We start from the raw sequence: 461373 nt of genomic DNA on the forward strand, positions 1-461373 counted from the left end.
GCTCGTCAGCGAACTCGTCACCAACGCCCTCGTGCACGGCGCCGGATCCGTGGGCCTCCGCCTGATCAGGGGACGCACGCTGCTCTGCGAGGTGCACGACGACGGCGCAGACATGCCCCACCTGCGGCACACCGAGGCGACCGACGAGTCGGGCCGCGGCCTCCATCTCGTCGGCCACCTAGCCGCCCGCTGGGGCACCCACCGCACCGAGGGAGGCAAGGTCGTGTGGTTCGAACAGCGGATCCCGGGCCCTCCCACGGGCCGAGGCCGAGATCACGGGAATCGAACTGACGGCGTGGTCGGCTGACGGCGTGGTCGTGGGTGCGGCTCGCGGCTGTGTGAGGTAACTGTCCCGTTCGCGCCAGATACTTTCCAACGCCCGCTTCGTTCTGATCGAAGTGTCGCCGTTCGCCGAGGCCGCCGGGAGATGAGTTGGGTGGAAAGCTGACACTGCCGGTCCCCGAGACGCTCTACGGCACCTACGCCGTGGCGCTCGCCGAGCCGATCCGCGACCCGGCGGCCCTCGCCCGCGAGGAGCTGCTGCGGCGCATCTCGCCACCGCTCCGCGACCTCGTCCTCGGGATGCTCGGCAGCCCCATGCTCACCCTCGACCAGCGCCCGGCGGAGGGCTTCCCGCCGCTGCCCGCCGACCTGCTCGCCGTGTACGGCGGCTCCCCGTCCGACGTGGACGCGGTCGCCGCCGCGGCGCACGTCCTGGCCGTCCGCGCCGCGTACCGGCCGGGACGGCCGCCCGCCCACGAGTGGGCGGCACGCGCCGTCGCGGGCGCCGTCGGAGCGGCCGCGTCCGCCCCGGTGATCGACGTCTTCACCCCGCAGATCCTCACGCACGACCGGCTCTTCCGCTCCCTGCCGGGCCCGGGCGGCGCCGTCCGGCTCACGGACTGGATGCTCCTGCCGCACACCACCGGCAGGGACGGCTCCTACATCACCACCAGGGGACTCGCCAGGTTCGGACTCCCCGAACTTCAGACCGAGCACGTCCCGCCGGGCCTTGTCGAGCCCTGGGGACGCCTGCTGAACGGTCTCGCCCACCACGTCCTGGACCTCTGGCAGGACGAGCTGCCCGCCGGCGAGCAGCCTCTCTTCGTCGAGATCCCCGACGTGGTCTCCGTCGGCCTCCAGGACATCGCCGCCGCTCAGGGCGCCGACGAGCCGATGCGGCGCGAGGTGCCCGTGCGGCTGCGCCACGACCCGGCCCCGGACCCGGTGCTCACCGTGCTGCCCGCCGAGGACGGCCCGGACCGCCTCCGCTCCCTGTGCACCGCGCTCTTCGGGTCCCGATGAGCTTGCCTATGACCTCGATCTCAGCGCAGGATCGACATCGTGAGATTCGGCCCGCGCGACCGTCGCACCCCGCAGCCCGAAGACCCCGGACCCGAGGAGGCCGGACCCGAGACCACCCCCCGCCCAGGCCCCTACCCCGAAGACGTCCACGTGGCGGGCAAGGGCACCGCCCCGGAACCGGCGTCGGAACCGGCCTCGGCGTCGGAGGAGCCGCCGTCCGACTGGGTCCCCGTCCAGCCCCCTCCGGTGCCCGGGAACGAGCCCTGGACCCCCCACGCACCGGTACCGCCCCCGGCCCCGCCCGTCGAGACACCGGCGTCCGAGGAGGAGCCGCTGTGGGCACCGCGCGAGACGCCTTCCGGGTTCGGCGCGGGCGAAGCGTCGCCGGGCGAGTCCTGGACGCCCATGGAGGCCGGCCCCGCACCCACGGGGCGGCACGCGCGAAGTGACGACGAGCCGTTCCTGCCGGGGAAGGGGCTGGCCGCCGAGCCGCCTTCGGTGACCGCGCCGGACATCCCCGTGCAGCAGTGGGCGCCCCCGCCGCGGCCCGGCCCCATGGCCGACCCCGAGCGGCGCAGGGCGATGGCGGACGCGTTCGTGGCGGAGTTCGTGGGCAGCACCACGTGGCGGGCGACGCTGGCCGTGCTGGAGAGCGCCTTCCCCGGCCTCGGCATGGCCTCGACGCTGTCCCGCCGGACCGACGAGCTGTGGCAGACCATGGACGCCCTGGACCGGACGTCCGCGGCCAAGCTCGGAGTGCCGGCGTGGCTGGACGACGCGGGAATCGTGCTCGACCTCAGCGCCCGCCTCGGCGTGCGCCCGGTGCGGGCGCCGGGGCACGGGCTGTCGCGCCCGCCCCGCGCGTCCCGGCCGTACGCGGGGGCGTTCGTCATCGACACGCTCGACCCGCTGCGCTACCACCGTGCCGTCGGCGGGCCGCGGGCGCCGCGCGACCTGCCGGGGGAGGGGACGCTGCAGGCCCCGTCCGCGTCCGAGGACGACGACAGCGGCGTCGTGATCGTCGCGAACCTGACGTCGGCGGGCGTGCGCGTGCTGGACTCGGTGGCGCTCTGGCGCTACGCGGGCCGGGTGGTCACCGGCACGGTGCGCGAGGCGGGCCGTCCGGAGACGCGCGTCCGGGCTCGGCGTGCGCTGCGGGCCCTGCGGCGCGTGGTGGTCGTCGACCCGGACCTCGGGCTCGGCCTGTGCCTCCAGATCGACGCGGCGCGGGTGCCCCGGTGCCTGCTGGCGTTCAGGGTCGACCGGACCGACGGAGCGCCCCGGTTCGTCCGCCCCTGATCAATCCTCGGAACGCAGCCAGGTGAGGTCGCGTTGCCGGTCGGCGGGCAGCTCGCGGATGTGCTCGACGAGCCGCCACGGCTCGGTCGGCGGCGCGCTCTCGTCCGGCAGCACGCCGCACAGCACCGCGCTCTGCGTGCTGACCGCGACGAACGGCCCGAACCGCGCGACGCCGCCGCCCCGCAGCGACGCCAGCTCGGTGAGCAGCACGGTCACCGCGGCCGCGTCCTTCGGGTCGTAGAGGCCGCGCACGTAGGAGAACAGGTCTTCGGCGAGGACGTCGGGGCGCCGCCCGGACATCTGGTAGACGGTTCCCCGGTAGGTGCCGGTGGCCTGCTCCGACCGCTGGTCGCGCAGGCGGACGCGCAGCCCGCACTCGGCGGCGCACTGCTCGTAGGCCTCCGCGAGCAGCGCCTCGCTCTCCCCCTCCTCGCTCAGCAGCGCCCCGGTGACCACGCCCTCCTCCCGTTCGAGCCGGTCGAGCATCTCGCGGTGCAGCTCCTGGACGTCCTGCTCCACCGCGTCGAGCGTCCGCGCCAGCGCGTGCTGGGAGTCGCGGTCGAGGTCGATGCCCGCCAGCTCGTCCGACAGGTCGCCGAACTGCTTCTCCAGCCGCTCCACCCGCCCGGTGACGGACTCCAGCCTCTCCGTGACGTCGGACGGCGGCCCCTCGGGCTGCGGCGGCGGGATGGGGATGCCGACAGGCTCGGTCGCCTCGTCCACCACCCGCTTGAGTGCGTCGTGGTCGCGCGCGAGCTCGTTCATCTGCTTCCGCAGATTGCGCAGCTCCGCCTGGGCTTGCGGTAGCCGCTTGTCGGACGCCAGGTAGAGCTCGCGTCCGGCGATCGCGAGGCAGAGCAGAACCAGGATCACGGTGGTCATGTGACTCCTCGGGAAGCAGGCTGCGCTCACGACGATAACCACCCCCGGCCGGGTTGGCCGAGTGCGCAGCGGATCCCGTCCGAAACGCCCTTTTTTCCTTTACCCACCGTCCCTCCGGCTACCCCCGGGATCAGCCGAAGAGGCCGCCCAGGAGGCCGCCGAGGATCTCGGCGGCGCCGCCCGCGATCTCGCCGGCCACGTCGCCCGCGATGTCTCCGGCGATGCCGCCGGCCGCGTCCGCGATGACGTGGCCCGCGACGTTGCCCGCGTACCCGGCGAGAGCGTTGCCGAAGGCGTCCACGGGGACGCCGGCGACGTAGCCCGCGACGTTCTGCGCGTATCCGGCCGCGTCCAGGGCGCCCATGGCCATGCCGCCCGCGACCCCCGCCGCCGCGACCCCGCCGACCAGACCGGCCGCGGCGGCGCCGTGTCCGAGGTGGCCGTGTCCGAGGTGGCCGTGTCCGAGGTGGCGGTGCCCGTGGTGGCCGGGCGGACCGTGATGGACGGGCGCCGGCGGCGCGTGCCCGTGAGGCGGGTACGGCGCGGGCCCCGGCGGCGCGGGCGGGGGTGGCCCGCCATGGGCGGCGGGCGCATACGGCATCGGCCCGGGCGGGGCCGGAGGCGGCGCTCCGTGCGACGGCATCCCGTGCGGCGGCGCGGGAGGCGGCGGCGCTCCATGCGGGGCCGGAGGCGGTGCCCCATGAGGCGGTGCCCCGTGTGACGGCATCCCGTGACCGGGCATCGGCGAATGCGCGGGCGGCGGGAAGCCGTGCACGGGCGCCGGGGGCATGCCGGACGGGCCCGGCGCGTAACCCGGACTGGCCATCGGCGCGGGCTGCTGCTGCCCGGGAGCCGGCGCGGGAGGCGGGAAATGGGCGTTGCCGTGCGACCCGTACTCAGCCGGCCCGCCATAGGCGGCCGCGGGCGGCGGCGGTGGGAACGCCGAATGGCCACCGGGCGGCGGCAGCGGCGCCTGCCCGGGAGGCGGCGGGGGAGCGCCGTGGGACGCCGGACCGGGCCGGGACGACCGGGGCAGCGCCACCGCGGCCTCCAGCCACTGGCTGATCTTGGCGTTCCAGTCGGTCTCCGCGGCCTCGGCGTGCGGCACCTTGAAGACGCCGAACGACTCGTCCTGCGGGGTGTCGCGGTCCTCGGCGCGCAGGACGAAGGCCATGGCGCGCGGGCTGGCGACGAAGCTCAGCCCGACCTTCTCGATGCGCCCCTGGTGCGACGACGGCGGGTTGAGGTGGATCTCCTGGTGGAACGGCAGCTGCTGGGACACGCCCCGCAGCTGGGACGACTCGAACGTCACGTTCGTGATCTGGAAGCCGAGCCGGGCGATCGAGGCGAGGACCCACTGCTGGGACTCCAGCGGCTCCACCGAGATCGGGTCGATGTCGCCCGGGTCGGGCTGCCCCGCGACGTCGATCTCGGTGCACATCCCGATGGTGAAGCCGGGAAGCTCGTGGCCGAGGACGGTCGTGAACGGCAGCTCGTACGGCAGCGGGATGGAGAACGCCAGGTCGCGCTGCCCCCCGGTGTCCAACCGGAACCCGCGGGTCAGTGCGCCCCGGTACACCTCGGGTCCCGCCGTCTCGCCGCCGTGGTGCTGCATGCGCGGCATCAGCGCCAGCGTCACCTGCCGGATCTCCGCGGGCCCGGCGCCGCCGCGCAGGTGCACCTTGCCCGCCACGACCCCGCCGGGTTTGCAGTTCGGCTCCGCAAGGATCGTGTCGACGGACGGTCCACCGCCCGCCATCTGCCCGTAGGACACCGGCCGTTCCCCTCTCCCACCGCGAGGCGACACGCCCCGCGCCCACCCGCGCGACCCGGACGGTGCGCACCAGAAACTTAGACTCCCTCCACCATGCCACCGGTTCACCCCGCCCGGCCCAATCCCCCCGATATCCGACGGGTGCGTCTGCCGACTGCTCGTCCCGCGCGCGGCGTGCACCCGTCGTCCGCCGACGTGCGCCATCACCCCGACGAGATGCGCCGGACGGCTCGTTGGGCTGCCCTGAACCCCGGCCGGGCGTCTCGACGCAGAGGACGGCGCGGGACGGTGGAGAGTCGCTGCGCCGCCGCCCTGTCGCGCATGGCGCGGTACGGGGCGCTCAGGGCGTAGGACGGCCTCGCGCGCGGGCCCTGCCTCGGACTCGCGGATACGCCTCCATGCCCCTCACGGCCACGCGATCGCCGTTCCACGTCTGTCACAGCCCACGCGATCGCCGTTCCACGTCTGGTGCGGCCTCGCGCGGTGGCCGTTCCAGATCTGTCGCGGCCTCGCGCGGTGGCCTTTCCACGCCGTCACAGCCCCGCGCGGTGGCCGTTCCACGTCTGTCGCGGCCCCGCGCGGTCGGCCAGGGGGCGGGGTCAGTTCTCCTTTGTGGTGACGGTTACGGGGGCGTAGCCGAGCTTTTCGAGGGGCTCGCGGATCTGGGCGGCGTCGCCCACGGCGATGACGGTGAGGGCTTCGGGGTCGATGTGCTTGCGGTAGGCGCGGGCCACGCCGTCGGGGGTGGAGGCGCGGACCGCGGCCAGGTAGGCGCTCGGGTAGTCGGCGCCCAGGCCGTTGGCGGACACGTCGGCCAGCTCGGCGGCCACGGCGCGGGCGGTCTCGTACTCGGCCGGGGCGCGGTCGGCCAGGGCGCGGACGGACGAGCCGTGCTCCTCGGCGTCGATGCCGCGGGACACGATGCCGCGCAGTTCGGTGAGGGCGTCGGCGACCGCGTCGGCGGTGACCTCGGTGTGGACGGCGCCCTGGGCGATGAACAGGCCGCAGTGCCGCATGCGGAGCAGCCCGGCGCGCATGCCGTAGGTGTAGCCCTTCTCCTCGCGCAGGACGGCGTTGAGACGGGACGTGAGGCCGCCGCCCAGGACGTGCGACGCGACCATCAGGGACGGCCAGTCGTGGTGGGAGCGGTCGGGCACGCCGTGGCCGAAGCTGAGGTAGGTCTGCACGGAGCCGGGGCGGTCGACCACGACGATGCGGGCGGCGGACTCGGGCATGATCCGGTCGGCGGTCGGAAGCGGGGCGGCCGAGCCCGCCCAGCCTTCCAGGGCGGCGCTGAGAGCGCCCTCGGCGTCGGTACCGGCCAGGTCGCCCGCGACGACCGCGGTCGCCTCGGCGGGGACCACGGAACCGTAGAAGTCGCGGACGTGCGAGCCCTGCAGCGCGCCGACCGAACCGGGGGAGCCGCCCGTCGGACGGGAGGCACGGGCCTGCTCCGGGAAGAGGACGGCGCGCAGCTCGCGCATGGCGCGCGTGCCGGGGTCGGCGTCCTCCTGGGCGATCTCCTCCAGGCGCTCGCGGACGAGGCGCCGCACGTCGGCGTCGTCGAGGGCCGGGCGGCGCACCACCGAGGAGAACAGGTCCAGGGCGGCGCCGAGCCGCGTGGTCGGGACGTCCAGCGCGATGCGCAGGGCGGTCAGGTCGGCGTGCGCGTAGAGGCTGGCGCCGAGCCGCTCGAACGCGGCGGTCAGCGCGGTGCCGCCGCCGGGCTCGGTGCCCTCCAGCAGGGCGCGGGAGACCAGCGTCGCGACGCCGTCGAGGCCGGACGGCTCGCGGCCCGCTCCCGCGTGCAGCACGAGGCGGACGGCGGCGAGCCGGCGGCCGGGCAGGTCGCAGCGCAGCGTCGCGGGGCCGGCCGGGACGCGGCCCGCGGTGCCGGCCGGGAACGCCCAGGCCGGGACGGGCCCGGGGACGGGACGGGGCTGCAGTGCAAGGCCGCTGCTCACGAGGTGCCTCCGTAGGTCAGGGCGGTGCGGGCGCCCGGGGCCAGCCAGCGGCCCGCCATCTCCTTGATCGCGTCACCGGTGACCGCGGCGGCGCGGCCGGGGGCGGTGAAGACCCGGGCGGGGTCGCCGAACTGCGTCGCGTTCTGCGACAGCGCGTTGGCGAGCCCCGTCACCGTCTCGGTCTGCTCCAGGAAGCCGCGCTCGGCCTGGGCGGTGGCGCGGGCGGTCTCGTCGGCGTCCGGGCCGTGCGCGGCGAACCGCCCGAGCTCCTCGTCCAGCACGGCCGCGATCTTCTCGGGCTCCGGGCCGACGGCGTCCACGATCGCCAGGGAAGGCCCGGACGCGAGCCGCGTGACCCCGGCCCACACCTCCGTGGCGATCTGGTCGCGCCGCACCATCCGGTCGTAGAGGCGGGAGCCGGAGCCGCCGCCGAGGATCTCGACCGCGAGTTCGGCGGCCTCGATGTCGTCGCCGCCGTCGGTGGGGAGCGGGAACATCGCGAAGTAGGCGGGGGAGGGGACCTCCTCGTCGAGCGTCTCGCCGCGGACGCCGGTCAGCGGCCCGAGCCCGCCGGGACGCGCGCCGGGCTGGTCCGGGCCGGGCGGCAGGCCGCCGAAGTAGCGCTCGACCGCCTCCAGGGTCTTCTCCGGGTCGACGTCGCCCACGACGGACAGCACGGCGTTGCCCGGCGCGTACCAGGTGCCGAAGAAGTCGGTGCAGTCGTCGAGGGTGGTGGCGTCCAGGTCTTCCATGGAGCCGATCGGGGTGTGCGCGTAGGGGTGGCCCTCCGGGAACATCAGCGCGCACAGGCGCTCGAAGGCCGTCCCGTAGGGCTGGTTGTCGTAGCGCTGGCGCCGCTCGTTCTTCACCACGTCGCGCTGGTTGTCGAGGTTGGCCTGGGTCAGCGCGGCGGGGAGCGTGCCCATCCGGTCGGCCTCCAGCCAGAGCGCGAGCTCCAGGTGGCTGACCGGCACCGTCTCGTAGTAGTTCGTGCGCTCGAACGACGTGCTGGCGTTGAACGCGGCGCCGGCGCTCTCCAGCAGTGCGGCGTGCTCGCCCTCGGCGACGTTCTTCGAGCCCTGGAACATCAGGTGCTCGAAGAGGTGTGCGAGGCCGGTGCGGCCGGCCCGCTCGTGCCGCGAACCCACCCCGTACCAGATGTTCACGGCGGCCAGTGGTACGACGTGGTCTTCGCAGACCACCACGCGCAGGCCATTGCCGAGCGTGTGCTCATGCAGCGGCTGTTCTGCCACGGAGCGCTCCCGTCCGTTCGATGGGCCGGACAGCACCGCGCGCGTCGGGAGGCGTCCCAGGCGGCGGGCTTGATCTCGGTCTCACCGTACCGGGTGCGCCCGGCGGGGGGAGCGCCGACGGAAACTGTGGATAACTCGCACCGAGAAAAAGGTGCGAGGGCGGGCGAGGGGGGGAGGCGGGGGCGGATCCGGGAGCGCGGGCGTCAGGACGCCGCGGACTCGTGCGCCGCGATCGCGTCCTCCAGCGACCGGTGCAGGACGAAGATCTTGGTGAGCTGGGTGACGTGGAAGACGCGCCGCACCCGGTCGTTGACGCCCATGAACGACATCGACCCGTCCCGCGCCCGCAGCCGGTGGTAGATCCCGACGAGCACGCCGAGGCCCGTGGAGTCCAAGAACGTCACCTCGCCGAGGTCGATGACCAGGTGCGCGCCGCCGTTGTCGATGATCTCGAGCAGGGCCTCGCGCAGGCGGGGGCTGGTGAAGACGTCGATCTCACCGCTGATCTTGACGACCGTGAGGCCCTTCTCAACGCGATGCTCGACGGCGAAGTCCACCGGTGCTCCTCTCCACCCCTCGACTCGTCCAACCCTGGAGGAGTTCTAGGGCCTCGTCGGGGGAACTCAATTGTTACCCCGGTCGCGCGCTGTTACGCCCGTGGATCCGGTCGCGTCCGTCAGGGGGTCCGGAAGAGGGCCCAGACGACCTTCCCGTGCGCGAGGGCGCGCCATCCCCACCGGACGCTGAACGACTCGACGAGATGCAGGCCGCGCCCGGTCTCGGCGATGTAGTCGGGTTCCTTCCGGCGGGGCGCCGTCCGGCTCGCGTCCATGATCCCGCAGAGCAGCCACGGTCCCTCGTGCCCGAGGCGCAGCCGGATGGCCGACGGCGCGGAGCCGAGCGGGTCGGCCGGGTCGCCGTACACGCCCTCGCGGTGCACGTCGTGACCCGGCCGCCCGCCGGCCGTCTTCCCGCTGTGTCGCAGCGCGTTCGTGACGAGTTCGGAGACGACGAGCCCGACGTCGTCGGCGAGCTCGGCCAGGCTCCACTCGATCAGCCGGGAGATCGCGAAGTGCCGGGCCTCGGTGACCGATTCCGGATCGGGCTCGACGGTGAACGAGACCGCGGATCCCCGTAGTTCCGTCAGCGCCGTGACGGCCTTGTCCAGGCGCGGAGGCAGGTCGAACGCCTCCGGGACGGGCGTCGAGCGCCCAGCCTGGGCCCGTGGGTCGACCGGCCCCGCGAGAGGGCCGAGCTCCCAACGCGTGTCGTCGTGCGCGTGGCGTGACGTCATTCCACCGGACCCCGCAGAGTGATCTCGTTGTGCAGCCGTGGCTCGGAAGTCTCGTGCGTTATCCTGCGCATCGTAGCGTGCGAATGCAAGGCCCAATGCACGTGCATCCGCGTCGCGAGGGTGTGGGGCGACGCGGATCGCACGCGGGAGATCGGAGGTAACCGCAGGACGCTGAGGCCAGTGGCACACTAGGTTCGCTGTCCGCCGAATAGCCGGGAGGTTGGGCGTGACTCCAGAGACGCCGGGAAGCGGGTCGACGGTCCGTCGGATCCTGCTCGGGTCGCAGCTTCGCCGTCTGCGTGAGCAGAAGGGCGTGACCCGTCAGGACGCCGGCTACGTCATCCGCGCGTCGGAGTCGAAGATCAGCCGTCTTGAGCTCGGCAGGGTCAGCTTCAAAGAACGAGACGTGGACGACCTGCTCACGTTGTACGGCGTCGGCGACAAGACGGAACGCGAGGCGCTGCTACAGCTTGCGCGGGAGGCCAACACCCCCGGTTGGTGGCACCGGTACAACGACGTGTTGCCCGGCTGGTTCCAGACCTATGTGGGTCTGGAGGAGTCGGCGGCGTTGATCCGCACGTATGAACTGCAGTTCGTCCCGGGACTGCTGCAGTCGGAGGGGTACGCGCGCGCGGTGATTCGCCTGGGCAACGCCGGGGCCGCCGAACACGAGATCGACCAGCGCGTGGAGCTGCGCATGCAGCGTCAGGAACGCCTCACGGGCCCGGAAGCCCCGCGCCTGTGGGCCGTGGTGGACGAGGGGGCGCTGCGGCGCCCCATCGGCGGACCGGAGGTGATGCGGGGCCAGTTCGAGCACCTCATCGAGATGTCGAAGCTGCCCAACGTCACCATCCAGATCATGCCGTTCAGGTTCGGAGGCCACGCGGCCGAGGGGGGAGCCTTCACGATCCTGCGCTTTCCCGAGCAGGATCTGCCGGACGTGGTTTACGTCGAGAACCTCACCGGCGCGATGTACCTGGACAAGCGCGACGACGTCGACACCTACCTCCAGGCGATGGAACGCCTGTGTGTCGACAGTGCGACCCCGGAGCGCACCGTCGAGCTTCTCGGTGATCTTCTCAGAGAGACATGATGCTCCAGACCGATTACGACAACGGGATGCCGGCCGCCGAGCTCCTCGGAGCACGATGGCTGAAGTCCCGGCGAAGCAACTCCCAGGGGAACTGTGTGGAAATCGCCGAACTGCCCGGTGGGCAGGTGGCGATGCGCAACTCCCGCCATCCCGAGGGCCCGGCCCTCATCTACACCCGCCCCGAGATAGAAGCGCTCATCCTTGGAGCCAAGGACGGCGACTTCGACCATCTCATCGCCTCCCGTAACTGATCCAGCAGCGGCCGGGTCGGCACCGGTGCACCGAACGTCGACCCGACCGTCCGCACGAGAAACAGGCCACCCCAGGCGCGAGGGTGGCCTTGTTCTGTGCGTCAGCCGCAGTTGCCGTAGGGGGCGGTACCGCCGTTTCCGCCGAAGCGGACGCACGCGCCAGGCGCGTTAACGTACACCGGCCCCGCGTACCAGGCGAACGAGCCGCCGTCGCTGATGGCGCCTCCGCCCTTCTTCTGGATCCAGGCGGAGACCGGCGACTTCGTGCCGACGTGCTTCGACTTGATGGTGACGGCGCAGTTGTACTTGGTCGAGTTGCTGTAGAGCAGGTAGGCGACGCCGCCGGACACGCCCATGGAGCGCAGCACGTAGTACCCGCTTCCCTTGCCGCCGCTGTTGCACGCGGACTGCGGCGTGTACTTGTTGGGCGGTTCCTTCGGCGGCGTCGAACTGCCCCCGCCCCCGCCTGTGCCCCGCGTAGGGGTCGATCCGCCGGGCTGCTGCGGTGAACCCGGTTTCGGGGACGCACCGGGGTTCGCGGGGCTCCCGCTCTTTCCAGGCTTCGGCTGCCCCGGTTTGGTCTTCGTCGGGCTCTGGGTGCCGCCGGCCGCGCCGTTCGCGGAGCCGGAGCCGCCGCCCGCGCCCTGGTTCTCGTCGGACGCCGAGACGGACTTGCCCTTGTCGCCGCTCGGCCTTGTCGCGGCCCACGCGGCGCCGCCCGCGATGACCAGCGCCACCGCCAGGGCCGCCGCCACCGGTATGGCGAGGCGTCCGCGCCCCCTGCCGTCCGACCCGTGGTCGCTGGACGGCCCCGGAGGGGGCGGTGGCGGCATTCCGGGCGCGCCGTGGCCGTGGCCGTCCGGAGGCGGCGCGCCCTCGGCGAACGGACGCGGCTGCGGAGCCGTCCCCTGCCGGACGCCGGAGGGGTCCGTGGCGTGTTCGGGAGGCGGCACCGGGCCGGGCATGGCGGGCGGTGCGGCGTACGGGTCCGTCGAACCGGGCGGCGCGGACGCCTGCGAGGGAGCGGGGATCTCGGCGGGAAGCCCCGGGAGGGCCGGCAGGGCCGGCAGGGCCGGAACGGAGGAGACGGCCGAGGACGCGCCGCTGGCAGCGCCGACCAGCCGTTCCTGGGCCTCGCGGGCGGTCGGGCGCTGCGCGGACTCCTTGGCCAGGCACGCGAGGACGAGTTCGCGCATCGGACTCGGCAGGTCGCCCAGCTCGGGCTCGCCCGTCAGGATCCGCTGCATGACCGTGGCCATCTCGTCGTTGCCGAACGCGGGACGTCCCGTGGCGGCGAACGTCATGGTGGTGCCCCAGGCGAACATGTCGGCGGCCGGACCGACCCGGTCGCCGGTGAAGTGCTCCGGAGCCATGTAGGCGGGGGTGCCGACGTTCTGCGTCTCACCGGCGGCGCCCAGCGCGCGCGCCACGCCGAAGTCGATGACGCGCGGGCCGTCCGGTCCCATCATGACGTTGCGCGGTTTGAAGTCGCGGTGCACGATCCCGGCCTGGTGGATGGCCGTGAGCGCGGTGAGGGTGCCCACCGCGAGCCGCTCCAGGGCGCCGCCCCTCCGCGGGCCTTCCGTCCGCACGACGTGGAACAGCGACAGGCCGGGCACGTACTCGCTGACGATGTAGGGCTGGTCGCCCGCCACGTCGGCGTCCAGGACCTGCGCGGTGCAGAAGCGCGCGACGCGCTTGGCGACCTCCAGCTCGCGGACGAACCGGGCGCGGGCGGACGCGTCCCCCGCGAGCCTGCCGTGCAGCAGCTTGATCGCGACGTGCTCGTCGGCGCGGACGGCTCCGGGCCCGCCCCGCGGACGTCCCAGGAAGACCGCACCCTGCCCGCCCTCGCCGAGGCGGCCCAGGATCTCGTATCCGCCGAGCTCATCCGGGTCCCCCGACTTCAGCGGATGGGCATCCGGCATCGTCCTGTCCGTCACACCACTCGCTCCCCGTCGTTCCGCCTCGTCACTGGACCGCTCCGCAAGACTATGGCCAACGATGTTATGCGCTCGGCAAAGCGGGTGATCAGGTGGTGGTGGCCGCGGTCATCTAATAGGACTATAGTCCGTTTGTATCCCAGGGGAGGAGACGATCATGGACCGTCGCCCGGCCGGTACGAGGCGCGTCGATCTGGAGTTGATGCGGACCCCGCCGCCCAAGGAGCGCGCCGACGCCGCCCGCAACCGCGCGAAGGTGCTGGACGCCGCCGCCGCGCTCTTCGCCCGGCACGGAGTGGAGGCGGTCTCCATGGACGCCGTCGCCGCCGAGGCGGGCGTCGGCAAGGGCACGCTCTTCCGCCGGTTCGGCGACAAGGCGGGCCTCGCCGTGGCGCTCCTGAACGAACGCGAACGCGAACTCCAGGATGCGATCCTGTCCGGCCGGCCTCCTCTGGGCCCGGGGGAGGCCGGCGCTGTCGTGCCGCCGTCGGAGCGGCTGCACGCCTTCGCCGACGCCTATCTGAACTACGCGCTCGACCATCTGTCGCTGGTGCGCATGTCCGAGACCGCTTCGCCGGGGGCGCGGTACCGGATCGGCGCCTACGGCTTCTGGCACCGCCACCTGACGATCCTGCTCGACCAGCGCGGTGACGCCGTCCCGGACGGCGAGGCCGCCGCGCACGCGCTCCTGGCCGTCCTCGGCGCGGAGCACCTCACCGCGATGGTGGAGAGCGTGGGCAGGGAACGCACCCGCGCCACCGTCCACAAGTTCTTCGACCTGGCCCGCGCCTAGTCCGGCACGGCACGCGCCCCGCCGGACGTGGCGGGGGCCCGGGAAGGCGCGGTAAGCACGAAAGCCCCCGCGAGGCGGGGGCTTCCTCATGCCTGACCGGAGGTGCGGCCGGGCGGGGAGTGTCAGGCCGGGTCGGGTGTCCGCCGTCGGCGGCGGGTTTCCGCCCGGCCCTCCGCGTTGCCCGGTGGACCCTCCGGGGCATGGTTGCGTTCCAACCGCGCGGCGACCGCGAGGGCGCGGAGCGACGTGGTCCTGACGTGTCTGCGCTCACCGGTGGAACGGGTGCGGGGGATGCTGCTCGGCACGGTTCACCTCCATAGGTCACTGACATGGGTGCTACCCGGCTGGCGGGATCTCGCACGGTGGTTGCAACCGCAAGATCCTTCCGGCTATTCCGAGTGATCGTTCCGTTTGGCGACGACCAGACCCGGCCCGGCGCGCTGGACTCGTGTCGGCTATATAGACCGCATTCCTGACTAGGTTGCCGTACGGTTCAGCTCGCCGGACCGACCAGCCAGAGGTGACCGACCGTGATGATCACACCTGCCGCCGCGACCCGCCCCGGCCGCCCGCCGGCGCGCCGCGGGGAATGACCGCCGTGCCCGCCGACCGCCGCGCCAGCTGGCTCAAGGGCGTCCTCGACCTGCTGGTCCTCGCCGGCCTGACCGGGGGCGAGAGCTACGGCTACGAGATCGCCAAGACGCTCGCCGACGCGGGCCTAGGACAGATCAAGGGCGGGACCCTGTATCCCGTCCTCAACCGCCTGGAAGAGGCGGGGCTGGTCTCCGCTGAGTTCCGCGCCGCCGACCGCGGCCCCGGCCGCCGCTACTACCACCTCACCGACGTGGGTCGCGTGACGCTCGCCGAGCAGAGCGGCCTGTGGCTCGACTTCGACGAGTCCGTGCGCACCATGCTCACCGATGGAGCAGGACGAGGACGGACCCCCGCTTGATCGTCTTGGGCCTGGTCGCGGCACGCGTCTGGCCCGACCGCCGCCGCCGCGCGCTCCTGACCAGCCCTTGCCGGGGCGCACGCTCCACTTTTGGGCGAAACTTTCCTCCCTTTTCACGTCTCGCATCATCTGTCCCTTTGTTCTGGGCCGCGGGCGGGGCCGTCCGAGCCGCTCAGCTGGGTAGGTATCCCAGGATCCGGTTCGCCCGCGGGTTCGTCCCGCCATGAGCGGCTCAGCGTGGAGCCCAGGAGGCCGTCGGGCGCGGCCGGACGCGCCCCGAACCTCTCCTGGGAGACACACGTGATCAGTAAGCTGCTCGTCGCCAACCGTGGCGAGATCGCCGTGCGCGCCTTCCGCGCGGCGTACGAACTCGGCATCGCCAGCGTCGCCGTGTACGCGCACGAGGACCGCCTGTCCCTGCACCGGCAGAAGGCGGACGAGGCGTACGAGATCGGGGAGCACGGCCATCCGGTCCGCGCCTACCTGGACGTGGACGGGATCGTGGAGACGGCGCTGCGGGTCGGCGCCGACGCCGTCTACCCGGGCTACGGGTTCCTGTCGGAGAGTCCCGAGCTGGCGGCGGCGTGCGAGCGCAACGGGATCAGGTTCGTCGGCCCGCCGTCGCGGGTGCTGAGCCTGGCGGGCAACAAGATCGAGGCGGTCGCGGCGGCGCGGCGCGCGGGCCTGCCGGTGCTGCGCTCGACGACGCCCGAGCCGGGACGGGAGCTGGAGGCGGCCGACGAGGTCGGCTTCCCGCTGTTCGTGAAGGCCGCGGCGGGCGGCGGCGGGCGCGGGCTGCGCCGCGTCGACCACCGCGAGGAGCTGGAGGCCGCCGTGGACACGGCGCGCCGCGAGGCCGAGAGCGCGTTCGGCGACCCCACGGTGTTCCTGGAGCAGGCGGTGGACCGTCCCCGCCACATCGAGGTGCAGGTCCTCGCCGACGGCGCCGGGCACATCGTCCACCTGCGCGAGCGCGACTGCTCGGTGCAGCGCCGCCACCAGAAGGTCGTCGAGATCGCGCCCGCGCCCGGGCTGGACCCGGAGACGACCCGGCGGCTCTGCGAGGACGCGGTCCGGTTCGCCCAGGAGATCGGTTACGAGAACGCGGGGACGGTCGAGTTCCTCGTGGACGACCGCGGCGAGCACGTCTTCATCGAGATGAACCCCCGCATCCAGGTCGAGCACACCGTGACCGAGGAGGTCACGGGCGTCGACCTGGTGCAGAGCCAGCTGCGCATCGCGGGCGGCGAGACGCTCGCCGAGCTCGGCATCGCGCAGGACGAGGTCAGCGTGAGCGGGTTCGCCGTGCAGTGCCGCATCACCACCGAGGACCCGGCGAACGGCTTCCGGCCCGACACCGGGAAGATCTCGGCGTACCGGTCCCCGGGCGGCGCCGGGGTGCGGCTCGACACGGGCACGGCCTACGGCGGCGCGATCGTGTCGCCGCACTTCGACTCGCTGCTGGTGAAGCTGACGTGCCGCGGCCGGACGTTCGAGGACGCGGTGCGGCGGGCGCGCCGGGCCGTCGCCGAGTTCCGCATCAGGGGCGTCGCGTCCAACATCCCGTTCCTGCAGGCGCTGCTGGACGAGCCCGACTTCCGCGCGGGCGGCGTCACCACCTCCTACATCGCGGACCATCCCGACCTGCTCACGGCCCGTTCCAGCGGCGACCGCGCGACGCGGCTCGTCCGGTATCTGGCGGACGTCACGGTCAACAAGCCGCACGGCGAGGCGCCCACCGACCTGGACCCGGCGACGAAGCTGCCGCCGCTCGACCTCGACAGGCCGTTCCCCGAGGGGTCGCGCGACCGGCTCCTGGCGCTCGGCGCGCGCGCGTTCGCCGAGCAACTCCGGAACCAGGACGCCCTGGCCGTGACTGACACGACGTTCCGCGACGCGCATCAGTCGCTCCTCGCTACGCGAGTACGTACCTATGACCTGCTGTCAGCCGCGCCCTACCTCGCCCGGATGACACCGCAGCTTCTCTCCGTCGAGGCGTGGGGCGGGGCAACGTACGACGTCGCGCTCCGGTTCCTGGGCGAGTCGCCCTGGGACAGGCTGGCCGCGATCCGCGAGGCGGCGCCCAACATGTGCATCCAGATGCTTCTGCGTGGCCGCAACACCGTGGGCTACACGCCGTACCCCGACTCGGTGGCTCGGGCGTTCGTCAAGGAGGCGGCCAGTACGGGAGTCGACATCTTCCGTGTGTTCGACGCCCTGAACGACGTGGACCGCATGCGTCCGGCCATCGACGCGGCCCTCCAGACCCACGCGCTGGTGGAGGGCACGCTCTGCTACACCGGCGACCTGTCCTCCCCGGGCGAGACGCTCTACACGCTCGACTACTACCTGCGGCTGGCGGAGGACCTCGTCACCGCGGGAGTCCACATCCTCTGCGTCAAGGACATGGCCGGTCTGCTCCGGGCGCCCGCCGCGCGCACCCTCGTCAAGGCGCTCCGTGAGCGGTTCGACCTGCCCGTCCACCTGCACACCCACGACACGGCCGGCGGGCAGATCGGCACCTACATCGCCGCCATCGAAGCGGGTGTCGACGCCGTCGACGGCGCTGCCGCGCCGCTCTCGGGCACCACGAGCCAGCCGCCGCTCCAGGCGATCGTGGCCGCGACCGACTTCACCGAGCACGCCACCGGGATCGACCTGGACGCGCTCACCGTGATGGAGCCGTACTGGGAGGCCGTCCGGAAGCTCTACGCGCCGTTCGAGATGGGGCTCCCGTCGCCGACCGGACGCGTCTACCGGCACGAGATCCCCGGGGGGCAGCTGTCCAACCTGCGGCAGCAGGCCGTCGCCCTCGGCCTCGGCGACCGCTTCGAGGAGATCGAGCGCCTCTACGCCGCCGCGGACGCCATCCTCGGGCGGCTCGTGAAGGTCACCCCGTCCAGCAAGGTCGTGGGGGACCTGGCCCTGCACCTCGTCGCGGCGGGCGCCGACCCGGACGACTTCGCCGAGAACCCGGACCGCTACGACATCCCCGACAGCGTCATCGGGTTCCTGAACGGCGAACTCGGCGACCCGCCCGGCGGCTGGCCCGAGCCGTTCCGCACCAAGGCCCTGGCAGGACGCCAGTACACGCCCGCCCGGGCCGAACTGGACGGCGCCGAAGAGAAGGCGCTGGCCGGTCCAGAGGTCCGCGACACGCTCGACCGCCTGCTCTTTCCGGGCCCGGCGAAGGACTACCGCGAGACCCGTGCCGCCTACGGCGACATCTCCGTCCTGCCGACCGGCCCGTTCCTGTACGGGCTGCGCGCCGGGCACGAGGTGGCGTTCGACCTCGAACCCGGCGTCCGCGTCCTGGCCGGGCTGGAGGCCGTCGGCGACGTCGACGAGGCGGGCGTCCGGCAGGTCATCTGCTCGGTGAACGGCCAGCTCCGCACGCTCTCCGTCCGCGACAAGTCCGTCAAGTCGGACGCGCCGCCGGTCGAGCGCGCCGATCCCGCCGAGCCCGGCCACGTCGCCGCCCCGTTCGACGGCTCGGTGACGCTGCGGGCGGCCAAGGGCGACGAGGTCGCCGCGGGGGACGTGGTCGCCACCATCGAGGCCATGAAGATGGAGGCCGCGATCACGGCCCCGGTCGCGGGCACCGTCGCCCGGCTGGCCGTCCCGGAGGCGACGCCCGTCCAGGCCGGCGACCTCCTCCTGGTCATCCAGGACGGCGCCTAGAACACCTTCTGACCCCGGGGCGCCGGACGCGTCGCGTAGGAGCCCAGGGACGGTTCGAGCAGGTCGAAGGCGGTCTTCGCGGACTCCGCGAGGGCCGCCTCGATCTCTTCGTGGGTCTCGCCCCGCACGGTGCGCCGCAGGGTCTCCCGGAACAGGACGCGGTGGACGCCGCCGAGCTGCGCGGCGACGAGGCGGGGCAGGACGTCGTCCGGGCCCGCGCCGGCCTCCTCGGCGAGGACGGCGGCGAGGGCGTCCTCCCGCTCCTCGTGGAACTCGCGGAGCCGCGCCACCAGCGCGGGGCTCTCGGTGATCATTCGGGCGAAGTCGGGGCCGGAGAAGCCGATCACGGCGTCATGCCGCCGGACGGCCTCCAGGAAGCCCCGCCGCAGCGCGGCCAGCGCGGACTCGCCCGGCGCCCGCTCGGCGACCGTGCGCGCCAGGAGGGCCACGAACACCTCGTGCAGGTCGAGCGCCAGGTCCTCCTTCCTGGGGAAGTAGTTGGTGACCGTCATCTTCGCCACCTGTGCCGCCGCGGCGACGTCGGCGATCGTCACCCGGTCGAAGCCGTGCCGCAGGAACAGGCGGGTCGCCTGGTGCGAGATGCTCTGCCGCGTCTGCTGCTTCTTCATCTCCCGCAGTCCCATGCCGCCATCCTCTCACGGGCCGACCTAAGCTCGTACTTGATACATAATTAGGTCCGGTCTAAGTTTGGTTCGCGAGTCTGACGGGTACCGAGATCGGGTGACCGTTCCCTCCCGGCCGCCGGACGAGCAAAGGACACAGCCCTGAACGCCAGCCACGCGCCGAGCGCAACCCCCCGCTCCACCGTGAACCTCGTCGACCCGATGAAGGACTACCTGTCCCGCATCGGGCGCACCGCGCTGCTCACCGCCGAGCAGGAGGTCGACCTGGCCAAGCGCATCGAGGCCGGCCTGTTCGCCCGAGAGCGCCTCAGGACCCTGGGCGACGAACTGAGCCTCCAGGACAAGCAGGACCTGGAGTGGATCGCCGCCGACGGTGCCCGCGCCAAAGAGCACATGGTCGAGGCGAACCTGCGCCTCGTCGTGTCGCTCGCCAAGCGCTACATGGGCCACGGCCTCCAGCTCAACGACCTCGTGCAGGAGGGCAATCTCGGCCTGATCCGCGCCGTGGAGAAGTTCGAGTACCGCCGCGGCCTGAAGTTCTCCACCTACGCCGTCTGGTGGATCAAACAGGCGATCAGCCGCGCGCTGGCCGACCAGAGCCGCACCATCCGCATCCCCGTGCACGTCGTCGAGGTGCTCAACCGGATGACGCGTGTCCGGCGGCGGATGATGCAGGACCTCGGCCGCGAGCCGAACTCGCGGGAGCTGGCCGTCGAGCTCGACGTCACGCCCGAGAAGGTCGAGTGGCTGCGGCGGCAGGCCCGCGAGCCGCTGTCCCTGCACACCCCGCTCGGCGAGGACGGCGACGGCGAGCTCGGCGACGTCATCCAGGACCCCGACGGCGGCGACCCCGCCGACGTCGTGGCGACCTCGATGCTGCGCGGGCGGCTCGACGCCGTCCTGGAGACGCTCACCGAGCGCGAGGCGGGCGTCATCTCGCTGCGGTTCGGGCTGTCGGGCGGCGAGCCCAAGACCCTGGAGGAGGTCGGCAAGGTCTACGGGGTGACGCGCGAGCGCATCCGGCAGATCGAGTCCAAGGGCATGCACAAGCTGCGCCACCCGTCCCGCCGCGAGACCCTCGCGGACCTGCTCGGCTGACCCGCCGGCCGAGCGGCGCCCGGGGCGGCCGGCGGCCCGCGGCGCCTGCCGAGCGCCCCCGGTGTCCTGATCCGGGGACGTCAGGTCGCGGCGCCGGGGCCTCCGGCCAGCCGCCGGGCGAGTTCGTCGCGCTCCCGGGTGAGCTCGGCCACCTCGTGCTGGAGCTCGAAGATGCGCTTGATCGCGGGCAGTGTCATGCCCTCGTCCATCATCGAGACGACCTCCTGGACGCGGCCGATCTCGTGGCGGCTGTAGCGGCGCTGTCCGCCGGTCGAGCGCTGGGGGGAGACGACCCGGTGGTCGTCGATGCGGCGCAGGAACGCCTGCTGGACGTCCAGCATCTGCGCCACCTGCCCCACCGTGAACAGCGCGGCGTGCTCGTCGTCGAACGGCAGGTTCATGGGGGCCTCCTTGACGCCGGTGCGGGCCCGGCGAACCGCCGGACGGATGTGGGCGGCCCCGGCCCGCGCGGCTCGTCGAAGGCCGCGCCGGCCGGGGCCGCCCGGACGCCGCGCGTCAGTTCCTGATCGCCTTCTGGCCGCCGCCGGACTGCTGGACGGCCACCTTCCGCGGACGCGCCCGCTCCAGCACGGGGATGCGGACGGCGAGGACGCCGTTCTCGTAGGCGGCCTCGACCGCCTCGGCGTCCAGGTGCTCCGACAGGTAGACCCGGCGGGTGAAGGAGCCCATCGTGCGCTCCCGGACGAAGGCGCGCTCGTCCTCGCCGAACTCCTCCTCGCGCCGCGCGGTCACCGAGAGCACGCCCCGGTCGACGGTGACCTCGATGGAGCCGGGGTCGGCCCCCGGCAGGTCGAACCGCAGGACGACGTCGTCGGCGCGGCGGATGCCGTCCATCGGCATGCCGGCGCCGCCGCCCTGGCCGGCGGCCTGGCGGACCGCCCGGTCGAACTGACGCTCGAACTCCTGCACGAACGGGTCGATCGACGTCAGCAACATGGACCATCACCTCCGAAGACCTCGGCGCCTGGCTGCGCGCCGATTACCTATTCCTCGTACAAGAGGAAACCTGTAACTCCAGTTATAGGAAACTGGGAAGCCGGTGTCAAGCCCCGGTCGCCGTGACCGCCCACCCGCACGTGTCGCCGTCGCCCCGTTCTGGTGGCTCCGGGGCCGCTTCCGCCGCCGGGATGAGAGAGTGGATGATCTAGAAGAGGCTCCTTCGGGAGCGCGGTCGGCACGGAGAGACGGGGACGATGGCCAGAGGGCTGGGACGGCTGACGGGACGCGGCGTGGTCAGGGGCGCGGCCGCGGGTGCGGCGCTCGTCCTGACGTTGGCGACGGCCCAGGCCGCGGCGACGGCGGCCGGGCCGGACGCGGGCCCGTCCGCGATCGCCACGGCGCTGCCGCCCACCGCCCCGTTCGACCCCGCCAAGCTCCGGGCCACCCTTGACGCCACGCACGACGCCGGCATGTACGGGCTGTTCTCCGAGGTCCGGGACGGCAGCACGGAGTGGGACGGCGCGGCCGGTGCCGCGGACGTGCGCACGGAGCGCCCGGTCACCCCGGGCATGCGCCAGCGGGTCGGCAGCATCACCAAGTCGTTCGTCGCCACCGCGATCCTCCAGCAGGTCGAGCGGGGCCGCGTCGAGCTCGACGCCCCGGTCGCCCGCTACCTGCCCGGCCTCATTCCGGGACGCTACGGCGAGCAGACGACCGTGCGGATGGTGCTCGGCCACACCAGCGGCATCGGCGACTACGTCGCTTCGGCGTTCCCCTCGCTGCGGGAGCTGTCGGCCGACAGTCTGGACGAGCACCGGTTCCGCGCCGTCCGGCCCGCGCAGCTCATCGCGTGGGGGCTGGGGGCGCCGCGCACGGGGGAGCCGGGCGAGCGCTGGTCGTACTCCAACACCAACTACGTCATCGCCGGAGAACTCCTGGAGAAGGTGACCGGGACCGAAGCGGAGAAGTACATCACCCGGAACGTCATCCGGAAGGCCGGCCTGAAGCACACCTACTTCCCGTCCTCGCCCTGGATAGCGGGACCGCACCCGCGGATGTACGAGTCGCTGTACCAGCATGTGACGCCGCCCCGCGACTACAGCGCCTTCGACATGAGCTGGGCCTGGACGGCGGGCGCCCTGGTCTCCACCATGGACGACCTCAACCGCTTCTACCGCAGGCTCCTCACCGGCGACCTCATCGGCACGGACGCCCTGGCGCAGATGCAGCGGACCGTCCCGGTGAAGGACGCGGACGGCAACGTCCTCATGAACTACGGCCTCGGGCTCTACTCCCTCGACCTCCCGTGCGGGACGTTCTGGGGCCACGACGGCGCGGTCTTCGGCGCCGGGACCCAGTCCCTGTCGTCGGCCGGGGGCGAGCGGCAGATCTCGCTGGCCTTCAACCTGATGAAGTACCAGCAGCTCAGCGCCAGCGGCGCGCCCGTCCCGCACCCGATCGACAACGCGCTGGGCGCGCACGTGGTGGAGGCCCTGTGCGGCAGCCGGCCCGCGACCGGCGCGACCCGTCCCGCGGCGCAGGTGCGGTTGCTGCCGCTCCAGGCACTCCGCGCCGCCGGATGAGACGCGGCTGACCGCGGGCGGGCGTCAGGCCAGGTCGGACGGGTCGGTGTTGGCGCCGCACAGGACGACCACGACGCGTTCACCGGGGGACGGACGGTAGGCGCCGTCGCGGAGCGCGGCCACGGCGGCGGCGGTGCCGTGCTCGACGACCAGGCGGTACTCCTCCCACACGAACCGGCGGGCCTCGATGATGGCCTCGTCGGTGACCAGGACGGGACGCACTCCGGTGCGGGAGGCGACCGCGAACGCGATGCCGCCGGCCCGGGTGGCGCCGAGGGAGTCGGCGGCGATCCCCGACACCTCCACGTCCACCGGACGTCCGGCGTGCAGGGCGCGTTCGAGGGTCGGGATCGTCACGGGCTCGACGCCGACGACGCGCGCCCGCCCTTCGAGTGCGGCGGCGACGCCCGCCATCAGCCCTCCGCCGCCGACCGCCAGCAGGACGGTGTCGGCCTCGCCGCCGGTCTGCTCCAGCACCTCCAGACCCAGCGTGCCCTGGCCCGCGCACACCTCCGGCAGGTCGTAGGCGTGGCAGTACAGCGCGCCGGTGTCGGCGGCTCGCTTGGTCGCGGCGTCCTGCGCCTCGGCGTACCGGGTGCCGACCTGCACGACCGCGGCGCCGAGGGCCCGCAACCGCGCGACCTTCACCGCGGGCGCCGTCTCCGGCACGTACACCTCGGCCGGGACGCCCGACCGCGCCGCCGCGTACGCGAAGGCCAGCCCCGCGTTCCCGCCGGACGCCGCGACGACTCCCGCCTCCGGAAGCCGTCCCTCGTCCCGCGCGGCCAGGATGTGGTTGAACGCACCGCGCGCCTTGAACGACCCCGTGTGCTGCGTCAGTTCGAGTTTCAGCCACATCCGCCCGGCGGGCGCGAGCGGCCCCGGCTCGACCTCGATCATCGGCGTGCGGCGGACATGCCCCGCCACACGCCCCGCCGCGGCCTGGACGTCCGAAAGATCGATCACCGGTTTCCCCTCCGAAGCCATCAGCACCCAACGCCAGTTTGGGACATGACACCCGATCCCGCCACCACCACGTCGGGAGGGGGCGACCAACCCACCCCGGCAGGGGCCGCCGACCGGCGTCCTCCGCTCCGCTCCGGACGCCGGTCGGTGTCACGTTGGGGGGGCGACCCCCCAAGCCCCCCGGTAAGGGCCGCTGACCGGCGTCCTCCGCTCCGCTCCGGACGCCGGTCAGCGACTGGTGCGGGGTTGGTCAGCGCGGCCGGCGAGTCTCTTCATCGGCGCGGGAGACACGTCCCGCCGGACTAGGGAGGTCCCCATGAAGAACGTCCTCATCTCGGGTGCGAGCATCGGCGGTCCCGCGCTGGCGTACTGGCTTCGGCGGTACGGGTTCGGCGTGACGGTCGTGGAGGTGGCGCCCGGGCCGCGGGCCGGCGGGCAGGCGATCGACGTGCGCGGGCCGGCGCTGGAGGTCGCCGAGCGGATGGGCGTCCTCGACCTGATCCGCGAGCAGCGCGTCGAGATGCGCGGCATGTCCATGGTGGACGGGGACGGCAACGAGCTGTACCGCAGCGAGGAGTACACGATCAGCGGCGGCGACCTGAGCAGCCCCGACGTGGAGATCCTGCGCGACGACCTGTCCCGGATCCTGGCGGACGCGGCCGGCGACGGCGTCGAGTACCTGTACGGCGACTCGATCGCCGGGCTGGAGCAGGGCGACGACGGCGTCCGGGTGATCTTCCAAAGCGGGCTCATCCGCACGTTCGACCTGGTCGTCGGCGCGGACGGCGCGCACTCCACTACCCGCCGGCTGGTGTTCGGGCCGGAGAGCGACTACCTGACCCACCTCGGCACCTACCTGTCGGTGTGGACGGCGCCGAACTTCCTCGGCCTGGACCGCTGGCAGGTGTTCCACCAGATGCCGGGCAGCAGCTGGGGCGGCGGCGTGATGAGCGTCCGCGGCAACGAGGAGGTCCGCGTCTACATGGGGTTCGAGTCCGAGCGGCCGATCGCGTACGACCACCGCGACATCGCCGCGCAGAAGCAGATCATGGCGGACGCGCTGGCCGGCGGCGGCTGGATCATGCCCGAGCTGGTGGAGACGATGTGGGACGCGCCCGACTTCCACTTCGACTCGATGGCGCAGATCCACATGGACTCCTGGTCGAAGGGGCGGGTCGTCCTGCTGGGGGACGCGGGCTACTGCGGGTCGCCGCTGTCCGGGCAGGGCACGAGCATGGCCATCGTCGGCGCGTACGTGCTGGCCGGGGAGCTGAAGGCGGCGGGCGGCGACCACCGCGACGCGTTCGCGAACTACGAGAGGGAGCTGCGCGGGTACGTCGCCGCCAACCAGGAGCTGGCGCTGACCAACAAGGCGCGGGTGGACGCGCAGCGCAACGCCGAGACGGGCGCCGAGACCGAGGCCATCGACTTCCAGGACTTCGGCGAGATCGTCGGCTCGTTCACGGTGCGGGACTACTGAGCGAGGCGGCGCGGTCCAGCAGGACCCTGCGTTCGGGCGCGTTGCGGGTGAGCTCCGCGGCGCGCTCGAACTGCGCCCGGGCCTCCTCCGCGCGGCCGAGGCGGGCGAGCAGGTCGCCGCGGACGCTCGGCAGAAGGTGGTAGCCGTGCAGAGCGGGCTCGTCCACCAGCGCGTCGGCGAGCTCCAGACCCTTCTCGGGGCCGTCCGCCATGCCGACCGCCACGGCCCGGTTCAGCTCCACGACGGGGGACGGCGCGACGCGGGCGAGGATCTCGTAGAGCGAGGCGATCCGCGCCCAGTCGGTGTCCTCGGCGGCGGGCGCCTGCGCGTGGCAGGCGGCGATCGCGGCCTGCAGGACGTAGGGGCCGGGCGGCTCGCCGATCTTCTTCGCGCGCAGCAGCGCCTCGAACCCGCGGTGGATGAGGAGCCGGTCCCACCGGCCGCGGTCCTGCTCCAGAAGCGGGACGGGCTCGCCGGACGGCCCGGTGCGCGCCCGGGTGCGGGACGCCTGGATCTCCATCAGCGCGGCGAGCCCGTGCACCTCGGGCTCGCCGGGGGCCAGCTCCGCGAGGACGCGGCCGAGGCGCAGCGCCTCGCGGCACAGGTCCGTCCGCACCCAGGCGTCGCCCGCGCTGGCGGCGTACCCCTCGTTGAAGATGAGGTAGACGACCTCCAGCACGGACGCCAGCCGGGCCGCGCGGTCGGGTCCCTCCGGCACCTCGAACGGGACGTTCGCGTCCGACAGCGTCCGTTTCGCCCGGACGATCCGCTGCGCCACGGTCGCCTCGGGGACGAGGAAGGCGTGTGCGATCTCCTCGGTGGTGAGGCCGCCGAGCATGCGCAGCGTCAGCGCGACCCGCGCCTGCGCGGACAGCACGGGGTGGCAGGCGGTGAAGACGAGCCGGAGGACGTCGTCCTCGATGCGGTCGTCGTCCGGAACGTCGAACTCCTCGGGCGGCGCCTGGGGCTCCAGGCCGCGGCCCATCTCCTCGATCTTGTCGTCGAGCCGCCGCAGCCGCCGGATCCGGTCGACGGCGCGGCGCTTGCCGACGGCCATGAGCCAGGCGCCCGGGTTGTCCGGGACGCCTGACTCCGGCCACTGTTCGAGCGCGGCGACCAGTGCGTCCTGCGCGAGTTCCTCGGCGAGCCCGATGTCGTGCACCATGCGGGCGAGGCCGGCGATGATGCGCGCCGCCTCCAGCCGCCACACCGCGTCGATGCTCGCGTGCACGCCCGTGCCGCGCGCGGGCGCCTCACCCGCCCCGGGCTCGTCCGATGCCGTCACGCTGCCGATGAGAGCACCCGCACCGGCCGCCGCGCAAGCTCAGCGGACGCTCACCGGCCTGACCGGACCCCCACCGGCTGCGACGGGGTCACTGGCCGGGGATGTCGTCCGGCCCGAACACCTGCTGGATGACGCCCTGGCCGTCACCGGCGATCGCCCAGAACCGCTTGGACAGCTCGATCGCCTCCTCGCGGGAGCCCACCTCGATCAGCGCGAACCCGACGACCGCCTCCTTCGCCTCGGCGAACGGGCCGTCGAGGACGGTGACCTTGCCGCCGGACGACTTGATCCGGGTGCCGCCGGGCTCCAGCCCGCCCGTGGCGAGCAGCGCCCCGCTCTTGGACATCTCCTCGATGAACGCCCCCATCTCCCTCTGCAGGTTCTCGCTCGGCGGCCCGGCGGGCGCGGCACCGTCGTCCGTCGTCATCATCATGAATCGCATGTCGTCTCCTCTGTTCACCGGCCCGGTCCTTCCCGGCCTGTCACGAACGCGTCGAAGAAGGGGTGACCGGATCGACATCCCGGGCCGAAATCTTCTGGAATTTTTTTCTGCCCCGTATCGTGCCAGGTCATGGCGGTATCGGGCTGGATGCTCCGTATATCCACCGAGATGTCCATCGAAGAGGACATTCCGGACTAGTGGGCAAGTCAGTCTCCAACGAGTAACTTCATCCGGTGGAAAGTTTTTCGCTTCGAGGAGGGCGTCCCATGGGAGTTCCGGCACCGGTGACCGGTGGGCCGTCCACGCCGCGGGACGGAGGCACGGCGACGCGCGAGCGGTGTCGCGGCGCTGGGCGCGGGGCCTCATGAGCACCGCCGAGCCGGCGGGCGACCGCGCCCCCGTCGCCCAGGACCACCGGACGGCGGGCCCGACGGTGCTGCGGATGCTGGTCGGCGCGCAGTTGCGCCGCTACCGGGAGGCCGCCGGCATCTCCACCGAGGCCGCCGGGTACGAGATCCGCGGCTCGCACTCCAAGATCAGCCGGATGGAGCTCGGCCGGGTCGGCTACAAGGAGCGCGACGTCGCCGACCTGCTGACCCTCTACGGCGTGACCGACCCGTCCCTGCGCGAGCCGCTGCTGGAGCTGGCCGAGCACGCCAGCGCGCCGGGCTGGTGGCAGCCGTTCGGCGACGTGGTCCCTTCCTGGTTCGAGCCCTACCTGGGGCTGGAGCAGGGCGCGGTGCTCGTCCGCGTGTACGAGGTCCAGGACATCCCGGAGCTGTTGCAGACCAGGGACTACGCCCGCGCCCTGATCGCGGCCCGCCACCCGGAGGCGGGCCCCGAGGAGATCGAGCGGCGGGTGGAGCTGCGGTCGCGGCGCCGCCGCGTGTTCGAGCGCCCCGATCCGCTGCGGCTGTGGGCGGTGCTGGACGAGGCGACGCTGTGCCGGTCGGTCGGCGGCCGCGCCACGATGCGCGCCCAGATCGAGCACCTGATCGAGATGGCGGAGCTGCCGAACGTCACCGTGCAGATCGTGCCCTTCGCCTCGGGCGGGCACGTGGCGGAGGGCGGCCCGATGACGCTGCTGCGGTTCGCCGAGCCCGAGCTGCCCGACGTGGTCTACCTGGAGCACCTCACCTGCGCGGTCTACCCGGACCGGGCGTCCGACATCGCCCGCTACCGCGACGCCCTGAACCGCGTCGGCGTCCTGGCCGAGCCCCCGGACCGCACCCGCGGGCTCCTTCGGGCCGCCCTGGCCCGGCTCGGCGGGCCGCCTCGCCGGGCCGTCGGGTGACCGCCCCCTAGCGTGCGGTGGGGACGTAGGTGGCGATGATGACGCCGGTCTTGAAGACCTTGGTGCCCGCCAGCTCGAACGTGGCCGAGAACTCGTCGGCGTTGAGCAGCTCGCCGGTCTCACGGGGGCCGACGAGCACCGGGTGGATCCACAGGCGCAGCTCGTCCAGCAGGCCGTGCTCGACGAGCGTCCGGGACACCGGGCCGAAGCCGTACTGCAGGATGTCCTGGCCGTCCTGCTCCTTCAGCCGGGTGATCTCGGCGACGGCCTCCGCCCGCGGGATCGCCGTCGTGTCGCCCCAGCCGGGTTTGCGCAGGGAGTCGGACACGACGTGGTGGGGCAGGGTGTTCATCCGGACGCCGAAGTCGCCGGTGGCCTCCTCCATGGCCGGCCACGCCTGGGAGAAGCCGTCGAACGTCCTGCGTCCCATCAGCAGGGCGCCGCAGGAGAACAGCAGCTCCCGCGCGTAGGCGGCGGCCTCGTCCTGGAAGTAGGCCGAGGTCCAGTTCTGCGGGTTCTCGATGACGCCGTCGAGCGACACGTACGTCGAGTTGATGATCTTGCGCATGGTCTCCTCCGTCAGGGTGATCGTTCGCCTTCCGGCGCGGTGGGACCACTCTGCGCGAGAGCCTTTACCGCATCCTTACGCTTCCTTTCCGGTGGCCGCCCCGACGCGCCGGAGCACGAATTCACATTAGGGTCGAAAGATGCGTTTCGGGCTGCTCGGACCGCTCGCGGTCTGGACCGACGACGGCGGGCTCGTCCCCGTGCCGGGGCTGAAGGTGCGGGCGCTGCTGGCGGACCTGCTCGTGCACGAGGGCCGTCCGGTGCCCGCCGACCGGCTGATCGACGACCTGTGGGGCGACGCGCCGCCCGGGAACCCGATGGGCGCGCTGTCGGCGAAGGTGTCGCAGCTGCGCCGCGTCCTGGAGGACGCCGAGCCGGGCGCGCGGGCGCTGGTGGAGTCGCGCCCCGCCGGATACCTGCTGGCCGCCGCCGCCGAACGGGTGGACGCCCGCTGCTTCCCGGCGCTGGTCGAACGGGCGCGCGGGGCGGCGGAGCCGAAGGAGAAGGCGGCGCTGCTGGCGGAGGCGCTCGGGCGGTGGCGCGGCCCCGCGCTCGCCGACTTCCGGGACGAGGAGTTCACCCGGGCGGCGGTGGCGAAGCTGGAGGAACTGCGGCTGACCGCGCTGGAGGAGCACGCCGAGGTGCGGCTGGCGCTCGGCGAGCACGGCGCCCTGGCGGGCGAACTCGGCGCCGCCGTCGAGGAGCACCCGCTGCGCGAGCGGCTGAGGGCCGCGCACATGCGGGCCCTCTACCGGGCCGGGCGGCAGAACGAGGCGCTGGAGGGCTACGAGAGGTACCGGGTGCTGCTCGCCGACGAGCTGGGCCTGGACCCGGGCGCCGAGCTGGCCGCGCTCCAGCGGGCCGTCCTGCGGCAGGACCCCGGCCTCGGCGGACCCGCGGCCCCGCCGCCGCGCCCGCGGTCGAACCTGCCCGTCCCGCCGACCGGGCTGATCGGGCGGGACGGCGTCGTCCGGGAGATCCGGGCGCGGATCGGCACCGACCGGCTGGTCACGCTGACCGGTCCGGGCGGGGTGGGCAAGACGCGCCTGGCGATCGAGACGGCGGCCGGGCTCGCGGACGCGTTCGGCGACGGCGTGTGGATGGCGGAGCTGGCGGGGCTGGAGCGCTCGACCGTGCCCGACCTCGCGGAGGTCGTGACGGCGATCCTCGACATACGGGACGCGCCGGGCGCGCCCGCCGCGGCGCTCGACCGGCTGGCGGCGGCGCTCGGCGCCCGCCGGCTGCTGCTCGTCCTGGACAACTGCGAGCACGTCGTCGAGCAGGCCGCCGAGCTGGCGGACCGGCTGCTGCGCGGCGTGCCCGGGGTGCGCGTGCTGGCGACGAGCCGGGAGCCGCTCGGCCTGCCGGGCGAGGTCGTGTGGGCCGTCCCGCCGCTGGACGTGCCGGGCCGCGGCGACGACCCGGCCGAGTCGAGCGCGGTCCGGCTGTTCGCGGAGCGGGCGCGGGCGGCGTCGCGGGGCTTCCGGCTGGACGGGGACACGGCCGGGCCGGTAGGAGAGCTGTGCCGCCGGCTGGACGGCATCCCGCTCGCCCTGGAACTGGCCGCGACCAGGGTGCGGACGCTCGGGGTCGAGGGCCTCGTCGAACGGATCGACGACCGGTTCCGGCTGCTGTCGTCCGGGCACCGCGGCGCCCCGGCCCGGCAGCGCACGCTCACCGCGGTGATCGACTGGAGCTGGGACCTGCTGACGGGGCCGGAGCGCGCGGTGCTGCGCCGGCTGTCGGTGCACGCCGACGGCTGCACGGCCGACTCGGCCGAGGCGGTGTGCGCGGGCGGGGACGTCCCGGGCGCGGAGGTCCTCGACGTCCTGATCCGGCTGGTCGACCGCTCGCTGGTCGTGATGACGGAGCGTCCCGGCGAGGGCCCCCGGTACCGGCTGCTGGAGTCCGTCGCCGCCTACGCGGCCGAGCGGCTCGCGGAGGCGGGGGAGGCGCGGCGCGCCGAGGCCGCGCACAGCGGCCACTACCTGGCCCTGGCCGAGCGTGCGGCGGGCCGCCTCACCGGGCCCGAGCAGGCGCGCTGGTTGGCGATGCTGGACGTCGAGTCGGCGAACCTGCGGGCCGCGCTCGACGCGGCAGGGTCGGCGGACGCGGCGTTGCGGCTGGTCAACGCGCTCGCCTGGTACTGGTTCCTGCGCGGGCGGCTGACCGAGGCGCTGCGGTCGCTGGAGGCGGCCCTCGCGCGGGGCGGCTCGCCGGACGTCCGGGCCCGCGCGCTGGCGTGGCGGGCGGGGCTGGCCGTGCTCAAGGGCGCCCCCGGCGACTGGAAGGCCCGCCGCGACGAGGCACTCACGCTCGTGGACGCCACCGGCGACGACCGCCTGAAGGCGTGGGCGCGCTGGTTCCTGACGTTCGCCCGGGCGGAACTGGACGACACCGGCGAGGGCGCCGCCATCCTGGAGGAGGCGCTCGCGGGGTTCCGCGCGTCCGGCGACCGGTGGGGCGAGGCGGCGGCGCTCGTCCAGCGCGCCATGCACGCCCACGCGCGCGGCGAGCCCGCCGCGCTGGAGCGCGACGCCGAGCGGGCCGCCGTGCTGTTCGGCGAGGTCGGCGACCGCTGGGGACGGCTCCAGGCGGTGGAGTGGCTCGGCGGCCTGGCGGAGCTGACCGGTGACTACGACCGGGCCGAGCGGCTCCACCACGACGCGCAGCGGATGGCCGAGGAGCTGCGGATGTGGCCGGACGCCGCCATGCGGATGGCGTGGCGCGGCTGGATCGCCTACCTGCGCCGCGACCACGCGTCCGCGCGGCGGCTGTTCGGGCGGGCGCGCCGGGTCGCCGTGGAGCAGGGGTTCGCGCCCGCGGTCATGTTCGCCGACATCGGCCTCGGGCTGGCGGCGGAGCGCGAGGGGCGGCTGGAGGACGCCGAGGACCGGATGCGGCCCCTGCTGGCGGCGGCCTCGCCCGAGGAGTTCCCGCCCCTGTACCTGCCGATGGTCCAGACGGGGCTGGGGCGCGTGGCGGAGGCGCGGGGCGACGCGGCGTCCGCCGTGCGGTACCAGCGGGACGCGCTGGCCGTCGCGATCAGGCTGGCGGCGCCGCGCGACCTGGCGGGCGCCCTGGAGTGCCTGGCCTGCGCGCTGGCCCTCACCGGACGGCACCGGGACGCGGCGGAGGCCCTCGGGAAGGCGGCGGCGGTCCGGGCGGCCGCCGGCGTGCCGCCCGGCCCCGTCGAACAGGACGACATCGACCGGGCCGCCGCGCGGATCGGGGACGCGGCCGGGCCCGACGCGTTCGCCGCCGGTGCGGGCCTCGATCCGGTGGAGATCATGCGCCGTGCGGAAGGCGTCCCTCCGGAGGGCGCATCCGTATGGGCTGACCGGTAGAGCATGGGCTGACCGGTAGAGCATGGGCTGACCGGTAGGGCATGGGCTGACCGGTAGGGCATGGGCTGACCGGTAGGGCATGGGCTGACCGGTAGAGGATGGGCGATTCGTCCTTGTTGCAAGTAGGTTGCGAATGGTCCCGGAACCGTCACGACCCCTTGTGGCCCCCCTTCGCAGGCAATGATCATGACCCTCCGTGGGACGACGGGGGTTGGTGCTCAGCCGGATCATCGGCGACCGGACGCTGGTGCTGGCCGCCTGCGCGACCGCGCTGTTCGCCACGACCGTCCTCGCGGCCCTGGTCGGCTACACCGGATCGGTGACGCGCGAGGGCCTGCGCAGCACCCTGGCGGACGCGACGTTCGAGTCCGTCGGGACGGCGCTCGGCACACAGGTCCCGGCGAACGGCCTCCCCAGGGTCCAGGGCCAGGTCGACCGGGCGCTCAAGCAGATCTACCGGGACGTCCCGCTGTCGGTCTCGATGAGCGTCCGCAGCGACTCCTACACGATCCCGGGCCAGGAGAAGAGCGACCACCCGGACCTGACGGCGTTCGAGACCTACACGGGGATCGAGAGGCACGCGCGGCTCACCATGGGACGCTGGCCCGGCGCGGGCGCGGGCTCCGGCGAGGTCGAGGCGGCCCTGCCCGGCGCCGCCGCCCGCGCGATGCACGCCGGCGTCGACGACGTCCTCACGCTGCACGGGCGCGTCGACAAGGAGTCGGTCGTGAAAGTGCGCGTCGTCGGGCTGTTCGAGGTCCCCGACCCGCAGGACTACTTCTGGCAGGGCGACAAGCTCGTCACGACCGGCGTCGAGCGGCTCGACTACACGAGCTACGGGCCGTTCATCGTGCCGCCGCAGGTGTTCGCCGCCCGCTTCACCGGCACCGGCTCCGAGGCCCGCTTCACCGTCATGCCGGACCTGCGCGGCGTCGAGCCCGGCGAGCTCGGCCCCCTCGGCGACCGGGTGGCCGCCGGGGGCGACACCTTCGAGAAGGCCGGCGACGGGGCGCAGTTCAGCGTCGCGACGGACCTGCCCGATCTGACCGCGCAGCTGCGCACCGCGCTCCAGGTGGCGCGCTCCACGATGCTCATCCCGGTGGTCCAGCTCGTCCTGCTGGCGGGCTGCGCGTGGCTGCTGGTCGCGCGGCTGCTCGCCGACCACCGGCGCGGCGAGGTCGCGCTGCTGCGCACCCGCGGCCTCGGCATGCGCCAGCTCGCCCGGCTCGGCCTCGTCGAGGGACTGCTGATCGTGCTGCCCGCCGCGCTGTTCGGCCCGCTGCTGGCCGGGCCCCTGCTGCGCCTCGCCGGGCGCGCGCCCGCGGTGCGGGACTCGGGGCTGCGGCTGGACGCCGGGCCGCTCCTGCCGCTGTGGACCGTCTCGGTGCTGACGGCGCTGGCCTGCGCCGTCGTCCTGACGGTCCCGACGCTGCGGGGCGCGAACCGGACGTTCGTGGAGGCCCAGGCGGGCATCGGGCGGCAGGGCCGCGGCGGCCTGCGCGGCTCGGGCACCGACCTCGCCCTGCTGCTCGTCGCCGGGCTCGCGATCTGGCAGCTCACCCGGTACGGGGCGGACGGCGCGGGCGGCGACGGCGCCCCCGGCCGCGGCACGGGCGGCGTCGACCCGTTCATCGTGTCCGGCCCGGCTCTGGCCCTGCTCGCCGGCGGGGTGCTGCTGCTGCGCCTCGTGCCCGCGGTCTCCCGGGTGGCCGAGCGGGCCGCGACCCGCAGCCGCGGGCTCGTGGCCGTCCTCGGCACCCGGCAGGTCGGGCGGCGCCAGCTGCGGTACACCGGCCCGGTCCTGCTGCTGGTGATGGCGATGGCCGTCGGGGTGCTGTCGGTCACGACGATGGCGACCTGGCGGCGCTCCCAGACCGATCAGGCGGACTTCCAGAGCGGCGCCGACCTGCGGCTGTCCGCCTCGTCCCGGGCGGGCGGCCCGGAACCGCTCGGGCAGGCCGGACGGTTCGCGGCGCTGCCGGGCGTCTCGGCCGTGACCGGGGTGCTGCGCATGGACGCCGACCTCGGCACCGAGCCCGCGACGCTGCTCGGCGTCGACGCGAGGACGCTCGGCCCGCTCCTGCGCGTCGGCCCCGGCCTCCGGCGCGACCTGCGGCTGGACGAGCTGGCGAGGGCGCGTCCGCCCGCCCCGGCGCTGACCGTCCCCGGCAGGCCGAAGCGGCTGCTGTTCGACCTGCGGCTCACCCGTTCCGGCCCGGGTTCCGAGGTTCCCGCGGACCAGGTGCCGGAGTCCGGTGGGGGCTACAGATTCATGGTGACGGTCGTGGACGCGCAGGGACTGTCCCGGCAGGTGGCCCTGCCGGGTCTCGAGGCGGACGGCGACGAGCACACCCTCGCCCTGGACACCGCCCGGCTCGCCGGACCGGACGGCGTGCCGTCCTACCCGCTGTCCGTCCGCGGCGTCCACTTCGGCGACGACGGCGGCGGACTCTCCGGGAAGCTCGAACTGGAACTGCGCGGTATCACGGGCGAGGGCACCGGCCGGGCCGTGCGCCCCGCCGGATCCCGGTGGGACGCGTTCGCCGGACCGCAGGACCTGGAGCGCCCGATCGGCGCGAGCGCCGCGGACGGCCACGACGCGCTGGTGACTCTCAAGATCTCCTCGCCGCCGCCCCCCGTCGACATCCCGGGCTACGACCGCTTCGCGGCCGGCAGGGCCGTCCACGCGATGCTCGGCACGCCCAGACCGCCTTCGCACGACGCCAGGAACGCCGACCTGCTGCCGGCCGTGCCGGGCGTGATCACCGAGGAGATGGCGAGCCGCGCCAAGGTCGGCGTCGGCGGCACCGTCACCGTGAACACCATCGACGGCGACCAGCCCGTCAAGGTCGCGGGCGTCGCGCCCGCGCTGCCGAGCGTGCCGCCCGGCATGCCCGGCGTCCTGGTCGACCTGCCCACCCTCACCCAGTCGCGGCTCGCCGTGGAGGGCTCGGCGGGCGACCCCGTCACGCCCCGGGAGTGGTGGGCGGCGGCGCGCGGCGGCCGCACCGGCCCGGCCGTCCGGGACCTGGTCCGGCATCCCGCCTGGGGCGAGGTCGCGGCCGACCGCGTCGAGACGCGCGCCCGGCTCCGCGACGCCCCGCTGGGCGCGGCGCTCCAGGGCGCCCTGGTGCTCGGCTTCGCCGCGGCGCTGGCGTTCGCCGTCATCGCGTTCGTGGTGAACGCGGCGGTGACCGCGGGCGAGCGGTACCGGGAGTTCGCGGTGCTGCGGGCGCTCGGAGTGCCGCCCCGCCAGGTCGCCGGGATGCTCGCGATCGAGCAGGCCTACCTGGTCGGGCTCGGCCTGCTCGGCGGGACGGTCCTCGGCCTGGTCGTGGCGCGGCTCGTCGTCCCGCACATCGTCCTGAGCGTGCAGGCCGCCGAGCCGTACCCGCCCGCCGGGCTGGTCGTCCAGTGGCCCGTCGTGCTGGCCGTGCTCGGCGGGGTGGCGGTGGTGCTCGTGCTCGTGATCGCGCCGGTCGTCCGGGCGCTGCGGCGCCGCGACCTCGGCGGCGGGCTGCGCGTGGGGGAGGACCGATGAGCGGTGCCGGGATGCGGCTCGCCCGCGCGCAGTGGGCGCCGCTCGCCGCGCTGGCCGTGCTGATGCTGGTGTCGGCGCTGCTCGCCGTCGCCGTCCCGTCCCGGACCACCGCCGGATACGACCGCGCCGCGATCGCGGCCGTCGGGCCCGGGGCCTCCGTCCGCGTGGAGGGCAAAGCGGGCGGCCCCACCGCCTTCGCCGCCGTCCCGGGCGAGGCGGCCCTGAACGGCAGCGCCCTCACCTGGCGGGAGCTGATGCCCCGTTCCCTGAGCGGGATCACCGGCGAGCCCGAGGCGTCGGTCACCTCGCCCGCCGACGCCGTCGAGGGGGACTTCCACCGTCCGAGGTTCCTGTACCTGGGCTGGGAACCGGGTGCGTGGCGGCGGATCCGGTTCGTCTCCGGCGGCTTCCCCGACAACAAGCCGGGCCAGACGAGCGGCGACATGAACGTGGTGGTGGCCAAGGCGTACGCCGACCAGCTCGGCTACAAGGTCGGCGACCGGATCGAGCTCAGCGGCAGGACCGTCCGCGTCAGCGGCCTCTACCAGCCGGTGAACGCCGCCGACCCGTTCTGGGGACCGCGCGCCCGGATCCTGCACCCGAGGATCGAGTTGCTCACCTTCCCCCCGAAGACGACCCTTGAGGTCGACGCGGGCACGGCGCTGATCGACCCCGCCGGGTACGCGCGCCTCACGCGCGACCCGCGCCTGAAGCTGACCTACGACTGGCGGTTCCCCGTGCGCGACGGCGCGGTCGGCGCCGACCAGGCCCGCGCGATGGCCGGCGACCTCGACGCCTTCCGCTCCGCCGTCGAGGGGCGCGCCGACCTCTTCCCCTGCGAGGTCTCCACCCCCCTCGACGTCCAGCTGAAGGAGTTCGGCGGACAGCTCCACACCGCCCGGTCCGTCGTCGGCCTGGCCTTCGGCGGCCTCGTCGCCGTGGCCGCCGGGCTGCTGCTGCTCGCCGCCGGCCTGCTCGGCGAGCGGCTCCGGCCGGTCCTCGGCGTGATGCGTGCGCGCGGTGCGTCGCTGCGCCAGCTCGCCGTGCCCGCCTGCGGGCTGACCGCGCTCGCCGCCGTCCCGTCCGCCCTGCTCGGGTACGCGGCGGGACGGCTCCTGGACGCCGGTCCGCCGCAGACCGCCTCGCTGTACGCGATCGGGCTGCTCGTGGCGGCGGTGCTGGGCGTCTCGGCGGCCATGGTCCTGCGGGAGCGCGGCGGCGGACTCGGCTCGGTCGCCGACCGGCGCGACGACCTCGTCGCGGCGCGCCCCTCCCGGCGGCGGCTCGTCCTGGACGGCCTGCTGGTGGTGCTCGCCGTGATCGGCGTCGTGCTGCTGCGCGAGCGCGGCACCTCCGCCGGGACCGATCCGCTGGTCGCCGCCGTCCCCGCCCTGCTCGGCGCGGCGCTCGGCGTGCTCGTCCTGCGCGCCTACCCGTACCTGCTGCGGGCCGCCGGGCCGCTGCTGCGGCGGCGGAGCGGGGCCGTCGCGTTCATCGGCCTCGCCCGCGCGTCCCGGCAGAACCTCGTCGGGGCGCTGCCGCTGGCCGTCCTGCTGCTGGCCGCGACCATCGCCGGCTTCACCTCCACCGTCGACACCGCTCTGCGGGCAGGGCAGGAGCGCGCCTCCTGGGCCGAGACCGGCGCCGACGCGCGCGTCGAGGCCAGATCGCTGGACGAGGCGGGGCTCCGCCGCATCCGCGCGGTGCGCGGCGTCACCGGCGCCGTCCGGGTCCGGGTCATCCCGCAGGCCTCGTCCGCCACCGACCAGGCGCCCATGACCGTGGTCGGCGTGGACCTCGACGCCTACCGGAGACTCGCGCCCGAGGTGCCCGGCATCCCCGACACCGACACGGGCGTGCTGGTGTCGCCCCTCGCCGCCCGCACCCTCGGCTCGGGCACCGTGACGCTCGGCCGCGCGGGCATGGACCCGGTGACCGTCAGGCCGTCCACCCAGATCGTGCGCTTCCCCGGGCAGGAGAAGAACAGCGCGTTCGTGATCGTCCCCTACCGGATGGTCGCCGGCGCGACGGGCTTCACGTCCCACGTCTTCGTCACCGGGGACGACATCGACGCCAAGGCGCTGCGCGCCGCGGCCCCGGGGGGCGGGCTCGTGCTGCGTCGGCAGGTACTGCACGACATGACGGAACTGCCCCTGGTGCCGGTCGTTCACGACACCTTCCGGAACGGCGCCCTCGCCGCCGGGGTGTTCGGGCTGCTCGCCGTCCTGCTCATGCTCGTCGTGGGCGCCCGCGCCCGCGGCCGGACGATCGCCCACCTGCGCGCCCTCGGGCTGAGCCGCCGGCAGAGCCGGGGCCTCGCCCTCGTCGAGCTCGCGCCCGTCCTGCTGTGCGCGGTCGGCGCCGGCTGGGTGCTCGGCCTCCTGCTCCCGGAGATCACCGGGCCGGTCGTGGACCTGCGCCCCTACACCGGCGGCTTCGCCGTCACCGCGCACGTCCCCGGGCCCGCCGCGCTGCTCGGCCTGCTCGCCGCGCTCCTGCTGGCCGCGGCCGCCGCCGTCGCGGTCGACCGCGCCTTCGACACCGACCCCGGCAACGCCCTTCGAACGGGGGACTGAATGACCGACACGACCGACCTCGCCGAGCTGGAGCGCCGCGCCGCCGAACGCGGCCCCGTCTACGGCGAGGGCGCCCACATCGTCTGCGACAACCTGGTGCGCATCTATAAGACCGACGGAGTCGAGGTCGTCGCCCTCCAGGGTCTCGACCTGCTCGTCGACCCCGGCGAGCTCGTCGCCATCGTGGGCGCGTCCGGGTCGGGGAAGTCGACGCTGCTGAACATCCTGTCCGGCCTGGACGTGCCGACCGCCGGCGTCGCCCGCGTCGCCGGCTCGGACCTGCTCACCATGGCGTCCAGGGAACGGCTGGAGTTCCGGCGCGAGAAGGTCGGGTTCATCTGGCAGCAGACGTCCCGCAACCTCCTGCCCTACCTGACCGCCGCGCAGAACGTCGAGCTGCCCATGAGGTTCGCCGGACGGTCGCGCCGCGAGCGCGCCACCCGCGCCGCCGAGCTGCTCGGCATGCTGGACGTCGGCGACTGCGCGGACCGCCGCCCGGCGGAGCTGTCCGGCGGCCAGCAGCAGCGCATCGCGATCGCCGTGGCCGTCGCCAACGAGCCCCAGGTCGTGCTGGCCGACGAGCCGACCGGCGAGCTCGACACCATCACCGCCGCCCTGGTGTTCGCCTCGCTCCGCCGCGTCAACGAGGAGCTCGGCACCACCACCGTGGTCGTCACCCACGACGCGCAGGTGTCCGAGCGCGTCGACCGGACCGTCGGCATCCGCGACGGCCGCACCAGCGTCGAGGTCCGCCGCCGCTCCGAGGACGACGGGACCCGCGTCGTCGAGGAGCACGCCCTCCTCGACCGCGCCGGCCGCGTCCAGCTTCCCCAGGGCTTCACCCGGGCCCTGGACATGCGCGACCGCGTTCGCCTTGCCCTGGAAAGCGACCACGTCGGCGTCTGGCCCGACCGGGAGGAGACCGAATGACCACGCCGATGGTGGCCGTGGAGGGGCTGGTCCGGACCTACCGGACGGGGCGGATCGAGGTCCCGGCCCTGCGCGGGGCGTCCTTCACCGTCGCGCCCGGCGAGCTCGTCGCCGTCCAGGGCCGCTCGGGGTCCGGCAAGACGACCCTCCTCAACCTGATCGGCGGCCTGGACAGCCCGGACGCCGGCACCGTCCGCGTCGACGGCCGCGACGTCGGAGCCCTCTCCGAGGACGACCTCCTCGCCCTGCGCCGCGACGACATCGGCTACGTGTTCCAGTCGCACGGCCTCATCCCCGTCCTGTCGGCCGCCGAGAACGTCGAGGTCCCGCTGCGCCTCGTCCGCACGCCCCCCGCCGAACGGGACGAGCGGGTCCGCGTCCTGCTGGGCCTCGTCGGCCTGGCCGACCACGCGCTGCAGCGCCCCAACGAGCTCTCCGGCGGCCAGCGCCAGCGCGTGGCCATCGCCCGCGCCCTCGCCAACCGCCCCCGTCTCCTCCTGGCCGACGAGCCCACGGGCCAGCTCGACTCCGAGACGGCCGCGGCCATCATGCCGCTGCTCCGCGCGGTCGTCTCCAGCGAAGGGGTCACCGTCCTGGTGGCGACCCACGACAAGCCGCTCCTCTCGGAGGCCGACCGCGTCCTGACCCTGGAGGACGGCGCCGTCACCGAGGCGCCCGTCCCCGCCTGACCGTCACCCGCCGAGGTCGCCTCCCCGCGGACGCGGGCCGGCGAGAGTCGGGCCACATCCCGTTCCCATGCTCGCGGCGGTAACCGGGGGGACAGGCTTGCGAGGTGATCGGCGGGGGAATCGGTATCGGGGGATGGGAGGGCTCGATGGCGACCGTCGTGCTGGTGGGGACGCTCGACACCAAGGGCGCGGAGTACGCGTGGCTCCGCGAGCGGGTGCGTGAACTGGGCTGCGACACCGTCCTCGTGGACGTGGGGGTCGGGCCGTCCGACGTGGAGGCCGACGTTCCCGCCGAGGAGGTCGCGCAGGCCGGGGGCGCCTCGCTCCAGGCCCTGCGGGACGCGGGCGACCGGGGCGCGGCCGTCACGGCGATGGGGGAGGGCGCGGCGATCGTCCTCGCCGCGCTGGACCGGGTGGACGCCGTGCTCGCGGTCGGCGGGAGCGGCGGATCGTCGATCGCGGCGCGGGCCGTCCGGGACCTGCCCATCGGGCTGCCCAAGCTGATCGTGTCGACGATGGCGTCGGGGGACGTCTCGCCCTACGTGGGCGCCAAGGACGTCACGCTCACCTACAGCGTCGTCGACATCGCGGGCGTGAACCGGCTGTCGCGCCTGATCCTCGGGAACGCCGCCGCGGCGGCGGCGGGAATGGCGAAGGCGCACGCGGTCCCGGAACCGGCCCCGGACGAGCGGCCCCTCATCGGGGCGTCCATGTTCGGGGTCACGACCCCCGCGGTCGACGCCGCCCGGGAGCGGCTCGGCGAACTGGGCTACGAGGTGCTCGTCTTCCACGCGACGGGCGCCGGCGGCCGGGCGCTCGAGGGGCTCGTGGAGAGCGGCATGCTGGCCGGGGTGCTCGACCTGACCACCACCGAACTGGCGGACGACCTCGTGGGCGGCGTCCTGTCGGCGGGGCCCGGCCGGCTCACGGCGGCCGGACGGCACGGCGTCCCGCAGGTCGTGGCGCCCGGCGCCCTCGACATGGTCAACTTCGGGCCGCGCGGCACCGTCCCCGAGCGGTTCGCCCGGCGCCGGCTTCACGTCCACAACCCGACCGTGACGCTCATGCGGACGACACCGGAGGAGATGGGCGAACTGGGCCGCGAGATGGCGTCCAAGCTGGCCGCCGCGACCGGGCCGACCGCGCTGTTCGTCCCGCTCAAAGGCGTGTCGGCGCTGGACGCCCCCGGCATGCCGTTCCACGATCCGGTGGCGGACGTGGCGTGCTTCATGGCGCTGGAGGAGGTCGCGGAGGCGGAGATGCTCGACATGCACATCAACGACCCGGAGTTCGGCCGGGCGATGGCCGACCGGCTGCACCGGCTGATCTCGGAGGGCGCGCAGTGAACCGCGAGACCGTCCTGTTCCGGCTGCGGAACGCCGTCGAGGAGGGCAGGCCCGTCATCGGCGCGGGCGCCGGCACCGGGCTGTCGGCCAAGTGCGCCGAGGCGGGCGGCGCCGACCTGATCATCATCTACAACTCGGGCCGCTACCGGATGGCCGGACGCGGGTCGCTGGCCGGCCTGCTGCCGTACGGGGACGCCAACCAGATCGTGGTGGAGATGGCGTCGGAGGTGCTGCCCGTCGTCCGGGACACCCCCGTCCTGGCCGGGGTGTGCGGCACCGACCCGTTCCGGGTGATGCCGGTCTTCCTCGACCGGCTCAAGGCCATGGGCTTCGCGGGCGTGCAGAACTTCCCCACCGTCGGGCTCTACGACGGCGTCTTCCGGCAGAACCTGGAAGAGACCGGGATGGGGTACGACCTGGAGATCGAGATGGTCCGGCTCGCCCACGAGCGCGGACTGGTCACCGCCCCCTACGTCTTCGACGAGGACCAGGCGCGGGCGATGGCCGAGGCCGGCGCCGACGTCCTCGTCCCGCACGTCGGCCTCACCACCAAGGGCAGCATCGGCGCCGGGACGGCCCTGACGCTGGACGAGGCGGTCGCGCGGGTCCAGGCCATGCGGGACGCCGCGGCGGCCGCCCGTCCCGACGTCCTCGTGCTGTGCCACGGCGGCCCCATCGCCGAACCGGACGACGCCGCCTACGTCCTGTCCCGGACGGAGGGCGTCGCCGGCTTCTTCGGCGCCTCCTCCGTCGAGCGGCTCCCGACCGAGAAGGCCATAACCGCGCAGGTCGCGGCGTTCAAGAACCTGGAGGTCTGATGTTGAGGAACCCCGGTGACGTGGCGACCGCGACCTTCGGCTGGGGGTCGATCAAATGGTTCGTCACCCCGTCCGCGGTGCCCGGTGCGGGCAGCACCCTGGGGGAGGTGATCGTCAACCCCGGCGAGGGCCACGCCCGCCACCACCACCCGGACGCCGAGGAGGTCATCTACGTGATCTCCGGCGAGGCCGCGCAGATGGTCGACGACGGCGAGCCCTTCCTGATCCGCGAGGGCGACGCCGTCCACATCCCCAAGGGCGTCTGGCACTCCACCTACAACATGACCTGGCGCCCCCTGCGCCTGATCGTCACCTACACCCCCGGCGGCGAGGAGAGGGCGTTGGAAGCGGCCCCCGACTACTGCCTGCACGAACCAGGCGCCATCCCGGAATGGCGCCCCGCCTGACCCGGGCCCCCGAGCCGGGGCGCCCGATTCCTCCTCAGGTGCGGGCCCAGGCTTCCAGGCCCTCCTCGGTCAGGAGGGTGTCGAAGGCGGCGTCCGCGGCTCCGGTGAGGGGGCCCTGCCGGCCGAGCGTCGAGGGCAGGATGGGCGGCGGCGCCGCACGGCGGTAGCGCATCAGGGCTGCGGTGTAGCCGTTCTCAAGGGCGGTGGGCGCCGTCGCGGCCAGGTCGGTGGCCAGGCCGGAGAGCGTGACGACGCCGGGGTCGAGGGCGTTGGCGAGGGCGCCGATGCCCCGTCCCAGCGCGTGTGCGGCGGCCCCGGCGGCCGAGCGGGCCGCCGGGTCGGACGCCGCGGCGGTGATCACCTGCTCGGCCGCCGTGCGCGGGTCGCGGGGTGCGGGACGGCCGAGCGCGCGGGCCATGGCACGGCCGTCGACCTCCAGGTCCCAGCAGCCGCGGGCGCCGCAGGGGCAGTGGAGCGAGGGGTCGCCGAACGGCATGTGGCCGAACTCGCCGCCCGCGCCCGTGGCGCCGTCCACCGGCCGCCCGTCCACGACGAGGATGCCGCCGACCCCCACCTCGACCGTGAGGTGCAGGACGACCCGCGCCCCCGCACCCGCCCCGCGTCTCGCCTCCGCCAGCCCGGCGAGCGAGGCGTCGTTGCCGACGAGCAGGGGGAGCCCGGGCGGCCGGAGCGGGCCGAGGTCCACGTCGCGCCAGCCCATGCCCGCCGCCTGGACGACCGTGGTCGCACTGACCGTGCCCGCGACGCAGGCGGACACCGCGCGGAGCCGGTGCCCGTAGCGGGCGTGCAGCGCCGACACCTGGTGGGCGAGCGTCCCGAGGACGTCCGGGGTGCCGGAGTGGCCGCCGGCCTCCTGCGTGACGACGCGGCCGCCCAGTTCGACGCAGGCCACCCGCCACCGCTCGTGGCTGATGTCCACGACGCACACCAGCGGGCCGTCCCGGTGGGGCACGAGCGCCGGGGAGGGGCGGCCGCGCCCGCCGGTCAGGGCGGAGGCCTCCTCGTCGACCAGCCGGGACGCCTTCAACCGGCTCGCGATCTCCGCCGCGGACCCGCTGCTCAGCCCCAGCGTCCGCGCCGCGTCCGCGCGCTTCGCGGACGGGTGCGCGTGGACGTGGCGGAGCACGGCGAGCGCCCCCTGGCTGCGCAGGGCGCGCGCGGAGTGCGCGGTCATCGGCTCCATGGGTGACATCCTGGCGTGCCCGACTTATCCTCGCCCTACGAGTTTAACGGGGAGGCGCGATGAAGCCCGCCGGCACGGTCCCGGCCCGGACACGGGAGACGCTCGGGCTGTACGCCGCCTTCGGATGCCTCGGCTACCTGCTCACCGCGCTCGGCGCGATCCTGCCCGAGTTGCGGGAGGAGCGCGGTCTGCCCCGCGCCGAGGCCGCCCTCTACCCGTCCGCCTTCGCTCTCGGGCTGGTGATCGTCGGTCTGACCGGGCACCGGCCGGCGGCCCGGCTCGGGCGTTGCGCGATCCCGGCGGCGCTGACCGCCCTCGTCGGCGGCGCCGCGCTCCTGGCCGCCTCCGGCGGACGCCTCGGGACGGCCGCCGGCGCCCTGGTCCTCGGCCTCGGCGGAGCGGGCCTCGTGCAACTCGTCCCGGCCGCCCTGGGCGCCGCGCAGCACGGTGATGGAACGATCCAAATCGGCGAGGCCAACGCGGTCTCCAGCGCCGCGTCCGTCCTCTCCCCGATCCTCATCGGCGCCGCCCTGGCCCACGGCCTCGGCTGGCGCCCCGCCTTCGCCGCCCCACCCCTGCTGGCGGCCGCCGCCCTCCTCCTCCTCCTCACCCGCCCACCCCGTCCCGTCCCCAGCCTTCCGCCCACACCTGCCCCCGCCATCCCTGCCCCCGCCACCCCTGCCCCCGCCACTCCGGCTGACGCCGTTCCCGTCGACGCCGTTCCTGCCGACGCCTCCCGTGCCGATGCCGGTCCGGCCGGCGCCGAGGCTGCCGAGAACTGGAGCGAGGGGGAGGAGCGTCGGGGGCAGGGTGGTCCCGGTTCGCCCGCCGGTGCCGTCGGAGTGGGGTTCCGGGGGCGGTGGGTCGATCTTGTATTGGCCGTCGGGGTGGAGTTCTGCATGGTCTTCTGGGCGGCGGACTTCCTCGGGAGCGTCAAGGGGCTCGGGTCGGGGGGCGCGGCCACCTTGTCGGCGGGGTTCGTCCTCGGGATGGCCGTCGGGCGGTCGGTCGCCGGGCCGGTCGTGCGGCGCGGGGGACGGCCCGACCGGCTGCTCGCCCTCGCGGCGGCAGTCGGAATCGGCGGGTTCGTGGTGCTGTGGGCGTCGCCCGCGCCGGTCGCGGTCGCCGGGCTCGTGGTGACCGGGCTCGGGGTGGCGCTGCTGTATCCGGTGATCCTGGGGCAGGCGCTCGCCGCGCGGCCGTCCGAGCCGGTGCGGGCCGCGGCGCGGTGCGCGCTCGCGTCCGGGGTGGCGATCGGCGTCGCCCCGCTCGCGCTCGGGACGCTCGCCGACCTCACCACCCTGCGCGCCGCCGTGCTCGTCGCGCCCGTCCTGCTGCTGGTGCTGCTGGCCCGCTGCGGGCGGCGGCTCAGAACGGGATCGGCGTCGTGACCATGCCCGCGTGGGCGAGAATCGTCGCGGCGTCGTCCACAGGCGGGTGGATCTTGTCCATGAGCCAGCGCTTGACCCACTTGCCCTCCGCGCCGTGCAGCGCGACGAGACGGTCCCAGCCGCGCGTGTAGACGGCGCCGGCCGCGCCGAGGTCGAGGTCGGTGACGTAGGGGGCCGGGGCGAAGGCGATCGGCGGGACGCCGAGGAGGTCGGCCGCGGCGTTGTGGCCGGCCGTCTTGCCCATCGGGATCGCGTGCTGGCAGCTCTGCATCGTCAGGTGCCCCTCGTCGGCGCGGGCGGCGGCGACGTCCCCGGCCGCGAAGACGGCGTCGTGGGCGCGCAGGTGCGCGTCGACCTCCAGGCGGCCCAGCCGGTCGCGCGCCCCGGGGATCTGGGACGTGAGCGGGCTCGCCTCCAGACCCGCCGTCCACACCACGGCGTCGGCCGGGATCGCGGAGCCGTCGGCCAGCATCGCGCTGCCCGGCGTGACCTCCGCGACCGTCGTGCCGAGGCGGCACTCGACGCCCAGCCCCTCCAGCGCCACCTCGATCACCGGCAACGGTCCGGGACCGAGGTCGGGGGCGAGCCCCTCGGCCTTCTCCACCAGCACGACCCGCCCGCGCCCGGCCAGCTCGGCGGCGACCTCCAGACCGGCGAAGCCCGCGCCGACCACGACGGCCGTGCCGCCGTCGCGGCCGCGCAGGTGGCCGCGCAGCCGCCGGGCGCCCGCGAGGGTGTCCACGTCGAACATCCGCTCGGCGCCCGGGATCTCCGGCCGGACGAGACGGCTCCCCGCGGCAAGGACGAGCCGGTCGTACCCGACCTTCCGCCCGTCCGCGGTCACGGTCCGCTCGTCCACGTCGATGTCCTGGACGGCCGCGCGCATGTGCTCGACGCCGACCGGCCCGAGGATCCGCTTCAGCGCGACCGTCGCCCGCTCGGGCTCCGGTTCGTACAACCGGGGCCGCAGGACGAGATCATCCCCGGGCGCGATCAGCGTGATCCGCAGGTCCCGCGTTCCGCGGACCCGTGCGGCCGCCGCCGCGCTCCACACCCCGGCGAAACCCCCGCCGACGATCACCACGTGCGCCATGTCCGTCTCCTCGTCTCGATAGGCGCCAGGGAGACAAGGCAGCGCCCGGACATGTGACCGGCGGGCTAGAGGTGGCCGAGCTTGTCCGGGTTCGCGACCCGGTGGAGGGCCGTCACGCGGCCGTCGGCGATCTCCAGCGTGTCGACCCACATGAGGCGGCCGTCGCGGTGGGTCGCCAGGGCGAGTTCGCCGCCCACCTCGACGAGGCCGATGCGGTCCGTCCGGGACTGGGCGGCGACGCCTGCCAGGAGGCGGGCGATCCGGTCCGCGCCGGTGATCGGGCGGCGGGACGCGACGGCCTTGCCGCCTCCGTCCGCGACGTAGACGGCGCCGGGGTGCAGGAGGCGGACGAGGCGGTCGATGTCGCCGCCCTCGGCGGCCGCGCGGAACGCGGTGAGGACCCGTTCCCGTTCCGCGCGGCTCACCTTCGGCCTTGCCTCGCGCGCGTCCGCCACCCGCCCCCGGGCCCGGGACGCCAGCTTGCGCGCCGCCGCCGCCGAGTTCCCGAGTACCCCCGCGACCTGGGCGAACGGGACGTCGAACACGTCGTGCAGGACGAACGCCACCCGCTCGGGCGGCGACAGCTCCTCCATCACGAGCAGCATCGCGGTGCTGACCGAGTCGTCCACGATCACCCGGTCCGCGACGTCCGGGCCGGTCGGGAGGGGTTCGGGCAGCCACGGCCCGGTGTACGCCTCGCGGCGCACCCGCGCCGACTTCAGCACGTTGTAGGCGAGCCGGGCCGCGATCGTCACGAGCCACGCGCGCGGGTCGTGGACGCCCGACCGGTCGGCCTTCGAGGCGCGGAGCCAGACGTCCTGGACGACGTCCTCCGCCTCGGCCACACTGCCGAGCAGCCGGTACGCGGCGCCGAACACCGCCGGGCGGTGGGTCTCCCAGTCCAGGTCGTCCACGGCGGGGAGCCTACCCGTCGGCGAACGAGCAGTCGGCGGGGTTGTCCGGCGGCTGGAAGTCACCGGTCGGGACGTCCAGCGGCGCGTCCTTCACCGTGTAGCCCTCCAGCCATTTCCCGAAAGGACCGGAACTGTTGGCACTGAAGGGCGCCGGCCCTTCACCCATCTGGTGGCACTGCGGGAAGACGACGCCCCAGGAGAAGCCCATCCGGTCGAACTTGTGGCCGCGCGGCGACTGGTAGAACGTCAGGTTCGCGCGCTTCTGGTTCGGCGGAATGCCGTGCTCGTCGTCCTGCCGGATTCCCGACACGACCGCGACCGGCCCGGACGCCATCACGTAGTCGACCTTGATCCAGCCCCAGTGGTGCTTCGAGGGCCCGCCGGGCTCGTCCGGCGAGTAATGGTCGAACTTCACCGTCCCGCGCGCCGCGCCCATGACCATCTTGCCGTCGACGAACTTCCACGGCCCGCCGTGCGCGTCCACGACGAACCGCCGGTACGGGTACTCGGAGTCGCCCGGGAACTTCACCCACGCATCCCCGGTCACGTGGGACTCCTTCGGGAGCGGCCCCTGGTCCTGCGCCATCGCGCTGCCGGTGCCGACCGCCCCGGCCGCGCAGAGCACGGCCATTCCGGCGACCACGGCACGCCTTTTCCGCGACATGTGGATTCCCCTTTTCCGTGGGCGTCCCTCGCCCGCCTCCACACGTTCTCAGCGCCGCAGGGGCCGTCCCTCCCCCGCACGGGCGATGCCGATCGCCCGTGCGGCGGAGAATCAACTCACTCTGCCGCGGACATAGACCCACACACCGTCCTGCCGCACGAACCGGCTGACCTCGTGCATTTCCCCGGGCACGGTTCCCGTCAGGTGATGGGCGCGGAACTCCACGAGGCCCCTGTCGTCGTCCGGCCCGCCGCCCTCGGTGCGGACGATCTCCAGCCGCGTCCAGCGCGTCCCGTCCTCGAACCCGATCCGCTCCGGCCGGGTCGCCGGATGCCAGGTCGCGAGCAGGTACGCCTCGTCCTCCATCGCGAACGCGCTGAACCGCGACCGCATCAGCCTGACGGCCGTCTCGGCCGCTTCCTCACCCCGGTGCAACGGCCCGCAGCACTCCCGGTAACGGGAGCCGACCCCGCACGGACATCTTTTCGCCACCCTCCGATTCTGCCTTGCGGGGCGGTACCCGTGCGGAGACGATGAGCGCCATGTCCGCACAGCAACCGCCCGAGATCGACGCCTCCCGCCCGCATCCGGCCCGCATGTGGAACTACTGGATCGGCGGCAAGGACTACTACGAGATCGACCGGCAGGTCGGCGAGCAGGTCGCCGCGGCGTTCCCGAGCGTCGGCGACGTCGCCCGCCACTCCCGCGCGACGCTGGGCCGCATGGTCCGCCACCTCGCCGGGCAGGAGGGCGTCCGGCAGTTCCTCGACATCGGGACGGGCCTTCCCACGCACGACAACACCCACGAGGTCGCCCAGCGCGTCGCGCCCGAGTCGCGCGTCGTGTACGTGGACAACGACCCGCTTGTCCTCGTCCACGCGCGGGCGCTGCTGACCGGACGCGCCGAAGGCAGGACGGACTACGTCGAGTGCGACGTCCGCGACCCCGGCCGGATCCTGGCCGAGGCCGCCCGCACCCTCGACCTCGACCGGCCGGTCGGCCTCATCATGTTCGGGATCATGGGCAACGTCGTCGACGACGGCGAGGCGTACGCCATCGTCCGGCGGCTGCTGGACGCGCTCGCCCCGGGGAGCTTCATGGCGTTCAACGACGGCACCGGCGTCGTCGACCAGAAGGGTCGCGAGGAGGCCATCCGGATCGCCGTCGAGCAGGGCTCGACGCCCTATGTCGTCCGCGCGCCCGAGCAGATCGCCGACTTCTTCGCCGGCCTCGAACTGCTGGAGCCGGGCGTCGTCTCCACGTCCCACTGGCGCCCCGAGGCCACGCCGTTCGGCATGCCGGAGACCGTGGACGCCGCCTGCGGCCTGGCCCGCAAGCCCTGACCCGGCAGTCGTCGCGGACGTGTCGCAGGACGGGCCGGATCGGCTGATCCCACCCCGTTCGCCATCCGCTCCGTCCCGGGTCCGCCCAACAAGATCGTTTTGTCGGGCTCGATCGACTTCTCCGGCGGGCACGTTATCGATCATGTCTCGGTCGCCGCCGAGGCGGGTCATGGGCGAGCCCAACGGCGCGTCCACCTGGTTCCCGGCCAACGACCACCCGCGCGACAAGGCGCTGGTCACACTGGAGACGACCGTTCCCCACGGCCTCAAGGCGATCGGCAACGGACGCCTCGTCCGGCAGTGGAGCGCCCACGGCAAGGACACCTTCCTGTGGCGGGAGGACCGGCCGATGGCGACGTACCTGGTGACCAAATCGATCGGACGGTTCAGCGTCTCCGCGACGACCACCCCCAAGGGCGTCCCGCAGCTCGACGCGGTCGACCCGGACGTCTACTTCCGCGGCGCGATGACCCTGCAGGCCCTCCGCCACAAGATCGGTGACGGGCCGTTCCTGCGCCTCGTCCGCACCTGGGTTTCGGACAAGCGGTACGCCAACGGCAGTACCGGGGAGTTCGAGGCCCTGGCGGAAAGGATTCACGGCCAGAACCTGGACGCCTTCTTCACGGCATGGCTCCACAGCCCCAGCAAGCCCACCACCTGGTGACCCCGGCCCGGGCCGGCCGACCCGCCTGCCGGCCCCGGGCCTCGAACGGCGCCGAAGCGTGACCGCCGATAGTCAGAGCCCGGCCATGCAGGCGACGATTTCGTTTCAGTCCAGCAGCAGCCCCATGTAGTACTGGTCGATCCGATGCCCCTGGACCTCCAGGGCGGCCCGCCGGAGCCCCTCCACCTGGAAACCGCATTTCAGGTAAAGCGCCAAAGCGCGGCGATTGTGCTCCATAACGGTAAGTTCCAGGCGCCGCATCCCGCGCGCCCGTGCCTCCCGCACCCCCGCCCGCATCAGCGCCTCGCCCAGCCCCCGCCCCCCGTACCCGGCGCGCACACCGGCCACCACATGGCCGGTGCGACGGGCGCGGGCATAGGGAAGCACCGACACCTCGACGTAGCCGACCGCCGCGGGTCCGTCCAGCGCCACGACCAGGTAGGACAGATCACGCCCCTCGGCGCAGGCGGCTAGGCGCACTTTCAACGGCTCAAGGTCCGACTCCCGCTCCCCGGGTTCCAGAAGCATGAACTCCGTCTCGCCGTCCAGAACGTACTGCAATTCCACCAGAGCAGACGCGTCACCCGGACGTGCCAGCCTTATCAGCGGTTCAGTAGCCGTCACACCCCCAGTGTGCCAGATGCAAATAGTCGCCATTTCAAACTAAACACCACGACCACTCCCCAAACCCGCAAGAAACGAACCCTGGACCGGTAATGACATCACCCCCGGCGGCCGTCGCCGCACCGGAGACCGTGAGCGAGCGGCGCCGGCCGGGTGGTGGTCCGCTGCTGTTCCGAGAGGGGATCCGCGAGGCCGGCGAAATGGAGCCGACCACGGACGCGTCCGCCGAACCGGACGGCGCTCGCCGTCCCGGAACATCTCCGGGCCTATCCTGGCGGGGCCGGGGGACGGGGAACGGGGGACCGGATGATCCGGGTGCTGTTGGCGGAGGACATGCGCATCCTGCGGGAGGCGCTCGCCGGGCTGCTGGCGCTGGAGGACGACATCGAGGTCGTCGCCGCGCTGGCCGGCGGGGCGGAGATCGTGCCGACGGCGCTGCGCGTCCGGCCGGACGTGGCAGTGATCGACATCGAGCTGCCGGGACTGGACGGGCTCAGCGCGGCGGCGGAGCTGCACGAGCGGATGCCCGGGTGCCGCACGCTGATCCTGACCGGCGTCGGGCGTCCGGGGAACCTGCGGCGGGCGCGCGACGCGCACGTCTCCGGTTTCATGGTCAAGGACTCTCCGGCCGCCGATCTGGCCGGGGCGATCCGCACGGTCGCCGCGGGCGGGCTCGTGGTCGATCCCCAGCTGGCCTTCGCGGCGCTGGAGGCGTCCGGCAGTCCGCTGACCGACCGGGAGACCGAGGTGCTGCGGCTCACCGCCGCCGGAGGCGAGCCACCGGAGATCGCGGCGCAGATCGGCCTGTCCTACGGGACGGTGCGCAACTACCTGGCGTCGGCCGTCGCCAAGCTGAGCGCGCGCAACCGGGTGGACGCCATCCGGATCGCCACCGAGGCCGGCTGGATCTGAACCGTCAGGACGCCAGGGCCAGGGCGGCGGGGAGCTCGGAGATCAGGGTGAAGCTGTCGTCCTCGCGCCGGACGGTCAGGCGGCCGCCGGCCTCGGCGGTCCGGGCCTCCAGGTTGGCCAGGCCGGTGCCGCGCCGGCCGGAGGAGCCGGGGAGCACGCCGTCGTTGGTCACCCGTAGCCGGACGGTGGCGGCGGTGACGCACACCTCGATCTCGCAGGTGGACGCCCGGGAGTGGCGGACGACGTTGGTGACCGCCTCGCGCAGCAGGATCGCCAGGAGCGGCCCCGGCGCGGTGGCCGGCATGTCGTCGAGGGACAGCCGGGTCTCGGCCCCCGCGGCGGCCAGCATCGAGCGCGCCGCCTCCACCTCGTCGCGAAGGGACAGCCCCGTGGCGTCCCGCGTGATCGAACGGACGGTGGACAGGGCCCGCTCCGCCTCCTCCGCCAGCTCGGCGAGTTGGCGGAGGGCCGCTCGCGGGTCGGCGGCGGCCAGCCGGCCGGCGAGCTCGCCCTTGAGGGCGATCGCCGACAGCTGGAAGCCGAGCAGGTCGTGCACGTCGCGGGCGATCCGCAGGCGTTCCCGGACCACCGCCGTCCGGGCGAGCTCGCGGCGGGCGTCGTCGAGCCGCCGGGCGACGAGCGGGAGGCGGCACAGGGCGTGGACGGCCACCATGCAGAACGCGCTGGAGGCGAGGGCGAAGTACAGCGAGGGCGGGTGGCCGATCCCGTACAGCAGGGGCAGGGGCGCGCAGACCAGCGGCGCGGCGATCGCCCACGACAGGGGCGGCCGCAGATGGAACAGGACCACCCCGGCGATCATGCCCGTGTACTGGGGCGGGAACGACTCGCCGAGGACCGCCAGCGCCGCGCCGACGAGGAGGACCTGAAGGAGCAGCGTCCATCGCCAGGCGCCGGGCTGGGCGCCTCCGGGGCGCGGGACGACATGGTGGAGTTGCAGGAGGGCCACCGACGGCAGCAGCACGGCGGCCGCCGCGAACTGGGCCGGGGTCGCCCGAGCGATGTTCCCGAGCATGTTGAGCAGCGTCGTCGCGATGAAGTCGATCTCGTACGCCAGCAGGACGCCCCAGGCCAGCCAGGGCGCGGCGGCGACGGGCCCCACGGGCAGCCGCGGCGGCGTGCGGTGCCGGTCGTCCGGAAGCCGCACCTCCGCGTACACCTCGTCCCCGGACGTACCGGTCTCCAGCTTCCCGCCGAGCTCGGCGACCGCGTCCGCCAGGCCGCCGAACGCCGTCTGGGGGAGGCCCGCGAAGGCCACCCGCAACCGGCCCGGATCGCCCAGCCCGATCCGGCAGCTCCGGGGCGTGCCCTCCCGGAGTGCGGTGATCACCGTGCGGCGCAGGATCGCGGCCAGGGCGGCGTCCCCCCGCCGGGCCGGGTCACCGTGCGGCCCGGCCGGCGGGGCGTCGGCGGTGACCGGGACGCCGGCGGCCGCCAGGACCGACCGCGCGCCGGCGACCTCGGCCGCCAGCGACCGGTCCGCGTGGTCGTCGGCGACCGACCGGACCCCGGTCAGGGCCCGGCGGGCGAGCCGCGCGATCCGTTCGGCCGCCGCTGCCGCGTCGGGTTCGGCGGCCCGGCGGGCCGTGCGGAGGACGACGGTGAGCCGCTCGCCGAGCGCGGTGCGCAGGCCGCGCGCGATCCTGAGCCGTTCCCTGGCCGATTCCAGCGACGCGAGCTGCGAGCGGGTGTCGTGCAGTTCCCCGACCAGGTACGCCAGCCTGCCCACCGCGAACAGGAGCACGCCGGTCACGGCGGTCGCCACTGTGGCCCAGAGGGCGAAGTAGAGGGGGTGGGGGACGCCGGGCGACGGCAGCCACACCGTCCTGACGAGGAACTCCGCCGCCGGTACGAGCGCCGCCGCCGCCCAGCGCGCCCGGCCGGTGAAGACGAGCATCAGCGTGGCCATCAGGAGCGCCGAAACCGCGGGAAAGGCCCCACCGACGACCGCGTAGGGCCCGTAGGCGAGGACCGCCTGGCCCCCGACGAGCGGAACCGCCCAGGGTCGCGGCGGACGGCGGAGCACGGCCGCGATCGTCGACGGGTACAGCACGACGATGGCGCAGACGCCCAGCGCGACCGCCGCGGCGCCGGGACGGGGATAGCCGCCCTGCCCTCCGGACAGCAATGCGGCGATCTTGTAGGGGGCGATCAGCCCCACGCACAGCGCGAACTGCGCCCTGGCCAGCCGCGGCGCACGATCGCCGTTCGGGGTCGCTGCCATACCCCCCGCCAACCGTCCAAATCGTCCCAAATATACAGATCCGGCGACGGCGGTATGCAGACTGCACGCCCCGGTCGAGCGGACGGCACGGAGCGCACCTGCGGACCGCGCCCGAACCGGTGCGCGGGACACTACCGCGCAGGTCGCCCGGTTGCGAGACTCAGCAGGTCAGCAGATCTTCGCAAGGGAGACCCATGAGCACCGTCGAACCGTTCCGCCTCGCCGTTCCGCAGGCCGACCTGGACGACCTGCAGGACCGGCTCGCCCGCACCCGGTGGGCCGACGAGCTGCCGGAGACGGAGGTGACCGACGGTGTCCGGCGGGGCCCGATCGCGCCCGGATGGGAGTACGGCGTCCCGTCGGCGTACGTGCGGCCGCTGGCCGAATACTGGCGCACCGGCTTCGACTGGCGCGCCCAGGAGGCCCGGATCAACGGGTACCCGCAGTTCACGACGGAGATCGACGGGCAGAACGTGCACTTCTTCCACGTGCGCTCGCCCGAGCCCGGCGCCGTCCCGCTGCTGCTCACCCACGGGTGGCCGAACACCTCCTTCGAGTACCTGGGCCTCATCGACCGGCTCAGCGACCCCCGCGCGCACGGCGGTGACGCCGCCGACGCGTTCCACCTGGTGATCCCGACGATCCCGGGCTTCGGGCTCTCCGGGCCGACCACCCGCAAGGGCTGGAACGAGTACCGCGTGGCGCGGGCGTGGGCCGAGCTAATGAGGCGCCTGGACTACGACCGGTACGCCGTGCACGGCAACGACGGCGGCGCGATCGTCTCGCCGGTCCTCGGGCGGCTGGACCCCGACCGCGTGATCGGCGTGCACGTGAACCAGATCTTCTCCTTCCCGTCGGGCGACCCGGCCGAGTTCGCGGACCTGGCCCCCGCCGAGCTGGAGTACCTGGAGTTCCTGCAGGCGTTCGTCGGACACTCGGTGCACGACAAGGTCCAGCGGGCCCAGCCGCAGACGATCGCGCACGCCCTGGCCGACTCGCCGGTCGGGCAGCTCGCCTGGAGCGGCCAGCTCTTCGGGGACGCGCTCACCCCCGACGAGGTGCTGACCAACGTCTCGCTCTACTGGTTCACCAACACCGCCGCGTCGGCGGCCCGCTTCTACTACGAGTGCGCCCTCACCGAGCCGGAGGCCGAGCCGACCACGGTCCCGATCGGCCTGGCGTCCTTCGTCAACGACTTCCGCCCCATCCGCAGGCTCGCCGAGCGCGACCACTCCAACATCGTGCACTGGAACGAGTTCGACCGGGGCGGCCACTGGGCCGCCCACGATGCTCCCGACCTGCTCATCGAGGACATCCGCGAGTTCTTCCACAAGCTCCGTTGACGGGGGCGCCCCGAGAGGACGCGCAGGCGTCGGGGTTCCCGGCGGCGGGCCGCGCGGCCCGCCGAAGGGGGCGTCCGCGCCCAGTCGGTCAGCCCCGCCGTGTTCGAGCGGGAGCCGGGTGGCGACGCAGCCGTGGGGCACGGGTTGTGCAGGGCGGTGGTCCTCACCGCGGCGAACGCGGTCCTCGATACGGTGCCCGCCCCGTCCGGAGCGACGCTCTCGGCCGATCGTCGTTCGCCCGATGACACCGACGGGCGGGCCCGCCTTCGGCGGACCTGCCCGTCGGTGGTCTGTCGTCGAACCGCATGGGGTCCGTGGGGCGGGACCGGTGTGATCAGGTGTTCGGGTTGTTGCCGGTGGGGATCTGGATGCTGATCGGGAGGTTGCCCCCGGACAGGAAGAGCAGCGTCCCCAGGCGGATGATCTCGTCGAAGGCCCAGTAGATCTGGAGCAGGCCGGGGGGAGCGTCCGTGATCTTGAGCAGGCCCTCCTTGATGGCGACGAAGGTCGGCCAGAAGGCCTGGAAGGCCGGGTCCCACACCGGTTCGCGCGGGATCCGCAGCCAGCCGCAGATCTGGTCGCCGAGCATGTAGCGGGTGAGCGCGCCGAGGATGTGCGTGGTGAGGATGCCGCCGTCGATCGTGACGCCGAGGTGGAGCAGGATGTCGGCCAGCTTGACGCCCTCGGGCGTGGAGGCGAGGACCGGGTCGAGGACCTGCGCGGCCTGGGCGTTCGCCTCGTCCCACGAGTTGGGGATGTACTCGTCCAGGATGCCCAGCATGTGCGCGGTCAGCTGCCAGGAGTGCAGGAACGCCGTGGACTCGTCGGCGGGGATCGGCACCTTCCACCTGGTGAGCTGCTTCATGACCGTGGTGGGCAGGCTGTGCCAGGTGACCATCATGTCCGCCTGGCTGATCGGGATCTGCTCGTCGGCCACCTGGTCCCAGTTCGGGGACTGGGGCAGCAGGTGGCGCACGCCGGCATGGGCCAGCCGCGTCTTGACGCAGGTGACGATCATCTCGCCGTCGGGCTGGAACGCGTTCCTGGTGCCGATGTCGTAGCCGAGCTTGGCGGTCTTGGTGATGCGGTCCCTCATGTCCGCACCGCCCTTGGAGTAGTAGACCGCGCGCGCCTCGTGGGGGATGACCGTGCTCATCATCCCGCTGGCGAAGCCGTAGCTGACGCCGAGGTAGGTGCCCCGCTTCTGGTTGAACTTGTACGCCGTGGCGAGTTTCGCCTGGTCGGCCCATGAGGGCAGTTGGCGGGCCTTCTCGATGAACTGCTTCAGGTCCGCAGGGAGCCCGGCCGGCAGCGCCTGGCCGTTCTTGGTCCAGCTCTTGAGCAGCCTGTTGACCTTGGGGACGTCGCCCCGGTCGATCAGCGAGGCGACCAGCGGATCGGCCTCCTCGTCCCAGACCCACCGCGGGTCGACGCCCTTCCCGGCGCCCACGACCGATCCCTTGGGCGACCACGTCCACAGCGGCCTGGCCTGCGCGGGCGTCGCGACGCTCAGTGCACCGAGCGCCCCGAGCACCCCGCCCGTCATCAGCACGTTGCGCCTGCTGGGCTGTTCCATGCCTTTCCCTCCTCGGGCCGACAGCGACTCCTGGTACGATGAAACACGTCGTGCTTCCGTGTATCAGGGTCTGGCATCATGAGAGCACACTGTGGCGTCGGTCACAAGGCCCTTCGTGACGTACATGGACGATTCGGGCAGAATCGGTGTCTCGGGAGGGGATCGTGGAACCTGTGCTGTCGTTCCTCATGACGTCGTCGGACTCGGGGTCGCTGCTGGACAGCGTGTACGTCGAGGCCGTCGAACAGGTCGACGACGTGGACGAGGCCCGTTCGCGCATCCTCGACGCTGCCTACGCGCAGTTCTGCCGGATGGGCATCCAGCGCTCCACGATGGACGACGTGGCCCGCCGGGCCGGCGTCTCGCGGATCACCGTCTACCGGCGGTTCGCCACGAAGGACGTCCTGGTGGAGCAGGTGGTGCGGCGGGAGTTCCGCCGCTACTTCGACCGGTTCCTCATCGACGTCCAGCAGGCCGAGACGGCCGCCGACCGGGTCGTCCACGGTTTCGTGAGCTCGCTGCGCGCCATCCGCCGCAACCCCCTGATCGGCGGCCTGATCGCCACGGAACCGGACCTGCTCCTGCCCTCCCTGACGGGCGACGGGGGCCGGACCCTGGCCACCGTGCGGCGCTTCGTCGCCGACCAGCTCCGCCGCGAGCAGCGCGCGGGCAACGTGTCGAGCGACCTGGACACCGACTTCGTGGCCGAGATGATGGTCCGCATCTCGGGCTCGCTCCTGGCGGTCCCCAGCCACATCATCGACGTGGACGACGACACCCAACTGGCCGCCCTGGCCCACCGCTTCCTGGTCCCCATGCTGGAACCCCGAACCCCCCGCCTGGACCACCCCTGACCCGCTCCCTGGGCGGAAGAGGCAACCGCACTAGGGCATGGGGCGAACCGAGTCGCCTCCAATAGCGGAGCACACCTTGCCCCCGCAGCCTTTTCGGGTCTAGACGCCGAGGCTCCCGCATTGAGCGGGCCGCCTGCGCAACGGCCCTTCGATGGCGCCGGGCAGGGCATTGACGACCTTTAGGTCGCCGCTCGAGTACAGCGCCCCGCTGTCACTCATCGAGGTCGACTTCACCGTGGTGGAGTCGATCGTGGTGGAGTTCACCGTGGTGCGGATCCCCATGCTGGACCTCTTCACGATGCGCGTCATCGTGGAGGAGTTCATCGTGGTGCGCGTCACCGTGGTGAGGTACGTCGTGGTGCTCGTCACCGTGGTGCGGGTCACCGTGCTGCGGATCACCGTCGTGGAGTACACGCTGGTGGGCTGCATCGTCGTGAAGTCCACGCTGGTGGGCTACATCGTGCTGGACTACATCCCGATGGAGTACATCGTGCTGGTCTCCGCGAGGGAGTGGTGGGTGTGACGACCGCGCCTTAGGCCCCGGCCTGCGCGGCTCCACCTGAGGGATGCTCGAGAAGAAGGCGCCGCCATGGCGCCGGCTTCTTCGGCCCCGGTGTGAAACCGGAGGTCGACCGCGACAAATCATCGGCTCGGCCATGCGCCTTGCAGGCTAAGTCGATTTCCACTTGGAGCGCGCCGTCCTGCATTGGTGCGCTTTCACAAGGCGGCCCTTCTCCTTCTGGAGGAGGGCCGCTTTCGTCGGGAGGTGACCGTGCGACATCGGATCGCTGACACACCGGTGGACGATTGAGCGGCACCCTGGGGACGCCTCGGGCGCGGCGCACCGCGCCGAGCCGCGTCCCTCCCCGTACCCGCAGGGACCACAAAGGCCCCTGACCGGCGCTTCACGCTGGTCAAAGGCCTTTGGGCAGGGCTGGAGGGCGCCTCCGGCAGGATTCGAACCTGCGGCACCCGCTTTAGGAGAGCGGTGCTCTATCCCCTGAGCTACGGAGGCATGTCGTCGCTCGCGGTAGAGCGTAGCGGACGGCACCTACAGGGTAGGGGAAGGGAAGCGGTGGGCGCTCCCTGTTATGCGCGCCGGGCTCTAGGCCGAGCGGGCGCGGTGTGGGTACGCTTCCGTCCCGTGACGGGACGGCATCGTGGGCAGCCGAAGGACCGGGACGCCGAGGACGCGGTGGGCGAGGACTCGCCGCGCGGCAGGCGGATCATGGTCGTCGCCGCGGCGTTCGCGGTGCCCGTGCTGGTGGCGTCGGTGATCGCGTTCGGGCTGCGGGACGAGCCCGTGCGGGAGAGGCCGGAGTCGGCGGGCGGGTCCGCGCGGAGCGTGGCGCCGGCGGCGCCGGAGGGCGAGCCGACGTTCGGGACGTACGTGCCGCCGGAGGCGGAGCCGCAAGTGGCGACCAAGCCGCCGAAGCGGGCGCCGAGACCGGTGGTGACGCCGCGGAAGAGGACGCCCACGCCGGCGCCTTCGCCGTCCGTGCGGGAGCGGCGACCATGCCCCGCGGGCTGGGAGGACGTCTGGTGGATGCGCCGGTGGTGCGAACATCACCGAAGTCGCTGAACCGGTTACGGACAGGTCGTCGTAGAACCTGTAGTAGCGTCTTGGCGCTGTTCCGCTTTTGGGCATCAGGAGGAAAACCACCGTGCCGAACCCCCGGTCGGCGGCGCTGACCGCGGTCTTCCTGGTGATGACGACGCTCTCACCGCACGGCGCCGCGAACGCGGCCGCGGGGGCCGACTCTCTCGAGTCGCTGCGCCGCGAGGCATCGAAGGCGCGCACCGAGTTGGAGAAGGCCACGAGAAAGATGGAGACCCGGAAGAAGGACCTGGCCGGGTCGCAGGTGAAGCTGCGCGCCACGCTGAAGGACCTCGCCGGGGCCGAGGCGGAGCTGAACCGGATACGCGAGCCGCTGGCCAGGCTCGCGAACACCTCCTACCAGCAGAGCGGCGCGACCGGCTCCATGGCGATCTTCGGCGGCGGCGACCCGAGCACGGCGCTGCGGTCGACGGCGGACGTGACGCTCATGGCGACGTCGCAGCAGGCGCTGGTGGACCGTGCCGACGAGTTGCAGGACCGGCGGCAGCGGCTCGCCTCCACGGCCCAGGAGCTGCAGTCGCGCAACGCGGTCGAGCAGACCCGCCTCCAGCAGGAGGTGGACGGGTTGAAGAACCGGTCGGCGCAGCTGACCAAGCAGCTCAACGCGATGCTCGACAAGCTGGCGGTGACGCGGCAGAAGCGGCTCGAACTCGGGTGCGACAGGTCTCTGGCGAAGGATGCGAAGAAGTTCCCCAACGGGCTCATCCCGTCGAAGTACCTGTGCCCTCTGCCGCAGAAGAACGGGCACATGCTGCGGGCGGACGCGGCGCTCGCCTTCTACAAGCTGAACGAGGCGTACAAGCGCGGTTTCGGCCGCGACATGTGCGTGACGGACGCCTATCGGAGCCTGTCCGAGCAGCATCGTGTCTACGCGCAGCGGCCCGGCTTCGCGGCCGTCCCCGGGACGAGCAACCACGGCAAGGGGCAGGCACTCGACCTGTGCGGCGGTGTGCAGAGCTCGGGTTCCGTCCAGTTCAACTGGATGGAGGCCCACGCCGGGAAGTACGGATGGATCCACCCGGCCTGGGCCTACAGCAACCCGTTCGAGCCCTGGCACTGGGAGTTCGGGACGGAGAACGGGTGAGCCGGGCCTCCCGGCGTCAGCGGGAGTACGGCACCTCGTCGGCGGGGACGACCTCCGCGGTGCAGTAGCGGCAGCGGCGGGCCTTCACCGGGATGTCGCTGAGGCACTGCGGGCACTCGCGCTCGGCGGCCTCCTTGCCGCGGTCCATCCGCTCGATCAGCTTGGTCGTCGGGAGCACGACCAGGAAGTAGACGATCACGGCCGTGACGCAGAACGCGATCGCCGAGGTCACGAAGATCCCGTACGGGAACGTGGTGCCGTCGATGGTGACGGCCAGGCGCGTGTAGTCGGGCTTGCCGCCGATGAGCGCGATCAACGGGGTGATGAAGGAGCTCGCGAAGTCCTTCACGAGCCCGGCGAACGCCGCTCCGACGACGAACGCCACCGCGAGTTCGACCAGGTTCCCGCGGAAGAGGAACTTCTTGAATCCGCTCATGCCGGCTCCAGGGCTGTCGGGGGTCGCGCCCCTGGCTGTCGGGGCGCCTGAAACGGCTACGGATCGTAATGAAGTCATCCATGATTCGCCAAGTCGCCCACCTCACACCGCCCCGGTCAGGGTGCGGTGATCGTCAGCGCCAGGGGGGTGCCGGCGCCGGCCAGGGCCACGGCCTGGGGGCGGTCGGTCGCGAGGACGACCAGGGCGCCGCCTTGGCCGGCGTTCTCGTCCGGAGGCGGGATCGCTATGACCGGTATTTCGGAAACCACCACGCGGGCGGCGTTCCAGCGGGGGCGCGGGCCGTTCGCGGGGGCGGCCTCGGACGGGACGGTCAGGACGTCCACGCGGTCGCCGGGGTGGACGAGGCGGGCGGTGCCCGCGTCGGCCAGGCGGACCGGCGTGGCGACCGTGCCGGGGCCGTAGCCGCGCAGGAGCCCGGCGCCGACGACGCGGGCGTCGGTGAGGGGTTCGCCGCGGCGCATGGGGCCGGCGAGCACGCGGCCGGCGCCGCCCGTGCGGAGCGCGCCCGCCGGGACGGCGGCCGGCGGCAGGTCGAGGCGGCGCAGGTCGGACGGGCCGAGGGGCGTTCCCGCGGGGAGATCGCGGGCGGCGGCGAGGACGCGGACGGACGGCGGCGGGCCGGGACGCAGTGCGAGGAGCGCCAGGCCCGCGGCGGCCGCGGCGAACAGCGCCGCCAGCGGCCGCCGCAGGCGGGATAAGCGGGCGCTCACGGCAGTTCCAGGGGGAGCTTGATGCCGTCCAGGACGGTGGCGCAGGCGCAGGTGCGCTCGGCGGGCAGCGCCTTGACGGCCTCGGCGACGACGCCGCGGAGCCGGTCGATGTTCTCGCCGAACACGCGCAGGACCTCCTCCATCGTGACGCCCTCGCCCTCCTCGATGCCCGCGTCGAGGTCGGTGACCAGGCAGAGCGAGGTGTAGCAGAGCGCCAGCTCGCGGGCGAGGACGGCCTCCGGGTGGCCGGTCATCCCGATCAGCGTCCACCCCTGCGAGGCGAACCATCGGGACTCGGCCCGGGTCGAGAAGCGGGGGCCCTCGATGACGACGAGCGTGCCGCGGTCGACCGGTTCCCACCCGGAGGTCCGCGCGGACTCGACGGCGGCGCGGCGGCCCGTCGGGCAGTACGGGTCGGAGAAGGAGACGTGGACGGCGGCGCCCTGGTCGTAGAAGGTCTGGTCGCGCCCCGACGTCCGGTCGGCGAGCTGGTCGGGGACGGCCAGCGTGCCGGGCCCCAGGTCGGGGGTGAGGGAGCCGACCGCGCACGGCGCCAGCACCTGGCGGACGCCGAGGGACCGCAGCGCCCACAGGTTGGCCCGGTAGGGGATCTTGTGCGGGGGGAACCGGTGGTCGCGGCCGTGCCGGGGGACGAAGGCGACGCGGCGGCCCGCCAGCTCGCCGATCGCGATGGGGTCGCTGGGCGGGCCGAAGGGGGTGTCGACCCGCACCTCCTCGACGTCGTCGAGGAACGAGTAGAAACCGGAGCCGCCGATGACCCCGATCTCGGCGACGGGCTGGGACGCGGAAGCCTGAGTGGACATGCCGCCGACCCTAGCCACCCGGGCGCCGTGCCCGGCAGGCCGTCCGCCGATTGTGGATAACTCCGCCGCCGCACGAGAAGGGCCCGGCCGGAGCCGGGCCCTTCCCCGCGTTCCCGGACGTCAGCCGACCGGGTCCAGGACCTTGGGCGGCGGGGCGGGCGCCTCCTTGGCGAGCCGTCCCGGCGTCCAGATCCGCCGTCCGATGTCGTAGGACAGGGCGGGCAGCAGCAGCGACCGGACGATGAGGGTGTCGAGCAGGACGCCGAACGCGACCGCGAAGCCCATCTCGACCATGAACACCAGCGGCAGGGTGACCATGGACGCGAACGTGGCCGCGAGCACGAGCCCGGCCGAGGTGATCACACCGCCGGTGACGGTGAGGCCCCGCTGGATGCCGCGCCGCGTGCCGAGGGCCTGCGACTCCTCCCGGACGCGGTGCATCAGGAAGATGTTGTAGTCGACCCCCAGCGCGACCAGGAAGATGAACGCGAGCAACGGGAAGCCGGAGTCGGTGCCCTCGAACCCGAAGACGTGCTCGAAGATGAGCGCGCAGGCGCCGAGCGAGGCGAGGAACGACAGCACCACGGTGCCCATCATCAGCAGCGGCGCGACGACGGCGCGCAGCAGCGCGATGAGGATGAGGAGCACCACGGCCAGCACGATCGGGATGATGACCTTGTTGTCGCGGGTGGAGGCGCGCTTGATGTCCAGGTACGTCGCGGTCGTGCCGCCGACCTTGGCGTCCGCCGCCGGGACGGCGTGCACCGCGGTCCGCAGCCGGTCGATGGTCGCGCGCGCGGCGGGGCTGTCGGCGGCGTCCTTCAGCGTCGCCTCGTACTTGACCAGGCCGCCCGCCGCGACGGGGGCGCTGACTTCGGCGACGCCGTGCGTCCCGCGCACGGCCTGGGCGATCTGGCCGGACGCCGTGGCCTTGCCGATGACGAGGGCCGGGGAGCCCGAGCCCGCGGCGTAGTGCCGTGCGATGATCTCCGAGCCCTGCACCGAGTCGGGCTTGCCGGTGAACTGGCCGGCGTCCGACAGGCCGTCCGCCTTGAGCGAGCCCAGCCCGAGCGTGAGGACGATGAGGCCGAGCATGGTCACGGCCCAGAGCGCGCGCGGGCGCTTGCCGACCATCCCTGCGACGCGGCTCCAGACACCGTGCTCGGCCTCGTACGCCTCGGGCTTGAGGTACTTGGCGTCGTAGCGGGGGATCAGCGGCCAGAACAGCCAGCGGCCGCAGATGACCAGGAGGGCGGGCAGCAGGGTCGTCATGGCGGCGAGCGCGGTGAGGACGCCCGCGGCGGCCACGGGGCCCATGCCGGCGGTGGAGTTCATGTCGGCGAGCAGCAGGCACAGCAGCCCGACGGCCACGGTGGCGGCGGAGGCGATGACGGCGGGCGCGGCGCGGTGCAGCGCGTAGGCCATGGCCTCGTGCCGGTCCTCGTGCCGGTGCAGTTCTTCCCTATAGCGGGCGACGAGCAGCAAGGCGTAGTCGGTGGCGACACCGAAGACGAGCACGGTCAGGATGCCGGCGCTCTGGCCGTTGACGGTGAGGTCCGCGTACTTGGCGAGGAGATACACGGTCGACTGGGCGAGCCCCAGGGCGAAGACGGCGCTCAGCACGGGGACGAACCACAGGACCGGGCTGCGGTAGATGAACAGCAGCAGGACGATGACGACGAGACCGGCGGCCATGAGCAGGAAGCCGTCCAGGCTCTGGAAGACCTCGAACTGGTCGGCGCCCCCGCCGGCGGGGCCGGTGACGTGGGAGGCGAGTCCGGGGGGTCCGCGCTCGGCGAGGTCGCGCGCCTGGTCGACGGCGGCGGTGAGGTCCTCGTCCGTCAGGGGCACGAGGGTCTGCAGGGCCTTGCCGTCCTTGGACGCGAACGGCCCCTGCGCCTTCTGCGCGCCGGGCAGCTTCTGGAACGCGGCCACGTCGGACTCGGCCTTGGCCTTGTCCGCCGCGGTGATCCCGCCGGACCGCTCGTAGACGACGACGGCGAGCATCGTCTCGTCCTTGCGGAACCGCTCCTCCAACTCCACGACCCGGGTGGACTCGGCCCCGGAGGGCAGCCAGGCCGCCGCGTCGTTCTTCTCGACGTCGCCGAGCTTGCCGGCGAGGGGGCCGAGAGCCGCCAGGAGGACGACCCACAGGGCCAGGACGGCCCATTTGGTGCGCCGTCCGGCGATCAGTCCGGCCAGGCGATGTGTCCGTGGCCTCGGGGGAGCCGGGCTAGGTGCGGTCATGGTTCCTCTCCTGGGTACACCGGGCGATATCGAGATATGTCGCGTTCGTGCTAAGAGTCTCTCGTTAGGCGAGAAGTGTCAAGTAATATCGCGAATCCGGAAAGCATGGCCCTATGGCGAGCTTCTCGATATAAGAGTCTCTCTAAAATAGAGCTAAGTCAAGCCGTGCGACGGGAGGGGCCCTGCCGGGCCGGGGGTTGCTCCCTGTCTCCTCTATCGTCGCGGGACGTCTGCGGCTGCGCCTCCGGCGTTAGGACGGACCTGCGCTACGTCTGCCGAGGCAAACGGAAGCCGCCGCCTACCCCTGGAGATGTAGGCGACGGCTTCCGGATACGGCGAAAGCCGGGGGATCCGGCCGGATCCCCCGGTGCGAGCGGAGATGCCTAGAAGGTCAGGCGACCTTCTCGGACGACGACGACTTGCCGGTCGACGAGGACGACGACGAGTCGGAGGACGAGGATGACGAGTCCGACTTGGCGGAGTCGCCCGAAGAACCGCCTGAATCGCCGGAGGAGCCGTTGGACGACCCGTTGGACGAGCCGTTCGACGAGGCCCCCGCGGTGGCGGGCGACTTGCCGGAGCCGCGGCTGTCGGTGCGGTAGAAGCCCGAGCCCTTGAAGATGATCCCCGCCGCGGAGAAGACCTTGCGGAGCCTGCCGGTGCACGCCGGGCACTCGGTCAGCGCGTCGTCGCTGAACTTCTGCACGACCTCTAGAGGCTCGCCGCAGTCGGTGCAAACGTACTGATACGTCGGCACGGTTCCTCCTCGCTGACTCAGCCCGGCACGGAGCCGGACTGGCACTCACTCTAGACGACTGCTAATGGTACCCATTCGTCGAACAGGATTCGCCCCCGGGATGTTCCCAGGCGGCGCGCCGCGGGACCACGGCACCGCCGGACCCCGGCGCCGCGGGGCTCCGGGTCACTGTCCCTTCTCGCCGAACCATCCCGCCAGCCTGCCCTTGCGGCTGACCGCGCGCAGCCTGCGCTCGGTGGCCTCGCGCACCTCGGCGGTGGTCACGACCAGCAGGGTGTCGCCCGCCTGCAGGGGTGTGGTGGGCTCGGGCACGAAGCTGGCCCCGTCCCGCACGACGAGGGTGATGGACGCGCCCGGCGGCAGCCGCAGCTCGAAGATCTCCACGCCGCTGATCAGCGAGTCGGCGGGGACCCGCACCTCCAGCAGGTCGGCGTGCAGCTCCTCCAGCGGTGCCGCCTCGACGTCCAGCTCGCGGGTCTGCTCGTCGCTGGTCAGCCCGCACAGCCGCGAGGCCAGCGGCAGCGTCGGCCCCTGGAGCAGGGTGAACATGACGACGATGTTGAAGACGATCGCGAAGAGCCGGTCGGCGTGCTCCACCTCCGCGACCATCGGGATGGTGGCCAGGACGATCGGGACGGCGCCCCGCAGCCCCGCCCAGGACGCGAACACCTTCTCGCCCCACGACAGCCGGAATCCGATCGTGGACAGCACCACCGACAGGGGGCGGGCCACCAGCAGCAGGACGAAGCCGACGATGAGCGCGGGCAGGATCTGGCCGGGGAGGTCTCCGGGGTCGGCCAGCAGGCCCAGCATCACGAACAGCCCGATCTGCGCGAGCCATCCGACGCCCTCGGCGAAGCCCCGGGTGGCGGGACGGTGCGGCAGCCGCGCGTTCCCGAGGACGAGGGCGCTGACGTAGACGGCGAGGAACCCGCTGGCGTGCATCAGGGAGGCGGCCCCGTAGGAGCCGATGGACAGCGACAGGACGGCGATGGGGTAGAGGCCGGAGGCGGGGAGCGCGACGCGGCGCAGCGCCTGCGCGCCCAGCCAGCCGATGGCGACGCCGACGATGCCGCCCGCGACCAGCTCGTAGACCATGACGCCGAGCAGTTCCGCCATGTTGGGGACGGCGGTGTGGGCGCTGAGCGTGATCACGATGATCACGACGGGGGCGTCGTTGAAGCCGGACTCGGCCTCCAGCAGGCCGGTCAGCCGGGAGGGCAGGGGCAGCCGCCGCAGCACCGAGAACACCGCGGCCGCGTCGGTGGGGGCGAGCACGGCGGCGAGCAGGAACGCGGGACGCCACTCCAGGCCGACGAACCACATGGCCGACAGCGCGACGACGACGATGCTGATCAGGGTGCCGAGGGTGGAGACGCTGAGCGCGGCCGGCACCGAGGGCCGCACGCGCCGCCAGCTGGTGGTGATGCCGCCCTCGGCGAGGATGAGCACGAGGGCCGCGAGGCCGAGCGTCTCGGCCAGTTCCGCGTTGTCGAACCGGATGTGGAGGGGGCCGGACTCGCCGATGAGAAGGCCGAGGCCCATGTACGCCAGCAGCGTGGGGAGGCCCGCCTGGTGCGACAGCCTGACCGCGATGATGGCGCTGAGTACGAGCGTGGCCCCGAGGAGTAGCCAGATGTCGAGGTGCACATCCCACCCTTCGGGGTCGTCAAAGTTGATCGTTTAGGAATCCTACAGATTCACGGGCAAATCGCATATTTACGATTGAGGGACGGCGTGTCCGGGATGGCCGCTATCGCCGTGTGACCCGTGGGTTGAGCCCGTTCACTACGTTCTGCACGTCCCGTCCCCGAACGGCCGCGGTGACGTTGTCGCGCACCATCCCGAGCAGGTTCAGCTGCGACTGGACGGACGCCCCCGCCGCGTGCGGCGACAGCAGGACGTCCTCGCGGGAACGCAGCGGATGCCCCTCCGGAAGCGGCTCCTGCTCGAACACGTCCAGGGCCGCCCCTGCCAGACGTCCCGAGCCCAGTGCGGCGAGGACGGCGTCGTCAGGCGCGATGCCCCCGCGCGCCACGTTCACCAGCAGCGCCTTGTCCGGCAGCAGGGCGAGCCGCTCCGGACCTATCAACCCCCTTGTCTCCTCCGTCAGCGGCAAGGCGAGGACGAGGATGTCGGACGTCGCCACGAGGTCGTCCAGCTCCCGGTACGTCGCCGCCGCCTCGGGACGCCTCCGCCTCGTCCAGTACGAGACCGTGCAGCCCAGGGCCGCGAAGAGCCGCGCGGCCTCGGCGCCGATCGCGCCGAACCCGACGATGCCGACCCGCTGCGTGTGGATCTCGCGCGGGCCGAGCGCCGCCATCTCCATCTGCGGCCATGCGCCCGCGCGGACGGCACGGTCGCCCCGCGCGAGGTTGCGGCACAGCGCGAACGCCGCGCCGACCGCCCATTCGGCGACCCCACGCGCGTTGAAACCCGCCGCGTTCGCCACCGGCACGCCCGCGGCCGCCCACGCGCCGACGTCGATGCTGTCGGTCCCGACCGCGGGCATCTGGACGAACGACACCCGCGGCGCCGCCGCCACGGCCTCGGCGTCCAGCGCCAGCCGGCCGGTGAAGTCGCCGATCACCAGGTCGGCGCCGGCGAGCGCGGCGAGCAGGCCCGCCCGGTCCCTGGCCGGCGGGAACGCCACCTCGGCGGCGTCCGCCAGCGGCGCGAACAACCCCTGGACGATCTCGTCCGCGATCGGGGGCAGGGAAAGGATCCGCCACGGCGCCGTCATCTCGTACCTCCCGTCAGGCCGAACTCGACCGCGTCCCCCATCCACGATCTTGGCCCTCTCACTCTACGAGCAGACCGGCGTCCACGAGCAGGTCAGCCCAGCCGGACCAGCCCCTGCGACGGCGTCACCACCGCCCGGACGCGCTGGTCGTGCGGCTCGGCGGGCACGCTTTCCACCAGCTCCCCGTCGTACAGCAGCGCCACGGTCAGGATCGCCGGGCCCACGCGCGCGAGCGCCCGGTCGTAGGAGCCGCCGCCGCGGCCGAGGCGCACGCCGGTCCCGTCGACCGCGACCGCGGGCACCAGCACGACGTCCGCGCTGGCCACGGCGCCGGGGCCGCGCGGAGGCTCGGACGACTCCAGGCACCCGCGGGCCCCGGGGACGAGCGAGTCGGGCCCCTCGTAGGACGCCCAGTCGAGGTCGCCGTCCGGGAGCAGGCGGGGGACCAGCACGTACGTCCCGCGCTTCCACAGCGCGAACAGCAGGCTCCGCGTGTCCGGCTCGTCGCCTATGGAGACGTACGCCGCGATGGTCCCGGCCATCTCCACCTCCGGGACCGGCAGCAGCGCGTCCCGGATCGGGCGCGCCGCGCCGGAGCGCGACTCGGGCGGCATAGCCGCACGTCGTGCGAGCAGTTCGGCCCGGAGGCCGGTCTTCGTGGCGATGGGGTGCACGCTGTGGTCCTCGTGGATGGCTAGGGTCGTGTATATGGCCGACATTGCACCAGTGCTCAAAGCGGTCGTCCCGGCGGCCGGCCTCGGTACCCGATTCTTGCCCGCGACCAAGGCGACTCCCAAGGAAATGCTGCCCATCGTCGACAAACCGGCGATCCAGTACGTCGTCGAGGAGGCGGTCGACGCGGGGCTGTCCGACGTCCTGATGGTCACCGGACGCAGCAAGCGGTCCATCGAGGACCACTTCGACCGAGCGTACGAGCTGGAGGAGGCGCTGCGCGCCAAGGGCGACGACGAGCGCCTGGAGGCCGTGCACGAGTCCAGCGATCTGGCGATCATGCACTACGTCCGGCAGGGCGAGCCGCGCGGCCTCGGGCACGCGGTGCACTGCGCCCGCCAGCACGTCGGCCGCGAGCCGTTCGCGGTGCTGCTCGGCGACGACATGATCGACGCCCGCGACAAGCTGCTGCAGCGCATGATCGAGGTGCGCGGCCAGTACGGCGGCAGCGTCATCGCGCTGATGGAGGTCGAGCCCGACCAGGTGTCGGCGTACGGGTGCGCGGCCATCGAGGCGACCGACGAGGAGGACGTCGTCCGCATCTCCGACCTCGTGGAGAAGCCCGCCGCCGAGGAGGCCCCGAGCAACTGGATCATCATCGGCCGCTACGTCTGCGACCCCGCGGTGTTCGACGTCCTGGAGAAGACCCCGCCCGGCCGCGGTGGCGAGATCCAGCTGACCGACGCGCTGCGCGCCCTCGCCGACATGCCCGCCGACCAGGGCGGCGGCGTCTACGGGGTCAAGTTCCGGGGCCGCCGCTACGACACCGGCAACAAGCTGGAGTACCTGCGGACGGTCGTCCAGTTCGCGGCGGAACGGCCCGACCTGGCGCCGGAGTTCCTGCCGTGGCTGCGGGAATTCGTCCGAACGCAGGACGGCGTGGGCGACACAACGGATTCGTGACGACGCGTCAGACTGGGGCCGTGGCTATGAGAACGGTCGACGAGCATCTGACGGAGATCCTCGGCAGCGTGGCACCGCTGCCGCCGCTCGACCTGGCGCTGCTGGAGGCGCAGGGCACGGTGCTCGCCGAGTCCGTGTCCGCGCCGGTGCCGCTGCCGCCGTTCGACAACTCCGCGATGGACGGCTACGCCGTCGTCGCGGCCGACATCGCGGCGGCCACCGAGGCCGGACCCGTCGCGCTGCCCGTCGTCGGCGACATCGTCGCGGGCGACTCCGGCGTGTCGGCGATCCGGCCGGGCCTGACCGCCCGGATCATGACGGGCGCGCCGCTGCCGGCCGGCGCCGACGCCGTGATCCCCGTCGAGTGGACCGACGGCGGCAACGCCACCGTCCGGATCTCGCGCGCCGCCCCGCCGGGCAACTACATCCGGCGGGCGGGGGAGGACGTCCTCGCCGGGCAGGTCGTCGCCGAGGCCGGCACCCGCATCACCGCCGCGCGGATCGGCATGCTCGCGGCGGTCGGACGGTCCCGGGTGACCGTCCGGCCGAAACCGCGCATCGTGGTCGTCTCCACGGGCGACGAACTGCGCGAGCCGGGCACCTCCCTGGCGCCCGGCCAGATCTGGGAGTCCAACAGCTTCATGCTCACCGCCGCCGTGGCCGAGGCGGGGGGAACGGGCTTCCGGCAGGCCACGGTGCAGGACGAACCCGCCAAGGTCCTGGAAATGCTCCACGACCAGCTCGTCCGGGCCGACGCCATCGTCACGACCGGGGGCGTCTCCATGGGCACCAGGGACGTCGTCAAGGAAGTGCTCAGCGGTACCGGGACCGTGAGTTTCCACAAGGTGCGAATGCGTCCTGGCAAGCCGCAGGGGTTCGGCCTCCTGGAAGGCATCCCCGTCTTCACGCTTCCAGGCAATCCCGTCAGCGCGTACGTGTCGTTCCAGGTGTTCGTCCGTCCCGCCCTACGCGTCATGCAGGGGCTGCCGCCCGAACCGCTTCCCACCGTGAGCGCCGTTGTCGCCGAGGACGTCAAGTCGCCCGCGGGGCTCCGTCACTTCCTGCGGGGGCGACTCTCGTTCACCCGCGGTTTCTACACCGTCACGGCGGCCGGCGTGCAGGGCTCGCACCAGCTCGGGTCCCTGTCGTCCGCGAACGCGCTCATCGAGATTCCGGAGGACGTCGAAGCCATGCCGGCCGGGTCGCACGTCGAGGTCATGAGGTTGCCGTCATGAGTGCCATGGGGTCCGAGTTCACCCATCTGGACGACAAGGGGTCGGCCCGCATGGTCGACGTGTCGTCGAAGGACGTCTCGTCCCGGACGGCGACGGCGACGGGGTTCGTCCGCCTGTCGCCCGAATGCGTCGCCCTGCTGCGCGCCGGCGACATCCCCAAGGGCGACGCCCTGTCCGTCGCCCGCATCGCCGGGATCATGGGGGCCAAGCGCGTGCCCGACCTCGTCCCGCTGTGCCACCCGATCGCGCTGCACGGCGTCACCGTCGACCTCGCCATCGACGACGCCGGCGTCGCGATCACGGCCGTCACCCGCACCGCCGACCGCACCGGCGTGGAGATGGAGGCGCTCACCTCGGTCACCGTCGCCGCCCTCGCGCTGGTCGACATGGTGAAGGCCGTCGACCCCGCCGCCGTGATCACCGACGTCCGGGTCGAGGAGAAGACCGGCGGCAGGAGCGGGGTGTGGCGCCGGTGATCAGGGCGATGGCGGTCACCGTCTCCAACCGCGCCGCGGCGGGCCTCTACGAGGACAGGTCCGGCCCCGTGATGGTCGAGATGCTGGAGGACATCGGCTGCCAGGTGGACGGCCCCGTCGTCGTCCCGGACGGCGAACCGGTCACCGGGGTCCTGCGCGACGCGGTCGCCGCCGGCTACGACGTCGTCGTCACGTCCGGCGGGACCGGCCTCACCCCCACCGACCAGACCCCCGAGATGACCCGGCCGGTCATCGAACGGGAGGTTCCGGGCATCGCCGAGGCCATCCGGCTGGAGGGCCGCGGGAAGGTCCCCGCCGCGATCCTGTCGCGCGGCCTCGCCGGCATCGCGGGCCGCACCCTCATCGTCAACCTGCCCGGCTCGACCGGCGGCGTCCGCGACGGCATGACCGTCCTCGCCCGCGTCCTGCCCCACGCGGTCGACCAGATCAACGGGGGCGACCACCCCCGCCCGCAGGGCTAGAACCGCCCCCGCCGCGCGACCGCCCTGCCGCGGGGGGACCGGAAGGGACCACCCCGCGATCATCGAGCCCGGCTACGCCCGGATGACGTGGACGCCGGCCTCGGTGAAGGCGGCGAGTTCGGACTCGGGCGCCGTCGCATCCGTCACCAGGACGTCGATCTCGTCGGTGCCGCAGATGCGGGCGAACGCGCGGTGGCCGACCTTGGAGCCGTCCGCCACCACGACCACCCGGTCGGCGCGCTCGGCCATCAGCCGGTTCACGACCGCCTCGCCCTCGTTGTGGCAGGTCGCGCCGTGCCGCGCGGTCACCCCGTTCACCCCGATGACCGTTACGTCCAGCGTCACGTGGTCGAAGATGCCGGTGGCGAGCGGCCCGGTCAGCTCGTAGGACTGCGGCCGCGGCACCCCGCCCGTCAGGACGATCTTCACGTGCGGCCGGACGGCCAGCTCGTTGCCGATGTTCAGCGCGTTCGTCACGATCGTGATCGCCGGGGTCGGCCCCTCGGCGTGCAGGTCGGCGCGCGTGGCGAGGACCCGGGCGACCTCCGAGGTCGTCGTCCCGCCGTTCAGCCCGATGATCGACCCCGGTTCGGCCAGCTCCGCGGCCGCCGCCGCGATCCGCTGTTTCTCCGACGCGTGCCGCGCCGCCTTGTACCGCAGCGGCAGGTCGTAGCTGACGCTCTGCGCGACGGCGCCGCCGCGGGTGCGGGTCAGCATCTGCTGCTGCGCCAGCTGGTCGAAGTCGCGGCGGATCGTCGCGGCCGACACCCCCATGCGCAGGGACGCCTCCTCGACGGTCAGCCGCCCGGCGCCCGCGAGCAGTTCGAGCAGCCCGTTCCAGCGCTCGTGCCGGGTCACACCGGCCCCCTTTCCTGCGGGTGGACGGGAGTCCGGGGAGGTGGTCATCCGCGGAGTCTAGCCGTGCGCGCCCCTGGCCCTACCTGAGCGTTGCGGCCATGGAACAATCAGGATCGATCATATGCGTGCACAGAGAGGATTCCATGGCGAAGCCGGCCGGCGACGGCGCCGTTTCCCTGGCCAACGCGCGGATCGTCCTCCCGGACGGCGTCCGCGACGGTGCCCTCCACATCGCCGGCGGCACGATCGCGGCCGGCCCCGCGCCCGGCTCCGGCGAAGTGATCGACCTCGCCGGACGGCACGTCGTGCCCGGCTTCGTGGACATGCACGTCCACGGCGGCGCGGGCGCCTCCTACCAGCTCGGACGCGCGGACGAGGCCCGCCGGGCCGCCTCCTTCCACCTCGCGCACGGCACCACCACCACGATGGCGAGCCTCGTCACCGGCGACCCGGAGGAACTGGCCGGCGCCGTCGAGGGCCTGGCCGACCTCGCCGCCGACGGCGTGATCGCGGGCGTCCACCTGGAGGGCCCCTACCTGGCCCGCGCGCGCTGCGGCGCGCACGACCCCGCGCTGCTGCGCGACCCGGACCCCGCCGAGTTCCGCCGCCTCGTCCGCCTCGGCCGCGGGCACGTCCGCATGATCACTCTCGCGCCCGAGCTGCCGGGCGCCCTCGACCTCGTCCGGGAGGCGGTGGACGCGGGCGTGATCGCGGCCGTCGGCCACACCGACGGCTCAGGCCGGGCGGCCCGGGCGGCGTTCGACGCGGGCGCGCGCGTGGCGACGCACCTGTTCAACGCGATGCGACCGCTGCACCACCGCGAGGGCGGGCCGGTCGCCGCCGCCCTGAACGACCCCCGGGTCACCGTGGAGCTGATCAACGACGGCGTCCACGTGGAGCCCGCCGTGGCCCGCCTGGTGTTCGCCGCCACGCCCCGCGCCGCGCTCATCACCGACGCGATGGCCGCCGCCGGGATGGGCGACGGCGACTACCGCCTCGGCGTGATGGACGTCGAGGTCCGCGACGGCCGCGCCGTCCTCGCGGGCGGGACGTCCATCGCGGGCAGCACGATCACCATGGCGGACGCCTTCCGCCGCGCCGTCGCCGACGTCGGCCTGCCGATCGAGCGCGCCGCCGAGGCCGCGTCCCTCACCCCGGCGCGCGCTCTCGGCATCGACGCGCGTGTCGGGTCACTGGAGCCCGGCAAGGACGCCGACCTGGTCGTCCTGGACGATGACCTGCGCGTCGACTGGGTGATGAGACGGGGCCGGCGCCTGTGACGGCGGTGGCCGAACGTCCCGCGTGCCCGATTTCTCGGGGACGATATGGCGTTCGGACATCCGACCAGGGAATCATGGAACCGTGGAACGTTTGCGGGGATGGCCGGTCACCCTGACCGAGGGCCCTGTTGGGCTGCGCCCGCTGCGGCACCGCGACGCCGCCGTCTGGCGCGAGCTGCGGGTCCGCAACGCCGACTGGCTCCGCCCCTGGGAGCCCACCAACCCCGAGACGCCGCTGTTCCGCAGCGGCCTCGGGCCGTACGTCAGCATGGTCCACACCATGCGCCGCGAGGCCCGCCACGGCCTCGCCCTCCCGTGGGTGGTCACCCACGAGGACGATTTCGCCGGGCAGCTCACCATCGGCGCGGTCGTCTGGGGTTCGGCGCGGTCCGCGCAGATCGGCTACTGGGTCGACAGGCGCGTCGCCGGCCGCGGCGTCATTCCCACCGCCGTCGCCCTCGCCGTCGACCACTGTTTCTTCACCGTCGGCCTGCACCGCCTCGAAGCCAATATCCGTCCGGAGAACACCGCGAGCCGCCGCGTCGTCGAAAAACTCGGATTCCGCGAAGAGGGAATTCGGCGCCGCCATCTGCACATCGACGGCGCCTGGCGCGACCACATCTGCTATGCCCTCACCGTCGAGGACGTCCCCGGTGGCCTGCGCGCCCGCTGGCTGGCAGACCGGAAACAGGCATTTCCCCGGCGCACCTGAGCGGCCCATGACTTTCCCACCGTAAGAATCCTGCGATCGAGAAGTCCCGGCAAACGGAGAGTAACGGCGAGATCGATCTCGCGACACACCGTCCCTTATGCTCGTCAACCTCTGACAGCCCCTCGTACCGTGCGGGGCGTGACCCTGCTCCCATTGCACGTTCGCGCGCCGAAAGTCGGCCCGCCCGGCGAGCGTGCCCTGGAACGGTGGGGCCGATGAGCAGCGCCGTCCTTTACCTTGCGATCGTCGCCGTCTGGGCCGTCGTCCTGGTACCCATGTGGCTGCGCCGCGACACCGAGACCACGGGGATCTCCCGCCTCCTCCACAAGCGTCCCGACGAGCCCGTCGCCGAAGACGAGGCCGGTGAGGAGGAGACGCTCCGCGAGGAGGAGGTCCCCCCGCCGCGCCGCCCGGCGAGCCGCGCCACCGTCATCGCCCGGCGCCGCCGCCGCACCACCGGCCTCGCGGCGCTGCTCCTCACCTCCGCGGCGGTCGCCGCCTCCGGCCTCGCGCCCTGGTGGATCACCGCGCCCCCGGTCCTGCTCCTGTCCGGGCACCTGGCGCTCCTGCGCGTCGCCGTGGGCATGGACACCGCCCGCCGCCGCGCCACCGCCCAGGCCCGCGCCGCGGCCCGCGCCCGCGCCCTGGAGGCCCGCCGTGCCGCCGAGACCGCCGAGCCCGCCGAGGTCATCGAGCTCGTCACCCCCGACGAGGTCTTCGACCAGTACGCCGACGACCGCCGAGCCGTCGGCGAATAACCGGTGCGCGAGCACTCCCCGATGTTTGCTAACCTTACGGAGTCCTCGGGGCTGTGGCGCAGTCCGGTAGCGCACCTCGTTCGCATCGAGGGGGTCAGGGGTTCAAATCCCCTCAGCTCCACGAGTCGGGCCACCCTGGTCGACGCTTTGCGTCTTCCCTGGTGGCCCGCTGTGTTTTCCGGGGGACGCCCCGGATTCCGATAGGTCAAAGGCCGGTCCAACAAATGGGAACCGGCCTTTTCGATGCTCGTACAGCAGCAGAGTACGGGCCGGCCGGCTCAGGGAAGGCTGCGGTCAGCGGCAGGAGTGAGCAGGTTGCCGGCGCGGACGGCGTTCAGGCGCTGCCGGATGAAGCGGTCCTGGTGCCGGCCCCATGTGTCGATTTTTGTGGGGTGGGTGCTCTGGTCCGGGTGCTTGCGGTAGAGCCAGGTCACGGAGGGTTCCTGGTAGCCGTCGAAGACTTCGCTGAGTGCGATGAAGAGGGCTACGTCCTGCGCGCGGGGAAGGGCGCCCCAGCCGCCGAAGGCGCGAATCAGGTTCGTGGGGGCGACAAGGCCGGCGCAGGCCGCCTGGCATAGTCCCGTCTCTTCGTAGAGACGGCCGATCGTGCCCGCGGGCACTCTGCCGCAGGGGTAGGCCAGGGGGTAGCGGACGCGGCGTCCGTCGATCAGGTCGTCCGCCTGACCGATCGTCCAGCCGATGCCGGGTTGTTGGTCGAAGGCGGGGATGAGCGTTGCGAGGCCGTCGGGAAGAAGGACGTCGTCATAGTCGAGCACCGCGACCAGCTCGCCGCGTGCCCGGCTCAGTGCGAAGTTCCTGGTTGTTCCGGTGCCGAGCTGGGCGCCGTTCGCCTCATAGAGCGCACCCGGACACAGGTCGCGGGCCGCCGGCGTGTCCCCGTCCTCTTGGACGAGCCATTCGAGGTCCCAGCCGGGCGGGAGGCGTTGAGCGGCGACGCCGGCAGCGGCCTGCCGCAGGTAGTCGGGTACCGGCTCCCGTACGGCGGTGATGATCGAGATGAGCGGCATGGCACTCCTCCTCGTGGGCGGCGGCGGAACACGGCCTTGATCATCACATGGCCCGAGGCGGAGGCGGGGAGACGGCAGCCCCTACAGTGCTGAGATGGACGTGAGCGCGATGCTGGAGCGGTACGCCTATCCGGAGACGACACCGTGGCTGCGGGCGAACATGATCGCGTCGCTCGACGGGGGGATCCAGTACGAGGGGAGCACCAGCGCACTCGGGTACGCGGGGGACTGGGCTCTCATGCAGCGGCTCAGGACGTTGGCCGACGTTGTGATCATGGGGGCCACGACCGTCCGGGAGTACGGGACGTATCCGGCGGAGGCGTCGAAGCTGGCGATCGTGTCGCGGAGTCTGCGGCTCGACTTCGACGGGCCGCTGTTCGCCGAGGCGCCCACGCCGCCGGTCGTCATCACCTGCGGCGCGGCACCGGCCGAGCGGCTCCGCGAGGCGGAGGAGCACGCCGAGGTCATCGTGTGCGGTACTGACTCCACGGACATGGGCATGGCGTTGCAGCAGCTGGCCGACAAGGGTTACCGGCGCCAGCTCTGCGAGGGCGGCCCGGTCGTCCTCGCCGAGATCGCCGCCGCGGGGTGGTTGCACGAGCTGTGCCTGACGTTGAGTCCGGTCATCACTGCCGGCGGCGCCGCCCGCGTTCTCAACGGTCCGGCCATCGACATGCAGCGCATGGAGCTGTGCCACGCGATCCAGGACGAGAACTATCTCTACTTGCGGTACCGCATGGCCCAGACCTAGACGAGGTTGTGACGGACGTAGGCGGGGGGACGCCACCCGAGAATGCTCTCGACCATGTTCACCGCTTGCCTTGCCTCTGCCACGTCGTGGACCCGCACGATGCGTGCGCCGCTCAGGATGGAGACGGCGAGGGTGGCGATGGTGCCCTCGATGCGGTCTTGCTGGTCTCGCCGCAGGGTCTCGCCGATGAAGTCCTTGTTCGAGATCGCGACGAGCAGCGGGTGGCCGAGCTGCGCGATCTCCGGGAGGCGGCGGGTCAGTTCGAGTGAGTGATAGGTGTTCTTGTTCAGGTCGTGGCCGGGGTCGATGACGATCCGGTCCGCCGGCACGCCGTGCTTCTCGGCCAGGGCGACCCGCTGACGCAGGAACTCGGCGACCTCGGTGACCACGTCGTCATACTGCGGACGGGGGTAGGGGGTCCGGGGGTCGGCGAGGCTGTGCGTGATGATGAGGGTCGCGCCGGCCTCGGCGACCACATCGGCGAGGGCGGGGTCGTGCAGGCCGCTCGTGTTGTTCAGGACGTCGGCACCGGCGGCGAAGGCGGCGCGGGCGACCTCTGGCCGGTACGTCTCGACGGAGATCACCGCATCCGTGCGGGAGCGAGCACCCTCGACGACGGGCACCACGCGGTCGATCTCTTCCTCGACGCTCACCGGAGGCCCCGGAGCGAAGGGGACGCCGCCGATGTCCAGCCAATCGGCTCCGTGGACGAGCGCGTTCTCCGCCGCGATCAGAGCTTTGTCCAAGGCGAATGTGCGGCCTTGGTCGTGAAATGAATCGGGAGTGCGATTGATTATCGCCATCACGGCGACCTGCCGGGAGAAATCAAACGTTCGTTGCCCGATCGTCCGCTCAGGGCAAATAATCTCAGGATAGTAGACCGCGTTCTTTTCGCTCACATCAGCCGCCTAAGTTGAACTCGGCGCCAGCATAGCAAGGTGGGGGACGGCTACCTCTCTGGTCGCACCCGTCGCAGCCCCACGGTGGTGACGAGCCGCAGGAGGGCGAAGAAGACCAAAGCCCCGCCGACTACCAGAAGCATGGAGAGCGCCCGTTCCTGGAAGCCGTGCGACTTGATCACTACGGCTCCGGATCCGGCGATGAAGCCGACGAGAGCGACGAAGAGCCCGAGTATCTCCACCATCTTGAGCAGGCCGGACGAGACCATCTCCTGCGCCACGTCGACACGTTGGGCCAGCCTCAGCGAAGCCTCGTTGAGCCGTTGTTCAAGCTCGGTCGAGGCCGCCGCGATTCTTTCGTCCACCTGCTCGGCGATGGAGGCCGCGACGGCCTGGGTGTTGCGTTCGATCTGCTTTTGCAGATCCTGGGCAAGGATGATCGATCGCCGCTCTTGCGTGAACTGTTCGTGTACCAGAGCGTCGCCAGGGCCGAGAGCGTCTATCGCCCGGTCGATCTCGTAGAGCCCGTCCTCGAACCGGCCTAGTTTCCGATACGCCGTCGCGCGCCGGTAATAGACGATCTCGTTCTCCTGGCCGCGCGCCATCATCTCATCGGAGAGGCCGAGCATCAGCTGTGGCTGTTCCGGCAAGTGATCGGCGAAATTGATGCCCGTCAGGAGCACCTGGTTGCTCTTGTCGTCGGCGTCGGGAGCGTCGACTGCCCGCCGGAACATGCTGAGCCCGTTCGACGTACGAGCGCCGAGTGCGGCGAAGGCCGCGAAGCTCAGGACGAGGGCGTCGTCCTCGAATTCGGTCAACCAGTCGACGCACTGCCGGTGGAGCTGCCGCCCCCATGCGCTCCGCGAGCTGGTCGCTCTCCGGGCTCCGCCGTTGCGGCGGGACGCCGTCGTCCATGAGACCCCTTGCCGTCTGAAGCGACTGAACCAGCCCAGCAGTCTAGGCCGCCGCCGCATGCGGACGGCCGCCAGGAAGACGGGCTTTCGGTGGCGGGCCCTCCGCGTGGTGCGGGCCCGGCCGGCGCCCCGGGTACAGCCGTCGATCGGGAGGAGGAGCGCATCATCGGAGGTCAGAGGGGAAGGTACGCCCGCATGATCGCTGCCGGCAGTCCCGAGCCCGACGAGGCGACCGTGAGAGCCGTGGGCAAGCTGAGCGAGGCCCTGGAGAGCATCGAGCGCGCCCGAGGCCATCTCTACTCATGGCACCAACTCACCGGCAAGGCGGACTTCGAGTTGGGCGATGCGGCCGCGCTACTAGCCAAGGCCGGGCACCAGGGCCTTGCCGATGAACTGTCGCGCGAACTCGTAGGCCGCAATGTCCTCCCGGACCGTTGGAGCTTCCAGGCGATCGAGGAGTACGAAGACACCTACTACGAGCCGCTCCGACGTTATGAGGCGCGGGTTCGAGAGGCGTTGACCGCTGGTAGACGGCACCTCTACGAGGCTCAGTTGAAGGAGGAGCGGCGTACCCACGGACACCCGCACCATACGGCCGCGCCAGGTAACGCGTAGCAGTCGCCTGGAGAAGGCGGAGGGTGGGAGTCCCCAGGGCACCGACGCGCCCCGGGAACTCCCGGTCGTTCAGTTACCGCCTCCCCTTGCAGTCGGGAAAGGCGCTGCCGGCGCCGCAGTTGCGGCCCTCGTTCGCGGACACATCGACCGTGGTGCCGTCCTGGAGGAAGATCTTCCAGTGATCGGTCTGCCAGAGGCGGGAGGTCACCTGCCCCGTCCCCTCGCCGGGAGGGGCCGAAGCGGCGGGACGGTCCGAGCCGCCCGGGGTGGAGCCGGACTCAGGAAGTCCGGTCTTCCCCGTGCCGCCGATCAAAAGAAGGAGGACCGCTCCCGCGACCCACCCTGTTGTCTTGTTCTGCATTGTCCTGACTGGCAGCCTGCCCCACCCCCGCGGGGCTCATTAGGCACCAGCCCTCCTTTCGAAGGCGACCGTCCTCTGAGAACCGGGACCGGCAAGTGGCCGCATCCCCTCGTATCAGCGAGAGTTGCCAGCTCAGAACCTTGATCGGGGCGTATTTCGAGGAAGTCCCAGATCGGTCGTCAGGACGGGGGCGGCGTTGAGCGGGCGGCGAGGGGTCGTGCGCAGTGCCGGGCAGACGAAACGGTGGGGAGGCATTGCCTCCCCACCGCGGTTGCCGGGCCGGTCGAGCCCAGCGGTTCTACCGGGCGGCGCGGTTCACGCGCCGCCCGGCGGATTGGCCGCCGGGACCCTGAGCGGGGCCCGGCGGCCATCTGTCGGCAGTGGCCTCCGGCAACCGGCTGCCGGCCGTACCGCTACTCCAGACGGCCCAGATACCGGAGCAGCGGCCTGTCCAGTTCGGCGGTGTTCGCCACGATGGCCACCACGATGATCAGCACGCCGGCGGCCACGAACCAGCCGGGGACCTCCCCGAGCAGCAGCAGTCCGACCGGCAGGCTCATGATCGGCTCACCGCTGGACAGCACACCGAACTTCTCCTTGCCCAGGTGGCCGATGGCCCGCGCCTCCAGCACCGGGGCCACGCACGCCGTGAACAGACCGGTCAGCATGGCCAGCAGGAGGGTCCGGGGCTGGAACCAGTCCAGACCCCCCCGCGAGCAGCCAGCAGGCCGCGCCCGGGATGGTGAGCAGGCCGGCCAGGGCCAGCCCGATCGTCTCGGCTCCCCGCTGCTCCAGCTTCTCGACCGCACTGACGTTCACGGCGAAGCAGACCGCGGCCACGGCGGCGAAGGCGTAGCCGAGCCAGTCGGCGTGGGCCTCCTCCTGCAGCGACATGATCCACAGACCCGTGCCGGCCAGGACGGGCCAGGCCACCGCGAGGTAGCGGGCCTCGCGGAGCGTGCCCCAGACCGTGCAGACCGTGTCCGAGCGGGTGAAAATGACAACTGTTGTCGTCATCACAACGGCCGGTCAGTTCCGGGGTGAGGGCTGCGAGGCTCGCCGCGTGCCGGGCGGCGGTGGAACTTCCTCGGGAGTCGCCCGGGTGCGGCGCCTCGCCGATGTCGACGGGAGGGAGCGCATGCCGTTGCCGCGGCCGGGCTCACCGCTTCGAGCGAGCCGGTACGGCACGTCCGCGAGGGCGACGGCAAGACGTTCGTCTCGCATCGTGGGACGGCGGCGGGGCCTTGCTGAAAAGGGGCGGCGGGGCTGGCTAATCTATCGACTTGGTAGGATTTTCACTCCTGTGCCACGCATCCCTTCCGTTTCATGAGGTCACCCATGCCGCAAAGTCGTCCGTTCGTCAGCCTGGCGACCGACTTCGGTGCGGCGTACACGGCGATCTGCGCGGGAGTGGTGTACGGGATCGCTCCGGACGCGAACGTGCTGGTGCTCAGCGATGAGATCACCCCGTTCGACGTGCGGGAAGGGGCGATGCTGCTGCGGCAGGCGTTGCCGTACCTGCCGGTGGGCGTGCACGTCGGGATCGTGGATCCGGGGGTGGGCACGTCGCGCCGGCCCGTGGCGATCGTGACGGGGCGCGGCGATGTGCTGGTCGGGCCCGACAACGGGCTGCTCGTTCCGGCGGCGGGGGCGCTGGGCGGGATCTCCGGGGCGTACGCCCTGGAGAACCCGGCCTACCGGCTGCCGCAGGTCTCGACCTCGTTCCACGGGCGTGACGTCTTCGCTCCCGCGGCCGCGCATGTCGCCGCGGGTGTGGACGCGGCGGATCTCGGTGCGTCCGTCGAGCCGCTGCCGCTGGACGTACCGCCCCCGGTCGTCCGCCCCGGCGAGCTGACCGTTCCCGTGCTGTACACCGACCGGTTCGGCAGCCAGGTGCTGGGCGCGGAGCGCGGCGACCTGGCGGCGGCGTTCGGCACGCTGGAGCCGGGCACCCCTCTCGACGTGGAGTGGAACGTTGCAGACGCACCGTCCCGGACGGTCCGCGTCCCGTTCCAGCTCACCTTCGGCAGCGTCGCGGTCGGGGAGCCGCTGCTGTGGACCGACTCGTCCGGATGGCTCGCCCTGGGCGTCAACCAGGGACGCGCCGTCGAAGTCCTCGGCCTGGCCGGCGCGCAAACCCTCACTCTGCGCGCGGTGCCGCATCCATGATCCGTCAACCCTCACCGCCGGAGGCATCTCCTGTGATCCGCCGTCCCCTCGTGGCAACGCTCGCCGGCGCCGCCGCGCTCGCCCTCGCCGTCAGCGCCTGCGCTCCGCAGGATGAGGACTCGAACGCCTCGGCGAGCAAGAGCCCCGCCTCCTGCGCCAAGGACAAACTGCCGCTGAAGTCCGCCGGCAAGCTCACCGTCGCGACCGACAAGCCGGCGTTCGAACCGTGGTTCAAGGACGACGACCCGTCCAGCGGGCAGGGCTTCGAGAGCGCCGTCGCCTACGCGGTCGCCGGCCGGCTCGGCTTCAGCAAGGACCAGGTGGTGTGGAAGACCCAGTCGTTCGAGTCGTCGTACGCGCCGGGGCCCAAGACCTTCGACTTCGACATCAACCAGATCTCGGTCACCCCCGCGCGCGAGAAGGCGGTGGCGTTCAGCGACGGCTACTACGACGTGCAGCAGGGCGTCGTGACGCTCAAGGGCGGCAAGTTCGAGAAGGCGACGACCGTCGCGGAGCTGAGCAAGGCGCGCATCGCGGTACAGGTCGGAACGACGTCGCTGCAGGCGGTGAAGAACCAGATCAAGCCCGGGGACGAGCCGAAGATCTTCAACACGCAGATCGACGCGGTGAACGCGCTGAAGAACAAGCAGGTGGACGTGCTGGTGGTGGACCTGCCGACCGCCTTCTACGTCACCGCCGCGCAGATCGACGACTCCAAGATCGTCGGCCAGCTGCCGCAGTCGCAGGGCGGCTCCGCCGAGCACTTCGGGCTGCTCATGGAGCGGGGCAGCGGCCTCGCCGGCTGCCTCGACCAGGCGATCGGGCAGCTGAAGTCGTCCGGTGAGCTGGCGAAGATCGAGCAGCAATGGCTGACGGCGTCGGCCGGCGCGCCCGTCCTGAAGTGACCGCGCAGACGGGCGAGAAGGCCGCCTGGGTCAAGAGCGAGCGGCAGCGCGAACGGGAGCGCCGGCGCCGCCGGGCCGACGTCCGGTCCGGGTCGGTGGCCGCCGCCTCGACGGTGCTGTGCGCCGTGCTCGTGGTGCTCGTGGTGGTGGGGTCGCCGGGCTGGCCGCGCGTGCACGAGACGTTCTTCAACTGGGGCGAGCTCACCGGCGCGTTCCCCGACGTGCTGCGCGGCTTCTGGTTGAACGTGCGGATCTTCCTGATCGCCGAAGTGGTGATCCTGGTGCTGGGGCTGCTGGTCGCGCTCGCACGGGGGCTGCGGACCCCGCTGCTGTTCCCTCTGCGGGCGCTGGCCGTCGCCTACACCGACGTGTTCCGCGGCATCCCGACGATCCTGCTGGTGTACCTGGTCGGGTTCGGGCTACCGGCGCTGCGGTTGCAGGGCCTCCCCGAGAGCCCGGCCGTGCTGGGCGGGTTCGCGCTCGTCCTCTCCTACGGGGCGTACGTCGCGGAGGTGTTCCGGGCAGGCATCGACTCCATCCACCCGAGCCAGCGCGCCGCGGCCCGGTCTCTGGGCCTCAGCAAGGCTCAGAGCCTGCGGTACGTGGTTCTTCCGCAGGCGGTGCGCCGGGTCGTCCCGCCGCTGCTCAACGACTTCGCCTCGCTGCAGAAGGACACCGCGCTCGTCGCGGTGCTCGGTCCGCTGGAGGCGCTGCGGCAGGCGCAGATCCACTCGGCCGAGACTTTCAACTACACCCCCTACCTGGCCACGGCGGTGCTGTTCATCGCGCTGACGGTGCCGATGGCCCGGTTCACCGACCATCTCGCGGCGCGCGCCGAACGCCGCCGCGCCCCCGGAGGCGGCCGATGAGCACCCCGCTGCTGCGCATCGAGGGCGTCTGGAAGACCTACCACGCCCATCCGGTACTGCGCGGCGTCGACCTGGACGTCGCGCCGCACGAGGTGGTCTGCCTCATCGGCGCCTCCGGATCGGGCAAGTCGACGCTGCTGCGCTGCGTCAACGTCCTGGAGACCGTCGACGACGGCGCGATCTTCCTGGAGGACGACGACATCACCGACCCCGGCGCGGACCCCGACGAGGTCCGCAAACGGATCGGGATGGTGTTCCAGTCCTACAACCTGTTCCCGCACATGTCGGTGCTGGACAACATCACCCTCGCGCCGCTCCGCGTCCACAGGCGACCGAAGGCGGAGGCCAACGAGCAGGCGCACGATCTGCTCAAGCGGTTCGGCCTGGCCGACAAGGCCGACGAGTACCCCGACCGGCTGTCGGGCGGCCAGCAGCAGCGTGTCGCGATCATCCGGGCCATGGCCACCCGTCCGAGCCTGCTCCTGCTGGACGAGGTGACCTCCGCGCTCGACCCCGAACTCGTCACCGAGGTCATGGGCATCATCCGGGAGCTCAAGGACTCCGGCATGACGATGATCCTGGCCACGCACGAGATGGGATTCGCCCGCGACATCGCCGACACCGTCTGCTTCCTCCATGACGGAGTCCTCCTGGAACGCGGCCCGGCCGAGCAGATCTTCGAAGAGCCCACCGAGCCGCGCACCCGCGAGTTCCTGAGCCGCGTCCTGGAGTCCCGCCGCCTCTGAAGGAGCGGCGCCCTGGACGGGCGCGGCGGATCCGGGCGACCGGCCGCCTCCCACGGCAGGCGGCATCCTCGTGTGAACGAGGGTGCCGCCTTTTCTCGTCCATGACCTCGGTCGGCCCTGTTCCGGCCGTGTGATCTGCGTCTTTTCTTCACCGGCCGCGGTGCGCCCGCGGCTCTTCTCCACACGGTCCTCACTGTTCCGGCCGTGCGCCGGGACATGTCCGGGTTCTGTGGAACCCCGGCGTGTCCTGGCGCGGTCTGCCAGAGCACGCCGTGGTTTCCGAACCACAGCCACCTCCGTCCTCAGGGCGGAGTCGTCACAAAGGAAAAACTGTGTACGGCATTGTCGTATTCGGCGAACTGTTGATTCAACAGATCGGCTGGGCTTTTAACACCCTGGCCGACCCACTGGCGAGCGGGCTGGTCACGGGCGTGGTCGGTGGCCTCGTGATCTGGGGCTGGACGGTCTGGAGGACCCGAAGGGCCCTTCCGTTCCGGTCGCTCACGCCCTACGACCGCGTGATCGTCGGTCGCCTCGCGGTCGGCCTCGTAGTGATCAACGTGCTCTACCCCTACGGCTCCCAGTTGGTGGGCATGGGGGCGATCATCACGATGTCCGCCCTCGGGCCGCTCTGCTCCAACGGCGGAGTACTGTGGACGATCTTCCGGCATCCCAAGGAGGCGCCGGACGGCGTCCTTCGTGACGCCGTCCTGAGCGTCGCGTTCCGCGTGGCCGCGTTCGCGGGGGTCGTGGTCGTCAACAACCCCGGGGACGGGTTCGAGCACTCTCTCTGGGAGACGGTGATCGGGATCGGCTGCGGCCTTCTCGGCGCCTGGAGCTTCTGGAACTACCTCCACTGCCTGTACGACGAGGAGCACTATCCGAAGGCCGAAGACCGGCTGAGGATTCTGGCGGTGGCGGATCTCGTCGCGATTCCCCTCACCGCCCTCGCGGTGTGGGGGGCGAGCCCCCTCCTCGGCGGAGGGTACTCGGAGTTGTCGGGGAAGGTGGTCCTGCTGGGCTCCTGCGCAGGCATCCTGTCCTTCGCGGTGCCGACGATCATCGGTGCCTGGGTGAGCGGCAAGGTCTCGCTGAACGTGTCGAGCCTGCTCTACCTGCTCGACAGTCCGATGGGGTGCTTGATCGGCTTCCTCGGCGCCGTCTGGGGGGTGCTGCCTGCGGTACAGGCCCCCGGCTCCCTGGTCTGGATCGGGATGGGCATCGTCTTCCTCGCGGCGCTCGCCGCCGTGAGGTGCCCGATCCCGAAGGTGAAGTGGTCGAAGAAGGAGAACCGCTTCATCCTGCCGATGGGCGATCCCGCCTGACGGTCACACCGGCCGGGCGGGGGGCGGCGTACGCGCCGCGGCCCGCCCGGAACAACACCACCAGTGGGGAGGGGCCGCCGCCCCTCCCCACACTTCGTCCCCCCAGCTCTCGCCGCCCGAGCACCTGCACGACGCCGCCGCCGAATATTTCAGGCCACTGGTCGGGCGGAATGGTCAGCTGGGTCTGCTTCGGGTGGGGGACGTAGTCGGCGCATTTCGAGGGCCAGGAAGGCGGTGAGTGCGACGACGGCGGCGGACTCCAGAGCGAGTGCGAGTTCGACGGTGGTTCGGTAGCCGTATTCGTGGAAGCCGAACAGTGCGGCCTTTTCGCTGATCAGGAGGCCGATGAGGGTTCCCAGCAGGAAAACGATCGCTCCGAGCGCCACGAGTGCGTGGGGTGCGCGACCGGCGATCGGCACGGAGCCAAGGCCGGGCAGGGACCTCAGCGGGCCGGCCAGCACCAGCCCCAGCACCACCGCCCCGGCGAAGTTGAGCAGGAACAGCACGCCGATGACCGGGATGACGCGGTAGTAGTCCGCGAAGTACTCGTAGAGATGGACCGCGCCGATGCCGAACAGCAGCAGCACGCCCAGATAGCGCAGCAGATGACTCATGGCGATCCTGTGCTCGTTCCGCTCTGGATCTGCTGGCCCTGCGGGGAGACGGCGTACCATTCGGCGCCGAACTGGGTGAGGGCCTGGCCGTGGATGTCGCCGCGTCCGGTGTCGGCTTGGTAGTAGTACAACGGGTGGCCCGCGTAGACGATCTGCGGGGGGCCGTCAGAGCGAGTGATCGAGGTGATCTCGGACTGCCGGGCGGCTCCGGCCGTGCTCGGAGAGCCCCGGGTGGTCGCCGGTGGCCAGATGCTCGCGCACGCCCCTGAACAGGTCGACTGGTTCGGTGGGTCGGCGACGAACAGGTAAAGCGTTCGTCCCGTCCTGTCCACCAGGATCTGCCCGAGGTGCGGCGCCTGGTCCGAACCGATCTGCATCCGGCCGGGATTCTGCGAGTTGGTCGCGGTCGCGCAGCCGGCGAGCGCCAACGCCGCCAGCGCCGCGATCGGGGCGGCGAGAAGCCTCCCGCGGGACCGGGCCGTCCGGCGGCGCATCTCAGTAGCCGCCACCGCCGCCCGACTGCTGTTTCGTCACTGGAGCACCGGAGGGGGACAGCACGTACCACTTGGCGCCGAACTGGTTGAGACCTTGCCCATTGGCGCTGCCGCCCGTGGTGCCGTCAGGCGCGTAATAGTAGAGAGGATGCCCGCTGTAGGTGACCTCGGTCGTGCCGTCGCTTCGCTTGGTGGTGCCCAGCTTCGACGCGTCGACCCCCGAACCGGCCTGGGGCTTTCCGCCGGCGGTGACCGGCGGCCACACCGCCGCGCACGATCCGGAGCAGGCCGAGGTGGTCCCCGTGTCCTTCTGGAACAGGTACACGGTCCGGGCCTGGCCGCCGACCAGAATCTGCCCCAGTTGCCCGACGTTCGCGGTCTGTATCATCGCAGCGGCCGCGCCGCCGCCGCTGCTGCTGGTGGTGGCGGCCGAGGGCGCGGGTGACGTCTTCTCGCCGGACGAGTTGTTCGACCCGCCGCACCCGGCGACCGCTACCACGGCGGCCGCGGAGACCACCAGCGGCCCCGCGATGGCCGGGATCCGCGACCGGCGGCGCCGCAGGACGGCGGCCGGATCGGACGAACGGACCGTGGCGGCCGGATGTTCCTGAACCATGCGTGCCCCCTCCCGGAGCGCGGTACCGGAAGGCCGGTACCTCCTTCGGCGTCGCATACCCGCGCGGCCGGGGAGCGAACTGCCCCTTCCCAGCCATGAACTGGTCTTTCCACTACCGCTTGACCGTTGACGCGTCCATTGCGGTGCGGTCTTCACAATGCGGAGGAGGATCTCGCCCGCGCGGCGGGCTCAGGTCGGTTCGGGGGCGTCGCGTCTGGGCGGGAGGGCCAGGGAGGCGGCGGCCATGGCGAGGAACATGAGCGCCATGAGCTGGAAGGCGTCGCCGTAGGCGTTCGCCGAGGACGGCGGGGTGGCCGCGCGGCCGGTCTTCACCACGCCGGAGACGGCGCGCGACCGCGTCGTCTCCGCGATCGCCGCCCTCTGCGGAGACGGGTAGCCCGTGCCGTTCGCGGCGCGAGCAGGCGCGTCGTCACGGGTCAGTCCGGGACGCCCGCGGCGAGCATGGGGGTGAGGGTGAGGTCGGGGTGTTCGCGTTCGATCGCGCGTACTCGCCACTTGTCGATGAAGACCGCGATGTGGGAGCCGTCGAGGGTGCGGGTGAGCACCTCGATGCCGCGGCGCCCGTTGAGCGTCTCGGCGGACTCCTTGTCGGTGATGCGGGCGGTCGTGTAGTCGAGGCGGGACAGCTCGGTCGGCGCGCCGAACTCGTCGGCCATCCGCGCGGTGAACACGTCGAACTGGAGCGGGCCGACCGCGGCCAGGACGGGGGCCTGGTCGCCGCGCAGGTCGCTGCGCAGCACCTGCACGACGCCCTCGCTGTCGAGCTGGTCGATGCCGCGGCGGAACTGCTTGGCCCGGCTGTTGTCCTTGACGCGCGCCACCATGAAGTGCTCGGGGGCGAACGCCGGGATCGGCGGGAACGTCACGGGGGTCTTGGTGTACAGGGTGTCGCCGACGGTCAGGCCGGAGGCGTTGGGCAGCCCGATCACGTCCCCGGGGTAGGCGGCGTCCAGGGTGGAGCGGTCGCGGCCGAAGACCGTCTGGGCGTACTTGGTCGCCAGCGGGCGCCCGGTCGGGGCGTGGGTGAGGGTCGCGCCGCGCTCGAACCGGCCCGAGCAGACCCGGATGAAGGCCAGCCGGTCGCGGTGCGCCCGGTCCATGCCCGCCTGCACCTTGAACACCTGCCCGGAGAACGGCGCCGTCACCGGGCGCTCGCGGCCTTCGGCGTCGGGGCGCGCGGACGGCGCGGGCGCCAGGCGGCGCACGGTGTCCAGCAGCGCGCTCACGCCGAAGTTGGGCAGCGCGGCGCCGAACAGGACGGGGGTGCAGGCGCCGGCGGCGAAGGCCTCCATGTCCAGGACGGCGCCGATCTCCTCCAGCAGCGCCAGCTCCTCGTTCGCGGTCACCCACGCCGGGCCCTCCTCGGCGGCGGCACGGTCGGCCGGGACGCGTTCGGCGGCCGCCCGGGTGGCGCCGCCGGGGGTGCGGCGGAACCGGGTGTAGGAGCCGTCGGCGCGGTCGATCAGGCCGCGGAAGTCCCCGGCGATCCCGACCGGCCAGTTCAGCGGCGCCGGGTGCAGGCCGATGCGCTGCTCGACCTCGTCCAGCAGTTCCAGCGGTTCGCGGCCCGGCCGGTCCCACTTGTTGACGAACGTGATGACGGGGATGCCGCGGTGGCGGCACACGTCGAACAGCTTGAGCGTCTGCGCCTCCAGGCCCTTGGCCGAGTCGAGCAGCATGATCGCCCCGTCGACGGCGGCCAGCACCCGGTAGGTGTCCTCGGAGAAGTCCGCGTGGCCCGGGGTGTCGAGCAGGTTCAGAAGGGCGTCGCCGAACTCGAACCGCAGCACCGAGGAGGTGATGGAGATGCCGCGCGAGCGCTCCATGTCCATCCAGTCCGAGCGCACGCCCCGCCGCCCGGCCTTGCCGTGCACCGCGCCGGCCTGCTCGATCGCCTGCGCGTGCAGGGCCAGGGCCTCGGTCAGCGTGGACTTGCCCGCGTCCGGGTGACTGATCACCGCGAACGTCCGGCGCCGCGCCGCCTCCGCCGCAACGTCCTCCGCCGTGCCGATTCCGGCGCTCACCGCGCTCCCCTCTCCGACGACCGTCCCCCCATACTCTAACCTCACGTTAGAGTAAGTTCGGCCGGTGGCGTGGGGAGAGGAACCCGATGGACGGCAGGCACATGCAGATCGGCGAGGTCGCGGACCGGACCGGCCTGAGCCTGCGCACCATCCGCCACTACGAGGAGGTCGGCCTCGCCCTCCCCACGGCGCGATCGCAGGGCGGGTTCCGCCTCTACACCGACGGCGACGTCGCGCGCCTGCTGGTCATCAAGCGGATGAAGCCGCTCGACTTCAGCCTCGACGAGATGCGCGACCTGCTGACCGTCCTGGACCGGCTCCGTTCCGACGCCGGCGGCGGCGCGGCGCGCGACGAGCTCACCGAGCGCCTCGCCCTCTACCGCTCCCTGGTCGAGGAGCGCTGCGACAAGATCCGCACCCGGCTGTCGGACGCCGAGCAGTTCTCCACCGAGCTCTCGGCGGAACTGGGCAGGCACCGCCGCTGACGGGGCCGCGCCGCTATCCGCGGGGGAGGCGGGGGGCGGTCGTGGCGTGGAGGGCGAGGGAGAGTTCGACGGCGCTGTCGACGACGGCGTCGAGGTCGCCGCCCAGCCGGCCGTCGGCCCACTGCTGGGCCAGCTCGGTCATCGCGCCGGTGAACATCGTCGCGGCGACGACGACGGGGAGCGGCGGGCTCTCGGCGCGGCTCATCGCGAGGACGCCCTCCAGCAGGGCGGTCTGCGCGGCGCGGCGGCGCTCGGCCAGCACCTCGTTGCCGCGCGCCTCGGCGAACAGGACGCGGCCCCGGCGGGGGTCGGCGCTGATGAAGCTCAGCACGCCGCGGATGCCGGCGCGGGTGCGGACGTCGGGGTGGGGGCCCGCGGCGTCCAGGGCGCCGGCCAGGACCTCGCCGAGGGCGGCGGCCTCCCGGTCGTAGACGGCGGCGAGCAGGGCGCCGGTGTCGGCGAAGTTCTCGTAGAAGTAGCGCGTGTGCAGCTCTGCCTCGCGGCAGACGGCACGGACGGTGAGGGCGGCCTCGCCCTCCTCGCCGAACAGCCGGAACGCGGCCCGGACGAGCATGGCGCGCCGCTCGTCGCGGCGCCGGCTCGCGGGGACGCCGGCCCACCGCGTGGACGCGGCCGTGCGCGTGCTCGCCATGCCGGTCACCCTACCCCGCCGGGCCGCGGGGCCCCGAAGTCTGGACACGGATGTACCCAGACACTTACTCTGGATACACCTGTCACCAGAATGGGCCGGGAGTGCGGCATGCCATCGAGGACCAACATCATCGCGGCGCGGTTCGAGCGGGCCTTCGACGCCGAGATCCGCTCCCGGTTCTTCCGCGGGCTGGAGTTCGCCGGCCCGGAGGGAGACCCCGGCTGGTTCGGGCCCGGCAGCGCGGTCTGGTACGTCCACTCGCACCTGCCGACCCTGCTGCTCGGGCTGGTCGGGGCCGCCTACATCGAGGGACTGGACCCGAGCATCAGCTGGATGGCCTACGACCACTCCCGCATCCCCGAGCGCGCCGACGGCGTCCCGACCGGCGGCATCGACCCCGAGGGCGCGGCCGTGCGGCTCGGGCACTCCCTCTCGTTCTTCATCGGGACGGCCTACGGCTCCACCGCGACCGCCGAGCGGCTCGCCCGGACCGTCCGCGCCATGCACCACACGGTGAAGGGCACCCGTCCGGACGGCCTGGCCTACGACGCCGACGACCCCGACTGGCTGCGCTGGAACTACGCGACGGTGGTGTGGGGGCTGGCGACGGCGCACGAGCGCTACCACCGCCGCCCGCTCAAGGGCGACGACCTGGAGCGCTACTACCGCGAGTTCGTCCGCGTCGGCGAGGCCCTCGGCGGAACGGACCTGCCCGCCACCAAGGCTGACGTCGCCGAGTGCCTGGAGTCCTACCTGCCGCGTCTCGCGATCACCCCCATCAAGGCGTTCGGGACCGGACCCAACCTGCGCGACAGCAAGACCAGGCCGTGGGAGCCCGGCAGCCCGTTCATGGACTGGGCGGCCCGCGACATGCTGCCGGAGTGGGCGCGCAAGCTCGCCCTCTACCAGCCGCCCAACCCGGTGACGCTGCGGCTGCGCCGGACGACGCTGTGGGCCGTCCTCAACGCCCTGCACGACGCCACCGGCCCGCTGCCGGAGTTCCGCCAGGCGCGGGCCCGGGTCGCGGCGGGGGTGTCGGCGCCGGTCGCCTCCACCGCGCCGGTCGAGCCCGACCCGGTGCTGTCGCGCGCGGAGGTGGAGGCCACCGCCTGACCCGCCGAACGGCGTTCGGGTGCGGCTGCGGCACCCGGTCGGCGGGCGGGCGACGCTGTTCTGATCGGGCCTCCCCCTCGCCTTGGACGGTAACCGAATGCCATTCTGGTGTTCTGGCCGGGACGGAAGCTTGGAGGGGCCATGGCGATCGCCATCAGCGACGAACACCGCGAACTGGCACGGACGGCGCGCTCGTTCCTGCGCGACCGGGAGGCGCGGGCGGCGAACCGCGCGCTGCTGGACGCCGAGAAGGAGACCCTGCCCGCCTTCTGGGCGGAGTTCGCCGCGCTGGGACTGCTCGGCCTGCACCTGCCCGAGGAGCACGGCGGCGGGGGCGCGGGCCTGCCGGAGCTGGTCGTGGTCGCCGAGGAGCTCGGCCGCGCCGCCGCGCCCGGCCCGATGCTGCCGACGATGATCGCGTCCGCGGTGCTCGCCGCGTCGGGGGACCGGGAGCGGCGGGCCCGGCTCCTGCCCGGCCTCGCGTCGGGCGAGGTCCCCGCGGCCCTCGGGCTGGACGGCGCGCTCACCGTGACCGGCGGCGCCGCCACCGGCGACGCGGGCGTCGTGCTGGGCGGCGGCCTCGCGGAACTGCTCGTCCTGCCCGCGGGCGACGACATGGTCGTCGTGCGGGCCGGCGGCCCGGGCGTCGCGGTCGAGGTGCCCGGCAACCTGGACCCGTCCCGCCGCTCCGCGCGCGTGCGGCTGGACGGCGCCGCCGTGGAGGTCCTCGCCGGGGCCCGCGCGCACGCGACCGCCGTCGCCCGGACGCTGATGTCCGCCGAGGCGGTCGGCGGCGCGCTGGAGTGCGTCGAGACCGCCACCGCGTATGCCAAGGTGCGGCAGCAGTTCGGGCGGCCGATCGCGACGTTCCAGGCCGTCAAGCACCACTGCGCGAACATGCTCGTCGCCGCTGAGCTGGCCACGGCCGCGGTGTGGGACGCGGCGCGGGCCGCGTCCGGACCGTCCGACCAGTTCGAACTTGCCGCGGCCGTGGCGGCGGCGCTCGCCCTGCCCGCCTTCACCTCCGACGCGGGCCTGAACATCCAGGTGCACGGCGGCATCGGCTTCACCTGGGAGCACGACGCGCACCTGCTGCTGCGCCGGGCCGCGGCGCTGGAGGCCGTCGCCGGCCCGCGCGGCGCGGAGCGGGACGTGACCCGGCTGCGGGCGGCCGGGGTCGTCCGGGAGGCGAGCCTGGACCTGCCGCCCGAGGCCGAGGCGCGGCGCGCGGAGATCCGCGAGCTGGCCCGGGAGATCGCCGCGCTGCCCGAGGACGAGCAGCGCGAGAGGCTCATCGAGACCGGCTACGTCCAGCCGCACTGGCCGCGCCCCTGGGGCGTGGCGGCGAGCGCCGGGCTGCAACTGGTCATCGAGGACGAGTTCCGCGCCGCGGGCGTGAAGCGCCCCCAGCTCGGCATCACCGGCTGGGTGATCCTCACGCTCGTCCAGCACGGCACCCGGGACCAGGTCGACCGGTGGGTGCGCCCGGCGCTCACCGGCGAGGAGGTCTGGTGCCAGCTGTTCAGCGAGCCCGACGCCGGGTCGGACGCGGCGGCCGTCAAGACCCGCGCCGTCAAGGTGGACGGCGGCTGGGTCGTCAACGGCCAGAAAGTGTGGACGAGCGGCGCCCAGTACTGCCGCTGGGGCTTCGCCACCGTCCGCACCGACCCCGACGCGCCGAAGCACTCCGGCGTCACGATGGTCGTCGTCGACATGCACCACCCCGGTGTGGAGGTCCGGCCGCTGCGCCAGACGACCGGCACCTCCGACTTCAACGAGGTGTTCTTCTCCGACGTCTTCGTCCCCGACGCCGACGTCGTCGGCGCACCCAACCAGGGGTGGACGGTCGCCCGCGCCACCCTCGGCAACGAGCGGGTCAGCATCGGCGGCGGCGTCGGCGGCCCGCCGGGGCCCGACGTGTTCCGGCTCTACGCCGAGCGCGGCGACCGCGTCCCGGCGGCGGCCGAGCGCGTCGGCGCCTACGCCGCCGAGGAGCAGGCCCTGCGGCTGCTCAACCTGCGGTCCGCCGAGCGCGCGGTCGCGGGCGGCGAGCCGGGCCCCGAGGGCAACATCACCAAGCTCGTCCTCGCCGAGCACGGCCACGCCACCGCCGCCCTCCTCGCCGAGTTCGCCGGGCCCGAGGCCGCGTTCACCGAGGGCCTCGGCCAGTTCGCGGGCCTGATGCGCCTCGGGTCCCGCGGCATGTCGATCGCGGGCGGCACCTCCGAGATCACCCGCAACCAGATCGCCGAGCGCATCCTCGGCCTGCCCCGCGACCCGCTGATCCGGTAGGGACGGTCCGGCCCCGGCGCGGCCGCGCCGGGGCCGGGGCCTTGTCAGGACCAGCGGCGGTTTCCCGCGTCCAGGGACGGGTTGCCGGTCATGTGCCTGATGCCGGCCATGTCGGTACCGGGCGGGACGACCTCGTCGATGGCGTCCAGGACGGCGGCGTCGAGCCGGACGTCGGCGGCGCCGAGCAGGTCCTCCAGCTGCGCCATCGTCTTCGGTCCGATGATCGTCGAGGTGATGGCCGGGTGCTCGGCGACGAACCCGAGGGCCAGGTGGGTCAGCGAGAGTCCCGCTTCTTCGGCGATCTTGGTGAGGCGCTCCACGGCGTCGTAGCGGGCCGGCACGCTGGGGTCGGTGTCGACGGTGCGGCCCCGCCACGCCGAGTTGTCCGAGGGCGCGAAGCGGGCGCCCTCGGGGGCCTGCTCGCCGCGCCGGTACTTGCCGGTGAGCCAGCCGCCGGCGAGCGGGCTCCACGGGATGACGCCCATGCCGTGCCGCCGCGCCGCGGGCAGCACCGACTCCTCGATCGACCGCGCGAAGATCGAGTACTGCGGCTGCTCGCAGACGAACCGGACGCCGCCCCGGCGCTCGGCGGCCCACTGCGCCTCGACGATCCAGTCGGCGGGGTAGGACGACGACCCGACGTAGAGCACCTTGCCCTGGCGGACGAGGTCGGTCAGCGCGTCGAGGGTCTCCTCGAGGTCGGTCTCCCAGTCGCGGCGGTGCATCTGGTACAGGTCGATGCGGTCGGTGCCGAGGCGGCGCAGGCTGTCCTCCACGGCGCGGACGATGTGGCGCCGCGAGCCGCCCCGCGCGTTGCGCTCCTCGCCGAGCGGGAAGAAGAACTTGGACGCGAGGACGACGTCGTCCCGGCGGCCCTTGAGGGCCTTCCCGAGGATCTCCTCGCTCTCCCCGGCCGAGTACATGTCGGCGGTGTCGATAAAATTGATCCCGGCGTCCAGCGCCCGGTGGACGATGCGCTCGGACTCGCCGTGGTCGGGGTTGCCGACGGCGCCGAACATCATCGCGCCGAGGGTCTGGGTGCTGACCTCGACGCCGGTACGGCCGAGCTTGCGGTACTGCATGCGTGCTCCTCGTCAGTCGCTCGCGCAGAACGCTAGGTGCTGGAGCGCACTCCAGGTCAAGGCCCGGCCGTCGCCTCGTCGAGCCAGTCGTACCAGGCGTCCAGGCCGTCGCCGCGGGTCGCCGAGACGGGCAGGACGCGCAGCCCGGGGCACAGCCGGCGGGCCGCGTCCCGGCAGGCGTCCACGTCGAAGTCGACGTACGGCAGCAGGTCGGTCTTGTTCAGCAGCAGGACGTCCGCGCCGCGGAACATGTGCGGGTACTTCAGCGGTTTGTCGTCGCCCTCGGTGACGGACATGAGCACGACGCGGGCCCGCTCGCCGAGGTCGAACAGCGCCGGGCAGACGAGGTTGCCGACGTTCTCCACGAACACCGTGGAGCCGTCCGGCGGCGCCAGCGCGGCCAGTGCGCCCGCCACCATCGCGGCGTCGAGGTGGCAGCCGGCGCCGGTGTTGACCTGGACGGTCCGGGCCCCGGCGGCGGCGAGGCGCCGCGCGTCCAGCAGCGTCTCCTGGTCGCCCTCGATCACCGAGATCGGGCGGTCCGGGCTCAGGTCGGCGACGGTGCGCGCCAGCAGCGTCGTCTTCCCCGAACCCGGGGAGCTCATCACGTTGAGCGCGGCGATGCCGCGTTCGGCCAGCCACACCCGGTTCCGCCCGGCCAGGTCGTCGTTGCGGGCCAGGACCTTCTGGCCCAGCGTCACGACGTGCCCGTCCCCGTCCCCGTGTCCGTCCCCGTGTCCGTGGACGGGTTCGTGGACGTGGCCGGGGGCGTCCCCCGGGGCCGCCAGGGTCGTCAGGCGCGCGGCGTCCCCGCCGTCGCAGCCGCAGGTCTCACACATCGTCGGCGACCTCCACCGCAGTGATCGTCAGGTCGGCGCCGCCGCTGATCGTCACGTCGGCGCTGCCGCACGGGCACAGCGCGAGCGGATCGCGCGCGGGGAACGAGGCCCCGCAGCCGGCGCAGTCGCCCACGCCCTCCGGCTCGGTGATGTCGAGCCGCGCGCCCTCGACGCACGTCCCCTCGCCGGCCAGTTCGAAGCAGAAACGCACCGCGTCCGGCATGACTCCGGAAAGTCTCCCTATTTCGAGGTGCACCACCACCACCCGTGAATCGGGCAATTGGGTAGAAATTGCCGCGATAACGCTCTCCGTCACGACCAGTTCGTGCACGCGCCCCCCCGGCCCGCTTCCATTGTCCCAGCGCCGTTCTGCTGCCCCGATCTTCCCAGCTCAAACGGTGTGTTTACCGAATCGGGGAAACGGCTTGGGGGGCTTTTCGGTCGGTGTTTCGCGCCGTTCCCGCAGGGCAACCGCATGGGTGATGACCGCAGCCGGTCGAGGGGGGGAAGCGATGACGAGCGTCGCTCCGGCGCAACCGCTGACGGACGAGATCCACATTCTGTGGACGTCCGAGGGAATGAGCTGCGACGGGGACACGATCTCGGTGACCGCGGCCTCGCTGCCGAGCATCGAGGACGTCGTCCTCGGCGCGATACCGGGCCTGCCGAAGGTTCACCTTCACAACAAGGTGCTCGCCTACGAGAACGGCGACGAGTTCATGGAGGCGTTCCGGCAGGCCGCGCGCGGCGAGCTGGCGCCCTTCATCCTCGTCGTCGAGGGTTCGATCCCCAACGAGAACATCAGCGGGGACGGCTACTGGACGTCGATGGGAAACGATCCCGAGACCGGCGAGCCGATCACGCTGAACACGTGGATCGACCGGCTCGCGCCGAAGGCGTGGGCGGTCGTGGCGATCGGCACGTGCGCGACCTACGGCGGCATCCACGCCATGGCGGGCAACCCGACGGGCTGCATGGGCCTCGCCGACTACCTCGGCTGGGACTTCCGCTCCGCGGGCGGGCTGCCGATCGTTAACGTGCCGGGCTGCCCCGTGCAGCCGGACAACTTCATGGAGACGCTGCTCTGGGTGCTGCACCAGGCGGTCGGGCAGGCGCCGGTCATCCCGCTGGACGACAAGCTGCGCCCGACGTGGCTGTTCGGCAAGACCGTCCACGAGGGCTGCGACCGCGCCGCCTACTACGAGCAGGCCGACTTCGCGCGCGACTACAACTCGCCGAAGTGCCAGGTGAAGATCGGATGCTGGGGCCCGGTCGTGAACTGCAACGTCACCAAGCGCGGCTGGATGGACGGCGTCGGCGGCTGCCCCAACGTGGGCGGCATCTGCATCGGCTGCACCATGCCCGGCTTCCCGGACAAGTTCATGCCGTTCATGGACGAGCCGCCGGGGGCGAGCCTGTCCTCGACGCTGCTGCGGTCCTACGGGCCGTTCATCCGGAAGATGCGGTCGATCACCAACAAGGGCGCGAACCGGGAGCCGAAGTGGCGCCACAACCGGGAGAGGCTGACCAGCGGCTACCAGCCCCGCTGGCCGCACCAGTGAGCGGCGGCCGCGCCGGCGGGCGACCCCGCCGGCGCGGTCCGGCCTGACCAGGAAAGACACGGACGCAGGACGGCCGCGCCGACCGACGGTGGCCGGGCGATGGAACAGGGGCGAGTCATGAAGCGGGGCGAGTCATGAAGCAGGGGACGCAGGCGCGAGGCGAACGGGCCGCCACGCAGGCGGGGCTCGTCGAGGTGGCGTTCGACCCGATCACCCGGATCGTCGGCAACCTCGGCATCTACACCAAGATCGACTTCGCGAACGGGCAGGTGGCCGAGTGCCGGAGCACCTCGTCCATCTTCCGCGGCTACAGCGTTTTCATGAAGGGCAAGGACCCGCGCGACGCGCACTTCATCACCAGCCGGATCTGCGGCATCTGCGGCGACAACCACGCGACCTGCTCGGTCTACGCCCAGAACATGGCCTACGGGATCAAGCCGCCGCCGCTCGCCGACTGGATCATCAACCTCGGCGAGGCCGCCGAGTACATGTTCGACCACACGCTGTTCCAGGACAACCTGGTCTTCGTCGACTTCTGCGAGCGGATGGTCGCCGAGACGAACCCGGGCCTGCTGGCGACGGCCAAGAACACCGACGCGCCGCGCGGCTCCGTCCACGGGTTCCGCACTATCGCCGACATCATGACGGCGTTCAACCCCTTCGAGGGCTCGGTCTACAAGGAGGCCCTCCAGCTCAGCCGCATCACCCGCGAGATGATCTGCCTGATGGAGGGGCGCCACGTCCACCCGTCGACGCTGTACCCGGGCGGTGTGGGGACGGTCGCGACGCCGCAGGTCTTCACCGACTACCTCGTCCGGCTGACCCGCTGCCTCGACTTCGTCAAGCGTGCCGTCGCGATGAACGACGACATCTTCGACTTCTTCCTGGAGGCGCTGCCCGGCTACGACCAGGTGGGCCGGCGGCGGACGCTGCTCGGCTGCTGGGGCGCCTTCCAGAACCCGGACGTCGTCGACTACGACTACCGGCACATGTCCGAGTGGGGGCGGGCCGCCTACGTCACCCCCGGCATCGTCGTGGACGGGCAGCTCGTCACGACGGACCTGGTCGAGATCAACCTCGGCATGCGGATCCTGCTCGGCAGCTCCTACTACGACGACTGGGTGAACGAGGAGACCTTCGTCAAGGAGGACCCGCTCGGCAACCCGATCGACCAGCGGCACCCGTGGAACCAGACGACGCTGCCGAACCCGCAGAAGCGCGACCTCGACGGCGGCAAGTACAGCTGGGTGATGAGCCCCCGCTGGCGCCACCCCGGGACCGGCGACCACCTCGCGCTCGACACCGGCGGCGGGCCGCTCGCCCGGCTGTGGGCGACCGCGCTGGCCGGCGAGGTGGACACGCCGTACGTCCGCTCCACCGGGCACAGCGTCCAGATCGACCTGCCGAAGACCCCCGGCATGCCGGAGGTCAACCTGGAGTGGAGACCGCCGCAGTACGCCAACACGATCGAGCGCGACCGGGCCCGCGCGTACTTCATCGCCTACGCGGCGGGGATGGCGCTGCACTTCGCCGAGAAGGCCCTCGACGAGGTCCGCTCCGGACGGACGAAGGTGTTCACCGACTTCGACGTGCCGGACGAGGCGATCGGCTGCGGGTTCCACGAGGCGGTCCGCGGCGTGCTGTCGCACCACCTCGTCATCCGCGACGGCAAGATCGCCAACTACCACCCGTACCCGCCGACGCCGTGGAACGCCAGCCCGCGCGACTCCTACGGCACGCCGGGCCCCTACGAGGACGCCGTCCAGGGGCAGCCGATCTTCGAGGAGAACGGCCCGGACGACTTCAAGGGCATCGACATCATGCGGACCGTCCGCAGCTTCGACCCGTGCCTGCCGTGCGGCGTGCACATGTACGTCGGCAACGGCCGGACGATCGAGAAGCGGCACTCCCCGATGTTCGGCGCCCAGGAAGGCCACTGATGGGCTGGGACGACGAGCGCGTCCGCGAGCACGTCCAGCGACTCGAAGGGCTGCTCGACGGGCTCGACCCCGGGGCGCACCAGGCCGTCCAGGCGCTGGTGGAGCTGTACGGGGAGGCGCTCGACCGGATCGTGCGGCTCTGCGCGGACGCCTCGGCGCTGGCCGGCGACGAGCTGGTCTGCCACCTGCTGGCCATGCACGGCCTGCACCCCGAGTCGCCGGAGGCGCGGGTCCGGCGGGCCCTCGCCGCGCTGGAGGGGTTCCTGGGCAAGCACCGCACGTCCGTTGAGCTGACCGGGGTCGACGGGGAGGCGGTGCGGCTGAAGGTCGCGACCGAGGGGCGCGCCGCCGCGCCCCGCCCGGTGCTGGACGCCGTGGAGCGGGCGGCCCTCGCCGCGGCGCCGGAACTGGAGCGGGTCGAGATCGAGGCGCCCGCGCCGGAGAAGGTGCTGATCACCCTGGACCAGGTGCGGAGCCGCGTATGACGCCGGGGCTCCGCACGCCGAGGCTGGCCGCGCTGGCCTCGGCTCCGCCGTGCCCGGCGCCGCCGCCGGGCGGGGCCGCCGAGCGGTGCGAGCTGTGCGCCGAGCCCGTGCACGACGCGCACCGGCACCTGCTCGACCTGGAGGAGGGCGAGCTGCTGTGCGCGTGCGGGGCGTGCGCCGTGCTGTTCGACGGCCAGGCGGCGGGCGGGCGGCACTACCGGCTCGTCCCGGACCGGCGGCGCGAGCTGACCGGCTTCCGCCTGGACGGCCCGCTGTGGGCGGGCCTGGAAATCCCGGTCGACCTGGCCTTCTTCTCCGTCTCCGGGACGGGCGAGGTCACCGCCCGCTATCCGAGCCCGGCGGGGGCGCTGCACGCGGCCGTCCACGCCGGGAGCTGGCGGCGCCTGGCCGAGGCCAACCCCGTCCTGGCGGAGCTGCGCCCGGACGTGGAGGCGCTCGTCGTGCACCGGGCGCGGGACGCGGCCGAGCACTGGATGCTCCCGGTCGACGACTGCTACCGCCTCACCGCCCTGCTGCGCGAGCACTGGACGGGCTTCACCGGCGGCGACGCGGTCTGGCATCACATCGGCGCGTTCTTCACCGAGTTGAAGGCGGCCCGGGCGGCCGCCGGGGAGAAGAGGGGAACACGATGATCAGAGTGGGGAAGCCCGACGTCACTCCCGACAAGCCCGCGCACACGAAGGGCGTCCACGAGGGCAACCAGACGGGCAACTACGACAAGCAGGTCGGGCACCTGCCCGACGGCACGTCCACCGCGGCCCGCTCGACGGGGATCAACCCGGAGACCCACGGCCCGATCCTCGACTCGATGCCGAATCTGTCACCAGCATGAGCGCAGCGAACCGGGGGGTGTGGGGGGTCGTCCCCCCACAAAAACAGGGCATGAGCGCAGCGAACCGGGGGGCGTGGCGGGTCGTCCCCCCACAGGGGCAGGGCATGAGCGCAGCGGTCCGGGGGGCGTGGCGGGTCTTTCCCGCGCGGGGAGACGGAGCATGATGAACGGGACACCGGAGCTCGGGCTCGACCTGCTCGGCATCGAGCCGGAGAGGTTCGCGGCGACGCCGACGCTGAGCCTGCGGATCGGGTTGCGGCGGCTGGACGGCGGGCCCGTCCAGTGCGTCCTGCTCACCACGACGGTGACGATCGCGGCGGCGCGCCGCGGCTACGACGACGCCGAGCGCGACCGGCTCGCCGGGGTGTTCGGCCCGCCGGAGATGTGGGACCGGTCGCTGCGCGGCCTGACCTGGGCGCGCGTCGGCGCCACCGTGCCGACGTTCCAGGGCGGGACGGAGGCGGCGCTGTCCCTGCCGTGCGGGCACGACATGCAGGTCGCGGCCGACCGGTACCTGCACGCGCTCGGCGGCGGCGACGTCCCGCTCGACCTGGCCTTCAACGGCACGGTCTTCTACCCCGGCGAGGACGGCGCGCTGCGCACCGGGCAGATCCCGTGGCATCACGAGGCCACCGGCGACCTGCCGCTCCAGGTGTGGCGTGACCTGATGGGCCGCTACTACGGCACGGCCCGCTGGCTGCGGCTGGACGACGACTGCTTCGGCCGCCTGTCGGCCTACCGGGCCCGCCGCGCGCACTCCTCGTTCGACGACACGGTCGACGAACTGCTGCGCCACGCCGAGAAGCGGCGGGAGGAGGAAGAGTGGACCGCTTGAGGGCGATCGCGGACACCGTCCTCTACGAGGGGTACCTCCTCTGGCCGTACCGCCGGTCCGCCCTGAAGAACCGGCGGCGCTGGACGATCGGGGGCGTCTATCCGCGCGGCTACGCCGAACGGAACGGCGACCGCTGGACGGTCCACGCCGAGTTCCTCCTTGAGGCCGGCCCCGGCGCCGGCGTCGAGGTCACGCTGCGGTTCCTGCACGCGGTGCACCGCCAGGTGATGCACGGCGACGTTCCCGTGGACGAGATCCGCGTCGGGGACGAGACCTGCACCAGCTGGCAGGAGGCCCGCGAACGCGAGCTCACCAGCGGCCCGATCGCGGTCGCTCGCCTCGTGCGCGCTCCCGTCCGCGTCCCCGTCGAGGTGGTCGCGGGCACCGAAGAGGAGCCCGTGGACGGCAAGGCGTCGTGCAGCGGCGGCGGCGTGCGGTTCGTCCGGTCGTGGGAGCACGTGGCAGGGCGGGTCGAGGTCTCGGCCGTGCCCGCCGGGGACGGCGTGGTGCGGCTGCGCGTCGAGGTCGTCAACACCGGCACCGCCGAGGAGCGCGAGGACGCCGTCCGCGCCGGGATGCTGTGCGCGCATGTCGTGGCGCACACGGGCGGCGGCGCGTTCGTCTCGCTCACGGATCCGCCGGAGCGGCTCGCCGAGGCGGCGGCCGAGTGCGGCAAGGAGGGGCTCTGGCCGGTCCTGGCGGGGGAGCCGGGCAGCCGCGACACCGTCCTCGCGGCGCCGATCGTCCTCTACGACTGGCCGCAGGTGGCGCCGGAGAGTCCGGGCGACCTGTTCGACGGGACGGAGATCGACCAGCTGCTGATCCTCAGCGTGCTCAGCCTCACCGAGGACGAGCGGCGGGAGATGGCGGCGACCGACCCGAAGGCGCGGCAGATCCTGGAGCGGTGCGGCGCCCTGTCGTCCGGTGAGCTCCTCGCGCTGCACGGCACGCTGCGGGATCCGCGGAGGGACGTCTGGTGAGCGGGGACGATGTGAGCGGGGACGATGTGAGCGGGGACGACGTGAGCGCGGGCGGGCGGGAGCCGGGTCCGGGGAGCCGGGTCCGGCTGCGCCCCCGCGGGGGAGCGGACATCTTCGACCTGGCGCTCGTCGGGCGCACCGCCGTCGTCGAGCGCGTCGAGGAGGACATGGAGGGCGGGGTGCACCTGGTCGTCGCGCTGGACGACGACCCGGGCCGCGACCTCGGCCCCTACAACCAGCTCGGGCACCGCTTCTTCGTCCGGCCGGACGAGGTCGAGCCGCTGCCCGGGGCGGCGCCGTCCCGCAAGGTGCTCGTCGCGGGGATCGGGAACGTCTTCCACGGCGACGACGGGTTCGGGGTGGAGGTCGTCCGGCGGCTGGCGACCCGGGCTCGGCCGCCCGGCGTGGACGTGGTCGACTTCGGCATCCGCGGCATCGACCTCATGTACGCGCTCGGCGACGGCTACGAGGCCGCGGTCCTGGTCGACGCGGCCGAGCGCGGCCACGCGCCCGGCACCGTGTCGCTGGTCGAGCCCGGCCCGGACGACTTCGGCGGCGTCGCCGTCGATGCGCACGGCCTGGACCCGGCGCAGGTGCTGCGGCTGGCCCGGGACAACGGCCCGGTCCCGGCGCGCATCCTGCTCGTCGCGTGCGAGCCGTCGGCGCGGACCACGGACGCCACCTGGGAGATGAGGCTCAGCGCGCCGGTCGGCGCGGCGGTCGAGGAGGCCGCCGGGATGGTCGAGCGGCTGCTGGCGGAGGAATTCACGCAGGAACTCGCGCAGGAGGGAGCGGGGGGATGAGGAAAGGGATCTGCATCGGCTCGGGCGTCGTCCGGCTGATGCTCGGACTGGTCGCGGTCGCCGCGATCGTGGTGCTCGTCAAGGAGGTGCCGGCGCTGCGCCGGTACGTCAAAGCCGAGTCGATGTGATCGGGGACGCGGAGCGGACGCTCATGACGACGATCGAGCGGCGGCTCGTCGGCCACCTGAGGGACGCGCACGCGCTCCAGGAGCACGCCGAGGCCGCGCTGAGCGAGATGCTGGCCGCGGCGGCCGACGAGCCGGAGCTGCGCCGGCCGTTCGGCCACTACGCCGAGCGGTCGCGGGCGTACACGAGGGCGATCGAGGCGCGGCTGCACGCGCGCGGATCGTCCCCGGGCATCGCGCGCGACGCCGGGACGCTGCTCGCGCCCGTGCTGGAGGGCGGTATCGGCGACGGCCACCGCGACCCCGTCAGGCACATGCGGGACGCCTACGTCGCCGTCCACCTGCAGATCGCGGCGGGCGAGACGCTGCGGCGGGTCGCCGACCGCGCCGGGGACGGTGAGACGGCGGCGGTCGCGGCGGCGATGTGCGAGGACGCGCACGCGATGTCGCACGAGCTGTCGGACCGCTGGGACCTCGCCGTGGACATGTCGCTGGGCGCCCGGCACGCCCCGCCCGCGGGGGACGGCCGGTGACCGCCGCCGTGGCGGAGGTGTTCCGCCGCCGCGCGGAGCCGGGCGCCGCGCTCGCCGAGGAGGCCGGCGCCATCGCCGCGGCCTGCCACGCGATGGCGGTCCGGTTCCACCGCGGGGGGCGCCTGCTCACCTTCGGGACCGGCGCCGCCGCGACCGACGCGCAGCACGTCGCGGTCGAGTTCGTGCACCCGGTGATCGTCGGCAAGCGGGCGCTGCCCGCGCTGTCGCTCACCGGCGACGTCGCGACGCTCACCGGCGTCGGCGCCGGCGCGGGGTTCGACGACGTGTTCGCCCACCAGGTCCGCTGCTTCGGCGGCCCGGACGACATCGCGTTCGGGGTCTCGCCGGACGGCCGCTGCAACAGCGTCCTGCGCGCCATGGAGTGCGCCCGGGACCGCGGCATGCTGACGGTCGCGCTGGCGGGCGGGGACGGGGGAGCGCTCCCCGGGGCGGTCGACCACCTGGTCACCGTGCCGTCCGGCGACCCGCGCGTCGTGAAGGAGGTGCACGTCACCGCCTACCACGTGCTGTGGGAGCTGGTGCACGTGTTCCTGGAGCAGCCGGGCGTGCTCGGCCAGGAGGTGACCGCGTGACCGGGTGCACGGGCGACCACTGCGTGACCTGCGCGGACGAGGCCGTCCCGGTCGTCGTCGCGCGGCTCCTCGGCGACGGCCTCGCGGTCGTCGACGTCGGCGGCGGGCGGCTCGAACGGGTCAGCGTGGCGCTGGTGGACGCCGACGTCGGCGACACCGTGCTCGTCCACGCCAAGGAGGCGATCGGGGTCGTGACGACGTGACCGACATGCTCTATCCCTTCCTGTACGCGGGCGGCTCGGGGCTGGACACCCTGCTGGAGGACGTGCGCCGCTCGACGCGCGAGAAGGCCGAGGAGATCGTCCGGCTGCGCGAGGCCGTCCTGGAGCTGTACGGCGCGGACCTGGCGGCCTGCGCCGCGCGGATGGCGGGCGCGTTCCGCTCCGGCGGCCGGCTCTTCACGTTCGGCAACGGCGGCAGCTCGACGGACGCGCAGGACGTCGCGGCGCTGTTCCTCAACCCGGGCGGGTCCGCGCGGCCGCTGCCGGCGCTGGCGCTCACGACCGACGTCGCCGTGGTCACCGCGCTGTCCAACGACGTCGGGTTCGAGGTGGTGTTCGCCCGGCAGCTCGCCGCGTTCGGGCGTCCGGGCGACATCGCGCTGGCGCTGTCCACCAGCGGGAACTCCGACAACCTGATCGCCGCGCTGCGGGAGGCGGTGCGGCGCGCGATGACGGTGGTCGGGCTCGCCGGGTACACCGGCGGGCAGATGGCGGAGACGCCCGGCCTGCACCACCTGTTCACCGTCCCGTCGTCGTCGGTGCACCGCGTCCAGGAGGCGCAGACGACGATCTACCACGCGCTCTGGGAACTGACGCAGCTCGAACTGGCGGGGGAGGCCCTCTGATGTGCCTGGCGATTCCGGGCGAGATCGTGGAGATCATGCCGGACGGCCCGGTGGCGAAGGTGGACGTGACCGGCGTCCGCCGGGCGGTGAACATCGCGCTGCTCGACGGGGAGCGGCTCGCCGCCGGCGACTGGGTCCTCATCCACGTCGGGTTCGCCATGTCCAAGATCGACGAGGCCGAGGCGAGGGCGACGCTGGCCCTGCTGGAGGGCCTCGGCGAAGCCTATGACGACGAGATCGACGCGCTGCGGGAATCGGGGATCGACTGATGCGCTTCGTCGACGAGTACCGGGACGCGGAGCGGGCGAGGGCGCTCGCGGCCTCGATCGCCGCGCTGTGCGAGCCCGGGCGGCACTACAAGTTCATGGAGGTGTGCGGCGGCCACACGCACACCATCTACAAGCACGGGCTGGAGGACTACCTGCCGGAGAGCATCTCGCTGGTGCACGGGCCGGGCTGTCCGGTGTGCGTGATCCCGATGGGGCGGGTGGACGACGCGATCCACATCGCGTCGCAGCCCGGCGTCATCATGGCCTCGTTCGGGGACATGATGCGGGTACCGGGCGGCAGGGGGTCGTTCCTGGACGCCAAGGCCGCGGGCGCGGACATCCGGATGGTGTACTCGCCGCTGGACGCTCTGAAGATCGCCGAGCGGAACCCGTCGCGGCGCGTGGTGTTCATGGGGATCGGGTTCGAGACGACCGCCCCGTCCACCGCCATGACGGTGCTGCGCGCGGCCGCGGCCGGGATCGAGAACTTCTCGGTGTTCTGCAACCACGTGACGATCCTTCCGGCGATCAAGGCGATCCTCGACTCGCCGGACCTGCGCCTGGACGGCTTCCTCGGCCCGGGCCACGTGTCGACCGTGATCGGCTGCGGGCCCTACTCGTTCATCACCGAGGACTACCGGAAACCGCTGGTCGTCGCCGGGTTCGAGCCGCTGGACATCCTGCAGTCGGTGCACATGCTGCTGGCCCAGCTCGCCGCGGGCCGCTCGGAGGTGGAGAACCAGTACGGCCGGGTCGTCACGTGGGACGGCAACCCCCGGGCGCTGGAGGCGATCTCCGGGGTCATGGAGCCGCGGCCGTACTTCGAGTGGCGCGGCCTCGGCTTCATCTCCCACTCCGCGCTCCGGATGAGGGAGGAGTTCGCCGCCTTCGACGCCGAGCGCATCTTCGACATCCCGGGCGGACGGGTCGCCGATCCGAAGGCGTGCCAGTGCGGCGAGGTGCTCAAGGGCGTCCTGAAACCGTGGGAGTGCAAGGTCTTCGGGACGGCCTGCACCCCGGAGACGCCGATCGGGACGTGCATGGTCTCGTCGGAGGGCGCGTGCGCCGCGTACTACAACTTCGGCCGCTTCACCCGCGAGCGGATCAGCGGGGTCGGCCGGAACGGCGGGACGGGCCGGGCGGAGGACACCGGACAGGTGAGGGAGACGGCGCGATGACCGTTCGCGAGGAGCAGGTCCTGGAACGCATCGAGCGCGCGCGGAGCCGCAAGGCCCGGCTCCGCGAGGACACGATCACGCTCGCGCACGGCTCCGGCGGCAAGGCCACCCGCACGCTGGTCGAGGCGGTGTTCCGGGAGGCGTTCAGCAATCCGCTCCTGGACCGGATGGACGACTCGGCGCGCTTCCGGGTGAACGGCGCCGACCTCGCCTTCACCACCGACTGCCATGTCGTGTCGCCGCTGTTCTTCCCCGGCGGCGACATCGGCGACCTGGCCGTCAACGGGACCGTCAACGACCTCGCCGTCTGCGGCGCGAGGCCGCTGCACCTGTCGGCGGGGTTCATCCTCGAAGAGGGGTTCCCCGTCGCCGACCTGCGGCGCATCACCGAGTCGATGCGGCGCGCGGCGGACGCGGCGGGCGTCGACATCGTCACCGGCGACACCAAGGTCGTCGAGCGCGGGAAGGCCGACGGCTGCTTCGTCACCACGGCCGGCGTCGGGGTCGTGCGGTCCCGGCCGGCGGGGGAGATCCGTCCCGGCGACGCCGTGCTGGTCACGGGGCCGATCGGCGAGCACGGCGTCACGATCATGCTGGCGCGCGGCGAGCTCGACCTGGAGGCCGACGTCGTCTCCGACACCGCGCCGCTGACCTGCCTGCTCGCCGACCTGGCCGACGCGTGCCCGGGCGGCCTGCGCCGGATGCGGGACGCGACCAGGGGAGGCGTGGCGACCGTCCTCAACGAGATGGCGTCGGACGCCGGGGCGGCCGTGGTGGTGGAGGAGGACGCGATCCCGGTGCGTCCCGCCGTCCGGGGCGCCTGCGAGCTGCTCGGGATCGACCCGATGTACGTCGCGTGCGAGGGCCGCGCCGTGGTGGTGGTCGCCCCCGAGTGCGCGCCGGCCGCGCTGGCGGCGCTGCGGGCCCACCCGCTGGGCGAGGAGGCCGCCGCCATCGGCCGCGTGACGGACGACCCGTCCGGCCTCGTCCTGCTGAAGACGGCCTTCGGCGGCACCCGCATCGTCGACCTGCTGGTCGGCGACCCGCTACCGCGCATCTGCTGACGCCGGGCGGCCCCGCCGGACGCCGGCGAGCGTGACGAGCAGCGACGCCGCCGTCAGCGCCGCGCCGAACCACAGGACGCTCCTGACGCCCAGGTGGTCGGCGAACAGCCCGCCGAACAGCGCGCCGACCGCGATGGAGGTGTTGTAGGCCAGGGTGTTGAGCGACATCGCGGCCTCGAACGTGTCGGGCGCGGCGGCGAGCGTCATGGTGATCTGGCACAGCTGCCAGGCGCCGAAGGACACGCCCCACACGACGAGCAGGACGACCGGCGCGGCCGGGCGGCCGAGCGCTGCCGGAAACGTCGACGGGGGAAAAGGGGGCAGCGCAGGCGGGCGCGGGGGCGTGAGCCCACTCCGGAAGCGCCCTCCCCGGCCGGCAGCGCATATCTCGGCGCACTTTGGGCGGACGGGAATCCGCACACCGGGCATTACTCGGGAAGGGCGGCGTCAACCGGCGACGGCGGCGCGTACGCCATCTACCGGACGACGCGATACGACCCTTCGGGCCATTGAAGGCTTTCGAACGTTCAACCACTTCGGGCGAGTCCGGCGCGCGGGTAAACGAGCAGGGCAGGGTCGCCGCCCAAGGGCGACACGCCTTCGGCGCCGGGGCCGAAGCGGGCGGTCCGGATCGGCGGGTGGGGCCCGTGCGAACCATGAGACTGATGTGACCTGCGCTCTTCAGGTTCTGTTGAGGTTCGTTTGAGCTTGGTCCGAGGGGGCGCGGGTACGTTCGCGGGCCATGACAGGGGAGTCATGCCGGCCCATCTTCGTGCTCGGGTGCCCGCGCTCGGGGACGACGCTGCTCCAGCAGATGCTGCACTCGCACCGGCACATCGCGTTCCCCTCCGAGACGCGGTTTGTGCACATTTCTTACGACATGCGGCACCGGTTCGGGGACCTGGAGCGGCCGGAGAACCGGCTCGCGCTGGCCGAATGGATCGTCAGCGGCGAGGGCACCAAGTTCGGGGTGCTGCGGCTGGACGCCGCAGCCGTGGTCGAGGAGATCGTGCGGGGGCCGCCGACGCTGGGGTCGGCGATCGCGGCGGTGTTCCGCGCCTACGCGCGCCGGCACGGGAAGCCGCGCTGGGGGGACAAGCGGCCGAGCTACTTCCGCCGGGTGCCGATGCTCCGGCGGATGTTCCCCGACGCCCAGTTCGTCCACCTCGTCAGGGACGGCCGGGACGCGGTGAGCTCCCTCATGCGGATGCCGTGGTTCGACGGCGACATCCACGCCGCCGCCCTGACGTGGCGGGAGGCGGTCGACATGGGCGCGCGCCTGCGGACCCGCCTCGGCCCGGACACGTTCTACGAGTTCCGCTACGAGGACCTGGTCGCCGAGCCCGAGGACGCCCTGACGAGGCTGTGCGCGTTCCTCGGCGAGGAGTACGACCCCGGCATGACGGCGGCGTACCGGCACGCGCGGCGGACGGTGCCGTCCACGCGGAAGTGGCACCTCGGCACGCACGAGGCCGTCAACGGCCGCCATGTCGGCGCCTGGCGCGACCGCCTGGAGGGCTGGGAGGCGGACCTCGTCCAGCATGTGCTCGCGTCCCGGCTGCGGCACCACGGTTACGCGATCACGGAGGGGGCGCGTCCCGCGGCCGCGCCGCTCGCCACATTCCACCGCCTCGCGGCGCACCGCTGGCGGGCGCGGCACGCGCGGGCCGTCCGCGAGCGGCTCGCGGAGGGGCGCGAGTTCAACCCCGTCGTCTCGTGGCTGAACGGTCCGGTAAGCGTGTCCTGACAGACTGAGGGCGGGGACTGAGGGGACAGGTGATCCTTTCCTTCAGGTAAGGCCGCCTCGGCCGGGCAGCACGGGTCCCGGCCGAAGGGTTGTCCGAAACTCTCCTGGAACGTGCCCGGTTCCCGGCCGGCGCCGGGGGGCGCCCGGACCGGCCTGATTGGGGAACGGCGCAGGTAGCGTGCCGCCGGGAGTCCCGCGGGGGAGGACGTATCGGTGGGGCGCGCGGGGACGGCGTGCCCGCGCCCGCGTGCGTTGGGCCCTTATCGGAAGTGGTTACCGGCAAGTAACTTATCGCCGTTTTTACCGTACCACTGACTGGGTTTACAGGACGGAGACACCTCCGTGTCCGATCGTTCACATCCGGATCGAGACATGCCAACCATTTGGCTGTATCTTGCGTGTTGCTCGTCTTCCGTTACCAATCGCGATTGTTTTGATGATCCTCTGACATAAGGAGGAGTGGCGGTGGCCCGATCGGAAATAATTTCCCACGACGAGCTGCAATCGTGGCTTCTTGACAAGATCGCCTTCTACCTCGACAGGCCTGTGGAAAACATCGATCCCGGGGTCGAACTCGCCCGTTACGGGGTCGACTCGGTGTACGCGATCAGCATCATCAGCGACATCGAGGACCACCTGCAGGTCGAGGTCGACGTGGCCGAGGCGCGGCGCCGGGAGACGGTGGCCGACCTCACCGACTACCTGCTCGACCTCGTCGCGTGATGGCCGGCCGGCCCCCCGAGGTCGGCGGCGCCGGCGTCGCCGGGCCCGCCATGGTGGTGCTCGGCGACAGCGTGGCCGAGGGCCAGGACGATCCGGACCCGGCCGGCGGATGGCTCGGCTGGGCCGGACGGCTGGCCCGCCACCTGGGGATTCCCCGCGAGGAGATGCTCAACGCCTCCGATCCGGGCGCGACGGTCGAGGACGTGGTCCGCGACCAGCTGCCCGCCGTGCGCGAGATGGCGCCGCGGCTGGTCGTGCTCGGCTGCGGCATGAACGACGCGCTGCGCGGCTTCGAGCGGGAGGCCGCGGGGCGCCGGCTGGCGGAGCTGTTCGGCTGGGCCCGCGGGCGCGGCGCGGTCGTCCTCGCCATCCCGGTGCCCCGGCCGCCGCTGCTGGACATCACGCCGATCTCGCAGTTCCGCAAGAAACGCACCGTGCAGCGCATTCACGACTTCAATGCTGAACTCGACCGGGTCTCGCGCAAGTTCGGAATGGCGTTCCCCGAGCGGGAGACAGTGGCGAGAGTCGCCGATCCCGCGATGTGGAGCGCCGACGGGATCCATCTGAACCCGGATGGGCACGCATATGTCGCAGAGGTGATGGCGCGGATTGCGGCGAACCTGCTCGGCGAGCGAGTGAAATGATTTCCGGGGGCCGATCCAGCAGTCTGGGAGACTGATGAAGAGAGCATGTTCCGTCGCCCGCGCATTCCGTGCGCCGATGCTGCTGTTCCTCGCTCCCGTACTGGTCGTGCAGGCATGGCGGACGGTGCGGCGGACACCGCGGCTGGACCCGGCGACCGGGGACGAGCAGGGCTTCGTCGCCGGCGCCGACCCCGGGCGGGGCCCGGCCTTCCGGGTCGTGGTGATCGGCGAGTCCACCGCCGTGGGCGTCGGCGCGTCCCGGCACGCCGACGCGCTGCCCGGCTTCCTGGCGGAGGAGCTGGGCGAGCGGCTGCGGCGCAGCGTGGCCTGGTCGGTCTCCGGCCGGGGCGGCGCGACGGCGCGCCGCATCATCGGCGAGCTCGTCCCGCCCGCGAACGGCTCCGCGCCGAACTTGGTGGTCGTCACCGCGGGCATCAACGACCTGCTCAGGCGGCGTCCCCTGCGCCGGTGGGCGGCGGACGTGACCGAGCTCGTCGCCCTCCTGCGCGGCCGGTTCCCGGAGGCGACGGTGCTCGTCGCCGGGATGCCGCCGGTGCACCGGTTCCCCGCCCTGCCGCGGCCGCTGCGCTCGGTCCTCGGCGCGCGGGCGCGCGCCATGGACCGGATCACGCGGGACGCGGCCGCGGCGGGCGGCGCCGTCCACGCTCCCATGGACGAGGCGATGGCCCGCGACCCCCGGCTCTTCGCGTCCGACGGCTTCCACCCGTCGGCCGCGGGGTACCGGGTCTGGGCGCGCGACCTCGCCCGCGCCGCCGTCCCCACCACCGCTCCCGCGACCGGACCCGGCGGCGCCGCCGTCGCCGGACCCGGTGACCCGCCACAGGACACGCCCCCCGCCGGCGCCGTCCCGCCGAGGACGGCCGACTGACCAAACGGCAAGCGAAGGGAGCAGCTCGGATGACGGTTCCCGGAACGTTCCGATCGGCGGTGGAGGCCAAGGACCTCGCCGCCATCACCGGTGCGCTGGACCCCGGCATCGAGTTCCGCAGCCCGGTGATGGTGAAGCCCTACCTGGGGCGCGACGCCGTCGCGGCCCTGCTCGGCGTCCTGCTGGAGGTCTTCGAGGACTTCCACTACACCGACGAGCTGGTGGGCGTCCCCCCGGGCGGGACGAACGGCGCAGGACCGCCGGCGCAGGCGCTGATCTTCAGCGCCCGGGTGCTGGGCAAGGACGTCCAGGGGCTGGACCTGCTCAGGTTCGGCGAGACCGGGCTCGTCACAGGCCTGACCGTCATGGTCCGCCCGCTGCCCGCGGCGATGACGCTCGCCCGGGTGGTCGGCAGGCGCATGGAGGATCCGACGAACGCCGACGACGCGGGGGGCCCGTCCGGCGACACCGCGCAGCCATAGGGAGCCGACCCGCACAGGAGTCGCGGCCCGCGAACCGGAAGGCGCGACCCACACAAGGGAGTCGAAGGAAAAATGGATAGCAAGGTCCCCGCACACCCCGTGCATCCCGCCCGCCCCGCTCACTCCGCCCCCGGGGCCCACGCTGAGAGTCCCGTCCATCCCGCGCATTCCGCTCACCCGGGCCATTCCGAGAACCCCGCGGCCGAGAACCCGGGATCCAAGACCTCCGCATCCGAGAACCTCGTGCCGGAGCAGTCCGCCCCCGCGGGTCCCGCGTCCGGACGGCACCCGCGCGAGCGGCTGGCCCCGGCGCACCGGATCGCCGCCGACCTGGACGGCTACCTCGGCGACCCGATGGACGACGAGGCCGGGCCCTTCTCCTACAAGGCCATCGTGGAGGCCGAGGAGCGCGACGAGATCCCGCCGGGCGCGGTGGACGCCGTCCGGGCGTGGGGTTTCCCGAAGTACCTGGTGCCGAGCGGGCTGGGCGGGCGCCTGACGACGCTCGAGGAGCTGTTCTTCGTCACCCGCGGCATCTCGCGCCGCAGCGTCACCGTCGCGGTCATGTACGGGTCCGGGTTGCTGGCGGTCAACCCGGTGTGGCTGTGGGGCGACGCGTGGCAGCGCAGGACCGTGGCGGACGGTGTGCTGCGCGGCGACCTGGCCTGCTTCGGCGTCTCGGAGGCCGACCACGGAAGCGACGTGATGGCCTCGGAGTCGGAGGCCGACATCCAGGGGGACGAGCTGGTCCTGACCGGGGTGAAGTGGCCGGTCGGCAACGCCACCCGCGGACGGTTCGTCACCACCTATGCCAAGACCGGCCCGCGCGACTTCTCCCTCATCCTGGTCGACAAGCGGGAACTGGACCCGGCGGCCTGGTCGACGCTGCCGCCCGTCCGGACGGTCGGGCTGCGCGGCCACGACCTGTCCGGCGTCGCGTTCTCCGGAGCGCGGCTGCCCGCCGAGCGGGTGATCGGGCGGCGCGGCTCCGGGCTCGTCCAGACGCTGAAGACCCTGCAGATCACCCGGACCGCGATCGCGGCGCTGTCGGTCGGGACGATGGACGCGGTGGTGCGCATCGGGATGGAGTACGCGCGCCAGCGCACCCTGTACGGCTCGGACATCTACCGGATCCCGGTGATCCGCGACCATCTGGTCAAGGCGCATCTGGACCTGCTGATCGCCGAGTGCGTGGCGATCCCGGTGGCGCGCTGCCTGACGGTCGCGCCCGGACGGCTCAGCCTGTGGTCCTCGATCGTGAAGTACTTCGTGCCCGTCCTCGGCGAGGAGGTCGTGGCCAGCATCGGGACCGTGCTCGCCGCGCGCGGCTACCTGCGCGAGGGCGTGGCGCACGGGGTGTTCCAGAAGCTGCAGCGCGACCACGCGATCGCGAGCATCTTCGAGGGCACCACGCACGTGAACCTCGCCAACGTCGCGGGCCAGCTGCCCTTCCTGATCGACCCGCAGGCGGAGACGGGCCGCGAGGACGAGCTGCTCGCCGACCTGTTCTGCTGGACGCGGACGCCGCCCGCCTGGGACCCCGACGGCCGCCTGCTCCAGCTCACCAACGAGGGGCGCGACGAGATCGGCCAGCGGTTCGAGGAGATCTCCGAGGAGGTGCTGGCGGCGGCGAACGCGCACGCCGCGCCCGGCGTCGCGGCCGAGCTGAAGGACCTGCTGTCCGCCATCGGCACCCTGCGCGCCAGGATCGAGGCGGGCATCCGCGCGAACGAGGGCGACACCTCCTCCGTGGCGGCGCTGACGCGGGCCAGACGGTACTGCGAGCTGCACGCGATGGCGTCGTGCATGCTCACCTGGCTGCACAACCGGGAGGTGTTCGGCGGGGCCTTCGAAGAGGGCCAGTGGCTCGTCCTGTGCCTGCAGCGGCTGCTCCAGCGGGCGCAGCCCGACACCGTCCTGTCCGAGGACTTCCTCCCGCCGCTGGAGGACGCGATGTTCCGCGGCACGGGCGAGCGGCGCTGGTTCTCCCTGCTCTCCCTGTCCCCGCTCCCTCCCTCCCTGCTCATCCCCGCCGAGGACGAGTGACACCCATGACCGGGCCACCGGAGACGACGAGAGATTTCGTGTCGCTCGTCCGGAAGAACATCCGGACGCACGGCGACACCCGCTCCTTCACCTTCATCAGTGAGGAACCGGGACGCAAGTACAAGGAGAACGTGCTCGGCTTCGCCGACCTGGACCGCAGGGCCCGCGCGCTCGGCTGCCGCCTGGAGGCGCGCGGCCTGCGGGACCGGGCCGTCCTGCTGCTCTATCCGGAGGGGCTGGAGTTCCTGGCGGCGTTCCTCGGCTGCCTGTACGCGCGCGTCATCGCCGTCCCGGCCCCGCTCCCGGACCTGGACGCGGGCCGCTTCGGCCGCACCCGCCGGATCATCGAGGACGCCGACATCGCGCTGGTCCTCACCGACACCGCCCACCGCGACACCCTCGACGCGTGGCTGTCGGCCGCCGGGCTGAAGGGGCGCGTGCACTGCCTGGACACCCAGGCGGGCAAGGACACCGACGCCGGCGACTGGTCCCCGCCGCGGTCCGGCCCGGACACCGTCGCCTTCCTCCAGTACACCTCCGGGTCGACCAGCGAGCCGAAGGGCGTCATGGTCACCCACGGCAACCTGCTGGCCAACGGCGAGGAGATCAGGCGCCGCATCGAGGGGTCGCACGCCACGGTCGGCGTCGGCTGGGTGCCGCACTACCACGACATGGGCCTGGTGGGGCAGTTCCTCCAGCCGCTCTACCTCGGCTGCCGGTACGTGTTCACCTCGCCGATCACGTTCATCAAGCGCCCCGTGCTGTGGCTGGAGCTGATCACCCGCTACCGGGGGACGATCACCGTGGCGCCCAACTTCGGGTACGAGCTGGTGCTGCGCCGCGTCACCGACCGGCAGCTGGAGGGCCTGGACCTGTCGTCGCTGACGGTCGTGAAGAACGGCGCCGAGCCCGTCCGGGCCGCGACGCTGGAGGCGATGGCCGAGCGGTTCGCCCCGGTCGGGTTCCGTCCCTCGATGTGGATGCCGTGCTACGGGATGGCCGAGACGACCCTGCTGATCACCGGGGCGCCCCTCGGCGGCGGCCCCGTCGTCCGCGACTTCGACGCCGGGGCCCTCGCGCGGAACGAGGCCGTCCCCGCGGACGAGGCCGCCCCGCCGGGCGCGGCCCCCGCCCGCGGCGGCGTCAGGCGGCTCGTCAGCAGCGGCCGTCCGGTCACCCTGGACGTCCGCGTCGTCGACTCCGAGACCCGCGCCGAGCGGCCGGAGCGGCGCGTGGGGGAGCTCTGGGTGCGCGGCGGCAGCGTCGCCCGCGGCTACTGGGAGAGCCCCGAGCAGACCGAGGCGACGTTCCGCGCCCGCACGTCCACCGGCGAGGGTCCGTTCCTGCGGACGGGCGATCTCGGCTTCGTCGCCGACGGCGAGCTCTACGTCACCGGGCGGATCAAGGACCTGATCATCGTCAACGGCCGCAACATCCACGCGCACGACATCGAGGAGGTGGCGCGGGCGGCCCATCCGGCCGCCCTCCTCGGCGCCGCCTTCGCGATCGACGCCGCCATCGATCCCGACCTCGGCCCCGGGCCGCCCGCCGGCGGGGACGCCGTCGACGCGAGCCGGGAGCAGGTCGTCATCGTCCAGGAGGTGAGCACCCGCGCCGCCGCCGGGACGCCGCTGGAGGAGGTGGCCTCCGCCGTCAAGACCCGGGTCGCCCGCACCTTCGAGCTGCCCGCCGTCAGCGTCGTGCTGGCCGCGCGGGGCTCGGTCAGGCGGACGACCAGCGGGAAGATGCAGCGCCGGCTCACCCGCGAGGCGTTCCTGACCGGGAAGATCACCGAACTGGCGGCCGATCTCGAACCGGGCGTCGCCGCCCTCCGGGACGCGCGCGCACAAGTCGACGCTGACCAATACTAGTCAACATGATGACTAATCATGTCGTTGTCTGCTAACGTCGGGCATCACCCTGAGTCAAGGCGGGGAGAGAAGGCCGATGGCGCTACGTCACGCGGTGCTTGCGGCGCTGCTCGACGGCGAGTACAGCGGCTACCAGCTGGCAAAGATCTTCGATTTGTCGGTCTCCAACTTCTGGCACGCCGTACCGCAGCAGCTCTACTCGGAGCTGTCGAGGTTGGAGACGGAAGGTCTGATCAGCGGGCGGCAGATCATCCAGCACGACCGTCCCAACAAGCGCGTGTACACGGTCACCCAGGCCGGCGTCGACGAACTCGAACGGTTCGCCGTGACCCCCGCCAAGCCCGGGATCATTCGCGAGAACCTGCTCGTCATGGTCCAGGCCGTGGACCACATCTGCGCCGACTCCGTCATCGCGCAACTGGAAGACCGGGCGGTGGCCTCGGCGGCCAAGGTCGAGGTCTTCGAACGCACCCTCAAGCACCTGCGCGGCGACCTGGACGAGGATTCCTTCCTGCGCACCGGGTCCCCTCTCGGGCCCTACCTCACGTGCCTGCGCGGACGCCGCTTCGAGCAGGAGAACTACGCGTGGTTCACCAGCACCGCCCGGCTGCTGCGCGCCCGGGCGGGCACCCAGTCCGAGGGGAGCGGCCCGCCATGAGGCGGCCCAGTCCCTCGCACGCCGTGCCGCCGTCTGCCCGGACAGCGGCGGCACCGGCACCAACCCCCCACGCCCACCTCAGCCTCGCGCCTCGGCCGGGCTGGGATCGGGCGGCACGCCTTAGTCAAGGAGGCGTTCATCATGTCAGGCGACCACCACACCATCGAACTGCCCAGCACACCACTCCCGAGCCACCTGACCGCCAGCGCGACACCGGTCGCGCCACCGAACGGCACCGCGCCTAACGGCACGGCGCCGAACGGGCCGCGGGGCCTGGACGAGCCCCCGGCGGTCCTGCTGGGCGAGCTGACGCTGCCCGCCGAGCGGGAGTCCGTGCCGGCGGCGCGGCGCTTCAGCAGGTCCGTCAGCACCGCGTCCGGCATCGGGCACATCGCCGACGACACCGAGGTCCTGGTGTCCGAACTGGTCACCAACGCCGTCCGGCACGCACCGGTCCCCGGCGCCGCGCTGTGCCTGCGGCTGCTGCGCGCGGGCACCCGGCTCCGCATCGAGGTGCACGACCAGAGCGCCGCCGTCCCGACGGCGCGGCCGGTCGACCTCATGGAGGAGACGGGGCGCGGCTGGTTCCTCGTCGCGGTCATGACCGACGGGCACGGCACCGACCACACCGCCTCCGGCAAGGCGGTCTGGTGCGAGGTGCGCGCCTGGCCGCGGGACGAGCACCCCGGCCACTGAGCAGTTCCCGCGCACCCCCGGTACGGCGATGGGAAATGCCATGCCTGCTAACGCCATGCCCGCAGACAAGCGGCCCGCCGGCCGGCGGCCCCCCGACCAGGGGCCCGCCGACCAGCGGCCTCCCGACCAGCGGCCCGCCGACCAGCGGTCCGCCGACCGGGGGCCGGTCGACCGAAGGCCCGCCGACCCGGAGCCCGGTGACCACCGGCCTCCGGGGGAGCCCGCCGGCCGGCGGCCCGCCGATCCTCGCCGTCCCCCCGACTACTACCGGGAGGACGGGCGGCGCGCCACGGCCGAGGAGGCCCAGCGGCTGCTGCTCGACGTGCGGGGACGCCTGCTCGCGCAGGACGTCATCCGCGTCGGCGCCGTCGTCGTGGTCGTCTCGACCTGGTTCACCGTGATCGACCTCGGCATCGCGGCGAACGGAAGGCCGCTGCTGTGGCAGACGATCGTGTCCGACCACGCGATGCACGCCGACATCGGGCAGTACACCGCGCGGGACAAGGCCCTGCGCGGGCACGCCCAGGCCGTCGCCATGATCACCGGTCGGCTGCGCGGGCTGGTCGCCCGCGCGGCCCTGGACGAGGCCCACCCCTGACCCCGCACCCCCGAAGCACGGGCCGCCCCCGGCACACCGACCGGCAGGCGCGGCCCGCCCCCGGCTAGAGGTAGTGATCTCGATGTCCCGCACGACACCCCGCGACGACGCGTCCGGGCGAAGGCCCCGGCGCAGGCGTCCCATCCGGCTGCGGATCACGGCGCTGCTGCTGGTCCCGCTGGTGTCCCTCATCACCCTGTGGGCGTTCGCCGCGAACATCACGCTCGGCGACGCGTTCGACAAGTACGACTTCTCCACGACGTACGAGAAGGTGGGCCTTCCCGGCATCTATCTGGTGAACCAGCTCCAGGCGGAGCGTTCGCTCAGCGTCGTCGCGCTCAGCACGCGCGACCCCGCGAACCGGCAGAAGCTGGGCGGGCAGCGCGCCCGGGTGAGCGCCGTGGACAAGGCGTTCCGCTCGACCGCGCTGTCGCCCGAGGCGAGGGACGCGGCCCGGCCGGAGACCAAGCGGCGGCTCGCCGAGGCGGTCAGAGCGCTGGACCGGCTGCCGCAGCTGCGCGCCAGGGTCGACTCGGGCCGGGTGCAGCCGCTGGAGGTCATCAACTCCTACAGCGTCCTGCTCGACCAGGTCATCAAGGTCTTCGACGGCCTGGTGACCGTCAACGACGTCGCCATCTTCACCCAGGGCCGGGCGCTGATCGGAATCGGCAACGCCCGCGCCTACATGCTGCGGGAGGACTCGCTCGTCACCGCGGCGATGGCGCGCAACGGGAGGCTCACCGCCGCCGAGCACACCGCGTTCGTCCAGTGGGCCGCGGAGGGGCGGCGCGAGTTCGAGGCCGGGCTCGCCGACCTCAACGAGCAGATCCGCGGGCCGCTCGGCAAGCTCGCCGCGTCCGAGGAGTTCCGGCGGTACCGGGCGGCCGAGGACGCGATCGTCAACGCGCGCGGCGACCGGCTGCCGGCCGAGGCCGCGGACTGGCAGGCCACGACGCAGCTGCTGTCGCAGGCGTGGGCGCAGAAGGTCACCGAGGCGAGCCTCGCGCTCAACGAGATGGCCAAGCCGATCGGTGAGCGGATCATCATGCGGCTCGTGCTGGCGGGCGGGTTCGGGCTGCTCGCGGTGATCGCCTCGATCGTGCTGTCGCTGCTGGCCGCGCGCAGCCTGTCGCGGGAGCTGCGGGGGCTGCAGCACGCCGCGCTGAAGCTCGCCGAGGACCGGCTGCCCGGCGTCGTCGCCCGGCTGCGGCGCGGCGAGGAGGTGGACGTGGACGCCGAGGCCCCGCCGCTCGTCATCGGCAGGTCCCGGGAGGTCGCGCGCGTCGGCGACGCCTTCACCAAGGTGCAGCACACCGCGATCGAGACCGCCGTCCGGGAGTCCTACCTGCGGCAGGGCATCAGCCGCGTGTTCCTCAACGTCGCCTGGCGCAGCCAGTCGCTGCTGCACCGCCAGCTGCGGATGCTGGACGAGATGGAGCGCGACGCCTCCGACCCCAAGGTGCTGGAGGACCTGTTCCGCCTCGACCACCTCACCACCCGCATGCGCCGCCACGCCGAGGGCCTGGTCATCCTGTCCGGGACGTCCCCGGGGCGGGGCTGGAGCCGGCCGGTGCACGTCGAGGACGTGCTGCGCGCGGCGGTCGCCGAGGTCGAGGACTACACGCGGGTCGAGATCGTCGTGGTGTCCGGGCAGGCCGCGGTGATCGGCGGGGCCGTCGCCGACATCATCCACCTGCTCGCCGAGCTGATCGAGAACGCCACGGTGTTCTCGCCCGCGCCCACCGAGGTGCTCGTCCGCGGCGAGATGGGCGCCAACGGGTTCGCCGTCGACATCATCGACCGCGGCATCGGGCTCGACCAGTCCGAGCTGGACGCGCTGAACCTGCGGCTGTCGCAGCCGCCCGAGTTCGACCTGGCCGTCACCGACCGGCTCGGGCTGTTCGTCGTCGGCCGGCTCGCCGGACGGCACGGCATCAAGGTCGCGCTGCAGCCGTCCCTGTACGGGGGCGTCAGCGCCGTCGTGCTGATCCCGCGCCAGCTGATCGTGGACGTCGACCAGCCCGAGGACGAGGACGGCGCCGTCCAGGCGGGTCCCGCCCAGCAGCGGGGCGCGGCGGCGGTGAACGGGTCGGCGCGCGCATGGCCGACGCCTCCGACGCCGTCCTCCACCGCGACGCTCAACGCGCCGGTGTACGACATCGCCCCTGTTCGGGACGTGGCGTCCTCCGATACGGCGCCCAACAGGGCGGTGCCCGATGCTTCGGTGCCCGGCGGTCCCGTGCCGATCGGCGAAGCGGCGCCGCCAGAGACGCCGGTGTCCCTCCCCGAGTGGACGAGCGAGGAGAGGCCGGACCAGAACGCGGCGGTGGGGTTCGACGACGGTGACCAGACCCCGACGTCGTTCGGGACCCCACCGCCGCACGGTCCACCGCCGTCGCGGGGGACGCCGCCGCCGACCGACGCCGCGCGTCCGTTCCAGGCCGCGGACCCCCGCGCACCCGCCTACGGCGGCGGGTCCTACGGCGGCGGGTCCTACGGCGGAGCGACCGGTCAGTACGGCGGAGCGACCGGCCAGTACGAGGCGCCCGCCTCGTTCGGTGAACCGGCGTTCGGCGGGACGCGGTTCGGGGATCCGCAGACGACCGGGGGCGGGCGGGTTCCGCTGCCGCGCCGGGTGCGCGGCGGGAGCCTCGCGCCCCAGTTGCAGGACGCCGGCGTCCACGAAGACACCGGTCCCCACGAGGAGGCCGGCCCGTACGGAGAGGAATCCGCCGCCACCGGCGACGCCGTCGCCGCCTGGGAGGAACGGTCGGCGGAGGCGTCCCGGGACCTGTTCGCGTCGCTGCAGGCGGGCTGGCTGCGCGGCCGGGACGAGGACGAGGCGCCCGAAGGACCCGCGGACGGCATGGAGGGAAGATCATGACCTATCAGGGAGTGGCCGCGGAGCTGAACTTCCTCCTCGACGACCTGGTCGACCGGGTCCCGCAGATCCGGAAGGTGGTCGTGCTGTCCCGGGACGGGCTCGTCATGGGCATGTCGCGGGGCGTCGGGCGCGAGGACTCCGAGTACCTCGCGGCCCTCGCCGCCGGGTTCCACAGCCTCGCCGTCGGGGCGCGGCCGCAACTGGACTCCGGCGAGATCCGGCAGACGCTCGTCGAGATGGACAAGGGGCTGTTCTTCGTCGTCCCGGCCGGGGCCAACAGCTGCCTCGCGCTGCTCAGCGAGGTCGGCGCCAACGCGGGCCTCGTCGCCTACGAGATGACGATGCTGGTCAAGCGGGTCGGCAGGCAGCTGTCCACCGGACTCAGGCAGGGTGCGCCCGGGCCCGGACACCGGTGACCCGCCATGGACCCCAGTGACGGGCCCGGTGCTCCCCGGGGTCCCGGCAGGGAACGGTGGCTCGACGCCGCCGCCGGACCGATCGTCCGTCCCTATGCGGTGACGCGCGGCCGCACCCGGCCGAGCGGCGAGCCGCTCGACATCGTGGCGATCCTCGTCGCGACCGGGCGGCCGCCGCCCGAGCCCGCCCGGCTCTCGCGCCAGCAGCGCCGGCTGCTGGCGCTGTGCCGGCGCCCGCACGCCCTCGCCGACCTCGCCTCGGATCTGAGCCTTCCCTTCGGGGTGATCCGGGTGCTGGCCGGCGACCTGCTCGACTCCGGCCTCCTGGAAGTCCAGCGATGGTCCCCGGCGCCGTCGCCGTCCGGGCCGTTCGGCCCGGCGACCGCGCTCCAGCCGCACAACGACCCGAACCTGCTCAGGAGGGTGCTCGATGAACTCCGCGCGCTCTGACGCCCCGCCCCCCGCCACCGCGGAACCGGACGAGCCCGACGACCGGGCGAACGGTCCGCGCGTCGCGCTGAAGATCCTCGTCGCCGGAGGGTTCGGCGTCGGGAAGACGACGCTGGTCGGCGCGGTCAGCGAGATCCGCCCGCTGCGCACCGAGGAGGCGCTGACCGACGTGAGCGTCGGCGTCGACGACCTCGACGGCGTGGCCGCCAAGACCACCACGACCGTGGCGATGGACTTCGGGCGCATCACGCTGCGCGACGGCGTCGCCATCTACCTGTTCGGGACGCCCGGCCAGGAGCGGTTCTGGTTCATGTGGAACGAGCTGTCGCGCGGCGCGCTCGGCGCGGTCGTCCTCGCCGACACGCGGCGGCTGATGGCGAGCTTCGCCTCGATCGACTACTTCGAGCGCAAGGGCACGCCGTTCGTCGTCGCCGTCAACTGCTTCGACGACGCCGACCGCTACGATGCGCCCGAGATCCGGACGGCCCTGGACATCGATCCCCACGTCCCCGTCCTGCTGTGCGACGCCCGCCGGACGGTGTCGGCGAAGCAGGTGCTCGTCTCGCTGGTCGAGCACGCGCTGCGGCTCGCGGGCGGCACCCGGCACGCGTAGCCGCCCGTCAGCCCCCGGATCCGCCGCGCTGGCCCTCCGCGGACCCCCCGTCGCCCTCCTCGCCGTCCTGCATGCCCGGCGGGCCCATGACGATCTCGTCCACCGCGACGTCGTGACCGTCCGCGCATCTGACCTGCGCCGTCACGCGCTCGCCGCAGCGGGCGTGCGTCAGCATGACCTGGCGCCCCTCCTCGTGGGGGAGGTAGGTCTCGCCGAACTCCATGAGGCTGACGAGGGTGGGCGCGAGATCCAGGCCCATCTTGGTCAGGTGGTACTCGTACCGCGTGCGCTGCCCCGGCTCCTGGTAGGGCTCCCTGGTGAGCAGGCCGGCGTCGACGAGATGGCGCAGCCGGGCGGTGACGGCCGACTCGGTCATGCCGAGGTTGCGCACGAAGTCGCCGAAACGGTTCGTCCCGAAGAAGGCCTCGCTGAGCACCAGCACCGCCGACGGCGGGCCGAGCGCGGCGAGCGTCCTCGCGACCGGGCAGTTCTGCATCGACCAGGCGTCACGGTCGGCGAAGTGCCCTTCAAGTGAGATTGTCACCCTTCCACTATAAACCTGCTGACTTTGCTTGACCAAAGTCAGGGCGCTCGCTAGCCTCCCTGACTATGGTGGAACAAAGTCAGGTGCGCGGCACGGGCCGGGTCCGCAGGGGTCCGGTGCTCGCGGTGCTCTCCGTCGCCTCCTTCATGGCGGGCCTCGACCTGTTCATCGTCAACGTGGCGTTCACCGACATCGGCCGCGACTTCGCCGGGGAGTCGATGGCCGACCTGACGTGGGTGCTCAACGGATACGCGATCGTGTTCGCCGCCCTGCTGGTGCCGCTCGGCCGGCTCGCCGACCGCTACGGCCGCAAGGCCGGCCTCCTCCTCGGCCTGACCGTCTTCACCCTCGCCTCCCAGGCGTGCGCCGCCGCCCCGTCGCTGTGGTGGCTCGTCGCCTTCCGCGTCGTGCAGGCCGCGGGCGCCGCGGCGCTCATCCCCACCAGCCTCGGGCTGCTGCTGTCGGCGTTCCCGGCGGAGCGGCGCGGCGGGGCGGTGCGGGTCTGGTCGGCGGCCTCGGCGATCGCCGCCGCGGCCGGGCCGGCGGTCGGCGGCGTCCTGGTGGACGTCTCCTGGCGCTGGGTGTTCGAGGTCAACGTCCCCATCGGGATCGCGGCGGTGCTGCTCGCGGCCCGCCTGGTGCCCGACTCGCGCGAGGGCGTGACGGCCCGCGTCCCCGACCTGCCCGGGACCGCCGTGGCGACCGCGGCGATCGCGCTGCTGGCGCTCGGCGTGGTGAAGGTCAACGACTGGCCGGGCGAGCGGACGATCCTCGTGGCCGCCGCCGCGCTGCTCGGCCTCGCCTGGTTCTGGCTGCGCTCCCTGCGCCACCCCGCGCCGGTGATCGAGCCCGCGCTGCTGGCCGTCCGCACCTTCTTCTGGTCCAACGCCGCGGTCCTGCTGTTCACCGTCGCGTTCGCCGCCAACCTGCTGCTCGGCGTGCTGTGGATGCAGCAGGTCTGGCACTACTCGCCGATCCGCACCGGGCTCGCCGTCGCGCCCGGCCCCCTGATGGTCCCCGTGATGGCGCTCATCGCCGGACGCCTCGCCGCGCGCGTCCCGGTCGGGCTGATCACCGCCGTCGGGTGCATGCTGTGCGCGTTCGGCGTCGTCCTGATCGCGATGAGCCTGGGCCCGGCGCCGGCCTACGCCGCCGAGATGCTGCCGGGCTGGCTCGTCGGCGGGACGGGCGTCGGGCTCGCCCTGCCCACCATCCTGTCCGCCGCCGCGGTCGAGCTGCCGCCCCACCGCTACGCGACGGGCAGCGCCGTGGTGAACATGAGCCGGCAGATCGGCGCGGTGCTCGGCGTCAGCCTCGCCGTCGCGGTCCTCGGCACCCCGCGCGGCTACCCGGGCGCCCACACCGCCTACGTCCACGCCTGGCTGATGGTCGGCGCGTTCATGGTGATCGCAGCGATCGCCGCCCTTGGCATGACCCCGCGCCGGCTCCGGCCGTCCCGTCCCGTCCCCGAGCCAGAAACGGAAGTGATCGCCCGCGCCTGACACCCCTCCTTGACACGGGAAACGGGCGAAGCCTTGACCCGGACCGCGAGGCCCGGTTCGTCCGTACCCCGCACAGCAGGCACCTCATCCGGAGAGGTGCCTGCTGTATTTATTGTGCTTTCTGGGGCGGTCGGCGCCTGGGGGCGCCGACCGCCCCAGAAAGCACGTGCGATCGCTGCATCGCCTCGGTTCGCCTGGCGGCTCACTCGGCGATCAGGTTCTCGCAGGCTCGAACCTGGCTTCGCTCGCGATCGCGACGGTTCGGCTTGTTGGTGGTTGCTGTGGTGGCTGAGGTCGTCGCGTCCGACGGTTGCGGTTTGCGCGGTTGCGAGGTGTCGCTGTCTCGGGCTCTCAGTCCTCGGTGTAGGCGAGGAGGTCGCCGGGCTGGCAGCCTAGTTCGCGGCAGAGGGCGCTGAGGGTGGTGAACCGGATCGCCTTCGCGCGGCCGTTCTTCAGGATGGAGAGGTTCACGGGGGTCACGCCCACGCGTTCGGCCAGTTCGACCAGGGTGATGCCGCGGTCGGCGAGGATCGCGTCCAGGTGGACGGTGATCTGGTGGGGATCCTCGGGCGGCATCAGACCAGGCCCTCGGTGTCGGCGCGCAGGCGGGCGCCGTGCCCGAACGCCCCGGCCAGCGCCGCGATGAGGACGGCCAGCAGGACGTCCGAGGCCCGCATCATGAAGCCGACCTCGACCGCCGGCGCGAGCGGAGTGCCGCTGACCAGCGCGTTCGTCGTGACCATGTCGAGTGCGGGGGCGGCGGTGCCGAGCAGCAGGACGGCGGTGGAGATCGCGAAGAGCCGCCGGACGTTCGCCGGGACGAAGACGTCGCCGGTGCGGAGGGTCGCGGCCATCCGCATCAGGATCGACAGGATCACGATGACCAGCACGGCCCGGGCGACCTCGGGGGCGGCGAGCAGCACGCGGTCCCCCAGACCGGGGTCGCCGACCGCCAGTTCGGCGTGGTGGGTGCCGCGCAGGGTCGTCCCGCCGGAGGCGAGGTGCGGCACCTGCGCGGTGGAGCGGAGGCTGACGTCGCGGGTGTCGACCGGCGGGAAGGGGCCGGTCACACCGAGGATCGGGAAGAGGGCCTGGAAGAGCCCGACCAGCAGCAGGCCGAGCCCGATGAGCAGCTCCAGGACATGGCTGTCGAACCGGGACCAGAGCGTCGCCGGGGTCATGGGTCGTCTCCTCGGGGGGGCGTATCGTTTATCGATAATAACGATAAACGATATGGTGCCGTCAAGCCCCCGGTCGTCCCGTGGACGGCCGGGCGGCGGTCAGGGGACCGCGCCGTCGAGGATCACGCGGAGCTGCTCGGCGCGGCCGCCGGTGATGGCGCCCTCCCGGGCGCGGGTGGCGATCTTGTGTCGCAGGGAGGCGACGTCCGCGCGGCTCCGCTCCCCGTGGTCGAGCATCCGCTCGATCACGTTGCCGAGGTCGAGCCCGACGTCGTCGCGGACGTCCCCGGCGGCCACGCCCTGGTCCACGGCATGCCGCAGCCTCACCAGGACCTCGTCGATGCCCGGTTCCGCGGGCGGCGGCTCCTGGGGGGGCGGCCCGGAGGCGGTCGATCCGGGCGGCGGCCAGGGTGTGCGCGGACTGGACGTCTCGGGCGGGAACGGTTCGGAGGGGGACGTCGCGGGCGGGGACGCCGCCTGGAGCGGGAGCAGTCGCCCGGCGGAGCCGTCGCGGCTGGAGAGGGTGTCGCCCATCCCGAGGACGAGGACCGTCGCCGCCACGATCGTGGCGACGGCCCCGGCCAGCGCGAGCCAGGGGAAGCGGGCGGCGGGCGACCTGCGGGGGAGGACCTCGCGCCGCCACGCCGCGGTGTCCCGTTCGCCCGTCATGCCTGGGCGGTCGCGAGGACGCGGTTCAGTTCGGCGGCGAGCCCGGGGGACAGGCCGCGCTCCCTCCGCCGCGTGATGATCTTGTCCCGCAGTTCGGCGATCCGGCCGCCGACGTCGACGCCGCGGTCGGCGGTGAGGTCGTTCTCCAGGTTCGTGATGACGTTGTCGAGGTCGATCGCGACGTCGGAGCGGATCTCGCCCGCGGCGTAGCCGCGGCTGACGATGGGGCGCAGCCGCCCCAGCGCGTCGGTGACGCGGGGAGCGCCCGCCGGCGGGCGCGTCCGGAGCGTCGGCACGGGAGCCGGCGGGGCGGCGCCGGTCCGCGCCGGGGCCGGGAGGGCCACCGGGGAGCGCGGCGCCGACAGCAGGACCGCCGCGGCGGCCGTGACCGGGATCGCCACGACCAGGGCCAGCGCGGCGAGGCGGGCGCTCCCGCGGCGGGCGGGCCCGGGCGGCGGGGGAGGCGGGGGCGGGGCACTCGTCCGACGGTCGTCGGGACGGGCCCTGCCCGAGGTGATGAACAGGGCGCTCGGCGGCCCCTCGTCGCGGACGAGCGCAGCGGCGACCTCGGCGGCGGACGGGGCGTCCGGGCCCAGGCAGCGGACGGCGAGCGCGGACGGTTCTCCGGCCGCCCCCGGGCCGAGGCAGGCGGCGATGACGGCGCCCAGCGCGCGCACGTCGCCGGCCTCGGTGGCGGCGCCTCCTGTGCCGCCGCCCGCCGCCGCGCGGACGACGCCGCCGATGCCGGTGTCGGCGACCTTCACATCGACGCCGGCGCCGGCGCCGGCGTCGCCGTCGACCAGCACGACCTTGTCCGGCGTGAGATCGCCGTGCGTCACGCCCGCGCTGTGCGCGGCCTCCAGCGCGCCCGCGATCTGGGCGCAGACGGCGGCCGCCTCGGGCGCGGCGAGCGGTCCGCGCCGCAGCCGGTCGGTGAGGGTCTCGCCGACCAGGAACTCGGTCACGACGAAGGACGCGAGCCGCCCGGACGCGTCGCGGGTCTGGTCGCTGTCGAAGACGGTCTCCAGCGCGGCGTGGGAAAGCGCGGCGGCGCGGTTCACGCCCCTCCGGAACTCCCGCTGCGAACCGGTGGACGCGGGCGTCAGGACCTTCACCGCGACGGGACGGCCCAGCAACTCGTCCCAGGCGCGCCAGACCTCCATCGTCCGGCCGCCGTCGAGGCGTTCCACGAGGCGGTAGCGCTCCGTCAGCCGCAGTCCCGTTTCCACTGGACGTCACCCTCGTCGCACTCCGGTGCCGGGCGCGGTCCCCGGCTCGCCAGGAGGTACGCGCCGCCGGCCCCGGCGGGTTCGACCCGCCCGCCCGCGACGGCGGAGCCGGTACGCGGTGATCGCGCCGGCCGGGGCGGCGGCCGGCGCGATCACCTGAGCGTCACACCCGGCTCGGCGACCGCTCGGCGCGCCACGCGGCGAGCTGCTCGCGCAGGCTCTCCTCGTACCGGGCCACGTTCGCGGTCTTGACGTCCTCGTAACCGCGGATCATGTCCGGCAGCTCGGCGATCCGCACGGCGGCGTCGTGCCGGCCGTCCCCGGCGGCGGCCGCGTCCAGGCCCGCCACCAGCTCGTTCACCACCGCGACGTAGCCGGTGACGAGGCGCCGCTCGGCGCGCCGCTGCGCGGTGGCGCCGAACGGGTCGAACGGGGTGCCGCGCAGCCGCCGCATCGCGCGCAGCGCGCGGAACGCCGGGCGGGCCGTCCGGCCGAGGGCGATCTTCCGGTCCACCCCGACCGCCCGCAGCAGCGGCGGGTGCAGCAGGTACGCGACCGTGGAGCCGGGCCCGAACCGCTCCTCGACGCGCCGGGCGAGCTCCGGGTCGAGGTGCAGGCGGGCCACCTCGTACTCGTCCTTGTAGGCCATCAGCTTGTACAGGTTGCGCGCCACGGCGACCGCGAGGCGCCGCCCGCCGGCCCCCGCCGCGTCCTCGGCGCCGGCGACGCGCAGGACCGCGTCCAGGTACCGTTCGGCGAGCGCCAGGTTCTGGTACGCGGCGAGGTCGGGCACGCGGATCCGCAGGACGCGGGCCAGCTCGCCGTCCACGCCGGACGCGTCGACGAGGTCCATCGCGGCCGATGCCGTGGAGTCCAGCGGGCGCGGCGCGACCTGCGCGGCCGGCGCCGCGGCGGCCGCGTTGCTTCCGGGTTCGAGCACGAGGCGGCGCCCGGCGCGGAACGCCTGGATGTTCGCCTCCACCTGCACGCCGTTCAGCGTGAGGGCCTCCTCGATCGCCTTCGCCGACGGCGGCAGCAGCCCCGCCTGGTAGGCGGCGCCGACCACCACGAAGTTGGCCGTGGTCGTGGCGCCGAACCAGCGCTCGGCGAGCGCGAGGGCGTCGAGCGCGACCAGCCGGTCCGCCCGGGTGCGCTCGGCGATCCGCCTGACCAGGGACGCGCTCGGCGGCAGCGACGCCGAGGTGTCCACGATCATCTGCCCCGTCGGCACCTCGCTGGTCGACACGACCGCGGCGGTCCGGTCCGGCGCGCAGCGGCGCAGGCTGGCCTCCGTCGTCCCGGCCAGGGAGTCGAACACGAGGTAGGCGTCGGCGCCGCCCGCGCCGACCATGCCCGGCCGGTCCCGGTCGGCGGTTCCGATGCGCAGGTGCGACACGACCGCGCCGGCCTTCTGGCTCAGCCCGGTCTGGTCGAGCGCGCGGGCGTGGCGGCCGTCGATGAGGGCCGCCGTGGTCAGGACCTGGTTGACCGTGACGACACCGGTGCCGCCGATGCCGACGAGCAGCACGTCCGCCGACTCCGGGCGCGCCCCGGGCTCCTCCAGTTCGCCGATCGGCGGCAGGGTCCGCGCCGCCCTGGGCTTCCCGCCGGGCAGGACGGTGACGAACGAGGGGCAGTCGCCGTCCACGCACGAGTAGTCCTTGTTGCAGGACGTCTGGTTGATCTGCGTCTTGCGGCCGAACTCGGTCTCGACCGGCTCCACGCTGAGGCAGTTCGACTTGGTGCCGCAGTCGCCGCACCCCTCGCAGACGGCCTCGTTGATCAGGACGCGGGTCTGCGGGTCGGGGACGAGGCCGCGCTTGCGCTTGCGCCGCGTCTCGGCCGCGCACGCCTGGTCGTACAGCAGCACGGTCACGCCCGGGATCTCCCGCAGTTCCCGCTGGACGGCGTCGAGGTCGTCGCGGTGCCGGACCCGGACGCCGGGCGCCCAGTCCGTCCCGCGCGGGTAGCGGGACGGGTCGTCCGCCACCACCACGATCTTCGTGATGCCCTCGGCGTGCAGCATCCGGGTGATCGCCGCCGGGTCGGAGCCGCCGTCGGCGTCCTGCCCGCCGGTCATCGCCACGGCCGCGTTGTAAAGGATCTTGAAGGTGATGCTGGTGCCGGCGGCGACGGCCTGCCGGACCGCGAGGCTGCCGGAGTGGAAGAACGTGCCGTCGCCGAGGTTCTGGAACATGTGCCCGGTGTCCGAGAACGGCTCCGCGCCCACCCACATCGCGCCCTCGCCGCCCATCTGCGTGGTGCCGATGCCGCGGTCGGTGAACACGGTCATCACGTGGCAGCCGATGCCGCTCGCCGCGACCGACCCGTCCGGGACGACCGTCGACCGGTTGTGGGGGCAGCCCGAGCAGAAGTACGGGGTGCGCGCCGGAGCGAGCAGGTTGATCTGCGGCGTGCGGGGCTTCAGCACCGCGTCGCGCAGGTCCACGTGCTCCTCGCCGACGCGCTCGGCGAGGAGCCGGGCGAGGGCCTTCACGAGCCGGTCGGCGTCCAGGCCCCCGTCCACCGGGACCAGGCCGGCGCCGTCCGGGCCGTTCTTGCCGTACACGGCGGGACGCTCCGCCAGGTCGTACAGGACGTCGCGGATCTGCGTCTCGACGAACGCCCGCTTCTCCTCCACCACGACGATCTCGCGCAGTCCCCGGGCGAACTCCCGGATCCGGTCGGCGTCCAGCGGGTAGATCATGGCGAGGCGCAGCAGCCGGACGCCCCGGCGGGCCAGGGCCTCCTCGTCCAGTCCCAGGCGGTCGAGGGCCTCGCGCAGCTCCACGTAGGTGCGGCCCGCGGCGGCCAGCCCGACGACCGCGTCGCCGGCGGCGCCCTCGATCCGGTCGAGGCCGTTGGCGGCGGCGTAGGCCGTCGCGGCCCGGAGGCGGCCCTGGAGGACCTCGGTCTCCAGGGCCGTCGTGCCCTTGAGGTCGACGCCCGGCCTGCGCGTCGGCCTCCACGGCCGTCCGCGCCACGCGAACTCCGGGTGCACCGGGTCGGGCACCGGCTCGACGTCCACGATCTCGTGGGAGTCGGCGACGTCCGTCACGACCTTGAAACCGGTCCAGGCCCCGCTGAACCGGGACATCTCGAAGCCGTGCCGCCCGAGGCGCAGCAGGTCCCCCACCGACGCGGGGACCAGTACCGGCATGAACGCCTCCGCGAGCGCGCCCTCCGTCGCCGACGGCAGCGTGGACGACTTCGCGGCCGGGTCGTCGCCCACCACGGCGAGCACCCCGCCGCGCTCCGACGTGCCGAGCCAGTTCGCGTGCTTGAACGCGTCCAGCGACCGGTCCACCCCGGGCGCCTTGCCGTACCAGAGCCCGAACACGCCCTCGAAGCGGGGACCCGGCAGGTGCTCCACGAGCTGCGATCCGTAGACGGCCGTCGCCGCCAGCTCCTCGTTCACGCCGGGCACGAACCGGATGTCGTGGCCCTCCAGCAGCTTCGCGTCCCGCACCAGCTGCTGGTCGAGCCCGCCGAGCGGGGACCCGCGGTACCCGGACACGAACCCGGCGGTCCGCCATCCCCGCCGGGCGTCCGCGCGCCGCTGCTCCAGCAGCAGCCGGACGAGGGCGTGCACCCCGCCGATCGCGATCCGGCCGCGCTCCAGTTCGAGCCGGTCGCGAAGGGGTGAGGAAGAAACGGTGGTGCTCATGCTTGCATTGAGCCGCCTACGCTGAGCGGAGTGCAAGATGGCTGGACGATAATTGAGCGGATTGCTCAAGTCAGAACCGAGTTACCCGCCGGAGCTGAGCGTTGTGACCCGTACCACTCTCCTCGATCTGCAGATCCTGCGGCGCCTCGTCGAGCAGCCCCGCATCGGCGTCACGGAACTGGCCGCCAAGCTCGGCATCGCCCGCAACACCGCGCACGCCCGGGTGGAGCGCCTCGAACGCGAGGGCGTCATCGGCCACCGCGGCCGCGAGGTCGACCTCGGCGCCATCGGCTTCGAGCTGACGGCCTTCGTCACCCTGGAGGTCGCCCAGGGCCGGCTGCGCGAGGCCGCCGTCGCGCTCTCCGCGATCCCGCGCGTCCTGGAGGTCCTCGGGATCACCGGTCAGGGCGACCTCCTCGTCCGCGCCGTCGCCCCCAACGGCAAGCAGCTCCACGAGGTCATCGACTCGATCCTGGCCTGCCCCGGCGTCCGCCGCAGCACCACCTCGATCGTCCTGACTCACCAGGTCCCGTTCCGCGTCGGCCCCCTTCTGGAGGACGAGGAGAAGCGCGCCCGCGCCACGTCCCGCAAACCGGCCGACTGACGCCCGCCGGGTCAGGCGCCCCGGCGCTCCAGAGGGATGCGGCGGGCGACCAGGAGCGCGACGTCGTCGGGGGCCGCCTCGCGGCCGATCAGCGCCGACATCACCGCCGCGCCGACCGCCTCGGGAGGCCCGGCGTAGGCCGCCTCGCACAGCCGGGTGACGCCGGCCAGGATCGAGTCGTCCCGCCGCTCGACCAGCCCGTCGGTGTAGAAGCAGAGCAGGGCGCCGGGCGGGAGGTCGAGGATGAGGGTCCGGCGGGGGACCTCCTCGCCCAGGCCGATCAGGACGTCGAACTTCATGTCCACGGACTCGGCCGGGCCGTCCGGCGGCGCGAGGACCGGGGGAGGGTGCCCGGCCGACGACAGCCGGACCCGGCCCGTGGCGGTGTCGGCGACCGCGTACAGGACGGTCGCCGTCGCCTCGGGTTCGAAGTGCAGCATCTTCCGGTTGAGCTTGCGGAGCACCTCGGCCGGGTCGTCGTTGTCCAGCGCGTAGGCGCGCAGCGCGCTGCGCATCCGGCCCATGACGACGGCCGCCGCCAGCCCGCTGCCCGCCACGTCGCCGATGACGATGCCGACCTCGCCCGAGGGGAGCGAGAACACGTCGTACCAGTCCCCGCCGACGATCGCCTTGCCGGGACGGTAGCGGGCGGCCAGTTCGAGCCCGGGGACCTCCGGGGGGGCGGCCGGGATGAGGCTGCGCTGCAGTTCCAGCGCGCCGGCCCGTTCGGAGCGGCTGAGCAGGGACTGCACCGCCAGCGCGGCGCGGGAGGCCGCGAGCTGGAGGAACTCGGTCTCCTCGGCGGTGAACCGGCGGGGGGCGACCGTCCCGACGTGCATGACGCCGACCAGCGCCCCGCCGCCGACGAGCGGAACGCCGAGCAGCGAGTGCAGGCCCCGCTCGACGAGCAGCGGGTTGAACACGCCGGCGCTGGGCACGTCCGGCACGTAGATCGGCCGCCGCTCGGCGGCGACGCGCCCGGCGAATCCCTCGCCCATGGGGACGTGGGCGGCCTGGGCGACCTCTTCCTCGATGCCCTTGGCCGCCGTCGCGACGAGGAACCGCTCCTCCCGGTCCAGCAGCAGGACCACGGCGGTGTCGACCTCCAGGACGTCGCGGACGCGGTCGACGAGGGTGTCGAGCAACTCGTCCGCGTCCATATGGGCGAACGCCTCGTCGGTGATCGCCTGGATGTTCGCCAGCCTGCGGATCGCGCCCTCCGAAGCGCCCTCCGAAGCGCCCGCCGTCTTCTCCACCTTCACACCTTATGCACTACCCCGCCGGGCCGCGCGGTCCGTCTCGCCGCAGGCACTTCCGGACGCCGCCGGCGATCTCCAGATCCTCGCGGGCCGCCACCACGAGCGTCCGGACGGCGGCGCCGGCCGCGGTGACGTCGGCGTCGCCGTCCGCGGCGGCGTTGCGGCCGGCGTCGACGGAGGTCCCGAGGTAGGCGAGGTCCTCGGCCAGCCGCAGGCGGACCGCCGGATCGTGCTCGCCGATCCCGCCGGTGAAGACGAGGACGTCGAGCCCGCCGAGCGAGGCGGTCATCGCGGCGGCGCAGGCGCGGAGGCGGTGGTGGTAGACGTCCAGGGCGGCGAGGGCGGCCCGGTCGCCCTCGGCGGCCCGCTCGCGGACCCGGCGCATGTCGCCGGTGCCGGTCAGGCCGCGCAGCCCGGATTCGCGTTCCAGCGCGTCGTTCACCTCCGCGGGCGCGATGCCGTGCTTGATCAGCCAGAGCGGGATGCCGGGGTCGATGCTGCCCGCCCGCGACGCCATGACCAGCCCCTCGAGGGGCGTGAACCCCATGGTGGTGTCGACCGACCGGCCCCCGGCCACGGCGCACAGGGACGCGCCCGCGCCGAGGTGGCACACCACCATCCGCGGCGCGGCCGGGTCGGCGCCGATCATCTCGGCGGCGCGCCGCACGGCGTAGGAGAACGACAGGCCGTGGAAGCCGTAGCGGCGCAGGCCGAACCGCTCGCACCACTCCCGGGGCAGCGCGTAGGCCGCGGCGGCGTCCGGCAGGGCGGCGTGGAAGGCGGTGTCGAAGCACGCCACCGCCGGGACGTCCGGCAGGGCGCCGGTGATCTCGGCCAGGGCGCGCAGGGAGGCGGGCTGGTGCAGCGGCGCGAGGTCGGTGAGCTCGCGGAGCCGCGCGGTGACCCTCCCGTCGACGCGCACCGGGGCGGTGAAGTCGGTGCCGCCGTGGACGAACCGGACGCCGACGGCGTCCGGCCGGGGCAGGTCCGCGACCAGCCCGGCCATCTCGTGGCCGCCGCCGGAGTCCTCGGCGAGGACCGTGTCGTCGGTGTCGAGCAGGCTCACCTTCAGGCTGCTCGACCCGGGGTTGACCGTCAGGACCCGCATCAGTAGGGCCACGTCCAGTCGCGGACCTCGGGGGCGTCCTCGCCGTGCTCGCGCGTGTAGGAGCGCAGGAAGAGGCGCTGGTCGGCCATCCGCTGCCGGAGGTGGGCGACGCGGGCGCCGAGGGAGGGGACGCGGTCGATGACGTCCATGACGAGGTGGAACCGGTCGAGGTCGTTCAGCATGACCATGTCGAACGGCGTGGTCGTCGTCCCCTCCTCCTTGTAGCCGCGGACGTGCAGGTTGCCGTGCCCCGTGCGCCGGTAGGTGAGGCGGTGGATGAGGTACGGGTAGCCGTGGAAGGCGAAGATGACGGGCTTGTCGGTGGTGAACAGGGTGTCGTACTCGCGGTCCGACATGCCGTGGGGGTGCTCGCTGGACGGCTGGAGCCGCATCAGGTCGACGACGTTGACGACGCGGACGCGCAGTTCGGGGAACAGCTGCCGGAGCAGGTCGACGGCCGCGAGCGTCTCCAGCGTCGGGATGTCGCCCGCGCAGGCGAGCACCACGTCGGGGTCGGCGCCGCCGTCGGTGGAGGCCCACTCCCAGATGCCGATGCCGCGGGTGCAGTGCGCGATCGCGGCGTCCATCGGCAGCCAGTTCAGCGCGGGCTGCTTCCCGGCCACGATCACGTTGACGTAGTCGCGGGAGCGCAGGCAGTGGTCGCCGACCGACAGCAGCGTGTTCGCGTCCGGCGGCAGGTACACGCGGACGATCTCCGGCTTCTTGTTCAGCACGACGTCGAGGAAGCCGGGGTCCTGGTGGGTGAAGCCGTTGTGGTCCTGCCGCCACACGTGCGACGACAGCAGGTAGTTCAGCGACGCGACCGGCCGCCGCCACGGCAGGCCGCGGGTGACCTTCAGCCACTTCGCGTGCTGGTTGAACATGGCGTCGACGATGTGCACGAACGCCTCGTAGCTGTCGAACAGCCCGTGCCGCCCGGTGAGCAGGTAGCCCTCCAGCCAGCCCTGGCACAGGTGCTCGCTGAGCACCTCCATCACCTGGCCGGACCGGGCCTGGTGCTCGTCGGTCGGCAGCAGCTCGCCCTCGAAGACGCGGTCGGTGGCCTGGAAGACGTCCCCGAGCCGGTTGGACGCCGTCTCGTCCGCGCCCATGATCCGGAAGTTGGACGGGTTGGCGCGCACGACGTCGCGCAGGAACGTCCCGAGCCTGCGGGTGGGCTCGGTCGTGGTGGTGCCGGGCTTGCCGACGTCCACGGCGTAGTCGCGGAAGTCGGGCAGCGCCAGCGGCTTCAGCAGCAGCCCGCCGTTGGCGTGCGGGTTCGCGCTCATCCGCCGGTCGCCCGCGGGCGCGAGCGCCCGGAGCCCGGCGACCGGGCGGCCCGCCTCGTCGAACAGCTCCTCGGGGCGGTAGGAGCGCAGCCACTCTTCCAGTTGCGCGCGGTGCCCGGCGTCCTCGCGCACCCCCGCGAGCGGCACCTGGTGGGACCGCCAGGTGTTCTCGACCGGCAGCCCGTCCACCTCCTTCGGGCCCGTCCAGCCCTTGGGGGACCGCAGGACGATCATGGGCCAGCGCCGCCGCTGCGACGCCTGCCCCGCGCGGGCGGCGCGCTGGATGTCGGCGATCTCGTCGAGGGCCTGGTCGAGGGCGGCGGCCATCTTGCGGTGCATGGAGGCGGGCTCGTCCCCGCTCACCAGGAACGGCCGGTAGCCGTACCCGTCCAGGAGCTGGACGAGCTCCTCCTCGGGGATGCGGGCCAGCACCGCCGGGTTCGCGATCTTGTAGCCGTTGAGGTGCAGGACGGGCAGGACGGCGCCGTCCCGCACCGGGTCGAGGAACTTGGTGGAATGCCAGCTCGCCGCGAGCGGGCCCGTCTCGGCCTCGCCGTCCCCGACGATGCACGCGACCACGAGGCCGGGGTTGTCGAAGGCCGCCCCGAACGCGTGGGCGAGGGAGTAGCCGAGCTCGCCGCCCTCGTGGATGGAGCCGGGCGTCTCCGGCGCGACGTGGCTCGGGATGCCGCCGGGGAAGGAGAACTGCCGGAACAGCCGCCGCATGCCCGCCTCGTCCTGCGACACCTCCGGGTACACCTCGCTGTAGGTGCCTTCGAGCCAGGCGTTCGCGACCGCCGCGGGCCCGCCGTGCCCCGGGCCCATGACGTAGATCATGTCGAGGTCGCGCGCCCTGATCACGCGGTTGAGGTGGGCGTAGCAGAAGTTCAGGCCCGGCGTGGTGCCCCAGTGCCCGAGCAGCCGCGGCTTCAGGTCCCGCCGTTCGAGCGGCTCGCGGAGCAGCGGGTTGTCCAGGAGGTAGATCTGCCCCACGGACAGGTAGTTGGCGGCTCTCCAGTACGCGTTGATCTGCTGCACTTCGTCATCGCTCAGAGTGCCCGACTGGGTCATGCGCGTCCTCCGGGTGTTCTCGACCGCCCTGAGGACATCCCGTCCCCGCGGACGGGGTTCTCAACCGTCACCGAGAGCCCATCAGCCCTGTGCCTGCGGACCCAGGGCCGAACGTCCCGGGAAGGCCGCGCTGACGGCGGACGCGACAACGAGGCCACGGCCCCCGGCCGTGACCTCGTCCCCCACCTCGGTGTGAGCGCCGCCGGTTACAGGGGCGGTATGCCGGGCGCGACGGCGCACGGCCTCCGCCCCGCCCCCCGGCGAACCGGCGGGTGCGTCACCACCGGGTGCTGGAAGCCTGCCGCCTACCCGTGCGTAGGTTCCCGGTTCCGGGAGCGCGCTCGACGAGCGGCGGGCAGTCTGCGGCGAACGATCGACCGCGGGCGACTCATTGAGGACAGAGCGCCACATTGCGCACGATGACCGGGCCGGTAGGCGGGCCGAAGGGGCCGCGGTGGTCTGAGATGCTACGCAGATCGGCACAGGTAAGCGGCAAGGAGGCGGAATGGGCGGGTTCTTCACCGGACGGACGCTGACCGGCATCGGGCGCGACCTGCGCGCGGGCCGGGAGTCGGCGCGGGGCCTGGTCGCGCGGGTCCTGGAGTCGGTCGACGAGGACCTGAACGCCTTCGTGACCCTGGACGCCGAGGGCGCCGAGGCCGCCGCCCGGTGGGCCGACGAGGAGCTGGCGTCCGGCATCGACCGGGGCCCGCTGCACGGCGTCCCGGTCGCGGTGAAGGACATCGTCGACGTCGCCGGGCTGCCCACCGGCATGGGGTCCGGCCACTTCGCCGGGCACGTCGCCGAGGCCGACGCGGTCTGCGTGACGATGCTGAGGGACGCGGGCGCCGTGATCGTCGGCAAGACCGGGACGCAGGAGTTCGCGTTCGGCGGCAGCGGCGACGTGTCGGTGAACGGGGCGGTCCGCAATCCCCGCGACCGGGAGCGGATGTCCGGCGGATCCAGCAGCGGCAGCGCCGTCGCGGTCGCCGCGGGCATGGTCCCGCTCGCCATCGGCACCGACACGGGCGGGTCGGTGCGCATCCCGTCCGCGTTCTGCGGGATCGCCGGGTTCAAGCCGCCGCACGGCGCCATTCCGACCGGCGGCGTGTTCCCCCTGTCGCGCTCGCTCGACCACGTGGGCGTCCTCGCCGCCACCGCGGACGACTGCCGCGTCGCCTACCACGCGCTGACCGGGCCGGCGGAGGCCGTCCCCTCCCTCCTGGACGGCTCGCCCGGCGGCGACCGGGCCGGAGCCGCCCCGTACGGGCGCGTCGCCTGGATCGAGCCGCCGGTGTGCGACCCCGAGGTGGAGCGGCGCGTCCGCGCCCTGTTCCCGGACGCGCCGTCCGAGCGGATCGACTTCGCCGGGCTCCGGCAGGTGTTCCTGGCGATCGAGTACAGCGAGGCGTACGACGTGCACGCCGAGCGGGTCGCCGAGGCGCCCGGCCGGTACCAGCCGGCGACGCTCGCCCGCCTGCGGGACGCGGGCCGGATGCCGGGCTGGCGGCTCGTCCGGGCGCTGCGCGAGCGGGACCGCTACGCCGAGGAGATCGCCGGGCTGCTGGACCGCTACGACCTGCTGGCCATGCCCACCATGCCGATCCCCGCGCCCCGGATCGGCGCGGTCGAGGTCGGGCTCGGCCCGCTCACCGCGCTGCTGGTCGGCCTCACCTCGCCGTGGAACGTGCTGGGGCTGCCCGCCCTGTCGGTCCCCGCCGGAACGGTCCCGGCGGACGGCGGCGGCGAACTGCCGATCGGTGCGCAGCTCGTCACCCGGCGCGGCGCGGAAAGCCTCCTGTTCACCGCCGCCGAGCACCTCGCCCCCTGACCGGGCAGCCGCCCGGCTAGAGGTAGAGGCCGTAGAACTCCTCGGGGTGGTCCAGCAGCGGGGGCAGGTCGTCGGCGGTCAGCGTGACCAGTTCCTCCCTCGTGGGAGGCGCCTGGTCGCCGTTCTCGCCCTTGCCGGCGCCCTTCTTCACCGCCGGGTCGTTCGTGAACGCGACGGCGGCGGAGGCGACGCGGTCGGCCTGGTTCGCGACGGCCACGTCCAGCATGTTGCGCATCAGGCGGCCGTTGCCGAAGGACGGGCCGCGGGGCGCGCGGCGCAGCATCGAGCGCAGGACGTCCTCGGTGCCGGGGGCCAGCTCGAAGCCGTCGGCGGCGGCGAGCTGGCCGAACACCGTGATCAGCTCTTCGTCGGCGTAGTCGGGGAAGTGGATCTGCTTGGGGAACCGCGAGTCGAGGCCGGGGTTGGCGGCGAGGAACTCGGCCATCTCCTGCTCGTAGCCCGCGACCACCACGACGAGGTCGTCGCGGTGGTCCTCCATCAGCTTGACCAGCTCGGCGATCGCCTCGTGCCCGTAGTCGCCCTTCAGGGGCGACTGCGTCAGCGTGTACGCCTCGTCGATGAACAGGACGCCGCCGACCGCGCGCTCCACCAGGCGGCGGGTGCGGGGCGCGGTCTGCCCGATGTACTCGCCGACGAGGTGGGCGCGGGACGCCTCCACCAGGTGCCCGGACGACAGGACGCCGAGCCGCTTGTAGATGCGGCCGAGCAGCCGGGCCACCATCGTCTTGCCGGTGCCGGGGTTGCCGGTGAACACCATGTGCCGGGTCGGCGGGGTGATCCGCAGGCCCGACTCGCTGCGCAGCCGCGCCGCGTGCGTGCCCGCGACGAGCAGCGCGATCTCGTGCTTGACGGTCTCCAGCCCGGTGAGTTCGCGCAGCTCGGCCAGCGGGTTCCCGGCGGCCTGCGCGGTGTCGAGCGCGGCCGGGACGTCCTGCTTGCGGACGACCGGCACGCCGCCCGCCGCGTCGGCGTCGAGCCGGGCCCGCGCGGCGGCGACGACCTGGTCGGCGAGATGCGGCGCGAGGCGCGCGTTGCGGAGCGTCTGCGTCGGCGGGGTCGCGGCCAGCAGCGCGCCCGCCGCCTCGATCGCCGGGCGGGTGCCGCGGGCGCCGCGGGCGTCCAGCGCGCGGCGGAACAGCTCGGCGTGGCCCGCCGCCGTGAACGGCCGGGTGCGGGCGATCCGGAACCGCTGCGGCAGGACGGGGTTGATCTCGCGGATCCGCTCCTCGCCGCCGGCGTCGCACAGCGCCACCAGGTTCAGGTCGGGGTGGACGGCGAGGAGCCGGTGCAGCTCGGCGGCCAGCGCCTCGCCGTTGCCGGGGTCGGCGACGATCCCGTCCAGGCCCTCGATGATCAGCAGCCGGTCGCCGGCGCAGTCGCGGGCGTCGGCGTGCAGCTTGGCGACGGCGTCCGACAGGCGCTGCCCGGCGAACAGGTTGTCGGTGACCCAGTGCGGGTCGCGGCCGAGCGCCAGCGCCTTGCCGAGCTCCTGCGCGGCGTCGCGCTTGCCGGTGCCGTCCGGCCCGCTGATCAGCAGCCGGACCGGCGCGCTGCCGCGGGTCAGCTCGGCCAGCGCCGCGGTCACCTCCGGCTGCTCGACCAGCGACGTGGCGATCTCCGGCCGCCCGGCCGCGGTCGTCCCGGGCGCGGCGCCGGAGGCGGGCACGCTCTTCAGCGTCTCGGTGAGCGGGTTCACGACGCGGCGGCGCGGCGCGTACAGGCGGCGCAGGTCGGTCTGGAACTGGCCGACGGGGATCCACTCCGCCTTCGGGAACCACGGGTCGCCCGGCAGGCCCTGCACGATCGCGATGAACCGCATCGCCATGTCGAGCCAGCCGCGGCACGCGTCGGCGGCGCCCGCGACGAGCGCCCGGACGAGCCACGCCCGCGTCCGCTCCTGCCACGCGCCCGCCTTGAACCCGCGGCGCTCGGCGGTGAACCGCTGGAGGAGCTCGCCGTACCGGTCCTCGCCGAGCGCGACCGCGAGTTCGGCCGGTACCTGCTCCATGCTGCCCTGCAGCAGCAGCTGGACCAGGTGGACCTCGACGGTCTCCTCGCGCGGCGCCGCCTCCATCAGGTGCTCGTAGGACGCGAGCAGGCCCGCGCAGACCCACTCCAGATAGCCGACCGGGCCGAGCAGCTCGGGCACCGCGGCGACGATGTCGTCGCCGGCGTGCGCGTGCCAGTGCTCCCGCAGTTCCGTCTTGGGCAGGTTCACGTCGCAGACCGGCGGGTCGTCGTAGAGGCGGAGCAGCGCCTTGCGGCGCTCCTCCAGCGGCTCGATGCCCTCCAGCACGGACAGGCAGTCGCGGGCCAGCTCGATCGCCAGCGCCCGGTCGGGCGCCTCGATGAGCCAGTCCACCGGGGGCCGCCACCGGCCGCCCGGCGCGTCCCAGCGGGTCATCCGGGTGCTGAGCGGCCCGGGGTTGACCAGGTGCCGGTGCAGCAGCCGCTCGGGCAGCTGCGACCACGAGCCCGCCTTGATCGCGCCGCCGCCCGGCAGGAACGCCAGCATTCCGAAGATCTCCGCCGTGACGAGCGACGCGGGCAGCGTCAGCAGCTTGTGCTCGTCGGTGGTCAGCTCCACGGCCCGCGGGTCGGCCGCCAGCCCGTCGATCCGCGCCGAGATCTCCTCGAACAGCCCGTCCGGGACGCGCCACGGGCCGTGCGAATAGACGTCGAGCACCGGCTCGTCGGTGAGCAGTAGCTCAAGATGCTCCGGCAGCCGCAACGAACACTCCCCAAGAACGTTTAAAACAGGGGTACAGCTTATGTTTCCAGAGCGGGTGCTGTGGCGCCCGTCCCCCCGCACCCGACGCACCGCGCACTCAAGGGCGGCGGAGGGACTCCACGGCGATCCGGGCGGCGGAGCCGATGACCGCGTCGGCCTCGGGCAGGACGGCCACGGGCAGCATCGACCTGGTGAAGACGGCCACCGCGTAGCGGGCCCCGTCGGGGTACTCGACCGCGCCCACCTCGTTGCGCAGCGTCGGCAGGGTGCCGGTCTTGCCGCTGACGACGACGTCGTCGTAGGGGAACCCGGACGACAGGCGGTGCGGCCAGACCTGGAGGCCGAACAGGCGGCGCATCGCCGCCGACCCGGCGGGCGGGGCGGCCTCGTCCCGCCAGATCATCGACAGCAGCCGGGTCATGTCGCGGGGCGTGCTGCGGCTCGTGCGGAGCGGGTCGAGGGCGCGCATCCGGCCCTGGAGGCCCGGCTCGTCCAGCCGCGCCCACACCTCGGCGACGCTGTCGGCCCCGGCGTCGGCGAGCAGGGTCTCGTGCAGGTCGCGGCCGTTGCCCACGATGACGGTGTGGCGGAGCCCGAGATCGGCGGCCGTCGCGTTGACCGCGTCCAGGCCGACCCGGTCCATGACGACGTCGGCGGCGGCGTTGTCGCTGACGGTGATCATCAGGCAGGTGAGGTCGCGCAGCGACATGCGGACCTCGTCCAGCAGCGCCGACACCCCGGTCGGCCCCGCGGTGCGGTCGTCCGGGCTCAGCGTGACCTGCTCGGCCGGGTCCAGCACGCCCTCGGCGGCCAGCCGGTGGAACGCGACGAGCAGCGGCACCTTGAACACCGACGCGAGCACCACCGGCTCGTCGGCGCCGACCGCGACGTCCCGCCCGGTGTCGATGTCCACGACGTGCAGGAACCCGGTGACGCCCGCGGACCGGAACGCCGCCTCGATCCGCTCGGCCGCACCCGCCCTGCCGGCGGGCACCTCGCTCATGCCAGGAACCCGGAGGACGGGCGCGGGACGACCCGGCGGGCGGGGGCCCGGTCGAGCGGCGTCATGCCGGCCTCGCCGCGCAGCACCGCGGTCGCGACGGCGGTGAAGTCGGCGATGGCGCGGGCGTGCTCGGGGTCGCGGGCCCGCCGCCAGGCGCACGACGTCCGCCAGGCGAGCGGCTCGCCCGCCAGCGGCCGCCACACCGCCCCGGCGGTGTCGTCGGTGCGCGGGACGAGCGCCACGGCCGTCCCCGCGAGGACGAGCCCGAGCGCGAACCCCGGATGCCGCGCCTCGTGGACGGCCGCGGGCGCGTAGCCGTGCCGGCGGCAGCCCGCGAGCACCTCGTCGTGGGCTCCGGGCGCCTCCTCGCGAGGCGGGACGACGACGTCGCGGGTGCCGAGGTCGGGCAGATGCACCTCCGGGGGCGCGCCCGGCCGCGCGGCCGGGTCGCCGCCGGGCAGCAGCACGCCGAGCGGCTGCGCCAGCATCGGGCCGAGCTCCAGCCCGCGGGCGTCGCACGGGTGCCGCACCACCCCGGCGTCCAGCGCGCCCTCGGCGAGCGCGCGGATCTGCTGGTCGGTGCCCGTCTCGCGCAGGTCGAGCCGCAGGTCCGGGCGGCGCTCCCGGAACGCGGCGATCAGCGCGGCGACGACCCGGCCGCCGAGGTCGCTCGGCAGGCCCGCGCGCACCGTCCCGACCTCGCCCAGCCGGGCCCGTTCGGCGACGGAGTAGATGCGGTCCACGCGGGTGAGGATGTCACGGGCCTCCTCCAGCAGCAGGCCGCCCGGTGCGGTGAGCCGCACCCGCCGGCTGCTCCGGTCGAACAACCGCACGCCGAGCTCCTTCTCCAGCCGCTGGATACGCTGGCTCAGCGGCGGCTGCGCCATGCCGAGACGCTCGGCCGCGTGGCCGAAGTGCAGTTCTTCGGCGACGACGACGAAGCACCGCAGATGCCCGACCAGGTCCACGACCAGTGATGATACCAAAACGGATATTCATCTGGACCGATATCAATCTTGGACTTTTCGGGCGACGCCTGGTGTCCTGGGGCCCCCATCGGTCATCCGCGCTCTCGGCGGTTCGTCCGGCCGGTGGGCCGATCAGGGGGAGAAGGAGTTCGACGATGCGCCGATCCCGTGTGCTCACCGTCGCCGCGGTCGTGGTGGCGGTCGTGATCGTGGGGGCGGGGGCGGTGTGGTTCCTGCGCGACGGTGACGACCCCCGGGACGCCGCGAAGCGCTACCTCGCGGCCTGGAGCGGCGGCGACCTCGCCGCGATGAAGGCACTGACCGACGCTCCGCCCGCCGATTTCGAGACGCGGTTCGAACGGATGCGGGACGACCTCGGCGTCGTCGGGCAGCGCTACACGGTCGCCTCCGTGGGGCGTCCCAAGGGCGACGAGGTCGGGGGGGCCTACGGCGCCGAGGTGACGCTGGCCGGTGACCGGATGTGGAAGTACAACGGGTCGCTTCCGATGGTCAGGAAGGACGGCGACTGGCTCATCCGCTGGTCGCCGCAGGTCATGCACCCGGAGCTCAAGGAGGGGCAGCGGCTCCGCGCGTCGCGCGCCTGGCCGGACCGCGCCGCCGTCCTCGCGGCGGACGGCAGCGACCTCGGGGCCTCGCCGTCCGGGTCCGCCCGGCAGCTCGCCGGGCAGGTCGGCCCCGTGTCCGCCGAGGCGGCGGCCAAGCTCGGCGCGCCGTACCGCAAGGGCGATCCGGCCGGCGCGGACGGCCTGCAGCAGCAGTACGAGCGCCGCCTCTCCGGCAAGCCCGCGCTCGCCGTGCAGATCGTGGACGCCGAGGGCGTCCCGGTGAAGACGCTGCAGCGGTTCGGCGGCGCCGACGGCAAGCCGGTGAAGACGACCATCGACCCGAAGGCGCAGGCCGCCGCCGGGCAGGCGGTCGCCGGGGCGGGCAAGCCGGCGTCCATGGTGGCGCTGCGCCCCTCCACCGGGGAGATCCTCGCCGTGGCGAACCAGCCCGGCGGCTACAACCGGGCGCTGATGGGCCGGTACCCGCCCGGCTCGACGTTCAAGGTCGTCACGGCCGCCGCGCTCGTCGCGGGCGGCATGTCCCCGGCGTCGAACGTCGCCTGCCCGGCGACCACCGCCGTCGACGGCCGGTCCTTCCACAACTACCACCACGAGGACTTCGGGACGGTCCCGCTCCGCGAGGCGTTCGCGCACTCCTGCAACACCACGTTCGCGCGCCTCGCCGTGGACAGGCTCGGCGAGAAGCGGCTCGCCCAGGTCGCCTCCCAGTTCGGGTTCAACGCCCCGATCATCGCGGGGCTGCCCGCCGTCCGCGCCGCGTTCCCCGCCAACAAGGACGACACCGCCTTCGCCGCCGCCTCCTTCGGGCAGGGCCAGGTGCTGACCAGCCCGCTCAACATGGCGAGCGTCGCCGCCGCCGCGGCCGACGGCACCTGGCGCTCGCCCCGCCTGGTCGGGGCGTCCCTGGCCGCGCAGGCCGCCGACTCCGGAGGCCGCAGGCCCGAGTCGCCGAAGCGGCTGGAGCCCGCCGTCGAGAACGCCCTGCACGCCCTCATGCCGGCCGTCGTCAGCGAGGGCACCGCGTCCGGCGTCGACTTCCCGTCCGGCACGGCGGGCAAGACCGGCACCGCGGAGTTCGGCGAGGGCGACGACCCGCCGACCCACGCCTGGTTCATCGGCTACCGCAAGGACGTCGCCTTCGCCGTGATCGTCGAGGGCGGCGGCACCGGCGCCGAGGCCGCCGCCCCCATCGCCGCGAAGTTCCTCAGGGCGCTCTGAGCCCCCGGCGGCCACGCTGACGCGCGTCGCCCCTGGTACCGGACGTCCGGTACCAGGGGCGGTCGCCGTGCCGCGGTCTGCTAGCGGAGCGCGCCGGCGAGGACGCGGGCGGTCTGGGCGACGGCCTCGTCGTCGGCCTCGTCGTCGACGCCGAACCGGTTCGTTGTGATCACGATGACCAGCGGGGCGCCGGACGGCGGCCAGGCGATCGCGATGTCGTTGGCGGTGCCGTAGTCGCCGCCGGTGCCGGTCTTGTCGCCCACCGTCCAGTTCTTAGGAAGCCCGGCGCGGATGCGCTTGTCCCCGGTGACGGTCGCCTTCATCCAGCCGATGAGCTGCTTGCGGTCGGCCGGGACGAGCGCGTCGCCCACGGTGAGGGCCCGCAGGTCGCCCGCCCACGGGCGCGGAGCGGTGGTGTCGCGCGGTTCGCCCGGCTTCCAGTCGTTGAGGGCCGTCTCCCATCGGTCGCTGCGGCTCACCGTGTCGCCGATCGAGCGGAAGAAGGCGGTGAGGCCGGCGGGCCCGCCGATCTGCTTCAGCACCAGGTTCCCGGCGGTGTTGTCGCTCCGGGTGATGGCCGCGTGGCACAGGGCGGCGACGGTCATGCCGGTGTCCACGTGCTTCTCGGTCACGGGGGAGAAGTCGACCAGGTCGTCCTTCGTGTAGTGGATCACCCTGTCGAGCAGGCCGGGGTCGGACCGCCGGGCCTTGCGCAGCACCGCGCCGCACGCCATCGCCTTGAACGTGGAGGCGAACGCGAAGCGCTCGTCCGGCCGGTTCGAGACCTTGCGCCCGTTGCCGGTGTCGATCGCGAAGGCGCCGATGCGCAGGTGGTGGGTCGCCTCGAGGCGGCCGATCTGCCGGGTGACCTTCGCCTGCACGGGATCGACGGCGATCGTGGACGCGGCGCCGCGCGGCGCCGCGCTCCGCACGTCCGGGTCCGAACCGGAACCGCAGCCGGCGAGGCCGGCGATCGTCGTCAGGGCGAGAGCGGCGGCGCCGAGCCGCCGGTCGCGTGCGCTGTGGGTCGTCATGCGGGAGAGCAGACCAGAGCCGCGAACGTCATGTCCAATATCGATATGGCGTGGGGTTCGATATTCGAACGCATATGACAGCGTCCTGACCACGCCGGACGCCGCGATCAGAGCCAGTCGCGGATCTTGAAGATCACGTAGAGGGAGACGCTGCAGACGACGACGATGACGGTGCTGGCGATGAAGCCGGAGTGCTGGGAGAACCCGGGATAGGGGACGTTCTGTCCGTAGAACCCGGTGACGGCGGTCGGCACCGCGATGATCGCCGCCCAGCTGGTGACCTTCTTCATCACCTCGTTCATCCGGTTCCCCTGCAGCGCCAGCCGTGTCTCCAGCAGGTCGGCGACGAGGTCGCGCAGGCTGTCGGTCGACTCCCCGACGCGCAGGGTGTGGTCGTAGATGTCCTGGAAGTAGGGGACGAGCGGCGCCGGGACGATCTTCAGGTCGCGGCGCAGCAGCGTGTTGAGCACCTCCCGCATCGGCAGCGCGATCCGCCGCAGCGCGGTCAGGTTCTTGCGCAGCCGGTAGCTGCGCCGCTGGATCTCCCTGACCGGGAACACGTCGTCGAAGACGAGGTCCTCGACCGCGTCGGCCTCGTCGTCGAGCGCCTGGACGGCCGTCAGCTGCAGGTCGACGACCAGGTCGAGCAGCCCGTAGAGCAGGAACGCGGCGCCCGGCTCGTCGAGCCCGGCGTGCGGGGTCCGGTCCCAGCGCCGGATCAGCGCGTCGACGTCGAACCCGCAGTCCTGCCGGACCGTGACGAGGGCGCGCTCGCTCACGAACGCCGACACCTCGTGCATCGCCAGCTCGCCGTCCGCCACCACCGGGACGTAGACGTTGAGGAACGCGTACCCCTGGTAGCGGTCGAGCTTGGCCCGCTCGTGCCGGGACACGGCGTCCTCGACGGCGACGGGATCGAGGCCGAGCTCGTCGCTGACCACGCGCAGGTCCTCGTGCCGCGGCGCGCACAGGTCGAGCCAGACGACGACGTCCGGGCGCTCCAGGTAGTCGCTCAGCCGAGCGACGGGGAAGCCCTCCGCCTCGATCGCGCCGCCGCGCCAGGCCCGCGTCCGCGGAGGCGCCGAGCCGATCCGGTTGCCCGGATCCTCTTCGAGATCGGTCTCGGACGGATGGGATCCCATGCGCGCCTCATACCCCCGCTTTCCCGGGAAATGAGGAGGCGGGGCGAGCCGGGCCGTCCGGGCCGGTCACCGGGCGCGCGGCGGCGCCGTCGAGCCGCGGACGACGAGTTCGCCGGGCAGGACGCGGGGGGCCGGGCTGCGGCCGTCGAGGAGGTCGAGGAGCGCCGCCATGCCCTGCGCGCCCAGTTCCTCGGCCGGCAGCCGGACGGTCGTCAGCTCGGGTTCCAGCGCCGTCGCCAGCAGCACGTCGTCGAAACCGGTGATCGACACGTCGGACGGGACGTCCAGGCGGAGCGCGCGGGCCGCCTTGTACGCGCCCGCCGCGATCAGGTCGTCGTCGCAGACCAGCGCGGTCGGCGGCTCGGGGGCGGTGAGCAGCCGGGTCGCGGCGCCCTTGGCCGAGGCGACGTCGATCGCGCAGCCGGCGCGGGTCAGGACCCCGCCCGGCAGGTCCGCCACGGCTTCGGCGAGGGCGTCCGCGCGGGCGTGGAACGTCCACTGGTCGGGGGCGGCGGCCACATGCCCGATCCGGCGGTGGCCGAGGCCCGTGAGGTGCGCCGCGATCGCCCGCATCCCGTCGGCCACGCCGAAGTCGACCGTGGGGACGGGGGCGCCGGGCGGTCCGGCCGGGCCGCTGTCCAGCATCACGACCGGCGTCTCGCCCAACTCGCCGAGCGTCTCCACGGCCGTCGAGGACGCGAGGACGCCGTCGATCGCCTCGTCCGGCGCCGCGAACGGGCCGTCGGCGGGGCCCGCCGCGCCGTCCGGCCACGTCGAGACCACGACGCCGAAGCCGTGCCGGGCCGCGACCCGCGCGGCGCCCGTGTAGACGGGGCCGAAGAACGGCGCCGTCAGGGTCGGCACCATCAGCAGGACGGTCCGCGTCGTCCCGAGCCGCAGGTTCCGGGCCGCCTGGTTGGGCCGGTATCCCAGCCGCGCGGCGGCGCTCCGCACGCTGCGCGCGGTCGCGGGGGAGACGCGCCCGCTCCACTTGCCGCCCAGCACGAGCGAGACCGTGGACTGCGAGACCCCGGCCTCCTGAGCCACGTCCTTGCTGGTGGGACGGCTGATCGCCGGCACCTGCGCCTCCCTGGCGGATCGGTGGAACGAATTCAGACTAGAACGGGAGGACTCGGAAGTGGTACGTATGACGGAGGTAATACGTATGACTGACAATTGAGACAGAATCCCGGGGGCCATCGATGCGCGGCTATGTCGTCTTCCTGCGGAGGCCGTACGCGGGACGGCTGCTCGGCGGCACCCTCCTCGGCCGGCTGCCCAACGGGATGGGCATGCTCGCCGTCGTCCTGCACGTCCGCGCCGACGACGGCGGCTACCCGCTCGCCGGGACCCTCGCCGCGATCCTCGGGCTGTCGACCGCCGCCGGGCAGCCCGTCCTCGGCCGCGCCATGGACCGGTTCGGCCAGCCGCGGGTCCTGCTGCCCGCCGCGTGCGCCTCCGCGGCCGGATTCGCCCTGCTCGCAGCCGTCGGGGCGGCCCCCCTCCCGGTGGCCGTCGCCGCCGTCTCCGCCGCCGGGTTCGCCACCCCGCCGCTCGAAGCCGGGCTGCGCGCCCTGTGGCCCGACGTCCTGGACGGCCCGGAGCAGGTCGACGCCGCCTACGCGCTCGACGCCGCCGCCCAGGAACTGCTGTTCACCGTCGGGCCGCTGCTCGTCGTCGCCGCGGCCGTCGTGAACACCGAGACCGCGCTGCTGATCACCGGCGCCCTCGGCGTGGCCGGGACGCTCGTCGTCGCGCTGTCCGGGCCGTCGCGCAGGTGGCGGGGCGAGCCGCGCGCCTCCGACTGGGCCGGGCCGCTGCGCTCGCCCGGCCTGCGGGTCCTGCTGCTGTCGCTCGCCTGCGCCGGGATCGCGCTCGGCGTCTACTCCGTCGCCGTCGTCGCCTACGCCGAGGACCTGGGCCGCGACCTCGCCTCCGGGCTGCTGCTGGCGTCCATGGCGGGCGGCGCCCTCACCGGCGGGATCGTCTACGGCGCCCGCCCGTGGGCGGGCGCCGCGCACCGGCGGCTGCCCTGGCTGCTGGCCGCGCTCGCAGCCGGGTACCTCCCGCTCGTGCTCGCCCCGGGCCTGCCCGCCATGTCGGTGCTCGCGTTCGTCTCCGGCGTCTTCCTCGCGCCCGTGCTGGCGTGCAGCTTCACGCTCGTCGACCGGCTCGCCCCGGCCGGGACCGTCACCGAGGCGTTCGCCTGGATCGTCGCGGCGATCGGCGCGGGCAGCTCCGTCGGCTCGTTCGTCTCGGGCGTCGGGCAGGACGCCGCGGGGGTGCCCGGCGCCTTCGCGGGCGCCGGGGCCGGGGGCGTCCTCGCCCTGGTCCTGTGCCTGCTCGGCGCGCGGACGCTGCGCCCCGCCGCGGGCCCGGCCGTCACCGCGGACGCCGCCGCCCGGCTGTGACGGCCCGGACGCGCGTCAGACCCAGCGGGAGAACCACATCCGCGCCTGCCAGTCGTCGTAGGGGATCGTCTGCCCGGTCAGGATCGGATGGAAGTACGCGAAGTTGGCCAGCACCACCAGCAGGAAGGCCCCCGCCGCGGCCGCGCCGATCAGCCGCCGGACCCCGGCCGTCTGGACGGCCGCCGGCGGCGCGTGCGCCCCTTGCTCGTCGTACGGCGTGTGCTCGTCGTACGGCGTGTGCTCGTCATAGGCCGTGTGCTCGTCGTGCGGGGCGTGCTCGTCATAGCGGGTGAGGGCCGATTCCGGGCCGGCAGGCGTTCCCCAGGGCAGGCCGGGAGGCGGTTCGGAGGAGGCCCGGCGGCGGGCGGCGGGCCCCGCGTCGTGGCCGTTCTCTCCGGGACGCGCCGCGTGCGCGCCCGCCGCCGAGGCGGGCGCGGGTCCTATCAGGTATCCCAGCACCAGGACGACCGCCAGCACCATGAACGGGATCAGCGGCGTCGCGTAGAACAGGAACATCGTGCGGTCGGCGAACGCCGACGGGAACCAGGTCAGCCAGCCCGCGAGGAAGCCGAGCAGGATCGCCCCCGCCCGCCAGTCCCGCAGGATCAGCCAGATGAACGCGACCACGACCAGCGCGACCAGCGCCCCCCACCACAGCGCGGGCGTGCCGATCCCGAGGATCTCGCGCGAGCAGCGGGCCGTGCCGCCGCACGCGCCCTTCGGCTCGGTGTAGAAGAACGCGACCGGACGGCGCAGGATCGGCCAGTCCCACGGCCACGACTGGTACGGGTGCTTGGCGTCCAGGCCGGTGTGGAAGCCGAGCATCTCCGAGTGGTAGTGCCACAGCTTCGGCATCGCCTCGAACGGCCGCCACAGCGGGTTGCCGGAGACCTCGCCGCGCCCCCAGCCGCCCGGCCTGAAGATCCAGCCCCACCAGGTCGCCAGGTAGGCGACCAGCCCCGCCACGACGATCTGCACGAACGCCGGGACGGCCTCCAGCATCATCGTCCCCTGCAACGGGGCCCGGACCCCGGCGGCGCGGCGGGCGCCGTAGTCCCACAGGACGGTCATGAGCCCGAACGCGGCGACGTAGAAGATCCCCGTCCACTTGGTGGCGCAGGCGAGACCGAGGCAGACGCCCGCCCCCCACCGCCAGCCGTGCGCGAGGAACGGCCCGTACACCGAGGTCCGGCCCTCGTCGATCCGCTCGGCGAGCACCCGGCGGGACCGGTCCCGGTCGTTCACCAGGCAGGCGAACCCGGCGAGGACCCAGAACATCACGAAGACGTCCAGCAGCGCGGCCCGGCTGGTCACGAACGCCAGGCCGTCCAGCGCCAGCAGCAGCCCGGCGGCGCAGCCGAGCAGCGTCGAGCCGGTCATCCGGCGGGCGACGCGGCACAGGATCAGCACCGAGAGCGTCCCGACCAGGGCGGGCACGAACCGCCATCCGAACGGTGTCGCGCCGAACATCCACTCGCCGATCGCGATCATCCACTTGCCGAAGGGCGGATGCGCGACGAAGGCGGGCCCGCTGCCCCAGATGGGGGCGTCCGGGTCGGCGATGAGCATCTTGTCGGCGTTCTCGACGGTGTTGTGCTCCCAGCCGAACTTCAGCAGGGCGAGCGCGTCCTTGGCGTAGTAGGTCTCGTCGAACACCACCGCCTTCGGCGTCCCCAGCCGGTCGAACCGCAGGTACGCGGCGAGCGCGGTGACCAGCAGCGGGCCCAGCCAGGACAGCAGCGCGCCGCCGGGGATCGCCGGGGCGAGCCATTCCCGCAGCTGAGGGGGCCTGCGCCGGGACGCCATGGCCGGGACCGGAGCCAGATCCGTCGTCGACATCCTGCGAGTTTATTTGCACTTCCCGCCTCCTTCAGGACCTTGGCGCCTTCCCTGGGACAATGAGCCGCGTGACGGGACGACCGGGATGGGGGCCGTGATGGAGGCGGGGACGGGAACGCTGCGGCTCGCGGCGGCGCCGATCGGGAGGCCCGAGGACGCCTCGGCCCGGTTGCGGGCGGCGCTGGCGGAGGCGCCGGTCATCGCGGCCGAGGACACGCGGCGGCTGCGGCGGCTGGCGGGCGACCTCGGCGTCGAACTGGCCGCGCGCGTCGTGTCCTACAACGACCTGAACGAGCGGGAGCGGGCCGCGGGCCTGGTGGAGGACCTGCTCGCCGGACGGGACGTGCTGGTCGTCACCGACGCCGGAATGCCGGGCGTGTCGGATCCCGGGTACCGGCTGGTGCGCGCCGCCGTCGCCGAGGGCGTCCCGGTCACGGTGCTGCCCGGGCCGTCGGCCGTCACGACCGCGCTGGCGGTGTCGGGGCTGCCCACCGACCGGTTCTGCTTCGAGGGGTTCCCGCCGCGCAAGCCGGGCGAGCGGGCCCGCCGGCTGGAGTCGCTCGCGGGCGAGCCCCGCACGATGGTGTTCTTCGAGTCGCCGCGCCGGCTTCCCGTCACGCTCGTGGCGATGGCGGAGGCGTTCGGCGCGGACCGTCCCGCCGCGGTGTGCCGCGAGCTCACCAAGACCTACGAGGAGGTCCGCCGGGGGGCGCTCGGCGAACTCGCCGACTGGGCGCGGGACGGCGTCCTCGGCGAGATCACGGTGGTGGTCGGCGGCGCGCCGGAGCCGCGAGGGCTGACGGACCCGGCGGAACTGGCGGCGGCGGTCGCCGCGCGGGAGGCGGCCGGGACGCCGCGCAAGCAGGCCATCGCCGAGGTCGCCCGGGAGAACGGCGCCCAGAAGCGCCTCGTTTACGACGCCGTTGTCAAGGCCAGGAAATAGTCACCGGCTCCAGAGCGGTCCAAACGGGCTCCTCCCGGGCATAAACGATGCGGTGGCCTCAGGCCGGGGCGTCCGAGGGAAGCAGACCAGAGGCGCCGACGTGATGCGCGGAAAACGGTCTGTGAGGGGTGAGTGCCGTGCACGACGCGTGGACGACCCGCGAAGTGTGGGTCTTCGAGTGTCTGAGCTGCGAGGGGTCCTGGGACGAGGAGTTCCAGGTCCGGCACTCCGGTGACGGGCACGGCAACGAGGCCGTCGTCTACCGGCGCCGGGGCCAGCCCTGCACGACGCCCTGGATGGACCGGTCCTGCCCGACCTGCGGCGGCCAGAACGTCAAGGCGCTGTCGGCGACGGACGGCAGGCAGGACGAGGTGCCGATCGCCCGCAGCGGCAGCGACGTGGCGATGGTCTTCCACCTGCGCCGCATGCACGCCTGGTAGCCCCGCGGCGGTCAGGCGGTGACGCGGGCGGCCTCCGGTGACTCCTGAGCCGCCGGCTCGGCCGGCGGGGCCGCCACGCCCTTGCCGCGCCCGGTGAGGCGGCGCGTCCAGCCGGCCGCCGTCGCGCGGGCCTCGGGCCTGAACGCCAGCCCGGCGGCGAGCGCCGCCAGCGGGACGGCGGGCAGCACGTACCGGTAGTCGAACTCGGCGGTGGCCGCGGGCGCCAGCAGCAGCCCGGTGGCGAGCGTCCACGGCAGCAGCGCCTCGCCGCCGAACCGGCGCCACAGCGGGACCAGCCCGGCCAGGCCGATGAGCAGGATGCCGCCGACCATGGTGCCGCGCAGGTAGAAGACGTCCTGGTAGCCGCGGGCGGCCCCGGCGAACGGCTCGACGACCTGCGTGCGGGCGTTGCCGTGCTCGTAGCCGCGCGCGTCCTGGGCGGCCGTCCCGCCGCCGGGCATGTGCCAGTCGGGCAGCGGCCTGCTCTTGTTCTCGAACTCGTACTGCGAGTACGTCGCCGGGTCGGGGAACACCGTGCGCTTCCACTGGAAGACGCGGAGGAAGTCGTGCGCGACGACCCCCGCGTAGTCGAGCGGCTGGGCGGCGATGGCCCGCTTGGCGAAGTCGTTGCCGAGCTTGTTGTTCTCGGGGCTGAAACGCGTGCCGGTGTAGCGGTTGAGCGGGGAGCGGGCGTTCCAGATGCCGTCCTGCGAGTTCGGCAGCCGGTTCGCGGGCTCGGTGCACAGCGGGTACTCGCTGACCGGAAGGTCCTTCATCCGGTGGCAGTCGGCGAACTTGTAGACCCGCGCGTACAGGAAGATCCCGTTGCTCTCGGTGATCGCGAACTTGTCGCTCTCGGCCTTGTACCAACCCATGTAGCCCAGCACCGGCAGCAGGCAGGCGACCAGCGTGACGGCCATGAGCCGCCAGCCGCTGCGGCGGATCAGCATGTACACCAGCACGCCGAGCAGCACCGGCATCCCGACCGAGCGGGTCAGCCACGCCATCCCGACGATGAGCCCGACCGCCGCGGCGATCTTCCAGGTCGGGCGGTCGTGCCACAGCAGCAGCGTGACCGCGCACATCACCAGGAAGGTGAACGTCGTGTCCGACAGCACCAGGTGTTCGAGCTGCAACTGGTAGGCGTCCAGCAGGACCGGCGCGGACGCGAGCGCGGCGCCCCAGCCGGGCAGCCCGAACCGGCGCCGCAGCAGCGCGTAGATCATCACGCCCATGGCCAGGCCCATGAGGTGCTGGAGCCCGGCGACCAGCGCGAAGCTGTGGAATGGCCTGAGGACGAGCAGCAGGAACGAGTACCCGTCGGGCCGCAGCGGGTGCGGATACGGGTCCATCGCGACGTTCAGGTAGTCGAAGCTGTCGTTGAAGAACATCACCGGCTGGTAGCCGAGCATCGCCACCAGTCGGAGCAGCGCCGCTATGGCAATGATCACACTGAAGACCGGGTTCCGGCGCGCCAGCGTCCACAACCCGCGTCCGCCGCCGCGCCCGCCGCCGCGGCCGCCGCCGCGGCCGGGTTCCGCGTTGTCGCCGGGTGGGCCATCCGATGCGTCTCCCGATTCCGGGCGCATCTTTGAATCGGTTTTCGGACCGTCCTTAATGGACTCGTGGAGGCAGGTGACCGTTATGCCGGATTCCTTGCTCTCTGTACCAGAATCGGGCGCGGCGTTGCCGGCTCCTGACGGAGACTTGGCCGACTCCGGGACGGACTTCGCGTCCCCGGGCGTGTCGCCCGGAGCGTCCGGTGCGGCCGTCGCCGCGGCGGACGCGGCCGCCGTCGCCAGGGCCGCCGCGCCCTGCGCCGACCCGTCGAGCGCGGTGCCCCGCGGCGTTTCCCCCGCCACTGCCGCACCTTCCCTTCGATGTCCGGCCCCCGGTCCGGTGGCATTGCGTTGGTCCAGGGCACTACGTTCGTCCACGGCACTGCGTCCTGCGGCGCGCGTCACAGCCGCCCACCCTTTCCGGGCCGCCGTGCCCGTATGCTTGACGTCCTAACATGCCGCCCGCGACCGTGCCGGATAGGGTTTCCCGGTTACAAGTGGGCAACACGATACGGGTGCTCTTGACGAGAGCGGCCATCATGCCCCGCCCTCGGCGGGCATCATGAACGCCGACGGGCCGTCCCGATGAACGACACGCGGAACAACAGAGATTAGTGGAAAACGCCGCAGACGGTCAGCAGGTGTAACAGGGTCACCAAGGGTAACGACGCCACCAGGGGTAATGAAGGAGATCGCGTGGAACTCTCCGTAGTGATGCCATGTCTGAACGAGGCCGAGACGGTCGAGACCTGCGTCCGCAAGACCATCGGCTTCTTCGAGGACAGCGGCATCGACGGCGAGGTGGTCATCGCCGACAACGGCAGCACCGACGGCAGTCAGCAGCTGGCCCGGGACGCGGGCGCCCGCGTCGTGCCGGTGGTCGACAAGGGCTACGGCAACGCCCTGATGGGCGGGATCCGGGCCGCGCGCGGCAGGTACGTCGCGATGGGCGACGCCGACGACTCCTACGACTTCGCCACCCTCGGCCCGTTCCTGGACGAGCTGCGCGACGGCGCCGACCTGGTCATGGGCAACCGGTTCAAGGGCGGCATCGCCGAGGGCGCCATGCCGCGGCTGCACCGCTACCTCGGCAACCCGGTGCTCAGCTTCGTCGGCCGGCTGTTCTTCGGCAGCAAGATCGGCGACTTCCACTGCGGGCTGCGCGCCTTCGACAAGGACGCGATCCTGCGGCTCGGCCTGCAGACCGGCGGCATGGAGTTCGCCAGCGAGATGGTCGTCAAGGCGACCCTGCAGGGCTACGACATCCGCGAGGTGCCGACCACGCTGTCGCCGGACGGCCGGACCCGCGCCCCGCACCTCAACACCTGGCGCGACGGCTGGCGCCACCTGCGCTTCCTCATGCTCTACAGCCCCCGCTGGCTGTTCCTCATCCCCGGCCTGGTCTTCATGACCCTCGGCCTGGTCGCCGGGATCGCGCTGTCGACCGGTCCGGTGACCGTCGGGGATATCGCCTTCGACGTCGACACGCTGGTGGGCGCCTCCGCCGCGCTGGTGATCGGCTTCCAGGCGGTGCTGTTCGGCCTGCTGACGAAGGTCTACGCGATGCAGGAGGGATTCCTGCCGCACGACCGCCGGGTGCAGAGGGTCATCGACTGGTGGAGCCTGGAGCGCGGCCTGCTGATCGGCGGGCTGCTGGCCGTCGCCGGCCTCGCGGGCCTCGTCGCGTCCCTGCTGCACTGGCGGGTGAACAGCTTCGGCGAGCTCGACCCCCGGCACTCGCTGCGCATCGTCGTCCCGGCCGCGACCGCGCTGGTGATGAGCTTCCAGGCGATCTTCGCCTCGCTGTTCGTCAGCATTCTCGGCATCCGCCGCCGCCAGCACCCGCCGCTCACGGACCCGGCCGAGGAGGCCGCGGGCGTCGTCGACGCCGCCGCGCTGAAGGTCGCCAGGGACGAGGCCGAGAAGGCCGCCGAGGGTGACGTGCCGGCGGACGGGGCCGCGACCGCGGACGAGCGGGAGAAGGTCGCCGCCGGCAAGGCGGGCGCGACCGCGCCGGAGGACGGCGGCGAGGACGGCCGCTGAGCGTCTCCGGGCCGGGCTCGGGAGCCCCGCCCGCACTATGACAGGCTTGACCGTCGATGGATCCTCTTTCCCCGGCAGCCGCCGCCCGGCGCGCCGCCCGCCGGTGAGCACGCGCATGCCGCAGGACGCCGCGCCCCCGGACGCGCCGCCCGGAGGCGGGGTCGCCCGGCCCCCGGCCGACCCGGTCGGCGCCGCGCCGCGCGCGGACCGCCGCCGCTGGGCCTGGCTGTTCGCGCTCGGCTGGGTCGCGCAGGTCGCCGTGCGCCTCTGGCTCGGGTCGGGGCAGACGCTGCCGGTGGCGACGCCGGACGAGTCGGGGTACCTGTTCGCGGCCCGCGTCCTGACCGGCGGGCCCGACGCCGACATGTCGTTCGGGACGGTGTACCGCGGCGGCTACCCGCTGCTGCTGACGCCCGCCTTCTGGATCGGCGAGGGCCCGGTCGGGGTCTACCGGGCCGCCCTGGCGATCAACGCGCTGGTCAGCGCGGCGATGCTGCCGCTGGCCTACCTGCTGCTGCGCCGGCTGGCGGTGCGGCGGCGGTGGTCCTACGTCTTCGCGCACGTCACGGCGCTGCTGCCGGGCGTGCTGTTCTACTCCGGGTTCGTGCTCACCGACGCGATCCTGCCGGTGCTCGTGGTCGGCTGGCTGCTCCTGGCGCACACCTGGCTGACCGCCCCGCCCCCGGCCGGGCGCCGCTCGTCCGTCCGGCTGACGCTCGCGGGCGCGGGCGCCTCGCTGCTGGTCGCCTACGCCTACGCCTGCCACACCCGCGGCGCGATCCTGCTGCTCGTGCACGCCGCGCTGCTCGGCGCCGCCCTGGTGTTCCGGTGGCGGTCCTGGCGCGCCGTGTCCGCCGCCACGGTCGTCCTCGCCGCCGCGACGGCCGCGGGGATGCTGCTGAACCGGTCGCTGCTGCCGCACATGTACCCGCACGGCGACAACGACCTCGGCGGCAACGTCGTGAAGCGCCTCACCACCCTGGACGGGTGGGGCTGGATGCTCTCGCTCGGCACCGGCCAGGTCTGGTACCAGTCCGTCGCGACCGGCGGCGTGGCGGCGCTCGGGCTCGTCGCGGTCGGGTGCCTCGCGGTCCGCCGCGCCACCCCGGGACCGCTGCGGGCGCTGGCGCTCGCGGTCGCCGTGCTCGTGGCGGGCATCGCGTTCGCCACGTCGGCGGCCCTGCCGGTCGAGTACCGCGTCGGCAACTACGTGTACGGCCGCTACCTGGCCAGCGTCACGCCGGCGCTGTTCGCGGTGGGCGTCGCGGTCCTGACGCGCGCCTCGCGGCGGACGCTGCTGTGGGCGGCGGGCGCAGCGACCGTGCTGACGGTCGCCGCCGCGTGCGTCGTCCAGTGGTACGCGGGCGACCTGCTCACCCGGTACACCTACACGGCCTACGACTTCCCGGAGACGTCGTTCCTGACCTGGGACTGGACGGCGTTCCACCTCTGGCGCGCCACGCTGGCCGGCCTCCTGCTGCTCGCGCTGTCGGCGGCGGCCGTCCTGCTGCGGCCCCGCCGCTCGAACGGCCCGGTGCTGCTGGCGGGCCTGCTGGCCGTCGTCGCGCTGGCCATGTGCACCACCGCCACCGAACGCATCGCGCAGCCGCTGGTGCGCGCCGAGACGGCCTACACCGACCTGCGGGGCAGTGCGGACCTCCCGAGGCAGCGGTCCATCGCCGTCGACTGGAACATCTGGTGGACGATCCGGCTCTCCCAGTACTACTGGGCCTGGTGGAGCGACGGGAGCGTGTTCGACGCGCGCTGGACCGCGCCGCCGCAGGACGCCGACATGGTCGTCCTGGCCTGGCCGAAGAACGCTCCTCCCACCGCGTCGTGGCCGAAGGGCGCGCCGCCCGGCTGGCACGTCGTCGCCAGCCGGCGCACCGTCGAGGGCGACTGGGTCGCCTGGACCCGCTAGGCCGCGTTGTCACAGTCCCGGCCCACTTCGCTCGCCTGGCGGCCCGCTACGTGACCGGCCTGGGCGAACGCGGCATCGCTTCGCGATCTGCCCGGCTCCCCTCGCCTCCGGCTTCGCTCCACCGGCCGGCTCACGCGTTCGCGCGTGCGGCCGAAGCCACCTGGAGACAGGCCTAGCTCCCGGCGGGGGGATTCCAGAGCTGCAGGACCCCGTCCGACGAGCGCCACATGAGCGTCCAGCCCTGGGCGGGGTCGGGGCGCCAGCCGCCGCCGATCTGCGACTCCATGCCGCGCCAGCGCGTGTAGAGCATCGGCCCTTCCGTCGCGTTGCGCGGGACGGGCAGGTAGTGCGGGAAGTCGCGGATCTCGCCGCGCCAGACCGGGCGGCCCCACATGTCGCGCGTGTAGAAGGTGAGGGTCTGCGCGAGCCGCCGGTCGGCGCAGATCAGCGTGATGCCGCGGTGGTCGCCGAGGTACCCGCGCAGCTCGTTCCACGCCTTGTCGCGCGGCAGTTCCGGGACGGCGCGGACGGCCGCCACCGCGTACGTCGCGCCCAGCGCGACCGCCAGGGCGGGCGCCACGACCGTCCGCAGCCGCAGCCGTGACACCAGGCCGGACGGCAGCATCCGGAACATCAGGATCAGCGACCCGGACCCGCCGGCGAGCAGCGCGGGCAGCACCGCGAACCAGTACCGCTGGAGCCAGGCGCGCAGCGAGATGTCGTTCGGGTCCAGGACGCCGGAGAACAGCGTCAGCGGCACCGCCAGCGTGAAGAACCACACCAGGACCAGCGCGAGCCGCCGGTCGCGGGTGACGGCCCAGCCGGCGACGGTGAGGGCCAGCGCCGCGGTGAACACGAGCCCGAGCGGGTTCCACTCGTGCATCGCGCGCAGGAACGACCGCGCGGCGAGCGAGCGGGTGACGTAGTCGCGGGACTGGCCGCCGTGCTCGGCCGCCGACATGAGCCCGGCGAGCGGGCTGCCCCACACCAGCTGGTTGTGGACGAAGTTGAGCAGCAGGATCGCCAGCATCGGGGCGCCGACCGTGACGTTGCGGCGCCACGGGATCCGCAGCAGCGCCAGGTAGGCGGGGATGGCGAGGAAGAGGAACGCCAGGAACTCCCGGACGAGGAACGACGCGCCGAGGAGCACCCCGGCGGCGAGCAGCATCCGCGTCTGCGCCCGGCCGGTCCTGCGGCTCGCGACGACGAGCCCCGCCATCCCGATGGTGAACAGCCCGGCGCCCGGCATGTCCGGCAGCATCACCCCGGACGACCAGGTGATCTCGTGGCCGAACGGGTTGGTCATGGTGAAGAACGGGTGGACCAGCATGACCGCCGCGGACGCCAGGCCCGCCGCGTCCCCGAACAGGGACCGGACGACCAGGTACGTCCCGACGAAGAAGGCGGCGCCGCCGAGGGCGGCGACGGTGAAGTAGGCGGCCTGGCCGTCCCCGAGGATCTCCTGGACCAGCCGCGCCGGGAGCACCAGCCCGATCCGGGTGACCTGGTGCGGGACCTCGTCGAACGGCCACTGGGTGAGCGGGATGTGCGGCCAGTCGCGGGCGGCGAGCCACACGTAGTACGGGTCGAAGTACAGCGGCGGCGTCATGACCACCCACTGGGCGAGCACCGCGGACGCCGCGACCAGCAGCGACAGCCACACCACCCGCCGGGTCCGCCGCACCCGGGCCAGCAGGCGGGAGGGGAGGGGCGGCGCGTCCGGCCCCGCTTCGCCTGCCTCCCGGGCGACCGCCTGGTCGGACGTGGTCTGGGCCATGCCTTCGTTCCCGCCTCCGCTGGTCCGTGCTGTGACGCCGAGCCAGGTTACTCGCGTGCCGCGGCCCCCGTGACGCGACTACCCTTGATTCCATGTCCTCGTCAAGCCGTCATATCTTGACCGCGCCCGCATGGCCGTACGCCAACGGGCCCCGTCACATCGGGCACGTCTCCGGTTTCGCGCTGCCCGCCGACATGTTCAGCCGCTACCAGCGGATGGCGGGCAACAAGGTCCTGATGGTCAGCGGCACCGACGAGCACGGCACGCCGATCCAGGTGCAGGCCGACAAGGAGGGCGTGACGGCCCGCGAGCTGGCCGACCGCTACAGCTCCGTGATCGCCGAGGACCTGCACGGCCTCGGCATGTCCTACGACCTGTTCACCCGGACCACGACGCTGAACCACTACGCGGTCGTCCAGGAGATCTTCAAGGGCCTGTACGACAACGGCTACATCTTCCCGACCAAGACGATGGGCGCGATCTCGCCGTCCACCGGCCGGACGCTCCCGGACCGCTACATCGAGGGCACCTGCCCCATCTGCGGGTACGACGGGGCGCGCGGCGACCAGTGCGACAACTGCGGCAACCAGCTCGACCCGATCGACCTGATCAACCCGGTGTCGCGGATCAACGGCGAGACGCCGAAGTTCACCGAGACCGAGCACTTCATGCTCGACCTGCCCGCGTTCACCGAGGTCCTCGGCCGGTACCTGCGCGGGAAGCAGGGCGGCGGGGCGGCCGGGCGCGGCCACGGGGGTGAGGCGCAGTGGCGGCCGAACGTGCTGAAGTTCGCGCTGAACCTGCTCGACGACATGCAGCCGCGGGCGATCAGCCGCGACCTCGACTGGGGCGTGCCGATCCCGCTGGACGGCTGGCGCGACAACCCGGCCAAGAAGCTGTACGTGTGGTTCGACGCCGTCGTCGGCTACTTCTCCGCGTCGGTGGAGTGGGCGCGGCGCTCCGGCGACCCCGAGGCGTGGCGCGCCTGGTGGCAGGACCCGGAGGCCCTGTCCTACTACTTCATGGGCAAGGACAACATCGTCTTCCACGCCGAGATCTGGCCGGCGATGCTGCTCGGCTACAGCGGCCAGGGTGACAAGGGCGGCACGCCGGGCTCGCTGGGCGCGCTGAACGTCCCGACGGAGGTCGTGTCGTCGGAGTTCCTGACGATGGAGGGCCGCAAGTTCTCCTCGTCCCGCCAGGTGGTCATCTACGTGAAGGACTTCCTGGAGCGCTACGACGTGGACGCGCTGCGCTACTACGTCGCGGTCGCCGGGCCCGAGAACCAGGACACCGACTTCACCTGGTCCGAGTTCGTCCGCCGCAACAACGACGAGCTGGTGGCGGCGTGGGGCAACCTCGTGAACCGCTCGGTGAACATGGCGGCGAAGAACTTCGGCGCGATCCCCGAGGCGGGCGACCTCACCGACGCCGACCGGGCGCTGCTGGAGCGCAGCCGCGCCGCGTTCGGGGCCGTGGGCGCCGAGCTGGGCCGGTCGCGGTTCAAGAACTCGATCACCGAGGCGCTGGACGTCGTCCGCGACGCCAACAAGTACCTGTCGGACCAGGCGCCCTGGAAGCTGAAGGACGACCCCGAGCGCGTCAAGTCGATCCTGCACACCGCGCTGCAGGTCGTCGACGACGCCAAGACGCTGCTGACGCCGTTCCTGCCGAACTCCTCGCAGAAGGTCTACGAGATGCTCGGCGGGCAGGGCGTGTGGAGCGGCATGCCGGAGCTGGAGACGGTGTCGGAGGAGGGCGGCCCCGACTACCGCGTCCTCACCGGCGACTACGCGACCGAGGCGCGCTGGGAGTCCATGCCGATCAAGCCGGGCGTCCCGCTGGCCAAGCCGGTGCCGCTGTTCAAGAAGCTGGAGACGTCCGTGGTGGACGAGGAGCTCGCCCGGCTGGAGAAGGCGTGACCGAAGAGGGGGACGGGCAGGCCTCGCGGTCCTACCCGCCGCTCCCCGAGCGCCTGCCCGTCGACGTCTTCGACAGCCACTGCCACCTCGACATCGTCGAGACGCCGGTGGACGAGCAGCTGAGGTCGGCGAAGGCGGCGGGCATCGCGCGGATCGTCACGATCGGCTGCGACCTGCGGTCCTCCCGGTTCGCGGTGGACACCGCCGGTGAGTTCGACGACGTGTACGCGGCGGTCGCGATCCACCCGAACGAGACGACGGGCATCAGCGACGCCGTCCTGGCCGACGTCGCCCTGCTGGCCGCGCACCCGAAGGTCCGCGCGATCGGCGAGACGGGCCTGGACTACTACCGGGACTGGGCGCCCAAGGCGGACCAGCACCGCTCCTTCCGCGCCCACGTCGACATCGCCAAGCGCACCGGCAGGGCCCTGGTCATCCACGACCGGGAGGCCCACGACGACGTGCTGGCGATCCTGGAGGAGGAGGGCCCGCCCGACACGGTCGTCTTCCACTGCTACTCCGGCGACGCCGCCATGGCGCGGGTCTGCGCCGATCGCGGCTACCTGATGAGCTTCGCCGGGAACGTCACGTTCAAGAACGCCGAGCCCCTGCGGGACGCGCTGCGCGCGGCGCCGCTCGACCTGCTGCTCGTGGAGACCGACGCGCCGTTCCTGACGCCGATCCCGCACCGCGGCAAGCCGAACGCCTCGTACCTGATCCCGCACACCGTCCGCGCGATGGCGGAGGTCAAGGGCGTGGACCTGGCGGAGCTGTGCGCCGCGATCGCCGCGAACGGGGAGCGCGCCTTCGGCCCCTGGTGACCCCCCCCGAAGCCGGACGGCGGTACGGATTCCGGGCATGCATATCGGGCAAATGGGACGAGTGACGGCGTTGCGGTGGCGGAGACGGGCGGGGACCTCTAATCTCTGGCCGTTGGACGGGCGCCCCCCGAGCCCGGCTCCCTGGAGGAACTCCCCGTGCCTTCCCCATCCGCGCCGTGCGGGCGCGCGCCCCGCGCGATCGCGCCCCTCGCCGTCCTGCTGGCGTCCGCGCTGCTCGCCTCGGCGTGCGGCGGGGACGGCGGATCGGCGGCCCCGAAGAACGGCGCCGTCGCGGACGCGCCGCGCACCACCGCCCCCGCGCCGCGCAAGGTCGTCATCGTGGTCGACGCGAAGAAGACCGAGACCATGACGACCGGCGCGACCGTCGGCCAGGTGCTGGAGCAGGCGAAGATCGCGCTCGGCCCGCACGACCTGGTCGAGCCGGCCGCCGACAAGCCCGCCGGGGACGTCATCAAGATCATGCGGCTGCTCTCCGACCCGGTGACCAAGGTCGTGAAGACGTCCGCCCCGACGGTCCGCAAGAAGAGCTCGTCCGTCCCGCCGTGGAGCGAGAAGGAGCTGCGCAAGGGCCGCTCCGGCATCACGATCGTCAAGGTGGCCTACGTCCGCCGCAAGGGCCGCAAGGTCACGAAGGTCCTCGCGAGGAAGGTCAAGCGCAAGCCGGTCGCGCAGATCATCGCGGTGGGGCCGAAGTCGGCGAACTCCGGCTCGGTGACGCGGCTGAACTGGCACGGCCTCGCCAACTGCGAGTCCCACAACAACCCCAAGGCCGTGAACTCGGCCGGGTACTACGGCCTCTACCAGTTCTCCCTGGCGTCGTGGGCCTCGGTCGGCGGCTCGGGCAGGCCGTCGGACGCCAGCTCGGCCGAGCAGACCTACCGGGCCCAGCTGCTCTACAAGCGGGTGAACGGCCGCTGGCAGGGCCAGTGGCCCAACTGCGGGAAGTTCCTGTTCTCCTGACCGGCGCCCGCGGGGACCTGGGGGACGGGGCCGCGCGATGACAGGGGAGACTTGTCGCATGGGGGACACCAGGGGCCTGCTCGGGCCGGCCGACGTGCGGGAGCTGGCCGGGCGGCTCGGCATCAGGCCGACGAAGACGCTCGGTCAGAACTTCGTCATCGACGCCAACACCGTCCGGCGGATCGTCCGGGCCGCGCGGCTGGACCCCGGCGACGTCGTCATCGAGGTCGGTCCCGGGCTGGGTTCGCTCACCCTGGCGCTGCTGCCGCAGGTGCGGCGGGTCGTCGCCGTGGAGATCGACCCGGCGCTGGCCGCCGAGCTGCCGGCCACGGCCGCCGCCCGGGAACCGGACCTCGCGGGGCGGCTGGAGGTCGTCCGCGCCGACGCGATGAGGATCACGCAGGTGCCGGGGCCGGCGCCGACGGCGCTCGTGGCGAACCTGCCCTACAACGTCGCCGTCCCCGTCGTGCTGCACCTGCTGGCCACGCTGCCGTCGCTGCGCTCCGCGCTGGTGATGGTGCAGGCCGAGGTCGCCGACCGGATGGTCGCCGCGCCCGGCTCCAAGATCTACGGGGTGCCGTCGGTGAAGCTCGCCTGGTACGGGGACGCCCGCCGGGCCGGGTCCGTCGGGCGCGCCGTGTTCTGGCCCGCGCCGAACGTCGACTCCGGGCTCGTGGCGTTCACCCGCCGCGAACCGCCGCCGACCGGGGCGTCCCGGCGGGAGGTGTTCGCCGTGGTCGACGCCGCGTTCGCGCAGCGCCGCAAGACGTTGCGCGCCGCGTTGGCCGGATGGGCCGGGTCGGCGGCCGCCGCCGAGGAGGCGCTGCGCGCCGCGGACGTCGATCCGCGGGCCCGGGGCGAAGCGCTGAACGTGGCCGCCTTTGCCCGGATTGCCGAGTATGGTCCTTCTCGCCGGGGTGATCACCCTCGACCCCCTGAGGCGAGGGCACCCCGCGGGGGATGAGACAGCATCAGTATGAGCCGGAGGTCGATGTGAAGGCGCGTTCGCGGGCGGCGCGGACCCGGATGCCGATCGTGGGGACGGCGCTGCTCGCGATCGCGGGGGTGATCGCCACGGTCGCCACGGTCGCGGCGGGCTGCGGTGGCGGCGCCGGCGCGGCCCCCAGGATCACGACGACGGCGCGGGCGGGCGTGGCACCGGTCCCGCCGGAACAGGGGGCCTACTTCGGGGCGTGGGTGCCGCCTGAGGGCGGCCCGGCGTCCGCCTCGGCCTCGCCGTCCCCGTCCGGCTCGCCGTCGGACTCGGGACCGCCGTCCGAGTCGCCGTCCGAGTCGCCATCCGGGAAGGACGCCGGCAAGCCGGGCATGGCGTCCCTCGTGGACTTCGAGCAGAAGCTCGGCCGCCGGCTCGACATCGTGCAGAGCTACCGCGGCTGGAAGAGCGACTTCCCGGGCGGGCTGGAGAAGTCCGTCGCGGACGGGAACCGCTACCTGCTGCTGACCTGGGACGGCGGCGACACCCGCGAGATCGTCCAGGGCGAGCACGACGACCTGATCGCCAAGCGCGCCCGCGCCGTCAAGGCCCTCGGCAAGCCCGTGTTCCTGCGCTGGTCGCGGGACATGGACAAGTCGTCCGGCCAGAAGCGCGTCCACTCGGCGGCCGACTTCGTCGCCGCGTGGAAGCACCTGCGGGAGATCTTCAAGCGGGAGAACGTCGACAACGTCGCCTGGGTGTGGTGCCCCACCGCCCGCGGCTTCAGCGGCGCGAACGCCGGCTCCTACTACCCGGGCGACGACCAGGTCGACTGGATCTGCGCCGACGCCCAGCCCGGCGCCGACTACGACTACCGCGACCTGTCGGAGGCGCTGAAGCCGTTCACGGAGTGGGCCCGGGGGCGCCACAAGCCCATCATGATCGCCGAGTTCGGGGTACCGAAGTCCTACGGTCCGCGCCGCGCCGAGTGGCTCCGCGAGGCCGCCAAGACCCTGCAGGACCCGCAGGTCAAGGCCATCGTGTACTTCGACTCCGACGAGCAGGCGAAGAACGCCCGCGACAAGCGCCGCTCCTACTCGGTGACCGGTGACAAGCACGCGACGTCGGCGCTGCGCGAGCTCGCCACGACGCCCTACTTCAACCCCCGCAACCTCCCCGTCACAAGCGGCGGCTGAGGGTCCCGTAGGGTTTCGCGAGTGAGCGCAGTGACGGTGCGGGTCCCCGCCAAGGTGAACCTCCAGTTGGGCGTCGGGCCGATCCGCGACGACGGCTACCACGACCTCGTCAACGTGTTCCACGCCGTGTCCCTGTTCGACCAGGTGACGGCCGAGCCCGCCGAGCGGCTGGCGGTGGAGGTCCGGGCGGCCCCGCACGCGCGCGTCGCGGTCGGCGGCGTCCCCACCGGCGAGGACAACCTCGCCGCCAGGGCGGCCCGGCTCGTCGCCGCGCGCCTCGGCGTCGAGACGGCCGTGCGGCTCTCGATCCGCAAGGCGATCCCGGTCGCGGGGGGCATGGCGGGCGGCAGCGCCGACGCCGCCGCCGCGCTCGTCGCCTGCGCCCGGCTCTGGGACGACCGGGAGGAGCCCGTGCTCACCCGCGACGATCTGATGGAGCTCGGCGGGGACCTCGGCAGCGACGTCCCGTTCGCCGTCCTCGGCGGCACGGCCGTCGGCGTCGGGCGCGGCGAGCGGCTCACTCCCGCCCTCACTCGCGGCACCTTCCACTGGGTGTTCGCCACCGCCGACGGCGGCCTGTCCACGCCGGCCGTCTACGGCGAATGCGACCGGCTCCGCCTGGCGGCGGGGGAGGCGGCCGCCTGGCCGACCGTGTCCGAGGCGCTGATGACCGCGCTCGCCACCGGGGACGCCAAGGCCCTCGGTGCCGCGCTGTCCAACGACCTGCAGCCCGCCGCGCTCTCGCTGCGCCCGTCCCTGCGCCGCACGCTCGACACCGGCCGCGAGCTCGGCGCGATCGGGGCGCTCGTCTCCGGCTCCGGCCCCACCTGCGCGTTCCTCGCCGAGAGCGAGGACGACGCCGCCGGGCTCGCCGACGCGCTGGACTCCGCCGGTGTCGCGGAGCAGATCGTCCGGGCCCAGGGACCCGTCCCCGGGGCCACAATCCTCTGACGGGACGGTTGGACGGCCCTGTCCTGGTAGCTGCCATCGTCACACAAGCGAACCCCGGGGTAGCAGAGCGCGTCATCTATCCGTGACACCGGTTCCTCCGGGACTGACCCGAACGGCGAGGTGGAGCGATGACGTATCTGTCCGGGGTGCTGGGCCTCGTGGCGATCGCCGTGTTGGCGACGCTCGTCCTGCTGGCGGTGCGCCGCGACCGGGACCTCCGCCGCAACGCCCCTGACAAGGTGGTGGCGGCCGCCGCGGGGACGGGTTCCGCCGGAAGGGGCTCCGCCCTGCCGGGTCCGGGTGCGCCGGGCCCCGCCGTGCCGGGGCCCGTGGCGCCCGGCTCCGTGATGCCGGGGGAGGCGGGCGGGCAGTAGGCTCGCCGCGCGGCCGGGACCCGGCCGCCTCGACCGATCGATTCGCGCCGAGATGGGCTGACAAGATGGCGAGCGGCCGCGGCATGACAGCTTTGCTTCTCCTCGTGATCCTTTTCCTGGTCGTCGTCATCGGCGTCGTGGCCCTGGTGGTGGTCCTCGCCACGAGATCGTCGAGGTCCGGGGGCCCGGGCGCGGTGTACGGGCCGCCCGGCGCCCCGTACCCGCCGCAGCAGCCGGGTCAGTACGGCCAGCCGGATCAGTACGGGCAGCCGGGTCAGTACGGCCAGCCGGATCAGTACGGGCAGCCGGGCCAGTACGGGCAGCCGGGCCAGTACGGGCAGCCGGGCCAGTACGGCCCACCTGGTCAGCCTGGTCAGCCCGGTCAGTACGGCCCACCCGGTCAGCCCGGTCAGCCCGGTCAGCCCGGTCAGTACGGCCAGCCCGGTCGGCCGGATCAGTACGGTCGGCCGGATCAGTACGGGCAGCCGGGGGAGGCCGGACCTTCGGGCCCGCCGCCCCCGAACTGATCGTCCGGACCGGACGCGCCGCGCGAGCGGTGTGCGCGGGGCCCTACGCTTGAAGGCGCCGTGAACCTGATCAATCTTGAGAACGTCGCCAAGGCCTACGGGCCCGAGCCGCTGCTCGACGCCGTGTCCCTCGGCCTGGACGAGGGCGACCGCGTCGGCGTCGTCGGCCGCAACGGAGGCGGCAAGAGCACCCTCGTGTCCGTCCTCGCCCGGGAGACCGAACCCGACGACGGGCGCGTCACCCACGCGCGCGGGATCCGGCTCGGCTACCTGACCCAGCGGGACGCGTTCGCCGAGACCGCGACCGTCCGGTCCGTCGTGCTGGGCGACCGCGCCGAGCACGAGTGGGCGGGCGACGTCCGCGTCCGCGAGATCCTCGGCGGCCTGCTCGCCGACCTGGACCTGGACGCGCCGCTGGCCGGCATGTCCGGCGGGGAGCGCCGCCGCGTCGCGCTGGCCCGGCTCCTGGTCCCCGAGTCCGACCTGCTCCTGCTGGACGAGCCCACCAACCACCTCGACATCGAGGCGATCGACTGGCTGGCCCGGCACCTCAAGGGCCGCAAGGTCGCGCTGCTCGTCGTCACCCACGACCGCTGGTTCCTGGACGAGGTGACCGACCGCACGTGGGAGGTCGTCGACGGCCGCGTCGAACGCTACGAGGGCGGCTACTCCGCCTACGTCCTCGCCAAGGCCGAGCGCTCCCGGATCGCCGCCGCCACCGAGGCCAAGCGGCAGAACCTGCTCCGCAAGGAACTGGCGTGGCTGCGCCGCGGCCCGCAGGCCCGCACGTCCAAGCCCAAGTTCCGGGTGGACGCCGCGCAGGCCCTCATCGCCGACGAGCCGCCGGCGCGCGACGCGGTGGAGCTGACCCGGTTCGCGACCGCGCGGCTCGGCAAGACCGTCTACGACATCGAGGACGTCAGCGTCCGCCTCGGCGACCGCGACCTGTTCCAGCGCATGACGTGGCGGCTCGGCCCGGGCGACCGGGTCGGTCTCGTCGGCGTCAACGGCAGCGGTAAGAGCACCCTGCTGCGCCTCCTCGACGGCTCCGTCCAGGCGGCCTCGGGAACGGTCGTGCAGGGCAAGACCGTCCAGCTCGCGCACCTGTCGCAGAACCTGGAGGATCTCGACCCGTCCCGGCGCGTCCTGGAGTCGGTCGAGGAGATCCGCCGCCGCATCACCGTCGGCAAGCGCGAATGGACCGCGAGCCAGCTCCTCGAACGGCTCGGCTTCGCGGGCGACCGGCAGTGGACGCCCGTCGGCGACCTTTCCGGCGGTGAGCGCCGCCGCCTGCAACTGCTCCGCCTCCTGATGGGCGAACCCAACGTCCTCCTCCTGGACGAGCCCACGAACGACCTCGACATCGAGACCCTCACCGAGGTCGAGGACCTCCTGGACGGCTGGCCCGGGACCCTCGTCGTCGTCAGCCACGACCGGTACTTCCTGGAGCGCATCACCGACCACGTCGTCGCGCTGCTCGGCGACGGCCGCGTGTCGCTGCTGCCCGGCGGCGTCGACGAGTACCTCGGACGACGCGCCGCCGGAACCGCGCCCAAGCCCGGCGCCGTCCGGGACGAGCCCGCCCCGGCGCCCCCCAGACCCAAGGCGGGCGGCCAGGACTGGAAGGCCCGCAAGGAGCTCGACCGCCTCGAACGCCGCCTGGAGAAGCTCGCCGGGCAGCAGGCCGCCCTCCACGAGCAGCTCGCCGCGCACGCCACCGACTATGCCAAGCTCCAGGAGCTGGACGCCCGGCTCAAGGAGATCCAGACCGAGGCCGCCGGCGTCGAGGAGGAGTGGCTCATGCTCGCCGAGGATCTCGGCTAGCAGGACGTTCCTGGCGGTTCCCAGACTCACCGGGCATCATCCCTGGATGACGACCTGGGTCCTCCGGACGGACGAGCCGGGCGACGGCCCGCGCCTCGCCGTCGAGGACGCGATCGACGTCGCCGGGCTGCCCACCACCGCGGGCTGCCGGGCCGTCGCCGAGCGCGCCGAGCCCGCCGCCGCGGACGCGCCCGCCGTCGCGTCCGCCCGCGCGCAGGGCGCCCGCATCGCCGGCAAGACCAACCTGAACGAGCTGTGCATGGCCGCGGACGGCGTCAACCCGTGGTCGGGGAGTCCGGTGAACCCGCTCAGACACGGCCGCGGGTCGGGTGGCCGGAAGGCGCTCTGAGCGCCTGGAGGTCGCACGACCCGTCGAGCCGGGCGACCGCAGCGACACGACGGAGACTCGCGCGGGCACGGAGACTCGCGCTGTGGCGTGAGGACCGCCCGGCTCGTGACGGGGGTTTCCAGGGGGTCGCCCCCCTGGGAGATCACGCGTCGAAGGGTACGAGCAGGGTTCTCAGGAGGTCGGCCAAGGCTTCGCGCTGGTCGGGGGAGAGGCTTTCCAGGATCGCCTGCTCGCGGCCGAGCAGGTCGGCGAAGGCGGCGTCGACGCGGGTCAGGCCCGCGCCGGTGAGCCGGACCTGCACGCCCCGCTTGTCCTGGGGGTCGGGATGCCGCTCGACCAGGCCCGCCGCCGCCAGCCGGTCGATGCGGTTCGTCATGGTGCCGGAGGTCACCAGCGTCGCGTGCAGGAGGCGGCCCGGGCTCAGGCGGTAGGGGGCCCCCGCCCGGCGCAGCGCGGTGAGCACGTCGAACTCCCACGGCTCCAGGCCGTGGTCGGCGAACACGGCGCGCCGGGCGCGGTCGAGGTGGCGGGCCAGCCGGGAGACGCGGCTCAGGACCTGCAGCGGCCGGACGTCCAGGTCCGGACGCTCGGTGTTCCACGCCTCGACCAGCCTGTCGACCTCATCGCGCATGCCGACACCCTACCTGTCTTGATATCGAGAAAGACGGGGTGCGATCAGCGGCGGACGGCCAGCGCGGCGGCGATCCGCTCGGCCGCCTCCGGGGCCTGCCGGACCCCTTCCCGGTAGACGGGCGTCCAGCGCGAACGGTCCCCGAGGCTCGGCCCGAACACCTCCAGCGCACGCCCGTCCGGGACGATCCGGACGTCACCGGCGCCGCCCCGCATGTGGGGCATCGGCTCCATCACGACGAGCGGCCCGGCCCCCTGCGCCAGCTCCGCTTCCGACCACCCGGCGAACGCGCCGTCCAGGTAGCGGCGCCCGCCGATCGGCACCGGCTCGGCGAAACCGGGTGCGGCGCTGCTCGCGGCCACCGCCAGCGACAGCGGGACGCCGCTCGACCCGTCCCACAGCACCGGTTCGCCCGACACGGCGTCCACCCCGGTGATCAGCAACCGGGCGTCCGGCCACGTGTCCGTGCCGACCAGGTACCGCATGCTCGCACGGTGGTGCTCCGCGGGCAGCGCGGCCGCGTCGAGGGCCAGCCGCCCGATCCGCCGCCTGGCCTCGTCCGGTTCCAGTCCCGGAGTGCCGCCCACCGCGAACACCCGCGCCATCACCGAGTCGTCCACCGGCGCCGGCGGGCCGCTGGGCGGCGGCAGCTCCGCCAGCGCCGCCAGGTCCCTGCCCGTGGTGATCGCCGCGCCGGCGATGGCGCCCGCCGACGTCCCGACGACCAGGCCCGCACCCGCCGGGTCCACGCCCGCCTCGCGCAGCCCGGCCGCAAGGCCGATCAGCCACGCCGTCCCGACCGGCCCGCCGGGGCCGAGCGCCAGCGCCCACCCGCTCTCGTCGTTCGTCATGCCGGTGAGCCTAGGAGCGCCGCAGGCGGGGGCGCATCCGTCAGGCGACCGGTCGCGCGACACGCACCCAAAGACTCTTGACATCAAGATATGCGCGGGGCATGATGTCTCTTGATGTCGAGACAAACCGCGGCCGTGTGGGACCCCGCGCAGTACGGGGTCTACGGCGCCGAGCGCGCCAGGCCCTTCACCGAACTCGCCGGACGGCTCGGCGGCGCACCGCCCGCGCGCGTCGCCGACCTCGGCTGCGGGAGCGGCGAGCTCACCGCCACCCTCGCCGCCCGCTGGCCCGACGCCGTCATCGACGCCCTCGACAGCTCGCCGGAGATGATCGAGGCGGCCCGCGCGCACGAGATCCCGGGACGGCTCGCCTTCCGCGTCGCCGACGTCGCCGCCTGGGAGCCCCGGCGGCCCCTCGACCTCGTGATCTCCAACGCCGTCCTGCAGTGGGTCCCCGAACACCTCGACCTGCTGCCCCGATGGGTCGGCGCCCTCGCCCCGGGCGGGCGCCTCGCCTTCCAGGTCCCCGGCAACTTCGACGCGCCCAGCCATGTCCTGCTCCGCGAGATGGGCCGCTCCGAGAGGTGGCGCGGCCGGCTCGCCCACCTGCAGCGCGACGCCCCCGTCCTGGACGCCGCCGGATACGTCGACCTCCTGGCCCGCACCGGATGCGCCGTCGACGCCTGGGAGACCACCTACGCCCAGGTCCTCCCCGGCGACGACCCCGTCCTCGAATGGGTCAAGGGCAGCGCGCTGCGTCCCGTCCTCACCGCCCTCTCGCCCGCCGAGGCGGACGAGTTCCTCGCCGAGTACCGGGAGCGGCTCAGGCGCGCCTACCCCGCGGCCCCCTACGGCACCGTGTTCCCGTTCCGGAGGATCTTCGTGATCGCCACCACCCCCTAGACGGGATGCCGCCCGCCCGCCCGAGGGAAGCGACTCGTTCCCCTGCGGTGTGCCATCTCCGGCGGACGGGCGGCGTCCGCGAAACCCGGCTCGCGACCCGAGACCGGCGACCCCTGCCGGCGGCCTCCCGGACGAACTCCGGGCGGCCGCCGGTGTCACGCCCGGAGGCAGCCATGATCACCGGTGTCCACCACGTGCAGCTCGCCGCCCCGCCCGGCAGCGAGGACCGGCTCCGCGCCTTCTACGGCGGCGTCCTCGGCCTTGAGGAGGTCCCCAAGCCGCCCGACCTCGCCAAGCGCGGGGGAGCCTGGTTCCGCGGCCCGGGCGTCGAACTCCACCTCGGCATCGAGCCCGGCTTCCGGCCCGCTCGCAAGGCGCACCCGGGCCTGCTCGTGGACGACCTCGACGCCCTCGCGGCGCGCCTGCGGGCCGCCGGCCACGAGGTCACGCCGGACGACCTGTTCCCCGGCCACCGCCGCATCTACGCCGACGACCCCGTGGGCAACCGGCTGGAGTTCCTGCGGCCCTCAGGCTGACGGGTCGACGATCTCCTCGACGTCGCGCCGTGCCCGGCGCTGGGCCTTCTCCGCCTTCGCCGCCGCCCTCTCCTCGGCCCGCCCGGCCCTGGCGGCGGCCTTCTCCGCGCGCTTCTCCTGCCGCTCCAACTCCTTGCGGCGGCGGCGCGGATCCAGCGACGGCCTCGGCTCCAGCCCGGACAGGCCGTTCCACGCCAGGTTCACGATGTGCGCGGCCACGTCCTCCCGGTGCGGCTTGCGGACGTCCAGCCACCACTGGCCCGTGAGCGCCACCATGCCGACCAGGCTCTGCGCGTACAGCGGCGCGAACCTGTCGTCGTACCCGTGCCGGTCGAACTCCTGCGCCAGGATGTGCTCCACCTCGCCGGCGATCTCGCTCAGCAGGCTGGCATAGCTGCCCGTGCCCGTCCCGCCGTGCGAGTCGCGCACGAGGATGCGGAACCCGTCCGGGTGCTCCTCGATGTACTCCAGCAGCGCCAGCGCCGCCTTCTCCAGCTTGCTCCGGTAGTGGACCGCCGAGTTCAGCGAGTCGGTGACCAGACTCAGCAGCCGCTCGAACTCCCGGTCGACGACGACCGCGTAGAGCCCCTCCTTGCCGCCGAAGTGCTCGTACACCACCGGCTTGGACACCCCGGCCGCGGACGCGATCTCCTCCACCGAGGTGCCGTCCAGCCCGCGCTCGGCGAACAGCGTCCGGCCGATGTCGAGGAGCTGCTCGCGGCGTTCCTTGCCGGTCATCCGCTTTCTGCGGGCCCGGGGAGCGGGATCTGTCACGGGTTCAATTGTGGCGGTCAAACCGCCTGCTTCGTGCGCTTGGCGGCCAGCCTGTCGGGGTTCGGCCACCGGACGTCATGGGCCAGGCCCATCTTCTCGAACGTCCAGATGATGCGCGCGCTGATGTCGACCTGCCCCTTCAGCACGCCGTGCCGCGCGCAGGTCGGGTCCGAGTGGTGCAGGTTGTGCCACGACTCGCCCAGCGACGGGATCGCCAGCCACCACACGTTGCGCGACTTGTCCCGGACCTCGAACTCCTCCTTGCCGAAGGTGTGGCAGATCGAGTTGATGGACCACGTCACGTGGTGCACCAGGGTGATCCGCACGAACCCGGCCCAGAACAGCGCCGTGAGGAAGCCCGTCCACGACATGGTGACCACGCCGCCGATCACGGCCGGGAGCAGGAAGGACACCGCGACCAGACCGGGGAAGGCCAGGTGGATGCGCCTGATGTCGCGGTCGTTCAGCAGGTCCTTGGCGAACCGCTGCTTGGAGGTCCGGTTGGCGTCGAACAGCCAGCCGTAGTGCGCCCAGGCCAGCCCCTTGCCCAGCGCCTTCCAGTCGTTGCCGAACCGCCACGGCGAGTGCGGGTCGAACTCCTTGTCCGAGTGCTTGTGGTGCCGCCGGTGGTCGGCCACCCACGTGATGACCGGCCCCTCGATGGCCAGGCTCCCGGCCAGCGCCATGAAGATCTTCAGGCCGCGCGTGGCCTTGAAGGACCCGTGGGTGAAGTACCGGTGGTAGCCGACCGTGATGCCCCCCGCGGACAACAGGTAGAAGACCGCCGTGAGCACGACGTCCGTCCAGCCGAGGAACCGGCCCCAGGCCAGCGGGACGGCGGCGAACAGTGCCAGGAAGGGCAGCGCGGTGAACGTGGCGACCAGCGCCCGCTCCGCGTTGCCTCGTTGCTGGGGCGCGAGTTCGGGACGCCGCTGCGGGCGGGGCGGATCCATGGTCGGAGCTGTCGTCATGCGTCATCACTTCCCGTGAGTCGGGGCAGCCTTACCTACGTCAACGTAACCTACGAGACCGTAGGTTGTGCAGAGGCGAACGGTAAGTTGAGGGGGAAACTGCCTCTTCGGTCACATAACTCTCGTGCGCAGCAGGGGCCGGCGCCGCCACCGCCGCATCTCCGCGGCGAGCGGTGCGCCGCCCGACCGGGCCCTGGCCGACCGGCACGCAATGGGCTTGCTCGGTACCGCCCGCTCTAAACCGATCCAGACAAAACGACACCCTCTTAGCACTGCGTGCAGTCATGATACAACTACAGAGAGTTAAAACCCCTGCTAAGGTTCCCCCATGAGTGGACCGATGCCGGACGAGATCCGAGACAAGCTCAAGCCCAAGGCCCTCGAACTCCGCCGCCAAGGTTGGACCTACCGCGAGATCGCTGGCTCCCTCAACATCTCGATCAGCACCTGCTCCCTGTGGTTACGGCACCTCCCCGAGCCGCCCCGGAAGGGGTACTCCCAGGAGCGGGTCGCCGCGATGTGGAGGTCGCGCTGGGAGCCGATCCACCTGGCTCGCGAGCAGCAGCGCCGGGAGACCAAGCTCAGGGCCTGCCGGGAGATCGGAGCGATGGACGAGCGCGACATCCTCATGGCCGGCGCGCTCGCCTACTGGTGCGAGGGGGAGAAGGACAAGATCTACAAGCGCAGGGAGTGGGTCTCGTTCATCAACAGCGATCCCGCCCTGATACTCCTCTTCCTGCGCTTCCTGGAAGTCGCCGGAGTGCTCCGGGGGCAACTGCGGATCCGGCTGCACATCCACGAGACGGCCGACATCGAGGCGGCTGCCGGATGGTGGTCGGAGTTGACCGGATACCCGGCCGACGAATTCCGGAAGCCCGCCATCAAACGGCACAACCCCAAAAGCGTCCGGAAGAACCTCGTCGACGAGTACCGGGGCTGCCTGCAGATCTCCGCGACCGGGAGCGCCGAGCTCTACAGGAAGATCGAGGGGTGGGCCTATGCCGCCATGCTCGGTCCGGCCGCGGCCGAGGAGCGCCTCGTCGCGCGCTCGGACGAGACGATAAGGGAGATCATCGCCAAGCGTGCCGCGCCGACCGAATGAGGTGGGCTGCTCGCGTCTGTGTGGGTAAGGTGGGGGCGGCCACGTGGCGCTGTCCGGTTTGGCCGCTTCAGTCCGGCGTAGTGTAATTGGCAGCACATGGGTTTTTGGTGCCCCTAGACAAGGTTCGAGTCCTTGCGCCGGAGCTGTCGGAAATGCCCGCTCGGTTCGTCCGGGGTGGGCGGTGGGGTGACAGGAGCGGGGTGGGCGGTATCCTGCCCGTGTCGGGTTCGCCCCGGCCTGCCGTGGCATGATGTCGCAGGTGGGCGGGCCCGCGACCGATCCCCGTCCGCGATGCCGAGGAGCCTCCTTGTGAGTGCTGCGAGCCGCCCGGCCGCCGTCATCGTCCTCGCCGCGGGCGAGGGCACCCGGATGAAGTCCCGCACCTCGAAGGTGCTGCACGAGCTGTGCGGGCGCAGCATGCTGGGCCACGTGCTGGCCGCCGCCCGCGAACTGGAGCCCGAGCGGCTCGTCGTGGTCGTGGGGCACCGGCGCGAGCAGGTCGTCGAACATCTCGCCGAGCACGCCCCGGACGCCGAGGCCGCGGTGCAGGAGCGGCAGGGCGGCACGGGCCACGCCGTGCGGATGGCGCTGGAGCAGACCGGCGCGCTGGACGGGACGGTCGTCGTGACGAACGGCGACCACCCGCTGCTGCGGGGCGAGACGCTGCGGGCGCTGGTCCAGGCGCACGAGGACGACGGCAACGCCGTCACCGTGCTGACGACCGAGATGCCGGACGCGACCGGCTACGGGCGGATGATCCGGGCGGCCGACGGCAGCGCCGAGGCGATCGTCGAGCACAAGGACGCCACCGGGGAGCAGCGCGCCATCAACGAGATCAACGTCGGGATGTACGCGTTCGACGGCGCGCTCCTGGCGGACGCGCTGAAGCGGGTGACGACCGACAACGCGGGCGGCGAGGAGTACCTCACCGACGTGGTGGCGATCCTGCGCGGCGACGGCCACCGGGCGGGCGCCCACCTGGCCGCCGACTGGGTGGAGACCCAGGGCGTCAACGACAGGGTCCAGCTCTCCCAGGCGCGCAGGCAGCTGAACGACCGGATCCTCGAAGCGCACATGCGGGCCGGGGTCACCGTCATCGACCCCGCGTCCACGTGGATCGACGTGCACGTGACCGCGGAACCGGACGCGGAGGTCCACCCGGGCACGCAGCTGCACGGCAGGACGCACCTGGGCGAGGGCGCGCGGGTCGGTCCCGGCTGCACGCTGACCGACACGGCGGTCGGCGCCGGCGCGTCGGTGACCAACGCGGTGTGCGTCGGGGCGGAGATCGGGCCGGACGCCTCGGTCGGGCCCTATGCCTACCTGCGGCCCGGCACGCGGCTCGCGCCGAGGGCCAAGGTCGGGACCTACGTCGAGACCAAGAACGCCGACATCGGCGAGGGCACCAAGGTGCCGCATCTGACCTACGTCGGCGACGCCGAGATCGGCGCCGGCTCGAACATCGGCGCGAGTTCGGTGTTCGTCAACTACGACGGTGTGGACAAGCACCGCAGCGTCATCGGGTCGCACGTGAAGGTGGGCAGCGACAACATGATCGTCGCACCGGTGACGATCGGGGACGGCGCCTACACCGCGGCCGGCTCGGTGATCATCCAGGACGTCCCGCCGGGGGCGATGGCGGTCGCGCGAGCGCGGCAGCGCAACGTCGAGGGGTGGGTCGAGCGGAAGCGGCCGGGGACGCCGGCGGCCGAGGCGGCCCGGAGGGCCGGGGCCGGCGAGGAGAGCGCGTCTTAGCGCGCCCGATGAGGACTGCCCCGCCTCAGGGCGGGGAGGTGGAGGACGACGGCGTCTTCCGGGACGACACAGAGCCGCCCGACCGGAGAGCGGCTCGACGACGATGCGGCCCGCGCGCCCGATCTTTGGTGCGCGGGAGGTGGGGACGACAACCCACATGTAGGGCACGGTTCCATTGAGGGGGAGTTGTCAGAGGTGAGTGGGATAAAAACGAGCGGTCAGAAGAAGCTGATGCTCTTCACCGGCCGAGCCCACCCTGACCTGGCCAGGGAAGTGGCCGCCAACCTCCAGGTCGAGTTGACGCCGACGTCCGCCTACGACTTCGCCAACGGCGAGACGTTCGTGCGGTTCCTGGAGTCGGTGCGCGGCTCCGACGCCTTCGTGGTCCAGAGTCACACGGCTCCCATCAATCAATGGATCATGGAGCAGCTGATCATGGTGGACGCGCTGAAGCGCGCGTCGGCCAAGCGGATCACGGTGGTGGCGCCGTTCTTCGGCTACGCCCGGCAGGACAAGAAGCACCGCGGCCGCGAGCCGATCTCGGCGCGGCTGATGGCCGACCTGTTCAAGACGGCGGGCGCCGACCGGCTGATCACCGTCGACCTGCACACCGCGCAGATCCAGGGCTTCTTCGACGGCCCGGTGGACCACCTGTTCGCGCTGGACCTGCTGGCCCGGCACTTCGAGAGCCGGCTGGACACCTCCCAGGTCACCGTGGTCGCGCCGGACGCGGGCCGGGTGCGGGTCACCGAGCGGTGGAGCGACCGGCTGGGCGGCGTCCCGATGGCGATCATCCACAAGAAGCGCGACCCGGACGTGGCCAACGAGGTCAAGGTGTTCGACGTGGTCGGCGAGGTCGCCGGCCGCACCTGCGTCGTGGTGGACGACATGATCGACACCGGCGGGACGATCGTGAAGGCGGCGGACGCGCTGTTCGACCAGGGGGCGACGAAGGTCGTCGTCGCGGCGACGCACGGCGTGCTGTCGGGTCCGGCGGTGGACCGGCTGAAGAACTCCCGGATCTCCGAGGTGGTGCTGACCAACACGCTGCCGATCCCGGAGGAGAAGCAGTTCGACAAGCTCACGGTGCTGTCGATCGCGCCGCTGGTCGCGCGTGCGATCAACGAGGTGTTCTCCGACGGCTCGGTCACGAGCCTCTTCGGCGGCCACAGCTAGACCTTCACGTCGGGCACGGCATGGCGCGTGCCGGTGGCCATGGCGGTGGCCATGGCGTCGGCAGGGCCTTGGCGTTGGGCGTTGCCGTATTGGGCTAGACTTGTGCAACCGCGTATGCCCTGGGACGTTCAAGTGCGGTGCCCGCGCAGGGGCCGCACTCCCCCGGGGAACGCAAACGAATCTTTGAGCGCGCCCGCCTTCGACGGCGCGCGAGGAACGCAACGCATCGTCCGTAGCGGACGTCCGATGGCGGACGGCCGTGGAAGCAACAACGAGGAGTTTTCGCCGTGTCCGAGGTACGCATTGCCGCCGAGCCGCGCACCGAGTTCGGTAAGGGCGCCGCGCGGCGCACCCGCCGGGCCGGCAAGGTGCCCGCCGTCCTCTACGGTCACGGCACCGACCCGGAGCACATCGCGCTGCCGGGCCACGACCTGATGCTGGCCCTGAAGACGCCGAACGTGCTGCTGACCATCGAGGGCCTCTCCGGCGGCGCCTCGCTGGCGCTGCCGAAGGACGTGCAGCGCGACCCGGTCAAGGGGGTCCTGGAGCACGTCGACCTGCTGCTGGTGAAGCGCGGCGAGAAGGTCGTCGTGGACCTGCCGGTCAACCTGGTCGGCGACGTCGTCGCGGGCGGCGTCATCCAGCAGGAGCTGGTCCAGGTGTCGGTCGAGGCGGAGGCGACGCACATCCCCGAGGCCGTGGACCTGTCCATCGAGGGTCTGAAGGTCGGGACGCAGGTGCTCGCCGGCGACCTGAAGCTGCCGTCGGGCGTCACGCTGCAGGTCGACGAGGAGGCCCTCGTCCTGCAGATCGCCGACGCGACCGCGTCGGCCGGCGCGACCGAGACCGAGGCGGAGGCCGCCGAGGCGGCCGAGGCCGCCGCGGCCGAGGTTCCCGAGGGCGAGGGCGAGACCGCCGGCGAGTGACGGCGGTGCCGCCGGCGCTCGGCGGCCCGGCGCGCGGCCGCGCCGGACTGCGGGCCGCAAAGTACTTCCACGGCCCCCGCGGGTGCGCGCACCCGCGGGGGCCGTGCTCGTGTGTGAGGAGTGCGGGTGGACGCGGATCTCTGGCTCGTGGTGGGGCTGGGCAACCCGGGGCCGTCGTATGCGAAGAACCGGCACAACGCGGGGTTCATGGTGCTGGACGTCCTCGCGTCGCGTGCGGGGGGCAGGTTCAAGTCGCACCGGGCGCGGGCGGACGTGCTGGAGGGCCGTCTGGCCGGAGCGCGGGTGGTGCTGGCGAAGCCGCGCTCCTTCATGAACGAGTCGGGCGGCCCGGTGAAGGGCCTGCGGGACTTCTACAAGGTGCCGGTGGAGCGTGTGGTCGTCGTCCATGACGAGCTCGACATCCCCTTCGGGGCGGTGCGGCTGAAGCAGGGCGGCGGTGACAACGGCCACAACGGGCTGCGGTCCATCACCAAGTCGCTGGGCGCGAAGGAGTATCCGCGCGTGCGGTTCGGGGTGGGGCGGCCGCCGGGGCGGATGGACGCGGCGGCGTTCGTTCTGAAGGACTTCTCCGCGGCGGAGCGCAAGGAGCTCGACTTCGGGGTGGACCGGGCGGCGGACGCGGTCGAGGCGTTGCTGACCGACGGGCTTGCCGCGGCGCAGAACGCGTTCCACGCCGGCTGATCGGGTTCGGAGCGTGAGGGTGGGAGGGACCGCGGGAATCGCCGCGCTGGCAGGGGCCGGGTCGAGTGCGACCTGTTTGCCGGTTCCGCGGTGCGCGCGAATCTCGTTCACGCAGGGTGACCGGTTGCTTCCGGTCGGGTGACCGGATCCGGTCTCGCGACCGGTGCGCAGTCGTGATCAAGGCGGAGTGGCGCCTTTTCCGTGTGCGCTCGGGCCGGTTCGGGCGCATTGTCCAACTGGTAGGCGCGTTCCGTCCGTGACCACGGCAAAGCGAACGTAAGATGCAGGCCGATCGAGGTTCAGGTTCAATGTGAACCTCGGGCGACGTTCAGCCGTCTTCGGTGTGAATCGCGCTGACGGGGCGCGCGTTACACAGGATTGGTGAGTGGTTTATGGCCGTCGTTGACAAGGTTCAGGCCGAGTCATCGATCCGCCATGAGCACGAGCGCGCGGTGTCGCAGAACTGGAGCCGGACCTACCGGCGGATCGCGCGGGCTCTCGACTTCGCCAGCATGCTGATGGCCGGAGTGATCGCCTTCGTGCTCAGGTTCCCGGGCGTCCCGACGGAGCTCGACGCGCCGTACGTGGTCCTGACCGTGGCCCTGCCGGTGGTGTGGGTCCCGGCGCTGATGCTGTGCCGCGCGTACCAGCCCCGGTACGTGGGCGTCGGGTACGAGGAGTTCCACCGGGTGCTGCGCGCCGGGTTCATCCTGATGGCGGTGCTGGCGATCGGGGCGTACGCCACCAAGACCGACGTCGCGCGCGGCTACGTGGTGATGGCGCTGCCCCTCGGGACGTTCCTGGCGCTGCTGGCGCGGTACCGGCTGCGCAAGTGGCTGCACAAGAAGCGGTGGCACGGCGAGTGCATGCGGCGGGTCGTCGCGGTGGGGCACCGGACGTCGGTGTCCGACCTGATCCGGCTGCTGCAGAAGAAGCGGTACCACGGGATGGACATCGCGGCCGTCTGCCTGCCCCCGGCGCTGGCGTCGGGCGAGGACGCGGTCGCCGAGGTGGAGGGCGTCCCGGTGCTGGGCGACTTCGGCCAGGCGGCGGCGGTCGCCGACCGGATCGGCGCCGACTCGGTGGCGGTGCTGGCGTGCCCGGAGATGGACGGGGTGGCGCTGCGCCGGCTGGCGTGGCAGATCGAGCGCAACGACGTCGAGCTGGTGGTGGCGCCCGCGCTGATGGACGTGACCGGGCCGCGGATCTCGATCCGCCCGGTGTCGGGCCTGCCGCTGCTGCACGTGGAGCACCCGGAGCTGGACGGCGGCCGCAAGGTCCTCAAGGGCCTGGTCGACCGGGTGGCGGCGCTCGGCGGGATCGTGGTGCTGAGCCCGCTGCTGCTGCTGATCGCCGTCCTGATCAAGATTTCCGGGGAGGGCCCGGTGCTGTTCCGGCAGACGCGCGTCGGGCGCGGCGGCCGGGAGTTCACGGTGCTGAAGTTCCGCACGATGGTCGCCGACGCCGAGGCGCGCCGGCTGGAGCTGCTGGCCGCCAACGACAACGACGGTGTGCTGTTCAAGATCCGGCAGGATCCGCGGGTGACGCGGGTGGGGCGCCGGCTGCGGCGGTACTCGCTGGACGAGCTGCCGCAGCTGTTCAACGTGCTGCGGGGCGAGATGTCGCTGGTGGGGCCGCGCCCGCCGCTGCCGGACGAGGTCGCCCAGTACGGCGGGGACGTCTACCGGCGGCTGGTGGTCAAGCCGGGCCTGACCGGGCTGTGGCAGGTGAGCGGCCGCTCGGACCTGTCGTGGGAGGAGTCGGTCCGCCTCGACCTGCGGTACGTGGACAACTGGACCCTCGCCCTGGACCTGCAGATCATGTGGAAGACCTGGTCGGCCGTCGTCCGCGGCTCCGGCGCGTACTGAGCGGCCCGCCGGCGCGCGACCGGAGAGCGGGGACGAAACCCCGGCGGGAACACGACAGGGCGCTGCCCGCGGTACGGCGCCGGCGGAACACTGGTGGGCGAGCCGTTGAGCGGGACCTCGTCCCGTGGCCCGTGCGGGACGCATGAGAAAGTAGACCGAGCAGACCAGTCGAGTCGGGAATGTGATCTCAGATGACCGAGGCAGCGGCGGCAGACGATCATTCGCTCGCGGCCGAGCTCGCCGGGACGGCGGGCCGGCTGCTGCTGGGCGTGCGGGCCGAGGTGGGCTTCGCCGACGCGAGGGCCCTGAAGGACACCGGCGACCTGCGGGCGCATGAGTACCTGATGGCGGCGCTGGCCGAGCGCTGTCCCGGGGACGCCGTCCTGTCCGAGGAGGGGCGGTCCTCGGTCGCCGGGAAGCGGTCCAGGGGCGACGACCGCGCGCCGACCCGCAACACCGCCGACGCGGAGCGGCTCACGGCCTCCCGCGTGTGGATCGTGGACCCCCTGGACGGCACTCGCGAGTTCTCCGAGGAGGGCCGCCGCGACTGGGCCGTGCACGTGGCGCTGTGGGAACGGGACGCGTCCGGAACCGGTCGCCTGGCGGCCGGCGCCGTCGCGCTGCCGGCGCAGGGCCTGACGCTCCGCACGGACGCGGTGGGCGGTGCCTCGCTCGTCCGGACCGACCCCGACCCCGACCCCGTCACGGCCGGGTACGGCCCCGCCGGGGCGCCGCCGCCCCGCGAGGCACCGCTGCACGTCCCCGCGCCGGACGCGGGAAAGCTGCGCATCGCCGTGAGCCGCACGCGGCCGCCGGAGTTCGTCCGGCGGCTGGCGGAGGCGGTCGAGCCGGAGGTGGAGCTGGTGCCGATCGGGTCGGCGGGGGCGAAGATCTCCGCGGTGCTGCTCGGCGAGGTGGACGCCTACGTGCACGCGGGCGGCCAGTTCGAGTGGGATTCGGCGGCCCCGGCGGCCGTCGCGCTCGGCGCCGGGGCGCACGCGTCCCGGGTCGACGGGTCGCCGCTGCGCTACAACCGTGAGGACCCCCGGCTCCCGGATATCCTGGTGTGCCATCCCATGTCGGCGTCAACGCTGCTGTCCGGCATCCGGGAAGTGAGCGGCGCGCTGCCCTGACCAGTCCGTCCCCACGGCGGGACTGAACCGGCGCGGGCCGGCGTTTCGATCCGGTGGGAAGGCATGCGCCCGTCTCCGTGCCACCGGTTGCATCTGCCAGAACAGCGTGAAAAGAGCCCCAGACCATGCAGCGTTGCGATTACCTGCTGTCCCAGCTGGACGTCCTAGAAGCCGAGTCGATCCATATCTTCCGGGAGGTGGCGGCCGAGTTCGAACGGCCGGTGCTGCTGTTCTCCGGCGGCAAGGACAGCATCGTCATGCTGCGCCTGGCCCAGAAGGCGTTCTGGCCCGCCCCGATCCCGTTTCCGGTCATGCACGTCGACACCGGCCACAACTTCCCGGAGGTGATCGAGTTTCGGGACCGCCGGGTCGCCGAGCTCGGCGTCCGGCTGATCGTGGCGTCGGTGCAGGACGCGATCGACAGCGGCCGGGTGGTGGAGCAGAAGGGCCGCCGCGCGTCCCGGAACCGGCTGCAGATCACCCCGCTGCTGGACGCCATCGAGGAGCACCAGTTCGACGCGGCGTTCGGCGGCGCGCGCCGGGACGAGGAGAAGGCCCGCGCGAAGGAGCGGGTGGTCTCCTTCCGCGACGAGTTCGGGCAGTGGGACCCCAAGAACCAGCGCCCCGAGCTGTGGAACCTGTTCAACACCAGGATCGTGCAGGGTGAGCACGTCCGGGTGTTCCCGCTGTCGAACTGGACCGAGCTCGACATCTGGGACTACGTGCGGCGCGAGGAACTCGAACTCCCGCCGATCTACTTCGCGCACACCCGGCAGGTGTTCGAGCGCGACGGGCTGCTGCTGGACGCCGAGACGGGCTTCGCGAACCGCGGCGACGACGAGCCCGAGTTCGCGGCGACCGTCCGGTTCCGGACGGTCGGCGACGCGTCCTGCACGGGCGCGGTGAAGTCGAACGCGGAGACGCTCGACGAGGTGATCGAGGAGATCGCCGCGACGCGGATCACCGAGCGCGGCCAGACCCGCGCCGACGACCGCACCAGCGAGGCCGCGATGGAGGACCGCAAGAAGGAGGGCTACTTCTGATGGCCAGCGCGAACGACGGGCTCGCCGGGGACCGGCCGGCCAAGCAGATGGACCTCCTGCGGTTCGCCACCGCCGGCAGCGTCGACGACGGCAAGTCCACGCTGATCGGCCGGCTGCTGTTCGACTCCAAGTCGATCTTCGAGGACCAGCTGGAGTCGGTCGAGAAGACCAGCGCCGACCGCGGCGAGGAGTACACGAACCTGGCGCTGCTGACCGACGGCCTGCGGGCCGAGCGGGAGCAGGGCATCACCATCGACGTGGCGTACCGGTACTTCGCGACGCCGCGCCGCAAGTTCATCATCGCCGACACGCCGGGGCACATCCAGTACACCCGGAACATGGTGACCGGCGCCTCCACCGCCGACCTGGCGATCATCCTCGTGGACGCCCGGAAGGGCATCCTGGAGCAGTCGCGCCGGCACGCGTTCCTCACCACGCTCCTGCAGGTCCCGCACCTGGTCGTGGCGATCAACAAGATGGACCTGGTCGACTACGACCGCGGGCTGTACGAGCGGATCGTGGACGAGTTCACGGCGTTCGCCTCCAAGCTGGAGGTCACGGACCTGACGTTCATCCCGATCTCGGCGCTGCACGGCGACAACGTCGTCGAGCGCAGCGTGAACATGCCGTGGTACGAGGGCTCGTCGCTGCTGCACCACCTGGAGCACGTCCACATCGCCTCCGACCGCAACCTGATCGACGTGCGGTTCCCGGTGCAGTACGTGGTCCGCCCGCACGCCTCCACGGACCCCGACCTGCACGACTACCGCGGCTACGCGGGCCAGGTCGCGGGCGGCGTGCTGAAGCCGGGCGACGAGGTGGTGCACCTGCCGTCCGGGCTGAGCACGACGATCACCCACATCGACGGGCCGGGCGGGCCGGTCGAGGAGGCGTTCGCGCCGATGTCGGTGACGCTGCGCCTCGCCGACGACATCGACATCTCCCGCGGTGACATGATCGCCCGCCCGAACAACCGGCCCGAGGTCGCGCAGGACATCGACGCGATGGTCTGCTGGATGACCCCGGACCGCGCCCTCACCCCGCGCTCGAAGCTGGTCATCAAGCACACGACCCGCACCGCGAAGGCGATGGTGAAGCAGCTGCACTACCGGCTGGACGTCAACACGCTGCACCGCGACGACCAGGCCGACTCCCTCGGCCTGAACGAGATCGGCCGCGTCTCGCTGCGGGTGACCCGGCCGCTGTTCGTCGACGACTACGGCCGCAACCGCCTGACCGGCGGCTTCATCCTGATCGACGAGGCCACCAACAACACCGTCGCGGCCGGCATGATCACCGGCGCGCGCTGACCCGGCGCCGCGGGGCCCGCCGGCCCCGCGGCGCCGCCGGTCCGCGCCGCCTCCCGACCCCCTACGACAAGGCAGGCCCTGGATGCCCCCATCCGTCGGAGTCGTGCTCCCCACGCACAACCGGCCGGAGCTGCTGCGCCGCGCGCTGGAGTCGGTGCTGGCCCAGGAGTACGGGGGCGAGGTGCGCGCGGTCGTCGTCTTCGACCGGGCCGAGCCCGACCCGTCCCTGGCGGGGGACCGCGTCGAGGTGATCCGCAACACCCGGGCGCCGGGCCTCGCGGGCGCCCGCAACTCCGGGGTCCTCGCCCTCGGCACCGACCTGGTCGCGTTCTGCGACGACGACGACCTGTGGCTGCCCGGCAAGCTCGCCGCGCAGGTGGAGGCCCTGGAGGGAGATCCGGACGCCGTGCTGTGCAGCTCCGGCATCCTGATCGACTTCGACGGGCGGGAACTCCCCCGGCTGGCCGGGACGGACCGGGTCACCTACGACGCCCTGATCCGCGACCGGATGATGAGCGTGCACTCCTCCACCTACGTGGCGCGCCGCGAACCGCTCATCGAGATCGGCATGGTGGACGAGACGATCCCCGGCAGCCAGGGCGAGGACTGGGATCTCGCGCTCCGCGCCGCCCGCCGCCACCCGGTGGTGAACGTGGACGAGCCGTACGTCCGGGTCCTGTGGGGGCTGACGTCCTACTACGCGCAGGCGTGGGAGACGAAGGTGGCCGCGCTGGAGTGGTTCCTGGAGCACTACCCGGAGATCGGCGAGGAACCGGGCGCGGCCGGGCGCGTCTACGGGCAGCTCGCCTTCGGCTGCGCGACCGTGGGCCGCCGCAGGGACGCGCTGCGCTGGTCGGCGCGCGCCCTCAAGGCGAACCCGGCCGAGCGCCGCGTGCCGTTCGCGCTCGCGGTGGCGTCGGGGATCGTCTCCGGCAAGCGCGTTCTGCTCGCCCTGCACACCCGGGGCCGAGGCATCTGACGGACCGATGCCCATTCCTAGGCTTTGGCCACCTTTCCCCAAGTCGCGCCGGTAATGTCGATGGCCATCCCAGCGTTGAAGGAGCCTCTCCCGTGAACCACTTCTCCCGCCGCATCGTCGCGTCCGGGACGTTGGCGCTGGCCCTCGTGCCGGCGTTCGGCATGACCGCCGCACCCGCCTTCGCGGGCGTCGACCTCGACGCGGTCGCCGAGGGCATCGGCGAGAGCGGCTACTACGTCGACTCCCACGCGAAGTACTACCAGTCGGACGGCGCGCAGGAACTGCTCCGCACGGCCCAGGGCCGGTCCGTCGCGGTCTTCATCGCGATCCTGCCGCCTGGAAACGACCCCGGGCAGGTCCTCCAGCAGTTGCCGGGCCTGATGAAGCGCAAGGGCACCTACGCGGTGCTGGCCGGCGACCACCTCCGGGTGTCCTCCACGGCGCTGCCGGGCGCCCGGGTGAAGTCCATCTACGACGGGGCCGTGAAGGGCAGCAAGGGCAAGCCCGACCTGGCGCTGCTGCGCTTCGTGCAGACGCTTCCGGAGTCGAAGTACGCGCCGCCGAAGACCGGCAGGCCCGGCAACAACGGCAAGCCCGCACCGGAGGCGTCGGTCCAGAAGCAGCAGGAGCAGGAGGAGCGCACGCTCGCCCAGTCGCAGCCGACCGGCCGCGCCACCGGATACCAGGCTCCCGAGGACGACGGATCGGCCATGCCGTACCTGCTCGGCGGTGGCGCGGTGGTGGTGGTCGCCGCCGGGGCGGGGTTCCTGCTGTGGCGCCGCCGCTCCGCGACTCCGGCGCCCGCCGGCGGGACCGGAGCCCCCGCGCCCGGCGCGGCCGCGGCGCCGCCGCCCGCGCCCGGGGCCCAGCCTCCCGGGGCCCAGCCTCCCGGGGCCCAGCCTCCCGGGGTTCAGCCTTCCGCGGACGGGCCCAGGCCCGGCGACGCCAGGCCTGAGCCGCCCCAGAACCCCTGAGGGCCTCCGGGCGGGCTACCGGGCTACGGACCTCGACAGCAGGATCAGGTGGCGTTCGCCGACGCCCACCGACAGGGCGTCGGCCGGCACCTTGCCCTCGGCCGTCATCGCCGTGCCGGGACGGCTGCGGGGCGCCCTCTGCCCGGAGCCGAGCTGGCCGCTGCCGCCCGCGCCCCAGGTCAGCAGTGTCCCGTCGGTCAGGATCGCCGCGCCGTAGGCCTCCCCGGCGAACACGCGGGTGGCGCCGCGCAGCTTCGGCGCGCTGCGCCCGACGACGGTGACCGGGGCGGTCCGCGGTTTCACCGTGCCGTCCCCGAGCTGGCCCGCGGTGTTGTTGCCCCAGGCGACGATGGTGCCGTCACCCCGGAGCGCGTAGTTGTGCTTCTCCGCGGCGGCGACCGCGGCGACGCCGTCGAGGACGCCCTCGCCGCCCGCGCCCGAGACGAGGGCGGGCGTGAGCCGGTCCCGGCGCGTCCCGTCCCCGAGCTGGCCGAGCTCGTTGCGACCCCACGCCGCGACCCGCCCGTCCCGCAGCAGCGCCAGCGCGTGCTGGCCGCCGATCGCGATGCGGACGGCGCCGTCCAGCCGCGCGGCGCCGTCCAGGCCGCGCACCGGCACGGGCAGGGCCCGGTCCTCGCGGGTGCCGTCGCCGACCATGCCGCCCGCGTTGGCGCCCCACGCGAGCACCTGCCCGCCGGCGCGCAGCACCAGCTCGGTGTGCCCGTCCGCGGCGATCGCGGTGACGCCGGTGAGCGCCCCGCGCCCGTCCGGCGCCCGCACGGTCGTGGGGACGGGAGGGGCGGTGCGCTCGCCGGTGCCGCGCTGCCCGGACGATCCCTCGCCCCAGGTCACGACGGTGCCGTCGCGGCGCAGCGCCATCGAGAAGTCGTTGTTGGCCGATACCGCGACGGCGTCGTCCAGCCGGCCGGGCCGCCCGTCCGGTGCGCGGACGCGGACGGGCGCGCCGCTGTCGCGGGTGGTGCCGTCGCCGAGCTGGCCGTCGTCGTTGGCGCCCCACGCGACGACCTGCCCGCCGTCGAGGACGGCCAGTGAGTGGCGGCCGCCGCCGGCGACGGCCACGGCGCGGTCGAGGCGTCCCCGGCCGCCGACGCCGGTGACGGGGGCGAGCCGGGGATCGGCGGCCGCCCCCGGCCGGCCGAGCTGCCCGCTCCCGTTGGAACCGCTCGTCCACACGGTGCCGCTCCGCGCGCCCGCGGAGCCCGCGGCGGGCGGCGGGGAGACCTGCGGCACGCTCGCGGGCGCGGCCGTCCCGCCGCACGCCGCCGCCAGGAGCACCGGGAGGGCCGTGAGCGCGGCGAGCGGGCGGCGCGGCGAGGTCACGCCGCGCGGACGCAGGCGAACAGGTGCCTGCCGTAGTTGTCCTCGTAGGGCGGCCGGGCGTCCTCGTCGGGGCCGAGGTCGATGACCTCGTCGAAGCCGGTGTTGTCCCGCAGGAACGTCGCGACGCGGGCGGGGTCCCAGCCGCGCAGCGAGTCGGCGAACCACGCCTCGTTGTCCTGGCCGGTGTCGAAGAACAGCACCCTTCCGGTGGCGCGGTCCAGCAGCCGGATCAGCTCCTCGGCGCTCACCGAGCCGCGGCCGAGGACGAAATGGTGCAGCAGGCTGAAGCACGACACCACGTCCCAGCGGCCGGGGTCGTGCCCGCCGAGGAACTCGACGCAGTCGCCGGTGGAGACGGCGCCGTCCGGGAGCCCGTAGACGGCCCGGCCGAGGGGGACGGCCAGCGGGTCGCGCTCGATGCCCTCGGCGTCGAAGCCGCGCTCGGCCATCTTCGCGACGAACCAGCCGTAGCAGCTCGCGACGTCCAGGTAGCGGCCCCCGGCGAGGCCGCGCTCGCCGAGGAACGCGTCCATCTTCGCGAGCCGGTCGGTGCACTGCCGGACGGTCGTCCAGCCGGACCTCAGCTCGGGCGCCCCGATCGGCTGGTAGAGCTCGTGGGTGCCGTCGAGCCAGCTCATCTTCAGCAGGAGGTCCTGCAGGGGGGTGGTGACGGGCAGCCATTTGGCGACGACGTCGGCGCCGTCGGCGCCGCTCATCGCGGCGATGGCGAGCCGGTGGTGGCCGTCGAGGACCTGGTACCGGTCGGAGCCGCGGACGGGGGCGACGAGCACCGGGTCCTGCGGCCCGCTCTGCTGCGGGCGGGGCGCCGCGCCGGGCGCCTCCTCGCCGCGGTACCGCGCGATGAAGGCGCGGGCGGCCGCGAGGACTCCGGCCTCGTCGGTGCCGCCGAAGTAGGTGCCGCCCGCCTCGATGCAGCGCAGCCCGAGCCTGCCGTAGGGGCTGGCCAGGATCTCGGCGTCGGTCGGTTCCGGCCGGTCGTCGGCGAGCCGGAGCAGCCCGACGTGCGGGCCGTCCAGGAACGGGGTCGACGGCCACAGCAGGTCGCCGGTGCGGTCGGCGAACTCGCGGGCCGTCCAGCCGCCCTGCGCGCCGACGAGCAGCTGGTCGAACCGGACCGGCACCTTCCACGGGCGCCGCAGCACGGCGGTGGACACCGCGACGCGGGCCGCGGCCGGGATCGGCAGCGAACGCCCGGCGTCGACCAGCCGCCCGTACACCGGACCGCTCGGGGCGAGCCCGCTCTTGCGAAGGACCGCGCGGGACTTACGGCGCACTTGGTCAATTCCCGTGGGCATGCATGCTCCTGGCAGATGTCGTTTCGGTGGCGGGTGAGGCGGCGGCGCCCGCGGGTGCAGTGCGGCCGCGCCTTCCCGGCAGCAGGGAGGCGAAGGCGGTGAGGGACAGCCGCTCGCGGCCGGCCCAGAGCAGGGCGAGGTACAGCATCGCGCCCGGGATCAGCCCGCCGGCGAGGGCGGCCTCGCCGGAGCCGGCGGCCAGCCGGACGGCGGCCGGCACCGCCGCGAAACTGACCAGCGCCGAACCGCCCGCCCAGAACAGCCCCGCGCTCGCCGGGGTCATGTCGAGGATCCGGCGGACCTGGACCAGGGCCAGCAGCGTCCGCACGAGCAGTCCGCACGCCCGCGCCGCCGCCGCCCCGGCGATCCCGAACGGCGGGATCAGCAGCACGTTCAGCACCAGGTTCACCCCGAGCGCGGCGCTCTGGTTGACCAGGCTGAGCCCGCTGCGCCCCGCCATCAGCAGCATCACGTCGCGGGCGCCCGTCGCGGTCGCCACCAGCATCGCCATCGCCAGGATGACCGTGACGACCTCGCCGGACCCGCGGTAGCCGTCGCCGAAGGAGCCGACGTACACCGGCGCGCCGACCGCGATCGACAGGTGCACCGGCCAGGCGAGCGCGAGGTTCCAGGACGCGCACACCGCGAACACCCGCTGTGCGCCCGCGCGGTCGGCGAGCGCCATCAGCCGGCTCACCGCGGGCTGCATGACGTTCTGCACGGCCTGGGTGACGAGCTGGCTGATCACGATGAACCGGGTCGCGGCGGTGTAGATCGCCGCCTCGCGGGGCGAGCTGAGCGCCGCGACGAGCACGATGTCGGCGCGCTGGAACGCCGTCTGGCAGATCTGCGCGAACGCGCGCGGCGCGGTGAAGCGCCAGAAGTCGCCGGCCAGCGGCCGCCAGCCGGACGGGGCCCCGGGCGCCGCGGTCACCGGCGCCTCGGCGCGGCCGCTGCGGCTGATCTTCAGGTACCAGAGCAGGGCGACGACCAGGCACGGCAGGTACGGCGCCGCCCACGCCAGCGCGAGCCACACGGCGTCGTCGGTCAGCAGCGCCGCCACGATGACACCGGCGACCTGGAGCGTCTGCCGGAGGATCTTGTCGACGAGGACGGTCGGCCGCATCGAGCCGTGGCCGCGGGTGGCCGCGAGAAGCGCGTCGTGCGCCCCCGCGAGGGGCAGGAACAGCGCCAGCGCCCGCACCATGCCCGCGGCCTGGCCGGGGTCGTCGGCGCCGATGTGCCCCGCCGTCCACGGCGCGGCGAGCGCCAGGACGAGGCCGGCGGCCAGTGCCGTCACCGCGACCGGGACGAGCGCCACCGGCACCGTCCGCCGCGCCGCGCCGCGGTCGCCGAGCGCCAGGTGGCGGGGCAGCCAGCGCAGCAGGCCCGCGTCCGTGCCGAGGCCCGACACGGCCTGCAGGATGATGAACAGCGACGTCGCGGCGAAGAAGGTGCCCGCGATCCGCTGCGAGTACAGGTGCGCGACCAGGAAGACCAGCGCGAGGCCCTGGACGCCCGCGACGGCGGCGCCGACGAGGTTCAGGGCGCCGCCCCTGGCCAGCCGGTTCAGGTTCGGCCCGCCCGGGCCGGGCGGCTCGGACCCGCCCGGCCCGGGCGGCTTCGGCTCGTCCGCCGCGGCCTCGCCGGATTCAGGGGCCGGCATGCCGGCCGGCCTTGTGCGGCTTCTTGCCGTAGCGGGGCGCGACGTCCGGCGCCGCGTCCTTCGGCCCGGCCGGGGGCGTGCCGTCCGCGCCGTCCTCCGGCAACTCCGGCGGCATGAACTTGGAGATGTCCTCCTGCGTCCGCGTCGCGGCGGACTCCAGCGTCTCCTCGGTCTCCGCGTCGGCCGGCTCGGGGGGCTCGGCGTCGGAGGGCGCCGCCGGGCGCGGGCGCACTGGCCCCGTGCCCTGGGTGACCTCCGTGGGGGAGACGGGCTTGGGGGCGACGGGCTTGCCCGGCCCGGACGGGGGGTCGAGCGCGGGCGGCAGGGGACGCCGCCGCGGCTCCGGCTGCGGTGCGCCGCGCCGCCCGGACGGCGCCGGCCGCGCCTCGCCCGTGCGGGGCGGCTGTGTGACCTGCGGCAGCGCCTGGGTGACCAGGGACGGGGAGTCGGCGGGGTCTGCGGCGGGCTCGTCCTGCGAGGCGCGGGGCGGGTCCTCGGCCCACGCGAGAGGGGCCTCCGGGGCGCGGCGCTTGCCGCCGCGCGTCTCCGGGAGGCGGGGCTCGGCGCCGCCCCGTGCTTCGCCGCCCTGCGGCGGGCGGGCTTCGCCGCCCTGCGGCGGGCGGGCTTCGCCGCCCTGCGGCGGGCGGGCTTCGCCGCCCTGCGGCGGGCGGGACTGGCGGGCGGCGGGAGCCTGCCGCGTCCCGCGCCCTCCTCGCGGCTCCGGCGGCTCCAGCAGGGCGCCGAGCACCGTGACGCCGGCGCGTTCGGCCTCCACGTACGCCTGCCGCAGTTCCTCACGGGTCGTGACGCCCTGGTTGATCACGAGCACGACCGCGTCGACGAACGTGCACAGGGCCTGCGCGTCCGCGTCGTGCAGGCTCGCCGCGTTCACGATGAGGTACTCGCTGCGGCGGCGCAGGACCTTGACGGTCTCGCGCATCCGCGGGCCGCTGAACCGGTGGGCGGCCTCGCGGGCGCGCGGGCCGCGCGGCAGCAGCCGCAGCTGCGAGTCGGTGTGGATCAGCAGGGTCGCCGGGTCCGTGCCGCTGAGCAGGGTGTCCGACAGCCCCTTGCCACCGGGCCGCGCGCCGAACAGGGTGCTGACGTCGGCGTCCTCGGTGGTCGCGTCGATCATGATGGTCTTCGCGCCGGCGAAGGCGAGCGAGACCGCGAGGTTGGCGCTGGCCATGCGGGCGCTGCCTCCCGGGGTCGCGTTGCTGATCAGCAGCGCCACCGGGGTCTGCGGCGCGGTGGCCACGACCGCGGCGCGCAGCCGCCGGTACGCCTCGCCGACCGGGCTCTTGGGCGCGCTGACCAGGGCCAGCGTGTCGCCGGACGGGCCGCCCGCCGGGATGGCGGACAGCGTCCGGACGCCGAGTCCCTCGATCGACTCGGCGTTGCGCAGCCGCTGGTTGAGCCGCTCGCGCAGCAGCATGATCACGAAACCGGCGACCAGCCCGAGCACCAGGCCGCCCGCGCCGTACATCGCGGGCCGGACGATGCCGGGCCCGGCCGGCGCGTCCGCCGGGGTGATCACCTGGCCGGGGTCGAGGGGGGTGCTGGCGATGTCGTTGGACTGCTCGTCGATGACGCCGAGCTGGTTGGTGTAGGCGGTGACGCGCTGCTGGAGGGTGGAGCGCCGGGAGCCGGAGGAGGCGGCCAGCTCGTTGTTCGCCCGCTGCAGCAGGCGCTCGACCCTGGCCGACTGCGCCTTCAGCTTGGCGAGCTGGTTGTTCACGACGCCCTGCGCCCGCTGCGTGCGGTACTCCAGGTAGGCGTCGGCGAAGGCCTGCGCGCCGGCGCGGGCGTTGCCGGAGCTGCTCGCGGTGTAGGTCAGGTTGAGCACCTGGGTGTTGGGCGGGACCGAGACCCCGATGTCGCCCTCCGCCTCGTGCCCGAGCTTCTTCTCGACGATCTTGGCGACGCTGTCGGTGGCGACCAGCTGCGCCTCCGTCTGCAGGTTCACCAGGTCGTCCCCGCGGCCCTCCGGCGAGTACGGGTTGCCTTCCAGCGGGCTGACCAGCACCGTCGCGGTCGCCTTGAACGGCGGCGGCACGGCCATCTCCAGGACGACACCGGCCGCGGTGCCGAGCACGGCGAGCCCGATCAGCGCCCCCAGATAGCGCCGGACCAGGGCGAGCAGCTGCCCACCCTGGGCGTCGGCCGTCCGGTCAGCTCCCACGACGATCTCCCTCACCGATCGGAATCGTGCTTGGCGGAGTGTTCATCTCGACTTTAACCGCGCGTTGCAAGAAGACGGTTCTGTTCATCTCAACCTTGTCCGGGAGCGGCGGCCCCGACCGGGGACCGGTGCTGGGCGCGCCGCGGCGCCGGGGACGCGGGCCCGTGCAGGACGGGTGCGGTCAGCACGATCACGCGCGCGGGGCTGGCGGCCTGGTCGAGGGCCAGCACCCCGCTCGCGACCTCGCGGTCCAGGGCCCGTCCCCGTTCGACCACGACCAGGGCCACGTCGCTGGCCGCGGCCGCGGCGATGGTGTCCGCGCCGTTGATGTCGGGTGTGGTGATGACGACGATGCGCGAAACGCGGCCCGCCTTGTCGACGGCCCGGGTGAGCTGCCGGTCGTCGTCGCTGCGCACCAGCCGGACGTTGAAGGAGTGGCCGGTCCCGGCCGCGGCCGGCGGCTCGTGGAAGGGCTCGCCGTCGGCCACGATGCGCAGCACCGTCGTCGCCGAGCCGCCCTCGGTGCACAGCTCGGCCAGCTCGTAGGCCACGGCGGTGCCGGCGGATCCGGGCACCCCGGTGACCAGCACGGTGGTGGCGTCGGCGTCGAAGACCAGGTTGCGCAGCCGGCGCGCGACCTCGCGGTGCCCGGTGCCGAGCGCCGTCCCCTCGACCATGATCGGAAGCCGGCTGTGCAGCCGCAGGTCGGCGGGGCGCCGGATGCGGCGCGGCCGCACCTCGCGGATCACCACGTAGCCGAGCCAGCCGAGCAGCCCGATGCCGAGCCCGGTCGCGGCCGCGACGTCGCGGCCGGGATCGTCGCCCCGCCGGGGGAGCGGGGCCCCGCGCAGCACCTCCCCGGGCTGCTCCTGCTTGCTCTTGATCGTCGTTACCTGCTTCTCCACGTCGCGGATCTGCTTCACGAGCGCCTGGCGGCGCGTGCGGGTGGTGAGCCGGCGCAGCTCGTCCTCGTCGCCGGGCAGCGCGGCGAGCTGCTTCTTCAGCAGCTCGGCGTTGTGCTCCAGCGCCTGGCGGTTGTGCTCCAGCACCTGGCCGAGGATCCGGTTCCGCAGCGTCAGGTAGGAGTCGGCGACGACCCGGGCGCCGTCCTGGGCGGTCCGCGGCGTGCCGGCCCGCACCGAGATCGTGAGCACGTGGGTGTTGGACGGCACCGTCAGGCCGATGCGGTCGCGCAGTTCGGCGTCGGACGCGTCGAAGCCGGGCCGCCCCGCCAGCTTGGACAGCACCGGGTGGGACCAGACGAGCTGGGCCTCGGTGTCCATCGTCGTCTCGCGGGGAGCGCGGGTGTTGGTGTCGAGCGCCGAGCCGATGTCGATGGAGGGGTGCAGCGCGACCGGCGGCGCCAGCACGTAGATCTGCGCGGTGTAGGTCGTCGGCGTCAGCACGATCTTCACGATCCCGAGCGCGCACCCGGCCAGCAGCGCGGCCAGCAGCGCGACCAGGTGGCGGCGGACCACGCCCGCGTACCGGGTCACCGGGATCGAGTCCGGAGCGAGCGGCGGTTCCGCCTGCACGCTGGCCGGGCCGAGGGTGCGTTTGCTCATCGCCGCCTCATCGCCGCCAGGCGGGTTCGGCGCCGAGGAGCGCGGCGAGCTTGTCGTCCCAGGGGGCGTAGTAGTCGGCCAGGCGGCGCTGCAGGTGGTCCGGCAGCGGGGAGCCGGGCCGGGCGTTGTGCCGTTCGAACGACGCGGGCCGCCACGCCGGCAGTCCCAGGAACTCCAGGGCGGAGTCGTAGCAGGGCTCCGGTTCGGTGAAGAAGTCCTCCGCGAACAGCACGAGCACCCTGTCCCTTCCGAAGAGGGCGAACAGCCGCTCGATCTGTTCGGCGTAGCGGCCGCGGTCCAGGTAGGAGTGATGCCGGTGGCTGTGGCTCACGTAGGCGGGGTCGGCCCGGATCTTCTCGACCTCCCCGGAGAGCCGCTCGGGCTCCAGGTCCAGGGCCCGCTCGAACGGCTCGGTCTCGAACCCCCGGGCGAGCTCGTGCTTGTGGGCGGAGTAGGCCCGCACCACGGGGTCGCGCAGCAGGACGACGAGCTTGACCCCGGGCAGGTCGGCGGCGATCCGCTCCGGCGCCAGCGGGTGGTGCATGTAGTAGCCGGCGGACTCGAACGCCTGCGGGGCGGCGCCCCGCGTGCGGCGCTCGGCGAGCGCGCGGACCGGGAAGTGCCCCCGGTACCAGCCGAGACCGCGCGGGTAGTTGACGTCGAAGTAGTGCACGCCCTTGTGGAAGTTGGGCTGGACGGTCGCCGGGTGCGCGGCCAGGGCCCGGAACAGCGAGGTGGTGCCGCCGCGCTGGGTGCCGACCATGAGGAAGTCCGGCAGCATCCGGGCGCCGGAGGTCAGCCGACCTCCGGCGCGGGTCGCGGCGCGGCCCGCCTCCTTGACCCACGGGGGGGCGTCACGGCGTGAGATCACGGGGTTCCTCCCGAAATCGTGTCCGGTGTAGTGGTGTGCAGGAGGGTGAGCAGGCGCTCGGTGTCGGCGCGCAGCGGCCCGCCGATCGGCTCCTGGGCGGCCAGCAGGTAGCGGCGGCACAGCTCCAGGAGGTAGAGCCGGACGGTCGCCTCCGCGGCGGGGCCCGTCGGCCCGAGCGGCTCCAGGAGGGCGGCGGCGCCGTCCGGCCAGGTGGCGTAGGGCGGCCCGGACGCGGTGCGCATCGCCTCCTGGAGCCGGTAGTGCAGCAGGTCGAACCCGTTCGGGACGCCGCGCGAGAACCGCTCCCAGTCCCACAGGCGCAGCACGCCGCGGTGCCAGGCCATGTTCCACGGCGTCCAGTCGCCGTGCCAGGCGCCGAAGTCCAGGACCAGGTCGCCGTGCGCCTTGCCGACGCCCTCGACGACCTCGCCGAAGGCGTCGCGCTGCCGCTCGTCCAGGACCAGGCCGGGGCTCGCGGTCATCTCCTGCCAGTAGGCGCTGCCGCGCAGCGGCGCCCGCTCGACGCCGCCGACCTCGAACAGCGCCCGCATCTGGGCGACGGGGGCCCGGCTCCGCGGACGCCAGCCAAGCGCGCCGGTCGGGAGCGGTTCGAGGACGAGCAGGTCGAGGCCGTGCCAGGTGCCGTGGTGGAGCAGCCGCGGGACGTGCGGGCGCCCGCGCGACTCCGAGGCGGGCAGGTGGGCGTTCAGGTAGGTGAGGGCGGCTGCCTCGCCGGCGAGCAGGGCGCGGGCCGTGCCGGTGTCGCCGATCTTGACGAACGCCGCGGGCTCGCCGCGCGGCGTCAGCACGTGCAGGATCGGTTTGCGGTTGGCGCGGGCGCTCCCGAGCCCCACGCTGACCACCACCGGCCGGCCGAGCAGTTCCGACAGCCGGTCCTCGACGGAGGGGCCGCCGCCGGTGACGCGGAGCCGGTCGCGCAGCGTCCGCTCCGGCAGCCCGGTGCGCACCGCCGCCGCCGTCAGGCCGCGGGAGGCGCGCTGCTTCACGCCGAGGTCGTGGCTGTAGCGGCGCAGCGCGGCCGCGGTGGCGCGCGGCATCCCCGCCGGGACGAGCAGGCGCGGCCGTTCCGCGTCCGGCAGGAACGCCAGTTCCCGGCGCGCCCCCTCGGAGCGCCCCGGCCCGACGGCCTCCACCCGCGCGTCCGGCCACAGGTCCCGCACCGCCGAGATCCAGGCGGCCCGCGTCTGCTCCGGGGCGCTCACAGCGGCGCCTCCTCGGCGGCGACCCGGGCACGGGCGCGCGGCCGGGCCTCGGCGCGGGCGTCCCGGCTCGCCCGCCACATCAGGCCCACAGCGATCATCACCGTGTACAGCGGTACCTCCACCATGTCGTAAGTGATCATGAACAGGCCGCAGGCGATCAGGACGGCGCAGCCCGCCAGCGAGTACGCGCCGCGCTCGCGCCAGTGCCGCAGGAACCGGACGGCGAAGAACGCGCAGAACGCGATCGTCCCGACGATGCCGTTGGCGAACAGCAGGAGCCACAGATGGCCCTGGGTGCCGAGCGGCGGCGAGCCGCACGCCTTGCAGCCGATCTTGTCGCCGCCGGAGACCTGGCCGAGGTCGCCCTGGACGTTGCGGGTGGACCCGAAACCGACCAGCGGGGAGCCGGTGAGGGCGCTGCGGGTGGTCTCCTCGGCCAGCAGCGTGCGGCGGTTGTTGCTGTGCGGGTTGTCGAGGCGGTCCTGGACGAGGCCGGGCAGCGGCGACAGCGCCACGACGATCGCGCCCGCCGCGGCCATCCCGGCCGTCCAGGCGATCACGCGGGGACCCCCCACCTGGAGCAGTTTCGCGACGCCGAACAGGCCGATCGCGCCGAGCGCCCCCCACAGCCCCCGGTTCAGCGAGTACACGACCGGCCACAGCGACGCGGCGAGGACGGCCAGCCCGAACGCGCGGCGCCGCATGTCGGCGCGGACGATCCAGGTCAGCAGGAAGTACGGGAGGAAGAACGCGTAGGCGGCGCCCCAGGTGTTGGCGTAGGCGAAGGGCGCCATGGGCCGGGACTGCTCGAACCCGAGGATCGACTCCACCTCGGAGACCCTCGGGTGGACGATGTCGCGGACGAAGGAGTTGGAGGTCAACCCGTGCGGCAGCACCATCTCCACCGGCGAGGTGAGCTGGATCGAGGGGAAGAACGAACCGATCACCCCGCCGACGGTCGTCACGATGAACATGTAGCCGAGGAGCCTGCCGATCTTGCCCGACGGCAGCTCCCGCTCGCTCATGTTGCCGACGTAGAGCAGCACGATGGTGGACGACAGGTACCAGGCGAGCCGGTAGCCGTACACCAGGACCCGGCTGAACCCGCCGCCCGGTTCGGCGAGGGGCGCGTCGGCCCACAGCACGAGCACGCCCAGCGCGACCCAGAGCAGGAAGAACAGCCACACCCCGAACCCGCCCGGCGCGACCAGGGTGCCGCGCCGCCGCCACAGCGTCATGCCCATGGGCACGCTGATGACGAGCAGCACGATGTTGGCCAGGCCGAGGATCCACCACAGCGGGAAGCCGAGCAGCGCGACGGCGAGCGGCCATCCCGGCCGCAGGCGCCAGGGCAGCAGCCGCGGCGTCGCGAGAGGAGTGCTCCCCGCGATCCCTCGCATCCCGGCCAATCACCGCTCCGTTTCCGTGGGACGCGCCTGCGGGCGCGCGGACCGTTCCGTCCGGTCCCGGACGCGCGTCGCCCATGGAAGGACGTCCTGTCTCTTACCAGGGGCGACAGCCCGCGGTGGCCGACTTCGGCCACGCGATCCGGTCGTCCGGTGAGACCCGGCAAGCGTCCTTTCGAGGTGCGCAGCGTACCTCGCGAGACGCGATGGGCGTGCCCGCCGGGGCGCGTCGCGGGGTCCTGCGGCAGGCGGATCGCCGTGCTGTTCGGCGGCCGGAACCGAAAAGTCAGTGATCAAACGGCGGTCCGGTGGCCCGCTGGCTACGATTGCGCGGCGTCGTGTGCCTTCACGGGCAACGCGGCGTCTTACTTCTATCTTGCACGGAGGGGTCGATGGGCAGACGCAGGTGGGGGGCGTTGGCCGTGGGGGCCGCGCTGGCGCTGGGAACGCTTACGGGGAGCCTCGCCGCGGGCACCCCGGCGCGCGCGGACCAGAGGGGATCCGAACCCGGGCACGGCAGGGTCGTCAGCGCCGACCCGGCGAACCACACGCCGAACGTGCTGGACGGCGATGTCAAGTCGATCATCAAGATCGGCGGCAAGATCTACGTCGGCGGCTCCTTCACCCAGGTGAAGGAGGTCGGGGCCAACAAGCCGACGCTGGTCCGCAACCGGCTGTTCGCCTTCGACGCCGCCACCGGCGCCATCGACACCGGCTTCACGCCCGACCTCAACAAGGGCGAGGCCAGCGCTCTGCTGCCCGCACCCGACGGCCAGTCGATCTACGTCGGCGGAAGCTTCAGCGAGATCAACGGCGTCCGGCACTTCGTGCTCGCCAGGATCAACGCCCAGACCGGCGCCCCCATCGCCTCGTTCGACCCCCAGCTCGACGCCAAGGTCCGCGACCTGCGGCTGGCGGGCGGCCGGCTGTACGCCGGCGGCACCTTCGCGACCGTCGGCGGCGCCGCGAGGGCGGCCCTCGCCGCCCTCGACCCCCAGACGGGGGCCCGCGACGACTTCGTGAACCTGAACTTCGCCGGCACCCAGACCGGCGACGGCGTCACCCAGATCTACAAGATGGACGTCAGCCCGGACGGCTCCAAGCTCGTCGGCATCGGCAACTTCAACTCGGTCGCGGGCAGCACCCGCCGCCAGATCGTCATGGTGGACCTCGGCGGCCCGTCCGCCCAGCTCGCGAACTGGGACACCGCCCGCTACGCCGACCAGTGCTCTCAGTCGTTCGACACCTACATGCGCGACGTCGAGTTCTCTCCGGACGGCTCGTACTTCGTGGTGACGACCACCGGCGCCTACGGCGGCTCCGCGAAGCTGTGCGACACCCAGGCCCGCTGGGAGAACACCGCCGCAGGCGGCGGCCAGCAGCCGACCTGGGTGAACTACACCGGGGGCGACACCACCTACGCCGTGGAGATCACCGACACGGCCGTCTACACCGGCGGCCACTTCCGGTGGGCGAACAACCCGTTCGCGGGCGACAACCCCGGCCAGGGCGCCGTCGGCCGCGAGGGCATCGTCGCGCTCGACCCGGCCAGCGGCCTGCCGTTCAGCTGGAACCCCGGCCGCGACAAGGGCGTCGGCGTCTTCGACATGCTGGCCACCGACGAGGGACTGTGGATCGGCAGCGACACCGACAACGTCGGCGGCGAGTTCCACCAGAAGCTCGCGATGTTCCCCGTCGCCGGCGGCGCGGCCGTCCCCGCGTACAGCACCGGTGAGCTGCCCGGGAACGTCTACTCCGGCGGCGGCACGGGCTTCGGGGCCGCCAACTACCTCAGGCACCGCTCGTTCGACGGCAGCACCGCCGGCGCCGCGGTCGAGGACGGCACCGCGGGCGTCGACTGGCGGACCGCGCGCGGCGCGTTCATGGTCAACGGGGAGCTCTTCTACGGGTCGTCGGACGGCCTGTTCCGGCGCCGCTCCTTCGACGGCACCGCGCTCGGCACGGCCGCCACCATCGACACCGCCGACCAGCTCGCCACCATGTCGACCTGGCACTCGCAGGTGGCGAACATCACCGGCATGTTCTTCGCCAAGGGCCGGATCTACTACACGCGCGGGCAGTCGGCGCTCTACTACCGGACGTTCAACCCGGAGAGCAACGTCGTCGGCGCGCAGGAGTTCGTCGCGGTGAACAACCTGCCCGGCATGAGCTGGAGCTCGGCCGGCGGCATGTTCGTCAACGGCGCGGACCTCTACTACGTCAACAACGGCAACGGCCGGCTCTACCGGGTCGCGTTCTCCGCGGCGGGAGTGCCGTCCGGCTCGTCGACCGAGGTCAGCACCGCCGACTGGCGCGGCCGGACCGTGTTCCTGTACGCGGGGACGCCGAACCAGCCGCCGAACGCCGCGTTCGCCGGCAACTGCGACGGGCTCGACTGCACGTTCAACGCCGCCGGCTCGTCCGACCCCGACGGTTCGATCGCCTCCTACGCCTGGGACTTCGGCGACGGCGAGACCGGCACGGGCGCCGCGCCGCAGCACGCGTTCGCCGCGGCCGGCACCTACACGGTCAAGCTGACGGTGACCGACGACCGCGGCGGCAAGGGCACCAGGTCCCAGGACGTGACGGTCGCCTCGAACCAGGTGAACATCGGCTACCGCGGCGGGGCGGGCGGCAACGGCAACGTCCAGACCGCCACGGCGCAGGTCCCGCCGGCGGTGCAGCCCGGCGACGGCATGATCCTCATGCTGACGTTCAACAGCAGCGAGGCGACGCTGGCGTCCCCGCCCTCCGGGTGGACGCAGATCGGCACGCAGGCGGCGGGCACCGCGACGTCCGTCGTCTGGAAGCGCGTCGCCCAGGCCGGTGACGCCGGCACGCAGGTCGGCATCGGGTTGAGCACCTACACCAAGGCCGACATCCGGCTGCTCGCCTACGAGGGCACCAACGCCACCGACCCGGTCGCGGCGGTGGCCAAGGGCAGCGACCCCGGTTCCGGCACCGACCACACCAGCCCGTCCGCGCAGGTGGACGCCGCCGGGTCCTGGGCGGTGACGTACTGGGCGGACAAGTCGTCCAGCACCACGTCCTGGACGGCCCCGGCCGGTGTGGAGACCCGCGGCACCGGGATCGGCTCGGGCAGCGGCCGCATCACGGCCCTGGTCGCCGACAGCGACGGCACGGTCGCCACCGGCACCTACGGCGGAAAGACGGCGACGACCGACGCCGCCAGCCGCGCCGCGCTGTGGACCATCATCCTGGCCCGCAAGTAGGAACGCGTCACCGCACGTGCCGCGCCCCCCACCGGGAACCCGGTGGGGGGCGCGGCACGTCGGCGGGCTCCATGGGGGGCCCGGCCCGTCAGGGCCTAACCCGCCAGGGGCCCGGGCCGGTAGTGGCCCGGGCCGCGGACGGGGCCTTCAGCAGAAGTCGCTCCAGGCCTTGCGGCTCTGGGCGTCGAGGAGGCGGAAGTCGCCGGTGTTCCAGTCGAGGTCGAAGTAGGCGACCCACAGGGCACGGTTCCTGGCGAGGTAGGCGTTGGTGGCCTGCAGCCAGGCGGCGCGCCGGTCGCCGTTGTCTCCGGCGACGAGGTAGCTGCCGGTCTCGGCGACGCCGAACGGGAGGTCCTCGCCCTTGCTCACGGCGACGACGCGGTCGTACATGGCGGCCGGGTCGTCGTAGCGGCCCTTCTTCCAGCCGAGGTTGTACACGTCCCAGCCGAGGACCTGGACGACGTCGCGGCCCGGGTAGTAGTCGCGCCAGTCGCGCTTGGACAGCGGGTCGAGGCTCCAGCCCATCAGGACGAGGGTGGCGTGGAGGCGGGAGTTGCCGGCCTTGTCGGCGAGGGACCGCAGCCGCCGCCACGCGGCGCGGTAGTCGGCGGCGGTGAACTCGCCGGAGGCGATGTTGTCCTCGGGCTCGTGGTAGTAGACCCAGTAGAGGTCGCGGTCGCGGGGCGCGGTGGCGAACCAGCGGGTCAGCTCCCGGTCGTACCTGCCGGCGAGGACGTCCTTGGGCGCCAGCTTGAACGAGATGATCGGCGGGCGGTTCCCGGTGTCGGGCTTGCCCGGCCAGGCGGGCGGGACGCCCTGGTAGAACAGCCGGACCGTCTCCAGGCCGCCGTAGGCGGCGTCCAGGCGGGTGAGGGCCTTCTGGAAGGTCTCACCCGGCTTGAGTTCGAGGGAGAGGCCGCAGAGCGTCCGGCCGCCGGCCGGGGACGTCCTGGGGGTCTTCACCGGTTGCGGGGTCTCCCAGGTGGGTTCCGGCCCGGGCGCGGGAAGCGCCGTGCCGGACGTCTCCGGCGACCTGCTCGGCGTCGGCGGCGGTGCGCCGGGCCGGGTCCGCAGGACGAGGCGCGGGCCCGCGGCGGTCTCCCGGGAGCGCAGCGAGACCGCCGTCCGTGAGCCCGGGCCGGTGATGGCGAACGCGTAGAGGCCGGGGCCGGACACCACCTTGCCGACGTCGAAGGACACCTTGCCCCCCGAACCGGTGGGGGCGGTCGCCACGACGGGTCCGGCGACCGGGCGGTTGCCCCAGGACGTGCCGTCCTCCGTCCACGCGCCGGGCAGCGTGCGCAGCTCGACCTGCCGCGGCCGGTTCTCCAGCCGGTCGAACGTCAGCTCCACGCGGGCCCGGGTGACCGCCGGGGTGCCGGGCGGGACCGTGAACGCGACGTAGGCCTCGGTGTGCCAGCCGGGCCACGCCGAGGCGGTGATCTTCTGCGCGTCGCCGAACGTCGTGCCGGGCATCTCGCGCACCACGTAGGTGTCCGCCGTGGCGGACACGACCGCGTTCGCGCGAGCGGCGGCCGTCCGGGCGTGGTGGGTCGTGCCGGTCCCCGACAGGGCGATCGCGCCCGCGGAGCCGCCCAGGACCAGCAGGGCGCCCGCGGAGGTGACGTAGAAGAACGGGCGGGGCCCGCGGCGCCGGTCGCGGCGCCGCCGCGGCCCGGCCGGCGGGACGGGCAGCGAGCGGCGCGCGTCCGGCCGGTGATGGCCGCCGGGGACCACCTCGCGCTTTTCGTGATGGACCACGGTCCCGCCCCCTCCCGCAGAACGTCCCCGCTCTTCATCTCATGCGAGCCGCCGGCTCACCCCGTGGGGAACATCCCGAGGCGTCCGTGGTACTCGTGACCGAGCTGGTCGGTGTCGCTGCCGACGAGCATCCCCTTCGGATGGGCGACCAGCGTCTCGACGCCGTGGCCGAGCGTCCGCGTGGGGTTCCACGGGAGCGCCTTGCCGGTCTTCGGGTCGAGCGCGCCGATGCCGGGGCGCGAGACGGCGCCGGGACCGGCGGAGTCGTGCCCGTAGGGGTTGTTCAGCCAGCGCTGGTGCCCGCCGACGTAGACCGCGGCGCCGGTCACCGAGGTGGACAGCAGCGTGTCGCCGCCCGTCCAGTTGACCCAGGTCGGCTTCTGCCCCGACCCGGTGGGGGACGACTCCCAGCGGGCGGCCGAGTCGCACATCTGGGCCTGGCCGTAGGGGCCGCCCGTGGTGACGACCACGAAGTACTTGCCGTCGGGCGAGAAGTCCATGCCCCGCATGTAGGTGTCGAACGCGGCGAGGTTGCAGGGGGTGGCGTACCGCTCGGTCGACCAGGTCGACAGCTTCGCGGTGCCCTTGCCCAGGTTGATCATCGCGATCTGGACCCGGCGCTGGTCGTTCACCCTGGTGAACGTCCCGTTGATGACCATCCGGGTGTCGGTGCGGTCGACCGCCATCCGGTACACCTTGAGGTCGCCCGCCCGGGGCTGGGCGATGGTGAAGTTGAACGCGTTGTCGGCGACGCCCGTCAGCCTGTCGACCCGCGCGAGCCCCGTGCGCGCCTTGCCGCCGGCCTTGGTGAAGGAACCGCCGATGTAGAGCCGGCCGCCGCGCACCACCATGGTGTTGACCCGGTAGTTCACGTTCGGCTTGAAGCCGGTGTGGACCTTGTTGGTCGAGATCTTGAGCGCGGTCACCGTGCCGGTCTTGACGCCGTTGACGGTCGTGAACGTCCCGGCGGCGTAGATCCAGTCGCTGGACCCGGGCTGCAGCGCGTGGACGGTCCCGTTGACCTTCGGGACGAAGGCCGTGCTGATCTTCCCGTTCCGCATGTCGTAGGCGAACAGGTTGTGCCGCTTGACCGTCTTCTTGCCGCTGCCGGCCTCGCGGACCTCCTCGAAGTTCCCGCCGACGACGACCCAGTTCCCCACGACGGTGATGGCGCGGACGGTGCCGTCCAGCACGTGCGGGGTGATGTTCACCGGGTTGGCGGAGACGACCGCCGACTGGGAGAGGTCGGCGGAGGCCGTGCCCGCGGCGGCGGGGACGGCGAGCACCGCGGCGAGCGCGGTGACCGTAAGGCGGGCGATGGTGGGGCGCATGAAGGTGCTCCGGGATGCGGCCGGGGACGCTGATGGCATCTTGTCCTACCACATAGCTAGATAGCGGGAAGTGGTTCCTGGGAAGTGCGGCGTGCGAAGCTCGTGGCTCAGTCGGCGGGCCTCCTGCCGTGCCGCAGGCGATGGTGCAGGACCCGGGCCAGGTAGGCGCCCAGTTCGACGGTGTAGCGGCGCCAGAGGCGGCGGGGCTCGCGCGCCAGGCGGTAGAGGAAGCCGACGCGCAGCTTCGTGACCCAGGCGGGGTAGTAGTCGCGCCGTTCGGCGAGGTGCTCGAAGTACGCGCCGCACGTGATGATGACCGGTGCGGTGAGGCGGTCGCGGTACTCGGCGACGAACCGCTGCTGCAGCGGTGTCCCGAGCCCGACGTGCAGGATGTCCGGGGCCGCGTCGTTGATCTCGTCGACGAGGCGCTCGGCGGTCTCGGCGGGGATGCGGCCCTGGCCGTCCGCCCAGTGGCCGTGCTCGGTGCCCGCGACCTCCAGGCCCGGGTACCACGCGCGGACGTTCGCGGCGGCGGCCTCGGCGATGCCGGGCGCGTTGCCGAACAGGAAGACGCGCCAGCCCTCCTCGGCGGGCTGGCCGAACAGGTCGTCGGTGAGGTCGTCGTTGGCCATCCGGCCGGGAACGGGACGCCCGAAGATCTTCGCGGCCAGCACGACGCCCCACCCGTCCGGGAGGTTGAGGTCGAAGCCGTTCATGAGGTCCCGCAGCGCCGGATCCTTCTGCGCCCTGAGCACGTAGTCAGGGTTGGCGAAGGTGACCGTCAGCTTGGACCGCTCCTTGACGGCCGCCGCCACGAAGGAGCGGAACCCCGCGACGTCCACGCGGCTGACCCGTACGCCGAGGACGTCGACGGTGTCATGCGGCCATCGTGGGTCCACGTTCGCTCTGCTCTCCTGAGGCACCGGCGACGCCGGGGGAAACGACCGGAGAGGAGAGCGTATCCCGGCGCGGCGCCGCCCGGTGGCGAAGCACGAGCCAGGCGGCGACCGCGGCGGAGGTGAGCACGACCATGGTCCAGGCGAGGGGGACGGGCGCGACGCCGAACATCTTCAGCGAGGAGGCGACCAGCACGAGGGCCAGCAGCCGCCGGATCAGGGCGCTCGGGGCCCGGGAGGAGATCTTGGAGCCGAGGTAGACGCCGGGGACCGAGCCGGCGAGCAGCGCGGCGGTGACCTCCATGCGGAAGTCGCCGAACAGCAGGTGGCCGATGGCGGCCGCGAACACCAGCGGGACGGCCTGGAGCAGGTCGGTGCCGACGAGCTGGTTGGCCTTGAGCGCGGGGTAGAGGGCGAGCAGCGCGACGATGATGAGGGAGCCGGAGCCGACCGAGGTGATGCCGACGACGAGGCCGCCGACGGCGCCGACCAGCACGGTCGGGACGGGGCGGACCGTGATCTCGGGGGACCGGTCGCCGTCGCCTCGGGCGGAACCGGCGCGTCCCCGGTAGGCGAGGTAGCCGCGCAGCACCAGGCCCGCGGCGGCGATCATCAGGGCCGCGCCCATCGCCTTGCTGATGACGTTCTCCACGGAGTCGCCGTGGCCGAGCGCGCGGGCCAGCAGCACGCCGGAGAACGCGGCGGGCACCGAGCCCGCGCACAGCCACCGGACCAGCCGCATGTTGATGGTGCCCTGCCGGTAGTGGACGGCGCTGCCCACCGGTTTCATCACGGCGGCGGCGACCAGGTCGCTGGACACGGCGGCGAGCGGGCTCACTCCGAAGAACGTCACGAGCATCGGCGTCATCAGGGCGCCCCCGCCCATGCCGGTCAGCCCGACGATGATGGCGACGAGGAACGAGCCGAGCGCCATCGTCCAATCGAAGTCCATCGGCATGACCTACCTGTCATGTAGGAATTATGGTTAACACGATAGGCGATGCCCTCCGGATCGGGAAATACCGGGCAACAGGGACGGGTGGGACGGGGGAGGCTACTCCGCCCGTACCCAGCCGCCGCCGACCAGCAGGTCGAGGACCTGTGCGACCGCCTCGTCCGGCGTCAGCCGCGAGGTGTCGAGCGTCAGGTCGGCGTCGTCCGGCTCCTCGTAGGGGTCGGAGATGCCGGTGAACTCGGGGATCTGCCCGGCGCGGGCCTTGGCGTACAGGCCCTTGCGGTCGCGGCGCTCGCACTCCTCCAGCGGCGTCGCCACGTGCACGAGGATGAAGTCGCCCACGGCGGACACCATCCGCCGCACCTCGGCGCGGGTGGCCGCGTAGGGGGCGATCGGCGCGCAGACGGCGGTGCCGCCGTGCCGGGTGATCTCGGCGGCGACGAAGCCGATGCGGCGGATGTTGAGGTCGCGGTCGGCGCGGGAGAACGTCAGGCCCGCCGACAGCATCCGCCGGACGACGTCGCCGTCCAGGAGCGTGACCGTCCGGCCGCCGCGCTCCACCAGCGCGTCGGCCAGGCCGCGCGCGACCGTGGACTTCCCGGAGCCGGACAGGCCGGTGAAGAACACCGTGATGCCGCGCGAGCGCTTCGGGGGCCGCGCCAGCGCCAGCTCGGCGGCGACGGCGGGCGGGGTGAACCAGTCGGGGACGGGCTCGCCCGCGTCCAGCAGCTCGTCCAGCCGCTCGGGGGTCAGCTCCGCCTGGACGTGGTCGGGCTCGATGCGCGCGACGGGCCGCCAGACCTCCACGTCGGCGTCGTAGGCCCACGGCTCCGGGACGACGAGCGGGACGGCGGTGCCCTCCATCTCCCGTTCGGCGAGCAGGTGGGTGGCGCCGTAGGCTGCGGCGACGTGCGCGCGGAGCAGGATGTCGCGTTCCCGGTCGCCGCGCGCCGGCAGCGGCACGGGGACGATCTGGGCGCCGTCCGGCAGCTCCTTGCGGACGCCGAGCAGCGCCCGGACGAGGGAGTCGTCGTGCTCGCCGCCCAGCAGCGGCAGGACGAGGACCTTCGCCGCGAGCCGCTCGGCGACCTGGCGGAGCTGGCCGAGCTGCTTGCGGTGCAGGGGCTCGCGGGTGGCCACCGCGAGCACGGCGCCCTCGGACGCGTCGAGCTCGTCCGGGCGGCGGCGCAGGCGGTGGAACGGTCCGTGCGCGGGGGCGCGGAGGGCCTCCAGCGGCCCGGCGAGCCGCCAGCCCTGGGTCGTCGGGTCCTGCCACGCCTCGCCGACCCGCAGCACCGCGAGCGGCACGCCCTCGGGGTCCTGAAGGACGACCCGCTCATGGCCGGTCAGCTCCTTGGGGACCGAGAGCGTGACCGGGACCGGCCACGGGGTGCCGTCCGCGAGCCGCCCCCCGGCGATCACCATGGCGGCGTCGAACGAGCCGAGGAAGCCCGTCAGCGGGCGGTACACCACCGCGAGGACGAGTTCGAGGTCGGCGAGCTCGACCGGGTCCGGGGTCCAGGCGGGCAGGTCGCGCAGCGTGTCGGGAAGGCCGGCTTCGGCGGTCACCGCGATCTCCGATCCCGCCCGGCGAGGCAGCCGGGCTCATCCGTGGCGAGCAGGGTTTTCGCAGGAAAAATACTGCCCCGGCCTGGCCGTGCGCACGTCCGCCCCGGCCCGGACGGCCCGCCGCCCCGGTCAGATGACCCGCGCGAAGCGGTTCTCGGGCTTGCGGATGACGAGGGTGACCTCGCTGTGGTCCGCCGTCAGGCGCCCCCGGGTGACCGCCGACACCAGCCGGCACAGCAGGTCGGCCAGGCCGCTTCCGGCCCCGAGGGCCTCCAGCGCCTGCCGCGAGGTGTACTCCTCGGCGACGACCAGCCCGCGCATGACGCAGTACCAGCGCAGGCCCGACCGGGACGCGACCCGGTCGTAGATCGCCGCGGGCGGGCTCGTCCGGACGACCGGCACCGGCCGGGGCACGGCCGGCTCCGGGCCCGCCGGTGCCGTCAGGACCTCCCCGGCCGGGGCGTGCCCGGGGCCGGCCCCGCCCTCGCCCGCCGGGTACGGGACGCGGGCGTGGGCGCCGCGGGCGCGGCGCGGGCGCTCGGCGAACGGGGCGCGCTCCGGGCGGAGGCGGCGCCGGCCGGGCGCGCGCAGCCAGCGGGGGAGCGTGCGGTCCAGGAACCCGAACGCGGTGTCGCGGTCGCGCAGATGCACCAGCATCAGCCCGCCGGGCTTCAATGCGGCGACGAACCGGTCGAGCACCAGCTCGGCGTGCGGGACGCGCTCGATCAGGTACGAGGCGTGGACGATGTCGAAGGCGCGCGGCGGCAGCGGGACGGTGCGCAGGTCGCCGAGGTGCCAGGTGTCGAGGTCGGGCCGCTCGCAGGTGTAGGCGCGCAGCTCCGGGGACTCCCTGTCGACTCCCGTGACCTCGCGCTCGTGGTCGCCGAGATCGAGGCCCGTACCCCAGCCGCAGCCCGCTTCGAGGATGTGGATCCGCTGCAGGGGCTTCTCTAGGGCGTACTGGCGGGCGCGTTCTGAGAAGAGATCGCCGCCGTTGACCGGCGACGTACGCAGATCGGTCACAATCTCGCAGCGTAATCGCTTGGCTGCGCTCCGTCCGCTATTTGCTTTTTCTTGGCGACGACCGTGTCGCCGTCCGTGCCGGTCAGGGCACGGATCGCGGGCCGCACCCCCCGGACGGGCGCCTTCGGCGCCGCCTGAACGAGCGCCGCCGGGGGGCGCGTACGCTGGTACGCGGTACCGGGTCCAGCTGGATTCCGGGGTTTCGGCCTGCCCTGCCTCGGGGTGATCGGCCAAATAGCGGGCGAATATCGGGCGAATTATGACGCTTTCTGGACTTGTTGACCTTGCGTGCACCGATCCCGGTCTGCGGAACGCGCTCACGCGGCCGCGCACGGACCGGGAGATCGTCGCGCCCGCCGCGCTGTGGCCGATCCTGGCCGCCGCGCTGAGCCGCCGCCTGGGCGAGGACGGCGCGGGCGTCGTGCTCGCGGTGACCGCGACCGGCCGCGAGGCCGAGGACCTGACCGCCGCCCTGTCGAGCCTGCTCGACCCCGAGCGCGTCGCGCACTTCCCGGCATGGGAGACGCTGCCGCACGAGAAGCTGTCGCCGCGTTCGGACACGGTCGGGCAGCGGCTCGCGGTGCTGCGCCGACTCGTCCACCCGGGCGCGGGCGGCCCGCCCGGCGGGGACGGCTCGGCGAAGGGCGGCGCGCTGGACGTCGTGGTGACGCCGGTCCGCGCGGTGCTGCAGCCGATCGTGTCCGGGCTCGCCGACCTGGAGCCGGTGCGGCTGGCCTCCGGCGAGGACGCCGACATGGACGAGGCGGTCCGGCGCCTGGTCGAGGCCGGGTACCACCGCGTCGACCTGGTGGAGAAGCGCGGCGAGATCGCGGTGCGCGGCGGGATCCTCGACGTGTTCCCGCCGACCGAGGAGCACCCGCTCCGGGTGGAGTTCTGGGGCGACACCGTCGAGGAGATCCGCTACTTCAAGGCCGCCGACCAGCGCTCCCTGGAGGTCGCGCAGGGCGGGCTGTGGGCGCCGCCGTGCCGCGAGCTGCCGCTGACGGAGAAGGTGCGCGAGCGCGCGAGGCTGCTCGCGCGCGAGCACCCCGCCCTGGAGGAGATCCTCGGGCGGATCGCCGACGGCGACACCGTCGAGGGCATGGAGGCGTTCTCGCCCGTCCTCGCCGAGAGCATGGAGCTGCTGACCGACCTGCTGCCGGACGGGTCGGCGCTGCTGGTCTGCGAGCCGGAGCGGATCCGCACCCGGTCGGTGGAGCTGGTCCGCACGAGCCAGGAGTTCCTGGAGGCGAGCTGGGTCAACGCCGCCGCCGGGGGAGAGGCGCCGATCGACCTCGGCGCCGCGGCGTTCCGCTCGCTGGAGGAGGTCCGCGAGCACAGCACGGAGCTCGGGCTGCCGCGCTGGAGCGTGACGGCGCTGAGCCCGCTCGCGGCGGCCGGCGGGCTCCCGGGCGGCGAGTCCTCCGGCGGCGACGCGGAGGCGCTGAGCCTCGCGGTGCAGCCGGCGGAGGCCTACCGCGGCGACACCTCCCGCGTCGTCGGCGACCTCAAGGGCTGGACGGACGGCGGCTGGCGCGTCGTGCTGGTCACCGCCGGGCACGGGCCCGCCGAGCGGCTCGTCCAGCTCGTCGGGGAGGAGGGCGTCGGCGCGCGGCTCACCGATCTGGCGGACGCGCCCGATCCGTCGGTGGTCACGGTCACGACCGGGCTGCTGGAGAACGGGTTCACCTGGGAGTCGGTCAAGCTCGCGGTGCTGACCGAGACCGACCTGTCGGGGCAGAAGTCGTCCACGCGGGACGCGCGGCGCATGCCGTCGCGGCGGCGCGGCGGCATCGACCCGCTCCAGCTCAGGACGGGCGACTACGTGGTGCACGAGCAGCACGGCGTCGGGCGGTACGTGGAGATGGTCAGCCGGACGGTGCAGGGCGCCACCCGCGAGTACCTGATCCTGGAGTACGCCAAGAGCGACCGGCTGTTCGTCCCGACCGACCAGCTGGAGGAGCTCACCCGCTACGTCGGCGGCGAGGCGCCCAGCCTGCACCGGCTCGGCGGCGCCGACTGGCAGAAGGCCAAGTCCCGCGCCCGCAAGGCGGTCAGGCAGATCGCCGGGGAGCTGATCCGGCTGTACTCGGCGCGGATGGCGAGCCCCGGCCACGGGTTCGCACCCGACACCCCGTGGCAGCGGGAGCTGGAGGACGCCTTCCCCTACAACGAGACGCCCGACCAGCTCGCCGCCATCGACGAGGTGAAGGGCGACATGGAGCGGCCCGTCCCGATGGACCGGCTGATCTGCGGCGACGTCGGCTACGGCAAGACCGAGATCGCCGTGCGGGCGGCGTTCAAGGCCGTCCAGGACGGCAAGCAGGTCGCGGTGCTCGTGCCGACGACGCTGCTGGTGCAGCAGCACCTGTCGACGTTCAGCGAGCGGTTCGCGGCGTTCCCGGTCGTGGTGAAGCCGATCAGCCGGTTCCAGTCCGACAAGGAGATCGAGGAGACGCTGCGCGGGCTGTCGGAGGGCTCGGTGGACGTCGTTGTCGGCACGCACCGGATCCTGTCGGCGCAGACGCGCTTCAAGAACCTCGGCCTGGTGGTCATCGACGAGGAGCAGCGGTTCGGCGTCGAGCACAAGGAGGAGCTGAAGCGGCTGCGGACGCAGGTGGACGTGCTCGCCATGTCGGCGACGCCGATCCCGCGGACGCTGGAGATGGGCCTCACCGGCATCCGGGAGATGTCGACGATCCTCACCCCGCCCGAGGAGCGGCACCCCGTCCTGACGTTCGTCGGCCCCTACGAGGAGAAGCAGATCGCCGCGGCGGTCCGGCGCGAGCTGCTGCGCGAGGGCCAGGTGTTCTTCGTGCACAACCGCGTCCGCTCCATCAACAAGGTGGCGGCGAACCTGGCGCGGCTCGTACCTGAGGCGCGGATCGCGGTCGCGCACGGCCAGATGAACGAGCACGAGCTCGAGAAGGTCATGGTCGACTTCTGGGAGAAGAACTACGACGTCCTCGTCGCGACCACGATCGTGGAGTCCGGGCTGGACGTCCCGAACGCCAACACCCTCATCGTCGACCGCGCCGACATGTACGGGCTGTCGCAGCTCCACCAGTTGCGCGGGCGCGTCGGGCGCGGCCGGGAGCGGGCCTACTCCTACTTCCTCTACCAGCCGGAGCAGCCGCTCACCGAGACCGCGCACGAGCGGCTCGCGACGCTGGCGCAGCACACCGAGATCGGCGCCGGCATGTACGTCGCGATGAAGGACCTGGAGATTCGCGGCGCGGGCAACATCCTCGGCGCCGAGCAGTCCGGGCATGTCGCGGGCGTCGGGTTCGACCTCTACGTCCGGATGGTCGGCGAGGCGGTGCGGGAACTGAAGGAGGGCGGCGGCGAGCCCGAGGCCGTCGAGACCAGGGTCGAGCTGCCCGTCGACGCGCACCTGCCGCACGAGTACGTGCCGGGCGAGCGGCTCCGGCTCGACGCCTACCGGCGGATCGCCGCGATCACCTCCGAGGACGAGATCGGCGCCGTGCACGAGGAGCTGAAGGACCGGTTCGGCCCGCTGCCCGTCCCGGTGCTGAACCTGCTGGAGGTCGCCCGGTTCCGGGCCAAGGCCCGCAAGGCTGGGCTGAGCGACGTCACCCTCCAGGGCACCTTCGTCAAGTTCACGCCCGCGCACCTGCCCGACTCCAAGCAGGTCAGGCTGCAGCGGCTGTACCCGAAGAGCATCCTGAAGCCGGCGACCGACACTCTGCTCGTGCCCGTGCCGAAGACCGCCCCGCTCGGCGGCCGCCCGCTGCGCGACCAGGAGCTGCTGAAGTGGGCGACCGACCTGGTGGACGCGCTGTTCCTGGAGTCCGCGGCGCGGCGCTAGGCTGGCGCCCGCCCCGATCCAGCGACGAGACGAGGAATCCGTGCCTGGTAAGTCCGTGAAGGCGGCGGTGGCGGCCGTGCTGGCGGCCGCCGCGCTGGCCGGTTGCGGCGGCTCCCCGAAGGTCGGCACCGCCGCACTCGTCGGCGACGACCGCATCACCGTCACCACCCTCAGCCAGACCGTCCGCGACTGGCGCGCGCAGTTCCGCGCGGACCCGGCGGCCAACGAGCTGCGCGCGAACCCCGCCAATCCGGCGCCGCAGGTCGCCGGCGAGTCCGAGTCCGACCTGCAGGGCGCGCTCACCCTGCTGATCAACTTCAGGGTCGCCGAGAGGGTGGCGCACCGGGCCGGGGTCGAGGTCACCGGCGGGCAGGTCGACGGCGCGCTCCAGGCCCTGGACCACCAGGGCGGGGCCCAGTCGATCACGCTGGCGAGCGGGCTGCCCCGCGCGCACGCCCGCGACCTGGCCCGGCTGGTGGCGACGCAGCTGGCGGTCATGCAGCGGTTCGGCGCCGACCTGGACAACCGGCTGAACCCGGCGACCCAGCAGGCCGGCCGGCAGTGGAACGAGCTGTTCCAGCGCACCGCCGCGGGCATGCGCATCAAGGTCAACCCGCGCTACGGGCACTACGACCCCGCCAAGTTCGAGATCGCCCCGATCGTCTACCGGCTGTCCAGCCCCGATTCGGGTATCTGACGCCCATGAGCCTCACCCTGCTGGCGACCACGCACCGGGTCGCGCCGGGCCTGCTGACCTGGCGGGCCTGGGACGCGCTCCGGTCGGCGGACGCCGTCCGCCTCCGGGACGGGCATCCGCTGCTGCCCGCGCTCCTCGACGCCGGCGTCGTCCCGGACCTCGTGGAGGAGCCCGACCCGGCCCTCCTGGTGGCCGACGCCCGGCGCGCGGACGTGCTGTGGGTGGCCGCGCCCGAGGGCGACGAGGCGCTGATGCGCGGGGTCGGGGCCCTGGTCGTCGACGACCCGCTGGACGTCGAGGTGCTGCACGGCTCCTACGACCTGCCCGGCGCGCGGCTGCTCGACCTGGTGTCGGTGATGGACACGCTGCGCCGCGAATGCCCGTGGGACCGCAAGCAGACGCACACCACCCTCGTCCCGTACCTGCTGGAGGAGGCCTACGAGGTCCTCGACACCGTCGAGGAGGGCGACTACGGCGCGCTTCGCGAGGAGCTGGGCGACGTGCTGATGCAGGTGGCGTTCCACTCGGTCGTGGCCGCCGAGCGCGACGACGGGACCGCGTTCACGATCGACGACGTGGCGGGCGCGATCGTCGACAAGCTCGTCCGGCGGCACCCGCACGTGTTCGGGGACGTCACCGTCTCCGGCGCCGACGAGGTCAACGCCAACTGGGAGCAGATCAAGGCGGCCGAGCGGGCGGAGAAGAGCGGCGCGGACGCCTCCGCGCTCGACGGCGTGCCGATGGGCCAGCCCGCGCTGTCGCTGGCCGCGCAGCTGCAGCGCCGCGCCGCGCGCATGGACGCCCCGTCCGGCCTCGCCGAGGGGCTGGCGGAGGAGGCCGGGGCCGAGCTGGGCGGACGGCTGTTCGCGCTGGTCCGGGAGGCGGGTGAGCGGGGTGTGGACCCCGAGTCCGCGTTGCGGGCCGTTTCGCGGGTATTCCGGGACCGTGTCCGAGCGTGGGAGCGGCGGGACGCCTGAATCGGGGGATAACGGGCGGAACCTCGCCGATGGGGTGGTCCGCTCGGGGAGGCGCGTCTACTCTGAGCGCGTGCCGACCGAGGCCGGAAGTGACGCAGGGGATCCCGGGACGGGAGCCCCCGCGGCGGGGCGCCGCCGCCCGCGCCGCCTGCTCACTTCGTCGACGACGCGCGCCGAGAAGGCCCGCGCGGTGCGAGGCCTCGGCGCCTTCGGCGGCCTGGCCGGCCTGCTCGTCGCGCTCATGCTGCTGCCGACCGCGTGCACGGCGGGCGTCGGCGCCCGCGACGCCGCCGGCTGGTTCGAGGCCGAGCCGGACGGGCTGACGACCTCCGGCGTCCCGCAGCGCTCGAAGATCCTGGCCGCCGACGGCTCCACCCTCGCCACGTTCTTCTACCAGAACCGGGTCGACGTCCCGTTCAAGAAGATCGCCCCGGTGCTGCGCCAGGCGGTGCTGGCGATCGAGGACAGCCGCTTCTACGAACACGGCGCCATCGACGCGCAGGGCACCCTGCGGGCGCTCGCCAGCAACCTCAGCAACGGCCAGGTGACGCAGGGCGGGTCCGGCATCACCCAGCAGTACGTGAAGAACCTGCTGCTCACCCAGGCCGACACCGACACCGAGCGGCAGGAGGCGCAGGAGGTCTCGGCCGCCCGCAAGATCCGCGAGCTGAAGTACGCGGTGGCGCTGGAGAAGAGGTTCAGCAAGGACGAGATCCTGCGCCGCTACCTCAACATCGCCTACTACGGCGACGGCGCCTACGGCGTCGAGGCGGCGTCCCGGCACTACTTCTCCAAGCACGCCTCCGAGCTGACGCTGCCCGAGGCGGCCCTGCTCGCCGGCGTCGTCCGCTACCCCTACGCCTACGACCCGATCCGCCACCCCGCCGTGGCCCGGGAGCGCCGCGACACCGTCCTGACCCGGATGGCCGAGCTCGGCTGGCTCGACCAGGCCAGGGCGGCCGAGGCCAGGCGGGCCCCCGTCAAGCTGGACGTCGACAACGTGCGCAGCGGCTGCGTCACCAGCGACGCCCCGTTCTTCTGCGACTACGTCCAGCGCGAGATCCTCACCGACTCGGTGTTCGGCAAGACGGCGGAGGACCGGGAGAAGCTGCTCAAGCGCGGCGGGCTGACGATCCGCACCACGTTGGACCGGCGCGCGCAGAAGGCCGCGCAGCGCGCCGTCGACCGGCACGTCCCGCCGAAGAACTCCGCGCACAAGGCCGCCGCCGAGGCGATGGTGCAGCCGGGAACCGGCGAGATCAAGGCGATGGTCGTGGACCGCGAGCTCGGCCCCGACCGGGACCGCGGCAGGACGTGGATCAACTTCGCCGCCGACGCCAGCCACGGCTCCAGCATCGGCATGCAGGCGGGGTCCACGTTCAAGGCGTTCACCCTGGCCGCGGCGCTGGACGAGGGCATGCCGTTCGGGACCCGGCTGATGGCGCCGCGCGCGTACACGCCCGTCGGCTACCGCAACTGCGACGGCGACCGCGTCGGCGACCCGTCCGCCTCCCTGCGCAACTCCGCCGACGGCGAGGGCGGCAAGCAGTTCAGCATCGTCACCGGGACGCACCACTCGGTCAACACGTTCTTCCTCGGCCTGGAGAAGAAGGTCGGCCTCTGCGACACCGTCAAGATGGCCGAACGGCTCGGGATGAAGCAGGCGAACGGGAAGCCGCTGGAGCAGTACCCCTCGTTCACGCTCGGCTCCAACCCCGTCTCCCCGCTGCGGCTCGCGGCGGCCTACGCGGCCTTCGGCGCCCGCGGCCGCTACTGCGAGCCGATCGCGATCCGGGAGATCCGCGACGCGTCCGGCCACAGGCTGAAGGTGCCGGGGCGGCACTGCGAGCAGGCGATGGACGAGGGCGTCGCGGACGCCGTCAACTACGTCCTGCGCGGCGTCCTGACCAAGGGCACCGCGCGCGGCATGGGCCTCGGGCGCGACGCCGCGGGCAAGACCGGGACCGTCGACGACTTCTCCGCCGCCTGGTTCGCCGGGTACACCCCGGACCTGGCGGCGGCCGTGTGGGTCGGCGACCCGCGCGGCGGCTACAGGCACCCGATGGGCAACCTGTGCATGGACGGCCGGTGCTACGGCTCGGTGTTCGGGGCGACGATCCCGGCGCCGATCTGGCAGCAGAGCATGCTCGGGGCGCTGTCGCGCACCGATCCGGGCTCCTTCCACCGGCCGCCGTCGCATTTCTTCAGCAGGGGCTCGGGGGAGGACCGGGCCCGGGTGCCCGACGTGCGCGGCATGAAGCAGGGCGAGGCCGTCGCCAGGCTCCGCGCCGCCGGCTTCAAGGCCCGGATCGGGGCGCCCGTGGCGTCCCGCCGCTTCCCGAAGGGGACCGTGGCCGGCATGTCGCCCGCCTCGGCCGAGCCCGGCGACACCATCACGCTGCACCTCAGCAAGGGCGCCGGGCGCGGGCCCGACGGGCAGCGCCGGGGCGGCGGCCCGCCCACCCCGCCGCCCGTCACGCCCACCCCGAGGCCGGAGGGACCGGCGCAGCAGGCTCCCGCGTGACCTGCGCCGACGTGTGATCGTCCGGCCTCAGGGTAGATCGACACCGGAAGATCGACAGCGGGACGCGACACCCGCGCTGATCCGTTTCGGGGGACGATCGTCATGCGAGCCATCGCCGTGTCGGAGTACGGCGCCACGCCGGCGCTCATGAACCTGCCGCGCCCCGAGCCGGGGCCCGGCGAGATCCTGGTGCGAGTGATCGCCGCCGGGCTGAACCCGCTGGACTGGAAGATCGCCGAAGGCATGCTCAAGGACTCCGTCGACGTGCCGTTCCCGCTGATCCTCGGCCGGGACGGCGCGGGCGTCGTGGAGGAGGCCGGTGAGGGCGTGACCCGGCTGCGGCACGGCGAGCAGGTCTTCGGTGCCTTCGCCATGGTGGACCGGGGGCTCGGCAGCTACGCCGAGTACGCCCTCGTCCGCGAGGACGGCCCGGTCGCGAGGATGCCGGATGGGATGATCTACACGCAGGCGGCCGCGGTGCCGACCGCGAGCGCGACCGCGCTCGCCATGGTCGACCAGGCGCGGATCGACACCGGCCAGACCGTCCTCGTGGTGGGCGCGACCGGCGGCGTCGGGCAGGGCGCGGTGCAGCTCGCCTCCCGCGCGGGCGCCAAGGTCATCGCGACCGCACGCGACGACATGGCGGGCACGATGCGGCGCCTCGGCGCCGACGAGACCGTCGACCACTCCGCGGGTGACCTCAACCGGCAGGTGCTCGCCGTCCACTCGGACGGGATCGACGCCGTCCTGGACATGGTCGGCGACACCCGTTCGGCCGAGCACCTCATGCAGCTGCTCCGGCCCGGCGGCACCTACATCTCCACCACCTGGTCGGTGAACCCCGACTCCCTTGAGGCCAAGGGGCTGCGCGGCGTCAACTTCCAGGGGCAGCCGTCCGCCGAGCTGCTGGACCGCCTCTCCGACCTGATCGACGCGGGCGCGCTGCGCGTCCGGGTCGAGCGGGAGGTTCCGCTGGAGCAGGCGGCCGAAGCCCTGGCCGGCAACCGGTTGGGCGGCGCCCGCGGCAAGACCGTCCTGCGCATCTGACGGCGCCGCCGAGGTGAGGACGGCGCCGATGCGGGCATGCAGAGCCGGAGAGGGAGGCACATGAACCAGCATGAGACCGCGGACGACCGGCGCGCCCGGCTCCGCGACATCGAGGAGTCGCTGGAGCGGCTGCGCGCGGACCTTCCCGCACCGTCCGGCGACCCCGCGGACATGGTGGACTCCGGCCAGTACCTCGCCCAGCGCGAGGAGCTGCAGGGGCAGATCGACCTGCTGGAGGCCGAGCGCGAGCGGCTGCGCGGCGATCTCGGGATGACCTGAGCGGCCGGGGGCGGCCGGGAACAAAGCCCGGCCGCCCCCGGTTCGGCAGGCATGACCACCTACGAGGAGTTCGAGCGCGCGACGTCGTTCTTCGACGCCCGGGACTACGCGGGCGCGGCGCGCATGCTGGCCCCGATCGCCGCCGGCGACCCGGGCAACCGCGCCGTGGTCGAGCTGCTCGGCCGCGCCTACTTCCACAGCGCCCAGCTCGGCCGCGCCGAGGAGACGCTCCGCCGGCTGGTCGAGCTCGACCCGTGCAGCGGCTGGGCCCACGAGGCGCTGGCCCGCACCCTGGAGCGGCGGAGCCGCCCGGACGAGGCCCGCGCCTTCCGCAGGCTCGCCCGCGCCATGGGCGTCGAGCCCACCGAGGAGATCGAGGTCTCGGTGACCGCCGCCGACCTGGCCTGACCCCCGTCCCACGCGGGGAGCCGTCCGCCCGGGGCTACTGCGGGGCGTCGTCGCGGGGGAGGCGCAGGACGAAGCGGGCGCCGGGGACGCCGTCGATGCGGTCGGTGAGGACCAGCGAGCCGCCGTGCGCCTCGGCGATGTCGCGGGAGATGGCCAGGCCGAGGCCGGTGCCGCCGGCGTCGCGGTGCCGGCCCTCGGCCAGCCGTGCGAACCGGTCGAACACCCGCTCGCGGTCCTCCGGCGCCACGCCCGTGCCGTCGTCGATCACCTCGACCACCGCGGTGGCGGGCGACTCCGTGCGCAGGATCACCAGGACCTCGTGCTCGGCGTGCCGGTCGGCGTTGTCGACCAGGTTGGTCAGCAGCCGCGCCAGGTCGCCGCGCCCGCCCCGCACCGTCACCGGACCCTCCGACAGCACCGTCACCTGGGCGCGGCGGGGGCGGCGCAGCACCTCCTGGTCGGTGATCTCGGTCAGGTCCACCCGCTCGCGGGGGGAGGTGCGGTCGGCGTCGAGCCGGGCGAGCGAGAGCAGGTCGTCCACCACCGCCGACAGCCGCTCGGTGTTGACCAGGATGGCGCGCAGCGCGGCGGGGACGTCGGCGTCCTCCGGGGCCGACATCGCCAGCTCCAGCTCCATGCGCAGCGCGGTGAGCGGGCTGCGCAGCTCGTGCGACACGTCGGAGACGAACGCGCGCTGCCGCGCGACCGCCTCCTCCAGGCGGTCCAGGGTGGCGTTCACGCTCTCGGCGAGCCGCCCCACCTCGTCGCGGCGGGGCGGCTGCGGGACGCGGCGCTCCAGGTCCGTGACGGTGATCTCGTCCAGGTCCCGGCGGATCCGGTCGACCGGACGCAGCGCCCGGCTCACCGACAGCCACGTCCCGTAGCCGGCGAGAAAGGTGAGAAGCGGGACGCCGAGCATGATCAGCACCCCGATCGCCGGGCGCGGCAGCGGCCCCGGCACGGGGCTCAGCGAGTAGACGTACAGCGCGTCCGGGCCGAAGCCCACCCGGCGCTCGACGACCACGAAGCAGCGGCCGCCCGGCGCGTCGATGCCGCACCGCTGCCCGACCCGGCGCTCCTCGAACGGCGACGGCGGCGGGAACCGGACCCTGGCGCGGCCCTGCATCCGCGGCGTGGCCGCGACCACGTGGCCCTGCGGGTTCACCACCTGCTGGAGGATGTCGGTGGTGGGGGAGATGTCCAGGGTCAGCTGCCCGGTCTCGATCGCCGTCGCCGTCCGCCGGTTGTCGCGCGTCAGACTCCGCACGAGGTCCTGGTGGGCGTCCTGCCGGAGCTGGACGAGCAGCACCGCGCTCAGCACCGACGACAGCACGAACGCGATCAACGAGGCCGTCGCCGTCACCCGGACCCGTATCTCCGGATGGCGCAGCACGGCTCGCCAGATCCAGCCGCTCGGCGACGGCCGGCGGAGCCGGACGCCTATGACGACCTCCCGGGTGCGCTGCATGTCATGCCAGTACCGGAAGTTCATACCTGAAGCGGCAGGCCCCACCCGGGTCGCCGGGTAAAGGTTTCTAGGACGACCCCTCGTCGAGGCCCCAGCGGCGCCGGATCGCCCCGTCCACCAGACCGAACAGCTGGTCGATGACGATGCCGAGGATCAGGATCATCAGCATGTAGGAGATCATGTCGGCGGTGTTGTTCAGCTCCCTGGCCTGCGACAGCAGCACGCCGAGCGAGGTCGTGTCGCCGATGATGACCAGCAGCTCGCCCGCCATCAGGCTGCGCCACGCGAACGCCCAGCCCTGCTTCAGCCCCGCGACGAACGAGGGCAGCGACGCCGGCATGATCAGGTGCCGGTACAGCGCGATGCCGCGCAGCCCCATCACCTTCCCCGCGCGCAGCAGGATCGGCGGCGTGTAGTCGACGCCCGTGATCAGCCCGTTGGCGATCGACGGGGCGGCGCCGAGGATCACCACGAACAGGATCGCGCTCTCGCTGAGCCGGAACAGCAGGATGGCGAGCGGGAACCAGGCGATCGACGGCATCGTCTGCAGGCCGGTGATCAGCGACCCGAACGCCCGGCGCAGCACCCGGAACCGCGCCACGAGCGCGCCGACCACCACGCCGACGGCCACCGCGAAGGCGAATCCGACGACGGCCCGCCGCAGCGTCAGCGCGACGGCCTCCCAGAACCGCGCCGAGGTGAGCTGGTCCCAGAACACCGGGAGCGTATCCCGGGGGCCGGGGAGCACCCACGGCTCCTTCCAGCCGCTCCAAACGACCAGCTGCCAGGCCGCGAGCGCGATCAGCACGGCCGCGACCATCGGCCACAGCGACGACCACGCCCGCTGGAGGAGCCGGGTGCGGGTCGTGCCGCCGAGCTCCAGCGCGTCCAGCCCGGCCAGCTCGCGGTCGAGCCGCGCCTCGCCCTTCACCGTGTCATGCGCCATGCCGGACGACCTCCTCGCGCAGCCGGTCGGTGATGGTCCCGGCCAGGGTGGCGACCTCGGGGGAGTCGATCCGCCGCGGCCGCTCCATCGGGACGGGGAACTCCTCGACGACCCGGCCGGGCCGGCTGCTGAGCAGCACCACCCGGTCGCCGAGCCGCACCGCCTCCCTGACGTTGTGGGTGACGAACAGCACGGTCAGGGCGCGCTCCCGCCAGATCCGCTCGATCTCGTCGTGCAGCAGGTCGCGGGTCATCGCGTCGAGCGCGCCGAACGGCTCGTCCATCAGCAGGACGGTCCCCTGCCCCTCGCCGGCGTCGTCCTCGGTGAGGGCCAGGGCGCGGGCCAGCGCGACCCGCTGCCGCATGCCGCCCGACAGCTGGTGCGGGCGCCTGCCCGCGAACCCGCCGAGGTGCACCGAGTCGAGCAGCCGGCCCGCCCGGCTCCGCCGCTCGCCCCGGGGGACGCCGCGCGTCTTCAGGGCGAGTTCGAGGTTGCCGGTCACCGTCAGCCACGGGAACAGCGCGGGCTCCTGGAACATCAGCGCGACCCGCGCGCCGTCCTTGTCGATCGTCCCGGCGCTCGGCCGGTCGAGGTCGGCGACCAGGTTGAGCAGCGTGCTCTTGCCGCAGCCGGACGCGCCGACCAGGCACACGAACTCGCCCGGCGCCACGTCCAGGGAGACCTTGTCGAGCGCGAGGAGCGCGGAGCCGCCCGTCCCGAACGCCTTGGAGACCTCGCTGAGGCGGACCGCCGTGTCCGCGGTCATCGGTCGCTGACCTGTGCCTTCCCGCCCGCCTTGAGCACGCCGTTGAGCGGGGCCAGGTTGTAGATCCCGGCCAGGTCGGTCTTCTCCAGCAGGCCGATCTCCTCGGCGTGCGCCGCGCCGGCGACCAGCGAGGACGCGACCGGGTCGGTGGTGAAGTCGATCTCCTTGAAGGCCGCGGCGAGCACGTCCTGCTTCAGCGGCTTGCCGCTCAGCTTGGCGAGGGCGTCGTTGGTGACCTTCTCGGCGTCCGCCTTGCTCTGGTTGATGAAGTCGGTGGCCTCGACGACCCCCTGGAGCAGCTTCTCGACCTGCTCCGGGTGCTTCTTCTCGTACTCCTGGCTGACGAGCAGGTTGGTGATGACGAACTTGCCGCCGGGCCACAGCGACTTCTCGTCCAGCAGCCTCTCGCCCTTGTTCTCCAGGATCAGCCGCGAGGCGTACGGCTCGGGCACCCAGGCGCCGTCGACGTCGCCCTGCGCGAAGGTCTGCAGCGTCTGGGCGTTCTCCTGCGGGACGACCTTGACGTCCCCGCTGCCGTCCTTGTTCGCGGTGAGACCGTTCTTCTTCAGCCAGTACCGCAGCGCGACGTCCTGCGTGTTGCCGAGCTGCGGTGTCGCGATCCTCTTGCCGCGCAGGTCCTGGACGCCCTTGATCCCGGGCTTGACCACCAGCGAGACGCCGCCCGAGGCCGCGCCGGAGATGATGTGGACCGCCTTGCCGTGCGACTTGGACCAGGCGTTGATGGACGGGTTGGGCCCCACGAACGTCGCGTCGATGGCGCCGGAGAACAGCGCCTCGACGGCGGCCGGGCCGGCGTTGAACGTCGCGGTCTTCGGCGGGGCGCCGAGGTGCTTGGCGAAGATGCCCTTCTCGACGCCGACCAGGGCGGTCGCGTGGGTGATGTTCGGGAAGTAGCCGAGCCGGAGCGGGGCCGCGTCCCCGCCGGACTCCTCATCGCCGCCGCAGGCGCCGAGCGTGCCCGCTGCGACCAGAACGGTCAGTGCCACGGCGGCGATGCGCCCGCGGAGTCCACGATGCATTGTCATCTTTCCCTATCAATCAAGTCTGTTTGACCTGCATAGTAGATAAGGAGGGCGTTCTCCGCGTCAAGTCGCCTTCCTGGCACAAAGCGGTCGCCGAGGTTCAGTGGGTTTCGCCGCCGACGTCCCCTATGTGGGCCTCCAGCCGGGCAACGGCGAGGCGGTTGGGCGGCGGCCGGGCCGCGCGGATAGGCTCGGTGACCGCACCGACCATCCGCACCATCAGGGGGTTCCCCGTGTCGTCGATCGAGGCCGTACTCGCCCGGGAGATCCTGGACTCCCGCGGCAACCCGACCGTCGAGGTCGAGGTGCTGCTCGCCGATGGGACCGAGGCGCACGCGGCGGTGCCGAGCGGCGCCTCCACCGGCCAGTTCGAGGCGGTCGAGCTGCGCGACGGCGGCGAGCGCTACGGCGGCAAGGGCGTCCGGAACGCCGTCAGGGCCGTCAACGAGACCATCGACGAGAAGCTCGTCGGCTACCCCGCCTCCGACCAGCGCCTGATCGACCAGCTGCTGATCGACCTCGACGGGACCCCCGGCAAGTCCGCGCTCGGCGCCAACGCCATCCTCGGCGTCAGCCTCGCCGTCGCCAAGGCCGCCGCCGACTCCGCCGGCCTGCCGCTGTTCCGGTACGTGGGCGGCCCGAACGCGCACCTGCTGCCCGTCCCGATGATGAACATCCTGAACGGCGGCGCGCACGCCGACACGAACGTCGACATCCAGGAGTTCATGATCGCGCCGATCGGCGCGGCCACCTTCGCCGAGGCGGTGCGCTGGGGCGCCGAGACCTACCACGCGCTGAAGTCGGTGCTGAAGTCCAAGGGCCTGAACACCGGCCTCGGCGACGAGGGCGGCTTCGCCCCCGAGCTGCCGAGCAACCGGGACGCCCTCGACCTCATCCTGGAGGCGATCCGCAAGGCCGGCTTCACCCCCGGCCGCGACATCGCCCTCGCGCTGGACGTCGCCGCCACCGAGTTCCACGCCGACGGCCGGTACGCCTTCGAGGGCACCAAGCGGTCCGCCGACGACATGGCCGCCTACTACGGCGAGCTGCTCGACGGCTACCCGCTCGTCTCCATCGAGGACCCCCTCGACGAGGAGGACTGGGCCGGCTGGGAGGGCCTCACCGCCGCCGTCGGCGACCGCGTCCAGCTCGTCGGCGACGACCTGTTCGTCACCAACCCCGAGCGGCTCGGCCGCGGCATCAGGTCCGGCGCCGCCAACGCGCTGCTGGTCAAGGTCAACCAGATCGGCACGCTCAGCGAGACCCTCGACGCCGTCTCGCTCGCGCAGACCAGCGGCTACCGCTGCATGATGAGCCACCGCTCCGGCGAGACCGAGGACACCACGATCGCCGACCTCGCCGTCGCGACCAACTGCGGCCAGATCAAGACCGGCGCCCCCGCCCGCAGCGACCGGGTCGCCAAGTACAACCAGCTGCTGCGCATCGAGGAGCTGCTCGACGACGCCGCGCGCTACGCCGGCGCCGCCGCGTTCCCGCGCTTCGACGCGCAGGGCTGAGCCGCGTGACCCGGCGGGGCGGCGTCCCCGCCGGGCACCGGGTTCCGGCAGCCGAGCCACAGGCAGGGGACACGATGGCGCAGGGCGACGACCACGAGACCGGCCGCGGACCGGGCGAGCACGGGGCGCGGGGCGGCCGGACCCGCCGCTCGAACCCGGCGCTGACGAGCCGCGCCGCCATCCTGGCGGTCGTGATGTGCGCGATCGCGCTGAGCCTCGCCTACCCTGTCCGTGAGTACATCGCCCAGCGCAAGGAGATCGCCGACCTGCGCCGCCAGGAGGCGGTCTCCCGCCGCCAGGTCGAGATCCTCGCCCAACGCAAGCAACAGCTGGGCGACAAGTCGTACATTGAGCGTGAGGCGACGCGGCGGCTCCATTACTGTCGTCCTGACGTGAAGTGCTACATCGTCCTGGACGGCGGAGAAGGGGACGGGAAGCAGTCCCGCAGGGGCGGAACGGAGAGCAGGCCGCCCTGGTACGAGACGCTGTGGCGGTCGGTGGAGGCCGCCGACAGGCCCCGCTGACGTTCCTTGAGGCGCGGAGGAGAACGGATCATCGGATCCGCGGGTGGGTACATGATCGATTCACGTGACACGGCCGCGGTGGCGGCCCAGCTCGGGCGCGAACCGCGCGGCGTGCGCCGCGTGGCGGGCCGCTGCCCGTGCGGGCAGCCCGCCGTGATCGAGACGGCGCCGCGGCTTCCCGACGGGACGCCCTTCCCCACGCTGTTCTACCTGACATGCCCGAAGGCGGCCTCGGCCATCGGGACGCTGGAAGGGAGCGGCGTCATGCGCGACATGCAGGCCAGGCTCGCCGACGACCCGTCCCTGGCGGCCGAGTACGCCGCCGCCCACGAGGACTACCTGCGCCGCCGCGACGAGGCCGCCCGCGAGGACGGCGTCGAACCGCTTCCCGAGGGCATGCAGAGCGCCGGCGGAATGCCGGAGCGCGTCAAGTGCCTGCACGCCCTCGCCGCGCACGAGCTGGCGGTGCCGGGCGTCAACCCGTTCGGCCGCGAGGCCCTGGACGCGCTGCCCGACTGGTGGCGCTCGGGGCCCTGCGTCCAGACCGAACCTGTCGAAGCGGAACCTGAACCGGGGGAGGCGCGGTGACGCGCGTCGCGGCCGTCGACTGCGGGACCAACTCGGTCCGCCTGCTGATCGCCGACATCGCGGCCGGAGGCGGTGAGGGCGCCGCCACCCTGACCGACGTCGAGCGCCGGATGGAGATCGTCCGGCTGGGGGAGGGCGTCGACCAGACCGGGCGGCTGTCGCCCGCCGCGCTGGAGCGCACCTTCACCGCGATGCGCGGGTACGCCGAGCTGATCGAGCGGCACGGCGACGGGCACGGGCCGGTCAAGACCCGGGTGGTGGCGACCAGCGCGACCCGCGACGCCGCCAACCGAACCGACTTCGTCAGCGGCGTCGTCGACATCTTCGGCGTCGTCCCCGAGGTGATCAGCGGGGACGAGGAGGCCGGGCTGTCGTTCACCGGCGCCACCCGCGAGCTGGCGAAGCTGCGCCCCGCCCGCCCCTACCTTGTCGTCGACATCGGCGGCGGGTCCACCGAGATCGTGCTCGGCAGCTCCTCGGCGGACGCGGCCCGCTCCATCGACATCGGCTGCGTGCGGATGACCGAGCGGCACCTGAAGGACGACCCGCCCTCGCCCGAGCAGATCTCCAACGCCGCCGCCGACATCGACACCGCGCTCGCCACCGTCCGGGAGACCGTCCCGGTCGACGAGGCGCGCACCCTCGTGGGGCTCGCCGGTTCCGTCACCACGGTCGCCGGCATCGCGCTCGACCTGCCGCGCTACGAGCCGGACCGCATCCACCTGGCGCGGATCACCGCCGGCCAGGTGCACGAGGTGACGCGGCGGCTGCTGCACGCGACCCGCGCCGAGCGCGCCGAGTTCGGCGTCATGCACCCCGGCCGCGTCGACGTGATCGGCGCGGGCGCGCTCATCCTCGACCGCATCATGCGCGAGTACGGGTTCGGGGCCGTCGTCGTCAGCGAGCACGACATCCTCGACGGCATCGCCTGGTCGCTGGTCTGACCGCCCTCGCGCCGGGCGTCCCCCCGTCCGGCGCCCCTGGTACCTGAGCCGGGACGGCTAGTACCTGAGCCGGGACAGCAGCGCGGGGATCAGCACCGCGTTCGGGTTCTGCTGCGGGACGTAGAGGATCGGCGTGGTGCCGCCGGCCTGCTGGATCCAGACCCGGCCCCGGTCGACGGTCGCGGCGGAGATCGACGACCAGCTCAGCGACACCCGGTTGCCGCGCACGCCGCCCGGATGGACGGTCAGCCCCTGCGCCACGTCGACCGACTCGCCCGCGCGGACGCGGCCGGCCAGCTCCTCCACGAGCCGCGGCTCCGCGTGCTCCTGGCAGAGCTGGATCAGCCGCCCCCAGACGCGCTCCGGCTCGCCGTCCGGCCCCGGCGCGCGGCCGGGCAGCGCGCCCGGCTCGATGACCACCTCCACGCGGGGCCCGCCGCGGAACGGGTACCGCCCCGCCTGGAAGACCCACTGGGTGCCGGGGAGGTGGCCCCGGCCCGTCGGGCGCTCCGCCGCCCAGTACGCCACCCACTCCACGCGCGGCCAGGCGAGCGAGGCGTTCCCGTAGGCGACGCCCTGGTCGTCGGCGTGCAGGTGCAGGCCGCGCACGTTCACGTCCAGGGAGGGGGCGGACGGAGCGCGGTCCCAGGTCGGCTCCTGCGGGGCGGCGGGGTGCGCCCCGCCCGCGGACCCGGTGCCCCGCCGCTGCTCCCGGCGCGGAAGCCGGGGCGGGCGGTCGGGCTCGGGGTTCAGCCGCTCGGTCCAGGTCCCCCCGTCCCACCAGCGCAGGCTGGCCGTGCCGTAGGGGTCGGGGTACCAGCCCGGTTGCGACACTCCTGCCTCCCGCTTCGCACGACACGCGTGCCGAGACACCCGCCTCCCCGACCGGCGAACGCATCGTACCGACCGGACCCGCCTCCCACCGGCCATGGGCGGAACCCGGCCACTGGCCGTGGCGTGGGACGATCGGTGGTATGCCGCCCGCCAACCCTCCGTTCGTGCCGCCCGGGTCAGGGTGGCCGGAAGACCCCGCCGCCCCCGCGACCCCCGTCGCGCACGGCGCCGGCGAGGTCGCCGAGCTGGCCGCCGGGGCGCCGGATCTGCGCGAGCTGTGCGCCCGCCAGTCGGTGTGCCGCGCCTGCGACCGGCTCGTGGAGTGGCGGGAGAAGGTCGCCGTCCAGCGCCGCCGGGCGTTCGCGGACGAGCGTTACTGGGGCCGTCCCGTCGCCGGATGGGGCGACGAGCGGCCGCGCATCCTGATCGTCGGGCTGGCCCCCGCCGCGCACGGCGGCAACCGCACCGGCCGCATCTTCACCGGCGACCGCTCGGGCGACTGGCTGTTCGCGTCCCTGCACCGGGTCGGGCTGGCGGCCCGGCCGACCAGCGTCCGCGCGGGCGACGGGCAGCGGCTGATAGGCGCGCGGATGGCGGCGACCGTCCGGTGCGCCCCGCCCGACAACAAGCCGACGCCCCTGGAGCGGACGACCTGCCTGCCGTGGCTCGCGCGCGAGGTCGAGCAGGTCGCCCCGAGCGTGCGCTGCGTGGTGTGCCTCGGCGGGTTCGCCTGGCAGGGCGTGTGGCCCGCCCTCGAGCAGGCCGGGTACGCGGTGCCGCGCCCCCGGCCGAAGTTCGGCCACGGCGCCGAGGCCGAGCTGGCTCCACCGCCGTCGGCGTCCCGGCGCGACCCCGTCCTGCTCCTGGGCAGCTACCACCCCAGCCAGCAGAACACCTTCACCGGCCGTGTCACCGAGGACATGCTGGACGCGGTCTTCATCCGCGCCCGCGACTTCCACTAGGCCGGAGGGGGCGTGGCGAGGGGCGCCAACCGGGGAGAGCCGCCTCCACGAAGAGTTCGACTGCGAGGCAGGGCCGTGGCCAAGCGGCCGTGGCGCGGCGGACCGGCCCCTGCACCGATCCGCCGCCCGCGACCGCTTGGCGCCCCCGTCGGGCCCTGACCTCGCAGTCATCCTTCTGGTCGTACATCGGATGAGATGCCGGACGAGCCGAGGAAGTTCGCAACTCCCCCCAGGACGTGAGCCCGCGGCAGAAGCGGGTATCGCCTCGGATATGCCAACCCAGCGCACGAAACAGATCGTGATCGTCGGCGGCGGGTACGTCGGCATGTACACGGCCCTGCGCCTGCAGAAGAGGCTGCGCGGCGAACTGCGCCGCGGCGAGGTCGCCGTCACCGTCATCGACCCGCAGTCCTACATGACCTACCAGCCCTTCCTGCCGGAGGCGGCCGCGGGGAACCTGGAGCCCCGCCACGTCGTCGCGCCGCTGCGCAAGGTCCTGAACCGCTGCCGCATCGTGAACGGGTTCGTGACGCGGATCGACAACGCCTCCAGGCGGGTCACCCTCCGGCCCGCCGGGGCGCACACCGCCGGCGTGCCGGAGCGGGAGGTGGAGTACGACGTGCTCGTGGTCAGCCTCGGCTCCATCTCGCGGACCCTGCCCATCCCGGGCCTCGCCGAGTGCGGGATCGGCTTCAAGACCGTCGAAGAGGCGATCTTCCTGCGCAACCACGTCCTGCACCAGCTCGACATCGCCGCGTCCAACCCGGACAACGAGACCGTCCGCAGGCGCGCCCTCACGTTCGTGTTCGTCGGCGCCGGGTTCGCGGGAGTCGAGGCCATGGCCGAGCTGGAGGACATGGCCCGCGACGCCTGCAAGTGGTACCCGACGATCGACGCCAAAAAGATGCGCTGGATGATGGTCGAGGCCACCGACCGCATCCTCCCCGAGGTGGGCCCCGAGATGGGCCGCTGGACCGCCGAGGCCCTGCGCCGCCGCGGCATCGAGATCAAGATGAACACGCTGCTCAAGTCCGCCGAGAAGCGGCGCATCGTGCTGAGCGACGGCGAGGAGTTCGAGGCCGGCACCCTCGTCTGGACGGCCGGCGTGAAACCGCACCCCGTCGTCAGGGAGAGCGACCTGCCCCTGGACGGCAAGGACCGCATCAAGACCACCGCCGAACTCACCGTCGAAGGGCTCGACGGCGTCTACGCCGCCGGCGACAACGCCGCCGTCCCCGACCTCACCGACACCGGGGACTTCACCGCCCCCAACGCCCAGCACGCCGTCCGGCAGTCCAAGCGGCTCGCCGACAACATCGTGGCGGACCTGCGCGGCAAGCCCCGCAAACCGTACGCGCACGCCTACGTCGGCTCGGTCGCCGGCCTCGGCCTGCACAAGGGCGTCGCCAACGTCTACGGGCTCAAGCTCCGCGGCCTCCCCGCGTGGTTCATGCACCGCACCTACCACCTGTCGCGCATGCCGACCGTCAACCGCAAGTTCCGCATCACCATGGACTGGACGCTCGCCGCGTTCTTCCGCCGCGAGATCGTCTCGCTGGGAGAACTCGAATGGCCCCGCCAGGAGTTCGAGCTCGCCGCCGGCCGCAAGCACGACATCTGACAAGAGCACTTGACCGCACGGACCGTTCCACTGGCCGAACCCGGCCGCCGGAGCTCCACTCTCACGGCCCCTGGAGACGGCGGCGACAGCCACTGACTCGATATGATGACGCCGCCCCTGTAGCCCAACGGCAGAGGCGGGCTCCCTAAAAGAGCCAGTGTGTCGGTTCGAGTCCGACCAGGGGCACGTGCGGCGAACCCTACTCGCCGACTTCGTCGGCTTCGCGGGGGCTCGCAGTGTCCGCCCAGGGGGCGACCCCCTGGAACCCCCGATGCTCGGGCTCCGCCCTCGTGCGGGCTCGGCTCCGCCTTCGCTCGGGCTCGGCTTCGCCTTCGCGGGGCTCGCAGTGTCCGCCCAGGGGGCGACCCCCTGGAACCCCCGATGCTCGGGCTCCGCCCTCGTGCGGGCTCGGCTCCGCCTTCGCTCGGGCTCGGCTTCGCCTTCGCGGGGCTCGCAGTGTCCGCCCAGGGGGCGACCCCCTGGAACCCCCGATGCTCGGGCTCCGCCCTCGTGCGGGCTCGGCTCCGCCTTCGCTCGGGCTCGGCTTCGCCTTCGCGGGGCTCGCAGTGTCCGCCCAGGGGGCGACCCCCTGGAACCCCCGATGCTCGGGCTCCGCCTTTGCTGTCTTTGGGGGCTGAGGTCGGTGTCCGCGGTGCTCGCCTTCGCCGCGGCGAATCGGTGTCGGACGAATCGGTGTCGGACGAATCGGTGTCGGACGAATCGGTGTCGGACGACTCGGTGCAGCCGGTCCGCTGTCCGGCTGCCCTTGGACCGTCGCGCCGGTATTGCCTGGTGGCCTGCCGGGTCGGGCGGTGGTGCGGAGGCGGCAGTCGCCCGTTCTTGCATACCGCAGCTGCTCAGCGCAGGACGGCCCCCAGCAGGTCGGTGCCCAGCGTCGTCATCTCGGGCAGGTTGAGGGTGTAGTGGACGTAGCGCCCGTGCCGCCGGGTCGTGAGCAGGCCCGCGCGGCGCAGGACGGCGAGGTGGCGGGAGACCTCGGGGGGCGAGAGTTCCCAGGCGTGGGCCAGCTCGCCAGTGGTGTGCGGGCCGCGGGCCAGGGTGCGCAGCAGCCGCAGTCGTACCGGATGTGCGAGTGCCTCCAGCCGGAGGGTGACCGTTTCCAGCGGCACCGGCTCTGACGGACTCGGCTCGGCCACGGGGTACTGCACCACCGGCTGCCATCCGGGCGCGTGCACCACCACCAGGTGCGGGCGGCCGAAGACACTGGGGATGCAGGCGACCCCGGCGCCGTGGGCGGCGACCGCGTTGTCCTGCAGCTTGTCCACGACGATGCAGTCGCCGTCCGGTGCCAGGGTGACCGCGCCGGAGACCGAGGCGAGTGCCGCCCTGACCCCCTGGCGCTTCAGCAGATCGTTCTTCAGGCGCAGGTCGGTGGCCAGCTGCACGGCGACGCCCGTCCAAGCGGCGTCGAAGAACGCCTCGGCGCACTGTTCGAGGGTGTGGCGCACCCGCGCCCGCACTGCGGCCGGGTCCGCGAGCAGCCGCTCCGCGAATGCCTCCTGGAGGGCGCCGCGGGCCTGGGCCAGTTCCAGGGCCCGCTCGCGCGCGGTGGCGTCGGCGAGCGGCGACGGCGCAGCGAAGAGGACGCGATTGCTGCCGCACGTGGTGGTGAGCGCGGCGGTCACATAGGTCTCGTCGTCGATCCGGTCCACGTCGTCCAACTCCTCGGCGAGGGTCTGCCGAGGGCGGGCGGGGACCAGGAAATCGGCTCGTGAGGAACGCCAGAGGAACTCCGCCTCCCGCAACCGCTCGGCCAGCTCCGGCGGCAGCCCGGCCCAGACGTCCCCGGCCCAGACGGCCAGCCGCGGGTGGTGCCCGGGTTCGGCCAGGACGTGCAGCATCGCGGTCAGCTCGGCCAGCGGGGAGGCGGCGAACCGCAGCCGCTCGGCCGGTAGCCCGGTGATGTCGATGCGCAGCGTCATCCCCCCATCATCGCTGGTCGGACGGCCGGCGACGGCGCCGGTTGACGATGTCCGTCAACCGGCGGGCCGCATCCGGCGGCCCGGCACGACCGTTGGCGCCATGGCGACCACCACGAGAATCCGGCCCCGCGCCCTCCTCCGTGCCTCCGGCGGCCCCCGCTATGCCGTCGCCCTGGCCGTGGACGCGCTCGGCACCGGCCTGCTGCGGCCCTTCCTGCTGCTCTACGGGGTGACGGTGCTCAGGCTGTCCGCGCCGCTCACCGGCCTCGCCATGACGGCCGGCGTCGTCATGGGCCTGGTGTGCATGCCCGTGGTGGGCCGGTGGCTGGACCGGGGCGCACGCAGCACGGTCGTGGCCGCGTCGATGCTGGTGCGGGTGCTGGGCGTGGCGCTGCTGCTGGCCACCCCGACGGGGAACGTCTGGCTGTTCGCGGCGGCGGCGCTCTTCCTCGGCATCGGCAACCAGGCATGGCCGGCGGCCCACGCGGCTCTCGTGGCCACGGTCGTCCACGGCCGGGAACGCGACGCCGCCCTCGCGGGAGGCCGCGCCCTGCGCAACGCCGGCCTGGGCGCCGGTGCGCTCCTCGCCACCGCGTGCCTGGCCGGCGGCACCACCGCACTGCAGGTGCTGGCAGCCGTCACGGGGCTCGCCTACCTCGCCGCGGCGGCCCTGGCGTGGTCCGTCCACGTGCACGCTCATCCGGCCCCTGCCGCGGTCGAGGGCAGGGACGGCGAGCCCGCACCCGGGATGCGGGCGCTGCTGGCCGCCAACGTGATCTACGTCTTCTGCCTCAACGTCCCCGAGATCGCGCTCCCTCTGGTCCTGGTGACGCAGATGCACGCATCCGCGGTGTGGTCGGCGGCCATCTTCGTGGCCAACACGGTGCTGGTGGTCACCCTGCAGGTTCCGGTCACCGTCCTGCTGTCCCGCTTCCCCCGCCGGTCCGTGCTGGCAGTCGCCGGCGTGGTGCTCGCCGCGTCCTACCTCGGCTTCCTCGCGGCCACCTCGCTGGGACACGGCTGGGGTGCCCCGGCCGTCGCCGCGGTGTCCGTCGTCTGCACCCTCGGCGAGATCATCTACGCGGGCAGCGCCACCGCGCTCGTCACCGCCCTCGCCCCGGCCCCCGTCCTCGGACGCGCCCTCGCCCGCTTCCAGCTCTCCACGGGCTTCGGCCTCGCCGCCTCCCCAGCGGTCATCACCGCCCTCGCACCCCACGGCCCGGCCGCCCTCTGGGGCGGCCTCGCCGCCGCGACGCTCCTCTCCGCCTCCGCCGTCGCCCGCTGAGCGTGCTCGATCACGAGGCACCACACAACGGCCGCCACCGCCGAAGGACCGATGCTCGGAGGGGTTTCGGGCTGATCAAGTGCGGGGACCGCGGCTTAGACTGGGGGGTCACGTCGGCCGAAGTGGAGACCTGATGGAGAGCAGAAACCCCGCGTTCCGGGGGAGCGCCTTCGACCAGCGGGCCGGGGGGTACGGCGCCCGGCCCTACGGAGGGGCCGCGTACGCCGCGCCCGGGTACGCGCCGGCCGCCACCAGGCCGATGACCATGGACGACGTCGTCGTCCGCGGGTTCCTGACGCTCGTGACGCTGATGATCACGGCGGCGCTGGCGTGGGCGTTCGTGCCCACCTCGCTCGCCGCGCCCGTGCTGGTCGTGGCGCTCATCGCCGAGATCGGCATCTGGGCGTTCATCGCGTTCGGCCGCAAGGCGAACGCGGCGACGGTGCTGGCGTTCGCCGCGGTCTACGGCGTCGTCGTGGGCCTCGTCAGCCACTCCTACAACGACCTCTACCACGGGGTGGTGTTCCAGGCCGTGGTCGGGACGGCGCTGGCGTTCGGCGCCACCCTCGCCGTCTACGCGCTGCGCATCGTCCGGGTCACGCCCAAGTTCGCCCGGTTCGTTATGGCCGCCGGGCTCGCGCTGATCGGGTTGATGATCGTCAACCTGGTGGTGCACCTGTTCGGCGGCGACCACGGGATCGGGATCCGCGACCCCGGCAGCCCGCTCGCCTACGTCTTCAGCGTCGCCGCGATCCTCGTCGGCTGCTTCTTCCTGCTGCTCGACTTCGACGCGGTCGAGACCGGCGTCCGGACGGGGGCGCCCGAGAAGTTCGCCTGGTACTGCGCGTTCGGGCTGGTGCTGAGCCTGGTGTGGATCTACCTGGAGATCCTGCGGCTGCTCAGCTACTTCTCCGGGCGCGACTAGCCCTCGCGATGATCAGCCCCGCGCCGGACGGCGTGGGGCTGATCTGTGCGGGATCTCTGCGCCAAGGTCGTGGCGCGCAGCGGCACGACGGCGGGGGCGTCCTCTGGCGGGATCCCGCCACGTTCGTGGTGAGGTTCGGCCGGCGCGTCCTCCCGGGGGAGGCGCGTGCTCAGTAGTGGCGGGCGCGGCGTGTGCGCTCGTGCTCGCGGACCAGGGCCGCGGCGTAGCCGTGGGAGAGGTTGTGCTCCTCGGCCAGCCAGGTGCTGCGTTCGTCGCAGCGGGTGAACGAGGGCCCGTTCTCGATCGTGGTGAACCACTCGGGGATGTCACGTCCGGTGACTTGCGGAATGCGGGCTATCAGCTTGCTGTGGGTCTCCGGCGAGTGGTTCAGTGACAATTGGCACCTCCAGGTCGCGGGGCTCTTCCTGCCGACTCTGCAACACCGCTCCGCATGTGACAACCCCCTAACGGGGACCTATCTATTGCGTTACGTAGATCATCTGTAACGGGGATGATCCCCGGAAACGCGCAGGTGGCCCGCATGAAGCCGCTTGAGGGCGGTTCCGTGCGGGCCACCATGCACCGGTCAGGGTTACATTTCCTTTGGGTAAGACCGGGCTTACCTCTAGGAGAGGCGCTCCAGGACCATGGCCATGCCCTGGCCGCCGCCCACGCACATCGTCTCCAGGCCGAACTGCTTGTCGTGGAACCTGAGGCCGTTGAGGAGCGTGGAGGTGATCCGGGCGCCGGTCATGCCGAAGGGGTGGCCGACCGCGATCGCGCCGCCGTTGACGTTCAGCTTGTCGTGGTCGATGCCGAGTTCCTCGGCGGACGGCAGCACCTGCGCCGCGAACGCCTCGTTGATCTCGACGAGGTCGATGTCGTCGATCGTCATCCCGGCCTTGGCGAGGGCCCTGCGGGAGGCCTCCACCGGGCCGAGGCCCATGATCTCGGGAGACAGGCCGGTGACGCCGGTCGACACGATGCGGGCCAGCGGGGTGATGCCGAGCTCGGCGGCCTTGGTGTCGCTCATGACCACGACCGCGGCGGCGCCGTCGTTCAGCGGGCAGCAGTTGCCGGCGGTGACCGTCCCGTCCGGGCGGAACACCGGCTGGAGCTGCGACACCTTCTCGTAGGTGGTGCCGGGGCGGGGGCCGTCGTCCTTGGCCGCGACGGAGCCGTCCGGGAGCGTGACCGGGGTGATGTCCTTCTCCCAGAACCCGTTGGCGAGGGCCTTCTCGGCGAGGTTCTGCGAGCGGACGCCGAACTCGTCCTGCGCCTGGCGGGACACGCCGCGCAGGGCCGCCACGTTCTCGGCGGTCTGGCCCATCGCGATGTAGATGTCGGGCAGCGCGCCGTCCTCGCGGGGGTCGTGCCACGCGGGGGCGCCGCCCTCGCCGGCCTTGGCGGTGCGGCCCTGGGCGTCGGCGAACAGCGGGTTCTGCGTGTCGGGCAGGCCGTCGCTGCTGCCCTTGGCGAACCGGCTGACGGTCTCGACGCCCGCCGAGACGATGACGTCGGCCTCCCCGGCGCGGATCGCGTGCAGCGCCATCCGGGTCGTCTGGAGCGAGGACGAGCAGTACCGGGTGATGGTGGCGCCGGGCACGTTGTCCCAGCCCAGCAGGACCGACACCACGCGCCCCATGTTGTAGCCCTGCTCGCCGCCGGGCAGGCCGCAGCCGAGCAGCAGGTCGTCGATCTGGCTCGGGTCCAGCTGCGGGACCTTCGCCATGGCGGCGGTGACCATCTGGGCGGTGAGGTCGTCGGGCCGGATGTCCTTGAGCGACCCCTTGAAGGCGCGCCCGATCGGCGAGCGCGCGGTTGCGACGATGACTGCCTCGGGCATGTGCGGGTCTCCTTCTCAGCGGCCAACGGTGTTACTCACCGGTCACCAGCAATCTAGCCGCTGGTCCCCCGCGGCGTACACGCCGCCCCCCGGGCCTGATGGACGGCGCGTCCAATAAGTGCGGGCTTACTTCGCCCACCTGGGCGGGGTCCCGGCGGCCGGGTGACCGCCGCCCCATGTGCCCGGGACGCCGGGAACCGGAGAGTGGGACCGACGCCACCGGTCAGGCCACCGCCAGCGCGGGCGGAGGCTCGGCCGGTGCCTCGGGCGGCCGGGGCCCGCCACCGGTGACCGGGCGGGCCCCGGCTCCGTGAGGGCCATGCCGTCCCCGAGGGGGAGGCGTCCGGCCGCGCGGCGCCGGGGCAGGCGCAGCGCGGGGCGGCGCAGCGGGTACCGCAGGGTGGCCCAGCGGCCCCGGGGGCCGCGGTCGAGCCCGGCGACCGTCGCGCCGCTGACCTCCGTACCGGCCAGCTCGGCCGCCTCGGCGGCGGCCAGGTAGACGGGGAGGACGTCCGCGGTCAGGTGGCCCGACAGGTCGTGGCCGAGGCCCAGCGCGGACGCCATCGACGGCAGCACGGCGGCCGACGCGGCGGCGTAGCCGCGCGCGGACGGGTGGTAGCGGTCCTCGCTGAACATCGCGAGCGGGTCGGCGGCGAACTCGTGGCCGAGCAGATCGCCGAGCGACACCGAGCGGCCGCCGCGCTCGACGACGGCGATCGTCTGGGCGGCGGCGAGCTGCCGGCTCGCCCGCCGCGCGAACCAGCGCAGCGGCGGCATCAGCGACTTGACCGAGCCGAGGTCGGGGCAGGTGCCGACGACGACCTCGCCGCCGGCGCCGCGCAGCCGCTCCACCGCGCGGGCGAGGTGCCGGACGGACTCGGCGGCCGGGACCCGCCCCGTCACGTCGTTGGCGCCGATCATGATGACGGCGACGTCGGGCCGGACCGCCAGGGCCCGGTCGACCTGGACGTCGAGCGCCTGCGACCGGGATCCGGAGCGGGCCACGCTCGTCACCCGGACGGGACGTCCGGCGATCGCGGACAGCCCGGCCGCCAGCAGCGCGGCGGGCGTCTCCGCCGAGCCGTGCACGCCGAGCCCGGCGGCCGTGGAGTCGCCCAGCAGGACCAGCGAGAGAGGCTCGCCGCCGCGCATCTCGCCGTACAGCCCGTCGGCGACCGGCGGGTCGCCGTTCGGCCGTGCGAGGATGGTCCTGCGGGCGAGCCTGGCCTGCATCAGCAGGAGGCCGAACGTGATGCCGCCGAGGGCGGTGATGCCTCCACCGCCGTAGGCCGCGGCGGCCGCGATGCGGCGCGCGGTAAATGCTCTCCACATACTGCGCTGACCCTCCGTGAATAGTTTCCTACCCGCGCGAAAGGGTCGCGATACCTGCGGTGACCGATGTCGGCTACCGTCGGGAACGGGAAACCTTTCGGTCCCCGCGCCGGTTTCCGCACGTGACCGGCGGCGGAACAGAGACGCGTCATTAAGATCAACACACTGAACGACAAGGATGTCGCGGTGCACGTACACGACTCGCTCGTCGAACTGATGGGCAACACCCCGCTCGTCCGGCTGCGCAAGGTGACCGCCGGCGTCGGCGGCGGCCGGGGGCCGCAGCTGTTCGCCAAGGTGGAGTACTTCAACCCCGGGGGGTCGGTGAAGGACCGCATCGCGGTCCGCATGATCGACGCCGCCGAGAAGTCCGGCGAGCTGCGCCCCGGCGGGACGATCGTCGAGCCGACGTCCGGCAACACCGGGGTCGGGCTCGCCATCGTCGCGCAGGAGCGCGGCTACCGCTGCGTCTTCGTCTGCCCCGACAAGGTCGGCAAGGACAAGATCGACGTGCTGCGCGCGTACGGCGCCGAGGTCGTCGTCTGCCCGACGGCGGTGAACCCCGAGCACCCCGACTCCTACTACTCGGTGTCGGACCGCCTCGTCACCGAGATCCCGGACGCGTGGAAGCCGGACCAGTACACCAACCCGCAGAACCCGCAGTCGCACTACGAGACGACCGGGCCGGAGCTGTGGGAGCAGACCGAGGGCCGTATCACGCACTTCGTCGCGGGCATCGGCACCGGCGGCACGATCAGCGGCGTCGGCCGGTACCTCAAGGAGGCCTCCGGCGGGCGGGTCCGGATCGTCGGCGCGGACCCGGAGGGCTCGGTCTACTCCGGCGGCAGCGGCCGCCCCTACCTCACCGAGGGCGTCGGCGAGGACATCTGGCCCGAGACCTACGACCGCGCCATCTGCGACGAGGTCATCGCGGTGTCCGACAAGGACTCCTTCACCATGACCCGCCGCCTGGCCCGCGAGGAGGCGCTGCTCGTCGGCGGGTCCTGCGGGATGGCCGTCGTCGCCGCGCTGCGCGTGGCCGAGCGCGCCGATCCGGACGCGGTGATCGTGGTGCTGCTGCCCGACGGCGGCCGCGGCTACCTCGGCAAGATCTTCAACGACAGCTGGATGGCGGACTACGGCTTCCTCACCCCCTCCACCGAGGAGGCGCGGGTCGGTGAGGTGCTCACCCGCAAGGGCGGCACGCTGCCGGAGTTCGTGCACGTCCACCCGCACGAGACCGTGCAGACCGCGATCGCCATCATGCGCGAGTACGAGGTGTCGCAGCTGCCGGTGATGAAGGAGGAGCCGCCGGTCATGGCGGCCGAGGTGGTCGGCTCGGTCGGGGAGACCGACCTGCTCGACATCATGGTGAAGGGCCAGGCCAAGATGACCGAGCCGGTCGAGTCGCACATGGCGGCGCCGCTGCCGACGCTCGGCTCCGGCGAGCCGGTCAGCAAGGCCGTCGGCGTCCTGGAGAAGTCCGGCGCCGCCGTCGTCCTCGTGGACGGCAAGCCCAAGGGCCTCATCACCCGGCAGGACCTGCTGGCCTTCCTGTCCGACGCCACCGGCTGACCCGGGGGAGCGCCCGGAAACGGCCGAGCGCCTGGAGATCGGTGATCTCCAGGCGCTCGGCCGTTCAGGTGTCGGGTTGCGGGGCCCGGCCGGTGGGCGGCGTTATGGGCCGGCCCCCGCAACCCGACGTCTCGGGGGCGCCGCGGCTAACCGCGGTGCCCGGTCGGGGCGAGGTCCTCCCGCGTGTCGTTCGGCCGCGGCTGCTTCTTCGGCTCGTCGCCGTGGCCCGGCCACCAGGCCTTGTGGCCCAGCATCGCGGTGAGGCCCGGCACCAGGAAGGTGGACATCACGAAGGCCGACAGCGCGATGCCGATCGCCACCGAGAAGCCCATCTGCTTGAGCATCGAGACCGGCGCGAGCATCATCACCGAGAACGTGCCGGCCAGGATCAGGCCCGCCGCGGCGACCGTCGGGCCGCCGTGCTGGACGGCCAGGGCCGCCGCCTGCCGCGGCTCGTGGCCCTCCTTGGCCTCCTCGCGCAACCGCGCCGTCATCAGGATGTTGTAGTCGGTCCCGATGGCCAGCACGAACAGGTAGAGGACGATCGGCAGCTGGAAGGTGACGCCGGCCTCGCCCATCGCGCCCTGGAAGACGTACACGGCGGAGCCGAGCGTCGCCGCGAAGCCGAGCAGGACGGCCACCACCAGGTAGATCGGCGCGACCACCGACCTCAGCAGCAGCGCCAGGATCAGCGCGATCAGCACCGCCGCGACCGGCAGGATCACCGACAGGTCGCGGTTGTTGACCGCGTTGATGTCGGAGAAGATCGCCGTCGATCCGCCGACGTAGGCGCGGGTGCCCTCCGGCGCCGCCTTGTGCACGGCGGGCGCCAGCTCGTCCTTGACCAGGCTGATCGCCTTGTTGGACGCCGGGTTGACCTTCAGTACCAGGTCGACCCGGGCCACGGTCTTGTCCTGGCCGGGGACGGGCTGCTGCACCTTGCCGACGCCGGGCGCGGTCGTGGCGGCCTGGCTGAACGACTGGAGCTGCTGCCGGGTGACCGGCTGACCGTTCTGGCTCTTGATGAACACCTGGACCGGGGTGGTCAGGCCGGGCGGGAAGCCCTTCTCCATGTCCTTGGTCGCCTGGGCGGACTCGGTGTTCTGCGGGAAGCCGGCCGCGAAGTCGTAGTCGGCCTTGAACCCGAGGGTGCCGAGCGCCAGCACGATCAGGACGAGCCCGGACGCCGCGGCGGCGACGGCGGGGCGCTTGCCGACGCCGCGTCCGATGGCCGTGGAGAACCTGCCCTTCGGCTGCTTCTTCCACGCCTTGGACGGCCAGAAGACGGCGGTGCCGAGCAGCGAGACCAGCGCCGGGAACAGCGTCAGCGAGGTGATTCCCATCACGACGACGGCGATGGCCAGGGACGGGCCCCAGGCGCTGAAGACGCCGAACGTCGCGAGCAGCAGGACCAGGAACGTCACGGCGATGGCGGCGGCGGCCGAGGAGATGACCTCGCCGACCCGCTCCACCGCGGTGATCATCGCGGTCTTCTTGTCGTCGCCGGCCCGCAGCCGCTCGCGGAACCGGAACATCAGGAACAGGTAGTAGTCGGCGCCGATGCCGAAGAGCACGATCAGGATGATGGTGCTGAGGCTGTCGTCACCGGAGAACCCGAAGACCTTCGAGGCCGCGCCGATCAGACCCATCGCGACCTGCATGGTCACGGTGATGACGACGATCGGCAGCACCGCCGCCAGCGGGGCCCGGAAGATCAGCAGGATCAACCCGATGATCAGCACGAGGGTCGCGATGCCGACGATCTCGAAGGACTTGTTGAAGGAGTCCTCGTTGTCGACGAAGCCGGCGACGTCACCGCCGACCTTGGCCTCCATCCCGCTGTCCTTCAGCAGGGTGGGCAGGTCCTTGCGGATCTGCTTGACCGCGTCGCCCTGCTTCTCGCTGTCGGCCATCGAGGTGCCCTTCATCGGCACCATGATCACCTGGACGGCCTTGTTGGGCGCCACGGCCTCGGGGCCGGTCGCGAAGGCGAGGACCGTCGGCGGCTTCTTGGCGTTGAGCGTCTTGGCGGCCTCGTTCACCTTCGCGGTGTCCTGCGCCGTCAGCGCCTGGCCGTCGGAACGCTTCACCACGACGAGCGAGGAGGTGTCCTCCTGCTGCGGGAACGCCTTTTCAGCGATCTTGAGCGCCTGCACCGACTCGTACTTCGAGGGCAGGAAGTCGCCCTGGTCGGACTCGGTGGTGAGCTTGGGGGAGAGGGCGATGATGAGTACCGCGGCCACGAGCCAGGCCACGATCGTCCACCACGGGTGTCTCACGACGAAGCGCGCGAGCCGAGCGAACATGGGGGCTTCCTTAATTCACAGTCGTAGGGATACCTGTAAAAGGGTAGAGACCGGACACGGCGCGGGGGTCACCCGCAGCGCCGAAATGCGGTGTGATACCTCCGGGGGAGCCTCTCCTCCTCTAGGAGGGGCGGGGAGTGGATAGCCTCGTACCCATGGACAACGAGGTTCTACGGGGGTTCGAGACCCTGGCCATCCACGCCGGGCAGGAGCCCGACCCGGCCACCGGCGCGGTCGTCCCGCCGATCTACCAGGTCTCGACGTACAAGCAGGACGGCATCGGAGCGCTGCGCGGGGGCTACGAGTACTCCCGGTCGGCCAATCCGACGCGTACGGCGCTGGAGGTATGCCTGGCCGAGACGGAGGGCGGCGCGCGCGGGCTGGCGTTCGCGTCCGGGCTCGCCGCCGAGGACGCGCTGCTGCGCACGGTCTGCAGGCCCGGTGACCACGTCATCGTCCCGGACGACGCCTACGGCGGGACGTACCGGCTGTTCGCGAAGGTCGCCCAGCCGTGGGGCGTCGAGTTCGACCCGGTGCCGCTCAGCGACATCGCCGCGGTGCGGGCGGCGGTCCGCCCCGAAACGAAGATCATTTGGGTGGAGACGCCCACCAACCCGCTGCTCGCCGTCGCCGACATCGCGGCCCTGGCCGCCGTCGCCCGGGACGCGGGGGCGCTGCTGGCCGTCGACAACACCTTCGCCTCGCCCTACCTCCAGCGGCCGCTGGAGCTCGGCGCGGACGTCGTGGTCCACTCCACCACCAAGTACATCGGCGGGCACTCCGACGTCGTCGGGGGCGCGCTGATCGCCGCGGACGCGGGCCTCGGGGAGCGGCTGGCGTTCCACCAGAACGCGATGGGCGCCGTCGCGGGCCCGTTCGACGCCTGGCTCACCCTGCGCGGGATCAAGACGCTCGGCGTGCGGATGGACCGGCACTGCGCCAACGCCGAGCGGGTCGTGGACCTGCTGACGCGGCACCCGTCCGTCCGGCAGGTCCTCTACCCGGGGCTGCCGGGCCACCCGGGCCACGAGATCGCCGCCAAGCAGATGAAGGCGTTCGGCGGCATGGTCTCGTTCCGGATGGAGTCGGAGGAGGCCGCCGTCCGGGTCTGCGAGCGGACGAAGCTGTTCACGCTCGGCGAGTCGCTCGGCGGTGTCGAGTCGCTGATCGAGCACCCGGGGCGGATGACGCACGCCTCGGCGGCCGGATCACCGCTGGAGGTGCCCGCCGACCTGGTGCGGCTGTCGGTCGGCATCGAGGACGCCGCCGACCTGCTCCGCGATCTGGAGCAGGCGCTCTCCTGAGAATCGGCTGACCGTTCCCCACCGGACTTGATCAAAACATCTATACTCGGCGCGCCGGGTTCGCGAGGAAAGGGCGCGGGGTGCGCAAAGTACTGGTCTGTGGGGCGGCGTTCGCCGCGACGTGTGTCTCCGCCGTGACCGTTCCCGTGGGAGCCCACGCGAACGAGCCGGCCCCGACGCCGAGTGTGTCCGTCCCGTCCGTCCCGTCCGAGCCGCCGCCGGGGAGCCCGTCCGGCGGGCCGGAGACCGGGGCCCCCGGCACCGGGTCGCCGTCGGCGCCGTCCGCGACGCCGACGGAGGGCGGCCCGGCCGGCGCGGACGGGGAGCCGGACGGCACCGTCACCGCGCAGGCGGTCATGGTGACGCCGCAGCTCCCGCTGTTCCGCACCTACCCCTACGGCAGGCAGCCCGCCCAGAAGATCGACGCCTACTGGCGCAAGCCGGGGCCGCGCGCCACGCCGCGCCCGGCCGTACTGCTCCTGCACGGCGGCTACTGGCTGGAGGGCGACAAGGGCGGCGGCTGGAAGTACTTCGCGCGCCGGCTGACCGAGCAGGGCTTCGTCGTCCTGTCGGCCAACTACCGGCTCGCGCCCAAGGCGCAGTGGCCGGCCCAGCGCGACGACGCCATGGCCGCCCTCGACTTCATCAAGAAGCACGCCCAGGTGTGGAACGTCGACACCAGCCGCATCGCGGTCATGGGCTCGTCGGCCGGCGGGCACCTCGCGACGCAGCTCGGCACGTTCGGGACGGGCACCGGCCAGGTCCGCGGGGTGATCGCGCTGTCGCCGCCGAACAACCCGTTCCTGGCCTTCCAGGACGGCGCGAAGCCGGACGCCTCGTTCGGCGAGCGCAAGCTCCGCCGGGCCGTGGTCGACCTAGTGCACTGCGTGCCCGGTGCGGCCGCCGCCCCGGACTGCTGGACGAAGCTGGACGACGCCAGCACCGTCACGCACGTCTCCGCGGGCGACGCCCCGATGCTGCTGATGCACGCCACCGGCGACTTCGTCCCGGTCACCCAGAGCACCGGGCTGGCGACCGCGCTGCGCGCCGCGGGCGTCCAGGCGACGGTCAAGACCGTCGAGGGCGACATGCACGCCTCGGACATGCTGGGCGACGAGGGCGTCTACCCGACGATCCTGGCGTGGCTCAAGAAGCGGCTGAACCCCGGCGGGTAAAAGGCGGTCGATCCGCTCGAACCTGCCTTCGGACGCGATCGCGACCATTGAGGTCGTCGCGTGGTTGCGGCGAGCGGCGGGGGCACGAGGGCTAGGGTCGGCTCATGTCGACTTCGGACCGCATCCTGCTCCTTCTCCACATCGGGTTCGCGATCTTCACGCTGGGCCCGCTGACCGCCGCCACGATGTCCACGCCCCGCTACATCCGCAAGCGCAACGTGGTGGTGGTGCGCTACCTCCACCGGACCACGCAGATCTACGGGATCGGCACGCTGGGGATCTTCCTGATCGGGCTGGGGCTGGCCAAGGGCGATCTCGCCGAGGTGTGGCTGACGGTGTCGATGACGCTGTTCGTCGTCGCGCTGGTGCTGCTGCTGATCGTCGAGCGCGATCAGCGCAAGGCGGTGCACCTGCTGGAGGTCGCGGCGGCCGAGGCGGCGCCCGCGGCGGTCCCGGTCCGTCCCGCCGCGGCCGAGGAGGCCGAGGAGCCCGGGGAGGCCGAGGGCGGCGCGACGGGGGCCGAGGCCCCTGCCGCCGCGGGACCGGCGGCCGACACCGGCGAGATCGCCCAGGTGGAGCGGGGGCGGCTGGCCGCCATGTCCGGCGTCGTCGCGCTGATCTGGCTGGTGATCCTCGCCCTGATGGTCTGGAACGGCTGAGCCGGCCAAGAAGGCGACTAAGCACGCCTCACTCTGAGGTAGTCGCTGACGACGTACTCGCCGAGCCGGTCGGCGTCGGGCGCGAAGACCCGGCCGCCGTTGCGCCGCGCGACCTCCTCCACGAACGACACGAGCCGCCGGTCCTCGGCGAGCATGAAGAAGTTCATGCTGGCGCCGCGCCGGGTCATCTTGTCGACCTCGGCGAGGGTGAGCACGAGCGTGTCGGTGGACGGCGGGTAGTCGAACAGCGAGCGGCCGTCCGGCCGCAGGTGCGCGGTGGGCTCGCCGTCGGTGACGACGAGGACGATTGGCTCGAAGTCGGGGTGCCGGTCCAGGTGCCGTCCGGCGATCATCAGGGCGTGGTGCAGGTTGGTGCCCTGCACCATGTCCCAGTCGAGGCCCGCCATCTCCGTCGGGTGCAGCACCCGCGCGTAGTTGGAGAACCCGATGATCTGGATGGCGTCCTGCGGGAACTTGCTGGTCACGAGGGTGTGCAGGGCCAGGGTGGTCTGCTTGGCGGCCGCCCACGTCCCGCGCAGCACCATCGAGTAGGACAGGTCGACGAGCAGGCAGACGGCGGCGCCGGTGCGGCGCTCGGTCTCGTGCACCTCGAAGTCGTCCACGCTCAGCCGCACGCCGTCCGGGCGCCGGGCGCCGTTCCCGCCGACCGCCACGGCGTCGGACGTGCCCACGGGCTCGGTGACCCGCGCGTCCGCGGGCGGGGGGACGAGGCCGGTGCCGCGCTCCCCGGTCCCGCTCGACGCGGTGCCGCGCTCCATGGCGCCGCGCCGGATCGCGTTGCTCACCGTCCGGACCACGTCGAGGGGCTGCTCGTCGCCGAACCGCCACTCGCGGCTGGAGCCGGTGAGCTCGCCCGCCTGGCCCGCGTCCCGCTGGTCGTGGTCGCCCCGCCGGCCGGACGCCAGCTGGGAGAACACCCGGCGCAGCGCGGTCTCGCCGAGCCGCCGCACCGCCTTCGCCGTCAGCTCCAGCTTCCCGCGCTTGCGCCGCAGGTAGCCCTGCCGCTCCAGTTCGGCCTCGATGCGGCGCAGCGCGGCGAGGTCGTCGACGGCCTGCCGGCCGAGGGCCCGCCGGACGGCGTCCTCGTCGATGTCGTCGAGCCGCGCGCCCGGGTAGTCCTGCCCGAGCGCCGCCTCCAGTTCGCTGAGGTCGGCCAGCTCCGCCAGCGCGGTCGTGGCGTCGCCCACGCCGAGCGGGTCGTCGCCGGTCATCTGCTCGGGCTGCCCCCAGCCGAGGTCGGGGCGGCGGGCCCGCAGCGCGTCGCCGAGCCGGGTCATCTCCATGGCGAGGCCCGCGTCCTGCATGGCCTGCTCCATGAGCCCGGCCAGCTCGGCGCGCTGCTCGGGGCTGAGCGAGGCGAGCAGCCGGTCCATCGCGGCGGCGCGGCGGGCCAGCGCGTCGACCAGCTCTTCGAGGTTCTGCGGGTCGTCGGGGAACATGTCCCCGTACTCGCCCATGAACCGGTCGAAGTCCTCCTGGGTGTGCTCGCCGCGCGCGTCCCGCTCCAGCATCGCGTTGAGTTCGGCCATCATGTCCTTGACCCGCTGCATGGCGGCCGGGTCCTGGTTCTCCAGTGCCTGCTTCATGCCCTGGAACTGCGCGTCGAGGACCTCGCTGCGCAGCAGGTCCTTCAGCTGCTCGAAGGTGCGGCGGGCGGCGGCGGAGCGCCAGTCGTAGTCCGACAGCCGCCGGATCGCCTGCGAGGTGTCGGACGGCAGCGTGTCCAGCTCCGCCTCGCGCAGCCGCGCGTCGTCGCCCGGGTCGGGGAACAGCTCGGCCCGCTCCTGCCCGATCGCGGTGTCCAGCAGCGCGCGGGCCTGCTCCAGCGTGCCGTCGAGGCGGCCCCGGTCGCGCAGCGCTCGGCGCCGCTCCCGGACCTGGCGGAGCATGTCGTCGAGCCCCCGGCGGCCCTCGGCGCCCGGCAGGCCGCGCCGCAGCAGCTCGCGGAGCGCGTCGTCGGGGCGGGCGCCGTCCAGCACCGAGTCGCCCACGGCGTCCAGCGCGTCGCGGACGTCGTAGGGCGGCGCGAGCGGGTCGGGCCCGTCCTCGTAGGCGCCGTAGCGGTATCGGCTCATCGAATCCCCTTGCGCGTGGAGACCTCGGGACGCGGTGTCACGTCCGGTACGTCGCCGTCCCGTCGGGCCGCCCCTCGGCGACGTCCTTGGAGAGCCGCCGGGTGAGGAACAGCCCCTCCATCGCGAACTCGATCGCCGCCGCGGCCTGCCCGGGGGACTCCCCGCTCATGCCGAGCCGGTCCATGATCTTGGCGAGGCCGGGCACGTGGCCGGTGCGGCGCAGCAGCTCGCGCGCCGGCACCAGCTCGCCCGACTCCACGCTCTCCCCGGAGTCGAACTTGTCGAGCAGGCCGGTGAGATCGGCGGCGCCCAGCGTCCGGCGGTAGGTCTCGGCGACAGCGCGGCGCAGCAGGTGCTCCAGCACCTCCTGCTCGCGGCCCTCCTCGCTGACCTCGAACTCCACCTTGCCCATCAGCGACGGCACGACGGCCGGCAGGTCGCAGACCCGCGCGACGGCGTGCTCCTCCCCGGTGAGCGCCGCGCGGCGCACCGCGCCCGCCGCGACGGTCTCGGCGCCGGCGAGCGCGAACCGCGCCGACACTCCCGACCGCGCGTCCACCGCCGTCGAGTCGCGGACGAGCCGGGTGAACCGCCCGATCACCTCGATCATGTGGTCGGGCACCTCGGCGGGCAGGCCCGCGAGGTCGGCGAAGTCGGCCTCCTGGCGGATCAGCGCGAGCTCGGCGTCCAGTTCGAGGGGGTAGTGGGTGCGGATCTCGGCGCCGAAGCGGTCCTTCAGCGGGGTGATGATCCGGCCCCGGTTGGTGTAGTCCTCGGGGTTGGCGGACGCGACGAGCAGCACGTCCAGCGGCAGCCGCAGCGCGTAGCCGCGGACCTGGACGTCGCGCTCCTCCAGCACGTTCAGCAGCGCCACCTGGATCCGCTCGGCGAGGTCGGGCAGCTCGTTGATGGAGAAGATCCCGCGGTTGGTGCGCGGGACGAGCCCGAAGTGCACGGTCTCCGGGTCGCCGAGCGTGCGGCCCTCCGCCACCTTGATCGGGTCGACGTCGCCGATGAGGTCGCCGACGCTGGTGTCGGGCGTGGCGAGCTTCTCCCCGTAGCGGTCGTCGCGGTGCTTCCACTCGACGGGAAGCTCGTCGCCGAGCTCGCCGGCGAGCCGGCGGCAGCGCACGCAGACCGGCGCGTACGGGTGGTCGTTGATCTCGCAGCCGGCCACCACGGGCGTCCACTCGTCCAGCAGCCCGACCAGGGTGCGGATCAGCCGCGTCTTGCCCTGCCCGCGCTCGCCCAGCAGCACCAGGTCGTGCCCGGCCAGCAGGGCGCGTTCCAGATGGGGCAGGACGGTGTCGTCGAACCCGAGGATGCCGGGGAAGCGCGGCTCGCCGGATCTCAGCCGGTCGAGCAGGTTGCGCCGGATCTCGGCCTTGACGGCGAGCCGCACGTGGCCGCCGGCGCGCAGCGCGCCCAGCGTTGATTCACGGGGTGCGGATTCGCCGGGGGAGGACTCGCGTGGTGTGGATGAACGCACGCGACCGACACTACGTCGCCGGTCCGCGGAATCGCACCCCCGCCGGGGATTCGCCCGTCCCGTCCCGTCCCGCCGGTGTTTGGGTGGAACGGTCGCTGAGGGGGAGACTGGTGGTGTGAAGCGACCCGGCGAACGGAGTGAGGGAGGCGGCGCCGATGGCGCGATTCGGTGATGGCCTGGCCCTCGGACCCGATCTGTCCAGCGCCGCCGCGACGGCGGTCGAGCAGGCGCTCGCGCCGCTCAGCGCGGCGCCCGACCTGGTGTGCGTCTTCGTCACCGGCGACGACCCGGACCAGATCGAGGAGGCCGCGCAGGCGGCGCAGCGCGCGGCCGGTCCCGCGCTGCTGCTGGGGTGCAGCGCGTCCGGTGTGATCGGGGCCGGTCGCGGCGTGGAGGAGCGGGGCGCGGTGAGCGCGTGGGCGGCGGTGCTGCCCGGCGCGCGGCTCGACGCGTTCCGGCTGGAGACGCTGAAGGGCGACGACCGGCTCATCGTGGTCGGCATGCCGGAGGGCCAGGACGACGACGCGGTCGGCGTGCTGCTGGCCGACCCGTACAGCTTCCCGGTGGACGCGTTCGTGGAGCGCTCGGACGAGGCGCTGCCCGGCCTGCCGCTGGTCGGCGGGCTGGCCGAGGGCAGCGGGATCGGCGAGACCGGGCACGGCGAGGCGCGGCTGTTCGTCGGCGGCGAGGTGTACCGGGACGGCGCGGTCGGGGTGGTGATCGGCGGGCCCGTCGCCGCCGCCACGGTGGTCAGCCAGGGCGCCCGCCCGATCGGCCCGGACATGGTGGTGACCAGGGCCGAGGAGAACGTCCTGTACGAGCTGGCGGGGGTGCCGGCGCTGGAGAAGCTGGAGCAGATCGTAATCGGGCTGCCGGAGGAGGAGCAGGAGCTCGCCGGGCGCGGGCTGCTGATCGGCGTCGCGATGAACGAGTACGCCGACGAGCACGAGCACGGCGACTTCCTCGTCCGCGGCGTCGTGGGCGCCGACACCGACACTGGGGCCATCGCGATCGGCGACGTGGTGGACGTGGGGCGGACCGTCCGGTTCCAGGTCCGGGACGCGGGCGCCGCCGAGGAGGACCTCGCCGCGCTGCTGGAGCGGTTCGACCTCGCGCCGGTCGAGGGCGCGCTGCTGATCTCCTGCAACGGCCGCGGGCAGGCGATGTTCCCCGACTCCGACCACGACGCCAAGGTGCTGGACCGCGCCTTCGGCCCCGCCGGGGTGGGCGGCTTCTTCGCGGCGGGGGAGATCGGCCCGGTCGCGGGGCGCAACCACGTGCACGGCTTCACCGCCTCGATCCTCGCGTTCGGCCGGGCGGAGGAGGGCGTTTGAGCGCCGTGCTCGCGGTGGACATCGGCGGGACGAAGCTCGCCGCCGCGCTGGTCGAACCCGGCGGGCGCGTCACCGACCACGACCGGGCCCCCACCCCGAACGCGCCGGGCGTGGACGGCGAGGAGCTGTGGCGGGCGCTGGAGGCGCTGCTCGCCAAGGTCGCGGCCGGCGCCGGGGACCCGCCCCTCGCGGGCGTCGGGGTGGGCTGCGGCGGGCCGATGACCTGGCCGGCCGCGGAGGTGTCGCCGCTGAACATCCCGGCGTGGCGGGGCTTCCCGCTGCGCGAGCGGCTCCGCGCCCGGTACCCGGGCCTGCCCGTCCGCATCCACAACGACGCGGTCTGCGTCGCGATCGGCGAGCACTGGCTCGGCGCGGGGCGCGGGCACGACAACGTCCTCGGCATGGTGGTGTCGACGGGCGTCGGCGGCGGCCTCATGCTCGGCGGGCGCCTGGTGAACGGCGCCAGCGGCAACGCCGGGCACATCGGGCACGTCATCGTCGAGCCCGATGGGCCGCCCTGCGGATGCGGGGGCCGCGGCTGCCTGGAGGCGGTCGCGCGCGGCCCGGGGCTGGTCGCGTGGGCGCGGGAGCAGGGCTGGCAGCCCGGGAGCGCGGACGCCACCGGCGTGGAGCTCACCGGCGACGCCCGCCGCGGGGACCCGGTCGCGGGCGCGGCGATGCGCCGGGCGGGCCGCGCCCTCGGCATCGCGATCGCGTCCGCGACGCACCTGTGCGATCTGGAGGTCGCCGCGATCGGCGGCGGGCTCTCGCAGGCGGGACGGCTGCTGTTCGACCCGCTGGAGGAGGCGTTCGCCGAGCACGCGCGGATGGAGTTCGCGCGGCGGCTGCGGATCGTCCCGGCCGAGCTCGGGCAGACCGCGGGCCTCGTCGGCGCCGCGGCCCTGGTCTACGCCCAAGATCGTTATTGGAGTGCCGGATAAGTCCGGCATGCAAGGATGAACGAATGAACGAAGCGGCCCGGGGGGTGTGGGGGGTCGCCCCTCCACGAGCGAGTACGAGTGACGCCGGTCCGGCCTCCATCGGTGTCGACGACGTCCGCGCCGCCCGGGAGCTGCTGGGCGGGGTGGCCGTGCCGACGCCGCTGATCCCGTCCCGGGTGCTGTCGGAGCAGATCGGCGGGCCCGTCCTGCTGAAGTGCGAGAACCTGCAGCGCACCGGCTCCTTCAAGATCCGGGGCGCGTACGTGCGGATCGCACGGCTGAGCGAGCGGGAGCGGGCGGGCGGCGTGGTCGCGGCGAGCGCGGGCAACCACGCGCAGGGCGTCGCGCTCGCCGCCTCGATGCTCGGTTGCAAGGCCACCGTGTTCATGCCGGTCGGCGCCCCGCTGCCGAAGATCGCCGCGACCCGCGGCTACGGCGCCGAGGTCGTCTTCCCGGGGCCGACCGTGGACGAGTGCCTCGTCGCCGCGCAGGAGTACGCGGACCAGTGCGGCGCGGTGTTCATCCACCCGTTCGACCACCCCGACGTCGTCGCGGGGCAGGCCACGATCGGCCTGGAGGTCATGGAGCAGTGCCCGGAGGTGCGGACGATCGTGTCGCCGGTGGGCGGCGGCGGCCTGCTGGCCGGGGTCGCGGCGGCGGCGAAGGGCCTGGCGAAGGAGACCGGCGGCGGGGACGTCAAGCTCGTCGGCGCGCAGGCCAAGCGGGCCGCGGCGTTCCCGCCCTCGCTCGCGGCGGGCAAGCCCACCCGGATCGGGATCGAGCGCACGATGGCGGACGGCATCGCGGTCGGCCGTCCCGGTGCCCTGACCTACGCCATGTTCACCGAGCTGGTGGACGCCGTCGTCACCGTGACCGAGGAGTCGATCTCCCAGGCGCTGCTGCTCTGCCTCGAACGCGCCAAGCAGGTCGTCGAGCCCGCGGGGGCGGCGGGCGTCGCGGCGCTGCTGGAGCACGGCTACGCCGTCGAGCCGCCCGTCGTGGTGCTGCTGTCGGGCGGCAACATCGACCCGCTGCTGCTGTCGAAGGTGCTGCGGCACGGGCTCGCGGGCGCGGGACGGTACCTGGTGGTGCGCTGCCGCCTGAAGGACCGTCCGGGCGCCCTGGTGACCCTGCTGAGCGAGCTGGCCGAGATGGGCGTCAACGTCCTGGACGTCATGCACGAGCGGATGGCGGCCCGCCTCCACGTCGAGGAGGCCGAGGTGCTCATGCACCTGGAGACCCGCGGCGCCGACCATTCCGAGGACGTCATCGGCCGCCTCCGCGAGAAGGGCTACACCCTCACGCTGAGCTAGCCGCGCGCGGCGGGCCCGGCGTGAGGGTGCGGTGCCCCTGCCGAACGGGGTCCTACAGGGACGGCTTGCCCTCGGAGTAGAGCCAGGCCTTGGCCCAGGCGTCCAGGTCCTTGCGGGACAGGCGCTCGGCGAAGCGGACGAAGTCCTTCGTGGAGGCGTTGCCGTACCGGTGGGCCGCCGGCCACGCCTTCAGCAGAGCCGAGAACGCCCGCTCACCGATCTTCGTGCGCAGCACGTGGACGGCCATCGCGCCGCGGTCGTAGACGAGCCCGTCGAAGATGTGGTCGCGGCCCGGGTCGGCGACCCTGCCCGTCCACAGGCCGTCGCTCGCGGGCGACGCGTAGGTCTCGTCGAACTGCTTCTGGACGGACGTGCCGCCGTGCGCCGCCGTGTACAGCCACTCGGCGTACGTCGCGAAGCCCTCGTTCAGCCAGATGTCGGCCCACCTGGCCGGGGACACCGAGTCGCCGAACCACTGGTGGCCCAGCTCGTGCGCGAGCAGGGCGGTGCTCGGGACGCCGCCCGGACGGCGCCCGAGGTCGTACACGGGGCGGCCCTGCGTCTCCAGCGCGTAGCCGACCCCGGCCTTGACGACGATCCCGCCCGTCGAGGTGAACGGGTAGCGGCCGTAGAGACCGTTCTGGAAGTCGGTGACCTCGGCGGTCTGGTCGTGGAACTTCTTCGCGTCCTCCGGCTTGATGGCCATGGCCCGGTCGGTGGCGGTCAGGTTGGGGATGCCCGCCTTCGTCCGTCCGGTGGCCACGTCGTACCGGCCGATCGCGATCATGGCGAGCTCGCTGGCCATCGGGTTGCGGACGTCCCAGCGCGTGGTCGTCCAGCCGCCCGCGGTCCGCCTGCCGCGCGGGTCGCCGTTGGCGAGCGTGGTGAGGCCGCTCGGGGCGGTCAGCGTGTAGGTGTAGGTCGCCTTGTCGGTCGGGTGGTCGTTCACCGGGTAGACGGCGGCCGCGCCGAACGGCTGGTTGAGCATCACCGCGCCGTCGGGGGTCGGCACCCAGCCGGACACGCCCAGCGCGTCGTCGTTGATCGTCTGCGGAACGCCGGAGTACGCCACGGTCACGGTGAAGGCGCGCCGGTCGCGGATGCCCTTGCGCGGGGTGACGACCAGTTCCTGGGCGCCCGTGCGCGTGTAGGACGCGGCGCGGCCGTCGACCTTCAGCGAGGAGATCTTCAGCGGGCCGAGGAAGTCCAGGTCGAACCGGGACAGGTTCTGCGTCGCCCGCGCCGTCACCCGGGTCACCGCCTGGATCCCCTTGGTCGCGGGATCGTATTTCAGGCCGATGTCGTAGTGGGCGACGTCGTAGCCACCGTTGCCCATGTCGGGGAAGTAGGGGTCGCCCGCACCGGGCGCCCCGGGGGTGAACCGCTCCGCGGCGCCGGCGGGCGCCGCGGTCACCGCGAGGCTCGCCGCGACGCCCAGCGTCACGGCCGCCAGCGCTCTGGGGGTTCTGCTCATCGACCTCGTCCTCGGTAGCCTCGGTGGACCGTCATGACCGCGCTCAAGACTTTCTCGTGAACCGACCCCGCACAAGCGCGATTTGGTATCGAATCTGCCGGTCAGGTGAGGTTTTCATGGCCGGATCCGGTGTCCGGTCACCAACTCAGCGGTTTGGTCTCCGAACGGAGCCACGCCTGGAACAGCGGCGTGAGCCCTTGCCCCGACACCCGTTCGGCCAGGGCGGTGAACTGCTGCGTCGTGGCGGTGGAGTGGCGGTGCTGGGCCGTCCATGTCCGCAGGATCGTGAAGAACGCCCTGTCGCCCACCCTGTCGCGGAGGGCCTGGAGCGTCATCGCGCCACGGACGTAGACGGAGAAGCCGAACATCTTCGCGGCCCCCGGTGCCCCCGGCGGCGGGCTGAAGATCGGCGAGCTCGCGGGCTGCGCGTAGTACCGCTTGAAGATCTTCGCCGCCGAGTCCTTCCCGGTGCGCTCGCGCCACAGCCACTCGGCGTAGGTCGCGAAGCCCTCGTTCAGCCAGATGTCGCTCCAGACGCGCAGCCCGACGCTGTCGCCGAACCACTGGTGGGCCATCTCGTGGACGATGAAGCCCTCGTCCGGCGCGAAACCGCCATAGATGGGGCGTTCCTGGGTCTCCAGGGCGTAGCCGAGCTTCGGGTCGTCGACGATGCCGCCCGCCGTCGCGAACGGGTACGGGCCGAAGAGCGGCGCCGCCCACTTCATCACCTTGACGGTGGTGGTCTCCAGCCCCTTAGCCGCCGACCGGAACGCGGGGTCCACGGCCGTGATCACCGGGACGCCGGCCACCTCGGTCCGCCGCACCTGGAACCGTCCGATGGCGACCGTGGCCAGGTAGCTCGCCATCGGCGCGTCCTCGGCCCACTCGTAGGTGGCGGTCGCGCCGCCGGTGCGGACGGGGCCGGGCCGCCCGTTCGCCACGGCGCGCAGGTCCTTCGGGACGGTGATGTGGAACGCGTACGTGGCCTTGTCGCGGGGGTGGTCGTTCACCGGCAGCCAGGTCGAGGCGCCGTCCGGCTCGGAGGCGACGACCGCGCCGTCCCTGCTCGGCACCCACCCGTAGGAGCCGAGTGTCCTGTCCCCGACCGGCTCCGGCCTGCCCGCGTACCGGACGGCGACCCGGAACGTCCGCCCGGCGCGGATCGGCGCCGCGGGCAGGATCACGAGTTCCCGGCCCGCGCGGCGGTGGCGCGCCTCCCGGCCGTCCACCGCGACGGCGGTGATCTGCGGGCCGCGGAAGTCGAGGTCGAAGGCGGACAGGTCCTGGGTGGCGGTCGCGGTGACCGTCACCGTCGCGTCGACCGACCCCGTCCCGGCGCCCGCGTAGGCCAGCGCGACGTCGTAATGGGCGACGTCGTAGCCGCCGTTGCCCGCGCCCTCGAAGTAGGGGTCGCCCAGGCCGGCCGCTCCCGGGGAGGGGGCGCCGCACTCGCTCGGCGACGGCGGCACGGCGGGCGGCAAGGGCTGTGGACAAGGTGCGGCCGCCCGCCGCTCCGCCGCGGCGTACGGATCCTTGGACGCGGACGCGGCGCCGGGCGACCCGACCAGGACCGCGACGGCCAGGGCCGCGGTCATCCGCCGAGATGGCCCGTTCATCAGGCCGATGATGGCGGCGCGCCCGCCCCGCCGCGACGGCGACCGGCCGGCCTTTCCCCACTCCTTGCCGGGGCTTCACCCGCAGCGGACCGGGATCACCGCGTCAGTTGGACGGACGGCCCTTCTGGTACAGCCAGTCGTCGAAGAACGCGTCCAGCTTCTTGCCCGACACCCGGTTCGCCGTCTCGATGAACTGCTTCGTCGTCCCGGAGGCGTGCCGGTGCTCCTTGGTCCAGGTTTGGAGGATCTTGTAGAACACGTCCTCGCCGACCCGGCCGCGCAGCGCGACCAGCGTCATGCCGCCCCGGTCGTACACCGACCGGCCGAACATCTGCTTGCGCCCGGGGTCGCCGGGCGGGACGTCCCACAGCTCCCCGCCGCCGATGCCGTTGTAGGCCTCGTCGAAGTGCTCCTGCACCGTCCGGCCGCCGCTCTTCTCGTCCCACAGCCACTCGGCGTAGGTCGCGAAGCCCTCGTTCAGCCAGATGTCCTGCCACCGCGTCAGGCTGACGCTGTCGCCGAACCACTGGTGCGCCAGCTCGTGCGCGACGATCGTCGGCTGGAGCCCAAACGCCCCGTACACCGGCCGCGTCTGCGTCTCCAGCGCGAAGCCGACGTCGGCGTTGTCGATCAGACCGCCGGTCGAGGAGAACGGGTACGGGCCGAACAGCTTCGACCACTCGTCGACGACCCGGGCGTTCAGCTGGTGGAACTGGTCGATGTTCACGCCGGAGGTGGTCGCGTCCACGGCGGTGATGTTGGGGACGCCGCCGGCCGTCCTGCCCGTCCGCACCGCGAACCGGCCGACGTCGACCGTCGCGAGATAGGTGGCCATCGGGTCCTTGACCCGCCACTTCGAGGTCGTCGCGGCGCCCGCCCCGGCGCGGTGGGCGATCGGCACGACGCCCGGCCCGCCGGTCGGCTCGGGGCTCGGGGGCTCGGTGGGCGGACCGCCGGGCAGGCCGGGCGGCGTTCCCGTTCCGGGCGCCCCGCCGCCGGTGTCCTGCGGCGGCGAGTCCGGCTCGCCGTTGGCGATCGCCGTCAGCCCCTGCGGGACCGTGATCTCGAAGTCGAAGGTGGCCTTGTCGCTCGGATGGTCGTTGCTCGGGAACCAGGTGTGCGCGCCGCTCGGCTGGCACGCCACGAAGACGCCGTCGGACGTCCGAATCCAGCCGTACCGGCCGAGCACCGGGTCCGACACCGGGCGCGGTGTCCCCGAGTAGGCGATCACCGTGGTGAAGGTGCTGCCCTTCTCCAGGGGCTTGGCGGGCGTCACCTCCAGCTCGCCGCCGCCGCGCTGCTGCCGCGCCGGCGCGCCGTCCACCTTGATGGCGGACACGTCCAGGCCGGTCAGGTCGAGGTTGAACCGGGCGAGCTTCGCGGTCGCCCTGGCGGTGATCGTCGCGACGCCGTCGAGCTGCTTCGGGCCGTCCGGGGTGATGGTGAGCTTCAGCCCGTAGTGCTGGACGTCGTAGCCGCCGTTGCCGTTGCCCGGCACGTAGAGGTCGCCCGCGGTCGTGGGGCCCGCCGGGCCGCTCACCACCGGTCCCTTGGGCGGGCCGGAGGCGCCCGGGTCGTCGAACGGAGCCTGGCAGGCCGCGGTCAGCGACCCCGCGACGGCGAGGGCGGCCAGTCCCGGGACGCCGCGCGACGCGGCGCCGCGGACGGCCCTGGAGCCGTTACGACGGGGACTGGGTGAGTTTCCGGCCATATGCACGCCGTCCAGCCTGCCCGGACGAGACCCCGCCCGGCAACTCGGACGGCGGCGCGAAGCCCGCCGGCGGAGGCGATGTCAGCGGTGGGCGTAGGGATTCGGGCGGTACGGGTCGGCCTTGACGACGACCGTCCGCGCCACCTTGCAGTGCAGCGCCTGCTTGCGCTGGTCCCAGAGGATCCACGCGATGTCGATCAGGCCGACGCACCCGCAGATGCCGCCGAGCACGCTGTAGAACGCCGAGCGGCCCGCGGCCTGGCCGGTGGTGATCGCCTGCCCGTCGTCGGCCCGCACGACCCGCGTCCGCACCAGCATCTTGCCGAGCGTCTGCCCCCACCTGGCGTGCATCAGCCAGAAGTAGAAGAACGCCAGCAAGACGCTGACCGCGTTCGCGCCCACCTGGGCGCCGTTGTACATGGAGGTGCCCGGCTCCGGGTCGACGACGTTGTTCCAGTTGACGAACGGGATCGAGATCAGGCCCGTCACGATGCCGATGATGATGAGGTCGACGATGCCCCCGCCAAGCCGCGCCCAGCGGCTCGCCAGCTCCCCCGAGGGGTGCGCGTACCCGCCCGCCCCGTAGCCGGGATGCTGCTGCCCGTACCCCGGCTGGGCCCCGTAGGGCTGCTCGCCGTACGGCTGCTGCTGCCACTGCCCCTGCTCGCCGTACGGCTGCTGCCCGTATGGCTGCTGCTCTCCATAGGGCTGCTGCCCCCCGTACTGCTGCCCGCCCCACTGCTGCTCTCCATAGGGCTGCTGGCCGTACTGCTGCTGGCCGCCGGGCGGCTGCTGGCCGTACTGCTGCTCCCCGTAAGGCTGCTGGCCGTAGGGCTGCCGGCCTTCGCGCGGTGGCTGCTCGCCGTACGGGGGCTGCTGTCCCTGGGGCCGTTCCCCATACGGCTGCCGTCCGCCGTAGGGGCCCGGCCGGTCGGGCCGCTCCCGGTCCCCGTGCGGCCGATCGTCTTCCGGCTCTGGCCCGGACGCGGGGTCGTGCGGCGGTTGCGTCATGCCGTGAGGGTCGCCGCGTCACCGCGGCCCAATCCCGCCGCGCCCGGGTGGAGCCGGAACCTTTGCCCCCGCATGACCGAACCCTTCCCGGAACGCGTTCAGGACCGGGTCTGCTCGCGGGCGTAGGGGTTCGGCGTCCACGGCGTCGCCTTCACCACCACCGTCCCGGCCACCTTGTCGTGCAGCGCCTGGCGCCGCTCGTCCCACAGGATCCAGGCGTTGTCGAGCAGGCCGACGAGCCCGAGGATCCCCGCGACGGGCGTGAGCAGGTTCAGCGCGCCCGTCGTCACGCTGATGGCGTAGACGAAGGCCTGCCGTCCGAGCGCCTGCCCCCAGCTCACCGCCGACAGGTCCGCGGCCCGCACCAGCCGGATGCCGAACGCCTTCTTGCCGAGCGTCTGGCCCCACCGGGCGTGCAGGACGGTGAAGTACACGAAGCCCAGCAGGAACGCGATCGCGTACCCGGTGAGGAGGCGCGGAATGTTGTAGAGGTCCATCGGGTCGGTCATCGGCTCGCCGGACCTGGCCATGTCCTCCAGCCGGTCCCAGCGGATCGAGAACAGGACGGCCGGCGTCGCCGCGATGCCGAGGAGGACACTGTCGAGAATGCCGGCGCCGAGCCGCGCGCCCCGTCCGGCGATCCCGTCCTGCGGGCCGTGCCGACCGGGGTGCTGACCGGGGTGGTGGTGGCCGGGAGGGCCGTAGCCGGGGACCGGCGGCGCCTGCGGCGGCGGGGCGCCGGGGTGGCCGTACCCGGCCGCGGGGACGGCCTGGGCCGGGGGGCCGCCGTAGGAGCCCTGGTAGGGCGGCGGGCGTTCGGGGGAGGCGGGGGCCTCGCCCGGCAGCTGGTCCGGTGGCTGCCAGCCGCTGCCCGGCTTCGGGGTGTCCTGGGGTGGTTCGCTCATGGCCCCACAGTGTGCCCGGTGCGGGCGGCGCGCGGTCGCCCGGGCGACGACCGGCCCCGGACGCGGGCGCGTCCGGGGCCGGGTCCCCCGAGTCCGCGGCACCGCGGCGTCGAGGCTCGCCGCGGTGTCACGGTGTCACGGAGTCGCGGTGTCAGGGATGTCGCGGTGCCGGGGATGCCGCGGTGTCACGGGTGTCGCGGTGTCACAGGTTGCCGCGGCGCTCCTGCTCCCGCTCGATCGCCTCGAACAGCGCCTTGAAGTTGCCCTTGCCGAAGCCGAGCGAGCCGTGCCGCTCGATCAGCTCGAAGAACACGGTCGGACGGTCCTGGACGGGCTTGGTGAAGATCTGCAGCAGGTAGCCGTCCTCGTCCCGGTCGACCAGGATCCGGCGCTTCTGCAGCTCCTCGATCGGGACCCGCACCTGGCCGATGCGCTCGCGCAGCTCGGGGTCCTCGTAGTAGGAGTCGGGGCTCTCCAGGAACTCCACGCCAGCGGCGCGCATCCGGTCGACCGAGGCCAGGATGTCGCCCGTGGCGAGCGCGATGTGCTGGACGCCCGGACCGCCGTAGAACTCCAGGTACTCGTCGATCTGCGACTTGCGCCTGCTCTCGGCGGGCTCGTTCAGGGGGAACTTCACCTTGCGGGTCCCGTCCGCGACGACCTTCGACATCAGCGCCGAGTACTCGGTAGCGATGTCGTCGCCGACGAACTCCGCCATGTCGGTGAAGCCCATGACGCGGTGGTAGAAGCCGGCCCACTCGTCCATGCGCTCGACGTTGCCGACGCAGTGGTCGATCGCCTGGAAGAACCGCTTGCCCACCGGCTCGACGATGGGCTCGGCGGGCTCGAACCCCGGCAGGTAGGGGCCGGTGTAGTTGGAGCGGTCGACCAGCGTGTGCCGGGTGTCGCCGTAGGTGGCGATCGCCGCGATCGTCACCTTGCCGTACGTGTCCTCAAGGACGCGCGGCTCCTCCAAGCCGGTGGCGCCCTTCGCGAGCGCGTGCCGGTAGGCGTGCTCGACGTCGGGCACCTCGATCGCGAGGTCCACCACGCCGTCGCCGTGCTCGGCGATGTGCCGCCCGAGCCCGGTGCCCGCCTTCACCGGGCCGCGGAACACGAACCGGGCACCGCCCGACTCCAGCACGTGCACCGCCTCGTCCGGGCTGCCGTTCTCCGGGCCCCGGTAGGCGACCCTGCGCATCCCGAACGCGGTCGAGTAGTAGTGGGCGGCCTGTTTGGCGTTGCCGACGGCGAAGACGACGGCGTCCATACCCTTGACCGGAAACTCATCCATGCCACCCAATCTCGGCATGTGGCTGCAAGGTGCGCAAGAGCGTGCTGAAACACTGGTCAATCTGTACAGTGCGACCGCGATCCGACCGGTCGCTCTGTACATGGTGACCACGACCACAGGAGGGTGCCGTGCCGATCGACGAACTGGACGGCCGGCTGATCGAGCTGTTCGCCGCCGAGCCCCGGGTCGGCGTCCTGGAGGCGTCCCGGCGGCTCGGGGTCGCGCGCGGCACCGTCCAGGCGCGGCTGGACCGGCTCGCGCGGGACGGCGTCATCGCCGGCCACGGCCCGCAGATCGATCCGGCCGCGCTCGGCTACGGGGTGACGGCCTTCGTCACGCTGCAACTGCGGCAGGCGGGCGGCCACGACCCGGTGGCGGCCCGGCTGGCCCAGGTGCCCGAGGTGATCGAGGCCCACACCATCACCGGCCCCGGCGACATGCTGTGCCGCATCGTCGCCCGCAGCAACACCGACCTCCAGCGCGTCATCGACGTCATCGTGGACGTCGCCGGTGTGGAGCGCGCCTCCTCGGTGATCTCCCTGGCCACCCAGATCCCGTACCGCACCCTCCCCCTCGTCCGCGCGGTCTCGGGCCCCGCCGGGCGGGGAGCGCCCCGCGGACGGGCGCCCGGGTAGGGGCGCACAAGCAACGACCGCCGGGCGGGGGCCGCCCGGCGGTCTTCACCTCCGCAGTGTCGAGGACGGCGGCTACGCGCCGCCGTAGGGGGTGGCGTCGAGGACCTCCACGGTCATCGAGCGGCCGTTGGGGAGGTTGTAGGTGGCCTTGTCGCCGACCTTCTTGCCGTCGATGGCGGAACCGAGCGGCGACTTCGGGGAGTAGACGTCGATGGGGGCGCCGACCTCCTCGCGGGAGGCGAGCAGGAACGTCACCTCCTCGTCGTCGCCCTCGAACGAGACCGTGACGGTCATGCCGGGCCCGACGACGCCCTCCGTGCGCGGGGCCTCGCCGACGCGCGCGTTCTCCAGGATGCCCTGGAGCTGAAGGATCCGGCCCTCGATCTTGCCCTGCTCCTCCTTGGCCGCGTGGTAGCCGCCGTTCTCGCGCAGGTCCCCCTCCTCCCGCGCCGCCTCGATCTTCTGAGCGATCTCGATGCGGCCCGGGCCCGACAGGTGGTCCAGCTCAGCCTTGAGCCGGTCGTACGCCTCCTGGGTGAGCCAGGTGACGTTGTCAGCGCGGGTCTCGGTCACGGGTACTCCTCATCCACATGGTGCGATCAGCCCGCCCCCGCGGGCGGGTGTCACATCGACATGAAGTGCGGCTGGGTGAAACCTCAAGCCTATCCGGTGTGTGCGGGTAAAGGTTCCCTGAACACGGCGTCCGCAATCCGCCAAACCGTGTCTCGTCACTCACCGGGCGTATCGGTCGGCCGCTGGCGGCGTTCCCCCTGGCAGGAGCGTCAGACCTTGCGGCAGTCGCGGATCCTGGCCCCGGTGGCCCGCCGCGGCGTCCGCAACGTCTCCGCCCCCTTCACGCTGGACGTCCCGGGCGGCGCGGAGACCTCCTTCTTCGCGAGCACCGCGAAGTCGGTGTCGTAGGCGTCCACCGTGCAGCGCACGTCGTCGCCCTTGCCCTTGGCCACCGTGTAGTTGATCTCGACCGACGTGTCGGTGATGTCGTAGGTGACGGTCTGCGGGACGATCCCGGGCGTCTGCCCCGTGTGCGCGGCCAGGATGCCGAAGCCGGCCGCCATCACCGCCGCGAGGAGGCCGATGACCACCAGGCCGAGCCGGCTCCGCCGGGACTCGGCCGGAGCCGCTGCTTTCGACACGCTCATCGCCATGGCGGGAATCCTCGTGCGGGGTGCGGACGTTGTCAGGGACAATTCATTCTCGTCTGTCATGGCGCGTGCCTCGAACCGGGGGCCGCTCTACAGTCCGGAGAGGGAGACCCCCAAGTGTCCGAGGTCATCGACGGTACGTCCGGCGTCTTCGACGGCGCGGCGCTCGAACGGCCGTGCGGCGGCGACGAGCCCCTGCGTCTCATGGCGGTGCACGCGCACCCCGACGACGAGTCCAGCAAGGGCGCGGCCACGATGGCGCGCTACGTGGCCGACGGCGTCGAGGTCCTCGTCGTCACCTGCACCGGCGGTGAGCGCGGCGACATCCTGAACCCGGCGATGGACCGTCCCGAGGTCAAGGCCGACATCGGCAAGGTCCGCGAGGCGGAGATGGCGCGTGCCCGCGAGATCCTCGGGGTCGGGCAGCGCTGGCTCGGGTTCGTCGACTCCGGCTTCCCGGAGGGCGACCCGCTGCCCCCGCTGCCGGAGGGCTGCTTCGCGCTGGAGCCGCTGGAGACCGCCACCGAGCCGCTGGTGCGCGCGGTCCGCGAGTTCCGCCCGCACGTGATGCTCACCTACGACGAGAAGGGCGGCTACCCGCACCCCGACCACGTGAAGTGCCACGAGGTGTCGGTGGAGGCGTTCGAGGCCGCGGGCGACCCGGAGCGCTACCCGGGCACGGGCGACCCCTGGCAGCCGCTGAAGCTCTACTACCACATGACCTTCAGCAAGGACCGCATCCTCGCCCTGCACTCCGCCATGGACAAGGCCGGCCTGGAGTCGCCCTACGGCGACTGGCTGAAGCGCTTCGAGGAGGAGGGCGACGAGCGCGCCAGGTGGGAGGTCACCACGCGGGTCCCCTGCGCCGACCACTTCGAGACCCGGGACCAGGCCCTGCTCGCCCACGCCACCCAGATCGACCCGAACGGGTTCTGGTTCGTCGTCCCGCTGGACGTCCAGCGCGAGGCATGGCCCACCGAGGACTACCATTTGGCCAGGTCCCTGGTCGACACGGAACTGCCGGAGGACGACCTGTTCGCCGGCATCCGGGAGAAGGTGTGTCTGTGATGCCTGCCGTCTACGCCATGCCGCTGAACGACGACACGGTCAGCCCCGGCGTCCTCGGCTTCGTGGTGTTCCTCCTCCTGCTGGCCGCGACGGTCCTGCTGATCCGGTCGATGGGCAGGCAGATGAAGAAGATCCAGGCGCCCCGCGAGGCCGACCTGAGGCAGCAGGAGTGGGAGCGCGCGGAGGCGGCCAAGGCGGCCAGGGCCGGTACGGCGGCCAAGCCCTCCTCCGACGACGACGCCTGACCCGGCGGGCCCCGGCGCCGGTTGGACGCCGCCGCCTCCGGGGATGACCCTCGACGTGCGCGCGAACTTCGATGACGCCTACCGGGATCTCCCGCCCGCGGCGGCCCGGCTGCTCCGGCTGCTGTCCCTGCGGCCGGGCGGCGGCGACTTCGGGTCCGCGGCGGCCGCCGCCCTCGCGGACGTCCCCGAGCCCGAGGCGCGCGAGCTGCTGGAGACGCTGGCCGCGGGGGACCTCGTCGCCGCCTCTTCCGGTCACCGGTTCCGCCTTCCGGAGCCGGTGCGCGCCCGCGCACGCGCGCGCGCCGAGGGTGAGGAATCCGAGGCCGAGCGCGACGCCGCGCTCCGCCGCGCCCTCGACCACCATCTCGCCGGGACGGCCACAGGCGAGGGGGAGGGTGAAGTGGAGGCCGAGGGGCTGGCCCTGCTGGAGCGGGAACGCTGGGCGGAGGCCGCCGAGACGCTGGGGGAGGCCCTGCGGCTCGCCGAGCGGGGCGGCGACCCCCACGCGGTGCTGGCGGCGCGCCACGAGCTCGCCCGGGCGCTGATCGGCGGCGGCGACCTCGACCGCGCGATCGGGCTCCTCGGCCCGCTGCCGGACGAGTTCGCCGCTCTGCCGGAGCCGGACGAGCACGCCCGGGCCCGCGCGCTGGAGAGCCTCGGCGAGGCCTACCTGCGCGCGCACCGTCCCGTCGCGGCCGTCAACTTCTTCGGCCAGGCCCTGGAGATCCTGCGCCGGCTGGACGCGGTCGGCGGGCAGGCCGCGATGTTCGTCCGCATCGCCGACGCCGCCCGCCTCCGCGGCGACGACGCGGCCGAGCGCGCCGCCCTGGACCGCGCCGCGGAGCTCATACGCCCCGCCTGACCCGCCTGACCCGCCTGACCCGCCTGGCCCGCCTGACCTGCCCGGCCCGGCGCCTACACCTTGCCGTGGTCCCAGCTGACGACCCGGTCGGGCTCCATGACGATGAGGACGCGCTTGGCCAGCGCCTGCTCGATGCCCTCGGCGATGACCGGGTCGACCGGCGCGCCCAGCTCCGGGACGGGCAGGCCCGCCATGCGGGAGCCGACGACCATGCCGACCTTGGACCGCGGCTCGGGGTCCTCGATGACCAGGCCCCGCCCGTACAGGGCGACGCCGCGCAGCTCGTTGTACTCGACGCCGTCCTCGACCAGGCAGGTCATGGTCGGGTCGCGGCGCAGATTGATCACCTTCTGCGAGGACTTGTACGTGGTGAAGGCGATCCGGCCCTCGTACAGCGTGTAGAACATCGTCACCAGGTGGGGCTCGCCGTCCTTGCCGACGGTCGCGACCTGCACCTTGAAGTTGGCGGCCAGGTAGTCCGCCACCTCCTCCGGCGTCATCTTGATCTTGTCGCGCTTGCTACCGGCCAACGGGCCCTCCCAAGGTCGTCTGCATCGCGCACAGAATAACCAAGCGCTTGTCCGGCACTTCGACCGGCACCATGGGGGGATGTCCGTACGCGATCTCACCGTCCTCGGCTCCGCCAGCGCGGTGCCCACCAGGTCCCGCAACCACAACGGCTACCTGCTGCGCTGGGACGGGCACGGCGTCCTGTTCGACCCGGGGGAGGGGACGCAGCGGCAGATGACGCACGCCGGGCTCTCCGCGAACGACGTGACCTGGATCTGCGTGACGCACTTCCACGGCGACCACTGCCTCGGCGTGCCGGGGATCGTCCAGCGCATCGCCCGCGACGGCGTCGCGCACCCGGTGGACGCGGCGTTCCCGGCGAGCGGCCGGCCCTACTGGGAGCGGCTGCGGCACGCGACCGCGTTCCGCGACACCGACGTCATCCGCGAGCGGCCGGTGTCCGGCGAGCGGATGGCGCTCGACACCGGAGACGCCCCGTTCAGCCTGGTCGCGCGGCGGCTCTCCCACCCCGTCGAGGCGTACGGGTACCGGCTGGAGGAACCGGACGGCGTGACGATGCTGCCGGACGAGCTCGCCGCGCGCGGCGTCAGGGGCCCGCTGATCCGCCGCCTCCAGGAGGACGGGAGGGTCACCACGCCCGCCGGCCGCACGGTCACGCTGGACGAGTGCAGCGTGACCCGTCCCGGGCAGAAGGTCGCGTTCGTCATGGACACCCGGCTCTGCGACGGCGTCCGCGAGCTGGCCGCGGGGACGGACATGCTCGTCATCGAGTCCACCTTCCTGGGCGAGGACGCCGCTCTGGCCGCCGAGTACGGGCACCTCACCGCCGCCCAGGCGGGCGCGGTGGCCGCGGAGGCGGGGGTGGGGCGGCTCGTCCTGACCCACTTCTCCGAGCGCTACCCCGCCGCCGACGAGCACCGCTTCGCGGACGAGGCGTCCGCCGCGTTCGGCGGCGACATCACCCTCGTCCGCGATCTGGACCGGATCCCGCTGCCGCCGCGCCGTCTGACCTGACGGGAAGGTGGGCAGGACCCAGGGCATGGCTGACGAAGTCGATGTCGTGGTGATCGGTCTCGGGCCGGGGGGAGAGGAGGCCGCGGGCAGGCTCGCCGAGGCGGGCCTGTCGGTCGTCGGCGTGGAGTCGCGGCTGGTCGGCGGGGAGTGCCCCTACTACGCCTGCGTCCCCACCAAGATGATGGTGCGCGCCGCCGGGCTGATCGCCGAGGCCGGCCGCGTCCCCGGCATGGCGGGCGAGGCGTCCGTCCGGCCCGACTGGGGGCCGGTGGCCGCCCGGATCCGCGACGAGGCGACCGACGCGTGGGACGACAAGGTCGCCGCCGACCGCCTCACCGGCAGGGGCGTGCGGCTGGCGCGCGGCCAGGGCCGCATCACCGGTCCCCGCGAGGTGACCGTGGAGGGCCGGGTCTTCCAGGCCCGGCGCGGCATCGTGCTCAACACCGGCACGTCGCCCACGGCCCCGCCCGTCGACGGCCTCGCCGGCACGCCGTACTGGACGAACCGCGAAGCCGTCCAGGCGGCGGAGGCCCCCGGGTCGCTCCTCGTCCTCGGCGGCGGCGTCGTCGGCGTCGAGATGGCGCAGGTCTTCTCCCGCTTCGACAGCCGCGTCACCGTCGTCGAGGCGGCGGACCGGCTGCTCGTCAACGAGGAGCCCGAGTCCAGCGCGCTGCTGCGCGAGGTCTTCGAACGCGAGGGCATCGGCGTGCGCACCGGCGTGAACGTCACCCGCGTCGCCCACGACGGAACCGAGTTCACGGTGCACCTCGGCGACGAGGCGCTCGCCGCCGACCGCCTCCTCGTCGCGACCGGCCGCCGTCCCAACCTCGGGGGCCTCGGCCTCGGCGCCGTCGGCCTGGACGAGAGCGCCCGCCGGATCTCCGTGGACGGCCACATGCGCGCCGCCGCCGGCGTGTGGGCGATCGGCGACATCACCGGCATGGGCGCCTTCACGCACGTCTCGATGTACCAGGCGGCCGTCGCCGTCCGGGACATCCTCGGGCAGGAGGGATCGCCCGCCGCCTACCGCGCCGTGCCGCGCGTCACCTTCACCGATCCCGAGATCGCGTCCGTCGGGCTCACCGAGGCCCAGGCCCGCGACCAGAACCTCCCCGTCCGCACGGCCGTCGCGCCGATCCCCGAGTCGACCCGCGGCTGGATCCACAAGGCCGGCAACGACGGCTTCGTCAAGCTGGTCGAGGACATCGAGTGGGGCACGCTGGTCGGCGCCACCGCCGCGGGCCCGTCCGGCGGGGAGGTCCTCGGCCTCCTGGCCGTGGCCGTCCACACCGAGACCCCGACCGCCGCCCTCCGCGAGATGATCTACGCCTACCCCACCTTCCACCGCGCCGTCGAGTCCGCCCTCGCCGATCTCGCCGCGCAGGCGCGGGGGGAGTGAGGCGGCGGCCGGATCGGGCAGGATCGTTGCATGAACCGGCTCAAGGACGCGACCAGCCCGTACCTGCTCCAGCACGCCGGCAACCCGGTGGAGTGGTGGGAGTGGACCGGGGAGGCGTTCGCCGAGGCGCGGCGGCGCGACGTCCCCGTCCTGCTCTCCGTCGGATACGCCGCCTGCCACTGGTGCCACGTGATGGCGCACGAGTCCTTCGAGGACGGCGAGACGGCGCGGACGATGAACGAGCTGTTCGTGAACATCAAGGTCGACCGGGAGGAGCGCCCGGACATCGACGCCGTCTACATGGAGGCGACGCAGGCCATGACGGGCCAGGGCGGCTGGCCGATGACGGTGTTCATGACGCCGGAGGAGCATCCGTTCTACTGCGGGACGTACTTCCCGCGGGCGCAGTTCCGGGCGCTGCTGCAGGCCGTCCACAAGGCGTGGACGGAGCAGCGCGACGACGTGGCCCAGCAGGGGCAGCAGGTCGTCGAGGCCCTGACCTCGCGCGGGTCCGGCCTGGCCGGGACCGAGGCGCCCGGCGAGGCGGTGCTCGCGCATGCGGTGACGGTGCTCGCGGGCTCCTACGACGAGGTGCGCGGCGGGTTCGGCGGTGCCCCCAAGTTCCCGCCGTCGATGGCGCTGGAGTTCCTGCTGCGCCACCACGCGCGCACGGGCGGCGGGGAGTCGCTGGCGATGGCGTCCCGCACGCTGGAGGCGATGGCCCGCGGCGGGATGTACGACCAGCTCGGCGGCGGGTTCGCGCGGTACTCGGTGGATGCGCGGTGGGTCGTCCCGCACTTCGAGAAGATGCTCTACGACAACGCTCTGCTGGCCCGCGTCTACGCGCACTGGTGGCGGCTGGCGGGCACGCCGTTCGCGCGTCGGGTCGCGCTGGAGACGTGCGACTGGATGCTGCGCGACCTGAGCACCGACCACGGCGGTCTCGCCTCGGCGCTGGACGCCGACAGCGAGGGCGTCGAGGGCAAGTACTACGTGTGGACGCCCGAGCAGCTGCGGGAGGTGCTCGGGGACGAGGACGGCGCGTTCGCGGAGGCCCTGTTCGAGGTGACGGGCACGTTCGAGCACGGCACCTCCGTCCTCCAGCTTCTGAGCGACCCCGAGGACGTCGAGCGGTACGAGCGCGTGCGCACCGCGTTGCTGGCGGCGCGCGCGCAGAGGATCCCGCCTGCACGGGACGACAAGGTGGTGGCGGCGTGGAACGGGCTCGCCATCGCGGCGCTGGCCGAGTGCGGCGCGCTGTTCGACCGGCCGGATCTGGTCCGGGCGGCCGAGGAGGTCGCGCGGCTGCTGGTGGAGGTCCATCTGCGGGACGGCCGGCTGGCGCGCACGTCCAGGGACGGGACGGCCGGCGCGAACGCCGGCGTGCTGGAGGACTACGCCGACGTGGCCGAGGGGCTGCTCGCCCTGCACGCGGTCACCGGCGACCCCCGCCATGTACGGCTGGCCGGCGAGCTGCTGAACACCGTCCTCGAACGGTTCGCCGACGGGGCCGGCGGCTTCTACGACACGGCCGACGACGCCGAGCGGCTGTTCCGGCGCCCGCAGGACCCGACCGACAACGCGGCGCCGTCGGGGCAGTTCGCGGCGGCGGGGGCGCTGCTGTCGTTCGCCGCGCTGACCGGGTCGGACTGGCACCGGCAGGCGGCGCGGGACGCGCTGGCGCCGGCCGGAACGCTCGCGGACAGGCACGCGCGTTTCGCGGGCTGGGGCCTCGCGGTGGCCGAGGCCCTCGCGACGGGGCCGGTGGAGATCGCGGTGATCGGCGATCCGGACGACGCGCGCACCCGCGGGCTGCACCGGACGGCCCTCATGGCGGTCGCCCCGGGCGCGGTGGTCAGCACGGGCCCGCCGGACGCCGAGGGCGTGCCCCTTCTGGAGGGGCGGGGCCTGCTGGACGGGGAGCCCGCGGCGTACGTCTGCCGGGGGTTCGTCTGCCGGCTGCCCGTCACGACCCAGGCCGAGCTGAACCGCGAACTGCGTGGGCAATTGGACTGAGCATCCACTTTATGGCAACGTGACCTTGATCTCAGATAGCCGGGGTGTTACTACTGAGTAACTGGGACGCTCCTGACCCGACGGGGTGGAGCGGACGAGGGTGTCATAGGGCGCTCCGGGTATCTGGACGATGGCCGACCATCTGAGTCATAGTCGTGTCCGGTGCACGTCAGGAGCCGGTGCAGGGCGACCATCGAGGGAGCGTGGCAGTGGGAAAGCCGAACCGCCGGGTGCTACCGACGATCATCGGCGTCTCCGTGCTGACGACGCTCGCCGCGAACACCGCCGTCCTCGTCGCGCACGACGACGGACCGGCGCAGACGCGGCGCGGCGAGCAGCGCGCCCGGTTCGTGGCCGCGTCCGGCAGCACCGGACTGTCGCCCACGGCGGTCGCGCCGCTCGGCAAGCGGCTCACCCCGCACGTCCTCGTGGCGGCGCCGTCCACGCTCCCGGCCGACTTCGTCCAGAAGGTCCGCGGCGCCAAGGGAGTGAAGGGCGTCGAGGTCGTCGACGCCGTGCAGGGCATGGTCGCGGGCAAGCGCGTGGGGCTGATGGGCGTCGACCCGTCCACGTTCCGCAACTACACGCCGAAGCCGACCGCCAAGTCGGACGCGCTCTGGCGCAACGTGGCCTCCGGCGACGTCGCCATCTCGTTCACGATGGGCAGCGACGGCGGCGTCGAGCTCGGCAGCCAGGTGCCCGTCGGCGGAAGGCAGCACCAGTCGCAACTGCGGGTGGGCGCCTACGCGACGATGGGCATCAGCGACGTCGACGCGGTCGTCTCGCACGCCACCGCGCAGGCCCTCGGACTGCCGACCGGCAACGCGATGCTGGTCAGCGTCCCGAAGGCCGCGCCGAAGACGTTCATCAAGAAGCTGCGCAAGGCGCTGCCGAAGGGCGCCAGGGCCGTGGCGGTCAACCCGGAGATCGACTTCCCGAAGTCCGGAGACGTGCCGGCCGGTGACGTGCCGGCCGCCGACGGCCAGGTCATGACGGCCGGCCAGGTCCGGACGGTGATCAAGGCGGCCTACACTCGGCTCGGCTGGCCGTACGTGTGGGGCGGCGAGTCCGAGGCCGAGGGCGGCTACGACTGCTCCGGCCTGATGCAGTACGCGTTCGCCAGGGCGGGCATCCGGCTCCCGCGGGTCGCCGCCGACCAGGCCCGCGCCGGCTGGGTCGTCCCGTACAGCAAGGCCCGGCCGGGCGACATGCTCATCTGGGCCAACGACCCGACCGCGCCCGGCTACATCTCGCACATCGCCCTCTACCTGGGCCAGGGCAAGATGCTGGCGGCCCCGCGGACGGGCACCGTGGTGCAGGTCCAGAACGTCTACACCCGCAACATGCGCGGCGCCGTCCGTGTCAGCCCCAAGACGGCCGCCACGCTGACCCGCTGACCCGCCCGGCGCGGGCGCCGGGTCACAGCGGGCAGCCGCGGCCCGGGAACTCCAGGCCGCGGTCGACGAGATCGGGAAGCTCCTCGGTCCTCGCGCGCCCTTTCACCTCCTGGCACATACCGCCTGGAGCACGCCCATGACGGCTCAGGTGAACGTCCTCCACGTCCGGGTCGTCGGGCCGCCGTCCGGTTCGGCGGCCTCGGGCGGCACGGCGGGGCTGGCGCATTGCCCGGCAGCGCTGTAATTTTGATTACATGAATACGAGCGAAGCGGCGGAGCAGCTGCGCGGCTGGTTCACCGGACGGCTCCCCGAGGAGTGGTTCGAGGGTGCGCCCGAAGTCGTCGTCGACCGCGAGGAGGTCGCGGTCCTCGGCGCGCTGCCCGTCCCGGCCGCCGCGGCCGAGGCGTCCGGCGCCGAGCGCGCGGGCGTCGTCGCCGGGCACGTGCAGCGCTTCCGCGACGAGACGCGCGACCGGCGGATCGCCATCGCCCGGGAGGCCGAGCAGCGCTTCGGGCGCAAGGTGTCCTGGGGTGTGGAGTGCGACGGCGAGCGGGAGATGTTCACCACCCTGTCGGTGCCGGTCATGACGCGGCTGCGGCAGCCCGAGCGCCGCGTCCTGGACACGCTCGTGGACGCCGGGGTCGCCCGCAGCCGCAGCGACGCGCTCGCCTGGTGCGTCCGGCTCGTCGGCAAGAACACCGACGAGTGGCTGTCGGAGCTGCGCAGCGCCCTCCAGCACGTCGAGCGCGCCCGCGCCGCCGGCCCGCAGGCCTGACCCGGCCGGCCCGCAGGTCAGCCGGGCGAGGCCGGGACAACCATTACCCGATCACGATGGTCACCGGGTGTGATCATGGTGGCGACCTCCCCTACTGTGCCTGGAGAGCGGGCCGGACGCGGGCGGGAGGTGCACGGGATGCCGGGGCTGCGCTGCCTGGACGGATCCGACCTCGCGGTGGTCCCGGTCGCCTCGCTCGACCGCGGCGGCACCCCGTTCGAGGTCACGCTCGAACTGTGGCGCGACGGCGACTCGTTCGGGGCGGTGGGGGAGCGGTGCGGCTACTTCCTGGCCGGTCTCGCCGCCCGGGTCGCCACCGCACGGGCCGACGGGTCCCCGCAGGCGGCGCGCTGGCCCGACCCCGCCGACCGCTTCCCCGATCCCGTCCCCGGCGACACCGCCCGCGAGCCCGAGCTGTTCGCGTTCCGGTACCGCGACCGCGGCGACGTGATGAGCACCGGCGAGCTGCGGTGCTCCCTGCGCACGTCCTCGATGTGGGTCGGCCGCCAGCAGTCCGCGGCGGGACGGTGGCGGGTCGCGCGGCGCGCCGTGGTCGAGGCGTGGGGGGCGAGCGGGCGCGGCGTCCGCGCCGTCCTCACGTCGGCCGAACTGGCGCGTTTTCTCGCCGACCTGCTCGCCGAGGCGGAGCGGGCCAGAGCAGGCCATCCACCCCGCCTGGCGCGCCCCGCGCGTTAGTCTGACGTCACGGGGACGGTGGGAGAAGTGTCGCCGCCGGGCCATAATTGAGCGACTTTCCGCCAGGGTCGGTCGCTCGAAGGGAAGCCCATATGGGGGTTCGGCGTACGGGAGAGCCGCGCACCAGGATGTCGCGCGGCGCGCGGAGGGACGGCGTGCGCCGGCGCCCCGCCGAGGGCGGGCGGCTGATCTCCGCCATCCGGCGAAGCGGCCCGTACGCGGCCGTCCGCGACGCCGTCTACCGGATGTACGAGCGGCGCGTCGAGGCCGAGCTGCCCACCGACGTCACCCCCCGGCACGTCGGCGTGATCCTGGACGGCAACCGGCGTTGGGCCAGGTCGATGGGGCTGGCCGACGTCAACTCCGGGCACCAGCGCGGCGCCCAGAAGATCTCCGAGCTGCTCCAGTGGAGCGCCGAGGCCGGGGTCGAGCACGTCACGCTGTGGCTGCTGTCGACCGACAACCTCAACCGTCCCGCCGACCAGCTGGAACCGCTGCTGGCGATCATCGAGAACACCGTCCGCAAGCTCGCCGACGACGGCTGGCACGTCAAGCCCGTCGGCGCCCTCGACCTGCTGCCCGATAAGACGGCCCGCGTCCTGAAAGATGCCGGAGAGGCCACATCGAGCGCACCCGGCCTGATTGTGAACGTCGCGGTTGGGTATGGAGGTAGACGTGAGATCGCTGATGCGGTGCGCTCACTGCTCATCGAGCAGGCGAGTCGTGGCACCAGCATCGAGGAACTCGCCGAGATCCTCGACGTGGAGCACATCGCGGAGCATCTCTACACGCGCGGCCAGCCGGATCCGGACCTGGTCATCCGCACCTCGGGGGAGCAGCGTCTCTCCGGCTTCATGCTCTGGCAGAGCGCCCACTCGGAGTTCTACTTCTGCGAAGTCCATTGGCCGGACTTCCGCAAGGTGGACTTCCTCCGGGCCATCCGCTCCTACGCCGCGCGGCACCGGCGCTACGGTACCTGACCGTCCTCCTCGGACCACCGCCCCTGCGCGGGCGGACCTGCGCGCCACCGGCAGTTCCCCCATATCCAGGGAGATCGAGTGGCCACAACCTCCGCGCGCCGTCCCGGCACGTCCGGGAACCCTTCCGGGATTTCCGTCCCGGAGACCTCTGGAGACCTCGGGGGCGCCGCCCCCGGCAGGGAACCGGACCGGCGCACGTACGTCCTGGACACCAGCGTCCTGCTCGCCGATCCGGGGGCGATGACCCGGTTCGCCGAGCACGAGGTCGTACTCCCCATCGTCGTCATCTCCGAACTGGAGGCCAAGCGGCACCACCCCGAGCTCGGCTACTTCGCCCGGCAGGCCCTGCGCACGCTGGACGACCTGCGCCTGCGGCACGGGCGGCTGGACGAGCCCGTCTCGGTCGAGGGGCCGCTCGGCGACCAGGGCGGAACGCTCCGCGTCGAGCTGAACCACGCCGACCCGAGCGTCCTGCCGGACGGGTTCCGGCTCGGCGACAACGACACCCGGATCCTGTCGGTGGCCGCGTGGCTGGCCCGCGAGGGCCGCGACGTCGTGCTGGTCTCCAAGGACCTGCCGATGCGGGTGAAGGCGTCCGCGGTGGGGCTCGCCGCCGAGGAGTACCGCGCCGAACTGGCCGTCGTGGAGTCCGGCTGGACCGGGATGCGCGAGCTGGAGGTGACCGCCGGAGCCGTCGAGGAGCTGTACGAGGCGGGGAGCGCGGACCTGGAGGAGGCGCGGGACCTGCCGTGCCACACGGGGCTGCGGCTGCTGTCGGAGCGCGGCTCGGCGCTCGGCCGTGTCCAGCCGGACAAGTCGGTGCGGCTGGTGCGCGGCGACCGCGAGGTGTTCGGGCTGCGCGGCCGGTCCGCGGAGCAGCGGATCGCGCTGGACCTGCTGATGGACGAGGACGTCGGCATCGTCTCGCTCGGCGGGCGGGCCGGCACCGGCAAGTCGGCGCTGGCCCTGTGCGCGGGGCTGGAGGCCGTGCTGGAGCGGCGGCGGCACCGCAAGGTCGTGGTGTTCCGCCCCCTGTACGCGGTCGGCGGCCAGGAGCTCGGGTACCTGCCGGGCTCGGAGAACGAGAAGATGTCGCCGTGGGCGCAGGCGGTCTACGACACCCTCTCGGCGGTGACGACGCCGGAGGTCGTCGACGAGGTGGTGGACCGTGACATGTTGGAGGTCCTGCCGCTCACGCACATCCGGGGCCGGTCGCTGCACGACGCGTTCGTGATCGTGGACGAGGCGCAGTCGCTGGAGCGCGGCGTGCTGCTCACCGTCCTGTCGCGGATCGGCGCCGGGTCGCGGGTGGTGCTGACCCACGACGTGGCGCAGCGCGACAACCTGCGCGTCGGCAGGCACGACGGCGTCGCGGCCGTGGTGGAGCGCCTGAAGGGCCACCCGCTCTTCGCGCACGTGACGCTGACCAGGTCGGAGCGCTCGCCGATCGCGGCGCTCGTGACGGACATGCTCGGCGACGTCGGGGTCTGACCCGGACGAAGGACCCCGGCGGACCGTGACGGCCGCCGGGGTCCTCGTGTCTCAGAACGCCGGTTCTGATTCCTACGGTGTGTGATCGCTAAACCTCGCAGGGTAGGAATGTGGCGAAGGTCACACTTGCTGCGGCGTGGGGGGAGAACCGCAGGTCCATCCGGGTTTTCGGCACCCGCTCGGCCGGGTTGACAACCGGTCCATCGGCCGCATTCATCTCGTTTCGGTTGCGAAGCAGCCCTCGGCCTGGGGCATTGTGTCTCCCCGTAAGCACCCCCAGTGCGGTGCCGGCCCGGAGCGCGCCCCCCTGACGCGCGCGACGTGCGGGGCGCCGTCCCGAGTCCGAGGCCGCCGGAGCAACGGCGGCAGGCCGGACCGGGGTGGAAACAGTTCGTACGCGTGTCCATGCGCGTGCGACCGTCGGAAGGACCGCCTTGTTCGGAGACCGTCCCGGGTCCCCTAGGCGAGACGAACGACAGAGCTCCGACCCCCGGCAGCCGCTGACCGCCGCGGCCCCCGTCCCGGCGCAGTCGCCCGGCCCCTCCGCGGAGGGGCTCGAGGCGCCGCACGAGGACGACGTGCGCGTCGCCGGCACCGGCCCCCGCGCGGGCGTCCCCGCGGGGGACACGCTCGGACTCCAGGCCCTCCAGGAGCCGCTGCGCACCGGCGTCTCCACCGGCGGCCCCGGCGACGAGATCTCCTCCGGGCCGGGCGGACCCCGCCCGGCCGGCCGCAAGGGCGGTTCCGGCGGGCGCAACGGCGTGCGGATCGCGGTGGTCGCCGCGGGCGCCGCCGTCCTGCTCGGCGGCGGCGCGGTCGCCGCGTTCGCGCTGACCGGCGGCTCCGGCGACGAGGGCACGCAGACCGTCAAGCCCACCGAGCAGGTCGCCGACGCCGCCGCGCCGCCGAAGATCGACCCGAAGGTGCTGGAGCAGCAGCGCAAGAGGCTGGCGCTCGACCGGGCCTCCCGCGCGGCGCGCGAGGACGCCGGCAAGAAGGGCCCCTCCCTGCTTCCCAAGGGCAAGCCGATCCCGACCAAGACGCCGGAGAAGAAGAAGACCGGTGGCGGCAGCGGCGGCGGCCCGACGGGCGACCCGGTTCCGGCCGGCGAGGCGCAGGCGATCGCCAAGCGGCTGCTGCCGAGCTACGGCTTCAGCGGCAGCGGCCAGTTCGGCTGCCTGGTGAACCTGTGGAACAAGGAGAGCCACTGGAACGCCCACGCGGCCAACCCCTCCTCGGGCGCGTACGGCATTCCGCAGGCCCTGCCCGGCTCGAAGATGGCCAGCGCCGGACCCGACTGGCAGAACAACGCCACCACCCAGATCAAGTGGGGGCTCGGCTACATCAAGAACCGCTACGGCACGCCGTGCGGCGCGTGGTCGCACTCGCAGTCCGTCGGCTGGTACTGACCTGTCCGGCGCGTCCCGGACGCCCTGCGCGGCGTCTGGGACGCGCGACGGGCACCGCCCGCCTCAGCGGCGGGCCGCGCCGGTCATCCGCAGCACGTCCAGCGCCTCGTCCAGCTGCTCGACGGTCAGCCTTCCCTCCTCGACGTAGCCGCGCTCCAGCACGACCTCGCGGATCGTCCGGCGCTCCCGGAGCGCCTGCTTGGCGACCTTCGCGGCCTCCTCGTACCCGATGTAGCGGTTCAGCGGCGTCACGATCGCCGGTGAGGACTCGGCGTACTCGCGCATCCGCTCCTCGTCGGCCTCGACGCCGTCCACGCAGCGGTCGGCCAGCAGCCGGGACGCGTTCGCCAGCAGGGTGATCGACTCCAGCACGTTGCGGGCCAGCATCGGCAGCATCACGTTCAGCTCGAAGCTGCCGGACGCGCCGCCGAACGCGACCGCCGCGTCGTTGCCGATGACCTGCGCGGCGACCTGCGCCACCGCCTCGGGGATCACCGGGTTCACCTTCCCGGGCATGATCGACGAGCCCGGTTGCAGGTCGGGCAGCCGGATCTCGGCGAGCCCGGCGCGCGGCCCCGACCCCATCCAGCGCAGATCGTTGGCGATCTTGTTGAGGCTCACCGCGACGGTGCGCAGCGCGCCGCTGGCCTCCACCAGGCCGTCCCGCGCGCCCTGCGCCTCGAAGTGGTCGCGGGCCTCGGTGAGCGGCAGCCCGGTGGCCCGCGCGATCTCCGCGATGACGCGGGCGGCGAAGCCCTCCGGGGTGTTGATGCCGGTGCCGACCGCCGTCCCGCCGAGCGGGAGCTCCGCCAGCCTCGGCAGGACCGCCTCCAGCCGCTCCGCGCCGAGCCGGGCCTGCGCGGCGTACCCGCCGAACTCCTGCCCGAGCGTCACGGGCGTCGCGTCCATCAGGTGGGTGCGGCCGGACTTGACGACGGTCGCGAACTCCTCGGCCTTGCGGGCCAGCGCGGCCTCCAGATGCCGCAGCGCGGGGATCAGCTCGTGCACGACGGCCCCGGTCGCCGCGATGTGGATGGAGGACGGGAACACGTCGTTGGACGACTGGGAGGCGTTCACGTGGTCGTTGGGATGGACGGGGCGGCCGAGCCGCTCCTGCGCCAGCGTCGCCACGACCTCGTTGGCGTTCATGTTGGACGACGTCCCCGAGCCGGTCTGGAACACGTCGATCGGGAACTGGTCGTCCCACCGCCCGCCGGCGACCTCGCGGGCGGCCTCGGCGACGGCGGCGGCGATGTCCTCGTCGAGGACCCCAAGCTCGGCGTTGACGACCGCCGCGGCGGCCTTGATCTGGCCGAGCGCGGCGATGTGCGCGGCCTCCAGCGTCCGTCCCGAGATCGGGAAGTTCTCCACCGCGCGCTGCGTCTGGGCCCGCCACTTGGCCGCGGCCGGCACCCGGACCTCGCCCATCGAGTCGTGCTCGACCCGGAACCCCTGCTCGCCCATGGAAACGCCTCCCACTCGACTTCGGCGGCCGCCGTCGTCCATGGCAGCCCGGTCGGTGGGTCACGCATTCCCGCGTGAGGCGCGGATCACTCCTTGTTCAGCGTGTAGTTCTGCCGCTCGCCCGGCTTGCCCGCCGGCTTCTGCCGCCCGTTCACCCAGACGTCGCAGGCGGACGCGTCGTAGACGACCGCGTTGATGCGCGGCTGGTCGTACTGGCGCGCCTCGCCCATGTGCAGCGTCTCGTCGCTGAGCACGGTCATCGCGGCCCCCGGCACCGACACGAAGATCTTGCAGGAGTCGCTGCGGGCGCGGACGACCAGCGTGTTGGTCGCGGCGCCGGGCGGCGCGGCGGCCTGGGTGGCTCTGGCCGGGCCGGACGCGGTGGCGGTGGGGGAGGGGCCGGGGCTCTCCCGCATCATGCCGACGATGAGGGCGGTGGCGCCGATGCCGCAGGAGGCGACGGTCGCGCCGATGAGCCCGATCACGACCATCAGCCGGTAGCGGGGGGTGGGCGCGCGGCGCCCCGAGCGCGGGCCCGTCAAAGCCCGTTCGAGCCGGTCGACCGCGCGGGCGTGGCTGAGCCGCCGGGTCGGGTTCTTCTCCAGCAGCCCGGTGATGACGGGCGCGAGCGCGCCGGCGTTCTGCGGGGCGGGGGTCGACTCGTTGGCCAGCGCCGACAGCGTCGCCATGACGTTCTCGCGCTCGAACGGCGGGCGGCCCTCCAGCGCCGCGTACAGCGTCGCGCCGAGCGACCACAGGTCGGACCGCGGGGTGGCCTTCTCCCCGGCGGCGACCTCGGGGGCCACGTACGCGGGCGACCCCATGAAGTGGCCCGTCTTGGTGAGGCTCGCCGAACCCGAGGAGAAGGCGAGCCCGAAGTCGGTGAGGACGACGCGGTCGCCGTCCAGCAGCACGTTGCTCGGCTTCAGGTCGCGGTGCACGATCCCGGCCTTGTGCGCGGTGTTGAGGGCGTCCAGCAGGGCGCGGCCGATGTGCGCGACGCGCTCGGGCGGCAGCGGGCCCGAGCGCTCGATGAGCTGTTCGAGGCTGGGCGCCTCGATCATCTCCATCACGATCCAGGGACGGCCCTGCTCGATGACCACGTCGTAGACCTCGACGATGGAGTGCGTGCGCAGCTGCGCGGGCGCGCGCGCCTCCCGGAGGGTACGGCGGTAGAAGACCACCCGGTCGTCCTCGGCGAGGTTGTCGGGGACACGCAGTTCCTTGATCGCGACAGCGCGGTCGAGGAGCTCGTCGTGCCCTCTCCACACGGTGCCGTTGGCACCCTGACCTATCTCCGAGACCAGCCGGTAGCGCGTCGCTAGCACGAGGCGCTCTGACTGTGACATGGCGGAAAAGATACCGGAGTAGCCAGCCGGTCATCGGGGAGACTTCATCACCAACGCGAATTTTGGCCCAATACTGTGACCTACCGCTAAGAAACCCTCGGGGACCGCTTCGCGGCGGCCCCCGCCGAGGGCCGCCGGGAGCTGCGGAAAGTCAGCGCCTGCCGATGCTGAGGACGGGCCCGGTGGTGTCGGCGAAGAAGTCCTCGCCCTTGTCGTCCACCACGACGAACGCCGGGAAGTCCTCGACCTCGATCTTCCAGACGGCCTCCATGCCGAGCTCCGGGTACTCCAGGACCTCGACCTTCTTGATGCAGTCCTGCGCGAGCCGCGCCGCCGGGCCGCCGATCGAGCCGAGGTAGAAGCCGCCGTGCTCCTTGCAGGCGTCGGTGACCTGCTTGGACCGGTTGCCCTTGGCCAGCATGACCAGGGAGCCGCCCGCGGCCTGGAACTGCTCGACGTAGGAGTCCATCCGGCCGGCGGTGGTCGGTCCGAACGAGCCCGACGCGTAGCCGTCGGGCGTCTTGGCCGGGCCCGCGTAGTAGACGGCGTGGTCGCGCAGGTACCGCGGCATCGGCTCGCCCGCGTCCAGCCGCTCCTTGATCTTGGCGTGCGCGATGTCGCGCGCCACGACGAGCGGGCCCGTCAGCGACAGCCGCGTCCTGACCGGGTACCGGGTCAGCTCGGCGCGGATCTCGGCCATCGGGCGGTTCAGGTCGATCGCGACGACGTCGTCGTCCAGGTGCTCGTCGGTGGTGTCGGGCAGGTACCGGGCGGGGTCGGTCTCCAGCCGCTCCAGGAACACGCCCTCCGCGGTGATCTTGGCGAGGGCCTGCCGGTCGGCGCTGCACGACACCGCGATCGCGACCGGGCAGGACGCGCCGTGCCGCGGCAGCCGGATCACCCGCACGTCGTGGCAGAAGTACTTGCCGCCGAACTGCGCCCCGATGCCGAGCCTCTGCGTCAGCTCGAACACCTGGAGCTCCAGCTCCAGGTCGCGGAACCCGTGCCCGAGCGGCGAGCCCTCGGCGGGCATCGCGTCCAGGTAGTGGGCGGAGGCGTACTTGGCGGTCTTCAGCGCGTACTCGGCGGATGTGCCGCCCACGACGATCGCCAGGTGGTACGGCGGGCACGCGGCCGTGCCGAGCGAGCGGATCTTCTCCTCCAGGAAGGACATCATCCGCCTGGGGTTCAGGACGGCCTTGGTCTCCTGGTAGAGGAACGACTTGTTGGCGCTGCCGCCGCCCTTGGCCATGAACAGGAACTTGTAGGCGTCGCCGGGCGTCGCGTACAGCTCGATCTGCGCGGGCAGGTTGGAGCCGGTGTTCTTCTCGTCCCACATCGTCACCGGCGCCATCTGCGAGTAGCGCAGGTTCAGCTTCGTGTAGGCGTCGTACACCCCGCGCGAGATGTGCCTCTCGTCGTCGCCGTCCGTCAGGACGTGCTGGCCGCGCTTGCCCATGACGATCGCGGTGCCGGTGTCCTGGCACATCGGCAGGACGCCGCCGGACGCGATGCCCGCGTTCTTCAGCAGGTCCAGTGCGACGAACCGGTCGTTCGGGGACGCCTCGGGGTCGTCCAGGATCCGGCGGAGCTGCGCTAGGTGCGCCGGGCGCAGCAGGTGGGCGATGTCGCGCATGGCGGTCTCGGTGAGCAGCCGCAGAGCCTCCGGCTCGACCTGCAGGAACGTCCGCCCGTTCGCTTCGAACGTCGAGACCCCGGCGGAGGTGAGGAGCCGGTAGTCGGTCTCGTCCGGGCCGAGCGGAAGCAGGTCGGTGTAGGAGAACTCAGGCATCTCAGGCAGATCCTCGCGCGATTCCGATGGGGGCCGCCTCACAGGTTACGGGCTCGGCGGGCGCGGGCTCACGGGGGGCGACCCGGGCGCGCAGGCCCACCACGACGCCCGCGGCGACCAGCGCGGCGCCCGCCAGATCGGCCGGTTCCGGCCGGTCGATGCCGAGCGCGAGGGTCGTGACCACCGCGCTGACCGGGATCAGGCCCGCGCACAGCCCGGCGCGGTCGGCCCCGAGCCGTCCGATGGCGTCGTACCAGAGCAGGAACGCGATCGTGGTGACGACGATCGACAGGTAGGCGAAGCCGGCCAGCTCGCCGGGCGTCGGGACGCGCAGCAGCGCCGTCCCGTCCGCGACGAGGCCGACCGCCAGCAGCATCGGGACGGCCAGCGCGGCGGAGTAGGCCGAGACCCGCAGCGGGCCGAGGCGCGGCAGCAGCGGCACGGCCAGCAGCGAGAAGCCCACCTCCCCGGCGAGGGCGCCGAGCGAGAGCAGCAGCCCGCGCCCGCCGCCGCTGCCGAGGCCGTTCGCGAGCGCCGCGCCCGCCGCCACCACGCAGGCCGCCGCGATGATCGCCGGGGCCGGGCGGCGGCCGTCCATCAGCGGCCCGACCACCGCCAGCACGATCGGGACCGTCGCGATCACCGTGCCGATGGTGGCCGGGCTCGTGTCCCGGGTGGCCAGCACGATGCAGACGTTGAACGCGACCAGCCCCGTCCCCGCCAGCGCCGCCAGCAGCAGCCAGTCCCGCGCGGAGGGCCGGCGCGCGGGCCCTCCGGTGAGGCGGGCCACGGCCAGCAGGACCAGCGCGGCGACGGCGTACCGGGCGGCCTGGCCGCCGAAGACGGGATAGTCGGAGATGGTCGCCGAGACGGCGGTCAGCGTGCCGACGAGGGACATCGCGGCCCCGGCGCCCGCCATGCCGCGCTTGTGGGAGGTGTTCATGGACCGAACGCTAGGGCGCGGTTGGTCCATCAGACAGAGCCAATCAATGCACCAGAAGGGGGGCCAAAGTCCTGCCCGTGACGTCCACGCCGCCCCTTGACGCTGAGAGTCATGTGACCGACCTTCATCTTTCCCTCGACCGGTCCGCCGGGCGGCTGGCCGCGCAGATCGCCGCGGGCTTTCGCGCGGGGGTGCGCTCCGGCCGGCTGACCGCCGGGACCCGGCTGCCGTCGAGCCGCGATCTGGCCCGTGACCTGGACGTCTCCCGCGGTGTCGTCGTCACCGCCTACGAACAGCTCACCGCCGAGGGCTTCCTGATCGCCCGGCGCGGCGACGGCACCCGCATCGCGCCCCTGGCCCGCCCGGACGAGGAGGCCGCGCCGCCGCCCCGTCCCCCCGCCCGGGCGGCCGAGCGCCCGGCGGGACCGGCGGTCCGGTACGACCTGTCCCCGGGGCAGCCCGACCTTTCGGCGTTCCCCCGCGAGCGCTGGGTCGCCGCCGCCCGCACCGCCCTGCGCACCCTGCCGCACGACGCGCTCGGCTACCCCGACCCGGCCGGCGCCCCGGACCTGCGCGCCGAGCTCGCGTCCTACCTCGGCCGGGTGCGCGCCGCGCACGCCGACCCCGGCCGGATCGTGATCATGAACGGGGTGGCCCAGGGACTGTCGGGCCTGCTCGGCCGGCTGTGCGCCGACGGCCACACCGCGCTCGCCGTCGAGGACCCCACCAGCGTCCGGCAGCTGCCGATGCTGGCCGCCGCCGGGGTCCGCCTCGTCCGCGTCCCCGTGGACGAGGAGGGCGTGGACGTCGCGGCGCTCGCCCGCACCCAGGCCCGCGCCGTGCTCGTCACGCCCGCGCACCAGTACCCGACCGGCGTCGTGCTGTCCCCGGCGCGCCGCGCCGAGCTGATCGCCTGGGCGCGCGACGTGGACGGGGTGATCCTGGAGGACGACTACGACGCCGAGTTCCGCTACGACCGCGACCCCGTCGGCTGCCTCCAGGGCGTCGACCCCGACCGGGTCGTCCTCCTCGGCTCGGTCAGCAAGTCGCTCGCCCCGGCCCTGCGCCTGGGCTGGGCCCTCGCGCCGCCGTTCCTCGCCGAGGGCCTGCGGGAGCACCGCAACAACACCGACCTCGGCGCGCCCGTCCTGGAGCAGTACGCGCTGACCGAGTTCCTGCGCGGCGGGGGCTACGACCGGCATCTGCGCACCATGCGGAGGCGGTACCGGGCACGGCGGGACGCCCTGGCCGATGCGCTCGCCGAGAACCTGCCCGGCGCCAGGGTTCGCGGCGTCTCAGCGGGCATCCACCTCTACGTGGAACTTCCGGGCGGGTGCGCCGAGGACGAGGTCGTGGAGCGCGCCGCGCGAGCCGGGGTGTCGGTCGCGGGCGCGCGCGCCATGTGGTCGCCGCGCCGCGCCGAGGAGGCGCCCCCCGCGCTCGTCCTCGGTTACGCGGGTCTCCCGGAGCCCCGCCTGGTCAAAGCCGCGCAACTGCTGGGTCAAGCGGTTGCTCACGGTGCTGGAGGGTAAGAAGAGCTTCCCCGGTGTAGGAGGAATGCATGAGTCTGGAAGAGGCCGCGCGGCAGTTGAAGATGGCCGGCCACGACGCGCAGGTTGCCTTCGACTGTCTCGGTCTGGGCGACCTCGAACGGGCGCAGGAGCACGCCGTGACGCTCCGGGCCGCGGCCGACGCCGCCGAGGTGGCGCTCAGCCAAGCCCTGAAGGACATGTCTCCCGAGGAGGCCGTGGCCGAAGGCGAACGCGCCATCACCTCCCTGGCTGACGACGCGTGAGGGGTGTCTTCCCTGGGGCGCCCCCAGGGAAGACACTGCGCGGCAGGCGCGTGGAGCGAGTGCAACGCGCATGCCCGCCGAGCCGGCAACCGCAGCGACACCACAAGCCGGCACGGGCACGACCAAGCTCAGCCGCGGGTTGAGGATCGCCCGGCTCGTGACGGGGGTTCCAGGGGGTCGCTCCCCGGGGAGACACGGTCCCCCTGGGCAGGCACGGCGAAGCCCTTCGCGGTGGCGAAGACGACCAGGATCAGGACCGACGGGACGATGAAGGCGATGCGCAGGCCGTGGTCGGCGCTGAGCGGGGCGATGGCCCCGACCACGGCGGCGCCGAGGACGAAGCCGACGTAGTTGAAGATGTTGACCCGGGCGACGGCGACGCCGAGGCCGGTCGGGTCGACGCGCCCGGCGGCGGAGAAGGACACCGGGGCGATCACGCTCAGGCCGAGTCCGGCGAGCGCGAACGCCGCGATGGCGAAGGCCGCGTTGGGTGCGGCGACCACGCCGATCATGCCGAGGATGCCGACCAGGCCGCCGATCCGCACCACCGTGACGGCGCCCGAGCGGCGGACGGCGAGGTCGGCGACGGCGCGGCTGACGACCATGGTGATCTGGTAGGCGACGTAGCCGAGCGGGGCGACCCAGTCGCTCGCCGACAGCTCGTCGTCCAGGTACTTGGCGCCGTAGTTGGAGATCGCCGAGTCGGCCAGGTAGGCGACGGCCATCGCGGCGCCCACGACCAGGATCGGACGCCACGGGACGCTGCGCCCGGCCGCCTTCAGTTCCCCGGCGGTCGGCCCGTCCCCCTCCTCCGCGCGGCGGTAGAGGCGGGCGCCGGTGGCGAGCGAGGCGGCGACGCCGACGGCGGCGGCGACGGCGAACCCGGTGAACAGCGACAGGTCCAGCTTGTTGGTGAGGGACGCCCACAGGCCGCCGAGGATCCCCGCCACGCTCCACACCGCGTAGAACCCGGTGATCAGGCTGATCCCGTACCGGCGCTCGACGGCGACCGCCTGGGCGTTCATCGACGCGTCCACCGCGCCGACGAACAGGCCGAAGGCGGCGACGGCGAGGTAGAGGGCGAGGTCGTTGTCGCCGGTGAGGCCGATCAGGGCGATCGTGACGGCCACGGCGGGCTGGGAGACGCGCAGCACCGGGCCGCTGCCGAGCCGCTGGAACAGCGCGCCGGACGCGACGCTCCCCACGCCCGCGACCAGCGGCACCATGAGCAGCACCAGCGACAGCGTGGCGTCGCTCAGGCGGTGCGCCTCCTGCATCTTCGGTACCTGCGTCACCAGCGAGGCGAAGCAGAGCCCCTGGACGGCGAACGCCGTGTACGCGGCGAACCGGGCCCCGCGGTCCCGGGCGGTGGTGCCCTCGCTCATGCGCCCGACCCTCTCTGGCTGCGCAACGTGAAGAAGATTCGCGTCAGCGTAGGGACAGGGTACGCCCCAGGTCAATGGGCGGAGCGCGTCAGCCGATGAGGCGGTTGCGCATGCCCCGGACGGCGATGATCCACATCAGCGCGGCGAACGCCACCAGCGCGCCGAGGTGCCCGAGGTCGGCGAGCGGGTGCAGGCCGAACACCGCGTCCCTGACCAGCTGCACGCAGTGGTAGAGCGGGTTGAGGTGGGAGACCTTCTGCGCCCAGCCGGGCAGCGCCTCGACGGGGAAGAACGTTCCGGCGATCAGGAACAGCGGCGTCACCACGCCGGTGATCACGTAGTCGAAGGAGTTGATCGACGGCACCACCGACGACGTCCACATGCCGAACAGCCCGAAGCCGAGCGCGGTGAAGAACGTCACGAACGGCACCAGCAGCATCCCGGGGGACGGGTCCAGGCCGAAGAACAGCGCCACGACGATCGGGGTGCACGAGTACACCGCCGACTTGGCCGCGATCCACAGCGCCTCGGCGGTCACCAGTTCGTGCACGTCCACGGGCGCGGCGAGCATCGCGTCGTAGGTGTGCTGGAACACGCGCCTGATGTAGCCGTTGAACATCCCCGGGAACACCGAGGTGAACAGCGCCGCCGTCCCGACGACGCCGGTCGCGACGAAGTCCAGGTACCGGTAGTCCCCGATCACCGCGACCATCGAGCCGAACCCGTAGCCGAAGGCGAGCAGGAAGAACGTCGGCTCCACCATCGAGGCGAACGACTGCGACTTCCAGTACCGCTTGTAGAGGGCCAGCTCGTGCCGCCATATCCCGCGCACCGGGGCCGTCTCGAACCGGCGCAGGCGCGGCGCCCGCTCCGGATGAGCCGCTTCCGCCCGGGCGGTCACTCCACACGCTCCCCGGTCAGCACCACGAACACGTCCTCAAGGTTGGAGGCGCGGCGGACGCCGTCCGGGCCGAGCGCCTCCTCCAGGGAGGGCGCGATGGTCTCGGCCTTCAGCACCGACACCGACGGCCCGGTGCGGCGGGTCGGCAGGCCGGCCGCCCGCGCGACCCGCTCCACCTCCGTCAGCCGGTCCGGCGGCCCGTAGTGCTCGACGACCCGTTCGCCCGCGTACTCGGCGACCAGCGCCGACGGCGTGCCCCGCGCGATGACCCTGCCGTGCGACATCAGCGCGCACTCGTCGGCGAGGCGCTCGGCCTCCTCGATGTAGTGCGTCGACATCAGCACGGTCGTGCCGCCGGCGCGCAGCATGTCGATCAGCCCCCACAGCTCGGCCCGCACCTGCGGGTCCAGGCCCACGGTCGGCTCGTCCAGCAGGACGAGCGCGGGCCGGTGCACCAGCCCCCGGGCGATCAGCAGCCGGCGCCGCATGCCGCCGGACAGGGCGTCCACCCTGGTCAGCTGCCGCTCGGTGAGGTGCGCGATCGCCAGCGCGTCGTCCACCGCCTTGCGCCGCGCCTGGCGCGGCACCCGGTACAGGTGCGCGAACACCTCCAGGTTCTCGCGCGCGGTCAGCTCCTCGTCGAGGTTGTCCTGCTGGGGGACGACCCCCATCGCCGCCCGCGCGCGCTTGGACTCGCGGGGCACGGCGAAGCCGAGCACGCGGATGCTGCCCTCGTCGGCGATCGCCTGCGCGGTCAGCATCTTCATCGTCGTCGACTTCCCGGCGCCGTTCGGCCCCAGCAGCCCCAGGCATATCCCCGCGGGGACCTCCAGGTCGAGCCCGTCCACGGCGGTGAAGCCGCCGAACCGCTTCACGACGCCGCGCAGGCTGATCGCCGCCGTGCCGGTGCCCTCGCGGGCAGCCGCGATCTGGGCACGATGCAAGGTCATACCTCTCACACTAGGTAAGGGAGGGACGAATCCCCACCCGTTTTCCTGTGGGGCCGTCCCCGCCGGGGGATACCCTCTTCCCTGTGGACGTCCCCTATCGCCCGGCGACCGAAAAGGTCACCAGCGTGCGCGACCTGCGCGCGTCCGACGCCGACCGGGAACGCGTCGCCGCCGTCCTGGGCGAGGCCCTCGCGGACGGGCGGCTCACCATGGAGGAGCACTCCGAGCGCACCTCCCGCGTCTACGCCGCCCGCACCCTGGGCGAGCTGACCGGGCTCACCGGCGACCTCAGCCCCGAGGAGGCGCAGCCCATCCTCGTGGACGACCGCCCAGTCTCGGTCTTCTTCGGCCGCACCAGGCGGGACGGGCGCTGGGTCGTCCCCGTCAAGCTCCCGCTCCTCGCCCTGTTCGGGACGGTCGAGCTGGACCTGCGCGAGGCCGTCCTGCAGCGCCGCCACATCGTGGTCGACTCGCTGGTGCTCGGCGGCCGCATCCGGCTCCTGGTCCCCGAGGGCGTCCGCGTGGACGTCACGGGGCGCACCATCCTCAGCACCCGCGACCTGCGCGCCCGTCCCGCGGCCGAGGGCCCGACCATCGAGGTGGGCGGCACGCTGATCTTCGGGTCGGTGCGGGCGCGGGCCCCGAAGCCCTCGCTGCGCCGCCGCGTCCGCAACCGCATCACCCGCGGCCGGTAGGCCCGCGGCCCCTACACCGCCGTGTCGAAGTTGATCGCGCTGTAGGCGCGCAGCTTGCTCAGCTGGTGCTCGCTGGAGATCGTCCGGATGGTGCCGCTGCGCGACCGCATGACCAGCGAGTGCGTGACCGCCGTGCCCTTGCCGTAGCGGACGCCGTCGACCAGTTCCCCGTCGGTGATGCCGGTCGCGGCGAAGAACACGTCGTCGGAGGTCACCAGGTCGTCGGTGGTGAGCACCCGGCCCAGCTCGTGGCCCGCGTCGGCGGCCTTCTGCCGCTCCTCGTCGTCCTGCGGCCACAGCCGGCCCTGGATCACCCCGCCGAGCGCCTTGATCGCGCACGCGGCGATGATGCCCTCCGGGGTGCCGCCGATGCCGAGCAGCAGGTCCACGCCGGTGCCCGGCCGGGACGCCATGATCGCGCCGGCCACGTCGCCGTCCAGGATGAACTTGATCCGCGCCCCGGCCTCCCGGACCTCCTTGACGATGCCCTCGTGCCGCGGCCGGTCCAGGATGCAGACCGTCACGTCGTGCGGCGAGGACCCCTTGGCACGGGCGATCGCGCGGATGTTGTCGGCGATCGGGCGCTCGATGTCGACGGCGTCCGCCGCCTCCGGGCCGGTCACCAGCTTCTCCATGTAGAACACCGCCGACGGGTCGAACATCGACCCGCGCGGCGCCACCGACAGCACCGCGATCGCGTTGCTCATGCCGAGCGCGGTCAGCCGGGTGCCGTCCACCGGGTCCACGGCGACGTCGCACTCGGCGCCGGAGCCGTCCCCGACCGCCTCGCCGTTGAACAGCATCGGCGCGTTGTCCTTCTCGCCCTCGCCGATCACGACGACGCCCCGCATGGACACCGTGTTGATCAGCTGGCGCATCGCGTTCACGGCGGCCCCGTCGGCGCCGTTCTTGTCCCCCCGGCCGACCCAGCGTGCCGCGGCCATGGCGGCGGCCTCGGTCACCCGGACCAGTTCCATCGCGAGGTTGCGGTCCGGCGCCGACGGCTCGGTGGTGAGGGGAGAGGAAACGGTGGTCTCATCGGACATGGCGGGGCAGCCCTTCGGTCGGTGGTGCCTCGGATTCTCCGTGGACCGGATGTCAGGCCACAAATTGGACCAGACCAGCCGGGCCGCGGGCCGTCCGGGCACGGGGTCGAACAGGTGTCCTGGCGCGGGTGAAACGGGCCGACGCAGGTGAAACGAGACACCGTGCGGAGCCGTGAAACCACCGCGGCACGGACAAGGGATCGTTTCCCCCTGGGAGAGGGCGTAATCTCAGGCGTCATGAGCAGCGACATCGACGTCCCGTCCGGCGGGGTGACTCGGAACGGGGGCGCGCGGCCCGCCGACGGCCCCGCGCGGACCTCCGACCGCGGGGCCGCCACCCGCGGCGCCCTGCTGGCCGCGGCCAGGGACGTCTTCTGCGAGTCCGGCTTCGCCCAGGCCGCGGTGACCGACATCGTCGCCAAGGCCGGCGCCAGCGTGGGCAGCCTCTACCACCACTTCAACGGCAAGGCGGACCTGTACCTGACGCTGTTCGAGGACTTCCAGGGACGCCAGCAGGAGCGCACCCGCGAAGCGATCAGCGCCGTCCGGGAGGCCGGCGAGAAGGACCCCATGCGGCAGTTCATCGCCGGCGCGGGCGCCTACCTCAACGGCTGCCTGGACGAGCGGGACGTCGCCCGGCTGTTCATCTCCGGCGACGGGCCCCCCGGGTTCGACCGGGTCATGCGCCAGCGGCTGAACAAGTGGGCCCGCCGCAACGCGGCCCTGTTCCACACCGCCGACGGCGGCGTCGACGAGGCCCTGGTCACGGTGCTGACGGGCGCGATGGCGGGCGCGGTGTCGGAGATCTCGCTGCTGGACGACGAGGACGCCGCCCGCAGGCTGGCCGACAAGATCATGGTCATCGTCGGCACGATTCGCAACCCCGGTACGGAGCAGCGCTGAGGGTGGGGGATCCTGGAGGGGTGACCGACGAGACCCCATCCTCCGCCCCGGACGCCGAGGCCGCTCCGCCCGGGGCGCCGTCGATGCCGGACGCGCCCGCGGACCGGCCCGAGACGGATGCTCCGCGGGCACGGCCCGAGCCGGCCGCGCCCGCGGGACGGCCCGTGGTCGAGGTGAGCCCCGGCGTGTACAAGCGGCTGACCACGGGCCTCGGCGGCTTCACCATGGCGATGGGCGCCTGCCTGCTGATCGTGCTGGCGATCTACGTCGTCTCGCCGCGCAGCGACGGGGAGGTCCTGCCGACCGTCGACTACAGCTCGCAGCTGTGGGTGATGCGCAACGACGCGCCCTTCACCGTCCACGCGCCCGAGGGGCTGCCCGCCACCTGGCGTCCCAACAGCTCGCGGGTGCACGGGCTGGACGCCGGCGGCAAGGACCCCGTCGCCTGGCATCTGGGGTTCGTGACGCCCGGCGACGAGTACGCGGCGCTGGAGCAGAGCAACGAGAAGGCGTCGCAGTACGTCCCGCGCATGGCCAACAGCAGCCAGCCGGTCGGGACGCAGCAGGTGAACGGCGTCACCTGGACCAAGTACCACCGCAAGGACAAGAAGGCGAACTCACTCGCCCGGACGCTTCCGGACGGGGCCAGCATCGTCGTCACCGGTACCGCGTCCTACACGGAGCTGGCGGTCCTGGCCGGGTCGCTCAAGGAGCAGGCGAAGACCGGGGGGCCGGCCCCCACGGCGACGGTCACGCCGGCCTCCTGAGCCTCAGAACGGGGCGGCGGCGTCGCCGTCGTCCGGCCGTTCCAGGGCCGCGGCCAGCCGGGCGCGGGCGCCCTCCAGCCACTCCTCGCAGACGGCGGCGAGCCTCTCGCCCCGCTCCCACAGGCCGAGCGACTCCTCCAGCGTCAGGCCGCCCGCCTCCAGCCGCTTGACGACCTCGGCCAGCTCGTCCCGCGCCTGCTCGTACGACGGCTTCTCGGCCGTCCCCTTCTCGTTCGCCACCGGCCCACCCTCTCATCCCCCGGGGGACCTCCCGCCCCCCGGTCGGCAACTCACGGTCCCGTCGGCGACCCGCGTCATTCCCGGTCGGTCACGCTCACACCGAGCCGCCCGTCGGCGAGCCGCACGTGCAGGCGCTCGCCGTCCTTGACCGACGCCGCCTCCCGCACCACCGACGCGTCCTCCCGCTGGACGATCGCGTACCCGCGCTCCAGCGTCGCGGCGGGGGACAGGGCGAGCAGCCGGGCGCGGGTGTGCCCGAGCTCGTCCCCGGCCCGGTCCAGCGCCGCCGACAGGCACCGGCGCGCCCGGTCGCGCATGGCCGCGACCTGCTCGGACTGCCGCTCGATCTCCCGCACCGGGTCGGCCAGCGCGGGCCGCGAGCGCACCGACCGCAGCCATGCCAGTTCCCGCTCCACCGCGCCGGACAGGCACCGCCGCCCGCGGTCGCGCAGCTGCCGGACGAGCTGGAGCTGCTCCCGCACGTCCGGTACGGCCTTCTTGGCGGCGTCGGTCGGGGTGGAGGCCCGGACGTCGGCGACCAGGTCCAGGAGCGGGCTGTCCTGCTCGTGCCCGATCGCGCTGACGACCGGCGTGCGGGCGGCGTGGACGGCGCGGACGAGGGCCTCGTCGGAGAACGGCAGCAGGTCCTCCATCGCGCCGCCGCCGCGCGCGATGATGATCACATCGATCTCGGGATCGGCGTCCAGCGCGCGCAGCGCCTCCATCACCTCGCCGACCGCGTACGAGCCCTGCACCGCGGTGTTCTCCACCCGGAACGCCACCGCCGGCCACCGCCGCCGCGCGTTCTGCAGGACGTCGTGCTCGGCGTCGGAGTCGCGCCCGCAGATCAGCCCGATCCGGCCGGGCAGGAAGGGCAGCGGGCGCTTGCGCTCGGGCCGGAACAGCCCCTCGGACGCCAGCACCCGCTTGAGCCGCTCCAGCCGGGCCAGCAGCTCGCCGACGCCGACCGGCCTGATCTCCAGCACGCTGAGCGAGAACGTCCCGCGGTTGATCCAGAAGTCGGGCTTGGCGTGCACGACGACGCGGGCCCCGTCGGTGACCGCCGGCCCGGCGGCCTCGAACACCGCGCGCGGGCCGACGACCCGCACCGACATGTTCGCCACCGGGTCGCGGAGCGTCATGTAGACCGTGCCGCCGCGGGCGTTGAGGTCGGTGATCTGACCCTCCACCCAGATGCGGCCGAGCCTGCCGATCCATCCGCTCACCGCCTGCAGCACGGTGCGCACCGGGACCGGGGATTCGGCCGTGGTCTCCATCGCCATGCAGGCAGCCTACGGCGCGGGCCGCGCCCCCGGTCCGGACGCCGCCCGCACCGGCAGAATCCCTGTGACCGACGGGACGCGTCCCGGGCCACCGGACGCGAGCCGAGCCGACCCCGTCCTGCCAGGCAAACCGAGGAGAACGCCGTGACCGCATCCGAACGCGAGCTCGCCGAGCAGCTCAACCGGCGCCTGCGCCACGTGGTGCTGATGCTCCGGCAGGCCGGCGCCGACCAGCCGATCACCAGCCAGCAGCTGTCCGTGCTCGGCTCCCTGGAGCACGGGCCGCGGCGGATGACCGAGCTGGCCGCCGAGCACGGCGTCCGGCTGCCGACCATGACGGCGCAGATCAACCGGCTGGAGCGCGACGGGCTCGTCGCGCGCGGCCGGAGCGGTGCCGACGCCCGCGTCGTCACCGCACGGCTCACCGGCCCGGGGCGCGACCGGCTGGCCGCCGGGCGCGAGCGCCGGATCGGCTTCCTCGCCGAGCGGTTCGCGGAGCTGACCGGCGAGGAGCGCGCGGCGGTCGCCGCGGCGCTGCCCGCTCTCGACAAGCTCTTCGGCGTGCCCTGAACCAGCACACGGAGGTACTCATGCACGCGAAGCCCTCGGCGACCCCGAAGGGCGGCGGCATCCTCAGGCAGCCGACGTCGGTGTGGGCGACCGCCTTCGCCGCCGTCGTCGCCTTCATGGGCATCGGACTCGGGTCGACGTCGACCACACCTTCCAGGACGCCCCCGCGGCGGCCTGACCCCGGGACGGAAGAAGCCCCCGGGCGCTCCCGGGGGCTTCGTCCTGCTGTCGCTCTCAGTTGAGGCCGTTGAGCTTGGCGATGCGGCGCTCGTACATGCGGATGACGTCCTCACGACCGGCGTGCGTGCGCTCGTACTCGCGCAGGAGCTTCACCTGGTCGGCGGACAGGCCGCGAAGGCGCGCGCGCAACTGCGGCAGCGTGGCGCTGTCGTAGTCCGGCACCGGCAGATCCTCGGCGATGTGCTTGGCCTCCGCCTGCGCCGCGGGCTTCGCCTCCGGCTTCGGCTCGAACGCCGCCTCATCGGCCTTCTTCTGAGCCCTCTGCTTCGGCTTCTCCGTGGCCTGGCCCTTCGGAGCCGCGGCCGCCCTGGGCTCGGCCGCCCTGGGCTTGGCGGTCTCGGCCTTGGCGGTCTCGGCCTTGGGCTTTGCGGGCGCGGGCTTTGCGGGCTCGGCGGCCTTCGGGCTCGGGGCGGGCCCCGCCTGCGGCGCGGGCTCCGGCTTCGGCTCGGACGGCACCGGCTTCGGCGCGGATTCGGCGGCCGGACCGGCCTCGCCCCCCGCCTTGGCGTGGTGCCTGCCGAGCGCGCCCGGCCTGGCGGGCTTCGGCGGCGGTCCCGGACGGGCGTGCTTCGCCTTGTGGTCCGGGCCGCCGCCGGGCTTGCCGACCGCGATCTCCTCGGTGGCCGTCCTCGCGGTGGCCGACCTCGCGGCGGCCGTCCTGGTGCGGCGCGCGGGCTCGGGCGCGGGCTCGGCCTCGGGCTCCTCACCGCGGACGCGCTCGGCGACCAGCCCGACGACCCTGCCGGCCGTGTGCTGGACGTCGTCGCGCAGCCGCAGGGCCACCGGCTTCACACCGCCGCCTTCGGTGATCTCCTTGTAGTCCCTGGTCACCCGGTCGCTGAGCAGCAGTGCCCGGCCGACGCCGAACATGGCCAGCCGGACGGCGTGCAGCGGGAGATCCCGGACCTGCTCGCCCATCGTTTCGCGGACCTGCTCACTGAGGCGGCGCGGCGATTTCCTCATCGGACGTTCCTCTTCCTGCCTCGTCTCCGTCCCCCTCACTCTGCCCCATCGGTGCGACCCTGGTCACGCGGGGTGAATGGAATTCTGGCAAAGCGTGCCGTGGAGTCGGTCACAGCCCGGCCCCTCGTACGATGGGGCCATGACCTCCACCCAGCGCCGTGTCCTGCTCGCCAAGCCGCGTGGTTACTGCGCGGGCGTCGACCGGGCCGTGCAAGCGGTCGAGATCGCCCTGGAGAAGTACGGGGCCCCGATCTACGTCCGCAAGCAGATCGTCCACAACGTGCACGTCGTGAAGACGCTGGAGGAGCGCGGCGCGATCTTCGTGGACGAGACCGAGGAGGTCCCCGAGGGCTCCATCGTGGTGTTCTCCGCCCACGGCGTGGCGCCCGTCGTGCACGAGGAGGCCCGGAACCTCGACCTGCGCACCATCGACGCGACGTGCCCGCTGGTGACCAAGGTCCACAAGGAGGCCGTCCGGTTCGCCGCCCAGGACTACGACATCCTGCTGATCGGCCACGAGGGCCACGAGGAGGTCATCGGCACCACCGGCGAGGCCCCCGACCACATCCACCTCGTCGACGGCCCCGACGACGTCGCCAACGTGACCGTCCGCGACCCCGAGAAGGTGGCGTGGCTGTCGCAGACCACGCTGTCGGTCGACGAGACCGTCGCCACCGTCGAGAAGCTCCGCGAGCGGTTCCCCAAGCTGATGGACCCGCCGTCCGACGACATCTGCTACGCCACCCAGAACCGGCAGGTCGCGGTGAAGGAGATGGCGGCGCAGGCCCAGCTCGTCATCGTGGTCGGGTCGACCAACTCCTCCAACTCGGTCCGCCTGGTCGAGGTCGCCAAGGAGCACGGCGCCGACGACGCCTACCTCGTCGACTACGCCGAGCACATCGACCCGGCCTGGCTGGAGGGCGTCGCCACGGTGGGCGTCACGAGCGGTGCCTCCGTACCGGACGAGCTGGTCCAGGAGGTCCTCGCCTGGCTCGCCGAGCGCGGCTACGGCGATGCCGAGGAGATCGAGTCGGTCGAGGAGAGGATGCGCTTCTCCCTGCCGAAGGAGCTCCGCAAGGACCTGCGCATCACGCCCGTCTAGCCCGCGGCGGACGGCGGCCGGTCGCCGCGGGCGTGCCGGCCATCCGGCGGCGTGCCTGGGGAGTCGTCCCACCGGACGGGGTTCTCGTTCTCGTCCTTCTCGAAGAGGCGGACCCCGACCAGCTTGTCGTGCAGCTCCCGGGCGTTCGTCAGGACGCCGCGCGCCAGGCAGATCACGACCACGAGCAGCGTGCCGAAGAACAGCCACGGCGCGGTGGCCGCGAGCGCGGTGAAGACGCCCACCGTGACGCCGCGCAGCAGCGGGCCATCGCCGAGCGTGGTGGCGAGCACGACCGCGAGCGTGGCGGCGAGGAACACCAGCGGCGGGCTGACGACGAGCGTGAGCAGGTCGGCGGGACGGGTCGCGAACGCGGCGAGCGCGCAGCCGATCGCGAACCCGGCGCCGGCGAGCAGCGGCACGCCGAACCACCGCGACAGCAGCCCGCACAGCACCCCGGCGGCGAACATGACCACGATGCCGCCGCGCCCGGTGAGCGTGATCGGGCCGGCCGACTCCGAGCGGGGCCGGCCGCCGCGCCGGCGCCGCGCCGGGCCCTCCGGGGACGCCGGGGAGCCGCCCGGCGCGTCGCGTACCGTCGATGAACTCATCGCCACCTCTTCCCCGTGGGAGGCGGACCCCCCACACGCCCCGGCCCGCTCCGCTCCTGGACGTTCCGCGGATCGCCCTGCTCGGGGACGCGCCCGCCGAGACCCGCCGCTCCCGCGGCGGGGCCGGGCCGGGAACGCTCCCGATCAGGCGGATGGTCCTCGTCGTCGAAAAGTTCGTCGCCCACGGTCAGTTCGGCCGCGGACAGGGCGCGGGGGCTCTCCTCGACAGGATGGGGGCTTTGCAGGCCGTCGTCCACCACTCCGAGCTCGTTCAGCTTGCGCGCACTGACCAGGACGCGCGTCTCCAGGGATCCGACCGTCCGGTTGTAGGACTTGACGGCGCCGGTCAGCGCGCGGCCCAGCTCGTCGACGTGCTGCCCCATCGTGCCCAGCCGCTCGTAAAGTTCCCTGCCCAGCTCGAAGACCGCGCGGGCGTTGTGCGAGAGGGCGGCCTGCTGCCACGCGTAGGACGCCGTCCGCAGCATCGTGATGAGGGTGGTCGGCGTGGCGATGTGCACGCGCCGCCGCATCGCGTACTCCAGCAGTCCGGGGTCGCGGTCGAGGGCGGGCGCCAGGAACGCCTCGCCCGGGATGAACAGCACGACGAACTCCGGCGCCGGGCTGAACGCCTGCCAGTACGACTTGGCCGACAGGCGGTCGACATGGTCGCGCAGGTGCCGCGCGTGCGCGTCCAGCCGCACGGGGTCGCCGCTCTCCGCCGCCTGGAGGTAGGCGGCCAGCGAGACCTTGGAGTCGACCACGATGCTCTTGCCGCCGGCCAGTCGCACCACCATGTCGGGACGGACCGTGCCGTCGGCCGTGACCGCGCCCGCCTGCTCGTCGAAGTCGCAGTGGTGCGCCATCCCGGCCAGCTCCACGACGCGGCGGAGCTGGAGCTCGCCCCAGCGCCCCCTGGCCTCGGGCCGCTGCAGCGCCCGCACGAGCGACTGCGTCTCGCGCCGGAGCTGGTCGGAGCTCTGCCGGACGAATTCGACCTGCTTGGCCAGCATGGCGTGCGACTCGCGGCGGCCCGTCTCCACCTCGCGCAGCTGCTCCTCCACCTTGGCGAGCGTCTCCTTGAGCGGCGCGACCAGATGCTCGACGGCCTGCTGGCGCCGCTGCAGATCCCCGGCCGCCTCGACGCCCGCCGCCTTGAGCCGCGCGTCCGCCAGCTCCAGGAACCGCTGGTTGCTGGCGTCCAGGGCCTTGGCCGAAAGGTTCTCGAAGTGCTCGGCCATCCGCTCCTCGGCGTAGGCGAGCTTCTCCTCGGCCGCCCGCGCCCGCGCGATCAGCCCGCCCTGCCGGCCCGTCGCGAGCGCGTACCCGGCGACGGCGCCGAAGACGGCGCCGACGAGGAGTCCGGCGAACAGCGCGAGATCCATCCGCTCATCGTGACAGCGCGCCCGCGTTCGGCGACCGCGACGCGCCGGGACGCCCCGCCTCACCGGACATTTGGCCCAGCGTTCACCAGGGGGAGGCCGCACGGAGGTTCCGGGCAGCCCGAGGGGTCCCCGGACGCCCATAAACTTGGCGGCCGTGAGCCTCTCCATCGGAATCGTCGGGCTGCCCAACGTCGGCAAGTCGACGCTCTTCAACGCGCTGACCAAGAACGACGCGCTGGCCGCCAACTACCCGTTCGCGACCATCGACCCCAACGTCGGCGTGGTCGGGGTGCCCGACCCGCGGCTGACCGTGCTCGCCGAGCTGTTCGGCTCGCAGAAGGTCATCCCGGCGACGATGGAGTTCGTCGACATCGCGGGCATCGTCAAGGGCGCGTCCGAGGGGCAGGGCCTCGGCAACAAGTTCCTCGCCAACATCCGGGAGACCAACGCGATCTGCCAGGTCATCCGGGCGTTCGAGGATCCGGACGTCACGCACGTGGACGGCGACGTCGCCCCGTCCCGCGACATCGAGACGATCAACACCGAGCTGATCCTGGCCGACCTCCAGACGATCGAGAAGGCGCTGCCGCGCCTCGACAAGGAGGCCCGGACCAAGAAGGACAAGGACAAGCTCGCCGTCGTCGACGCCGTCAACGCCGCGCAGAAGCTCCTGAACGACGGCGTCACGCTGTTCGCGGGCGCCGAGCGGGCCGGGATCGACCTGGAGCTCCTGCGCGAGCTGCACCTGCTCACCGCGAAGCCGTTCCTCTACGTCTTCAACCTGGACGAGGGCGAGCTGACCGACGAGGCCCTGCGCGCGCGCCTGCGCACCCTGGTCGCGCCCGCCGAGGCGATCTTCCTGGACGCCAAGATCGAGGCGGAGCTGATCGAACTGCCCGACGACGAGGCGCTCGAACTGCTGCAGGGCATGGGGCAGGAGGAGTCCGGCCTGTCGCAGCTCGTCCGGATCGGGTTCGCCACCCTCGGCCTCCAGACCTACCTGACGGCGGGGCCCAAGGAGTCGCGCGCCTGGACGATCCCCAAGGGCGCCACCGCGCCGGAGGCCGCCGGCGTCATCCACACCGACTTCCAGCGCGGCTTCATCAAGGCCGAGATCGTCTCCTACGACGACCTGACCGCGGCGGGCTCGATGGCCGCCGCCCGCACCGCCGGCAAGGTGCGCATGGAGGGCAAGGACTACGTCATGCAGGACGGCGACGTCGTGGAGTTCCGCTTCAACGTCTGACCGCGCGCCCGGCGCGCCCGGAGGGGCGGGCGGGCGCCGTGATCCCGTGTGATTTTGGCGACACGGGACGCCCGTGTGGCCGGTGCGCCCGGCGAGCCAGGTGCTTTGATGCTAAGTGTCGCATTTTCGGCACCGTGTCGGATATTTCTGTGCACGGATTGCGGGCGCCGTCGCCATCCCGTGACCGAGCGACTTCTGAGGCGTCCGGCTTGTCCGTTACCTGGGGTTGCGCACCCTTCGAAGCCCTGGGTAGGAGAACGTCACCGTTTGGCAATCATCTCCGTTCCTGCTGAGGTGGATTGCATTATCCGCAACCGCGTGCCGGGGCTGTGCTTCGCCGGGATGCGCTGGAACAATTGACGCCCGTGGTTACCCTGGGCCCGAGGTGGGTTCAGAAAAGCCACCGACATGACCGGCAACAGGACCGCGCCGACCGGGGGCGAGGCGCGAGCGGAGGCAGGATGGCTCGCAGGTCGGCCGTGGGACGCGGCCGTGACACCGCCGTAGTCGAGGAGACCGCGGCGCCCGGCCGGGCGCTCGCGGCGTCCGCCGACCCGGGGGACCTCCCCGAGCGCGGCCGCGGACGGTCCGGCGGCGGCGGCTCGGGCGGCAGGGGTCGCTGGGGCGGATCCGGTGGGCGCTGGTGGGTCTGGGTCGGCCGCGCCGTGCTGTGGGCCCTGATCCTCGTCATCCTCGTCAACGGCATCCGCGCCCCGTTCGAGCGCTTCACCGCCGACGACACGCCCGGCGGGGGCACGGCCGCGTCCAAGGCCCCGAGGAACGCCGGCTTCCCCAGCAGCGCCGCGGGCGCTTTCGCCCTCCAGTTCGCCAACGTCTACCTCAACTTCGACCAGAGGACCGCGCCCGCCCGCGAGGCGCAGCTGCGGACCTTCCTGCCCGACGGCGCCGACGCCCAGTACGGCTGGAACCGCGTCGGCAGGATGCAGGTTCAGTCCGTCCAGGTCGCGGGCGTCGACGCCCGCGACGCCAGCAACGCCACCGTGACGCTCCTGGCCCGCACCGCCGACCGCTGGCTCCGCCTCGCCGTCCCGGTGTACGCCGACCGGAGCGGCTCGCTGGTCGTCTCGGCCCGTCCCGCCCTGCTCCCTCCTCCGTCCAAGGCACAGCTTCCCCAGGACGGGGTCCAGGACCGCGACGCCTCCCTCGAAACCGAACTCCAGCCCTTCCTCGGCACCTTTTTCCAGGAGTACGCGGACGGCAACCAGGCGGCCCTGTCCCGCTTCTCCAACGGGACGACCATTGCGGGGCTGGCCAAATCCGTCGTATTCGTACAGGTCAAGGAGGTCGTCGCGCCCAAGGGGCCCGACGGCTCGCGCACCGTCACCGCGACCGTGGTGTGGCAGCCCGCCGGAGGCGGCGGCGGTGAACTCGAACAGAGCTACCAGCTCGCCATGGTGAAAAAGGGGACGACCTGGCTTGTCCAGGACATTCGCGGCACCACACAACCGAACGCATCATGAGAGGGATCGGAAGAGGAGTGGTCGTCCACGTAGCGAACATCATCGAGACCACGGCCAAGGCGATCGCCGAGGCCCTAGGCGTGGACGCCTGACCTCGGGCGGAGGTCGGCAGGCGGCACGGTGCCCGCGCAGTTAGGGGAGTAGGGGCGTGGATCTACCCACGTACACGAACATCTGGCGCATCGAGAAGCGGCTCTACAAGCTGTACGACCTGCGGCTTCCGATGCCGCTGCCGCTGGTCCAGATCGGCGTCTTCCTCGGCGTGTTCGTGCCGTGGATCCTGCTGCTCCGGCTCGTCGGCATTCCCTTCGCGTCCCCCTGGCACGTGCTCTACATCGTCCCGCCGGGCGTGCTCACCTGGCTGGCGACGCGCCCCGTCATCGAGGGCAAGAGGCTCACCGAGCTACTGCTCTCCCAGGGCCGCTACCTCGCCGAACCCCGCACGTGGTGCCGCCTCACCGCCATCCAGGAGCCGCGCGAGGTCGTCATCGTGGCCCGCGTCTGGCGGCGCGCCGGGAGCCCCGCCCCGGCCGCCGCGGCCGAACGTGCCGCGATCAAGACCCGCCGCCGCGCCCGCAGGCGCGCCGCCGAGCCGGAACCCGCCGCGGCCCCCGCCGCGACCCCGGCCCTGATCCCGCGCCCCGCGGTCGCCACCGCGCCCCCGTCCCTGGTCGAGTACGCGGCCCAGCGCGAACCCGTCCCCGCCGCCCCGCTGCCCGCCTCCCCGCTGCCCGCTTCCCCCCTGCCCGCTTCCCCCCTGCCCGCCGTCCCGCTCCCCGCCGACCCCGAGCCCGCCGTCCCGCAGGCCGCCGTTGCCCCGCCCGCCGCGCCCGAGCCCGTCGTCCCGCCCAGGGCGTGGCGCCGCACGAGCCGCGACATCTCGCACGAGGACGACGTCCTGGCCTTCCCCGCCGGCTTCGAGCACCCCCCGGCGACGCCGCGGCTGGAGGTCCCCCCGCCCGCACCGGCGCCCGGCTCCGGCAAGCGCGCCCTGGCCTCCGGCGTCCGCCGCCCGGGCGAGCAGGCCGAGTTCTGGCAGGCCGTCCCGGCCGGCGAGACCCGCCCCGACATCCCCCAGCAGCACCGCCCCGGCGACCGCAGGGCCGCGGAGGAGACCGCGGGCGCACCCGAACCGCCCCCGCGCGAGAACGAGCAGGCCCCCGCGCCGCCGGGCGTCCGGTGGGTGCGCCCCGCCGAACCGGGCGACGGCGTCACGCGGCAGCCGCCGGCCGAGTCCGACCGGACCCACGCCGCCGACGGCGAGCGCGTCCGCGCGACGCAGGCGTTCAACGGAGAGCCCGGCGACAAGAAGGTCGCCGGCGCGCCCTCCCCGCACCGAGCGGCCCCCGCCCCCCGGATCCCCGCCGCCACCCGCCCGGACATCCCCATGGTCCCCGGCGCCTTCGGCGCCGAGAGCCCCCGCCCCTCCGCCCGGCCCCAGGAGCAGCGCGCCGCGGAGCCGGTGCGGCTCCCCACTCCGCCGCAGCAGCCGCACGCGCCCTCGGAACAGCCCGCCGCGCGGCCGGAGCAGCCCGCCGCGCGGTCGGAGCAGCCCGCTGCAGGGTCGGAGAACCCCGCCGCGCCGGAGCGGCCCGCCGCGCGGCCGGAGCACGGCACCGCGCCGCAGGAGCGGCCTTCTGCGCGGCCGGAGGTGCCTGCCGCGCACTCCGAGCGGCCCGTTGCACCGGAGCAGCCGCACGTGCCTTCGGAGCGGCCTGCCGCACGGGCGGGACGTCCCACCGCGCCGGCCGAGCAGGGTGGTGCGCCGACGGCGCGGCCCCCGGTGCCGCCGGAGCGGCGTCCCGGGTGGACGGTGCGGCCTCCCGCTCCCGCGCCGCCGGAGCGGGAGGCCGCGCGACCCGAACTGCCCGCCGCGTCGGCGGAGCAGGCCGCCGCGCCGCCGGCGCCGCGGCCCGTGCCGCAGCAGCCGCCGCCGGTGCGCCCCGCCGCGCCGCCGGAGCGGCCCGGGGTCCTGCGGGAGCCGCCCAGGCCCTGGTCGAAGGGGTTGTCCAAGCCGCAGCGACCGGCCGGTTCCGAGCCGGTGGCGCCGCCCGCGCAGGAGGTGCCGCCCGTGGCGCCGCCGCGCTCGATGGAGCCGCCGCGCCCCTTGGAGTCGCCCCGTCCGGTGGAGGAGGAGGCGCCGCCGCGGGAGGTGCGGTCGCAGCCCGCGTCGCCCGTCCGGCCGAGGCCGCTGCCGCCGCCGCCGGCGCCCCCGCCGTCGGGTCCGGCGATCACCCCGCCCGGTCCCGAGCACGAGGTGACGTCCGGCGGGCTGCGTCGGCTCATCCACGCGGTCGGCGGCGGGCACGGCGAGGTCGACGCCGACTACCAGCAGCGGATCCAGCAGCCCTTCCACGGGACGCGGCACGTCGTCGTGCTCGGCTGCACCGGCGGCGCCGGGCAGACCGTCACGGCGCTGATGCTGGGCCACACGTTCGCGCAGCACAACGGCGAGCCGGTCGTGGCGATCGACGTGAACCCCGGGCCGGGCGCGCTCGCGCGGCGCACCCGCAGCGACACCAACGAGACGCTGACCGGGCTCATCACGCGCGCCGACCAGGTCTCCAGCCTCACCGCGATGCGCCGGTACACCTCGCAGGCCAAGTCCGGCCTCGACGTCATCGCGGCGGGCAAGAACCCGCTGCAGGCGCTCGACGACCGCGACTACGCGCTCGCGATCCGCACGATCGACAAGTTCTACTCGGTGACGCTGCTCGACGCGGCCGCCGCCGTGGTGGCGCGCGTCCTGCCGTACGCCGACCAGATCGTCCTCGTCGCGCCGGCCAGCGCCGACGCGCCCCGCGCCGTCGCGATGACGTTCGAGTGGCTGGACGGCCACGGCTACGAGGAGCTGCGGTCCCGCGCGGTGACGGTCATCAACGGGGTGAGCCGCCGCAGCATGGACGACGTCGAGCAGGCCGAGGCCGTGGCGCGGGGCCGGTGCCGGGCGCTGGTGCGCATCCCGTGGGATGATCACCTGAGCATGGACCGCGCGCCGCGCAACGAGCTGAAGTCGTTGCGCACCCCGACGCGGCGTGCCTATCTTGCCCTCGCCGGCGTCGTGGCCGGCGGCTTCACCGTCGTGCCCGAGCGTTACCAGGAGCTTCAGCAGGAGCAGGAGGCCACCCGATGAGCGCCCCTCGCGGGCATCGAGCGGAGACCGAAGTGAACCGGGCATTGCTGGCGGACGCGCCTGACGTTCATGACCGTCCGGATGGCGAAGACTCTCCCGGGCAGCCCTGTGCGGCCGCCCGGCGGTGGAGAGAATCGTCGATCGGAACCGGCGTCGGGAGGACGGCATGAGCAAGTCGAGCCGACTGGCCGTGCGGTACTTCGACGACCGCGTCCTGCTGACCGACAGCGCCGCGTGGGCGTACTTCCGGCTCCCCACGGTGTCCTACGAGTTCACGACCGGTGAGGAGCGCGAGGCGCTCGCCACCAACATCACCATCGCGCTGGCCGGCATCCGCATGCAGGACGCCGAGGTCCACCTGCGGATCGGGCACCGGACGTATCCGGCGGCGGAATGGGCGCTGGCGCTGGACGGGACGTCCGACGGCGGCCCCGGGTGGCGGGAGTACCTGGAGGAGACCTACGCCCACGTGTGGGCGAAGGACTTCTGGACCAAGGAGGTCTACCTCGGGGTGCGGCTCGGCCAGCGCGGCATGGGCGCGCAGCTGTCGGGCGGCGTCCTGTCGCAGCTCCTCAGGGTCTACAAGCGCAGCGAGAGCGCCCTCGGCGTGCACGACGACGCGGTCGACAAGAAGGAGGTCGCGCGCTGGACCGAGCAGGCCGACCGGATCGGCCGCGCGCTCGGCGGGTCCGCCCTGTACGCCAGGCACGCCACCTCCACCGAGGTCGCGTGGCTGTTCCAGCACGCGGTGACGGGGTCGCTGGCCGATCCGCCGCCGTCCGCCGTCGCGCGCCGGACGTGGGGCAAGGGCGAGATCGAGTCGCTGGTGGAGGGCGCCATCCACAACGGGCGCTCGTACCTGCGGATCGAGCAGCCCAACTTCACCGGGGCGGGCGGCGGCGCCACGGCCGCGTCGTACGTCGCGTACCTGTCGTTCGCACGGTTCCCCGACATGATGCCGTTCCCGGACGGCGAGCCCTGGCTCCACTACGCCGACGCGCTGCCGTTCCCCGTCGAGATCAGCTCGCGGATGAAGCTGATCCCCCCGGCGAAGGCGTCCAAGGACGTCTCGCGCAAGCTCGCGCACGCCCGCGACATGGACCAGCACATCCGGGAGGCCGGCGCGGAGGCGCCGATCGCGCTCGCGGAGCAGATCGACGCCGCCCGGATGCTGGAGCACGGCATCACCAAGGAGCGGCTGCCGTTCGTCTACGGGTGGCACCGGCTGATCGTGTCGGCGCCGACCGAGGAACTGCTCGCGCAGCGCGTGGACGCCGTCGTGGAGCACTACCGCGACATCGGCATCGACGTCGTCAACTCGACCGGCGACCAGTTCTCGCTGTTCCTGGAGTCGCTGCCCGGCGACCAGATCCGGCTGAACGCCTACGCGCAGCGCCAGCCGCTGCGCACCATCGCGGGCGGCATGCCGGTCGCCACCGTCGACCTCGGCGACCGCTCCGACGACGAGGGCGAGGGCTGGGTCGGTCCCTACATCGGCGAGACGCTCGGCCGGGCCCGCGCCATCGTGCACTTCGACCCGCTGGTCGCCGCGGCGCGCAACCGCCCGACGGCCGTGGCGATCACCGGCGAGCCCGGCGGCGGCAAGACCACGCTCGCGCTGCTGCTGATCTACCAGATGGCGCTGCGCGGCGTCACCATCGCGGCGATCGACCCGAAGGGCGACGCCGAGTCGCTCGTGGAGCTGCTCAAGGCGCGGGGCAGGAGGGCGCGCATCCTGCCGCTCGGCTCGGCGGCGCCCGGCCTGCTCGACCCGTTCTCCTTCGGCGACGACCTCGCCACCATGAAGATGATGGCGACCGAGACGCTGCGGCTGCTGCTGCCGCGGATGTCGGAGGAGCGCGAGTCCGCGATGATCCAGGCGGTCGGCGCGGTCGCCAACGCCGAGCGGCCCTCGCTCGGCCGCGTCGTCGACCACCTGGAGGCCGCCGGCGACGCGGCGTCCAAGAACCTCGGCGCGGTGCTGCGCTCGATGTCGGAGATGCGGCTCGCGCGGCTGTGCTTCGACCCGTCCGGCGGCGAGCGCATCGACAGCGCCGGCTGGACGACCGTGTTCACGCTCGGCGGGCTCACCCTGCCGGACGTCACGATCCCGCGGGAGGACTACTCCTACGAGCAGCGGCTGTCGGTCGCGCTGATGTACCTGGTGTCGCAGTTCGCGCGGCGGCTGATGCACGGCCTCGACCGGCGGCTTCCGAAGGTCATCTTCCTGGACGAGGCGTGGGCGATCACCTCGACGCCCGAGGGGGCCAAGCTGGTGCCCGAGGTGTCGCGGATGGGACGCTCCCGCAACACCGCGCTGATCCTGGTCTCCCAGAACGCGGGGGACCTGCTGAACGAGCAGGTGACGAACTGCCTGTCCTCGGTGTTCTCGTTCCGCTCCACCGAGCGGGTCGAGGTCGGCAACGTCATGTCCCTTCTCGGGGTCGAGGCGTCCGACGAGCACAAGGCCGTGCTGCGCAACCTCGGCAACGGCGAATGCATCTTCCGTGACCTCGACGGCCGAGCGGGGCGCATCGGCGTCGACCTGATCTCCGAGGAACTGCAGCGTTGGCTCGACACCAACCCCACCCGGTCCCGTCCGGGCACGTCCGAACTCACCGCCGCGGGGGCCGAGGTCGAGGAGGTCTCCCGATGATGGGTTCCCGCGACGGGACGGCGCGCCTGCAGCGCTCGCCCGGCGAAGGACTCGACCGCAGGGCGCTGCGGCGCCCCCGGCGCCCCCGGCGCCGCAGCGCGCCGCGCACCCGCCGCTCGGTGATGCTGCTGGTGGTCATGGCGCTGTTCATGCTGGGGCCGCTGACACCGGCGTCAGCGTCGGTCCCGCAGCTGCCGAACCCGCTGAACGACGCGTGCAGCCCGGCCGACCATCCGGCGCCCGAGCAGTACGGATCCGGGACGGACGGCATGATCAAGCCGCCCGAGTACCCGAACGAGAAGCTGCAGAAGACGCCCGTCGAGAAGCTCACCTACTACGACCGCTACGGCACCGCCGGGCAGACGTGGTACGCGGTCGACATGGGCTGCTCGGACGCGATGTCGATGATGGGCAACGCGATCGCGAACACCGTGTTCACCCTCGTCCGGACGATCGACCGGACGACGATCAGCGTCTACCAGGCGGCCGCGTCGGAGTCGCTGCTGAGCTGGCTGAAGGACACCGTCGACGGGGTCATCACCAACATCGGCGAGACGTTCAACGCCCGCTACTGGTCGTGGGTGATCATCCTCGGTGCGATGTGGCTGGCCTGGTGGGGGCTCGTCCGCCGGCGGGCGAGCAAGGTCAGCGAGGGCGTGATCTGGATGGTCGCCGCGATGGTGGCGCTGACCTGGCTGATCACGCGGCCCGCGGACTTCACCACGCTCGGGACGAAGGTGTCCGAGGCGACCAGCGCCGCGTTCAGCGCCGCGCTGCCGCCGAGCAACACCAAGGGCGGGACGTGCGTTCCCGTCCCCGAGGGCAAGCCCGACCCGGCGATGTCGGAGAGCATGGACGCGACGTCCCGCAACGCCAACGCGCTGTGGGTGGCGCTGGTCTGCAAGCCGTGGCTGCAGGGCGAGTTCGGCACCAGCGACCCCAACGCGAAGATCATCAAGCAGAACGCCGACAAGCTGCTCTGGTCGCAGGCGGTCGACCTTCCGGAGACGTACGGCACGAACAAGGTCGACCTGGGGAAGAAGTCCGACGCCTACAAGGACGTCACGAAGGACATCAAGGACAACCATCCCCAGAACTATGCGCTGTTCCAGGGCAAGGACTGGCAGAACCGGCTGGGAGTGTCGCTCATCGCGCTGTTCGCGGCGCTGGTCGCGGGCCTGCTCATCCTGGTCATCGCGCTCGCGCTGATCGTCGTGAAGATCGCGTTCCTGCTGCTGCTCGTCGCGGGGCCGATCTTCCTCGGGATCGGCATCCATCCGGGCGTCGGACGCGTCGTCGCCATCCGCTGGCTCGAACTGCTGCTGTCCATGCTGCTGAAACAGGCGGCGCTCATCGGGGTGCTCTCGCTGCTGCTGTGGGCGTACGGCCTGATCCTCGGCGAGACGCTGCCCTGGGGCCTGCAGGTGGTGCTGATCGCGCTGGTGACTTTCGCGGCGTTCGTGTACCGCAAGCCGTTCCAGCACCTGTTCTCTTCCGTCGGCTACTCGGCGGTCGGGGCCCGGGGCAAGGGCGAGGAGGAACTCGGCAAGTCGATCGCCGCGGCCCGCAAGAGCACCGAGGCGATGCCGCCGGTGGCGGCCTACCAGATGTTCCGCAAGGCCAAGAACGACCCGGCGATGGCCGCCGCCGTCGCCGGCGGCGTGACGGGCGGCGCGGCGGTGGCCGGCACGGTGGCCGCGGCCGACCGGTCGGCGCCCGGCGCGGGCACGGAGCAGTCCCCCGAGGACGCACCGGTGCTCGCGGCGAAACCGCGCGGCGCGGGCGGTGCGGGCGCCGCCGCGGCGCAGGGGCGGTCCAGGCGCGGTGCTCCGCCGCTGAACCTGCCGACCAGGGCGGGCGCTCTCGGCGATCGCCGCACGGACGGCGCCAGGGCGGCGGCCGCCAAGCCCGGCGGCGTCGTCGTCGCGAAGGGCGACGGTGAGGACGCCGGAGGCGGAGGCGGGTCCGGCAAGGGCACCGTCCGCCCGACCTCCTGGTCGGGCCGCGGCGGAACCGGCGGCGGCGTCTCCGGTGGCGGCGGCTCGGGCGGCGGTTCCGGCGGCGGCTCGGGCGGTGGTTCCGGCGGTTCGGGTGGCTCAGGCGGCGGTGGCGGCGGCCGTGGACGCTCGGCCGGCTCCGCCGGTCGCGGCCGCGGGCGCTCGGGCGGCGGCTCGGGCGGTGGTTCCGGCGGTTCCGGCGGTTCGGGCGGCTCCGGCGGCGGCTGGTTCGGCGGCGGCAACGGCGGTTCGGGCGGTTCGGGCGGCGGGTCCGGGAACGTCCCCCGGCAGCGCGGCCGCGGCGGCGGCGCCGGGGGCGCAAGGCCCTCGCGTCCCGAGCCGGGCGGGCGGCAGGCGCCCCCGCCGCTGTGGGGCAGGGGCGGCTCCAACGCCAGCCCGCCGATCCCGTTCTGGCTGCGTCCGGTGGATCGCCGGTCCGGTGAGCCGGATCGGGACGAGTGATGAACCTGAACGACCGGCGGCGCAAGCTGCTGTTCGCGGGTCTCGTCGTGCTGCTCGCGGCGGTCGGCGTCTACCTGACGGTGGCCTCGCCCTCGGGCGGGTCCGGCGATGAGCCGCGGGCCCGCCCGAGCGCGACCGCGACGCAGGGTCCGCAGGCCCCCGCATCGCCGCCGCCCGGGATCCAGAACGCCGTCGACCCGAACGACTTCGACGTCTACCGGCTGCTGCCGTTCTCCCGGCAGGAGTTCGCCACGGCGGCCGACATGGCGCAGCGGTTCGTCGCCGCCTACGGGACGTACCGCTACGACGAGGCCCCCCAGACCTACATGGCGCGCTTCGCCGGCCTGGCCACCGCCGACCTCGGGCAGCGGCTCGGCCAGGGCGTGGCGACGCCGGGGATGGTGGAGGAGCGCCGCCGCGAGCAGCTCGTCGCGCAGGGCACGGCGTCACTCGACCGGGTCCGCGACATCGAGAACAACTCGATCATCTTCCTGGTGACCGGCCGGCAGCAGGTCACCAGGAACGGGAAGACCAGCAGCGACAGCAAGCAGTACGCGGTGACCGTGACGAGGGACGGCGGCTCGCTGAAGGTCTACTCGTTCGAGCCGGCCGACGCCGGCCAGGCGGGTGACACGGGATGAGCCCGCGAAGGCTGCTGCTCGTCGGTGCTCTCGGCGTCGCCGCGGTGATGTTCGCGGCGCTGGTCTTCGTCCCGGTCCTGTTCGGCGCGAGCCAGTTCCTGTTCGGCGGCGGGATCGGCGGTGGCGGCGGCTGCGTGAACGTCGCCGGCGCCGGTGCGCAGCCCGCGGCGGCCGCCGACGCGAAGTCCGTCCCCGTCGACTACCTGAGGCTGTACCAGGAGGCCGGCAAGAAGTACGGCATCCCCTGGAACGTCCTGGCAGGAGTCGGCAAGGTCGAGACCGACCACGGCAGGTCGACGATGCCGGGGGTCTCCAGCGGGGAGAACTACGCGGGCGCGGGCGGTCCCATGCAGTTCCTGGCCGCGACGTTCAGGGCGTTCGCGGTGGATGGCGACAAGGACGGCAAGAAGGACCGCTACGACCCGGATGACGCCGTCCCGACGGCCGCCGCCTACCTCAAGCACAACGGCGCCCCGGAGCGCATGCGCACCGCGATCTTCCAGTACAACCACTCGTGGGACTACGTGGACCTCGTCCTGGACTGGGCGAAGCGCTACGTCGGCGGCGAGTTCAAGGCCGTCCAGGCGAACGGGATCAACTGCGAGGACAACGAGCTCCCCGCCAACGTCGGCGCACTCGTCAAGACGATCATCGCGTTCGCGATGGCGCAGCGCGGCAAGCCCTACGTGTTCGGGGCGAACGGGCCGGACGCCTACGACTGCTCCAGCCTGATCCAGGCCGCCTACCGGCAGGTCGGGCTGAACCTCCCGCGCACGACGTTCGAGCAGTGGCCGTTCGGCGTGAAGATCGCCAAGGGCAAGGAGCAGCCCGGCGACCTGGTGTTCTTCAACTCCGGCCCCGGGACGTCGGCCGACAATCCCGGCCATGTCGGGATGGTCATCGGCGGCGGCAAGATGATCGTGGCGAGCTGCTCGGCGTGCGTGCCGGCGATCGGCGTGAAGACCTACAAGAAGGCGAACTGGATCGGGGTGACCCGCCCGCTCGCGCGGCCGGACTTCAAGAAGAAGGCGTCCGAGCTGGCCGCGCGGCAGTAGCCGCCCGGCGGGCTCAGCGGAACCGGCGCCTGCCCACGACGCTCAGGATCTCGCGCAGCGCGTCGGCGGCCGCCCGGACGTCCTCCGGCGGCACCCCGGCCATGACCTCCTCGTGCGCCGTCCCCGACGCGGCCAGGGCCTGCTCGGTGACGCGCAGCCCGTCGGCGGTCAGCTGGACGAAGCGGCTGCGCGCGTCGCCGGCGTTGGCCTCGCGCTCCACGTAGCCGGCCTTCTGCAGCCGCTGCAGGACGTTGCTCGTCCCGCCCGAGGTGAGGAACGCCGACCGCGTGAGCTCGCTCGGTCTCAGCCGGTACGGCTCGCCCTCCCGGCGCAGCACGGTCAGCACCTCGAACTCGGCGTAGGTGAGGCCGAGTTCGGCCAGCGGGCCCCGGAGGGCCTGCTGCACCAGCACGGCGACGCGCGCGGCGCGCTTGCTCAGCTCCAGCATCGCGACGAGCGGTTCGGGCAGCCCGTCCCGCCGCCACACGTCGGCCAGGCCATCGATCTCGTCCTGCACGCCCCGAGCGTACTCGCTCCGACAGTTGCTTTTGAGAAAGCTAACTCTTAAGCTTTTGAGCATGACAACGACCCTGCTGCTCACCAACGGCCTCGTCATCGACACCGATCCCGAACCGACCGTGCTGGGAACCGCCGACGTGCTCGTCGAGGACGGCCGCATCGCCGCGGTCGGCCCGGACCTGGCCGCGCCGGACGGCGCCGAGACCGTCGACGCGACCGGGCGCATCGTCATGCCGGGCTTCGTCGACACCCACCGGCACACCTGGCAGGCCGGGATCCGCGCCGCCCTGCCGGACGGCACGCTCCCCGCCTACCTGCGCCGCGTCCTCGGCGAGCTGGCGCCCCGGTACCGCCCGGACGACGTGTTCGCCGGAACGCTCGCCGGGTCCCTGGAATGCCTCGACTCCGGCATCACGACGCTGGTCGACTGGTCGCACATCCAGCTCAGCCCGGATCACACCGAGGCGAACATCGCGGCGCTGCGGGCCGCCGGCATCAGGGCGGTGTTCGGGTACTGCTACGGCGGCGGCGGCGACCTCGGTGCGCTCGCCGCCGAGACCCGCCGCGTCCACCGCGAGCACTTCGCCGCCTCCGGCGGCCCGGTCACGATGGCGATGGCGGCGCTCGGCCCCGAGATCGCGGGCGACGAGCGCGCCCTCGCCGAGTGGCGCACGGCCCGCGACCTCGGGCTGCCGGTCACCGCGCACATGGGCGGCCACGGCGCCGAGAGCGCCGCGCGCGGCCTGGCGTTCCTCGACGCCCACGGGCTGACGGACCACCCGGCCACGTACGTGCACGCCAACTTCTACAGCGACGAGGACCTGAAGCGGATCGCCGGAAGCGGCGGGACGGTCTCCGTCGCTCCCGCGATCGAGGCCGCACTGGACATCGGCGCCCCGCCCACCGGACGTGCTCGCGGCGCGGGCGCCCCGACCGGGCTCGGTGCCGACACGGTCGCCTCCGGCCCCGGCGACATGTTCAGCATCATGCGCGCCGCCTACGTCCTCGAACGGGGACGCCCGGACGGCGCCGGCCGTGGCTTCACCACCGCCGACGTCCTGCGGACGGCCACGATCGAGGGCGCCGAGGTCGCGGGGCTCGCGGACGCCACCGGATCGCTGACCCCGGGCAAGCAGGCCGACCTCCTCGTCCTGCGCACCGACACCTTCGGCCTCGCGGCGGCCCACGACCCCATCGCGGCCGTGGTCCTGGCGGCGGACACCCGCAACGTCGACACCGTCCTGGTCGGCGGGCGGGTGGTCAAGCGCGGGGGAGTGCTGCAGGGCCACGACGTCCCCGCCCTCCTGGCGTCCCTGGCGGACTCCGCCGCGCACGTGACGGCGGCCTGAACCGGCGGGAATCGTCGGCCGCGCGTGGCATGCTGATCGGCGTGGAGTCCGAGATAACGATCCGCGTCGCCGACGAGCTGCTGATGTTCCTGCCCGCCACCCGGCGGGAGTCCCCGGCGCGGGTGCCCTACGACGGCACCTCGACGCTGGGGCACCTCGTGGAGTCGCTGGGCGTGCCGCTGCCCGAGGCCGGCCCGATGACCGCCGACGGCGAGCCCGCCGGGCCCGCCACCCGGCCGGACGCCGGGGCCGAGGTCCGCGTGGCGGCGGTGCCGCGCCCCCAGCCCGTGCCGCTGGACCCGGGCCAGGTCGCCCCCCGCTTCCTCCTGGACGTGCACCTCGGCACGCTGGCCCGGCGCCTGCGCCTGCTCGGTCTCGACACCGCCTACCACAACGACATGGACGACCCGGCGCTCGTCGTCCAGGCCAACGAGGAGCGCCGCGTCCTGCTCACCCAGGACCGCGGCCTCCTGCGCCGCCGCGCGCTGTGGTTCGGCGCCTACGTCCGCGGCTCCCGCCCGGACGACCAGCTCCGCGACCTGCTCGACCGCTTCGCGCCCGTGCTGCGGCCGTGGACGCGCTGCACCGCCTGCAACGGCGAGCTCGTCCCCGTCGACAAGCAGGAGATCGAGCGCGAGCTGCGGGCGGGCACGCGCCGCAGCTACGACGTCTACGGCCGCTGCGCCGGGTGCGGGCAGGTGTACTGGCGCGGGGCGCACGGCGACCACCTGGAGGAGATCGTCCGCGACGCGACGCGTCTGGTCGACTCCCTCCGGGGGAACGGAACCGGACGGACCGGCGCCGCGGTCTGACCACGGACACGGAGAGGAGCTGGTCGCGATCGATCTCGTGGTGGTGGGGGCGGCGATCCTCGCGGACGGGCGGCTGCTGGCCGCCCAGCGCGCCGAGCCGCCGCACATGGCGGGCGGCTGGGAGCTGCCCGGCGGAAAGGTCGACCCCGGGGAGTCGGACGAGGACGCCCTGGTGCGCGAGTGCCACGAGGAACTGGCCGTGAAGGTCCGCCTCGTCCGCCGCGTCGGCGGCGACTGGCGCCTGAGCGAGCGCGCCGTCCTCCGCGTCTGGACGGCCGAGCTGGCAGAAGGCGAGCCCCAGGCCCTGGAGCACCTGCAACTCCGCTGGCTCACCCCGTCCGAGCTCTACACGGTCACCTGGCTCCCCGGCGACCGCCCCGTAATAGACCACCTAGCCGCCCAAGTCCTGACCTAGCCACCCCCCGGCGCACCCCCCAACGGCGCCGCCCGGGCCGACTCAGGGCCGACGTGGGAGCACCCCCCCGAACACGCCGTCCCGGAGCACCGGGAACGCGCCGCCCGTGCCGACCAGGGCCGACCAGGGCCGACTTTGCCATACCGGACCTTCGCGTAAGAAGAGGAGGCGGGAGTGGCGCCCCCTGAAGGACTCTCCGTTGAGATTCTCGGACGATCCGCCTTGCCAGTGTCATCAAGTTCCCGCTTGACCTCTGGCCGGGCGTGAGGTCGATCGTCTCCGTCGCCGAATGCAGGCATGCTGGAGGAAAGGCGGGGTACCGAACGGGGTCCGGCTCGCCGTGCTGTCCGCGCGGCGAGCCGGACCGGGCTGTCGGGCGGCTGATCAGGTCGCCGCGAACATCTGGGCCGCCAGGCGCCGCGAGTTGTCGATGGCCGCGAAACCACGCGGCAGCATGATCGCCTGGTAAGCCGCAACCGCTTCGACCAAAGATTTCCCGCCTCGTGCGGCGGAAAGGATCTCGTCCGCCAGGGTGGCGGCGTCGGCCAGCGCGGTGTTGGCGCCGGCCCCCGCAGTGGGTGGCATGGTGTGGACCGCGTCGCCGAGCAGGGTGATCGGGCCCGGCGCCCACGCCGGTAGCCGTTCGCTGATCCGGAACGTGATCGGGAAAAACGATTCGATGTCGGCGCGGGCGTAGATCTCGCGAACAGCCGGATGCCAGTCGGCGACGGTGTCCGTCGATAGTCTCCACAGTTCTTCCGACGACATGCGAAACAGTTTCTCGTCCGAGACGCCGAGATGATCCGGGGTCGCGACGAGGGTGACCATCAGATAGTCCTGCGGCCCATCCACGGGCGTGCGGAACCGGACGGTACCAAACCCGGCGCCGCACGTGCTGCCGCCCGAAACCCAGCACAGACCACGCTCGAATTCCTCGGGAGACAGCGGCCCGGTGAGGGGCATCCGGCCGTACAGACACCGCAGACCGAAGTCGTGCAGCACCGCTTCGGGGAGCAGCAGGCGCCGGATGGCCGACCCGGCGCCGTCCGCGCCGACCAGCAGACTCCCCTCGTCGCTGCCGCCTTCGGCGAACTCGACCCGCACCCGTCCTGAGCCGGTCACCTGATAGCCGGACACCGTGCGCCCGAACCGGACGACGTCCTCCAGGCCGGTGAGCAGGCCCTGGCGGAAGGTGTTGCGGTCGACGGCGGTGAGCTGGTCGGCGGGAATGTCGGGGAAGTGCTGCGTGAACACCTGCCGTAGCCCGGTGGTGAAGGTCGTCACCAGATCGCCGTTGCGGCCGCTGGTGCGGCGCAACTCTGCCAGCACGTCCGGCGGGACGCAGTCGGCCAGCGCCGCGTTGCCGGTCGGGTCGATGTGGATCCGGTAGCCCTGGTTCCTGGTGAGGGGTGTCGGGTCCTGCTCGTAGACGACGACATCGAGCCCGGCGTGGTGCAGCGCCTGCGCGAGCGCCAGGCCGCCGACCCCGCCACCGGCGACGAGAATCCTTGTGCTTTCCGGCATTTCACTCCCCTTGTTGACTTCGATGCCCCAATGGTGTGCCCGAAAAGCGACGCTGTCAAGCGTTCGTTTGATACATTCAAATAGAAGCTTGATAGAACCAGGTGAAGGTATGATCGCGTGCATGTCCGCGTCGAAACCCCGAAGGTCCCCCAAGCCGCAGGAGCGGCAGCGCGATCCCGAACGCACCCGCGCGCTGATCCTGGACGCCGCGATGGCCGAGTTCGGCGCGCATGGCTACGCGGGTGCCCGGATCAGCGCCATCGCCGCCCGCGCCGGGGTGAACGTGCAGCTGATCTCGTACTACTTCGACGGTAAGGAGGGCCTGTACCAAGCCATTTCGCAGCAGTGGCGGCAACGGCAGGGCGAGCTGACGCCTGCGGGCACGCCGTTGCCGGAGCAGCTACGTCGCTTTGCGCTTGAGGCCTTGCGCAACCCGGACGGGGTCCGGCTGCTGGCCTGGAACGGGCTCGAATACACCGGATCCGACGCGAACCCGTCGACCGGCATGTTCGCCGAAACCATCGACGAGCTGCGGAATCTGCAAGATGCCGGTGAACTGCCCGCCGATCTCGATCCGGCCTGCCTGGTCGTCATGCTGATGGCGATGACCATGGCGCCCACCACGCTGCCGCACATCATCGAGGGCACTTGCGGCGTCGACCCGCGCTCGCCCGAATTCCTCGACCGATTCGCCGGCCAGGTAGCTGTCCTGGCCAGGCACCTCGGGCTCGGCTGAACAGCAGGGCCCGCTTCGAGCCACGGCCGAATGGCTTGTGAGAGCCCCCCGAGCACGCCGCCCCGCGCCGCCCGAGGCCGCCCCGGAGCACCCCAGCGAACGCGCCGACCTCAGCCACCGCCGCGACCCCGCGACGACCTGGGGGCCGCGATCGCGTCCGAAGGCAGATTCGAGCGAAGCAAGAATCTGATCGCGCAGCGAGCCGCCAGGCGAGCCGGAGCGATGCCGGCGATCGCCAGCAGTGCCCGACGATGGAGGGCCCCCGGGCCCGAAGGAGGAGGGCACTGCAATAGACACAGCAGGGCCCCCGGGCCCGAAGGAGGAGAAAAAAGCTAAGAGATGCGATTCGCTCCGGCGAAGTCGGAGCGGTCGGAGAGTTTTGAGATCTTGACCACGTCGCCGGTCTGGGGGGCGTGGAGGTACTTGCCGTCGCCCAGGTAGATGCCCATGTGGTGCAGGTTGCCGCCGAAGTACACGAGGTCGCCGGAGCGGAGCGCGCCGCGCGAGACCTTCGTTCCCATGGCGAACAGGTCGCCGGTGTAGTGCGGGAGGCCCGGCCTGCCGACCTGGCCGTAGGCCCAGACGACGAGGCCGGAGCAGTCGAAGCTGCTCGGTCCGGCGGCGGCCCACACGTACGGGGAGCCGAGCTTGGTGAGGGCCTTGCGGGCCATCTTCGCGGGCAGGCCGGAGCCCTTCACGGTGGCGCTGAGGCCGGTGCGCGGGTCGCTCGCGTGGGTGGTGGTCAGCTTGTCGAGGCGCTTCATCACCTCGGAGACCTTGGACTTGGCGGCCTCGCGCGCCTTCTTGGCGTCGTCCCAGGCCTTCTTGACCTGCTCGGTCTTCGCCTTCGCGGTGCGCTCCGCGGCGCCGGCCTGGTCGATCTGCTTCTTCAGGGCCAGGACGGCGGTGGCCTGGCTCTGCGCGAGGTAGGCGCGGTCGGACAGGCCCTCGGGGGAGGCGCCGGAGCCGAAGAGGACGTCGGGGCTGCCGGCCATGTAGTTGGCGGCGGCCAGGCTGCCGAGCCGCCGGCGGGCGGGCTCGGCGAGGGCGCGCAGCCGCTCGGCCTCCTTGGTGGCGTCCTGCTCGGCCTTGCGGGCCTTGGTGAACTCCACGCGGGCCTTGTTGAACTTCTCCGTGAGGATCTCGGCCTCTTCGTTCAGCGCGTCGAGGCTCTTGCGCAGGCCCTTCTCCGTCGTCGGCGTGGGGCTCGGAGCCGACGGCGCGGAGGCGGGCCGGAACGGCTGCGCGGCGTGGGCGAGGTCCGGCGCGGTGGCGCCGAGGCCGATCAGGAGCAGGGTTGCGGTGGCGGTGGGCAGGACGCGACGCCGCCGGTGGGAATCCGGAGCCAAACCGGTGTTCTCCTCTCCTCGTACGCCTACCGGGTTAGCTGACGGGTTCGGGCCAGGAGTCGCCCTACGACGAGCGTCGATTCACCCCGAGGGTGGTGGGTCCCCGGTTCTCCCCGTGGGAGATTCGGCGTTCCGGCCGCAGTCCCGGGGGGTGGGACTCCGGACGACCGGATCTCGGGCAGATTACAAAGGATGCGCAAAGATGGCCAATCGGGGTCCGTGTGACCGGTGGGACGAACGGCTCGGAGTGGTTGGTGCGCACGGCCAAGTAGAATGGGGTCTGCCGCGCGTCTGCGGTGACCCCGAACTCTCACGCAAGGCGAACCCGCATGCCCATCTCCACGCGCGACGACCTCCGTAACGTAGCGATCGTCGCCCACGTCGACCATGGCAAGACGACGCTGGTCGACGCCATGCTCTGGCAGTCCGGCGCCTTCCGCGAGAACCAGGACGTCGACGACCGGGTGCTCGACTCCAACGACCTGGAGCGCGAGAAGGGGATCACCATCCTCGCGAAGAACACCGCGGTCCTGCACAACGGGCTGACCATCAACATCATCGACACCCCGGGGCACGCCGACTTCGGCGGCGAGGTCGAGCGCGGCCTGTCCATGGTGGACGGCGTCGTGCTCCTGGTGGACGCCAGCGAGGGCCCGCTCCCGCAGACCCGGTTCGTGCTGCGCAAGGCGCTCGCCGCGCGGCTGCCGGTGATCCTGGTCGTGAACAAGACCGACCGTCCCGACGCGCGCATCGACGAGGTCGTGGACGAGACCTACGAGCTGTTCATGGACCTCGACGCCGACGAGGACCAGATCGACTTCCCGATCGTGTTCGCGTCCGGCCGCGCCGGGCGGGCCTCGCTCGACAAGCCCGCCGACGGCGCCATGCCCGCCAGCGACGACCTGGAGCCGCTGTTCAAGGTCATCACCGAGACGATCCCCGCGCCGTCCTACGACCCCGACGCGCCGCTCCAGGCGCACGTGACGAACCTGGACGCCTCCAGCTACCTCGGCCGGATCGCGCTGTGCCGGGTGCACGCCGGCACGATCAAGAAGGGCCAGCAGGTCGCCTGGTGCCGGCACGACGGCAGCATCGACCGGGTGAAGATCACCGAGCTGCTGATGACGGAGGCGCTCACCCGCAAGCCCGCGGACGAGGCCGGGCCCGGCGACATCATCGCCATCGCCGGCATCCCCGACATCATGATCGGCGACACCATCGCCGACCCGGACGACCCGCGCCCGCTGCCGCTGATCACGGTGGACGAGCCCGCGATCTCCATGACGGTCGGCACCAACACCGGGCCGATGGCGGGCCGCGAGAAGGGCACCAAGGTCACCGCCCGGATGGTCAAGGACCGGCTCGACCGCGAGCTCGTCGGCAACGTGTCGATCCGGGTGCTGCCGACCGAGCGCCCCGACTCCTGGGAGGTGCAGGGCCGCGGCGAGCTGGCCCTGGCGATCCTGGTGGAGAACATGCGCCGCGAGGGCTACGAGCTGACCGTCGGCAAGCCGCAGGTCGTCACGCGGGAGATCGACGGCAAGAAGCACGAGCCGGTCGAGCGGCTCACCGTCGACATCCCCGAGGAGCACCTCGGCGCCGTCACGCAGCTGATGGCGGTCCGCAAGGGCCGCATGGAGCACATGACGAACCACGGCACCGGCTGGATCCGGATGGAGTTCCTCGTCCCGGCCCGCGGCCTGATCGGGTTCCGCACCGAGTTCATGACCGAGACGCGCGGCACCGGCATGGCGCACCACGTCTTCGAGGACTACGAGCCCTGGTTCGGCGAGCTGCGCACCCGTCCGTCCGGCTCGCTCGTCGCCGACCGGTCCGGCGCCGCCACCGCCTACGCGATCACCAACCTCCAGGAGCGCGGGACGTTCTTCGTCGGCCCGACCACCGAGGTGTACGAGGGCATGATCGTCGGGGAGAACTCCCGCGCCGACGACATGGACGTCAACATCACCAAGGAGAAGAAGCTCACGAACATGCGGTCGTCCACCGGCGACGAGCTGGAGCGGCTCACCCCGCCCCGGCTCCTGTCGCTGGAGGAGGCCCTGGAGTTCTGCCGCGAGGACGAGTGCGTCGAGGTCACCCCGACCGCCGTCCGCATCCGCAAGGTCGTCCTGGACGCCAAGGAGCGCGAGCGCACGCGCGCCCGCACCAAGCGCGCCGGCTGAGCGGCGAAGCCGAAAGGGGCGGCCCCGCGGTTCTCGTGACCGCGGGGCCGCCCCTTTGACGCGTGCTGCGCTCAGTTCAGCTGGACGGTGCCCGTGACGTCGGCGGCCAGGCGGAGCTGGTCACCGTCGCGGAGCGGGGCGTCCACGCCGCGGGGGAGCCGCTCGCCGTTGACGAACGTCCCGTTGGTGGAGCCCTCGTCGCGCACCCAGGCCGTCCCCGAGGGGTCGAGCCACACCGTCGAGTGGCGCCGCGACACGTTGTCGTACTGCGTGAACGTGGTCGCCACGGGCGACTGGCCGGCGTCGCGGCCGAGCACCAGGTGCTGGCCGACCGAGACCTTGAGCTCGCCCGCGGGGAACTGGACGCGCAGGACGGGCGTGCCCTTCTGCGGCAGCGGGCGCAGGCACGAGTCGCACTGCGCGGCGCCCGGGTTGGTCAGCACCGCCTCGCAGTACGGGCACATGAACGCCGTGCTGTCGGGCGCGGGTGGCCGCTGCTGGCCCTGGTTGTGCTCGTGCGGCAGCAGCGTCGCCTCGCGGCCGTGCGGCGGCAGCGGCGGCTGGCCCCCGTGCGGTGGCTGTCCCTGCTGCGGCTGCCCGTGCTGTGGCTGCCCGTACTGGGGCTGCCCGTGCTGCGGCTGCCCGTGCTGCGGCTGCCCGTACTGGTGGTCGGCCGGCCCGGGCTGCGGGGCGCCGTACTGGTCCTGCGGGGCGCCGTACTGCTGCTGCGGCGGCTGGTACTGGTCTTGCGGCTGCTGCTGGTAGGGGTCGGGCGCCTGCTGCTGCTGCTGTTGCTGTGGCGCGCCCCACTGGTCCTGGGGCGGCTGCTGCTGGGGCTGCGGCGCGCCCCACGGGTCCGCGGGGGGCTGCTGCTGCTGGGGCTGCCCGTACTGCGGCTGTCCCTGCTGCGGCTGCCCGTACGGGGGCTGCCCGTGCTGGCCCTGCCCGGGCTGACCTTGCCCGTGCTGGTCATGAGACTGCTGCGGGGGCTGCGGCGGACCCCACGGGTCCGGCTGCTGCTGCTGTTGCTGTGGCGCGCCCCACTGGTCCTGGGGCGGCTGCTGCTGGGGCTGCGGCGCGCCCCACGGGTCCGCGGGGGGCTGCTGCTGCTGCGGCTGCCCGTACTGCGGCTGGCCGTGCTGCGGCTGCCCGTACTGCTGCCCGTGCTGCGGCTGCCCGTGCTGGGGCTGCCCGTGCTGCGGCTGGCCGTGCTGTGGAGGGGCACCGTACTGCTGGCCCCCCTGCGGCGGCCCCGGCGGCGGGGGTATCCGCTGCGGTTCGTACCCGCCCGGGCCCGGCTGGGGAGCGCCGCCACCGGCGCGCGCCAGATTGGCCCCGCAGCTCATGCAGAGCAGATCGCCCGGCTGGAACGGTTCGTCGCAGACCGGACAGTTCAAGGTCGCCATGACACATCCCCCGAGCGCACCCCGGCGCGGTCGAGCCGCGACGTGAGGTGCTCCATGTCACCTCTTCGCGGGATCCCGATGTAGTACACCCGCTTTCCCTCCGGCCCTTCGTCCACGGACACCTGTACTCGGGGCCCTCTTCCTTCAGTGTCGCCGACGCCGGCCACTGCCCCGTACCGCTCGCGTCCCAGGGGGGACACCGGCACGACACGCTGGTTGGCCGACCCCCTCCAGAGTAGGGAGCCGTCCCCGGGGTGTCGCCGCCCAGGGTTGAGCCGGTCGACGTACGGCCCCGTGACCACGGCGTCACACATGTCCACGATCTCGCGCGTCACAGCGGCGCGCGAGAGCCGAGAGTAGACATATCCGCTGTAAACCAATATGTCCAACGCAATCGTCTCACGGTCGCGGGTCTCCCGCCACGCGCGGATCCCCCGCACCAGGGCCGCCAGCGCGGCCGGTTGCTGGAACGGTTCGCCGCCCGAGATGGTCACCCCGTCGACCGGTTCGGGAAGGGACGCGAGCCATCCTAGGACCGCTCCGACGGGGATCGCCCGTCCCGGGTCGGCGTCCCACGTGTCCCGGGAAAGGCAGCCGTTGCAGTGCAGCGTGCAGCCCTGCGTCCAGATGCCCGCCCGCGTCCCGGGGCCGAGTGTGGTCACCGGGTAGTGCGCCTTGGCGAGCAGGAGCGTCTCGCCGGCCTCGTCCCCGACCCCGCCTCCGGCCGCGTCTCCGGCCCCGTCTCCGGCCGCGGGGGGACGGCCCGTGCTCACTGGAGGTCCAGGTGCACGATGCTGCCCTCGCGCCGGATCCCCGTCACGGTGACCTTCTCGTCCGGGACGAGCTCCCGGTCGAACAGCGCGCGCGCCAGCGGGTTGACGAAGTGCGACTCCAGCGCCATGCCGATGCCGCGCCCGCCCTTGGCGAGCTCCTCCGTGCACCACTCGCGGAGCGTCTGCAGCGCGTCCCCCTTCACGGCGAGGACGAGCCGGTGCTCCTCGGTGACCCGGCGGCAGATGTTCGCGAACTGCAGGTCGAAGATCTTGTGCGCGGCCTCGCCGGAGATGAAGTCGAACACCACGATGTTGTCGCCGAACCGGTTCAGCAGCTCCGGCCGGTTCAGCACCGCCGTGAAGTGGTCGGCGACGGCGCCCTTGATGCGCTGCTCGACCTGTTCGTAGGACATCCCGGGTGTGATGTTCTGCACACGGTCCGGCGCTCCGTAGGCGGACCCGTCGCTGGTCGTGAGGTCCCGCCCCGGCACGAACATCCCGAGGTTGGAGGTGAAGATGAGGATCGACTCGGAGAAGTGCACGGTGTTGCCGCGCCCGTCGGTGAGCCGGCCGTCCTCCAGGATCTGCAGGAACTTGTCCAGGATCCGCGGGTGCGCCTTCTCTATCTCGTCGAACAGGATCACCCGGAACGGGTCCTCGCGGACGGCGTTGGTGAGCTCGCCGCCGGCCTCGTGCCCCACGTAGCCGGGCGGCGACCCGATCAGCCGGTCGCCGGAGCCCTCCCCGGAGAACTCGCTCATGTCGAAGCGCAGGTAGGCCGACTCGTCGCCGAAGACGAGCTCGGTGATCGCCTTGGCCAGCTCCGTCTTGCCGGTGCCGGTCGGGCCCGCGAAGAACAGCACCCCGCGCGGGCGGCTGCCCGACCTGGTCGCCTGCGCGCCCGACAACCCGAGCACCGCCCGCTTGAGGATGTCCAGGGTCTTGGTGACCGCCTGCGGCTGCCCGATCACCCGCTCGGGGACGCGCCTCTCGCCCTCCAGCACCCGGCGCCGCAGGTGCCCGCGGCTCCACGGGTTGTCGAGCACGCCCAGCTTGTAGGTGCGGACCGCGTCCGGCAGGTCGGCGAGGTCGACGCCCCGCTCCTTCGCCAGCCGGGTCACCTCGATCATCGACTGGAGGGTCAGCCCGTCGGCCTGCTCGGCGAACGCGTCGCACGCCGCGGCCGCCACCTCGTCCGACCCGACGTCGCCCACCCCGAACGCGCGGGCCAGCAGCCGCGCCGTCTCCTGCCGGTCGCCGAGATGCGGGCGCGGGATCGTGATCTCGCGGATGTTCTCGTTGTCGGCCGTCAGCCACGGCGGCAGGTCGCCCGGCCGCTCCACCAGCCAGATGACCGGGTTGTAGAGCGGCTTCGGCCGCGCCCCCGCCACCCGGACGGGACGCGCGCTGCGCGACAGCTTCGCGCAGAACCGGAAGAAGTCGCGCTCGGCAGGCTCCAGGTCCGTCGGGGTCCGGGCGATGCGCGACGCCGAGTCGATCAGGAACGCGGCGCGGACGTTCTCCTGCGGCCGGGCGATCGCGGCCAGATGCCGCGTCAGCCCCTCCAGCGACGGCTTCTCGTCCGCCTTGACCTTGCCGAGCAGCGACTCCGCCGCCGACGCCGCCTCGCCCCCCGCCGCGTCGCCCGGGCCGGGAACGATCTGCAGCCCGTCCACCGGGTCGTAGACGGCCATGAAGGACGCGCCGCTGGAGCGCAGCGACTCCCACAGCAGGTCCCGCAGCGGCAGCAGCCCCGCCGGGCCGCCGTCCGACGGCGCGAGGAAGCTGTCGTGCAGGTTGCCCGACAGGACGTACTGGGAGTGCACCGAGAGGGTCGCGTCCAGCTCCCGGATGAACGGCGGCCAACCCTGCAACCGCCCCCCGAGGGTCGGCGAATCAATGCTCATCTAGTCACTCCACTCCGTCCGAACGCCCCCGCACACCTCACTTGTGACGCTCGCGGGAGCGCTCGCGTTGGGCGGCACGGCCCCTAGTCTGCCGTGCCTCCGCCGAAACGGGCAGCTCACGCACCCCGGGCTCCAGCCGCCACGCCACGTCCGAGCGGACCCCCGCGCCCGCCAGGCGCTCGCGCGCCGCCTCGAACGCCTCGCACCACTCCCGTTCCCGCTCGACGTCCAGCCGGCGGTCGTCCTCGCTCTCGGCGGGCCGCTCGCGCACCATCGAGGCGCGCACGTGCGCGGCGTCGTCCACGCGCATCCGGACGCTGTGGTCGGGCCAGGCGCCCTTGGTCAGCGTCACGGTGCCGTCCTCGGCCGTCAGCGTCTCGAACCCGGCCTGGACCTCGTACCCCATGTCCTCGAACGCGGCCGTGACCGAGTCGAGGACGTACCGGCGCTCGGCCTCGGCCTGCTCGGCGGCGTCGCGCTCGGCCGCCCGCCGCCGTTCCTCGTCCCGCCGCTCCCGGGTGCGGCGGTTGGCCTCCTGGATCCGCAGGCGCACCTCCTGCAGGACGCCCTCCGCGTCGGCCGGCGTCGCGACGCCGGCGAGCAGTCGCGCCGCCTCCGCGACCGCCCGCCGCTCCGCCTCCCCGGCGTCGGGCAGCAGCCGCACCATGATCCGCTCAAGGTGCTCGCGCACGTCGCCGGCCGGCGGCGGCGCGCCCGCCCCGGCGTCGGCCGCCAGGCCCTCGGCGGGGACATCGAAGATCTGCGTGCTGACCTGGGCGGCGAGATGCTCGGAGAGGCGCCGTTCGGCCTCGTCCAGGACGGGGTCGGTCGCGGCGCACCATGCGGTCAGCTCCGCGGCGGACCGCTCGGCCGGGTCGAGGCGGTCGGGCAGCGGCACGTCCGCCCCGATCTTCGCGCGGGTCTCGGCGAGCGCGGCGATGCGCGCGTTGCGATCCACCGTCTCCCGCAGCGCCCGCTCGTGCGTCCTGACCTCGGCGAGCGCCGCCGCCCGCGCCTCGGCGCGCCCGGCGGCGAGCGCGGCCAGCGCCTCCGCGCCGCGTCCGGCCAGGCCCGCGCCGTGCCCGAGCAGGCGGGTCATGCCGAGGCTGAGCACCACCGCCGCGTCCAGCGCGATGTCCGCGTCGATCCCGCTGCTCATGGGGTCCCTCCGGTCGTCCGTGCCCGCCGCCAGTGGTGCAGCCGAACCCCGGCCGCGACGGCGTGCGCGGCGGGGACGGCGATGAGGACGAGCACCCACAGCAGGCTCGCGACGGACGTCACCGCCGCGAGCAGGAGAAGGAAGATCAGCAGCGGCACCGTCGCGGCGGCGAGCACGCACCCGCACCCGCGCCGCCCGGTCCGCTGCGCGGCGCCCGACATCGTCTGGGACGCCGTCGACAGTCCGCGGCCGCCCGCGCCGAGGATGCCCGAGAGCATCGCCCATGGGCCGTGGGGAAGGTAGTCCGTGCCTTGCGCGCGCGCCACGAAGACCTCGCTGCCGCATTGCACCGCCCAGGCGAGCACGGACGCGACGGCCAGAACACCGAAGGAGATGCCCGAGGAGGAACTGTGCAGCCCGACCGATGTCGTGCCGGCGTCGTCGCCGCCTCCGCCGAACAGCGACCCGATGACCCAGCTCCCCAGGAGCCAGAAGAACAGCAGCGGCGACGTCAGCGCGACGGCCTTCGCCATGGCCGGGTTGCGCCCGGCGAGCCGCTGCCGTTCGCGGTCGGCCCGGTGCGTGCGCAGCGCCTCGTCGCGTTGCTCGGCGGCGTGCCGCTCGCGCGTCCGCGACTCGCTCTCGGCCACGGCCTCGGGTGCGGCACGCGCCACGGCGAGCAGCCGCAGCGGATCGTCGCCGGCCCCGTCCACCATCCAGGTGAACCACGGCACCGGTTCGGAGACCGGCGCGCGCGCCCGCGCCGCGCCCTTGGCGATCAGCCGCCCGGTCTCGTCCGGACGCGCCGCCAGCGCGAGCAGGGCGAGCAGCACGGCGGGCGGCTCCTCCGCGCCGGCGTCGGGCAGCCGGGCCGCGAGACCCGGCGGCGCGGTGCCCTGCTCGCGCAGCCAGCGCGCCAGGTCGTTCCACGCCGACACGTGCGCGCGCCACTGGTCGTCGACCCGGGCCAGTTCCTCGCCGCCCGCGAAGCCGGCGAGCACGGGCAGCAGGCGGTGCTCCCACAGCGCCCGCCCGATGAGGCAGGCGGTGCGGTGGTCGGGGTGGCGCCGGTCGGCGGCCAGGCCCGCCAGCCCGGGCAGGTCGGCGGCGGTGATCCGGCGGCCGAGGTAGTGCGGGGGCATCGCCGGGTCCAGCCACCGGACGAGGTGCAGGAGCTTGACGTCGGGCGGCAGCGTCGTCATGAGGTGGCCGTCGACGAGCGCGATGCGGCTGTCGTCGGGCACCTCCGCGAGCCATTCCCGCAGGCTCCGCCACGCCTCGCCGGTCTCGCCCCGTCCGAAGAAGTACTGGGCGGCGTGGTCCCAGTTCTCGACGAGCGCCCGCGCCAGCTCGCTCCTGCCGGTGTGGCGCCGCCCCTTGAACGGCAGCCCGGCGCCCGTCTGGAGGGTCTCCTCCGCGACCCGCGGTGAACCGCCGTCCAGCCACTCCCGGACCTGCTCGCCCGTCCATCGTCCGCGCGGGTCGCGGGTCAGCAGCCCCTGGCACAGCAGCCGCAGCCGCGGGTCGGGGACGTCGTCCGCGCTGACCGGCCGCGTCGCGAGATGGTCGACCACGACGGTCTCGCTCAACCCCTGGAACGGCGGCCGGCCCGTCGCCAGCTCCCGGACGATCATGCCGAGCGACCACCAGTCGCGGGCCGGCGACACCTGGCCGGACAGCGACTCCGGCGCCGCGTAGGCCAGGGTCCGCGACGACGAGGCGAACACCACGCTCTGGTCGAGGACCCTGCTCAGCCCGAAGTCGGCGATCGCGAGCCGCAGCGGCTCCCTGCCCAGCACCAGGACGTTCTCGGGCTTGAGGTCCCGGTGCACGATGCCGGCCCGGTGCAGCGCCCGCAGACCGGCGGCGAGCTGGGCGGCGACCTCGCCGACCGTCTCCCCGGGGAGCGGCCCCTCGTCCATCAGCGCCCGCAGGTTGCCGTCCGGCGCGTACGCGGCGACCTCGTAGTCGCGCCCGTCCGCGTGCCCGGTCTCCAGGATGCGCAGGACGTTCGGCGCCTCCAGCGCGGGAAGCTTCGCCCACACCTCCCGGTCGGCGCGGTACCCGCGGCGGAAGATCTTCGCCACGAACTCGGCGCCGTCGCCGTCGCGCACCAGGAGCAGGTCGGACTCGGCGCCCTGCACGGGCAGTTCGGCGACCACCGCGTACCGCTCGCCCAGTACGGCCGGCAGCCGCATCAGCGGATCCCCCGGACCGTGCCCCTCCCGCCGGGTATGCGACGCCGGGCGCGGCCCGGGCACCCCCGCGTCCCGCCGCGTCGTCCCGGCATCCCGCCGGGTGTCCCGCGGCGGGGTGCCATCGAACTCGCCCACAGCAGTCCCGTCTAGCTCTTGTCCTTGATGGCCCGAAGATACTCGCTGATCTTGAACTGGTTGATGACGAACTCCAGGACGATCCGGGTCGCGAACACCTGGAAGAACCACACGAACGGGGACGCGAGCAGGAGCAGGTAGCCGAACGCCGCGCTGTCGTCGATCCACGCCAGCCCGTACACCGCCATCAGCAGCGAGAACAGGGAGATCGGGATCAGTGCGAGCACGTAGAGGATCTTCACCACCCGCGTGGTGATCATGTTGTCGAAGTTCAGGTCGAACAGCGCCTGGAGGACGTTCCTGCCCCCCGGATCGCCGGGCGGGGGCGCCCACCCCTGCCGCGGGTCCTGGAACCCGGAGGCCGGGCCGGGAGGGCGGGGGCCGGGGACGGGCCCGGGGCCGGGTGCATGGCCAGGGGCGTGGCCGGGGGAGTGGCCAGGGCCCGGGAAGGGGCCGCCGGGCCCGCCGGGCGGCGGACCGTAGGGCCCGCCAGGCCCGCCGGGCGCCTGCGGACGCGGAGGGTGACCAGGGTCCGGTGGGTTCGTCATCACCGTCGTCTCCAGTGTGGGGACCGCTACACGGAGACTCTAAAGCCTGGCCCCGTCCCTTGCCGGAACCCGCCGCGCGACGATCCCGTATCGCGCGGGGGCCGGTGCGGACGTCGGACCGGTGGCGCCAGGGTTCTGGCACCACCGGTCGGACGGACCCCGCGAGGCGAGCCGCCGGACCGCGCCGGGTGTCAGGCGGCCGGCACGCCGGTGGCCGGCTGCGCGGACCGCACCTCGGCCTGGTTGGGCTTGGCGGCCAGGCCCGGAAGGTCGGTGGTCGCGGCGCGCAGGCGGGCGATGCCCTCGGCCCCGAGGTCGCCCAGCATGATGTCGTAGGCCAGGTCGCGCACCGTGTCGATGCCGACGGCCGAGTGGAGCATGGCGCCGATGGTCTCGGTGAGCACCCGCTCGTAGACCTCGAACTTCATCGTGTCGGTCACCGCCGGGTTCCACTCCAGCTGGTCGCCCGCCGTGACGTGCAGCTGCAGGCCGCCGGTCACCGGGTCCACCTGGTCCAGGTCGATCTCGGCGGCGACGCGGCCGCGGGCCGCCGGCGTGCCGTCGTCGGTGAACAGCAGCGCCGGGACCGTGAAGGTCACCTGCTCGGCGGGCTTGCGCTGCCGGACGGCGTTGCCGCGCGGCACGGCCGGGACGTCGACGTGGTCCAGCTGCGACAGCATCCGGAACGTCGCCAGGCCGAGGATGCTGTTGACGGCCAGCGCGGTCGCCCGGGTCACCGTCTCCATCTCGCCCGGCTTGCGGGTGAGGTAGCCGCTGAAGCCGTAGGCGATGATGCGGTCGCGGACCGGGGAACGCAGGAAGATGCGCAGCCGCACCCCCGCGACGGGGAGTTCGAACTCGGTGTCGGCGTCGCTGACCTCGGACCGGACGAAGCCGCCCTCCGACCTGGTCAGCTTGCCGGCCAGGGCCAGCGTCCCCTCGTTGCCGGCGCGGGTGAGGGTCAGGACGTAGAGGTCGCCGTCCAGCTCGGTGATCACTTCGTCGCCGAGGACGACCGCCAGGGCCCGCGCCGTCTCGTTCAGGCCGTGCAGGGTCCGGCGGGGCATGCGCAGCCGCAGCTGGTTCTGCGCCGTCACCCGCCCGCCGACGGTGCTCTCGACGTGCTCGACCTCCCGCTCGGCCTGCTTGCCGGTGTAGTTGCGCAGGCTGAACGCCAGGACCTCGTTGTCCGTCCGCACTCCGCAGGTCGCCTTCAGCGCCTTCTTGGCGCTGAGCGGGTACGGCAGGTCCTGCCGGACGTACTTGGTCGCGTCCACGAACACGGGGACGTCGTCGTCGAAGAGGCGCCGGACGTAGAATTCTTCCTTGGTTTGCGCTGGCACTGTGCACCCTTCTCCGTGTCCTGCCACCGACCGCGCGGGCGGCCGGCGGTAACGTCGGCACCCGGCCGGTTCCGGCCAGGTGCGGCACCGGTCGCCCCGGCCGGTGTCCACTCTTCACCCATAACCGTTTCGGGCCAGGTCGGATCGGCAAGTACCAGAGGGCCGGACGACGAGGGCCGACGAACAGGTTGACAAATAAAGCATGCGGCTCGCCCTGTCGCGTGGACAGTCATGCGTGACACACGGGGGCGGCACACTACAAAGGAGACCAGATGCACCAGTTGACCGATTACGTGCTGGCCGTTCGCACCACCGGGTCACCTCCGGCGATCGAAGGGGTCAAGTCGGTCGACCTTGTTCCGGGCGACGACGAGGACGTGATCGCCGCGACCATCGCCGGCCTGCGGGCGAGTGGCCTGACCGCGGCCGACTTCCGATCGCGCGTGATCTACCTCGCGCCCGAGGACCCGAACTGCCTCGTCCCGTACGCGGCACTGTGCGGCTTCGCGGGCCGCCGCGTCGACGCCTATGCCGGCGGGACCGTTCTGGAGTTCTCACGGCTCGACCCGCAGGGGGAGGCCTTCACCGACGCGGGCCGGCCCTCCGCCTACCTGGAGTGGGGCCAGGTCGGCGGCCAGGAGGCGGAAGGCGTCCCGACCGTGCAGGTCGGCTCCGGCGCCCAGCAGCTGGTCACCCCGGAGGCCGCCACGGTGATCCGGTACGCGGCGCGGCTGCGCATGGTCCCGCCGGACTCGGCCAGGGACGCGCTGGCCACCTTCGTGCTCGTCGCGGCGCTGCGGCGGCGGGCCGACGACCGGTTCCCCTACCTGTCCACCGGGAACGAGCCCGCCCCGGTCACCAAGGACGATCCGACCCAGGGCATCGACCTGGAGAAGCTGCGGCGCGAGGCGGCCAAGTACCGGCAGGAGCTGCGGGCCGGGCGCCGCGGCGCCGACATGGTGCCGCCCGTCCCCGTCTCGCCGCACAACAAGCGGATCGCCGAGGCCAAGTCGGTGGACGTCCGGACGGTGCTGACGCGGCTCGGCTCCTCCTCCGACGACGGGAACCTGTGGCACTGCCCGCGTCCGAGCAGGCACAGCAACGGCGACCAGAACCCCTCGATGAAGGTGTACGGGGACAACCGGACCAGGTGCCACCGCTGCGACGCCGAGAAGGTCGGTCCGATCCGGCTGGTCATCGATGTCCTGGGGGTCACCCCTGACGAGGCCGCGAGCTTCATCCTGGACTCCGACCGCGTCGTGGACATGCGTACTGCCTGAGCCGTCCCTGGCGGCCGGGGGCCGTCCGGGCAGGGGGAACCGATGGCCGATTCGCAGGGCCGCGCGAACGTGGTGCTGCTGACCGTGGATGGAGAGCAGGTGGGCCACGTTCACCGCAGTGTCCTCGATCGGGTCGCCGAGATCGCGGGCCGGCTGGGCTGCCGCGACGCCGTCGCCCTGGCCGGCCCGCCGGTCACGTTCGGCGGCTCCTGCGTGCCGCGGCTGCTGCGCGACCTGGAGCAGGTCATCGCCTACGCGGACGCGGCGCAGCGGACCGGCTGGGTTTTAGGCGATCTCGCCGTCGCCCCCGGCGATCGGGCGGTGCCGGTGATGGACACCGCGCAGGGCAGGCTCTGGGCCCACCCCGTCCGCGGCTTCGAGCTGCACGGGGCGACGGGGGTGCGCCGGGTCGTCGAACTGGCCGAGGCGCCGGGGACCCCGCAGCGCGCCCCCCTGGCCCGTCTCATCGCGCCGCTGGCCGAGGCCGCGGCCCGTGCGAGGGTGCTGGAGATAGGCGAGGGGAAGCACAAGCGCGCCGTGCACCTGAGCTGACATGCGAGGGGCGCCGCTCGCCGGACGGTGAGCGGCGCCCCCTCGTCGTTCCCGGGGGAACCGGGCGCGGAGCGTGGGCGGCGCCGCGGCTCCGGTGGCGTGCGGTCAGCGGTCGATGAGCCGCTCCGGCGCGGCGGACGGCCCCGTGACGGCGAACCGCAGCGCCGCCGGGAACTGCGTCTCCGGGTTGGCGATGAGGCCGCCGACCTGCCCCGCGCCCGCCATCTCCTCGGCCACCGCGCCCGGGCGCACGCCGAGCACGTAGTCGGCCTCCATCGGGCTCACCGCGGTGACGCACCCGGCGGGCAGCGTCGCGTACGCCCCGAGGAAGACGCGGCTGCCCTCCGGGATCAGCGAGGCGAGCGCGCGGATGACGATCCGCGCGGCCGGGCCGGTCACGGTCACCGTCTGCATCTGCTGCAGCGCCTGCCGGATCCGGGCGAGCTGGTCCCCGCCGACGACGCCGCTGGCGACGAGGGCGTTGGTGTTCGGGACCGTGCCGCTCCGCCGGCTGATCACGACGGAGTCGTTGACCTTCGAGACGACGAGGCCCCGCTTCTCCCGGGACGCCGTGATCGTCTTGACGGCCCGGCGGGACGCGGCGAGGTTGGGGAACCCCGGGATCTGGCGGATGCCGCGCGCTCCGCACACGGTCACCTGGGTCCCGTGGACGTGCACCTCGTCGATCGTCTCGTCGCGCATCAGCTCGCCGAGCAGGTGGGTGCCGTTCAGCACGTGGTAGACCCTGCTGGCCATGGCCGGATCCCCGCCCGTGTGCCGGGTGAGGACCTCCAGCCAGAGTTCGGCCACCCGCGGGCGGAGCGTGGTGGCGATGCGCTCCGCGATGGCCCACGCCGGGTCCGCCGCGGGCGGCGGCTGGGACGTGGCGGCTTCCGCGGGCTCCTGCGGAGTCTGGGCGGCCTGCGGGGCCTGCGGGGCCTGGGCGGTCTGCGGAGTCTGGGCGGCCTGCCGGGCCTGGGCGGGTGCCGCGGTCTGAGTCGCCTGCCCGGACGTCCCGAAGGGCGTGCTGCGCGTGGTCCGGTGATCCTGCGAGGGCGCGAGGGCCTGTTCCGTCCCGCCCGCCTTCGGGGCGGGCGGGGCTTCGGCGTCCTGTGCGTCCTCCGGGTCCTTGGGAGGCTGCTCCGCCGGCGCGTCCGCGGGCTCGTTCGGCTCCGGCTTGCGGGGCCTCTCCTGCGCCTTCGGCGTCGCGGCGGCCGACGGCGCCTGGGCCTCGACCGCCCCGGCGGCCGCTCCGGCCACCGCCTGGTCGGACGGCGCCTGATCGGCAACCGCCTGGTCGGACGGCGCTCCGGCGGCCGGCGGCCCCGATGCGGGGGCGGCGCCGTTGGCGGAGTCGTCCCAGGCGGAGAACAGCGACGCCCAGTCGTCCTGCGGACTCTGCTGCCCGGCTCCCGTCTCGGAACCCGCGGTGGAACCGTTGACGGACCCGTTGGTGGAACCCGTGGCGGCGCCCGTGTCCGCCGGTGCGGCGGTTCCCGTGCCCGCCGGTGCGGCAGTTCCCATGTCCGCCGGTGCGGCGGTTCCCATGTCCGCCGGTGCGGCGGTTCCCATGTCCGCCGGTGCGGCGGTTCCCATGTCCGCCGGTGCGGCGGGGGCGGGGGCGCCGGTCACCAGGAGCTTGTCCTGCGAGGGTTGCTCGTCCGGCCCGTCGTCCTCCTCCTGGCCGACGCCGATGGCCGCCCAGAAGTCCATTCCGGTGGCGGGCTCATTTTGCGCTGCCATATGGCCGCTTCCTTTCTCGTGATAGGGCCGGATCGAGGATGATCACTTGGGGTCCATGCCGAGGAGCCTCTTCAGCAGGCCGCCCCGGCCGCCCCCCGGCTGCGCCGCCAGGGACTGGCCGAACACCGGGTCCCCGGTGACGAACTGGAGGATCTCACGGAAGGTCGCGTCCAGGTCCGGGCCGATCTGCAGCGCGTTCAACCGGCGGTTGTTGGCGGCCTGCGTCCACTCCAGGTCCTCCGGGATCATCCCGACGAACCGCCAGCCGGGCATCAGGTCCATGACGTCCTCCGGGCTGCAGTCCACGTCGGCGCGGGCCCGGTTGAGGATGAGCGACAGCTTCTCCGGGTCGACGCCGCCGCTCCGGGAGTGCCGCGCCATGGTGATCGCGCTGAGCCAGGCGCGCGCGGCCTCCAGCGTCACCCGGTTGGGCTCGACCGGGACCAGGATCGCGTCGGCCTCCGGCAGGATCAGGTCGGTGAACGTCATGTGGTAGAGCTCGGCGACGGGCGTGTCGACGAACACGAAGTCGAACGCCTGCCGCAGCACCGTGATGATCCGCCGGTACAGCATCGCGTTGATCAGTGCCGGGTCGGCCATGGTGATGTCCTGCGGCCCGAGCAGCGTGAACAGGTCGGCGTCCGGGATGTGCGCCAGGTGGGCGCGCACGTTCTCCACCCTGAGCGAGCCGTTCGCCCGGAGCAGGTCGAGGACCGTCGGCGTCTCCACGTTCAGGTACCGCGCGACGTCGGCCTGCTGGAAGTTGGTGTCGACCAGCGCCACCCTCCCGGGCCGGCCGGCCGCGTGCAGATGCCTGGCCGCGTAGACCGACAGGTTCACCGCCGTCGTGGTCTTGCCCACGCCGCCCTTGGCCGAGGCGATGGCGATGACCCGCCCGAGGGGCGCGGCGGGCGTCTCGGCCCTGACCGGTGCGGCCGCCGCCGTCTGCTGCGGGCCCGGCCATCCGTTCGAGGACGGCTGGGCCGGCATCGGGTTGTGGTCCTGCCGCGTCGCGAACCCCGCGTCCGGCGCCGGCTCCGCATGGCCTCCCGGGACGGGCTGCTGCCCCGCGAACCCCTGCTGCACGGGCGCGGCCGCGGACCACGGCTGGTGGTTCGGCGCCGCGGCGGGAGGCGCGGGCGGTTCGGCGGCCTGCGGCGGCACGGCTCCGGGCGCCTGCGCGAAGGACGGAGGCTGCGCCGGGTTCGGGTTCCAACCCCCGGCAGAAGGCCGGCCGGTGGCAGGTGGCTGTTCGGTGGGCGCCTGGGCGGGTGCCTGGGCGGGTGGGTGTTCGGCGGGCGGTGGGGCGGCCGTGAAAGGTTGGGCCACCGGCTGCTGCCGTCCTCCGGCCTGCGTCTGGGACGCGGCCGGCGGCCGGGGCGCGGCCGGTGCCGGGGCGGCGGGCTTGGCCGGGGGCGGGCCCGTGATGCCGAACAGCGCCAGCAGGTCCGACATCTTGAGCTGCCCGCCGATGACGTGGACGCCCGGGGCGAAGGTGTCGCCGCGCTCCGCGAAGTAGCCGTGCACGAGCACGGTGAATCCGCGGCCGGCGAGCCCGTTCGCAAGGACGGCCACGCCCGCGCCCGGGAGGTCCTCGACGAACCCCGGGGCGAACATGAAGGCGGCAGGGGAACCGACCTGCCCGCTCTTGGACAGGTCGCGGAGTACCGCCGCGGAGGCGGCGTCGTACACCGCGGAGAACCGGCCGGTCTCCCGCAAACTCCGGGCGACGCCCGGGTCCCCCGCGACGACGAGGTTCGGCGCAGTTGCCATCACTCAGTGTCCTCAGCGCTCTGGTTGTCACCCGGTCGGCGAAGCGGCCGGAATCTCTAATAGCGACTGTGCGGACAATGATGGATGCCGCCAGCCCCGGTTGCCGGACTGTCTCCCTGAGAGCCAACACGACCAGGGAGATGACAGCACATGGTCAACCTGAGGGCGGCGCTCGGACGTGTCACCGGGACCAGCCGTGCAGGCCGTTCCGAGGCCGACACCGCCACCATGTGGACCACTCCGTACGCCTGGCGTACCGCCGACGGCGTCTACGTCGGCTACAACGGCGAGGTGTGGATGTACCGCACCGTGCGGCTGTCGCCGATGAAATGGGAGGACCCGGCCGAGCAGCTGTCCATGGCGGCGCCGCTGGCCAGGCTCCTCGGTGACCTGGGCCGGACGTCCCGGCAGCCCGTGGGCGGGTTGGCGACCCTGTCCAACAACCGCAACGTCCACCTGGTCTCGATCACGTGGGACGACCTCGTCACCCCGCCGAAGGAGAACACCGACGAGCTGCGCGCCTACCAGGCCGAGGCCTTCGGCTTCCTGGCCCCGAAGCGCGTCCTGTTCGTCGGAGTGCAGCTCCGGTCGTCTCTCATGGACAAGACGTCCCGCGCCGGCAAGGGCTCGCAGGGCGGCATGGGGACGATCAAGGCCCTGACGGACCTGGTCAAGGACTCCATGGCCGACGACGTCCCCGACCTGTCGGACTACCAGAAGGACATGGAGCACATCGGCTCGATCTTCAAGCGGGCGGACGCGCAGGAGCCGACCCGGCAGGAGCTCGACCAGCTGGAGTCCTGGTACAACCTCGGGCGGGGCCCGGACGCGGTGATCGAGGAGATGCCGACCCGGCTCGGCGTCACCGGCATCGGCGAGCTGGAGATGGCCGCCGTCATGCGCTTCGACCAGCCGATCATGCCGTCCCCGGAGGCCCAGTGGGCACTGGACGTGATCAGCCACCCCGGCGACGCCCCGCACGTGATCTCGATCAGGGCCGAGCTCGAGCCGGCCAACCTGACGCGGGCGAGGGCCCGCCGGGCGCAGCGCCGGATCATGTCCAACATGGAGGAGGAGCGCAAGACCCAGGACCTGGAGAAGGTCGAGCTGTCCCAGACCTTCCAGCAGGCCAAGGAGGTCGAGGACTACCTCGCGAACTCCAACCAGCCCATGCTGGCCAGGTGCAGCTTCATCATGGCGCGGGAGGTGACCGACGCCACCGAGACCTACATGGAGTTCCTGGCCCAGTACTACGGAATCCAGATGAAGGCGCTGGAGCACCGGCAGATCCAGGCCCTGGAGGAGACCCTGCCCTGCTCCTCCGTCCGGGTGAACCCGTTCCTGCAGGACGTCAACGTGCCGATGGTCTCGCACGCCGGGCTCCAGGCGTTCTCCGACCTCGGTGACGACCTCGGCGTCTACGGCGGGCTCATCGACCCGGACGGCACGCCGTTCTTCGTCGACCCGCTCGGCGCCCCCCGCAAGAACCTGCCGCCGGTCTTCGGGATCTTCGGGGACCCGGGCAGCGGCAAGACCTTCTTCGCGCAGTCCGTCGCCACCCAGGCCGCGCTGAACGGCCTGCCGGTGATCTTCGTGAACCCGAAGGGCGGCGACTCCCTCTACGGGATGGTGGACTACGTCCAGCGGCTGGGGATCCCCGCCGGCCGGGTGTCGATGTCGGCGCTGGAGGAGTCGCCCGGGGCCTTCGACCCCTTCCGGTACGCGCCGCCGACGATCGCGGCCGAGATCGCGAACGTGCACATCCTGTCCGCGCTGGACGACGCCCGCGACGGGCTCTCGCTGTCGGAGCGGCTCGCGCTCGGGTCCGGGCTGAAGCGGGGCGCGCTCAACGGCGCGCGCTGCGTCTGGGACGCCCTGCAGTACGTCCCCGGCGACGACGCCGAGCGGGTGCGCGGCCTGGTGGAGCAGCAGATGGAGGCGTCCTCCATGTTCTCCCTCGGCATCGCCCTCCAGCCGCTGCCCCGCCTGGACATGTCGCAGCGGCTCACGCTGGTCGACTTCGACCGCGAGCTCGGCCTGCCGGAGGGCAAGACGCCGAGCGAGTACTCGGTGTCGGAGCGCATCGCGCTGGCGGCGGTGCGCCTGGTCATCCGCGCCTCGCTGGAGATCCTCATCGCCAACCGCTCGGGCGTGCTGATCGTGGACGAGGCGTGGACCTTCCTCTCGCAGGCCGAGGGCCTGGCCTCGCTGCAGCGCATCTCCCGCGAGGGCCGGTCGCTGAACATCATGCCGGTGTTCCTCACCCAGCGGATCGCGGACGTGGTGACCAAGGACCTGGAGTCCTACCTGAGCCGGGTCCTGGTCCTGAAACTGAACGAGAAGCGCGAGGCGGAGACGGCGCTGCGGCTGTGCGGCCTTCAGCCGACCTCCGAGCGGCTCACGCAGATCCGTGAGTTCGGCCCGCTGCCGGCCGAGGACGGCAAACCGGCGCGCTGGGCACGCGGCATCTTCCGCGACCTGTTCGGACGGCACGCCCAGGTCGTCCTCGGCCCCACGCCGCCCGAGGCGGCGGAGGCGTACAGCACGAACCCGGAGGACCGCCGCAAGCGCGAGGAGGCGCGCAGGGAGCGCGAGGAGGCCGAGCGGGCCGAGTACGAGGCGGCCGTCGCCGCGGCCGCCCGGATGGAGCAGGCCGGTGCCGCGCCGCCGGGGCAGAACGGCACGGCCCAGGTGCCGGTAGCGGGGCAGGACATCAGCGCCGCGGCGCACACGGGGCACGACGTCACCGCCGCGCCGTCGCAGACGGGGGAGGAGCAGAACCCATGGCTCGTCGGCTGAGGACCGGCCCGGCACGCCGCGGCGACCCGCGGAAGAAGGGCGGCCTCGACCGGGCGGAGCCGGGCGGCGCGAAGGCGGCACGCCAGAGCCCGCGCCGCGCGGTCCAGCTGCTGGTGTGGGCGCTGGCGCTGACCGTCTTCGGCGGTCTGGCCCTGCTCGCCGGGCAGACCGAGGGTCTCGGGTCCGGCGGCCAGTCGTCCAACGCGGCCGCGCCCGCCGCACCGTCCGCGCCCGCCGCACCGTCCGCGCCCGCCGCACCGTCCGCGCGCGCTGAACCGCCCGCGCCCGCCGCTTCCTTCGCCCCGGTGGCGCAGTCCGGGACGGGGACCGGCGGGCGCCTGCTCGCGGCGGCCCCGGACGACGACGTCCCCACCTACGAGATCAAGCAGAACGACTGCGACGTCTACAACGAGGCGAGGACCTTCCTGCCGATGCATCGGTGGACGTCCTTCGAGCTCTTCGTGGTGGACAACGCCCGGATCTTCAAGACCCAGCGGTTCGTCTCGATGATCGCCAGCCTGATGTTCATGGCGGCGGCGCTCTGCTGGCGGATCATCGGCGCGCTCATGGGGTTCGGCTACTCGTTCGACATGATCTGCCGGGCGGCGGACCCGATCAACTCCGTCGTGCGCACCTTCTCCCTGTACGCGGCCTGGTTCCTGATCCCTTCGTGGATCTTCGTCATGGCGGCGGTGTTCCGGCGCTGGTCCAGCAGCGGCCACCGGCGGGGGCCCGCGGCCGCGTTGCGCCTGATCATGGTGTTCCTGGCCGCGAACGGGTTGATCTTCTTCATCGGCGACCAGGCCGACAAGCACCAGGACAACCCGACGTCGGCGTACACGACGCCGTGGATGGCCGCGACCGTCCAGGGCTGGTTCACCACCGCGTCGGACTCGCTCTACGACCTGCAGAAGATCGGCAGGGTCAACGACGGCGTGGCCACCAATCCCGTGTTCTACGACGGCCATCCGGACGGCGGGGCGGGCGCGGTCACGTGCGCGAAACTCGACGACAAGCTCAACGACGAGTACATGGCCCGCAACAAGGAGACCTCACTCGCCAGCGGAAAGCAGGCGATGGTGCAGGTGAGCAAGATGTGGGAGATCTCGCTCGTCCGTTCCTGGCAGGCCGCGCAGTTCGGCGAGGGGACGAGGCCGTTCCCCTCGCCGGCTCACGCGTCCTGCCGCTGGCTCGAAGCCAACGCCGATGTGAGCACCGAGAGCAAGCTGGAGGCCTACGACCTCGCGACCGGCCACGCCAAGGGCACCACCACGTCGAACTCGGCCCGCGGGTACTTCATCGACCCCGCCGCGGACGAGCAGATGATCATGATTGCGTGGGGTGCCTGCAAGGCCAACGACGACGGGCTCGGCAGCGCCCACACGATCCCGCAGTGGGACAAGGCCACCGACACCAAGGACAAGGCGAAGGCCTGCGAGAAGCTCTACAGCAACGTCACCTACGAGGACGACAAGAGCGGGCACCAGTTCACCGTCGCCGGCATCGATGTGCTCTGCTTTCTGTGCGACAACGGCACGATGGGCACGTTCTACTTCAACGGCGACGATGAGCTCAAGAACAAGCTGGGCAACTGCTACGCCAGCGAGCCGGCCTGCCAGGCCGACTGGGACTTCGTCAGCGCCTGGCTGGGCAAGAACCAGGCCCAGCGGCTCACCCAGGGCCTGATGTCGATGATCGTCGCCTTCGTCTTCCTGTTCGTCATGGGACCGATGGCGATCGGTATGACGGTGTCCAGTGTGGGTCTGGCAGCCCTTGCAATGATCTTGCCATTGACATTGCTGCTGATCGGAGCGGGCCTGCCGCAAGGCATGAGACTGCTCAAACTCACCGGAGCGGCGGCGGCGGGTGACGCCCTCTTCACCTTCGGGCTGACGTTCCTGACCATGCTGACCGACACCACGTACCAGGCCATCGAGGCGACCACCAACGATGCCACGCCGAACTTCTTCCAGCAGGTCGCGCAGGGCGCGGCCCCCCTGGTGGCGCTGTTCCTGTTCAGGAAGATCAGCAAGATCCTGAGCCTGGGGGACATCTCCTCCACCACGGGGGCCACGGGGTTCGCCTCGGCCATCGTGCTGCGGAGCAGTGGTGACCGGAGACTGTCGCGCAATGCCGGCCAGCAGGTGTCCCAGCGCCTCGGCCGCCTCGGCGTGGGCAAGGCGCGGCTGGCCGCTCTGGACGAGCGGTCGCTGCAGCGGCGCATGCTCAACAACCGCGCGACGAGGGCGGTCGCCGGTGCGGCGAAGCGCGGTGCGCAGAAGGCGACCCGCCCGATCACCGACTGGGCGAAGGACAGGTACGACGGCGGCCGCGCGCGGCTCCAGCAGGGTGTGAACGCCCTGCAGCACAAGGCCGCGTCCGGGTCGCCCGCGCAGCGTGCGGCCGCGTACGCCGGGCTGACCGCGGGTCTGGCGGGCCTGACGATGGTGGCGCCGCCGGCGGTGCTGGCGACCCTGCCGCTGATGGCCTTCACCGGCGGTGCCGCCTCTGTCCGTGCCGGCCAGGCGCTCGGTGATCGGTTTGGCCCCAATCTGCTCGGCCGTCCCGGCGCCGGCGGCGACGGGACGGGCATGGCGGCGATCTCCGCGGCGGGCATGCCCATGGCGCAGAGTGCCCGGACGGGCCTGCGGGAGGCCGATGACTGGCATCGCAACATCATCCGCGTCGGCGACTCCGAGGAGCAGCGCCGGCTGACGGCCCAGCATGCCGAGGATGGGCTGAACATGCTTCGGGCCCGGCAGTGGGGTGAAGGGCAGCCTGGCGGGCTCAGACCGGAGTTCACCGGGTTCGTCAACAACGAGGAGAAGATGCAGGCGCTCGCCGACATGGCGAACGCGACGGGGCTGTCGGCCGACCAGATTCTCCTGGGCAACCATGGTCTGGCCATTCCCGTTCCGGCCCAGGTGGACAGGCGGACCGGTCAGCGGGCCTTCCCCGAAGGAGCCAGCATCGAGCAGGCCTCGCACCCGGTTCACTACCTCGACCGGTACACCTTGCGGCGACAGATGGTCGACGGGGTCGAAGAGAACGACGATCAGTACATCGCCCGGCTCACCGCGCAGTTGAGGGAACGCGGCTACGTCAATGACAACGGCGAGGTCGTCGATGTCTTCGCGGCGCATGGATTCGACACGCGCCTTCCCGAGGTGCGGGAACGAGTGGCGCGTTTCGTGTCCGGGGGCAGGGACGAGGAGCTGTCGAGAATTGTGATCAACTCTCGGCGGGCCGAGGACACGGCCGTCGCGGCGTCCCGGGAGTGGGCCGAGATAGAGATGCCGAGCGCAGACAGCCGCCAACTGCGCGACGTGCGGGCGGTGACCAGGGTGGTGGACTCCGCGCGCCGCGAGATCCGAGACTTCAACCAGATACGCATCGAAATGCCGGACGGCGCTTTCGTATCGGCCGGGGATCTCCACAGCCAACTGGAAGACGAGATCTCCACCATGATGAGAATCGCCACGGAGACTATGAATCTGCACGAGGCGAGGAACGCGAGGACGATCACCAGGGAGTCCTACGAAGACGGTTTCGACCGGCTCACCCGGATGCAGCAGAGCTCCGCCCAGGAGGTCGACAGGCTGAGCGCGCTGTTCCGTGACGTGGTCGACAGTTCCCGTGAGGCGCGGGGTGTCTGCGATCTGCGGCTGCAGATGGCGGATCCGGGCACCATGATCGACGCCGCCGAGCTGGCACGGATCGCCGACCAGGTGACCAAGAGCAACCAGCAGGCGCAGCAGCAGTGGCACCAGGAGATCGAAAAGCTGGCAGGCGCCATCTCCCAGAAGCCGAGGAACGCAGCTTCCGCGGCTGCGATCATCAACGAGCTCGACCGCTTCCAGGACGTGCTCCAGCAGCAGACGAAGGACGAGCGCCGGCAGAACCAGACGGTGTTCGAGCGGCTGAAAGATCTTGAGGAGACTCTCCAGACCAGCAGGCGGATGAGCCAGGTCGACCCCCGGCAGACGGCGAGTCGGCCGGTCGACATCCGGGCGGAACTGCGGAAGATGTACCAGGACGAGATGTCCAGGACCTAGCCGGAAGGCGCCGAGAGCCGAAAGAAGGACCGGCCTCCACCCCGCTGGGGTGGAGGCCGGTTGTTGTTGTCGGGGTTCGGGTCGTGTTCCCGCAGGTTCGGGGAACCTGCGCCTGCGTAGGCGTTCAGCTGACGCCCTCACAGGGGTTGTAGTCGTGCTTCTTGGAGCATGACTCGAACCGCTTGGCGTACTCGGTGACCTTGTCGTCGAACACCTGAGTGGAGTCGATCTTCTCCCACACGAGCTCTTCCACGCCGAAGGTCTGGTCGAACTGCAGACGGGTCTCCCCCTCGATGAGCTCGGCCGTGACCGGCCCGCGGTCGCCCAGGTCGTTGAGCTGGAACCTGCTGCCGGTGCCCATGCCGTTGAAGGGCTTGGCCTTCGGGTACTCGACCTTGCGGCCGTTGCCGTCGAAGTGCACCAGGGTGTAGGTCCCGGTCACCTGGCCGCCCTCGGGGTAGACCTTGAAGTCCAGCAGGGCGTGCTGCTCGCCGTGCTCGACCATCGCGATGACCCGGCGGGGCTGAGTCGCCGGGGCCGTGGTGGTGACCTTGGCTTCGGGCTGGTCGCTGCCGCCGTCCGAGCCGGTCATCTTGACCAGACCGAACGCCAGACCGGCGGCGGCCAGTACGGCCACGACGGCCAGGACGATGAGCTGGATGCGTCGGTTGTTCGGCTGCTCGCTGTTCACGGTATTTCCTTTCGGTGAAGGCGCGAGAAGCCGGGTGGTGGACCCGGCTTCTGTGCGCGTCTGATGAGATGCGAACGGGGCCGGGTCGGCTCTGTTTGCGATATTCTCCTCAATTGTCGCGTATAGCGCACTGGCTTCGCAAGCGGAAGGTGCGCTTCCTCCGCGTTCGTGAGGATCCCAGGTGGTGCGGCCGAATAAAAATGGCCGAGCCGCCGATCCGGCGTGATCACGATCACGCCGGATCGGCGGCCGTCGCGGCGGAACTTTTTACACCTTGCTGGCGTCGACCCAGCCGACCCATACGGCTGTGGGATATGCGCGCTCCACCTTGGAGACGTCTCCGGTTTGATTGGTGTGCACCTTGTAGCCGTCGGCCAGTTGCATGGCCACATGGCCGGAAGTCGGCTCCACGAGATCGCCGGGTTTCGCCTGGGAGAGCTGGATCTGGCGCGCCCAGGAGAGAGCGCGGAGGGTATGGGTGGTGGGGGCGTTGCTGCCCTCCGGGTACAGTTTCGGAATCGCGCCGCTGTCACGGTAGGCCCGGGAGACGAAGCTGGAGCAGTCGGCCCACCCAGGGTCGTTTCTCTTGTTCCTCTCACCTTTCTTGTCCGGGGCGTAGGGCCAACCGAGATGGGTGAGCGCCCACTTGATCGCCATCGCGGCCTGGGGTGTGCGGGCGTGGGCCACGGAGTCCACGCACAGCTTGCGGATACCGATCTTTTCGGCCCCTTGCCGCAGGGTGTTGTTCGGGGCGTTCTCGGGACAGCCGTCAGGCCCGACCGTCACCTGCACGGCGCCGTTGTCCACCGTGCCGCCGCCACCGGTGGCGAGCGAGCCGATCAGTTTGCCCGCGCTGTTGAACGGGGGGATGATTCCGCCGAAGAACCAGGCGTACTCGACGGCGACCTGCTCCAGAGGGAGCAGAACCCCCTCGGTGTTGCCGAGCCGGGACCATGCCTCGGTCGCGTCCGGGGCGATCGGCGCGCCGACCGGCTTCAGCGGACGCAGGGCCAGCCGCGGAATGACCAGGGTGTCCTCACCGACGACCGGTGGCATCTCGGCGTTGGCGGCCTCTCTCCCCTGGTAGTAGTTCTTCAGGCCACTGAGGTTGGCGTTGATCGTCTCGTTGCCCGCCACGTCGGCGGCGACCTGGGAAAGAGTGCTGTTGTACCCGGGGGCCCAGGACCCGATCATGCATGCGGGATCGTTTTCCGGGTCGGTGATGCCGTGGGCCTCCTCCACCGCTTGCAGCTTCGGCTGCCATTCGCTGAACACCTTGTCGGTGCTCGGGGGTTCGTCCAGCGACGCGAACTCGGTCGCGTACGGGGCGATGTCGGTGAGGAACTTCCGCATCACCGTGATGCACTCGTCCGAGGCCTCGAAGCCGTTCTGGCCGGGGCCGATCTGCGAGAACAGCTTGAGGTCGGTGCCCATGGCGATGCTGAGCTTCTGCCAGCCGCCGACCATCGGCTGGAAGTTGCCGAGGTCGTGCGGGCGCTCCTCCGGCGGGACCTTCTCGACGGACAGCACCAGCTTGGCGGCGCCGGCGATGTTCTTGTCGACGTCGCACCGGTCCTCGACGCCGGCCTCCTCCGCCTCCTTCTTGGTCATCGGGAAGATGCCCTGGCGCGAGTCCTTGCCGTTGTCGCACCCCTCGGTCTTCCACTTGCCGGCTCCGTAGCTGACCGACATCGCCTCGTTGACGAGGGTCTCGACGGCGGCGGGACGGTTGTCCTGTACGGAGTACTTGAACCCGCCTTCCTGGTACTTGCCGCCGGTGACCAGGTAGAGGTTCTGGATGCGGTTGGTCTCGCAGCGGAAGATCGAAATGATCTTGAAGCTGACCGACCACGGCTTCTCGGGGTCGTCCGGCGGGGGGACGGCGCAGGGCCCCTCGGGGTTGGCGGTGCGCTCCACGAAGATTCCGGAGGTCGCGATGACCTTGCTCCAGTACTTGCGGGCGTTCTCCTGGTCCTTCTCGTTGCCGTCGGGCTTCCACTTGGGGCTCTTCGGGTCGCGGTGCACCCTCTCCGCCGCCTTGACGAGCTCGAAGGCGACGAAGTACGAGGACTGGCAGGGGTTCTGCGGGTCGAGGCCGTGCATCCGCATCTGGCCCGAGGCGGCGGGAGTGAGCAGGTACGGCCCGCTGCCCTGGTTGTCCTTGCCGCCGATGTCGGGATCCGGGTCCTCGACGTCGCATCCCCAGGCGCGGAGGCCGGGGCGCCCCGCCTCGGACGTCCCCGCATCCGCGCGGGGTGCTGCTCCCGCAACCGTGCGGGGTGCTGCTCCCGTGTCCGCGCGGAGCGCGGCGGTCGGCGCCCGCGGCCCGCCGGGCGCGACGCGGTACGAGGCGGGCTGCGCGGCGCCGGATCCGGCCGGGTGCGCCTGCGCCGCGGCCCGCATCTTCGTCATGACGCCGTCGACGTACTCCCAGGCCGTCGGGTTGAAGTCGCACGCCCCCGGGCACTGGTCCCACTTCTCCGGGTTGGGGCCCCAGCTCCCCGTGAAGTGGTCGACCGCGATCGGCTGCCACTTGTGGTACTTGTTCCACATCCTGAGGACGTCTTCTTTGACCCGGCGGTCCTGCACGCTCGGCGGAGCCTCGCACGCCCTCGCGTAGCCCCCGTAGTTGTTCCAGGTGCTGGTGATGTACTGGTAGGCGCCGCAGGCGGTGCTCTTACTCGTCCCGGCGTTGCGGTCGTAGACGCCGTTCGACTCCTGCATCCGCAGGGCCCAGAGGAACCAGCCGAGCTGGTGGCTGAGATCACCGTCCGGCGGCGCGACGTGGTTGCTCCCGGTGCCGGGCACGGTGGCGGCCGAGCCCGCGCCGGTCACCCCCTGGACCGGCCCGGGTCCGGCGCCGACGGTGTTGCTGACGTTCACGTCCACGCCGCCGGTGCCGTCGCCGGTGCCGTTCCCGCCGGGGACCTCCTTCGACTTGCGCCCGGGGTCGCGGTCGACGTTGTCGTACGGGCTGTAGCGGGCGAAGTCGGTCTGCGCCTTGGCCAGACCCGCCAGGATGGTCCAGGGGACCTCGGAGTAGTCCTGCGCGCTGCCCGAGGTCTGCTCCGACGCCTGCTTGAGGATCCGCTGCCAGTTGCCGGGGAAGTACTCGGCGACCTTGGTGTCGGAGGTCTGCTCGGGCTGGGACTCAGGGACGTCGTCGTCGACGTTGACGCCCAGGATCATCCCGGCGATGAGGACGATGCAGAGGAACGGGATGAGGATCGGAAGGCTGGCGGCGAGCAGCATCTTGAACTTGCCGTGCTTCTTGTCCTTCTCCGACTTCGAGCCGTCGGCCCTGTCCTTGCTCTGGCCCGCACCGGCCGCGTTCGGGGCGCCCCCCTTCCGGCGCCGGAAACCGTCCCAGAACGACTGCGGTATCTTCTGGCCGATCTTGGACTGCTCGAACTTGTCGAGCGCCTTGCCGCCGGCGCTGGAGTCCTTGACGCCGTCGTAGACCTTGGGCGCGTACCGGTCGGCCAGGGCGCGGGCGCCGATGTCGGCGGCCTGCCCGAGGAGGTTGAGGCCCTTCTCCCCGAGGTTGTCGCCTTCCGGAATCGACGGGACGTAGTTCGCCGGGAGGCCCTTCTTCGCGGCCGCCTCGCGCAGCTTGCCCTCGGCGAGTTCGCCGGCCGCCTTCTTGAGCCCCTCCTTGGGGTCGCTTCGGGGCGCCTGCTCCGATGGCGTGCCGGTGGGCGGGGCCTTGAGGTCCTTGGCCAGCTGCGCGGCCTTCGCGGCGGCCTCCAGCGCCCGCTGCATGCCGAGCGGGTTGTCCTTGTCGAGCTTGACGGGCCCGCCCCGGAGCGCCGCGTCGCCGTACGGGTTCGTCCCCTTGCCGTCCACACCGCGGTCGATGGCCGACTGCTCCGCGAGGATGTCGGCGACGTTCTGCGGCTGCTGGGCCGCCGCGGCGACGCGGGGGTCCGAACCCAGAGTGGCGACCTCCTCCGGCGTCAGCTCGGCCAGGTCGTCCGGCAGTGCCCCCTCCGCCGCCGGCTGCAGCGCCGTCGGCACGGGCGGCGGCTGGGGCGGGTCGTCCTGCAGCTCATCGCCGTTCAGAGGCCGCGGTGAGACCTCCGAGCCCTTCCTGGGGCTGCTGTCCTCGTCCATCCAGGGCATTAGCCGCTACCTCGGTTCCGGTACCTTGCTCGGCTCTGCGCTCACCCCCCGGGCGCGGGAGACGATCGACCATGACCGTCCGCCGATTCGCGTTCAGGGCAAGGGAATGCCTGAATGCGGGCGCCGAGTGTGCTAACCCGCCCGCACCGCGTATCCGCGCCCGTCCGGCTCCACCAGGAGGTCGACGACATCCGGCCTCGCCCCGCTCGCGTGCGTGATCGTCGCGCTGAACCGGTACTGGCTGTTCCCGGTCTTCGTCGGATCCGCGACGGTGATCCCCTGCACCGCCGATCCCCGCGGCATGGCCTTGGCCGGAGAAGGCCGCGCCGTGCCGATGATTGGAATGGCCTTCCAGTTCCCGGTCACGATGGCCCTGGCGGAGGCCGCGGCCACGTTGAGGGCGCCGGCCGGGACGACCGTCGCGCCGCCGTCCGTCATCGGGACCCTGGTCGCGGCGGTGGCGGTGAAGTTGGCGGCGGCGGCCCCCGTCGGAAGCACCTGCGAAGGGCTCCCGGACGGGGTGGGCGTCCCTTCCCCCGGGCTCGGAGAGGCGGTGAGACCGCGGGGGTCGAGTGTCTGGACCTGGTAGCGAGGCGCCTGGCTCGCGGAGGTGGCGGTACCGGAGGAGTCACCGTGGTCGAACACCGCACTGACCAGAAGCATCAGGATGATGCCACCGACACCGGCCCATACCGCGATGTTCCACCACTCGGGCAGCTCGGTCTCCTGGAAGAGGCGCCGCCGCCGGAAGCCCTGGCGGGCGTAGTCGGTCAACTTCGGCATGCCTTTGACCGTCGCGGGCGAGGAGGTCCGGGCAACCGGAGGGCGGCGACGTGTCGCGAATCGTTATGGCGTCCGCGCTGCAACCCCGCACGGTTCCAGGCATGAGCGAGGAGGACGACCGCGTCAGGGGGCCGGCGATGCTGGCCGCCACCAACATGCTGAAGCCGCCGCCCGCGGTGATCGGCAGCCTGAACAAGGACATCACACTGCCCCGGACGGTCCGGCTGACCACGCTCATCGCCGTGATCGTCGGGGCGGCGCTCGGGTTCCTGATCGCCTTCCTCGTCTTCGGCCCGGGGCTGAACGCGCTGATGTACGGCCCGGTGCTCGGCGGGGCCGCCGGCTGGGCGGCCGTCAGCCTGTCCCCGCTGAACGGGGAGTCGCTGGCGACGTGGCTGGGGCTGCAGATCAACGGGAGCCGCAACCGCAGGCTCTACGTGGACGGCCGGCCGGTCCGGCTGTACATCGGCATCTCGCCGCTGCGCCGCACCGCCGCGGGCACCGTGCGCATGCTGCCCGGCGGCGTCCCGGTGGACGCCGTCCGCTGGGACTCGCGCGGTTACCCGCAGCAGGAGATGCCGGGGGCGAACCGGCTGCGGGCGCCCCGCCGCAAGGGACGCGGGCTGACGGCGTCCACCCAGCTGTCCAGCGGCCGCCGCCGCGGCCGGAGCGCTCGCCGCCGCGGGTGACGCGGCCGGCACTTGCGCATCCGCGTGAGGGCCGCACGGTCCTGGCTGCAACACGACAAATAGAGGAGGGACGATGCCGGAACAGTCACCCACTCGTTTCACCATGGTGCCCGCCCGGCGTTCCAGTGAGCCGACCGCTCGCAGGCGGGCCAGGAGGATCCTGGGTGCGCTCTTCCTCGCCGCGGGGCTGAGCATCGTCGCGGTGTTCGTCGCCCTATCGAAGGGCAGCGACAAGCCCGACCTGTCGTCGGTCACCCCGCAGGGGCGCGACCTGTCGTACACCGCCGCGGTGAACTTCCTGGCCGGCAGGCAGCAGGACGTGCCCCGCGCCGCGTCCTTCGACCCGGAAGCGGCGTCCGTGGAGGGCCCTGACGGGCGCTCCACCGCGCTCGACTACCGGGCTCTGAACTGGGTCGGATTCACCCCTCGGCATTTCGGTACGGAGAAGCTCGGCTTCACCGACTTCGAGATCCATCACTACCTCGTCGTGCTGAACGATCAGGGGGAGGGAGCCACGCAGGCTCCGTCCCCGGCGGGAAGCGGCACGCCGGCCGCGTCTCCGACCGGAGGGGCGTCCGCGCCGCCGACCGGCGGGGCCTCCGCGGCTCCGAGTGGAGGGGCGTCCGCGCCGCCGACCGGCGGGGCCCCCCAGGCCGGAGCGACCGGCACGCCGTCCCCGGGCACGACGGCCGACCCTCAGGGCACTCCCGCGGCCGGTGGCAGCGAAACGCCGGCGGTGAGCTCGCACGTGCTCCAGCTGGACGTGACGGTGCTGCTCGACCCCTCGGGGCCCCGTCTGGCCTCCTCCCCGGCCTTCTCGGTCTGGAAGAACGGTGCCGGCAAGCCCGAGGGAACCGGCGACTACACCAATTACCGGCAACTGACCACGGAAGTCAGTGCCGAGTCCAAAAACCAGATTCTGCGATGGGCGGCGGCCTACGCCACGGGTGATTCGACGGCACTGCTGGCCGTCACCGGTGACCAGGACGCCAAGCACCGCTACGAGGGCCTTTCGGGGTTCCGCCTGGCGGACTCCTCCCAGGCCGTGCAGATCCTTTCGGCGATCAAGACGCTCGACGACCAGCTCGTCGTCCGGGTGCGGATCATGCTTGCCAGAGCCGAACAATCCGGGACGGTCCCTGGAAAGAAGGGAAACGTCCAGCCATTCACTAATTTCGCCGACTTCGACCTGCTGGTGGGAGCCAGTGGGGCGCAGCCGCCGGTGCTCGCGTGGGGACCCGCCGGTTCCGCAGCGGAACTGGATCCCTACAGCAACGCACTGAACAACTGACCGGGACCTCAGACCACGGAGGTAAAAAGGATGTCAGTTCCTGGTTTTCACATACTCGCGGGACCGGAACTCGGCCAGACCGGGGCCGACAGTTTCTTCACCTCGCCCGCGGGCAAGGCGCTGGTCGCGATCTGCGGCGCTGTTGCGGTCGTCATCGTCGTGTTCGGGGTCTTCCGGATGATCAACGGCATCGGCCGGGGGCGTCCGGGCGAGGCCTTCAAGTCGCTCATCTTCGCTCTGCTCATCGGCGGGATGCTGTTCAACCTCGGCCTCACCGTCCAGGGGGTCAAGATGATGAGCAACCTCGTCGGAAAGATCTTCTCCAGCGTCGACCAGGTCGGCAACAGCGGCTGATGCGGGAACCCCAGCCTAAGGAGTGAACGTGGCGGACCCGAGAGGGCCGGAGAGCAGGCCCGCGGACCTGGCCGGAGGCGGCTACGTCTTCCCCACCGTGGTCCTGCTGGTGTTCGCGGTCGTCCTGGCCGTGCTCATCCCGGCCCTCTGCGCTTGGGCGCTGCTCATCGCGCTGCGCCGGTTCCTGGCCCGGCGCGACTGGGTCATCGTCTCGCTGGCCGGCGTGGTGGGGTTCGCCCTGCGGGCCAAGGACAACGCCTACGCCTACGGCTACTGGCTGGCGAGCTTCGCCGACGTCGGCCCGGGACAGCCCGGGAAGGTGCCCGTCACCGTCCTGCTGTCGCTGACCGCGGTGCTCGCGGGCCTCTTCGGGCTGATCGTCGGGAGGGCCAGAGGGTCGGCGATCATGACGCTCTCGTCCTTCCTGCGCAAGAAGAAGAAGTTCGTCGACCTGTTCGACGGCACCTGGTTCCGGCAGAAGGAACTGGTCGACGACCCGATCACTCCCCGGGACGGCCGGCGGGAGATGCTGAAGAAGCGGGTGTCCACCCGGGTGACCGTGGCCGACATCCCCGCGGTGCACGGCCCGTACGCCACGGAGAAGGCCAGGAAGACGCCGATCAAGGCCAAGGCGATCCCCATCGGGCTCGGAGCCAAGGACCGTCCCGTGTTCCTGAGCACCCAGGAGATGGGCATGCACGGCGCCGTCGTCGGCTCCACCGGCAGCGGCAAGACCGTCACGCTGATGTGGATCATCGGGGCGGCGCTCGACATGGGCTTCGACGTCACCGTCCTGGACATGAAGGAGGACACCGAGCCGGGAGGGCTGCGCGACTTCCTGCGCGCCTACGCGCAGGCGCACCGCGTGCCGATGCAGGAGATCGCCCTGGGCGACGAGCAGCCGGCCTTCTGGTTCAACGCCCTCGCGGGCATGTCCGCCGACGAGGCGTTCGACACCATCATGACGATGGTCGAGTTCGACGACGCGTACTGGCAGGCGCTGAACCGCAAGGTCCTCCAGCAGGTCGTCCAGATGCTCCACGAGGCCTCCGAGATCGCGCCGGACCGGTTCGCCCCGCCGAACATGCTCGAGATCGGCAAGATCATGGAGCACGGCGAGAACATGAAGGGGGCCGTGAAGGAGCACGTCCTCGCGATCGACGGGGTCCGCGGCTTCGGCCACTGCACCGAGCGCTACACCAACGTGCTCCGGCCGTCCCGCGACGAGGGCGTCTCCGCGGCGAGCTTCGGCACCAAGCTGACCGGTCTCTACGACTCCGGTGCGGGCCGGCGCATCCTGGTCCCCGGCGGGGACCGGCAGATGATCGACGTCCGGCGGGACGGCCTGACCTACATCGGGCTCAACTCCCTCGGCCAGCCCGACATGGCGAAGATCCTCTCCTCCTCGGCGCTCCAGCGGCTGTCGGTGTACGCGGCGCAGCGGATCCAGGGCCGCGCCCCCAAGGACCGGCCGCGGCTGATCGTGGTCGACGAGGCGAACTTCATCGACCGCGAGATCGCCATGAACATGCTGTCCCGGGTCCGGTCCGCGCTGTTCAACATGATCCTCTGCACCCAGGGGCCGACGGACTGGATCGACAAGGACGGCGACGACTGGTCGCGGCTCACCCAGAACATCAACTGGCTGATCGCCATGGCCCAGTCGTCCCCCGAGGCCGCGGAGAAGTGCGCGGACTTCCTCGGCATGCGCGACAACAACAAGTTCAGCGAGCGGGTCGGCCAGGACGGCCACACGCAGAACCTGCAGGCCATGGGGGAGGAGCAGTACATCGTCTTCCCGAAGGAACTGCGGGCCCTCGGCACCGGTGAGGGGTACCTGCGGGTCAACAAGCCGGCCAGCCGGGTCGAGTACGTGATCATTCCGATGCGGAAGCAGGAACTGGACCGCTACGAGCCGCCCTCCCCCTACGGCGTCCCGGCCACGCTCCCGCTGGGCGCCCCGCAGGGGATGAGGGGGCCGGTGTGAGGCCGCTGCGACGCCGCCCGAAGGACGAGGCGCGGTCTGGGGAAGAGGCGCGGTCGAAGGAGAAGGCGCGGCCTGAGGACGAGGCGCGGACACGGCGGATCGACTTTCTGGCGGTCGCGCTGGAGGCCTCGATCGTCGTCTTGCTCGGCTTCGTCCTCGCGGGCGTCTCGATCGGGCTGCTCATCCTCCAGTACGGGGACGTGGTCACGTTCGACGTCGGGGACGTCGTCACCGCCGGCGCGGCGGGCGTCGTCGCCGGCGCGGTGGTCCGGCTGAACGTGCGGCTCCACCGGCGCTGGAAGAAGACGATCGGCAGGTTCACCGCCGCGGCCGCGCTGTGCGCCCTCGCCGCGGCCGTGGGAGCGCTCGTGGTGCTGGTGCCGGGCGAGTGCCCCGGCGGGCTCTTCAGCACGGGCCGGTGCGGGGTGCGCGAGGCGGCCGCCTGGGGGCAGGTGGCCGGGCTGGCCTCGGTGCTCAACTTCATGATCGCCGGCGTGGCGCTGACGTTCTGGCGGCTCGCCCGGCGGCTCGCCCGGGAGGTCCGGGACGTGATCCGCGACGGGGCGGAGCAGGGCGTCATCTGGTTCAGGGCGCTGAAGAACATCCGGGGACGCCGGGCCGGCGCGCGCGAGGCCGACGGGGCGGCGCGCGGCTCGCAGGACTCGAAGGGCCGGCCCACGCCGCGCCGCGCCGACGCCGAGCGGGCCCGCCGCAAACGGCTCCGCGCCCGGGCCTGATCCGCGGCCAGGGACAAGCGTCCAAGGGAGATCCATGTACGAGGTCGGGCGGGCCGGAGACTTCGTCTCCCGGCAGATGTGGCGTCACCGGACCCGGGGGTCGCTCTACGCGGCCGGGGCCGCCACGCTGGCCGTCACGGCCATAGGGGCCCTAGTGGGGGCGCTGCTCTGGGACGCGAGTGCGCTGAGGGTGACGGCGGTGGTCGCCGGGGCGGCCGCGGCGGCGGGCTGCGGTTACGCGTGGATCCGCGCGACACGGGCGCTGGGACAGGCCCGCCGGTCGGCCGTGGGCGCGCGGTCCGAGCGTGAGGTGCGCGCGGCCGTCCGGCGTACGGAGTCGGTCGCGGCGGCCTACGGGCTCGTGCTCGGCTCCCGCGGCGGCGACTGCGACACGGTGGTCTTCACCCGCGGCTGCGGGGCCGCGGCCATCGAGGTGAAGACGGGGCACGGCCGGGTCTCCGCCGACGACGGGACCATGCGGGTCGGCAAGCGCGTGCTGCACGGCGACCCGGTCCGGCAGGCGGCGAACCAGGCGCGGAGGCTGTCCCGCAAGCTGGGCGGCAGGACGGTGCTGGCGGTCGTGTGCGTGCCGGGGATGCGGAACCGGCCGTTCACCACGGCCGCCGGCGTGTGGGTGTGCTCCGCGCGGGACCTGACGGCGGTCCTGGATCGCGCTCCCCGCGTCTTCGGCGCGGCGGAGGAAGCGCGGGAGACGATGCGGAGCCTCTGGCACGCGGCCCCGGCCTGACCGGCCGGTTCGGGACGTCGGCCAGGCCCCCCTGGGCGTCCCGGAGGCCGGCTACGGCACGTCCGGGCGCCACATGAGCGATGCGATGACCAGCAGGACGCTCATGCAGGTGATGAAGAGGGTGATGAGCATGGGCATGAGTTCGAAGGTGCTGGCCGGCAGCCGGCCGGGCAGCGCGCGGCGGCCCGCGCCTCCGGCTCCGGTGTCCTTCGTCGTGTCCGCGTGGACGTCGTCGGTGTCCTCGTCGAAGAACCAGGCGTTCTGCACGGGGCCGGCGGTGCCGCTCTGGACGGCGGTCTGCGCCCAGCCCGCGGCCGGCTCCGGCTGGAACGCGCCAACGGCTTGGGGGGAGTTGTGGGGCGCCGCTGCCGGCACCGCACCGGGCGAGTTCCAGCCGGAGCCGGCACCGGGTGCGGCGGCATGCGGCGCGCTCGCCTGGGCGCCGTAGGGCGCGCCGGGCGGCAAGCTGTGGCTCGGCGGCGCACCGTGATTCGGCGGAACGCCGTGTTGCGGGTTCGGCGGAACGCCGTGCTGCGGGTTCGGCGGAACGCCGTAGTTCGGGGGACCGCCGTGCTGCGTGTTCGGCGGGTTCGGCGGGACGTTGTTCCGGGGGCTTGGCGGGGCGTTGTTCCGGGGCTTTGGCGGGACGTTCTGCTGGGGGCTCGGCGGGTTCGTCGGCGGGGCGGGGCGGGTGTTCCGTTGCCCGGAGGGGGCGCCGGTGCCGCCGGGCGCGGAGCCGGGAGCGCTCCAAGCGTCGCCGGGGGCTTCGGAGGGCGCCGCCGGGGCGCCGCTCCAGGAGTCCCAGGTCCCGAGCGAGGCCCAGGGGTCGCTCTGCGCGGCCTTCGGGCTCTGCTGCGGCTGCTCGGACTCGGACTCGGACGCGGCGGGCTTCCCGCCGGCCGCGGGCGGTGCGGCGGGCGGCTCCTCGGCGGCGGCGTCCGCGGTGTCATCGATGATGATCCACGCAGACGTCTCCCCGGCACCCCCGGCCGGCCCCGCGCCGGGGCCGCCCGCGTGCTCCCGTCCGTCGTTCATCCTGCCCGTCCCTCGATTCTCCGGGCGCCCTCGGGTGTCTCGACGACGGGCTGGAGCAGCTTGGCCAGCGCCTTCTGCTGGATCTGCCGCACCCCTTCGCGGGACAGCCCGAGTCGTTCGCCGATGACGCGCAAGGCCTGCTCCGGCTCGCCGTCCAGTCCGAACCGGCGCGTCAGTACGTACCGTTCGCGGGGGTCGAGCAACGGCAAGCCGCGGCTGCTGAGGGCGCGCAGGTCGAAGCGGAGCAGCACCTCGTCCTCGATGCTCGGGGACGAGTCGGGCAGCCGGTCCTCCCACGCGACGTCGTCCTCGCCCGAGCCGCCCGCGACCGTGTGCAGGCTGTCCAGCCGGGGGGCGTCGAGCACGCGGCGCACCTGGGCCTCGGTCACGCCGGCACGGCGGGCGATGTCGGCGTGGTCGACCGGGGCGTCCGGCCCGGCCTCCTCGAGGAAGGCCCGTTCGGCGGCCAGGATGGCCGGGCGCTTCTCGAAGTCCCCGGGATTGAGGTTCGGGTGGTCGGCGTCCCGTACCGCGCGCAGCACCTCCCGCTGGATCGGCTTGAACGCCCAGCTGGCGAAGGGGCCGCGGTTCGGGTCGTAGGAGGCGATCGCCCACAGGAGCCCGACCTTGCCGGCGCTCTCGAAGTCCTCGATGTGCTCGCTCGACTTTGAGGTGAACATGGTGACGTACCTGCGCACGAGACCGAAGTTCGCGATCATGATTTCCAGCGTGAGGTCGTCGAACTCACGCTCGACCCGTCGTAGTACCAGTTCCGAGAGCATGTCGAGCTCACCGGTGTCGGCCCGCACGCGAAGCGCTGTGAGCCGCTCCTGGAGCTCGTGGCGCCGGGCGAAGAGTTCGTCGTTGCGGGTACGGAACTCGTCGGCGGTGGGGCGCTCGCCACGCGCTGGCTGCTCGATGTCCATCCGTCTCCCTCGGCTAGTCGGGAATGCGAGGCTGGAGTTGTAGCTATGCACGTTCGATGCCGAACGGACCGGGAACGGTCGGAACTGAAACAGATCGTTGATACGTTCGCAGGCCGTTCGGACGGTCGCGAGGCTCCTGGTCGGCCGATGAAAACGCGCACTCGGACGGGCCTCGGCGGAAGATCGCAGTTGAGCGCTTCGCCGGGAGCGGCGCAACAGTCCGGGAAGGGAACGCCGCGACAAGTTCGTTGACAGAAAATTGACCTGCCATAGATCTACTGTTGCCCTGCTGATGGATGTCTGGTGTACACGCGGTGTGTCGGACGAGGGAACGCGGAACCAGTTCGCCGCGTCGGGTTGCGGATCCGGGAACGCACGGACTCTAGAGGTCAGGGGGTGCGCGCTTAGGCTGCGGTAGGAACAGGCGATGCCACGGGCCTCGTCTGCCGACGAAAGGAAGAATGACGGTGCAAACGATCCTCAGCGATCTCGGTCTGGAGTCCCCGCTCGTCGGGACGACGGTGACCGCCCACATCAAGTCGAGCGGGCCGGACGGTTTCCGCTGCGCCGTCTATGACGTCGCGACCGGAGAGGCCCGCGACGCCCTTCTGCCGCGCGCCGACGCCTTCGACCTTCCGGAGGGGGCCGCCCCGCCCGAACTGGCGCCGGGCAGCAAGGTCATCGCGCTCGTCGCCGGCGTGGCCGCCGGCCCGGACCCGGGCTCCGAGCGGCTCATGCTCTCGGTCACGGCCCCCGAACTGGTCGAACGCCTGCTGGCGGGGTTCGTCGACGAACTGCTCAACGGCAAGGTCGTCATCAAGGCCATCGCCCGGGTCGCCGGGACCAAGACGAAGATCGCCGTGGCGCCGACCGTCACGGGCGTCGACGCGCGGGGAGCCTGCATCGGCCGCGGCGCCAGCCGGCTGAAGGGTGCCCAGAGCCTGCTCAACCACGGCTACGGCAGGGAGCGCCTCGAGATCATCGAGTACGCCAAGGACCCGGCCGCCTTCCTGGTCAACGCCATGAACCCGGTGCAGGTCACCGACGCGCTCGCCGAGCGCGGCAACGCGATCGTGGCCGTCGAGGAGCACCAGCTCTCCGGCGGTATCGGTGAGGGCGGCCTGAACGCCCAGCTCGCCGGGCGGCTGACCGGGCACTACGTCCGGGTCGTCAAGACCGGCACCGACCTGCGCGAGGCGCTCGACCAGCTCGTGGCCGACAAGGCCGCCGCGGAGAAGGCCTGAGGGAGAACCACCGTGGTTCCGGTGGTCGTGCACGCCAGGGCGGGGGTCCAGCCCTGCGGCGTAGAGGATCTGAGCGGTCCGGGCGGCGGGACCCTGGACCGGGACACGCTCGTCGCGGCGGGTCAGGCGCTGACCTGGCGATCGGTCTTCACCAGCGGTGCGCTCACCGCGATCCCGCTGACCGCCGCGTCCGCGGTGATCATCGGCCATGACGCGGAGACGCCGCCGGAGCTGTGGCACGACAGGTTCACCCGGGGCATCGCCCACCGGATGGCGGGCGAGCTCACCATCGCCTCGGTGACCGCGGGGCTGCTCGGCGAGACCGGCATCGGGAACCGGGACGAGGACGCGAAACTGCTCGGCTCGGCGATCGACGGGCTCGCCCGGCTGCTCACCGACCTGGAGGAGGCGCGGTCGCCCGGCGAGAAGGCGGACCGGATCGTGGCCGACACCGTCCGGACCCACTCCGCCCTGCTGGGCGTGCTCGCCCACCAGCAGGTCTCGGCACGGGAGCAGGCCGACTTCACCGTCCACACCGTGCGTTCGGTGGCCCGGTACCTGACCCGCTCGGATCTGGAACCGATGCGGGCCCGGATCGGGCTGCCGTGGCCGGCCCGCGTGACCAGCGGGGTCGGCGACCATCTGGGGCTGGCCCGGTGGCGGGCCACCATGCAGTCCGACGGCGACCAGATGTGGTGCCGGCTCGAAGCGCAGAACGTCCTGGTCACCGAGCTGTGGCTGCGGAATCCTCCGGAGCCGCCGGAATGAGGTACCCAAAGCCCGTCCGGGTCACGATCACGCCGTCGCCGAGCTTGCGGCGCAGCCGGGACACGTGCTCGGCCAGCGTCCGGGAGATCCCCCGGTCGGTGCCCCACACGTGCAGCATGATCTCTTCCTTCGAGACCGCCCGGCCGCGGTTCACCGCCAGGAACTCCAGGACGGCGTACTCCATGGGTGCCAGCCGCACCTCCGCTCCCTCCCTGAACACCTGCCGGGCGGTGAAGTCGACCCGCACCGGCGGGATGTCGAGCAGATCGCCGCGGGTCTCGCCGGCGTGCCGGGCGATGCTCCCCGCGCTGCGCCGCAGCAGCGCCTGGATCCGGGCGATCAGCACCTCCGGGTGGAAGGGCTTGACGACGTAGTCGTCCGCGCCCAGCCGCAGCCCGAGCGCCTGCTCGTGCGGCTCGGAGCGGGCGGTCAGCAGAATGATCGGCGTGGTGTTCCCCTGGTCGCGCAGCTGGTCGATCAGGGACAGCCCGTCGATGTCGGGGAGGTTGATGTCCAGCAGTGCGAGGTCGATGTCCCCGCGGCGCAACGCCAGCCGGGCCAGTTCGCCGTTCGCCACCGACTCCACCTGATAGTGGCGCTTGCGCAGCAGACCCGACACGAGCTTGACGAGACGCGCATCATCATCTACGACCAGGATCCGCGCCATGGCGCCATGATAACGGGGGTGCGAGGGCCATCCGGAGGGGCAGTGAGCAGGGTGGGGTGCCGGTGGGGCGCCGCGTGCTCTACGGCGTGGTCGCGGCCGTCGTCGTCCTGACCGTCTTCGGGTCGAGCGGCTCACCGTACAACCGCGTCGGTCCCGGGCCGGCGATCCAGGTCGGCCGCCCGGAGGGCGGGTCCTGGTCGGTCATGACGGCCCGCGTCCAGCGCAGCAACTGGTTCCAGTGGGGGAAGGCCGAGCTCACCGGGGAACGCGTGATCCGGGACGCCGGGGGCGGGCACGGCGGGGGCGGGCACGGCGGTGCCGGTCCGACGCCGGGCGGCGACGCGATGAGCACCGCGCAGACGCACGCCGCGCTGGTCGCCGCCCAGCTCGCCGCCGGGCGGGCGCCGGTGAGCGCCGCCGGCCTGCAGGTCGGCGCGGTCGGCGGACCGGCCCACGACAGCGGCCTGCACCCGGGCGACGTCCTCCTCGCGGCGGGCACGGCCGACCGCCTGGCCCCGCTGCGCGCACCGTCGGACCTGGAGACGGCGTCCGCCGGGCGCGCGACCGTGCACGTGCTCGTCGTCCCGCACACGTCCGCCGACGCGTGGGGGAGCGCCGAGGTCCGGCGGATGCCCGTCGGCCGGCTCGCCGGGATCGAGGCCGGCCCCACCGTCTCGCTCACCGCCTACCCGCTCGGACCCGTCGAGGGGCCGTCGGCCGGACTGATCCTGACGCTGGCCCGCCTCGACGCGCTCACCCCGGGCGACCTGACCGGCGGGCACCGCGTCGCCGGAACCGGCGGGATCGGACTCGGCGGGAAGGTGACGGCCGTCGGCGACGTGCCCGAGAAGGTGCGCGCGGCGGTGAAGGCGCGCATGGACGTGTTCTTCGTGCCGGTCTGGCAGCGGTCCGCCGCGGTCACGGCGGCCGAGGGCACCGGCCTGCGGATCGTGCCGGTCGGCACGGTGTCGGAGGCCGTCGACCGGCTCTGCGCCGACGGAGGCCGCGCTCCGCTCTGCTGACGCCCGGCCCGCTCAGGGGCGGCGGAGGTGGGGAAGCAGCGCGGCGAGCACGCGGCGGTCCACGACCGGGTCGCCCTCCCCGAGCCAGGCCGCGATCCGCTCGCGGACCTGTTCCAGGTCGCCGGCGAGCAGGTCGCCGTACTCGGGCTCGGGGAACCTCGCGCGGGGCGACCGCACGGGATCGTCCGGAAGGACGGCGACGAACCCGCGGACCCGCACGCCGCGCGGCACCACCTTGCGGATCTCCTTGACCGCGGCGCCGATGCCGGTGTCGCCGCCGGGGAACGGGCGTCCGACGGTCGTGATCGCGCCCTTGCCCGTCCAGGCGTAGGTCCCGGCCGGCCAGCGGCGGGCCATGACGACGGCGAGCCGGTCGCCCCGCAGCACGACGTGCTCGACATAGTGCGGGCCCTGCCCTGGCGGCTGCGGCGGCGCGAGCGCGTGCACGATCCGGACCCCGTCGAGCCGCGCGAGCCTCTCCATCTCGGCCGCGCTCTCCCGCGCGACCACCTGGCGCGCGAGGTCGCCGTCGAGCCCCGCCCCGGGCACGTTGAAGATCTGGTAGTCGAGCGAGTCGGGCGCTATCAGCCGGTCCAGTTCCCGGCCCTTCCGGACGAGGTGCGGTGACGCGGCCAGTCCCGCGCCCCCCGCGGCGAGCCCCGCCAGCGCGGCGCAGAGCGTCCAGAAGGCGCCGCCGTCGGCCTCGGCGGCGGCGAGCACGGCGCCCCCGGCGAACATCAGCACGCACAGGGCCCAGAGCCAGGACAGGGACCGCAGCGTGGGCTCCAGGGCGACGAGCGGCACCGCGACCAGCGGAAGGGCCAGCAGGAGGAGGAACCCGACCGGGAGCCCGGCGGGCCACAGCACGTACACCGCGGCCAGGAACACCACCGTCCAGACGGCGACGGCCGCCACGCGGATCCAGTGGGAGCCGAACCGGGGGCGGACGCGCGGGGCGGACACGGGTGCGGCCGCCTGCGGTTTCGTGAAGGAGGGGCCGCGCGGCGGCGCGCCGGAGGGGCGGCCGGCTCCCGCGCCCTCCTTCCTCCCGCTCTCCGGCTGCGGTCGCGGCCCGGGATCAGGAGCCGGTTCGGGCTCCGGGCGGGAGCGGGGCGGCTCGGGCGGGACCGTCCGGCTGCGGGCGTCGTACGCGGCCCGGGACGCCGGGTCCTTCAACGTGTCGTACGCCGTCTTGACCAGCCGGAACAGCCCGGAGGTGCCGCTGGCGTCGGGGTGCACCGCGCGCATCGCCCGGCGGTACGCGCGGGTGATCTCCTCCGGTTCCGCGGTCCGCTCCACGCCGAGGAGCTCGTAGTAGTCCGGCTGATCGCTTCTCATGGCTCCCACTCGTCATCGGTCCTCCATGCGACCGTCCGTGATTCCCGCCCCGCGGCTGGTCGCCTCCCGCCTCCTTGTGCGCCGTCCGGCCGATTCCGTCCCGCACACGGGCTCGCGTGGTCGGGGGCGCCGCCGCCCGGACGGTTCTCATCGAGTCACTACAAACAAGAAAGGGGGCGGTACCGATGACCGATCCTGTTCGGACATCATGCGCCTGTCTGATACACCGAGAGAAACGGACGGGCGATCCGGAAGTCGACGACCTCGCCACGCGGGTGCTCAATGGCCGCTGGACGAGGATCGGGGACGACCGGCAGGCATGGTCCTGCACCGTGGGCCAATGGCACACCTTCGGATCCCCGGAATTCGTGATCTGCGGTCGGCCTCGCGCGGAGCGCCGTCACATCCTCTGGAGGGCCGTGATGGCGATGGAGCACGGCCTCCCGAGACTGGGGGAGGTCGACACCGAGCTGACGTCCCTGAAGGTGAAGACCGTCAGGGTCCACGGGAGCTGGCACGGCTCGCCGCTGCTGCGCACCGCCCGTGCGTTCTACGGCGGCCGGCTGCCCGAGTACCGCCAGCTCATGTGGGCCGAAGGCAGCGAGGGCTTTTACGGCGACCCGGGGTTCGACGAGGAACTCGTCGAACGCCAGCCCGATCTGGCCATTCCGCTGGCGGATCATCCGAAATGCGTCTGGACGGCCCTGCCGTAGACCGGCAGGGCACCGGACGCCGAACAGAAGGCGCCTCACGTCGACGACGTGGGGTGCTTTTTCTGTGGAGGGCCGATCGCCGGCCGGAACAGAGAGGTGCCCCGGTGGGGACGGCGTGAGCCGCCCCACCGGGGCACCGGTGTGCTTACCCGCCGACCGTCACTTGCGCACGGTCACCGGGTGTCACTCGGCCAGCAGATCCGGGATGCTGATCTGCCGCCCGTCGGGCAGGACCCCGTGCAGGCCGGGGTCGTTGTAGTACAGCGCGGTGAGCCTCGCGCCCGATCCGGGATCGCCCTCCGTCTCCGCGTGGATCCCCTCGTACGGGTGGATCGTCACGTTGTCGAAGGTCAGCCCCGGGTGGGCCGCACTCAGCTCCGAGCCGCCGCCGACGATGGCCTTGGCCATCTTGTCGGCCTCGGCCTTGATCCGCCCCTCGCTGGCGTTCTCGACGCCGATCAGCAGGACCCGCTCACGGGAGGGGTCCTTGGACATCGAGTGCTTGAGGACGGCGTGCACGTAACCCCAGCTCGCGCCGGAGTGCACGTCCACCGGGCGACCGGTGCTCCCCATCGCCTTCCAGGTCTCGTCCCCGTGCCGGATCTGCTGGTCGAACAGCGTCTCCAGCGCCGGAGCGCGACCCCCGGTCTCCAGCTCCTCGCGGAGCAGGTCCCGGACGATGTCGAGGTCCTCCTCGTACGGCAGGACCTTGAGGCGGGCCCGCTGCTCCGGGGTGATCTCACCGCGGAGCACGTTGACGAGGTTCTCGCGGAAGAGACCCTCGACGATGCTGGTCCGACCGTCCCACAGGGAGATCAGGTCGAGGTACAGCCCGTTCGGGATGTGCCCCTCCCGCGCTCCGGGCAGGAAGTACAGGTCGTACCCGGTGTTCGGGATGTTGAGCACGATCTCGATCTCCAGCCCGGGGTTGGCGGACAGGAGGGCGAGAACGATCAGGCCGATCGCGCTGGCCTGGCGTGCGGTGCTCTCGATCTCGTACAGCGTCGGGCCCTTCGTCCACGCGAAGTCGTGGACGCCGGAGGCCAACTCGTCGGTCGTGGCCTTGCTGAGGACCATGTCGAACGGCCCGTCGGCGGTGTGCAGGGTGAACCCCGGCCCACTGACCAGGCACGGCCCGGTCTTGATCACGACCTTGTCGATCTCGGACAGCGGGATGGTCTCGGGTTCGGCGCGCTTGTCGGTGCTGACCACCCGTTTGGGCAGTTCACCGGCGAGAGCCCAGTACCCGACACGACCACGCTGGGAGATCTCGGTGAAGACCCGGACCTCGTTTCCCAGGTGGTGGCAGATGGCGGCGTCCCCGGCGAGGGCCTGCGCCCCCATCCAGGACAGCCAGCGGTCGGCCTTGGCCTGCATCGAGCGCGCCGGCTTCCCGTACGGCTTTCGCGGCAGGTCCTGCAGACCCGTCACGTACACCCGCCCGGGAGCGAACTCGAACTGCGGCTGCTCCGCCGGCATCTCCACGGGGGAGACGAGGGGAAGGGCACCCGGACGCGACAGCGTCCGCCACCCCAGTTTTCGGTTCTCGCGCAACACGCGATCACTCCTTTTCGTTTGTCCTCGTCCCGGTTGATCCGGGACGACGCGGCTTCGGGAACCGCTCGCGCGGCTGAGCCACGCAGAATTGACCGTACGAGGTTCGAGCGTTGTGGCAACCCGAGATGCCGACCCCCTGCGGGGTTTCCGCGAATGGCGCCGTAGCTCACCGATGCCGCATTCGAGGCTCGATCACGAAATGATCTTTGGCCCGGCCAGACCTGTTCCGCTGGGCAGAGACAGAGAGATGCCCCGGTGGGACGGCGTGAGCCGTCCCACCGGGGCACCGGTGTCACTGTCCCCTCCTGCTGGAGGGGACAGATGCCTGAAGAACCTTGCCCGTTCCCCAGGCTCTCCCTTCGGTGGCCGCTAGGCGGCTACCTCTGGTAGCTCCTCGGGAGCAGGTCGACCGGGTCGACCCACTCTCCGTGGTCGAAGCCCGAGATGCCGTTCCGGTCGTTGACCGTCACGATGCGCCCCGGGTCCCGGTGGTACATGGCGGCCCCCTCCTCCAGTGGAACGAAATGCGAGAAGGGGTAGACGGCGAACGACGTGCCGCGGAACGCGAGTCCGTGCTTGACGAGGACCTCGGTCCACGCCTGCACGTACTGCTCGATGGTCGTTTCCACGTAGTCGTTGACCGACATGACGGTTCCGGCGAGCATCCGCCGGAGCACCGCCACCACGTAGGACGTTCCGCACAGCTCCTGGACCGTGCGGACCACCGGATCGAGGAACCTGCCCTTGACCTTCACCTGGCACCGGAGTTCCGGATCCAGGAGCAGGTTCCAGAGCACGTCACCCGAGTTCCGCATCGTGTCCACGAGGACCTGGAGGTCCGGGGCACGTCCCGGACCCATGTCCGCCAGGATCCCGTCGAGCGGTGCGAGTTCGTCCTGGTAGATGATCTCCGTCTGGGCTGACCGTGCGCCGAGGGCTTCCCGAAGGAGGTCCACGGTGCGGTCGGACAGCAGACGGGATCGCCGGGTGACCTCACCGCGCCACCGGTTGTAGGCGCGGGCGGAGGTCTGCTCCTGCTGCAACGCCGGGAACATGTACAGCCAGTAGCCCCGCCACGGCACGTCGACCACGACCGAGTACCGGACACTCTCCGGGGAGTGGACCATCACGTTCCCGGCGAACATCGCCGACAGGTGCGCGAGGTTCTCCTCGTAGAAGGAGAGCTGCGGGTTGAAGCCGACCGAGGTGATGAACTCGGCCACTTCTTCGGTCGCGCCGTGCGAGCCGAACTGGAACGCACTTCGCCGGCCCTCGGGGTTGGTCGAGATCGTGGCCCAGCTCGAACCGTTGCAGACACCCAGGACGATGGACACGGTCTCCGGCCTGTCGGCCAGAACCTTGCCCGGTTCGCCAGAGATGAGCACGTGCTCGAATGCCCTGCCGAGCTTGAAGCCGGCGTAGGCGCCCTGCACGTACCGAGAGCCGTCCGATGCGAGCCGGAGCTCGTAGATGACGCTCTCGTCCACGACGGTGTCCGGATCCGCCGACAGTCGGAGACCCCTCACCAGGTCGCCGACCTTTCGGCGCGCCTTGTTCGTGGTCTTGCCCTTGCCGAGCTCCAGGTCCTCGAACGAACCCGTGATCGGCTTGGGGGCCCACAGCCAGTCCGGCGTGATCCGGACGGGCGCCTGTCCGAGGAGGACAGGGGTGATGCGGGATGAGTAGGGCCCTTCCGGGTCCCACTCGGTCGTCCAGCGGGTGAGACCGCCGGAATCCGGAGTTTCGGTTGCCATGAGCAACCCTCCTCTTTTGGTTGTTCTGTCGCCCGGACCTGGTCCGGACGGCGCGGCTCGGAAGCCACTCACGTGGGTGAGCCACGCATAGTTGACTGTGCCGATCGAGCGCGGATCGGCAAGCGGAAATCGAAATGACGCCCGTGTAACCGATGTAACAAAAAGATTGGCGGGCGGGGCCAGACGGAAAGAGGCGGGAACGGAGCAGTGCTCCGTTCCCGCCTCAGGGTGAACCGGCGGCCGTCAGACGGCCGCCGGCCACGTCCGGTGGGGAGGTCGCCCTCCCCACCGCGATCGTCGGCGGCTGTGCGCCGCCGGGATCAGGTGGCCAGCCCGGGCCGCGCCTTGGCGCGGACCTCGAGCTGGTAGAAGCAGCCGGCCCCCGCCGCGGTGACGAGGAGGCTGCCGATCACGTCCAGACCGGTCGGCTGGTGTCCGAGGACCCACCAGCCCAGGCTGAGGGCCACCACCGGCTCGACCGCGGTCAGAACCGAGAACGTGGCGGCCTTCATGAGGCGCTGCCCGAAGATCAGGTTCTGCCCGACCTGGGCGACGAACCCCGTCAGCAGACCGGACAGGAGGGTGAAGCCGACCACCCGCCAGCTCAGCCAGTCGGGGCCGGGAGTGATGCCCGGAACCGTCTGGCCGAAGGCGGCGAACGTGGTGATCACGATCGCCGACAGCGCGGCCAGCGCGGCCGTCGACCGCAGCATGGACTCGGCGATCGCCACGTTGACGCGGTCGCCGAGCGCCTCCCCCAGACGGTCATACGTGAGGAGGAAGTTGCCGTAGCACGCCGCGCCGCCGAGCGCGAGCAGCACACCCAGGAGGTCGGCGTTGCCTTCCCAGGGCCGGGTCAGGAGCAACATCCCGGGCGTCGCCAGGGGCAGCCACAGCAGACTCGAAAGCCTGCGGGGACTGCCGGTCACCATCTTCTTGATCGCCACCGTCAGCGGACCGACCCACAGAAGCGCGATGACCGTTCCCAGCGCCTCCAGCCGCTGCAGGGACAGCAGCGTGAGAGGGATGACGAAGGTGTTGCTGACCGCCATGCGGTTGATCAGCGTCCCCGCGTCGAGGTCCCACAGCAGCCGCCGCCTGCCCCGGCGAAGGAGCGCGGCGCGGTCCGCAAGGAGGACCAGGGGGATGGTGCCGAAGACGCCCGCCATGACGGCGGCCACCAGCGGCGACGCCTCGTCGATGACGAGGCCGTTGACCGCGTCCCCGCCGATGAGGCTGTAGAACACGATCAAGCCGATCAGAAGCCCGGCTCCCGGCATCCTGCCGAGGCGGGCGGTGATACTGGCCATGGGCCATCTCTCCTTTGTGTGCGTCCCGGACCGAGCCGGGGCGCGTTCGTGGTTCCGTGAACCCGATGCGCGTCCTGACCTGGAAGGTCGGGACGCGCACCCGGTCGTGAGAACCGGTGACACGTCCCGAGCCTTTTCGGAACGGCGTGGCTGAGCCACGCAATGAAGACTGTGTTGTGCCGGTCATCAGCGGCAACTCCGGCCGAGGGCCGGAAGAACGAAGACGGCGGGGAGGATTGCTCCTCCCCGCCCGGGTTCGTTGGGTGCGCCTCGCAGCGCGTTCGGTCAGTTCTTCGCCGTGGAGACCGCCCAGAGGGTGGTCAGCGCGGCGGCGAACGTGGCGACCCCCGCGATGGCGCAGGCGATGACGACCTGCCAGGTCAGGGACCCGGCCAGGGCCATGGATCCCAGGGCCAGCAGGCTGAGCGCGACGGTGAGCAGGCTCCCGAGGACCACGCCCAGCACGGGGTGGTGGGGGGCACCGCTCCTCGCCTCGCCCTTCATCGACCGGATCGTCCTCGCGGTCAGGACGTAGAAGACCACGGACGTTCCGGCGAGGATCAGGACGCCCAGCGCGTGGCCGACCCCGCCGATCAGGCGCAGGCTCGGGTCCGACGCCCACAGCATCGCCAGGGTGCCGAGCGTGGGGAGGATCGCGATGCGGAGGATCTCCTTCTGGTACATCCTCCAGCTCCCGATGATCTCGGTTTCGCCCGCCCGCCGGACGCCCGCGATCTTGCGGAGCCGGGGGCGGCGCAGGGCCACCAGGAAGAGCAGGGCGGTGATGTTGGTCGCCGCCGTGATCAGGCCCGTGGCGTGGTTCGGACTTCCCTCGCCCAGCGCCGACGAGGCGCCGGACACGGTCGCGAGGACGATGAGCCACGCGAGTGCGGTGAGGAGGACTCGGACGTAGGGAATCCTCGTGATGCGGTCTGCGGACACGTTCGTCTCCCTTTCGGTTGAGGCGGAATCTGCCGGTCCTGAGGACTCGGCAGGCAGTGACGACCGTGCGAAGCGGACGAGGAACGGCAACCGCGGTGCCGTGGAGGGCGACCCGCTCGGCCGCACGGAAAGTGCCCCGGCGGGGACGGCTCGGAAGCCGCCCGCGCCGGGGCACTCTGGTCGGCTCACCCCCGCGCGGTCATCGCACGGAGTAGAGCTGGCGGAACAGGTCGCCGGTCGGCACCAGCTCGCCCCTGGAGGGCTCGTCGGGGTCGAGGACGACCATGTGGGCGATGTCCCCCTGGAACGGGGCGAAGGGGCCGTGCGGCCCCGGCGCTCCGCCGAGGACCTTGCTCAGCGGTCCGATGGCCGCCATCCGGGCCGCTCCGTCCGGGTGGCGCCGCGCGATGCGCTCGGCCACGCCGAGCAGGCGCCGTGCGGCGTTCGCCTCGTCGACCACGATGGCCAGGCCGTCGCTGCCGTACTTCAGCAGGTCGACGACGTCGGCCGCGTTGACGAGCCCGGCGAGGCCGTCCAGACGGAGAGGTTCCTCCAGTGCGAACCGCCGCTCGGCGACGAGTTCGCGGCGGACTGCCTCCTGGACGTGCGAGTACAGGACGAACTTCCAGAGCTCGTCCGTTTCACGCAGCTCGCTGTGGAGGTCGGACACCATCGGCTTCTCACCCCGGGCGACGGCTGCTTCGAGCCGGTTCCCGACGTGGTGAAGCGCGTCGTGGGCGACCACCTGCACGCGGTGCCGGTCCTCGCCCAGCATCTCGTCGAGGATTGCGGTGAACGCTTTCTCGAAGAGACCGCGGTTTCGCCTCGTCCGCGCGAACCAGTTGGTGCACAGTTCGGGCGAGGCGAGGTTCTCGTGCAGCGCGGGGAGCAGCGGAAGCCAGTGCTCCTCGGCGGGAAAACGGAACAGGATTCGCACCGCGGGCCCGTTGACGGGCAGGGCGCGAACCAGCTTCGCCACACTGCCGGCGAGGAGCCAGAGCGACTCCCGCATCCCGAGAAGGTGGCCCTGGGGCCCGAAGCCGACGGACGAGATGGGCTCGTTCATCGACATCAGGAACCGTTCGGAGGCCAGCAGTTCCAGCGCGACCGGGGACTCCGCCGTCTGCGCGACCGGACGGCGCCTGCCGCGCAGGTTGCCGGCGCCCACGAGGAGCGTGATGACCCCGGGTGCGGCTCCCCTGAACGCGTGGTCCAGGTCGCCTCCGACCCACCAGTGGTCCGTTTCCTCACCGTTGCGGTACCCCGCGTAGGCGAGTCCGTCCGGACCGGCGGTGGTCTCGATGAGGGCCTCCTGCTTGGCGAACATGCCGCGCAGGTCGAGCCCGTTCACGACGGCCTCCAGCCGGCGGCACGCCTCACCCGAGGCGCCCCGCAGCGGCCGGCGCGGTCCGCCGACCTCGCGCCGCAGGCCGGCGAGGCTTTCGCCCGCCGACATCTCGACCGGCCTGAGGACCTGCGGGACCTCCGGCACCCGCTGGCCCTGGGACTCCGCGAGGAGCCGCCTGATCGGGAATGACATACGTCATCCCTCCTTCTTTCGATTGTTGTCGCTCGCCCGCACGCTTCGTGCGGACGGCCCGGTCCGAGGACCGGGCAAGGGTGACCGTGCCGTGATCGTGGCGACCGGCAACGCCGTCAGGCCGTGAGACCGTCACGGGGAGGGAAACGTGATGTGCGACCCGCTTACACGGAGCCGAAGAGTTGCGTCCAGTAGGTGCCTGCCGTGCCGCCCCCCTGGAAACCGACCCCGATGTAACTGAAGTCGGGCTTGAGGATGTTGGCGCGGTGTCCGGGGCTGTCCATCCAGCCCTGGACGACCTCGGCGGGGGAGCGCTGGCCGCAGGCGATGTTCTCGCCGATGCCGAGGTGGGTGGAGCCGGCGGCGCGGGCGCGGTCCCAGGGCTGCGTCCCCTCGGGGGAAGTATGGGAGTAGAAGCGGCGGGCGGCCATGTCCTCGCTGTACGCCTGGGCGGCCGCGGTCAGCGTCGCGTCGTCGGCGAGCGGACGGAGTCCGTGGGCGGCGCGGTGGGCGTTGGTGAGCGAGACGACCTCGGCGGCGAAGCGCGACAGGCCGCCGGGGGAGAACGGCGCCGCCCACAGGATCGTCCAGTAGAGGTCGCGGTCGCGGCCCCTCCCGGCCGCGTGGCCGATGCCGACGTCGCGGAACTCCCCGTTGCGCAGGGCGTCCACGGGCTGCCCGCCGTCCAGGTGGTACTGGGTGAACTCCTCCAGGGAACGCGGGCCGGACACGAACTGCTCGTCGATGGTCAGGTACACGTAACCGTGCAGGGTGACCTGGTCGAAGACCGACGTGCCGTCCGGTCCGTCGGCGTCGAGCCGGCGCTTGGCGGCCATGACGGCGGCGTGCGCCTGCGCGGCCGCGGTGAGCCGGCCGTCCAGCGTGACGGGCGGCAGCCCGCTCCGGGCCCGCCGGGAGTCGACCTCGCGGGCGAAGGATTTCAGATGCCGGACGGAGACCGGTGGCCGTGCGGGACGGGAGACGGCCGGAGGCGGGGGCGGAGGCGCGACCGGAGGCGGGGGCGGCATGGCCGGAGGCGGGGGCGGCATGGCCGGTGGGGGAGGAGCCTGGGAGCCGTCGTCGGTGACGTCGACACCGAAGTCGCGGGCGAGCCCGGCCAGGCCGTCGGCGTACCCCTGGCCGATCGCGCGCAGCTTCCACTGGTCTCCGCGCCGGTAGATCTCCACGAGCAGCAGGACGGTCTCCGTCCCCGGGCGCGGCGGGCTGAACCGGGCCACCACCGCGCCGTTGCCCGCGACGGCGCGCAGGGCGGGGGCGGGCAGGCGGCTCAGCGGCGTCCCGGGATCGGCCGCGCTGATGACCACGGTGACCCGGCTGGCCCCGGGCCGCAGCCGCGGCGGATCCACCATGACGGCCCCGGCTCCCAGCTGGGCGCCCGGAGCGGACGGCTGGTTGTAGAAGACGAAGTCCTGGTCGCCGCTCACCTTCCGGTCGTCACCGGTGATCAGCGCGGACAGGTCGAACGGCCCCGGCACCTCGATCGAGACGGCCCCGCCGGGCAGCGGAACATTCCCACCGGAAACCAGCTCGCGCATCGCCTACCCCCGTCCTCACCGCGCCGACCGACCACAAGCGCTCGTCAAGGACCGTACGAGGGCGCCTCGCGGCGGCAAGGGAACGTTGACCGGGCACCTGCGCCGGTACTGGGAAGGGCCCCTCGGCCGTCCACACGAAGTGTGGCCCCTGGAACGCTCCAGGGGCCACGGGTGGGGTGGTCGCGCCGCAGTCGGCGACTACGGCGCGCCTGTCACCAGGTGAGCTGGCACAGCCTCAGCAGCATCGTGAGCGTGCCCAGGGGGCCGTGCACGAGCAGATCGGACCGCGCCTTCACGGTGGTGTTGTCGGACGTGCCCACCTTGAGGGTGGGGACGCCCTTGGCCCTCAGCGCGTCGAGGACGTCGAAGGCCGCCAGGTCCGGCTCGCTGTCGCCCGCGTAGAGAACCACGGAGGGCTCGAACGGGAGGGCGGCGACGAACCAGGCGAGGGCGTCCCTCTTGTTGACCTTCGGGCCGAGCTCGATCACGTTGTGACCGGGCAGGCACACCAGGCCGGTTTCGTCGGCCAGGTGCGTGAGGCCGGCGACCAGCGCGGCGACCGTGTCGGGATCCGTGCCGGCCTCGTAGTGGACGGCGCGGAAGTGGGACTTCACGCCCTCGATGCTCGCGTCGGCCAGACCGGCCGCCACCAGCACCTCGGACAGCTTCGCGTCGACCACGGACAGCGTGGCCGGGCGATCGACCGGCTGGGTGAGCCGGCCGTGGTGGTACCACTCGCACCCGAACTGGCCGAGCACGTGCAGCCCCTCACCGAGGAGACCGAAGCTCTGGACCTGCCCGACCGACCGTCCGGTGAGCATGCCCGTGGCGCCGGTCTGGGCGACGAGCCTGTCGAGCACCGAGCGGTACCGGCCGTCGACGTCCGGCATGGTCGGGAACTTGACGACGTCCCACATCGTCCCGTCCCCGTCCAGCATGACGACGGCCCGCTCGGGGTTCTCCGCGAAGGCCTCCCAGGCCTTCTTGCCCGCCTCCGACACGAAGGTGAGCACGTGGTTATCTGCGTGCATGAGTTGTTGCTCCTTCTGGTTTGGTTTGTGGCGCCCTCGTGTTGCACGCCACCCAAGTGAGACCGTTCCTGGCCGGGCCAGGGGTGGTCTCACCCGAGACCGTCCCTGACCAGGCGAGAGGCGCAACTCCCGGACGGCCTGGCCGATTGGCCGCGCGCCGGACGCTCGGCGTCCGCCATGGCACAGGTTCGTGAGGGAGATCCGGGTTGCCGTCGCGCCGTGTTTCGGGACGGTTAACGGTGCCGACTCAACAGTCGGCTCGCCTCGACCCCTCAGGGGCAGGCGAGACAACAACCACTCCGGTCTAGGGCCGGGTGGTACGCAATAAAAGGAGGTGACTGATGTCACCGCTCAAGCAAGACGGACAAGGCGGACTGACCGCGGTCATGAGCCGACTCGGGATGTTCATGGGCTTCGGCGCGATGATCGTGGTGGTCATCAGCCAGGGCTCGGGGCTCGCGCTCGGCAGTGCGCTCAAGTCGTTCCAGGGATCGTTCTCCATCGTCCTGGTGGGGACGGTCATCGTCACGATCGTGACGGTCCTCAAGAACGGCATGAGGGCGCGCGGTATGCACCTGTCCGTCGCGGCGGTCTCCACGCCGGAAGTCTGGCGGGAGGGCCTGCGATCGCTTCGCTGGAGCCTGTTCACCAGGGGCCAGAGGGACGCGATCTTCTCGCTGGCCGTCACCAGTGCCCTCATCAACCTCGGGGGCGTGGTCGCGGTCAGGGAGCTGGGCAACGGTGTGAACGCGGCGTTCAGCACGGCCGGGGCACTCGCGGCCGGAGCACTCCTCCTGCGGTTCGCCCCGCAGTGGCTGCTCCGCTTCGCCGTCCTCACCGCTGTGGTGTTCGCTGCGATCGGGACCGGGCAGGGGAACCTCAGTCTCCTCGGCCTGGTCGCGGCGCTGTGTGCCGCCAGCCACATGTGGAACCTTCCGAAGCGAGTCGTCCGTCTGGGCGACAAGTCGGACGAAGGGCTCACCTGGGCGAACCTGATCTCGGCTCCGCCCGTCCTGATCGGGACGTTCTGGTGGGACCACTCGCAGGGCGTCTCCTGGGAGTGGGGCGGCAAGGAGATCTTCGGTGCCGTGTGCGCCGGGCTCCTGGTCATGGTGATCCCCGTCTTCCTGCAGAACTGGGCGGGGTCGCGTGGCGTGAGCGAGCAGGACATGGGAGCGCTGTCTTCCCTGTCCTCTCCCCTGCACGCTGTGGTGGGAGTCGTTCTCGCCCCCGTCACGCTGGCACTCACCGGCAAGGAGCCGGTCCTGCCCACCTTCAACCAGTGGGGGTTCTTCATCATCGTGGCGGCGGTGGCGATCATCGCGCCGCAGCTGCCGAAGGACAACCGCTGGAAGATCCAGCAGGCTGGTCCGGGTGTCGCCGTCCGCGAGGACGACGAGGCCTGTGAGCAGCCGCCGGTTCCGCACGGCGACCTCGACGAGCAGCCGCAGGCTCCGCTCGTCGAGCCGAAGAACCCGTGGGTGCCGCGTCAGCGTGGCGAGGAGCAGTCGACCTCGCGCACCGACGTGGAACACCCGGTCGAGTCGGGCGTGGGCGGTTCCGCCTACGAGACGCCGGCCTGGGCAGTCGCCCAGGGTGCGAACCTGGACCCCGACGAGGGCAAGCTCATCCTGACCCCCAGGGGCAGGACGGTGCTCACCGAGGAGGGCGTCCACTACCCCGGCGGTTGCAGCCTCACCTACCGGAAGGGCAACCTTTCGGTCGAGGTCGAGTTCGTCGACGAGGGGACGTTCGACGTCGGAGCCTTCGTCGGCCTCCGGGCCACCGGCATCACCGTCGTCATCGGCGGTACCGAGATGCGGTACCCGGACGCTGAGAAGTTCAGCGTCGACCTCAGGACCGGCAGGTTCCACGTGACCAAGCCGGGCGACGTCCTCTTCGGCGGCCGCGCCGCCGAGTAGGACAGCAGTTCCAGAGATCCGGCCTTAACCGGCACCGCGTGTAGGCGGATGCGAGGTGAGGGCCGGCCAACCCTCCCTTCGCGTTCGGCGAAACACGGTGTCGGCCTCGGCAGATGCCGCGGTTCAACCGAATGTGGGGCGAGGGCCGGCCAACCCTCCTCCGCATTTCGGTGAACCGCAGCGTCGGCCTCGGCTGACGTCACGGCGTAGTCGGGTGCGAGGTGAGGGTCGGCCAACCCTCCCTTCGCATCTGGCGAAACCGTGGCGTCCGCCTGGCGGGCACTTCGGTGTAGTCGGATGAGATGGAGGGTCGGCCAACCCTCCGTCGATTCCGACGAACCGAAGTGTCCGAGCCGAGTGCGGCACGGAACCTCATGCGAGGGTCGGAGGCTGGCCGCCTCCGACCTGTGCATCGAGCGGAAGGGAGCGCCACTCCCCTCCGCTTCTCGATGGTCGTCCGGGGGCAACCCCGGACGACCATCACCTTCTCCACGGCCGGTCTCACCAGACCGGCCGTTGTTTTGGGTACGGGATGTGCCATTCCAAGCCGGGCACAAAGAACCGGCCCGCACCTTGAGAGGTACGGGCCGGTCTTTTTGCAACTGTTTCAGCGGCCACGCCCCGGGAGGCGTGAGCCGAATCTTCAGTTCTGTTGTGGTCGGGACCGGCCCGGGTCGTGGGACCTGGACCGGTCGGACGGATTCAGTCGAGCCGGCCCGCCGTTGACGGTGCGGGCCGGTGCGGGCCTAGGCGGCCATGCCCTCGAAGCGGTCGTCCTGCGCAGCGACGAAGGCCGCACGCTCGAGGCCGTAGGCGAGCGCCGTGATGTAGACGTACGCCTGGTCCGGGTTGCCCAGGTGAAGGTTTCCCATGAGCTCTTCGGACCACATGCCCAGGTCGTTCTGACCAAGCAGGAGGTCCGCCATGACGGCGTCGGCACGCTCCAACTTGCCGAGCCGCAGGAAGACCTGCGCCACCCAGCCGGTGACGTTGTTGAACGTGCCCTCTTCGTCCGAAGTGATTCCGTCGCCGAAGGACGCCGTGTGGTACCGGACGTATCCCCGGCCGACCCGAAGCCCCTGGATGGGGTTGCTCGGGTCGTCAGAGGGCGCGTCGATGGCGCGTAGCGTGGCCTCCACGAGCTGCCTGTCACTCGGGTCGTCGAGGTTGAACACGTCCTGGCCCATGATGAACGCCAGGAGGATCGACGAATCGAGGACGTTCAGCCCGGGGGCGGCCACGATGACGCCATTGTGGACGCAGTTCTCCAGGACCCAGGCCTTGACCTCGTTGGCCATCTCCCTGTATTTGTGCGCCATGAACTTCAAGCCCAAAGACTCGAAGATCTTGGCGGCGAAGATCAGGGCCTGGGCGTTCAGCAGCTGGGCCGACGCGTAGACGACGAACGCCTCGCCGTCCTGGCGACGGACCTCCCAAACCCCCGAACAGGGCTTGAACCTGGCCTGTGCGGCCTGCTCGGCCAGACAGAGCACGAGGTCCTCGAGCCCTCGGTCGAGCATGCCGCGCTGGGTCCCGCGCCACAGGTGATCCAGCGGGTAGACCCACCGGTCGTGCTGCTTCTGGTTTCCCGCTCCGTTGCCGTAGCGGAAGAGGGAACCCCGGTAGCCCAGCTCAGGGACGATGTGCTCGCCCTGCTGAGCCACGTCCTCGCCGTTGGGCCCGTACATGATCTTCGTGCCCAGGAAGACGCTCGGGTTGGACCTGTACCACTCCAGGACGGCCGGAAGGACCTCGCGGTCCCCCAAGTCGTCCAGGGTGGAGACGGTGAGGCCACCGTCTCGCATCCAGTGGTAGAGGTAGTCCCACACCCGGATCGCCCGGCGGAGCCAGTTCGGGACATCCTCCGGGAGGCTGCGCCCGAAGGCCGCGAAGAACGTCCCCGCCCGGTGGCCGAGGCCCCGGAGCAGGATCGCCCACCTGGTCATGTCGGACGCGGTGTCGTTGTCGGGAATCTTGTCGAGGGTCTGGACCCACGTGGCCCAGCCGTCGTCGGACTCCATGACGAGGTGCTCGATGTCCTTGTCCGACATCGGAACGTGGTTGTCGCGCCACCCGAGCCAGATCCAGGCCTTCTTCCCCGCCTCCAAGGTCAGGCGGCCCGTGAGGGAGGTCATGCCGTCGTCGAACTCGAGTGCCATGTTGGTGGCGAGGACCAGCTTGCGGCCCCCAACCTCGGCCTCGGCCACCGTGTACCCCGGCCTGAGCTGCCGGATGATCCAGACGAGCGGCTGCTCGCCCCGGTACCCGTGGCACAGGTTGAGGTCCAGACGGGCCGTGACGGACCCCCGCTCACAGGTGAGCAGGCGCACCATCTGGCCGAAGTTCGAGGATCCGGGCGATCCGACCATCAACGCCTGTTCCCGGGCGGTTCCGGTCTGGGTCGCCCACGTCGACACCAGGGTGTGCGACAGGTCCTCGTACCTACGGTTGGTCGGGAACTCCTTGTCCTCCAGCGCGAGCCGGAGGCCGGTCTTCCACGACGGGTCGTACAGCGCGGTGATCACCGGGACGTCGTTGGCGTCCGGGAGGCCCCACGCGATGACGTTCGACCTACGGTCGACGAGAGCACCCTCGCCCAGACCGTTGGCGAGTACGGCGAGGTCGCGGATCGGCGGAGACCGCCACGGACCACGCCGCTGAGAGGGACTCTGATTCATGAGCCCTGTCCTCCTGTTGTTTGAGCGATCCATCTTTGTGGCCCCTAGAGCCACAGACGGTGTCCGGCGGGTGCCGGACACTGTTAACCGTCCCGAAACCTCCGCGAAACGCAATCAGAAAATTCTGCCGGATCGGTCGAACGGTCGGGAACGGGCGTGCCTGTTAGATGACGGACCGTCGTGCTGTCAAGGGTCGATTCGAAAACGTCGCCTGATCGTGCCAGCCAATGTGGAATAAGTTCTGCGGCGGCCGCTGTGGGGGTGCGCTCTCAGGCGCCGCCGGAGATGCGGGTTCGCGGCGTCGCCCGTGGTGGTAGGGACACGGGACGTGACGGAAAACGGAGGGAGCCTCCGCAAAGTTCCTCCGGAAGCGTCCGCCGTTTCTGTGCGCCCTCGCCGGCGGTTCACGAAGCCACCGCTTTCCAGGGAGGGCGTGCACCCCCCCGCGGGCTAGAGCCAGAAATGGCGTCAAAGGCGTTTCGTAAGAGCCTGTTCACCGGGCGGCCACCCGCATGTCCCCGCGGCTGAGTCGGCATGCATGAAGATCGTTGAGCACGACCCGGCTCCACGGAGTCGTACCCGTTCATCGGTGCGACAAAGGGAGCCGGGTCACCACCGGTTCTCTTTGTGCGCACTTCACACGAGGAGTTCCGGAAATGACAAACCAAAGTTCTGAACGCAAGCGGTACCCCTGGCTGGGGGTGGCGCTCGGAGGCGCGGACCGGCTCAGCTCCGCGTCGGGCAAGGCCCTCCTGGACAACCGGCTGATCGGCGCGAACGGTCTGCAGGTGCACCAGGCGACGGCGCTGGAGGCGACCTTCGGCGGGCTCCTGCTCCTGCTCCGCCTCTTCTTCTGGAAGCTTTCGGGGAAGGGCGGAGACGACAGGCCCGCAGCCGAGATGCCGGCACGGTCGCGGCGCAAACTGTCCCTGATGACGTTCGGGGTGATCGGCATGGACAAGGCGCTGCTGTTCGCGGCCCTGTCCTTCATCCCCTTCAGCGTCGCCGGAGGGATCTACTACACCGTCCCGCTCTCCATTCCCGTCATCGCGGGGTTCAGGAGCGGGAGCAGGGGGCGAGCCGCCCTTCTCACGCTCTTCGCGGCGGCCGCCGCGCTCGGCGTGGTCCTGCTCGTCCAGCGAGACGGGCCGGCTTCGGGAAGCGGCTACCTGCTCGGCGTGATCTGCGCCCTCGGCGCGGGCGTCCTGCGGACGCTGTACCTTCCCGTCACCGACCGCCTCATCAAGGGCGCGGGCCGGTTCTACACCGAGAAGGTGATCGCCTGGTCGACGCTGTCCGTCGGCGTGCTCGCCGGCGGCATCGTCATGCTCACGGGGGGCTTCGCCTTCCTGAGCTGGCAGATCGTCCTGTGGGCGCTGCTGGTCGGGCTGCTGAACAACACCCTGCCCCGCATCATCCAGATGCCGGCGAGGGAACTCGCGGGCGACGCCGTGTACGCGGTGTTCCTCACCGCGAGTCCGCTGATCGCCACGCTCGTCGGGCTGGCCTTCCTGGACACGCGGCTGATCCCGATCCAGTGGGCCGGGGTCATCGTCATCACGGTGGCCGCGGCCGCGGTCGCCCAGATGAGCTTCAGCCTCAGGGACCGGGGCCACGCGCCGCTCATCGAGCTGTCGTCGGCCACGCCCGAGGCCGTCCTGCAGCACGCCCTGGACGAGCGCGGCAAGATCCTGGAGACGCTCGAACGGCTCACCCAGGAGTACGGGGACTGCGAGCAGGCCGTCGCCCAGGCGGAACGCAGGGTCGCCGAGGCCAGGCTCGCGAAGGCTCGCGCCGACGCGAAGAAGGCGGAGGCCGCGGCGGTGAAGACCCGGACCGAGGCGGAGAGGGCCGCGGCCCAGGCGCAGACCGCCGCCGCCCACAAGGACGCCGCCGAGGCCGCGGTCAGGACGGCGGAGGAGGGGGTCCGTCTCGCTCTGGAGAAGGCCCCGGCCACGTCGTCCTAGCGGCGGTCGCCGCGGCGGGCACATCGCCCGCCTGACGGCGGGACGTACACCGCCCTAGAGGTGGAGCAGGGGCGCGGAGACGGTCTCCGCACATCTGAACACGGTTCGGGGCCGGGCCGGCCAACCCGCGCCCCCGAACCGTGGAACCGACAGCAGCGTGACGCCGGCCAGCGCCACGTATCCAGATGACGGCGGGAGGAGCCATCCTCCCGCCGTCCCTTTCTCACAGCTCGGCGCCGGACCGGTGGTCGTCGGCCTCGGCCGGGACGGCCCTGTCGGCCTCGGCCGGGACGGCCCTGTCGGCCTCGGCGGGGACGGCCCCGTCGGCTCCGGCCGGGACGGCCCGGTGGCAGGCGACGCTGTGCTCGTCGGCGAGCGGCAGCAGCCGCGGATCCTCGGTGGCGCACCGGTCGACCGCGATCGGGCAGCGGTGCCGGAACGGGCAGCCCTCGGCGGCGGGCAGCGCGTCCGAGGCGCCGGCGGCCCGGTGCGCCGCGCCCAGCCGGGGGACGGCGTCGCGCAGCGCGGCGGTGTAGGGGTGGGCCGGGGCGCCGAGCACGGTGCCGATCGGGCCGGACTCCACGATCCGCCCGGCGAACAGGACGTGCACGGTGTCGCAGAGCCGGTCGACGATGGCCAGGTTGTGGGTGATCAGCAGGTAGCTCAGCCCGTGCTCGTCGCGCAGCCCCGCCAGCAGGTCCAGCACGTGGGCCTGCACGGTGACGTCCAGGGCGCTGGTCGGCTCGTCGAGGACGAGCAGCCGCGGGTCGACCGCCAGCGCCCGGGCGATGACGACGCGCTGCCGCTGCCCGCCGGACAGCTGGTGGGGGCGGCGCCCGGCGAGGTCGGGATCGAGGCCGACGTCGGTGAGCAGCTCCGTCACCGACGGGAGGTCCCCGTCCTTCCCCGCGGGCTCGCCGCCGGCGCGGCGCCGCCGGATCCGCAGCGCCTCGGAGATCGAGGCGCCGATGCGCATCCGGGGGTCGAGGGCCTCGCTGCCGTCCTGGAACACCGGCTGGACCTGCGAGCGGTACAGCGCCCGCCCCGCCCGGTCGAGCCGGGCGATGTCGCGGTCGCGGAACAGCACCCGGCCGCGCTCGGGCCTGACCAGGCCGAGCAGCGCCCGCGCGATGGTGGTCTTGCCCGATCCGCTCTCCCCGATGACGGCGACGCCGCCGGAGTTCTCCGGCACCGTGAGGGAGACGCCGCGGACCACCGGGGTCCGGTCGTAGCTGACGGTGAGATCGTCCGCGCTGAGCATGGTCACTCCCCGATCGCGGGGACCGCGTCGAGCAGTTCCCGGGTGTAGGCGGCGGAGGGGCTTTGCAGGACGTCGGCGGCCGGTCCCGCCTCGACCACACTGCCCTGCCGCATGACGACGACGTGGTCGGCGATCCCGGACACGACGGCCAGGTCGTGCGAGACGAAGACCAGGGCGATCCCGTGCTCGTCGCGCAGCCGGGCCAGCAGGTCCAGGACGGCGGCCTGCACGGTGACGTCCAGCGCGCTGGTGGGCTCGTCGGCCAGGATGACGTCGGCGCGCAGGGCGACGGCCATCGCGATGGCGAAGCGCTGCGCCTGGCCGCCGGAGACCTGGTGCGGGTAGCGGCGCAGCAGCCCGGGGTCGAGCAGGACGCTGCGCAGCGCCTCCTCGGTCCGCTCGCGGGCCTCGGCGCCGCGCAGGCCGTGCCGGGCGAGCACCCGTTTGAGCAGGGCCCCGAGCCGCATCGTGGGGTTGAGGGACGCCTGCGGGCTCTGGCTGACCAGGGCGATGACCGAGCCGCGCAGCTTCGACAGGGTCCGGTCGTCCGCCGTCACGACGTCCGTGCCGTTGACGACGACCTTTCCGCTGACCCGCAGCCCGTCGGTCAGCCCGAGCATCGCGTTCAGGGCCGTGGTCTTGCCCGACCCGCTCTCGCCGACGATCGCGGCGCACTCGCCGGGGCCGACGCTCAGCTCGTCGAGCGAGGCCAGCAGCCGGTCGCCGGCCCGCACCCGCAGGTTCTCCGCAGTGAGCACCGCTTTCATCGGGTGACCTCCCGCCGGGGGTCGAGGGCGGACCGCAGGCCCTCGCCGAGCACGTTGAAGCAGAACGCCGTGACCACGATGGCCAGGCCGGGGAAGGCGACCACCCACCAGTTCGTGGTGAACAGGCTCTGCCCCTGCTGGACCATCAGCCCCCATTCCGCGGTGGGCTCCTGCGGCCCGAGGCCGAGGAAGGACAGCGCCGCGGCCGTGAGGATGACCCCGCCCGCGTCCAGGGACAGCTGGACCAGGACCGGGGTCAGCGAGTTGGGCAGGACGTGCCGCAGCACGATCCGCGTCCGGGACCCGCCGAGGCAGCGGGCCGCGTCGATGAAGCCGCGCGATCTGATGGACGTCGCGGCGACCGCGCTCATCCGGGCGTACCAGGGCCACCAGGACGCGGTGATGGCGATGATCGCCCCCTGCGTCCCCGGGTGCAGCACGAGCGCCAGCGCCACCGACAGCAGCAGCGCCGGGAAGGCCAGGAACACGTCGGTGATCCGCATGATGACGTCCCGGACGATCCCGCCCGCGTACCCGGCGACGACGCCGAGCAGCACGCCGATGACGGCGGACAGGGCGAGCACCGCGACGGCGATCGTCAGTGAGGTGCGCGCCCCGTAGAGCACCCGGGTCAGCATGTCGCGGCCGACCCCGTCGGTCCCGAACCAGTGCTCGCCGCCGGGCGCCCGCAGCGCCTCGGCCGGGTGGGTCGCGTCGGTCCCGTCGCCCGGATAGGGCGCCAGCAGCGGGGCCGCGATGGCCGCGACCACGACCAGGGCGAGGACCACGGCGCCGACGGCGGCCAGCCGGTCGGTGCGGGCCGCCCGCATCACCCGGTGCACGGGCCGTTCCCGCAGGGGCGCGGCGGGGGTGTCGAGAGCGGTCATCTGATCCTCACCCGCGGGTCGATGGCGGCCTGCGCGAGGTCCACCAGCAGGTTGACGACGACGTAGGTGAACGCGATCGCGATGGTGACGCCCGCGATGGCGGGGGCGTCGGACGAGCGGATCGAGTCGGCCGCGTACCGGCCGAGCCCGGGCCAGTTGAAGATGGCCTCGACCAGGAAGGCGTTCACCAGCGAGAAGGCGAAGACGAGCGCCAGCAGGGCCAGCACCGGGCTGAGCGCGGGCCGCAGCGAGAACCGGGTCAGCACCTGCCAGCGGGTGAAGCCGAGGGCCCGTTCCAGCCGCGCGTGGTTCTGCGTCGACTCCTCGATGAGCGCGGCGCGGGTCATCTGGGCGACCACGCCGGTCGGATAGGCGGAGATCGCGGCCGCGGGCAGCACGAGGTGGGCCAGGGTGCTGCCGAGGACCGGCCAGTTCCCGGTGATCAGCGCGTCCACCGCCGTGATGTTGGTGTACAGGTGCAGCGGGCTGGTGCCGTCCAGTTCGGGGTCGTACTCACCGGCGACGGGGAGCCAGCCCAGTTTGGTGGCGAACACGTTCTGCGCGAAGAGCGCCAGCAGGAAGACCGGCACCGACACGCCCGCCATCGAGGTGATCCGGATGGATCCGTCGGCCGGCCGGCCCCGGAACCGGGCGGCGAGCACCCCGAGCGGAATGCCCACCAGCACCGCGATGATCACCCCGGTGCCGACCAGCTCCAGCGAGGCGGGGAAGGCGGTGGAGATGTCGCCGAGCACGTCCTGGCGGGTGTGCAGGCTGATTCCCCAGTCGCCCTGGACCAGCGAGGTGAGGTAGTCCCAGAGCTGGACGGGCAGCGTGTCGTCCAGGCCGAGCTCCGCGCGGGTCCGGGCGAGCTCGGCGGCGGAGGCCCGGGGCCCGGCGTAGGTCACCGCCGGGTCCCCGGGGACCAGCCGCATCACCACGAAGGTGAGCACCACGACACCGGCCACGACGAACGCGGCCTGTGCCAGGCGTCGGAGCAGGTAGCGGGTCATGTCACGCGGCCGGGCTGAGTTCGTGCGCGAACACGACGTTGGGGTACGCCGGGTCGTCGGTGTAGCCGTCGACGTCCGCCGAGTACGCCCGCTGGTACTGCTGGACGAACAGCGGCGCGGCGACGGCCTGGTCGACCAGGAGCCTGCGCTGGAGCGAGGCGTAGGACGCCTCCGCCGCGGACCGGTTCGTGGCGGTCAGCTCCGGCAGCTTGTCGATCTCACCGTCGACGCCGGGGTCGTCGAGGTAGGTGAGGTTGAAGTTGACCGGGTCGGCCGAGCGGAACAGGTTCAGGAACCAGCTGTAGGCGTCCGGGTAGTCCGGGTACCAGTACATGACGAAGACGTCCTGGCGCTTGGACGCGTCCTTGCTCTTGGCACGGTCCCACTGGGCGTCCCACTGCATCGGCTTGGCCTGGACCTTCACGTTCAGGCCCTTGAGCGCGGAGCTGAGCAGCGTCACGAACTTCTGCTGGTCGTCGTCGCCCTGCGCGTAGGTGAGGTCGAGCGTCAGCGACTTCTTGCCCGGCCCGTACCCGGCCTCGTTCAGCAGCCGCGTCGCCGCCGCGGTGTCCTGGCGCCCGGCCAGGCCGGGGGTCGCCCCGGTCAGCCCGGTCGGGACGACGCCGCTGGCCGCGGTTCCCGAGCCCTTCAGCGTCGACACCAGGCCGTTGTAGTCGATCGCCGCCTGGACGGCCTTGCGGAGCTTGACGTCCTTCAGGGGACCGGCCTCGGTGTTGAAGAACGCCATGAGGTTCTGGAACGACGGAACCGAGTCGGTCTTGAGGTCCTTCATCCCCTTCGCCTGTGCGAACAGCTGCGGGTTGAGCCGGTGCACGTAGGTGACGTCACCGGCCTGCAACTGCTGCCACGCGGTGGTGACCTGCGGGGTGTTGCGGAACTCGACGCTGGTGTAGTGCGAGCCCTTCCAGCCGCCCCAGTAGTCCTTGAACTGGCCCAGCCGGACCTCGGCCTCCTGCCCCTTGTTCCAGGAGGCGACGGTGTACGGCCCGGTGCCGGTGTCGTGGCCCTTCGCGACGTAGTCCTTGAGGTCCGCGCCGCCGGGCGCCTTCGTGTCGTAGATGTAGGAGGCGTAGCCGGAGGAGGAGACCAGGTCGAGCGGCGCCGCGTACTTCAGCTCGAACACCAGCGTGTGCGGGTCCGGCGCCTCGATCGTCTTCACCGGGTCCCAGATGTAGGCGGCGCCGCCCTTCATCTTCATCGTCCGCTCGATGGCGGCCTTGGCGACGCTGGAGGTCAGCGCGGTGCCGGTGTGGAACTTCACGCCGTCCCGCAGGGTGAACGTCCACTTCTTGCCGTCGTCGGACGAGGTCCACTTCGTCGCGAGCCGCGGCTCGACCTTCTTGGACTCGGTGTTGTACCGGGTCAGCGACTCGTAGACGTTCTGCATCGCGATGATCTCGTTGGAGTACGAGGTCGCGGGGTCCCAGTCGGTGACGATGTTGAGGTTGAACGAGTAGACGAACGCGCTGGACGTCGAGGCCGACTTGCGGACGGCTCCGCCCGAGCAGCCGGTGACGGTCACGGCGACTGCCGCCGCGAGCGCCAGTGATCTTATGCGCCAGGACATGACGGGATCTCCTTGCAGGGGGACCGGACAGGGGGGAGTGGGGGGCCGGGCTAGAGGTTGCCGAGCGGGCCGGCGGCCTTGACCCGCAGCCGCAGCGCGGGTTCGGGCAGGTAACTCATCGGTACTTCGGTGATCTCCACGACCTCCACTCCGGCCGGATCGGCTCCGGCCTGCACGGCCCGGCGTCCGGCGGCGTCGGACGCCTCGGCGATGGCCTCCCTGCGGCCCTCGCCTGCCGGGATGATGGTCTCAATGGTTCCGCTGACCATGGCGATCGCCGCGCCGACGGCGTTGGCGACGTCCCCGTGGGCGGGGCGGATCACCTCGGCGACGCCGGCCAGCGTGTCGGGGATCAGGAACGACCCGCCGCCCACCGCGATCAGCGGCTGGTCGGTCTTGCCGAGGGTCATCCGGTCGACCGCGTCGGCCAGCATCTGGTCGGCCGTCTCCACCGCCGCGCCGAGCGCGCCGCGCAGCCGCTCCGGGATCGCGGCGCCGGCCGGCGCGCCGCGCCCGGCCAGCGCGCCCGCGTCGGTCATGGTGGGGGTGTCGCCGCCGAAGGTCAGCGCCTTCTCGGTGATCCGGTACCCGACCGACTGCGGCCCGACCGCCCCGTCCGGCCCGATGACGGTGCCGCCGCCGAGCGCGAGGGCGAGGATGTCGGGCATCCGGAAGTTGGTCCGCACCCCGCCGATCTCGACGCCCGCCGACGACTCCCGGGGGAAGCCGGCGTACAGCACGCCGAAGTCGGTCGAGGTGCCGCCCACGTCCGCGATGATCGCGTCGGTGAGGCCGGACAGGAACGCCGCGCCCCGGATGGAGTTGGCCGGGCCCGAGCCGATCGTCAGCACCGGGTACCGCACGGCGTAGTCGATCGCCATGAGGGTGCCGTCGTTCTGCGCGAAGTAGGTGGTGACGTCCAGGCCCCGCTCGGCCAGCGTGTGCTGCAGCCCGTCCCACACGGCGCTGATGACCCGGTAGAGGGCGGCGTTGAGGATCGTGGCGTTCTCGCGCTCCAGCAGCCCGAGCGTGCCGATCTCGTGGCTCATCGAGATGGGCACCGCGTCGCCGAGCTCGTCCCGGGCGATCTCCGCCGCCTCGATCTCCTGGTCGGCGAAGGCGGGGCTGAACACGCTCGTCAGCGCGATCGCGTCGGCCTCGCCGGCGACGTCGGCGAGCACGGCGCGCAGCGCGCCGGGGTCGAGCTTGGAGATGGGCCTGCCGTCGACGTAGTGGCCGCCGGGGAGCACGGCGGTGCGCGCGGTGATCGCCGCCGACAGGTCCGCCGGCCAGGACTGCGCCGGGGGCACCGAGGTGGTGGCCGGCCCGCCGAGCCGGATCGCGGCCACCTTGCCGAGCCCCCGCCGCTCCAGGATGGCGTTGGTGGCGTGCGTGGTGCCGAGCATGACCCGGCCCACCCGCCGGACGTCGTCGCCGAGCTGGTCCAGCACCGCGGTCAGCGCCGCGTGCAGACCCGAGGAGACGTCGGCGCTGGTCGCCTGCTTCGTCCGGGCCAGCACCTCGCCCTTGGCGCTGAGGACGACCGCGTCGGTGTTGGTGCCGCCGACGTCGACGCCGATGCGCAGGTCCCGGGCGACGGTGCCGCCGGACGTACGGTCAGCCATGAGAGAGCTCCTCCACGGGCGTGTAGTCGATGTCGTAGCCGAACGCCCGAGGGCCGGCCGTGGCGAGACCGCGCTCGGTCCGCCAGATCGGGTCGCACGCCCAGGACAGCACCGCCACCCGCTGTCCGTAGCGCAGCGACTCGGTGGAGATGGCGCCGGCGGTCTGCGCGTCCACCACGGTGATCAGGTCGGGGACGCAGGCGCGCGCCCGGCCGTCCTCCAGCGCGATCAGGTTCTCGTTCTGGATCTCCACCCGGAGCAGCCGGCCGCGGTCCTCGCCGGTGCCGTCGACGACCAGGCTGCCGCGGACGAACCCGCCGCCGGTCCGCCGCTCGACGTCGACGACCTTCCCGGTGATCAGGACGGTGGCGTCCAGCGTCGCGCACAGGGAGCCGAGCGGGTCGGAACCGTCCCGCACGGCATGGCCGATCGCGAGGGCCTTGGTGACCGTGCCCTCGATGACCGCGCCCCGCGCCTGCGCGCCGGTCAGCACGTAGTCGGCCATCAGCGCCGACGCCCCGCTGGCGACGCAGACCGCCCGGGAGATGCGCTCGGACCACAGCCCGTCGACCGGGCGGACCGTGGTGACGTTGCCCTGCACGTCGGCCAGGACGACGAGGTTCACCGGCCGTCCCGCCACGTACATCGAGACCATCTGGACCTCGGGGAACGCCCGTCCCATCCCGTCGGCGTCGACCAGCGGCAGGCCGAGCCGCGCCGCCCAGCCGACCGGACCGACGCCGTTCGAGCCGCCGATCTCGCAGGCCATCACCGCGGCCACCGGACGGCCGAGCGTCCGCTCGACCTCGTCCCGGATGAGCAGCGGCTCCTCCCCGCTCATCAGCATCTCGTGGGCGACGGTGGGCGCTCCGATCCCCGACAGCGGGAGGACGAGGCTGTCGTCGGGCACCTCCGACAGCGGGATGAGCGGCACCTCGCCGAACTCGTCGATCGCCCGGACCGCGGTCAGCGTGCCCGTCTCGACGTCCCCGCCGCCCCCGGTGCCCAGGATCGCGCAGCCGCGGGCGAGCGCCGGAACGTCGTCTAGGGTCACGCGACCGGTCCTCGAAGGTGTCATCTGCATGCTGGAAGAATGGTCCCACCGTCTGACCTGGCGGAAGGGTGGAGGGCACAAGGTTTCGCGAGTGTTTGTGTCGGTGGCACAATGCGGGCGTGTCCTTCGTCGCGGACCTGGTCGGGACCGGTTCCCGGATCCCCCTCACCCTGCTCGCCGGCCCGGCCGACGCCGTGCCGCTCACCTCCGTCACCGCGGTCGAGGCGCTGGCGCGTCTGCGGCGCGCCCCGGAGGGCGCGCTGGTCGTCGTGACGGGACGGTCGGCCGCGAGGGCCGCCGGATACGAGCTGGACATCGCCGTCCGCACCGCCGCCGAACGCGGCGTGCCCGCGCTGGTCCTCATCGGCTGCGGCCCGCTGCCGATCACCGCGGCCCGGCTGGCCGACCGCGCCCGCCTCGCCGTCCTCACGGCCGAGGAGGACTGCGACGTCGCCGAGGTCGTGCTCTACCTCGGCCAGGTCATCCGGGGCGACGCCGCCGACTCGCTCGCCCGCGCGCAGGCGGCGCTGCGGATCGTCCGCGAGGCCGGCGAGCCCCCCGGCGCCGCCGAGGACGGCGACCGCGTCGTCGCGCTGCTCGAACGGGTCGGGGCGGTGCTCGGCCGCACCCTGACGACGACGGACGAGGCGGCGGGGCCGGCGGACGCCGAGCCGATCTGGGTGGCGGGCCGCCGCCAGGGCGGCGTGACGGGTCCGCCGGACGACGCCGTGCGGCTGGTGCTGCCCGCCGTGGCCGCCGCGGTCGGCCGGTTGCGGCAGTTCGCGCTGGAGCGGGCGACCGCGCCCGGCCAGACCCGGTCCGACATCCTCACCGAGCTGATCGTCAGCGAGCGCGTCCAGGCGGGGGCACTGGCCGACCGGGCCCGGCTGCTCGGCCTGGCCGTGGACGACCTGCACACCGCCATCTGGATGACCCCGGACCGGCCGCCCGGCCCGGACCCCGCCGAGCTCGCGGAGCGGCGGCGGCTGTTCGACACCCTCACCCTGCGCACCCACCAGGCCCCGCAGCCCTCCGGCGAGTCGTGGAACCTGGCCCGCCTCGCCGCCGACATCGTGCTGGTCGGCACCGCCCGGGCCGAGATCCGGCCGCCGCGCGCCCTGCAGATGATCGACGCCGTGCGCGCCGCCGTGGCGGAGGAGCATCCCGGTATGGTGCTGCGCTTCGGGATCGGCACACCGCAGCGGGGGATCGAGGGGCTGCGCCAGTCGGCCACGGAGGCCCGCGCCGCGGCGGCGATCGCCGTCCGCTCCCGCGAACTCGTCCACACCTTCGACGCCGCCGGCATCAACCGGGTGCTGTCCCAGATCGCCGCCTCCGCACTCAGCCGCCGGGTGGTCGACGATCTGCTGCGCCCGCTCGACGCGCTCGGCCCGGGACGGTCGGCCGAGGCCATCGCCACGCTGTGCGCCTACCTTGACGCGCGCGGCTCGCTGAAGGCCGCCGCGTCCCGGCTGGCGCTGCACCCCAACGCGGTCAACTACCGGATCAGGAAGATCGTCGAAAGGCTCGGCGCCGACCTGTCCGACCCGGACACCGCGTTCGCCCTGCACCTGGCCTGCCGCGTCCGCCTCCGCGACTGACAGGACGCCGCCGACCGGAGAAATGAAGAACCGCTCTCGTCCCGGGGATCCGGGACGAGAGCGGCCTATTGATCAGCACCGCGGCCCGGAGGCCACATCGATCAGTTGTCGTCATGCACCCTTGATGGTGCCGTCGTCGTCGAGGATGATGTCGCCGTCCTCGTTCTCGCCGACCTTCCTGCCCATTTGCATGGCCATGGTGATAACCCCGTTTCGTTTTCAATCATCTGTTAACAAAATGACGGGTCTCGAGAACCCGCATAGTGGACTGTACAGAGCCCGGCCGAGTCGGCAACCCGCATCTTCGAATCGGGCCGGAAATCTGCGGTCCATCGGAACAAGAACCGGCCTCCACCCCATCGGGGTGAAGGCCGGCCACTGCATCGCCCGGATCGGTGGATCCGGGCGTCGGTCAGGTGGAGATCAGCGCGGCTGCGGGTCCACGATGGCCCAGGCGCGCTTGCCGCCACCGGTGCGCACGGCGCCGCACCGGTGGGTCTGCGAGATGACTCGCTTGAGCCCGGTCCGGGTCGACTCCTGCACCGTGGGCATCTCGGGGTTCCGGTCGCCCACCATGACGAGGGGGTACTTCACCATCTCCCGCTCGTCGGTGGCCCACCCCAGGAACAGGGTGACGGCCGGACCGTCGGGCAGGAACACCCCTGCCGGCGCCTGCCCGTACCACTGGGCATTGCGGATCAGCTCCATCGCGACGCGCGTCACGATGCCCCGCACCTCCGGGGGGAGGTCGGCGAAGATGCCCTGCACCGAGTGCTCGACCATCGCCTCCGTGGGCTCGTTGGCCTCGCTCGTCTGCTTCCCGATGGTGTAGGGCACGGGGCCCGTCTCGAACTCGGGACGCTGCTGCGGACGGGATCCGATGACCCCGGTCAGTCCGTTCATGGAAAAGCTCCTTCGGTCTTGGTTGCGTAGCGAGAGCCGGGAAGGTCACTCGCGGGGTCTACCGTCCGGACGCGGCCGGAAGCGGCAACTCCTGCGGCGTGCGGTGCACCCGAGAAACCGGCCTCCACCTGGGGAGGCGGGGGCCGGCCGGTGCATCGTGCCCGGGCGCCGAACCGCCTCGGAAGGCGGCTCGGCCGGGCGTTCGGGAGGCGGGGTGGTCGAGCGCGTACTCGGCCACCACGAACTTCCCGTTCTTGGTGGAGAAGGCCCCGTACCGGGACAGATCCGTGCGGATCAGTGCCGGCCCTCGGCCGTTGAGAGCGGAACCGTCGTCGAGGCTGCGAGCCCGGTCGGGCGGTGTCGGGCCGGTGAGGCCCAGCCCGTCCGCCACGCCGGCGGAGCGTTGCGGCCTTCCATGGCGGCCGCACGGTAACTCGTGGGTGCCCTAGGGGCGCCCGCGACCTGTCGATAAAACAAGAAGGAGACGAGGATGACGGTCGAAGAACCGGAGCGGCGAGGCGGATCGGCACCGGATCGAGCGGAACTCGCCGGTGCGCTCGGGGTCGCGCATGACGACCCGCTGCTCGAAGAGGCCCTCACGCACCGTTCCTACGCCAACGAGAACGGCCTGCGCGCTGACCAGCGCCTGGTCTTCGTGGGCGAGGCGGCCCTGCGGATGTGCATCACCGACATCGTGTTCCACCGCAGGCCCGGGGACGCGGAGGGCTTGCTGAGCCAGTTGCGGGCCGCCGCGGTCACCGCTGCGGCGCTGGCAGGAGTGGCCCGCTCGCTCGGCGTCGGGGCTCACATCCGGCTGGGCCGCGGCGAGCAGGCCGACGGTGGGAGGGAGAAGGACTCCATCCTGGCCGACACGCTGACTGCGCTGATCGGGGTGGTCCACCTGCGGCACGGCATAGGCGCGGTCTCCGCGCTGGTGCACCGGTCGTTCGGCGATCTCATCGAACGGCTGGCGCTGCTGGGCGCGGGGCTGGACTGGAAGAGCGCGCTGCAGTCCCTCGCCGTCTTCAAGGGGCTGGGGGCGCCTCGGTACCGGGTCGAGCAGAGCGGACCGGACCACAGGGCGCACTTCACGGCCTGGGTCCTGGTCGGCGGCGTCGAGTACGGCCCGGGCCAGGGCGGCAAGGCCAAGGAGGCCGAGAAGCTCGCCGCGGAGGCGGCCTGGCACGCGATCACTGGGTGACCGGGCGACCTGCTGTTCCTCGGGGCGACGAACCCGGGGGGCGGCTTGATCTGAAGGCCTCCCTGTGAGGCACTGACCGGAGACGGCCCCCTCGCGGGGGCCGTCTCGTCTTCGTCCGGCCTGGTTCGTGCGCCGATCGGAACCGGTTGCGCCTTCCGCCGGTCTCCGGACGGGTCCTCAGTGTGTTCTACCGTCGAAGTGCCGGGATGGGTTGTTTCGGGCTGATAGCCCGCATCGTTCTTCTCGTGATGATGGGCATCGTGTTGATCATCTGTGTGGCCAACCGTTCCTGGCTGCAGGCGAAGGCCGTCAACGCGATCTACGAGGGCCGGCCCCGGATCCATGCCGGCAAGTACTTCGAACCCGGCGCCACCGCGATGGAGGACGGTGTACGGCAGACGGCCGTACTGATCAAGGACAAGCCGCACGTCCGCGTGACCTCACCGCCCGACGAATGGCGCGAGAAGCACGAGGACGCCAAGTGCAAGGGCAAAGTGTGCACGGCGGCCGCGACCCGCGAGTCGTTCACCGGCGGAGGTGCGATCGATATCGGCAGCATCCTCGCGGGGCTGCTGCTGTGCTATTTCATCTGGCTCCTGATCAATGGCGATGACGACTATGACGACCGTTACGACCGTCGTTACGACCGCCGCTACTACCGCCGCTGATCCTGCTGGCCGCCTCCCTGCCCGGCGGCCTCGTCGCCGTCGGCATCATGATCGTCCGCAGGTCGCGCGAGGGCGAGTTCCCGTACGGCCCCTGCATGCTCGCCGGGGTGCTCGCGTCGATCCTCTCCGCCGCCGGCCGAGGGTCAGCCGCAGAGCTTCCGGCCGGCCTCGACGCCTCCGCCGATCTTGTTGATGGCGGGCGGCGCGAGGCGCGCCCCCCTCGCTCCGACGACGAGCCGGACGCCGTCCCGCGGCGCGGCGGCGTCGGAGGTGAGCAGCGCGTCCGGGACGTCCCGCGCGAGCGCCGAGGCCTGCGCCTCCGCGGCCGGCGCGTAGACGAGGCGGGTCTGCGGCGCCGCGGCGGCCTTCTCGACCTTCTTCGCCACCGTGAACCCGCGCCGCCGGAGCTGGTTGACGACCCGTTTCACCTGCGCGTCCCGGGCCCCCGCGTCGACCACGGTGACGTGCACCTTGCCGGGTGAAGGCGGCTCCGGCCGCGCCTGGGCGGGCTCGGTGGGCTTCGCGGGCAGTTCGTCGTCATGCCGGATCGCCTCGAACAGCGGCTTCGCGAGTTCCCCGTTCCACTGGACGCGGTTCGGGTCCGGCGCGTACCCCTCCACGGGGACGGTGACGAACCGCACCTGGCCCGCGCTCATCCCCTTCAGCCCGTCCGCCAGCTTCCGCATCCCCGCCAGATCCAGGTCGTCGTCGGTCGTCATCGACTTGGTCGCGGCCTTGAGGAACTTGTACGTCTTCGCCGGATCAGTGAGGACGGACCCGCTGGTGGCCTTGTCGACGACCGCCGCCATGAACTTCTGCTGCCGTTCGATGCGCTCCAGGTCGGAGCCGTCACCGAGCGAGTAGCGCGCGCGCACGTAGCCGAGCGCGTCCTCCCCCTTCACGGTCTGCTTCCCGGCCTTCAGGTAGAGCTCGGCCCTCGGGTCCCTCACGGGCTTGTCGACGCAGATCTCGACGCCGCCCAGGGCGTCCACCATCCGCTTGAACCCGGCGAAGTCCACCTGGACGAAATGGTCGATGTGGATGCCGGTGAGCGACTCCAGCGTCTTCCACGTGCACGTCGGCCCCGCGTACGCGAACGCCGCGTTCAGCATCCCGAACTGTGCCGGGACGGTGCCGCCCTTCTCCTTCCTGCACGCCGGCATCCTCACCATCGAGTCGCGCGGAAAGCTGATCCCGACCGCCTGGTCCCGGTTCGGCGAGAGGTGCAGCAGGATCGTGGTGTCCGACCGCGCCCCGGCCATCCCCGGCACCGCGTACTCCGAGTTCTCGCCCTCCCGCGTGTCGGACCCGATCAGCAGGATGTTGAGCGACTTGTTCAGCTTCTTCGGCCGGTTCGCGCCGAGGTCGTCGCTGACGTGCTTCTGCTCGATGCCGCCCATGAGGTCGTGGTAGAGCCACGCCGCGCCGCCCCCTGCGGCCAGCAGCAGCGCGACCGCGCCGACCGCGACCCACCGCAGCCCCCTGCGCCGCCCGCCGCCCCGCCGGACTCCGGTGGCGGCCCCGGACGGCGCGGCGTCGTCCGGCCTGCCTCCGTCCGGCCCGCCTCCGTCCGGCCCGCCTTCGTCCGCCGGTTCCTCGCCACCGACCGGTTCCTCGCCACCGACCGGCTTCTCGTCGCCGGTCGCGGTCCCGTCGCCGGTCGCGGTCTCTTCCGGGGCTTCGGCGTCGCCGCCGTCCTGTCCGGACGCGGCGCCGGCCGTCTCCGGGGGCGCCGGTGGTCGGCGGGCGGCCTCGTCCCCCGCGAGGTCGTCGCGGCGCGGGTCTCTGTCGCTCATCGGTCCCGTCTCGGGGGCGGGCCCTGGGGAGGGCGCGTGGTCTGCGTGATCGTCAGTTTAGGGAGGCCGCCTTCAAGGGGCGTCTGTACCTCCTCGTGTTAGATGCGCAGAACGCCTGTTCTGTTGACAAGTGTGCGTAAATCTGGCATCCCCGGGACGGGTGGTCTTCCGTACGATCGGTGCCGTGGACTCGGGGTGGGTGGTCGGCGGGCGGTTCACCATGCTCGACCGGATCGGGGTGGGAGGGACCAGCCGCGTGTGGCGTGCCTACGACCACGCGGAGGGGCGGTACTGCGCGGCCAAGCTCGTCCGGCAGCCGGGCCCGACGTCGATGCTGCGGGTCGTCCGGGAGCGTGCGCTGCGCATGGCGCACCCCCATGTGCTGACGCCCTACGCCTCGTGCACGGCGTACGACGATGTGCTCCTCGCCATGGACCTCGTGCGCGGGGGCTCGCTGGAGACGCTCCTCGGGGACTACGGCAGGCTTCCGCCCGAGTACGCGGCCGAGGTCCTCGACCAGTTGCTGGCCGCGCTGAGCCACATCCACGGCGCCGGGGTCGTCCACCGGGACGTCAAGCCCGCCAACCTGCTGCTGGAGCCGAGTCCGGTCGGGGCGCCGCACGTGCGGCTGGCCGACTTCGGGATCGCCCTGGGGGAGGACGACCAGCGCTTCACCACCACCGGTTTCGCCGTGGGGACGCCGGGATACCTCGCGCCCGAGGTGTTCGACTGGGACCGGCCCGGCCCGCGGCAGGACCTGTACGCCGCCGGCATGGTCGCCTGGCGGATGCTGACCGGCGCCGGGGACCCCGAGCCGCGCCAGCGGATCGGGGTGCCGCCCCCAGGGGTGCCGCCTCTGCTGTGGGCGGTGGTCGCCCATCTGTGCGCGCCCGACCCGGGGCAACGTCCCGCCCACGCCGACGCGGCGCGCGGGGCGCTGGCGGCGTGCCGGCTGGAACTGCGCTTCCCCGTCCGCACGCTGGACGGCGAGCCCCTGCAGATCTTCGACCATCTGGGCCCGCCGCCCGCACCCGCGTGAACGGGAGCGATCGGGTCACCGCTTGCGGCGGCCTCGATGCTCGGTGTCCTCCTCCTCCATTTCGATGCGCTCCTTGCGGACTTCGCCACCGACGGTCTCCTGTTCGGTCACGGTCTCCTTGGAGGCCCGCACCCGCTCCACCGGGGTCGTCTCCTTGGACACCACCGGTCGCTCTTCGTGCAGGACGACCTCGTGCTCGGCCTCGGTGATCTCCTGCCCGCGCAACGCCGCGTCCCGGTTCTCATCGGTGATCGGCTCGCGCTCGACCCGGACCTCCTCGTGGCTGACCGGGACGGTCACCTGCTGCTCCTCGGTGACCACGTACTTGCGCAGTCGGGCCCGGCCGGACTCCCGGGTCTCCGTGCCGACATGCAGCTTCTCTTCTGAGCGGGTCATCGCGTCGTCGGGCTCGTGGGCCCGCTCCGGTCCCGCCTCCGTCGGAGCGCCGGCGGGCTCCTGGCCGCCCGAGTCGATGCCGTAGTAGTGGTACAGCCGCTGTACCTCGGCCGCCGGAATGTGCTCGCCGGCTTCGAGGTCGACGTCGGGTGCCTGCTTGATGAAGTCCTTCTCGTATCCCGCCTCGACGTGGTCGGAGACCCACTCGGCCCGTTGGGCCGGGACGAGGGACTCCTTTGCGCCGAGCATCCCGGTCTTGACGCCCAGCCACTCGGGGCGACCGGTCCGGTCGTCCAGGAAGACGTGCTTGACGTCGCCGACCTTGCTGCCGCGCTCGTCGTAGAGCGGGTGTTCCAGCACTCGGGGAATCTGTTGTTCTGTAATCATCTGTTTCCTTCCTCTGACTGAGAAACCCCTACCGCTGAGAACCCAAAGAACCCGTCTTGAGTAGTAAATGTCCCTCAAAGCCTGATTTGCTCAGGCTTGTCGGCCTGCCTAAAACAACTCGCGTGGTGTCCCGACCTCGTCGGCAGACGCCCGGCCGGGCCTAGCTGAGAGGGTCCGGGGCCAGGTGACCGAGGTATCGGCCGATTCGTCTCGCCGCAGCGCGCGGTCAGCCCTTCTCGTAGATGATCTCGACGCGGCGGTTCTTGGCGCGCCCGGCGGGGTCGTCCTTGCCGCCCTGCTCGTTGGGGACGACGGGCTTGGTCTCGCCGTAGCCCCTGGCCTCGATCTGCGGGCTCGTCCCGGTCAGGGCCTTCGCCAGCTCGGCCTTGACCGCTTCGGCGCGCTGCTCGGAGAGCGTGAGGTTGTAGGCGGGTTCGCCGACGGAGTCGGAGTGCCCCGCCACCTGGACGGCGCCGCGGGCCCCGCGGAGGCGGGGAGCCAGCTCGGCTATGCGGCGCCGGGCGGCGCCGGTGAGCGTCGCCTTGCCGAAGTCGAACAGGACGTCCGCCGAGATGCGGACGGTGACCCGCGCCCCGTCGCCCTCTTCCTCCTCCAGGGAGACGACCGCCTGCTGCAGTTCGATGCCGTACACGGAGGCGCCCGTCTCGATGGGGAGGATGCTCTGGGTCAGGTTCAGGTCCGGCACTCCGGGGTCGGCCCCGGCGACGGCCGGGACGGCGAGCACGAGGGCCAGGGCGGCCGCGAGGACGGCCGGGCGGCGCACGCGGCTCACCGTTCGACCGGGATCTCGCGGAACGTGGGCCAGGTGCCGATCTGCACGTCGACGGTCTTCACGTTCTCGGGCGGGGCGGCGAAGGTGAAGTAGAACGGGGTGACCTGGTCGTTGGTCATGGTCGTGAAGATGTCGTCGGTCTCCAGCTCCTTGCCGCCGGAGTCCTTCACCACGACGTACCTCTTGAGGTTGACCGGGTCGATCAGCGAGGTGCCGAGACCGTGCTCGCCGTTGAGGCGGTAGGCGTTGAGGCGGTCCGGCCCGCCGGGGGGGACGTGCGGGGTGAGCTGCATGGTGAGGGTGGCCAGCCTCCCCCTCACCTTGAGGCCCATGACGGCGATGTCGATCTTGGCGCCCTGTGCCACGGGGCTGTCGAAGGTGCCCTTCACCAGCGGCTTGGCGGAGTTGTCGAAGCTCGCCTTGCCCGCCGAACCTGCGGCCTTCTCGCCGCCGGACGAGGGCGTGGACGAGGCCGGGCCCGAGCCCGAGGACGAGCCCGTCCCGGGCAGCGAGCAGCCGGCCAGGCCGCCGGTGAGGAGCAGGGCCGCCGCGGCGGCGGCCGCGAGGCGAGGTGCCAGAGCCATCGTCGTTCCTCTCGATCTGTCACATATGCAAATACTTGTTTCCGTGGCACCATGGGCTCAGAGGTCGCAGAACCTTGTGCGGTCGCGAATCTATCGTTTGCATCTGTAAATCGTCAAGAGGGGGTCGCCGGGTGAGCGTCGCCGAGGACACCATCGCCCGGAACCGCGCGCTGCAGGCCGAGTGGTACGGCGAGCCGCTCGGCGAGCGCGTCCGGCCGCTGCTCGGCCGCCTCGGAATGTCGCAGTCGGGGCTCGCCGGCGTGCTCGGGCTGTCGGCGCCGATGCTGTCCCAGCTCATGTCGGGCCAGCGCGCCAAGATCAGCAACCCGGCCGTCCTGCACCGCCTGATGGCGGTCGAGGACCTCGTCGCCGGGCCCGGCTTCGACGCCCTGACCGCCGCCGGGATCCAGGCGCGCCTGGAGGAGATCAAGGCGGAGTCGGCGGCCACCACGTCGGGGATGCGCGGCGCGGTCTCCGGACGCGTTCCGGCCGGGCCCGTGCCGGCGGGTCCTGAGGGCGGTGCGGAACGCGCGGCGGCCGAGCCGGCGCGGCTCGTCCAGGCCCTGCTGCGCGAGGTGGCGTCCGCCGCCGAGATCGAGGCGGCCGCAGGGCTCGTCGCCGACCGCTTCCCCGACCTCGCCGAGGTGCTGCGGGTGTACGGCACCGGCCGCACGAGCGAGGCCGAAGCGCACTTCGCCCGAACCGTGCTGAAGCAAACGCCGGGCGACCGGACGGTCATGCCGGAGCGGTCTCGTCTCGATTCACTTTGATCATAACGACTGGTTATGGGTCCCAGGGGCCGTGAAAGGGCGCTGAGCGGGCTAAAGTCTGTGGTCAGGGTCACATGCGGGTCTGCCTGTTATGTATGTCACAGCTCGTGGCGGGTGGCGTAGGGTCGCTTCGCTGGAAGCGCACACAAGGCGTCACCGCCCGCATGCGGCACGGTCTTCCCCCGCCGCGCGCGGCCCGGCCGGAGGCGCCCTGCCGCCGGCCGCGGCGCGACGGCCGCATGGTGCGCGCGGACCGTGGTACGGGGACACGACGACCCGAGCTCAGGAGAGCGATCGATGACCACTGTGGAGGCGCCGGCCAAGTCGCGCGCCCAGATCAAGGAACGCACCCTCCGCAAGGACAACTGGCGCCTGTATCCGGTCACGACCTTCGTGATCTTCACGGCATGGGTGGTGTACGCGACCGTCCGGGCCTTCTGGGGCGCGGCCTTCTACGTGCCGGAGTTCCACTACCTGACGCCGTTCTACTCCCCGTGCCTGAACGAGATCTGCGACAACGTCACGGTGGGCGACCACACGGGCGACGCGGCCGAGTTCGGGACCTTCCTGCCGGCGGCGACCCGCGGCTGGATCCCCTTCGCGGCGATCTCGCTGCCGTTCCTGCTGCTGTTCCGGCTGACGTGCTACTACTACCGCAAGGCCTACTACCGCTCGTTCTGGGCGTCGCCGACCGCGTGCGGCGTCCGAGAGCCGCACGGCAAGTACACCGGTGAGCGCCGCTTCCCCCTGATCGGCCAGAACCTGCACCGGTACTTCTGGCTCGCCGCCTTCGCCATCTCCCTCATCAACACCTGGGACGCGGCCCGCGCCTTCCACGGCAAGGACGGCGGGTTCGGCATCGGGCTCGGCACGGTCATCCTGGTCGCGAACGTGGTCCTGCTCTGGCTGTACACGCTGTCGTGCCACTCGTGCCGGCACGTCGTCGGCGGCCGGCTGAAGAACTTCTCCAAGCACCCCTTCCGCTACCGGATGTGGGGCTGGGTGTCCAAGATCAACCAGCGCCACGGGATGTACGCCCTGATCACCCTGGGGTCGCTGGTGGCGGCCGACCTGTACGTCGCGCTGGTCGCCAGCAGCACCATCTCCGACCTGCGCATCTTCAACTGAGGCCAAGGAATCATGACTGAGATCGAGAGGCACCTCTACGACGTCGTGGTGATCGGCGCGGGCGGCGCCGGGCTGCGCGCGGCGATCGAGGCGCGCCTCCAGGGCAAGAAGACCGCGATCATCTCCAAGTCGCTGTTCGGCAAGGCCCACACGGTGATGGCCGAGGGCGGCGCCGCCGCGGCGATGGGCAACGTCAACGCCAACGACAACTGGATGGTCCACTTCCGCGACACCATGCGCGGCGGCAAGTTCATGAACAGCTGGCGGATGGCGGAGCTGCACGCCAAGGAGGCCCCGGAGCGCATCTGGGAGCTGGAGCTGTGGGGCGCGCTGTTCGACCGCACCAAGGACGGCAAGATCAGCCAGCGCAACTTCGGCGGGCACGAGTACCCGCGGCTGGCGCACGTCGGCGACCGGACGGGCCTGGAGCTGATCCGCACCGCCCAGCAGAAGATCGTCGCCCTCCAGCAGGAGGACCACGCCGAGCACGGCGACTACGAGGCCAGGCTGAAGGTCTGGTCCGAGACCACGGTGACGCGGCTGCTGAAGGACCCCGAGGGCAAGATCTGCGGCGCGTTCGGCTACGTCCGGGAGACCGGCAGGTTCGTCGTGTTCGAGGCGCCCGCGGTGGTGCTGGCGACCGGCGGCATCGGCAAGGCGTTCAAGGTCACGTCCAACTCCTGGGAGTACACCGGGGACGGGCACGCGCTGGCCCTGCTCGCGGGCGGATCGCTGCTGAACATGGAGTTCGTCCAGTTCCACCCCACGGGGATGGTCTGGCCGCCGTCCGTCAAGGGCATCCTCGTGACGGAGTCGGTGCGCGGCGACCGCGGCGTCCTGCGCAACTCCGAGGGCAAGCGGTTCATGTTCGACTACATCCCCGAGGTCTTCAAGAACCAGTACGCCACCACCGAGGAGGAGGGCGACCGCTGGTACGACGACCCCGACAACAACAAGCGCCCCCCTGAGCTGCTGCCGCGAGACGAGGTGGCGCGCGCGATCAACTCCGAGGTCAAGGCGGGCCGGGGATCGCCGCACGGCGGGGTGTTCCTCACCGTCGTCGACCGGATGCCGGGCGGCGCCGCCGAGATCGTCAAGCGGCTGCCGTCGATGTACCACCAGTTCAAGGAGCTGGCGGACGTCGACATCACCAAGGAGCCGATGGAGGTCGGCCCGACCTGCCACTACGTGATGGGCGGGGTGGAGGTCGAGCCCGACACCGGCGCGGCCAAGGTGCCCGGCCTGTTCGCGGCGGGCGAGGTCTCCGGCGGCATGCACGGCTCGAACCGGCTCGGCGGCAACTCGCTGTCGGACCTCCTGGTGTTCGGCCGCCGGGCCGGGCTCGGAGCGTCGGAGTACGTGGACGCCCTTCCCGCGCGCCCCGCCGTCCCCGACGCCGAGATCGAGGCGGCGACGGCCGAGGCGATGGCCCCGTTCGAGCGGGAGGGCGGCGAGAACCCCTACACCGTCCACGCCGAGCTGCAGCAGACGATGAACGAGCTGGTCGGCATCATCCGCAAGGAAGAGGAGCTGCAGCAGGCGATCGCCTCGCTCGGCAAGCTCCGCGAGCGGGTCGCGGCCGTCAGCGTCGACCCCGTCGCGGTCGGCGACGGGCGCGGTTACCACCCGGGCTGGCACCTCGCGCTGGACCTGCGCAACATGCTGCTGGTGTCCGAGGCGGTCGCCAAGGCGGCGCTGGAGCGCCAGGAGAGCCGCGGCGGCCACACCCGCGACGACCACCCGGCCATGTCGGCGGAGTGGCGGAAGATCAATCTGGTCTGCTCGCTGGTCGGCGACCCGTCCTCCCCGCACGTCGAGCTGCGGCGCCAGCCGCTGGCGCCGATGCGGCCGGACCTGCTCGAACTGTTCGACAACGACGAGCTGAAGAAGTACCTGACCGCCGAGGAGCTGCCGACGAGCCCCGCCGGGCAGGCCCCCGCCGCCGACGCCGCGGAGAACGAGGAGGACGGCCGATGAGCTACGAGGCGAAGTTCAAGGTCTGGCGCGGCGACGACGGCGCGGGCGAGCTCACCGACTACACCGTCGAGGTGAACGAGGGCGAGGTCGTCCTCGACATCATCCACCGGCTGCAGGCCACGCAGGCTCCCGACCTCGCCGTCCGGTGGAACTGCAAGGCCGGCAAGTGCGGCTCGTGCTCCGCGGAGATCAACGGCATGCCGCGGCTGCTGTGCATGACCCGGATGTCGACCTTCGACCCGGGGGAGACGATCACCGTCACCCCGGTCCGCACGTTCCCGGTCATCCGCGACCTGGTCACGGACGTGTCGTTCAACTACCAGAAGGCGCGGGAAATCCCCTCGTTCGACCCGGGCGACGCCAAGCCGGGCGAGCTGCGCATGCAGCAGGTGGACGTCGAGCGCTCGCAGGAGTTCCGCAAGTGCATCGAGTGCTTCCTGTGCCAGAACGTCTGCCACGTCATCCGTGACCACGAGGAGAACAAGCCCGAGTTCGCGGGCCCGCGCTACCTGATGCGGATCGCGGAGCTGGAGATGCACCCGGCCGACCAGGCCGACCGGCGCAACATCGCCCAGGACGACCACGGGCTCGGCTTCTGCAACATCACCAAGTGCTGCACCGAGGTCTGCCCGGAGCACATCAAGATCACCGACAACGCGCTCATCCCGATGAAGGAGCGGGTCGTCGGCCGCAAGTACGACCCGCTGGTGTGGCTCGGCAGCAAGCTCGGCATCGTGCGCAAGGGCGAGGACACCCCGTCCGCCTGAACCGTCCGCCTGAACCGTCCGCCTGAACCGCCCGAACGGCTTTCGCGAACGTCCCCCGCCGCCCCGCGCGGCGGGGGACGTTCGCGTTTTCCGCCGCTTCCCGTCACGGGGCGCCGTTCTGGCAGGCGACGCTCCGTGGCCCGGCGGGCGGCGTGCCCCCGGCCCGCCGCCCGCCGTTCCGCCGTTCCCCGTGAACGCCGTGGACGCCGGGACGACCTCCGGCCGTGCACGCCGCGTCCAACACTGGCGCACCCTCGAATGTTCGAGTAGGGATAAGTGCACACAACGCGTGATTGAACCGTGATTCTCTCCCAGGAGGCGGGAACGCTCCAGGCCCTTTAGCGTTGTGGACATGAGCGCCCTCGAAGGTTCGTTCCTCGGCGATCTCACCCCGGCGGAACGCGAGGAGCTGACGGCCCGCGGCCGCGTCCGCGAGTTCGACCGGGGGGAGAGCCTCTTCGTCGAGGGGGAGGACCCCGGCTGGGTGGCGGTCCTGCTGCAGGGCCGGGTCAAGGCGTGCTCCTACCGCGAGTTCGGCGGCGAGACGCTCCTCGCGGTGCGCGGCCCGGGGGCGCTGCTCGGCGAGGTCGCCGCGATCGACGGGCTGCCCCGCTCGGCGACGGTCACGGCGCTCGAACCGGTGCGGGCGCTCGCGGTCACGGCCGACGAGTTCATGGCGTTCTTACAGGTGCACGGCCGCATCTCCGTCCTCATCATGCGGATGCTGTGCCAGCGCTGGCGCGACGCCGACCGCAAGCGTGTCGAGTTCGGCATGTTCGACGCGACGGGACGGGTCGCGCAGCGCCTCGTCGAGCTGGCGGAGCGGTTCGGCGTGCCCTACGACCGCCGGACGGGCGAGGCGGGCGGCGACAGCGTCCAGATCACGCTGAACCTGTCGCAGGAGGAGCTGGCGGGCTGGGTGGGCGCGTCCCGCGAGGCGGTCAGCAAGGCGCTGCGCACGCTGCGCCGGCACGGCTGGATAGAGACGGGCCGCCGCCGCCTCATCGTCCACGACCTCCAGGCCTTACGCCGCCACGCGCGCTGACCCGGTGCGGAAGGCGCGGAACGGCGACCCGTACGCTGTGCAGGATGCAGTTGCAGCAGCTCGCCTACTTCGTCGCGGTCGCCGAGGTACGCCACTTCACGCAGGCCGCCGAGCTGCTCCGCGTCGCGCAGCCTTCGCTGTCCAAGCAGATCCGCGCGCTGGAGAACGAGCTGAACGTGTCGCTGTTCAGCCGCGCGCGGGGCAACATCACCCTCACTCCCGCCGGCGAGGCGCTGCTCCCCCTGGCGAAGCGCATCCTGGCCGATGTCGACACGGCTCGCCTGGAGGTGCAGGAGCTGGTCGGCCTCAAGCGCGGGCGGGTACGGCTCGGCGCGACTCCGTCCCTGTGCGCGGGCCTGCTGGCGGACGTCCTGCGCCGCTTCCACGACGCGTACCCGGGGATCCAGCTCCTCGTCGAGGAGGGCGGCTCGCGCGACCTCGTCCGGGAGCTGACGCGCGGCTCGCTGGACATGGCCCTGGTCATCCTCCCCCTGCACGGCGACCCGCCCCTGGACACCACACCGATCCTGCGCGAGTACCTGGTGGTGGCCTCCCCGGCGGAACCCGAGCCGGGCGCCCCGGAGCGCTCCCCGAGGACCGCCCAGCTCCCGCGCCGCTCGTACCTGCGCATCGAGGACCTCCAGAACCGCCCGCTGGTAATGTTCCGTTCCGGATACGACCTGCGCGAGGCGACCATCAGCGCGTGCAGGGCCGCCGGGTTCGAGCCGAGGTTCGCGGTCGAGGGCGGCGAGATGGACGCCGTCCTGCGCTTCGTGGAGGTCGGGCTCGGTATCGCGGTCGTCCCCAGCATGGTGCTGGCCGGGCGGCCCGGCCTGCGCGGGACCCCCCTCGTGCTGGCGGACGAGGAGGCGCGCCGCGGCCGCCACGGCCCCGGCCTGCTCCGCACCATCGCGCTCGCCCACCGCAAGGACGTCGAGCTCACCCACGCGGCCCGGGCGTTCCAGGAGACCCTCCAGACGTTCCTCGTGGAGGCCGCCTTGGCGGGCAGCCTCCCCGCCGGCGTCGAAACCCTGGTCCACGCCTAGCCGGACGGGCGTCAGCCCTGTTGGAGGGTCAGGTAGTCGGCGGGGACGAGGTGGGGCGGGTTGGCCGCCTGGGTGGCGTCGGGTTCGATGATGCGGAACATGTCGAAGAGGACGATCGGCACCTCGCGGCCCAGCACCTTCCGGACGAGGCCCGTGGAGTGCAGGTGCCGCGCGGCGTCGATGCAGAGGTCGTCGAAGTGGGCGCAGAGCCGTTCGTCCTGCTCGTCCTCCACGTCCTCGCCGGGCTCGTACCAGAGGCCGAGGCGCTTCACCTCGTCCAGGTAGAGGGCGGTGCCCTCGGGGTCGGCGGGGTGGTGGCCCGCCGGGCCGGACTCCTCCAGCAGCATGTAGGCGTAGCTCCAGCGCACCTCCAGCGGGTCCGCGGAGGAGCTTTCGAGGTGCTGCCGGACGTTGCTCCCGGTGTTGTAGCCGATCGCCATGTACGGGTCGTAGGGGTAGTCCCAGAGTTCGTGGACGGTCGAGAACTCGCCGTGCGAGATCCGGAGCGAGATGACGTAGACGTCGGGGAGGAGGGCCTCGGGGAACGAGCGCAGGGAGTCCTCGGCGGCCCGGCGCATGTGCTGCTGGAGGGTCATCCCGTCATGATCGCGTATCGAGGGAGCGCAGGCGGGCGAGGATGCCGGCGCTCTGCGGGGTCTGGAGGTCCTCGAAGATGGCGAGGGCGCGGAGCCAGCAGTCGCGGGCGGCGTCCGGGCGGGACACCTGCATGTGGGCGCGGCCGAGGTTGTAGAGGGTCTCGCCCTGGCCGGGGCGGTCGCCGAACTCGCGGAAGACGTCCAGTGCCTTCTCGTAGTGGGCGATGGCGGTGTGCAGGCGGCGCAGGCCGTGGTGGGCATAGCCGAGGCCGTGCAGAACCCAGCCGAGGGTCCGCCCGTCGGACTCCAGCGCGATGCCGTGGGCCTGCTCGAAGTGGTCCAGGGACGAGCCGAAGTCGGCGAGCCCGGCGTAGGCGTAGCCGAGGGCCGTCAGCGCGCGCCCGGTGTTGCGGCGGTCGCCCATCGCGGCGGCCAGCAGCACCGACCGGCGGTGGTGGGCGACGGCCTCGCGGTACCGCTGGAGGCGGCGGCAGGCGTAGCCGAGCCCGTGCAGGGCCCACGCTTCGCCCCGGACGTCCCCGAGCCGGGAGAACACCTCGCACGCCGCGGTGAACAGCTCGGCGGACTCCTCGAACCGCCACCGGTTCTGGCTGGCGTAGCCGAGGCCGCCGAGCACGTAGGCGATACCGCGGTCGTCGCCGAGGAGGCGCGCGGATTCCAGGCCGTTGCGGAGCGCCTCGCTCCAGTCGGTCCTCGGGCCGCGGAGGAAGAAGAACGTCCACAGCGCGAGCGGGAGCCGCCAGGCGATGTCGTGGTGGCCCTCGGCGGCGGCGGCGCGGGCGGCGGCGACCAGGTTGAGCCGCTCGGTCTCGCACCAGCGCCGGGCCTCGTCCGCGGAGGCGAAGCGGAGGGCGCGGCCCGGCTCGTCCGGCAGCGGCGGGGCGGTGACGCGGTCGGGGCACAGCAGGCGGCGCGCGTTGCCGGCGGTGCCGAGGTACCAGCCGAGGACGCGGCGGACGGCGGCCGAGCGCTCCTGCGGCGCGAGCCCGGGACCGGGGTCGCGGCCGGGGTCGGGGGCGGGCACGCGGTACCGGCCCTCGGCGCGCTCCACCAGGCCGAGGTCGCCGAGAAGGAGCCGCGCCTCGGCGTCGGGGACGTCGATGAGGGCGGCCGCGGCCGGAACGGAGATCTCCGGGCCGGGGTGCAGGGCGAGCAGCCGGAGGGTCCGGGCGGTGTCCGCATGCGGCCAGGAGTCCGGCAGCCGCATCCAGGCCCGCTCCCGGACCTCCTTGACCGCGACCTGCGCGGGACGGAAGGCGGCCGCGCGGCACGCGGGGTTCTGCCGCACGACCTCCTCGAAGAACCAGCCGGAGGTGATCAGTGCGAGGACGCCGGGGGAGGCGCGCAGCGCGTCCTTGAGGGGGTCGGCGGCCAGCAGCCGGAACGCCTTGTTGATCGCGGTGCCGGCGACGCCGTGGTCGTCGTGGTGGATCTCGCCGGCGTGCACGGCGACGCGGACCCTGATGCGGGCGTCCGGCGGGACGCCGCCGTTGTGCCGTTCCAGCAAGGCGGCCAGCCGCGCCGGGAACACGCCGGCCAGCAGCTCCTTCGGCACGTCCGGCCGGATGAGGATCATGGCCCCGTCGCCCCGGTCCTCGCAGTAGCAGGAGGCCGCGGGCACGCCGGACTCGTCGAGGGCCCGCCGCAGGGCGCGGTATAAGCCCGCCCGTACGGCGAGCTGGTCCCCGTTCGTGCGGCGCCCGTAGCCCTCGACGTCCAGGCACAGGATCGTCCGGTGCACCGCCGGGCCGGCGCCGCCTGCACAGTGCATTAGCTCGTGCATATGCACCCCCTTATGCATGTGCGGCGCATGTTACGGCAAGATCGGCACCTGTCGAAGCGCTTGGGCGGACCGGCCGGCGATCGGGTCAGGCGGTCAGGAGATCCTTCAGCAGCCGGGCGCGGACGGCGTCGTCGTCGCCCTCCGCCGGATGCCAGGGGCAGGCGACGTCCAGGGCGGCCACGCGGCCGGTGGCCATGATCCGCCGGACGGACGCGACCACCGCGGCGCAGGACGGCCCGCCGCCGGCGGGGAACTTCAGCCCCGGCAGTTCGGCGGCGTCGACGACGTCCACGTCGACGTGCAGCAGCAGCGGGCCGGGGGGCAGCACCACGTCGTCGACCGGGCAGCGCCGGACCTGCGAGGACGCGAGGAACTCCGCCTCGGCCGGGTCGAGGTCGCGGGCGTCCACCAGCACGGCGCGGTCCTCCGGCAGCGCGCGCAGGCCCAGCCGGTCGGGGAGGAGCGCGGTGTCGGCGCCGAGGATCTGCCGGAGCGGCATCCCACCGAGGTAGCCGGACGTCGAGCTGTCCACCGTGTGGACGTCGCCGTGCGCGTCGAACCAGATGACGGAGGCGTCCACCCCGGCCTTCTGCACGCCCGCGAGGACGGCCTCGGCGGTCAGGCAGTCGCCCGACACCACGCGCGGCATCGAACCGCCGTCGATCTGGCCGGCGACCTCGGCGACGACCGGTTCGAACAGTGCCGCGACGCGCTGCCACACGTCGCCGTCGGGCAGGTCCGGCGTCACCGGGACGACGTCGAGTCCGGAAAGGGGGAAGGACGCGTCGGGGAGGCGTTCGTCCTGGTGGTAGGGGAGAAGTGTGATGGTCATTCGGACACATTAGAACGGTCCCGCCCGGTACTCCGGGCGGGACCGAGAACGAGGGGGGCGGCGGTTACCGCTTCTTCCCGCCGGCGGTGGCCTTGAGATAGTCGTGGTTCAGCCGGCCGATGACGTCCAGCGGGATGCCCTTCGGGCAGGCGACGGTGCACTCGCCGGTGTTGGTGCAGCCGCCGAAGCCCTCCTCGTCGTGGGTGTCCAGCATGGACACGACGCGGTCCCAGCGCTCGGGCTGGCCCTGCGGCATCAGGCCGAGATGGGTGACCTTGGCGCCGAGGAACAGGGCGGCCGAGCCGTTCGGGCAGGCCGCGACGCAGGCGCCGCAGCCGATGCACTCGGCGGCCTCGAACGCGCGGTCGGCGTCGGGCTTCGGGACGGGCGTCGCGTGCGCCTCGGGGGCGGTGCCCGTCGGCGCGGTGATGTAGCCGCCCGCCTGGATCATCCGGTCGAACGCCGACCGGTCGACGACCAGGTCCTTGACGACCGGGAACGCCTTGGCCCGCCACGGCTCGATGTCGATGACCTCGCCGTCCTCGAACTTGCGCATGTGGAGCTGGCACGTGGTGGTGGCGCGCTCCGGGCCGTGCGGGGTGCCGTTGATGACCAGCGAGCACATGCCGCAGATGCCCTCGCGGCAGTCGTGGTCGAACGCGACCGGCTCCTCGCCGGAGGCGATGAGCTTCTCGTTGAGGACGTCCAGCATCTCCAGGAACGAGGCGTCGGGGGAGACGTCGTCGAGCTTGTACTCGACCATCCCGCCCTTGTCCCGCGGGCCGCTCTGGCGCCAGACGCGCAGTGTGAGCTTCATTACTTGTACGACCTCTGCGTGGGCTTGACGTAGTCGAAGTTGAGGGCCTCCTTGCGGAGGACGGGCTGCGCGCCCTCCCCGGCCCATTCCCATGCGGCGACGTAGGCGAAGTTGTCGTCGTCGCGCTTGGCCTCGCCGTCCTCGTCCTGGCTCTCGGCCCGGAAGTGGCCGCCGCAGGACTCGGCGCGGTGCAGCGCGTCGATGACCATCAGCTCGGCCAGCTCGAAGAAGTCGGCGACGCGGCCCGCCTTCTCCAGCTGCTGGTTCAGCTCCTCGCCCCTGCCGGTGACCTTGACGCGCGCCCAGAACTCCTCGCGCAGCGCCGGGATGAGGTCCAGCGCCTTGCGCAGCCCCTCCTCGGTGCGCTCCATGCCGCAGTACTCCCACATGATGTGGCCGAGCTCGCGGTGGAAGGAGTCGACGGAGCGGTCGCCGTCGATCGACAGCAGCCGCTCGATGCGCGTCCGCACCCGCTCCTCCGCCTCGCTGACCGCGGTCTCGGCGACCGGGGGGAGGCTGTTGCGGGCGATGTAGTCGCCGATGGTGTTCGGCAGGACGAAGTAGCCGTCCGCGAGGCCCTGCATCAGTGCGGAGGCGCCCAGCCGGTTCGCGCCGTGGTCGGAGAAGTTCGCCTCGCCGATGACGAACAGGCCCGGGATCGTGGACTCCAGGTCGTAGTCCACCCACAGGCCGCCCATCGTGTAGTGGACGGCGGGGTAGATGCGCATCGGCGTGTCGTAGGGGTTCTCGCCGGTGATGCGCTCGTACATCTCGAAGAGGTTGCCGTACTTGGCCTCGACCTTGTCCCGGCCGAGGCGCGCGATCGCGTCGGCGAAGTCGAGGTAGACGCCGAGCCCGCCGGGGCCGACGCCGCGCCCCTCGTCGCAGACGTTCTTGGCCGCGCGGGAGGCGATGTCGCGCGGGACGAGGTTGCCGAAGGACGGGTAGATGCGCTCCAGGTAGTAGTCGCGCTCGTCGTCGGGGATGTCGTACGGCCTGCGGGTGTCGCCGGCCTTCTTCGGCACCCACACCCGGCCGTCGTTGCGCAGCGACTCCGACATCAGCGTCAGCTTCGACTGGTGGTCGCCGCTGACCGGGATGCACGTCGGGTGGATCTGGGTGTAGCAGGGGTTGGCGAACAGGGCGCCGTGCCGGTGGGCGCGCCAGGACGCGGTGACGTTCGAGCCCATCGCGTTCGTGGACAGGAAGTACACGTTGCCGTAGCCGCCGGAGGCCAGCACCACCGCGTCCGCCGTGTAGTGCTTGATCTCGCCGTCGATCAGGTTCCGGACGACGACGCCGCGCGCCCGCCCGTCCTCCATGATCAGGTCGAGCATCTCGTGCCGCGGGTACAGCTCCACGTTCCCGGCGTCCACCTGCCGCATCAGCGCCTGGTAGGCGCCGAGGAGCAGCTGCTGGCCCGTCTGCCCGCGCGCGTAGAAGGTACGGGAGACCTGCGTGCCGCCGAAGGAGCGGTTGTCGAGCAGGCCGCCGTACTCGCGGGCGAACGGGACGCCCTGCGCGACGCACTGGTCGATGATCTGCCGGGAGATGTCGGCGAGCCGGTACACGTTGGACTCGCGGGACCGGAAGTCGCCGCCCTTGACCGTCTCGTAGAACAGCCGGTACACGCTGTCGCCGTCGTTGCGGTAGTTCTTGGCGGCGTTGATGCCGCCCTGCGCGGCGATCGAGTGGGCGCGGCGCGGGGAGTCCTGGAAGCAGAACTGCTGGACGTGGTAGCCGGCCTCGCCGAGGGTCGCGCCGGCCGAGCCGCCGGCCAGGCCCGTGCCGATGATGATGATCTTCTTCTTGCGCTTGTTGGCCGGGTTGACCTGCTTGGCCTCGAACTTGCGGGTCGTCCAGCGCTCCTCGATGGCGCCGGCCGGAGCCTTGGCGTCGGCGATCGGCTCGCCGATCCTGTAGAAGCCGTGTGTCATGTCGTCAGCTGTCATGGGATCAGCTCACCCATCCGAACGTGATGGAGACGGGGACGGCGACGAAGCCGAGCGTGACGAGCGCGGCGGTGGTCGCGGCGAGGCCCCGCAGGGCGTTGTGGCTGCGCGGGCTGCGCATTCCCAGCGTCTGGAACGCGCTCCAGATGCCGTGGTTGAGGTGGAGGCCGACGAGCAGGACCGCGACGACGTACCAGACCGTGATGTACCAGCGGGACGGGTCGAAGTCGGCGACCACCCGCTGGTAGGGGGTGGCGTCGGCACCCTTGGGGTTCACGACGAAGAACGTGAGGTCCAGCAGGTGCCAGATGACGTAGACGGCGATGATGACGCCGCCGTACCGCATCGTGCGGGTGGCGTAGCCCTGCGCGTGCGACTTCTTCTTCGACTGGTACTTCACCGGGCGCGCGGCCGAGGCGCGGCGCGCGAGCGACACCGCCGACCACATGTGCAGCACGATCGAGGCGCCGAGCACCAGCTCGATGATCGTCAGCACCGTCCGCCGCGGCACCGCGGGCTCACCCATCGTGCGCAGCCAGTGCGCGTAGTGGTTGAAATCCTCCGCGCCGAGGAAGATCTTCAGGTTCCCGATCATGTGCGCGACCAGGTACAGCACGAGGATGCCGCCGGTGACGGCCATCACGGCCTTCTTGCCGACGGTCGATCGGTAGATCGCAGGTATCGCTATAGCCACGACCTGCACGCTATGTCCGGTTCGGTGATTCGTTCCAAGTCATGAGCGCACTTGTGGCGATAGCCGCAGGCTATGAACACACGCTGCGCGCGGCTTGTGTCCGTTCCGTGACACCGGTGCGGGTGAGGGACTTCACAGCGGGTGCGGAAACTCTGCCGGGGAGTGACCCAGTCGACATTGACGGAGGTCAGGGACTTGTGGTCAGCACGCTGGCCGGTCCGGTTCGGCGTTGCGCGACAGCAGCAGGACGGCGAGGTCGTCGGTCAGGGCGTCGCCGTTAAGCCGCTCCACCTCGGTCACCAGCGCGTCGATCAGCGACCGCCCGGCCGCGCCCCGGGTGCGCGCGGTGCGGGCCAGGCCGACCAGGCCGTCGGTGCCGAGCCGGTCCGAGCCCTCGCCGACGCGGCCCTCGATCAGGCCGTCGGTGTAGAGCATCAGGCCCCAGGACTCGCCGAGGTCGATCTCGGTGGTCGGCCACTCGGCGCCGGGCACGAGACCGAGCGCCGGGCCGTGGGCGTAGTCGGGGAGCGCCGCGACCTCGCCGCCCGCGCCCGGCGCGCCGCGGAACAGCAGCGGCGCGGGGTGGCCGGCGAGGTGCATCCGCGCGGTCCGCCGGGACGGCGCGATCGTGATCATGCAGAGGGTGGTGAAGATCTCCTCGCTGCGCCGCTCGTGCCCGAGGACGGTGTCGAGGGTGCCGAGCAGCTGCTCGCCGGTGTGCCCGGCCAGGACGAGCGTCCGCCAGGCCATGCGGAGCTGGACGCCGAGGGCCGCCTCGTCGGGGCCGTGCCCGCAGACGTCCCCGATCATCAGGTGGACGGCGCCGCCCTCGGTCTGCACGGTGTCGTAGAAGTCGCCGCCGAGCAGCGCCCGCCGCCGGCCGGGCCGGTAGCGGGTGTGGTGCCGCAGCGTCGGGTCCTCGATCAGCGGGACCGGCAGCAGGCCGCGCTCCAGCCGGGCGTTCTCGCGGCCGAGGATGCGGGCCTCGACGAGCCGCCGCTCGGTCTCCTCCGAGCGCTTGCGCTCTATGGCGTAGCGGATCGCGCGGGCCAGCAGCGGCCCGTCGACCTCCTGCTTGACCAGGTAGTCCTCGGCGCCCGCGGCGACCGCCTGGACGCCGAGGCGGCCGTCGTCCAGGCCGGTCAGCACGACGACGGCGGCGGGGCCGGACAGCGCGAGCACCCGCCGCAGCCCCTCCAGCCGGTCGATGTCGGGCGTGGAGAGGTCGACGATGATGCACTGGGTGCGCCGCGTCAGCATGCGCCGCGCGGCGTCCAGGTCGTTCGCGACGGTGATCCCCGCGTCCAGGCCGCTGTCGGCGAGCATCTTCTCCACCATGAGCACGTCGGTGGGGTCGTCGTCGATGAGGAGCAGCTCGATCCTGTCCTCGCTGCCTGGCGTGAGGGGATGCGTCTGGCGACTGATGGTGCTCACAGGGCTTCCGGGATGTCGGGCTGGCGACGGCACTGGCAACGACCGCGTCGTCCCGTTCGTCCCTGCGGCCGCAGGGAGCGGTACGGGCCGCACCGGGGCGGCGGCGTGGGCCTAGCCGCCAAGTGTCCCGGCTCATGGAGCGGAGGAAGCATCGCTCCGTACGGTGACGACCTTAGCGTGTCCCCGCGCCCTGGCGCACCCCCCGCGCTCGCCTTTGTCGGTGTTTCCGGACGGACCGAAACCTGTTTCCGCTGCTGAAAAACCAGTCGTGCGCCGAGGGTTCCGCTGCATAGCCTTCGTCGCGTGAAGCCGTTGCCGGTGAAAGATCCTGGCGGCCCCGACCACGTCGCGCGAGGGCGGACGACGTCCCTCGACCCCTGGAGCGCCTCCCGCGCCGATCGCGGAGCCCCCGCGCGCTACCTGCTCTCGCTGCTGCGCGTCCAGTGGCGCAGCGTGACCGCGGGCGCCCTCCTCGGCGTGGCCTGGATGCTCAGCCAGGCCCTGATGCCAGCCGCGCTCGGCCGCGCCATCGGCGACGGCGTCGCGGCGCGGGACGAGGGCGCCCTCGTGACGTGGGCCGCCGTCCTGCTCGGCCTCGGCGCCGTGCAGGCCGTGACGGGCGTGCTCCGGCACCGGTTCGCCGTGTTCAACTGGCTTTCCGCCGCGTACCGGACCGTCCAGCTCGTCACCCGGCAGTCCACCCGCCTCGGCTCGAGGCTGCCGAAGCGGCTGAGCGCCGGAGAGGTGGTGAGCGTCGGCCTCTCCGACGTGTCGCACATCGGCGACACCCTCGACATCGCCGCGCGCGGGTCGGGCGCCGTGGTCGCGATCGTCGTCGTCGCCGGGATCCTGCTGTCGACGTCGCCGCCGCTCGGCCTGATCGTGCTGGTCGGCGTCCCGCTGATCCTGGTGGTCGCGGCGCCGCTGCTGCGCCCCTACCGCGAGCGGGAGCAGGCGCACCGCGAACTGGTCGGCGAGCTGACCACGCACGCCACCGACCTGGTCGCGGGGCTGCGGGTGCTGCGCGGCATCGGCGGCGAGGCGCTGTTCTCCGGCCGCTACCGCGCGGAGTCGCAGCGGGTGCGCGAGGCCGGGGTGGCGGTCGCGCGGGCCGAGACGCGGATGAACGGCGCCGAGGTGCTGCTGCCCGGCCTGCTGGTCGCGCTGGTCACCTGGGCCGGCGCCCGGTTCGCCGTGCGGGGGTCGATCGGCGTCGGCGAACTGGTCGCGTTCTACGGGTACGCGGTGTTCCTGATCGTCCCGCTGAAGACCCTCGGCGAGGCCGCCAGCAAGATCACCAAGGGGCTGGTGGCGGCGGGCCGGGTCACCGCGCTGCTGCGGCTCGACCCCGAGCTGCCCGCCACCGGGACGGCCCGTCCGGCGGCCGGCGCCGAGCTGGTCGACATCGCCTCGGGGCTGGTCGTGCGGCCGGGCCGGGTCACCGCGATCGCCGCGTCCGACCCGCGTGACGCGCAGGCCGTCGCCGACCGCCTCGGCCGGTACGAGGACGGCGAGGTCGACTTCGGCGGCGTCCCGCTGCGCGCGGTCGAGGACGTCCGCGAGCGGATCCTGGTCGCGGTCAACGAGGACCGGCTGTTCTCCGGGCCGCTGGCCGAGTCGCTCGCGCCCCACGCGGGCGAGGCCGTGCTCCGGGCGGCGGTCCGCGCCGCCTGCGCCGAGGACGTCGTCGACTCGGCCGGTCTCGACGCGCACGTGGCCGAGGCCGGACGGGAGTTCTCCGGCGGCCAGCAGCAGCGCCTCCGCCTGGCCAGGGCGCTCGCCGCCGACCCCGACGTCCTCGTCCTGGTGGAGCCGACCAGCGCGGTGGACGCGCACACCGAGGCGCGCATCGCCGGCAGGCTCGCCGAAGCGCGCGCGGGCCGCACCACCGTGGTGTGCACGACCAGCCCGCTGATGCTGGACCGCGCCGACCACGTCGCCTTCGTCCGCGGCGGCGTGGTCGTCGCGGAGGGGACCCACCGGGAGTTGCTGGACGCCGAGCCGCGCTACGCGGCGACCGTCACCAGAGGCGAGACCGCGGAAAGGGCGGGAACGTGAGCGCCCAGATCCTGCCCGTCGCGACGCCCGCGCAGGTGCGGGCCTATGCGCGGCGGCTCGTCCTGCGGCACCCGCGCGACCTCGCCGGAGTGCTGGCCCTGCACGCGCTGGCCGCCCTGACCGGGCTCGTCACGCCGCGGCTGCTCGGCTCGCTGGTCGAGGGCGTCCGCGACGGCCGCGCCGACATCGACACCACCGGTCTGGCCATCGCCGGGTTCGTGGTCGTCCAGAGCGTGCTGATCCGGTACGCCTACCTGGCGTCGGCGAAACTGGGCGAGCGGGTGCTGGCCGAACTGCGCGAGGAGTTCGTCGACCGCGTCATGGCCCTGCCGCTGTCCACGGTCGAGCGCGCGGGCACCGGCGACCTGGTCACCCGCGCCTCCCGCGACGTGGACACGCTGAGCACCTCCGTCCGGTACGCGATGCCGGAGACCCTCGTCGCCGTGGTCGTGGGCGGGTTCACCGTCGCCGCGCTGATGCTGAACGGCCCGCTCGTCGCGCTGCCCGCCCTGGTCGCGGTGCCGATGCTGGTGGCGGTGATGCGCTGGTACCTGCCGCGCGCCCACAACGGCTACCTGCGGGAGAACGCGTCGTGGGCGCGCATCGCCGACGGGCTGACCGAGACCGTCCAGGGCGCCCGGACCGTGGAGGCCCTCGGCCTCGCCGAGCGCCGGCACGAGCGCGGCGACGCCGACATCGCGGCGTCCTACAAGGTGGAGCGGTACACGCTGCGGCTGCGCACGGTGCTGTTCCCGGTGATGGAGATGAGCTTCGTCCTGCCCGTCGTGTCGACGCTGCTCGTCGGCGGCCTGCTCTACATCAACGGCATGGCGACGCTCGCGCAGGTGACCGCCGCGACCCTGTACGCCCAGCAGCTCATCGAGCCGGTCGACACGCTCCTGCAGTGGCTGGACGAGCTCCAGCTGGGCGGCGCGTCCCTGGCCCGGCTGCTCGGCGTCGGCAACGTCCCGCCCGACCGCACGCCGAACGGGGGCCGGCCCGCCGGCGAGCGGATCGCGGCGCGCGACGTCCACTACTCCTACCGCCGCGGCCACGACGTCCTGCACGGCGTGGACCTCGACCTGCGGCCGGGCGAGCGCCTGGCGATGGTCGGGCCCAGCGGCGCGGGCAAGTCGACGCTCGGCCGCCTGCTCGCCGGCGTCGACGGCCCGCGCGCGGGCGCGGTCACCGTGGGCGCGGGCCGCGGCGTTCCCCTGGTCGAGCTGCCCCTGGACGACCTGCGCGGCCATGTCGCGCTGGTCACCCAGGAGCACCACGTGTTCCGGGGCACCCTCCGCGAGAACCTCGTGATGGCCCGCGAGGGCGCCTCCGACGACGACGTCCGCCAGGTCCTGGCCGCCGTCGACTGGGACGGCCCCGGCCTCGACACCGTCGTCGGCTCGGGCGGCGAGCCCCTGTCGCCCGCCCAGGCCCAGCAGCTCGCCCTGGCCCGGCTCGTCCTCGCAGACCCGCACACGCTCGTCCTGGACGAGGCGACGTCCCTCCTCGACCCGCGCGCCGCCCGCCGCCTGGAACGCTCGCTCGCCGCCGTCCTGGACGGCCGGACCGTCGTCGCCATCGCCCACCGCCTCCACACCGCCCACGACGCCGACCGCGTGGCCGTGGTGGAGAACGGCCGCATCACCGAACTCGGCACCCACGAAGAACTCCTGGCCGCCCAGGGCTCCTACGCAGCGCTTTGGAGCTCCTGGCGGAGTTGATTGCGTTTTCTCCTCCTTCGGGCCTGGCGGCCCTGCTGTGCCTATTGCAGTGCCCTCCTCCTTCGGGCCCGGGGGGCCCTCCATCGTCGGGCACTGCGGGCGATCGCCGGCATCGCTCCGGCTCGCCTTGCGGCTCGCTGCGCGATCAGATTCTTGCTTCGCTCGAATCTCCCTTCGGACGCGATCGCAACCATGAGGTCGTTGCGGGGTTGCGCATGGGCCTGATGTCGGCGCCGACCGCTATTGGCTCGCGAGCGACTCCTTCAGGAAGTGGACTTGGATGTGGAGGAGGTTTTCGGCGACGACTTCTTGCGGGGTCATGTGGGTGACGCCCGACAGGGGGAGGACGGTGTGCGGGCGGCCGGCGGCCAGGAGGGCCGAGGACAGGCGCAGGGTGTGCGCGGCCACCACGTTGTCGTCCGCCAGGCCGTGAATGATCATCAGCGGCCGCTTCAGGTCGGCGGCCCTGCCGAGGAGGGAGTTGTCGGCGTAGTTCTCCGGCTCCTCGTCGGGATGGCCCAGGTACCGCTCGGTGTAGTGGGTGTCGTACAGGCGCCAGTCGGTGACCGGGGCGCCCGCGACGCCCGCGTGGAAGACGTCCGGGCGGTGCATGACGGCCAGGGCCGCGAGCCATCCCCCGAACGACCAGCCCCGGATGCCGACGCGGTCGAGGTCGAGGGCCGCGGGGTGCTTGCGGGCCGCCTCGATCAGCGCGCTGATCTGGTCCTCCAGGACGGGCCCGACGAAGTCGCCGCGTACGGCGCGCTCCCAGGCGGGACCGCGTCCGGGGGTGCCGCGACCGTCCGCGATCACGACGGCGAAGCCCTGGTCGGCGAGCCACTGCGCCTCGCAGTACGAGCGCTGGACGGCGAGCACGCGCTGCGCGTGCGGGCCGCCGTAGGGGTCCATCAGGACGGGCAGGCGGCCGTGCCCCGGCTCCCAGCCGGTGGGCAGCACGACGGCGGTGCGCAGCTCGCGGTCGCCGGAGCGCAGCAGCTCCACCCGCGGCGTGATCACCGGGGTCTCGGCGAACGAGGCGACGGGGTGCACCGCGGTCGGCGTGCGCACCTCGGCCTGCGAGCCGAGGCGGTCCAGCCGCGCGCCCGAGACCACGGTGACGTCCCCCGACCGGGTGCCGCCGAAGACGCCCGGCCCCTCGCTGAGCCGGGTCACCTCGCCGCCCTCGTAGGAGTAGAGGTGGACCTCGGTGGGCTCCTCCCAGGCGGTGAACAGGATCGACTCGCCGTCCACGCCGAGGACGGAGCGCAGCTGCAGGCCGCCGGGCGTGACGGGCTCGCCCGCGACGGTGAGCCGGCGGGTGTCGGTCCCGGCGTCCTCGGTCGCCCAGACGAGGTCGCCGCCGTGCGTGCGGACGGGCAGGCCGGGGATGACCTCCGTCCATATCGGGTCGTGCTCGGTGTGCAGCAGCACCGTCTCGCCGTTGGTCGGATCGACCCGCAGCACCCGCTGGGAGCGCTGGTCGCGGGGCTGCACGACGATCAGCAGGCCGTGCCGGTCCCAGACGGCGGTCACGAGGTAGGGGAACATGCCGCGGTCCCAGTCCACCGCGATCCGTCCGCCGTCCACCTTCAGCAGCACCAGGGACACCAGGGCGTTCGGGGTGCCCGCCGCCGGGTAGGCGACCTCGGACGGCGGCCGGTCCGGGTTGGCCGGGTCTGCGATGTGCCAGCGCTGCACGGGCGTCTCGTCCACCCGCGCGACCAGCAGGGTCCCGCCGTCGGGCGACCACCAGTGGCCGCGCATCCGGTCCATCTCCTCGGCCGCGACGAACTCGGCGAGGCCGTAGGAGACCTGGTCGGACTCGGGCTCGACGAGAGCGCGGTCCTCCCCGCCGTCCAGCTCGACGACCCGCAGCGTGCGGCCCGACACGTAGGCGACGCGGCGGCCCATCGGGTCGGGGCGCGGGTCGAAGACCGGCGGCCGGGCGGGCAGCTCCCGCACGAGCGCGGTGCCGAGGTCGACGGTGTACAGGCGCCCGCCCAGGGTGAAGACGGCCCGCCTCATGGCGCGGTCGGTCGCGTACCCGACGATGCCGCCCGCCTGCTCGCGGGCGCGCTCGCGCCGGGCCCGCTCCTCGGCGGGCAGGTCCTCCTCGCCCGGGACGTCCAGCGCGGCCGGGTCGGCGACGCACTCCTCCTCGCCGGTGGCGGTGTCCAGCGTCCACAAGCAGGTCACCGGATCGTCGCCCGCCCGGGTGCGCAGGAAGGCGACGCGCGACCCGTCCGGCGCGATCTGGAAGGCGCGCGGGACGCCCAGGCTGAACCGTCGCGTGCGGGCGCTCTGCCGCGGATAGCTGATGCTCATGGCACCCGAGTCTGCCAGCACGGTCCGGAACGGCGGCGCGCGGCGGCTCCCGCCCTCTATGATCACGGGTCGTCGCGTGGTGGACGGGAATGTCCCGTGCCCCTGTCCGCGCTCGCGTAAGCTCAAAGCTTCCCCAAGCACTTTCTTCGTTCGCGGGCTGAGGAGTTGTCAATGCCTGAGCTGCAGCCGGGAGACCCCCGGCGGCTCGGTTCCTACGAGATCGTCGACCGGCTCGGCGAGGGCGGCCAGGGCGTCGTCTACGGCGGGGTCGACGCCTCCGGGAGCCGCGCCGCGATCAAGCTCCTGCGTTCCGACCTGGCCGGGGACACGATGGCGCGCAACCGGTTCGTCCGGGAGGCGCAGGCGGCCAAGCAGGTCGCGCGGTTCTGCACCGCGCAGGTCCTGGAGGCCGACGTCGCGGGCGACCAGCCCTACATCGCCAGCGAGTACGTGCCGGGGCCGTCGCTGTACAAGCAGGTCACCGAGACCGGCCCGATCGGCGGGGCGCCGCTGGACCGGCTCGCGATCGGCACCGCGACGGCACTGGTCGCGATCCACCAGGCCGGGATCGTGCACCGCGACTTCAAGCCGCACAACGTGATCATGGCGCCGGACGGCCCCCGGGTGATCGACTTCGGCATCGCGCGGGCCCTGGACACCGGGCAGACCAACGCGACCAAGGCGATCGGCACCCCGTCCTACATGGCGCCCGAGCAGGTGGCGGGCGCCACCCTCACCGAGGCCGTGGACGTGTGGGCCTGGGCCACCACGATGGTGTTCGCCGCGACCGGGCACCCGCCGTTCGGCGACGACACCGTCGTCGCGGTGATCAACCGGGTGATGAACGAGCCGCCGTCGCTGGACGGCGTGCCCGCCGACCTGCACCGGCTGATCGCGGCCTGCCTGGTCAAGGAGCCGGAGCGGCGGCCGACCGCGCAGCAGATCATGATGGCGCTGATCGGCAGCGGCCCGGCCGGCGCCGGGCAGACCCGCATGGACGACCCGGCCCAGGCCACCACGATGCTGGCGGAGGGGTCCACGCTCGCCGCGGGCGGCCTCGCCGGCGCCGGGATGATGGCGGGCGCCACCCACCCGGGCCGCGGGGCGCCCCCTGTCGCGCCCCGCGACTACACCGGGACCCTCCCGCCGGCGGGGCCCCCGACGGGGGCCGGCCGCGCCCGGTACGACAACAACTGGGAGCCCGAGCGCAAGTCCAAGGCGCCGATCTTCGGCGCCATCGCCGCGATCGCCGTGCTGGCGCTGGTCGTGGGCCTGTTCATGGCGTCCCGGGGCGGCGACGACCCCGCGGACAACCCGGCCACCCCGACGATCAGCGACTCCGGGTCGGCCTCGGAGGAGCCGACCTCCGAGAAGCCCGAGGAGCCGACGCCGACCCGCACCCGGACGCGCCAGAACACGCCGCCTCCCCAGCCGTCCCAGCCGACGGAGGAGCCTCCGACCAGCGAGACGCCGACGGAGACGCCGACCACCGAGACGCCGCCGAGCACGCCCACCAACCCCGGTGGCGGAGGGGGCACGGGCGGTACCGGCGGCACCGGCAACGGCGGCGGCAACGGCGGAGGCGACGGCGGCACCGGAGCGGGCGGGGCCGGCACCGGCGGCTGACCGGGGCCCGGCGGTGCCCCTCCGGGATGCGCGGGGCAGGGCGGTCATCGCCGCGGCGCCGGGCCCTGAGTAGGCTCGTGGACTATGAAGGAGCCGCGGATCCTGTTCGTCCACGCCCATCCGGACGACGAGTCCATCGGGACCGGGGCGAGCATGGCCAAATACGCCGCCGAGGGCGCCCACGTCTGCCTCGTCACCTGCACCCTGGGCGAGGAGGGCGAGGTCATCCCCGAGGATCTGCGCCATCTCGCCTCCGACAAGGAGGACGCCCTGGGCGAGTACCGGATCGGCGAGCTCGCCGCGGCCTGCGAGGCGCTCGGCGTCCGCGACCACCGCTTCCTCGGCGGTCCCGGGCGCTGGCGCGACTCCGGCATGATGGGCGCCCCCACCAACGACGATCCGCGCTGCTTCTGGCAGGCGGACCTCACGACCGCCGCGCGGGACCTCGTGACCGTCATCCGGGAGGTCCGCCCGCAGGTGATCGTCACCTATGACGAGCGCGGCAACTACGGCCACCCCGACCACATCCAGGCGCACCGCGTCACGTGGCGGGCGTTCGAGCTGGCCGCCGACCCCCTCCACGAGGACGGCGCCGAGCCGTGGCGGGCGGCCAAGGTCTACGCCTACGCCGCCCCGCGCACGGTGCTCGCCCGCGCGATCGCGGTGATGCGCGAGGCCCGGCTGCCGTTCGCCCGCGTCGCCGGGCTGGAGGAGCTCGGCTCCGGCGTCCCGGACGGGCAGGTCACCACGGTCGTGGACGCCCGCGCCCACCTGCCCGCCAAGCTGGCGGCGCTGCGCGCCCACCACACCCAGATCACGGTCGCGCCCGAGCAGGTCGGACCGTTCTTCGCGCTGTCGAACAATCTGGGGCAGCAGGCGTTCGGCACCGAGTACTTCATCCTCCAGGCGGGCGAGCTCGGCCCGGTCGGTCCCGGCCGCCGCGAGCGGGACCTGTTCGCCGGTCTGGCGAGCGCGGGGGAGTGACGGGCCCCGGTACGCTGGCGTCCGTGGACAAGGACGACCAGGCCCGGGTGCGGCTCGCCAAGGACGGCCTCCCGGCGGACGCCGGCGCGACGGACGCCGAGGCCCGGGCCGACGTCGCCGAACCCGCCGGCGCCGAACCCGCGGAGCCCGCGGAGGGCGCCGGCGCGTCCGCGCTGGAGCCGGCCGGCGAAGGCCCTGGCGACGCGTTCGTGTCCGGCGCCGCCTACGCCGCGCTCGGCGTCCTCGGCGGCGTGTTCGGCGTGGTCGGCTCGTTCGCGCAGGACTGGTCCGTCGGTCCCGTCCCGCTCGTGGCCCTCGTCCTGGTCGCGCTGGTGTTCGCGATGGCGTGGGCGTCGGGCCGGGCGATGGGCGGGCGGCTCGGCGCGTTGATCCCCGCGCTGGTCTGGGGCGTCGTGGTGTTCGTCCTGCAGATGCGCCGCCCCGAGGGCGACCTCGTCGTCCCGGCGACGCTGCCCGGGTACGTGTTCGTCATCGGCGGCATGGTCGCCGCCGTGATCGCGATCATGCTGGTGCCGCCGGCCCGCCCGCCGGGCGAATGGATGCTCGGCAAGGCGGGCCGTTCTCGGGGTTAGCGGCGTCTCAGCCCGCCACGGAGGCGGGCTCGGAATCCTTCTGGACGGGCGTGCCGGCGTTGTGGCCCTTGAGGGTGAGGCACGCGGCGGCGCTGAGCAGGACCACGCCGATCGGAAGCCACATCGTCGGCCTCATCGCGTGGACGAAGCCGTGCGAGAACACCTGGCCGGCCAGCTCGTGGACGCGGTGCGCGACGTTCGGCGGGACGCCGGGCGGCAGCTGCTGCCGGGCCCCGCTCTGCCCGGCGCCGACCTCCAGGCCGCCCTTGGCGGCGCCCGCGAAGCCCTTCACGAAGCCGCCGCGCACGTCGGGCGGGAGGGCCGCCGACCGGGTGGCCGCCTCGTCCCGCAGCGACGACGCCAGCTGGTTCTGCAGGACGGCGCCGACCGCCGCGCTGCCGAGCACCGAGCCGACCTGCCGGATCGTGTTGTTGACGCCGGACGCGGCGCCCGCGAGGTGCGGCGGGACGTTCCGGGTCGCCTCGGTGGCCATCGGCGCGAAGACGCCGCCGATACCGAGCCCGGACACCACGAGCGGGGCGATGAACGCGGTCCAGTCCGTGCCGACATCGGCGACGATCACGATCCAAGCCATGCCGACCGCGTAGAGGGTCAGGCCGGTCATCAGGATGAACTTGCCGCCGATGCGGTCGGACATCCGGCCCGCGACCGGGGCGAGGAACATCGACACCAGGGACGAGGGCGCCATGACGAGGCCCGCCTTGAGGGCGCTGAAGCCGAGCACCGACTGCAGGTAGATCGTCATCGGCAGGAACATGCCGATCATGCCGACCGAGACGGCCGCGCCGACGAGGTTGAGGATCGTGAAGTTGCGGTCCTTGAACAGCGAGAACGGCACGAGCGGCTCGCGGTCCTGGCGTCCCCGCTGGTGGACCACGAAGATCACGAAGAGCGCGAGCCCGGCGGCGACCAGGCCCCAGATGCCCTCGTTCCACTCGTACTTCTGGCCCTCGGTCAGCGCGAACGTGAGGCAGAACAGGGCGGCGGACGCCAGCAGCACGCCCGCGACGTCGAACCTGTGCCGGACGGTGCGGGTGTGGCCGGGCAGGATCGGCACGGCCATGGCCAGCACGAGGATGCCGATCGGCAGGTTCACGAAGAAGATCCACCGCCAGTCCAGGCTGGTGACCAGCAGCCCGCCGACCGTGGGCCCGGCGATGGTGGACACGCCCGCCACCGCGCCCCAGACGCCGAGCGCGGCGCCGCGCCGCTCCGGCGGGAAGACGCTGATGATGATGGACATGGTCTGCGGCATCAGCAGCGCGGCGCCGAGGCCCTGCACGGCGCGGGCCGCGATCAGCTGCGCCGGGTCCTGGGAGATCCCGCAGGCCAGGCTGGACAGTGTGAACAGCGTGACACCGGCGATGAACAGGTTCTTCTTGCCCCACAGGTCGCCGAGGCGGCCCGCGGTGATGAGCAGCACCGCCAGCACCAGGATGTAGGCGTTGACGACCCACAGCACCTGGTCCAGCGAGGCGTCAAGCTTGTCGATCATGCTCGGGATCGCGATGTTCACGATCGTCAGGTCGAGCAGCGTCATGAAGAATCCGAGCGAGAGCGTCAGCAGGATCGCCCAGGGATTTCCGCTCCACCTCTTCATCAGGCCCCCATATCGTCAGTGCGTCGTGGCCGGGGCCGCGGGTGGCAGATCGCCCGCGGCTCGGCGTCCTTCCAGGTGAGCCGGCCGGACCGCAGGTCCTCGCCGAGCCCCCGTACGTAGTCGAGTTCGCAGCGCACGCGCGCGATCTGCCACTCCTGGTCGATCAGCTTGTAGCGTTCGATGCCCTGCTTGCGGAGCGAGTCGTGCGCGGCCTGGTGCCCCGCGAGCGCCGCCTCCAGGGCGACGCTTCGCTTGCGGAGCAGCCGGGCGACCTCGTCCTCCGGTAGCAGGTTGATGAACGCCAGGGCGGTGCCGAAGAGCGGGAACTCCTCCGCGGGACGGGCCAGCAGCTCGGCGAGCCGGAACTGTGCCGCGTCGCGCCCGGCGCTGGTCACCGCGTAGACGGTGCGCTCGGGCCGGCGGCCCTCCCGGCTGGTCTCCAGCGGCTCGATCAGGCGGCCCTTGGCGAGCCGCTCCACCGAGTGGTAGAGCGACCCGTGCGTGATCTTGACGGCCTGGTCGTAGGCGTGGTCGCGGATGCGCTGCTGCATCTCGTACGGGTGCATGGGCCCGTCGCACAGCATGCGCAGCACGGTCAGCGCGAGCGGCGTGAGGGGTCGGGACATACCTGCGGCCTCAATGGTCGAACTCGATTAGTCCACGTAGACTAATCCACTCGGACCGCTCTCGTCACCTTTGCGAGAAAACGGACATCTCCGGGCAGGTCAGCGCACGGAGTCCACGGCGTTGGCGGCGCCGTTGCGGGACACGTAGTCGCCGACCCGGTCCTCCCGGACGGCGGTGAACAGCTTCCCGGCCCCATCGTCGTCCAGGAGGACGACACTTTGCCCGTCGCGTTCCGCCGTCCGGTCGACCGGGGCCGTCAGGTACTCCATCAGCGAGGTCCGGAGCAGCCGGTGCGCCAGCCCGCGCAGCGTGCCGGACGTGACCGAGTCGTCCACGGTCGCCGAGCGCGTCGCGGCCCGCACGAACCGGTCGATCCTGATCGGGTTGCGGGTGTCCAGCGCCTTGGCGGCGAGCGCGTGCAGGAACGCCTGCTGCCGCTTGATCCGGTCGAGGTCGCCGCCCGGCAGGTTCCAGCGCTGCCGGACGAAGTCGAGCGCCTCGACGCCGTCCAGATGGTGCCGTCCCGCCTGCCAGGTCCGGTCGTGCATGGGGTCGTGGGTCGTCCGGGTGACGGTGACGTCCACGCCGCCGAGGGCGTCGGTCATCTTCACGAACCCGCCGAAGTCCAGCGCGGCGTAGTGGTCGACGCGGACGCGGGTGAGCTGCTCCACCGTCCGGATCAGCAGCGACGGCCCGCCGTGGGCGAACGCCGCATTGATCTTGGTGAGGCCGTGCCCGGGGACGGGCACCCAGGCGTCCCGGGGGATGGCGATCACCGACACCCGGTCGCCGCGCCCGGACAGGTGCACCATCATGATCGTGTCGGCGCGGGCGCCCATCGAGGGCACGTCGGCGCGCCGGTCGGACCCGATCAGCAGCCAGTTCTCGCCGCGCCCGCTGGAGGCCGGGCGCCCGCCGGCGGTCGGCAGCGCGCCGGAGACCCGCCTGACCTCGCCGTCGTAGAAGCGCTGCAGGAAGTACAGGCCGCCCGCGAGGAGCAGCACGAGGCCCACCGCCAGCCCCCCGCACCCGATGATCACACGGCGCCGACTCCTGTTCCGCAGCATCCCCACACCCTCACGGGGAACGCGGCGGACGCGGCGGCGCCGGGCGGAGCGCTGGCCGAGCCTTGGCGGAGACCGGGGTTTGCGATGACGGAAACGGGCGTCCGGCCGGCGGGGAACGCCGCCGGGCGCCGTTGGCCGGCGGCGTTCCCCGCCTTGTCGGCGGAGCGGCGGTCAGCCCTTGAGGGCGATCTCCAGCTGGTCGAGCGCCCAGTCGAGCTCGTCGCGCTCGATGACCAGCGGCGGGGCGAGGCGGAGCGTGGTCTCGTGGGTCTCCTTGGCGAGGACGCCGAGCTCCATCAGCCGCTCGCTGACCGGACGGGCCCTGCCGTGCAGCTCCACGCCCGCCCACAGGCCGCGGCCGCGCACCTCGCGGACGAGGTCGCCGGGCAGCCGCCCGAGCCGGTCGTGCAGGTGCGCGCCGAGCGTCCGGGACCGCTCCTGGTACTCGCCGGTCTTCAGGATCGCGACGACCTCGCGGCCGATGGCGCAGGCGAGCGGGTTGCCGCCGAACGTCGAGCCGTGCTGGCCCGGCTTGAACACGCCGAGGACGTCCCGGTCGGCGACGACCGCGGACACCGGCATGATGCCGCCGCCGAGGGCCTTGCCGAGGATGTAGACGTCGGGCACGACGTCCTCGTGCTCGACCGCGAACGTGGCGCCGGTGCGGCCGAGGCCCGACTGGATCTCGTCGGCGATCATCAGCGCGCCGCCCGCCGTGCACAGCTCGCGCACGGCGCGCAGGAACCCGCTCGGCGGGACGTTCACGCCCGCCTCGCCCTGGATCGGCTCGACCAGCACGCCGACCGTGTTGCCGTCCATCGCGGCCTTGAGCGCCTCGACGTCCCCGTACGGGACCGTCCGGAAGCCCGGCGTGTAGGGGCCGTAGGAGTCGCGGGCGTCGGGGTCGGTCGAGAAGCTGATGATGGTGGTCGTGCGGCCGTGGAAGTTGCCCTCGAACGCGATGATGTTCGCCTCGCCGGCGGGGACGCCCTTGACCTCGTAGCCCCACTTGCGGGCCGTCTTCAGAGCGGTCTCGACGGCCTCGGCGCCGCTGTTCATCGACAGCACCATGTCCTTGCCGCACAGCTCGGCCAGCTCGGCGACGAACGGGCCGAACTGGTCGTGGTCGAAGGCGCGGCTCACCAGCGTGACGCGGTCGAGCTGCCGCCGCGCGGCCTCGGTCAGCCGCGGGTTGCGGTGCCCGAAGTTGACGGCCGAGTAGGCGGCCAGCATGTCCAGGTAGCGGTGGCCCTCCGCGTCGGTCAGCCAGACGCCGTCCGCCTCGCAGACCACGATGGGGAGGGGGTGGTAGTTGTGCGCGCTGTGGTCCTCGGACATCGCTCGCAGCTGGTCGGTCGGCGTCACGACGCTCCTTCGCGGCTCGGCCCGGCCGGTCGGGCCGGGGCATGGCGGGGACACCGGGCGCGTGCCCGGTGCCGAGGGGGAGGGGGCCGGCGGATCGGGTGGCCGCCGGTCCGTACCCAGCGTATGTTCGGAATTGACTGCCGACCAATGACGAAAACCGACTTGGGGGGTGTTATTTGTTGCGTCTTGACGAGCTGGACCGGCGGATCGTTGCGCGGCTGCTGGAGGACGGGCGCGCTTCGTACGCGCAGATCGGCGACAGGGTGGGGCTGTCGGCCCCCGCGGTGAAGCGGCGCGTCGACCGGCTGCGCGCGGACGGTGTGATCAACGGCTTCGCGGCCGTGGTCGACCCGGCCGCCCTCGGCTGGACGACCGAGGCGTTCATCGAGATCTTCTGTACCGGGGCGACGTCCCCCGAGCAGATCCACTCCAGCGTCCGCGGCCACCCCGAGGTCGTGGCGGCGTACACGATCAGCGGGGACGCCAGCGCGCTCGTGCACGTGCGGGCCCGCGACATCCAGCATCTGGAGCAGGCCCTCGAACGGCTCCGCCGCGAGGACAACATCACCGCGACCAAGACGGCGATCGTGCTGTCCCGGCTCATCGGCCGCCCGACCGACGCGCCCTACGGCTGAGGTATTACCGGCGAGTAGGCTGCCGCCATGGACTTCGCGACCGCTGACCTCATCGACGACTTCGGGGACGAGCTGCGCAGCTGCGAGACGCAGTTCCGGCAGTACGGCGCGCGGACGGCGTTCGCCGGCCCGGTCGCGACCGTGCGCTGCCACCGTGACAACGGCCTGGTGAAGCGGCGCCTCGGCACCCCGGGGGAGGGCCGGGTGCTGGTCGTGGACGGCGCCGGGTCGCTGGCGTCCGCGCTGATGGGCGACATGATCGCGGCGGCGGCGGTGGCGGGCGGCTGGGCCGGGGTCGTGATCAACGGCGCGGTCCGGGACGTGGCGGCGCTGCGCGGGATGGATCTCGGCGCGAAGGCCCTCGGGTCCAACCCGCGCAAGAGCGCCAAGGACGGCGCGGGCGAGACCGACGTCCCGGTGACGTTCGGCGGCGTGGAGTTCCGGCCGGGCGACTGGCTCTACAGCGACGAGGACGGCATCGTCGTCGCGGCGCGCGAGCTCCCGCTCTGACCTGGGCGCCCGGCGCGAGGTGCCAGGGCATCCGGCGCAAGATCGTCTAAGTCGGCCGTAGCCGTGCGGGACCGCGCGTCCTTACCGTCTCCCCGCAACCCACCCGAGGTAGGGGAGACATGCGCGCCAAGAAGATTCTGCTGGTGCCCGCGGCGGCGATGGGGCTGGTCGTGGGACTCGCGGCCGTGCCGGCCGCCGCGCAGCCGGGGCCCCCGGTCCCGAAACCGACCGCGAACCCCTGGCAGATGCGGCACTGGCCGCAGACGCAGCCGTGGCAGCGGGCGCAGCCGTCTGCCCGCACGTACGCGGCGGGCGCCCCGCGCCCGATCGACCCCCAGAACTACGAGCTTCCCGACACGATGACCTGGGACGACTACACCGCGATCCCGGGCACCTCGTGGTCGGACCCGGCCCGCAAGGGGTCGGAGAAGAACTTCAACGTCGCGGTCGTCCTCGCCGACTACCCGAACCAGCCGTTCGAGGTCACGCAGCCGGTGAACTCGTCGGTCTTCGGCAACCCGGTCAAGGTCGGCGACGTGCCGCGCGCGCAGGTGGCGAAGTTCTACCAGGACTTCCTCAACAAGCCGCAGGAGTTGAACCACGGCCACACCCTCCACGAGTACTGGATGGAGGACTCCGGCGGCCGGTTCGGCGTGAACCTGACGGGGTTCGGCGCCTACCAGATGCCCGCCAAGGACCACGAGTACGGCGTGGACGGCATGCAGGGCGGAACGGGATGCCCGACCGGCGACACCTGCAACCGCGACCTGCGCAAGGACGCGCGGGACGCGTGGGTCGCCGACGTCGGCGAGGAGGCGGCGAACGAGTTCGACTTCGTCTTCTTCCTCAGCGCCGGGCAGGACGAGTCGTCCACCTGGCAGGAGTTCGGCGAGATGAAGTTCGGCACGAAGGAGCAGGTGCCGAACGAGTGGGGGCCGGGCGATCCGACCCTGACGAACTGGGTGAAGACCCGGTACGTCCCCTGGACGTCCTGGCAGGCCGGCTCGACGATCTGGCCGAACGCCATCCCGGGAGTCTCCTCGACGCAGGCGGAGAGCTCCGGCATGTCGGTCTACGCCCACGAGTTCAGCCACATCCTCGGTATCGGCGACAACTACAACAACCCCTACGGCGACCCGCCGCGCCGCGCCTTCAGCGGCCCGTGGGACATGCTCAGCCGCGGCACGTTCAACGGGCCGGGCGGCCCGCACAGCCGGTGGACGATCCCGGCGACGGGCGGCGGGTCCATGGGCGCTCAGCACATGCTCCGCAACAAGCTGAAGCTCGGCATGGTGAACGGCGACGACGTGCTCCAGCTCAGCCGGGACGCGCTCGCCGCGTCCGGCCTGGTCGTCGCCGACGTGACCGCCCGGTCGGCCGACCCGGGCGAGGGCGGCCTCACCGGCATCAACGTCAAGCTCGGCGAGGGCGGTGACAAGAGCCCGCAGTGCGACACCGCCGCCGACCCGCTGTGCGACGGCGGCGGCTACGACAACTACACCCTCGAAGTCGTCGACCGGATGGGCACGGACTCCTTCACGCCCGACTCCGGCGTCCTGCTGGCCAAGACCAAGGACCAGGACCGCGCCCCGTTCATCTGGGTCGAGGACGCCAACCCGCAGGACATCGACAAGGTCGACTTCGTCCTGCCCGACGGCACCCCGAAGAAGATGACGATCGGCGACTACCGGCAGCTCTCCGACGCGCTCTACCACGCGGGGGCGAACTCCGGCAGCGAGTACGAGTACGTCGACCAGGCGAACCGCCTGCACTTCTACGTCCTGAACCTCAGGCGGGACCGCGAGGGCGTGCTGTCCTACACGGTCGCGGTCGGCTCGCTGGACGGCGCCGGGCCGCAGCGGCGCGGCGTGCGGGTCGACTCGGGCCCCGCCCGGCCGACCGGCGCGGGCTGGACGAAGTGCACGATGACGCTCACCAACACGGGCCGGGGCGGCGAGGGCCGCCACGGCTCCGACGTGTTCCGTCTCAAGGCGGCCGTGTCCGGCGGCGGCTGGACGACGTCGCTGCCGAACGAGCTGGCCACCGCCCGGGCGGGCGGCCGCACCAAGGTCGAGGTCTGGGCGAAGGCGGAGCCGGGCGCCGCCCGCCACGCGCGGCTCAGCCTGACGGGGACCTCGGAGAGCGACCCGTCGAAGTCCGACTCGGGGACCTGCGCCCTGCGCTGACCCGGTCCGGACGGGACGGCCTCCCCGTGCGGGGGCCGTCCCGTCCGTGACGCGGGGGGCGGGTGCGGGTCGACGCCCCCGAAGTAATGGGCCGCGAAGCATAAGTTGTCCTTCCCTAGATCATCTCGGGGTCGTCCGCAGCATCCGGCCCGGGTAAGTGCCGCCTTGTGACGATCATGCAACGTACGGTGACGGCGGTCCGGTGGCCGGGAGCCGCGGCGGTCGCGGCGGGTGTCCTGGCGGCCGCCATCCCGGGCGTCGCCCATGCGGCGCCCGCACCCGCGTCGGCGGAGTCTCGGGCGGAGCCCGCGGCGCGGGCACGGACCGCGGCGGCGCCCCTGGACCCGCGCGACTTCGATCTGCGGCGCGGCACCGACCGGAGCGGGGCGATCGGGGCGCTCGGCGGCAGGCTCCGCAGGACGGGTGTCGCCGCGCTGCTCCGCTCGTCCGGCCACGCCAGGCTGGGCGGCGGCTGCGGCCGGGCGGCCGGTGTCCCCGCCGGCTCGCTCGTCTACTGCTTCGACAGGGCGGACAGCACCACCGGGAACTGGGTTCCGCAGGGCGTCACGTCCGTCTCGGACGCGGCGGCGGGCGAGAGATGGGCGGGCGGCGTCCGGCCGATCCTGGTGTCCTGGCACAACGGCGGCCGGGTCAGGCTCACGTTCGTCGACCCCGACCGGCGCACGTACCGGCACGTCCTGCTCGTCGCGCCGGTGATGCGGGGCGGGCGGCCCACCTACACCGACGTCGGCGTCCACGCGGGGGGCATCGCCTGGTACGGCGACAAGCTGTACGTCGCCGACACCCGGCACGGGCTGCGCGAGTTCGACATGCGGCAGATCTTCGACCTGGCCGCGAGCAGGGCGGGCTCGACCGGCCACGCCGGCCGGATCGGGCTGTACGGCGGCACCTACTACGCCCACGGTTTCCGCTATGTGATGGCGCAGACGAGCAGCCGGCACTTCGCCCGCGGCCGGGTCGGGGGCAGGTGCAGGGGCTCGGGTCCGCTGCGCATGTCGTGGACGGCGATCGACCGCACCACCTGGCCGCACGTCCTCATCGCGGGCGAGTACTGCCGCCCGGACTGGCCGCGGGGACGGGTGGTCTCCTGGCCGCTGGAGGCGCTGGCCGGAGGCGGGACCGCGAGCGCCGACGGGGGCGCGCGGCTCCCGGTGGACAGGGTCCAGGGCGCGGTCAGGACGCACGGGCGGTGGTGGTTCACCCAGGGCCGCGGCGGCAAGCGCGGCCGGCTCTTCTCGACCCGCCACACCGGCCGCGGCTGGGCCCCGGTGCGGCGCCGCACGATCTCCTACGGACCGGAGGACCTGTCCTGCCACCGGGGCCGCCACCGCGTCTTCACGCTCGCGGAGCACCCGGGGCGGCGCGCCCTGTGGGCGTTCCGCGCGGCCTCGTGCTCCTGACCGCCGGCTCCCTCACACGCTGATCGTGGACCCGGCCGGCTCGGCCTCCCCGGCGGGCCGCCGCCGGGGCCCGCCGGGCGCCCCCGTACCGCCCGTCACGGTGCCGGCCAGCACGGTGCCGACCAGCACGGTGTCGACCAGCACGGTGCCGATCGCCGCGGCGCCCAGCGCCGCTCCGATCCAGGCCGTGGACGGGTAGCCCTTCCCCGCGTCGAGCGCGAGCCCGCCGAGCCACGGGCCCACCGTGATGCCGATGTTGAACGCGACGACGTTCCCGGCCGCGACCAGCGTCGACGCGCCGTCCACCATCCCGAACGCCCGCGAGTTGAGGGTCGGGTTCGTCCCGAATCCGACGAACCCCAGGAGGAACACCAGGACCACCACGGGCAGGGGCGACCGCGCCGCCAGGGCGAGCAGGACGGACACGACGGTGAGTCCGGCGAAGCCCGCGTACAGCGTGGGGACGCCCCACCGGTCGGCCGTCCGGCCGCCGAGCGTGATCCCGATGAGCGCGCCGACGCCGTAGAGGGCGAGCACGCCGGGGACCCACCCCTCCGCGATCCCCGTCGTCTCCGTCAGGAACGCGCCCAGGTAGCCGAAGACGGCGAGGAGCCCGCTCGTGGCCAGGGCCGTCGTCCCGTACAGCAGCCACAGGCGGGGGACGGCCATCGCGCGCACCTCGTCCCGCACCCGGGGCGGCGCGGCGCCCGCACGCGCGGCGGGGATCGTCGCGACCACCCCCGCCATCGCGGCGGCCGACATCGCCGCGACCGCCCAGAACGCCGCCCGCCAGCCGAGATGCTGCCCGACCACCGTCCCGGCGGGCAGTCCGACGATCGCCGCGACCGTGAGGCCGCCCGCGACGACGCCCATCGCCTTCCCGCGCGCGTCGCGCGGCACGAGGTTCACGGCGGTCGCCGCCGCCACCGCCCAGAACCCCGCGTAGACGAACGCGCCGACGATCCGCATCGCGAACAGCGTCCAGTACCCCGGCGTGAGCGCGCTGACCACGTGCGTCAGCGCGAAGACCGCGAGGAACGCCAGCATCGCCCGCCGGTGCGGCCAGCGCATCGTCAGGACGGCGAGCAGCGGCGCCCCGGCCAGCATCCCGATCGCGAACGCCGAGATCAGCCATCCGGCGGCCGGCACGGACACGCCGAGGTCGTGCGCCATGCCGGGCAGCAGCCCCGCCAGCATCAGCTCGGACGTGCCCTGCGCGAAGATCGCCAGCCCCAGCACGTAGACGGCCAGTGGCATCGGTGTCCTCCTGTGGTGTGAGCGCCGTGGTGAGCGAGGATTGTATTGGATAGATCAGTACAAAATTCGGGCGGGAAAAAGGGCGGCTCACCGGCCGCCCGGGTCAGAGGGAGTGCATCGCGGTGTCCGCGATGGCCCTGAGGGTGTCGGGGCCGGCGCCGCCGCGCGCGGCCACCTGGATACCGCTGATCGTCGAGATCATGAAGTGCGCCAGCGCACCCGCGTCCTTGGCGGCGTCGATCTCGCCGTCGCGCATCCCGTCCTCGATCGCCGCCTTGAGGGCGGCGAACCGCCGCCGCCGGTCCCGTTCCAGCCGCTCGGCGATGTCGGGGTCGTGCGGACCGAGCTCCACCGTCGCGTTCACGACCAGGCATCCGGACGGGTCGTCCTCGTCCGGTTCGGCGGCCCAGTCCATGACCGCCCGGAGGCGCTCGCGGACCGTGCCCTCATCGCCCTGCAAGTGGTCGATGAGCCGGGTGGTCCGCACGTCCATGTACCGCGTCAGCGCCTTGACGAACAGATCGCGCTTGCTGGCGAACGTGTTGTAGATGCTGCTGCGCCCGAGGCCGGTCGCCGCGCACAACTCCTGCGTCGACGTCGCCTCGTAGCCGTCCGCCCAGAAGGCCCGCATGGCCGCCTCCACGGCCAGCGCCTCGTCGAACTTCCTCGGCCGTGCCATGGGATCACCGTAACACGTTATGGACAGCTCGATCCAATATCATCCGGTCGGATTGCCGAGCCGGACGAGCCGCTGCCGCCCGGGATGCGCCAGCAGGGCGTCACCCGCCTCCAGGGGGCCCTGCAAGGTCGTGGGCACGTCCCAGAGATCCGCTTCCTGGCCGCCCACGCGGCCGGTCAGCAGGGCGGGTGCGCCGAGTCTCCGGAGCAACGCGACCACGGGGTCGAGCGGCTCCCCGGCCGTGATCTGGTGGTGGGCGAGGACGAGGTGGACGCCGTGCTCGCGCATCGTCCGAAGGACGGGAACGGCCGCCGCGAGCGGATCGTCCCTGACCGGGCGCCGGCGGTGCGCCACGAGCACGTACACCTCGGGACCCGTGCCGCCGAGGGGAATCTCAGCGCTCCGTATGACCTCGTCCAGCAGCCCGCCGAACTCCTCCGGCGACGCCGTGTACCGTACGCCGGCCTGTCTCCGCGCCTCCGCGTCCGCCAGGTCATGCGGGCTCATGTAGGTGTCCAGGACGTAGACGAGGCGGTCCCGCTCGGTGCCGGTCGATGCGAGTTCCTCGGCCATCCTGTGCACCAGGGGAGACTTCTGGCTGTCGCTCGGTCCGCTGATGAGCAGGTGGCGATCGGTGCCGAAGTCCAGGAGCACGGGCTCGCCCGTTTCCGGATCGCTTCCGAGCCGCACGCTCGGGCTCCGTGGGATGCTCGGGGAGCGCGGCGGCGCGGCCTTCGCGTTGAAGGCGTGGACCGATCTGAAACGGTCGGTGAATCCGGGAACGGTCGAGAGCAGCGCCCACTCGCTAGGCCTCCCACAGAGGACGACCAAGGTGTTGTCCCGCGTGTTCCGCATCGCCACGACGAGCTTGTTGATTATCTCTCGATGAAGGTAATTGCTTGACGTGGCCTCCCCCGATATGTCGCGAATGAGGAGCACGCTGCCCCGGTTCGCTCTGAAGATCTCGGCGACTCGGCCGGTGGGGTCGAAGCCGTAGCGCGCGCCGGACGCATCGATGTAGGGGGTCGGTGCGTTGCCGGCGGAGTCGCCGTAACGGACCGCGACACGGTTGGCGCTCCGGCGCGGGAGGACTCCGAGTTCGGCGAGCATCCGTGCGTACAGCTTCGCGGTCATGAGCATCTCCGGCCTGTACGGGGCGGGGAAGAGCAGATGACGGAGTCGTCGGGATCTCCCGGCACGTGCGGTCTCGGCATCGTCCCGGAGGATCTCTTGCAGGGCCGCCCGCACCATCGCGCCGTCAACGGGTTCGCCCGCCATGGTCCGTTGCTCGCTCGCGATCGCCTCATCCAGGCCATCGAGGAGGCGGCGGTCGGCCCCGAGGCCGGCGCCGCCCGGAGCGGCGTCCGCCGAGGTGGGCGGGAAGTACTCGCGTGTTCGTCGGACGAAGTCGTCGACGGCCTCCCGGGGAGGTTCCGGCGCCACCGTGAAACGTCGGGGGGAGCCGCCTCCGGCGAGGAGGTAGGCCGTTCGCTCGCCGTCCGGGAACTGGAGGCTCGCCTGCCCCAGGACGCGCTGGAGCTGGTCGGGCGGTAGACGGCTCGCCGCGATTCGCCAGCCGAGCAGGGGCAGGAGGCGGTCCCAGATCGTGGTGGTCTCGACGGTGGACGAGGTGAGCAGCAGTTGGACGCCGAGCGCCCTGCCTCGCTGTGCCAGGGAGAGGAGTGTCTCGCCCACCTCGCGCCTGCTGAGCGGGAACGTGAGCGACAGATCGGCCACCACCAGCAGACGCGGCCGCGTCTCGGGCTGCGGGGTCGACAGGGCCGCGGGGCGTTCGCCCGGCTGGTAGTCGTCGAAGAAGTCCCACCAGACCCGGTCGACCGAATGAGGGTCTCGGCGGTACCGCTCGTACATCTCGTCGACCGTCCATTGGTCGGTGCCGGGATTCGCAGCCCGCGGCACGTTCTGGGACGGGCCCGCGGACCGTTCGTCGAGCTCGCCGGACAGGAGGTCGAAGAACCGCCGGAGTCTCTCCGGCGAGCCCAGCAGCTCTTCCTCCGAGTGGCGGACGTGCGGAAGGTCGATGGGCTCGCCGAGCGGATGCTCGCCCAGCCCCGCGAAGACGAACCGGAGGTCCGCCGGGGAGTATCCTGCGGCGAGGGCAAGGGTGATGGCGCGAACGACCTTTTGGCGGGCCTCCGGACTGCCGACGACCAGGCCGTGCGGAATGCCCGACGAGGCGTCCAGCGGATAGAGGCCGAGGAGATGGCCGCCCGGCCGGTAGCCGATCGTCGGACTGCGCGGCATGTCGGCGGGCAGCGCCCACGTCTCGCGCAGCATCCCGTCCGACCCGCCGCCGTTCAACCGCAGGACGTCGAACTCGGGCAGGACAGAGGGCTGGGCGGAGGACTCCTGCGCCGGAACGACGGGTTCCACGGGTCGTTGTGGCCAGGGGACCTGGCGCGCTCTCAGGCCGCGCTGCTGCATCAGCCTCACGATCGGGCGGACGGCGTCGAGTGAGATGCGTGCGGGCTCGAAGGCGGGACGGGCCTCCTGCGCGAAGATGTGGACGGACGCGAGATGATCGCCCATGCGGCTGGGAAAGCCGATGTTCCAGCCTGCGAAGCCGGAGAGTTCCGGCTGCGTGAGCGAGTCGTTCGGCGAGCAGAAGACGAATCTGAGCCCCTGGGCCGGTCCCGCTTCGCAGAGGGCGGCGAGAGGGTCCAGGAGGTTGGATCTCGCGTTCAGCAGGGGCCCGGCGTTGTCGATGACCACGACGAGGGCGGGCAGCGGGTCGAGCGGTCGGCCGCCCGCGATGGCCGCCTGGTACTCGTCCCAGGTGGTGACCCCTGCGGCCTGGAGGACGTTCTCCCGGTGCCGCCGCTCCGTCTCCAGGAAACCCGCGATCGTGCCCATCTTCCAGGAATTGACCGAGTCGGCGGAGATGGACCTGGCCACGTGGGGGAGGCGATTCAGCCCGGCGAAGGATACGCCCCCGTCGAAGTCGACGAACGCGAAGTTGAGGATGGTCGGCGCGTGGTCGAGCGCGAGGCTGAGGACGAGCGTCCGCAGCAGCGCGTCCCGGGACGCACGGGGACCGGTGATCAGGCCGTGCGGCAGGTCGGGGTGGCCGTGCAGGACGTCCACCGAGACGAGGTCGTCGCCGTCCACTCCGATCACCGCGGGGCGCGGGCCGCGGTCCCAGCCGTCGCCGACCAGTTCCTCGACCGGAGTGCCGAGAAGCTCCAGCAGGTCCGGGGCCGCAGGAGCCGGAGCGGGGGTCAGGTGGGAGCGGGCCTGCGGGGTGACAAGGGCGAAGTGGTCGGTGTCGGCGGTGAGGACGACCGGGCCGCCGTCCGCCGGCAGCAGGGCGCGGAACGTTTCGGCGGTCGTTCCGGCGCGGCGCTCGATCTCGGCGGAGACGGCTTCGAGGACGTGCCGGGTGTGCAGGGCCTCCGGGCGCGGGAGGGTGTCGAGGAGCGCCTCGCGGGCGCCGGGGACGAACTCGTAGCGCACGCCGCCGGCCGGGCGGAGCAGCCCGCTCAGCAGCACCTCAGCGAGCTGGCCCGGGCCCGAGCCGCCGAGGATCCGGTGCTGGATCAACCGCATCACCGGCAGGGACGGGACGGAGACGGCGACGTGGGCGGCCAGTTCGGCGGCGGCCGGTGAGGCGGTGGCGAGGAAGCGGCGGACGCGCTCGGCGACCGGCAGTTCCCGCTCGCGCCGCACCGGTGCCGCCCCGGACGGGCGCCCGGGCAGTATCGCGATGGCCGCTGGCTGCGGTTCGGAGCCGGAGACCAGCCGGGCCCACGCGCCGAACCAGCGCGGCGCGATCTCCAGGACGGGGACGGGCACGCCGGCCCCGGCTGCGCCGTCGTAGGGGGCGAAGCGCAGGTCGGTGTTCGGGGCGCCGGGGCGGGGGAGGACGGCGAGGCCGGGGGAGGCCGGCGCGGCGGTGCGGCGCCAGAGGCGTTCGGCCAGCGGCTGGACGATCGCGGTCGGCCCGGCCTGCGCCCAGCGGCGCACGGCCTGCACTGCGCGCCCGTTCCACCAGTGGGGGCCCGAGCAGTCGCTGAGGACGAGCACGGCCCGCCGCCCGGAGGCGTCCAGGAGCGTTCCCGGGTCCTGGGGCGGCGCCTCGGGTGCGGAGGCGACGCGGCCCTTCCCGTCGAGGTAGCCGAGGCGGACGTCCCGGAAGGCGCCCTGGCGGAGCAGCGTCTCCGCGAGCTCGCGGGCGAGGGGGCGCCACAACCGCATGGTGGGGCCGGTGTCGACGACCAGGCTGAGGCCGAGCCAGCGCTCGGGGGACGGGACGAGGACGGGCGTCCACAGGCGGGTGTCGGCGATGCGCGCGGCGGTGGCGTCCTCGTCCAGTTCGACGCGGTGCCGCGACGGGACGCGCCGCTTCAACGGGCGCAGCGCCCGCTGGACGCCGAGGGGGTCGGCCAGCATCGGCGCGGTCGGGACGAGCACCTCGGACGCGCGGCCCGCCGGCTCCGCTCCGGCGCCCGGCCGAGGGTGGAGCTCGGTCAGCGGCTCGGACGGGCGCGGCGCGGCGGGCTCCGGCGGTTCGGGCGGCGCAGGGGCGTCCACGGGCTCGTCCGCGACCGGAGGCGGGACCGGCGGAACGGCGAAGGGCCGCTCCGCGGGCGGGGAGACGTGGCAGGCGAGCCACAGCATCTCGCTCAGTTCGCGGGCGTCCGGCGGCGGCCCGATGGCCGACAGGGCGTCCCGGAGCCGGTCAATCGTCATCGACGGGCCCGGCCAGGTAGGGCATGATCCGGTCGGCGAGGGCGCGGCGGTCCTCGGTGCCGGCGTGGCGGCACAGGTAGACGGCGTTGAGGAGCTGGTCGGTGGCCAGCGTGCCGGACGCGGAGCGCTCGAAGAAGCGGCGGACGAGGTCGTCGCTCCGGTCGGCGAGCGGCCCGAGGTGCTCGCGGACGATCGCCGACAGCTCGGCCTCGCCCGACGGCTGCCGCAGCTCCACGGTGACGCAGCGCCGAAGGAAGGCGGGCGGGAACTCGCGCTCGCCGTTGCTGGTCATCACGACCAGCGGGAAAGCGCGGCAGCGGACCGTGCCGGCGGTGACGGCGGCCCGCCCGCCCGGCCCGTCGGCGGTCATGACCTCGGCGACCGGGTCGGCCCGCCGGGACAGCTCGGGCAGCTCGTACTCGCCCTTCTCGAAGATGGTGAGCAGGTCGTTGGGCAGGTCGATGTCGCTCTTGTCGATCTCGTCGACCAGCAGGACGCGCGGCCGCCGGTAGGGCAGCAGCGCCGTGCCGAGCGGGCCGAGGCGGATGTAGCGGCCGATGTCCTCCTCGCGTGCCGCGTCGCCGCGTCCCGCCGCGTCGTGCCGTCCCGCCGCGTACAGGCGGGTGAGCGGGTCGTACTGGTAGAGGCCGTCGCGGAGCGTGGTCCGGCTGGTGATGGGCCAGTGCAGGACGGGACCGAGCCCCAGTTCGTGGGCGACGGCGTAGGCGAGCGTCGACTTGCCGGTGCCGGGCGGCCCCGTCACCAGCAGCGGGCGGCGCAGGTACAGGGCGGCGTTCACCTGCTGCACGGCATCGTCGGACGGACGGTACGTGGTGGCCTGGTGCTCGTTCCCGGAACCGCCGGACGGGGGCTCCGCGGCGGGCCCGCCGTCGAACGCGCGCCACGGCGGCGGCGGAGGCAGCCGGTCGATGCCGTCGTGCGTGCGTCGGCTCCCGGTGTAGAGCAGCCAGTCGGGCACCTATGCCTCCATCGCGAGCGGGGGGTCGGGCAGCCGGGACGGATCGTCCCACAGCAGCGTCAGGTCGCGCCCGCAGTGCGGCGCGTCCTTGGGGGCGACGAGCGCGGCCCTGCGCAGCGCGAGCGCCAGCTGCGGGAGGTCGCCCGGGTGCCGGTCGCCGACAGCCGCGGTCAGCTCGTCGAGGACGCGGTGCCCCCGGCAGTCCTCGTGCGACGGCGCGTCGCAGGGGGTGCGCGTCCACATCATGACGGGGACGCCGTTGTTGAGCGCGGCCGTCAGCCAGCTGCGCACCGGACGCGACCCGTAGACCAGGACGCAGAAGTCGACGTTGGCCTCCAGCCAGTCCTGGAAGTCGCTGCCCTTGCGCGGGGCGTCGCACGCGATGGGGCGCGGGTCGCTGCGGCCGCGCTCGTTCAGCAGCCGCCAGCGGTGGTGGGCCTGGTCGCGGCGGATCGACTCGGGCCGCAGCCGCTCCACGTCCCGCACCACCACCGGGTACCTGCGCATGGGGATCTTGTTGCGCGGGTCGACGTACCACTGCTCGAACGGCTTGCCGAGCCAGCCCTCCGGCACCGCGAACTCGATCATCCACTCGCGGCCGAACAGGGCGGGCGCGAGCGCCGCCACGCCCGCCTCGACCACCGGCCGCACCCGCCGGTCCGGGACGCGCTCGGTCGGCCGCCCCGGTCCCTCGGCGCCGTCGATCCAGGTGTGCACCGTCACGTCGAAGGCGTTGTCGAACGTGGCCCGCTCCAGCCGGACGATCACCGACGCGGGCCCCGGGGACGGGACGGCGGGCGCGGCGCCGGGCAGGTGCCGCGCGGACCACGCGGCGAGCCGCCGCCGGGCGGAGCCCGGCAGGTGCGGCCCGAGCGCCGCCACGTACCGGACGAGCCGGTCCGGCTCCCAGCCCTCGGCCACGTAGCGCACCGAACCCCACGCCGACCGGAACCCGCCGAACGCCCGCCGGCCGGTGATCCGTTCGAGGTCGGCGGCGAGCGGGTCGGTGCAGCGGACGCCGTCCAGGAGTTCCCGCAGTTCGCGGCGGGCCTCGGGGGTGAGCCACCGGAGCGGCAGCAGGTCGTCCAGTTCTTCCCAGTACGTACGGATGTGCTCGATGGGCAGCATCCAGCCGAGGTCGGCCCGGTCGCCGTGCCGCAGCTCGGCGTTCGTCACCATGCCGATGACCTCGCCGGTCGCCGGGTCGTACACGGCGGACCCGCTGTAGCCCTCCTCCAGCCAGTCGCCGGGCCCGGTCTTCAGCTCCCACCACTCGCGCCGCATCCCGCGGTGCGGGAACGTCGTCACGGACGCGTGCCGCTCGTTCCGGTCGTGACGCCGCGGGAACCCGTACACCCCGAACGTCCGTCCGCCGAGGCTCCCCTCGTGCAGGCCGCCCGGCGCGGCCAGCGTGGCGGGGGTCAGCGCGACGGGCTCGCGCAGTTCGAGGACGGCGACGTCGCCGCGGTCGCCCGCCCGCCGCCAGTCGCCGCGGCGCACCACCCTGGCGGGCAGGTCCTCCAGGAGGCCGGGGAATCCGACGCGTGCCTCCTCCAGGCCGTGGACGGTGTGAGCGCAGGTCAGCAGCCGCGTCGCGGTGACGAGGAACGCCGCGCCGAGCTTGCCGCCGGACGGTGGGCCGACCCAGGCGCGCCACTGCCAGTCGTCCACGATGCCGCTACGCCTCCTCCGCGGCGCGCGGCGGCTGCCCCCACGTCATCTTGACCTTCAGGTGGCCCTCGACGGTCGTCTTCGCGATGACGGCCCCGGCGGCCGCGTTCAGCTTGACGCCGAACTCCAGCTCGATCCCGTCGGGGTCCAGGTCGCCTCCGCGCAGCGACGCGAGCGCCGCCTGCGCCGCCTCCCGGACGTTCTGGAACGCGTCCTCCAGCTTGCCCGCCGCGTCGTGCACCAGATCGCCGGCGCGGGACACCGACTGGAACCCCGGCTCCCGGTCGTCGGTCTCCACGACGATGGTCCCGTGCTCGGTCCGCCAGCGCACCAGTTCGTTCACCCGGCAAATCTAACAAGATCATGCGTTGCGGGGTGCTTTGCTGGGGAGACCGCGCCGGGAGCGGCGCGGCCACAGGAGGACAGGATGATCACCGTCGAGCAGGTGCGGGCCCTCGCGATGACGCTGCCCCGCACGTCCGAGCACCTCATCAGGGACCGGGTGAAGTTCCGCGTCGGCTCCATCGTCTACGTCGCCTTCTCGCGGGACGAGACCGTCATGGGCTTCGCGTTCCCCAAGGAGGAGCGGCTCGCCCTCGTCGAATCCGAGCCGGACAAGTTCCACCTCCCCGGCCAGTCCGACATGCGTTTCCACTGGGTGCACGCATGGACGGCGGCGCTGGACGAGGCCGAGATGGAAGAGCTCGTCATCGACGCGTGGCGCATGGTCGTCCCGAAGAAGGTCGCCGCCGCCCGCCTCGGCCTTCAGGACGGATGACGCCCTTCCAGCGAGCGCGGGGGTGATTCGAAGAGCGTCCCGGCGGCGCGGGTGATGTCGTCCGACGCGGCCGGCAGGAGCCGCGCCATGCGCCCGGTGGACAGGCTGCCGGTGCGGCCTGTCACGCCGAGACAGCCGATCAACCCGCCGCCCGGGCCGCGCACCCCGGTGGCGACGCAACTGAAGCCGAGCCGGCACTGCTCGTGCTCGACCGCGATCGCGGTGTCGCGCACCGCCCTGAGCTCGTCCAGGAAACGCGGCCAGGACATGGTGCCGCGCGGGGTCTGCGGCGCCGGCGGCCGTCCGCGCAGGCCCTCCAGCAGGTCGGGCCGCTCGGCGAGCACCACCCGCCCGAGCGCGGACGTCTGCAGCGCCGCGCTGCGCGGGTCGTTCGGCCATTCCCCGCGCCGCACGTCGGGGGCCCGGTTGGCGCCGAACGCCATGCCCATGAACGTGATCGAGCCGTCGCTGATCTCGCAGACCCACACGATCTCCCCGGTACGGGCGAACAGGTCCTGCACGTGCGGGGTGGCGGCGTGGAGCAGACCCTGCTGGAAGGCCGCGCGCCTCCCCAGGTCCAGCAGGTGCGAGCCCAGCCGGTAGCGCCCGTCGGGGGACCGCTGCAGCATCCGCCGGGCCACCAGGTCGGCGGCGATGCGGCGCACCGTGGGCTTGGGGACGCCGACCTCGCGCGTGAGATCGGCCAGCGTCATCGGCCCGCCGTGGGCGGCGACCGCGTCGAGGACGGCGACGACGCGTCCGGTCACGGTGCGGTCGTCCATGCCCTCCATGTTCGTGGCCGGGCGGACGAAAAGCCACCGGTGGGTCACTCAGTGACACGCTCCCGTGGCGTCCGGAAGCGGTCTCGGTGACCGTGGCGAGGACGGCGCCGCGCCGCGGGTGCCCTCGCCGCACCGGAGTCCCGACCGCACTGGGGGAACCAGCCCATGACCCAGCCCTACCGTCAGGCGGCCCACCGCCCCAACGTCCTGCTCCTCCTGCTCGGCCTGCTCCTGATCGTCATCGGCGCCGCGGCGATGCTGCTCGGGTTCCTCTACGGCGTCCAGGCGGTCCTCGGCACCGGCCTCGGGTCCGACCTCGGCTCCGCCGATCTGAGCGACGCCGGCGGCGACCTGGAACCGCTGGTCGACGGCTTCACCGTCGTCATCGTCGGCTGCACCGTGCTGACGATCGGCCGCTACCTGTGGCGCGGCGCCCGCCGGCGCGGCGCCCGCGACCGGATCGGCCGCCTCCTGATCATCCTCGGGTACCTCGTCGTCTGCGCGGCGCTGGTGATCTTCACCCGCTTCGTGCTGTCCGCGCTGGACGCCGGCGACCCCGGCGAGGGAGAGAAGATCCTCTTCAGAGGCCTGATCGCGTGCGCGGCGGTGTGCGTTCCCGGCCTGCTCCTGGCCCTGCCCGGCCTGCGGATGGCGAAGGAGCGCCCGCTGATGGAGGCCGAGGTGGAGGTGAACCGCCCCGGGCCTCCACCGCCGCCCCCACCGCCGCCGCCACGCCCCTACATGCGTTGACCGGCGCGGCCTCAGTGCGGCGGCGGCAGCGGGTCGACGGCGTTGCCGGCGCCGCAGCCGCCCTCGCCCGCCATCCGCTGCGTGCGGGGCGGAGTCCACACGCTGGTGCGGCCCGGCGCCACCCGGGCCAGGACGCAGTCGAAGGCGTCCGACCCGTAGGGCCTCACGGTGAGGGCCACGCCGACCACGTCGCCCCCGGTCGCGAACTCGCGCCGGATCGCCGGGTCGAGCCGCAGCGATCCGACCGCCGCACGGACCTTCGCCTCGTCCGCCCCGCCTCCCTTCGGGACCCGGGGCAGCGCCTTGCGCAGCCGCTCGAACGGGATCTGCGGCGTCTTCGGCCACGGCTTGAACGTCAGCGGGCCCCCGGACGGGCACGCCACCTGCCGGGTCCCGTACCGCTGCCATTCGGTGGTGGTCGAGAACCGCATCTCGAAGCATCTCCGCACGGTGATCGTCGAGGTCGTGAACCAGCCGCCGTCCGGCGCCGTCCCGGACGTCCGGAGCACCAGCCGCACCCCGTCCCCGGCGGTCGAGACGCCGGACACCCGCATGACCTCCACGCCGTCGAGGTCCGCCGCCCGGTGCCCGACGTCCTGCGCGGGCCGCACCCGGGAGTCGTAGACCCGGTCGCCGGCCCGCTCGGCGGCCTTCCGCGCGTCGGTGGCGGCCACGTCCTCGGAGCTCCGGCCCACCTGCCCGCACCCGGCGGCGAGCAGGACGACCAGCGGGATCACGAATCGGCGCATGCGCCCAATGTTCCCGTCGGCCGCCGCGCGGCGGTATCCGCTCTCGTACTCAGACTCAACCGGCATCGTGTCAGGCGTCCGCCGGCTGCACCTCGGGCGCCGCCCCGGCCGGCTCGGTCTCCGGCGCGGCCGGGACCGGATGGCGGCGGCCCCACGCCAGCGCGGCGGCGAAGCACGCGAACGGCAGGGCGGGCAGCATGTAGCGGTAGTCGAAGTCGACCGTGACCGGAGGGATGGCCAGGAGGGCGACACCGGACGTCCAGAACAGCGCCGTCCGCGCGCGCGCCCGCCGCCACACGATTCCGGCCGCGCCCGCGAGCAGCACCCCGCCGAGCACCGTCCCCGGCACGCTCACGTGCTTCTGGTAGTCGCGCAGCACGCCGGCGTACGGCTCGACGACATGCGTGCGGCCCGTTCCATGCGAGTACTCGTACACGACCGCCCCCCGCTCGCCGCCCCCGTAGACGGGCAGTTCCGGCTTGCGCGCCGTGGGCCGCGTGGGGAAGTGGTACCTGGCCTCGGTGCCCACGGTCGGGTAGCGCGACCGGTGCCACGAGAACGTCCGGACGAAGAAGTCGTAGGAGACCACGCGCAGGTAGTCGAGCGGCTGGTTCTTGATCGCCCACACCGCGAACCGCTGCGCCCGCGCGTTGGTCTCCTCGTCGAACGCCCGCCCGTTGGACCAGCCGGTCGGCGAGTTGTCCTCCCAGATCTGGTGGGACGAGGCGGGCCGGTCGCCCTTGGCGCCGTACGGGCACAGCCTCGCCAGGTCCGGAGGGGGCGTGAACGCGTCGCAGTCGGCGAACGCCGCCGTCCGCCCCCACAGGAAGATGCCGTCCACGCCCGTCATCTGGAACCGGCCGTGCTCCCGCTGGAACCACGTCGCGTACGCCCCGACGGGCAGCGCGAACGTCACGGCGAGCGCCACGTACACCGGCCACCGCGTCCGCCTGAGCAGCAGGTAGAGGACGGCGATCAGGAACAGCGGCACCCCCACGGTCCGCGTGACGGCCGCCACGCCGAGCAGCGCGCCCACCAGCGCGGCCCGCCGCCACCCGGCCTCCCCCGGCTTCGCCAGCAGCAGCATCGCGCCGAACACCAGGACGGTGAACAGGGTGTCCGACAGCAGCAGGTGCTCGAGTTCGACCTGGAAGGCGTCGAGCAGCATCGGGGCGACCGCCAGCGCCGCCCACGTCCGCCGCACCTCGAAGTCGCGGACCAGCATCCGGTACCCGAGCACCGCCAGCCCGAGGACCGCCGCATGCTGGAGCACCGTCACCAGCGCCAGGCTGTGGAACGGCTTCAACGTCCACAGGAAGAGCCCGTACCCGGACGGCCTCAGCGGGTGGGGGAACGGGTCGTCCGCGATCCGGACGAAGTCGTAGCTGTCGTTGAACCACAGCACGCCCCGGAACCCCACCATGGCGAGCACCCGCAGCGCGACGCCCACGAGGAGCACCGCGCAGAACAGCCAGTTGCGGCGAACGGTCGAAGGGGAGAACGACACCGGGAACCTAACTGTGGGACGTGCGGGCGGACCGAATCCTGCGCCGGTCCGGGGCCGGCGGCGTCACGCCGGGGCGGGCCACCATGTCACTCGCCACCGCCCATGCATCGGCCGAGATCCTATCAGCGCCGTCCCGGCCCCTCCGTGCCGTCCGCCGCGGATGGCCAGGTGGCGACGATATTCGGCCGTCCCCCCCGGCTTGGAATCCGGGGCCGGCGCCGACCCTGCCGGCGGGCGGTGCGTTGACGATGGCCGGGAGTGCGGGACGGTAGTGGCCGGGACGGGCCGTCAACGAGCCGTCCCTCCACCACAAACAAAAGACCAGAAGGAGACCTGTCATGGCATTGAGGCGAAGTCGAGGAGAACAAGAACGGCTCAGTGAAACCCAGCAGGCTTGCGGGACCAAGGCCGAGGAGTACACACTCCTGGCCCTGCGTACGACCGACCCCATCGTCAGGGAAGGTGCCAGGCAGATGGCCGCGGCGAGCAATCGCAACGCCGGGCAGACGCTCATGGAGTCGCTGGCGGACCCGGATAACGAGGTCACACCCGAGATGCGGGCGGCGCGGCAGGCGCTGCAGGACGGCGCCTGATCAACTCAACGGCCGGCGACCGTAACCCTGCCGGCTGAAACACCCATAGAAGCGGGCCCCCTGTGGGCCGCTTCTATGGGACCGGCCCCTCGGGGCCCGCCACTGCGCAGGGGTGGTCGCGTCCATGCCGACCGGCCGCACCACCGGCACCGGCCTCGCGATCAGGTGGCCTTCGCGTCCGCCGTCAGGTAGTCCGCCCGGCCCTCGTCGTCGAGCTCGAACGGGCCCTTCGGGATGATGCAGAACTCGTTTCCCTCGGGGTCGGCCATGACGAGGAAGCCTCCGGGGTCGTACTCGGTCAGCCGCCGTCCGCCCAGCGCCTCCACTCTGGCCTGCTCGGCGGCTGGATCCTCCGACTCCAGATCCAGGTGCAGCCGGTTCTTCGCGGCTTTGTCGCCGCCGGCGCGCTGGAAGCCCACGCCCAGACCGTTTCTGCGTTCCAGCCAGACGTACGGTCCGGAACGCGCGACGACCGGCCGGTCGAGCAGTTCGCTCCAGAAGGCCGCCAGCCGATCCGGGTCAGCGGAGTCGACGATCACGCAGTTGATGTCCATGTTCACCAACCTGCCAGGAAAGGTCCCGGGATGCCGGCAGCGGCTCCGCGCGCCGGCGCCGCTCGATCTCGGCGTCGGAGGTCCCGGCGGGGATGTCGACCTGGAACCGGACGAGGTACTCCATGTCGTAGGCCGGTCTGCCCGTTCGACCGTAAGGCCCTGATCGCCTGGGGGAGCGTACCAAAACTCCCATTGTTGAGATTTTGGAGCAAATTAAAGTGGTTTTATAGGAATTGGTGCCTTGTGGTGTGAATGTGGGTATCAGGACAGCCGGGGCCTGCGAGTGGAAAGTGTCGATCGGCCCCGCGGGTCGCCCGCAGTAAAGGCCGGCGGCTTCACGGCACCAGCTGACGAGCGAGGGGATGACCATGAGAACGATGTCCCACTTCTCCGCATCGGCGCAGCGCAGGAGGGAGCGGCCGACCGCCCCGCTGCCCGAGAACGCGAAGGGGCCTGAGATCCCGGACGCCGGGTACGTCATGAAGGAGATCGCCGACGGCGTCTTCTGGCTCAGCGACGGCCAGTACGGGAACATGTTCGTGGTCCATGACGAAGGGGTCATCGCGGTCGACGCGCCCCCGACGCTCGGGCACGACATCCTGCGCGCCATCAAGCGGGTGACCGGCAAGCCCATCACACACGTGATCTACAGCCACGAGCACGGTGACCATGTCGGCGGCATGTCGATCTACCCCGATTCCGTCCCCCGCTACGCCCAGGGCATCGTCGCCCAGCGGCTGGAGGCGCTCGCCGACCCGGATCGGCCTCTCCCCACGGAGGTCTTCGATCACACCCTCACCATCGAGGCCGGCGACCACACCGTCCATCTGGACTACCCCGGCCCCAACCACAGCGAGGGGAACAGCCTGATCTATCTCCCGAAGCAACGGGTCGTGATGCTGGTCGACGTCATCTTCCCCGGCTGGGTGCCGTTCTCGAACCTGGCGCTGTCGGCCAACCTGCCCGGGGTGTTCGCCCTGTACGACAAGGTCCTGGGATACGACTTCGACCAGCTGGTCGGCGGCCACGTCAACCGCCCCGGGACGCCCGAGGACGTGCGCACCCAGATCGAGTACATGAACGACCTGCGCACCACCACCGAGGCGGCGCTCTCGAACGTGGACCTTGAGTCGGTCATGGCGCCGGTCGACACCGAGAACGGCTGGGCCGTCTTCCGCGCCTATCTGGACGCGGTGGCGGCGCAGGCGGCCGACGACGTCGTCCCCCGTTGGCTGGACCGCCTGGGCGGCGCGGATGTGTTCACGCTGCCCAACGCATGGGCGATGGCCGAGTCGCTGCGGCTGGACTACAACTCCCTCGGCCCGTTCGGCATCAAGCCCTGAGCCGGTGCGGGCACAGCCACGCTCATGAACAGGAGCCCGGCGTCCTGCGCCTACCTGGGCAGGGTGAGGATCTCGGCTCCGTCGTCGGTGATGGCGATCGTGTGCTCGCTGTGGGCCGTCCGGCAGCCCGTCGCGCTCCGGAGCGTCCACCCGTCGGCGTCGGTGACGAGTTCGGCGGTGTCCGCCATGATCCACGGCTCCAGGGCGAGCAGCAGACCGGGACGCAGCCTGTATCCGCGGCCGGGCCGTCCGGTGTTCGACACGTGCGGGTCCTGGTGCATCGTCGATCCGATGCCGTGACCCCCGAACTCGGTGTTGATCGGGTATCCGGCCTCGCGGAGGACCGAGCCGATGGCGTGGGAGATGTCGCCGACGCGGGCCCCGGGGGCGGCGGCGGCTATCCCCGCGCTCAAAGCGCGTTCGGTCGCGCTGATCAGCGCGACGCTCTCCGGGGGCTTCGACTCGCCCACGATGAAGCTGATGGCGGAGTCCGCGGCGACCCCTCCCAGGGAGACCGCGAGGTCGAGCGTCAGCAGGTCGCCGTCGGCGAGCGCGTAGTCGTGGGGCAGCCCGTGGAGCACGGCGTCGTTGACGGCGGTGCAGATGTAGTGGCCGAACGGCCCGCGTCCGAAGGACGGCTCGTAGTCGACGTAGCAGGACTGCGCCCCGGCGTCGACGATCATGGACTCGGCCCACCGGTCGATGTCCAGGAGGCTCGTGCCGACCGTGGTGCGGCTCCTGAGCGTCTGCAGGATGTCGGCGACCAGGGCGCCGGTGTCCTTGGCTCGGGCCACTTCGCTGGGGTTCAGGATCTCGATCATGCGACGCCCATCCTAGGCAACCAATAACTATACCGGCCATACTATACCGGTATTAGAATAGGGGCCATGGTCAGGTTGCCGCTCACTCCCGCGGAGCTCGAACGCGGGCAGCGCCTCGGCGCGCTCCTGCGCCGGGCCAGGGGAGAGCGCTCGATGCTCGCCACCGCGCTCGACGCACGCGTCTCGCCCGAGACGCTCCGCAAGATCGAGTCGGGCCGCGTGGCCACCCCCGCCTTCACGACCATCGCCGCGATCGCCGGCGTCCTCGGCCTCTCCCTCGACGAGGTGTGGGCCGAGATCAGCCGGCCCGAACGCGACGTCGAGCCCACCGGTTCCGGCGCCTGAGCGGGTCGGAAGGTCGGGGCATCGCGGGTGGCCTCACCTTGCGCGGGGTGCCGCCTCCTCCAGGTCGTCGACGCCGCCGGACATGATCGTGCGGACGTGCTCGGTGATGTGCTGGAGCGGCCAGTCCCACCAGGCCAGGGCCAGCAGGCGGGCGACGTCGGCGTCGCCGTGGCGGCGGCGGATGAGCCGGGCCGGGTTGCCGCCGACGATGCCGTAGTCGGGGACGTCGTCGACGACGACGGAGCCGGAGGCGACGATCGCTCCATGGCCGATGCGCACGCCGGGCATCACCGTGGCCCGGTAGCCGAACCAGACGTCGTGGCCGACCACGGTGTCGCCCCGTCCGGGCAGGCCGGTGATGAGGTCGAAGTGCTCGGCCCAGGAGCCGCCCATGATCGGGAACGGGAAGGTCGAGGGCCCGTCCATGCGGTGGTTGGCGCCGTTCATGATGAACCGCACTCCCTCGCCCAGCGCGCAGAACTTCCCGATCACGAGCCGCTCCGGCCCGTAGTGGTACAGCACGTTGCGGGTCTCGAAAGCGGTCGGATCGTCCGGGTCGTCGTAGTAGGAGAACTCTCCGACCTCGATCAGCGGCGAGGTGACCAGCGGCTTCAGCAGCACCACCCGCGGCTGGCCGGGCATCGGATGCACGACGGTCGGGTCGGCGGGGACGAGTGGCATGACGGGTCGCTTCCTTGTTGACGAGGTGTCTGCGGGCTTGGCGGACGTCAGGCGCCGGCCGCGGGCATCGGAGTCGCCTCCAGGGCCGGGTGGCCGCCCTTCCGGCGCCGGCGCAGCCGCCGATCATGGCTGACGCTCGGTGTCGGCGAGCCCTGCCGCTAATGCGACATCTGTTACATTAAGATACTGCCATGCCGCCGTCCCATCGAGCAACCGGACCACCTGCGATGACTCCCCGAACACCACGACCGGAGGGCGCCCGGCCCGCGCCGCCGCCCCGGCCCCGCCCCGGCGGCCGCACCGCCCGCACCCGTGCGCAGGTGCTCGAAGCGGTCCTCGCCGAGCTCGGCGAACACGGGTATGACGGGCTCACCATGGAGGCCGTCGCCGCCCGCGCCGGCGTGCACCGCGCCACGGTCTACCGGCGCTGGAGCGACGTCGGCGGCCTGCTCGCCGACGCCCTCGACGCGGCCGGCGACGACGACTGGCGACCCCCGGACGGCGGCTCGCTGGAAGGCGACCTGACGGCCCTGAACCAGGAGATCCAGGCGGCCATGGCCGCGGAGCCGCCGATCATGGCGGCCCTCATCGCCGCCTCGTTCCGCTCCGAGAAGGCCGCCCGCGCCCAGCGACGGCTCTGGGAGGACCGCTACGCCCGCTGCGAGGTCGTCGTCACCCGGGCCGTCCGGCGCGGCGAACTACCGCCGGACACCGACGCCCGGCGCCTGCTCATCGCCGCCACCGCACCGCTGTACCACCACCTGGTGCTCCTCCGAACCCCGCCCGACCCGGCCCTGCCCGCCCACGCGGCCAGGACCGCCGCCCTGGCCGCGACCGCCGGCGCCTTCACCGTCCCTCCAGGCGACGCACCCGAGTAGGGCCGAACGCGCGTCCACCGGATTCCCGCTAACTGATCTTGTAGGCCCCGCTCGGGGACGATGCCGGCTGAGATGTCCCCGCGCGGCCCGCGGGGAGTCGGACCGCGACGCGGAGGCCGCCGGTGGGGCAAGGGGTGATGTCGAGGGTCCCGTCGTGTGCTCGGACGATGCTGTGCACGATCGCCAGCCCGAGGCCGACGCCGGCGTGCTCGTCGTTGCGCGTGCGCTGCGTGCCGCGCTGGAAGGGTTCGGTGAGGGTCGGGACCAGTTCCGGTGGGACCCGATGGCCGGTGTTCACGACCCGCAGCACGCTCGCGTCGTGCTGCGATTCGGTGTGGACCGTCACGGTGCCGCCGGAGACGAGGTTGTGGACGACGGCGTTCTGGACGAGGTTGGTCACCATCCGCAGGATGAGCGCCGCGGAGCCGACGGTCTGCGCCCTCTCGCCGGTGACGTCGAGCACGACCCGGCGCTGTTCGGCGAGGGGGAGCAGCGTTTCGGCGGCTTCTTCGGCCATGAGGGACAGGTCGACGTTCTCGCGGCTGAAGCTCCTGCGATCGCTGCGGCTGAGCAGCAGGAGGGCCTCGGTGAGATCGATCGCCCGCGTGTTGACGCTGTGGAGGCGTTCGATGAGTTCGCCCTGGTCCCGCGTGGGGTCGGTGCGGGCGACGTCGAGCAGCGTCTGGGAGATCGCCAAGGGGGTGCGCAGTTCGTGGGAGGCGTTCGCGGCGAACCGTTGCTGTTCTTCGACGTGGGACTGCAGTTGTTCGAGCATGGCGTCGAACACGTCGGCGAGTTCGCGGAACTCGTCCTTGCGGCCCCGTAGCCGGATTCGGTGGGACAGCGATCCGCCCGAGGCCGTCCGTGCCGCGTCCGCGATCCGTGCGAGCGGTGCGAGCATCCGGCCGGCGAGGATCCAACCGCCCAGGAGGCCGAACACCAGGAGGAAGCCCATCGCCACGGCCGCGGCGGGGTAGAAGCCGCGCAGGAGGTCGGAGCGGTCGGGCCCGACCACGATCACGATGCCGAATTTCCGCTGGATGGCTCCGGGGTCGACATCGCGCATCCAGCGCAGCACGAACACCCAGAAAACGGCCAATAGGAGCGCGCCGCCCAGCAGGAGGAATCCGGCGTAGCTGAGCGTGAGCTTCAGGCGGGCGCTGAGCCCTGGGCGCCTATCCATGAGTGCCGCCGGGGTGGACGGGCTCGACGATCCGCACACGCATGCTCTCGATGTTACGAACCGCTGCATATCGCCGGCATATCGAAAACCCCATACGCGCCGGCAACACCGCACCGCCTTGACTGGCGGTGCGACTCGAAGGTGTGACCGTCCGATCATGAACGCGATCCACCGTGGTCGCCCCCGCGTACATGCCGACCCCGCTCAGAACCCGAGGATGCAGCAGTGACCGGCAGTGAACGAGGACAGACGATGGCGCCGGTGGACACGGCGGAGACCGGGCAAGGGGGCGCCGACCGGCACACCGGCGCCGGGAGCTGGCGCGCGGGCGTCCGCCGGGCGATCCGCGTCGGCTCCCGGCCGGGGCCCTGGAAGCGCGGCCCGGTGCTCGCGGCGGTGGCGCTGCTGCTCGGGTCGCTCATGCTGCTGCACGCGACGATCCCGAACCGGATCGGGAACCTCGGCAGCCTGGTGGAGACCTTCCTGCCGTGGTTCGGCCTGTTCGTCCCGGTGCTGCTGGCCGGGGCGCTGTGGCGCCGCTCCGCCTCCGCGGTGGCCGCGCTGCTGCTGCCGGTCATGGTGTGGCTGAACCTGTTCGGCGGGCTGCTCGGCGACAGGTCCCACCCGGGCGGTGACTTCACCCTGGTCAGTCACAACGTCGGCGCCGACAACCCCGACCCGGCCCGCACCGCCCGCGACCTGGCCGCCTCCGATGCGGACGTGCTGGCACTGGAGGAGCTGCCCCCGGAGGCCAGGGGCACGTACGAGAGCGAGCTCCGCAAGGCGTACCCGTACCACACGGTGCAGGGGACGGTCGGGCTGTGGAGCAGGCTGCCGCTTTCGGACACCCGGCCGGTCGACATCAAGACGGACGCCGGGCCGCTGGGGGAGTCCAAACCGGCCGAAGTCAAGATGCACTACAACCGGGCGCTTCGCGCCACAGTGGCCACGCAGCACGGGCCGCTCGCGGTGTACGTGGCCCACCTGGGGTCCGTGCGCGTGAATCCCAGGGCGGGCTTCTGGACGGCCCACCGGGACAGAGGCGCGCAGGCGCTCGGCGAGGCCGTCGCCGCCGAGCAGAACGAGCGGGTGGTGCTGCTCGGGGACCTGAACGGCACCATGGACGACCGCGCGTTCGCCGGCATCACCTCGCGGCTGCGCTCCGTCCAGGACGCGGCCGGGGACGGCTTCGGCTTCAGCTGGCCGGCGGCGTTCCCCGTAGCGCGGATCGACCAGATCCTGGTCCGCGGCGTGGAACCGGAAAGCTCGTGGCTGCTGCCGTCCACCGGCAGCGACCACCTTCCGGTGGCGGCCGAGATCAGCTGGTGAATCCCGTGGCGCATCACTGTCAGCGCCACATCTCAACCGGGAGAGGACCTGAACATGGACTCGGATTCGGGACGCGGTATCGGCCGGCGGCGGCTGGTCACATGGGGCGGGCTGGCCGCCGCCGGCATGGCGGCCGGCGTTCCGCCGGCGAGCGCCGGGATCGGCCACGCCGCCTCGCCCCCGACCGGCCCGTCCGGGCGTGACGAGATCCCGCCGGACACCCTGCCCGGCGGAGCCTACGACCGGTACGTGGCCAGGCTGGCCGCCGAGGGCGAGTTCTCCGGTCGGGTTCTGCTCTCGCACCGGGGCCGGACGGTGCTGTCCCGCAGCTACGGCATGGCCGACCAGGAGAGGCGGATCCGCAACCAGGAGGGCACGGCCTTCAGCCTCAGTTCGGCGGGCAAGCCGTTCTACGCGGTGGCCATGTTGCAGCTGGCCCAGCAGGGCAGGCTGCGGCTGGCGGACACCGTGGGCGTCCATCTGACCGGCTTCGCCAAGGACATCGCCGAGATGGTGAACATTCACCACCTGCTGTCCGGCACCTCCAGGCTGGACACGGTGGATGAGGACGTGCAACGCGTCTTCCAGAGCCGCGACGAGGTGCGCGAGTACTACGAGCGGCGAGCCCGCCAGGCGAAACTGGTGGGCGTCCCCGGCACTCCGAACACCTCCCACGCGGAGCCGGAGGTCACCATTTCCGCGCTGATCGTTGAGGCCGTCACCGGCATGACGTACTGGGACTACGTCCAGGAGAACATCTTCGAGCGCTGCGGCATGACCGGCTCGGGCTTCTACACCAGGCCGCAGTGGCTGACCGACGAGCGCATCGCGCACCCGCACATGGAGGTGGCCGACGGCAGCGTGGTGGACGCCCTCCGCAACCTGGACAAGGGCAGTCCGAAGCCGCACGTGCTCGGCAAGAACCCGGGCCGCGCCTTCGTCGACGCCCCCGGGGACGGCGGCTTCGCCACCGCGCCGGATCTGGCCCGTTTCGCGCACGGCCTGAGCGACGGCACGGTGCTGGAGCGGCCGTGGGCCGACGTGCTCACCGCGGCCAAGATCCCCCACGGACCGACGTCGTTCGGCGCGTACGGGATCCCGATCAGCATCGTCAACGGCCAGTGGATGTACCAGCGCGCGGGCGGCAACCCCGGAGTCGGCGCGAACTGGAGCATCTACCCGTACACCGGCTGGGTCGGCGTCATCCTCACCAACCGCGACTCCGACGGCGGGTCGCTGGTGGACGTCATGCGCCAGGAGATGAAGGCCATCACCGGCGCCGAGCCCGACCCCGGCTCGGGCGGCTGAACCAGTCTGGCGATCCTGGCTTGAGTCGTGGAGCCCCGGGCGAGTGTCCGGGGCTCCACGGCGGCCGGACGGCGTTACCGCTGCTTGAGGCCAGTCAGCAGTGCGCGGAACGCGGTTGGGTCGAGGAGGATTCTTGGTCCGTCCGGGTCCTTGGAATCCCGCACCCCTACGCCTTCAACGAGGGCAGCCAGTTCGATGCACGCTCCGCCTTGATCGTTGCTACGACTTGCCTTTCGCCAGGTCACGCCTTCCATCGGTCCATCGCCTTTCGTAGGAGGTCGCGAGAGCCGTCGACGCTCAGGGCGCGCGCCTGTAGCTCCGCGAAAGCGCGAATCACGTGCAAGATATCTTGAGTGTCGTCAGTTGTGAGGCCGCCGGGTGAGGTCTCCAGGTAAACCAATTCCTCCCGCGTCGACTGAGTGGCGATATTGAACGACCCCGAGACGCCCCGGTAGTAGGCGATCGGGGCGACCTGGATGCTGATGTTGTCTCGCTCTGACATCTTCAGCAGATGGTCACACTGACCTCGCATCACATCAGGACTGCCCACCTCTCGCATGAGCACGCTCTCCTCCATGACGGCGATGAGCCTGGGCGGTATCTCACGGAAAAGGATCTGTTGCCGACTGAGACGCCCATCGAGAGTGCTCTCGGAGACAAGAAGCACGCGGGCGTACTCCTTCGTCTGTAGCAGGCCGGGCACGAACGTTGCCTCGTAGGCGCGCAGGAGGTCGGCGGATGCTTCGGCTTCGGAGTAGTCGGCGAAGAACTTCGGGTAGCTCGCCGCGCGCAGGTGCTTGGTCCAGGCCGTCGTGAGCTGGTCGCCAGTGCCCAATGCCTGGTCCAGACGCTGGGCGAAGTCTTTGCGACACCGGGTGTTGCCGCTCTCGACCTGCGAGACGTAAGAGGGCGTCACCGATATGCGGTTGGCGAGTTCTGTCCGGGTGATGCCGACGTCTTCCCGAAGGCGTCTGACTTCTGCGCCGAAAGCCCTCAGGGCGGGGGACGGCTTGCGCTTGGCCATGACGGAGACCTCCAGCGGCTCTGAACTGGAATTAAGTGATTTTGAGTCCTCGGTGTGCGTCTCGGGGCTTGCGTGCTCACATTACGCCGTGGAGTGGATTCTGTGCGGGGAGTTACCGGGAATCGGAGGTGATCGGTTATGGAGTGCCCCGCGGAGATCGTGGTGCCGGTTCGGGCCGAGTCGGTGAAAGTGGCCCGGGACTGGATCGAGGCCGTCCTGGGGACGTGGGGCCAGGACGCCTATGTGGCGAAGGTCGTGGTGTCGGAACTGGTGACGAACGTCTTGCGGCACACCAGGAGCGCGACGGCGACCGTGCGGGTCGTCCGAGCGGACAAGGGAACGGTCGTGGAGGTCTTCGACTCCTCCAACGCCCTGCCGGTGGCGGGCTCGGCGAACCTGCTGAGCGAGGGCGGACGCGGCCTGGCGATGCTGGGCTTCCTCGTCAAGGAATGGGGTGCGCAGCCACTCGGAGGCGGCGGGAAGGCGGTGTGGGCGCTGCTCCCTGAAAGCACGTCATGAACGAGCCCGACGCACCGGTGTCCCTACGCGAGCGTTACCCGTCCTGGGGCATCTCCCTGTACCGAGGCTGACCCCTCCATGCCGCGTCGGGTTCAGCTGTCAGGGTGGACGCTGTTGATCACTATGGTTTCGCCCATGACCAGGTAGTACACCGTGATGTCGTCTCGGGTGACCATGTAGTGCGCGAACTCCAGGTCCTCGATGCCGAGTGGTTTGGCGTCAGGCGGAACCGGGTCGGTGAGCAAGGACATGATCACCAGTTGGATCGCGGTGCGATAGTGCGGTGCCATCGCGGAGATCTGCAGCCGGATGGATCTGGAGATGGTGAGGTGGTCAGGCAAGCCAGTCCCCTGAGGCGATCTGCTCACGGGTGTAGACCTCGTAACCCGGCGGGGTCTTGCCGGCTTCCAGGTGGGGCCGGATGCGCGTGGCCTCCCGATCCGCTTCTCGGGCCGCGCGCTCAAGACGGAGTTCCTGGAGTTCCCGCCACTCCTGCTCTGTGACCAGTACGACCGGATCCTTGCCGTTCTTGGTGATACGGGGATGTGCGGCCCGGTGGACGACGGCTGCGTGGAGATCGCCGAGCCGCACGCGGGCTTCTTTGATCGGGTAGGACTCCATTGTTCGACCATAGTGCACATAGTGATCAGAGTGCACACTTTGTACATCGTAGATGGTGTGAGTCGGTTGGGCCTGCGCGCTGACGGTTCGCCGGGTGGCGATGGGCGGGTCAGCCGCCGGTGTTGGTCTGGATCTCGCTGACGATCAGGGGGGTGGGCTGGGAGGTCATGGTCTGGTCGTCGAGGGTGCCGCCGGCGGGGTCGCAGTCGGCGCCCTGGCAGGTCCAGGTGATCTTCCAGGTGATGGTGGCGGTGATCTGCCAGGCGCCGCCCGGCTGGCCGGCCGAGGAGCGCTTGTAGGTGTAGCCGCAGGTCTTTCCGTCCTTGCTGCCCGCGTCCTGGCAGACGATCTGTGTCTCGCCGAGGTTCCAGGTGACGGACGAGGGGGTCGCCGTCGCCTGGACGGTCTGGGCGCCCACCGTGATCGGCTGGGTCCGGACGACGGTGAAGCCGTCCACCCACAGGGACGTCCGCAGCCGGACGAAGGTCTTGGTCCTGGGGGCCGTGTGGACGGTCGGCACGGGGAACTGGGCCGAGGCCCTGGCCTGCTGCACCAGCGTCCAGGTGTCGGGCGGCGCGGCCGCGGGCGGCGCGTTGCCGGCGGGGCCGTCGACGGTTTCCACGTCCTGGTTGTCGATCAGGCCCAGGGGGGCGGGTGGGGCCACCGGGCCGCTCCCGCCGCCCGATCCGCCTCCGCCCGTCCCGCCTCCGCCTCCGCCGCCTCCGCCGGTCACGCCGGACAGGTTGCAGTCGAGACCCTTGTTCGCGCTGCCGCATCCGTCGGCGAGGGCTTCGGCCGGGAACGCGAAGGTGGAGAGGAGGGCTGCCGCCACGGTGATGCCCGACGCCACGCGGCGCCGGGTGGGGGTGTGAGACATCGCGTGTCCTCTGGGGAATGTCAGCATGTGCGGTCCCGGACGGAAGCGGCGACCTTCCAGGAGCCACCGTCGTACTGGACGGTGTACCGGTAGAGGTAGGCGCCGCCCTTCCCTCCGCCCGTCCGCTTGCCCGTCTTGGCGGAGAAGCGGTAGCCCGCGACGGTGTTGACGCAGTCGATGAGGTAGACCTTCGTGCGGTCCTTGGAGTTCGCGTAGACCCGGGGGTTCAGGGTCTTCGTGAAGCGCCAGATCTGGCCCTTGGCCTTGGTGGCCTCGACGTCGTCGGTGACCTCGGTGAGGAGGGGGTCCATGGCGACGTCGGTGAGGCCGGCGGGGTCGTTCTTCTCGTAGGCCTGCTGGTAGGCGGCCTGGTAGGCGCGGTAGCGGGCAAGGACCGTCTTGAAGAGCCGATCCGTCGAAACCGCGGTGGGCCCGCCCGCCGGTGCCCGGGTGCCGGTGTCGAACCGGCCGTTGGGGGACAGTTCACCGCTGGCGGACGAGCCGGACGAGCCGCATCCGGCGGCCGTGCACACGGCGAGGACGGCCGTCAGGAAGGCGGCGCGGCGAGTCCCCAGAGGGGAGGAACGTACCAACCGGGTGCGCATCGCCATCCCTGAGCGGCAGCAGACAACGGGCCGAACACGCGCGAAAGCTTACAGAGATGCGTGGGGCGAGAAAAGAGATTCGTTGCGGCCGCTTGACCTCGACCTTGCTTGAGGTGCCAGGCTCCTGGTGAACGCGCTGATGGGAGGAGTCGGATATGCGTGCCGTGTGGTTGAGGAAGTTCGGCGGGCCGGAGGTTCTGGTGGCGGGGGAGGCGCCCGATCCGGTGCCGGGTGAGGGCCGGGCGCTGGTCGAGGTCGAGTTCGCCAACATCACGTTCGTGGAGACGCAGATGCGGTCGGGCACCGGTCCGGCGCCCGTGCGGCTGGAGCCGCCGGTGATCCCGGGCAACGGGGTCGGCGGCGTGGTCACGGCGGTCGGGGACGGGGTGGACGGGGCGCTCGTCGGGCGGCGTGTCGTCAGCGGCACCGGCGGCACCGGCGGCTACGCGGAGAAGGCCGCCGTGGACGCGAAGGGGCTGTTCGAGGTGCCGGACGGCCTGGCGCTCGACGACGCGGTCGCCCTGCTCGCCGACGGACGGACGGCGACGATGATGACGCGTGCCGCCCGGCCCCGCGAGGGCGAACGCGTCCTGGTGGAGGCGGCGGCCGGCGGGGTGGGGACGCTCCTCGTCCAGCTCGCGAAGGCGCAGGGGGCGACGGTCGTCGCGGCCGCGCGAGGTGCGCGGAAGACCGGGCTGGCCATGCGGCTGGGGGCGGACGAGGCCGTCGACTACGGCGAGCCGGGCTGGGCGGAGAAGGCCGGGCAGGTGGACGTCGTGTTCGACGGCGTGGGCGGCGACGTGGCCCGTGAGGCGTTCGGCCTGCTCGGGAAGGGCGGGCGGATGGTCAGCTTCGGCCTTGCGAGCGGGGAATGGGCGAGCATCCCCGAGGAGGACGCCCGGGAGCGGGGCGTCACGCTCGTCCGGCCCACGGCCACGCCGGAGGAGTTGCGGGAGTTCACGGAGCACGCACTGCGCGAGGCGGCGGCCGGACGGCTCAAGCCGGTGATCGGGCAGCGTTTCCCGCTCGACGGCGCGGCCGGGGCGCACGCCGCGATCGAGTCGCGCGGGACCGTCGGCAAGACCCTGCTGGAGGTCAGCCGACCTTCTTGAGGAACGCGATCAGCGAACGCTCGTAGGCGGCGGGGTCGACGTTCCAGGACTCGGTGTGGTCGCCCGGCGTGGGGATGTGGGTGACCGTGCCGGGCGGGGCCTTCCGCGCGAAGGCGAAGGCGGGGCCGTTGGCGACGGTGGCGTCGTCCTCGGTGGTGAACAGGAGGACCGGCGTCCGCAGGTGGGGCGCGAACCGGCGCATGTCGAAGTCGGTCAGGTCGATGCCGATGCGCCACTGCAGGACGCGCTTGGCGATGCCGGTCATGAAGCCGGGCAGGTGCCGGGCGTCGCCCTGCTTGTCCAGGGTGGCGCTCCAGTCCAGGACGGGGGAGTCGAGCACGACGCCGCGCACGAACGACGGGTCCCGCTGCAACGTCGTCATCGCCATCGCGCCGCCCATCGACCATCCGTACAGGACGACGCCCGTCGCGCCGTGCGCGCGTGCGTAGCCCATGGCGGAGACGACGTCGTGCCACTCCTTGTCGCCCAGATGGTTGCGGCGGTCCTGTGAGGGGGGCGCCCCCACGTCGTTGCGGTAGGCGATGGACAGCATCGGCATGCCCAGCGTGTGGACGGTGCGCATGACGCGGAACGTCTCGGCCTTGTCGGCGTTGCGCCCGTGGACGCCGATGACCCAGGTGCCCTTGGGGGACTTTCCCGGGACGAGCCACGCCGGCATGGGCCCGACCTCGGACGGATACGTCACGTCCTGGAACGGCAGCCCGAGCGCCGTCTTCGGGTCGCCGTCGTACATCCAGTGGTCGATCATCGCCGGGGCGTCCTTCACCAGGGCGCCCTCCACGGGGGACACCTTCCGGACGACGTGCTCGTCGTTCCCGCCGACGACGGGCCCGAGCAGGGCACGCCCGCCCTTCCAGACCAGGGCCCAGGCACCGGGGCGCTCCGTCCCCGGCTCGCGGGGCAGCGTGACGGTGCCGTTCCCCGCGTCCTCGATGGTCAGCGGGTATTCGGAGGAGTGGTCGACCTCGATGGCGACGCCGGCGAAGTACCAGCCGACCCCGCCGACGAGCGCGCACAGGAGCGCGGTGATCGTGACGACCGCCGACATCAGCGGGCGGGCACGGCGGCGGCGCCGGCGGTGCGGCGGGCCGGGGGACGCCGGGATGGACGACGCTGGTGCAGCAGTGGACACGACATACGAAAGTAGCCTCCCGCGAGCGTCGCCAGCGCCCGGGGCAGTGCGCAATACATCGAGAAGTGCGGTTAATCTGCCGATCAGGTGCCATAGGGGGAGCCATCGGGACGGAGGGACGCGCGGTGACGGGCCAGGACGACCGCGTCGCGGAGCTCGAGAGCCGGGTCGCCGAGGTCGCGCGGCGGCTGGCCCCGCCCGGCTGGCGGCGGCTCGACCTGCGCTGCGCCGCGACGGTCGCCGTGAGCGACGTCGCGCTGACGGTGCTGACGGGCGAGGGCGGGACCGTGACGGCCGAGGACGCCCCGCAGGAGCTGACCGGCCTGCTGATGGACCTGCGCCGCGCGCGGTACCGGCCCGAGCGGGGCAGCTGGTTCTCGATGACCATGATCATCGAGCCGGGTTCGGTGCGCCCGCTCTACAACCACGACTTCGACCCGCTGTGGGATCCGCCGATCCCGGTGGAGTGCTGGCGGCGCGACCAGATCGTGATGCCGCGGGACGGCGGCAACGTGCCGGGCTGGCTGCGCGACCGGCTGGAGGGCCGCGAGCCCGCCGCGCCGCCCGCGTCCGACCCGGGGCCGATGAACCCGGTCGAGCAGACGGAGCTGCTGTCGGACCGGTTCGCGATCCTGGTCGCCGACCGCGCGCCGGCGCTGTGGGAGCGGGTCCGCGGCCACTACCAGGCGGTCGGCGGGCACGCCGAGCTCCCCGCGATGACGTGCCACCAGGCCGACGGCGCCCGGACGTCCTGCGCGGCGCCCGCCGCGGCCGCCGCGCTGCTCGACCGGCTCCGCGCCGGGACGCACGCGTTCCAGGGCTCCACCTGGTCCCGGATCGACTTCGAGGTCCGGTACGAGGACGGGGCCGTGCGCTGCCGCGCGGGCTTCACCCACGACGACGAGCCCCGCTGGGACGAGGAGCCGTCCGCCGACGACGTCCGGCGCGAGCTGGAGCGGTTCCCGCGCGAGAACGTCCCGGACTGGATGGCGCGGCGGCTCGGGACGCGACCCCGGCCCGTGACGGCCGCCGGCACGCCGCCGCCCGTGCCGCGCCCAGGGCTGCGCCGGGCCAGGATCTTCGACCACGCGGGCCCGGACGGGAGCCGTCCCGCCGTGTCGCGCCCGCCCGTCCCGCCGGACGAGGCCGGCCGCGTGGCCGAGTACCTGCGGCGGGCCCCGACCGTCACGGCCGCGCGCTCGAACGCCCCCGACAGGCTCGACCCGTCGCGCGGGGCGGCGGTGCCGCTGGCCTTCCACACCGACGGGACGTGGGTGTGGTCGGGCGCGGTGGCCTACTACCTGAGCGAGCACGGCGTCCCGCCGGAACCCGATCTCGTCGCGCACATCAGGGCCAACGCGTTCCGCGTCCCCGACGTCGACGACGGCGCCATGAACGCCGCGAACGCCGCCGTCACCGGACGCGCCACGCCCGAGCGCGTCCCGACCGAGCCCGGACCCGACTGGGCGGGGACGCTCCGGCACCGCCTCGACCAGCTCCGCGTCGACCGCGCCGCCTACCGCATCGACACCGGCGGCCCCGACACCGGCGGCCCCGACGACGCGACCGAGGGCGTCTGGTGCCTGGAGTCCCGGCCGGGCCGCTGGTCGGTGTTCCAGATGCGCGACGGCGAGCGCCGCAAGGAGGCCGTCTTCGACGACGCCGAGCCGGCCTCCGCGCACCTGCTCGGACGGCTGCTGCTCGACCCCCGCCACACCGTCGAGGACGGGCCGTTCACGCCGCTCAGGGGTGAGCCGCCGCTCTCGCTCCTACGCGACCGCCACGTCGCGGAGCTGGCCGCGGGGACGGAAGTGGACCGCTACGGCGCCCCGGACGGCAACGTGACGTACGCGGCGCGCACGCCGTATCCGCAGCGGTCGCTTCCCGCCGAGTGGCGGGACCGCCCGTACCGCGTCTACCGGTTGCAGCGGCCCATGGAGACCCTGACCGGAACGGCCGTCCCGTGGTTCGGGCAGCCGGGCGGCGGGACGGCGCACGTGTTCCGGCGGTCGGTCGCCGACCTGCTCGCCGACGGCGGCCTCGTCGAGATCCCGGACGCCTGAGCGGCCCTGCCTGCGAGGCCCGGGCTCAGGCCCGGCCGATCGCGGCCACCAGCCCGAGCGCCAGCACCAGGTCGAGGTGGATGAACGTCTCCAGCTTCGCGCCCGGCGCGATGTCCGGGTCGGCGGCGAGCCGGTCCAGGACGGCGAGCGCGGCGGGGCTGCCGAGGTCGTCGGCCAGCGCGGCCTCGGCCTCGGCCGCGTACACGCGGTTCATCGGGCGCCCCGGCGCCGTCGCCCACCCGGCGACCTCGCCGCGCCACGCGTCCAGCCGCTCCGCGGCCGCCGACAGCCTCTCGGCCGACAGCTCCAGAGGCTCCCGGTAGGGGACCTCCAGGATCGCCAGGCGCGCGGCCGACGGATCCGGCGATGCCCCGGTCTCTTCGGGGACGGCCAGGCACAGCGCGTCCATGTCGGCCGCCCCGGAGACGTACACGTCGGCGTCCGGGAGGACGTCGTCCAGCACCTCGAACGGCTGGACGCTGTAGTCGTCCAGGCCCGTCGGGGCTCCCGGCGTGCACACGACCCGGACGCGGCGCCCGGACCGTTCGGCGACCCGCCGCAGCAGGTCGGCGACGACCGCGCGGCGGTACCCGCCGTCCACGACCTGGACGCGCAGCCCGCGCCCGGCGGGCAGCACCTCCGTCCGTCCCGTCCGATGGTCGTGGAGCCGCAGCATGCCCCCCACCCTAGAGCGGCGCCTACAGCGGGTGGTCGGCGGCCATCGGCCCGAACGGCGTCGGCGCGGGGCCGTCCGACCGGCGGACGGCGGCGAACCGCAGCCGCACGTAGTCGGCGACCCACCCCGACTCGCGGCGCAGCGCGGGCGCGGCGAGGTCGTTCACGCGTTCGAGCAGCGGGTCCACCAGCTCCGGCGGGACGTCGGCCAGCGCGCGGGAGGCGTAGGCGCGGACCCAGTCCGCCGCGCCGTTCGGGCCCTCGGTCATCCGGGTCGGGCGGTCGGCGTGCTCCAGCAGCCGCAGCGTGAACCCGGCCTCCTCCAGCTTGGTCGCGTACGCGGCCGGCGACGGGAAGTACCAGGGCAGTTCGGGCTCGCCGAGGCCGAACACCCGCCACGCCGTCTGCATCGCGACGATCAGCTCCGCGCAGTTGCCCGCGCCGCCGAGCTCGCCGACGAACCGGCCGCCGGGGCGCAGCGCCGCATGCACGCGCCCGATCACCGCGTCGGGGTCGCGGGTCATCCAGTGCAGGGCCGCGTTCGAGGCGACCGCGTCGAAGGACTCGCCGACGGTGAAGTCGTGGGCGTCGCCGACGGTGAACGACAGCCCCGCGTGCAGGGCGATCGCCTGCGCGACCATCTCGGGGCTGCCGTCGATGCCCAGCACCTCGGCGCCCCGCTCGGCGATCTCCGCGCTGAACGCGCCGGTGCCGCACCCGAGGTCGATGATCCTTTCGCCGGGCTGCGGATCGAGCAGGTCGACGAGGGGCGCACCGTGCGCGGACACGTACCCGAAGGCGGAGTCGTACGTCGTCACGGCCCAGTTCACTGTCACAATTTATCGGACATCGACCGATGGTGAGGTGGGGTTGCCGTGGCGAACGTCACGTCCGAGATCCGCGTCGTCGGGGCCGAGGGCCCGGACGGCCTGACCCTGCGCACCCGCGGCCTGTCCGCCAGGGGCCTGCCGGAACTGCGCGCCGACGGGCTCGCGCCCTATCTGGGGCAGGGCTGGGCGCGCGTCCTCGCCGCGCTCGCGCAGCGCCTCGCCGCCACCGGGGAGATCCCGGGCGAGCTGGCGCCCGGCGTCGAGATCCGCCTCGCACCGGCCGGCGACGGCGCACTGTCGCCCGTCCCGCCGCCGGGGCGCGACCTCGCCGAGTGGCGCCGCGACGTCCTGCTCCGGTTGTTCCCCGAGGCCCGCGCCTGACGGCGCCCTTCCTAGAATCGGATTCTGACAGCCGGTCCGGAGAAGGGTGCGCAGGGTGCCGTACGCAGAGATCGAGTACGAGGTTCGGGACGGGATCGCCACCGTCACGCTCAACCGGCCGCGGAAGATGAACGCCTACACGTTCGTCATGCGCAACGAGATGCTGGACGTCTTCGACCGGATCGACGCCGACGACGACGTGCGCGCCGTCGTGGTGACGGGGGCGGGACGCGCGTTCTGCGCGGGCGCCGACCTGAGCGGCGGCGGCGACACCTTCGACAAGGACAAGTCCACGGACATGTTCGCGGGCGAGGACGACGTCCTGGAGGACGGCACCCCGCGCGACGGCGGCGGGACGGTCGCGCTCCGCATCGCCCGCTGCCTCAAGCCCGTCATCGGCGCGTTCAACGGCGCGGCGGTCGGCGTGGGCGTGACCATGACCCTCCCCATGGACGTCCGGCTCGCCAGCGAGAAGGCCAGGTTCGGCTTCGTGTTCGCGCGGCGCGGGATCGTCACCGAGGCGGCCTCCAGCTGGTTCCTGCCGCGCCTTGTCGGCATCGCGCAGGCCATGGAGTGGGCCGTCACCGGCCGGATCTTCGACGCGCAGGAGGCCCTCGCGGGCCGTCTGGTCTCCCGCGTCCACGCCCCGGACGAACTCCTCCCCGCCGCGTACGCGCTCGCCCGCGAGATCGCCGACAACACCTCCGCGGTCTCGGTCGCCGCGATCCGCCGCCTCATGTGGTCGGGCCTGTCCGCCCCGTCCCCGTGGGACGCCCACATCGCCGACTCCCGCCTCATGGCCTCGCTCGGCGGCGCCGCCGACGCCGTCGAGGGCGTCTCGTCCTTCCTGGAGAAGCGCGACGCCGCCTTCCCGCTGCGCGTCAGCGAGGACCTCCCGCCCGAGGTCCCCGACTGGCCCGTCCGCTGAGGACCGAAGGCGCTCGTCACCCTGCGTGACGGGCGTCTTTGCTCGGGGACGGCCCGCCGAGGGTCTCCGCGCCCTCGAACGGTGGCCGCCTTCGGTCACCGGAGGGCCTGCCGCAAGGGCGTCACGGGGGCGTCCGGCCCCCGGCGACCCCGGTGACATGCGGGGGAGCGGGGTGTCGCGCGATGGAGGGGAATCCCCCGGTGCGTCCCAAGGACGATCTTGATTTTCCGGACCATAGGGAAGCGTGTCTCATCGGTTACGGAGGGTATTAAGCCGCCCGAGGCAACACGTTACGGGGGTGCCTGGTGCGGATCAGGAATTGTGCCGTCATCGGCGCCGGACTCCTGCTCGCGGCCGGATGCAGCCACGCGGAGCGGCAGGCCCGGACGGCCGGGGAACACGGCGCGGTCAAGAGCGGGGCCCCGGCGACGCGGTCACCGAGCCCGGTACCGCCCCCGCCCAGGAAGATCGACTGTGACCGGGCGAAGTGCGTCGCGCTGACGTTCGACGACGGACCCGGCCCCTACACGGCGCGGCTGCTCGACACGCTCCGGAAGAACGGCGTGCGCGCCACGTTCTTCATGCTGGGCGAGAACGTCGGCGCCCACCGCGACGTCGTGCGCCGGATGGCCCTGGAAGGCCAGGAGGTCGCCAACCACAGCTGGTCGCATCCGAACCTGACCACCCTGTCGTCCGCCGAGGTGCGGTCCCAGATCCAGCGCACGCAGAAGGCCGTCAAGGACGCCTCCGGCGTCGCGCCCACGCTGGTCCGGCCGCCCTACGGGTCCACGAACAAGCGCGTCGAACGCGCGATCGGCATGCCGCTGGTCCTCTGGAGCGTCGACACGCTCGACTGGCGCTACCGCGACGCCGCCCGCGACGCCCGCGTCGGGGTCAAGGAGCCGAAGACCGGCGGCATCGTCCTGTTCCACGACATCCACAAGCCGAGCGTCGACTCCATCCCCAAGGTCGTGGACGGGCTGCGCAAGCGCGGGTTCACGTTCGTGACCGTCTCGGAGCTGTTCACCGGACGCCGGCTCGCGCCGGGCACGTCCTACAGCGAGCGGCCGGCGCCGCCCACGCAGGTCACGGCGAGCCCGCCGCCGGCCGGATCGTCCGCCGGCCCGCCGGCCGCGAGCACGGCGCCCACCACCCCGG

General features: G+C 72.8%; 403 protein-coding genes, 4 tRNA genes and 1 riboswitch (2 of these 408 cut by a window edge). Of the genes, 216 read left to right on the forward strand and 191 right to left on the reverse strand.

Annotation, left to right across the window (positions count from 1 at the left end; genetic code table 11):
* From CHC11_RS09065 to CHC11_RS09075, 3 genes are all read left to right on the forward strand, one after another.
* Positions 1–307, forward strand: partial view of an ATP-binding SpoIIE family protein phosphatase gene (locus CHC11_RS09065; RefSeq protein WP_089311201.1) — the 3' end only. Its footprint begins 2150 nt before the window's first position; the window shows 307 of its 2457 coding nt (coding positions 2151–2457); its start codon lies off the left edge, out of view; the stop codon is at positions 305–307.
* 125 nt (positions 308–432) lie between these two features.
* A complete protein-coding gene (locus CHC11_RS09070) occupies positions 433–1305 on the forward strand; it encodes a hypothetical protein (protein ID WP_245918982.1) in 873 nt (290 codons plus the stop codon).
* 39 nt (positions 1306–1344) lie between these two features.
* A complete protein-coding gene (locus CHC11_RS09075) occupies positions 1345–2604 on the forward strand; it encodes a hypothetical protein (protein WP_143226983.1) in 1260 nt (419 codons plus the stop codon).
* Here the strand turns inward: CHC11_RS09075 and CHC11_RS09080 are convergent, their stop codons facing one another.
* From CHC11_RS09080 to CHC11_RS09105, 6 genes are all read right to left on the reverse strand, one after another.
* Positions 2605–3486: a hypothetical protein gene (locus CHC11_RS09080; RefSeq protein ID WP_089311203.1), complete on the reverse strand. Its 882-nt coding sequence runs from the start codon at positions 3484–3486 to the stop codon at positions 2605–2607. It lies immediately after the preceding gene.
* A gap of 130 nt (positions 3487–3616) precedes the next feature.
* A complete protein-coding gene (locus CHC11_RS09085) occupies positions 3617–5260 on the reverse strand; it encodes a sporulation protein (protein ID WP_179278758.1) in 1644 nt (547 codons plus the stop codon).
* A 599-nt stretch (positions 5261–5859) separates the two neighbouring features.
* Entirely contained in the window at positions 5860–7224 is a 1365-nt protein-coding gene (locus tag CHC11_RS09090; protein ID WP_089311205.1) for a M16 family metallopeptidase, read from the reverse strand.
* A complete protein-coding gene (locus CHC11_RS09095; RefSeq protein ID WP_089311206.1) occupies positions 7221–8477 on the reverse strand; it encodes a M16 family metallopeptidase in 1257 nt (418 codons plus the stop codon). The genes CHC11_RS09090 and CHC11_RS09095 overlap by 4 nt, the downstream gene beginning before the upstream one ends.
* A gap of 203 nt (positions 8478–8680) precedes the next feature.
* Positions 8681–9034, reverse strand: coding sequence for an STAS domain-containing protein (locus CHC11_RS09100; RefSeq protein WP_089311207.1), 354 nt, complete (start codon positions 9032–9034; stop codon positions 8681–8683).
* 119 nt (positions 9035–9153) lie between these two features.
* Entirely contained in the window at positions 9154–9771 is a 618-nt protein-coding gene (locus CHC11_RS09105) for an ATP-binding protein (RefSeq protein WP_245918984.1), read from the reverse strand.
* Between the two features lie 271 nt (positions 9772–10042).
* Between CHC11_RS09105 and CHC11_RS09110 the strand changes: the two genes are divergently transcribed.
* Positions 10043–10864, forward strand: a complete 822-nt coding sequence (locus CHC11_RS09110) for a helix-turn-helix domain-containing protein (protein ID WP_089311618.1) — start codon at positions 10043–10045, stop codon at positions 10862–10864.
* On the forward strand, positions 10861–11115 hold the full coding sequence (locus tag CHC11_RS09115) for a DUF397 domain-containing protein (protein WP_396085292.1): 255 nt from the start codon (positions 10861–10863) through the stop codon (positions 11113–11115). The genes CHC11_RS09110 and CHC11_RS09115 overlap by 4 nt, the downstream gene beginning before the upstream one ends.
* Positions 11116–11216: 101 nt before the next feature.
* On the opposite strand, the gene CHC11_RS42030 is transcribed toward CHC11_RS09115, so the two are convergent.
* Positions 11217–13058 carry a serine/threonine protein kinase gene (locus CHC11_RS42030; RefSeq protein WP_245918986.1) on the reverse strand — a complete coding sequence of 614 codons (1842 nt, stop codon included), beginning with the start codon at positions 13056–13058 and terminating at the stop codon, positions 11217–11219.
* A gap of 157 nt (positions 13059–13215) precedes the next feature.
* Here CHC11_RS42030 and CHC11_RS09125 point away from each other — a divergent pair, with 157 nt between their 5' ends.
* From CHC11_RS09125 to CHC11_RS09135, 3 genes are all read left to right on the forward strand, one after another.
* Complete coding sequence (locus CHC11_RS09125; protein ID WP_179278760.1) at positions 13216–13851, forward strand: TetR/AcrR family transcriptional regulator; 636 nt, start codon at positions 13216–13218, stop codon at positions 13849–13851.
* Positions 13852–14440: 589 nt separating this feature from the next.
* Complete coding sequence (locus CHC11_RS09130; RefSeq protein ID WP_089311208.1) at positions 14441–14803, forward strand: PadR family transcriptional regulator; 363 nt, start codon at positions 14441–14443, stop codon at positions 14801–14803.
* A gap of 300 nt (positions 14804–15103) precedes the next feature.
* On the forward strand, positions 15104–18484 hold the full coding sequence (locus CHC11_RS09135; protein ID WP_089311209.1) for a pyruvate carboxylase: 3381 nt from the start codon (positions 15104–15106) through the stop codon (positions 18482–18484).
* On the opposite strand, the gene CHC11_RS09140 is transcribed toward CHC11_RS09135, so the two are convergent.
* A complete protein-coding gene (locus CHC11_RS09140; RefSeq protein WP_089311210.1) occupies positions 18481–19128 on the reverse strand; it encodes a TetR/AcrR family transcriptional regulator in 648 nt (215 codons plus the stop codon). The two genes, CHC11_RS09135 and CHC11_RS09140, sit on opposite strands and share 4 nt — an antisense overlap.
* Positions 19129–19311: 183 nt before the next feature.
* Here CHC11_RS09140 and CHC11_RS09145 point away from each other — a divergent pair, with 183 nt between their 5' ends.
* Complete coding sequence (locus CHC11_RS09145; protein ID WP_425427295.1) at positions 19312–20226, forward strand: RNA polymerase sigma factor; 915 nt, start codon at positions 19312–19314, stop codon at positions 20224–20226.
* 80 nt (positions 20227–20306) lie between these two features.
* Here CHC11_RS09145 and CHC11_RS09150 read toward each other — a convergent pair whose 3' ends face one another.
* Entirely contained in the window at positions 20307–20627 is a 321-nt protein-coding gene (locus tag CHC11_RS09150; RefSeq protein ID WP_089311211.1) for a MerR family transcriptional regulator, read from the reverse strand.
* A 115-nt stretch (positions 20628–20742) separates the two neighbouring features.
* Positions 20743–21183, reverse strand: a complete 441-nt coding sequence (locus CHC11_RS09155) for an Hsp20/alpha crystallin family protein (protein WP_089311212.1) — start codon at positions 21181–21183, stop codon at positions 20743–20745.
* A gap of 257 nt (positions 21184–21440) precedes the next feature.
* Between CHC11_RS09155 and CHC11_RS09160 the strand changes: the two genes are divergently transcribed.
* Positions 21441–22769: a serine hydrolase domain-containing protein gene (locus CHC11_RS09160; RefSeq protein ID WP_143226984.1), complete on the forward strand. Its 1329-nt coding sequence runs from the start codon at positions 21441–21443 to the stop codon at positions 22767–22769.
* Positions 22770–22793: 24 nt separating this feature from the next.
* On the opposite strand, the gene CHC11_RS09165 is transcribed toward CHC11_RS09160, so the two are convergent.
* Positions 22794–23735: a threonine/serine dehydratase gene (locus tag CHC11_RS09165; protein WP_089311213.1), complete on the reverse strand. Its 942-nt coding sequence runs from the start codon at positions 23733–23735 to the stop codon at positions 22794–22796.
* 316 nt (positions 23736–24051) lie between these two features.
* Between CHC11_RS09165 and CHC11_RS09170 the strand changes: the two genes are divergently transcribed.
* Positions 24052–25215 (forward strand): FAD-dependent monooxygenase, encoded by a 1164-nt coding sequence (locus CHC11_RS09170; RefSeq protein ID WP_089311214.1) that lies wholly within the window; start codon positions 24052–24054, stop codon positions 25213–25215.
* Here the strand turns inward: CHC11_RS09170 and CHC11_RS09175 are convergent.
* The 3 genes from CHC11_RS09175 to CHC11_RS41195 form a co-directional block, all read right to left on the reverse strand.
* Entirely contained in the window at positions 25196–26380 is a 1185-nt protein-coding gene (locus tag CHC11_RS09175; protein ID WP_089311622.1) for an RNA polymerase sigma factor, read from the reverse strand. The two genes, CHC11_RS09170 and CHC11_RS09175, sit on opposite strands and share 20 nt — an antisense overlap.
* Before the next feature lie 208 nt (positions 26381–26588).
* On the reverse strand, positions 26589–26942 hold the full coding sequence (locus CHC11_RS09180; protein ID WP_089311215.1) for a YciI family protein: 354 nt from the start codon (positions 26940–26942) through the stop codon (positions 26589–26591).
* 14 nt (positions 26943–26956) lie between these two features.
* Entirely contained in the window at positions 26957–27118 is a 162-nt protein-coding gene (locus tag CHC11_RS41195) for a hypothetical protein (RefSeq protein ID WP_179278761.1), read from the reverse strand.
* A 188-nt stretch (positions 27119–27306) separates the two neighbouring features.
* Between CHC11_RS41195 and CHC11_RS09185 the strand changes: the two genes are divergently transcribed.
* Positions 27307–28236, forward strand: a complete 930-nt coding sequence (locus CHC11_RS09185; RefSeq protein ID WP_089311623.1) for a helix-turn-helix domain-containing protein — start codon at positions 27307–27309, stop codon at positions 28234–28236.
* Between the two features lie 7 nt (positions 28237–28243).
* Here the strand turns inward: CHC11_RS09185 and CHC11_RS09190 are convergent, their stop codons facing one another.
* On the reverse strand, positions 28244–28804 hold the full coding sequence (locus CHC11_RS09190) for a dihydrofolate reductase family protein (RefSeq protein WP_089311216.1): 561 nt from the start codon (positions 28802–28804) through the stop codon (positions 28244–28246).
* A 139-nt stretch (positions 28805–28943) separates the two neighbouring features.
* On the opposite strand from CHC11_RS09190, the gene CHC11_RS09195 reads away from it, so the two are divergent.
* From CHC11_RS09195 to CHC11_RS09230, 8 genes are all read left to right on the forward strand, one after another.
* Positions 28944–32150: an AfsR/SARP family transcriptional regulator gene (locus CHC11_RS09195; protein ID WP_089311217.1), complete on the forward strand. Its 3207-nt coding sequence runs from the start codon at positions 28944–28946 to the stop codon at positions 32148–32150.
* 196 nt (positions 32151–32346) lie between these two features.
* Positions 32347–35691: an FtsX-like permease family protein gene (locus CHC11_RS09200; RefSeq protein WP_143226985.1), complete on the forward strand. Its 3345-nt coding sequence runs from the start codon at positions 32347–32349 to the stop codon at positions 35689–35691.
* The gene (gene cas5, locus CHC11_RS09205) at positions 35688–38267 is read left to right on the forward strand and encodes a CRISPR-associated protein Cas5 (protein WP_143226986.1); all 2580 of its coding nucleotides are present in this window, start codon (positions 35688–35690) and stop codon (positions 38265–38267) included. The genes CHC11_RS09200 and cas5 overlap by 4 nt, the downstream gene beginning before the upstream one ends.
* On the forward strand, positions 38268–39197 hold the full coding sequence (locus CHC11_RS09210) for an ABC transporter ATP-binding protein (RefSeq protein WP_089311220.1): 930 nt from the start codon (positions 38268–38270) through the stop codon (positions 39195–39197).
* A complete protein-coding gene (locus CHC11_RS09215; protein ID WP_245918987.1) occupies positions 39194–39886 on the forward strand; it encodes an ABC transporter ATP-binding protein in 693 nt (230 codons plus the stop codon). Before CHC11_RS09210 ends, CHC11_RS09215 begins: the two co-directional genes overlap by 4 nt.
* 146 nt (positions 39887–40032) lie before the next feature.
* Positions 40033–41232, forward strand: a complete 1200-nt coding sequence (locus CHC11_RS09220) for a Tm-1-like ATP-binding domain-containing protein (RefSeq protein WP_089311221.1) — start codon at positions 40033–40035, stop codon at positions 41230–41232.
* On the forward strand, positions 41229–42050 hold the full coding sequence (locus CHC11_RS09225) for a phosphoenolpyruvate hydrolase family protein (protein ID WP_089311222.1): 822 nt from the start codon (positions 41229–41231) through the stop codon (positions 42048–42050). The genes CHC11_RS09220 and CHC11_RS09225 overlap by 4 nt, the downstream gene beginning before the upstream one ends.
* Before the next feature lie 20 nt (positions 42051–42070).
* Positions 42071–42457 carry a cupin domain-containing protein gene (locus tag CHC11_RS09230; RefSeq protein ID WP_245918989.1) on the forward strand — a complete coding sequence of 129 codons (387 nt, stop codon included), beginning with the start codon at positions 42071–42073 and terminating at the stop codon, positions 42455–42457.
* 34 nt (positions 42458–42491) lie between these two features.
* On the opposite strand, the gene CHC11_RS09235 is transcribed toward CHC11_RS09230, so the two are convergent.
* Complete coding sequence (locus CHC11_RS09235) at positions 42492–43661, reverse strand: ROK family protein (protein WP_218825999.1); 1170 nt, start codon at positions 43659–43661, stop codon at positions 42492–42494.
* Between the two features lie 59 nt (positions 43662–43720).
* On the opposite strand from CHC11_RS09235, the gene CHC11_RS09240 reads away from it, so the two are divergent.
* Positions 43721–45052 carry an MFS transporter gene (locus CHC11_RS09240; protein ID WP_089311224.1) on the forward strand — a complete coding sequence of 444 codons (1332 nt, stop codon included), beginning with the start codon at positions 43721–43723 and terminating at the stop codon, positions 45050–45052.
* Here CHC11_RS09240 and CHC11_RS09245 read toward each other — a convergent pair.
* The 4 genes from CHC11_RS09245 to CHC11_RS09260 form a co-directional block, all read right to left on the reverse strand.
* Positions 45030–46145: an NAD(P)/FAD-dependent oxidoreductase gene (locus CHC11_RS09245; protein ID WP_089311225.1), complete on the reverse strand. Its 1116-nt coding sequence runs from the start codon at positions 46143–46145 to the stop codon at positions 45030–45032. The two genes, CHC11_RS09240 and CHC11_RS09245, sit on opposite strands and share 23 nt — an antisense overlap.
* 65 nt (positions 46146–46210) lie before the next feature.
* Positions 46211–47059 (reverse strand): RNA polymerase sigma factor SigJ, encoded by an 849-nt coding sequence (gene sigJ, locus CHC11_RS09250; RefSeq protein WP_218826000.1) that lies wholly within the window; start codon positions 47057–47059, stop codon positions 46211–46213.
* A gap of 10 nt (positions 47060–47069) precedes the next feature.
* On the reverse strand, positions 47070–47723 hold the full coding sequence (locus tag CHC11_RS09255) for a hypothetical protein (protein ID WP_143226987.1): 654 nt from the start codon (positions 47721–47723) through the stop codon (positions 47070–47072).
* Positions 47724–47834: 111 nt separating this feature from the next.
* A complete protein-coding gene (locus CHC11_RS09260; RefSeq protein WP_089311228.1) occupies positions 47835–48215 on the reverse strand; it encodes a YchJ family protein in 381 nt (126 codons plus the stop codon).
* Between the two features lie 50 nt (positions 48216–48265).
* On the opposite strand from CHC11_RS09260, the gene CHC11_RS09265 reads away from it, so the two are divergent.
* Positions 48266–49066 (forward strand): SAM-dependent methyltransferase, encoded by an 801-nt coding sequence (locus tag CHC11_RS09265; RefSeq protein WP_245918991.1) that lies wholly within the window; start codon positions 48266–48268, stop codon positions 49064–49066.
* A gap of 169 nt (positions 49067–49235) precedes the next feature.
* Positions 49236–49730 carry a gluzincin family metallopeptidase gene (locus CHC11_RS09270; RefSeq protein WP_089311230.1) on the forward strand — a complete coding sequence of 165 codons (495 nt, stop codon included), beginning with the start codon at positions 49236–49238 and terminating at the stop codon, positions 49728–49730.
* 105 nt (positions 49731–49835) lie between these two features.
* Here CHC11_RS09270 and CHC11_RS09275 read toward each other — a convergent pair whose 3' ends face one another.
* Positions 49836–50387, reverse strand: a complete 552-nt coding sequence (locus CHC11_RS09275) for a GNAT family N-acetyltransferase (protein ID WP_089311231.1) — start codon at positions 50385–50387, stop codon at positions 49836–49838.
* Between the two features lie 273 nt (positions 50388–50660).
* Between CHC11_RS09275 and CHC11_RS09280 the strand changes: the two genes are divergently transcribed.
* Complete coding sequence (locus tag CHC11_RS09280; RefSeq protein ID WP_089311232.1) at positions 50661–51266, forward strand: response regulator transcription factor; 606 nt, start codon at positions 50661–50663, stop codon at positions 51264–51266.
* Between the two features lie 4 nt (positions 51267–51270).
* Here the strand turns inward: CHC11_RS09280 and CHC11_RS09285 are convergent, their stop codons facing one another.
* Complete coding sequence (locus tag CHC11_RS09285; RefSeq protein ID WP_089311233.1) at positions 51271–53508, reverse strand: sensor histidine kinase; 2238 nt, start codon at positions 53506–53508, stop codon at positions 51271–51273.
* 194 nt (positions 53509–53702) lie between these two features.
* Between CHC11_RS09285 and CHC11_RS09290 the strand changes: the two genes are divergently transcribed.
* Entirely contained in the window at positions 53703–54851 is a 1149-nt protein-coding gene (locus CHC11_RS09290) for an epoxide hydrolase family protein (RefSeq protein ID WP_089311234.1), read from the forward strand.
* A 334-nt stretch (positions 54852–55185) separates the two neighbouring features.
* On the opposite strand, the gene CHC11_RS09295 is transcribed toward CHC11_RS09290, so the two are convergent.
* Positions 55186–56427 carry an oxygenase MpaB family protein gene (locus CHC11_RS09295; RefSeq protein ID WP_089311235.1) on the reverse strand — a complete coding sequence of 414 codons (1242 nt, stop codon included), beginning with the start codon at positions 56425–56427 and terminating at the stop codon, positions 55186–55188.
* Between the two features lie 164 nt (positions 56428–56591).
* Here CHC11_RS09295 and CHC11_RS09300 point away from each other — a divergent pair, with 164 nt between their 5' ends.
* Both CHC11_RS09300 and CHC11_RS09305 read left to right on the forward strand, forming a co-directional pair.
* Positions 56592–57281, forward strand: a complete 690-nt coding sequence (locus CHC11_RS09300; RefSeq protein WP_245918993.1) for a TetR/AcrR family transcriptional regulator — start codon at positions 56592–56594, stop codon at positions 57279–57281.
* Between the two features lie 169 nt (positions 57282–57450).
* Positions 57451–57804, forward strand: a complete 354-nt coding sequence (locus CHC11_RS09305) for a hypothetical protein (protein WP_089311236.1) — start codon at positions 57451–57453, stop codon at positions 57802–57804.
* 419 nt (positions 57805–58223) lie between these two features.
* On the opposite strand, the gene CHC11_RS09310 is transcribed toward CHC11_RS09305, so the two are convergent.
* Positions 58224–58296: transfer RNA gene (locus CHC11_RS09310), tRNA-Arg, on the reverse strand.
* Positions 58297–58425: 129 nt separating this feature from the next.
* Here CHC11_RS09310 and CHC11_RS09315 point away from each other — a divergent pair.
* A complete protein-coding gene (locus CHC11_RS09315) occupies positions 58426–58863 on the forward strand; it encodes a hypothetical protein (RefSeq protein WP_143226989.1) in 438 nt (145 codons plus the stop codon).
* 82 nt (positions 58864–58945) lie between these two features.
* Complete coding sequence (locus tag CHC11_RS09320; protein ID WP_089311238.1) at positions 58946–59983, forward strand: D-alanyl-D-alanine carboxypeptidase family protein; 1038 nt, start codon at positions 58946–58948, stop codon at positions 59981–59983.
* Between the two features lie 16 nt (positions 59984–59999).
* On the opposite strand, the gene CHC11_RS09325 is transcribed toward CHC11_RS09320, so the two are convergent.
* The 8 genes from CHC11_RS09325 to CHC11_RS09360 all read right to left on the reverse strand — a co-directional run bounded on the left by CHC11_RS09325 (position 60000) and on the right by CHC11_RS09360 (position 68395).
* Complete coding sequence (locus CHC11_RS09325; RefSeq protein WP_089311239.1) at positions 60000–60419, reverse strand: MscL family protein; 420 nt, start codon at positions 60417–60419, stop codon at positions 60000–60002.
* 116 nt (positions 60420–60535) lie between these two features.
* Complete coding sequence (cpaB, locus tag CHC11_RS09330; protein WP_089311240.1) at positions 60536–61150, reverse strand: Flp pilus assembly protein CpaB; 615 nt, start codon at positions 61148–61150, stop codon at positions 60536–60538.
* On the reverse strand, positions 61147–61974 hold the full coding sequence (locus CHC11_RS09335) for an S-methyl-5'-thioadenosine phosphorylase (RefSeq protein WP_089311241.1): 828 nt from the start codon (positions 61972–61974) through the stop codon (positions 61147–61149). The genes cpaB and CHC11_RS09335 overlap by 4 nt, the downstream gene beginning before the upstream one ends.
* A gap of 120 nt (positions 61975–62094) precedes the next feature.
* Positions 62095–64221 (reverse strand): MMPL family transporter, encoded by a 2127-nt coding sequence (locus CHC11_RS09340; protein ID WP_089311242.1) that lies wholly within the window; start codon positions 64219–64221, stop codon positions 62095–62097.
* A 391-nt stretch (positions 64222–64612) separates the two neighbouring features.
* The gene (locus CHC11_RS09345; protein WP_089311243.1) at positions 64613–64978 is read right to left on the reverse strand and encodes an FmdB family zinc ribbon protein; all 366 of its coding nucleotides are present in this window, start codon (positions 64976–64978) and stop codon (positions 64613–64615) included.
* Between the two features lie 165 nt (positions 64979–65143).
* Positions 65144–66628 (reverse strand): potassium/proton antiporter, encoded by a 1485-nt coding sequence (locus CHC11_RS09350; protein ID WP_089311244.1) that lies wholly within the window; start codon positions 66626–66628, stop codon positions 65144–65146.
* A gap of 103 nt (positions 66629–66731) precedes the next feature.
* Entirely contained in the window at positions 66732–67721 is a 990-nt protein-coding gene (locus CHC11_RS09355) for an NAD(P)-dependent oxidoreductase (RefSeq protein WP_089311245.1), read from the reverse strand.
* Between the two features lie 92 nt (positions 67722–67813).
* Positions 67814–68395, reverse strand: coding sequence for a 5-formyltetrahydrofolate cyclo-ligase (locus CHC11_RS09360; protein ID WP_281258295.1), 582 nt, complete (start codon positions 68393–68395; stop codon positions 67814–67816).
* Between the two features lie 34 nt (positions 68396–68429).
* Between CHC11_RS09360 and galU the strand changes: the two genes are divergently transcribed.
* From galU to CHC11_RS09380, 4 genes are read left to right on the forward strand one after another with little or no spacing between them, the layout of a single operon-like run.
* Complete coding sequence (galU, locus tag CHC11_RS09365) at positions 68430–69356, forward strand: UTP--glucose-1-phosphate uridylyltransferase GalU (RefSeq protein ID WP_089311247.1); 927 nt, start codon at positions 68430–68432, stop codon at positions 69354–69356.
* A gap of 26 nt (positions 69357–69382) precedes the next feature.
* Positions 69383–70591: a molybdotransferase-like divisome protein Glp gene (glp, locus tag CHC11_RS09370; RefSeq protein ID WP_089311248.1), complete on the forward strand. Its 1209-nt coding sequence runs from the start codon at positions 69383–69385 to the stop codon at positions 70589–70591.
* Positions 70592–70596: 5 nt separating this feature from the next.
* Positions 70597–71067, forward strand: a complete 471-nt coding sequence (gene moaC, locus CHC11_RS09375; protein ID WP_089311249.1) for a cyclic pyranopterin monophosphate synthase MoaC — start codon at positions 70597–70599, stop codon at positions 71065–71067.
* Between the two features lie 8 nt (positions 71068–71075).
* On the forward strand, positions 71076–71549 hold the full coding sequence (locus CHC11_RS09380) for a MogA/MoaB family molybdenum cofactor biosynthesis protein (protein WP_089311627.1): 474 nt from the start codon (positions 71076–71078) through the stop codon (positions 71547–71549).
* Between the two features lie 72 nt (positions 71550–71621).
* On the opposite strand, the gene CHC11_RS09385 is transcribed toward CHC11_RS09380, so the two are convergent.
* On the reverse strand, positions 71622–72455 hold the full coding sequence (locus tag CHC11_RS09385) for a DeoR/GlpR family DNA-binding transcription regulator (protein ID WP_245918995.1): 834 nt from the start codon (positions 72453–72455) through the stop codon (positions 71622–71624).
* A 95-nt stretch (positions 72456–72550) separates the two neighbouring features.
* Here CHC11_RS09385 and nagA point away from each other — a divergent pair, with 95 nt between their 5' ends.
* From nagA to CHC11_RS09405, 4 genes are all read left to right on the forward strand, one after another.
* The gene (gene nagA / locus CHC11_RS09390) at positions 72551–73687 is read left to right on the forward strand and encodes an N-acetylglucosamine-6-phosphate deacetylase (protein WP_089311251.1); all 1137 of its coding nucleotides are present in this window, start codon (positions 72551–72553) and stop codon (positions 73685–73687) included.
* A gap of 91 nt (positions 73688–73778) precedes the next feature.
* Positions 73779–74399: a GNAT family N-acetyltransferase gene (locus CHC11_RS09395; protein WP_089311252.1), complete on the forward strand. Its 621-nt coding sequence runs from the start codon at positions 73779–73781 to the stop codon at positions 74397–74399.
* A 215-nt stretch (positions 74400–74614) separates the two neighbouring features.
* Positions 74615–75157 carry a divisome protein SepX/GlpR gene (sepX, locus tag CHC11_RS09400; RefSeq protein ID WP_089311253.1) on the forward strand — a complete coding sequence of 181 codons (543 nt, stop codon included), beginning with the start codon at positions 74615–74617 and terminating at the stop codon, positions 75155–75157.
* Between the two features lie 47 nt (positions 75158–75204).
* A tRNA-Ala gene (locus tag CHC11_RS09405) sits at positions 75205–75278 on the forward strand.
* A gap of 157 nt (positions 75279–75435) precedes the next feature.
* On the opposite strand, the gene CHC11_RS09410 is transcribed toward CHC11_RS09405, so the two are convergent.
* Entirely contained in the window at positions 75436–76185 is a 750-nt protein-coding gene (locus CHC11_RS09410; RefSeq protein ID WP_089311254.1) for a glycosyltransferase family 2 protein, read from the reverse strand.
* A 94-nt stretch (positions 76186–76279) separates the two neighbouring features.
* On the opposite strand from CHC11_RS09410, the gene CHC11_RS09415 reads away from it, so the two are divergent.
* Positions 76280–76936, forward strand: a complete 657-nt coding sequence (locus CHC11_RS09415; RefSeq protein WP_089311255.1) for a dihydrofolate reductase family protein — start codon at positions 76280–76282, stop codon at positions 76934–76936.
* On the opposite strand, the gene folP is transcribed toward CHC11_RS09415, so the two are convergent.
* Together folP and CHC11_RS09425 are read right to left on the reverse strand one after the other, a co-directional pair.
* Complete coding sequence (gene folP, locus CHC11_RS09420; protein ID WP_245919000.1) at positions 76933–77835, reverse strand: dihydropteroate synthase; 903 nt, start codon at positions 77833–77835, stop codon at positions 76933–76935. The genes CHC11_RS09415 and folP overlap by 4 nt on opposite strands.
* A 50-nt stretch (positions 77836–77885) precedes the next feature.
* Positions 77886–78653 carry a hypothetical protein gene (locus CHC11_RS09425; protein WP_089311257.1) on the reverse strand — a complete coding sequence of 256 codons (768 nt, stop codon included), beginning with the start codon at positions 78651–78653 and terminating at the stop codon, positions 77886–77888.
* Positions 78654–78944: 291 nt separating this feature from the next.
* Here CHC11_RS09425 and CHC11_RS09430 point away from each other — a divergent pair, with 291 nt between their 5' ends.
* Positions 78945–79364, forward strand: coding sequence for a hypothetical protein (locus CHC11_RS09430; protein WP_089311258.1), 420 nt, complete (start codon positions 78945–78947; stop codon positions 79362–79364).
* A 73-nt stretch (positions 79365–79437) separates the two neighbouring features.
* Here CHC11_RS09430 and CHC11_RS43360 read toward each other — a convergent pair whose 3' ends face one another.
* Both CHC11_RS43360 and CHC11_RS43365 read right to left on the reverse strand, forming a co-directional pair.
* Positions 79438–79572 (reverse strand): hypothetical protein, encoded by a 135-nt coding sequence (locus tag CHC11_RS43360; RefSeq protein WP_281258296.1) that lies wholly within the window; start codon positions 79570–79572, stop codon positions 79438–79440.
* Between the two features lie 566 nt (positions 79573–80138).
* The gene (locus CHC11_RS43365; RefSeq protein WP_281258297.1) at positions 80139–80534 is read right to left on the reverse strand and encodes an EamA family transporter; all 396 of its coding nucleotides are present in this window, start codon (positions 80532–80534) and stop codon (positions 80139–80141) included.
* Between the two features lie 529 nt (positions 80535–81063).
* Here CHC11_RS43365 and CHC11_RS09445 point away from each other — a divergent pair.
* From CHC11_RS09445 to CHC11_RS09465, 5 genes are all read left to right on the forward strand, one after another.
* Positions 81064–81894, forward strand: a complete 831-nt coding sequence (locus CHC11_RS09445) for an SAM hydrolase/SAM-dependent halogenase family protein (RefSeq protein ID WP_089311261.1) — start codon at positions 81064–81066, stop codon at positions 81892–81894.
* 50 nt (positions 81895–81944) lie between these two features.
* Positions 81945–82799 (forward strand): ABC transporter substrate-binding protein, encoded by an 855-nt coding sequence (locus CHC11_RS09450; RefSeq protein WP_245919002.1) that lies wholly within the window; start codon positions 81945–81947, stop codon positions 82797–82799.
* A complete protein-coding gene (locus tag CHC11_RS09455) occupies positions 82760–83668 on the forward strand; it encodes an amino acid ABC transporter permease (RefSeq protein ID WP_089311263.1) in 909 nt (302 codons plus the stop codon). The genes CHC11_RS09450 and CHC11_RS09455 overlap by 40 nt, the downstream gene beginning before the upstream one ends.
* Positions 83665–84414 carry an amino acid ABC transporter ATP-binding protein gene (locus tag CHC11_RS09460; RefSeq protein ID WP_089311264.1) on the forward strand — a complete coding sequence of 250 codons (750 nt, stop codon included), beginning with the start codon at positions 83665–83667 and terminating at the stop codon, positions 84412–84414. The genes CHC11_RS09455 and CHC11_RS09460 overlap by 4 nt, the downstream gene beginning before the upstream one ends.
* A gap of 332 nt (positions 84415–84746) precedes the next feature.
* Positions 84747–85739 (forward strand): hypothetical protein, encoded by a 993-nt coding sequence (locus CHC11_RS09465; RefSeq protein ID WP_089311265.1) that lies wholly within the window; start codon positions 84747–84749, stop codon positions 85737–85739.
* A 149-nt stretch (positions 85740–85888) separates the two neighbouring features.
* Here CHC11_RS09465 and CHC11_RS09470 read toward each other — a convergent pair whose 3' ends face one another.
* From CHC11_RS09470 to CHC11_RS09485, 5 genes are all read right to left on the reverse strand, one after another.
* Positions 85889–86353, reverse strand: a complete 465-nt coding sequence (locus tag CHC11_RS09470; protein WP_089311266.1) for a hypothetical protein — start codon at positions 86351–86353, stop codon at positions 85889–85891.
* Positions 86350–86862, reverse strand: a complete 513-nt coding sequence (locus tag CHC11_RS09475; protein WP_218826001.1) for a COG4315 family predicted lipoprotein — start codon at positions 86860–86862, stop codon at positions 86350–86352. Before CHC11_RS09475 ends, CHC11_RS09470 begins: the two co-directional genes overlap by 4 nt.
* Positions 86849–87463, reverse strand: a complete 615-nt coding sequence (locus CHC11_RS09480) for a COG4315 family predicted lipoprotein (RefSeq protein WP_089311267.1) — start codon at positions 87461–87463, stop codon at positions 86849–86851. The genes CHC11_RS09475 and CHC11_RS09480 overlap by 14 nt, the downstream gene beginning before the upstream one ends.
* Before the next feature lie 189 nt (positions 87464–87652).
* Entirely contained in the window at positions 87653–87799 is a 147-nt protein-coding gene (locus CHC11_RS41200; RefSeq protein ID WP_179278764.1) for a hypothetical protein, read from the reverse strand.
* A 101-nt stretch (positions 87800–87900) separates the two neighbouring features.
* Positions 87901–89508 carry a peptide chain release factor 3 gene (locus CHC11_RS09485; RefSeq protein WP_089311268.1) on the reverse strand — a complete coding sequence of 536 codons (1608 nt, stop codon included), beginning with the start codon at positions 89506–89508 and terminating at the stop codon, positions 87901–87903.
* Between the two features lie 86 nt (positions 89509–89594).
* Between CHC11_RS09485 and CHC11_RS09490 the strand changes: the two genes are divergently transcribed.
* Complete coding sequence (locus tag CHC11_RS09490) at positions 89595–89993, forward strand: MerR family transcriptional regulator (RefSeq protein WP_089311269.1); 399 nt, start codon at positions 89595–89597, stop codon at positions 89991–89993.
* 13 nt (positions 89994–90006) lie between these two features.
* On the opposite strand, the gene CHC11_RS09495 is transcribed toward CHC11_RS09490, so the two are convergent.
* The gene (locus CHC11_RS09495; RefSeq protein WP_089311270.1) at positions 90007–90645 is read right to left on the reverse strand and encodes a TetR/AcrR family transcriptional regulator; all 639 of its coding nucleotides are present in this window, start codon (positions 90643–90645) and stop codon (positions 90007–90009) included.
* A 108-nt stretch (positions 90646–90753) separates the two neighbouring features.
* Here CHC11_RS09495 and CHC11_RS09500 point away from each other — a divergent pair, with 108 nt between their 5' ends.
* A complete protein-coding gene (locus CHC11_RS09500) occupies positions 90754–91758 on the forward strand; it encodes an oxygenase MpaB family protein (RefSeq protein ID WP_179278765.1) in 1005 nt (334 codons plus the stop codon).
* 141 nt (positions 91759–91899) lie between these two features.
* On the forward strand, positions 91900–94050 hold the full coding sequence (locus CHC11_RS09505) for an acyl-CoA dehydrogenase family protein (protein WP_089311272.1): 2151 nt from the start codon (positions 91900–91902) through the stop codon (positions 94048–94050).
* A gap of 44 nt (positions 94051–94094) precedes the next feature.
* On the opposite strand, the gene CHC11_RS09510 is transcribed toward CHC11_RS09505, so the two are convergent.
* From CHC11_RS09510 to CHC11_RS09520, 3 genes are read right to left on the reverse strand one after another with little or no spacing between them, the layout of a single operon-like run.
* Positions 94095–95132 carry an aldo/keto reductase gene (locus CHC11_RS09510; RefSeq protein WP_089311273.1) on the reverse strand — a complete coding sequence of 346 codons (1038 nt, stop codon included), beginning with the start codon at positions 95130–95132 and terminating at the stop codon, positions 94095–94097.
* A gap of 56 nt (positions 95133–95188) precedes the next feature.
* Complete coding sequence (hypB, locus tag CHC11_RS09515) at positions 95189–95971, reverse strand: hydrogenase nickel incorporation protein HypB (protein ID WP_089311274.1); 783 nt, start codon at positions 95969–95971, stop codon at positions 95189–95191.
* Positions 95964–96302, reverse strand: coding sequence for a hydrogenase maturation nickel metallochaperone HypA/HybF (locus CHC11_RS09520; protein ID WP_089311275.1), 339 nt, complete (start codon positions 96300–96302; stop codon positions 95964–95966). The genes hypB and CHC11_RS09520 overlap by 8 nt, the downstream gene beginning before the upstream one ends.
* Before the next feature lie 181 nt (positions 96303–96483).
* Here CHC11_RS09520 and CHC11_RS09525 point away from each other — a divergent pair, with 181 nt between their 5' ends.
* From CHC11_RS09525 to hypE, 16 genes are all read left to right on the forward strand, one after another.
* Positions 96484–97533, forward strand: coding sequence for an NADH-quinone oxidoreductase subunit B family protein (locus tag CHC11_RS09525; RefSeq protein ID WP_089311276.1), 1050 nt, complete (start codon positions 96484–96486; stop codon positions 97531–97533).
* 134 nt (positions 97534–97667) lie between these two features.
* A complete protein-coding gene (locus CHC11_RS09530) occupies positions 97668–99473 on the forward strand; it encodes a nickel-dependent hydrogenase large subunit (RefSeq protein ID WP_089311277.1) in 1806 nt (601 codons plus the stop codon).
* The gene (locus CHC11_RS09535) at positions 99473–99958 is read left to right on the forward strand and encodes a hypothetical protein (protein ID WP_089311278.1); all 486 of its coding nucleotides are present in this window, start codon (positions 99473–99475) and stop codon (positions 99956–99958) included. The genes CHC11_RS09530 and CHC11_RS09535 overlap by 1 nt, the downstream gene beginning before the upstream one ends.
* Complete coding sequence (locus CHC11_RS09540; protein ID WP_245919004.1) at positions 99955–100611, forward strand: DUF5947 family protein; 657 nt, start codon at positions 99955–99957, stop codon at positions 100609–100611. The genes CHC11_RS09535 and CHC11_RS09540 overlap by 4 nt, the downstream gene beginning before the upstream one ends.
* Positions 100608–100811: a hypothetical protein gene (locus CHC11_RS09545; RefSeq protein WP_089311279.1), complete on the forward strand. Its 204-nt coding sequence runs from the start codon at positions 100608–100610 to the stop codon at positions 100809–100811. The genes CHC11_RS09540 and CHC11_RS09545 overlap by 4 nt, the downstream gene beginning before the upstream one ends.
* 160 nt (positions 100812–100971) lie before the next feature.
* A complete protein-coding gene (locus CHC11_RS09550) occupies positions 100972–101646 on the forward strand; it encodes a DUF6084 family protein (RefSeq protein WP_089311280.1) in 675 nt (224 codons plus the stop codon).
* Positions 101634–102626 carry a hypothetical protein gene (locus CHC11_RS09555; RefSeq protein ID WP_089311281.1) on the forward strand — a complete coding sequence of 331 codons (993 nt, stop codon included), beginning with the start codon at positions 101634–101636 and terminating at the stop codon, positions 102624–102626. Before CHC11_RS09550 ends, CHC11_RS09555 begins: the two co-directional genes overlap by 13 nt.
* A complete protein-coding gene (locus tag CHC11_RS09560) occupies positions 102623–103429 on the forward strand; it encodes a hydrogenase maturation protease (RefSeq protein ID WP_218826002.1) in 807 nt (268 codons plus the stop codon). The genes CHC11_RS09555 and CHC11_RS09560 overlap by 4 nt, the downstream gene beginning before the upstream one ends.
* Positions 103426–103557, forward strand: a complete 132-nt coding sequence (locus CHC11_RS43370; protein ID WP_281258298.1) for a hypothetical protein — start codon at positions 103426–103428, stop codon at positions 103555–103557. Before CHC11_RS09560 ends, CHC11_RS43370 begins: the two co-directional genes overlap by 4 nt.
* Before the next feature lie 23 nt (positions 103558–103580).
* A complete protein-coding gene (locus tag CHC11_RS09565) occupies positions 103581–104087 on the forward strand; it encodes a DUF892 family protein (protein ID WP_143226991.1) in 507 nt (168 codons plus the stop codon).
* Positions 104084–104680, forward strand: a complete 597-nt coding sequence (locus CHC11_RS09570; RefSeq protein WP_245919006.1) for a D-sedoheptulose-7-phosphate isomerase — start codon at positions 104084–104086, stop codon at positions 104678–104680. The genes CHC11_RS09565 and CHC11_RS09570 overlap by 4 nt, the downstream gene beginning before the upstream one ends.
* Positions 104677–104883 carry a HypC/HybG/HupF family hydrogenase formation chaperone gene (locus CHC11_RS09575; protein ID WP_089311283.1) on the forward strand — a complete coding sequence of 69 codons (207 nt, stop codon included), beginning with the start codon at positions 104677–104679 and terminating at the stop codon, positions 104881–104883. The genes CHC11_RS09570 and CHC11_RS09575 overlap by 4 nt, the downstream gene beginning before the upstream one ends.
* 5 nt (positions 104884–104888) lie before the next feature.
* On the forward strand, positions 104889–105527 hold the full coding sequence (locus CHC11_RS09580; RefSeq protein ID WP_089311632.1) for a D-sedoheptulose-7-phosphate isomerase: 639 nt from the start codon (positions 104889–104891) through the stop codon (positions 105525–105527).
* Positions 105527–105796, forward strand: a complete 270-nt coding sequence (locus tag CHC11_RS09585; protein WP_089311284.1) for a HypC/HybG/HupF family hydrogenase formation chaperone — start codon at positions 105527–105529, stop codon at positions 105794–105796. The genes CHC11_RS09580 and CHC11_RS09585 overlap by 1 nt, the downstream gene beginning before the upstream one ends.
* On the forward strand, positions 105796–106974 hold the full coding sequence (gene hypD / locus CHC11_RS09590) for a hydrogenase formation protein HypD (protein ID WP_089311285.1): 1179 nt from the start codon (positions 105796–105798) through the stop codon (positions 106972–106974). Before CHC11_RS09585 ends, hypD begins: the two co-directional genes overlap by 1 nt.
* Positions 106971–108038, forward strand: coding sequence for a hydrogenase expression/formation protein HypE (hypE, locus tag CHC11_RS09595; protein ID WP_089311286.1), 1068 nt, complete (start codon positions 106971–106973; stop codon positions 108036–108038). The genes hypD and hypE overlap by 4 nt, the downstream gene beginning before the upstream one ends.
* Here the strand turns inward: hypE and CHC11_RS09600 are convergent.
* Complete coding sequence (locus CHC11_RS09600; protein WP_245919008.1) at positions 108021–108281, reverse strand: hypothetical protein; 261 nt, start codon at positions 108279–108281, stop codon at positions 108021–108023. The genes hypE and CHC11_RS09600 overlap by 18 nt on opposite strands.
* Before the next feature lie 499 nt (positions 108282–108780).
* On the opposite strand from CHC11_RS09600, the gene CHC11_RS09605 reads away from it, so the two are divergent.
* From CHC11_RS09605 to CHC11_RS09670, 14 genes are all read left to right on the forward strand, one after another.
* Positions 108781–109785: a sulfotransferase family protein gene (locus CHC11_RS09605; RefSeq protein WP_089311287.1), complete on the forward strand. Its 1005-nt coding sequence runs from the start codon at positions 108781–108783 to the stop codon at positions 109783–109785.
* Between the two features lie 465 nt (positions 109786–110250).
* The gene (locus tag CHC11_RS09610) at positions 110251–110508 is read left to right on the forward strand and encodes an acyl carrier protein (protein WP_179278766.1); all 258 of its coding nucleotides are present in this window, start codon (positions 110251–110253) and stop codon (positions 110506–110508) included.
* The gene (locus CHC11_RS09615) at positions 110508–111152 is read left to right on the forward strand and encodes an SGNH/GDSL hydrolase family protein (protein ID WP_089311289.1); all 645 of its coding nucleotides are present in this window, start codon (positions 110508–110510) and stop codon (positions 111150–111152) included. Before CHC11_RS09610 ends, CHC11_RS09615 begins: the two co-directional genes overlap by 1 nt.
* Positions 111153–111228: 76 nt before the next feature.
* Entirely contained in the window at positions 111229–112041 is an 813-nt protein-coding gene (locus tag CHC11_RS09620) for an SGNH/GDSL hydrolase family protein (RefSeq protein ID WP_179278767.1), read from the forward strand.
* Between the two features lie 29 nt (positions 112042–112070).
* On the forward strand, positions 112071–112523 hold the full coding sequence (locus CHC11_RS09625) for a nuclear transport factor 2-like protein (protein ID WP_089311291.1): 453 nt from the start codon (positions 112071–112073) through the stop codon (positions 112521–112523).
* Between the two features lie 243 nt (positions 112524–112766).
* Positions 112767–114569, forward strand: coding sequence for an acyl-CoA dehydrogenase family protein (locus CHC11_RS09630; RefSeq protein WP_179278768.1), 1803 nt, complete (start codon positions 112767–112769; stop codon positions 114567–114569).
* Positions 114570–114574: 5 nt separating this feature from the next.
* Positions 114575–116440 (forward strand): fatty acyl-AMP ligase, encoded by a 1866-nt coding sequence (locus CHC11_RS09635; protein WP_089311293.1) that lies wholly within the window; start codon positions 114575–114577, stop codon positions 116438–116440.
* Positions 116441–116516: 76 nt separating this feature from the next.
* Complete coding sequence (locus CHC11_RS09640) at positions 116517–117098, forward strand: PadR family transcriptional regulator (protein WP_089311294.1); 582 nt, start codon at positions 116517–116519, stop codon at positions 117096–117098.
* A 141-nt stretch (positions 117099–117239) separates the two neighbouring features.
* Positions 117240–117794: an ATP-binding protein gene (locus CHC11_RS09645; protein ID WP_089311295.1), complete on the forward strand. Its 555-nt coding sequence runs from the start codon at positions 117240–117242 to the stop codon at positions 117792–117794.
* A gap of 55 nt (positions 117795–117849) precedes the next feature.
* A complete protein-coding gene (locus CHC11_RS09650; RefSeq protein ID WP_089311296.1) occupies positions 117850–118392 on the forward strand; it encodes a hypothetical protein in 543 nt (180 codons plus the stop codon).
* 82 nt (positions 118393–118474) lie between these two features.
* Positions 118475–121276 (forward strand): sensor histidine kinase, encoded by a 2802-nt coding sequence (locus CHC11_RS09655; protein ID WP_089311297.1) that lies wholly within the window; start codon positions 118475–118477, stop codon positions 121274–121276.
* Positions 121273–121692 (forward strand): roadblock/LC7 domain-containing protein, encoded by a 420-nt coding sequence (locus tag CHC11_RS09660; RefSeq protein WP_089311298.1) that lies wholly within the window; start codon positions 121273–121275, stop codon positions 121690–121692. Before CHC11_RS09655 ends, CHC11_RS09660 begins: the two co-directional genes overlap by 4 nt.
* Before the next feature lie 6 nt (positions 121693–121698).
* Complete coding sequence (locus CHC11_RS09665; RefSeq protein WP_089311299.1) at positions 121699–122142, forward strand: DUF742 domain-containing protein; 444 nt, start codon at positions 121699–121701, stop codon at positions 122140–122142.
* Positions 122123–122755, forward strand: a complete 633-nt coding sequence (locus CHC11_RS09670) for a GTP-binding protein (protein WP_089311300.1) — start codon at positions 122123–122125, stop codon at positions 122753–122755. The genes CHC11_RS09665 and CHC11_RS09670 overlap by 20 nt, the downstream gene beginning before the upstream one ends.
* 7 nt (positions 122756–122762) lie before the next feature.
* Here the strand turns inward: CHC11_RS09670 and CHC11_RS09675 are convergent, their stop codons facing one another.
* Positions 122763–123299 (reverse strand): winged helix-turn-helix transcriptional regulator, encoded by a 537-nt coding sequence (locus tag CHC11_RS09675; RefSeq protein WP_218826003.1) that lies wholly within the window; start codon positions 123297–123299, stop codon positions 122763–122765.
* A gap of 65 nt (positions 123300–123364) precedes the next feature.
* Here CHC11_RS09675 and CHC11_RS09680 point away from each other — a divergent pair, with 65 nt between their 5' ends.
* A complete protein-coding gene (locus CHC11_RS09680) occupies positions 123365–124801 on the forward strand; it encodes an MFS transporter (RefSeq protein WP_089311302.1) in 1437 nt (478 codons plus the stop codon).
* A 351-nt stretch (positions 124802–125152) separates the two neighbouring features.
* Here CHC11_RS09680 and CHC11_RS09685 read toward each other — a convergent pair whose 3' ends face one another.
* The 5 genes from CHC11_RS09685 to CHC11_RS09705 all read right to left on the reverse strand — a co-directional run bounded on the left by CHC11_RS09685 (position 125153) and on the right by CHC11_RS09705 (position 131616).
* Positions 125153–125377: a helix-turn-helix domain-containing protein gene (locus CHC11_RS09685; protein WP_089311303.1), complete on the reverse strand. Its 225-nt coding sequence runs from the start codon at positions 125375–125377 to the stop codon at positions 125153–125155.
* Complete coding sequence (locus CHC11_RS09690; protein ID WP_089311304.1) at positions 125377–125982, reverse strand: DUF2975 domain-containing protein; 606 nt, start codon at positions 125980–125982, stop codon at positions 125377–125379. The genes CHC11_RS09685 and CHC11_RS09690 overlap by 1 nt, the downstream gene beginning before the upstream one ends.
* A 99-nt stretch (positions 125983–126081) precedes the next feature.
* Positions 126082–126651: a hypothetical protein gene (locus tag CHC11_RS09695; protein WP_089311305.1), complete on the reverse strand. Its 570-nt coding sequence runs from the start codon at positions 126649–126651 to the stop codon at positions 126082–126084.
* The gene (locus tag CHC11_RS09700; RefSeq protein ID WP_089311306.1) at positions 126648–127880 is read right to left on the reverse strand and encodes a protein kinase domain-containing protein; all 1233 of its coding nucleotides are present in this window, start codon (positions 127878–127880) and stop codon (positions 126648–126650) included. The genes CHC11_RS09695 and CHC11_RS09700 overlap by 4 nt, the downstream gene beginning before the upstream one ends.
* A 163-nt stretch (positions 127881–128043) precedes the next feature.
* Positions 128044–131616: an indolepyruvate ferredoxin oxidoreductase family protein gene (locus tag CHC11_RS09705; RefSeq protein ID WP_342749964.1), complete on the reverse strand. Its 3573-nt coding sequence runs from the start codon at positions 131614–131616 to the stop codon at positions 128044–128046.
* Between the two features lie 34 nt (positions 131617–131650).
* Here CHC11_RS09705 and CHC11_RS09710 point away from each other — a divergent pair, with 34 nt between their 5' ends.
* Positions 131651–132151, forward strand: coding sequence for an Lrp/AsnC family transcriptional regulator (locus CHC11_RS09710; protein WP_089311308.1), 501 nt, complete (start codon positions 131651–131653; stop codon positions 132149–132151).
* An 11-nt stretch (positions 132152–132162) separates the two neighbouring features.
* Here the strand turns inward: CHC11_RS09710 and CHC11_RS09715 are convergent, their stop codons facing one another.
* Genes CHC11_RS09715 through CHC11_RS09725 form a run of 3 tightly spaced genes read right to left on the reverse strand, consistent with a single transcriptional unit; the run spans position 132163 to position 136878 of the window.
* Entirely contained in the window at positions 132163–133407 is a 1245-nt protein-coding gene (locus CHC11_RS09715; protein WP_218826004.1) for a PP2C family protein-serine/threonine phosphatase, read from the reverse strand.
* A 16-nt stretch (positions 133408–133423) separates the two neighbouring features.
* Positions 133424–134518: an acetate/propionate family kinase gene (locus CHC11_RS09720; RefSeq protein ID WP_089311309.1), complete on the reverse strand. Its 1095-nt coding sequence runs from the start codon at positions 134516–134518 to the stop codon at positions 133424–133426.
* Complete coding sequence (locus tag CHC11_RS09725) at positions 134518–136878, reverse strand: phosphoketolase family protein (RefSeq protein WP_089311310.1); 2361 nt, start codon at positions 136876–136878, stop codon at positions 134518–134520. The genes CHC11_RS09720 and CHC11_RS09725 overlap by 1 nt, the downstream gene beginning before the upstream one ends.
* A 505-nt stretch (positions 136879–137383) precedes the next feature.
* On the opposite strand from CHC11_RS09725, the gene CHC11_RS09730 reads away from it, so the two are divergent.
* Positions 137384–138709, forward strand: coding sequence for an amidase (locus tag CHC11_RS09730; protein ID WP_089311311.1), 1326 nt, complete (start codon positions 137384–137386; stop codon positions 138707–138709).
* Between the two features lie 16 nt (positions 138710–138725).
* Here CHC11_RS09730 and CHC11_RS09735 read toward each other — a convergent pair whose 3' ends face one another.
* The 3 genes from CHC11_RS09735 to CHC11_RS09745 all read right to left on the reverse strand — a co-directional run bounded on the left by CHC11_RS09735 (position 138726) and on the right by CHC11_RS09745 (position 143432).
* Complete coding sequence (locus CHC11_RS09735; RefSeq protein ID WP_089311312.1) at positions 138726–141461, reverse strand: AAA family ATPase; 2736 nt, start codon at positions 141459–141461, stop codon at positions 138726–138728.
* A 97-nt stretch (positions 141462–141558) separates the two neighbouring features.
* Positions 141559–142464, reverse strand: a complete 906-nt coding sequence (locus CHC11_RS09740) for a serine hydrolase (protein WP_089311313.1) — start codon at positions 142462–142464, stop codon at positions 141559–141561.
* Positions 142461–143432, reverse strand: coding sequence for a LysR family transcriptional regulator (locus CHC11_RS09745; protein ID WP_089311314.1), 972 nt, complete (start codon positions 143430–143432; stop codon positions 142461–142463). The genes CHC11_RS09740 and CHC11_RS09745 overlap by 4 nt, the downstream gene beginning before the upstream one ends.
* Positions 143433–143587: 155 nt before the next feature.
* Between CHC11_RS09745 and CHC11_RS09750 the strand changes: the two genes are divergently transcribed.
* On the forward strand, positions 143588–145237 hold the full coding sequence (locus CHC11_RS09750; protein WP_089311315.1) for a penicillin-binding transpeptidase domain-containing protein: 1650 nt from the start codon (positions 143588–143590) through the stop codon (positions 145235–145237).
* A gap of 80 nt (positions 145238–145317) precedes the next feature.
* On the opposite strand, the gene bla is transcribed toward CHC11_RS09750, so the two are convergent.
* The 3 genes from bla to CHC11_RS09765 all read right to left on the reverse strand — a co-directional run bounded on the left by bla (position 145318) and on the right by CHC11_RS09765 (position 148493).
* On the reverse strand, positions 145318–146271 hold the full coding sequence (bla, locus tag CHC11_RS09755; RefSeq protein WP_089311316.1) for a class A beta-lactamase: 954 nt from the start codon (positions 146269–146271) through the stop codon (positions 145318–145320).
* Between the two features lie 107 nt (positions 146272–146378).
* Positions 146379–147413: a magnesium transporter CorA family protein gene (locus CHC11_RS09760; RefSeq protein ID WP_089311317.1), complete on the reverse strand. Its 1035-nt coding sequence runs from the start codon at positions 147411–147413 to the stop codon at positions 146379–146381.
* Between the two features lie 66 nt (positions 147414–147479).
* Complete coding sequence (locus CHC11_RS09765) at positions 147480–148493, reverse strand: LacI family DNA-binding transcriptional regulator (RefSeq protein ID WP_089311318.1); 1014 nt, start codon at positions 148491–148493, stop codon at positions 147480–147482.
* 122 nt (positions 148494–148615) lie between these two features.
* Between CHC11_RS09765 and CHC11_RS09770 the strand changes: the two genes are divergently transcribed.
* Positions 148616–149824: an MFS transporter gene (locus tag CHC11_RS09770; RefSeq protein ID WP_089311319.1), complete on the forward strand. Its 1209-nt coding sequence runs from the start codon at positions 148616–148618 to the stop codon at positions 149822–149824.
* Between the two features lie 15 nt (positions 149825–149839).
* Here CHC11_RS09770 and CHC11_RS09775 read toward each other — a convergent pair whose 3' ends face one another.
* Entirely contained in the window at positions 149840–151663 is a 1824-nt protein-coding gene (locus CHC11_RS09775; RefSeq protein ID WP_089311320.1) for a dolichyl-phosphate-mannose--protein mannosyltransferase, read from the reverse strand.
* Positions 151664–151748: 85 nt separating this feature from the next.
* On the opposite strand from CHC11_RS09775, the gene rsmI reads away from it, so the two are divergent.
* The gene (rsmI, locus tag CHC11_RS09780) at positions 151749–152606 is read left to right on the forward strand and encodes a 16S rRNA (cytidine(1402)-2'-O)-methyltransferase (protein WP_245919010.1); all 858 of its coding nucleotides are present in this window, start codon (positions 151749–151751) and stop codon (positions 152604–152606) included.
* 137 nt (positions 152607–152743) lie between these two features.
* Positions 152744–153046, forward strand: coding sequence for a hypothetical protein (locus tag CHC11_RS09785; protein ID WP_089311321.1), 303 nt, complete (start codon positions 152744–152746; stop codon positions 153044–153046).
* Positions 153047–153057: 11 nt separating this feature from the next.
* Here the strand turns inward: CHC11_RS09785 and CHC11_RS09790 are convergent, their stop codons facing one another.
* Entirely contained in the window at positions 153058–154497 is a 1440-nt protein-coding gene (locus tag CHC11_RS09790; protein WP_245919012.1) for a glycosyltransferase family protein, read from the reverse strand.
* A gap of 804 nt (positions 154498–155301) precedes the next feature.
* Here CHC11_RS09790 and CHC11_RS09795 point away from each other — a divergent pair.
* On the forward strand, positions 155302–156648 hold the full coding sequence (locus tag CHC11_RS09795) for a glycosyltransferase family 2 protein (RefSeq protein WP_245919014.1): 1347 nt from the start codon (positions 155302–155304) through the stop codon (positions 156646–156648).
* A 46-nt stretch (positions 156649–156694) separates the two neighbouring features.
* A complete protein-coding gene (locus CHC11_RS09800) occupies positions 156695–158569 on the forward strand; it encodes a hypothetical protein (RefSeq protein WP_179278769.1) in 1875 nt (624 codons plus the stop codon).
* A 172-nt stretch (positions 158570–158741) separates the two neighbouring features.
* Here CHC11_RS09800 and CHC11_RS09805 read toward each other — a convergent pair whose 3' ends face one another.
* Entirely contained in the window at positions 158742–160346 is a 1605-nt protein-coding gene (locus CHC11_RS09805; RefSeq protein ID WP_143226993.1) for a glycosyltransferase family 39 protein, read from the reverse strand.
* Positions 160347–160438: 92 nt separating this feature from the next.
* Between CHC11_RS09805 and metG the strand changes: the two genes are divergently transcribed.
* From metG to CHC11_RS09855, 10 genes are all read left to right on the forward strand, one after another.
* Positions 160439–162268: a methionine--tRNA ligase gene (gene metG / locus CHC11_RS09810; protein WP_089311325.1), complete on the forward strand. Its 1830-nt coding sequence runs from the start codon at positions 160439–160441 to the stop codon at positions 162266–162268.
* Positions 162265–163089: a TatD family hydrolase gene (locus CHC11_RS09815; protein WP_089311326.1), complete on the forward strand. Its 825-nt coding sequence runs from the start codon at positions 162265–162267 to the stop codon at positions 163087–163089. The genes metG and CHC11_RS09815 overlap by 4 nt, the downstream gene beginning before the upstream one ends.
* Before the next feature lie 156 nt (positions 163090–163245).
* Positions 163246–164070 carry a resuscitation-promoting factor gene (locus CHC11_RS09820; RefSeq protein WP_089311327.1) on the forward strand — a complete coding sequence of 275 codons (825 nt, stop codon included), beginning with the start codon at positions 163246–163248 and terminating at the stop codon, positions 164068–164070.
* A 58-nt stretch (positions 164071–164128) separates the two neighbouring features.
* On the forward strand, positions 164129–165034 hold the full coding sequence (gene rsmA / locus CHC11_RS09825) for a 16S rRNA (adenine(1518)-N(6)/adenine(1519)-N(6))-dimethyltransferase RsmA (RefSeq protein ID WP_089311328.1): 906 nt from the start codon (positions 164129–164131) through the stop codon (positions 165032–165034).
* Positions 165035–165063: 29 nt separating this feature from the next.
* Positions 165064–166200: a glycoside hydrolase family 26 protein gene (locus CHC11_RS09830; RefSeq protein WP_089311329.1), complete on the forward strand. Its 1137-nt coding sequence runs from the start codon at positions 165064–165066 to the stop codon at positions 166198–166200.
* A 21-nt stretch (positions 166201–166221) separates the two neighbouring features.
* Positions 166222–167151: a 4-(cytidine 5'-diphospho)-2-C-methyl-D-erythritol kinase gene (locus CHC11_RS09835; protein ID WP_089311330.1), complete on the forward strand. Its 930-nt coding sequence runs from the start codon at positions 166222–166224 to the stop codon at positions 167149–167151.
* A gap of 128 nt (positions 167152–167279) precedes the next feature.
* Positions 167280–167525, forward strand: a complete 246-nt coding sequence (locus CHC11_RS09840) for a hypothetical protein (protein ID WP_089311331.1) — start codon at positions 167280–167282, stop codon at positions 167523–167525.
* 83 nt (positions 167526–167608) lie between these two features.
* On the forward strand, positions 167609–168052 hold the full coding sequence (locus tag CHC11_RS41205) for a hypothetical protein (RefSeq protein WP_179278770.1): 444 nt from the start codon (positions 167609–167611) through the stop codon (positions 168050–168052).
* Positions 168053–168112: 60 nt separating this feature from the next.
* The gene (locus tag CHC11_RS09850; protein ID WP_089311332.1) at positions 168113–169876 is read left to right on the forward strand and encodes an ABC-F family ATP-binding cassette domain-containing protein; all 1764 of its coding nucleotides are present in this window, start codon (positions 168113–168115) and stop codon (positions 169874–169876) included.
* Positions 169877–169922: 46 nt separating this feature from the next.
* Entirely contained in the window at positions 169923–170225 is a 303-nt protein-coding gene (locus CHC11_RS09855; protein WP_179278771.1) for an amidase family protein, read from the forward strand.
* Between the two features lie 142 nt (positions 170226–170367).
* Here the strand turns inward: CHC11_RS09855 and CHC11_RS09860 are convergent, their stop codons facing one another.
* Both CHC11_RS09860 and CHC11_RS09865 read right to left on the reverse strand, forming a co-directional pair.
* Positions 170368–170856 (reverse strand): MarR family winged helix-turn-helix transcriptional regulator, encoded by a 489-nt coding sequence (locus CHC11_RS09860; RefSeq protein WP_089311334.1) that lies wholly within the window; start codon positions 170854–170856, stop codon positions 170368–170370.
* Positions 170857–170900: 44 nt separating this feature from the next.
* Positions 170901–171707 carry a patatin-like phospholipase family protein gene (locus CHC11_RS09865; RefSeq protein ID WP_089311335.1) on the reverse strand — a complete coding sequence of 269 codons (807 nt, stop codon included), beginning with the start codon at positions 171705–171707 and terminating at the stop codon, positions 170901–170903.
* Positions 171708–171821: 114 nt separating this feature from the next.
* Between CHC11_RS09865 and CHC11_RS09870 the strand changes: the two genes are divergently transcribed.
* Complete coding sequence (locus CHC11_RS09870) at positions 171822–172610, forward strand: trans-aconitate 2-methyltransferase (protein ID WP_089311336.1); 789 nt, start codon at positions 171822–171824, stop codon at positions 172608–172610.
* A 173-nt stretch (positions 172611–172783) separates the two neighbouring features.
* Complete coding sequence (locus tag CHC11_RS09875; protein ID WP_089311337.1) at positions 172784–173146, forward strand: VOC family protein; 363 nt, start codon at positions 172784–172786, stop codon at positions 173144–173146.
* On the opposite strand, the gene CHC11_RS09880 is transcribed toward CHC11_RS09875, so the two are convergent.
* Positions 173138–173920 carry a TetR/AcrR family transcriptional regulator gene (locus tag CHC11_RS09880; protein ID WP_245919017.1) on the reverse strand — a complete coding sequence of 261 codons (783 nt, stop codon included), beginning with the start codon at positions 173918–173920 and terminating at the stop codon, positions 173138–173140. The genes CHC11_RS09875 and CHC11_RS09880 overlap by 9 nt on opposite strands.
* Positions 173921–173937: 17 nt before the next feature.
* Positions 173938–174891, reverse strand: a complete 954-nt coding sequence (locus CHC11_RS09885; protein WP_089311338.1) for an acyl-CoA desaturase — start codon at positions 174889–174891, stop codon at positions 173938–173940.
* A gap of 328 nt (positions 174892–175219) precedes the next feature.
* Between CHC11_RS09885 and CHC11_RS09890 the strand changes: the two genes are divergently transcribed.
* The 12 genes from CHC11_RS09890 (at position 175220) to CHC11_RS09945 (ending at position 187859) form a co-directional block, all read left to right on the forward strand.
* A complete protein-coding gene (locus tag CHC11_RS09890; RefSeq protein ID WP_143226994.1) occupies positions 175220–175993 on the forward strand; it encodes a helix-turn-helix domain-containing protein in 774 nt (257 codons plus the stop codon).
* Between the two features lie 71 nt (positions 175994–176064).
* Positions 176065–176136, forward strand: a tRNA-Gln gene (locus CHC11_RS09895).
* A gap of 166 nt (positions 176137–176302) precedes the next feature.
* Positions 176303–177748, forward strand: coding sequence for a bifunctional UDP-N-acetylglucosamine diphosphorylase/glucosamine-1-phosphate N-acetyltransferase GlmU (gene glmU, locus CHC11_RS09900; protein ID WP_281258300.1), 1446 nt, complete (start codon positions 176303–176305; stop codon positions 177746–177748).
* A 195-nt stretch (positions 177749–177943) separates the two neighbouring features.
* On the forward strand, positions 177944–178924 hold the full coding sequence (locus CHC11_RS09905; protein WP_089311341.1) for a ribose-phosphate diphosphokinase: 981 nt from the start codon (positions 177944–177946) through the stop codon (positions 178922–178924).
* A 287-nt stretch (positions 178925–179211) separates the two neighbouring features.
* Entirely contained in the window at positions 179212–179850 is a 639-nt protein-coding gene (locus tag CHC11_RS09910) for a 50S ribosomal protein L25/general stress protein Ctc (RefSeq protein WP_089311342.1), read from the forward strand.
* Between the two features lie 126 nt (positions 179851–179976).
* Positions 179977–180552, forward strand: a complete 576-nt coding sequence (gene pth / locus CHC11_RS09915; protein ID WP_089311343.1) for an aminoacyl-tRNA hydrolase — start codon at positions 179977–179979, stop codon at positions 180550–180552.
* A 392-nt stretch (positions 180553–180944) separates the two neighbouring features.
* Positions 180945–182420, forward strand: a complete 1476-nt coding sequence (locus CHC11_RS09920) for a sugar transferase (protein ID WP_089311344.1) — start codon at positions 180945–180947, stop codon at positions 182418–182420.
* A 191-nt stretch (positions 182421–182611) separates the two neighbouring features.
* Positions 182612–183553, forward strand: coding sequence for a 3'(2'),5'-bisphosphate nucleotidase CysQ (locus CHC11_RS09925; RefSeq protein WP_089311345.1), 942 nt, complete (start codon positions 182612–182614; stop codon positions 183551–183553).
* 125 nt (positions 183554–183678) lie between these two features.
* Positions 183679–184596 (forward strand): sulfate adenylyltransferase subunit CysD, encoded by a 918-nt coding sequence (gene cysD, locus CHC11_RS09930; RefSeq protein WP_089311346.1) that lies wholly within the window; start codon positions 183679–183681, stop codon positions 184594–184596.
* Between the two features lie 47 nt (positions 184597–184643).
* Positions 184644–185906: a sulfate adenylyltransferase subunit 1 gene (locus CHC11_RS09935; protein ID WP_089311636.1), complete on the forward strand. Its 1263-nt coding sequence runs from the start codon at positions 184644–184646 to the stop codon at positions 185904–185906.
* Between the two features lie 82 nt (positions 185907–185988).
* Positions 185989–186885, forward strand: coding sequence for a glycosyltransferase family 2 protein (locus CHC11_RS09940; protein WP_089311347.1), 897 nt, complete (start codon positions 185989–185991; stop codon positions 186883–186885).
* Between the two features lie 92 nt (positions 186886–186977).
* Positions 186978–187859, forward strand: coding sequence for a hypothetical protein (locus CHC11_RS09945; RefSeq protein WP_089311348.1), 882 nt, complete (start codon positions 186978–186980; stop codon positions 187857–187859).
* 15 nt (positions 187860–187874) lie between these two features.
* On the opposite strand, the gene CHC11_RS09950 is transcribed toward CHC11_RS09945, so the two are convergent.
* From CHC11_RS09950 to CHC11_RS09985, 8 genes are all read right to left on the reverse strand, one after another.
* Positions 187875–189200, reverse strand: a complete 1326-nt coding sequence (locus CHC11_RS09950) for an RCC1 domain-containing protein (protein WP_089311349.1) — start codon at positions 189198–189200, stop codon at positions 187875–187877.
* Complete coding sequence (locus tag CHC11_RS09955) at positions 189197–190516, reverse strand: ParB N-terminal domain-containing protein (RefSeq protein ID WP_179278772.1); 1320 nt, start codon at positions 190514–190516, stop codon at positions 189197–189199. Before CHC11_RS09955 ends, CHC11_RS09950 begins: the two co-directional genes overlap by 4 nt.
* Positions 190500–192182, reverse strand: a complete 1683-nt coding sequence (locus CHC11_RS09960) for a lipopolysaccharide biosynthesis protein (protein WP_089311351.1) — start codon at positions 192180–192182, stop codon at positions 190500–190502. The genes CHC11_RS09955 and CHC11_RS09960 overlap by 17 nt, the downstream gene beginning before the upstream one ends.
* Complete coding sequence (locus tag CHC11_RS41210) at positions 192169–194364, reverse strand: tyrosine-protein kinase domain-containing protein (RefSeq protein WP_179278773.1); 2196 nt, start codon at positions 194362–194364, stop codon at positions 192169–192171. Before CHC11_RS41210 ends, CHC11_RS09960 begins: the two co-directional genes overlap by 14 nt.
* Positions 194365–194453: 89 nt before the next feature.
* Complete coding sequence (locus CHC11_RS09970) at positions 194454–195929, reverse strand: GumC domain-containing protein (RefSeq protein WP_089311353.1); 1476 nt, start codon at positions 195927–195929, stop codon at positions 194454–194456.
* 7 nt (positions 195930–195936) lie between these two features.
* Positions 195937–196800 carry a sulfotransferase domain-containing protein gene (locus tag CHC11_RS09975; protein ID WP_089311354.1) on the reverse strand — a complete coding sequence of 288 codons (864 nt, stop codon included), beginning with the start codon at positions 196798–196800 and terminating at the stop codon, positions 195937–195939.
* Positions 196797–198023, reverse strand: coding sequence for a hypothetical protein (locus CHC11_RS09980; RefSeq protein ID WP_089311355.1), 1227 nt, complete (start codon positions 198021–198023; stop codon positions 196797–196799). The genes CHC11_RS09975 and CHC11_RS09980 overlap by 4 nt, the downstream gene beginning before the upstream one ends.
* Positions 198020–199423, reverse strand: a complete 1404-nt coding sequence (locus CHC11_RS09985; RefSeq protein ID WP_245919082.1) for a hypothetical protein — start codon at positions 199421–199423, stop codon at positions 198020–198022. The genes CHC11_RS09980 and CHC11_RS09985 overlap by 4 nt, the downstream gene beginning before the upstream one ends.
* A gap of 398 nt (positions 199424–199821) precedes the next feature.
* Here CHC11_RS09985 and CHC11_RS09990 point away from each other — a divergent pair, with 398 nt between their 5' ends.
* The gene (locus CHC11_RS09990) at positions 199822–202662 is read left to right on the forward strand and encodes a PKD domain-containing protein (protein ID WP_089311356.1); all 2841 of its coding nucleotides are present in this window, start codon (positions 199822–199824) and stop codon (positions 202660–202662) included.
* A gap of 147 nt (positions 202663–202809) precedes the next feature.
* On the opposite strand, the gene CHC11_RS09995 is transcribed toward CHC11_RS09990, so the two are convergent.
* The 6 genes from CHC11_RS09995 to CHC11_RS42530 form a co-directional block, all read right to left on the reverse strand.
* Positions 202810–204423: a CBM96 family carbohydrate-binding protein gene (locus tag CHC11_RS09995; protein WP_089311357.1), complete on the reverse strand. Its 1614-nt coding sequence runs from the start codon at positions 204421–204423 to the stop codon at positions 202810–202812.
* A 56-nt stretch (positions 204424–204479) separates the two neighbouring features.
* Positions 204480–205754 (reverse strand): hypothetical protein, encoded by a 1275-nt coding sequence (locus CHC11_RS10000; RefSeq protein ID WP_089311358.1) that lies wholly within the window; start codon positions 205752–205754, stop codon positions 204480–204482.
* A 107-nt stretch (positions 205755–205861) separates the two neighbouring features.
* The gene (locus CHC11_RS10005; RefSeq protein ID WP_089311359.1) at positions 205862–206653 is read right to left on the reverse strand and encodes a WecB/TagA/CpsF family glycosyltransferase; all 792 of its coding nucleotides are present in this window, start codon (positions 206651–206653) and stop codon (positions 205862–205864) included.
* Positions 206631–207602: a sulfite exporter TauE/SafE family protein gene (locus CHC11_RS10010; RefSeq protein ID WP_089311637.1), complete on the reverse strand. Its 972-nt coding sequence runs from the start codon at positions 207600–207602 to the stop codon at positions 206631–206633. Before CHC11_RS10010 ends, CHC11_RS10005 begins: the two co-directional genes overlap by 23 nt.
* Positions 207603–207704: 102 nt before the next feature.
* Entirely contained in the window at positions 207705–209174 is a 1470-nt protein-coding gene (gene cysC / locus CHC11_RS10015) for an adenylyl-sulfate kinase (RefSeq protein WP_089311360.1), read from the reverse strand.
* A gap of 129 nt (positions 209175–209303) precedes the next feature.
* Complete coding sequence (locus CHC11_RS42530) at positions 209304–210197, reverse strand: class I SAM-dependent methyltransferase (protein ID WP_245919019.1); 894 nt, start codon at positions 210195–210197, stop codon at positions 209304–209306.
* 259 nt (positions 210198–210456) lie between these two features.
* Between CHC11_RS42530 and mfd the strand changes: the two genes are divergently transcribed.
* The 7 genes from mfd (at position 210457) to CHC11_RS10055 (ending at position 219958) form a co-directional block, all read left to right on the forward strand.
* Positions 210457–214026 (forward strand): transcription-repair coupling factor, encoded by a 3570-nt coding sequence (gene mfd, locus CHC11_RS10025; RefSeq protein WP_089311361.1) that lies wholly within the window; start codon positions 210457–210459, stop codon positions 214024–214026.
* Between the two features lie 40 nt (positions 214027–214066).
* Positions 214067–214723, forward strand: coding sequence for a hypothetical protein (locus CHC11_RS10030; RefSeq protein ID WP_143226995.1), 657 nt, complete (start codon positions 214067–214069; stop codon positions 214721–214723).
* Between the two features lie 5 nt (positions 214724–214728).
* Entirely contained in the window at positions 214729–215700 is a 972-nt protein-coding gene (mazG, locus tag CHC11_RS10035) for a nucleoside triphosphate pyrophosphohydrolase (protein ID WP_089311363.1), read from the forward strand.
* 70 nt (positions 215701–215770) lie between these two features.
* Entirely contained in the window at positions 215771–218224 is a 2454-nt protein-coding gene (locus CHC11_RS10040; protein WP_218826005.1) for a penicillin-binding protein, read from the forward strand.
* Positions 218225–218326: 102 nt separating this feature from the next.
* Positions 218327–219271, forward strand: coding sequence for an NADP-dependent oxidoreductase (locus CHC11_RS10045; protein ID WP_089311364.1), 945 nt, complete (start codon positions 218327–218329; stop codon positions 219269–219271).
* A gap of 60 nt (positions 219272–219331) precedes the next feature.
* Positions 219332–219550, forward strand: coding sequence for a hypothetical protein (locus tag CHC11_RS10050; protein WP_089311365.1), 219 nt, complete (start codon positions 219332–219334; stop codon positions 219548–219550).
* Between the two features lie 51 nt (positions 219551–219601).
* Complete coding sequence (locus CHC11_RS10055) at positions 219602–219958, forward strand: tetratricopeptide repeat protein (protein WP_089311366.1); 357 nt, start codon at positions 219602–219604, stop codon at positions 219956–219958.
* Between the two features lie 34 nt (positions 219959–219992).
* On the opposite strand, the gene CHC11_RS10060 is transcribed toward CHC11_RS10055, so the two are convergent.
* From CHC11_RS10060 to CHC11_RS10075, 4 genes are all read right to left on the reverse strand, one after another.
* Positions 219993–221426 (reverse strand): sensor histidine kinase, encoded by a 1434-nt coding sequence (locus CHC11_RS10060; RefSeq protein WP_089311639.1) that lies wholly within the window; start codon positions 221424–221426, stop codon positions 219993–219995.
* A 67-nt stretch (positions 221427–221493) separates the two neighbouring features.
* Positions 221494–222372, reverse strand: coding sequence for an ABC transporter permease (locus CHC11_RS10065; protein ID WP_089311367.1), 879 nt, complete (start codon positions 222370–222372; stop codon positions 221494–221496).
* Entirely contained in the window at positions 222362–223138 is a 777-nt protein-coding gene (locus CHC11_RS10070) for an ABC transporter ATP-binding protein (protein ID WP_089311368.1), read from the reverse strand. Before CHC11_RS10070 ends, CHC11_RS10065 begins: the two co-directional genes overlap by 11 nt.
* Entirely contained in the window at positions 223135–224178 is a 1044-nt protein-coding gene (locus CHC11_RS10075; RefSeq protein WP_089311369.1) for an ABC transporter substrate-binding protein, read from the reverse strand. The genes CHC11_RS10070 and CHC11_RS10075 overlap by 4 nt, the downstream gene beginning before the upstream one ends.
* A gap of 236 nt (positions 224179–224414) precedes the next feature.
* Between CHC11_RS10075 and eno the strand changes: the two genes are divergently transcribed.
* The 4 genes from eno (at position 224415) to CHC11_RS10095 (ending at position 227754) form a co-directional block, all read left to right on the forward strand.
* Positions 224415–225698, forward strand: coding sequence for a phosphopyruvate hydratase (eno, locus tag CHC11_RS10080; protein WP_089311640.1), 1284 nt, complete (start codon positions 224415–224417; stop codon positions 225696–225698).
* A gap of 74 nt (positions 225699–225772) precedes the next feature.
* Positions 225773–226222 (forward strand): FtsB family cell division protein, encoded by a 450-nt coding sequence (locus tag CHC11_RS10085; protein ID WP_089311370.1) that lies wholly within the window; start codon positions 225773–225775, stop codon positions 226220–226222.
* A 51-nt stretch (positions 226223–226273) separates the two neighbouring features.
* Positions 226274–226810, forward strand: a complete 537-nt coding sequence (locus CHC11_RS10090; protein WP_089311371.1) for a DUF501 domain-containing protein — start codon at positions 226274–226276, stop codon at positions 226808–226810.
* Positions 226807–227754, forward strand: coding sequence for a Ppx/GppA phosphatase family protein (locus CHC11_RS10095; RefSeq protein WP_089311372.1), 948 nt, complete (start codon positions 226807–226809; stop codon positions 227752–227754). The genes CHC11_RS10090 and CHC11_RS10095 overlap by 4 nt, the downstream gene beginning before the upstream one ends.
* Positions 227755–227811: 57 nt before the next feature.
* Here the strand turns inward: CHC11_RS10095 and CHC11_RS10100 are convergent, their stop codons facing one another.
* A complete protein-coding gene (locus CHC11_RS10100) occupies positions 227812–228588 on the reverse strand; it encodes a DUF2510 domain-containing protein (protein WP_179278774.1) in 777 nt (258 codons plus the stop codon).
* 140 nt (positions 228589–228728) lie between these two features.
* On the opposite strand from CHC11_RS10100, the gene CHC11_RS10105 reads away from it, so the two are divergent.
* The 3 genes from CHC11_RS10105 (at position 228729) to CHC11_RS10115 (ending at position 231357) form a co-directional block, all read left to right on the forward strand.
* Positions 228729–229550 (forward strand): uracil-DNA glycosylase, encoded by an 822-nt coding sequence (locus tag CHC11_RS10105; RefSeq protein ID WP_089311374.1) that lies wholly within the window; start codon positions 228729–228731, stop codon positions 229548–229550.
* A 271-nt stretch (positions 229551–229821) separates the two neighbouring features.
* Entirely contained in the window at positions 229822–231171 is a 1350-nt protein-coding gene (locus CHC11_RS10110; RefSeq protein ID WP_089311375.1) for an NAD(P)/FAD-dependent oxidoreductase, read from the forward strand.
* Between the two features lie 113 nt (positions 231172–231284).
* Positions 231285–231357 (forward strand) — tRNA-Leu (locus tag CHC11_RS10115).
* A 671-nt stretch (positions 231358–232028) separates the two neighbouring features.
* On the opposite strand, the gene CHC11_RS10120 is transcribed toward CHC11_RS10115, so the two are convergent.
* On the reverse strand, positions 232029–233114 hold the full coding sequence (locus CHC11_RS10120) for a DUF5937 family protein (RefSeq protein WP_089311376.1): 1086 nt from the start codon (positions 233112–233114) through the stop codon (positions 232029–232031).
* Positions 233115–233214: 100 nt separating this feature from the next.
* On the opposite strand from CHC11_RS10120, the gene CHC11_RS10125 reads away from it, so the two are divergent.
* A complete protein-coding gene (locus tag CHC11_RS10125) occupies positions 233215–234399 on the forward strand; it encodes an MFS transporter (RefSeq protein ID WP_089311377.1) in 1185 nt (394 codons plus the stop codon).
* Positions 234400–234532: 133 nt separating this feature from the next.
* On the forward strand, positions 234533–235324 hold the full coding sequence (locus CHC11_RS10130; protein WP_089311378.1) for a Bax inhibitor-1/YccA family protein: 792 nt from the start codon (positions 234533–234535) through the stop codon (positions 235322–235324).
* A gap of 169 nt (positions 235325–235493) precedes the next feature.
* On the opposite strand, the gene CHC11_RS10135 is transcribed toward CHC11_RS10130, so the two are convergent.
* The 3 genes from CHC11_RS10135 to CHC11_RS10145 form a co-directional block, all read right to left on the reverse strand.
* Positions 235494–235721 (reverse strand): DUF4287 domain-containing protein, encoded by a 228-nt coding sequence (locus tag CHC11_RS10135; RefSeq protein WP_089311379.1) that lies wholly within the window; start codon positions 235719–235721, stop codon positions 235494–235496.
* 228 nt (positions 235722–235949) lie between these two features.
* Positions 235950–237170, reverse strand: coding sequence for an acetyl-CoA C-acetyltransferase (locus CHC11_RS10140; RefSeq protein WP_089311380.1), 1221 nt, complete (start codon positions 237168–237170; stop codon positions 235950–235952).
* Positions 237171–237296: 126 nt separating this feature from the next.
* Complete coding sequence (locus CHC11_RS10145; RefSeq protein ID WP_089311381.1) at positions 237297–238502, reverse strand: SGNH/GDSL hydrolase family protein; 1206 nt, start codon at positions 238500–238502, stop codon at positions 237297–237299.
* A gap of 186 nt (positions 238503–238688) precedes the next feature.
* Here CHC11_RS10145 and CHC11_RS10150 point away from each other — a divergent pair, with 186 nt between their 5' ends.
* The gene (locus CHC11_RS10150) at positions 238689–240077 is read left to right on the forward strand and encodes a cystathionine beta-synthase (RefSeq protein WP_089311382.1); all 1389 of its coding nucleotides are present in this window, start codon (positions 238689–238691) and stop codon (positions 240075–240077) included.
* Between the two features lie 146 nt (positions 240078–240223).
* Here the strand turns inward: CHC11_RS10150 and CHC11_RS10155 are convergent, their stop codons facing one another.
* A complete protein-coding gene (locus CHC11_RS10155; protein ID WP_089311383.1) occupies positions 240224–242383 on the reverse strand; it encodes an MMPL family transporter in 2160 nt (719 codons plus the stop codon).
* Between the two features lie 155 nt (positions 242384–242538).
* On the opposite strand from CHC11_RS10155, the gene CHC11_RS10160 reads away from it, so the two are divergent.
* The 3 genes from CHC11_RS10160 to CHC11_RS10170 all read left to right on the forward strand — a co-directional run bounded on the left by CHC11_RS10160 (position 242539) and on the right by CHC11_RS10170 (position 245521).
* Positions 242539–243687 (forward strand): cystathionine gamma-synthase, encoded by a 1149-nt coding sequence (locus CHC11_RS10160; protein ID WP_089311384.1) that lies wholly within the window; start codon positions 242539–242541, stop codon positions 243685–243687.
* Between the two features lie 134 nt (positions 243688–243821).
* On the forward strand, positions 243822–244862 hold the full coding sequence (locus tag CHC11_RS10165; RefSeq protein ID WP_245919021.1) for an alpha/beta hydrolase: 1041 nt from the start codon (positions 243822–243824) through the stop codon (positions 244860–244862).
* Between the two features lie 104 nt (positions 244863–244966).
* Entirely contained in the window at positions 244967–245521 is a 555-nt protein-coding gene (locus tag CHC11_RS10170; protein WP_089311385.1) for a hypothetical protein, read from the forward strand.
* Between the two features lie 17 nt (positions 245522–245538).
* Here the strand turns inward: CHC11_RS10170 and CHC11_RS10175 are convergent, their stop codons facing one another.
* Positions 245539–247617, reverse strand: a complete 2079-nt coding sequence (locus CHC11_RS10175) for a vWA domain-containing protein (protein WP_089311386.1) — start codon at positions 247615–247617, stop codon at positions 245539–245541.
* A gap of 37 nt (positions 247618–247654) precedes the next feature.
* Positions 247655–249106 carry a sigma 54-interacting transcriptional regulator gene (locus CHC11_RS10180; protein ID WP_143226996.1) on the reverse strand — a complete coding sequence of 484 codons (1452 nt, stop codon included), beginning with the start codon at positions 249104–249106 and terminating at the stop codon, positions 247655–247657.
* Positions 249107–249261: 155 nt separating this feature from the next.
* Here CHC11_RS10180 and CHC11_RS10185 point away from each other — a divergent pair, with 155 nt between their 5' ends.
* From CHC11_RS10185 to ilvA, 3 genes are read left to right on the forward strand one after another with little or no spacing between them, the layout of a single operon-like run.
* The gene (locus tag CHC11_RS10185; protein WP_089311387.1) at positions 249262–250440 is read left to right on the forward strand and encodes an FIST signal transduction protein; all 1179 of its coding nucleotides are present in this window, start codon (positions 249262–249264) and stop codon (positions 250438–250440) included.
* Positions 250441–250445: 5 nt separating this feature from the next.
* Positions 250446–251381: an ROK family protein gene (locus CHC11_RS10190; protein WP_342749968.1), complete on the forward strand. Its 936-nt coding sequence runs from the start codon at positions 250446–250448 to the stop codon at positions 251379–251381.
* Between the two features lie 23 nt (positions 251382–251404).
* Positions 251405–252694 (forward strand): threonine ammonia-lyase, encoded by a 1290-nt coding sequence (gene ilvA / locus CHC11_RS10195; protein WP_089311389.1) that lies wholly within the window; start codon positions 251405–251407, stop codon positions 252692–252694.
* A gap of 52 nt (positions 252695–252746) precedes the next feature.
* Here ilvA and CHC11_RS10200 read toward each other — a convergent pair whose 3' ends face one another.
* The 6 genes from CHC11_RS10200 to hppD form a co-directional block, all read right to left on the reverse strand.
* Positions 252747–254168: a M1 family metallopeptidase gene (locus tag CHC11_RS10200; protein ID WP_089311390.1), complete on the reverse strand. Its 1422-nt coding sequence runs from the start codon at positions 254166–254168 to the stop codon at positions 252747–252749.
* A gap of 137 nt (positions 254169–254305) precedes the next feature.
* On the reverse strand, positions 254306–255784 hold the full coding sequence (locus CHC11_RS10205; RefSeq protein WP_245919023.1) for a M1 family metallopeptidase: 1479 nt from the start codon (positions 255782–255784) through the stop codon (positions 254306–254308).
* A gap of 103 nt (positions 255785–255887) precedes the next feature.
* The gene (locus tag CHC11_RS10210) at positions 255888–257495 is read right to left on the reverse strand and encodes a M1 family metallopeptidase (protein ID WP_089311392.1); all 1608 of its coding nucleotides are present in this window, start codon (positions 257493–257495) and stop codon (positions 255888–255890) included.
* Between the two features lie 81 nt (positions 257496–257576).
* Positions 257577–258506 carry an RDD family protein gene (locus CHC11_RS10215; protein WP_089311393.1) on the reverse strand — a complete coding sequence of 310 codons (930 nt, stop codon included), beginning with the start codon at positions 258504–258506 and terminating at the stop codon, positions 257577–257579.
* Positions 258507–258604: 98 nt separating this feature from the next.
* Complete coding sequence (locus CHC11_RS10220) at positions 258605–259411, reverse strand: RDD family protein (RefSeq protein ID WP_089311394.1); 807 nt, start codon at positions 259409–259411, stop codon at positions 258605–258607.
* 202 nt (positions 259412–259613) lie between these two features.
* Positions 259614–260705, reverse strand: a complete 1092-nt coding sequence (gene hppD / locus CHC11_RS10225; protein ID WP_179278775.1) for a 4-hydroxyphenylpyruvate dioxygenase — start codon at positions 260703–260705, stop codon at positions 259614–259616.
* A gap of 128 nt (positions 260706–260833) precedes the next feature.
* On the opposite strand from hppD, the gene CHC11_RS10230 reads away from it, so the two are divergent.
* Positions 260834–261340, forward strand: a complete 507-nt coding sequence (locus CHC11_RS10230; protein ID WP_089311396.1) for an Lrp/AsnC family transcriptional regulator — start codon at positions 260834–260836, stop codon at positions 261338–261340.
* Positions 261341–261412: 72 nt separating this feature from the next.
* Here the strand turns inward: CHC11_RS10230 and greA are convergent, their stop codons facing one another.
* On the reverse strand, positions 261413–261913 hold the full coding sequence (gene greA, locus CHC11_RS10235) for a transcription elongation factor GreA (RefSeq protein WP_089311397.1): 501 nt from the start codon (positions 261911–261913) through the stop codon (positions 261413–261415).
* A gap of 209 nt (positions 261914–262122) precedes the next feature.
* The gene (locus CHC11_RS10240; protein ID WP_089311398.1) at positions 262123–262506 is read right to left on the reverse strand and encodes a DUF4307 domain-containing protein; all 384 of its coding nucleotides are present in this window, start codon (positions 262504–262506) and stop codon (positions 262123–262125) included.
* Positions 262507–262707: 201 nt separating this feature from the next.
* On the opposite strand from CHC11_RS10240, the gene mca reads away from it, so the two are divergent.
* Genes mca through CHC11_RS10255 form a run of 3 tightly spaced genes read left to right on the forward strand, consistent with a single transcriptional unit; the run spans position 262708 to position 264678 of the window.
* Positions 262708–263571 carry a mycothiol conjugate amidase Mca gene (gene mca, locus CHC11_RS10245; protein ID WP_089311643.1) on the forward strand — a complete coding sequence of 288 codons (864 nt, stop codon included), beginning with the start codon at positions 262708–262710 and terminating at the stop codon, positions 263569–263571.
* Positions 263571–263816: a hypothetical protein gene (locus CHC11_RS10250; protein WP_089311644.1), complete on the forward strand. Its 246-nt coding sequence runs from the start codon at positions 263571–263573 to the stop codon at positions 263814–263816. The genes mca and CHC11_RS10250 overlap by 1 nt, the downstream gene beginning before the upstream one ends.
* 43 nt (positions 263817–263859) lie before the next feature.
* Positions 263860–264678: a tetratricopeptide repeat protein gene (locus tag CHC11_RS10255; protein ID WP_089311399.1), complete on the forward strand. Its 819-nt coding sequence runs from the start codon at positions 263860–263862 to the stop codon at positions 264676–264678.
* Between the two features lie 53 nt (positions 264679–264731).
* Here CHC11_RS10255 and CHC11_RS10260 read toward each other — a convergent pair whose 3' ends face one another.
* Positions 264732–265208: a pyridoxamine 5'-phosphate oxidase family protein gene (locus tag CHC11_RS10260; protein WP_089311400.1), complete on the reverse strand. Its 477-nt coding sequence runs from the start codon at positions 265206–265208 to the stop codon at positions 264732–264734.
* A gap of 79 nt (positions 265209–265287) precedes the next feature.
* Here CHC11_RS10260 and CHC11_RS10265 point away from each other — a divergent pair, with 79 nt between their 5' ends.
* The 9 genes from CHC11_RS10265 to CHC11_RS10305 all read left to right on the forward strand — a co-directional run bounded on the left by CHC11_RS10265 (position 265288) and on the right by CHC11_RS10305 (position 276387).
* Positions 265288–266223 carry a ribonuclease Z gene (locus CHC11_RS10265; RefSeq protein ID WP_089311401.1) on the forward strand — a complete coding sequence of 312 codons (936 nt, stop codon included), beginning with the start codon at positions 265288–265290 and terminating at the stop codon, positions 266221–266223.
* 25 nt (positions 266224–266248) lie between these two features.
* Positions 266249–267622, forward strand: coding sequence for a dihydrolipoyl dehydrogenase family protein (locus CHC11_RS10270; protein ID WP_089311402.1), 1374 nt, complete (start codon positions 266249–266251; stop codon positions 267620–267622).
* Between the two features lie 30 nt (positions 267623–267652).
* Positions 267653–269638, forward strand: coding sequence for a thioredoxin domain-containing protein (locus CHC11_RS10275; protein ID WP_089311403.1), 1986 nt, complete (start codon positions 267653–267655; stop codon positions 269636–269638).
* Between the two features lie 209 nt (positions 269639–269847).
* Positions 269848–271035: a C40 family peptidase gene (locus CHC11_RS10280; RefSeq protein ID WP_089311404.1), complete on the forward strand. Its 1188-nt coding sequence runs from the start codon at positions 269848–269850 to the stop codon at positions 271033–271035.
* 254 nt (positions 271036–271289) lie between these two features.
* Positions 271290–271811 (forward strand): hypothetical protein, encoded by a 522-nt coding sequence (locus tag CHC11_RS10285; RefSeq protein ID WP_089311405.1) that lies wholly within the window; start codon positions 271290–271292, stop codon positions 271809–271811.
* Positions 271812–271949: 138 nt separating this feature from the next.
* Complete coding sequence (locus tag CHC11_RS10290; RefSeq protein ID WP_089311406.1) at positions 271950–272507, forward strand: hypothetical protein; 558 nt, start codon at positions 271950–271952, stop codon at positions 272505–272507.
* Positions 272508–272662: 155 nt separating this feature from the next.
* Positions 272663–273487, forward strand: a complete 825-nt coding sequence (locus CHC11_RS10295; RefSeq protein WP_425427296.1) for an isoprenyl transferase — start codon at positions 272663–272665, stop codon at positions 273485–273487.
* A gap of 204 nt (positions 273488–273691) precedes the next feature.
* On the forward strand, positions 273692–274978 hold the full coding sequence (phoH2, locus tag CHC11_RS10300) for an RNA 5'-3' helicase PhoH2 (protein ID WP_281258304.1): 1287 nt from the start codon (positions 273692–273694) through the stop codon (positions 274976–274978).
* A gap of 434 nt (positions 274979–275412) precedes the next feature.
* Positions 275413–276387: an aggregation-promoting factor C-terminal-like domain-containing protein gene (locus CHC11_RS10305; protein WP_245919025.1), complete on the forward strand. Its 975-nt coding sequence runs from the start codon at positions 275413–275415 to the stop codon at positions 276385–276387.
* 63 nt (positions 276388–276450) lie between these two features.
* On the opposite strand, the gene CHC11_RS10310 is transcribed toward CHC11_RS10305, so the two are convergent.
* The 4 genes from CHC11_RS10310 to CHC11_RS10325 all read right to left on the reverse strand — a co-directional run bounded on the left by CHC11_RS10310 (position 276451) and on the right by CHC11_RS10325 (position 281935).
* On the reverse strand, positions 276451–277851 hold the full coding sequence (locus tag CHC11_RS10310; protein ID WP_089311408.1) for a class II fumarate hydratase: 1401 nt from the start codon (positions 277849–277851) through the stop codon (positions 276451–276453).
* 86 nt (positions 277852–277937) lie between these two features.
* Complete coding sequence (locus CHC11_RS10315) at positions 277938–279200, reverse strand: serine/threonine-protein kinase (protein WP_089311409.1); 1263 nt, start codon at positions 279198–279200, stop codon at positions 277938–277940.
* A gap of 151 nt (positions 279201–279351) precedes the next feature.
* Complete coding sequence (locus CHC11_RS10320) at positions 279352–280992, reverse strand: fumarate hydratase (RefSeq protein ID WP_089311410.1); 1641 nt, start codon at positions 280990–280992, stop codon at positions 279352–279354.
* Between the two features lies 1 nt (position 280993).
* Positions 280994–281935 carry a DMT family transporter gene (locus tag CHC11_RS10325; protein ID WP_089311411.1) on the reverse strand — a complete coding sequence of 314 codons (942 nt, stop codon included), beginning with the start codon at positions 281933–281935 and terminating at the stop codon, positions 280994–280996.
* A gap of 113 nt (positions 281936–282048) precedes the next feature.
* Here CHC11_RS10325 and pdxR point away from each other — a divergent pair, with 113 nt between their 5' ends.
* Both pdxR and CHC11_RS10335 read left to right on the forward strand, forming a co-directional pair.
* Entirely contained in the window at positions 282049–283467 is a 1419-nt protein-coding gene (gene pdxR / locus CHC11_RS10330; protein WP_089311412.1) for a MocR-like pyridoxine biosynthesis transcription factor PdxR, read from the forward strand.
* Between the two features lie 29 nt (positions 283468–283496).
* Positions 283497–283730, forward strand: coding sequence for a hypothetical protein (locus tag CHC11_RS10335; RefSeq protein WP_089311413.1), 234 nt, complete (start codon positions 283497–283499; stop codon positions 283728–283730).
* A gap of 128 nt (positions 283731–283858) precedes the next feature.
* On the opposite strand, the gene CHC11_RS10340 is transcribed toward CHC11_RS10335, so the two are convergent.
* From CHC11_RS10340 to CHC11_RS10350, 3 genes are all read right to left on the reverse strand, one after another.
* The gene (locus CHC11_RS10340) at positions 283859–285115 is read right to left on the reverse strand and encodes an MFS transporter (RefSeq protein ID WP_245919027.1); all 1257 of its coding nucleotides are present in this window, start codon (positions 285113–285115) and stop codon (positions 283859–283861) included.
* An 88-nt stretch (positions 285116–285203) separates the two neighbouring features.
* Positions 285204–286016, reverse strand: coding sequence for an ABC transporter permease (locus CHC11_RS10345; protein ID WP_089311414.1), 813 nt, complete (start codon positions 286014–286016; stop codon positions 285204–285206).
* Positions 286013–286966, reverse strand: coding sequence for an ABC transporter ATP-binding protein (locus CHC11_RS10350; RefSeq protein ID WP_089311415.1), 954 nt, complete (start codon positions 286964–286966; stop codon positions 286013–286015). Before CHC11_RS10350 ends, CHC11_RS10345 begins: the two co-directional genes overlap by 4 nt.
* Positions 286967–287049: 83 nt before the next feature.
* On the opposite strand from CHC11_RS10350, the gene CHC11_RS10355 reads away from it, so the two are divergent.
* Positions 287050–287661, forward strand: coding sequence for a DUF1707 SHOCT-like domain-containing protein (locus CHC11_RS10355; RefSeq protein WP_089311416.1), 612 nt, complete (start codon positions 287050–287052; stop codon positions 287659–287661).
* A gap of 11 nt (positions 287662–287672) precedes the next feature.
* Here the strand turns inward: CHC11_RS10355 and glpX are convergent, their stop codons facing one another.
* Positions 287673–288707 (reverse strand): class II fructose-bisphosphatase, encoded by a 1035-nt coding sequence (gene glpX / locus CHC11_RS10360; protein ID WP_089311417.1) that lies wholly within the window; start codon positions 288705–288707, stop codon positions 287673–287675.
* Between the two features lie 237 nt (positions 288708–288944).
* Here glpX and CHC11_RS10365 point away from each other — a divergent pair, with 237 nt between their 5' ends.
* A complete protein-coding gene (locus CHC11_RS10365) occupies positions 288945–289610 on the forward strand; it encodes a TetR/AcrR family transcriptional regulator (protein WP_089311418.1) in 666 nt (221 codons plus the stop codon).
* A gap of 20 nt (positions 289611–289630) precedes the next feature.
* Positions 289631–290377 (forward strand): DUF4245 domain-containing protein, encoded by a 747-nt coding sequence (locus CHC11_RS10370; protein ID WP_245919029.1) that lies wholly within the window; start codon positions 289631–289633, stop codon positions 290375–290377.
* A 3-nt stretch (positions 290378–290380) separates the two neighbouring features.
* On the opposite strand, the gene CHC11_RS10375 is transcribed toward CHC11_RS10370, so the two are convergent.
* Together CHC11_RS10375 and xseA are read right to left on the reverse strand one after the other, a co-directional pair.
* Positions 290381–290617 carry an exodeoxyribonuclease VII small subunit gene (locus tag CHC11_RS10375; RefSeq protein ID WP_089311419.1) on the reverse strand — a complete coding sequence of 79 codons (237 nt, stop codon included), beginning with the start codon at positions 290615–290617 and terminating at the stop codon, positions 290381–290383.
* 74 nt (positions 290618–290691) lie between these two features.
* Positions 290692–291900, reverse strand: a complete 1209-nt coding sequence (gene xseA / locus CHC11_RS10380) for an exodeoxyribonuclease VII large subunit (RefSeq protein ID WP_179278776.1) — start codon at positions 291898–291900, stop codon at positions 290692–290694.
* 144 nt (positions 291901–292044) lie between these two features.
* Here xseA and CHC11_RS10385 point away from each other — a divergent pair, with 144 nt between their 5' ends.
* Positions 292045–292470 carry a MarR family winged helix-turn-helix transcriptional regulator gene (locus CHC11_RS10385; RefSeq protein ID WP_342749966.1) on the forward strand — a complete coding sequence of 142 codons (426 nt, stop codon included), beginning with the start codon at positions 292045–292047 and terminating at the stop codon, positions 292468–292470.
* A 234-nt stretch (positions 292471–292704) separates the two neighbouring features.
* Here the strand turns inward: CHC11_RS10385 and CHC11_RS10390 are convergent, their stop codons facing one another.
* Complete coding sequence (locus CHC11_RS10390; RefSeq protein ID WP_143226999.1) at positions 292705–293673, reverse strand: DUF8129 domain-containing protein; 969 nt, start codon at positions 293671–293673, stop codon at positions 292705–292707.
* 139 nt (positions 293674–293812) lie between these two features.
* Between CHC11_RS10390 and CHC11_RS10395 the strand changes: the two genes are divergently transcribed.
* On the forward strand, positions 293813–294775 hold the full coding sequence (locus CHC11_RS10395; protein ID WP_089311421.1) for a 4-hydroxy-3-methylbut-2-enyl diphosphate reductase: 963 nt from the start codon (positions 293813–293815) through the stop codon (positions 294773–294775).
* On the opposite strand, the gene CHC11_RS10400 is transcribed toward CHC11_RS10395, so the two are convergent.
* Complete coding sequence (locus CHC11_RS10400; protein WP_089311650.1) at positions 294772–295383, reverse strand: DUF6542 domain-containing protein; 612 nt, start codon at positions 295381–295383, stop codon at positions 294772–294774. The two genes, CHC11_RS10395 and CHC11_RS10400, sit on opposite strands and share 4 nt — an antisense overlap.
* Positions 295380–296765 carry a DNA recombination protein RmuC gene (locus CHC11_RS10405; protein ID WP_245919031.1) on the reverse strand — a complete coding sequence of 462 codons (1386 nt, stop codon included), beginning with the start codon at positions 296763–296765 and terminating at the stop codon, positions 295380–295382. Before CHC11_RS10405 ends, CHC11_RS10400 begins: the two co-directional genes overlap by 4 nt.
* Positions 296766–296919: 154 nt before the next feature.
* On the opposite strand from CHC11_RS10405, the gene ychF reads away from it, so the two are divergent.
* The 7 genes from ychF (at position 296920) to CHC11_RS10440 (ending at position 309436) form a co-directional block, all read left to right on the forward strand.
* Positions 296920–298011, forward strand: a complete 1092-nt coding sequence (gene ychF, locus CHC11_RS10410) for a redox-regulated ATPase YchF (protein ID WP_089311422.1) — start codon at positions 296920–296922, stop codon at positions 298009–298011.
* A 461-nt stretch (positions 298012–298472) separates the two neighbouring features.
* On the forward strand, positions 298473–299492 hold the full coding sequence (locus CHC11_RS10415) for a conjugal transfer protein (RefSeq protein WP_089311423.1): 1020 nt from the start codon (positions 298473–298475) through the stop codon (positions 299490–299492).
* Positions 299493–299640: 148 nt separating this feature from the next.
* Positions 299641–302625, forward strand: coding sequence for a TcpE family conjugal transfer membrane protein (locus CHC11_RS43375; RefSeq protein ID WP_089311424.1), 2985 nt, complete (start codon positions 299641–299643; stop codon positions 302623–302625).
* A 166-nt stretch (positions 302626–302791) separates the two neighbouring features.
* Positions 302792–305281 carry an ATP-binding protein gene (locus CHC11_RS10425; RefSeq protein ID WP_089311425.1) on the forward strand — a complete coding sequence of 830 codons (2490 nt, stop codon included), beginning with the start codon at positions 302792–302794 and terminating at the stop codon, positions 305279–305281.
* Positions 305278–307740 carry a type IV secretion system protein gene (locus CHC11_RS10430; protein WP_089311426.1) on the forward strand — a complete coding sequence of 821 codons (2463 nt, stop codon included), beginning with the start codon at positions 305278–305280 and terminating at the stop codon, positions 307738–307740. The genes CHC11_RS10425 and CHC11_RS10430 overlap by 4 nt, the downstream gene beginning before the upstream one ends.
* Positions 307740–308381, forward strand: coding sequence for a hypothetical protein (locus tag CHC11_RS10435; protein ID WP_089311427.1), 642 nt, complete (start codon positions 307740–307742; stop codon positions 308379–308381). Before CHC11_RS10430 ends, CHC11_RS10435 begins: the two co-directional genes overlap by 1 nt.
* On the forward strand, positions 308378–309436 hold the full coding sequence (locus CHC11_RS10440; RefSeq protein WP_089311428.1) for a bifunctional lytic transglycosylase/C40 family peptidase: 1059 nt from the start codon (positions 308378–308380) through the stop codon (positions 309434–309436). The genes CHC11_RS10435 and CHC11_RS10440 overlap by 4 nt, the downstream gene beginning before the upstream one ends.
* A gap of 13 nt (positions 309437–309449) precedes the next feature.
* Here the strand turns inward: CHC11_RS10440 and CHC11_RS10445 are convergent, their stop codons facing one another.
* Positions 309450–309953 carry a MarR family winged helix-turn-helix transcriptional regulator gene (locus CHC11_RS10445; RefSeq protein ID WP_143227000.1) on the reverse strand — a complete coding sequence of 168 codons (504 nt, stop codon included), beginning with the start codon at positions 309951–309953 and terminating at the stop codon, positions 309450–309452.
* Between the two features lie 61 nt (positions 309954–310014).
* Between CHC11_RS10445 and CHC11_RS10450 the strand changes: the two genes are divergently transcribed.
* The 3 genes from CHC11_RS10450 to CHC11_RS10460 are packed head-to-tail and all read left to right on the forward strand — an operon-like array spanning position 310015 to position 312531.
* Positions 310015–311304 (forward strand): amidohydrolase family protein, encoded by a 1290-nt coding sequence (locus CHC11_RS10450; RefSeq protein ID WP_089311430.1) that lies wholly within the window; start codon positions 310015–310017, stop codon positions 311302–311304.
* A 29-nt stretch (positions 311305–311333) separates the two neighbouring features.
* Entirely contained in the window at positions 311334–312116 is a 783-nt protein-coding gene (locus tag CHC11_RS10455) for a Mut7-C RNAse domain-containing protein (protein ID WP_089311431.1), read from the forward strand.
* Positions 312117–312144: 28 nt separating this feature from the next.
* Positions 312145–312531, forward strand: coding sequence for a (deoxy)nucleoside triphosphate pyrophosphohydrolase (locus tag CHC11_RS10460; protein WP_089311432.1), 387 nt, complete (start codon positions 312145–312147; stop codon positions 312529–312531).
* A gap of 384 nt (positions 312532–312915) precedes the next feature.
* Here CHC11_RS10460 and CHC11_RS10465 read toward each other — a convergent pair whose 3' ends face one another.
* The gene (locus CHC11_RS10465) at positions 312916–314055 is read right to left on the reverse strand and encodes an FAD-dependent oxidoreductase (RefSeq protein ID WP_179278777.1); all 1140 of its coding nucleotides are present in this window, start codon (positions 314053–314055) and stop codon (positions 312916–312918) included.
* Positions 314056–314176: 121 nt separating this feature from the next.
* Between CHC11_RS10465 and CHC11_RS10470 the strand changes: the two genes are divergently transcribed.
* Positions 314177–314791, forward strand: coding sequence for a TetR/AcrR family transcriptional regulator (locus CHC11_RS10470; RefSeq protein WP_089311651.1), 615 nt, complete (start codon positions 314177–314179; stop codon positions 314789–314791).
* Between the two features lie 332 nt (positions 314792–315123).
* Here CHC11_RS10470 and CHC11_RS10475 read toward each other — a convergent pair whose 3' ends face one another.
* On the reverse strand, positions 315124–316140 hold the full coding sequence (locus tag CHC11_RS10475) for a C40 family peptidase (protein WP_089311434.1): 1017 nt from the start codon (positions 316138–316140) through the stop codon (positions 315124–315126).
* A 7-nt stretch (positions 316141–316147) separates the two neighbouring features.
* Positions 316148–316280: riboswitch (cyclic di-AMP (ydaO/yuaA leader) on the reverse strand.
* A gap of 189 nt (positions 316281–316469) precedes the next feature.
* Here CHC11_RS10475 and typA point away from each other — a divergent pair.
* Positions 316470–318323: a translational GTPase TypA gene (gene typA / locus CHC11_RS10480; RefSeq protein ID WP_089311435.1), complete on the forward strand. Its 1854-nt coding sequence runs from the start codon at positions 316470–316472 to the stop codon at positions 318321–318323.
* Positions 318324–318394: 71 nt separating this feature from the next.
* On the opposite strand, the gene CHC11_RS10485 is transcribed toward typA, so the two are convergent.
* Positions 318395–318787 carry an FHA domain-containing protein gene (locus CHC11_RS10485; RefSeq protein WP_089311436.1) on the reverse strand — a complete coding sequence of 131 codons (393 nt, stop codon included), beginning with the start codon at positions 318785–318787 and terminating at the stop codon, positions 318395–318397.
* 51 nt (positions 318788–318838) lie between these two features.
* Here CHC11_RS10485 and CHC11_RS41215 point away from each other — a divergent pair, with 51 nt between their 5' ends.
* Positions 318839–319813, forward strand: coding sequence for a hypothetical protein (locus CHC11_RS41215; protein ID WP_179278778.1), 975 nt, complete (start codon positions 318839–318841; stop codon positions 319811–319813).
* Here CHC11_RS41215 and CHC11_RS10495 read toward each other — a convergent pair.
* The 6 genes from CHC11_RS10495 to CHC11_RS10520 all read right to left on the reverse strand — a co-directional run bounded on the left by CHC11_RS10495 (position 319717) and on the right by CHC11_RS10520 (position 327792).
* On the reverse strand, positions 319717–320502 hold the full coding sequence (locus CHC11_RS10495) for a 4Fe-4S single cluster domain-containing protein (protein WP_179278779.1): 786 nt from the start codon (positions 320500–320502) through the stop codon (positions 319717–319719). The two genes, CHC11_RS41215 and CHC11_RS10495, sit on opposite strands and share 97 nt — an antisense overlap.
* A complete protein-coding gene (locus CHC11_RS10500) occupies positions 320499–322409 on the reverse strand; it encodes an AAA family ATPase (protein ID WP_089311438.1) in 1911 nt (636 codons plus the stop codon). The genes CHC11_RS10495 and CHC11_RS10500 overlap by 4 nt, the downstream gene beginning before the upstream one ends.
* 37 nt (positions 322410–322446) lie before the next feature.
* Complete coding sequence (locus CHC11_RS43380; RefSeq protein WP_089311439.1) at positions 322447–323568, reverse strand: response regulator receiver protein; 1122 nt, start codon at positions 323566–323568, stop codon at positions 322447–322449.
* Positions 323565–325766: a serine/threonine-protein kinase gene (locus tag CHC11_RS10510; RefSeq protein ID WP_245919033.1), complete on the reverse strand. Its 2202-nt coding sequence runs from the start codon at positions 325764–325766 to the stop codon at positions 323565–323567. The genes CHC11_RS43380 and CHC11_RS10510 overlap by 4 nt, the downstream gene beginning before the upstream one ends.
* A gap of 146 nt (positions 325767–325912) precedes the next feature.
* A complete protein-coding gene (locus CHC11_RS43385) occupies positions 325913–326449 on the reverse strand; it encodes a DUF4282 domain-containing protein (RefSeq protein ID WP_089311441.1) in 537 nt (178 codons plus the stop codon).
* A gap of 191 nt (positions 326450–326640) precedes the next feature.
* Positions 326641–327792, reverse strand: a complete 1152-nt coding sequence (locus tag CHC11_RS10520; RefSeq protein ID WP_089311442.1) for a hypothetical protein — start codon at positions 327790–327792, stop codon at positions 326641–326643.
* A 272-nt stretch (positions 327793–328064) separates the two neighbouring features.
* Here CHC11_RS10520 and CHC11_RS10525 point away from each other — a divergent pair, with 272 nt between their 5' ends.
* Both CHC11_RS10525 and CHC11_RS10530 read left to right on the forward strand, forming a co-directional pair.
* Positions 328065–329072, forward strand: coding sequence for a hypothetical protein (locus CHC11_RS10525; RefSeq protein WP_089311443.1), 1008 nt, complete (start codon positions 328065–328067; stop codon positions 329070–329072).
* 42 nt (positions 329073–329114) lie between these two features.
* Positions 329115–329624, forward strand: a complete 510-nt coding sequence (locus CHC11_RS10530; RefSeq protein WP_089311444.1) for a hypothetical protein — start codon at positions 329115–329117, stop codon at positions 329622–329624.
* A 105-nt stretch (positions 329625–329729) separates the two neighbouring features.
* Here CHC11_RS10530 and CHC11_RS40170 read toward each other — a convergent pair whose 3' ends face one another.
* Entirely contained in the window at positions 329730–331367 is a 1638-nt protein-coding gene (locus CHC11_RS40170) for a hypothetical protein (RefSeq protein WP_143227001.1), read from the reverse strand.
* 42 nt (positions 331368–331409) lie between these two features.
* On the reverse strand, positions 331410–333140 hold the full coding sequence (locus CHC11_RS10545; RefSeq protein WP_089311446.1) for a CpaE/TadZ family protein: 1731 nt from the start codon (positions 333138–333140) through the stop codon (positions 331410–331412).
* A 150-nt stretch (positions 333141–333290) separates the two neighbouring features.
* Between CHC11_RS10545 and CHC11_RS10550 the strand changes: the two genes are divergently transcribed.
* On the forward strand, positions 333291–335939 hold the full coding sequence (locus CHC11_RS10550) for an ATP-binding protein (RefSeq protein WP_089311447.1): 2649 nt from the start codon (positions 333291–333293) through the stop codon (positions 335937–335939).
* The gene (locus CHC11_RS10555; protein ID WP_089311448.1) at positions 335924–339994 is read left to right on the forward strand and encodes a hypothetical protein; all 4071 of its coding nucleotides are present in this window, start codon (positions 335924–335926) and stop codon (positions 339992–339994) included. The genes CHC11_RS10550 and CHC11_RS10555 overlap by 16 nt, the downstream gene beginning before the upstream one ends.
* Positions 339995–340118: 124 nt before the next feature.
* On the opposite strand, the gene CHC11_RS10560 is transcribed toward CHC11_RS10555, so the two are convergent.
* The 3 genes from CHC11_RS10560 to CHC11_RS10570 all read right to left on the reverse strand — a co-directional run bounded on the left by CHC11_RS10560 (position 340119) and on the right by CHC11_RS10570 (position 345590).
* On the reverse strand, positions 340119–340685 hold the full coding sequence (locus CHC11_RS10560) for a hypothetical protein (RefSeq protein ID WP_089311449.1): 567 nt from the start codon (positions 340683–340685) through the stop codon (positions 340119–340121).
* Between the two features lie 267 nt (positions 340686–340952).
* Positions 340953–344798 carry a hypothetical protein gene (locus tag CHC11_RS10565; protein ID WP_143227002.1) on the reverse strand — a complete coding sequence of 1282 codons (3846 nt, stop codon included), beginning with the start codon at positions 344796–344798 and terminating at the stop codon, positions 340953–340955.
* A 141-nt stretch (positions 344799–344939) separates the two neighbouring features.
* Positions 344940–345590, reverse strand: coding sequence for a hypothetical protein (locus CHC11_RS10570; RefSeq protein WP_089311451.1), 651 nt, complete (start codon positions 345588–345590; stop codon positions 344940–344942).
* Positions 345591–345691: 101 nt separating this feature from the next.
* Here CHC11_RS10570 and CHC11_RS10575 point away from each other — a divergent pair, with 101 nt between their 5' ends.
* The 6 genes from CHC11_RS10575 to CHC11_RS10600 all read left to right on the forward strand — a co-directional run bounded on the left by CHC11_RS10575 (position 345692) and on the right by CHC11_RS10600 (position 351396).
* Complete coding sequence (locus CHC11_RS10575) at positions 345692–346279, forward strand: hypothetical protein (protein WP_143227003.1); 588 nt, start codon at positions 345692–345694, stop codon at positions 346277–346279.
* A gap of 73 nt (positions 346280–346352) precedes the next feature.
* Complete coding sequence (locus CHC11_RS10580) at positions 346353–347570, forward strand: hypothetical protein (protein WP_143227004.1); 1218 nt, start codon at positions 346353–346355, stop codon at positions 347568–347570.
* A 30-nt stretch (positions 347571–347600) separates the two neighbouring features.
* Positions 347601–347924, forward strand: coding sequence for a hypothetical protein (locus CHC11_RS10585; protein ID WP_089311454.1), 324 nt, complete (start codon positions 347601–347603; stop codon positions 347922–347924).
* A 28-nt stretch (positions 347925–347952) separates the two neighbouring features.
* Positions 347953–349911, forward strand: coding sequence for a type IV secretory system conjugative DNA transfer family protein (locus CHC11_RS10590; RefSeq protein WP_143227005.1), 1959 nt, complete (start codon positions 347953–347955; stop codon positions 349909–349911).
* The gene (locus tag CHC11_RS10595; RefSeq protein WP_089311456.1) at positions 349908–350648 is read left to right on the forward strand and encodes a hypothetical protein; all 741 of its coding nucleotides are present in this window, start codon (positions 349908–349910) and stop codon (positions 350646–350648) included. The genes CHC11_RS10590 and CHC11_RS10595 overlap by 4 nt, the downstream gene beginning before the upstream one ends.
* Positions 350649–350682: 34 nt before the next feature.
* Positions 350683–351396: a nuclease-related domain-containing protein gene (locus tag CHC11_RS10600; protein ID WP_089311457.1), complete on the forward strand. Its 714-nt coding sequence runs from the start codon at positions 350683–350685 to the stop codon at positions 351394–351396.
* A 51-nt stretch (positions 351397–351447) separates the two neighbouring features.
* On the opposite strand, the gene CHC11_RS10605 is transcribed toward CHC11_RS10600, so the two are convergent.
* Together CHC11_RS10605 and CHC11_RS10610 are read right to left on the reverse strand one after the other, a co-directional pair.
* The gene (locus tag CHC11_RS10605; RefSeq protein WP_089311458.1) at positions 351448–352431 is read right to left on the reverse strand and encodes a hypothetical protein; all 984 of its coding nucleotides are present in this window, start codon (positions 352429–352431) and stop codon (positions 351448–351450) included.
* Positions 352428–353357, reverse strand: coding sequence for a sigma-70 family RNA polymerase sigma factor (locus CHC11_RS10610; RefSeq protein ID WP_089311459.1), 930 nt, complete (start codon positions 353355–353357; stop codon positions 352428–352430). The genes CHC11_RS10605 and CHC11_RS10610 overlap by 4 nt, the downstream gene beginning before the upstream one ends.
* Positions 353358–353818: 461 nt before the next feature.
* Between CHC11_RS10610 and CHC11_RS10615 the strand changes: the two genes are divergently transcribed.
* Together CHC11_RS10615 and CHC11_RS10620 are read left to right on the forward strand one after the other, a co-directional pair.
* Positions 353819–354601, forward strand: coding sequence for a hypothetical protein (locus CHC11_RS10615; RefSeq protein WP_089311460.1), 783 nt, complete (start codon positions 353819–353821; stop codon positions 354599–354601).
* Between the two features lie 12 nt (positions 354602–354613).
* A complete protein-coding gene (locus CHC11_RS10620) occupies positions 354614–355369 on the forward strand; it encodes a hypothetical protein (protein ID WP_143227006.1) in 756 nt (251 codons plus the stop codon).
* Here CHC11_RS10620 and CHC11_RS10625 read toward each other — a convergent pair.
* Complete coding sequence (locus tag CHC11_RS10625) at positions 355326–356036, reverse strand: response regulator transcription factor (RefSeq protein WP_089311462.1); 711 nt, start codon at positions 356034–356036, stop codon at positions 355326–355328. The genes CHC11_RS10620 and CHC11_RS10625 overlap by 44 nt on opposite strands.
* Positions 356037–356098: 62 nt before the next feature.
* Here CHC11_RS10625 and CHC11_RS10630 point away from each other — a divergent pair, with 62 nt between their 5' ends.
* A complete protein-coding gene (locus CHC11_RS10630; protein ID WP_143227007.1) occupies positions 356099–357058 on the forward strand; it encodes a S16 family serine protease in 960 nt (319 codons plus the stop codon).
* Positions 357059–357070: 12 nt separating this feature from the next.
* On the opposite strand, the gene CHC11_RS41220 is transcribed toward CHC11_RS10630, so the two are convergent.
* Positions 357071–358396, reverse strand: coding sequence for a J domain-containing protein (locus CHC11_RS41220; protein ID WP_089311464.1), 1326 nt, complete (start codon positions 358394–358396; stop codon positions 357071–357073).
* A gap of 185 nt (positions 358397–358581) precedes the next feature.
* On the opposite strand from CHC11_RS41220, the gene CHC11_RS10640 reads away from it, so the two are divergent.
* Positions 358582–359109 carry a DUF4262 domain-containing protein gene (locus tag CHC11_RS10640; RefSeq protein WP_089311465.1) on the forward strand — a complete coding sequence of 176 codons (528 nt, stop codon included), beginning with the start codon at positions 358582–358584 and terminating at the stop codon, positions 359107–359109.
* Positions 359110–359292: 183 nt separating this feature from the next.
* Here the strand turns inward: CHC11_RS10640 and CHC11_RS10645 are convergent, their stop codons facing one another.
* The 7 genes from CHC11_RS10645 to CHC11_RS10675 form a co-directional block, all read right to left on the reverse strand.
* Positions 359293–360666, reverse strand: a complete 1374-nt coding sequence (locus tag CHC11_RS10645; RefSeq protein ID WP_143227008.1) for a hypothetical protein — start codon at positions 360664–360666, stop codon at positions 359293–359295.
* A gap of 377 nt (positions 360667–361043) precedes the next feature.
* Entirely contained in the window at positions 361044–362420 is a 1377-nt protein-coding gene (locus tag CHC11_RS10650; protein WP_089311467.1) for a hypothetical protein, read from the reverse strand.
* A gap of 320 nt (positions 362421–362740) precedes the next feature.
* The gene (locus CHC11_RS10655; RefSeq protein WP_089311468.1) at positions 362741–363730 is read right to left on the reverse strand and encodes an EamA family transporter; all 990 of its coding nucleotides are present in this window, start codon (positions 363728–363730) and stop codon (positions 362741–362743) included.
* A gap of 285 nt (positions 363731–364015) precedes the next feature.
* Positions 364016–364672, reverse strand: a complete 657-nt coding sequence (locus CHC11_RS10660; RefSeq protein WP_089311469.1) for a hypothetical protein — start codon at positions 364670–364672, stop codon at positions 364016–364018.
* A 199-nt stretch (positions 364673–364871) separates the two neighbouring features.
* On the reverse strand, positions 364872–366212 hold the full coding sequence (locus tag CHC11_RS10665; protein WP_089311470.1) for a hypothetical protein: 1341 nt from the start codon (positions 366210–366212) through the stop codon (positions 364872–364874).
* A gap of 164 nt (positions 366213–366376) precedes the next feature.
* A complete protein-coding gene (locus tag CHC11_RS10670) occupies positions 366377–367768 on the reverse strand; it encodes a CAP domain-containing protein (RefSeq protein WP_089311471.1) in 1392 nt (463 codons plus the stop codon).
* Positions 367769–367980: 212 nt separating this feature from the next.
* The gene (locus CHC11_RS10675; RefSeq protein WP_089311472.1) at positions 367981–368799 is read right to left on the reverse strand and encodes a trehalose-phosphatase; all 819 of its coding nucleotides are present in this window, start codon (positions 368797–368799) and stop codon (positions 367981–367983) included.
* A 341-nt stretch (positions 368800–369140) separates the two neighbouring features.
* On the opposite strand from CHC11_RS10675, the gene CHC11_RS10680 reads away from it, so the two are divergent.
* Positions 369141–370721, forward strand: a complete 1581-nt coding sequence (locus CHC11_RS10680; protein ID WP_143227009.1) for a hypothetical protein — start codon at positions 369141–369143, stop codon at positions 370719–370721.
* A 746-nt stretch (positions 370722–371467) separates the two neighbouring features.
* Here the strand turns inward: CHC11_RS10680 and CHC11_RS43390 are convergent.
* Positions 371468–373399, reverse strand: a complete 1932-nt coding sequence (locus CHC11_RS43390; protein WP_089311474.1) for a glycoside hydrolase family 15 protein — start codon at positions 373397–373399, stop codon at positions 371468–371470.
* A 656-nt stretch (positions 373400–374055) separates the two neighbouring features.
* Between CHC11_RS43390 and CHC11_RS10690 the strand changes: the two genes are divergently transcribed.
* Positions 374056–375366, forward strand: a complete 1311-nt coding sequence (locus tag CHC11_RS10690; protein ID WP_143227011.1) for a DMT family transporter — start codon at positions 374056–374058, stop codon at positions 375364–375366.
* A gap of 223 nt (positions 375367–375589) precedes the next feature.
* Here CHC11_RS10690 and CHC11_RS10695 read toward each other — a convergent pair whose 3' ends face one another.
* From CHC11_RS10695 to CHC11_RS10725, 7 genes are read right to left on the reverse strand one after another with little or no spacing between them, the layout of a single operon-like run.
* A complete protein-coding gene (locus CHC11_RS10695) occupies positions 375590–376627 on the reverse strand; it encodes an ABC transporter ATP-binding protein (protein WP_245919035.1) in 1038 nt (345 codons plus the stop codon).
* Positions 376628–376629: 2 nt separating this feature from the next.
* Complete coding sequence (locus tag CHC11_RS10700) at positions 376630–377394, reverse strand: ABC transporter ATP-binding protein (protein WP_089311477.1); 765 nt, start codon at positions 377392–377394, stop codon at positions 376630–376632.
* The gene (locus tag CHC11_RS10705; protein ID WP_245919037.1) at positions 377391–378281 is read right to left on the reverse strand and encodes an ABC transporter permease; all 891 of its coding nucleotides are present in this window, start codon (positions 378279–378281) and stop codon (positions 377391–377393) included. The genes CHC11_RS10700 and CHC11_RS10705 overlap by 4 nt, the downstream gene beginning before the upstream one ends.
* Complete coding sequence (locus CHC11_RS10710) at positions 378278–379294, reverse strand: ABC transporter permease (protein ID WP_089311478.1); 1017 nt, start codon at positions 379292–379294, stop codon at positions 378278–378280. Before CHC11_RS10710 ends, CHC11_RS10705 begins: the two co-directional genes overlap by 4 nt.
* 1 nt (position 379295) lies before the next feature.
* Positions 379296–380882, reverse strand: coding sequence for an ABC transporter substrate-binding protein (locus CHC11_RS10715; RefSeq protein ID WP_089311479.1), 1587 nt, complete (start codon positions 380880–380882; stop codon positions 379296–379298).
* A 50-nt stretch (positions 380883–380932) separates the two neighbouring features.
* Positions 380933–382507: a hydantoinase/oxoprolinase N-terminal domain-containing protein gene (locus CHC11_RS10720; RefSeq protein WP_089311480.1), complete on the reverse strand. Its 1575-nt coding sequence runs from the start codon at positions 382505–382507 to the stop codon at positions 380933–380935.
* Positions 382500–383561 carry an S-methyl thiohydantoin desulfurase family protein gene (locus CHC11_RS10725; RefSeq protein WP_245919040.1) on the reverse strand — a complete coding sequence of 354 codons (1062 nt, stop codon included), beginning with the start codon at positions 383559–383561 and terminating at the stop codon, positions 382500–382502. Before CHC11_RS10725 ends, CHC11_RS10720 begins: the two co-directional genes overlap by 8 nt.
* 119 nt (positions 383562–383680) lie before the next feature.
* Between CHC11_RS10725 and CHC11_RS10730 the strand changes: the two genes are divergently transcribed.
* Positions 383681–385162 (forward strand): PucR family transcriptional regulator, encoded by a 1482-nt coding sequence (locus tag CHC11_RS10730; protein WP_089311481.1) that lies wholly within the window; start codon positions 383681–383683, stop codon positions 385160–385162.
* A gap of 423 nt (positions 385163–385585) precedes the next feature.
* On the opposite strand, the gene CHC11_RS10735 is transcribed toward CHC11_RS10730, so the two are convergent.
* Positions 385586–386065, reverse strand: a complete 480-nt coding sequence (locus CHC11_RS10735) for a hypothetical protein (RefSeq protein ID WP_089311482.1) — start codon at positions 386063–386065, stop codon at positions 385586–385588.
* 490 nt (positions 386066–386555) lie between these two features.
* Between CHC11_RS10735 and rnc the strand changes: the two genes are divergently transcribed.
* The gene (gene rnc / locus CHC11_RS10740) at positions 386556–387266 is read left to right on the forward strand and encodes a ribonuclease III (protein WP_089311483.1); all 711 of its coding nucleotides are present in this window, start codon (positions 386556–386558) and stop codon (positions 387264–387266) included.
* 245 nt (positions 387267–387511) lie between these two features.
* Positions 387512–387934 carry a hypothetical protein gene (locus CHC11_RS10745; protein WP_143227012.1) on the forward strand — a complete coding sequence of 141 codons (423 nt, stop codon included), beginning with the start codon at positions 387512–387514 and terminating at the stop codon, positions 387932–387934.
* Between the two features lie 143 nt (positions 387935–388077).
* Here CHC11_RS10745 and CHC11_RS10750 read toward each other — a convergent pair whose 3' ends face one another.
* Positions 388078–389730 (reverse strand): LCP family protein, encoded by a 1653-nt coding sequence (locus tag CHC11_RS10750; protein ID WP_089311485.1) that lies wholly within the window; start codon positions 389728–389730, stop codon positions 388078–388080.
* 184 nt (positions 389731–389914) lie between these two features.
* On the opposite strand from CHC11_RS10750, the gene CHC11_RS10755 reads away from it, so the two are divergent.
* A complete protein-coding gene (locus CHC11_RS10755) occupies positions 389915–390769 on the forward strand; it encodes a serine/threonine-protein kinase (protein WP_143227013.1) in 855 nt (284 codons plus the stop codon).
* 15 nt (positions 390770–390784) lie between these two features.
* On the opposite strand, the gene CHC11_RS10760 is transcribed toward CHC11_RS10755, so the two are convergent.
* The 3 genes from CHC11_RS10760 to CHC11_RS41225 form a co-directional block, all read right to left on the reverse strand.
* Positions 390785–391525, reverse strand: a complete 741-nt coding sequence (locus CHC11_RS10760; protein ID WP_245919042.1) for a DUF2382 domain-containing protein — start codon at positions 391523–391525, stop codon at positions 390785–390787.
* Positions 391526–391778: 253 nt separating this feature from the next.
* A complete protein-coding gene (locus CHC11_RS40180) occupies positions 391779–392345 on the reverse strand; it encodes an OmpA family protein (protein ID WP_179278780.1) in 567 nt (188 codons plus the stop codon).
* Positions 392342–392929: a hypothetical protein gene (locus CHC11_RS41225; protein WP_179278781.1), complete on the reverse strand. Its 588-nt coding sequence runs from the start codon at positions 392927–392929 to the stop codon at positions 392342–392344. The genes CHC11_RS40180 and CHC11_RS41225 overlap by 4 nt, the downstream gene beginning before the upstream one ends.
* Positions 392930–393060: 131 nt before the next feature.
* Here CHC11_RS41225 and CHC11_RS10770 point away from each other — a divergent pair, with 131 nt between their 5' ends.
* From CHC11_RS10770 to CHC11_RS10795, 6 genes are all read left to right on the forward strand, one after another.
* Positions 393061–393699: a helix-turn-helix domain-containing protein gene (locus CHC11_RS10770; protein ID WP_089311489.1), complete on the forward strand. Its 639-nt coding sequence runs from the start codon at positions 393061–393063 to the stop codon at positions 393697–393699.
* Positions 393700–393996: 297 nt separating this feature from the next.
* On the forward strand, positions 393997–394827 hold the full coding sequence (locus tag CHC11_RS10775; RefSeq protein ID WP_089311490.1) for a hypothetical protein: 831 nt from the start codon (positions 393997–393999) through the stop codon (positions 394825–394827).
* A gap of 12 nt (positions 394828–394839) precedes the next feature.
* Positions 394840–396804, forward strand: coding sequence for a fumarate reductase/succinate dehydrogenase flavoprotein subunit (locus tag CHC11_RS10780; RefSeq protein ID WP_089311491.1), 1965 nt, complete (start codon positions 394840–394842; stop codon positions 396802–396804).
* Positions 396801–397571, forward strand: coding sequence for a succinate dehydrogenase/fumarate reductase iron-sulfur subunit (locus CHC11_RS10785; RefSeq protein WP_089311492.1), 771 nt, complete (start codon positions 396801–396803; stop codon positions 397569–397571). Before CHC11_RS10780 ends, CHC11_RS10785 begins: the two co-directional genes overlap by 4 nt.
* A 352-nt stretch (positions 397572–397923) precedes the next feature.
* Positions 397924–398616 (forward strand): Crp/Fnr family transcriptional regulator, encoded by a 693-nt coding sequence (locus tag CHC11_RS10790; protein WP_089311493.1) that lies wholly within the window; start codon positions 397924–397926, stop codon positions 398614–398616.
* Positions 398617–398660: 44 nt separating this feature from the next.
* Positions 398661–399662, forward strand: a complete 1002-nt coding sequence (locus tag CHC11_RS10795; RefSeq protein ID WP_089311494.1) for a LysR family transcriptional regulator — start codon at positions 398661–398663, stop codon at positions 399660–399662.
* Between the two features lie 11 nt (positions 399663–399673).
* On the opposite strand, the gene CHC11_RS42035 is transcribed toward CHC11_RS10795, so the two are convergent.
* The 7 genes from CHC11_RS42035 to CHC11_RS10830 form a co-directional block, all read right to left on the reverse strand.
* Entirely contained in the window at positions 399674–400258 is a 585-nt protein-coding gene (locus CHC11_RS42035; RefSeq protein WP_218826006.1) for a hypothetical protein, read from the reverse strand.
* 4 nt (positions 400259–400262) lie between these two features.
* Complete coding sequence (locus CHC11_RS10805) at positions 400263–402062, reverse strand: tetratricopeptide repeat protein (protein WP_143227015.1); 1800 nt, start codon at positions 402060–402062, stop codon at positions 400263–400265.
* A gap of 85 nt (positions 402063–402147) precedes the next feature.
* Positions 402148–402894 carry an arginase family protein gene (locus tag CHC11_RS10810; protein ID WP_089311496.1) on the reverse strand — a complete coding sequence of 249 codons (747 nt, stop codon included), beginning with the start codon at positions 402892–402894 and terminating at the stop codon, positions 402148–402150.
* Between the two features lie 64 nt (positions 402895–402958).
* Positions 402959–403711, reverse strand: a complete 753-nt coding sequence (locus tag CHC11_RS10815) for a succinate dehydrogenase/fumarate reductase iron-sulfur subunit (RefSeq protein ID WP_089311497.1) — start codon at positions 403709–403711, stop codon at positions 402959–402961.
* Positions 403711–405648 (reverse strand): fumarate reductase/succinate dehydrogenase flavoprotein subunit, encoded by a 1938-nt coding sequence (locus CHC11_RS10820; RefSeq protein ID WP_089311498.1) that lies wholly within the window; start codon positions 405646–405648, stop codon positions 403711–403713. Before CHC11_RS10820 ends, CHC11_RS10815 begins: the two co-directional genes overlap by 1 nt.
* Before the next feature lie 19 nt (positions 405649–405667).
* Positions 405668–406357 (reverse strand): succinate dehydrogenase cytochrome b subunit, encoded by a 690-nt coding sequence (locus CHC11_RS10825; RefSeq protein WP_089311656.1) that lies wholly within the window; start codon positions 406355–406357, stop codon positions 405668–405670.
* A gap of 201 nt (positions 406358–406558) precedes the next feature.
* Positions 406559–407791: a PP2C family protein-serine/threonine phosphatase gene (locus CHC11_RS10830; protein ID WP_245919044.1), complete on the reverse strand. Its 1233-nt coding sequence runs from the start codon at positions 407789–407791 to the stop codon at positions 406559–406561.
* Between the two features lie 303 nt (positions 407792–408094).
* On the opposite strand from CHC11_RS10830, the gene CHC11_RS10835 reads away from it, so the two are divergent.
* Positions 408095–409849, forward strand: a complete 1755-nt coding sequence (locus CHC11_RS10835; RefSeq protein WP_245919046.1) for an ABC transporter transmembrane domain-containing protein — start codon at positions 408095–408097, stop codon at positions 409847–409849.
* Positions 409846–411570: an ABC transporter ATP-binding protein gene (locus CHC11_RS10840; protein WP_089311500.1), complete on the forward strand. Its 1725-nt coding sequence runs from the start codon at positions 409846–409848 to the stop codon at positions 411568–411570. Before CHC11_RS10835 ends, CHC11_RS10840 begins: the two co-directional genes overlap by 4 nt.
* Positions 411571–411810: 240 nt before the next feature.
* Here CHC11_RS10840 and CHC11_RS10845 read toward each other — a convergent pair whose 3' ends face one another.
* On the reverse strand, positions 411811–413895 hold the full coding sequence (locus CHC11_RS10845) for a S9 family peptidase (RefSeq protein ID WP_089311501.1): 2085 nt from the start codon (positions 413893–413895) through the stop codon (positions 411811–411813).
* A 171-nt stretch (positions 413896–414066) separates the two neighbouring features.
* On the opposite strand from CHC11_RS10845, the gene CHC11_RS43395 reads away from it, so the two are divergent.
* The 3 genes from CHC11_RS43395 to CHC11_RS10860 all read left to right on the forward strand — a co-directional run bounded on the left by CHC11_RS43395 (position 414067) and on the right by CHC11_RS10860 (position 417098).
* Positions 414067–415521, forward strand: a complete 1455-nt coding sequence (locus tag CHC11_RS43395; RefSeq protein WP_089311502.1) for a serine/threonine-protein kinase — start codon at positions 414067–414069, stop codon at positions 415519–415521.
* An 84-nt stretch (positions 415522–415605) separates the two neighbouring features.
* Entirely contained in the window at positions 415606–416505 is a 900-nt protein-coding gene (gene mshB, locus CHC11_RS10855) for an N-acetyl-1-D-myo-inositol-2-amino-2-deoxy-alpha-D-glucopyranoside deacetylase (RefSeq protein ID WP_089311503.1), read from the forward strand.
* Between the two features lie 23 nt (positions 416506–416528).
* Positions 416529–417098: a DUF6113 family protein gene (locus tag CHC11_RS10860; RefSeq protein ID WP_143227016.1), complete on the forward strand. Its 570-nt coding sequence runs from the start codon at positions 416529–416531 to the stop codon at positions 417096–417098.
* A gap of 7 nt (positions 417099–417105) precedes the next feature.
* On the opposite strand, the gene CHC11_RS10865 is transcribed toward CHC11_RS10860, so the two are convergent.
* The 4 genes from CHC11_RS10865 to rocD all read right to left on the reverse strand — a co-directional run bounded on the left by CHC11_RS10865 (position 417106) and on the right by rocD (position 421751).
* Entirely contained in the window at positions 417106–418719 is a 1614-nt protein-coding gene (locus CHC11_RS10865; RefSeq protein WP_089311505.1) for a DHA2 family efflux MFS transporter permease subunit, read from the reverse strand.
* Positions 418719–419345 carry a PadR family transcriptional regulator gene (locus tag CHC11_RS10870; protein WP_089311506.1) on the reverse strand — a complete coding sequence of 209 codons (627 nt, stop codon included), beginning with the start codon at positions 419343–419345 and terminating at the stop codon, positions 418719–418721. Before CHC11_RS10870 ends, CHC11_RS10865 begins: the two co-directional genes overlap by 1 nt.
* Positions 419346–419444: 99 nt before the next feature.
* Complete coding sequence (locus tag CHC11_RS10875; RefSeq protein ID WP_179278782.1) at positions 419445–420386, reverse strand: LCP family protein; 942 nt, start codon at positions 420384–420386, stop codon at positions 419445–419447.
* A gap of 198 nt (positions 420387–420584) precedes the next feature.
* The gene (rocD, locus tag CHC11_RS10880; RefSeq protein ID WP_179278792.1) at positions 420585–421751 is read right to left on the reverse strand and encodes an ornithine--oxo-acid transaminase; all 1167 of its coding nucleotides are present in this window, start codon (positions 421749–421751) and stop codon (positions 420585–420587) included.
* Positions 421752–421957: 206 nt separating this feature from the next.
* On the opposite strand from rocD, the gene CHC11_RS10885 reads away from it, so the two are divergent.
* The 4 genes from CHC11_RS10885 to CHC11_RS10900 all read left to right on the forward strand — a co-directional run bounded on the left by CHC11_RS10885 (position 421958) and on the right by CHC11_RS10900 (position 426530).
* Entirely contained in the window at positions 421958–422413 is a 456-nt protein-coding gene (locus CHC11_RS10885; protein ID WP_089311509.1) for an Lrp/AsnC family transcriptional regulator, read from the forward strand.
* A 27-nt stretch (positions 422414–422440) separates the two neighbouring features.
* Complete coding sequence (gene rraA / locus CHC11_RS10890; RefSeq protein ID WP_089311510.1) at positions 422441–422923, forward strand: ribonuclease E activity regulator RraA; 483 nt, start codon at positions 422441–422443, stop codon at positions 422921–422923.
* A 119-nt stretch (positions 422924–423042) separates the two neighbouring features.
* Positions 423043–425109 (forward strand): M6 family metalloprotease domain-containing protein, encoded by a 2067-nt coding sequence (locus CHC11_RS10895; protein ID WP_245919048.1) that lies wholly within the window; start codon positions 423043–423045, stop codon positions 425107–425109.
* A 176-nt stretch (positions 425110–425285) separates the two neighbouring features.
* Positions 425286–426530: a hypothetical protein gene (locus tag CHC11_RS10900; RefSeq protein WP_143227017.1), complete on the forward strand. Its 1245-nt coding sequence runs from the start codon at positions 425286–425288 to the stop codon at positions 426528–426530.
* A gap of 12 nt (positions 426531–426542) precedes the next feature.
* Here CHC11_RS10900 and CHC11_RS10905 read toward each other — a convergent pair whose 3' ends face one another.
* The 6 genes from CHC11_RS10905 to CHC11_RS10930 form a co-directional block, all read right to left on the reverse strand.
* Positions 426543–427787: a Cmx/CmrA family chloramphenicol efflux MFS transporter gene (locus CHC11_RS10905; protein WP_089311512.1), complete on the reverse strand. Its 1245-nt coding sequence runs from the start codon at positions 427785–427787 to the stop codon at positions 426543–426545.
* A gap of 103 nt (positions 427788–427890) precedes the next feature.
* Positions 427891–428466, reverse strand: coding sequence for a TetR/AcrR family transcriptional regulator (locus CHC11_RS10910; protein WP_089311513.1), 576 nt, complete (start codon positions 428464–428466; stop codon positions 427891–427893).
* A 39-nt stretch (positions 428467–428505) separates the two neighbouring features.
* Positions 428506–433176 carry an SAV_2336 N-terminal domain-related protein gene (locus tag CHC11_RS10915; protein WP_089311514.1) on the reverse strand — a complete coding sequence of 1557 codons (4671 nt, stop codon included), beginning with the start codon at positions 433174–433176 and terminating at the stop codon, positions 428506–428508.
* Complete coding sequence (locus CHC11_RS10920; protein WP_089311515.1) at positions 433166–434155, reverse strand: AAA family ATPase; 990 nt, start codon at positions 434153–434155, stop codon at positions 433166–433168. The genes CHC11_RS10915 and CHC11_RS10920 overlap by 11 nt, the downstream gene beginning before the upstream one ends.
* Complete coding sequence (locus CHC11_RS10925; protein WP_179278783.1) at positions 434156–435826, reverse strand: VMAP-C domain-containing protein; 1671 nt, start codon at positions 435824–435826, stop codon at positions 434156–434158.
* Positions 435827–435833: 7 nt separating this feature from the next.
* Positions 435834–436169 carry a CU044_2847 family protein gene (locus CHC11_RS10930; protein ID WP_089311517.1) on the reverse strand — a complete coding sequence of 112 codons (336 nt, stop codon included), beginning with the start codon at positions 436167–436169 and terminating at the stop codon, positions 435834–435836.
* 84 nt (positions 436170–436253) lie between these two features.
* Between CHC11_RS10930 and CHC11_RS10935 the strand changes: the two genes are divergently transcribed.
* Entirely contained in the window at positions 436254–436604 is a 351-nt protein-coding gene (locus CHC11_RS10935; protein ID WP_089311518.1) for an MmcQ/YjbR family DNA-binding protein, read from the forward strand.
* On the opposite strand, the gene CHC11_RS10940 is transcribed toward CHC11_RS10935, so the two are convergent.
* The gene (locus CHC11_RS10940) at positions 436592–437386 is read right to left on the reverse strand and encodes an IclR family transcriptional regulator (protein WP_179278784.1); all 795 of its coding nucleotides are present in this window, start codon (positions 437384–437386) and stop codon (positions 436592–436594) included. The two genes, CHC11_RS10935 and CHC11_RS10940, sit on opposite strands and share 13 nt — an antisense overlap.
* A gap of 165 nt (positions 437387–437551) precedes the next feature.
* On the opposite strand from CHC11_RS10940, the gene CHC11_RS10945 reads away from it, so the two are divergent.
* Entirely contained in the window at positions 437552–438136 is a 585-nt protein-coding gene (locus tag CHC11_RS10945) for a hypothetical protein (protein WP_089311520.1), read from the forward strand.
* Positions 438137–438147: 11 nt separating this feature from the next.
* Here the strand turns inward: CHC11_RS10945 and CHC11_RS10950 are convergent, their stop codons facing one another.
* Both CHC11_RS10950 and CHC11_RS10955 read right to left on the reverse strand, forming a co-directional pair.
* Positions 438148–438885, reverse strand: a complete 738-nt coding sequence (locus CHC11_RS10950) for a hypothetical protein (protein ID WP_089311521.1) — start codon at positions 438883–438885, stop codon at positions 438148–438150.
* A gap of 70 nt (positions 438886–438955) precedes the next feature.
* Positions 438956–440392, reverse strand: coding sequence for a hypothetical protein (locus CHC11_RS10955; RefSeq protein ID WP_089311522.1), 1437 nt, complete (start codon positions 440390–440392; stop codon positions 438956–438958).
* 338 nt (positions 440393–440730) lie between these two features.
* Between CHC11_RS10955 and CHC11_RS10960 the strand changes: the two genes are divergently transcribed.
* Positions 440731–440985, forward strand: a complete 255-nt coding sequence (locus tag CHC11_RS10960) for a hypothetical protein (protein WP_089311523.1) — start codon at positions 440731–440733, stop codon at positions 440983–440985.
* A 161-nt stretch (positions 440986–441146) separates the two neighbouring features.
* Here the strand turns inward: CHC11_RS10960 and CHC11_RS10965 are convergent, their stop codons facing one another.
* Positions 441147–441539 carry a VOC family protein gene (locus tag CHC11_RS10965; RefSeq protein ID WP_089311524.1) on the reverse strand — a complete coding sequence of 131 codons (393 nt, stop codon included), beginning with the start codon at positions 441537–441539 and terminating at the stop codon, positions 441147–441149.
* Between the two features lie 368 nt (positions 441540–441907).
* Here CHC11_RS10965 and CHC11_RS10970 point away from each other — a divergent pair, with 368 nt between their 5' ends.
* Positions 441908–442882, forward strand: coding sequence for an MBL fold metallo-hydrolase (locus CHC11_RS10970; RefSeq protein WP_179278785.1), 975 nt, complete (start codon positions 441908–441910; stop codon positions 442880–442882).
* Between the two features lie 50 nt (positions 442883–442932).
* Here the strand turns inward: CHC11_RS10970 and map are convergent, their stop codons facing one another.
* Positions 442933–443703 (reverse strand): type I methionyl aminopeptidase, encoded by a 771-nt coding sequence (gene map / locus CHC11_RS10975; protein ID WP_089311526.1) that lies wholly within the window; start codon positions 443701–443703, stop codon positions 442933–442935.
* 66 nt (positions 443704–443769) lie between these two features.
* Between map and CHC11_RS10980 the strand changes: the two genes are divergently transcribed.
* On the forward strand, positions 443770–444048 hold the full coding sequence (locus CHC11_RS10980) for a helix-turn-helix domain-containing protein (RefSeq protein WP_089311527.1): 279 nt from the start codon (positions 443770–443772) through the stop codon (positions 444046–444048).
* Between the two features lie 33 nt (positions 444049–444081).
* Here CHC11_RS10980 and CHC11_RS10985 read toward each other — a convergent pair whose 3' ends face one another.
* Positions 444082–444729 carry a CatB-related O-acetyltransferase gene (locus CHC11_RS10985; protein WP_089311528.1) on the reverse strand — a complete coding sequence of 216 codons (648 nt, stop codon included), beginning with the start codon at positions 444727–444729 and terminating at the stop codon, positions 444082–444084.
* Between the two features lie 227 nt (positions 444730–444956).
* On the opposite strand from CHC11_RS10985, the gene CHC11_RS10990 reads away from it, so the two are divergent.
* Positions 444957–445607, forward strand: a complete 651-nt coding sequence (locus tag CHC11_RS10990) for a TetR/AcrR family transcriptional regulator (protein ID WP_089311529.1) — start codon at positions 444957–444959, stop codon at positions 445605–445607.
* Positions 445608–445635: 28 nt separating this feature from the next.
* On the opposite strand, the gene CHC11_RS10995 is transcribed toward CHC11_RS10990, so the two are convergent.
* The gene (locus tag CHC11_RS10995; RefSeq protein ID WP_089311530.1) at positions 445636–446790 is read right to left on the reverse strand and encodes a sensor histidine kinase; all 1155 of its coding nucleotides are present in this window, start codon (positions 446788–446790) and stop codon (positions 445636–445638) included.
* A gap of 252 nt (positions 446791–447042) precedes the next feature.
* Between CHC11_RS10995 and CHC11_RS11000 the strand changes: the two genes are divergently transcribed.
* The gene (locus CHC11_RS11000; RefSeq protein ID WP_089311531.1) at positions 447043–448119 is read left to right on the forward strand and encodes an endonuclease/exonuclease/phosphatase family protein; all 1077 of its coding nucleotides are present in this window, start codon (positions 447043–447045) and stop codon (positions 448117–448119) included.
* 54 nt (positions 448120–448173) lie between these two features.
* Positions 448174–449427, forward strand: a complete 1254-nt coding sequence (locus CHC11_RS11005; RefSeq protein WP_089311532.1) for a serine hydrolase domain-containing protein — start codon at positions 448174–448176, stop codon at positions 449425–449427.
* Between the two features lie 74 nt (positions 449428–449501).
* Here the strand turns inward: CHC11_RS11005 and CHC11_RS11010 are convergent, their stop codons facing one another.
* A complete protein-coding gene (locus CHC11_RS11010) occupies positions 449502–449681 on the reverse strand; it encodes a DUF397 domain-containing protein (protein ID WP_089311533.1) in 180 nt (59 codons plus the stop codon).
* Complete coding sequence (locus CHC11_RS11015; protein WP_089311534.1) at positions 449669–450451, reverse strand: helix-turn-helix domain-containing protein; 783 nt, start codon at positions 450449–450451, stop codon at positions 449669–449671. Before CHC11_RS11015 ends, CHC11_RS11010 begins: the two co-directional genes overlap by 13 nt.
* 138 nt (positions 450452–450589) lie before the next feature.
* Between CHC11_RS11015 and CHC11_RS11020 the strand changes: the two genes are divergently transcribed.
* Positions 450590–450970 (forward strand): ATP-binding protein, encoded by a 381-nt coding sequence (locus CHC11_RS11020; protein WP_089311535.1) that lies wholly within the window; start codon positions 450590–450592, stop codon positions 450968–450970.
* Positions 450971–451062: 92 nt separating this feature from the next.
* Here CHC11_RS11020 and CHC11_RS11025 read toward each other — a convergent pair whose 3' ends face one another.
* From CHC11_RS11025 to CHC11_RS11040, 4 genes are all read right to left on the reverse strand, one after another.
* Entirely contained in the window at positions 451063–451311 is a 249-nt protein-coding gene (locus CHC11_RS11025; RefSeq protein ID WP_089311536.1) for a hypothetical protein, read from the reverse strand.
* A complete protein-coding gene (locus CHC11_RS11030; RefSeq protein WP_089311537.1) occupies positions 451304–451591 on the reverse strand; it encodes a type II toxin-antitoxin system Phd/YefM family antitoxin in 288 nt (95 codons plus the stop codon). Before CHC11_RS11030 ends, CHC11_RS11025 begins: the two co-directional genes overlap by 8 nt.
* Positions 451592–451700: 109 nt before the next feature.
* On the reverse strand, positions 451701–452468 hold the full coding sequence (locus CHC11_RS11035; protein ID WP_179278786.1) for a hypothetical protein: 768 nt from the start codon (positions 452466–452468) through the stop codon (positions 451701–451703).
* A 20-nt stretch (positions 452469–452488) separates the two neighbouring features.
* Positions 452489–453073: a hypothetical protein gene (locus CHC11_RS11040; protein WP_089311539.1), complete on the reverse strand. Its 585-nt coding sequence runs from the start codon at positions 453071–453073 to the stop codon at positions 452489–452491.
* Positions 453074–453228: 155 nt separating this feature from the next.
* On the opposite strand from CHC11_RS11040, the gene CHC11_RS11045 reads away from it, so the two are divergent.
* The gene (locus tag CHC11_RS11045) at positions 453229–454185 is read left to right on the forward strand and encodes a zinc-binding dehydrogenase (protein WP_089311540.1); all 957 of its coding nucleotides are present in this window, start codon (positions 453229–453231) and stop codon (positions 454183–454185) included.
* Here CHC11_RS11045 and CHC11_RS11050 read toward each other — a convergent pair.
* Positions 454169–455338 carry an alpha/beta hydrolase family protein gene (locus CHC11_RS11050; protein ID WP_143227020.1) on the reverse strand — a complete coding sequence of 390 codons (1170 nt, stop codon included), beginning with the start codon at positions 455336–455338 and terminating at the stop codon, positions 454169–454171. The two genes, CHC11_RS11045 and CHC11_RS11050, sit on opposite strands and share 17 nt — an antisense overlap.
* 125 nt (positions 455339–455463) lie before the next feature.
* Here CHC11_RS11050 and CHC11_RS11055 point away from each other — a divergent pair, with 125 nt between their 5' ends.
* The gene (locus CHC11_RS11055) at positions 455464–457401 is read left to right on the forward strand and encodes a TNT domain-containing protein (protein ID WP_245919050.1); all 1938 of its coding nucleotides are present in this window, start codon (positions 455464–455466) and stop codon (positions 457399–457401) included.
* A 25-nt stretch (positions 457402–457426) separates the two neighbouring features.
* On the opposite strand, the gene CHC11_RS11060 is transcribed toward CHC11_RS11055, so the two are convergent.
* Both CHC11_RS11060 and CHC11_RS11065 read right to left on the reverse strand, forming a co-directional pair.
* Positions 457427–458077 (reverse strand): hypothetical protein, encoded by a 651-nt coding sequence (locus CHC11_RS11060; protein WP_089311542.1) that lies wholly within the window; start codon positions 458075–458077, stop codon positions 457427–457429.
* 22 nt (positions 458078–458099) lie between these two features.
* Entirely contained in the window at positions 458100–458906 is an 807-nt protein-coding gene (locus tag CHC11_RS11065) for a class I SAM-dependent methyltransferase (RefSeq protein ID WP_089311543.1), read from the reverse strand.
* Between the two features lie 45 nt (positions 458907–458951).
* Between CHC11_RS11065 and CHC11_RS11070 the strand changes: the two genes are divergently transcribed.
* The 3 genes from CHC11_RS11070 to CHC11_RS11080 form a co-directional block, all read left to right on the forward strand.
* A complete protein-coding gene (locus tag CHC11_RS11070) occupies positions 458952–459287 on the forward strand; it encodes a hypothetical protein (protein WP_089311544.1) in 336 nt (111 codons plus the stop codon).
* A gap of 55 nt (positions 459288–459342) precedes the next feature.
* Positions 459343–460215 (forward strand): crotonase/enoyl-CoA hydratase family protein, encoded by an 873-nt coding sequence (locus CHC11_RS11075; protein ID WP_089311545.1) that lies wholly within the window; start codon positions 459343–459345, stop codon positions 460213–460215.
* Positions 460216–460520: 305 nt separating this feature from the next.
* Positions 460521–461373 carry the 5' portion of a polysaccharide deacetylase family protein gene (locus tag CHC11_RS11080; protein ID WP_245919052.1) on the forward strand. It continues 137 nt past the right edge of the window, so only the first 853 of its 990 coding nucleotides appear in the window; its start codon is at positions 460521–460523; its stop codon lies beyond the right edge, outside the window.

It is taken from the genome of Actinomadura mexicana, assembly GCF_900188105.1.
Lineage (GTDB): Bacteria > Actinomycetota > Actinomycetes > Streptosporangiales > Streptosporangiaceae > Spirillospora > Spirillospora mexicana.

Excerpts from the sequence above, each read along its gene's own strand:
- CHC11_RS09080 (WP_089311203.1), bottom strand. The coding sequence starts at position 3,486 with ATGACCACCGTGATCCTGGTTCTGCTCTGCCTCGCGATCGCCGGACGC.
- CHC11_RS09105 (WP_245918984.1), bottom strand. The coding sequence starts at position 9,771 with ATGACGTCACGCCACGCGCACGACGACACGCGTTGGGAGCTCGGCCCT.
- CHC11_RS09115 (WP_396085292.1), top strand. The coding sequence starts at position 10,861 with ATGATGCTCCAGACCGATTACGACAACGGGATGCCGGCCGCCGAGCTC.
- CHC11_RS09125 (WP_179278760.1), top strand. The coding sequence starts at position 13,216 with ATGGACCGTCGCCCGGCCGGTACGAGGCGCGTCGATCTGGAGTTGATG.
- CHC11_RS09130 (WP_089311208.1), top strand. The coding sequence starts at position 14,441 with ATGACCGCCGTGCCCGCCGACCGCCGCGCCAGCTGGCTCAAGGGCGTC.
- CHC11_RS09140 (WP_089311210.1), bottom strand. The coding sequence starts at position 19,128 with ATGGGACTGCGGGAGATGAAGAAGCAGCAGACGCGGCAGAGCATCTCG.
- CHC11_RS09150 (WP_089311211.1), bottom strand. The coding sequence starts at position 20,627 with ATGAACCTGCCGTTCGACGACGAGCACGCCGCGCTGTTCACGGTGGGG.
- CHC11_RS09155 (WP_089311212.1), bottom strand. The coding sequence starts at position 21,183 with ATGTTGCTGACGTCGATCGACCCGTTCGTGCAGGAGTTCGAGCGTCAG.
- CHC11_RS09160 (WP_143226984.1), top strand. The coding sequence starts at position 21,441 with ATGGCCAGAGGGCTGGGACGGCTGACGGGACGCGGCGTGGTCAGGGGC.
- CHC11_RS09170 (WP_089311214.1), top strand. The coding sequence starts at position 24,052 with ATGAAGAACGTCCTCATCTCGGGTGCGAGCATCGGCGGTCCCGCGCTG.
- CHC11_RS09175 (WP_089311622.1), bottom strand. The coding sequence starts at position 26,380 with ATGGTGCACGACATCGGGCTCGCCGAGGAACTCGCGCAGGACGCACTG.
- CHC11_RS09180 (WP_089311215.1), bottom strand. The coding sequence starts at position 26,942 with ATGCGATTCATGATGATGACGACGGACGACGGTGCCGCGCCCGCCGGG.
- CHC11_RS41195 (WP_179278761.1), bottom strand. The coding sequence starts at position 27,118 with ATGGACATCTCGGTGGATATACGGAGCATCCAGCCCGATACCGCCATG.
- CHC11_RS09185 (WP_089311623.1), top strand. The coding sequence starts at position 27,307 with ATGAGCACCGCCGAGCCGGCGGGCGACCGCGCCCCCGTCGCCCAGGAC.
- CHC11_RS09190 (WP_089311216.1), bottom strand. The coding sequence starts at position 28,804 with ATGCGCAAGATCATCAACTCGACGTACGTGTCGCTCGACGGCGTCATC.
- CHC11_RS09195 (WP_089311217.1), top strand. The coding sequence starts at position 28,944 with ATGCGTTTCGGGCTGCTCGGACCGCTCGCGGTCTGGACCGACGACGGC.
- cas5 (WP_143226986.1), top strand. The coding sequence starts at position 35,688 with ATGAGCGGTGCCGGGATGCGGCTCGCCCGCGCGCAGTGGGCGCCGCTC.
- CHC11_RS09210 (WP_089311220.1), top strand. The coding sequence starts at position 38,268 with ATGACCGACACGACCGACCTCGCCGAGCTGGAGCGCCGCGCCGCCGAA.
- CHC11_RS09215 (WP_245918987.1), top strand. The coding sequence starts at position 39,194 with ATGACCACGCCGATGGTGGCCGTGGAGGGGCTGGTCCGGACCTACCGG.
- CHC11_RS09220 (WP_089311221.1), top strand. The coding sequence starts at position 40,033 with ATGGCGACCGTCGTGCTGGTGGGGACGCTCGACACCAAGGGCGCGGAG.
- CHC11_RS09235 (WP_218825999.1), bottom strand. The coding sequence starts at position 43,661 with ATGGAGCCGATGACCGCGCACTCCGCGCGCGCCCTGCGCAGCCAGGGG.
- CHC11_RS09240 (WP_089311224.1), top strand. The coding sequence starts at position 43,721 with ATGAAGCCCGCCGGCACGGTCCCGGCCCGGACACGGGAGACGCTCGGG.
- CHC11_RS09245 (WP_089311225.1), bottom strand. The coding sequence starts at position 46,145 with ATGGCGCACGTGGTGATCGTCGGCGGGGGTTTCGCCGGGGTGTGGAGC.
- CHC11_RS09255 (WP_143226987.1), bottom strand. The coding sequence starts at position 47,723 with ATGTCGCGGAAAAGGCGTGCCGTGGTCGCCGGAATGGCCGTGCTCTGC.
- CHC11_RS09265 (WP_245918991.1), top strand. The coding sequence starts at position 48,266 with ATGTCCGCACAGCAACCGCCCGAGATCGACGCCTCCCGCCCGCATCCG.
- CHC11_RS09270 (WP_089311230.1), top strand. The coding sequence starts at position 49,236 with ATGGGCGAGCCCAACGGCGCGTCCACCTGGTTCCCGGCCAACGACCAC.
- CHC11_RS09275 (WP_089311231.1), bottom strand. The coding sequence starts at position 50,387 with ATGGCGACTATTTGCATCTGGCACACTGGGGGTGTGACGGCTACTGAA.
- CHC11_RS09280 (WP_089311232.1), top strand. The coding sequence starts at position 50,661 with ATGATCCGGGTGCTGTTGGCGGAGGACATGCGCATCCTGCGGGAGGCG.
- CHC11_RS09285 (WP_089311233.1), bottom strand. The coding sequence starts at position 53,508 with ATGGCAGCGACCCCGAACGGCGATCGTGCGCCGCGGCTGGCCAGGGCG.
- CHC11_RS09290 (WP_089311234.1), top strand. The coding sequence starts at position 53,703 with ATGAGCACCGTCGAACCGTTCCGCCTCGCCGTTCCGCAGGCCGACCTG.
- CHC11_RS09295 (WP_089311235.1), bottom strand. The coding sequence starts at position 56,427 with ATGGAACAGCCCAGCAGGCGCAACGTGCTGATGACGGGCGGGGTGCTC.
- CHC11_RS09325 (WP_089311239.1), bottom strand. The coding sequence starts at position 60,419 with ATGAGCGGATTCAAGAAGTTCCTCTTCCGCGGGAACCTGGTCGAACTC.
- CHC11_RS09335 (WP_089311241.1), bottom strand. The coding sequence starts at position 61,974 with ATGTCCACTCAGGCTTCCGCGTCCCAGCCCGTCGCCGAGATCGGGGTC.
- CHC11_RS09340 (WP_089311242.1), bottom strand. The coding sequence starts at position 64,221 with ATGACCGCACCTAGCCCGGCTCCCCCGAGGCCACGGACACATCGCCTG.
- CHC11_RS09355 (WP_089311245.1), bottom strand. The coding sequence starts at position 67,721 with ATGACGGCGCCGTGGCGGATCCTTTCCCTGCCCCCGATCGCGGACGAG.
- galU (WP_089311247.1), top strand. The coding sequence starts at position 68,430 with ATGGCCGACATTGCACCAGTGCTCAAAGCGGTCGTCCCGGCGGCCGGC.
- glp (WP_089311248.1), top strand. The coding sequence starts at position 69,383 with ATGAGAACGGTCGACGAGCATCTGACGGAGATCCTCGGCAGCGTGGCA.
- moaC (WP_089311249.1), top strand. The coding sequence starts at position 70,597 with ATGGGGTCCGAGTTCACCCATCTGGACGACAAGGGGTCGGCCCGCATG.
- CHC11_RS09380 (WP_089311627.1), top strand. The coding sequence starts at position 71,076 with ATGGCGGTCACCGTCTCCAACCGCGCCGCGGCGGGCCTCTACGAGGAC.
- CHC11_RS09385 (WP_245918995.1), bottom strand. The coding sequence starts at position 72,455 with ATGACCACCTCCCCGGACTCCCGTCCACCCGCAGGAAAGGGGGCCGGT.
- nagA (WP_089311251.1), top strand. The coding sequence starts at position 72,551 with ATGGCGAAGCCGGCCGGCGACGGCGCCGTTTCCCTGGCCAACGCGCGG.
- sepX (WP_089311253.1), top strand. The coding sequence starts at position 74,615 with ATGAGCAGCGCCGTCCTTTACCTTGCGATCGTCGCCGTCTGGGCCGTC.
- CHC11_RS09410 (WP_089311254.1), bottom strand. The coding sequence starts at position 76,185 with ATGCCGCTCATCTCGATCATCACCGCCGTACGGGAGCCGGTACCCGAC.
- CHC11_RS09415 (WP_089311255.1), top strand. The coding sequence starts at position 76,280 with ATGGACGTGAGCGCGATGCTGGAGCGGTACGCCTATCCGGAGACGACA.
- CHC11_RS09430 (WP_089311258.1), top strand. The coding sequence starts at position 78,945 with ATGATCGCTGCCGGCAGTCCCGAGCCCGACGAGGCGACCGTGAGAGCC.
- CHC11_RS09445 (WP_089311261.1), top strand. The coding sequence starts at position 81,064 with ATGCCGCAAAGTCGTCCGTTCGTCAGCCTGGCGACCGACTTCGGTGCG.
- CHC11_RS09455 (WP_089311263.1), top strand. The coding sequence starts at position 82,760 with ATGGCTGACGGCGTCGGCCGGCGCGCCCGTCCTGAAGTGACCGCGCAG.
- CHC11_RS09460 (WP_089311264.1), top strand. The coding sequence starts at position 83,665 with ATGAGCACCCCGCTGCTGCGCATCGAGGGCGTCTGGAAGACCTACCAC.
- CHC11_RS09470 (WP_089311266.1), bottom strand. The coding sequence starts at position 86,353 with ATGAGTCATCTGCTGCGCTATCTGGGCGTGCTGCTGCTGTTCGGCATC.
- CHC11_RS09480 (WP_089311267.1), bottom strand. The coding sequence starts at position 87,463 with ATGGTTCAGGAACATCCGGCCGCCACGGTCCGTTCGTCCGATCCGGCC.
- CHC11_RS09490 (WP_089311269.1), top strand. The coding sequence starts at position 89,595 with ATGGACGGCAGGCACATGCAGATCGGCGAGGTCGCGGACCGGACCGGC.
- CHC11_RS09495 (WP_089311270.1), bottom strand. The coding sequence starts at position 90,645 with ATGGCGAGCACGCGCACGGCCGCGTCCACGCGGTGGGCCGGCGTCCCC.
- CHC11_RS09500 (WP_179278765.1), top strand. The coding sequence starts at position 90,754 with ATGCCATCGAGGACCAACATCATCGCGGCGCGGTTCGAGCGGGCCTTC.
- CHC11_RS09505 (WP_089311272.1), top strand. The coding sequence starts at position 91,900 with ATGGCGATCGCCATCAGCGACGAACACCGCGAACTGGCACGGACGGCG.
- CHC11_RS09510 (WP_089311273.1), bottom strand. The coding sequence starts at position 95,132 with ATGCAGTACCGCAAGCTCGGCCGTACCGGCGTCGAGGTCAGCACCCAG.
- hypB (WP_089311274.1), bottom strand. The coding sequence starts at position 95,971 with ATGTGTGAGACCTGCGGCTGCGACGGCGGGGACGCCGCGCGCCTGACG.
- CHC11_RS09525 (WP_089311276.1), top strand. The coding sequence starts at position 96,484 with ATGACGAGCGTCGCTCCGGCGCAACCGCTGACGGACGAGATCCACATT.
- CHC11_RS09530 (WP_089311277.1), top strand. The coding sequence starts at position 97,668 with ATGAAGCAGGGGACGCAGGCGCGAGGCGAACGGGCCGCCACGCAGGCG.
- CHC11_RS09535 (WP_089311278.1), top strand. The coding sequence starts at position 99,473 with ATGGGCTGGGACGACGAGCGCGTCCGCGAGCACGTCCAGCGACTCGAA.
- CHC11_RS09540 (WP_245919004.1), top strand. The coding sequence starts at position 99,955 with ATGACGCCGGGGCTCCGCACGCCGAGGCTGGCCGCGCTGGCCTCGGCT.
- CHC11_RS09545 (WP_089311279.1), top strand. The coding sequence starts at position 100,608 with ATGATCAGAGTGGGGAAGCCCGACGTCACTCCCGACAAGCCCGCGCAC.
- CHC11_RS09550 (WP_089311280.1), top strand. The coding sequence starts at position 100,972 with ATGATGAACGGGACACCGGAGCTCGGGCTCGACCTGCTCGGCATCGAG.
- CHC11_RS43370 (WP_281258298.1), top strand. The coding sequence starts at position 103,426 with ATGAGGAAAGGGATCTGCATCGGCTCGGGCGTCGTCCGGCTGATGCTC.
- CHC11_RS09565 (WP_143226991.1), top strand. The coding sequence starts at position 103,581 with ATGACGACGATCGAGCGGCGGCTCGTCGGCCACCTGAGGGACGCGCAC.
- CHC11_RS09580 (WP_089311632.1), top strand. The coding sequence starts at position 104,889 with ATGCTCTATCCCTTCCTGTACGCGGGCGGCTCGGGGCTGGACACCCTG.
- CHC11_RS09585 (WP_089311284.1), top strand. The coding sequence starts at position 105,527 with ATGTGCCTGGCGATTCCGGGCGAGATCGTGGAGATCATGCCGGACGGC.
- hypD (WP_089311285.1), top strand. The coding sequence starts at position 105,796 with ATGCGCTTCGTCGACGAGTACCGGGACGCGGAGCGGGCGAGGGCGCTC.
- hypE (WP_089311286.1), top strand. The coding sequence starts at position 106,971 with ATGACCGTTCGCGAGGAGCAGGTCCTGGAACGCATCGAGCGCGCGCGG.
- CHC11_RS09605 (WP_089311287.1), top strand. The coding sequence starts at position 108,781 with ATGACAGGGGAGTCATGCCGGCCCATCTTCGTGCTCGGGTGCCCGCGC.
- CHC11_RS09615 (WP_089311289.1), top strand. The coding sequence starts at position 110,508 with ATGGCCGGCCGGCCCCCCGAGGTCGGCGGCGCCGGCGTCGCCGGGCCC.
- CHC11_RS09620 (WP_179278767.1), top strand. The coding sequence starts at position 111,229 with ATGCTGCTGTTCCTCGCTCCCGTACTGGTCGTGCAGGCATGGCGGACG.
- CHC11_RS09625 (WP_089311291.1), top strand. The coding sequence starts at position 112,071 with ATGACGGTTCCCGGAACGTTCCGATCGGCGGTGGAGGCCAAGGACCTC.
- CHC11_RS09635 (WP_089311293.1), top strand. The coding sequence starts at position 114,575 with ATGACCGGGCCACCGGAGACGACGAGAGATTTCGTGTCGCTCGTCCGG.
- CHC11_RS09640 (WP_089311294.1), top strand. The coding sequence starts at position 116,517 with ATGGCGCTACGTCACGCGGTGCTTGCGGCGCTGCTCGACGGCGAGTAC.
- CHC11_RS09645 (WP_089311295.1), top strand. The coding sequence starts at position 117,240 with ATGTCAGGCGACCACCACACCATCGAACTGCCCAGCACACCACTCCCG.
- CHC11_RS09650 (WP_089311296.1), top strand. The coding sequence starts at position 117,850 with ATGCCCGCAGACAAGCGGCCCGCCGGCCGGCGGCCCCCCGACCAGGGG.
- CHC11_RS09655 (WP_089311297.1), top strand. The coding sequence starts at position 118,475 with ATGTCCCGCACGACACCCCGCGACGACGCGTCCGGGCGAAGGCCCCGG.
- CHC11_RS09660 (WP_089311298.1), top strand. The coding sequence starts at position 121,273 with ATGACCTATCAGGGAGTGGCCGCGGAGCTGAACTTCCTCCTCGACGAC.
- CHC11_RS09665 (WP_089311299.1), top strand. The coding sequence starts at position 121,699 with ATGGACCCCAGTGACGGGCCCGGTGCTCCCCGGGGTCCCGGCAGGGAA.
- CHC11_RS09670 (WP_089311300.1), top strand. The coding sequence starts at position 122,123 with ATGAACTCCGCGCGCTCTGACGCCCCGCCCCCCGCCACCGCGGAACCG.
- CHC11_RS09680 (WP_089311302.1), top strand. The coding sequence starts at position 123,365 with ATGGTGGAACAAAGTCAGGTGCGCGGCACGGGCCGGGTCCGCAGGGGT.
- CHC11_RS09685 (WP_089311303.1), bottom strand. The coding sequence starts at position 125,377 with ATGCCGCCCGAGGATCCCCACCAGATCACCGTCCACCTGGACGCGATC.
- CHC11_RS09690 (WP_089311304.1), bottom strand. The coding sequence starts at position 125,982 with ATGACCCCGGCGACGCTCTGGTCCCGGTTCGACAGCCATGTCCTGGAG.
- CHC11_RS09695 (WP_089311305.1), bottom strand. The coding sequence starts at position 126,651 with ATGACGGGCGAACGGGACACCGCGGCGTGGCGGCGCGAGGTCCTCCCC.
- CHC11_RS09720 (WP_089311309.1), bottom strand. The coding sequence starts at position 134,518 with ATGCGGGTCCTGACGGTCAACCCCGGGTCGAGCAGCCTGAAGGTGAGC.
- CHC11_RS09725 (WP_089311310.1), bottom strand. The coding sequence starts at position 136,878 with ATGACCCAGTCGGGCACTCTGAGCGATGACGAAGTGCAGCAGATCAAC.
- CHC11_RS09730 (WP_089311311.1), top strand. The coding sequence starts at position 137,384 with ATGGGCGGGTTCTTCACCGGACGGACGCTGACCGGCATCGGGCGCGAC.
- CHC11_RS09740 (WP_089311313.1), bottom strand. The coding sequence starts at position 142,464 with ATGAGCGAGGTGCCCGCCGGCAGGGCGGGTGCGGCCGAGCGGATCGAG.
- CHC11_RS09750 (WP_089311315.1), top strand. The coding sequence starts at position 143,588 with ATGCGCCGATCCCGTGTGCTCACCGTCGCCGCGGTCGTGGTGGCGGTC.
- bla (WP_089311316.1), bottom strand. The coding sequence starts at position 146,271 with ATGACGACCCACAGCGCACGCGACCGGCGGCTCGGCGCCGCCGCTCTC.
- CHC11_RS09760 (WP_089311317.1), bottom strand. The coding sequence starts at position 147,413 with ATGGGATCCCATCCGTCCGAGACCGATCTCGAAGAGGATCCGGGCAAC.
- CHC11_RS09770 (WP_089311319.1), top strand. The coding sequence starts at position 148,616 with ATGCGCGGCTATGTCGTCTTCCTGCGGAGGCCGTACGCGGGACGGCTG.
- CHC11_RS09775 (WP_089311320.1), bottom strand. The coding sequence starts at position 151,663 with ATGTCGACGACGGATCTGGCTCCGGTCCCGGCCATGGCGTCCCGGCGC.
- rsmI (WP_245919010.1), top strand. The coding sequence starts at position 151,749 with ATGGGGGCCGTGATGGAGGCGGGGACGGGAACGCTGCGGCTCGCGGCG.
- CHC11_RS09805 (WP_143226993.1), bottom strand. The coding sequence starts at position 160,346 with ATGGCCCAGACCACGTCCGACCAGGCGGTCGCCCGGGAGGCAGGCGAA.
- metG (WP_089311325.1), top strand. The coding sequence starts at position 160,439 with ATGTCCTCGTCAAGCCGTCATATCTTGACCGCGCCCGCATGGCCGTAC.
- rsmA (WP_089311328.1), top strand. The coding sequence starts at position 164,129 with ATGGGGGACACCAGGGGCCTGCTCGGGCCGGCCGACGTGCGGGAGCTG.
- CHC11_RS09840 (WP_089311331.1), top strand. The coding sequence starts at position 167,280 with ATGACGTATCTGTCCGGGGTGCTGGGCCTCGTGGCGATCGCCGTGTTG.
- CHC11_RS41205 (WP_179278770.1), top strand. The coding sequence starts at position 167,609 with ATGACAGCTTTGCTTCTCCTCGTGATCCTTTTCCTGGTCGTCGTCATC.
- CHC11_RS09855 (WP_179278771.1), top strand. The coding sequence starts at position 169,923 with ATGACGACCTGGGTCCTCCGGACGGACGAGCCGGGCGACGGCCCGCGC.
- CHC11_RS09860 (WP_089311334.1), bottom strand. The coding sequence starts at position 170,856 with ATGCGCGATGAGGTCGACAGGCTGGTCGAGGCGTGGAACACCGAGCGT.
- CHC11_RS09865 (WP_089311335.1), bottom strand. The coding sequence starts at position 171,707 with ATGACGAACGACGAGAGCGGGTGGGCGCTGGCGCTCGGCCCCGGCGGG.
- CHC11_RS09870 (WP_089311336.1), top strand. The coding sequence starts at position 171,822 with ATGTCGAGACAAACCGCGGCCGTGTGGGACCCCGCGCAGTACGGGGTC.
- CHC11_RS09875 (WP_089311337.1), top strand. The coding sequence starts at position 172,784 with ATGATCACCGGTGTCCACCACGTGCAGCTCGCCGCCCCGCCCGGCAGC.
- CHC11_RS09885 (WP_089311338.1), bottom strand. The coding sequence starts at position 174,891 with ATGACGACAGCTCCGACCATGGATCCGCCCCGCCCGCAGCGGCGTCCC.
- CHC11_RS09890 (WP_143226994.1), top strand. The coding sequence starts at position 175,220 with ATGAGTGGACCGATGCCGGACGAGATCCGAGACAAGCTCAAGCCCAAG.
- CHC11_RS09920 (WP_089311344.1), top strand. The coding sequence starts at position 180,945 with ATGGCCGTCGTTGACAAGGTTCAGGCCGAGTCATCGATCCGCCATGAG.
- CHC11_RS09925 (WP_089311345.1), top strand. The coding sequence starts at position 182,612 with ATGACCGAGGCAGCGGCGGCAGACGATCATTCGCTCGCGGCCGAGCTC.
- cysD (WP_089311346.1), top strand. The coding sequence starts at position 183,679 with ATGCAGCGTTGCGATTACCTGCTGTCCCAGCTGGACGTCCTAGAAGCC.
- CHC11_RS09935 (WP_089311636.1), top strand. The coding sequence starts at position 184,644 with ATGGACCTCCTGCGGTTCGCCACCGCCGGCAGCGTCGACGACGGCAAG.
- CHC11_RS09940 (WP_089311347.1), top strand. The coding sequence starts at position 185,989 with ATGCCCCCATCCGTCGGAGTCGTGCTCCCCACGCACAACCGGCCGGAG.
- CHC11_RS09955 (WP_179278772.1), bottom strand. The coding sequence starts at position 190,516 with ATGCCCACGGGAATTGACCAAGTGCGCCGTAAGTCCCGCGCGGTCCTT.
- CHC11_RS09960 (WP_089311351.1), bottom strand. The coding sequence starts at position 192,182 with ATGCCGGCCCCTGAATCCGGCGAGGCCGCGGCGGACGAGCCGAAGCCG.
- CHC11_RS09970 (WP_089311353.1), bottom strand. The coding sequence starts at position 195,929 with ATGAGCAAACGCACCCTCGGCCCGGCCAGCGTGCAGGCGGAACCGCCG.
- CHC11_RS09985 (WP_245919082.1), bottom strand. The coding sequence starts at position 199,423 with ATGCGAGGGATCGCGGGGAGCACTCCTCTCGCGACGCCGCGGCTGCTG.
- CHC11_RS09990 (WP_089311356.1), top strand. The coding sequence starts at position 199,822 with ATGGGCAGACGCAGGTGGGGGGCGTTGGCCGTGGGGGCCGCGCTGGCG.
- CHC11_RS10000 (WP_089311358.1), bottom strand. The coding sequence starts at position 205,754 with ATGCGCCCCACCATCGCCCGCCTTACGGTCACCGCGCTCGCCGCGGTG.
- CHC11_RS10010 (WP_089311637.1), bottom strand. The coding sequence starts at position 207,602 with ATGGACTTCGATTGGACGATGGCGCTCGGCTCGTTCCTCGTCGCCATC.
- mfd (WP_089311361.1), top strand. The coding sequence starts at position 210,457 with ATGACGCTTTCTGGACTTGTTGACCTTGCGTGCACCGATCCCGGTCTG.
- mazG (WP_089311363.1), top strand. The coding sequence starts at position 214,729 with ATGAGCCTCACCCTGCTGGCGACCACGCACCGGGTCGCGCCGGGCCTG.
- CHC11_RS10045 (WP_089311364.1), top strand. The coding sequence starts at position 218,327 with ATGCGAGCCATCGCCGTGTCGGAGTACGGCGCCACGCCGGCGCTCATG.
- CHC11_RS10050 (WP_089311365.1), top strand. The coding sequence starts at position 219,332 with ATGAACCAGCATGAGACCGCGGACGACCGGCGCGCCCGGCTCCGCGAC.
- CHC11_RS10055 (WP_089311366.1), top strand. The coding sequence starts at position 219,602 with ATGACCACCTACGAGGAGTTCGAGCGCGCGACGTCGTTCTTCGACGCC.
- CHC11_RS10060 (WP_089311639.1), bottom strand. The coding sequence starts at position 221,426 with ATGCAGCGCACCCGGGAGGTCGTCATAGGCGTCCGGCTCCGCCGGCCG.
- CHC11_RS10065 (WP_089311367.1), bottom strand. The coding sequence starts at position 222,372 with ATGGCGCATGACACGGTGAAGGGCGAGGCGCGGCTCGACCGCGAGCTG.
- CHC11_RS10070 (WP_089311368.1), bottom strand. The coding sequence starts at position 223,138 with ATGACCGCGGACACGGCGGTCCGCCTCAGCGAGGTCTCCAAGGCGTTC.
- CHC11_RS10075 (WP_089311369.1), bottom strand. The coding sequence starts at position 224,178 with ATGCATCGTGGACTCCGCGGGCGCATCGCCGCCGTGGCACTGACCGTT.
- CHC11_RS10085 (WP_089311370.1), top strand. The coding sequence starts at position 225,773 with ATGGCGCAGGGCGACGACCACGAGACCGGCCGCGGACCGGGCGAGCAC.
- CHC11_RS10090 (WP_089311371.1), top strand. The coding sequence starts at position 226,274 with ATGATCGATTCACGTGACACGGCCGCGGTGGCGGCCCAGCTCGGGCGC.
- CHC11_RS10105 (WP_089311374.1), top strand. The coding sequence starts at position 228,729 with ATGCCGCCCGCCAACCCTCCGTTCGTGCCGCCCGGGTCAGGGTGGCCG.
- CHC11_RS10110 (WP_089311375.1), top strand. The coding sequence starts at position 229,822 with ATGCCAACCCAGCGCACGAAACAGATCGTGATCGTCGGCGGCGGGTAC.
- CHC11_RS10120 (WP_089311376.1), bottom strand. The coding sequence starts at position 233,114 with ATGACGCTGCGCATCGACATCACCGGGCTACCGGCCGAGCGGCTGCGG.
- CHC11_RS10125 (WP_089311377.1), top strand. The coding sequence starts at position 233,215 with ATGGCGACCACCACGAGAATCCGGCCCCGCGCCCTCCTCCGTGCCTCC.
- CHC11_RS10130 (WP_089311378.1), top strand. The coding sequence starts at position 234,533 with ATGGAGAGCAGAAACCCCGCGTTCCGGGGGAGCGCCTTCGACCAGCGG.
- CHC11_RS10140 (WP_089311380.1), bottom strand. The coding sequence starts at position 237,170 with ATGCCCGAGGCAGTCATCGTCGCAACCGCGCGCTCGCCGATCGGGCGC.
- CHC11_RS10145 (WP_089311381.1), bottom strand. The coding sequence starts at position 238,502 with ATGTGGAGAGCATTTACCGCGCGCCGCATCGCGGCCGCCGCGGCCTAC.
- CHC11_RS10155 (WP_089311383.1), bottom strand. The coding sequence starts at position 242,383 with ATGTTCGCTCGGCTCGCGCGCTTCGTCGTGAGACACCCGTGGTGGACG.
- CHC11_RS10160 (WP_089311384.1), top strand. The coding sequence starts at position 242,539 with ATGGACAACGAGGTTCTACGGGGGTTCGAGACCCTGGCCATCCACGCC.
- CHC11_RS10170 (WP_089311385.1), top strand. The coding sequence starts at position 244,967 with ATGTCGACTTCGGACCGCATCCTGCTCCTTCTCCACATCGGGTTCGCG.
- CHC11_RS10175 (WP_089311386.1), bottom strand. The coding sequence starts at position 247,617 with ATGAGCCGATACCGCTACGGCGCCTACGAGGACGGGCCCGACCCGCTC.
- CHC11_RS10185 (WP_089311387.1), top strand. The coding sequence starts at position 249,262 with ATGGCGCGATTCGGTGATGGCCTGGCCCTCGGACCCGATCTGTCCAGC.
- ilvA (WP_089311389.1), top strand. The coding sequence starts at position 251,405 with ATGAACGAAGCGGCCCGGGGGGTGTGGGGGGTCGCCCCTCCACGAGCG.
- CHC11_RS10200 (WP_089311390.1), bottom strand. The coding sequence starts at position 254,168 with ATGAGCAGAACCCCCAGAGCGCTGGCGGCCGTGACGCTGGGCGTCGCG.
- CHC11_RS10205 (WP_245919023.1), bottom strand. The coding sequence starts at position 255,784 with ATGAACGGGCCATCTCGGCGGATGACCGCGGCCCTGGCCGTCGCGGTC.
- CHC11_RS10210 (WP_089311392.1), bottom strand. The coding sequence starts at position 257,495 with ATGGCCGGAAACTCACCCAGTCCCCGTCGTAACGGCTCCAGGGCCGTC.
- CHC11_RS10215 (WP_089311393.1), bottom strand. The coding sequence starts at position 258,506 with ATGACGCAACCGCCGCACGACCCCGCGTCCGGGCCAGAGCCGGAAGAC.
- CHC11_RS10220 (WP_089311394.1), bottom strand. The coding sequence starts at position 259,411 with ATGAGCGAACCACCCCAGGACACCCCGAAGCCGGGCAGCGGCTGGCAG.
- hppD (WP_179278775.1), bottom strand. The coding sequence starts at position 260,705 with ATGGATGAGTTTCCGGTCAAGGGTATGGACGCCGTCGTCTTCGCCGTC.
- CHC11_RS10240 (WP_089311398.1), bottom strand. The coding sequence starts at position 262,506 with ATGGCGATGAGCGTGTCGAAAGCAGCGGCTCCGGCCGAGTCCCGGCGG.
- mca (WP_089311643.1), top strand. The coding sequence starts at position 262,708 with ATGGCGGTGCACGCGCACCCCGACGACGAGTCCAGCAAGGGCGCGGCC.
- CHC11_RS10250 (WP_089311644.1), top strand. The coding sequence starts at position 263,571 with ATGCCTGCCGTCTACGCCATGCCGCTGAACGACGACACGGTCAGCCCC.
- CHC11_RS10255 (WP_089311399.1), top strand. The coding sequence starts at position 263,860 with ATGACCCTCGACGTGCGCGCGAACTTCGATGACGCCTACCGGGATCTC.
- CHC11_RS10265 (WP_089311401.1), top strand. The coding sequence starts at position 265,288 with ATGTCCGTACGCGATCTCACCGTCCTCGGCTCCGCCAGCGCGGTGCCC.
- CHC11_RS10270 (WP_089311402.1), top strand. The coding sequence starts at position 266,249 with ATGGCTGACGAAGTCGATGTCGTGGTGATCGGTCTCGGGCCGGGGGGA.
- CHC11_RS10275 (WP_089311403.1), top strand. The coding sequence starts at position 267,653 with ATGAACCGGCTCAAGGACGCGACCAGCCCGTACCTGCTCCAGCACGCC.
- CHC11_RS10285 (WP_089311405.1), top strand. The coding sequence starts at position 271,290 with ATGAATACGAGCGAAGCGGCGGAGCAGCTGCGCGGCTGGTTCACCGGA.
- CHC11_RS10290 (WP_089311406.1), top strand. The coding sequence starts at position 271,950 with ATGCCGGGGCTGCGCTGCCTGGACGGATCCGACCTCGCGGTGGTCCCG.
- CHC11_RS10310 (WP_089311408.1), bottom strand. The coding sequence starts at position 277,851 with ATGGGCGAGCAGGGGTTCCGGGTCGAGCACGACTCGATGGGCGAGGTC.
- CHC11_RS10315 (WP_089311409.1), bottom strand. The coding sequence starts at position 279,200 with ATGTCACAGTCAGAGCGCCTCGTGCTAGCGACGCGCTACCGGCTGGTC.
- CHC11_RS10320 (WP_089311410.1), bottom strand. The coding sequence starts at position 280,992 with ATGCCTGAGTTCTCCTACACCGACCTGCTTCCGCTCGGCCCGGACGAG.
- CHC11_RS10325 (WP_089311411.1), bottom strand. The coding sequence starts at position 281,935 with ATGAACACCTCCCACAAGCGCGGCATGGCGGGCGCCGGGGCCGCGATG.
- CHC11_RS10335 (WP_089311413.1), top strand. The coding sequence starts at position 283,497 with ATGAGTCTGGAAGAGGCCGCGCGGCAGTTGAAGATGGCCGGCCACGAC.
- CHC11_RS10340 (WP_245919027.1), bottom strand. The coding sequence starts at position 285,115 with ATGAGCGAGGGCACCACCGCCCGGGACCGCGGGGCCCGGTTCGCCGCG.
- CHC11_RS10350 (WP_089311415.1), bottom strand. The coding sequence starts at position 286,966 with ATGACCTTGCATCGTGCCCAGATCGCGGCTGCCCGCGAGGGCACCGGC.
- glpX (WP_089311417.1), bottom strand. The coding sequence starts at position 288,707 with ATGTCCGATGAGACCACCGTTTCCTCTCCCCTCACCACCGAGCCGTCG.
- CHC11_RS10365 (WP_089311418.1), top strand. The coding sequence starts at position 288,945 with ATGAGCAGCGACATCGACGTCCCGTCCGGCGGGGTGACTCGGAACGGG.
- xseA (WP_179278776.1), bottom strand. The coding sequence starts at position 291,900 with ATGGCGATGGAGACCACGGCCGAATCCCCGGTCCCGGTGCGCACCGTG.
- CHC11_RS10390 (WP_143226999.1), bottom strand. The coding sequence starts at position 293,673 with ATGAGGAAATCGCCGCGCCGCCTCAGTGAGCAGGTCCGCGAAACGATG.
- CHC11_RS10395 (WP_089311421.1), top strand. The coding sequence starts at position 293,813 with ATGACCTCCACCCAGCGCCGTGTCCTGCTCGCCAAGCCGCGTGGTTAC.
- CHC11_RS10400 (WP_089311650.1), bottom strand. The coding sequence starts at position 295,383 with ATGAGTTCATCGACGGTACGCGACGCGCCGGGCGGCTCCCCGGCGTCC.
- CHC11_RS10405 (WP_245919031.1), bottom strand. The coding sequence starts at position 296,765 with ATGGATCTCGCGCTGTTCGCCGGACTCCTCGTCGGCGCCGTCTTCGGC.
- CHC11_RS10415 (WP_089311423.1), top strand. The coding sequence starts at position 298,473 with ATGGCTCGCAGGTCGGCCGTGGGACGCGGCCGTGACACCGCCGTAGTC.
- CHC11_RS10425 (WP_089311425.1), top strand. The coding sequence starts at position 302,792 with ATGAGCAAGTCGAGCCGACTGGCCGTGCGGTACTTCGACGACCGCGTC.
- CHC11_RS10430 (WP_089311426.1), top strand. The coding sequence starts at position 305,278 with ATGATGGGTTCCCGCGACGGGACGGCGCGCCTGCAGCGCTCGCCCGGC.
- CHC11_RS10435 (WP_089311427.1), top strand. The coding sequence starts at position 307,740 with ATGAACCTGAACGACCGGCGGCGCAAGCTGCTGTTCGCGGGTCTCGTC.
- CHC11_RS10440 (WP_089311428.1), top strand. The coding sequence starts at position 308,378 with ATGAGCCCGCGAAGGCTGCTGCTCGTCGGTGCTCTCGGCGTCGCCGCG.
- CHC11_RS10450 (WP_089311430.1), top strand. The coding sequence starts at position 310,015 with ATGACAACGACCCTGCTGCTCACCAACGGCCTCGTCATCGACACCGAT.
- CHC11_RS10455 (WP_089311431.1), top strand. The coding sequence starts at position 311,334 with ATGCTGATCGGCGTGGAGTCCGAGATAACGATCCGCGTCGCCGACGAG.
- CHC11_RS10465 (WP_179278777.1), bottom strand. The coding sequence starts at position 314,055 with ATGCCGGAAAGCACAAGGATTCTCGTCGCCGGTGGCGGGGTCGGCGGC.
- CHC11_RS10470 (WP_089311651.1), top strand. The coding sequence starts at position 314,177 with ATGTCCGCGTCGAAACCCCGAAGGTCCCCCAAGCCGCAGGAGCGGCAG.
- typA (WP_089311435.1), top strand. The coding sequence starts at position 316,470 with ATGCCCATCTCCACGCGCGACGACCTCCGTAACGTAGCGATCGTCGCC.
- CHC11_RS10485 (WP_089311436.1), bottom strand. The coding sequence starts at position 318,787 with ATGTGCCCGTACTGCGAGGCGGTGCTGACCAACCCGGGCGCCGCGCAG.
- CHC11_RS10500 (WP_089311438.1), bottom strand. The coding sequence starts at position 322,409 with ATGAGCATTGATTCGCCGACCCTCGGGGGGCGGTTGCAGGGTTGGCCG.
- CHC11_RS43380 (WP_089311439.1), bottom strand. The coding sequence starts at position 323,568 with ATGAGCAGCGGGATCGACGCGGACATCGCGCTGGACGCGGCGGTGGTG.
- CHC11_RS10510 (WP_245919033.1), bottom strand. The coding sequence starts at position 325,766 with ATGCGGCTGCCGGCCGTACTGGGCGAGCGGTACGCGGTGGTCGCCGAA.
- CHC11_RS43385 (WP_089311441.1), bottom strand. The coding sequence starts at position 326,449 with ATGACGAACCCACCGGACCCTGGTCACCCTCCGCGTCCGCAGGCGCCC.
- CHC11_RS10525 (WP_089311443.1), top strand. The coding sequence starts at position 328,065 with ATGCACCAGTTGACCGATTACGTGCTGGCCGTTCGCACCACCGGGTCA.
- CHC11_RS10530 (WP_089311444.1), top strand. The coding sequence starts at position 329,115 with ATGGCCGATTCGCAGGGCCGCGCGAACGTGGTGCTGCTGACCGTGGAT.
- CHC11_RS40170 (WP_143227001.1), bottom strand. The coding sequence starts at position 331,367 with ATGGCAGCGCAAAATGAGCCCGCCACCGGAATGGACTTCTGGGCGGCC.
- CHC11_RS10545 (WP_089311446.1), bottom strand. The coding sequence starts at position 333,140 with ATGGCAACTGCGCCGAACCTCGTCGTCGCGGGGGACCCGGGCGTCGCC.
- CHC11_RS10550 (WP_089311447.1), top strand. The coding sequence starts at position 333,291 with ATGGTCAACCTGAGGGCGGCGCTCGGACGTGTCACCGGGACCAGCCGT.
- CHC11_RS10555 (WP_089311448.1), top strand. The coding sequence starts at position 335,924 with ATGGCTCGTCGGCTGAGGACCGGCCCGGCACGCCGCGGCGACCCGCGG.
- CHC11_RS10565 (WP_143227002.1), bottom strand. The coding sequence starts at position 344,798 with ATGGACGAGGACAGCAGCCCCAGGAAGGGCTCGGAGGTCTCACCGCGG.
- CHC11_RS10570 (WP_089311451.1), bottom strand. The coding sequence starts at position 345,590 with ATGCCGAAGTTGACCGACTACGCCCGCCAGGGCTTCCGGCGGCGGCGC.
- CHC11_RS10575 (WP_143227003.1), top strand. The coding sequence starts at position 345,692 with ATGAGCGAGGAGGACGACCGCGTCAGGGGGCCGGCGATGCTGGCCGCC.
- CHC11_RS10580 (WP_143227004.1), top strand. The coding sequence starts at position 346,353 with ATGCCGGAACAGTCACCCACTCGTTTCACCATGGTGCCCGCCCGGCGT.
- CHC11_RS10585 (WP_089311454.1), top strand. The coding sequence starts at position 347,601 with ATGTCAGTTCCTGGTTTTCACATACTCGCGGGACCGGAACTCGGCCAG.
- CHC11_RS10600 (WP_089311457.1), top strand. The coding sequence starts at position 350,683 with ATGTACGAGGTCGGGCGGGCCGGAGACTTCGTCTCCCGGCAGATGTGG.
- CHC11_RS10605 (WP_089311458.1), bottom strand. The coding sequence starts at position 352,431 with ATGAACGACGGACGGGAGCACGCGGGCGGCCCCGGCGCGGGGCCGGCC.
- CHC11_RS10610 (WP_089311459.1), bottom strand. The coding sequence starts at position 353,357 with ATGGACATCGAGCAGCCAGCGCGTGGCGAGCGCCCCACCGCCGACGAG.
- CHC11_RS10615 (WP_089311460.1), top strand. The coding sequence starts at position 353,819 with ATGACGGTGCAAACGATCCTCAGCGATCTCGGTCTGGAGTCCCCGCTC.
- CHC11_RS10625 (WP_089311462.1), bottom strand. The coding sequence starts at position 356,036 with ATGGCGCGGATCCTGGTCGTAGATGATGATGCGCGTCTCGTCAAGCTC.
- CHC11_RS41220 (WP_089311464.1), bottom strand. The coding sequence starts at position 358,396 with ATGAGAAGCGATCAGCCGGACTACTACGAGCTCCTCGGCGTGGAGCGG.
- CHC11_RS10640 (WP_089311465.1), top strand. The coding sequence starts at position 358,582 with ATGACCGATCCTGTTCGGACATCATGCGCCTGTCTGATACACCGAGAG.
- CHC11_RS10650 (WP_089311467.1), bottom strand. The coding sequence starts at position 362,420 with ATGGCAACCGAAACTCCGGATTCCGGCGGTCTCACCCGCTGGACGACC.
- CHC11_RS10655 (WP_089311468.1), bottom strand. The coding sequence starts at position 363,730 with ATGGCCAGTATCACCGCCCGCCTCGGCAGGATGCCGGGAGCCGGGCTT.
- CHC11_RS10665 (WP_089311470.1), bottom strand. The coding sequence starts at position 366,212 with ATGTCATTCCCGATCAGGCGGCTCCTCGCGGAGTCCCAGGGCCAGCGG.
- CHC11_RS10670 (WP_089311471.1), bottom strand. The coding sequence starts at position 367,768 with ATGCGCGAGCTGGTTTCCGGTGGGAATGTTCCGCTGCCCGGCGGGGCC.
- CHC11_RS10675 (WP_089311472.1), bottom strand. The coding sequence starts at position 368,799 with ATGCACGCAGATAACCACGTGCTCACCTTCGTGTCGGAGGCGGGCAAG.
- CHC11_RS10680 (WP_143227009.1), top strand. The coding sequence starts at position 369,141 with ATGTCACCGCTCAAGCAAGACGGACAAGGCGGACTGACCGCGGTCATG.
- CHC11_RS43390 (WP_089311474.1), bottom strand. The coding sequence starts at position 373,399 with ATGAATCAGAGTCCCTCTCAGCGGCGTGGTCCGTGGCGGTCTCCGCCG.
- CHC11_RS10690 (WP_143227011.1), top strand. The coding sequence starts at position 374,056 with ATGACAAACCAAAGTTCTGAACGCAAGCGGTACCCCTGGCTGGGGGTG.
- CHC11_RS10695 (WP_245919035.1), bottom strand. The coding sequence starts at position 376,627 with ATGCTCAGCGCGGACGATCTCACCGTCAGCTACGACCGGACCCCGGTG.
- CHC11_RS10700 (WP_089311477.1), bottom strand. The coding sequence starts at position 377,394 with ATGAAAGCGGTGCTCACTGCGGAGAACCTGCGGGTGCGGGCCGGCGAC.
- CHC11_RS10705 (WP_245919037.1), bottom strand. The coding sequence starts at position 378,281 with ATGACCGCTCTCGACACCCCCGCCGCGCCCCTGCGGGAACGGCCCGTG.
- CHC11_RS10710 (WP_089311478.1), bottom strand. The coding sequence starts at position 379,294 with ATGACCCGCTACCTGCTCCGACGCCTGGCACAGGCCGCGTTCGTCGTG.
- CHC11_RS10715 (WP_089311479.1), bottom strand. The coding sequence starts at position 380,882 with ATGTCCTGGCGCATAAGATCACTGGCGCTCGCGGCGGCAGTCGCCGTG.
- CHC11_RS10720 (WP_089311480.1), bottom strand. The coding sequence starts at position 382,507 with ATGGCTGACCGTACGTCCGGCGGCACCGTCGCCCGGGACCTGCGCATC.
- CHC11_RS10735 (WP_089311482.1), bottom strand. The coding sequence starts at position 386,065 with ATGAACGGACTGACCGGGGTCATCGGATCCCGTCCGCAGCAGCGTCCC.
- rnc (WP_089311483.1), top strand. The coding sequence starts at position 386,556 with ATGACGGTCGAAGAACCGGAGCGGCGAGGCGGATCGGCACCGGATCGA.
- CHC11_RS10750 (WP_089311485.1), bottom strand. The coding sequence starts at position 389,730 with ATGAGCGACAGAGACCCGCGCCGCGACGACCTCGCGGGGGACGAGGCC.
- CHC11_RS41225 (WP_179278781.1), bottom strand. The coding sequence starts at position 392,929 with ATGGCTCTGGCACCTCGCCTCGCGGCCGCCGCCGCGGCGGCCCTGCTC.
- CHC11_RS10775 (WP_089311490.1), top strand. The coding sequence starts at position 393,997 with ATGACCACTGTGGAGGCGCCGGCCAAGTCGCGCGCCCAGATCAAGGAA.
- CHC11_RS10780 (WP_089311491.1), top strand. The coding sequence starts at position 394,840 with ATGACTGAGATCGAGAGGCACCTCTACGACGTCGTGGTGATCGGCGCG.
- CHC11_RS10785 (WP_089311492.1), top strand. The coding sequence starts at position 396,801 with ATGAGCTACGAGGCGAAGTTCAAGGTCTGGCGCGGCGACGACGGCGCG.
- CHC11_RS10790 (WP_089311493.1), top strand. The coding sequence starts at position 397,924 with ATGAGCGCCCTCGAAGGTTCGTTCCTCGGCGATCTCACCCCGGCGGAA.
- CHC11_RS10795 (WP_089311494.1), top strand. The coding sequence starts at position 398,661 with ATGCAGTTGCAGCAGCTCGCCTACTTCGTCGCGGTCGCCGAGGTACGC.
- CHC11_RS42035 (WP_218826006.1), bottom strand. The coding sequence starts at position 400,258 with ATGACCCTCCAGCAGCACATGCGCCGGGCCGCCGAGGACTCCCTGCGC.
- CHC11_RS10805 (WP_143227015.1), bottom strand. The coding sequence starts at position 402,062 with ATGCACGAGCTAATGCACTGTGCAGGCGGCGCCGGCCCGGCGGTGCAC.
- CHC11_RS10810 (WP_089311496.1), bottom strand. The coding sequence starts at position 402,894 with ATGACCATCACACTTCTCCCCTACCACCAGGACGAACGCCTCCCCGAC.
- CHC11_RS10815 (WP_089311497.1), bottom strand. The coding sequence starts at position 403,711 with ATGAAGCTCACACTGCGCGTCTGGCGCCAGAGCGGCCCGCGGGACAAG.
- CHC11_RS10820 (WP_089311498.1), bottom strand. The coding sequence starts at position 405,648 with ATGACACACGGCTTCTACAGGATCGGCGAGCCGATCGCCGACGCCAAG.
- CHC11_RS10845 (WP_089311501.1), bottom strand. The coding sequence starts at position 413,895 with ATGAGCATCAGCTATCCGCGGCAGAGCGCCCGCACGCGACGGTTCAGC.
- CHC11_RS43395 (WP_089311502.1), top strand. The coding sequence starts at position 414,067 with ATGCCTGAGCTGCAGCCGGGAGACCCCCGGCGGCTCGGTTCCTACGAG.
- mshB (WP_089311503.1), top strand. The coding sequence starts at position 415,606 with ATGAAGGAGCCGCGGATCCTGTTCGTCCACGCCCATCCGGACGACGAG.
- CHC11_RS10865 (WP_089311505.1), bottom strand. The coding sequence starts at position 418,719 with ATGAAGAGGTGGAGCGGAAATCCCTGGGCGATCCTGCTGACGCTCTCG.
- CHC11_RS10870 (WP_089311506.1), bottom strand. The coding sequence starts at position 419,345 with ATGTCCCGACCCCTCACGCCGCTCGCGCTGACCGTGCTGCGCATGCTG.
- rocD (WP_179278792.1), bottom strand. The coding sequence starts at position 421,751 with ATGTCCGAGGACCACAGCGCGCACAACTACCACCCCCTCCCCATCGTG.
- rraA (WP_089311510.1), top strand. The coding sequence starts at position 422,441 with ATGGACTTCGCGACCGCTGACCTCATCGACGACTTCGGGGACGAGCTG.
- CHC11_RS10895 (WP_245919048.1), top strand. The coding sequence starts at position 423,043 with ATGCGCGCCAAGAAGATTCTGCTGGTGCCCGCGGCGGCGATGGGGCTG.
- CHC11_RS10900 (WP_143227017.1), top strand. The coding sequence starts at position 425,286 with ATGCAACGTACGGTGACGGCGGTCCGGTGGCCGGGAGCCGCGGCGGTC.
- CHC11_RS10905 (WP_089311512.1), bottom strand. The coding sequence starts at position 427,787 with ATGCCACTGGCCGTCTACGTGCTGGGGCTGGCGATCTTCGCGCAGGGC.
- CHC11_RS10910 (WP_089311513.1), bottom strand. The coding sequence starts at position 428,466 with ATGGCACGGCCGAGGAAGTTCGACGAGGCGCTGGCCGTGGAGGCGGCC.
- CHC11_RS10915 (WP_089311514.1), bottom strand. The coding sequence starts at position 433,176 with ATGACGATTGACCGGCTCCGGGACGCCCTGTCGGCCATCGGGCCGCCG.
- CHC11_RS10935 (WP_089311518.1), top strand. The coding sequence starts at position 436,254 with ATGATCACCGTCGAGCAGGTGCGGGCCCTCGCGATGACGCTGCCCCGC.
- CHC11_RS10940 (WP_179278784.1), bottom strand. The coding sequence starts at position 437,386 with ATGGACGACCGCACCGTGACCGGACGCGTCGTCGCCGTCCTCGACGCG.
- CHC11_RS10945 (WP_089311520.1), top strand. The coding sequence starts at position 437,552 with ATGACCCAGCCCTACCGTCAGGCGGCCCACCGCCCCAACGTCCTGCTC.
- CHC11_RS10950 (WP_089311521.1), bottom strand. The coding sequence starts at position 438,885 with ATGCGCCGATTCGTGATCCCGCTGGTCGTCCTGCTCGCCGCCGGGTGC.
- CHC11_RS10960 (WP_089311523.1), top strand. The coding sequence starts at position 440,731 with ATGGCATTGAGGCGAAGTCGAGGAGAACAAGAACGGCTCAGTGAAACC.
- CHC11_RS10965 (WP_089311524.1), bottom strand. The coding sequence starts at position 441,539 with ATGGACATCAACTGCGTGATCGTCGACTCCGCTGACCCGGATCGGCTG.
- CHC11_RS10970 (WP_179278785.1), top strand. The coding sequence starts at position 441,908 with ATGAGAACGATGTCCCACTTCTCCGCATCGGCGCAGCGCAGGAGGGAG.
- map (WP_089311526.1), bottom strand. The coding sequence starts at position 443,703 with ATGATCGAGATCCTGAACCCCAGCGAAGTGGCCCGAGCCAAGGACACC.
- CHC11_RS10980 (WP_089311527.1), top strand. The coding sequence starts at position 443,770 with ATGGTCAGGTTGCCGCTCACTCCCGCGGAGCTCGAACGCGGGCAGCGC.
- CHC11_RS10985 (WP_089311528.1), bottom strand. The coding sequence starts at position 444,729 with ATGCCACTCGTCCCCGCCGACCCGACCGTCGTGCATCCGATGCCCGGC.
- CHC11_RS10990 (WP_089311529.1), top strand. The coding sequence starts at position 444,957 with ATGACTCCCCGAACACCACGACCGGAGGGCGCCCGGCCCGCGCCGCCG.
- CHC11_RS10995 (WP_089311530.1), bottom strand. The coding sequence starts at position 446,790 with ATGGATAGGCGCCCAGGGCTCAGCGCCCGCCTGAAGCTCACGCTCAGC.
- CHC11_RS11000 (WP_089311531.1), top strand. The coding sequence starts at position 447,043 with ATGGCGCCGGTGGACACGGCGGAGACCGGGCAAGGGGGCGCCGACCGG.
- CHC11_RS11005 (WP_089311532.1), top strand. The coding sequence starts at position 448,174 with ATGGACTCGGATTCGGGACGCGGTATCGGCCGGCGGCGGCTGGTCACA.
- CHC11_RS11010 (WP_089311533.1), bottom strand. The coding sequence starts at position 449,681 with ATGGAAGGCGTGACCTGGCGAAAGGCAAGTCGTAGCAACGATCAAGGC.
- CHC11_RS11015 (WP_089311534.1), bottom strand. The coding sequence starts at position 450,451 with ATGGCCAAGCGCAAGCCGTCCCCCGCCCTGAGGGCTTTCGGCGCAGAA.
- CHC11_RS11020 (WP_089311535.1), top strand. The coding sequence starts at position 450,590 with ATGGAGTGCCCCGCGGAGATCGTGGTGCCGGTTCGGGCCGAGTCGGTG.
- CHC11_RS11030 (WP_089311537.1), bottom strand. The coding sequence starts at position 451,591 with ATGGAGTCCTACCCGATCAAAGAAGCCCGCGTGCGGCTCGGCGATCTC.
- CHC11_RS11035 (WP_179278786.1), bottom strand. The coding sequence starts at position 452,468 with ATGTCTCACACCCCCACCCGGCGCCGCGTGGCGTCGGGCATCACCGTG.
- CHC11_RS11040 (WP_089311539.1), bottom strand. The coding sequence starts at position 453,073 with ATGCGCACCCGGTTGGTACGTTCCTCCCCTCTGGGGACTCGCCGCGCC.
- CHC11_RS11045 (WP_089311540.1), top strand. The coding sequence starts at position 453,229 with ATGCGTGCCGTGTGGTTGAGGAAGTTCGGCGGGCCGGAGGTTCTGGTG.
- CHC11_RS11060 (WP_089311542.1), bottom strand. The coding sequence starts at position 458,077 with ATGCTGCGGCTCCACGACCATCGGACGGGACGGACGGAGGTGCTGCCC.